The organism is Hymenobacter sp. APR13 (assembly GCF_000737515.1).
In the GTDB taxonomy this organism is placed as follows: Bacteria; Bacteroidota; Bacteroidia; order Cytophagales; family Hymenobacteraceae; genus Hymenobacter.
Genome location: NZ_CP006587.1, coordinates 3,773,991 through 4,230,253 on the forward strand (window position 1 = coordinate 3,773,991; position 456,263 = coordinate 4,230,253).

At 63.1% G+C, this 456,263-nt stretch carries 390 protein-coding genes, 5 tRNA genes, 6 pseudogenes and 1 riboswitch (2 of these 402 cut by a window edge); of the genes and pseudogenes, 167 read left to right on the top strand and 234 right to left on the bottom strand.

The features are described 5' to 3' along the window. Positions 1 to 379 carry the 5' portion of a chemotaxis protein CheB gene (locus N008_RS15725; protein WP_044017373.1) on the bottom strand. The gene continues 653 nt to the left of window position 1, outside the view, so the window shows 379 of its 1,032 coding nt (coding positions 1-379); its start codon is at positions 377 to 379; its stop codon lies beyond the left edge, outside the window. A 208-nt stretch (positions 380 to 587) separates the two neighbouring features. On the opposite strand from N008_RS15725, the gene N008_RS15730 reads away from it, so the two are divergent. Further along, a complete protein-coding gene (locus N008_RS15730; RefSeq protein ID WP_156109347.1) occupies positions 588 to 3,614 on the top strand; it encodes a CheR family methyltransferase in 3,027 nt (1,008 codons plus the stop codon). Positions 3,615 to 3,708: 94 nt separating this feature from the next. Then, positions 3,709 to 5,688, top strand: coding sequence for a PAS domain S-box protein (locus N008_RS15735; RefSeq protein ID WP_044017377.1), 1,980 nt, complete (start codon positions 3,709 to 3,711; stop codon positions 5,686 to 5,688). A 150-nt stretch (positions 5,689 to 5,838) separates the two neighbouring features. Here the strand turns inward: N008_RS15735 and N008_RS15740 are convergent, their stop codons facing one another. Then, a complete protein-coding gene (locus N008_RS15740) occupies positions 5,839 to 8,037 on the bottom strand; it encodes a hypothetical protein (RefSeq protein ID WP_156109348.1) in 2,199 nt (732 codons plus the stop codon). Positions 8,038 to 8,343: 306 nt separating this feature from the next. On the opposite strand from N008_RS15740, the gene N008_RS15745 reads away from it, so the two are divergent. After that, positions 8,344 to 9,270 carry an alpha/beta fold hydrolase gene (locus N008_RS15745; protein ID WP_044017381.1) on the top strand — a complete coding sequence of 309 codons (927 nt, stop codon included), beginning with the start codon at positions 8,344 to 8,346 and terminating at the stop codon, positions 9,268 to 9,270. A gap of 139 nt (positions 9,271 to 9,409) precedes the next feature. Here N008_RS15745 and N008_RS15750 read toward each other — a convergent pair. Beyond that, positions 9,410 to 9,481, bottom strand: a tRNA-Glu gene (locus N008_RS15750). A 78-nt stretch (positions 9,482 to 9,559) separates the two neighbouring features. Next, a complete protein-coding gene (locus N008_RS15755; protein ID WP_044017383.1) occupies positions 9,560 to 10,261 on the bottom strand; it encodes a TVP38/TMEM64 family protein in 702 nt (233 codons plus the stop codon). A gap of 249 nt (positions 10,262 to 10,510) precedes the next feature. On the opposite strand from N008_RS15755, the gene N008_RS15760 reads away from it, so the two are divergent. Next, entirely contained in the window at positions 10,511 to 12,298 is a 1,788-nt protein-coding gene (locus N008_RS15760; RefSeq protein WP_044018930.1) for a glycoside hydrolase family 15 protein, read from the top strand. A 76-nt stretch (positions 12,299 to 12,374) separates the two neighbouring features. Here N008_RS15760 and N008_RS15765 read toward each other — a convergent pair whose 3' ends face one another. From N008_RS15765 to N008_RS15780, 4 genes are all read right to left on the bottom strand, one after another. Next, positions 12,375 to 13,112, bottom strand: coding sequence for a M48 family metallopeptidase (locus tag N008_RS15765; protein ID WP_156109349.1), 738 nt, complete (start codon positions 13,110 to 13,112; stop codon positions 12,375 to 12,377). Between the two features lie 244 nt (positions 13,113 to 13,356). After that, positions 13,357 to 15,531, bottom strand: coding sequence for a bifunctional alpha,alpha-trehalose-phosphate synthase (UDP-forming)/trehalose-phosphatase (locus N008_RS15770; RefSeq protein ID WP_044017385.1), 2,175 nt, complete (start codon positions 15,529 to 15,531; stop codon positions 13,357 to 13,359). Positions 15,532 to 15,730: 199 nt separating this feature from the next. Then, a complete protein-coding gene (locus N008_RS15775) occupies positions 15,731 to 16,810 on the bottom strand; it encodes a DUF695 domain-containing protein (RefSeq protein WP_044017387.1) in 1,080 nt (359 codons plus the stop codon). Between the two features lie 97 nt (positions 16,811 to 16,907). After that, positions 16,908 to 16,979, bottom strand: a tRNA-Glu gene (locus tag N008_RS15780). A 250-nt stretch (positions 16,980 to 17,229) separates the two neighbouring features. Between N008_RS15780 and gap the strand changes: the two genes are divergently transcribed. Beyond that, positions 17,230 to 18,237, top strand: a complete 1,008-nt coding sequence (gene gap / locus N008_RS15785; RefSeq protein WP_044017389.1) for a type I glyceraldehyde-3-phosphate dehydrogenase — start codon at positions 17,230 to 17,232, stop codon at positions 18,235 to 18,237. Between the two features lie 245 nt (positions 18,238 to 18,482). Continuing rightward, positions 18,483 to 19,415 carry a diacylglycerol/lipid kinase family protein gene (locus N008_RS15790; protein WP_231569726.1) on the top strand — a complete coding sequence of 311 codons (933 nt, stop codon included), beginning with the start codon at positions 18,483 to 18,485 and terminating at the stop codon, positions 19,413 to 19,415. 4 nt (positions 19,416 to 19,419) lie between these two features. Here N008_RS15790 and N008_RS15795 read toward each other — a convergent pair whose 3' ends face one another. Further along, positions 19,420 to 20,778, bottom strand: coding sequence for an ATP-binding protein (locus N008_RS15795; RefSeq protein WP_231569727.1), 1,359 nt, complete (start codon positions 20,776 to 20,778; stop codon positions 19,420 to 19,422). 361 nt (positions 20,779 to 21,139) lie between these two features. Between N008_RS15795 and N008_RS15800 the strand changes: the two genes are divergently transcribed. After that, a complete protein-coding gene (locus N008_RS15800; RefSeq protein ID WP_044018934.1) occupies positions 21,140 to 21,484 on the top strand; it encodes a translation initiation factor in 345 nt (114 codons plus the stop codon). Between the two features lie 432 nt (positions 21,485 to 21,916). Here the strand turns inward: N008_RS15800 and N008_RS15805 are convergent, their stop codons facing one another. The 4 genes and pseudogenes from N008_RS15805 to N008_RS15820 form a co-directional block, all read right to left on the bottom strand. After that, positions 21,917 to 23,353 (bottom strand): TolC family protein, encoded by a 1,437-nt coding sequence (locus N008_RS15805; RefSeq protein WP_044018936.1) that lies wholly within the window; start codon positions 23,351 to 23,353, stop codon positions 21,917 to 21,919. A gap of 27 nt (positions 23,354 to 23,380) precedes the next feature. After that, positions 23,381 to 24,132, bottom strand: a pseudogene (locus N008_RS22425) (IS5 family transposase). A gap of 94 nt (positions 24,133 to 24,226) precedes the next feature. Beyond that, positions 24,227 to 27,400, bottom strand: a complete 3,174-nt coding sequence (locus N008_RS15815) for an efflux RND transporter permease subunit (RefSeq protein WP_044017395.1) — start codon at positions 27,398 to 27,400, stop codon at positions 24,227 to 24,229. A gap of 162 nt (positions 27,401 to 27,562) precedes the next feature. Continuing rightward, positions 27,563 to 28,651, bottom strand: coding sequence for an efflux RND transporter periplasmic adaptor subunit (locus N008_RS15820; protein ID WP_044018938.1), 1,089 nt, complete (start codon positions 28,649 to 28,651; stop codon positions 27,563 to 27,565). 338 nt (positions 28,652 to 28,989) lie between these two features. Between N008_RS15820 and N008_RS15825 the strand changes: the two genes are divergently transcribed. Together N008_RS15825 and N008_RS15830 are read left to right on the top strand one after the other, a co-directional pair. Next, on the top strand, positions 28,990 to 31,128 hold the full coding sequence (locus N008_RS15825) for a glycoside hydrolase family 97 protein (protein WP_052381626.1): 2,139 nt from the start codon (positions 28,990 to 28,992) through the stop codon (positions 31,126 to 31,128). A 205-nt stretch (positions 31,129 to 31,333) separates the two neighbouring features. Beyond that, a complete protein-coding gene (locus N008_RS15830; RefSeq protein ID WP_044017397.1) occupies positions 31,334 to 32,317 on the top strand; it encodes a hypothetical protein in 984 nt (327 codons plus the stop codon). 44 nt (positions 32,318 to 32,361) lie between these two features. On the opposite strand, the gene kdsB is transcribed toward N008_RS15830, so the two are convergent. Next, positions 32,362 to 33,114, bottom strand: a complete 753-nt coding sequence (kdsB, locus tag N008_RS15835; RefSeq protein WP_044017399.1) for a 3-deoxy-manno-octulosonate cytidylyltransferase — start codon at positions 33,112 to 33,114, stop codon at positions 32,362 to 32,364. Positions 33,115 to 33,431: 317 nt separating this feature from the next. On the opposite strand from kdsB, the gene N008_RS15840 reads away from it, so the two are divergent. Together N008_RS15840 and N008_RS15845 are read left to right on the top strand one after the other, a co-directional pair. Beyond that, positions 33,432 to 34,424 (top strand): LysM peptidoglycan-binding domain-containing protein, encoded by a 993-nt coding sequence (locus N008_RS15840; RefSeq protein WP_052381627.1) that lies wholly within the window; start codon positions 33,432 to 33,434, stop codon positions 34,422 to 34,424. Positions 34,425 to 34,543: 119 nt separating this feature from the next. Further along, on the top strand, positions 34,544 to 35,338 hold the full coding sequence (locus N008_RS15845) for a TIGR02757 family protein (protein ID WP_231569728.1): 795 nt from the start codon (positions 34,544 to 34,546) through the stop codon (positions 35,336 to 35,338). Between the two features lie 345 nt (positions 35,339 to 35,683). Here the strand turns inward: N008_RS15845 and N008_RS15850 are convergent, their stop codons facing one another. The 3 genes from N008_RS15850 to N008_RS15860 all read right to left on the bottom strand — a co-directional run bounded on the left by N008_RS15850 (position 35,684) and on the right by N008_RS15860 (position 39,062). After that, positions 35,684 to 37,261 carry a hypothetical protein gene (locus N008_RS15850; RefSeq protein ID WP_044017403.1) on the bottom strand — a complete coding sequence of 526 codons (1,578 nt, stop codon included), beginning with the start codon at positions 37,259 to 37,261 and terminating at the stop codon, positions 35,684 to 35,686. A 140-nt stretch (positions 37,262 to 37,401) separates the two neighbouring features. Then, positions 37,402 to 38,037, bottom strand: a complete 636-nt coding sequence (locus N008_RS15855) for a hypothetical protein (RefSeq protein ID WP_044017405.1) — start codon at positions 38,035 to 38,037, stop codon at positions 37,402 to 37,404. A gap of 2 nt (positions 38,038 to 38,039) precedes the next feature. Further along, the gene (locus N008_RS15860; RefSeq protein WP_044017407.1) at positions 38,040 to 39,062 is read right to left on the bottom strand and encodes a WD40/YVTN/BNR-like repeat-containing protein; all 1,023 of its coding nucleotides are present in this window, start codon (positions 39,060 to 39,062) and stop codon (positions 38,040 to 38,042) included. A gap of 175 nt (positions 39,063 to 39,237) precedes the next feature. Between N008_RS15860 and N008_RS15865 the strand changes: the two genes are divergently transcribed. From N008_RS15865 to rlmF, 3 genes are all read left to right on the top strand, one after another. After that, positions 39,238 to 41,655, top strand: coding sequence for an endonuclease MutS2 (locus N008_RS15865; protein WP_044017409.1), 2,418 nt, complete (start codon positions 39,238 to 39,240; stop codon positions 41,653 to 41,655). A gap of 231 nt (positions 41,656 to 41,886) precedes the next feature. After that, the gene (locus N008_RS15870) at positions 41,887 to 42,525 is read left to right on the top strand and encodes a Pr6Pr family membrane protein (protein WP_071884634.1); all 639 of its coding nucleotides are present in this window, start codon (positions 41,887 to 41,889) and stop codon (positions 42,523 to 42,525) included. A 44-nt stretch (positions 42,526 to 42,569) separates the two neighbouring features. Then, positions 42,570 to 43,493: a 23S rRNA (adenine(1618)-N(6))-methyltransferase RlmF gene (gene rlmF / locus N008_RS15875; RefSeq protein WP_044017410.1), complete on the top strand. Its 924-nt coding sequence runs from the start codon at positions 42,570 to 42,572 to the stop codon at positions 43,491 to 43,493. A gap of 448 nt (positions 43,494 to 43,941) precedes the next feature. Here rlmF and N008_RS15880 read toward each other — a convergent pair whose 3' ends face one another. From N008_RS15880 to N008_RS15915, 8 genes are all read right to left on the bottom strand, one after another. Continuing rightward, positions 43,942 to 46,260, bottom strand: a complete 2,319-nt coding sequence (locus N008_RS15880) for a phospholipase D-like domain-containing protein (protein ID WP_044017413.1) — start codon at positions 46,258 to 46,260, stop codon at positions 43,942 to 43,944. A gap of 120 nt (positions 46,261 to 46,380) precedes the next feature. After that, positions 46,381 to 47,364: a fibronectin type III domain-containing protein gene (locus tag N008_RS15885; protein ID WP_044017415.1), complete on the bottom strand. Its 984-nt coding sequence runs from the start codon at positions 47,362 to 47,364 to the stop codon at positions 46,381 to 46,383. Positions 47,365 to 47,724: 360 nt separating this feature from the next. Then, entirely contained in the window at positions 47,725 to 48,747 is a 1,023-nt protein-coding gene (locus tag N008_RS15890; RefSeq protein ID WP_044017416.1) for a hypothetical protein, read from the bottom strand. Positions 48,748 to 48,841: 94 nt separating this feature from the next. Next, the gene (gene murB / locus N008_RS15895; protein WP_044017417.1) at positions 48,842 to 49,870 is read right to left on the bottom strand and encodes a UDP-N-acetylmuramate dehydrogenase; all 1,029 of its coding nucleotides are present in this window, start codon (positions 49,868 to 49,870) and stop codon (positions 48,842 to 48,844) included. Between the two features lie 131 nt (positions 49,871 to 50,001). Beyond that, positions 50,002 to 51,405: a sugar MFS transporter gene (locus N008_RS15900; protein ID WP_044017418.1), complete on the bottom strand. Its 1,404-nt coding sequence runs from the start codon at positions 51,403 to 51,405 to the stop codon at positions 50,002 to 50,004. Positions 51,406 to 51,910: 505 nt separating this feature from the next. Then, complete coding sequence (locus tag N008_RS15905; protein ID WP_044017419.1) at positions 51,911 to 52,576, bottom strand: aquaporin; 666 nt, start codon at positions 52,574 to 52,576, stop codon at positions 51,911 to 51,913. An 89-nt stretch (positions 52,577 to 52,665) separates the two neighbouring features. Continuing rightward, the gene (locus N008_RS15910) at positions 52,666 to 53,715 is read right to left on the bottom strand and encodes a hypothetical protein (protein ID WP_044017420.1); all 1,050 of its coding nucleotides are present in this window, start codon (positions 53,713 to 53,715) and stop codon (positions 52,666 to 52,668) included. Between the two features lie 34 nt (positions 53,716 to 53,749). Then, entirely contained in the window at positions 53,750 to 54,301 is a 552-nt protein-coding gene (locus N008_RS15915) for a hypothetical protein (protein ID WP_044017421.1), read from the bottom strand. A 92-nt stretch (positions 54,302 to 54,393) separates the two neighbouring features. Here N008_RS15915 and N008_RS15920 point away from each other — a divergent pair, with 92 nt between their 5' ends. From N008_RS15920 to N008_RS15940, 5 genes are all read left to right on the top strand, one after another. Then, on the top strand, positions 54,394 to 55,614 hold the full coding sequence (locus N008_RS15920; protein WP_231569729.1) for a class I SAM-dependent RNA methyltransferase: 1,221 nt from the start codon (positions 54,394 to 54,396) through the stop codon (positions 55,612 to 55,614). Between the two features lie 202 nt (positions 55,615 to 55,816). Continuing rightward, on the top strand, positions 55,817 to 57,199 hold the full coding sequence (locus N008_RS15925; RefSeq protein WP_044017423.1) for a DEAD/DEAH box helicase: 1,383 nt from the start codon (positions 55,817 to 55,819) through the stop codon (positions 57,197 to 57,199). Between the two features lie 94 nt (positions 57,200 to 57,293). Next, positions 57,294 to 57,626 carry a low molecular weight protein tyrosine phosphatase family protein gene (locus N008_RS15930; RefSeq protein ID WP_044017424.1) on the top strand — a complete coding sequence of 111 codons (333 nt, stop codon included), beginning with the start codon at positions 57,294 to 57,296 and terminating at the stop codon, positions 57,624 to 57,626. Positions 57,627 to 57,785: 159 nt separating this feature from the next. Continuing rightward, positions 57,786 to 58,733, top strand: coding sequence for a zinc-dependent peptidase (locus N008_RS15935; protein ID WP_044017425.1), 948 nt, complete (start codon positions 57,786 to 57,788; stop codon positions 58,731 to 58,733). Positions 58,734 to 58,831: 98 nt separating this feature from the next. Beyond that, entirely contained in the window at positions 58,832 to 60,688 is a 1,857-nt protein-coding gene (locus N008_RS15940) for a M2 family metallopeptidase (RefSeq protein ID WP_044017426.1), read from the top strand. 106 nt (positions 60,689 to 60,794) lie between these two features. Here the strand turns inward: N008_RS15940 and N008_RS15945 are convergent, their stop codons facing one another. From N008_RS15945 to recQ, 4 genes are all read right to left on the bottom strand, one after another. Further along, positions 60,795 to 61,505: a GAF domain-containing protein gene (locus N008_RS15945; protein ID WP_052381629.1), complete on the bottom strand. Its 711-nt coding sequence runs from the start codon at positions 61,503 to 61,505 to the stop codon at positions 60,795 to 60,797. A gap of 9 nt (positions 61,506 to 61,514) precedes the next feature. After that, positions 61,515 to 62,234 (bottom strand): pirin family protein, encoded by a 720-nt coding sequence (locus N008_RS15950; RefSeq protein WP_044017427.1) that lies wholly within the window; start codon positions 62,232 to 62,234, stop codon positions 61,515 to 61,517. Positions 62,235 to 62,401: 167 nt separating this feature from the next. Further along, positions 62,402 to 63,208, bottom strand: coding sequence for an XRE family transcriptional regulator (locus tag N008_RS15955; protein WP_044017428.1), 807 nt, complete (start codon positions 63,206 to 63,208; stop codon positions 62,402 to 62,404). A gap of 189 nt (positions 63,209 to 63,397) precedes the next feature. After that, positions 63,398 to 65,653 carry a DNA helicase RecQ gene (recQ, locus tag N008_RS15960; protein WP_044017429.1) on the bottom strand — a complete coding sequence of 752 codons (2,256 nt, stop codon included), beginning with the start codon at positions 65,651 to 65,653 and terminating at the stop codon, positions 63,398 to 63,400. 163 nt (positions 65,654 to 65,816) lie between these two features. On the opposite strand from recQ, the gene N008_RS15965 reads away from it, so the two are divergent. Next, on the top strand, positions 65,817 to 66,161 hold the full coding sequence (locus tag N008_RS15965; protein WP_044017430.1) for a four-helix bundle copper-binding protein: 345 nt from the start codon (positions 65,817 to 65,819) through the stop codon (positions 66,159 to 66,161). A gap of 199 nt (positions 66,162 to 66,360) precedes the next feature. On the opposite strand, the gene N008_RS15970 is transcribed toward N008_RS15965, so the two are convergent. Beyond that, positions 66,361 to 67,296, bottom strand: coding sequence for a YihY/virulence factor BrkB family protein (locus N008_RS15970; protein WP_156109350.1), 936 nt, complete (start codon positions 67,294 to 67,296; stop codon positions 66,361 to 66,363). 95 nt (positions 67,297 to 67,391) lie between these two features. On the opposite strand from N008_RS15970, the gene N008_RS15975 reads away from it, so the two are divergent. Next, positions 67,392 to 67,934, top strand: a complete 543-nt coding sequence (locus N008_RS15975) for a DUF2062 domain-containing protein (protein ID WP_197062876.1) — start codon at positions 67,392 to 67,394, stop codon at positions 67,932 to 67,934. 119 nt (positions 67,935 to 68,053) lie between these two features. On the opposite strand, the gene N008_RS15980 is transcribed toward N008_RS15975, so the two are convergent. The 5 genes from N008_RS15980 to N008_RS16000 all read right to left on the bottom strand — a co-directional run bounded on the left by N008_RS15980 (position 68,054) and on the right by N008_RS16000 (position 71,578). Next, complete coding sequence (locus N008_RS15980) at positions 68,054 to 69,043, bottom strand: enhanced serine sensitivity protein SseB C-terminal domain-containing protein (protein WP_044017432.1); 990 nt, start codon at positions 69,041 to 69,043, stop codon at positions 68,054 to 68,056. A gap of 142 nt (positions 69,044 to 69,185) precedes the next feature. Then, positions 69,186 to 69,620 (bottom strand): c-type cytochrome, encoded by a 435-nt coding sequence (locus N008_RS15985; protein ID WP_231569730.1) that lies wholly within the window; start codon positions 69,618 to 69,620, stop codon positions 69,186 to 69,188. Next, positions 69,617 to 70,315: an SCO family protein gene (locus N008_RS15990; RefSeq protein WP_044017433.1), complete on the bottom strand. Its 699-nt coding sequence runs from the start codon at positions 70,313 to 70,315 to the stop codon at positions 69,617 to 69,619. The genes N008_RS15985 and N008_RS15990 overlap by 4 nt, the downstream gene beginning before the upstream one ends. 143 nt (positions 70,316 to 70,458) lie before the next feature. After that, positions 70,459 to 70,857, bottom strand: a complete 399-nt coding sequence (locus tag N008_RS15995; protein WP_044017434.1) for a hypothetical protein — start codon at positions 70,855 to 70,857, stop codon at positions 70,459 to 70,461. 196 nt (positions 70,858 to 71,053) lie between these two features. Continuing rightward, entirely contained in the window at positions 71,054 to 71,578 is a 525-nt protein-coding gene (locus N008_RS16000; RefSeq protein ID WP_052381632.1) for a DUF4112 domain-containing protein, read from the bottom strand. Positions 71,579 to 71,703: 125 nt separating this feature from the next. On the opposite strand from N008_RS16000, the gene N008_RS16005 reads away from it, so the two are divergent. Continuing rightward, positions 71,704 to 72,693: an aldo/keto reductase gene (locus tag N008_RS16005; RefSeq protein WP_044017435.1), complete on the top strand. Its 990-nt coding sequence runs from the start codon at positions 71,704 to 71,706 to the stop codon at positions 72,691 to 72,693. 172 nt (positions 72,694 to 72,865) lie between these two features. Here N008_RS16005 and N008_RS21775 read toward each other — a convergent pair whose 3' ends face one another. Next, on the bottom strand, positions 72,866 to 74,317 hold the full coding sequence (locus N008_RS21775) for a diadenylate cyclase (protein ID WP_052381633.1): 1,452 nt from the start codon (positions 74,315 to 74,317) through the stop codon (positions 72,866 to 72,868). 225 nt (positions 74,318 to 74,542) lie between these two features. Between N008_RS21775 and N008_RS16015 the strand changes: the two genes are divergently transcribed. Continuing rightward, complete coding sequence (locus N008_RS16015; protein ID WP_044017436.1) at positions 74,543 to 74,803, top strand: hypothetical protein; 261 nt, start codon at positions 74,543 to 74,545, stop codon at positions 74,801 to 74,803. 105 nt (positions 74,804 to 74,908) lie between these two features. Here N008_RS16015 and N008_RS16020 read toward each other — a convergent pair whose 3' ends face one another. Then, a complete protein-coding gene (locus N008_RS16020) occupies positions 74,909 to 76,120 on the bottom strand; it encodes an NAD(P)/FAD-dependent oxidoreductase (protein WP_044017437.1) in 1,212 nt (403 codons plus the stop codon). A 360-nt stretch (positions 76,121 to 76,480) separates the two neighbouring features. Here N008_RS16020 and N008_RS16025 point away from each other — a divergent pair, with 360 nt between their 5' ends. Then, positions 76,481 to 77,671, top strand: coding sequence for a cation:proton antiporter (locus tag N008_RS16025; protein ID WP_044017438.1), 1,191 nt, complete (start codon positions 76,481 to 76,483; stop codon positions 77,669 to 77,671). Between the two features lie 222 nt (positions 77,672 to 77,893). On the opposite strand, the gene N008_RS16030 is transcribed toward N008_RS16025, so the two are convergent. The 7 genes from N008_RS16030 to N008_RS23865 all read right to left on the bottom strand — a co-directional run bounded on the left by N008_RS16030 (position 77,894) and on the right by N008_RS23865 (position 85,823). Next, complete coding sequence (locus tag N008_RS16030) at positions 77,894 to 79,672, bottom strand: chloride channel protein (RefSeq protein ID WP_044017439.1); 1,779 nt, start codon at positions 79,670 to 79,672, stop codon at positions 77,894 to 77,896. Between the two features lie 177 nt (positions 79,673 to 79,849). Beyond that, positions 79,850 to 80,677, bottom strand: coding sequence for a mechanosensitive ion channel family protein (locus N008_RS16035; RefSeq protein WP_052381634.1), 828 nt, complete (start codon positions 80,675 to 80,677; stop codon positions 79,850 to 79,852). 197 nt (positions 80,678 to 80,874) lie between these two features. Further along, entirely contained in the window at positions 80,875 to 81,279 is a 405-nt protein-coding gene (locus tag N008_RS16040) for a hypothetical protein (protein ID WP_044017440.1), read from the bottom strand. Beyond that, positions 81,252 to 81,557 carry a hypothetical protein gene (locus tag N008_RS16045; protein ID WP_044017441.1) on the bottom strand — a complete coding sequence of 102 codons (306 nt, stop codon included), beginning with the start codon at positions 81,555 to 81,557 and terminating at the stop codon, positions 81,252 to 81,254. The genes N008_RS16040 and N008_RS16045 overlap by 28 nt, the downstream gene beginning before the upstream one ends. A gap of 111 nt (positions 81,558 to 81,668) precedes the next feature. Continuing rightward, on the bottom strand, positions 81,669 to 82,103 hold the full coding sequence (locus tag N008_RS16050; RefSeq protein WP_044018957.1) for a nucleoside deaminase: 435 nt from the start codon (positions 82,101 to 82,103) through the stop codon (positions 81,669 to 81,671). 131 nt (positions 82,104 to 82,234) lie between these two features. Continuing rightward, positions 82,235 to 83,164, bottom strand: coding sequence for a RecB family exonuclease (locus tag N008_RS16055; protein WP_044017442.1), 930 nt, complete (start codon positions 83,162 to 83,164; stop codon positions 82,235 to 82,237). Between the two features lie 52 nt (positions 83,165 to 83,216). After that, entirely contained in the window at positions 83,217 to 85,823 is a 2,607-nt protein-coding gene (locus N008_RS23865) for an endonuclease domain-containing protein (protein WP_052381635.1), read from the bottom strand. A 183-nt stretch (positions 85,824 to 86,006) separates the two neighbouring features. On the opposite strand from N008_RS23865, the gene N008_RS16065 reads away from it, so the two are divergent. Continuing rightward, positions 86,007 to 86,204, top strand: coding sequence for a GldL-related protein (locus N008_RS16065; RefSeq protein WP_044017443.1), 198 nt, complete (start codon positions 86,007 to 86,009; stop codon positions 86,202 to 86,204). A 151-nt stretch (positions 86,205 to 86,355) separates the two neighbouring features. On the opposite strand, the gene N008_RS16070 is transcribed toward N008_RS16065, so the two are convergent. The 3 genes from N008_RS16070 to N008_RS16080 all read right to left on the bottom strand — a co-directional run bounded on the left by N008_RS16070 (position 86,356) and on the right by N008_RS16080 (position 91,353). Beyond that, positions 86,356 to 87,612 carry a TCR/Tet family MFS transporter gene (locus N008_RS16070; protein ID WP_044017444.1) on the bottom strand — a complete coding sequence of 419 codons (1,257 nt, stop codon included), beginning with the start codon at positions 87,610 to 87,612 and terminating at the stop codon, positions 86,356 to 86,358. A gap of 148 nt (positions 87,613 to 87,760) precedes the next feature. Next, positions 87,761 to 89,524 carry a 3'-5' exonuclease gene (locus tag N008_RS16075; protein ID WP_044017445.1) on the bottom strand — a complete coding sequence of 588 codons (1,764 nt, stop codon included), beginning with the start codon at positions 89,522 to 89,524 and terminating at the stop codon, positions 87,761 to 87,763. A gap of 47 nt (positions 89,525 to 89,571) precedes the next feature. Next, complete coding sequence (locus N008_RS16080) at positions 89,572 to 91,353, bottom strand: UvrD-helicase domain-containing protein (protein WP_052381636.1); 1,782 nt, start codon at positions 91,351 to 91,353, stop codon at positions 89,572 to 89,574. Positions 91,354 to 91,693: 340 nt separating this feature from the next. On the opposite strand from N008_RS16080, the pseudogene N008_RS22435 reads away from it, so the two are divergent. Next, positions 91,694 to 92,513, top strand: a pseudogene (locus N008_RS22435) (IS5 family transposase). A gap of 164 nt (positions 92,514 to 92,677) precedes the next feature. On the opposite strand, the gene N008_RS16090 reads toward N008_RS22435, so the two are convergent. Beyond that, the gene (locus N008_RS16090; RefSeq protein WP_044018963.1) at positions 92,678 to 93,088 is read right to left on the bottom strand and encodes an acyl-CoA thioesterase; all 411 of its coding nucleotides are present in this window, start codon (positions 93,086 to 93,088) and stop codon (positions 92,678 to 92,680) included. Between the two features lie 238 nt (positions 93,089 to 93,326). On the opposite strand from N008_RS16090, the gene N008_RS16095 reads away from it, so the two are divergent. Next, positions 93,327 to 93,518 (top strand): cold-shock protein, encoded by a 192-nt coding sequence (locus N008_RS16095; RefSeq protein WP_044017446.1) that lies wholly within the window; start codon positions 93,327 to 93,329, stop codon positions 93,516 to 93,518. 415 nt (positions 93,519 to 93,933) lie between these two features. Next, positions 93,934 to 95,850 (top strand): DEAD/DEAH box helicase, encoded by a 1,917-nt coding sequence (locus tag N008_RS16100; RefSeq protein ID WP_044017447.1) that lies wholly within the window; start codon positions 93,934 to 93,936, stop codon positions 95,848 to 95,850. 269 nt (positions 95,851 to 96,119) lie between these two features. On the opposite strand, the gene N008_RS16105 is transcribed toward N008_RS16100, so the two are convergent. The 3 genes from N008_RS16105 to N008_RS16115 form a co-directional block, all read right to left on the bottom strand. Further along, positions 96,120 to 96,569 carry a PA2169 family four-helix-bundle protein gene (locus N008_RS16105; protein ID WP_044017448.1) on the bottom strand — a complete coding sequence of 150 codons (450 nt, stop codon included), beginning with the start codon at positions 96,567 to 96,569 and terminating at the stop codon, positions 96,120 to 96,122. Positions 96,570 to 96,652: 83 nt separating this feature from the next. Continuing rightward, a complete protein-coding gene (locus N008_RS16110; protein WP_316963293.1) occupies positions 96,653 to 97,909 on the bottom strand; it encodes an NAD(P)/FAD-dependent oxidoreductase in 1,257 nt (418 codons plus the stop codon). A 195-nt stretch (positions 97,910 to 98,104) separates the two neighbouring features. Then, positions 98,105 to 98,875 carry an SDR family NAD(P)-dependent oxidoreductase gene (locus tag N008_RS16115; RefSeq protein WP_197062877.1) on the bottom strand — a complete coding sequence of 257 codons (771 nt, stop codon included), beginning with the start codon at positions 98,873 to 98,875 and terminating at the stop codon, positions 98,105 to 98,107. 337 nt (positions 98,876 to 99,212) lie between these two features. Between N008_RS16115 and N008_RS16120 the strand changes: the two genes are divergently transcribed. Further along, entirely contained in the window at positions 99,213 to 100,091 is an 879-nt protein-coding gene (locus N008_RS16120; protein ID WP_044017450.1) for an SDR family oxidoreductase, read from the top strand. 166 nt (positions 100,092 to 100,257) lie between these two features. On the opposite strand, the gene N008_RS16125 is transcribed toward N008_RS16120, so the two are convergent. Continuing rightward, on the bottom strand, positions 100,258 to 101,124 hold the full coding sequence (locus N008_RS16125; protein WP_044017451.1) for a DUF1571 domain-containing protein: 867 nt from the start codon (positions 101,122 to 101,124) through the stop codon (positions 100,258 to 100,260). 191 nt (positions 101,125 to 101,315) lie between these two features. Between N008_RS16125 and N008_RS16130 the strand changes: the two genes are divergently transcribed. Further along, positions 101,316 to 102,071 (top strand): glycosyltransferase family 2 protein, encoded by a 756-nt coding sequence (locus N008_RS16130; protein ID WP_044017452.1) that lies wholly within the window; start codon positions 101,316 to 101,318, stop codon positions 102,069 to 102,071. Between the two features lie 12 nt (positions 102,072 to 102,083). On the opposite strand, the gene N008_RS16135 is transcribed toward N008_RS16130, so the two are convergent. From N008_RS16135 to N008_RS24290, 5 genes and pseudogenes are all read right to left on the bottom strand, one after another. Beyond that, the gene (locus tag N008_RS16135; RefSeq protein ID WP_044017453.1) at positions 102,084 to 102,545 is read right to left on the bottom strand and encodes a hypothetical protein; all 462 of its coding nucleotides are present in this window, start codon (positions 102,543 to 102,545) and stop codon (positions 102,084 to 102,086) included. Between the two features lie 11 nt (positions 102,546 to 102,556). Beyond that, positions 102,557 to 103,795, bottom strand: a complete 1,239-nt coding sequence (locus N008_RS16140) for a metal-dependent hydrolase family protein (protein ID WP_052381893.1) — start codon at positions 103,793 to 103,795, stop codon at positions 102,557 to 102,559. Positions 103,796 to 103,945: 150 nt separating this feature from the next. Beyond that, positions 103,946 to 104,560: a hypothetical protein gene (locus N008_RS16145; RefSeq protein WP_044017455.1), complete on the bottom strand. Its 615-nt coding sequence runs from the start codon at positions 104,558 to 104,560 to the stop codon at positions 103,946 to 103,948. Positions 104,561 to 104,622: 62 nt separating this feature from the next. Continuing rightward, positions 104,623 to 106,881: a S46 family peptidase gene (locus N008_RS16150; protein WP_044017456.1), complete on the bottom strand. Its 2,259-nt coding sequence runs from the start codon at positions 106,879 to 106,881 to the stop codon at positions 104,623 to 104,625. A 357-nt stretch (positions 106,882 to 107,238) separates the two neighbouring features. After that, positions 107,239 to 107,337: pseudogene (locus N008_RS24290) on the bottom strand (YkvA family protein); the annotation flags it as partial. Between the two features lie 353 nt (positions 107,338 to 107,690). Between N008_RS24290 and N008_RS16160 the strand changes: the two are divergent. Together N008_RS16160 and N008_RS16165 are read left to right on the top strand one after the other, a co-directional pair. Then, positions 107,691 to 108,224 carry a DinB family protein gene (locus tag N008_RS16160; RefSeq protein WP_044017457.1) on the top strand — a complete coding sequence of 178 codons (534 nt, stop codon included), beginning with the start codon at positions 107,691 to 107,693 and terminating at the stop codon, positions 108,222 to 108,224. A 254-nt stretch (positions 108,225 to 108,478) separates the two neighbouring features. Further along, positions 108,479 to 108,868 carry a VOC family protein gene (locus N008_RS16165; RefSeq protein ID WP_044017458.1) on the top strand — a complete coding sequence of 130 codons (390 nt, stop codon included), beginning with the start codon at positions 108,479 to 108,481 and terminating at the stop codon, positions 108,866 to 108,868. 85 nt (positions 108,869 to 108,953) lie between these two features. Here the strand turns inward: N008_RS16165 and N008_RS16170 are convergent, their stop codons facing one another. The 3 genes from N008_RS16170 to N008_RS16180 all read right to left on the bottom strand — a co-directional run bounded on the left by N008_RS16170 (position 108,954) and on the right by N008_RS16180 (position 111,255). Next, entirely contained in the window at positions 108,954 to 109,586 is a 633-nt protein-coding gene (locus tag N008_RS16170) for a helix-turn-helix domain-containing protein (RefSeq protein ID WP_044017459.1), read from the bottom strand. An 85-nt stretch (positions 109,587 to 109,671) separates the two neighbouring features. Further along, a complete protein-coding gene (locus N008_RS16175; protein WP_052381894.1) occupies positions 109,672 to 110,547 on the bottom strand; it encodes an SDR family oxidoreductase in 876 nt (291 codons plus the stop codon). A gap of 288 nt (positions 110,548 to 110,835) precedes the next feature. Further along, the gene (locus N008_RS16180; protein ID WP_044017460.1) at positions 110,836 to 111,255 is read right to left on the bottom strand and encodes a DUF3127 domain-containing protein; all 420 of its coding nucleotides are present in this window, start codon (positions 111,253 to 111,255) and stop codon (positions 110,836 to 110,838) included. A gap of 145 nt (positions 111,256 to 111,400) precedes the next feature. Here N008_RS16180 and N008_RS16185 point away from each other — a divergent pair, with 145 nt between their 5' ends. Further along, positions 111,401 to 112,372 carry an isoaspartyl peptidase/L-asparaginase family protein gene (locus N008_RS16185; RefSeq protein WP_044017461.1) on the top strand — a complete coding sequence of 324 codons (972 nt, stop codon included), beginning with the start codon at positions 111,401 to 111,403 and terminating at the stop codon, positions 112,370 to 112,372. A 118-nt stretch (positions 112,373 to 112,490) separates the two neighbouring features. Here N008_RS16185 and N008_RS16190 read toward each other — a convergent pair whose 3' ends face one another. Together N008_RS16190 and N008_RS16195 are read right to left on the bottom strand one after the other, a co-directional pair. Next, the gene (locus N008_RS16190; RefSeq protein WP_044017462.1) at positions 112,491 to 113,435 is read right to left on the bottom strand and encodes a cyanophycinase; all 945 of its coding nucleotides are present in this window, start codon (positions 113,433 to 113,435) and stop codon (positions 112,491 to 112,493) included. Between the two features lie 114 nt (positions 113,436 to 113,549). Next, on the bottom strand, positions 113,550 to 115,343 hold the full coding sequence (locus tag N008_RS16195) for a M1 family metallopeptidase (RefSeq protein WP_044017463.1): 1,794 nt from the start codon (positions 115,341 to 115,343) through the stop codon (positions 113,550 to 113,552). A 338-nt stretch (positions 115,344 to 115,681) separates the two neighbouring features. Between N008_RS16195 and N008_RS16200 the strand changes: the two genes are divergently transcribed. The 3 genes from N008_RS16200 to N008_RS23250 all read left to right on the top strand — a co-directional run bounded on the left by N008_RS16200 (position 115,682) and on the right by N008_RS23250 (position 119,571). After that, positions 115,682 to 117,469: a murein L,D-transpeptidase gene (locus tag N008_RS16200; protein WP_044017464.1), complete on the top strand. Its 1,788-nt coding sequence runs from the start codon at positions 115,682 to 115,684 to the stop codon at positions 117,467 to 117,469. 501 nt (positions 117,470 to 117,970) lie between these two features. After that, a complete protein-coding gene (locus N008_RS21780) occupies positions 117,971 to 118,633 on the top strand; it encodes a helix-turn-helix domain-containing protein (protein WP_052381639.1) in 663 nt (220 codons plus the stop codon). A 767-nt stretch (positions 118,634 to 119,400) separates the two neighbouring features. Then, complete coding sequence (locus N008_RS23250; RefSeq protein ID WP_156109352.1) at positions 119,401 to 119,571, top strand: hypothetical protein; 171 nt, start codon at positions 119,401 to 119,403, stop codon at positions 119,569 to 119,571. A gap of 162 nt (positions 119,572 to 119,733) precedes the next feature. Here N008_RS23250 and N008_RS16210 read toward each other — a convergent pair whose 3' ends face one another. Together N008_RS16210 and N008_RS16215 are read right to left on the bottom strand one after the other, a co-directional pair. After that, a complete protein-coding gene (locus N008_RS16210; RefSeq protein ID WP_044017465.1) occupies positions 119,734 to 120,234 on the bottom strand; it encodes a hypothetical protein in 501 nt (166 codons plus the stop codon). Positions 120,235 to 120,419: 185 nt separating this feature from the next. Continuing rightward, complete coding sequence (locus N008_RS16215) at positions 120,420 to 121,871, bottom strand: DEAD/DEAH box helicase (RefSeq protein WP_044017466.1); 1,452 nt, start codon at positions 121,869 to 121,871, stop codon at positions 120,420 to 120,422. A gap of 385 nt (positions 121,872 to 122,256) precedes the next feature. Between N008_RS16215 and N008_RS16220 the strand changes: the two genes are divergently transcribed. Then, a complete protein-coding gene (locus N008_RS16220; RefSeq protein WP_044017467.1) occupies positions 122,257 to 122,769 on the top strand; it encodes an NUDIX domain-containing protein in 513 nt (170 codons plus the stop codon). A 110-nt stretch (positions 122,770 to 122,879) separates the two neighbouring features. On the opposite strand, the gene N008_RS16225 is transcribed toward N008_RS16220, so the two are convergent. Then, a complete protein-coding gene (locus N008_RS16225) occupies positions 122,880 to 123,440 on the bottom strand; it encodes a hypothetical protein (protein ID WP_044017468.1) in 561 nt (186 codons plus the stop codon). Between the two features lie 275 nt (positions 123,441 to 123,715). Here N008_RS16225 and N008_RS16230 point away from each other — a divergent pair, with 275 nt between their 5' ends. The 5 genes from N008_RS16230 to N008_RS16250 all read left to right on the top strand — a co-directional run bounded on the left by N008_RS16230 (position 123,716) and on the right by N008_RS16250 (position 129,822). Further along, positions 123,716 to 123,946 (top strand): hypothetical protein, encoded by a 231-nt coding sequence (locus N008_RS16230; protein WP_156109353.1) that lies wholly within the window; start codon positions 123,716 to 123,718, stop codon positions 123,944 to 123,946. Then, the gene (locus N008_RS16235) at positions 123,943 to 124,836 is read left to right on the top strand and encodes a UDP-2,3-diacylglucosamine diphosphatase (RefSeq protein ID WP_052381640.1); all 894 of its coding nucleotides are present in this window, start codon (positions 123,943 to 123,945) and stop codon (positions 124,834 to 124,836) included. Before N008_RS16230 ends, N008_RS16235 begins: the two co-directional genes overlap by 4 nt. A gap of 84 nt (positions 124,837 to 124,920) precedes the next feature. Next, entirely contained in the window at positions 124,921 to 125,943 is a 1,023-nt protein-coding gene (locus tag N008_RS16240) for a glycosyltransferase family protein (protein ID WP_044017470.1), read from the top strand. 101 nt (positions 125,944 to 126,044) lie between these two features. Further along, entirely contained in the window at positions 126,045 to 127,517 is a 1,473-nt protein-coding gene (locus N008_RS16245; protein WP_071884554.1) for a GH1 family beta-glucosidase, read from the top strand. Between the two features lie 58 nt (positions 127,518 to 127,575). Next, entirely contained in the window at positions 127,576 to 129,822 is a 2,247-nt protein-coding gene (locus tag N008_RS16250; RefSeq protein ID WP_052381641.1) for a choice-of-anchor I family protein, read from the top strand. A 445-nt stretch (positions 129,823 to 130,267) separates the two neighbouring features. Here the strand turns inward: N008_RS16250 and N008_RS24295 are convergent. Further along, a pseudogene (locus tag N008_RS24295) lies at positions 130,268 to 132,185 on the bottom strand (cytochrome-c peroxidase). 198 nt (positions 132,186 to 132,383) lie between these two features. Next, positions 132,384 to 133,865 (bottom strand): hypothetical protein, encoded by a 1,482-nt coding sequence (locus N008_RS16260; RefSeq protein WP_044017471.1) that lies wholly within the window; start codon positions 133,863 to 133,865, stop codon positions 132,384 to 132,386. Positions 133,866 to 134,116: 251 nt separating this feature from the next. Here N008_RS16260 and N008_RS16265 point away from each other — a divergent pair, with 251 nt between their 5' ends. Further along, positions 134,117 to 135,520, top strand: coding sequence for a 3' terminal RNA ribose 2'-O-methyltransferase Hen1 (locus N008_RS16265; RefSeq protein WP_044017472.1), 1,404 nt, complete (start codon positions 134,117 to 134,119; stop codon positions 135,518 to 135,520). Between the two features lie 53 nt (positions 135,521 to 135,573). Beyond that, the gene (locus N008_RS16270; RefSeq protein ID WP_044017473.1) at positions 135,574 to 138,213 is read left to right on the top strand and encodes a polynucleotide kinase-phosphatase; all 2,640 of its coding nucleotides are present in this window, start codon (positions 135,574 to 135,576) and stop codon (positions 138,211 to 138,213) included. Between the two features lie 947 nt (positions 138,214 to 139,160). Here N008_RS16270 and N008_RS16275 read toward each other — a convergent pair. Continuing rightward, positions 139,161 to 140,102: a DUF2268 domain-containing putative Zn-dependent protease gene (locus N008_RS16275; protein WP_197062879.1), complete on the bottom strand. Its 942-nt coding sequence runs from the start codon at positions 140,100 to 140,102 to the stop codon at positions 139,161 to 139,163. A 167-nt stretch (positions 140,103 to 140,269) separates the two neighbouring features. Here N008_RS16275 and N008_RS16280 point away from each other — a divergent pair, with 167 nt between their 5' ends. Continuing rightward, a complete protein-coding gene (locus N008_RS16280) occupies positions 140,270 to 141,025 on the top strand; it encodes a DNA polymerase beta superfamily protein (RefSeq protein WP_052381644.1) in 756 nt (251 codons plus the stop codon). Between the two features lie 83 nt (positions 141,026 to 141,108). Here N008_RS16280 and N008_RS16285 read toward each other — a convergent pair whose 3' ends face one another. Then, positions 141,109 to 141,585: a GNAT family N-acetyltransferase gene (locus N008_RS16285; protein WP_044017475.1), complete on the bottom strand. Its 477-nt coding sequence runs from the start codon at positions 141,583 to 141,585 to the stop codon at positions 141,109 to 141,111. A 31-nt stretch (positions 141,586 to 141,616) separates the two neighbouring features. Between N008_RS16285 and N008_RS16290 the strand changes: the two genes are divergently transcribed. Further along, complete coding sequence (locus tag N008_RS16290; RefSeq protein WP_044017476.1) at positions 141,617 to 142,699, top strand: DNA polymerase beta superfamily protein; 1,083 nt, start codon at positions 141,617 to 141,619, stop codon at positions 142,697 to 142,699. Between the two features lie 211 nt (positions 142,700 to 142,910). Here the strand turns inward: N008_RS16290 and N008_RS16295 are convergent, their stop codons facing one another. Continuing rightward, the gene (locus N008_RS16295; protein ID WP_044017477.1) at positions 142,911 to 143,147 is read right to left on the bottom strand and encodes a hypothetical protein; all 237 of its coding nucleotides are present in this window, start codon (positions 143,145 to 143,147) and stop codon (positions 142,911 to 142,913) included. Between the two features lie 243 nt (positions 143,148 to 143,390). On the opposite strand from N008_RS16295, the gene N008_RS16300 reads away from it, so the two are divergent. From N008_RS16300 to N008_RS16310, 3 genes are all read left to right on the top strand, one after another. Beyond that, complete coding sequence (locus N008_RS16300) at positions 143,391 to 149,570, top strand: carboxypeptidase-like regulatory domain-containing protein (protein ID WP_044017478.1); 6,180 nt, start codon at positions 143,391 to 143,393, stop codon at positions 149,568 to 149,570. Between the two features lie 307 nt (positions 149,571 to 149,877). Then, complete coding sequence (locus tag N008_RS16305; RefSeq protein WP_044017479.1) at positions 149,878 to 151,761, top strand: glycoside hydrolase family 13 protein; 1,884 nt, start codon at positions 149,878 to 149,880, stop codon at positions 151,759 to 151,761. Positions 151,762 to 151,772: 11 nt separating this feature from the next. Further along, positions 151,773 to 152,723: an ADP-ribosylglycohydrolase family protein gene (locus N008_RS16310; RefSeq protein WP_044017481.1), complete on the top strand. Its 951-nt coding sequence runs from the start codon at positions 151,773 to 151,775 to the stop codon at positions 152,721 to 152,723. Between the two features lie 530 nt (positions 152,724 to 153,253). Here N008_RS16310 and N008_RS16315 read toward each other — a convergent pair. From N008_RS16315 to N008_RS16335, 5 genes are all read right to left on the bottom strand, one after another. Next, positions 153,254 to 153,327 (bottom strand) — tRNA-Asp (locus tag N008_RS16315). A gap of 227 nt (positions 153,328 to 153,554) precedes the next feature. Beyond that, positions 153,555 to 154,988 (bottom strand): alpha-amylase family glycosyl hydrolase, encoded by a 1,434-nt coding sequence (locus N008_RS16320; protein ID WP_044017483.1) that lies wholly within the window; start codon positions 154,986 to 154,988, stop codon positions 153,555 to 153,557. An 88-nt stretch (positions 154,989 to 155,076) separates the two neighbouring features. Further along, positions 155,077 to 157,179, bottom strand: coding sequence for a glycoside hydrolase family 97 protein (locus N008_RS16325; protein WP_044017484.1), 2,103 nt, complete (start codon positions 157,177 to 157,179; stop codon positions 155,077 to 155,079). A 347-nt stretch (positions 157,180 to 157,526) separates the two neighbouring features. Further along, complete coding sequence (locus N008_RS16330; RefSeq protein WP_052381645.1) at positions 157,527 to 159,152, bottom strand: DUF6377 domain-containing protein; 1,626 nt, start codon at positions 159,150 to 159,152, stop codon at positions 157,527 to 157,529. Between the two features lie 433 nt (positions 159,153 to 159,585). Continuing rightward, positions 159,586 to 159,659, bottom strand: a tRNA-Asp gene (locus tag N008_RS16335). Positions 159,660 to 159,909: 250 nt separating this feature from the next. Here N008_RS16335 and N008_RS16340 point away from each other — a divergent pair. The 5 genes from N008_RS16340 to N008_RS16360 all read left to right on the top strand — a co-directional run bounded on the left by N008_RS16340 (position 159,910) and on the right by N008_RS16360 (position 164,031). Continuing rightward, positions 159,910 to 160,857: an acetyl-CoA carboxylase carboxyltransferase subunit alpha gene (locus tag N008_RS16340; protein ID WP_044017486.1), complete on the top strand. Its 948-nt coding sequence runs from the start codon at positions 159,910 to 159,912 to the stop codon at positions 160,855 to 160,857. A 155-nt stretch (positions 160,858 to 161,012) separates the two neighbouring features. Continuing rightward, the gene (locus N008_RS16345) at positions 161,013 to 161,861 is read left to right on the top strand and encodes an MBL fold metallo-hydrolase (protein WP_044017487.1); all 849 of its coding nucleotides are present in this window, start codon (positions 161,013 to 161,015) and stop codon (positions 161,859 to 161,861) included. Between the two features lie 62 nt (positions 161,862 to 161,923). Further along, on the top strand, positions 161,924 to 162,742 hold the full coding sequence (locus tag N008_RS16350; RefSeq protein WP_231569731.1) for a patatin-like phospholipase family protein: 819 nt from the start codon (positions 161,924 to 161,926) through the stop codon (positions 162,740 to 162,742). Positions 162,743 to 162,846: 104 nt separating this feature from the next. Then, a complete protein-coding gene (locus N008_RS16355) occupies positions 162,847 to 163,419 on the top strand; it encodes a 1-acyl-sn-glycerol-3-phosphate acyltransferase (RefSeq protein ID WP_044017488.1) in 573 nt (190 codons plus the stop codon). A gap of 75 nt (positions 163,420 to 163,494) precedes the next feature. Continuing rightward, complete coding sequence (locus N008_RS16360) at positions 163,495 to 164,031, top strand: hypothetical protein (protein ID WP_044017489.1); 537 nt, start codon at positions 163,495 to 163,497, stop codon at positions 164,029 to 164,031. Between the two features lie 122 nt (positions 164,032 to 164,153). Here the strand turns inward: N008_RS16360 and N008_RS21790 are convergent, their stop codons facing one another. From N008_RS21790 to N008_RS16390, 6 genes are all read right to left on the bottom strand, one after another. Further along, a complete protein-coding gene (locus N008_RS21790) occupies positions 164,154 to 165,398 on the bottom strand; it encodes a sensor histidine kinase (RefSeq protein ID WP_052381646.1) in 1,245 nt (414 codons plus the stop codon). Between the two features lie 9 nt (positions 165,399 to 165,407). After that, positions 165,408 to 165,848, bottom strand: a complete 441-nt coding sequence (locus N008_RS16370; RefSeq protein ID WP_044017490.1) for a response regulator — start codon at positions 165,846 to 165,848, stop codon at positions 165,408 to 165,410. Continuing rightward, positions 165,848 to 168,169, bottom strand: a complete 2,322-nt coding sequence (locus N008_RS16375) for an ATP-binding protein (protein WP_052381647.1) — start codon at positions 168,167 to 168,169, stop codon at positions 165,848 to 165,850. The genes N008_RS16370 and N008_RS16375 overlap by 1 nt, the downstream gene beginning before the upstream one ends. Then, a complete protein-coding gene (locus tag N008_RS16380) occupies positions 168,151 to 168,750 on the bottom strand; it encodes a biliverdin-producing heme oxygenase (protein WP_156109354.1) in 600 nt (199 codons plus the stop codon). Before N008_RS16380 ends, N008_RS16375 begins: the two co-directional genes overlap by 19 nt. A 43-nt stretch (positions 168,751 to 168,793) precedes the next feature. After that, positions 168,794 to 169,465: a DUF4159 domain-containing protein gene (locus N008_RS16385; RefSeq protein ID WP_044017491.1), complete on the bottom strand. Its 672-nt coding sequence runs from the start codon at positions 169,463 to 169,465 to the stop codon at positions 168,794 to 168,796. Positions 169,466 to 169,534: 69 nt separating this feature from the next. Beyond that, complete coding sequence (locus N008_RS16390) at positions 169,535 to 170,251, bottom strand: 16S rRNA (uracil(1498)-N(3))-methyltransferase (protein ID WP_044017493.1); 717 nt, start codon at positions 170,249 to 170,251, stop codon at positions 169,535 to 169,537. 146 nt (positions 170,252 to 170,397) lie between these two features. Between N008_RS16390 and N008_RS16395 the strand changes: the two genes are divergently transcribed. Beyond that, positions 170,398 to 171,420: an SDR family oxidoreductase gene (locus N008_RS16395; protein WP_044017494.1), complete on the top strand. Its 1,023-nt coding sequence runs from the start codon at positions 170,398 to 170,400 to the stop codon at positions 171,418 to 171,420. Between the two features lie 76 nt (positions 171,421 to 171,496). Here the strand turns inward: N008_RS16395 and N008_RS21795 are convergent, their stop codons facing one another. From N008_RS21795 to N008_RS16410, 3 genes are all read right to left on the bottom strand, one after another. Beyond that, complete coding sequence (locus N008_RS21795) at positions 171,497 to 172,315, bottom strand: hypothetical protein (protein WP_156109355.1); 819 nt, start codon at positions 172,313 to 172,315, stop codon at positions 171,497 to 171,499. Further along, positions 172,312 to 172,854, bottom strand: a complete 543-nt coding sequence (locus N008_RS16405; RefSeq protein WP_044017495.1) for a hypothetical protein — start codon at positions 172,852 to 172,854, stop codon at positions 172,312 to 172,314. The genes N008_RS21795 and N008_RS16405 overlap by 4 nt, the downstream gene beginning before the upstream one ends. 88 nt (positions 172,855 to 172,942) lie before the next feature. After that, a complete protein-coding gene (locus N008_RS16410) occupies positions 172,943 to 173,728 on the bottom strand; it encodes a S1/P1 nuclease (RefSeq protein WP_044017496.1) in 786 nt (261 codons plus the stop codon). 136 nt (positions 173,729 to 173,864) lie between these two features. On the opposite strand from N008_RS16410, the gene N008_RS16415 reads away from it, so the two are divergent. After that, positions 173,865 to 174,413, top strand: a complete 549-nt coding sequence (locus tag N008_RS16415) for a hypothetical protein (protein ID WP_044017497.1) — start codon at positions 173,865 to 173,867, stop codon at positions 174,411 to 174,413. Between the two features lie 53 nt (positions 174,414 to 174,466). Here the strand turns inward: N008_RS16415 and pckA are convergent, their stop codons facing one another. Next, positions 174,467 to 176,080 (bottom strand): phosphoenolpyruvate carboxykinase (ATP), encoded by a 1,614-nt coding sequence (gene pckA / locus N008_RS16420; protein WP_044017498.1) that lies wholly within the window; start codon positions 176,078 to 176,080, stop codon positions 174,467 to 174,469. Positions 176,081 to 176,333: 253 nt separating this feature from the next. Between pckA and N008_RS16425 the strand changes: the two genes are divergently transcribed. Then, positions 176,334 to 178,067: a peptide MFS transporter gene (locus tag N008_RS16425; RefSeq protein WP_052381650.1), complete on the top strand. Its 1,734-nt coding sequence runs from the start codon at positions 176,334 to 176,336 to the stop codon at positions 178,065 to 178,067. Between the two features lie 276 nt (positions 178,068 to 178,343). On the opposite strand, the gene groL is transcribed toward N008_RS16425, so the two are convergent. The 8 genes from groL to N008_RS16465 form a co-directional block, all read right to left on the bottom strand. Further along, positions 178,344 to 179,984 carry a chaperonin GroEL gene (gene groL, locus N008_RS16430; protein ID WP_044017499.1) on the bottom strand — a complete coding sequence of 547 codons (1,641 nt, stop codon included), beginning with the start codon at positions 179,982 to 179,984 and terminating at the stop codon, positions 178,344 to 178,346. 44 nt (positions 179,985 to 180,028) lie between these two features. Beyond that, positions 180,029 to 180,319, bottom strand: a complete 291-nt coding sequence (gene groES / locus N008_RS16435) for a co-chaperone GroES (protein WP_044017500.1) — start codon at positions 180,317 to 180,319, stop codon at positions 180,029 to 180,031. 340 nt (positions 180,320 to 180,659) lie between these two features. Then, the gene (gene secG / locus N008_RS16440; RefSeq protein WP_044017501.1) at positions 180,660 to 181,061 is read right to left on the bottom strand and encodes a preprotein translocase subunit SecG; all 402 of its coding nucleotides are present in this window, start codon (positions 181,059 to 181,061) and stop codon (positions 180,660 to 180,662) included. Beyond that, positions 181,062 to 182,621, bottom strand: coding sequence for a hypothetical protein (locus N008_RS21800; protein ID WP_052381651.1), 1,560 nt, complete (start codon positions 182,619 to 182,621; stop codon positions 181,062 to 181,064). It abuts the gene before it with no gap. A 140-nt stretch (positions 182,622 to 182,761) separates the two neighbouring features. Then, entirely contained in the window at positions 182,762 to 183,358 is a 597-nt protein-coding gene (locus tag N008_RS16450) for an LptE family protein (RefSeq protein ID WP_231569732.1), read from the bottom strand. Beyond that, the gene (locus N008_RS16455; RefSeq protein ID WP_044018991.1) at positions 183,339 to 184,652 is read right to left on the bottom strand and encodes a sigma-54 interaction domain-containing protein; all 1,314 of its coding nucleotides are present in this window, start codon (positions 184,650 to 184,652) and stop codon (positions 183,339 to 183,341) included. The genes N008_RS16450 and N008_RS16455 overlap by 20 nt, the downstream gene beginning before the upstream one ends. 167 nt (positions 184,653 to 184,819) lie before the next feature. Continuing rightward, positions 184,820 to 186,283, bottom strand: coding sequence for a tRNA (N6-isopentenyl adenosine(37)-C2)-methylthiotransferase MiaB (gene miaB, locus N008_RS16460; RefSeq protein WP_044017502.1), 1,464 nt, complete (start codon positions 186,281 to 186,283; stop codon positions 184,820 to 184,822). Positions 186,284 to 186,541: 258 nt separating this feature from the next. Next, on the bottom strand, positions 186,542 to 187,237 hold the full coding sequence (locus N008_RS16465; protein ID WP_044018992.1) for an HAD family hydrolase: 696 nt from the start codon (positions 187,235 to 187,237) through the stop codon (positions 186,542 to 186,544). Between the two features lie 69 nt (positions 187,238 to 187,306). Here N008_RS16465 and N008_RS16470 point away from each other — a divergent pair, with 69 nt between their 5' ends. Continuing rightward, complete coding sequence (locus tag N008_RS16470) at positions 187,307 to 187,951, top strand: chloramphenicol acetyltransferase (RefSeq protein ID WP_044017503.1); 645 nt, start codon at positions 187,307 to 187,309, stop codon at positions 187,949 to 187,951. A gap of 175 nt (positions 187,952 to 188,126) precedes the next feature. Here the strand turns inward: N008_RS16470 and N008_RS16475 are convergent, their stop codons facing one another. The 5 genes from N008_RS16475 to N008_RS16495 form a co-directional block, all read right to left on the bottom strand. Further along, on the bottom strand, positions 188,127 to 189,401 hold the full coding sequence (locus N008_RS16475; protein WP_044017504.1) for an anthranilate synthase component I family protein: 1,275 nt from the start codon (positions 189,399 to 189,401) through the stop codon (positions 188,127 to 188,129). Positions 189,402 to 189,588: 187 nt separating this feature from the next. After that, positions 189,589 to 191,112 carry a hypothetical protein gene (locus N008_RS16480; RefSeq protein ID WP_071884556.1) on the bottom strand — a complete coding sequence of 508 codons (1,524 nt, stop codon included), beginning with the start codon at positions 191,110 to 191,112 and terminating at the stop codon, positions 189,589 to 189,591. Between the two features lie 69 nt (positions 191,113 to 191,181). Beyond that, complete coding sequence (locus tag N008_RS16485; RefSeq protein ID WP_044017505.1) at positions 191,182 to 191,940, bottom strand: zinc ribbon domain-containing protein; 759 nt, start codon at positions 191,938 to 191,940, stop codon at positions 191,182 to 191,184. Beyond that, a complete protein-coding gene (locus N008_RS16490; protein WP_044017506.1) occupies positions 191,930 to 193,030 on the bottom strand; it encodes a Nif3-like dinuclear metal center hexameric protein in 1,101 nt (366 codons plus the stop codon). Before N008_RS16490 ends, N008_RS16485 begins: the two co-directional genes overlap by 11 nt. Before the next feature lie 220 nt (positions 193,031 to 193,250). Next, entirely contained in the window at positions 193,251 to 193,940 is a 690-nt protein-coding gene (locus N008_RS16495) for a uracil-DNA glycosylase family protein (protein WP_052381653.1), read from the bottom strand. A gap of 190 nt (positions 193,941 to 194,130) precedes the next feature. Between N008_RS16495 and lpxK the strand changes: the two genes are divergently transcribed. The 4 genes from lpxK to N008_RS16515 all read left to right on the top strand — a co-directional run bounded on the left by lpxK (position 194,131) and on the right by N008_RS16515 (position 198,408). After that, the gene (gene lpxK / locus N008_RS16500; RefSeq protein WP_052381654.1) at positions 194,131 to 195,195 is read left to right on the top strand and encodes a tetraacyldisaccharide 4'-kinase; all 1,065 of its coding nucleotides are present in this window, start codon (positions 194,131 to 194,133) and stop codon (positions 195,193 to 195,195) included. A gap of 22 nt (positions 195,196 to 195,217) precedes the next feature. Further along, on the top strand, positions 195,218 to 197,155 hold the full coding sequence (locus N008_RS16505) for a putative porin (RefSeq protein WP_044017508.1): 1,938 nt from the start codon (positions 195,218 to 195,220) through the stop codon (positions 197,153 to 197,155). A 105-nt stretch (positions 197,156 to 197,260) separates the two neighbouring features. Beyond that, a complete protein-coding gene (locus N008_RS16510; RefSeq protein WP_197062880.1) occupies positions 197,261 to 197,869 on the top strand; it encodes a tRNA-(ms[2]io[6]A)-hydroxylase in 609 nt (202 codons plus the stop codon). Positions 197,870 to 197,946: 77 nt separating this feature from the next. Continuing rightward, entirely contained in the window at positions 197,947 to 198,408 is a 462-nt protein-coding gene (locus N008_RS16515) for a hypothetical protein (protein WP_156109356.1), read from the top strand. A gap of 79 nt (positions 198,409 to 198,487) precedes the next feature. Here the strand turns inward: N008_RS16515 and N008_RS16520 are convergent, their stop codons facing one another. Beyond that, positions 198,488 to 199,771, bottom strand: a complete 1,284-nt coding sequence (locus tag N008_RS16520) for a hypothetical protein (protein ID WP_044017510.1) — start codon at positions 199,769 to 199,771, stop codon at positions 198,488 to 198,490. 236 nt (positions 199,772 to 200,007) lie between these two features. Between N008_RS16520 and N008_RS16525 the strand changes: the two genes are divergently transcribed. Further along, positions 200,008 to 201,246 carry an ABC transporter permease gene (locus tag N008_RS16525; protein ID WP_044017511.1) on the top strand — a complete coding sequence of 413 codons (1,239 nt, stop codon included), beginning with the start codon at positions 200,008 to 200,010 and terminating at the stop codon, positions 201,244 to 201,246. Positions 201,247 to 201,434: 188 nt separating this feature from the next. Here the strand turns inward: N008_RS16525 and N008_RS23255 are convergent, their stop codons facing one another. Then, positions 201,435 to 201,662: a hypothetical protein gene (locus N008_RS23255; RefSeq protein WP_156109357.1), complete on the bottom strand. Its 228-nt coding sequence runs from the start codon at positions 201,660 to 201,662 to the stop codon at positions 201,435 to 201,437. Between the two features lie 945 nt (positions 201,663 to 202,607). Between N008_RS23255 and N008_RS23260 the strand changes: the two genes are divergently transcribed. Next, complete coding sequence (locus N008_RS23260) at positions 202,608 to 203,150, top strand: hypothetical protein (RefSeq protein WP_156109358.1); 543 nt, start codon at positions 202,608 to 202,610, stop codon at positions 203,148 to 203,150. 121 nt (positions 203,151 to 203,271) lie between these two features. On the opposite strand, the gene mtaB is transcribed toward N008_RS23260, so the two are convergent. The 3 genes from mtaB to N008_RS16550 form a co-directional block, all read right to left on the bottom strand. Next, positions 203,272 to 204,618, bottom strand: coding sequence for a tRNA (N(6)-L-threonylcarbamoyladenosine(37)-C(2))-methylthiotransferase MtaB (gene mtaB / locus N008_RS16540; RefSeq protein WP_044017514.1), 1,347 nt, complete (start codon positions 204,616 to 204,618; stop codon positions 203,272 to 203,274). 81 nt (positions 204,619 to 204,699) lie between these two features. Then, positions 204,700 to 205,056 carry a hypothetical protein gene (locus N008_RS16545; protein ID WP_044017515.1) on the bottom strand — a complete coding sequence of 119 codons (357 nt, stop codon included), beginning with the start codon at positions 205,054 to 205,056 and terminating at the stop codon, positions 204,700 to 204,702. 173 nt (positions 205,057 to 205,229) lie between these two features. After that, positions 205,230 to 207,080 (bottom strand): LTA synthase family protein, encoded by a 1,851-nt coding sequence (locus N008_RS16550; protein ID WP_044018996.1) that lies wholly within the window; start codon positions 207,078 to 207,080, stop codon positions 205,230 to 205,232. 435 nt (positions 207,081 to 207,515) lie between these two features. Between N008_RS16550 and N008_RS16555 the strand changes: the two genes are divergently transcribed. Continuing rightward, positions 207,516 to 209,705, top strand: coding sequence for a glutamine synthetase III (locus N008_RS16555; protein WP_044017516.1), 2,190 nt, complete (start codon positions 207,516 to 207,518; stop codon positions 209,703 to 209,705). A 276-nt stretch (positions 209,706 to 209,981) separates the two neighbouring features. Here the strand turns inward: N008_RS16555 and N008_RS16560 are convergent, their stop codons facing one another. The 5 genes from N008_RS16560 to N008_RS16575 form a co-directional block, all read right to left on the bottom strand. Then, positions 209,982 to 211,319, bottom strand: coding sequence for a phage integrase SAM-like domain-containing protein (locus N008_RS16560; protein WP_044017517.1), 1,338 nt, complete (start codon positions 211,317 to 211,319; stop codon positions 209,982 to 209,984). Between the two features lie 12 nt (positions 211,320 to 211,331). Next, positions 211,332 to 211,985 carry a DUF4328 domain-containing protein gene (locus N008_RS16565; protein WP_044017518.1) on the bottom strand — a complete coding sequence of 218 codons (654 nt, stop codon included), beginning with the start codon at positions 211,983 to 211,985 and terminating at the stop codon, positions 211,332 to 211,334. A gap of 30 nt (positions 211,986 to 212,015) precedes the next feature. Next, positions 212,016 to 212,405 carry a hypothetical protein gene (locus N008_RS16570; protein WP_044017519.1) on the bottom strand — a complete coding sequence of 130 codons (390 nt, stop codon included), beginning with the start codon at positions 212,403 to 212,405 and terminating at the stop codon, positions 212,016 to 212,018. An 88-nt stretch (positions 212,406 to 212,493) separates the two neighbouring features. Then, a complete protein-coding gene (locus N008_RS23265; RefSeq protein WP_156109359.1) occupies positions 212,494 to 212,661 on the bottom strand; it encodes a hypothetical protein in 168 nt (55 codons plus the stop codon). A 146-nt stretch (positions 212,662 to 212,807) separates the two neighbouring features. After that, positions 212,808 to 213,557 carry a porin family protein gene (locus N008_RS16575; protein WP_044017520.1) on the bottom strand — a complete coding sequence of 250 codons (750 nt, stop codon included), beginning with the start codon at positions 213,555 to 213,557 and terminating at the stop codon, positions 212,808 to 212,810. A 1,296-nt stretch (positions 213,558 to 214,853) separates the two neighbouring features. Between N008_RS16575 and N008_RS16580 the strand changes: the two genes are divergently transcribed. The 4 genes from N008_RS16580 to N008_RS16600 all read left to right on the top strand — a co-directional run bounded on the left by N008_RS16580 (position 214,854) and on the right by N008_RS16600 (position 217,702). Continuing rightward, positions 214,854 to 215,435 (top strand): recombinase family protein, encoded by a 582-nt coding sequence (locus tag N008_RS16580; RefSeq protein ID WP_044017521.1) that lies wholly within the window; start codon positions 214,854 to 214,856, stop codon positions 215,433 to 215,435. Positions 215,436 to 215,844: 409 nt separating this feature from the next. Next, positions 215,845 to 216,684, top strand: coding sequence for a carboxypeptidase-like regulatory domain-containing protein (locus tag N008_RS16590; RefSeq protein ID WP_197062881.1), 840 nt, complete (start codon positions 215,845 to 215,847; stop codon positions 216,682 to 216,684). Between the two features lie 195 nt (positions 216,685 to 216,879). Continuing rightward, the gene (locus tag N008_RS16595) at positions 216,880 to 217,302 is read left to right on the top strand and encodes a hypothetical protein (protein ID WP_044017524.1); all 423 of its coding nucleotides are present in this window, start codon (positions 216,880 to 216,882) and stop codon (positions 217,300 to 217,302) included. 31 nt (positions 217,303 to 217,333) lie between these two features. Next, positions 217,334 to 217,702: a hypothetical protein gene (locus tag N008_RS16600; RefSeq protein ID WP_044017525.1), complete on the top strand. Its 369-nt coding sequence runs from the start codon at positions 217,334 to 217,336 to the stop codon at positions 217,700 to 217,702. Positions 217,703 to 217,810: 108 nt separating this feature from the next. Here N008_RS16600 and N008_RS23270 read toward each other — a convergent pair whose 3' ends face one another. Continuing rightward, positions 217,811 to 218,191 carry a hypothetical protein gene (locus N008_RS23270; protein ID WP_156109360.1) on the bottom strand — a complete coding sequence of 127 codons (381 nt, stop codon included), beginning with the start codon at positions 218,189 to 218,191 and terminating at the stop codon, positions 217,811 to 217,813. 202 nt (positions 218,192 to 218,393) lie between these two features. On the opposite strand from N008_RS23270, the gene N008_RS16605 reads away from it, so the two are divergent. Continuing rightward, a complete protein-coding gene (locus N008_RS16605) occupies positions 218,394 to 218,852 on the top strand; it encodes a LexA family protein (RefSeq protein ID WP_044018997.1) in 459 nt (152 codons plus the stop codon). Between the two features lie 27 nt (positions 218,853 to 218,879). After that, on the top strand, positions 218,880 to 220,178 hold the full coding sequence (locus N008_RS16610; protein WP_044017526.1) for a Y-family DNA polymerase: 1,299 nt from the start codon (positions 218,880 to 218,882) through the stop codon (positions 220,176 to 220,178). Positions 220,179 to 220,487: 309 nt separating this feature from the next. Here N008_RS16610 and N008_RS16615 read toward each other — a convergent pair whose 3' ends face one another. From N008_RS16615 to N008_RS16635, 5 genes are all read right to left on the bottom strand, one after another. Next, on the bottom strand, positions 220,488 to 220,799 hold the full coding sequence (locus N008_RS16615; RefSeq protein WP_156109361.1) for a hypothetical protein: 312 nt from the start codon (positions 220,797 to 220,799) through the stop codon (positions 220,488 to 220,490). 82 nt (positions 220,800 to 220,881) lie between these two features. Beyond that, positions 220,882 to 221,322 (bottom strand): hypothetical protein, encoded by a 441-nt coding sequence (locus N008_RS16620; protein ID WP_156109362.1) that lies wholly within the window; start codon positions 221,320 to 221,322, stop codon positions 220,882 to 220,884. Between the two features lie 199 nt (positions 221,323 to 221,521). Beyond that, positions 221,522 to 221,890, bottom strand: coding sequence for a hypothetical protein (locus tag N008_RS16625; protein ID WP_044017529.1), 369 nt, complete (start codon positions 221,888 to 221,890; stop codon positions 221,522 to 221,524). Positions 221,891 to 222,194: 304 nt separating this feature from the next. Continuing rightward, a complete protein-coding gene (locus N008_RS16630; RefSeq protein ID WP_044017530.1) occupies positions 222,195 to 222,548 on the bottom strand; it encodes a hypothetical protein in 354 nt (117 codons plus the stop codon). A 97-nt stretch (positions 222,549 to 222,645) separates the two neighbouring features. Further along, positions 222,646 to 223,158: a hypothetical protein gene (locus tag N008_RS16635; RefSeq protein WP_044017531.1), complete on the bottom strand. Its 513-nt coding sequence runs from the start codon at positions 223,156 to 223,158 to the stop codon at positions 222,646 to 222,648. A 225-nt stretch (positions 223,159 to 223,383) separates the two neighbouring features. Between N008_RS16635 and N008_RS16640 the strand changes: the two genes are divergently transcribed. Continuing rightward, positions 223,384 to 224,361, top strand: coding sequence for an NAD(P)H-quinone oxidoreductase (locus N008_RS16640; protein ID WP_044017532.1), 978 nt, complete (start codon positions 223,384 to 223,386; stop codon positions 224,359 to 224,361). Between the two features lie 112 nt (positions 224,362 to 224,473). Continuing rightward, positions 224,474 to 225,130 carry an NAD(P)H-binding protein gene (locus N008_RS16645; protein WP_044017533.1) on the top strand — a complete coding sequence of 219 codons (657 nt, stop codon included), beginning with the start codon at positions 224,474 to 224,476 and terminating at the stop codon, positions 225,128 to 225,130. A 136-nt stretch (positions 225,131 to 225,266) separates the two neighbouring features. Here the strand turns inward: N008_RS16645 and N008_RS16650 are convergent, their stop codons facing one another. The 3 genes from N008_RS16650 to N008_RS16660 form a co-directional block, all read right to left on the bottom strand. Continuing rightward, complete coding sequence (locus N008_RS16650; protein ID WP_044018998.1) at positions 225,267 to 225,893, bottom strand: thioredoxin family protein; 627 nt, start codon at positions 225,891 to 225,893, stop codon at positions 225,267 to 225,269. A 27-nt stretch (positions 225,894 to 225,920) separates the two neighbouring features. Further along, positions 225,921 to 226,406, bottom strand: coding sequence for a TlpA disulfide reductase family protein (locus tag N008_RS16655; protein WP_044017534.1), 486 nt, complete (start codon positions 226,404 to 226,406; stop codon positions 225,921 to 225,923). An 85-nt stretch (positions 226,407 to 226,491) separates the two neighbouring features. Next, a complete protein-coding gene (locus N008_RS16660; protein ID WP_044017535.1) occupies positions 226,492 to 227,688 on the bottom strand; it encodes a lactonase family protein in 1,197 nt (398 codons plus the stop codon). 210 nt (positions 227,689 to 227,898) lie between these two features. Here N008_RS16660 and ispG point away from each other — a divergent pair, with 210 nt between their 5' ends. The 3 genes from ispG to N008_RS16680 all read left to right on the top strand — a co-directional run bounded on the left by ispG (position 227,899) and on the right by N008_RS16680 (position 231,645). Next, on the top strand, positions 227,899 to 229,998 hold the full coding sequence (gene ispG, locus N008_RS16665; protein WP_044017536.1) for a (E)-4-hydroxy-3-methylbut-2-enyl-diphosphate synthase: 2,100 nt from the start codon (positions 227,899 to 227,901) through the stop codon (positions 229,996 to 229,998). A gap of 615 nt (positions 229,999 to 230,613) precedes the next feature. Continuing rightward, positions 230,614 to 230,946 carry a hypothetical protein gene (locus N008_RS16675; RefSeq protein WP_044017538.1) on the top strand — a complete coding sequence of 111 codons (333 nt, stop codon included), beginning with the start codon at positions 230,614 to 230,616 and terminating at the stop codon, positions 230,944 to 230,946. A 33-nt stretch (positions 230,947 to 230,979) separates the two neighbouring features. Continuing rightward, positions 230,980 to 231,645, top strand: coding sequence for an epimerase (locus tag N008_RS16680; RefSeq protein ID WP_044017539.1), 666 nt, complete (start codon positions 230,980 to 230,982; stop codon positions 231,643 to 231,645). 113 nt (positions 231,646 to 231,758) lie between these two features. Here the strand turns inward: N008_RS16680 and N008_RS16685 are convergent, their stop codons facing one another. Further along, a complete protein-coding gene (locus N008_RS16685) occupies positions 231,759 to 232,688 on the bottom strand; it encodes a DUF389 domain-containing protein (protein WP_044017540.1) in 930 nt (309 codons plus the stop codon). Positions 232,689 to 232,799: 111 nt separating this feature from the next. Then, on the bottom strand, positions 232,800 to 233,258 hold the full coding sequence (locus N008_RS16690) for a nuclear transport factor 2 family protein (RefSeq protein WP_044017541.1): 459 nt from the start codon (positions 233,256 to 233,258) through the stop codon (positions 232,800 to 232,802). A gap of 279 nt (positions 233,259 to 233,537) precedes the next feature. Between N008_RS16690 and N008_RS16695 the strand changes: the two genes are divergently transcribed. The 5 genes from N008_RS16695 to N008_RS16710 all read left to right on the top strand — a co-directional run bounded on the left by N008_RS16695 (position 233,538) and on the right by N008_RS16710 (position 237,569). Further along, positions 233,538 to 235,307, top strand: coding sequence for an AMP-dependent synthetase/ligase (locus N008_RS16695; RefSeq protein WP_044017542.1), 1,770 nt, complete (start codon positions 233,538 to 233,540; stop codon positions 235,305 to 235,307). 326 nt (positions 235,308 to 235,633) lie between these two features. Continuing rightward, entirely contained in the window at positions 235,634 to 235,807 is a 174-nt protein-coding gene (locus N008_RS23615) for a DUF6728 family protein (protein ID WP_197062882.1), read from the top strand. A 98-nt stretch (positions 235,808 to 235,905) separates the two neighbouring features. Beyond that, positions 235,906 to 236,265, top strand: coding sequence for an MmcQ/YjbR family DNA-binding protein (locus N008_RS16700; RefSeq protein ID WP_044017543.1), 360 nt, complete (start codon positions 235,906 to 235,908; stop codon positions 236,263 to 236,265). A 137-nt stretch (positions 236,266 to 236,402) separates the two neighbouring features. Continuing rightward, positions 236,403 to 236,843 carry an Rrf2 family transcriptional regulator gene (locus N008_RS16705; protein ID WP_044017544.1) on the top strand — a complete coding sequence of 147 codons (441 nt, stop codon included), beginning with the start codon at positions 236,403 to 236,405 and terminating at the stop codon, positions 236,841 to 236,843. Positions 236,844 to 236,918: 75 nt separating this feature from the next. After that, positions 236,919 to 237,569, top strand: a complete 651-nt coding sequence (locus tag N008_RS16710) for an NAD(P)-dependent oxidoreductase (RefSeq protein WP_044017545.1) — start codon at positions 236,919 to 236,921, stop codon at positions 237,567 to 237,569. Positions 237,570 to 237,742: 173 nt separating this feature from the next. Here the strand turns inward: N008_RS16710 and leuS are convergent, their stop codons facing one another. Further along, on the bottom strand, positions 237,743 to 240,520 hold the full coding sequence (gene leuS / locus N008_RS16715; protein ID WP_044017546.1) for a leucine--tRNA ligase: 2,778 nt from the start codon (positions 240,518 to 240,520) through the stop codon (positions 237,743 to 237,745). Positions 240,521 to 240,950: 430 nt separating this feature from the next. Here leuS and N008_RS16720 point away from each other — a divergent pair, with 430 nt between their 5' ends. Further along, positions 240,951 to 242,414: a DUF389 domain-containing protein gene (locus N008_RS16720; RefSeq protein WP_052381656.1), complete on the top strand. Its 1,464-nt coding sequence runs from the start codon at positions 240,951 to 240,953 to the stop codon at positions 242,412 to 242,414. Positions 242,415 to 242,557: 143 nt separating this feature from the next. On the opposite strand, the gene N008_RS16725 is transcribed toward N008_RS16720, so the two are convergent. From N008_RS16725 to N008_RS16785, 14 genes are all read right to left on the bottom strand, one after another. After that, on the bottom strand, positions 242,558 to 243,673 hold the full coding sequence (locus tag N008_RS16725; protein ID WP_231569829.1) for a sensor histidine kinase: 1,116 nt from the start codon (positions 243,671 to 243,673) through the stop codon (positions 242,558 to 242,560). Further along, the gene (locus N008_RS23870; RefSeq protein ID WP_044017548.1) at positions 243,630 to 244,340 is read right to left on the bottom strand and encodes a hypothetical protein; all 711 of its coding nucleotides are present in this window, start codon (positions 244,338 to 244,340) and stop codon (positions 243,630 to 243,632) included. The genes N008_RS16725 and N008_RS23870 overlap by 44 nt, the downstream gene beginning before the upstream one ends. 223 nt (positions 244,341 to 244,563) lie before the next feature. Continuing rightward, positions 244,564 to 245,922 carry a sigma-54-dependent transcriptional regulator gene (locus N008_RS16735; RefSeq protein WP_044017549.1) on the bottom strand — a complete coding sequence of 453 codons (1,359 nt, stop codon included), beginning with the start codon at positions 245,920 to 245,922 and terminating at the stop codon, positions 244,564 to 244,566. A 15-nt stretch (positions 245,923 to 245,937) separates the two neighbouring features. Further along, positions 245,938 to 247,083, bottom strand: coding sequence for a hypothetical protein (locus N008_RS23275; RefSeq protein ID WP_156109364.1), 1,146 nt, complete (start codon positions 247,081 to 247,083; stop codon positions 245,938 to 245,940). Positions 247,084 to 247,142: 59 nt separating this feature from the next. Beyond that, complete coding sequence (locus tag N008_RS16740) at positions 247,143 to 247,970, bottom strand: ATP-binding cassette domain-containing protein (RefSeq protein ID WP_044017550.1); 828 nt, start codon at positions 247,968 to 247,970, stop codon at positions 247,143 to 247,145. 224 nt (positions 247,971 to 248,194) lie between these two features. Further along, a complete protein-coding gene (locus N008_RS16745) occupies positions 248,195 to 248,971 on the bottom strand; it encodes an ABC transporter permease (RefSeq protein WP_044017551.1) in 777 nt (258 codons plus the stop codon). A gap of 207 nt (positions 248,972 to 249,178) precedes the next feature. Beyond that, positions 249,179 to 250,957 (bottom strand): OmpA family protein, encoded by a 1,779-nt coding sequence (locus tag N008_RS21805; RefSeq protein ID WP_052381657.1) that lies wholly within the window; start codon positions 250,955 to 250,957, stop codon positions 249,179 to 249,181. 347 nt (positions 250,958 to 251,304) lie between these two features. Continuing rightward, the gene (locus N008_RS16755) at positions 251,305 to 252,294 is read right to left on the bottom strand and encodes a hypothetical protein (RefSeq protein WP_044017552.1); all 990 of its coding nucleotides are present in this window, start codon (positions 252,292 to 252,294) and stop codon (positions 251,305 to 251,307) included. A 167-nt stretch (positions 252,295 to 252,461) separates the two neighbouring features. Beyond that, positions 252,462 to 253,148, bottom strand: coding sequence for a hypothetical protein (locus tag N008_RS16760; protein ID WP_044017553.1), 687 nt, complete (start codon positions 253,146 to 253,148; stop codon positions 252,462 to 252,464). A 235-nt stretch (positions 253,149 to 253,383) separates the two neighbouring features. Further along, entirely contained in the window at positions 253,384 to 254,295 is a 912-nt protein-coding gene (locus N008_RS16765; RefSeq protein ID WP_044017554.1) for a WD40 repeat domain-containing protein, read from the bottom strand. 22 nt (positions 254,296 to 254,317) lie between these two features. Next, on the bottom strand, positions 254,318 to 255,769 hold the full coding sequence (locus N008_RS16770) for a WD40 repeat domain-containing protein (RefSeq protein ID WP_044017555.1): 1,452 nt from the start codon (positions 255,767 to 255,769) through the stop codon (positions 254,318 to 254,320). Positions 255,770 to 255,820: 51 nt separating this feature from the next. After that, on the bottom strand, positions 255,821 to 256,696 hold the full coding sequence (locus N008_RS16775) for a cytochrome-c peroxidase (protein WP_044017556.1): 876 nt from the start codon (positions 256,694 to 256,696) through the stop codon (positions 255,821 to 255,823). A 325-nt stretch (positions 256,697 to 257,021) separates the two neighbouring features. Next, the gene (locus tag N008_RS16780) at positions 257,022 to 257,708 is read right to left on the bottom strand and encodes a hypothetical protein (protein WP_044017557.1); all 687 of its coding nucleotides are present in this window, start codon (positions 257,706 to 257,708) and stop codon (positions 257,022 to 257,024) included. 243 nt (positions 257,709 to 257,951) lie between these two features. Further along, positions 257,952 to 258,464 (bottom strand): pyridoxamine 5'-phosphate oxidase family protein, encoded by a 513-nt coding sequence (locus N008_RS16785; protein WP_044017558.1) that lies wholly within the window; start codon positions 258,462 to 258,464, stop codon positions 257,952 to 257,954. A 150-nt stretch (positions 258,465 to 258,614) separates the two neighbouring features. Here N008_RS16785 and N008_RS16790 point away from each other — a divergent pair, with 150 nt between their 5' ends. Beyond that, positions 258,615 to 259,223, top strand: coding sequence for an ACP phosphodiesterase (locus N008_RS16790; RefSeq protein WP_044017559.1), 609 nt, complete (start codon positions 258,615 to 258,617; stop codon positions 259,221 to 259,223). Here N008_RS16790 and N008_RS16795 read toward each other — a convergent pair. Continuing rightward, entirely contained in the window at positions 259,220 to 259,876 is a 657-nt protein-coding gene (locus tag N008_RS16795) for a hypothetical protein (RefSeq protein WP_044017560.1), read from the bottom strand. The two genes, N008_RS16790 and N008_RS16795, sit on opposite strands and share 4 nt — an antisense overlap. Positions 259,877 to 260,029: 153 nt before the next feature. Between N008_RS16795 and N008_RS16800 the strand changes: the two genes are divergently transcribed. From N008_RS16800 to N008_RS16810, 3 genes and pseudogenes are all read left to right on the top strand, one after another. Next, entirely contained in the window at positions 260,030 to 261,025 is a 996-nt protein-coding gene (locus N008_RS16800; RefSeq protein ID WP_044017561.1) for an aldo/keto reductase, read from the top strand. Between the two features lie 269 nt (positions 261,026 to 261,294). Continuing rightward, the gene (locus tag N008_RS16805) at positions 261,295 to 262,206 is read left to right on the top strand and encodes a helix-turn-helix domain-containing protein (protein ID WP_044017562.1); all 912 of its coding nucleotides are present in this window, start codon (positions 261,295 to 261,297) and stop codon (positions 262,204 to 262,206) included. 257 nt (positions 262,207 to 262,463) lie between these two features. Next, positions 262,464 to 263,455 (top strand): annotated as a pseudogene (locus N008_RS16810) (aldo/keto reductase). 242 nt (positions 263,456 to 263,697) lie between these two features. On the opposite strand, the gene N008_RS16815 reads toward N008_RS16810, so the two are convergent. Beyond that, entirely contained in the window at positions 263,698 to 264,213 is a 516-nt protein-coding gene (locus tag N008_RS16815; RefSeq protein ID WP_044017563.1) for a peptidylprolyl isomerase, read from the bottom strand. Between the two features lie 239 nt (positions 264,214 to 264,452). Here N008_RS16815 and N008_RS16820 point away from each other — a divergent pair, with 239 nt between their 5' ends. Next, positions 264,453 to 266,060, top strand: coding sequence for a catalase (locus N008_RS16820; protein WP_081910851.1), 1,608 nt, complete (start codon positions 264,453 to 264,455; stop codon positions 266,058 to 266,060). A 174-nt stretch (positions 266,061 to 266,234) separates the two neighbouring features. On the opposite strand, the gene N008_RS16825 is transcribed toward N008_RS16820, so the two are convergent. The 4 genes and pseudogenes from N008_RS16825 to N008_RS16840 all read right to left on the bottom strand — a co-directional run. Then, on the bottom strand, positions 266,235 to 268,214 hold the full coding sequence (locus N008_RS16825; protein ID WP_044019002.1) for an AAA domain-containing protein: 1,980 nt from the start codon (positions 268,212 to 268,214) through the stop codon (positions 266,235 to 266,237). Positions 268,215 to 268,306: 92 nt separating this feature from the next. After that, positions 268,307 to 268,582 carry a hypothetical protein gene (locus N008_RS16830; protein WP_156109366.1) on the bottom strand — a complete coding sequence of 92 codons (276 nt, stop codon included), beginning with the start codon at positions 268,580 to 268,582 and terminating at the stop codon, positions 268,307 to 268,309. Continuing rightward, positions 268,557 to 268,829, bottom strand: coding sequence for a hypothetical protein (locus N008_RS16835; protein WP_044017565.1), 273 nt, complete (start codon positions 268,827 to 268,829; stop codon positions 268,557 to 268,559). The genes N008_RS16830 and N008_RS16835 overlap by 26 nt, the downstream gene beginning before the upstream one ends. Before the next feature lie 82 nt (positions 268,830 to 268,911). After that, positions 268,912 to 269,322: pseudogene (locus N008_RS16840) on the bottom strand (cupin domain-containing protein); the annotation flags it as partial. A gap of 89 nt (positions 269,323 to 269,411) precedes the next feature. On the opposite strand from N008_RS16840, the gene N008_RS16845 reads away from it, so the two are divergent. Continuing rightward, the gene (locus N008_RS16845; protein WP_044017566.1) at positions 269,412 to 270,560 is read left to right on the top strand and encodes an ISAs1 family transposase; all 1,149 of its coding nucleotides are present in this window, start codon (positions 269,412 to 269,414) and stop codon (positions 270,558 to 270,560) included. On the opposite strand, the gene N008_RS24300 is transcribed toward N008_RS16845, so the two are convergent. Together N008_RS24300 and N008_RS16850 are read right to left on the bottom strand one after the other, a co-directional pair. Then, positions 270,519 to 270,662 carry a cupin domain-containing protein gene (locus N008_RS24300; RefSeq protein ID WP_156109367.1) on the bottom strand — a complete coding sequence of 48 codons (144 nt, stop codon included), beginning with the start codon at positions 270,660 to 270,662 and terminating at the stop codon, positions 270,519 to 270,521. The genes N008_RS16845 and N008_RS24300 overlap by 42 nt on opposite strands. 148 nt (positions 270,663 to 270,810) lie before the next feature. Then, positions 270,811 to 271,182 (bottom strand): glyoxalase, encoded by a 372-nt coding sequence (locus tag N008_RS16850; RefSeq protein ID WP_044017567.1) that lies wholly within the window; start codon positions 271,180 to 271,182, stop codon positions 270,811 to 270,813. A 146-nt stretch (positions 271,183 to 271,328) separates the two neighbouring features. Between N008_RS16850 and mgrA the strand changes: the two genes are divergently transcribed. Further along, positions 271,329 to 272,321, top strand: coding sequence for an L-glyceraldehyde 3-phosphate reductase (gene mgrA / locus N008_RS16855; RefSeq protein ID WP_044017568.1), 993 nt, complete (start codon positions 271,329 to 271,331; stop codon positions 272,319 to 272,321). A gap of 103 nt (positions 272,322 to 272,424) precedes the next feature. Here the strand turns inward: mgrA and N008_RS16860 are convergent, their stop codons facing one another. The 5 genes from N008_RS16860 to N008_RS16880 all read right to left on the bottom strand — a co-directional run bounded on the left by N008_RS16860 (position 272,425) and on the right by N008_RS16880 (position 274,750). Beyond that, complete coding sequence (locus N008_RS16860) at positions 272,425 to 272,856, bottom strand: DUF1810 domain-containing protein (RefSeq protein WP_044017569.1); 432 nt, start codon at positions 272,854 to 272,856, stop codon at positions 272,425 to 272,427. Positions 272,857 to 272,989: 133 nt separating this feature from the next. Further along, positions 272,990 to 273,241 (bottom strand): VOC family protein, encoded by a 252-nt coding sequence (locus tag N008_RS16865; protein WP_231569733.1) that lies wholly within the window; start codon positions 273,239 to 273,241, stop codon positions 272,990 to 272,992. 32 nt (positions 273,242 to 273,273) lie between these two features. Continuing rightward, positions 273,274 to 274,155, bottom strand: a complete 882-nt coding sequence (locus N008_RS16870; RefSeq protein ID WP_081910647.1) for an IS3 family transposase — start codon at positions 274,153 to 274,155, stop codon at positions 273,274 to 273,276. Then, on the bottom strand, positions 274,152 to 274,454 hold the full coding sequence (locus tag N008_RS16875) for a transposase (RefSeq protein ID WP_044014656.1): 303 nt from the start codon (positions 274,452 to 274,454) through the stop codon (positions 274,152 to 274,154). Before N008_RS16875 ends, N008_RS16870 begins: the two co-directional genes overlap by 4 nt. Before the next feature lie 38 nt (positions 274,455 to 274,492). Then, positions 274,493 to 274,750 carry a VOC family protein gene (locus N008_RS16880; RefSeq protein WP_081910853.1) on the bottom strand — a complete coding sequence of 86 codons (258 nt, stop codon included), beginning with the start codon at positions 274,748 to 274,750 and terminating at the stop codon, positions 274,493 to 274,495. A 264-nt stretch (positions 274,751 to 275,014) separates the two neighbouring features. Between N008_RS16880 and N008_RS16885 the strand changes: the two genes are divergently transcribed. Next, on the top strand, positions 275,015 to 275,320 hold the full coding sequence (locus N008_RS16885; RefSeq protein ID WP_044017570.1) for a winged helix-turn-helix transcriptional regulator: 306 nt from the start codon (positions 275,015 to 275,017) through the stop codon (positions 275,318 to 275,320). 188 nt (positions 275,321 to 275,508) lie between these two features. Here N008_RS16885 and N008_RS16890 read toward each other — a convergent pair whose 3' ends face one another. From N008_RS16890 to N008_RS16935, 10 genes are all read right to left on the bottom strand, one after another. Beyond that, positions 275,509 to 276,621 (bottom strand): VWA domain-containing protein, encoded by a 1,113-nt coding sequence (locus N008_RS16890; protein WP_044017571.1) that lies wholly within the window; start codon positions 276,619 to 276,621, stop codon positions 275,509 to 275,511. Between the two features lie 78 nt (positions 276,622 to 276,699). Further along, positions 276,700 to 277,059, bottom strand: coding sequence for an Imm51 family immunity protein (locus N008_RS16895; RefSeq protein ID WP_044017573.1), 360 nt, complete (start codon positions 277,057 to 277,059; stop codon positions 276,700 to 276,702). Positions 277,060 to 277,209: 150 nt separating this feature from the next. Continuing rightward, positions 277,210 to 279,555: a DUF5682 family protein gene (locus N008_RS16900; protein WP_044017574.1), complete on the bottom strand. Its 2,346-nt coding sequence runs from the start codon at positions 279,553 to 279,555 to the stop codon at positions 277,210 to 277,212. Then, positions 279,555 to 279,953: a hypothetical protein gene (locus N008_RS21810; protein ID WP_052381660.1), complete on the bottom strand. Its 399-nt coding sequence runs from the start codon at positions 279,951 to 279,953 to the stop codon at positions 279,555 to 279,557. Before N008_RS21810 ends, N008_RS16900 begins: the two co-directional genes overlap by 1 nt. Before the next feature lie 10 nt (positions 279,954 to 279,963). After that, complete coding sequence (locus tag N008_RS16910) at positions 279,964 to 280,581, bottom strand: hypothetical protein (protein WP_044017575.1); 618 nt, start codon at positions 280,579 to 280,581, stop codon at positions 279,964 to 279,966. A gap of 45 nt (positions 280,582 to 280,626) precedes the next feature. Beyond that, entirely contained in the window at positions 280,627 to 281,727 is a 1,101-nt protein-coding gene (locus N008_RS16915; RefSeq protein ID WP_044017576.1) for an ATP-binding protein, read from the bottom strand. A 215-nt stretch (positions 281,728 to 281,942) separates the two neighbouring features. Then, complete coding sequence (locus N008_RS16920) at positions 281,943 to 283,631, bottom strand: DUF5691 domain-containing protein (protein ID WP_044017577.1); 1,689 nt, start codon at positions 283,629 to 283,631, stop codon at positions 281,943 to 281,945. Positions 283,632 to 283,634: 3 nt separating this feature from the next. After that, positions 283,635 to 285,077 carry a hypothetical protein gene (locus tag N008_RS16925; RefSeq protein ID WP_052381661.1) on the bottom strand — a complete coding sequence of 481 codons (1,443 nt, stop codon included), beginning with the start codon at positions 285,075 to 285,077 and terminating at the stop codon, positions 283,635 to 283,637. A 58-nt stretch (positions 285,078 to 285,135) separates the two neighbouring features. Next, positions 285,136 to 285,486 carry a hypothetical protein gene (locus N008_RS16930; RefSeq protein WP_044017578.1) on the bottom strand — a complete coding sequence of 117 codons (351 nt, stop codon included), beginning with the start codon at positions 285,484 to 285,486 and terminating at the stop codon, positions 285,136 to 285,138. A 66-nt stretch (positions 285,487 to 285,552) separates the two neighbouring features. After that, entirely contained in the window at positions 285,553 to 286,143 is a 591-nt protein-coding gene (locus tag N008_RS16935) for a hypothetical protein (RefSeq protein WP_044017579.1), read from the bottom strand. A 54-nt stretch (positions 286,144 to 286,197) separates the two neighbouring features. On the opposite strand from N008_RS16935, the gene N008_RS21815 reads away from it, so the two are divergent. Continuing rightward, complete coding sequence (locus N008_RS21815) at positions 286,198 to 286,689, top strand: hypothetical protein (RefSeq protein WP_052381662.1); 492 nt, start codon at positions 286,198 to 286,200, stop codon at positions 286,687 to 286,689. Between the two features lie 69 nt (positions 286,690 to 286,758). On the opposite strand, the gene N008_RS16945 is transcribed toward N008_RS21815, so the two are convergent. After that, on the bottom strand, positions 286,759 to 289,059 hold the full coding sequence (locus N008_RS16945; protein ID WP_044019009.1) for an efflux RND transporter permease subunit: 2,301 nt from the start codon (positions 289,057 to 289,059) through the stop codon (positions 286,759 to 286,761). A gap of 183 nt (positions 289,060 to 289,242) precedes the next feature. Here N008_RS16945 and N008_RS16950 point away from each other — a divergent pair, with 183 nt between their 5' ends. From N008_RS16950 to N008_RS16970, 5 genes are all read left to right on the top strand, one after another. Beyond that, positions 289,243 to 289,479: a hypothetical protein gene (locus N008_RS16950; RefSeq protein WP_044017580.1), complete on the top strand. Its 237-nt coding sequence runs from the start codon at positions 289,243 to 289,245 to the stop codon at positions 289,477 to 289,479. A 107-nt stretch (positions 289,480 to 289,586) separates the two neighbouring features. Then, positions 289,587 to 290,696 (top strand): type I restriction endonuclease, encoded by a 1,110-nt coding sequence (locus N008_RS16955; RefSeq protein WP_044017581.1) that lies wholly within the window; start codon positions 289,587 to 289,589, stop codon positions 290,694 to 290,696. Positions 290,697 to 290,834: 138 nt separating this feature from the next. Beyond that, positions 290,835 to 291,119, top strand: coding sequence for a TIGR03643 family protein (locus N008_RS16960; RefSeq protein WP_044017582.1), 285 nt, complete (start codon positions 290,835 to 290,837; stop codon positions 291,117 to 291,119). Positions 291,120 to 291,134: 15 nt separating this feature from the next. Then, positions 291,135 to 292,319: an FAD-binding domain-containing protein gene (locus N008_RS16965; RefSeq protein ID WP_081910854.1), complete on the top strand. Its 1,185-nt coding sequence runs from the start codon at positions 291,135 to 291,137 to the stop codon at positions 292,317 to 292,319. Between the two features lie 344 nt (positions 292,320 to 292,663). Further along, entirely contained in the window at positions 292,664 to 293,458 is a 795-nt protein-coding gene (locus tag N008_RS16970; protein WP_044017583.1) for a thymidylate synthase, read from the top strand. 885 nt (positions 293,459 to 294,343) lie between these two features. On the opposite strand, the gene N008_RS16975 is transcribed toward N008_RS16970, so the two are convergent. From N008_RS16975 to N008_RS16985, 4 genes are all read right to left on the bottom strand, one after another. Further along, on the bottom strand, positions 294,344 to 295,162 hold the full coding sequence (locus N008_RS16975; RefSeq protein ID WP_044017584.1) for an aminotransferase class IV: 819 nt from the start codon (positions 295,160 to 295,162) through the stop codon (positions 294,344 to 294,346). 265 nt (positions 295,163 to 295,427) lie between these two features. Further along, positions 295,428 to 296,564, bottom strand: coding sequence for a DNA-processing protein DprA (gene dprA / locus N008_RS16980; protein ID WP_044017585.1), 1,137 nt, complete (start codon positions 296,562 to 296,564; stop codon positions 295,428 to 295,430). Positions 296,565 to 296,582: 18 nt separating this feature from the next. Then, entirely contained in the window at positions 296,583 to 296,846 is a 264-nt protein-coding gene (locus N008_RS23285) for a hypothetical protein (protein ID WP_071884557.1), read from the bottom strand. Between the two features lie 70 nt (positions 296,847 to 296,916). Next, positions 296,917 to 297,279 carry a MerR family transcriptional regulator gene (locus N008_RS16985; protein ID WP_044017586.1) on the bottom strand — a complete coding sequence of 121 codons (363 nt, stop codon included), beginning with the start codon at positions 297,277 to 297,279 and terminating at the stop codon, positions 296,917 to 296,919. A gap of 241 nt (positions 297,280 to 297,520) precedes the next feature. On the opposite strand from N008_RS16985, the gene alaS reads away from it, so the two are divergent. After that, positions 297,521 to 300,205 (top strand): alanine--tRNA ligase, encoded by a 2,685-nt coding sequence (gene alaS, locus N008_RS16990; RefSeq protein WP_044017587.1) that lies wholly within the window; start codon positions 297,521 to 297,523, stop codon positions 300,203 to 300,205. A gap of 71 nt (positions 300,206 to 300,276) precedes the next feature. On the opposite strand, the gene N008_RS16995 is transcribed toward alaS, so the two are convergent. The 11 genes from N008_RS16995 to N008_RS17045 form a co-directional block, all read right to left on the bottom strand. Continuing rightward, positions 300,277 to 300,771 (bottom strand): GNAT family N-acetyltransferase, encoded by a 495-nt coding sequence (locus N008_RS16995; RefSeq protein WP_044017588.1) that lies wholly within the window; start codon positions 300,769 to 300,771, stop codon positions 300,277 to 300,279. A gap of 138 nt (positions 300,772 to 300,909) precedes the next feature. Beyond that, positions 300,910 to 301,251: a rhodanese-like domain-containing protein gene (locus N008_RS17000; RefSeq protein WP_052381663.1), complete on the bottom strand. Its 342-nt coding sequence runs from the start codon at positions 301,249 to 301,251 to the stop codon at positions 300,910 to 300,912. Between the two features lie 503 nt (positions 301,252 to 301,754). Further along, positions 301,755 to 303,029: a DUF3570 domain-containing protein gene (locus N008_RS17005; RefSeq protein WP_052381664.1), complete on the bottom strand. Its 1,275-nt coding sequence runs from the start codon at positions 303,027 to 303,029 to the stop codon at positions 301,755 to 301,757. An 87-nt stretch (positions 303,030 to 303,116) separates the two neighbouring features. Next, positions 303,117 to 303,350, bottom strand: a complete 234-nt coding sequence (locus N008_RS17010; protein WP_052381898.1) for a DUF4266 domain-containing protein — start codon at positions 303,348 to 303,350, stop codon at positions 303,117 to 303,119. A gap of 8 nt (positions 303,351 to 303,358) precedes the next feature. Beyond that, a complete protein-coding gene (locus N008_RS17015) occupies positions 303,359 to 304,423 on the bottom strand; it encodes an FAD:protein FMN transferase (RefSeq protein WP_052381665.1) in 1,065 nt (354 codons plus the stop codon). A 56-nt stretch (positions 304,424 to 304,479) separates the two neighbouring features. Next, complete coding sequence (locus N008_RS17020; protein ID WP_052381666.1) at positions 304,480 to 304,941, bottom strand: thioredoxin family protein; 462 nt, start codon at positions 304,939 to 304,941, stop codon at positions 304,480 to 304,482. A 111-nt stretch (positions 304,942 to 305,052) separates the two neighbouring features. After that, positions 305,053 to 305,502, bottom strand: coding sequence for a ubiquinol-cytochrome c reductase iron-sulfur subunit (locus tag N008_RS17025; RefSeq protein WP_081910855.1), 450 nt, complete (start codon positions 305,500 to 305,502; stop codon positions 305,053 to 305,055). A 277-nt stretch (positions 305,503 to 305,779) separates the two neighbouring features. Further along, positions 305,780 to 306,985 (bottom strand): efflux RND transporter periplasmic adaptor subunit, encoded by a 1,206-nt coding sequence (locus N008_RS17030; RefSeq protein ID WP_044017591.1) that lies wholly within the window; start codon positions 306,983 to 306,985, stop codon positions 305,780 to 305,782. 62 nt (positions 306,986 to 307,047) lie between these two features. Further along, a complete protein-coding gene (locus tag N008_RS22730; RefSeq protein ID WP_197062886.1) occupies positions 307,048 to 308,247 on the bottom strand; it encodes a TolC family protein in 1,200 nt (399 codons plus the stop codon). 37 nt (positions 308,248 to 308,284) lie between these two features. Further along, on the bottom strand, positions 308,285 to 311,473 hold the full coding sequence (locus tag N008_RS17040) for an efflux RND transporter permease subunit (protein ID WP_081910858.1): 3,189 nt from the start codon (positions 311,471 to 311,473) through the stop codon (positions 308,285 to 308,287). Between the two features lie 240 nt (positions 311,474 to 311,713). Beyond that, on the bottom strand, positions 311,714 to 312,112 hold the full coding sequence (locus N008_RS17045) for a hypothetical protein (protein ID WP_044017593.1): 399 nt from the start codon (positions 312,110 to 312,112) through the stop codon (positions 311,714 to 311,716). A 207-nt stretch (positions 312,113 to 312,319) separates the two neighbouring features. Here N008_RS17045 and N008_RS17050 point away from each other — a divergent pair, with 207 nt between their 5' ends. The 8 genes from N008_RS17050 to N008_RS17085 all read left to right on the top strand — a co-directional run bounded on the left by N008_RS17050 (position 312,320) and on the right by N008_RS17085 (position 320,957). Continuing rightward, complete coding sequence (locus N008_RS17050) at positions 312,320 to 312,994, top strand: response regulator transcription factor (protein ID WP_044017594.1); 675 nt, start codon at positions 312,320 to 312,322, stop codon at positions 312,992 to 312,994. A gap of 272 nt (positions 312,995 to 313,266) precedes the next feature. Continuing rightward, positions 313,267 to 314,649, top strand: coding sequence for a sensor histidine kinase (locus N008_RS17055; RefSeq protein ID WP_044017595.1), 1,383 nt, complete (start codon positions 313,267 to 313,269; stop codon positions 314,647 to 314,649). Positions 314,650 to 314,778: 129 nt separating this feature from the next. Beyond that, positions 314,779 to 315,534 carry an energy transducer TonB gene (locus N008_RS21820; protein WP_052381668.1) on the top strand — a complete coding sequence of 252 codons (756 nt, stop codon included), beginning with the start codon at positions 314,779 to 314,781 and terminating at the stop codon, positions 315,532 to 315,534. A gap of 33 nt (positions 315,535 to 315,567) precedes the next feature. Further along, a complete protein-coding gene (locus N008_RS17065) occupies positions 315,568 to 316,533 on the top strand; it encodes a hypothetical protein (RefSeq protein WP_044017596.1) in 966 nt (321 codons plus the stop codon). 12 nt (positions 316,534 to 316,545) lie between these two features. Next, positions 316,546 to 316,797 carry a hypothetical protein gene (locus tag N008_RS17070; protein ID WP_044017597.1) on the top strand — a complete coding sequence of 84 codons (252 nt, stop codon included), beginning with the start codon at positions 316,546 to 316,548 and terminating at the stop codon, positions 316,795 to 316,797. Between the two features lie 113 nt (positions 316,798 to 316,910). Further along, positions 316,911 to 318,368 (top strand): Asp-tRNA(Asn)/Glu-tRNA(Gln) amidotransferase subunit GatB, encoded by a 1,458-nt coding sequence (gene gatB / locus N008_RS17075; RefSeq protein ID WP_044017598.1) that lies wholly within the window; start codon positions 316,911 to 316,913, stop codon positions 318,366 to 318,368. 114 nt (positions 318,369 to 318,482) lie between these two features. After that, positions 318,483 to 319,589 (top strand): TlpA disulfide reductase family protein, encoded by a 1,107-nt coding sequence (locus tag N008_RS21825; protein ID WP_052381669.1) that lies wholly within the window; start codon positions 318,483 to 318,485, stop codon positions 319,587 to 319,589. Positions 319,590 to 319,814: 225 nt separating this feature from the next. Next, on the top strand, positions 319,815 to 320,957 hold the full coding sequence (locus tag N008_RS17085; protein WP_052381670.1) for a TlpA disulfide reductase family protein: 1,143 nt from the start codon (positions 319,815 to 319,817) through the stop codon (positions 320,955 to 320,957). Positions 320,958 to 321,038: 81 nt separating this feature from the next. Here N008_RS17085 and N008_RS23625 read toward each other — a convergent pair whose 3' ends face one another. The 4 genes from N008_RS23625 to N008_RS17105 form a co-directional block, all read right to left on the bottom strand. Continuing rightward, positions 321,039 to 321,950, bottom strand: a complete 912-nt coding sequence (locus N008_RS23625; RefSeq protein WP_197062887.1) for a hypothetical protein — start codon at positions 321,948 to 321,950, stop codon at positions 321,039 to 321,041. Positions 321,951 to 322,019: 69 nt separating this feature from the next. Then, positions 322,020 to 322,538 carry an acyl-CoA thioesterase gene (locus N008_RS17095; RefSeq protein WP_044019019.1) on the bottom strand — a complete coding sequence of 173 codons (519 nt, stop codon included), beginning with the start codon at positions 322,536 to 322,538 and terminating at the stop codon, positions 322,020 to 322,022. A gap of 148 nt (positions 322,539 to 322,686) precedes the next feature. Then, a complete protein-coding gene (locus N008_RS17100; protein WP_044017600.1) occupies positions 322,687 to 324,876 on the bottom strand; it encodes a M43 family zinc metalloprotease in 2,190 nt (729 codons plus the stop codon). 287 nt (positions 324,877 to 325,163) lie between these two features. Next, positions 325,164 to 325,817, bottom strand: coding sequence for a protein-L-isoaspartate(D-aspartate) O-methyltransferase (locus tag N008_RS17105; RefSeq protein WP_044017601.1), 654 nt, complete (start codon positions 325,815 to 325,817; stop codon positions 325,164 to 325,166). Positions 325,818 to 326,036: 219 nt separating this feature from the next. Between N008_RS17105 and N008_RS17110 the strand changes: the two genes are divergently transcribed. From N008_RS17110 to N008_RS17120, 3 genes are all read left to right on the top strand, one after another. Beyond that, positions 326,037 to 327,458 carry a sugar transferase gene (locus tag N008_RS17110; RefSeq protein ID WP_044019020.1) on the top strand — a complete coding sequence of 474 codons (1,422 nt, stop codon included), beginning with the start codon at positions 326,037 to 326,039 and terminating at the stop codon, positions 327,456 to 327,458. 146 nt (positions 327,459 to 327,604) lie between these two features. Further along, the gene (locus N008_RS17115; protein ID WP_044017602.1) at positions 327,605 to 328,234 is read left to right on the top strand and encodes a hypothetical protein; all 630 of its coding nucleotides are present in this window, start codon (positions 327,605 to 327,607) and stop codon (positions 328,232 to 328,234) included. A 42-nt stretch (positions 328,235 to 328,276) separates the two neighbouring features. Continuing rightward, a complete protein-coding gene (locus N008_RS17120) occupies positions 328,277 to 328,867 on the top strand; it encodes a riboflavin synthase (protein ID WP_044017603.1) in 591 nt (196 codons plus the stop codon). A gap of 280 nt (positions 328,868 to 329,147) precedes the next feature. Here the strand turns inward: N008_RS17120 and N008_RS17125 are convergent, their stop codons facing one another. The 3 genes from N008_RS17125 to N008_RS21830 all read right to left on the bottom strand — a co-directional run bounded on the left by N008_RS17125 (position 329,148) and on the right by N008_RS21830 (position 333,525). After that, positions 329,148 to 329,348 carry a PID-CTERM protein-sorting domain-containing protein gene (locus tag N008_RS17125; RefSeq protein WP_044017604.1) on the bottom strand — a complete coding sequence of 67 codons (201 nt, stop codon included), beginning with the start codon at positions 329,346 to 329,348 and terminating at the stop codon, positions 329,148 to 329,150. A gap of 119 nt (positions 329,349 to 329,467) precedes the next feature. Next, a complete protein-coding gene (locus N008_RS17130; RefSeq protein ID WP_156109369.1) occupies positions 329,468 to 331,408 on the bottom strand; it encodes a T9SS type A sorting domain-containing protein in 1,941 nt (646 codons plus the stop codon). A 254-nt stretch (positions 331,409 to 331,662) separates the two neighbouring features. Next, complete coding sequence (locus N008_RS21830) at positions 331,663 to 333,525, bottom strand: collagen-like protein (RefSeq protein WP_052381671.1); 1,863 nt, start codon at positions 333,523 to 333,525, stop codon at positions 331,663 to 331,665. Positions 333,526 to 333,827: 302 nt separating this feature from the next. Here N008_RS21830 and N008_RS17140 point away from each other — a divergent pair, with 302 nt between their 5' ends. Next, positions 333,828 to 334,526, top strand: coding sequence for a response regulator transcription factor (locus tag N008_RS17140; protein WP_044017606.1), 699 nt, complete (start codon positions 333,828 to 333,830; stop codon positions 334,524 to 334,526). 149 nt (positions 334,527 to 334,675) lie between these two features. Here the strand turns inward: N008_RS17140 and N008_RS17145 are convergent, their stop codons facing one another. Beyond that, entirely contained in the window at positions 334,676 to 337,705 is a 3,030-nt protein-coding gene (locus tag N008_RS17145; RefSeq protein WP_231569830.1) for a histidine kinase, read from the bottom strand. Between the two features lie 469 nt (positions 337,706 to 338,174). On the opposite strand from N008_RS17145, the gene N008_RS21835 reads away from it, so the two are divergent. Both N008_RS21835 and N008_RS17155 read left to right on the top strand, forming a co-directional pair. Continuing rightward, a complete protein-coding gene (locus N008_RS21835; protein ID WP_052381672.1) occupies positions 338,175 to 338,822 on the top strand; it encodes a VOC family protein in 648 nt (215 codons plus the stop codon). A gap of 132 nt (positions 338,823 to 338,954) precedes the next feature. Then, positions 338,955 to 339,635 (top strand): phosphodiester glycosidase family protein, encoded by a 681-nt coding sequence (locus tag N008_RS17155; protein ID WP_052381673.1) that lies wholly within the window; start codon positions 338,955 to 338,957, stop codon positions 339,633 to 339,635. Between the two features lie 27 nt (positions 339,636 to 339,662). Here N008_RS17155 and N008_RS17160 read toward each other — a convergent pair whose 3' ends face one another. Together N008_RS17160 and hemF are read right to left on the bottom strand one after the other, a co-directional pair. Next, complete coding sequence (locus N008_RS17160) at positions 339,663 to 340,286, bottom strand: phosphatase PAP2 family protein (protein WP_052381674.1); 624 nt, start codon at positions 340,284 to 340,286, stop codon at positions 339,663 to 339,665. Positions 340,287 to 340,387: 101 nt separating this feature from the next. Further along, positions 340,388 to 341,335 carry an oxygen-dependent coproporphyrinogen oxidase gene (gene hemF, locus N008_RS17165; protein ID WP_052381675.1) on the bottom strand — a complete coding sequence of 316 codons (948 nt, stop codon included), beginning with the start codon at positions 341,333 to 341,335 and terminating at the stop codon, positions 340,388 to 340,390. 278 nt (positions 341,336 to 341,613) lie between these two features. On the opposite strand from hemF, the gene N008_RS17170 reads away from it, so the two are divergent. Then, entirely contained in the window at positions 341,614 to 342,645 is a 1,032-nt protein-coding gene (locus tag N008_RS17170; RefSeq protein ID WP_081910863.1) for an MBL fold metallo-hydrolase, read from the top strand. Positions 342,646 to 342,684: 39 nt separating this feature from the next. Here N008_RS17170 and N008_RS17175 read toward each other — a convergent pair whose 3' ends face one another. Further along, entirely contained in the window at positions 342,685 to 343,206 is a 522-nt protein-coding gene (locus N008_RS17175; RefSeq protein WP_044017608.1) for a GNAT family N-acetyltransferase, read from the bottom strand. A 96-nt stretch (positions 343,207 to 343,302) separates the two neighbouring features. Between N008_RS17175 and N008_RS17180 the strand changes: the two genes are divergently transcribed. Continuing rightward, entirely contained in the window at positions 343,303 to 345,501 is a 2,199-nt protein-coding gene (locus N008_RS17180; RefSeq protein ID WP_044017609.1) for a thiamine pyrophosphate-dependent enzyme, read from the top strand. A 158-nt stretch (positions 345,502 to 345,659) separates the two neighbouring features. On the opposite strand, the gene N008_RS21840 is transcribed toward N008_RS17180, so the two are convergent. Both N008_RS21840 and N008_RS17190 read right to left on the bottom strand, forming a co-directional pair. Beyond that, positions 345,660 to 349,055 carry a T9SS type A sorting domain-containing protein gene (locus tag N008_RS21840; protein ID WP_081910864.1) on the bottom strand — a complete coding sequence of 1,132 codons (3,396 nt, stop codon included), beginning with the start codon at positions 349,053 to 349,055 and terminating at the stop codon, positions 345,660 to 345,662. Between the two features lie 210 nt (positions 349,056 to 349,265). Beyond that, a complete protein-coding gene (locus tag N008_RS17190) occupies positions 349,266 to 351,779 on the bottom strand; it encodes a BamA/TamA family outer membrane protein (protein ID WP_156109372.1) in 2,514 nt (837 codons plus the stop codon). Between the two features lie 50 nt (positions 351,780 to 351,829). On the opposite strand from N008_RS17190, the gene N008_RS17195 reads away from it, so the two are divergent. Then, on the top strand, positions 351,830 to 352,561 hold the full coding sequence (locus tag N008_RS17195) for an RNA methyltransferase (protein WP_231569734.1): 732 nt from the start codon (positions 351,830 to 351,832) through the stop codon (positions 352,559 to 352,561). Positions 352,562 to 352,705: 144 nt separating this feature from the next. Here the strand turns inward: N008_RS17195 and N008_RS17200 are convergent, their stop codons facing one another. The 11 genes from N008_RS17200 to N008_RS17250 all read right to left on the bottom strand — a co-directional run bounded on the left by N008_RS17200 (position 352,706) and on the right by N008_RS17250 (position 367,590). Continuing rightward, positions 352,706 to 354,145 carry a Gfo/Idh/MocA family protein gene (locus N008_RS17200; RefSeq protein ID WP_044017611.1) on the bottom strand — a complete coding sequence of 480 codons (1,440 nt, stop codon included), beginning with the start codon at positions 354,143 to 354,145 and terminating at the stop codon, positions 352,706 to 352,708. A 166-nt stretch (positions 354,146 to 354,311) separates the two neighbouring features. Further along, positions 354,312 to 355,040 (bottom strand): DUF4386 domain-containing protein, encoded by a 729-nt coding sequence (locus N008_RS22455; protein ID WP_071884559.1) that lies wholly within the window; start codon positions 355,038 to 355,040, stop codon positions 354,312 to 354,314. Positions 355,041 to 355,201: 161 nt separating this feature from the next. Further along, the gene (locus N008_RS17210) at positions 355,202 to 356,344 is read right to left on the bottom strand and encodes a porin family protein (RefSeq protein ID WP_044017612.1); all 1,143 of its coding nucleotides are present in this window, start codon (positions 356,342 to 356,344) and stop codon (positions 355,202 to 355,204) included. Positions 356,345 to 356,359: 15 nt separating this feature from the next. Next, positions 356,360 to 357,202: a hypothetical protein gene (locus tag N008_RS17215; protein ID WP_044017613.1), complete on the bottom strand. Its 843-nt coding sequence runs from the start codon at positions 357,200 to 357,202 to the stop codon at positions 356,360 to 356,362. Further along, a complete protein-coding gene (locus N008_RS17220) occupies positions 357,183 to 357,767 on the bottom strand; it encodes an RNA polymerase sigma factor (RefSeq protein WP_044017614.1) in 585 nt (194 codons plus the stop codon). Before N008_RS17220 ends, N008_RS17215 begins: the two co-directional genes overlap by 20 nt. Positions 357,768 to 358,014: 247 nt before the next feature. Next, positions 358,015 to 361,278 carry a CHAT domain-containing protein gene (locus N008_RS17225; RefSeq protein WP_044017615.1) on the bottom strand — a complete coding sequence of 1,088 codons (3,264 nt, stop codon included), beginning with the start codon at positions 361,276 to 361,278 and terminating at the stop codon, positions 358,015 to 358,017. 116 nt (positions 361,279 to 361,394) lie between these two features. Next, on the bottom strand, positions 361,395 to 364,214 hold the full coding sequence (locus tag N008_RS17230) for a caspase family protein (RefSeq protein WP_071884560.1): 2,820 nt from the start codon (positions 364,212 to 364,214) through the stop codon (positions 361,395 to 361,397). 272 nt (positions 364,215 to 364,486) lie between these two features. Further along, positions 364,487 to 364,846 carry a CoA-binding protein gene (locus tag N008_RS17235; protein WP_044017616.1) on the bottom strand — a complete coding sequence of 120 codons (360 nt, stop codon included), beginning with the start codon at positions 364,844 to 364,846 and terminating at the stop codon, positions 364,487 to 364,489. A 129-nt stretch (positions 364,847 to 364,975) separates the two neighbouring features. After that, positions 364,976 to 366,556 (bottom strand): NAD(P)/FAD-dependent oxidoreductase, encoded by a 1,581-nt coding sequence (locus tag N008_RS17240; RefSeq protein ID WP_044017617.1) that lies wholly within the window; start codon positions 366,554 to 366,556, stop codon positions 364,976 to 364,978. 155 nt (positions 366,557 to 366,711) lie between these two features. Further along, a complete protein-coding gene (locus tag N008_RS17245) occupies positions 366,712 to 367,032 on the bottom strand; it encodes a hypothetical protein (RefSeq protein WP_044017618.1) in 321 nt (106 codons plus the stop codon). Between the two features lie 162 nt (positions 367,033 to 367,194). After that, positions 367,195 to 367,590, bottom strand: coding sequence for an acyl-CoA thioesterase (locus N008_RS17250; protein WP_044017619.1), 396 nt, complete (start codon positions 367,588 to 367,590; stop codon positions 367,195 to 367,197). Between the two features lie 186 nt (positions 367,591 to 367,776). Beyond that, positions 367,777 to 367,972, bottom strand: a riboswitch (cobalamin riboswitch). 128 nt (positions 367,973 to 368,100) lie between these two features. Here N008_RS17250 and N008_RS17255 point away from each other — a divergent pair. Together N008_RS17255 and N008_RS17260 are read left to right on the top strand one after the other, a co-directional pair. Continuing rightward, the gene (locus N008_RS17255; protein WP_410471204.1) at positions 368,101 to 369,387 is read left to right on the top strand and encodes an MFS transporter; all 1,287 of its coding nucleotides are present in this window, start codon (positions 368,101 to 368,103) and stop codon (positions 369,385 to 369,387) included. A 90-nt stretch (positions 369,388 to 369,477) separates the two neighbouring features. Next, positions 369,478 to 369,996, top strand: coding sequence for a DUF2911 domain-containing protein (locus tag N008_RS17260; RefSeq protein WP_044017621.1), 519 nt, complete (start codon positions 369,478 to 369,480; stop codon positions 369,994 to 369,996). A 97-nt stretch (positions 369,997 to 370,093) separates the two neighbouring features. On the opposite strand, the gene N008_RS17265 is transcribed toward N008_RS17260, so the two are convergent. From N008_RS17265 to N008_RS17280, 4 genes are all read right to left on the bottom strand, one after another. Continuing rightward, on the bottom strand, positions 370,094 to 371,104 hold the full coding sequence (locus N008_RS17265; protein WP_081910865.1) for a tetratricopeptide repeat protein: 1,011 nt from the start codon (positions 371,102 to 371,104) through the stop codon (positions 370,094 to 370,096). Between the two features lie 51 nt (positions 371,105 to 371,155). Further along, a complete protein-coding gene (locus N008_RS17270) occupies positions 371,156 to 371,899 on the bottom strand; it encodes an energy transducer TonB (protein WP_044017623.1) in 744 nt (247 codons plus the stop codon). A 55-nt stretch (positions 371,900 to 371,954) separates the two neighbouring features. Then, a complete protein-coding gene (locus tag N008_RS17275) occupies positions 371,955 to 372,581 on the bottom strand; it encodes a hypothetical protein (RefSeq protein ID WP_156109374.1) in 627 nt (208 codons plus the stop codon). A gap of 93 nt (positions 372,582 to 372,674) precedes the next feature. Beyond that, positions 372,675 to 373,655: a tryptophan 2,3-dioxygenase family protein gene (locus N008_RS17280; protein ID WP_044017625.1), complete on the bottom strand. Its 981-nt coding sequence runs from the start codon at positions 373,653 to 373,655 to the stop codon at positions 372,675 to 372,677. A 350-nt stretch (positions 373,656 to 374,005) separates the two neighbouring features. Here N008_RS17280 and sdaAB point away from each other — a divergent pair, with 350 nt between their 5' ends. From sdaAB to N008_RS23635, 8 genes are all read left to right on the top strand, one after another. Beyond that, the gene (sdaAB, locus tag N008_RS17285) at positions 374,006 to 374,686 is read left to right on the top strand and encodes an L-serine ammonia-lyase, iron-sulfur-dependent subunit beta (RefSeq protein ID WP_044017626.1); all 681 of its coding nucleotides are present in this window, start codon (positions 374,006 to 374,008) and stop codon (positions 374,684 to 374,686) included. A gap of 120 nt (positions 374,687 to 374,806) precedes the next feature. Further along, positions 374,807 to 375,049, top strand: a complete 243-nt coding sequence (locus N008_RS21845; protein ID WP_052381680.1) for a hypothetical protein — start codon at positions 374,807 to 374,809, stop codon at positions 375,047 to 375,049. After that, a complete protein-coding gene (locus N008_RS17290) occupies positions 375,010 to 376,347 on the top strand; it encodes a TolC family protein (protein WP_071884561.1) in 1,338 nt (445 codons plus the stop codon). The genes N008_RS21845 and N008_RS17290 overlap by 40 nt, the downstream gene beginning before the upstream one ends. A gap of 44 nt (positions 376,348 to 376,391) precedes the next feature. Next, positions 376,392 to 377,819, top strand: coding sequence for an efflux RND transporter periplasmic adaptor subunit (locus N008_RS17295; RefSeq protein ID WP_044017627.1), 1,428 nt, complete (start codon positions 376,392 to 376,394; stop codon positions 377,817 to 377,819). Positions 377,820 to 378,079: 260 nt separating this feature from the next. Beyond that, entirely contained in the window at positions 378,080 to 379,069 is a 990-nt protein-coding gene (locus N008_RS17300) for an NAD(P)H-dependent glycerol-3-phosphate dehydrogenase (RefSeq protein WP_044017628.1), read from the top strand. Between the two features lie 393 nt (positions 379,070 to 379,462). After that, positions 379,463 to 379,891, top strand: coding sequence for a DUF4259 domain-containing protein (locus N008_RS17305; protein ID WP_052381682.1), 429 nt, complete (start codon positions 379,463 to 379,465; stop codon positions 379,889 to 379,891). 6 nt (positions 379,892 to 379,897) lie between these two features. Further along, positions 379,898 to 380,149 carry a hypothetical protein gene (locus N008_RS23630; protein WP_052381683.1) on the top strand — a complete coding sequence of 84 codons (252 nt, stop codon included), beginning with the start codon at positions 379,898 to 379,900 and terminating at the stop codon, positions 380,147 to 380,149. After that, entirely contained in the window at positions 380,122 to 380,331 is a 210-nt protein-coding gene (locus N008_RS23635; protein ID WP_052381684.1) for a hypothetical protein, read from the top strand. The genes N008_RS23630 and N008_RS23635 overlap by 28 nt, the downstream gene beginning before the upstream one ends. Before the next feature lie 85 nt (positions 380,332 to 380,416). Here N008_RS23635 and N008_RS17315 read toward each other — a convergent pair whose 3' ends face one another. The 4 genes from N008_RS17315 to pdxH all read right to left on the bottom strand — a co-directional run bounded on the left by N008_RS17315 (position 380,417) and on the right by pdxH (position 385,050). Further along, on the bottom strand, positions 380,417 to 382,168 hold the full coding sequence (locus tag N008_RS17315; protein WP_156109375.1) for a hypothetical protein: 1,752 nt from the start codon (positions 382,166 to 382,168) through the stop codon (positions 380,417 to 380,419). A gap of 42 nt (positions 382,169 to 382,210) precedes the next feature. Then, positions 382,211 to 382,795, bottom strand: coding sequence for a Maf family nucleotide pyrophosphatase (locus N008_RS17320; RefSeq protein WP_044017630.1), 585 nt, complete (start codon positions 382,793 to 382,795; stop codon positions 382,211 to 382,213). 127 nt (positions 382,796 to 382,922) lie between these two features. Then, on the bottom strand, positions 382,923 to 384,242 hold the full coding sequence (locus N008_RS17325) for a DUF1015 domain-containing protein (RefSeq protein WP_044017631.1): 1,320 nt from the start codon (positions 384,240 to 384,242) through the stop codon (positions 382,923 to 382,925). 157 nt (positions 384,243 to 384,399) lie between these two features. Beyond that, the gene (pdxH, locus tag N008_RS17330; RefSeq protein WP_044017632.1) at positions 384,400 to 385,050 is read right to left on the bottom strand and encodes a pyridoxamine 5'-phosphate oxidase; all 651 of its coding nucleotides are present in this window, start codon (positions 385,048 to 385,050) and stop codon (positions 384,400 to 384,402) included. Positions 385,051 to 385,255: 205 nt separating this feature from the next. On the opposite strand from pdxH, the gene N008_RS17335 reads away from it, so the two are divergent. Continuing rightward, entirely contained in the window at positions 385,256 to 385,825 is a 570-nt protein-coding gene (locus N008_RS17335) for a YqgE/AlgH family protein (protein ID WP_044017633.1), read from the top strand. 67 nt (positions 385,826 to 385,892) lie between these two features. After that, the gene (locus N008_RS17340; RefSeq protein ID WP_052381685.1) at positions 385,893 to 388,304 is read left to right on the top strand and encodes a DUF349 domain-containing protein; all 2,412 of its coding nucleotides are present in this window, start codon (positions 385,893 to 385,895) and stop codon (positions 388,302 to 388,304) included. Positions 388,305 to 388,622: 318 nt separating this feature from the next. Here the strand turns inward: N008_RS17340 and N008_RS17345 are convergent, their stop codons facing one another. The 4 genes from N008_RS17345 to N008_RS24175 all read right to left on the bottom strand — a co-directional run bounded on the left by N008_RS17345 (position 388,623) and on the right by N008_RS24175 (position 393,735). Further along, positions 388,623 to 388,880 (bottom strand): hypothetical protein, encoded by a 258-nt coding sequence (locus tag N008_RS17345; protein WP_044017634.1) that lies wholly within the window; start codon positions 388,878 to 388,880, stop codon positions 388,623 to 388,625. 493 nt (positions 388,881 to 389,373) lie between these two features. Further along, positions 389,374 to 391,632 carry a xanthine dehydrogenase family protein molybdopterin-binding subunit gene (locus N008_RS17350; RefSeq protein ID WP_081910866.1) on the bottom strand — a complete coding sequence of 753 codons (2,259 nt, stop codon included), beginning with the start codon at positions 391,630 to 391,632 and terminating at the stop codon, positions 389,374 to 389,376. Between the two features lie 15 nt (positions 391,633 to 391,647). Further along, complete coding sequence (locus N008_RS17355) at positions 391,648 to 392,700, bottom strand: FAD binding domain-containing protein (protein ID WP_052381686.1); 1,053 nt, start codon at positions 392,698 to 392,700, stop codon at positions 391,648 to 391,650. Between the two features lie 9 nt (positions 392,701 to 392,709). Then, positions 392,710 to 393,735: a 2Fe-2S iron-sulfur cluster-binding protein gene (locus N008_RS24175; protein ID WP_081910867.1), complete on the bottom strand. Its 1,026-nt coding sequence runs from the start codon at positions 393,733 to 393,735 to the stop codon at positions 392,710 to 392,712. 162 nt (positions 393,736 to 393,897) lie between these two features. On the opposite strand from N008_RS24175, the gene N008_RS17365 reads away from it, so the two are divergent. Continuing rightward, positions 393,898 to 394,782: a DNA/RNA non-specific endonuclease gene (locus tag N008_RS17365; protein WP_052381687.1), complete on the top strand. Its 885-nt coding sequence runs from the start codon at positions 393,898 to 393,900 to the stop codon at positions 394,780 to 394,782. 42 nt (positions 394,783 to 394,824) lie between these two features. Then, on the top strand, positions 394,825 to 395,334 hold the full coding sequence (locus N008_RS17370) for a hypothetical protein (RefSeq protein ID WP_044017636.1): 510 nt from the start codon (positions 394,825 to 394,827) through the stop codon (positions 395,332 to 395,334). Positions 395,335 to 395,530: 196 nt separating this feature from the next. Here the strand turns inward: N008_RS17370 and N008_RS21860 are convergent, their stop codons facing one another. Then, positions 395,531 to 396,397: a helix-turn-helix transcriptional regulator gene (locus N008_RS21860; protein ID WP_052381688.1), complete on the bottom strand. Its 867-nt coding sequence runs from the start codon at positions 396,395 to 396,397 to the stop codon at positions 395,531 to 395,533. Between the two features lie 103 nt (positions 396,398 to 396,500). Between N008_RS21860 and N008_RS17380 the strand changes: the two genes are divergently transcribed. The 6 genes from N008_RS17380 to N008_RS17410 all read left to right on the top strand — a co-directional run bounded on the left by N008_RS17380 (position 396,501) and on the right by N008_RS17410 (position 400,062). Beyond that, a complete protein-coding gene (locus N008_RS17380) occupies positions 396,501 to 396,761 on the top strand; it encodes a hypothetical protein (protein WP_044017637.1) in 261 nt (86 codons plus the stop codon). Between the two features lie 2 nt (positions 396,762 to 396,763). After that, complete coding sequence (locus tag N008_RS17385) at positions 396,764 to 397,063, top strand: hypothetical protein (RefSeq protein ID WP_044017638.1); 300 nt, start codon at positions 396,764 to 396,766, stop codon at positions 397,061 to 397,063. Further along, complete coding sequence (locus N008_RS17390) at positions 397,060 to 397,689, top strand: hypothetical protein (RefSeq protein ID WP_044017639.1); 630 nt, start codon at positions 397,060 to 397,062, stop codon at positions 397,687 to 397,689. Before N008_RS17385 ends, N008_RS17390 begins: the two co-directional genes overlap by 4 nt. Further along, positions 397,686 to 398,288 (top strand): hypothetical protein, encoded by a 603-nt coding sequence (locus N008_RS17395; RefSeq protein ID WP_044017640.1) that lies wholly within the window; start codon positions 397,686 to 397,688, stop codon positions 398,286 to 398,288. Before N008_RS17390 ends, N008_RS17395 begins: the two co-directional genes overlap by 4 nt. Beyond that, a complete protein-coding gene (locus N008_RS21865) occupies positions 398,285 to 398,791 on the top strand; it encodes a hypothetical protein (protein ID WP_052381689.1) in 507 nt (168 codons plus the stop codon). Before N008_RS17395 ends, N008_RS21865 begins: the two co-directional genes overlap by 4 nt. Positions 398,792 to 399,195: 404 nt before the next feature. Further along, positions 399,196 to 400,062 (top strand): hypothetical protein, encoded by an 867-nt coding sequence (locus tag N008_RS17410; protein ID WP_231569735.1) that lies wholly within the window; start codon positions 399,196 to 399,198, stop codon positions 400,060 to 400,062. Positions 400,063 to 400,154: 92 nt separating this feature from the next. On the opposite strand, the gene N008_RS21870 is transcribed toward N008_RS17410, so the two are convergent. The 3 genes from N008_RS21870 to N008_RS17425 are packed head-to-tail and all read right to left on the bottom strand — an operon-like array spanning position 400,155 to position 401,513. Continuing rightward, on the bottom strand, positions 400,155 to 400,601 hold the full coding sequence (locus tag N008_RS21870; protein ID WP_052381690.1) for a protein-export chaperone SecB: 447 nt from the start codon (positions 400,599 to 400,601) through the stop codon (positions 400,155 to 400,157). 56 nt (positions 400,602 to 400,657) lie between these two features. Beyond that, complete coding sequence (locus tag N008_RS17420; protein WP_044017643.1) at positions 400,658 to 400,888, bottom strand: hypothetical protein; 231 nt, start codon at positions 400,886 to 400,888, stop codon at positions 400,658 to 400,660. 43 nt (positions 400,889 to 400,931) lie between these two features. Next, entirely contained in the window at positions 400,932 to 401,513 is a 582-nt protein-coding gene (locus N008_RS17425; protein ID WP_044017644.1) for a hypothetical protein, read from the bottom strand. A 220-nt stretch (positions 401,514 to 401,733) separates the two neighbouring features. Here N008_RS17425 and N008_RS17430 point away from each other — a divergent pair, with 220 nt between their 5' ends. The 3 genes from N008_RS17430 to N008_RS17440 are packed head-to-tail and all read left to right on the top strand — an operon-like array spanning position 401,734 to position 408,307. Then, positions 401,734 to 403,917 carry a class I SAM-dependent DNA methyltransferase gene (locus N008_RS17430; protein WP_044017645.1) on the top strand — a complete coding sequence of 728 codons (2,184 nt, stop codon included), beginning with the start codon at positions 401,734 to 401,736 and terminating at the stop codon, positions 403,915 to 403,917. After that, positions 403,914 to 405,044 carry a restriction endonuclease subunit S gene (locus tag N008_RS17435; RefSeq protein ID WP_044017646.1) on the top strand — a complete coding sequence of 377 codons (1,131 nt, stop codon included), beginning with the start codon at positions 403,914 to 403,916 and terminating at the stop codon, positions 405,042 to 405,044. The genes N008_RS17430 and N008_RS17435 overlap by 4 nt, the downstream gene beginning before the upstream one ends. After that, positions 405,041 to 408,307 carry a type I restriction endonuclease subunit R gene (locus N008_RS17440; protein ID WP_044017647.1) on the top strand — a complete coding sequence of 1,089 codons (3,267 nt, stop codon included), beginning with the start codon at positions 405,041 to 405,043 and terminating at the stop codon, positions 408,305 to 408,307. Before N008_RS17435 ends, N008_RS17440 begins: the two co-directional genes overlap by 4 nt. Before the next feature lie 84 nt (positions 408,308 to 408,391). On the opposite strand, the gene N008_RS17445 is transcribed toward N008_RS17440, so the two are convergent. The 3 genes from N008_RS17445 to N008_RS17450 form a co-directional block, all read right to left on the bottom strand. Continuing rightward, positions 408,392 to 409,345: a hypothetical protein gene (locus tag N008_RS17445; protein ID WP_156109376.1), complete on the bottom strand. Its 954-nt coding sequence runs from the start codon at positions 409,343 to 409,345 to the stop codon at positions 408,392 to 408,394. 256 nt (positions 409,346 to 409,601) lie between these two features. Next, positions 409,602 to 410,003, bottom strand: coding sequence for a hypothetical protein (locus N008_RS23295; protein WP_197062889.1), 402 nt, complete (start codon positions 410,001 to 410,003; stop codon positions 409,602 to 409,604). Next, the gene (locus tag N008_RS17450) at positions 409,949 to 415,807 is read right to left on the bottom strand and encodes an AAA family ATPase (protein WP_156109378.1); all 5,859 of its coding nucleotides are present in this window, start codon (positions 415,805 to 415,807) and stop codon (positions 409,949 to 409,951) included. The genes N008_RS23295 and N008_RS17450 overlap by 55 nt, the downstream gene beginning before the upstream one ends. A 609-nt stretch (positions 415,808 to 416,416) precedes the next feature. Here N008_RS17450 and N008_RS17455 point away from each other — a divergent pair. Both N008_RS17455 and N008_RS17460 read left to right on the top strand, forming a co-directional pair. Further along, positions 416,417 to 416,719 carry a transposase gene (locus tag N008_RS17455; protein WP_044014656.1) on the top strand — a complete coding sequence of 101 codons (303 nt, stop codon included), beginning with the start codon at positions 416,417 to 416,419 and terminating at the stop codon, positions 416,717 to 416,719. Beyond that, entirely contained in the window at positions 416,716 to 417,597 is an 882-nt protein-coding gene (locus N008_RS17460) for an IS3 family transposase (RefSeq protein ID WP_081910647.1), read from the top strand. Before N008_RS17455 ends, N008_RS17460 begins: the two co-directional genes overlap by 4 nt. Before the next feature lie 305 nt (positions 417,598 to 417,902). Here N008_RS17460 and N008_RS22740 read toward each other — a convergent pair whose 3' ends face one another. Continuing rightward, positions 417,903 to 418,151 (bottom strand): hypothetical protein, encoded by a 249-nt coding sequence (locus N008_RS22740; protein ID WP_231569736.1) that lies wholly within the window; start codon positions 418,149 to 418,151, stop codon positions 417,903 to 417,905. Between the two features lie 237 nt (positions 418,152 to 418,388). Between N008_RS22740 and N008_RS17470 the strand changes: the two genes are divergently transcribed. The 4 genes from N008_RS17470 (at position 418,389) to N008_RS17485 (ending at position 421,462) form a co-directional block, all read left to right on the top strand. Continuing rightward, a complete protein-coding gene (locus N008_RS17470; protein WP_044017651.1) occupies positions 418,389 to 418,856 on the top strand; it encodes a LexA family protein in 468 nt (155 codons plus the stop codon). Between the two features lie 373 nt (positions 418,857 to 419,229). Further along, positions 419,230 to 420,552: a Y-family DNA polymerase gene (locus tag N008_RS17475; protein ID WP_044017652.1), complete on the top strand. Its 1,323-nt coding sequence runs from the start codon at positions 419,230 to 419,232 to the stop codon at positions 420,550 to 420,552. A gap of 245 nt (positions 420,553 to 420,797) precedes the next feature. Further along, positions 420,798 to 421,127, top strand: a complete 330-nt coding sequence (locus tag N008_RS17480; RefSeq protein WP_156109379.1) for a hypothetical protein — start codon at positions 420,798 to 420,800, stop codon at positions 421,125 to 421,127. 8 nt (positions 421,128 to 421,135) lie between these two features. After that, positions 421,136 to 421,462 (top strand): hypothetical protein, encoded by a 327-nt coding sequence (locus N008_RS17485; protein WP_044017654.1) that lies wholly within the window; start codon positions 421,136 to 421,138, stop codon positions 421,460 to 421,462. Between the two features lie 72 nt (positions 421,463 to 421,534). Here N008_RS17485 and N008_RS23300 read toward each other — a convergent pair whose 3' ends face one another. Continuing rightward, positions 421,535 to 421,687 carry a hypothetical protein gene (locus N008_RS23300; RefSeq protein ID WP_156109380.1) on the bottom strand — a complete coding sequence of 51 codons (153 nt, stop codon included), beginning with the start codon at positions 421,685 to 421,687 and terminating at the stop codon, positions 421,535 to 421,537. Between the two features lie 253 nt (positions 421,688 to 421,940). On the opposite strand from N008_RS23300, the gene N008_RS17490 reads away from it, so the two are divergent. Beyond that, positions 421,941 to 422,402 carry a hypothetical protein gene (locus N008_RS17490; RefSeq protein ID WP_044017655.1) on the top strand — a complete coding sequence of 154 codons (462 nt, stop codon included), beginning with the start codon at positions 421,941 to 421,943 and terminating at the stop codon, positions 422,400 to 422,402. Positions 422,403 to 422,486: 84 nt separating this feature from the next. Here N008_RS17490 and N008_RS17495 read toward each other — a convergent pair whose 3' ends face one another. After that, on the bottom strand, positions 422,487 to 424,439 hold the full coding sequence (locus N008_RS17495) for a WG repeat-containing protein (RefSeq protein WP_044017656.1): 1,953 nt from the start codon (positions 424,437 to 424,439) through the stop codon (positions 422,487 to 422,489). 271 nt (positions 424,440 to 424,710) lie between these two features. Continuing rightward, positions 424,711 to 426,249 carry a TonB family protein gene (locus N008_RS17500; RefSeq protein WP_044017657.1) on the bottom strand — a complete coding sequence of 513 codons (1,539 nt, stop codon included), beginning with the start codon at positions 426,247 to 426,249 and terminating at the stop codon, positions 424,711 to 424,713. A gap of 116 nt (positions 426,250 to 426,365) precedes the next feature. Here N008_RS17500 and N008_RS17505 point away from each other — a divergent pair, with 116 nt between their 5' ends. After that, positions 426,366 to 427,424 (top strand): hypothetical protein, encoded by a 1,059-nt coding sequence (locus tag N008_RS17505; RefSeq protein WP_044017658.1) that lies wholly within the window; start codon positions 426,366 to 426,368, stop codon positions 427,422 to 427,424. A gap of 11 nt (positions 427,425 to 427,435) precedes the next feature. Beyond that, entirely contained in the window at positions 427,436 to 428,038 is a 603-nt protein-coding gene (locus tag N008_RS17510) for a hypothetical protein (protein ID WP_044017659.1), read from the top strand. 343 nt (positions 428,039 to 428,381) lie between these two features. Here N008_RS17510 and N008_RS17515 read toward each other — a convergent pair whose 3' ends face one another. The 4 genes from N008_RS17515 to N008_RS17530 all read right to left on the bottom strand — a co-directional run bounded on the left by N008_RS17515 (position 428,382) and on the right by N008_RS17530 (position 431,194). Further along, positions 428,382 to 428,678: a hypothetical protein gene (locus tag N008_RS17515; protein ID WP_071884562.1), complete on the bottom strand. Its 297-nt coding sequence runs from the start codon at positions 428,676 to 428,678 to the stop codon at positions 428,382 to 428,384. An 86-nt stretch (positions 428,679 to 428,764) separates the two neighbouring features. After that, positions 428,765 to 429,211, bottom strand: a complete 447-nt coding sequence (locus N008_RS17520) for a hypothetical protein (RefSeq protein ID WP_044017660.1) — start codon at positions 429,209 to 429,211, stop codon at positions 428,765 to 428,767. After that, positions 429,198 to 429,698: a M15 family metallopeptidase gene (locus tag N008_RS21875; protein WP_052381692.1), complete on the bottom strand. Its 501-nt coding sequence runs from the start codon at positions 429,696 to 429,698 to the stop codon at positions 429,198 to 429,200. Before N008_RS21875 ends, N008_RS17520 begins: the two co-directional genes overlap by 14 nt. Before the next feature lie 1,091 nt (positions 429,699 to 430,789). Then, positions 430,790 to 431,194, bottom strand: coding sequence for an SLOG family protein (locus tag N008_RS17530; RefSeq protein ID WP_052381693.1), 405 nt, complete (start codon positions 431,192 to 431,194; stop codon positions 430,790 to 430,792). 191 nt (positions 431,195 to 431,385) lie between these two features. Here N008_RS17530 and N008_RS17535 point away from each other — a divergent pair, with 191 nt between their 5' ends. The 7 genes from N008_RS17535 (at position 431,386) to N008_RS21880 (ending at position 434,574) form a co-directional block, all read left to right on the top strand. Next, entirely contained in the window at positions 431,386 to 431,745 is a 360-nt protein-coding gene (locus N008_RS17535) for a hypothetical protein (RefSeq protein WP_044017661.1), read from the top strand. Beyond that, on the top strand, positions 431,738 to 432,052 hold the full coding sequence (locus tag N008_RS17540) for a hypothetical protein (protein WP_044017662.1): 315 nt from the start codon (positions 431,738 to 431,740) through the stop codon (positions 432,050 to 432,052). Before N008_RS17535 ends, N008_RS17540 begins: the two co-directional genes overlap by 8 nt. Further along, complete coding sequence (locus tag N008_RS17545) at positions 432,049 to 432,336, top strand: hypothetical protein (RefSeq protein WP_044017663.1); 288 nt, start codon at positions 432,049 to 432,051, stop codon at positions 432,334 to 432,336. The genes N008_RS17540 and N008_RS17545 overlap by 4 nt, the downstream gene beginning before the upstream one ends. Before the next feature lie 55 nt (positions 432,337 to 432,391). After that, the gene (locus N008_RS17550; RefSeq protein WP_044017664.1) at positions 432,392 to 432,706 is read left to right on the top strand and encodes a hypothetical protein; all 315 of its coding nucleotides are present in this window, start codon (positions 432,392 to 432,394) and stop codon (positions 432,704 to 432,706) included. 81 nt (positions 432,707 to 432,787) lie between these two features. Next, on the top strand, positions 432,788 to 433,495 hold the full coding sequence (locus N008_RS24075; RefSeq protein ID WP_044017666.1) for a hypothetical protein: 708 nt from the start codon (positions 432,788 to 432,790) through the stop codon (positions 433,493 to 433,495). Between the two features lie 87 nt (positions 433,496 to 433,582). Further along, on the top strand, positions 433,583 to 433,828 hold the full coding sequence (locus tag N008_RS17560) for a hypothetical protein (RefSeq protein WP_044017667.1): 246 nt from the start codon (positions 433,583 to 433,585) through the stop codon (positions 433,826 to 433,828). 89 nt (positions 433,829 to 433,917) lie between these two features. Further along, positions 433,918 to 434,574 carry a PD-(D/E)XK nuclease-like domain-containing protein gene (locus tag N008_RS21880; RefSeq protein ID WP_052381694.1) on the top strand — a complete coding sequence of 219 codons (657 nt, stop codon included), beginning with the start codon at positions 433,918 to 433,920 and terminating at the stop codon, positions 434,572 to 434,574. Positions 434,575 to 434,670: 96 nt separating this feature from the next. On the opposite strand, the gene N008_RS21885 is transcribed toward N008_RS21880, so the two are convergent. Further along, positions 434,671 to 435,855 carry a PD-(D/E)XK nuclease family protein gene (locus tag N008_RS21885; protein WP_052381695.1) on the bottom strand — a complete coding sequence of 395 codons (1,185 nt, stop codon included), beginning with the start codon at positions 435,853 to 435,855 and terminating at the stop codon, positions 434,671 to 434,673. Between the two features lie 44 nt (positions 435,856 to 435,899). On the opposite strand from N008_RS21885, the gene N008_RS17575 reads away from it, so the two are divergent. Next, on the top strand, positions 435,900 to 436,319 hold the full coding sequence (locus N008_RS17575; RefSeq protein ID WP_156109382.1) for a hypothetical protein: 420 nt from the start codon (positions 435,900 to 435,902) through the stop codon (positions 436,317 to 436,319). Between the two features lie 12 nt (positions 436,320 to 436,331). Here N008_RS17575 and N008_RS17580 read toward each other — a convergent pair whose 3' ends face one another. Next, a complete protein-coding gene (locus N008_RS17580; RefSeq protein ID WP_197062890.1) occupies positions 436,332 to 437,129 on the bottom strand; it encodes an agmatine deiminase family protein in 798 nt (265 codons plus the stop codon). Between the two features lie 25 nt (positions 437,130 to 437,154). Further along, positions 437,155 to 437,796 (bottom strand): hypothetical protein, encoded by a 642-nt coding sequence (locus tag N008_RS17585; protein ID WP_044017670.1) that lies wholly within the window; start codon positions 437,794 to 437,796, stop codon positions 437,155 to 437,157. A gap of 291 nt (positions 437,797 to 438,087) precedes the next feature. Between N008_RS17585 and N008_RS17590 the strand changes: the two genes are divergently transcribed. The 7 genes from N008_RS17590 to N008_RS17625 all read left to right on the top strand — a co-directional run bounded on the left by N008_RS17590 (position 438,088) and on the right by N008_RS17625 (position 444,782). Further along, positions 438,088 to 438,744 carry a hypothetical protein gene (locus N008_RS17590; protein ID WP_044017671.1) on the top strand — a complete coding sequence of 219 codons (657 nt, stop codon included), beginning with the start codon at positions 438,088 to 438,090 and terminating at the stop codon, positions 438,742 to 438,744. 470 nt (positions 438,745 to 439,214) lie between these two features. Then, the gene (locus tag N008_RS23640) at positions 439,215 to 439,850 is read left to right on the top strand and encodes a sensor histidine kinase (protein ID WP_197062891.1); all 636 of its coding nucleotides are present in this window, start codon (positions 439,215 to 439,217) and stop codon (positions 439,848 to 439,850) included. Continuing rightward, positions 439,850 to 440,590, top strand: coding sequence for a LytR/AlgR family response regulator transcription factor (locus N008_RS17600; protein ID WP_044017673.1), 741 nt, complete (start codon positions 439,850 to 439,852; stop codon positions 440,588 to 440,590). Before N008_RS23640 ends, N008_RS17600 begins: the two co-directional genes overlap by 1 nt. A gap of 343 nt (positions 440,591 to 440,933) precedes the next feature. Further along, complete coding sequence (locus tag N008_RS17610; protein WP_052381697.1) at positions 440,934 to 441,518, top strand: porin family protein; 585 nt, start codon at positions 440,934 to 440,936, stop codon at positions 441,516 to 441,518. A 272-nt stretch (positions 441,519 to 441,790) separates the two neighbouring features. After that, the gene (locus N008_RS17615; protein WP_071884563.1) at positions 441,791 to 442,492 is read left to right on the top strand and encodes an outer membrane beta-barrel protein; all 702 of its coding nucleotides are present in this window, start codon (positions 441,791 to 441,793) and stop codon (positions 442,490 to 442,492) included. A 249-nt stretch (positions 442,493 to 442,741) separates the two neighbouring features. Further along, complete coding sequence (locus N008_RS17620; protein WP_081910869.1) at positions 442,742 to 443,830, top strand: S41 family peptidase; 1,089 nt, start codon at positions 442,742 to 442,744, stop codon at positions 443,828 to 443,830. Positions 443,831 to 443,981: 151 nt separating this feature from the next. Continuing rightward, complete coding sequence (locus tag N008_RS17625; protein ID WP_044017678.1) at positions 443,982 to 444,782, top strand: carboxypeptidase-like regulatory domain-containing protein; 801 nt, start codon at positions 443,982 to 443,984, stop codon at positions 444,780 to 444,782. Positions 444,783 to 444,936: 154 nt separating this feature from the next. On the opposite strand, the gene N008_RS17630 is transcribed toward N008_RS17625, so the two are convergent. From N008_RS17630 to N008_RS17645, 4 genes are all read right to left on the bottom strand, one after another. After that, a complete protein-coding gene (locus N008_RS17630; protein WP_044017679.1) occupies positions 444,937 to 445,356 on the bottom strand; it encodes a hypothetical protein in 420 nt (139 codons plus the stop codon). 287 nt (positions 445,357 to 445,643) lie between these two features. Next, on the bottom strand, positions 445,644 to 446,060 hold the full coding sequence (locus tag N008_RS17635) for a hypothetical protein (RefSeq protein ID WP_044017680.1): 417 nt from the start codon (positions 446,058 to 446,060) through the stop codon (positions 445,644 to 445,646). Positions 446,061 to 446,240: 180 nt separating this feature from the next. Beyond that, a complete protein-coding gene (locus N008_RS17640; protein ID WP_044017681.1) occupies positions 446,241 to 446,876 on the bottom strand; it encodes a DUF6266 family protein in 636 nt (211 codons plus the stop codon). Between the two features lie 37 nt (positions 446,877 to 446,913). After that, the gene (locus tag N008_RS17645) at positions 446,914 to 447,528 is read right to left on the bottom strand and encodes a thermonuclease family protein (protein ID WP_231569737.1); all 615 of its coding nucleotides are present in this window, start codon (positions 447,526 to 447,528) and stop codon (positions 446,914 to 446,916) included. A 70-nt stretch (positions 447,529 to 447,598) separates the two neighbouring features. Between N008_RS17645 and N008_RS17650 the strand changes: the two genes are divergently transcribed. The 3 genes from N008_RS17650 (at position 447,599) to N008_RS17660 (ending at position 451,394) form a co-directional block, all read left to right on the top strand. After that, positions 447,599 to 447,808 (top strand): hypothetical protein, encoded by a 210-nt coding sequence (locus tag N008_RS17650; protein ID WP_052381698.1) that lies wholly within the window; start codon positions 447,599 to 447,601, stop codon positions 447,806 to 447,808. A gap of 57 nt (positions 447,809 to 447,865) precedes the next feature. After that, a complete protein-coding gene (locus N008_RS17655) occupies positions 447,866 to 449,812 on the top strand; it encodes a hypothetical protein (RefSeq protein WP_044017684.1) in 1,947 nt (648 codons plus the stop codon). Positions 449,813 to 449,999: 187 nt separating this feature from the next. Next, positions 450,000 to 451,394 carry an amidohydrolase family protein gene (locus N008_RS17660; RefSeq protein ID WP_044017685.1) on the top strand — a complete coding sequence of 465 codons (1,395 nt, stop codon included), beginning with the start codon at positions 450,000 to 450,002 and terminating at the stop codon, positions 451,392 to 451,394. Positions 451,395 to 451,476: 82 nt separating this feature from the next. Here the strand turns inward: N008_RS17660 and N008_RS17665 are convergent, their stop codons facing one another. From N008_RS17665 to N008_RS21890, 3 genes are all read right to left on the bottom strand, one after another. Beyond that, on the bottom strand, positions 451,477 to 452,760 hold the full coding sequence (locus tag N008_RS17665; RefSeq protein WP_044017686.1) for a tyrosine-type recombinase/integrase: 1,284 nt from the start codon (positions 452,758 to 452,760) through the stop codon (positions 451,477 to 451,479). A gap of 136 nt (positions 452,761 to 452,896) precedes the next feature. Further along, a tRNA-Thr gene (locus N008_RS17670) sits at positions 452,897 to 452,969 on the bottom strand. Between the two features lie 86 nt (positions 452,970 to 453,055). Continuing rightward, positions 453,056 to 454,438 carry a L,D-transpeptidase family protein gene (locus N008_RS21890; RefSeq protein WP_197062892.1) on the bottom strand — a complete coding sequence of 461 codons (1,383 nt, stop codon included), beginning with the start codon at positions 454,436 to 454,438 and terminating at the stop codon, positions 453,056 to 453,058. A gap of 350 nt (positions 454,439 to 454,788) precedes the next feature. On the opposite strand from N008_RS21890, the gene N008_RS17680 reads away from it, so the two are divergent. From N008_RS17680 to gyrA, 3 genes are all read left to right on the top strand, one after another. Further along, the gene (locus tag N008_RS17680; protein WP_044017687.1) at positions 454,789 to 455,448 is read left to right on the top strand and encodes an HD domain-containing protein; all 660 of its coding nucleotides are present in this window, start codon (positions 454,789 to 454,791) and stop codon (positions 455,446 to 455,448) included. An 81-nt stretch (positions 455,449 to 455,529) separates the two neighbouring features. After that, positions 455,530 to 455,772, top strand: a complete 243-nt coding sequence (locus N008_RS17685) for a hypothetical protein (protein WP_156109383.1) — start codon at positions 455,530 to 455,532, stop codon at positions 455,770 to 455,772. Positions 455,773 to 455,896: 124 nt separating this feature from the next. Further along, positions 455,897 to 456,263, top strand: the start of a protein-coding gene (gene gyrA / locus N008_RS17690; RefSeq protein ID WP_044017689.1) for a DNA gyrase subunit A. The gene runs 2,195 nt beyond the window's last position; 367 of the gene's 2,562 nt are visible here — the first part of the coding sequence; its start codon is at positions 455,897 to 455,899; its stop codon lies beyond the right edge, outside the window.

A 456,263-nucleotide genomic window follows, 5' to 3' on the forward strand; every position in this document is an offset into this window, starting at 1 on the left:
TAACGGCGCTGCCATAGTGCACGGCCGCCGACCGGAATAGGGCATCGACGGCGGGCCGGTAGCTGTTTTCGCGCGGCCCTTTTGTAACCAGCAGCCGGCCTTCAAACACCAGGAGGTGGCGGTCGGCGGGGGCCAGGTACAAGTGGCCCGCCTGAATCGGCTGTTCGTCGGTTGCTACCTGACAGGACAAGGAGGTATGCAGGCTTAGGTGATGCACAATGTGCGCGCCGGAAGAGTTGGCCGCCAGGTGCTGCACAACCAGCACGGCGGCGGGCAGCGTGGCCGGCAGCTGTGCTACCAGCTGCACCAGGGCCTGCAGACCGCCAGACGAAGTGCCAACAACAATCAGGTGGGGAGACGCGGGGGAGGGATTGTTCATACAGTATCAAGCGTGGCTGGCCAACCAGTAGTCAGGCTGCAGTCATATAGTTGGTACGGGCGAAAAAGCCGTTTGGCTGCCTGTTGAGCTTGATTTTGCGAAACGGATATCTGCTCAGCCGGGGGTAGGAAGGCCCGGCTTTCTGGTTACTTTTGGGCGCTGCCTTTGCAGTATGCCTGTTCTTTCTCCGGCATCTGATCCATAGTTTATGCAGACTCCCAGCGCGTCGAATGCCGGCGAAACAAGTACTTCCAGATCAGCCGTTGCTGCTGGCAGCGGCCGGCTGGATGTGCAGGCGGGGCCTCTTGCGGTGGGCTCGATGGGTGGTGTCCTCAGCTTTCCTATCGTATGCCTGGGCGGCTCGGCCGGCTCCCTCGTGGCCCTCGAGCACTTTCTGCGGGCCGTATCGCCCAATAGTGGCCTGGCCTATATTATCGTCACGCACCAGATGCCCACCCAAGATGGCGAGCTGACCCGCGTGCTGCAGCACTTTACAGCCCTGCCCGTGCACGAGGTGACCGATGGGATGAAGGTGCGCCCCAACCACGTGTACGTCATTCCGCCCGGCCGCGACATGTCGCTGCTACACGGGGCGCTGCACCTGTTCGAGTTCACCCAGGCCCCCGGCCGCCGCCTGCCCATCGACTACTTTCTGCAAAGCCTGGCCAAAGATGCCCGCGACCGGGCCGTGTGCATCATCCTGTCGGGCATGGGCGCCGATGGCAGCATTGGCCTGAAGATGGTGATGGAAAACTTTGGGATGGTGATGGTACAGGAACCCGAGGAAGCTGAGTTCGACAGCATGCCCCGCGCCGCCATTGCCACCGAATTCGTGGATTTTGTGCTGCCCGCCGCCGATATGCCAGCCCACCTGCTGGAGTATGGGCGCCAGCCGCCGCTGCGCCGGCCCTTGCGCGCCACTCCGGCGGAGGCACAGGGGGGCATGCCCGCCCACGCGCTGCAGAAAATATTTATCCTGATTCGCAACCAGACCGGCCACGACTTCTCGTTCTACAAGCGCAACACCGTGTTTCGCCGGATTGAACGGCGCATGAACGGCCACCAGATCCGCGAGTTCACGCACTACGTGCGCTACCTGCAGCATAGCCCCGAGGAAGTGGAGCTGCTGTTCAAAGAGCTGCTGATCGGCGTCACGAAGTTCTTCCGCGACGGGGAGGCCTTTGCCTCGCTTAAGCGCCACCTGCAGCCCATGCTGCGGCAGGTGCCCTCGGGCACCACGGTGCGGGTGTGGGCTCCGGGCTGCTCTACCGGCGAAGAAGCCTACTCGCTGGCCATGACGCTGCTGGAGTGCTTCGAAGCCGAGCCGGGCCGCAACCTGAGTCTGCAGATCTTCGCCACCGACATCAGCACGGAAGGAATTGAAGCAGCCCGGGCTGGCCTCTACACCAGCAACATTGCCGCCGATGTAAGCCCGGAACGGCTGCGGCGCTTTTTTCATAAGCTTGATGGCGACTCCTACCAGATCCGCAAGGAAGTGCGCGACTCGGTGGTGTTTGCCCTGCACAACCTCAACAAAGACGCTCCATTCACCAAGCTGGACCTGCTGTGCTGCCGCAACCTGCTTATCTACCTGAGCGCGGAGCTGCAGAAAAACCTGATTCCCATCTTCCACTACGCCCTCAACCCCAATGGCCTGCTGTTTCTGGGGCCCAGTGAAAACCTCACCGGCTTCCAGGATCTGTTTGTCCCGCTGGACGTGAAATGGAAGATTTCGCGCCGTGCCGAAGGCGCCGCTTCTCTGGTGCGGCTGGCCAATTTCCCGTTTGCTTCGGGGCAACAGGCGCCGGTGGCGCTGCCCGCTAACTCTCTTGCTATGACCCCAGCCACCCCTCGCCGCGACGGCCTGTTTGCCAGCCTGGTGCAACGCACCCTGCTCGGAGCCTTTGCGCCACCGGCCGTGGTTGTCAATGCCAAAGGCGACATCCTGTTTGTGAACGGGCGCACCGGCCGCTACCTGGAGCCGGCCCCCGGCCTGAGCGGCATGAACATCTTCGATATGGCCCGCGACGAGCTGCGCTTCGAAATCAGCGACGCCGTGCACCGGGCCAGCCACGAGCAGCAGAGTGTGGTGAGCGAAGGGCTGCGGGTGAAAACCGAGGCCGGCTACCAGCTGCTGCGCCTGCGGGTGACGTATCTGGCCGCGCCGGAATTGCTGAGCGGGCTGCTGCTGGTGTCGTTTGAGGATGTGGAAACGCCGCGCCGGGTGCGCCAGGGCAAGCCCACTGCTACCGCCAGCGCCACCCGCGCCGACCTGGTAACCGCCCTCGAAAAAGAGCTGCAGCACACCCGCCACCGCCTCCAGACCACTATCGAGGAAATGGAAAGCAGCCTGGAGGAGCTCAAAAGCACCAACGAGGAGCTGCAAAGTGCCAACGAGGAACTGCAAAGCACCAACGAGGAGGCCATGACCAACAAAGAGGAAATGCAGAGCCTCAACGAGGAGCTCATGACCCTCAACATGCAGTACCTGAGCAAAACCGAGGAGCTGAGCCAGGCCGCCAACGACATGAAAAACCTGCTCGATGCCACGGAAATAGCCACTATCTTCCTCGACAACGACATGCTCATCAAGCGGTTCACACCGCCGGTCGGCCGCATTATTTCGCTGCTGCCCTCCGACGTAGGACGCCCCATCACGCACTTCGCCAGCAACCTGCGCTACGACAACCTGGCCGCCACCGTGCAGCAGGTGCTCGACCGCCTCGTCAGTGCCGAGGCCACCATCCAGACCACTGCCGGCGACTGGTACGCCATGCGCATTCTGCCCTACCGCACCCTCGAAAACTACATCAGCGGCGCGGTCATCACCTTCACCGACGTGACGACCATGAAGCAGCTGGAGCAGCAGATGCAGGCCAGCCGCCGCTTGGCCGAAAGCATTGTGGAAACCGTGCGCGAGCCGCTGCTGGTGCTCGACAAGCAGCTCCGCATTCTCACGGTCAGCCAGGCCTTTGCCACCACGTTTGGGGTGGAGGCCGCGGCCGTGAAAGGGCATGAGCTGGGCGGGCTTGGCAAGGGTGCCTGGCAGCAGCAGGCCCTGTACCAGCAGCTCCGGCAACTGCTGGACGGCACCACCGATGGCTTCGACGATTTCGGCCTGCAGGTGCCGTTTCCGGAAACCGGCCAGCAACTGGTGTTGCTTTATGGCCGGCGTATTCTTAGCGAAGGCCGGCCTACCGGCCACATATTGCTGGGCGTGCAGCCCCGCCAATAACTCCGGCCAGGCCGTAGCGTAAAGGCAGGCATAAATATAAATACTATGTGGACTCTGAAAATTCTGCCTGCCAGGGGCAGCTAGGTACGGCGCTATGAACGACGAACACGACTTACCGCCATTTCATACCTCCCATGAGGCCCTGCTGGCCTTGCGCGAGCGGGCCGAAAAGCGCCGCTACCTCGTCACGCAAGCCGTTACCGACAAAAGCCCCGACGAAGTACAGCGGCTGGTGCACGAACTGCAAACCCACCAGATAGAGCTGGAAATGCAGTACGAGGAACTGCTGCTGGCGCAGGCCGAGGCCGAGAGTGCCCGCGCCGAGTTTGTCAATCTCTACGACTTTGCGCCCGTTGGCTACCTCACGCTGGACGCACACGGCACTATCCGGCAGCTCAACCTGCGGGCCGCCCAACAGCTGGGTAGCATCCGGCAGCGGCTGGTGGGGCGGCGGCTGGCCCTGTTTGTGGCCGAAGCTGACCGGGTAGCCTGCGCCGACTTTCTGCAGCAGCTACAGGCATCGGACTTGCGCCACACTTGCGAGCTGGAGATGCGCCGGCAGGATAATACGGCCTGGTATGCGCTGCTCGAAGGCAGCCAGGGCCCGCCTACCGAGCACGAGCCGCAGTACCGCGTGGCGCTGCTCGACGTGACCGACCGGCGCCTGACCCGCGACGCACTGGCGGCCAGTGAGGCCCGGTTCCGGCGCCTGTTTGAGCAAAGCGCCGATGCCGTACTGCTGGTGAGCGACCTGCACATCGTGGATTGCAACGAAGCCGCCCTGCGCATGGTGGGTGCCACAGCCAAGGAGCAATTGCTGAACAAGCCCGTTACGTACCTGGTGCCCGAGTTTCAGCCCGATGGCGAGCGGTCGGAGGACGTGATTCAGCGCCAACATCAGACATTGCGCCGTGAGGGCACCAACCGCTTTGAGTGGTACCGCTACAACCTGCATGGGGAAGCAATGTGGCTGGAAATCGTACTCACCAACATCAATGTGAGCGGCGAGCAGCTGATCCATGTGGTGTGGCGCGATATTACGGCGCAACGGGCGGCGCGTGAGCAGCTGCGCACCGAAAAGGAATTCACTAAAAGCCTGCTCGACAACAGCGTGGATACCATCGTGGCGCTCGACCGAGACGCGTGCGTAACGGCCTGGAACCGGGAGGCAGAGCTTTACTCCGGCCAGCAGGAGGGGCAGGTGCTCGGGAAAAACATTTTCCAGCTGTTTCCGCACTTCGCCAGGATCATGGGCCCCGAAACCGTTCAGCACGTGCTGGACACCGGCGAGCGAATCATGCGGGCCAATGTTGCCTACGTCAATCATCCCGGCCACTACGATGCCTACTTAGTGCCCTTGCGCAGTGAAGGGCAGGCGGCTACCGGTCTGCTGCTGGTTGTTCGCGACGTGACGGAGCGCAACCGGTTGCAGGAGCAAGCCACCCGCCTGCAGCTCACCCGCCAGCAGGAGGTGCTTTCGGCCATTCTCACCACCCAGGAAGCCGAACGCAAGCGCATTGCCGAGGCCCTGCACAACGGCGTAGGCCAGCTGCTCTACGCCACCAAGCTGCACCTGCAACGCTCCACCGACGCCAACCGCGACAAGAGCCTGACGCTGCTCGACGACGCCATCCGGATGACGCGTACCATCTCCTTCGAGCTGACGCCCGGCATTCTGGAAGACTTTGGGCTGGAATACGCGCTGGGAGAGCTGATCCGGCGTATTCCGCGGGCCAGTCTGAAAGCGTCGCTGCACGTTACGGGGCTGGAAGCACCGCTGCCGAAACTGCTGGAAGTGGCCGTGTACCGCATGGTGCAGGAGCTGTTCAACAACATCATCAAGCACGCCGGCGCCCAGGAGGCCTTTATTCACGTGGTGCGCGAAGCCGACCAGCTCTCCATTTCGGTGGAAGACAACGGCTACGGCTTCAACCCCGAGCCTCTGCCCGACGCGCTGCCCGGCATCGGGTTGCCGGGCATCCACAGCCGGGTAGGCCTGCTGGGCGGCACCCTCAACATTGCCTCCCGCCCCGGCCAGGGCACCATCATCAGCATCGAGCTGCCCGTGCGGTAGAATTATGGTAGAACGTCATTCCGAGCATGTGGCGCATCAAGCCAGTGTGCGGAGCCGCAGCCGAGGAATCTCGCGTGCTGACATTGTAATGGTAATTACTACACTAACGAGATTCCTCGACTACGCTCCGCTTCGCTCGGAATGACGTTCCTACAGCCTCACCCCAATGCCGGGGCCGAAGAGGAAGAACAGGCGGCCGGTGCTCACGAGGTAGCCGCCGCCCAGGTAGAGCGGGAACGTGAGCTTGGCGTCGGAGCGGGTGGGGTAGACGGAGCCCAGCACCACAATGCCCAGGTCGCGGCCGGCAGTGCTGTTGGGGTTGAGGTTGAAGGCGTTCAGGGCCACGAAGCCGGCGCCCACCTTGTAGGGCCGCAGCTTGTTGATTTTGGTGGGGTGGTAGAAGCTGAACTGCGCTAGCGTGGCCAGGCTGATGCCGCTAAAGGCCGTGTAGTTGTTGCTCTCGCCGCTTTTGGCGTTGAGCTGCTTGGTGAGCAAACCGGCCGGAAAGCTGATGTCGATGTCGAATTTCACGCGGCGCTGCAGCACCAGTTCCAGCTTTTGCGAGAAGCCCGCCTCCTGGTACTGGGCCGGGTTGTGGCGCACCGTCACGATGATGGTGCTCCAGTCGTCGAGGGCGTAGGTTTTGCGCGCGCCCAGCAAACTGTTGAGGCTGATGTTGCCCACCTGGCACTGCTTGTCCTGGTAGAAGGCGGCCCGCACCGAGTTGTCATCAGGGCACACCACCACGTTGTCGACGGTGCGCATCTCAATCAGCTCGCCCTTAGCGTTCTGGGTCCGGATGTCGAAAATCAGGTACTGCTTGCCAAACAGCTGCTTGTCGGAGTCGATGCCGCCGCTGTTGAAGCCAAACACCACGTCGCTCACCGTGCGGTCATACAGTACCGGGCCGTTGAGGCGCGTCACGGGCCGTGGTGCCTCGCCAAAGGTCACGCTCACAAAGTCCAGCGGGTGGGGGCGCTGAAACTCGCGCACGGCCAAACTATAGCCCGTGGCCTGCCCGGCGTTGAAGATGGTGATGCGCTTCTTGTCGATGGTGACGGGCACCTGCACGCGGTACACCACGGCCGCGTCGGAGCGCACGCTGGAGTCCGACGGAATCACCTGCACGTCCTCGAAGTGGAACCGCGCCCGCGCCAACGACTCGCCCTCCAGGCGCACGTCCACCGTCTCGCCGGGGTTCACGTTTGGGCTGCTGGTCCAGTCGCCGCCCCGGTGCCGCACGCTCACGGCCGTGATGGTGGTTTTGGGCGAGATGTTGAAGTTGGTGATGTACTTGGCCTGGTCGTTTTCCTTGATGTATAGGTAGCTGTCGGTCTGGCGGTGGGTGTTGTACACGCGCAGCCAGCACAGCACCCGGTCGTTGGTGAGGTACTGGCGCGTAAACAGCTCGGCCACCAGCGAGCCGCCAGCTTCTTCCTGCTCCTCAATGCGGTAGGTGCGCTTCAGGTCAAACGTGCGGCCGTTGTCGAGAATCAGCTCCACGCCCTTGCGCCTGGATACCTCGTCGAGCGTAATTTCCTTTTTATCGACGCTCAGAAAGCGCAGCCGCGAGGCTTTCACCGTGAATTCCTGCCGGATGGGCGGCAGCGCGTAGCTCACGCGGCGGTTGTTGTCGGTGAGGAAGGGGCGCTCGGTCTGGGGCTGCACCGTGAGCAGGCGGGTGCCGGTGGCGTTAGGCAGCACGTGCAGCCGCAGCCCGCCCTGCTCCTGCGTAATGCGGTAGTCGATGTCGCGCCCCTTGGTCCAGTCGGCGGTGGTGCGGATGTTCTTCAGGTTGTTGGAGCTCAGCTCGAACACCTTTTCCTCGCCCACAAACAGCTCCGGGTCGGCGGCCCGCAGCTCCAGCGTGGTGCGCGTCACGGGCAGCAAGCTCACGGTCTGGGTACGGGCCGGCGCGCCCACCGAGTCGGCGGCCTGCGAGAACGTGAGGCGCAGAAACCGTGCCGCCGTCAGCTCCTTGAACCGCACTTTGGCGCGGTAGTAGGGGCCAGCGGGGCCGGTGGCGGCCGTCAGCGAGTCGAGCAGCAAAAAATCGGCGGAGCGCACCAGCCGCAGCGGCCGGCTGCCGCGGCCGGCGGGATACACCTCCAGCTCGGCGGTTTCATCTTCCTGGCGGTAGAAGAAATACAGGCTGGGCTCGTTCTGCACCAGCACCGTGTGGCGGCTGAGCAGGTAACGGGTGGTGTCGGTGCGCAGGGCCAGGTCGCGCACGAGCAGGCCCGGCTCGGCGGCGCCGCTTTGCGCCACGGCCGCTGCAAAAGGGGTGAACAGCAGCAGCAACAGCAGCGCCAGGTGGCGCAAAAGGCGGAATCCCGGAGAAAGGCGCACGGGTGGTCGGCGTAAAAGAGATGAGCAATCAGCGGGGTAGCTGGCAATGGCCGGCCGCCCGTAAGCCCGCAAAGGTAAGCCCCCGCGCCCCGAACCGAACAGGAAAAGTTGCCTGATTTCGGGGTGTGGCGGCTGGTGAGGCTGTTGCCTCGGCCGGCCCTGCTCTTTGTGGCGCACGGTGCGGCCGTTGGCTGGCGCCGCCGCCCGAACAAATAGCGGAATCTGCAGTAAACCCAAAGAAGGCCCGGCGGCCGGGCCATTTTCTGCGCCGGCTGCTTTGGGCACTCATCCGTTTTCGTTTTCTCTATGGATCTGAATTACATCCGGCGCGGAGCCGGTCGGCCGTTGCTGCTGGTACACGGAATCGGGGGGAGCTGGCGCTCCTGGAACACCATCATCGACGCCCTGGCCGCCGAGCGCGACGTTGTGGCCGTCGACCTGCCCGGCCATGGCAAAACGCCCCCGCTTGCCGGCGAAAACTCCATCCGCACCTTCGCCGACGCCCTTACGGCCTTCCTCACCCAGCACAACCTGCTCGGGATTGATGCCGTGGGCAGCTCGATGGGCGCCCGCCTCGTGCTGGAGCTGGCCCGGCGCGGCGGCGTGGTAGGGGCGGTGGTGTCGCTGGACCCCGGTGGCTTCTGGCAGGGCTGGGAAATTCCGTTTTTCTATCACTCCGTGTCGGTTTCGGTGAAGCTGGTGAAGGCGCTGCAGCCGGTCATGCCACTGCTGGCTGGCTCGGCTGTGGGCCGCACCGTGCTGCTGCCCCAGTTTTCGGCCCGGCCCTGGGCCGTGGATGCCCGGCAGGCCCAGGAGGAGATGCGCACCTTCGCCAACACGCCCGTCTTCGAGGAACTGCTCGACCGGCTGGCCCACGGCGAAAAGCAGCAGGCCGCGCCCAAAGGCAGCATTTCGGAGCCGCTGGTGATTGGCTGGGGCCGGCAGGACCGGGTGTGTTTGCCCAGCCAGGCCAAGCTGGCGCTGGCCAAGTTCCCGGATGCCCGCCTGTATTGGTTCGACAACTGCGGCCACTTTCCGCAGTGGGACCAGCCCGAAGAAGCCACCCGGCTCATTCTGGCCGCCACCAGCGGCCACGGCCTGTCCGACACTTTTGCGGCCGACCAGCGGCAGTTGCAGCCCTCGCAGCCCAAAGTGCCCACTGCCGCCGTGGTAGGCGGTATTCTGGCGCTGCTGGCCGGTGGCGTCTGGCTGCTGGCTTCGCGCCGCAGGTAGCCGGCCCAGGGTTTCATTGCCTCCGAAATTAATCAGGGCCGGCCTTCCGATGGGAGGCCGGCCCTGATTGTTTCGGCCAATAGCAATACCGCAAAAAGCAAAACACCCGCCCTGAAGTGAATCAGAGCGGGTGCTTTCGTAGTCCGTAGGGGAATCGAACCCCTGTTGGTAGAATGAAAATCTACTGTCCTAACCCCTAGACGAACGGACCATTTCAAACGGCTTTTTCCGTTTTGGTGATGCAAAGATAAGGCACTAAAAATGTATCCTGCAAGTCCCAGGCAATGATTTAGTGAGATTTTTGTCGGCGCCGGTCCCACCACACGTACCCGCCGAACAGCACCAGGCTCACCCCGGACACCCATAGCAGTCCGGTTTTCAGGCGGTTGCTTTCTTCGCCGAGGTAGGCCAGCAGCGCAATCAGCGGCACTACGCCGGCCACGGTGGCGGCCATAAATTTCCAGTATCCCATGCGCGCCACCCCCGCCACAAAGCTGATGGCGTCGTCGGAGAGGGCCGGGGAGAGGCGGGCAATGACGATGGCCCACACGCCGTAACGGTGCACGATGTCGATGACCTTTTTCTCGGTGGAGCGGCCCAGCAGGCGGCTCACGAACGACTCGCCGAGGGCGCGGCCCAGCCCATAGCCCACCGTGGAGGCGGCCACCACGCCGGCCAGCGCCAGCAAAGAGCCCCACCACGGCCCGTACGCTAGAATGGCTACCAGAATCAGGGCCACCACGTTCACCACAAACAAAAACATCTGCACCACCATCAGCCCTACCAGCACCACCGGGCCCCAGTTGCCAAACTGGGCCATCCAGTCGGCAATCTGGCGTTGCTCGCCGCTTTTCAGCACCCGGAAACCTTCCTGGGCCGCTTCCTGAAAAGCCGGCCAGAAAAAATAGGCGGCCACCAGGGCCACTAGGAAACTCAAGGAAAGATAGAGGGGCCAGTGGGTGCCGCGGCGCGGCGCAGAAGACTCGGGCATATGCAGATAACAGGCAGTCGATCAGGTGGGTGAAGGCGGATGGGAAGCGGGCTTTGGGCAGCATAAATGGGGCTGTACCGGCCCGCCAACTCCCGGCCACAGGATGCCTGTACGCAACTCCGGCGGCTATGGCCAGGACAACCCCGGCCGCCTATGTGGGGTACTACCACAGGCCGGCCGCGGCCGGGAGCAGGGCCCGCCGGCCCGCCGCAGGGCTCCGAAACCAACAACCAGCAACTGAAAACCAGCATGATCAAACATACCTACGACATGGGCCTGATTGGCAACTGCGCCTTCCTGGCTCTCATCCGCAAGGATACCTCGGTGGCCTGGATGTGCTGGCCCCGCTTTGATAGCAGCTTTGTGTTCGGCGACCTGCTCGACGGCCAGAAGGGCGGCGAGTTCAGCGTGAAACCGGCCGCGCCCGGCCAGTTCGAGTCGCACCAATACTACGAGCAGAACACCAACGTGCTGTGCACCGAAATCGGGAGTGAAGACGGGCGCTACCGCGTCACGGACTTCGCACCGCGCTTTCCGCAGTATGAGCGCTACTACAAGCCGCTGATGATGATCCGGAAGCTGGAGCCGCTGGCTGGCACGCCCCGTATCCGCGTGAGCTGCAACCCGGTGGGCAACTATGGCGAAACCCGCCTTACGCGCCGCCGCAGCTCCAACCACATTGCCTATCTGGGCCTGGAAGAGGAAATCCGCCTCACTACCGACATCCCGCTCACCTACATCACCGATGGCGAGGACTTCGTGCTCAGCGAAACCCGCTACCTGGTGCTCACCTATGGCGCGCCGCTGGAAGCCGCGCTGGGCAGCACCGCCGAGCGGTTTCTGCGCGCCACCACCGACTATTGGCGCCAGTGGGTGAAAAGCACCACCATCAGCAACTTCCACCAGCAGGCCGTGATTCGGTCGGCGCTGGCCCTCAAGGTGCACCAGTACGAAGACACCGGCGCCATCATTGCGGCCAGCACCACCAGCCTGCCCGAAGCGCCCGGCAGCACCCGCAACTGGGACTACCGCTACTGCTGGATGCGCGACACGTTCTACACGCTCACGGCCTTCAACAACATCGGGCATTTCGAGGAGATGGAGCGGTATTTCCACTACATCGCCAACATCACCAGCAAGGTCAGCGGCGACAAGTACCAGCCGCTCTACGGCATCAGCGGCGCCTCGGAGCTGACTGAGCACGAGCTGCCGCTGGCCGGCTACCTCGGCAACCAGCCCGTGCGCATCGGCAACGACGCCTTCACGCATATCCAGAACGATGTGTACGGCCAGATTCTGGTGGCGCTGCTGCCGCTCTACGTGGATGCCCGTTTCCAGAGCCCCGAGCGCAACAGCCCGGAGAAGATGGTGTTTGACACGCTGCGCATGATCGAGAAAACCATGGACCAGCCCGACGCCGGCCTGTGGGAGTTCCGCCACATTGCGCAGTATCACTGCTACACCTACCTGTTTCACTGGGCCGGCAGCCACGCCGCCCGTAAGGTGGCCCAGGCGCTCCAGAACCCCGAAATGGAGGCCCTGGCCACCCGCCTGATGCACGCCGCCGAAGAGCGGGTTGAGCAATGCTTCAGCGAAGAGCACCAAGCCTATGCCAACGCCATCGGCTCGCCCCACCTCGACGCCAGCACCCTGCAGCTGATCATGATGGGCTACCTCGACCCGACCACCGAGCGCGCCCACCGTCACCTGCAGGCCCTGGAAAAAGAGCTGATGACGCCCGAAGGCCTGTTCTACCGCTACCGCCACCCCGACGATTTCGGCACGCCCGAAACCACGTTCCTGATCTGCTCCTTCTGGTACGTCGAGACGCTGGCCTGCGTCGGCCGCCTCGATGATGCCGTTCGCGAGTTCGAGAAGCTCATCACCTACACCAACCACCTGGGCCTGCTCTCGGAGGACGTGGACGCCAAAACCGGCTCACAGTGGGGCAACTTCCCGCAGGCCTATAGCCACGTGGGCCTCGTGAATGCCGCCTATCGCATCTCCAAAAAGCTGGACCGCCCGACTTTCGTGTAAGATCAGCTGTAACTTAAAGTAAAACGGCCAGCTTCTCTAAGCGAGAAGCTGGCCGTTTACTTGTGTTCTAGGCATTTTAATCCGCGTCGGCGGCGCGTAGGTGAACGCGGTTGAGCTCGGCTTTGTGCTGGCGCCAGTCGGGCATGAACTGGTCCATCAGGCCCCAGAAGCGGGCGTTGTGGTACCGCTCGTGCAGGTGGGTTAGTTCGTGCACCACCACGTATTCCATGCAGGGCAGGGGCCGCTTGATCAGCTCCAGATTCAGCCAGATGCGGCGCGCCTGAATGTTGCAGGTGCCCCAGCGGGTTTTCATCTGCTTGATGCCCCAGCTGCTGGCCTGCGCCCCCACCACGGGCTGCCAGGCAGCCAGCAGCGCCGGTAGCTGCTGGCGGAGCTGCTGCCGGTACCAGCCATCCAGCGCCTTGCGGCGCTGCTCCACGGTGCTGCCGGCCCGGATGTGCAGCGTCAGGATAGGGGGCTCGGCGTTGGGCAGTAGCACTACTTTAGGCGCGCCTTCAGAGTCCTGTACCTGCAGCACATACGCCTGCCCCTGATACGCATGCAGCTCGCCCGAAACGTAGGTGAGAGCCGGTGCCACCTCGCGCGCCGCAAAGCGGGTCTGGTGCTTCTCAATCCAGGCGCGGCGGGCCAGCACCAGCTCCCGGATGGTGGCATCGGGCGTACGTAGCGGCACGGCTACCCGCACCCGCCCGTCGGGCATGTGCACGCTCAGGCGCAGCGTCCGGATATTCTTGCGCACGACTTCCACCGGGAGGTCGTCAATCAGCAGCAAGTTTGAGGTGATAGGAGACAAGTGATAGGTGACAGGTAAGGTGTGACAGGTTTTCCAGTGCTGGGGGCGAACTACCGGCAGCAAAGCTACAAGCGCGGGCAATAGCAAGCCCCGGCGGGGCGCTACCCTGGCCGCTTGGGCAAGGTGGCGCCCCGCCGGGGCTTGGCGGGGAGCAGTAGCGCGAACTTTGTAGTTCGCGTCACCGCACCGTAACAACGGAATAGTCCGAGCGGTGCGAGGAGCGCGAACTACAAAGTTCGCGCTACTACAACAGTTGGCGCAGGAGCCGGCGCACGTCGGGGGTGCCGGCTACGTGGTAGCGGGCCAGCGAGCGGGAGGTGGTGCCCACCTTCACGGTGTAGGCTTCGGGTGGCATGGCCCGGAACGTATCCTCGTCGGTGCGGTCGTCGCCGATGGCCAGCGTAAAGCCCGGCTGGTAGGTGGCCAGCCAGCGGGCGGCGGCCGAGCCCTTGTGGATGCCGGCTGTCTTGATTTCGATGACTTTATTGCCCTCCATCACCTGCAAATCGCCGTTGGAGGTCATGAAGGTGAGGTGGTTAAGCAGGTCGCGGGCGCGCACGGCCCCCAGCTCGGCATCGGCGCGGCGGTAGTGCCACACCAGCGAGTAGTCCTTGTCCTCGATAAACGAGCCGGCCGTGCGGGCCACGTACAGCGCCAGAATCGAGCGGATTTCGGGTTTCCAGTCGTTGCTGAGGGTCTGGAACAGCTGCCAGTCCTCGCCGGCTGGCCGCAGCCACACGCCATGCTCGGCAATGAAGTCGATGGGCAGATGCCCCAGCCAGGTTTGCAGCGTGGCCCGGTCGCGGCCACTGATGACCACCACCCGGTTCTGCGGCACGTCGGCCAGGGCCTTGAGCAGCAGCAGCAGCTCCTGGTCGGGGCGGGCGCGCTGCGGATCGGGGTGGAAGGGGGCCAGCGTGCCGTCGTAGTCGAGCAGCAGCAGGCGCGAGGGGGCTGCATGGTACTCACTGAGCAGCTGCGTCGTGGCCGTGGGTGTGAGGGTTTCAGTGGCCAGCGTGTGCTGCTTGATCTTGGTGTAGGCCAGTCGGTCCATGAACAGCTGCGTCCAGGCAAACACGTTGTACTGGCGCACCAAAGCCTGCATGGCGCTCATGCGCTGAATCTGCTCTTCCTCGGGCATCACCAGCGCATCGTGCATGGCCTCAGCCAGTTGGCCGGTATCGGTGGGGTTGATGATGAGGGCATCCGACAGCTCCCGCGCTGCCCCGGCCCGCTCGCTCAGAATCAGCACGCCGCGCTGGTCGGCTTTGCTGGCCACAAATTCTTTGGCTACCAGGTTCATGCCGTCGCGCATGGGCGTCACCAGCGCCACTTCGGCCAGGCGGTAGAAGGAAGCCAGCTCTTCCAGCGGAAAAGAGCGGTAGAAGTAGTGGATTGGGGTCCATGAGATGGTGCGGTACCGCGAGTTGATGCGGCCCACCAGCTCGTCAATTTCCTCTTTTAGACTAGCGTACTGAGCCACCTGGTCGCGGGAGGGCACTACCACCATCAGCAGGCTGGCTTGCTCGCGCCACTCGGGGTAGCGCTGCAGCAGCAGCTCGAAGGCGCGCAGGCGCTGGGCAATGCCCTTAGAATAGTCGAGGCGGTCGATGCTCAGAATCACGCGCACGTCGCGCAGGGCCTCGCGGTAGTTGGCCTCGTGCCGGACAGCTGCCTCTGATGCTGCCGCCGCCACAAACCGCTCGTAGTCGATGCCCATCGGGAAGGCATCCACCAGCACCGTGCGGGTGCCGGTTTCAATCTGCCCATTCTGCGAAGACATGCCCAGCAGCTGCGACACTGCGCTCAGGAAATGGCGCATATACCCGAAGGTGTGGAAGCCGATCAGGTCAGCCCCCAGCATACCTTGCAGCAGCTCCCGGCGCCACGGCAGCACCCGAATCAGCTCGTACGACGGAAACGGAATATGCAGGAAGAAACCGATGGTGCAGTCGGGGCGGGCTTGGCGCAGCAGGGCCGGCAGCAGCAGCAGCTGGTAGTCGTGGATCCAGATGGTGTCGTCGGGGCCGGCCAGCTCCAGCACGGCGCGGCAGAATTTCTCGTTCACGGCCACGTAGGCCTCCCAGTGGCTTTGCTCGTAGGTGGCGTACTGCGTGAAGTAGTGGAAGGTAGGCCAGAGCGTGGAGTTGCTGAAGCCCTCGTAAAAGTCGCGGATTTCGGTTTCGGTGAGAAACACCGGCACCATGCTGTTCTGGGCCAGCTGCTCGCAGACGTAGGCTTCTTCGGCGGCATCCTCCACGTATAGCCCCGGCCAGCCCACCCACACGTTGTCATCCTGCTGATAGATGGAGCCGAGGCCGGTAGCCAGCCCGCCTTCGCTGGGCTGAAACGTGAGGCTTTCTTCAGTCCGCAGGATTTTCGTGGGCAGGCGGTTCGAGACAATAAGGGTACGGGACATGGGCCGTTTGGAATGGTGAACCCCTTGGTTTACGGGAGAAACCAACGCTCAGCCATTAGTATTTCTGCGCAGTTTTCTTACCGCGCCGGCCATTACCGCGCAGTCAGGGTTACGTTACTCACCATCATGAAGACCTAATCTGTTAAGCCGCTGCAGAGGGTATTGCCGGATATGGAGGAGTAGGAACCGCTAAACAGGATTAGGCCACGCCAAACCGCTCGAACGATTGCCAATACTTGTCCTTATATATCTCATACGTCACCTCCAACGTGCTGGCGTACTGGGTTTGCAACAGGTAGAGTACCTTCGACGGCTTGCGAAAATCCCGGCAGGCAAAATAGATTTCCCGCTGGCTGTCAGCTGTCTGACGGCCCAGGTTCAGGTACCCTCCGATGTCTGGTAGCTCGGCCAGTAGTTCATCTTCCAGCGTGTCGAGCAGCGCGTACGTTTCATCGTCGGGCATACCGCTGTTGTTGATATCCTCATAGGTCACCATCACTACTACTATCCACGGGTGCGAGGCTTTGGCTTCCCAGGCTAGCAGATCGGTGTTCATAATGGCAAACAGCTTATTGCCGTTTCCCAGCTCAGCCTGAAAGCTGGTGTACGTGTCGTCGGTAGTACCGTGGTACTGGCCCTCATACTTCTCAATGAACTCTTTCTGCCGCCACAGCAGATAATCCTGCAGCTTGGTAATGGCAATAAGCGGCTGCTGAGCATCCGCGGGCCCTGTCACCGTTATCTGGTCGATGGAGGTGGCAAAGCCGAGCTCACCCAGATAAGTTTCCAGAAAGATGAGCGCCCCGTTCCGGACGGTGGTGCTGTCGGCTTCCGTGAAGTGCGGGTGCACCAGTACCAGGCTGATTTCGTCGGGGTAAGCCGGGTCGTCGTTAGGGTAAAAGTGGAGGGTGTCGGCATTGAACTCGAAGCCGGCCATGTTGATGGATATGCCTGAAATGTCACTTGCCGTTTTCAGGGCCGTAAACTTCCAGCCCGGTAGCGCCGGTGCCGCGGCCACCAGCTCTTCCACAAGCCCGATCAGGTCAAGTGCCCCCTCCGCCGAGAAAACCAGCTCCGCCGTGTCGTCCGTCAGCATACCCGTCTGGAAATAGAAGCCTTCCCTGACCTCGTCGAGGGCCGGCGTAAGCAGGGCAAAAAAGTCTTCGGGAATCAGGGTGCCTTCCTGCACCACGCGGAAGAAAGCCTGTTCGTGCTGGGAAAACCAGTGCCAGAATGCAGTGTAGCGCGCGCTGAGCGCAGCAGAGGAAGGGAGAGTCATGGAGGCAAGTAAAGAAACCTCCGCGAAAGCCCGCCCGCCTCCGGTGGCCCGAAAAGCAAAACACCCGCTCTGAAGTGAATCAGAGCGGGTGCTTTCGTAGTCCGTAGGGGAATCGAACCCCTGTTGGTAGAATGAAAATCTACTGTCCTAACCCCTAGACGAACGGACCATTTCAAACGGCGTTTTCCGTTTTGGTGGTGCAAAGATAGGAGGCGCCTGCCAGCAGGCAAGGGGTGGGTAATAAAATTTTTGCCTCAATAGGGAAAACCGCTTGATTGTCAGGGGTAAATTTTTTCAAAAAACCCACATCAGCCCGTAGAAGGCACCCGATTTGGCGAAGTACCCAGAGCCCGTTACCTTCGCTGCGCGTTTTCACCGGCCCCTCCCGGGCCGATACACTCCCCATTCCCCATACAACTATGGCTAAAATCAAAGTTGCCATCAACGGCTTCGGCCGGATTGGCCGCCTGACGTTCAAAGCGCTGCTCGAGCGCGACAACGTGGAAGTCGTGGCCATCAACGACCTGACCGATAACAAGACGCTGGCGCACCTGCTCAAATTTGACTCCGTACACGGCCGCTTCAACGGTACCGTGGCCTACGACGAGAATAGCCTGACCGTAAACGGCAAGCACATTGCTGCTCTGGCCGAGCGCGACCCCAAGCTGCTGCCCTGGGGCGAGATGGGCGTGGACGTGGTACTGGAAAGCACTGGCCGCTTCGTTGACGAAGCCGGCGCTGGCCAGCACCTCACCGCTGGTGCCAAGAAGGTGGTTATTTCGGCTCCTGCTACCGGCAACATCCCCACGGTGGTACTGGGCGTGAACGAAGACATCCTGACCGGCGAAGAAACCATCCTCTCTAATGCTTCGTGCACCACCAACTGCCTGGCCCCCATGGCCAAGGTACTGGATGATGCTTTCGGCATCGAGAAAGGCTACATCACCACGGTGCACGCCTACACCTCCGACCAGAACCTGCAAGACGCGCCGCACAAAGACCTGCGCCGCGCCCGCGCCGCTGCCTACAGCATCATCCCCACCAGCACCGGTGCCGCCAAAGCCGTAGGCCTGGTGCTGCCCCAGCTGAAGGGCAAACTGGACGGTATTGCCATGCGCGTGCCTATTCCGGACGGTTCGACCACGGACCTGACCGTAGTGCTGAAGCGCGAGGCAACCAAGGAGGAAATCAACGCGGCCGTGAAGGCTGCCGCTGAGGGCCCCATGAAAGGCATCCTGGAGTACAGCACCGACCCGCTGGTGAGCATCGACATTGTGGGCAACCCCCACTCATGCATCTTCGACTCGGAGCTGACCGCGGCCAACGGTACGCTGGTGAAAGTGGTAGGCTGGTACGACAACGAAACCGGCTACTCCACCCGCACCGCCGACCTCATCCAGAAGCTGGGCGAGAAAATGAACGGCTAGGCTGTTCTGCTTTGGCAACAAAAAAGGGCTTCAGCAATGGAGCCCTTTTTTGTTGCCGAAGCAGAACGAGGAACTGAGCAGGGTAGTAACGGAGTATAAGAAGGTGCCTGGTCTGGCTGGTGCGTGTTCCAGGGCTTTCCGGACTGCCGGTTGTGAGCTGGTAGGGCCGGTGCAACCCCGTGTGGCCTGGAAACTGGCGTACATGGCCCGGCCGGCTTACAGGCTGTGCAGAATGCCGGTTACCTTTGCCAGATAAGTTCTCCGGTATCCGGCTACTCAGCTACTCCACTACTCAGCTACTCTCCCGCGTGCGCATCTGCTTTATCCTGAACCCGACTTCCGGCACCAACCGCACCGAGGATGTGCCGGCTTTGCTTACGCGCTACGCCACGGCGGCCGGCGCCGAGTTCGAGATTCAGTCTACGGCCTACGCCGGCCACGCCGAGCAGCTGGCCCGGCAGGCGGCCGCGGCGGGGTGCCGGGTGGTGGTGGCCGTGGGCGGCGACGGTACCGTGAACGAAGTGGCCCGCGGCCTGCTGGGCACGGCGGCGGCGCTGGGCATTGTGCCGCGCGGCTCCGGCAACGGGCTGGCGCGCCACCTGCACATTCCGCTGGACTTGCCGGGAGCCGTGCGCCGCGCCTGCCAGCCCACCTTCCAGCGCATCGACGCCGGCGAAATCAACGGGCGGCCGTTCTTCTGCACGGCCGGGCTGGGGTTTGACGCCCACGTGAGCAAGATGTTTGCGCGGGCCGGCACCCGCGGGCTGAGCACCTACGTGAAAGTGGCTTTGCGTGAGTACCGGCGCTACCGCCCTGTGCCGGTGCAAGTCACGCTGCAGGGCCAGGAGCTGTTCGACACGCACTGCTACGTGCTGGCCTTCGCCAACGCCGCCCAGTACGGCAACAACGCCTACATCGCGCCCCGCGCCAACATTCAGGACGGGTTACTGGACGTGTGTTTGATCGACGGATTGTCGTTGCCGCGGGCGGTGCGGGTGGGGCTGGGTCTGGCGCTGGGCACGCTGGCCACCTCGGGCGGGGCGGTGTACCACACCACGCAGCAGGTGCGGGTGCAGTCGGCCACGCCGCTGGGCTTCCACGTGGATGGCGACTACGTGGAAGATGCCACCGATTTTGAGGTGCTGCTGCACCCGCTGGCGCTGGAAGTGGCCGTGTAGCGTTTCAGGCGGCGCCTGGTAGCGTCACCACAAACTCGGTGCCCTGGCCTTCCTCGGTGTCAAATGTGAGGGTGCCGTTGTGGCCGTTGGTGATGATGTCGTAGCTGAGCGAGAGGCCCAGGCCGGTGCCTTCGCCGGTGGGCTTGGTGGTGAAAAACGGCTGGAAAACCTTCTGGCGCACGGCCTCCGGGATTCCGTCGCCGTTGTCGTGCACGCAGATTTGCACGTCGCCGGTGGGCAGGCGCCGGGTGCACACGCGCACGGTAGGCTCGAAGCCCACGGGCTGCCGCAGCTGGCGCTTCTGCACGGCGTAGAAGGCGTTGGTGAACAGGTTGAGCAGCACCCGGCCCAGGTCCTGGCCCACGGCCTCCACCGGCCCGATGGCGGGGTCCAGCTCGGTCAGGAGGGAGGCGTTGAAAGTTTTGTCTTTGGCGCGCAGGCCGTGGTAGGCCAAGCGCAGGTATTCGTCGGCCAGGGTATTGAGGTCGATGGGCTGGCGCTCGGTGCTTTGGGCGCGGGAGTGTTCCAGCATGCCCCGCACGATGCTGGCGGCCCGGTGGCCGTGGTGGTTGATTTTCTCCAGATTCTGGCGCAGATCCTGCAGCAGCAGGGGCTCCAGCTCGGGGTTGCGGATGGGGCTGCGCTGCTCGGCCTCCAGCTCCTGCACCAGCTCGGCACTGACATCGGCAAAGTTGGTGACGAAGTTGAGCGGGTTCTGGATTTCGTGGGCAATGCCGGCCGTCAGCTCGCCCAGTGAGGCCATTTTCTCGCTCTGAATCAGCTGGGCCTGGGTGTTTTTGAGCTCGGTGAGGGCCTGCTGCAGCTCCTCGGTCTGCTGCTGCAGCGTAGCGGTGCGCTCGGCCACCAGCCGCTCCAGCTCGGCGTTTTGGGCTTCCATCTGGCAGCGCGCTTTTTCTTCTTCCTCGTGCTGCAGCCGCTCGGCTTCTAGGCGTTTTTTCTGGTTTTTGGCCAGCACCACGAAGGTAATAAACCAGATAACGGCGAAGCCCTGCGCCGTTTCCAGCACGCTGCCGAAGGTGCCGGACAGGCTCCCGATGAGCAATGTAAGCAGCTCGGCCGCGGCGTGCAGCGCCAGCGGGGCCAGGGCCAGCAGCAGGGTGCGGGCGGGTCGGTAGTCGCGGGCGCGTACCAGCACGGCCGCCCCAACTACGTACACGAACAGATAGTACAGCTCATCACCGAGGTCGGCCTTCCAGCCTGCCAGGAAGCACAGCGCAAACAGCGCCACTCCCGGCACCCAGATCCGGCCCAGCAAATAGCTGAGGCGAGGCATGCGGGTGGGCAGGTCGAGGAAGCGCCGCAGCCACCGCACGGCCAGTAAGGCCAGTAGGCACCCAAACAAAATAGAGCCATTCGTGGCCTCAGACGCATCGATGGCCAACACCCTAAGTAGCACGCCCGCAGCGGCCGGCTGCTGCCCCCCCAGGCCGGAGGGTGCAGCCCGGCGCGGTGGCAGCACCGCAGGAATGGGGCGGCCAAGCTTAACAGTGCGAAATAGTCGAGCCGGCCGGAGCGGCGTCCGCCGGCCCGGTACCATCGGGCAACGCATAGTTAGTAGCAGCAGCTGGAAGTAAACTATACTTAAAGATGCAATTATAAATGAGTTATGCTATGCTTTTGGGAATGAGTTGTTGGGGCAGCAATCAGCTTGGTCGCTGCCGCCGGCATTGGCTTGTACGCACTGATTGCACTACATTTCGGCCATGAAAGCCGATAAGAACCGCCGGGAAGGCGTGGTGTACTCCACCAACCCCGATTTCGAATACCAGGATACCAACGAGCCCGCCGCCGTCACGCTGCCCCCGCAGCAGCAGAATTTGCGCGTGCAACTCGATAAAAAAGCGCGCGGTGGCAAGCAGGTCACGCTCATCACCGGCTTTGTGGGCCAGGATGCCGACCTGCAGACGCTGGGCAAGCTGCTCAAAACCAAGTGCGCCGTGGGCGGCAACGCCAAAGACGGCGAAATCATCATCCAGGGCGACTTCCGCGACAAGGTGATGGCCGTGCTGCTGGAAAAAGGCTATAAGGCCAAGAAGGCGGGTGGGTAGCCGGCGCGGCAACGAACCCTGGTGGCGCGTCAACGACCGTTGCTAACGTGACAGCCCCCATTGCCGGGGTGGCAATGAGGGCTGGCGTAGTGACAAGTCGTATTGACAAGGCGTCAATAAGCTACGGCTGGGTGACAACGGTCCGTGACGAGGTGGCAACGCTTCGTGACCAGGTGACAACGCATGGTGGTGAGGTGGCAACGCGTTGTGACGACATGGCAACGTCCGGTGGCAGCGTGACAACGTGTGCTGTCGGGGTGGCAAGAGCAGGTGGCGGTGTAGAGACGCGACACTTCGCGTCTCGTCGTTGAACGACCGGAACCGCACCCAATAAACAACATCAGCAACGAGGAGACGCGAAGTGTCGCGTCTCTACTCGTTCTGACGGCGACCGGCCCGACGGCTTGAAAGAGCCGCCGGACCGGGACGTTCTTACTTCCAGCCGCCGCCTAGGGCGCGGTACACGTTTACGGAGGCGTTGAGCTGCTGCATCTTGGTTTCGATCAGGTCGAACTTGGATTCCAAGGCGTCGCGCTGGGTGAAGAGGACTTCCGTGTAGTCGGCGCGGGCGGAGCGGAACAGGCTGTTGGAAATGCTGGTGGACTGATTGAGAGCCAGCACGGCCTTGGCCTTTTCGTTGTAGCTCTGCTGCAGGTTGTTGATGCTGGCCAGCTGGTTGGCTACTTCCACGTAGGCGTTCAGGATGGTCCGCTCGTAGTTGTAGGCGGCCTGAATCTGCACGGCGTTGGCGTTGCCGTACAGGGCCTTGATGCCGTTGCGGTTCACCAGCGGGGCCACCAAATCACCGGCCAGGGAGTACAGCATACTCTCGGGGGTGGTGAACAGCAGCCCGGGCTTGAAGGCCCCGAAACCAGCCCCGCCCGTGATGCGCAGCGCCGGGTAGAAGTTGGCCCGCGCAATCTGGATGTCCAGCCTGGCGGCGGCCAGCTGCTGTTCGGCCTGCCGGATATCGGGGCGGTTTTGCAGCAGCTGGGCCGGCACGCCAGCCTGCACCGGGGCGGGCAGCAGCTCATTGAACGCCGCCGAGTTGCGGGCAATGGGCTGGGGGTAGCGGCCGGCCAGGAAGTTGAGGCGGTTCTCGGTTTCCGTGATGCGCTGTTGAATGCCGTACTGCAGGCTGCGGGTGTTGTGCAGCTGGGCCTCGAAGCGCTGCACGGCCAGCTCGGTGGTGCGGGCTGACTCCTTCTGCAGCTTCACCAGCTCCAGGGCGTTGGTCTGCAGCTCGATGTTCTGGCGCACGATGGCCAGCTGGTTGTCCAGGGCCAGCAGCTCGTAGTAGGAGGTGGCAATTTCGCCGATCAGGTTCGTGACCGTGAAGTTGCGGCCTTCCACCGTGGCCAGGTAGCGCAGCGCGGCCGACTTGCGGGCGTTGCGCAGCTTGTGCCAGATGTCCAGTTCCCAGCTGGCAAACGCCCCGATCTGGTAGTTCTGCAGTGGGTCGGGGTTGCGGTGCTCGGGCTGGATGTTGATGGATTCCTCGGTGGCGCCCTGCAGCGTGTTTTTGCTGGCCCGCGCCGTTTCGGCCTTGGCGCCCAAACCCACGAAGGGCAGGTACTCGCCCTTGCGGATCTGGACCTCGTTGCGGGCAATCTGGATTTCCTGCAGCGAGATATTCAACTCCTGGTTACGCTGCAGGGCCGTATCGATGAGGCCCACCAGGTTGGGGTCGGTGAAGAACTGCCGCCACTGGTTGCGGGCGGTGTTGGTGCTATCCGGGGTGGAGGTGGCGTAGGTGGCGGGTACCGGCCGGCCGGCGGCCTTGGTGGCCAGCTCGGGCATTTTGCACGCGCCCACCGACAAGGCCAGCACCGCGGCGCTCAGCCCCTGATAAATGCGTTTCTTAAGCATGACTGTGGCTCGGAATTTCTTCATCAACTAGGCTGTGTCTGAAAAGTGATGCTGCAAAATACGGCGGATACAGGCCAGCGAGGCCATGCTGAGGAAATGGGCGTCGTGTTTCTCATAGCGCGTGGCCACGCGGCGATGTTCTTTGAGCGAGCCAAAGAAGCGTTCCACCACATTGCGCCGCGCATAGCGAGTTGGCTCGATTCGGGGTGGCCGTCCTCGCCGCCGACAGCGACGGCCTGCGGCTGGTTGCCGACGTGGAATGACGGCCCGGATGCGACGACGACGGAGCCAGTGGCGAATGTGGACCGCGTCGTAGCCGCGGTCGGCCAGGAGTTGACGTGGGCGTCGACGCACCCGCACCTGTTCACAAAGCGGTTCAAACTGGGGCCCATCATGCCGCTGGCCGGCCGACAGATGCAGGGCCAGCGGCGTACCCGCGCCATCACAGACTACATGCAGCTTGCTGGTCAGCCCGCCGCGGCTGCGCCCGAGGCACTGGGCTTTTTTTTCGTGCCGCCCGCCGCACTTTTGGTGGCCCGCACCGTGGTCGAATCCACCAGCCACGTGTCCAGGTCTAACAAGCCGGCCGCATCCAGGCGCAGGCGTAAGCGGTGCAACACCCGCTCGAAGGTGCCATCAGCGGCCCACCGGCGAAATCGTTCGTACGCCGTTTGCCAGGGGCCGTAGCGTGCTGGTAAATCCCGCCAGGGCGCTCCGGTGCATAGGATCCAGAGTAAGGCATTCCATTGCTGGCGGTCATCGCGCCGGGGGCGCCCCAGACGTTGTGGGGGCAATTCGCTTTCCACCGCGGCCCATTGGGCATCTGTTAACTCATACCGTGCTGCCATACCCTAAGATACATAACACCCCTTTTCAGACACAGCCTAATACGTGCGGCTCAAACTCCGACAGCGGGTTTTCGTTCTCATCCTGAATCAGCTTGCGGCCGGCGGACAGCGTACCAAAAATGTAGTACAGGCCAGGCACGATAATCACCCCGAACACGGTGCCGAACAGCATGCCGCCCAACGCCGCCGTACCAATGGTGCGGTTGCCGATGGCGCCCGCGCCGTGGGCAATAACCAGCGGAATCAGGCCGGCAATGAAGGCGAAGGAGGTCATCAGAATGGGTCGGAAACGCACTTTCGCGCCTTCAATGGCCGCTTCGCGCACCGTCATGCCTTCCTCGTGCTTCTGCACCGCAAACTCCACAATCAGCACGGCGTTCTTGCCCAATAGGCCCACCAGCATCACGAGGCCCACCTGGGCGTAGATGTTGTTGGCCAAGCCCATGGTTTTGATGAGCAGGAAGGAGCCGAAAATCCCGGCCGGCAAGCTCAGAATCACGGACAGCGGCAGCAGGAAGCTCTCGTATTGCGCGGCCAGCACCAGGTACACGAACACAATCACGACCAGGAAGATGTAGATGGCCTCGTTGCCGCGGCCCACTTCGTCTTTTGAGAGGCCGCCCCAGTCGATGTCATAGCCGCGGGGCAGGGTTTTGGCGGCCACTTCCTGCACTGCCTTGATGGCTTCGCCGGAGCTGTAGCCCTGGGCCGCGTCGCCGCGGATGGAGGCCGTGGGGTACATGTTGTAGCGGTTGATTTCGTTGGCGCCTTGGCCCTTCACAATCTTCATAAAGGCCGACATCGGCACCATTTCGCCTTTGTCGTTCTTCACCCACATGTCCAGAATGTCCTTGGGCAGGCGGCGGTACTCGGGCGAAGCCTGCACGAACACCTTGAAGAAGCGCTGGTACTTGATGAAGCCCAGCTCGTACGTCGAGCCCACCATGATGCTCAGCGTGTTCATGGCGTTGCCGATGCTCACGCCCTTCTGCATGGCCAGCTGGTTGTCAATCTGCAGCTCGTACTGCGGATAGTTGGCTGAGAAGAAGGTGAACAGGCCGCTGAGCTCCTTGCGCTTTTTCAGCTCGGTCATGAACTCCTCGTTCACTTTTTCCAGGGCCTTGTAGTCGCCGGTGGCCGTTTTATCGAGCAGCTGCAGCTGGAAGCCGCCGGCCGCGCCGTAGCCCGGTACTGCTGGTGGCTCGAAGAACTCGATGGTCGCGCCGGGAATTTCCTTGGCTTTCTCTTCGAGGGCCATAATCACGTCGTGCACCGATTCCTTGCGCTCGTTCCAGGGCTTGAGGCTGATGATGCAGGTGCCGGCGTTGGAGCCGCGGCCTTCGGTCAGAATCTCGTAGCCGGCCAGCGTGGAAATGCTTTCGATGCCGGGCACTTTTTCAGCCAGCTGCTGCAGGCGCTGCGAGAGGTCGTTGGTGCGTTCCAGAGTAGAGCCGGGCGGCGTCTGGAGCACGGCGTAAATCATGCCCTGGTCTTCGGCCGGAATGAAGCCCGAGGGCAGGGTAGTGGAGATGCCGAAGATGCCCGCCCCAAACGCAATCAGAATCAGGAAGGTGAGCAAGCGGCGGTCCACCACCTTTTCCAGCAGGTTGGTGTAGCGGCCGGTCAGGCGCTCGAAGCCGCGGTTAAACCAGTCGATAAACCGGTTGATGGGCGTTTTCTTGCGGGGCTGGCCGTGGTTGTTCTTCAGAATCATGGCGCAGAGTACCGGCGTCAGCGTCAGGGCCACGATGCCCGAAATGACGATGCTGGCGGCCATGGTAATCGAGAACTGACGGTAGAAAATGCCCACCGGCCCGCTCATGAAGGCTACCGGCACGAATACCGCCGTCATCAGGATGGTAATGGCAATAATAGCCCCGCTGATTTCGCCAATCACCTCGCGCACCGCGCCGTAGGGCGAGAGGTGCTTTTCCTCCATCTTGGCGTGCACGGCTTCCACTACCACAATGGCGTCATCGACCACAATCCCGATGGCCAGCACCAACGCAAACAGCGTTATCATGTTGATGGTGAGCCCAAACGCCTGCATGGCCATGAACGCGCCCACCAACGACACCGGCACGGCAATAATCGGAATCAGCGTGCTGCGCCAGTCGCCCAGGAACAGGAACACCACCAGGGCCACCAGAATAAAGGCGTCGCGCAGGGTGTGAATCACGTTTTCGGTGGAGGCGTCGAGGAAGTTCGACACATCGTAGCTGATCTTGTAGTCCATGCCGGGGGGCATGGTTTTCTTCAGCTCTTCCAGCTTGGTTTTCACGCTCTTGATGACGTCGAGGGCGTTGGAGCCGTAGGTCTGCTTGAGCATGATGGCCGCCGAGGGGTAGCCGTCGAGGTTGGAGTAGATGTCGTAGAATTCCGAGCCCAGCTCCACGTTGGCCACGTCCTTGAGGCGCAGCGTTTCGCCGTTGGCGTTGGCCTTAATGATGACGTTCTTGTACTCCTCCACGTCGTTGAAGCGGCCCTTGTAGGTGAGCACGTACTCCAGCGCCGAGGCCTCCTTGCCATCCGAGCGGCCAATACGACCCGGCGAGCCAATCACGCTCTGGTCGTTGAGGGCTTCCATCACGTCGTCGACTGACAGGTTGTAGGCCCGCATGCGGTCCGGCTTCAGCCACACGCGCATGGCGTACTGGCGGCTGCCCAAGATGCTGGCCCGGCCCACGCCATCAATGCGCTGGATTTCGGGCAGCATGTTCACCCCGGCAAAGTTGAAGAGGTACCGCATGTCGGTATTCTTGTCTTTGCTGTAGAGGTTGACGTACATCAGCATGTTGGGCACCACGCGGTTCACCACCACACCCTCGCGCTGCACCAGCACCGGCAGGCGGTTGAGCACCTGCGCAATGCGGGTGTTCACGTTCACCACGGCCTGCTCGGGGTCGGTGCCCAGGTTGAACACAATCTGGATGTTGGCCTCGCCGGCCGATACGGCGTCGGAGGTCATGTACTTCATGCCGGGCACGCCGTTGATGGCCTGCTCCAGCGGAATCAGCACCGATTCGGTGAGCACCTTGGCGCTGGCGCCGGGATAGGCCGTGCTCACCATCACCATCGGCGGCGAAATCTCGGGAAACTGGGACGTGGGCAACGTATTGATTGCCAGAATGCCCAGGAACATGATGACCACCGAAATAACGATGGCAAACACGGGTCGGCGAATGAATTTACTGAACATGATAGTTACTGTTCGTTGCTGTTAGAAGGCCGTCATGCTGAGCTTGTCGAAGCATCTCGCCTGCTTCGTTGGATTAGTAGCGCAACGACTGCACGCGAGATGCTTCGACTGCGGCTGCGCCTTCGCTCAGCATGACGTTCTTCTTCTGAGAAATGCCCGCTATTATTCTGAATACACTTTCAGGTGCGAAATCACCGACTTCGGCTCCGCGTAGGTGAAGCGGATTTTGTCGCCTTCCTTCACCTTGCGGATGCCTTCGAGCATGATTTTGTCGGTGGCTTTCAGGCCGGCCGAGATGATGTAGAGGTCGGGCATTTCGGAGGCCACGGTTACCTCGGTCTGGTGCACCTTGTTCTTGGCATCCACCACGTACACAAACTTCTTCTCCAGCACCTCAAAGGTGGCTTTCTGCGGAATGATGACGGCGTTTTTGAGCGGTACGGTCATCAGGACCGAGCCGGTTTCGCCGTTGCGCAGCAGGCCGTCGGGGTTGGGGAAGGTGGCCCGGAAGGCAATGTTGCCGGTTTCGTTGTTGAAGTCGGCCTCGATGGTTTGTACCACGCCGGGGTACTTGAACTCCTCGTTGTCGGCCATGCGCAGCTTCACCTTGGTTTCGGCTTCGGTGCGGGCGTGGGCTTTGTAGGCCAGGTACTCGGCCTCGGGCACGTTGAAATACACCCACATCTTGCTGTTGTCGGAGAGGGTGGTCAGCAGGTCGCCCTCGTCCACGAGGCTACCCAGCCGGGCCTGGAAGTGGTCCATCATGCCGCTGAACGGGGCCCGGATGGTGGTGAAATCGAGGTGGGTTTTGGCCAGCCCGACTTCGGCGTTGGCCTTGTCGAGCTTGGCCTGGGCCAGGGCCAGCTCACTGCCCGATACGATGTTCTTGTCGGCCAGCTTCTTGGTGTTCTGGTACTCTAGGCTCACGTAGTTGGCCTCGGCCTTCGACTTCTGCAGCTCGGCCTTGTACACCATGGGCATGATCTGGAACATGAGCTGCCCCTGCTGCACGCGCTGGCCTTCGTCCACGTAGATCTTCTGGAGGTAGCCCTTTTCCAACGCCCGCACCTCAATGTGCTGGTACGCATGAATCTGCGACACGTACTCCTTGGTGATGGTCGTGTCTTTCTGGAGCGGGCTGGTGACGAGGAACTTGATTTTCTCCTCTTTCTCCTTGTGTTCCTTGGAGCAGCTGGTGCCGCCGTACAGTACGCCCACGCCCATGAGCGTCAGCAAAAACCTTGTTTTCATATGCGCGTTGCGTGCCATCCTGATTTGAATGACACAAAGCAACCGCCGTCTTCATGAAGGCCGTGTGAAGCCGGAAAAATCGTTCCGGGCCGTAGCGCACAGTAGCGCGAACTTTGTAGTTCGCGTCCCCGCACCGATAGAATCGTTTGAATGATGTGGGGGCGCGAACTACAAAGTTCGCGCTACAGCCAGCCGTCGGGTGCGCCAAAAATCAATACCGCAGGTAAACCGGGCAACACAACGCTAGCATAACCCCACGGAGCAACGCAACTTGCACCCCTCATTCCTCGACCCTTGGCCCAGTGGGCCAACCCCACGCGTATTATCTCCTCCTCTGCATGAACCTACCTCGTATTCCCTTCCTGCCCGCCGCTCGCCGGGGCCTGCTGCTGGCGCTGCTAGCGTGGGGCGCCACGGCCCAGGCCGAAGACCTCCAGTCGCCGAACAAGCAGCTGACGCTGAGCGTGAACGTACAGGCCGATGGCGTGCCCACCTACTCGCTCAGCTACAAGGGCCGGCCGGTGCTCAACACCAGCAAGCTGGGCCTGGAGCTGCAAAACGCGGTGGCCCTTACCAGCGGCTTCACCCAAACCGCCGCCACCCGCCGCTCGGTGGATGAAAGCTGGAACCCGGTGTGGGGCGAGGTGAAAACCATCCGCAACCACTACAACGAGCTGGCCGTGACGCTCACCCAGCCCGCCACCAAGCGCGAAATGCGCGTGCGGTTCCGGCTGTTTGATGATGGCTTAGGCTTCCGCTACGAGTTTCCGCGCCAGCCCGAACTGGCCTACTTCGTGGTGAAGGAAGAGAAAACCCAGTTTGCCCTCAACGGCGACCACAAAGCCTTCTGGCTGCCCGGCGACTACGACACCCAGGAGTACAGCACCGTCACCTCCAACCTCTCGCAGGTGCGCGGGCTGATGAAGGGGGCTGTCACGCCCAACGCTTCCCAGACCACGTTTTCGCCCACCGGCCTGCAGACGCCGCTCATGCTCAAACGCCCCGACGGCCTCTACGTGAACATCCACGAAGCCAGCCTGATCGACTACTCGGCCATGCACCTGGAGCTCGACGACAAAACGTTTGTATTGGAGTCGCACCTGACGCCCGACGCGCTGGGCAACAAGGGCTACCTGCAGACGCCTTGCCAGTCGCCGTGGCGCACGGTGATTGTCAGCGACAAAGCGGCCGACATCCTGCAGTCCAAGCTGGTGCTCAACCTCAATGAGCCCACCAAGTTCCAGGACGTGTCCTGGATCAAGCCCGTGAAGTACGTGGGCGTGTGGTGGGAGATGATTACGGGCAAAAGCACGTGGTCGTACACCAACCAGGAAAACATCAAGCTCGACTCCATCGACTACAAAACCGTGAAGCCCAACGGCACCCACGGCGCCAACACCGCCCACGTGAAGGAGTACATCGACTTCGCCGCCAAGCACGGGTTTGATGCCGTGCTGGTGGAAGGCTGGAACACGGGCTGGGAAGACTGGTTCGGCAAGCACAAAGACTACGTGTTCGACTTCGTGACGCCGTACCCGGATTTCGACGTGCAGGAGCTGCACCGCTACGCCGAAAGCAAGGGCGTGAAGATGATGATGCACCACGAAACCTCGGGCTCGGTGCGCAACTACGAGCGGCACCTGGAGCAGGCCTTCCAGTTCATGAACGACAACGGCTACAACGCCGTGAAAACCGGCTACGTAGGCGACGTGCTGCCCCTGGGCGAGCATCACTACAGCCAGTGGCTGATCAACCACTACCAGTACGTGCTGGAGCAGGCCGCCAAGCACAAAATCATGGTGAACGGCCACGAGGCCGTGCGCCCCACCGGCCTGGCGCGCACCTTCCCCAACCTCATCGGCAACGAGGCCGCCCGCGGCACCGAGTACGAGTCGTTTGGGGGCAACAATGCCGACCACACCACCATTCTGCCCTTCACCCGCCTCATCGGCGGCCCGATGGACTACACGCCGGGCATCTTCGAGACGAAAATCAGCTCGTTCAACCCCAGCAACACGTCGTTTGTGCACAGCACCCTGGCCCGCCAGCTGGCCCTGTACGTGACCATGTACAGCCCGCTGCAAATGGCCGCCGACCTGCCCGAGCACTACAACCAGCACCTCGACGCCTTCCAGTTCATCAAGGATGTGGCCGTGGACTGGGATGATACCAAAGTGCTGGAAGCCGAGCCCGGCGACTACATCACCTACGCCCGCAAGGCCAAGGGCAAAAGCAGCTGGTTTATCGGCAGCACCTGCGACGAGCAGGGCCGCACCTCCAAAATCGACCTGAGCTTCTTGGATGCCGGCAAGAAATACGTGGCCACCATCTACGCCGATGCCAAGGACGCCCACTACGAGAAAAACCCCAAAGCCTACACCATCCGCAAGCTCAACGTGACGCGCAAATCCAAGCTCACGCAGTACTGCGCGCCGGGCGGCGGCTACGCCATCAGCGTGGTGGAAGCCGGCAAGTAAGCTGACTGCCAGCAAAAGCCCCGGCGGGGCGGCCTACCACGCGAGTGGGCGGCTGCTCCGCCGGGGCTTTTGGTGTCTAAAGCGGCCGGCCGGTGCCGCCAGGAGCGGCCCGACAAAGCAGCACTTTTCCGTTGCCGTATGAAGGTAGAAGTGTAGCTTTACCGCAATTCCGGCAGGCCGGCCTACCCTTTATTTAGTGATTGTTATGAACGCCAAGCGCGTTGCAGCGGCCCTGTTGTGGGTGGCGCTACTATTGTGCGGAAGTTGCCGCTTCACCCCCGAAGAAATTCCGGCTACCATCACCACCAAGGCCACGCCGCAGCACCAGCGTATACCTGGTACGCACATGCTGTTGGCCGCCCCTGCCGAGTACGAGCTCAACCCGCAGGAACATCTGCTGCGCCTCAATCCGCTGCAGTTTGTGCAGGTGGTGGAGTTCCCCGGGGTGAAGTTTGCCGCTTACCTGGAGCAGCTGCAGAAAGAGCTGGCCGGCCAGCCTGACATCCCCGCCACCGCCCTGCGCCACCTCACCTACAACGGCCGCCCGGCCGTGTTCCTGACGCAGCCTTACCGCCGCGGGCCCGGCCTGACGGCGGCGCTGCTGGCTTTTGGCGACAGTAGCCGGGTTACGCTGCTTGTCGGCGTGTATCCTAAGTTCATGCCCGGCGCGGCTACCACGTGCCAGCAAATACTGCTCACGGCGCACTACGACCCAGCCGTGAAAGTGCAGGAACAGGAGGTTTCGGGCTTTCAGGCAAATATGCTGGATACCGATTTTCGGCAGCTCACTCCCCAGATGGGGCGCTGGACAGTATATGTGCCGCAGGGGCGTATCGGGGCCGATGGTGATACGGCGCATGCCACGCTGTTTCGGGTATGCACGCTGCCGCCCATTGCCGAACGCACTACGGTTCAGGATATAGCCGTGTCCATCATCCGGGAATACCGTACGGTGGCCAGCGTGGAGAACGTGCAGGAAACCCACAACACCATCAACGGCCACTACGCCTACGAAAACGTCATAACCTTCAACTACGCGGGCAAAGAAGGCCGGGCGCTGGTGCTGCTGCTGAGCACGCCCACCGGGATACTGGTATTCGACGGGCGCGCCTACGAGCAGCCGGAAGTACGGCTGGAGCAGTTCATGCGCCTGGCCAAGGCCATGCGGCTGGCGCCACCAGCGTCTTAGGTTCCTGAGTGGGCTATGCCCCGGGAGCAGCCGCGGCGAGGGTACTAGCCGTTGGCTTCCGTCAGGTACCGCAACGCCCGCTCCACATCTTCCGGCGTGTCGATGCCGATGGTTTCCAAGGTGGTTTCGGCGGTCTGGATGCGGTAGCCGGCTTCCAGCCACCGCAGCTGCTCCAAGCTCTCGGCCAGCTCCAGCGGCGAGGGCGGCAGCTGCGTGATTTCGCGGAGCACGTCGGGGCGGTAGGCGTAGAGGCCGATGTGGCGCAGGTAGCGGTGGTGCGCCAGCCACTCGGCCTGCGGATGCTGGCGCTGGTAGGGCAGGGGGTGGCGGCTGAAATACAGGGCCTCGCCTTGGGCATTGAGCACCACTTTGGGCAGGTGGGGGCTGAACAGCTCTTCCTCGCTGATTACGGGCTTCACCAGTGTAGCCAATTGCGGCGGCGCGGGCGCGGCAAACAGCTGCACCAGCGCGTCGATCTGGCTGGGGTGGATGAAGGGCTCGTCGCCCTGGATATTGACGATGCAGTCGGCCTGCACGCCCAGCTGCTCGTAGGCGTCGCGCACCCGGTCGGTACCGCTAGGGTGGTCGGGGTGAGTCAGCACCGCCTCGCCACCAAAGCCGCGCACGTGCTCCAAGATGCGCTGGTCGTCGGTGGCTACCACCACCCGGCTCAGGCTGGACTGCTGGGCCCGGCGCACCACCCGCTCAATCATGGTCTGGCCGCCCAGGTCAACGAGAGGCTTGCCGGGCAGGCGGGTGGAAGCAAAACGGGCGGGAATGATACCGATGGCAAGCATTAGGCGAGTAGGTGTAGCGCGAAGCCTTTGCTTCGCGTATCGTGGAACAGGAACAAATATCGTTGCGCGTCAGGCAACGGCAGGTGGCAGCGCGCAGCGTCGGCTTTGCGGGTTGCGGGCAGGCCTCATGGCGGCAGTCAGCAACTACGCTCAAAGCCGAATCCTGGCGCTTCCATCTTCAAAACAAACAATAAAATGCGGCACTGGTACCGCAAAGCTCGGCTACTGCGCCCGAATGCCTAACTTTCGGCAGAATTTATGCACGGCCCCGGCTTTTTGCCGTTTACCGGCCGTAGCTGCTTTTGCTTGTTGTTTCTATGTTCCGATTCTCGTTGCTGTCCGCCGCGCTGGTTTTCTCTGGGTTCACTGCTTCCGCCACCGGCCTGGTGGCCCTGCCCGATTCCATAGGGGTGGAATACCGGAGTGGCAAAATGCTTATCCGGCACCGCGTAGCGCCCGGCGAAACCCTCTACGGCCTGGCCCGCCGCTACCGCGTACCCGTCGAGCAGATTGTGGAAGCCAACAACGGCCAGAAAGGTGCCCTTACCACTGGTCAGATTGTGCTGGTGCCGCGCCAGCGCGTGGTGATGAACGCCTCCGACAACCCACGCCCCGCCGCCCCCGCCGCTGCTACCCGCAGCCTGCCTACCGACAGCCGCGGCAACCGCGTGTACAAAGTGGAGGCCGGCCAGACCCTGTTTGCCATTGCCCGCAAGTTCAACACCACGCCCCAGGCGCTGGCCGAGCTGAACAACTTCGCGCCCAACTACAACGTGCGCCAGGGCCAGACGCTCATCGTGGCGGCCGGCACTGCCGCCCCTGCCCGCCGCGAAACGCCCGCCGCCCCCGCCACCCGCGAGCCGGCTACGCGTGAGCCGGCCGTGGCTACTGCTCCCGTCCGCGAAACGCCCCCCGCGGCCCCGGCTCCGCGCCCGGAAACCGCCGCGCCGCGCCCCGCCGACTCAGCCACTTCCACTGCTGCGCCCACCACCACCCGCGAGAAGCCCGAGGAGCGCGCCCCCACCCGGGCCAGCGAAATCGTGCGCCGCGTGACGGAAAGCGGCCTGGCCACCAGCATCCCCAACAGCACCACCGACAAGTACCTGGCCCTGCACAAAACGGCCGAAGTGGGCACCATCATGCAGGTGCGCAACATCATGAACGGGCAGTCGGTGTACGTGCGCGTTATCGGCAAGCTGCCGGATACCGGCGAAAACAGCAACATCCTGGTGCGCCTCTCGCCCCGCGCCGTGCAGCGCCTGGCCACCCCCGACGCCCGCTTCCGCGTGGAAACCAGCTACGTGCCGTAAGCGGTAAGAGAAACGCAGTCAATAATACCAGCACGTCATGCTGAGCTTGCCGAAGCATCTCTACCGAGGGTAACTCAATGGTTACGACGAAGCGGGAGAGATGCTTCGGCAAGCTCAGCATGACGTTCTTCTTTGGTGCCACACCTTCCTCCTCCATGAACCACGCTCAGGTCCGCACCATCCTCGATGAGAATTACGCCCGCTACAACCAGCCGGCGTTTATCCTCAATGACCCCATCCAGATTCCGCACCGTTTCACGCAACGGCAGGATGTGGAAATCAGCGGGCTGTTTGCGGCGCTGCTGGCTTGGGGGCGGCGGCCCACCATCATCAGCAAGGTAACCGAGCTGCTACAGCGCATGGACAACGCGCCCCACCAGTTCATCCTGCAGCATCAGGATGAGGACCTGAAGCGCCTGTTGGGCTTCTGCCACCGCACCTTCTGCGACACCGACCTGCTCTACTTCGTGCACTGGCTGCGCTGGTTTTACACCCGCCACAGCACGCTGGAAGACGCCTTCTTGCACGGCCGCACCCAAAAGGAGCGGCTGGAAAACTTCCATAATCTGTTCTTCAGCCTCGACGACGCGCCCCACCGCACCCGCAAGCACGTGGCCACTCCGGCCCGCGGTTCGGCCTGCAAGCGCGTGAACATGTACCTGCGCTGGATGGTGCGCCAGGACGCGCACGGCGTGGACTTCGGCCTCTGGACCCGCCTGCCCATGGCCGACCTCGTCTGCCCCTGCGACGTGCACGTAGAGCGCGTGGCGCGCCGCCTGGGCCTGTTGGAACGCAGGCAGATGGACTGGCTGGCCGCCGAAGACCTCACCGCCCACCTGCGCACCTTCGACCCGCTCGACCCCGTAAAGTACGACTTCGCCCTGTTCGGACTGGGCGTGGAAGGGGAGATGTAGGCGCCGGCTGGCACCGCGCAAAAGGGGGGCGGCCGGCTAAACAGTCAGCCATAAGCGCTGAGTATGTAAACCCCAGTTGCGGGGTTGCCGCGTAGCCCCGGAGGGGCGACAGGTTGGTAGCACATCAGTCGATAAACGGAACAAAGCCCCAGCGGGGCGACACCTGAACCGGGCGGTCAGGGTGTCGCCCCGCTGGGGCTTGCGGCAATGCTACGGCGATACTTCCACCGACATACCGCCCCTCTGGGGCTACGCGGCTGCTCCGCAACGTGAGTTGTTTATATGATTGATAAGATATTATTAATCATATAACTGAACAATGTCTGAGCGCTCATAGCTGACTGCTTACTGCAGCGTGTAAAGCTTAATCACGCCGCCCTGCCGCTCGGTTACTTCCAGCAGCAGGCGAGGGCCCCCGCCGGCCGCCTGCGCGCTGATGTAGCGGCGGTACGGCTGCTTGTCCTTGGCCTTGAGCACCAGCATGTAGGCCTGCTTGTGGGCGGGGGCGCTGGTCTGGAAGTAGTAGGCGGGCAGAATCTCGCCCATCACCGGCGTGCTGATGTACTGGGTGTTGTAGGAAAAGTGCTTGACGGTCGGGGCCAGCTGGTACACGTATTCGTCGGCCAGCTGGACTTTGCGGCGCTCTTTTTCCGGCGTCACCACCACCTTCTCAAACGCCAGCTCGGGGCTGAAGTACAGCAGCGCGTGGCTGTCCTTGAGGGCCACATCGGCCACGAACTGGCGGCTCACCAGGTCCTGAAACACCATGGCGCCGTCGCTTTCGCCCAGCTGCTTCACCAGGTTTTTCTGCTGCGCCGGCAGCACATCGGCGTAGGCCACCTGCTGGTGCGACACCAGCTGGCCGGTGGGGGCAAAGCGGTCCAGGAAAAAGCCGGCCGTGACGGGGTCCTGCATGAGCCGGCTTTTGGCCGTCTGCTGGTAGGCCCCGCTCACCAGCACCTGGCCGGCTTCTGCATCCAGAAAAAAAGCGGCGGGCTGCAGCAGCTTGCCCATGATACGGTAGTCGCCGAGGCCCAGGCCGGGCTGCATGGCGGGCGCCACCTGCCGGCCCAGGTTGTCGAAGGCCAGCAGCTCGTACTGCTGCTGCATGATGGGCTCGGGCGTGGTGCCGGCGCTGGACTTGTAGCGGCGGTAGAGGTAGGTGATGCCCTGGTGGTGGCCAAGCGGTGCCCAGAACTCCTTGAAGTTCGGTGCCCAGCGGCTGTTGTTGAGCGGGGCCAGGTTGAGCGGGGTGCGCTGCGTGGTGTTGCGGGCCAGGTCGAAGGAGTTGAGCACGTACTCGTCGGTGCCCTGCCGGCTGTTCTGCTCGCGGCTCACCTGGTAGAACACGTTGCCCTCCACGTAGCTCAGCACGCCCTTGACGGTGGTATGCTGCGGAATCTTGGTGTAGGGCAGCACCATCCGCTGCGTGGTGCCGGTGGAGTCCAGGCGCTGCAGCAGAATGTCATGCTGGTGGATGTCGTCCTTTTTGTCCAGGCGGTCCAGGTCCTTGTCCACCACTTCGGCCGCGTAGAGCGTGTTGCCCTGGGCAAACACCTCCAGCGGCTCCAGCGTGGGGTACAGCTCCTCCACCCAGGCGCGGTTAAACGTCCCCGCTGGCTGCTGCGGGTCGCGCAGCACTTGCAGGCCCTGCAGCTTCGCCACCGATTTTTCCCACTTCACCTTGCCATCGGGCTGCAGCAGCAGCACCCGCACAGTGCTTTCCTTGGGCTTCGACACGAACAGGGCCACGTTGCCGTTCTGCAGCTGCAGCACCGCGCCCGGAATTTCCTTTTTATCCAGGGTGATAGTGGCGGCCAGCTTGGTCTGGGCTGTTGCAGCTACTGAAAAAACACTCAGCAGCCCGCAGGCCGCTACTGCACCGTACCGGACAGCAGGCCGGTCTTGAAAGGAAAAAAGCATGTTGGGGAAAGAGAAGGAGAAATGGGGATTTGGGCGCTTTAAGCAGTAAAACCTGAGCAGGCAGCCAGCCAAATTCGTCTGGCTACCCGCTGCTCGTAAGTGGCTTATTGTCTAATCACTAAAGACTTGTATCTGAATACTCAAAAAGAAAGGCCCATGACGGCCGTGAGCTGCTGCCGGATGGAGACGGCCTCCACCGGCCCTTCGCTGGAGTAGTCGGCGTAGAGGCGGCTGGGAAGCAGGTCGGCGGTCAAGCGCAGGTACAGGTTGCTGCGCCCGAAGGTGCGCGCGCCCTCCAGCAGCACGCTGGGCGAGCGGAACGGCAAACTGTAGAGCGCATACCGGTAGCCGGCGCCCACGCCCACGCCCCACGCCCGGTCCGATTCGCGGGTGGCCTTGCAGCCGTAGCGCCAGGTCACGTACTCCGGAAAATCGAGCACCGCCGACCCGTTGAAGCCGTAAATTTCCTGCGGCGCGCCCAGCAGCCCGCCGGCCACGTTCAGCGAGAGGCCCACGGCCTGGTCGGCGCTGATTTTCCACAGCGGCGCATCGTAGGCCAGGCCCAGCGTCGTCAGCACGGCCCGGCTCCGCACCGTGGTCAGGGCGTATTCGCCGCGGGCCTGGGTGGCGGTGGGCTGCTCTAGTAGCTCGGCGTAGGAGGCGCGCACCGGCACCGTGCCCGCCCCCAGGTACATCGAGAAATTGCTGGTTTGGGCGCGGGCGGTGCCGGCCAGGCCCAGGCTGGCAGCCAGCAGCAGCAGATAAAAACGGGCCATACTTAGTGGTAGTCGAATCGGGAAATCGTGCCGGCTTCGCCCACGGCGTAGAGCGTGGCGGCATCGGCAAAGTCGGCGCTGCGGTACACGTGCTGCAGGCTCTGGCCCGTCGGGCCCGTCAGGTTCACCCAGGGCGTCACGTCGGGCTGGGCGGCGTATGTTGGGAAGTTGCGCAGCACGGTTTTCCAGCCCACCGCCACCACTTCGGATTGCCACTGCGCGAAATCGTGCACCGGCACATTCAGCAAGTCCTGCGCCGATACCTGCCGGTACTGCCGGGTGGCCGCGTCGTAGGTCATGGCCCGGAACGATTTGGCTTGGCCCAGGTCGTCGACGCCGCTGACCAGGTAGTCGGTGCCGTTGGGGTAGAGGTGCAGGTCGAACACGCGGGCGGGCATGGGCCACTCCACCGGCTCCCAGGTGCGGCCGCCGTTGCCGGTCCGGAAGCACTGGTTGGTGCCCACCGCCAGGCCCACCTGCGTCGTGGCAAAGGCTACGGCCTGAAAGTCGCCGTTTACCGGCGGCCACACCGCAAACACGTAGTCGCGCCAGGTGCGGCCGCCGTCGGTGGTGTGGCTCAGCAGGCCATCTTCGCCCACCAGAAAGCCCGTGGCGGCATCCAGCATCTGCACGTCGGTGATGGCCGAGTAGGGCAGGTACTTCACCCGCGTCCAGGTGCGGCCGCCGGTGGTGGTATGGTAGAGGCCGGTGGCCGTGAGGGCCAGGCCGGTACCGGGCGACGAAAAGTGCAATTGCCGGATGTCGCCCAGGGCGGCGTTGCTCAGGTTCTGCCAGCTGGCCCCGGCGGAGGTGGTGCCCAGCAGGATGCCATTCTCGCCGCCCACAAACCCGGTGGCCGAGCCAACAAAATCAACGCTCAGCCAGGTGGTGCCCGCTACGGCAGGCGGCACGGCCAGATTCCGGTACCGGATGGTGGCGTGCTTTTCCAGGACGGTAATATCTGGTGAACAGCCGGTTAGCGCCAGGCTGAGGCAGGCGCCGCACCAAAATAAAATTCTATTCATAGATCAATAAAGATGCGGCCAAATATAGCTGGGCCTACAGGAGAATTAAAACAGCGCCGGGCAGTTTGCCAGAGAAATTCCGGCCCATAGCCGACACTTTCCCTGGCCCTGAATCTTTCCCGCCCTATATCCTGTTTACCTTTACACTCCATTCCGATTTCCAAGACAACCCGATTTGATTTTACCTCAGAACTTCGAGCAGAAAATAGGCTTCGCGCAGCTGCGTGAAATGCTGGAAAGTATGTGCCTGAGCCCACTCGGCCGCCAGTTTGTGGCCAAAATGGTGTTCCAGACCAAGCACGACCAGCTGCACAAGCTGCTGCTCCAGACCGACGAGTTCCGCTTCCTGCTGCACAGCGGGGCCGACTTCCCCAGCCAGCACTACCACGACGTCAATCCGCAGCTGGTGCGCGCCAGCCTGCCCGGCGCCTACCTCGACGTGGCCGCCTTCTTCGCCGTGAAGATGAGCTTGCGCACCATCCGGCAGGCCCTCACCTTCTTCACCCAGGCTGCCGAAGACCTGTACCCCACGCTGCGCCTGCTCGGCATTGGCGTGCAGGTCGACCGCAACCTGCTGGCCGCCCTCGACAAGGTGGTGGACGACGAAGGCCTCGTGCGCGACGATGCCTCGCCGCTGCTGCGCCAGCTGCGCCAGGAGCTGATTACGCGCCAGGGGCTGCTGCGCAAGCAGATTGCGGGCATCCTGCGCCACGCCAAAAACGAAGGCTGGATTCCCGGCGACGCCGAGCCCACCATCCGGGGTGGGCGCCTGGTGCTGCCCGTGGTAGCTGAGCACAAGCGCCGCGTAAAAGGCTTGATCCACGACGAGTCGGCCTCGGGCCAGACGGTGTACATCGAGCCCGAAGCCGTGTTCGAGCTCAACAACGACATCAAGGACCTCGAAAACGCCTACCAGCGCGAGCTGATCCGCATCCTGACGGCCCTCACCGACCAGCTCCGGCCACACATTCCGGATTTGCGCAAGGCCTACCAGTACCTCGGCCTGATCGACTTTATCCGGGCCAAGGCGCGCCTGGCTCTGCGCCTGGAGGCCACCCTGCCCATCCTGCACCCGCGCCCCCAGCTGCTCTGGAAGCAGGTGCGTCACCCGCTGCTCTACTTCACCTTCCTGGGCCACGCCAAAGACGACCCGCGCGAAGTGGTGCCACTCGATATCGAGCTGACGCCGGAGCAGCGCATCCTGCTGATTTCGGGGCCGAATGCCGGCGGTAAGTCGGTGAGTATGAAGACGGTGGGGCTGGTGCAGTATATGCTGCAGTGCGGCCTGCTGATTCCGGCCGGCGAGGGCTCGGAAGCGGGCATGTTCGACGACATTTTCCTGGACATCGGCGACGAACAGAGCCTGGAAAACGATTTGAGCACGTACTCGTCGCACCTGCTGAGCATGAAGCAGTTCGTGACGCTGGCCGGCAAGCGCAGTTTGGTGCTGATTGACGAATTCGGCACCGGCACCGAGCCGGCGCTGGGCGGCGCCATTGCCGAGGCCGTGCTGGAGCAGCTCAACCGGGCGCGCAGCTTCGGCGTCATCACCACCCACTACACCAACCTCAAGAACTACGCCGAGCGCACGCCCGGCATCGTGAACGGGGCCATGCGCTACGACCCTGAGCAGCTGCAGCCGCTCTACCGCCTCGAAATCGGGAAGCCGGGCTCGTCGTTTGCCATCGAAATTGCCCGCAAAATCGGTTTGCCCAAGCAGCTGGTGGAGCGCGCCACCCAGCTCGTCGGCAAAGACAAAATCCGCTACGACCGGCTGCTGGAAGGCCTGGAAAAGGAAAAGTCAGACCTCGAAGCCCGCACCGCCGAAGCCGCCAAAGCCGAGCGCCGCCTGAAAAAAGCCGCCCAGGAATACCAGGACCTCAAGAAGTACCTCGACGATACCACGCTGGAGGTGCTGCGCGAGGCCAAGCAGAAAGCCAAGCTGCTGCTGCGCGACACCAACCAACAGATCGAGGCCACCATCCAGGAAATCCGCCTCGGCCAGGCCGACAAGGACCGCACCAAGGAGGCCCGCGGCAAGCTCGACACCTTTGTGCGCGAGAAGCTGCAGATTGAGCCGCCCAAGCCCAAAGCCACCCGCGAGCTGGCCGAGGTCGGCACGCTGAAAGCCGGCGACAAAGTGGCGCTGATTGGGCAGGAAGGCTACGGCGAGCTGATGAGCGTGAAGGGCAAAACCGCCGAAGTGAGCTTCGGCGGCATGAAAACCATCGTCAAGATCAGCCAGCTCGAAAAGCTGACGCGCTCCGAAATCCGGGAGCGGGAAAAGGAGTCGGCGCGCCGGGCCCCGGCCCAGTACGCCGGCTTCGACACCACCGGCAAGATGTCGAGCTTCAGCCCCACGCTGGATTTGCGCGGCGAGCGGGCCGAGGACGCCCTCACCAAAATCACGGCCTACGTGGATGATGCCGTAATGCTGGGCGTGCCCGAAATCAAGATTCTGCACGGCCGCGGCAACGGCGTGCTGCGCCAGGTGGTGCGCGACTACCTGCACCGCACCCGCCAGGTGGCCAGTGTAGCCGACGAGCACGCCGACCGCGGCGGCGACGGCGCCACCATCGCCGTGCTGAAGTAGGATCACGGATTAGCACGGATTGTCCACTGATTGCACGGATTTTGTGGACGGCAGCAGCAATACAAAGGGTCTGGCGAAACGCGTGAGCGGCTTCGCCAGACCCTTTTTTGGTGTGGGCGCCACGGCCTAAGCAGAGCGTGCCGGCCACTCACCGGCTCTGAAACGATTGTGCTATATTCGGCAGGATTGATTTTTCGGCTACCGTCGCACCTGCTTTCCGTGCTGAGCATCATGCAAGATTCCCGTCGAATTTTCTGGCCGGCACTAGCCGGGGCTCTGTTGGCGCTAACGGGGCTGCTGGCGCAGTTCTACGTCACGTTCAGCAGCCGGCAGCTGCCGCCGCTGGAAACCGTCGTGCGCTTCTTCAGCTTCTTCACCATCCTGACTAACACGCTCGTAGCCGGTTATTTTCTGGTGCGCAGCCTGAGGCCGGAGTCGGCGGCCGGGCGCTGGGCGGCCCGGGTGGAGGTGGGTACGGCCCTCACGGTGTACATCCTGGTGGTGGGCGTGGTGTACCAAGCGGTGCTACGCGGGCTGGTGTCACTGGCCGGCTGGGGCATCCTCGCCGACAACATCCTCCACGGCCTCGTACCTTTGTACATGCTGGGCTTCTGGCTGCTGCGCATTGCCGGGCAGCCGGTGCGCTGGCGCACGTTGCCGTACTGGCTGCTTTATCCGGCTGCTTACCTGGCCTACACGCTGCTGCGCGGGCCTTCTGCCAGCTTCTACCCGTATCCGTTCGTGGATGTGGCGGCGCTGGGCTACGGGCCGGTGCTGCGCAACTGCCTGCTGGTGCTGGTGGTCATGCTGGCTATTTCGGTGCTGCTGGCCGCGTTTTCCAACTGGCGGCACCGCCGCTCGTTGGCCTGATCATTAAAGCCGCTGGGCTTTTACCTTTTTACCCCCTTCTCATTTTGCATCCCCGCAACCCCCACGCCGACCGCTACGATTTTCCGCAGCTGATTGCCGCCAGCCCGGCGCTGGCGCCGTTCGTAACGGCCAGCCCCCACGGCGACCAGACCATTGACTTCGCCAACCCGGCCGCGGTGAAAGCCCTCAACCAGGCCCTGCTGAAGCAGTTCTACGGCGTTCAGCTCTGGGACATTCCGGCCGGCTACCTGTGCCCGCCCATCCCGGGCCGCGCCGACTACCTGCACCACGCCGCCGACCTGCTGGCGGCCCTACACGGCGGCACCGTGCCGCGCGGCAAGCAGGTGCACGTGCTCGACATTGGTATCGGGGCCAACTGCGTGTATCCCATCATCGGCACCCACGACTACGGCTGGCGCTTCGTCGGCTCCGATATTGACCTGGTGGCCCTGAAATCGGTGAAGATGCTGGTAGCGGCCACCCCCGGGTTGTCGGGCCGGGTGGAAGTGCGCCAGCAAACCCACGCCAACTACATCTTCGACGGCATCGTGAAGCCCCGCGAGGAGTTCGACCTGACGGTGTGCAACCCGCCGTTCCACGCTTCGGAGGAAGATGCCCTGGCTGCCAACCAGCGCAAAACCCGCAACCTGGGCCAGCCCCGCACCGCCGAGCCGGTCCTCAACTTCGGCGGCCGCAACACCGAGCTCTGGTACACGGGCGGCGAAGAAGCCTTCGTGCGCAACCTCGTGGAGCAGAGCGTGCCGCTGGGGCCGCGGGTGCTGTGGTTCAGCACGCTCATCTCCAAGAAGGAAACCCTGCCCAGCATCTACCACTTCCTCAAAAAAGCCGGGGCTTTGGAGGTGAAAACCATCGATATGACCCACGGACAGAAAGCCACCCGCGTGGTCGCCTGGACCTTCCAGACCCCCGAGCAGCAGCAGGCCTGGGCCACGCGGCGCTGGAAATGAAATATCATCGACTGCATATCAGTTTCGATAAGCCTAGCTTCAAAACCTTCGATAGTATCACACAAATCATCGGTGTAAACCCGGAACCGTGGAAGCGGATATTGCTTGACGCAGATAAGCCTCAGTCATGGTCATACTTGGTCGTCTCAAGTGATGAGGATCCAAACTTCGACTTCATTAATGTCTTTTTAGACTTGTTAGAACCAAAGTTTGAGGCCTTGCATAGAATCGGTGTTGGGAAAGAAAGTATCAGCCTTAATCTCACTTACTGCTACACGTTACAATGCGGAATAGGCTTCAACGCCCAAGAAATGCTTCGATTAGGGGCAAGCGGTATAGGACTAGCCATTGACTGTTTTGAAGAGAAATACAATACAATAGCTCCATAAAAAAAGGCGGCTCCCAAATCTGGGAGCCGCCTTTTTTTATGGGGCTTACTGCGAGAAGCCTACTCCACCACCACACGGCTCATCTGCGTGGCTTCGGGCGTCACAATCTGCACCATGTAGAGGCCGGCGGGCAGCTGCGAGGCGTCTACGGCCACGTCCTGGCCGGAGAGGGTGCTGGTCTGGTTGAGCACCACGCGGCCGGTGGCGTCGCGCAGGGTGATGGTGGCGGTGCGGGCCTTGCCGGCCTGCAGGCGCACGGCAAACTGGCCGCGCGTCGGGTTGGGGTACACCTGCACGCTGCTTTGCTGCACGGTGGCGTTCTTGTTGCTCAGTACCAGGTTGCAGACCTGCACGCCGCGGTTCTGCTCGGCAATGCGGGCCGCAAACTCCTGGTAGTACTGATTCACGATGCGCGGCTCGTGCACGATGAGCGTGTTTTCGTCATTCTCGGTGTTGGCCGAGAGGCTCCAGTTGTGCGAGCCCACGAACACCTGCGGGTCCGACTGCGAGGCGCCGGCGTCGATGATGGCGTACTTGTGGTGCATGATGCCGCTGGTGTTCTTCACCATGCCGCGGGCCCCGATGGCCTGCCGGATGGTGCGCAGCACAGCGCCCGAGTTCGTAGAGCTGGTATCGTTGTTGAGCACCTCGGTGCAGGCCGCTATGTTGCGCAACTGCACCTGGTCGCGGATGGCGCGCCCGATGTCAGTCTGGGTGTTGAGCATGGTGGCAATGTGCAGGTCGAAGTCGGCCGTGCGGATGGCGTCGATGAGGCGGCCATTCACGTTGTCGGTCGGCGAGAACCACGATTCCACCAGCTTGCCGCCGATGTTGAGGTAGTGCGGGGTGTTGTCGGTTTTGCGCGAGCCGAACTTCACGGCGCCCGTGGCAGCGCCGCTGCCGCCCCACATTTCTTCGAACTCCATCTTGTACACGCGGGCCAGCGCCTGGTCCTGCACCACAACCACGTTGTTGCGGTCCGTGGACAGCTGCGCGCCGGTCCAGTTGGTGGAGCCGGTCCACACCCACGGCACGTTGGGGTTGGTGTCCTCAGCATCGATAATCACAAACTTGTTGTGCATGATGCCTTGGATGGTGCCGGTGCCGGTCTGGGTACGGCCCGTGCGTGCCACGCCGGCGTTCAGGCTCGGAATGCTGAGGTTGGCGTTGTCGTCCTCATAAATCACGCGCACCCGCACGCCGCGGGCCTGGGCGGCGTTTACGGCAGCCAGAATGGTGGGGCTGTTCCAGTTGTAGATGGCAATATCGAGGGTGGTAGTGGCGCGGCCGATGTAGCGGGCCAGCGTGTCAGCCACGGTTCCGCTGGGCAGGAACAGGGCATTGTTGCCGGGCAGGGCCAGCGTGTTGTTCACCGGGTTGGTGAAGTAGGCGCGCATCTTGCCGCTGGAAAGCGAGGCCGTAATCATGGGCACCACCCGCGACTCCGACAGGCCGGTGGCGTTGGTGGAGCTGGCTTTCACGAAGTACACCGTGGCCGGCTGCAAACCCGTGATGGCCAGGCTGTGGCTGGTGGTGCTGGCGGCGCTGGTCACGGCCGTGAACGGGCCGGTGGCGCTGGTGGCGTACTCCAGCTTGGTGTTGCCGGCATTCTGGGTGAGGAAGTTCACCGTGAAGCCCGACGTCGTGATGTTGGTCGGGAAAGGCGTGTTCACCACGTTGGGTGTGTTGCCCTGGCGGAAGTCCTCGTAGAGGCGCGGCAGCAGCTGGTAGCCGGGGCCGGTGGGGCCGGGCGCGGTGGTCGTGAACTGGCTCATGATGCCCACGGCATCAAAGGTGCCGGTAGGCGAGGGTTTGCCGATGAGGCCGTACGGGCCGGTGGAAGCGGCATTCACGTACAGCACCGTGGAGGCGTTGTTGTTGATGCGGAACGTGGTGCTGCTAAACGAGGTAACGGCCGCGCCGGTGGACGTGTTGATGGACGTGGCGCCGGTGAGCTGCACCAGGCGGCCTTCGTACTGCTCGGCGTAAGCGGCCGTGAAGCCCCCGGCCGGAAACTGCACCGGCGCCGGCAGCGGCCGGTTGCCGGCCAGCACCGTCAACGACGACACCGGATCCAGCTCCAGCAGCCCGCGGAAGTCCTTGAGCGTGCCCGTTACGATGATGGAGTCGCCGGGCACAACGCCTGTGGTGAGCGTAGTGGAGTACACTCCGATGCCGGCCGTGCCGTCCTGAATGTAGCGGATGGCCCCCAGCTCGGGCCCGTTCGTGACGATGCCGCGCACCGTGACGGTGGCGCCCGACGTGTTGAAAGCCGGCGCCTGGGCCCGGGCCGCGGCTATCGTAACAGCCGTCTGGGCCTGGGCAGGCCGGAAAGCAGCCATGCCGCAAAGCAAGGCCAGCAGAGTAAATTTCTTCATGCAGGAAAAAAGAAAAGGAAATGCGAGATGCTGAAACCAAAAGCGGCTGCAAATATCCTGATTTTCAATTAGAAAACCACTTGCCGGAACGGTCTCGGCCCGCAAAAAACGGCGGTGCTATTACCGGGTAGTGCGCTTTTTGGTGTCCGTAATCATGGGCACGGCTGGGGAGGCTGAGGTGCCTACAGCATTGGTGGCCGACACCCGCACGTAGTACACGGTGCCAGGCTCTAGCCCGGTAAGGTCGATGGTGTGCGAGGTGCCGGGAGTAGTGAGCTGCACTTTCTGGCCCAGGGCGGTGGTTGTGCCGTATTCCACCGTAGCCGTACCGAGGTTGCGGGTGGTGAAGTGCACCGTAAAACCAGTGCGGCTGATAGCCGTCGGGACCGGCTCGGCCACGATGACTGGCAGGCCGCCACCCACTACAAAGTCGGTGGAGAGGCGGGGCAGCAGCTGGTAGCCGCCGCTGCCGGTGTTGGTGAACTGGCTGAGCATGCCCAGCAGGTCGTATTCGCCGGCCGGCATGGGTTTGCCCACCAGGCCAGTTTCACCGGTAGAAGCAATGTTGACGCGAATGGGCGTGGTTTTCTGGCCGTTGAGCAGGTAATTGGTATTGCCTTTGAGGGTCTCGGCGGGCGTGCCATCGGGCATTGTGAGGCTACTCAGGCCTTTGATATGCAGCAGGCGGCCCTCATTGGCTTCAATGAACAGCACTTCTGCCCCGGCGGCCGTAGTTTCGAGCATGGGGATGCGGCGGCCGCTGGCCAACTTCTGCACTGTAGCTACGGGGTCCATTTCGAGCAGGCCGCTGTAGTTTTTGAGCGTGCCCGTGAGCTGCACACTGTCGCCGGGCTGCAGGGCGGAAAAGGCGGGATTGTTGAGCGAAAAAGCGGCCAGCCCCGCCTGTTTATCCTGCACGAAGCGCAGCTGTCCCAGTTCGGACCCGTTGCTGATAATGCCGCGCACCGTGACGGTAGCGCCCGGCCCGGCCAGACGAGCAGCCTGAATGGTGCTGAGCGAAGAAGCTGCCGGCGCATGAGCCCGCTGGGCGTGCACGGCCGGCAAGGCGCTGAGTACCAGAGCGGAGAGTAACAGAATTTTCATGAGGAAGCGTGAGCGGTTGGGTTGGGTAGGAGCGGAGAGCAGTGGAGCAGGCCGGCTGGTAGAAAAAGCCGGAAAGAGGTTTCGGTAAAAATACAATATAGCCGGCAAAGCCTCATGTCCGGCCGTTACCTTTTTCACGTCCCGAAAATCAGGTTGCCAAACCAATTAGCGACCTAAATGCTTCATATGAAAGCACTCTTGCCGCTACAGTAGTTGCCGGAAAGTTTACCGTATTGTCCTGAATGATTACATAACAGTAACATTAGGATGCAATTTTGGTGGCGGCAGAGGTGTGCCTGCGTTGCCGGAGCGTCTGGCGAATGGCCGCAAGAGGCGGGCAATTGCCCGAAGCGCCGGCAGCTACTCTTTGGGCGTCTGGGCCGGATCGGTGGGCTCGCCGGCGCTGGCGGCGCTACGCCGGCGCGAATCGGTGGCAATGAGCACCACCGGGCTCAGGGAGTTGCCAGCCGCATTGGTGGAGGAGGCACGTACGTGGTAAGTGGTGCCTGGCCGCAGGCCCGTGAGGGTAATGACGTGCGTGGTAGTGAGGGCGGCATTGGTTACCACCGATTCCAGCTCGCCGGTGCGGCCAAAATCAATGCGGGTATCACCGGGGTTGAGGGTGGTGAACTGCAGCTTCACAGTCTGGGGGCTGGTTTCGAGGGCTACGGGCACGCCCACTACCACCGGCTTGCCGAAGCCTACTTCCAGGTCGGCGTAGGAGCGGGGCAGCAGCTGGTAGAAGCCGCGGCCGCCGCCGGGCGCGTACTGGCCCATCAGGCCCATCACCGAAAACTCGCCGCTGGGCGCCGGAGCTCCTATCAGGCCCTGCACTCCGCCGGCTGTGGCCTGCACCCGCAGCACGGCCCCGTGCTGGCCACCCAGCAGGTAGCTGGTGCTGGCCGCCAGCGTGCGCGCGGCCACTCCAGCCATGGTAGTCAGAAACGGCACGCCGGTGATGCGCACCAACCGGCTCTCAAAGGCCTCGTCGTAAACGCTGGCCAGGTCTTCGAAGGCTACTTCGTGCAGCGGCAGCGGGCGGCGCTGGGCCAGCCGCCGGGTCCGGCTGATGGAGGTTAGCTCCAGCAGTCCGTTGTAGTTGCGGAGTGTGCCCTGCAACTCCACACTGTCGCCGGGCTGTAGCGCCACAAAGGCTGGGGCGTTGGAGTAGGCTGCCAAGCCGGCGGTCTGGTCGAGCAGGTAGCGCACGCCGCCCAGCTCGGGCCCGTTGGCCACCACGCCGCGCACGATGAGCACCGACCCCAATGTGGCCCGCCGGGCCTGCCCCAGCCGCAGAAACTGCGGAGCCTGCGCCCAGGCCGGTGAAACAGTCAGTGATAAGAGCAGAAAGCAAACAAACAGGGCGGGCCGGCGCAGAAACATGCAAGAAGCGGGAGTTGCAGAATGGGACGCAAGGTGCGTCGTTGGCCGCAAAGCTGCAAATTCCTGACTAGGTCGCCAATAGATTATATAAAGCTTACATAATATTTACTTCGGGATGCAGCTCGATGCCAAACTTTTCCCGAACTGAAGCAATGATTTCGTAGGCTAGGTCGCGGATGTCCTGGCCCTGCGCGCCACCGTGGTTGACGAGCACCAGCGCCTGCCGGTCGTGCACGCCGTGGGGGCCGCGGCGCAGGCCTTTCCAGCCGCATTGCTCAATCAGCCAGGCGGCCGGCACTTTCACGCCGCCGGGCACGGGGTAGCCGGGCAGGCCCTCGTAGCGGGCTTTCAGCTCATCGAAGCGGGCCTGTGAGATTTCCGGGTTTTTGAAGAACGAGCCGGCATTGCCGATCTGGGCTGGGTCGGGGAGCTTGCTGCGCCGGATGCTGCTCACGGCCTCGCTCACCTGGCGCGGCGTGGGCTCGTCGGCCACGCCCATGTCCTGCAGGGTGGTCTGAATGTCGCCGTAGCGTACGTTGGGCTGGGCGCGGCGGTGCAGGCGCAGCAGCACGCCCGTCACGATATATTGGTTTTTCAGCGCCCCCTTGAACACACTTTCGCGGTAGCCGAAGCCGCACTCCTGGGCCGAAAACGTGCGCAGCTGGCCGGTGGCCGTTTCCAGAGCTTCCAGCTGCTCAAACGTGTCCTTGAGCTCGGCCCCGTAGGCCCCGATGTTCTGCAGCGGCGCGGCGCCCACCGTACCTGGAATCAACGACAAGTTTTCGATGCCGCTCAGGTCCTGGTCGAGGGCGTACTGCACGAGGCCATGCCAGCTCTCGCCGGCCCCGGAGCGCACCAGAGCGCTGTCGTCGTCCTGGCTGATGATTTCCAGGCCGCGGATTTCGTTTTTGAGCACTACGCCGTCGAAATCCTGGGTGAAGAGCAGGTTGGAGCCGCCGCCCAGCACCAGCTTCTCGGCGGCCTGCACCTCGGGCAGCGCCAGCAGCGCGCGCAACTCGTCTACGGAGTGGAAGCGGGCAAACAGGCGCGCCTGCACATCGAGGCCAAACGTGTTGTAGGGGCGAAGCGAAACGTGGTGTTCCAGAACGGGAGCCGAGGCCATAGCAGTAGCGGTAAGCGGAAAAGGTTGCCGGGCAAAGGTACGTTGCCAGCCGATCTATGAAAGAAACCGGCCCGGCGCCAGCCCGGTGGGCAGCGCCGGGCCGGCGTCGGGCAGCAGCAGTAGGAGCGGGTTTAGCGCACCCGGTAGCCGTTCAGGGCGTAGAACAGCAGGTAGGCGTAGCAGAGGGCCGGCAGCACAAACGCCACCCGGATGCCGCCGCCGTGCGTGGCCAGCAGCCCCATCAGCGGCGGAATGATGGCCCCGCCCACGATGGCCATAATCAGGTACGACGAGCCTTGCTTGGTGAATTTGCCCAGGCCGGTAATGGCCAGCGGAAACACCACCGGCCAGATGATGGCGTTGCAGAGGCCGCACAGCACCACCAGCCACAGCGCGGTTTCGCCGGAACTCAGGATGGAGAGCAGCACGAACAGCGTGCCGGCGGCGCATACGCCGGCCAGCAGCTTGCGGGCATCGAAGCGGGTGAGCAGCGGAATACCGACGATGCGGCCCACCATCACCCCAAACCAGTACGACGACACCAGCACCGCGCCCACGGCCTTGGTGAAGCCGCTGCTGGTATCAATCGGGTCGGGGGTGTTGCCGAACAAAGCGGCGGCCCAGCTGGTGGCCACGCTCAGGCCGCGCACCAGCTCCTGCGTGAAGCCGCTGAGCTGGCTGATGTTCTGGCTTTCGCCGTAGCGGATGATAAATGAGCCGATGCCCACTTCCACGCCCACGTAGGTGAAAATGGCCACTACGCCCAGGGCCAGGTGGCGGAAGTCGAGGGCGGAGCGGCGGCCGGTTTCGGCGGCGGCCTGCGCGGCGGCGGCTTCCTCATCGGCGGGCAGGCTTTCTACCTCGGGCAGGCGCACCAGGAAAAACAGCGCCGCCAGCACCGCCAGAAACACGGCCAGCCCCAGATACAGCGGCTTCACCAGCGTGGCTTCCTGGGTGAGGCGCTGCTCCAGTGGCAGCTGCGCCAGCTGGGCCTTCAGCACGGCCGAGCCGCCGAACAGAATCAGCCCGCCAATAAGCGGCGAAATGGTGCCGCCCAGCCCGTTGGCCACGCCCACGATGCTTACTCGGCTGGCAGCCGTGCGCGCCGGCCCCAGCACCGATACGTAGGGATTGGCGGCCACCTGCAGCAGCGTGATGCCCGCGCCCAAAAAGCTCAGCGCCAGCAGAAATAGCCCGAACGTGCGCGAATTGGCGGCCGGCACAAATAGCAGCGCCCCGCAGGCCATAATCAGCAGCCCCAGCACAATGCCGCGCTTGAAACCCATCCGCTCCAGCAGCTTGCCCGCCGGCAACGACATCAGGAAATACGCCCCAAAAAAGGCCGACTGCACCGCCGTGGACTGAAAATCGGTGAGCTGGCACACGTCCTTGAGGTAGGGCATGAGCACGTCGTTGAAGTTGGTGACGGCCCCAAACAAAAAGAACAGGGTGGTCATCAGCACCATCGGGCCCGCGTAGGAGCGGGTGGTGCCGGCGGGGGCAAGCGGGGTGGAGGACGTAACGGGAGCAGCCATGCAGGGGCGGGGTAGAAGGAAAAAAAGCCGGCCCGGGGCCGGCTAAGCAATGCTACGGAGTTTTTGGCAGAAGTGCAGCGGGAGGCAAGCATAGCCGAATGAACAGCCCGCAACAGACCTCTGCCTGCAACGAATTATAGCGTATTCTACATGTTGTTCACTTCCTGCTACTTCCGGCCATAGGTTTCGAATAGCCAAATGCCAACCATTGGCAGTAGTAAAACGAAGGATATAACCAGATAAAAAGGCCGTTTAGACGTGGCCTTAATAGCCACTATGACGAAGCCGATTTCATACATAACCAGCAACGCAATTGTAACATAACCCATGAATAGAGCCGCGGTACCAGCTGCGTTGCCACTATACTCAGAGTATTCCTTCTAGTAGAGAAAATGCACAACGAAAAGCCACCAGGAGAAATACAGTAGCAATGCTGCTACTGCAACGCCAAAGGAGCTATTGAGGAACTTGATTGTGTCTTTCATGGAGCACGAGCTTTTAAGGCCTACTCGCACTCTTCCACCGGCACCGCCGGCCGCGTCAGGAACTGCCAGGTAAAGACGGCCGCAATGGCGCCCACGGTAGGCGCCACCAGGTACAGCCACAGATGCTCCATGTGCCCCGATACTAGCGCTGGCGCCACCGAGCGGGCCGGGTTCATGGACGCCCCGCAGATGGGCCCCGCAAACATGGCTTCCAGCAGCACCACCGCCCCGATGGCCAGCCCCGCAAACATGCCCTGCTCCTTGGAGCCGCAGGCCACGTTCAGAATCACGAGCATCAGGAAGTAGGTGAGAATAAACTCCAGCACAAACGCCTGCCCCTCAGATCCGGCCGGCAGCGTGGCGCCCAGCAGCGCGTTGGCCGGAAACAGGTAGCGCAGCACCGCGCTGGCCAACACGGCCCCGGTTAGCTGGCTGATGATGTAAGGCAGCACCTGCCGCCCCGCAAACCGCCCCGCAATGGTGAAGGCTATCGTCACGGCCGGGTTGAAGTGCGCGCCCGACACGTTGCCCAGCGCGTAAATCATGGCACTCACGATGAGCCCGAACGTCATGGCCACGCCCACGTGCGTGATGGCGCCGTGCGTTTCCTGGTTGATGATGATGGCGCCGGTGCCACAGAACACAATGGCGAAGGTGCCCAGAACCTCAGAAACGTACCGCTGCATTATATCGAAATAAGGAGGATAGCCAGGCATACGGCCTGCCGGGGCGCGCCGGATTGGGGCGGCCAACGCAAACAAACGGATTTTCCGGCTTACAGCGGAAACTGCCGGCGCAGCTGCTGGTAGCCGGGGTGGTCGTCGAGGCTGGTGAGGCTCTCAAACATGCTGATGAAGGTGCGCACCAGCTCGGGGTCGGTGGTTTGCAGGGCCCGGGCCTCGGCTACCCGATCCAGGTTATACTGGCCCAGAAACACCACCAGCGCCCGAAACGGCTCTTTGGCCTCAGCATCGAAGCGCAGCAGCAGCTGCAGGGGCAGCACCGGCACCAACTGATGGATGCCCAGGCCGGCGGCCCGCTGCTCGGGGTGCTCGGATAGGGTCTGGAAGGCGTCTTCGAGCTGGCGCAGGGTGGCCAGGTGCTGGTCGCGGTGCTCAGTCCAGTAATCCGGGTCAACGCTTTCGGCCTCGGGATGAAACTGCTGCCACACGCCCTGCACGAAGTGGTGCAGGCGGCCGTGCTGGTCGGCGGTGGGCGGCAGGGCCTCGGGCGTTTCGTCGGCGGCCAGCGTGGCCAGGTAGAACTCGCGGGCGTCGCGGGCGCGGTCCAGCAGCAGGTCGTGGATGCGGTCGGTGAGGGCGCGCATCTCGCGCTGGTTGAGCTCGGGGCGGTGGTGGCGGGCGTAGAACGTACCAATGGCGGCCGAGTCCGTCATGATGGCCAGGTATTCGCTGCCGGCCGACTCTTCCAGAAACTCCGCCATGCGCACCATAATCGGCTGAAAGCCCTTGTACAACTCCCGCGTGGCGTCGCTGATGGTCACGACGGCACTTTTGATTTGCTGCTCCACGGCGTTGGAGCTTTCCACCAGCTGGCGGGTTTCGGCGGCCAGTTGCTGGGTTTCGCGGGCCAGCGCGTGCATCTGTTGCATGGCCTGGTCGGAGTTGCGGGAGGCCTCATCAGCCGCCTTCCAGCTCTGAAACGCCACGAACAGCCCCAGAAACGAGGCCACGCTGCCGATGATGGAATAGTCGCCGTTGAGGGCCTGGTAGGAGGTATGCCCCAGCACGGCCAGCGCCACAAACAGGGCCAAATAGAACAGGGAGTTTTTGTTGGGGTCGAAGAGAAAGGAATGGCGGGCCATGGGAGCGGGGTGGGGGATAAGTTTGGCGAACGACTCAGCGGACCTCGGTGGTGGGCTTTTGAATGAAATAAAATAAGTCTCGCTCCAGCTCAAACGCGGCTCGCTGCAGGCGTCGGCGGGCTATTACGTACGGAATGCCCACGGCAATAAGTCCCTGAAAGACAAGCATAGACAGCGCAATGAGCACGTCAGCCAACGTGGTGTTTTCGCTACGCGTCAGGAGTGACACAAAAGCGAAGAGCACGAAAGCCAGATAGAAAAGAGCAGGAAACAAGAACGTGCCGGAGGCGCCGTTCAGCTCGCCTTCCAGGCGGGTGCCGGCAGGTGTGGGCAATACGGTGCCGTTGAAAGCAGGAAAGAAGAGCTGATTGCCACCGGGGCGCGGCTTGAGCTGAACATAGTCGGCCCGCACCACGCCGCTGTAGGGCGCCACCGTGGGAGAAAAGAGGCGGCCCAGCCGGCCAAACGGATTCAGGTTGGGCGGAGCTACGTGCGGTTGCAGCCGTCCCACAAACTGGGTTGGCTCAACCGGGAATTCCAGTGCGAATGGCGTAATCAGTTGGATCCGGCGTAATAGTTCTTTCATAGAGATAAATGGAATCGGCCAGCACGCCGGCCACGGCAGGGGGCGGGTAAAGATAGAGCGGGTGCGGCCGAAGCCCATTACTTTCCCGACCTTTGCACCTTCACCCCTTACGCAACACCCCGCTTATGGCCCAGGCCCGCCGCTCCGCCCCGTTCTACATGACCGCCACCACCCAGTTCGGGCTGGAAGAAATTCTGGCCGAGGAGCTCTACCAGCTCGGGGCCAAGATCGAAAAGGTGGGCCAGCGGGCTGTGGAGTTCGTCGGCGATATGCAGCTGTGCTACGAGGCCAACCTGTGGTGCCGCACCGCCGTGCGCATCCTGCGGCCCTTCGCCGGCTTCTACGCCCCCCACGAAAAGGGCCTCTACCGCGAAGTAGGCCGCATCGACTGGGCCGACTACATCCTGCCCGACCAGACGTTTGCCATTACGGCCGTCGTCAATAAGTCCACCTTCGAGCACTCGCTGTTCGTGGCCCAGCTCACCAAGGATGCCATCGTGGACCAGTTCCGCGACCGGACCGGCCAGCGCCCGAGCGTGGACGTGAAAAACCCCGACGTGCGCCTGCACCTGCACATGCTCGACAACGAGGTGGTGCTCAGCCTCGATTCGTCGGGCGAGTCATTGCACAAGCGCGGCTACCGCCAGCAAACCAACGTGGCCCCGCTCAACGAGGCCCTGGCCGCCGGCATCCTGCTGCTGGCCGACTGGGACGGCAAAAAGACCCTCGTAGACCCCATGTGCGGCTCCGGCACGCTGCTCACCGAGGCCGCCCTCATTGCCCAGCGCATCGCGCCCGGCCTCTACCACCAGGGCAAGTTCGGGTTCGAGAATTGGCAGGACTTCGATAAGGCCCTCTGGGAATCGGTGCGCCTCGACGCCGAGCAGGCCCGCCTCGACGAGCCCCAAGCCCTACTCTACGGCTCCGACCTCTCGCCCGAGTTCATCGAGCTGGCCCGCGAAAACGTGGAAGCTGCCGGCCTCGAAGACTTCATCCATTTCGCTGTGCGCGATGTGAAGGACGCCACCGCCCCCAAAGGCGAGCCCGGCCTCGTGGTGATGAACCCGCCGTACGGCGAGCGAATCGGGGAGGAAGCCGAGATGGACGCCCTCTACAAAACCATCGGCGACACGCTCAAAACCGGCTTCCAGGGCTACGACGCCTACATCTTCACCGGCAACCTGGAGGCTGCCAAGCGTGTGGGCCTGAAAACCTCGCGCCGCATCCCGCTCTACAACGGCCCAATTGACTGCCGCCTGCTCAAGTATGAGCTGTACCAGGGCTCGCGCCGGACCCCGGCTCAGGAGAGCTAGCGCTAGTCGCCTCACCCTCTCTCCGAAAAAGGAGAGGGGCTCTAATTCTGGTTCTGGATAATCACCTTAACCCCCTTCTCCGAAAAGGAGAAGGGGGTTAAGGTGATTATTCCTAAAAAACTAGTTCCTCCTCTCCCTTTGGAGTGGGTGTTAGGGGGTGAGGCCCCGGAACTGCGTACCTTTGCAGGCTAATTCCAAGTTTATGACCTCCTTCGCCGACCTCGGCCTCGCGCCCTACCTGTTGCAAGCCCTCGAAGAGCTGCAGTTCATCCAGCCTACGCCCGTGCAGGAGCAGGTGCTGCCCCTCACGCTCGCCGGCCAGGACGTGGCCGGGCAGGCGCCCACCGGCTCCGGCAAAACTGCCGCCTACGGCCTCGGCCTGCTGCAGCAGGTAGACGTGAAAAACGACGCCGTGCAGATGCTGGTGCTGGTGCCCGCCCGCGAGCTGGCCCTGCAGGTGCGCGACGCCCTCAAGAAAATGGGCAAGTTTTTGCCCAACCTGCGCGTAGCAGCCTTCTACGGCGGCCACGCCTTCGGCGAGGAAAAAGCGTCCCTCACGCAGGCGCCGCATATTGTGGTAGCCACGCCCGGTCGTTTCCTCGACCACTTGGAGCGCCGCACCATCATCCCGAACCAGCTCAAAAGCCTCGTGCTTGATGAAGCCGATAAGCTGCTGGAGCTGGGTTTCCAGGACGAGCTGGTGGAGATTGTGAAGCGCCTGCCGCGCCGCCGCCAGACGCTGCTGTTCTCGGCTACCATGTCGGACAAGGTGCTGGAGCTGATCCGCAAAAACCTCACCCGGCCCCGCGTCGTGAATTTGGGCCAGGACGACGACCAGCTGCCCGAAAACCTCACCCTGATCGGCCACGTTGGCCCGATTGAGCTGAAGCCGGCGGCTTTGCTGCACATCCTGCGCCAGCCTGAAACCGGCCGCGCCCTCATCTTCTGCAACACCCGCGACCGGTGCATGGAGCTGGCCCGCTTCCTGCAGGGCCGCGAAGTAGCGGCCGAGGTGCTGCACGGCAAAATGCCCCAGCCCGAGCGCGACAAGGCCCTGCTGAAGCTGCGCAACGGCTCCAGCCAGGTGCTGGTAGCCACCGACGTAGCCGCCCGCGGCCTCGATGTAACCCTGCTCGATACCGTGGTGCAGTACGACGCCCCTGACAAGGCCGACGGCTTCCAGCACCGTGCCGGCCGTACGGCCCGCGCCGGCGCAGCCGGCACGGCCCACATCCTGGCCACGCTCAAAGAGCAGGCCCACGTGAAGAAGTGGCCCGTGGCGGAAACTATCAAATGGAGCGATATGAAGGCGCCCAAGCTGCCGCCTGCCGCCCCCAAAGCTCCCAAGCCCGAAAACGTGACTTTGCACGTCACGGCCGGTAAGAAAGACAAAGTCAGTGCCCACGACTTGGTAGGCGCCTTCGTGAACGTGGGCGGTGTGGCCCGCGAGCAGGTCGGCCATATCGAGGTGTTCGACTACTACAGCTACGTGGCCGTGCCGCGCGGCCAAGTGCAGGACGTGGTGCAGCGCCTGCTGGGTGCCAAAGTGAAAGGCAAGAAAGTGCGCGTAACCGAGGTTCGGTAGCCGCCGAAAATCTATTTGAACGTCACTCCTTTCAGAACGTCATTCCGAGCGGAGCTCGGAATGACGTTCTGTTTAATATTAACACTGCCTCACCTTGCCCCGCCAACTCCTGTTCATCTGCAGCCAGAACCGCTGGCGTAGCCTCACGGCGGAGCGGCTGTTTGACGGGCACCCGACCTACGACGCCCGCTCGGCCGGTACCGAGCCGGGGGCGCGGGTGCGCGTCACGGCGGGGCACCTGGGCTGGGCCGATGCGGTGTTTGTGATGGAGCGCAAACACGCCGATATCCTGCGCCAGAAGTTCGGGCCGGAGCTGGCCGGCAAGCCGCTGGTGGTGCTGCGCATCCCCGACAAGTTTCAGTTCATGGACCACATTCTGCAGGACCTGCTGCGCGAGCGGCTACGGGAGCACCTGCCGGAGCTGTAGCAGCATCCACAAGCGGTGTGTAGGCGCTGGACAGTGTAGGGACGCGTATTCGCGTCTCGTCGTTGAACGACCGTAACCGCGCCATCTAACCAACGACGAGACGCGAATACGCGTCGCTACATCGTACAACCAAACGACCTTCTGGTCGTTTATTCAGCCATGCCTTACCTGATTTTTGCGGCCATCGTGGCCGTGGTGCTGTTTCTGTTCTACCGCTACCTCACTGCCGATTCGCGCCGTACAGAGGCCGCCCTGGCCGAGGATTTTCCGGCGGAATGGCGGCAGATTCTCACCGGGCGGGTGGCCTTCTACGGCTCGCTCACGCCCGTGGAGAAAGGCCGCTTCGAGAAGCGGGTACAGGTGTTTCTGGCCCAGACGCTCATCACCGGCATCCAGACCGACATCGACGATACCACGCGGGTGCTGGTGGCGGCTTCGGCGGTCATTCCGGTGTTTGGCTTTCCCGACTGGGAGTATGCCAACCTGAGCGAGGTGCTGGTGGTGCCCGATGCCTGGAAAGAGCAGCAGGACCCCAACAAGGAAGTTGCGCCGCTGGCCGGCACGCTGCTAGGCTCGGTGCGCAACTTCCAGACCTCCCATTACATGCACCTCTCGAAGGCCTCGCTGGAGCGCGGCTTTCAGGATTCGCTGGACAAGCAGAACGTGGGCATCCATGAGTTTGCGCACCTGCTGGATGAGGCCGACGGCGTGATTGACGGCGTGCCCGCCACGGTGTTTCCGGCGGCGTTGCGCCCCGAGTGGGAGGCCGTAATGGCCCGCGAAATTGCGGCTATCCGGGCCGGAAACTCGGAAATCAACGACTACGCCGGCACCAACGAGGCCGAGTTCTTTGCCGTCGTGACCGAGTATTTCTTTGAGAAGCCCGAGAAGCTGCAGCAGCACCATCCGGAACTGTATGGCCAGCTGCTGCTGGCTTTCCGCCAGAACCCCAAGAGCCGCTTCCAGCGCTGGGCCGTCGACCCGCGCGAGTGGCTCAAGCGCCTGCGCAGCCGCCGCAAGTTCGGCCGCAACGACCAGTGCCCCTGCGGCAGCGGTAAAAAGTATAAGGACTGCCACCTGGAGCAGCACGAAGCACAGGCCGCGTAACGGCGCCTACTGTAGCGGAAGCGGCCCGCTGATGCAGCGGCCAGCCTGAACGGGAGCGTTGTTCTATCTTCGTTCGTTTTCCTGCCTTTCCAGCTCCGATGAAACGCTACTTCCTGCCCACCCTCACGGCGGCGGCCCTGCTGACAGCCTGCGCGCCCACCGCCAAAACGCCCACGGCCACCACAGCCCCCACCGCCGCACCCGAGCCGGCCACCCAGCCTGCCGTCCCCCGCTGGGACGAGCGCGCCGAGACCTTCCTCAAGGCCTATTCTGCCGAGTACCAGCGCCTCTACACCCAGGCCACCGAGGCCGAATGGCGTTCCAACACCCACATTGTACCCGGCGACACCAGCAACGCTGGGGCCACGGCCCGCGCCAACGAGCGGATGGCGGCCTTCACGGGCTCAGCGGCCAACATCCAGGAGCTGCGCGAACTGCTCGACCACAAAGACCAGCTCACGGAGCTGCAGGTGAAGCAGCTGCAAACGGCCCTCTACAACGCCGCCAACTCGCCCCAGACCATTGCCGACGTGGTGAAGCGCCGCATCAAGGCCGAAGCCGCCCAGACCGAGAAGCTCTACGGCTTCGACTACAAGTACGCCGGCAAGTCCGTCACGACCAACGACCTGGATGAGCTGCTGCGCAAGGAAAAGAACCCGCTGAAGCGCCAGCAGATCTGGGAAGCCAGCAAGGAAATCGGCCCCACGCTCAAAGACGGCCTGCTCAACCTGCGCGACCTGCGCAACCAGACCGTGCAGGCCCTCGGCTACCCCGACTACTTCACCTACCAGGCCTCCGACTACGGCCTGAGCCGTGAGGAAATGCTGACGCTGGTGCGCAAGCTCAACGACGAGCTGCGCCCGCTCTACCGCGAGCTGCACACCTACGCCCGCTACGAGCTGGCCAAAAAGTACGGCCAGAAGCAGGTGCCCGACTACCTGCCGGCCTCCTGGCTGCCCAACCGCTGGGGCCAGGACTGGAGCGCCATGGTCGACGTGAAAGGCCTCGACCTCGACCCGGTATTGGCCAAAAAAGGGGCGGAGTGGCAGGTGAAGCAGGCCGAGCGGTTCTACCAGAGCCTGGGCTTCCCGGCCCTGCCGCCGGTCTTCTACGAGAAATCCAGCCTCTACCCGCTGCCCGCCGGCGCGGCGTATAAGAAAAACAACCACGCCTCGGCCTGGCACATGGACCTTAATCAGGACGTGCGTAGCCTGATGAGCGTGGAGGGCAACACTGAGTGGTACGAAACCACCCACCACGAGCTGGGCCACATCTACTACTACCTCACCTACACCAACCCCGACGTGCCAGTGCTGCTGCGCGGCGGCGCCAACCGCGCCTACCACGAGGCCATGGGCAGCCTGATGGGCCTTGCCGCCACCCAGAAGCCCTTTCTGGCCGGCCTGGGTTTGGTAGATGCCAAGTCGAAAACCGACCAGACCCAGACGCTGCTCAAAGAAGCCCTCAACTACGCCACCTTCATCCCGTTTGCCTCGGGCGTGATGAGCGAGTGGGAAAACAGCTTCTACGCCGACAAGCTGCCCGCCGACCAGCTGAATGCCAAATGGTGGGAACTGGCCAAAAAGTACCAGGGCATCGTGCCGCCCACCACGCGCGGCGAGCAGTACCTCGACCCGGCCACCAAAACCCACATCAACGACGACCCCGCGCAGTACTACGACTACGCTCTGAGCTACGTCATCCTGTTCCAGCTCCACGACCACATCAGCAAAAACATCCTCAAGCAGGACCCGCACGCCACCAACTACTACGGCAGCAAGGAGGTGGGCGCGTTTCTGGCTGACATCATGCGGCCCGGCGCCAGCAAGGACTGGCGCACCGTGCTGAAAGAGAAAACCGGCGAAGACCTGTCGGCCCGCGCCATGGTGGAGTATTTCCAGCCCCTGATGGCCTACCTGAAAGAGCAGAACAAAGGCCGTAAATACACCATGTAAAGGCGGCCGTCAGTCGTCCGGGCCGCATCATCCACTTACCCGCAACAAAAAAGCAGCCCGATTATGGGCTGCTTTTTTTGTTGAAAATGACTTGTTCAGGCCAAACCTATACCACTTCTGCCATGCGGCGGTCCAAGACTTTGGTTACGCTTTTCAGGCGGCGCTGCACTAGGGCCAGCACATCGTCGTCATCAAGGTCGATGCGGCCGTTGCGGGTAGTGAGGTAGCGGGCCAGGGCGGCGTTTTCGTCGAGGTTTTCGGCCAGCTCCTGCTGCGCGGCATCCCAGGTGTCGGGCTGTTGCGAGTTGAGGTAAGCCAGCCGTAGCTCAATAGTGCGGCTCACCAAGCCCGCCAGTTGGCTGAGTACCTCTGTTTCCACTGGCGACAGACCACGGGCTTCGCGTCCAATCACGGCCAGCATCCCGATGCGCGAGCCATCAGGCATGCGCAGGGCTGAGCCGGCGTAGAAGTTGAGTCCCAACGACTGGGCCACATCCGTGCTGATGAGACTGCAGCTTTGGGCCGAGTAGTCGCCCGTAACCACGGGAGCATCCAGCAGAATAGCCGCCGAGCACATACTATCGCCGCGCACGAGGCCGGGCACACCCTCGGCGCCGGTCAAGGCCTTGAAATGTACGTAGTCATCGTCGACCAGCGAAATCAGTGAAATAGGTGTGTTGAACAGCTGTGCCGACCACGCCACATAGTCGTCGAATATTGGCTCGGCTGTGGTATTGACAATCTGATAATGGTGCAGCGTACGCAGACGCGTCGCCTCATTTTCAGGAATCAGGGACTTGGGAAATTCTAGTGACATGCCGAAGCGTTAGTAGTTGGCTTCACTGGCGGGCAAATCAATCAGGATAAACTGCGCGTCCTTGGAAGCACGGATTTCCAGTACATGCTCGTCGGTGGAACGTACCTGGTCGTTGGGGCCAATATCGACCCCGTTGATATAGAGCATCCCCTCCTTCACGTAAACAAACGTGTTGCGAATAGGGAAGGTCTTGAACGTAACAGTTTTGTCCTCGCGTAGGTTACACCAGTAAATGGTGGTGTTGGAGTTCATATAGACCACATCCTCCAGCACCTTTTGCCCGGATACCAGCGGGACCAATTCGTTTTTCGAGTCCAGGAAGTCTACGTCTTTTTGCTCGTAGCTGGGCGCCAGGCCCTTTTGGTTGGGCAGAAACCAGAGCTGGTAGATGTGGGCCTGGGTGGCGCCGTTATTTTTCTCGGAGTGTGCCAGGCCAGTGCCGGCCGTCATGCGCTGCACTTCACCTTTTTTGATAGTGGCTTTGTTGCCCATCGTGTCTTCGTGCTGCAGCTCGCCTTCCAGCACCAGCGTCACGATTTCCATTTCGGAATGCGGATGCTGCGGAAAGCCGGAATTGCCCTGGATGGTGTCGTCGTTGAATACCCGGAGCGGCCCAAAATGTACGTTCTGCGGGTCGTAGTAGTCGGCGAAACTGAAGAGGAAGTAGCTGTTGAGCCACTGTACCGGGGCCGCGTGGTGGCGGTCGGTGGCGGGAATAACCTGGAGCATGGCAGGGCGTGGTTGGAGATGTAGGGCCTTTACGCGCTAACCGTCGGCGAAGTTAGATTTCCGGTGTGCCCAAGCCTGCCACCGGGTTCAGGATCGAACAACAAAAAGCCCATCCAGCGCCAGGCCGGATGGGCTTTGTAGTAAAACACTTGCCCGCAGGCAGCGCCTTACACTTTCTTCATGGTGCTCACCTGCTGCTGCAGATCCAGCACAATGCTGGCCAGACGGCTCAGCGACAGATCGGCAATGGGGAAGGTGCTGCTGATATAGGCTTTAGCCTCCCAGATTTCCACCACGTCCTCCACATCGATTTCGTAGGGCGAGTACACCGGGTTGTCGGAGTGCAGGGCCAGCATGGCGCCTTCCTTGAGGCGGTTGAAGACGCGCTTGAACACGATGCCTTCCTTGCTGCTCACCACGATGCAGGGCGTGCCGTCCTTGAGGCTCATCCAGTCATCGATATAGCGGCCCACGATGACCGTGCCGCTGGCAATGGGCAGCATGGAGTCGCCGGCAATTTCGAAGGCGCGGTAGGTGCCGGTGCTGCCCAGCATGGGCAGGCGGAACTTGGGCAGTTCCTCCAGATACTCGGGGTCGGCGTAGCCGTTGAGGTAGCCCGCTGCCGCTTTCTGCGGCACCAGCTCGATGTTCTCGTTCTGGTCTTTATCAACGGTAAGCGCCAGTATGCGCAGGCTGCCGCCGGGACGCGTAGGCGTGGTGCCGGGCGTGCCCGCCGCTTCCAGCTGACGGACAGCGGCTTTGGCGTTCTTTTTCTTGCTAAAGTCGGTAGTGACCAGCTGGTCGAGCGAGATGCCGAACAGGCGGGCCATGTTCACGAGCGTAGCCAGCTTGGGCTCGGCGCGGCCTTCCTCGTAGGCACCCACCAGGGAGCGTTTGATACCCAGTTTTTCGGCCATCTGGGCCTGCGTCAGGGCCAGTTCGCGCCGCCAGAATTTGAGGTTCGTGTTAATCATGTCGCAGGGGGAGCCAGGTAAAAGGCTTCAACGGTAAAGAATTACCGGCTCACGAAGATACGAACCCATCTACGCGAATACTAATTCAATTAGCTGAAATTTTTTAGTAATTTTTTAGCGTGCCGCGGAAGCCCGTTTCGCGTCACTCAGTACCGCGAAACGGACTTTCGCGGTACTTACCCTTGCTTGCTACTCGCCTTTCAGCTTCTTGAAATACATCAGCGCCAGCCGCAGCCGGAAGTAGTCGTATTTCTCGCGCAGGTGGTCGAACAGGTCGCGGAGCATGGGGCCGCCGCCGAGCTGGGCCTGCGCCGTCTGGATTTCGGCCAGGGCCTCGGGCGTGAGAAAGTCGCTGATGCGCAAATCCTGGCCGCTGGCGTAGCAGGTGGTCAGGTGGGTTTGCACCGTGGATACGGCCAGGCCGCGGCGCTCGGCAATGGCTTCCACGCTCAGGCCCATGCGGTGCAGCTGAAACGAGGTTTCGGCGGTGCTGCCGGCTTCGGTGTTGGCTTCGCGCTTGCGGGCAGGGCGGGGGGCGCCCGGGTCGTCGGGGTCGAGAGTGGCCAGTGGCAGCGTGTCTTCGTCCAGCTCGGCCAAGGCGGCGGGGTTGCCGCCGTTGGCCATGATTTCGCGGATAAAGGCCTCGCCGTAGGTGTCGAACTTCTTCATGCCCACGCCCGAAATGCCCAGCATGGCCACCCGGTTGATGGGGCGCTCCTGGGCCATTTCCTGCAGCGTGGCATCGGTGAAGATGACGTACGGCGGCACGCCCTGCTCGTCGGCGATGCGCTTGCGCAGGCCGCGCAGGGCCTCGAACAGCTGCGCCTCGCGGCTGGCCGGCGCGGCGGCTGCGGCCGCGGCTTTGCGGCCCCGTGTGGGCTTCTCGGCTTTCTCGGATGGCTGGAACTTCTTGAGCGCCAGTGGCCGCTGGCCCTGCAGCACCTCGCGGCCCAGGTCCGTGATTTTCAGGGCGTAGCCTTCCTCATAGGCAATGTAGAGCAGGCCGTCGTTCAGCATCTGGTGGATGTAGCTGTACCAGTCGAGGTAGGGCAGGTCGGAGCCGGCGCCGTAGGTTTTGATCTGGTCGTAGCCGCCTGACAGCACGGCCTGGTTGCGCATGCCGCGCAGCACGTCAATCAGCAGGCCAATACCGGCCCGCTGGCGCATGCGCACCACTGCCGATAGCGCCTTCTGGGCAATGAGGCTGCCGTCGAAGGTGGTGGGCGGGTTGCGGCAGATGTCGCAGTTGCCGCAGTCGGTGGCCAGGGTTTCGCCGAAGTAGTTGAGCAGGATTTTGCGGCGGCAGCTGGCGGCCTCTGCAAACTGCTGCATGCGCTCCAGCTTGGTGAGGTTGAGCTGGGTGAGCTGCGGATTGTCCTTGGACAGCATCTCGCGCAGCTGCATCACGTCGGCGAAGCTATAGAACAGCACGGCCGTGGCCGGGCTGCCGTCGCGGCCGCCGCGCCCGATTTCCTGGTAGTAGCCCTCGATGTTCTTGGGGATGTTGTAGTGAATCACCCAGCGCACGTTGCTCTTGTCGATGCCCATGCCGAAGGCAATGGTGGCCACAATCACCTGCAAATCGTCTTTCAGGAAGCCTTCCTGCACCACGCTGCGCTGGTTGGGCGTGAGGCCGGCGTGGTAGAAGCCGGCCTTGATGCCCTTGGCCTGAATCTTGGCCGTGAGGGTTTCGCACTGCTTGCGCGAGAGGCAGTAGATGATGCCCGCCTCGCCGGGGTGGCGGCCCAGAAAGTCGAGGATGCCACCCACGCGGTCCTGGCCGGGGCGCACGATGAGGTTGAGGTTGGGCCTATCGAAGCTGGAGAGAAACACCTGCGGCTCGTGCATGCGCAGCTGCTGCTGGATGTCGCGCTGGGTGAGGCGGTCGGCAGTGGCGGTGAGGGCAATGATGGGCACCTGCGGAAACTGCTCGCGCAGCACCCGCAGCTGGGTGTACTCGGGCCGGAAGTCGTGGCCCCAGGAGCTGATGCAGTGGGCTTCATCAATGGCAAACATGCTGATGCGAAGCCGCTTGAGAAACTGCAGGAAGCCCTCGGAAAGCAGCTTCTCGGGGCTGACGTAGAGCAGCTTCATGTAGCCGTTGAGGCAGTCGCCGCAGATGGCGTTCTGCTCGCTCTGGCCCACGCTGCTGTTGATGTAGGCCGCCGAAATGCCGTTGGCCTTCAGGGCTTCCACCTGGTCTTTCATCAGCGCAATCAGCGGCGACACCACCACGCACACACCTTCGCTGACGACGGCCGGAATCTGAAAGCACACCGATTTGCCGCCGCCGGTGGGCATGAGCACGACCGTGTCGCGGCCGCCCAGAATGTTCTCGATGATGTCTTCCTGCATGGGCCGGAAGGTGTCGTAGCCGTAGTACTGCTTGAGGACTTTACGGGCAGATTCGAGCGTGGGGGCGAGGGGTTCGGCGGCAAATAACATGGGGTAAAGATAGGGCGAAACCAAGCGGGGTGAAAGCAGAGACGTAACCATAACCCGGCCGGCAAGGTGCCGGGTTCCGGCCGAATCCTGCACGGCCGGGCGCCGCCGATGCGCGTAAAACCCAGTCCACTCATCACTCCGAATCCCCTAATCCCACTCAACTATGAGCCAGCCCACCATCTCCGCCCTCGACAAACAACTGCTGCTCGACGCCCTCAACCGCTGCGTAGCAGCCTGCGAGCATTGCGCCACCGCCTGCCTCGCCGAGGAGCACGTGCAGCACATGGTGGGCTGCATCCGCCTCGACCGGGACTGCGCCGATATCTGCGCCCTCACGGCCCGTTTGGTAGCCCGCGGCTCGGAGCATGCCCGGCATATTATGAAGGAATGCATTGAGGTGTGCCAGCTCTGCCAGAACGAGTGTGCCAAGCACAACGACGACCACTGCCAGCAGTGCGCCGCCGCCTGCAAAGCCTGCGCCGACGCCTGCCGGGCCTATTTGGCATAGCGTTTATTGTCATTGCGAGCAGAGCGAAGCAATCCTTCCTCTAAAAAATGTGCGCGTTAATTCACAGCGAAGCCCTCCGGCATTAGGTTAGTAACCTTTTGCCGGAGGGCTTGCTGCTTAGGAAGGTGTCTGCTACAAGAGGAAAGATTGACGCCGCTTGATGCGCGGAATGCCCTGCGTCCTCGCAATGACAGGCGGTTTACTCCTCTACGTCTACCAGCCGGTAGCGCACGGCGGACTTTTTTGGCTTGATGTCCATGCCGGCGTAGTGGGCGTAGGCTTTGGTGAAGCAGGCGCCGAAGTAGAAAATCATGGCCGAATAGAACACGAACAGTAGCACCAGCACAATGCTGGAGGCCGGGCCGTAGATGGGACCCAGGTTGCGGGGCACCAGCAGGTAGCCCAGCACAAACTCGCCCAGGTCGATGAGGATGGCGGTGAGGGCCGCGCCGCGCAGCACGGCCCGCCAGGGCACCCGGGCCGCGCTCAGGTTGCGAAACGTGACGGCAAACCAGGCCGCCAGAATCAGCAGCGAGGTGAGCTGGTTGAAGAACTGAAACAAATAGTAGCTGAAGTTGACATCGAAGTCGCGCACGTAGTCGCCGAGGAAGGCCAGCACCGCATCGGTTAGAAACGCCAGCAACGAAAGCACGCCGGTGGCCACCAGCACGCCCAGCGAGCGGCTGCGCTCCTTCAGCACCTTGCCCAGCCGCCCGCCGTTGCGCCGCGGCCGGATCTGCCAGAGCTGGTTGAGCGAGTTCTGAATCACCACGAACAAAGTGGTCGAGATGAACAGCAGGAAGCCAAAGCCCAGCCACGTCACGAGGCGGCTGCGCTCTACGTTGGTGACGTTCTGCAGGATTTGCTCGACCAGGCCGGCGGCGGCCGCGCCCAGCAGGTTGGAAAGCTTGCCTAGCAGCATCACGCGCACCGCCGAGGCCGGATACAGCGAGCTGAGGCCCTGAATCAGGATAATGAAGATGGGCGGCAGGGCAAACGTGGTGAAAAACGCCGTGGCGGCGCCCAGCCGCAGCGGGTCGTTGGCGGCCAGCTCGCGGGCCGCCCGCCGCAGCAGAATCAGGATATCGAGGAAGAGGCGGCGGCGCGTTGGGCCCGGCGCGTGTACTTTTGTCATCTGGCCTGCGTGCTGGTTCAGTGGCCGAAGGCCGATGGGCAACGTACGAAGGTAGCGCCCCGTCCTGATTCGTGTACGTCTGTTTTTGTTTGCCCGTGCCTGTTTCCAAGCCGTCCGATTTGCCAGAGCCCGTAGCCGCCCCGCCGTCAGCGCCCGCCAGCTGGTGGCGCCGCCGCATCGTGGGGCCCGTGCTGAACGTGCTCCGGCAGGGCCTCACGCCCGCCCAACTCTCGCTGACGGTGGCGCTGGGCGTGATTTTCGGGCTGGTGCCCACGCTGGGCGTCACTACGCTGCTGTGCAGCGTGGCTGCCGTGCGCCTGCGGCTGAACGTGGCGGCGCTGCTGCTGGTGAGCCATTTGCTGAGCCCGTTGCAGCTGCTGCTCATCATCCCGGCCATGCACGCCGGGGCCACGCTGCTGGGCGGCAACACCGGCCCCGAGCTGACGCTGGCGCAGCTGCAGTACCTGTTCGGGCACGACTGGCTAGCGGCGCTGCGCCTGCTCTGGCACGCCATGCTGGGTGCCCTGATACTCTGGGCGCTGGCCTCGGTGCCAGTAGGGCTGGTGCTGAACTTCGCGCTGCGCCCGGTGTTCCGCCGCCTGCTGGCCAGACAAAAGAGTGATGAGGTGATCAGTTAGGAAAATAAGACCGTCATGCAGAGGCGGAGCTGAAGTATCTCGCCAGTATGGTAGAATCATCTACTACACTGGCGAGATGCTTCAGCTCCGCCTCTGCATGACGGCTTCAAGAACCCAGATTAGCCGCGCTTGTAGAACGGCTCTTGCTGGATGAAATACTGGTTGAGCGGCTCGTCGCTGGTGGGGTTGAGCAGCATCATATCCACGAACTGGTAGCCTTCGAGGCGGCCTTCAATCACGGGGCCCAGCTCCTGCAGGAACTCGGGGTTCTGCTCGGGGCTGTCGGCCTGGAAAGCCAGCAGCAGGCGCGGCGGTACTTCGCTGTTTTCGATACGCATTTCGGCCAGGTAGGCCTGCTCCAGGAACTCCTTGCCGGCGCAGAACTCGCGCAGGGCGGCAAGCAGTTCCGTAGGCTCGGTGGTAGGTGGGCCCAGTTGCACGGGCACCTGGTCACCTTCGGGGCCGGCGGGCAGGTTCACCAGGTCAGACACCAGCAGATCCTGGATTTCCTGGCTGGTGAGGAGCTTGCCGGCGGGCGAGAAGGGGTTGAGCACGCAGTTAGTGGCTTGCACCATCTGCAGCAGATCGAGGCCGCGCACGTGGATGTACGACACCGACTCGGGCGTTACGCCGCCCTCAAAAATGCGCTCAGCCGACGAAAACAGCGGAATGTTGCCGTCGTGCAGCACCTGCAGCTGAATTTCCATGCCGGGCTCGATCTGCACTTCGCCGCCGGGCTGGCCTTCCTGGGGCAGCGTTACGGCGTACAGTTGCTCGTGCAGCAGCGCCTGGTAGAAGGCGGGCCGCAGGTTGGGCTCGTGCACGGCACGCATCAGCAGCTCTTCCAGAATGTTGGTAGGCTGATACGGGAATTCCATCATCTGCTCGTCGCCGGCTTCCTCGGCGGGCATCATGGGCATCATCGGCATCATGGGGGCTGCGGGAGCTTCCTCTACGGGCAGTGTGTAGTTGGAGCCTTTGTAGCGTGGACCAGCCGGGGCTGGCGCGGCAGCAGCAGAATCGGCGGCGGGAGTAGCCGGCGAGGTAGACGGAGCGGAGAAGGTTTCCGGTGTTTCCGGCTTCTTTTTCAGAAAGTCAAACAGACCCATATCAATACGAAAGATGAAAGTGCAATCTACTCAGAAGTGGTGAGGTGGGGAAATAGTGAGGCTGGGAGTTTTGGCTTTTCAGCCCAAAAATACCGTCTACAGCACATAAGAGTCACTATATCACCATCTCACCGTCGGGCAGCTATTGGCCGTCAGAGCCGTGGCAGGGCTGCAGCAGCTCCGACACCTCCCGCACCGTGTAGGGCTCGTTCTGGTTGCCCCAGCTGCGCTGCACGAAGTTGAGCAGGTTGGTGATCTGCGAGTCGGTGAGGTCTTCGTGGCCGGGCATCACCTGGTTGTAGTGGATGCCGTTCACCACCACGTCGCCCTTCATGCCGCGGCGGATCAGGCAGGGCAGGGCGGCGCGGTTGCGGGCCACGTAGTCGGAGGCCGCCACCGGCGGAATCAGGCGGCGCAGGCCTTCGCCCTGCTCGCCGTGGCAGCTGGAGCAGTGGTTCTGGTAGAGCGTAGCGCCTTCGTTCTGGCGGTTGGAAAAGCAGCCGGCGGTGGCCGTCGCCAGCATCGTGCCGAAAGCCGCCACCGCACTCAGGCGCAGTAAAGGCAGCAGCGGCCTCATTTGGCGGCCGTCTGGCGGGTTTCGGCTTCCTCTTTCAGCAGGATGGGCAGGTCCTTGATCAGCTGATCCACCTGGCTTTTCTCCATGCCATCGTACACGCCCCGGATGCGGCGCTTGGAGTCGATGAGGGCAAAGGTGCCGCTGTGCGCGTAGCCGCCCTGCACGGTGGAGTCCTTCTGGGCGCCGGTCATGTAGGCCTTGGCCAGCGCAAACACGGTGTCGTGGGGGGCCGTGGCGAAGTGCCAGCGCGAGGCGTCCTTGATGCCCAGCCGCTCGGCGTAGTCGCGCAGCACCGGAATGGAGTCGTGGGCCGGGTCGATGGTGTGGCTCAGGAACAGCACGTCGGGGTTGCCTTTAAACTGCTCATACACGCGCAGCAGCTCGCTTTGCATTTTGGGGCAGATGCTGGGGCAGGTGGCGAAGAAGAAATCCGTGACGTAGACCTTGCCGGCAAACGTCTGGTTGGTGATGATCTGGCCTTCCTGGTTGGTCAGCCGGAACGCCGGCACCGGGTCGGGCAGCGTATCGGAGGGCGAAGTCGGCTCGGCGTATTTGAGGCCCTGGATGGGCAGGCGCTCCGGCTGCGTGGCGGCCGTATCGGGGGAGGAGCAGGCAAGGGGCAGCAGGGCCCCGGCCGCCAGCAGGCTGGCGGCGGCGGCGCGGCCAAGAGAAAGGCGCAGGTTCGAAAACAGCATTATCAATGCGAAAAGGAGTGCTTGTGGAGTGTTCAGTAGGGAGTAGCTGGTAGTAGGCAATGAGTTCAGGTTGTCTGGCGCGGGCTGCGCCAGCCGTTTCCTGGCAGAAAACTCCTGCTTGCTCATTGTCTAACTACTCCCGGCTACTTACCCAGTACTAACCGGGCCGAGTCGAGGCTGGTTCGAAACAAACCGGCTACGGAATCCATGCGCTGCTGCTGGGCGGCGAAATAGGCCAGCCGTTGGGCCATGGCCACGGTATCGGCGGGCTTCTGGTAGCGGTGCATCCAGTCCATCATGGCGGCATCGGCGGCGAGCAGGGCGCGGCGGTGACGGCCGGCGGCTACGGTGTCGGGGCCGGGCGTTTTCTGGAGCTGCTGGCGCAGGGTGGTGAGCTGGTCCATCTGGGCCATCAGCTCGTCGTGTTTGGCCAGCACGGCCTTTTCGGCGGCTTCGGCCTGCTGCTCGTCGCTGTTGAGCGAGAGGCAGGAAGAAAGGCAGGCTACTACGGGTAGCAGCAGGAATAAGCGGAGGTTTTTCACGCCGGCAAAGGTAGCGTGTAAGCCGTTGTCATTGCGAGTGAAACGAAGCAATCCTTCCTCTCGTGGCAGACACTTTCTTAATAAATAAGCCCTCCGGCAGTAGGTTGCTAACCTAGTGCCGGAGGGCTTGCTGATTAGGAGGGTTTGGAGCAAGGAGGGGAAGGATTGCTTCGTTTCACTCGCAATGACAGCTGAGCTACACCCATTGCTGGGTTTCGCCAAAGTGCCAGAGCCAGACCCCGGCCGCCCACAGGCCCCAGATTATGAGGCCAAACAGGGCCAGCAGACCCAGTAGCGCCACAAAAAGCAGGCCTTTGCCACTGCCCTGGTGCTTGCCTTCCTGGTAGTGGGCGCGCAGCAGGCGCACGTTCCGGTCGTTGGCTTTATAGGCGAAGTCGAAGATGGTGCCCAGGACGGGAATGGCGCCTACCAGCGTGTCGAGCAGCACGTTGAGCACCATGCGCACCACCACGTTGCCGCTGGCGCCGTGGCGCATCATGGTGAGGATGAGCACGCCCGACACGGCCAGCGACGGAATGCCGCCTATAATCGGGATGAAGCTCATGAGCGGGTCGAGGCCGAAGCGCCAGCCGGTGCCGGGCACGCTGAACTGGCTGTCGAGCAGGCGCGAAACGCGCTCCACCCAGCGCAGGCGCTCATCCTGGTCGAAGGGCGTAGTAGCGGCCGCAGTGCGGGCCGGAGAGTAGCGGGAGGAAGTCATGGGGAGAGAGTTTGGGGGTTAAACGCAACACAGGCCTGCGCAGGTTGTGCAACCGACGCCAACTCTGCCGCCGGCCGGCCGTTATGGTAGTTAGCACCGATTCTCCACTCCACACTACCTGCGCTATGCAACACCGCACACTGGGCCGCTCCGGCCTCACCGTTTCTGCCCTGGGCCTCGGCTGCATGGGTATGTCGGATTTCTACGGCCAGCCCGACGATGCCGAAAGCATCCGGACGCTGCACCGCGCCACCGAGCTGGGCGTCACGTTCTTCGACACGGCCGACATGTACGGGCCCTACAAAAACGAGGAGCTGGTCGGCAAAGCCCTCAAAGACCGCCGCCAGCAGGTGGTCATTGCCACCAAATTCGGCATTCTGCGCGACCCTAGTGACCCCAGTAAGCGCGGCATCAGCGGCCGGCCCGAGTACGTGCGCCAAGCCTGCGACGACTCCTTGCGGCGCCTCGGCACCGACTACATCGACCTCTACTACCAGCACCGCGTGGATCCGGCCACGCCCATTGAGGAAACCATCGGGGCCATGGCGGAGCTGGTGAAGGCCGGCAAGGTGCGCCACCTGGGTATGAGCGAAGCCGCCCCCGACACGCTGCGCCGGGCCAGCGCCGTGCACCCCATTGCGGCCCTGCAAACCGAGTACTCGCTCTGGAGCCGCGACCCCGAAGACGGCGTGCTGCAAGCCTGCCGTGAGCTGGGCATCGGGTTTGTGCCGTACTCGCCGCTGGGCCGCGGCTTCCTCACCGGCCAGATTCAGAAGTTTGAGGACCTGGCGCCCAACGACTACCGCCGCTTCACGCCGCGCTTCCAGGATGAAAACTTCCAGAAAAATCTGGACCTCGTGGCACGCATCAACGAGCTGGCCAACCAGAAAAATTGCACGCCCGGCCAGTTGGCCCTGGCCTGGGTGCTGGCTCAGGGCGACGACGTAGTGCCCATCCCCGGCACCAAGCGCGTATCGTACCTCGAAGAAAACCTCGGCGCCCTCGACGTGCAGCTCAGCCCCGACGAGCTGGCCCAACTCGACGCCATGGCGCCCCGCGGTGCCGCCGCCGGCCAGCGCTACCCCGAGCAAATGATGAAATCGGTGAACGGGTAAGGGGTTGTCATTGCGAGCAGAGCGAAGCAATCCTTCCTCTCTGAGAGCTGAGCAACCCTAAGCGAAAAGCCCTCCGGCAGCAGGCCAATAACCTACTACCGGAGGGCTTGTCTGTAAGGGAAGTGTCTGCCACGAGAGGAAGGATTGCTTCGCTCTGCTCGCAATGACAATACTACCGCCGCACGGGCGGCAGCAGGTCAATCAGGCCGTCCTCGCTGACTACCACGGCCAGGCAGGCGTAGCGGCTGCTTTCCACGTAGCGCAGGGCCGAGTTGTAGCGCGAGCCGCGGGAGGAGTCGCCTTTTTCGGTGGCGAGGCCGTCGAGGATGGCGCCGATGGCGTGGCAGGTGCCATCGGGCGCCACGAACACGGCCCCGTCGATGTTGGTGACCAGGCGCAGCACGGAGGGCGTCATCAGGCGCGGGGCCACCCGGAAGCACTGGCGCGTGAGGCGCACGGCCTCTTGGGCCGCGCCTTCCGAAATCACCAGAATGGTGCCGTTGGTTTGCTCGGTGGCGCGCTGCGTCAGCTCCCACAGATACGACACGGCATCGGTGCCGAGCTGCGGGAAAATCCGCTCCACGGCCCGGGCAAAGTTCTCGGCATCGACGCGGCCCTGCGGCAGGCGCGGCGTGTTCGATACCACCTTCATCATCACCTGTTCGTTGTGGCTCAGCTCCCAGCTGTAGTGGCGCGTGAAATGCACCGTAAACAGCGGCTCATACGCCGGGTCTTCCGGCGACACCAGATAGCCCAGCCCGAACACGTCGGTGGCATCGGACACCAGCGCGGTGCGGTCTTCGCTGAGCTCCAGCAGCTTGCGGATGCGGCGGTGGTCGCGCAGCGGAATGGGGCTTTCCAGGGTGAGCACCGGCACAATGGCCGGGTGGTGGCGGCGCGCGACCAGCATGGTGCCCACGCCTTCGTCGCCTTCGTGGCGCAGGGCGGCAATGCCGTTGCAGGCGTCGTAGAGGCCGTGGGTGCCGGCGGCAGCGCGCAGCATAAAGCTGCGGCCGGCGGCGCGCAGCACCTCGTTGTAGTCGCGGTCCAGCACGGGCCGGTCGTCGTCGGTGTCGGACTCGCGCAGGGCGCGGCTGCAGTCGAGCAGAAACTCCTGCACGGCGGCGTGCACCAGGGAGGTGGGGCGGTTGCCAGGGCCCGGCACGGGCAGCGTGTAATAGGCCTGGTAGGCCTCGGTGGAAAGCTGCAGAATCACGACCACCTGATAGCCGTAGAGGCTCACGGGCGGCGAGCAGAAGCTCAGGCGCTCTTCGCCGCGGCTGGCGGTCAGGGCTTCTAGGGTCTGCTCGGTGGCGCGGCGCAGCAGCTCATACCAGCGCAGCTTCTCGTACCGGTCGTGGTCGGCGGGGTGCAGGTGGTAGACCACTTCGCGCGGGCCGTCGGGCTCCAGGGCCATGGCCCGGGCCTTCACGCCAGCAAAGTCGGCGGGCGTATAGCGCAGGGTGGCGGGCTCCACCACCACGGCCTGCGGCTCGTCGGTTTCGCGGGCCGAGGCCAGCCCCAGCAGGAACACCTCCGGTTTCAGCGTGCGGTCGAGCAGGTTGAAGATGCCTTCCGCAAACAGCTGGGCCGACACGCGGAAAAGGCTTTGGTGTTCCCACATCGAGGGGAGAATAGGGCTGGGCGAAGGTGGCAAAGAGGCAGGGAACAGAAGACGCGGGAGCGAGTAGATACGGGAAAAGGGATTCCGAAGATAGGCCGCTTGGGCACAACTTGCCGCCGGGAGAGCAACTTTCGGGCCTACGGGCGGTTGAGGCAGCAGGAAGCCCGCATTTTGCGTTGCAAAGCGCCGCCGGAACGCGTATCTTGAAGAGTAGTTGCCACCGCCATGATTGCCTACTTTATCTTATCCGGAATTGGTTTTCTGTGCGCCTTCACGGTGCTGCCACTGGTTACGGGCTATTGCGCCGTCAGCTACGGACGCTCGTTCTGGGGGTGGTTTGCGCTGGGATGGGCGCTGCCGGTGGTGTCCTTCTTTATTCTGGTGGCCCTCATTGCCCGCACCCAGCTCAACCCCGGCGAGCGGCTGTTGGCCGAAGCCAAGACCATTCTGGCGGAAGCCGCGGCCAAAGCAACTGTCAACGAGTAAGCAGTAGCGCGAACTTTGCAGTTCGCGCCTCCGCGCCGTTCGGATGACTGCAACGGCGCGGGGACGCGAACTACAAAGTTCGCGCTACGATGCAGTCAACTTCCGTCAGCCGATACGCTGGGCAATGCTGCGGGCCACCCAGGCGCCGGTGCTGAAGCAGCCTTGCAGCAGATAGCCGCCGGTTGGGGCTTCCCAGTCCAGCATTTCGCCAGCCACGTAGGTGCCGGGGCGGCGGCGTAGCATCAGGTGCTCATCTACTTCTGACCAGGCCACGCCGCCGGCCGTGCTGATGGCCTCATCGAGTGGGCGCAACGCGTGTACGGGCAACGGCACGGCGCGCAGCAATTGGGCCAGGGCCTCGGGCGTGGCAGTGGCCTCGGGTGGGGCGGTTTCGCGCAGCAGCGTTGGGATGGGGTGGCTGAGGCGCAGGGTCTGGCGCAGGAAATCGGGGAGGGAGCGGCCGGCGCGGGGCTTCTGGAGCTTCTGCAGCAGTTGGGCGTCGGAGAGGTCGGGCTTGAGGTCGAGCAGGAGCGGGGCCGGGCTGCCCAGGGTTAGCGCCTCGCGGAGGGCGGGCGTGAGGGCGTATACGGGCGTGCCTTCCACGCCGTAGTCGGTCAGCATTACTTCGCCCCGCTCTAGGTGGCTGCCGCAGCGCAGCGCAATGTTCTTGAGGGGTGTGCGGCCCACTTTCGCCCGGAAGAACTCCGACCACGCCACCTCGGCGCCGCAGTTGGCCGGCGCAAACGGCACGCACTGCACCCCGGCGGCCTGCAGCGCCGGCACCCACTGGCCGTCGGAGCCGGTTTTCTGCCAGCTGGCGCCGCCCAGGGCCAGCACGGTGGCGTCGGGGCTGAGGGTGAAGGTTTCGTTGGTGGCTTCGTTGCGCAGCTGCAGCCCGGTTTCGCCCGCGAAGCCCAGCCAGCGGTGGCGCAGGTGCAGCACCACGCCCAGCTCGCGCAGCCGTGCCACCCAGGCCCGCAGCAGATCGGCGGGCTTGTGCTGCTCCTGCGGAAACACCCGCCCGCTGCTGCCTACAAACGTGGCAATGCCCAGGTCGGCGGCCCAGTGGCGCAGGTCGGCGGCAGAGAAATGCGCCAACAGTTCCCGGAAAGCCGGCTGGCTGGCGCCGTAGCGGGCGGCAAAGCCTTCGGCTTCCTCGGAGTTGGTGAGGTTGAAACCGCCGTGCCCGGCCACCAGAAACTTGCGCCCCACCGTGGCCTGCGCCTCATACACGGCCACCTGCCAGCCAGCTTCCGCCAGCCGCTGGGCCGCCAGCAGCCCCGCTGGCCCGCCTCCTATGATGGCAACGTGTTTCATTTTTTGTGGTGGGGTGGTGGGGGGTGATGAGGTTATGGGGTGATGGGGAGAGAACGTCATTCCGAGTGCAGCGAGGAATCTCGCGTGCTGACGTCTGAATAGCATTTCAACATCAGCACGCGAGATTCCTCGCTGCACTCGGAATGACAGTTAGCCTCAGGCGAGATTCCTCGTCACTGGCTTGATGCGCCACATGCTCGGAATGACGGCCTGACATTTCACCTCATCACCCCATAACCTCATCACGTCTCACTCTAAAACCCAAAGGTAGGGCTGATTCGGCGTTGGGGGCGGTTTTGCCGTATAGAGCGGCATTGCCGGGCCGGGAACGGGTGTTCTGCGGGGGCCTGGCTTGCATGTATGGGCTCTTATTCTATCCTCATCGGCCTCAGTACGGCCGTCATCCTGTCTTACCTCTTCGACCTGATTGCGCGGGCTACCAAGGTGCCGTCGGTGCTGATGCTGCTGCTCACGGGCATTGCCCTGCGCCAGGCCGCCGACTACTTCGACTTCACGCTGGCCATTCCGAAGGTGGTGCTGGAAATATTCGGTATCATCGGCCTGATTATGATTGTGCTGGAAGGCGCCCTTGATCTGGAGCTGACCCGCGAAAAAGCCCCGCTGATCCGCCGCTCGTTTCTGGCGGCGGTGCTGATGCTGGTGGTGCAGTCGGTGGCTATTGCGCTGCTGCTGCAGTGGTATTTGGGGGCCTCGTTTCAGACCTGCCTCGTAAATGCCGTGCCGCTGGCTGTTATCAGCTCGGCCATTGCCATTCCCAGCGTGGCCAACCTGATGGGCGAGAAGCAGGAGTTCATCGTGTACGAAAGCACGTTCTCGGACATCCTGGGCATCATGCTGTTCAACTTCGCGCTGCAGGACAATTTCGCGCAGGGTATTTCGGTAGTCACGTTCTCGCGCGACGTGGTGGCGGTGCTGGTGGTGGCGGTGCTGAGCACGGCGGCGCTGGCGTTTCTGCTGGGCCGCATCCGGCTGCACGTTAAGTTTTTCCTGATTCTGGCGTTTCTGGTGCTGCTCTACAGTGTGGCCAAAAAGCTGCACCTGTCGTCGTTGGTGCTGGTGCTGGTGTTTGGGCTGGCCGTGAACAACGCCTCCCTGATTCTGCGCGGCCCGCGCCTGCAGCGCTGGCTGCACCCTGAGCAGCTGGCCGCCGAGCTGCATCCGCTTAAAAGCATCACCGCCGAATCAGCCTTCCTGATCCGGACGTTCTTTTTCCTGCTGTTCGGTTTCAGCATCACGCTCAGCACGCTCATCAGTGGCACGCTGCTGCTGCAGGGCTTGCTGATTGTGGGCGTACTCACCGTCATCCGCTTCCTCTACCTGCGCTACGTCGCCAAGTCCGACCTGATTCCGGAGCTGTTCATTGCGCCCAAAGGCCTCATCACGGTGCTGCTGTTTTACAGCATCCCGGCCCGCCACCACCTCGGCGAAGTAGGCGAAAGCCTGCTGTTTGTGGTGATTCTACTAACCGGCGTGCTGATGATGATCGGCCTGCAGCTCACCAAGAAAGACCCACAGATAGGAGAGTATTAGGTGGGGTGATGGATTGGCGGAGTGGTGGGTTATAAGAATGTCATGCAGAGCCGAGCGAAGCATCTCGCGTGCTGACGTTGCTTCACTAGCCCAGGGTTTAAACCCTGGGCTACGGAGCAGTTGTCGTTCACTTGTTTAGCAACGTCAGCACGCGAGATGCTTCGGCTGCGCCTCTGCATGACGCTCTGTATAACCCACCCACCCACCACTCTACCACCTCGGCTACTCTGTTTCCTTGAGCAGCTGGCGGCGGTAGCCGGCCAGGATGCTGGATTTCAGCAGAAAGCCCACGTAGCGGCCCTGCGCCACCACGGGCAGCGCCGGCACGCCGAGCTGCTCCATGCAGCGCAGGGCATCCAGCAAAGAGTCGTCGGAATTGACGACGGCGGCCGGGTCGGTCATCAGGTCGCGCACGCGGGTGGTGGCGTAGTGGGCGTCGTCGAAGAGGGCGTCGCGCACGGTGTCGAGCGTGACGACGCCGACCAGCAGGCCGGCCTCATCCACCACCGGAAACAGGTTGCGGGTGGCGTGCCGGAACGTATCTACCAGCGTGCCCAGCGTGTCGTCGGGGTGCACGGGCACGAAGTCGGTTTGCACCAGGTTGTGTAGATCGAGCTGGGAGAGCAGGCTCCGGTCGCGGTCCTGGTGCACATACACGCCCTTTTGCACCAGCTTGCGGGTGTACACGGAGTAGGGCTCGAAGTAGCGGGTAATCAGGTACGACGAGCTGGTCACCACCATCAGCGGCACAAACAGGGCGTAGCCGCCGGTGATTTCGGCAATCAAAAAGATGGCCGTGAGTGGGGCGTGCACCACGCCGGCCAGCACGCCGGCCATGCCCAGCACGATGAAATGCACCTCCGTGACGCTGGTCAGGCCGCTCAGGTTGATGAGCCGGGCAAACACGAAGCCCAGCAGCGCCCCCGCAAACAGCGACGAGCCAAACATGCCGCCATTGCCGCCGGCGCCCACCGTAATGGTGGTGGCAAACACTTTCAGTAGCATACTGGCCGCCGCCACGCCCAGCAGAATCCACACGTTTTCGTCGCGGTAGACGGCAAAGATGGAGCCGCTGACCAGGTCCTGGCCTTTGCCGGCCAGCAGCAGCTGCACGATGTTGTAGCCCTCGCCGTAGAGCGGCGGAAACAGAAACACCAGCACCCCCAGCGCCAGGCCGCCTAGCGCCACCTTGCGGAACGTGCCCGGCCAGCGCTCAAAAAACTTATCGGCCGCGAAGTACACCCGGATCATATACACCGACAGCAGCGCCGTGCACAGCCCCAACATCAAGTAAAACGGTACCGCGTCCACGGGCCAGCTGGTGGTGATGAGCACGAACGGCTGGCCTTCGAACAGGGCCTTGGACACCACCGTGGCCGTGGCCGTGGAAATCAGCAGCGGAATGAAGTAGGGCGCGGCCAGTTCGGAGAGCACCACTTCCACGGCAAACAGCACGCCCGCAATCGGGGAGTTGAAGATAGCCGCCACGCCGGCCGCCGCGCCGCAGCCCACCAGCAAGCGCCGCTCGCGCCGGCCCACGCGCAGCAGCCGCCCCAGGTTGGAGCCCTGGGCGGCGCCCGTCACCGAAATCGGGGCTTCCAGACCCGCCGAGCCGCCAAACGAAACCGTGATAAAGGAGGTAATAAACTGCGAATACAGCTTGCTGCGCGGCACAATGCTGCCCTGCCGGGCAATGTTGTAGATGATGGGCCCCAAACCGCGGCTCAGGTTGCCATCCAGAAAATAGCGCGTGAAGAGCACCGACAGCGCAATGCCGATGATGGGGTAGAGAAACAGGGCAAACACGCGCTTTTCTTCCGGCACCCAGGCGTACAGCAGTTCCTGCGAGCGGTGCACCGAGTTTTTGAGCAGCACTGCCGTCAGGCCGGCCATCAGGCCCACCAGCACGCTCACCAGGATCAGGTACACCCGGTCGTTGATATGGCGCAACCGCCACAGCAGCAAGGGGCTAAGAATCCGGTGAACAATATTCTTGGGCATTGCTATGCAGCAAAAAGCGAAGCCTGCCAGCGACAGAGCCGGCAGGAATAATATCACAACGCAGGATAGCAAAAAAGCGGCGTCAGTGCCCCATAAAAAGGGAAAAATTCCGCCGCCAAGCGTTTTGCGCCGCCACTGGCCGGCACTTCTGCCCGAATGGCTTTAACTGGCCGCCGCCTATTGCGCCAGGTTGGGGGCCGGGTAGCCCGCCTGCAGCAGCATTGCCTTCACCTTCTGCATCAGCTGGCTTTTCTGCTGCAGCGTGCCGCTGCGGTACTCCTCGGCCGAGGTCCAGAAGTACACCCGCAAATCAGCGGCGGTGCCGGCGGTTTTCTCCAGGATGATGTAGGGCTGCCGGCCTTCCAGGGCCTGCACTTCGGGTTGCTGGCGCAAGAAAGCCAGCAGCTGCTCCTGCACCCGGGCGGGGCTGCCGGCGGCGCCGTAGTCGACGCTCACCAGGAAATCTTGGCGCAGGTTGCCGTCGCGGGTGAAGTTGATGAGCGGCTCTTTGAGCACCAGGGAGTTGGGCAGGAACACATGCTTGCCGTCGAAGGAGCGGATGAGCGTGGTGCGCAGGTTGAGGGCCTCCACGTGGCCCACCTGGTCTTTAATCTGCACGGTGTCGTTGATGTGGAAGGGGCGGTTGAAGGCCAGAATCACGCCGGCCAGGAAGTTCTCGGCAATGTCCTTGAAGGCAAAGCCCACGATGAACGCCGACAGCCCGGCCCCGGCCAGCAGCCCGCTCACAATACCCGACAAACCCACCACTTCCATGGCCAGCAGCAGGCCCAGCAGCATAAACACCCATTTGCTGATGCGGGTGAGGAAGTCGGCCAGGAGTGGGTCGTGGGAGCGGCGGCGCAGGCGGCTGCCCAGCAGGCCGCTCAGGCGGTTGGCAATGAAAATGGCCACTACCAGCAGCACCAGCGCCAGGGCCAGCTTGGGCAGCACATACAAAAACTGCTGCCAGTACGTGGACAACACCCGGTTCAGATCATTCAGCATATACAGTCAGTCAGTAACTAAGTACCAAGGCACAAGTACTGAGTAATGAGACCATAATCAACACCTGATGATCAGGTGGCTGAAGTAAATCTTACTACTCTATACTTCTGACTCGGTACTTAAAATCAAGCGCCCCGCGGCACAAGCCGGCGGGGCGTTTGGGTGGTTCTACGCAAAAGAGGGCGGGGCAGGTTCGGCTAGTGGCTTGCCGGGCGGTTGAGCCAGCGCCAGAAAATCAGCCCGCCCAGGCCGTAGGCCACCACATCGAGCCAGTCGGCGGTGTAGGTGCGCGGGCGCAGCCGCGGCAGCAGCAGCTCAAAAACCAGGGCGACACTTAGCCAGGTGCTCACTACCCAGCTGCCGGGCAGCACGAAAGCGGGCTGCCGGAAATACAGGCGCCGCATGAGGCTGAGCGCCACGGTAAGCAGCAGCGGCAGGGCCAGCACGTCGGCCAGGTGCGAGTTGAGGGCGGCGGGCAGCGCCCAGGTGCGCCCGTGGCGGGCAAGCCGCGCAAGCAGGTAGAGGACGGCCAGCGCCATAAACAGCGGGTGGCGCAGTTCCGGCGGCCACCACGTCAGCCCGCGAGCATTGCCACCAGCCATAGCAGAAACGAAACGATGGCGCCGAACACCAGCTGCCCGCCCCGGACAATATGCTTGAAAAAGCGCAGCACCGGGCCGTCGTCGGGCTTGAGCTCTAGGCGCATAAACGACGGCAGCGGCTTGTCGGCCAGCTCCTGCCGCTTCTGCTCGCTCCGCATGCGGGGCGCGTCGAGGTAGAGGCCGCACCGCTCGCAACGGTCGGTAGCCTGCTGCTGCCACGGGCTCCAGAACCCGCAATGCGGGCATTTCTTGGTGGCCATCAGCGGAGGTTGGTTCATGCCGGCAAAGGTAAGAATAGCGGCCGGGCTGGCAGTCGGAAACCCTCCGAAAGCCAGCCCGGCCGCTATACAACCGCCAATGGCGCGTTCAGTTGCGCAACAACCGGCGCCTTACAGCTCCATGATGTCCTCGTTCCAGAGCGTAGGCTCGGCCTCGATGAACTCGCGCATCATCTCCACGCACTCCTCGGAGTCCAGAATCACGACTTCCACACCGTGGCTTTCCAGAAAGGCCTTGGACTCGCCAAAGGTGCGGGCTTCGCCCACCACCACTTTCGGGATTTTGAACTGCACGATGGTGCCGGCGCACATGTAGCAGGGCATCAGCGTGGTGTAGAGCACCGTGTCGCGGTAAGTGCGCTGGCGGCCGGCGTTGCGCAGGGCATCCATTTCGCCGTGGGCAATGGGGTCCAGCTCCTGCACGCGCTTGTTGTGGCCGCGGCTCACGATGTCGTTGCCGCGGCGCAGCACCGAGCCAATCGGAATACCGCCTTCCTTGCGGCCCTGGCGCGCCTCGTCGATGGCGGCCTGCATGAATTCGTCTATTTCTGGCATGGTTGAATGGTTGAATTGTTAAATGGTTGATTGGAATGGCTTGATGGCTGAATGGTTAGATAGTTGGCTGGGCAAGGATTCGTTGAACAGTCAACCATTTAACAATGCAGCCATTAAACCATTTACCTGGCGCAAATGCCTTTGTATGGGCAGTACTGGCATTTGTCGAGGTCGTCGGTTTTGCGGATGGGCTCCTGCGGGTCGAGGATGCGGCGGATGATGCGGCCGAGTAGCTCCTCGCTGCGGGGCAGGAAGTCCTGGCCGTCGGCGGTGATAAAGCCCATGTCGGCGGGCATGGGGCCGGCGGGCAGGTTGCGCAAGGAGATGATGGCAGCGTCGGCGGCGGGGCGGCCGTTCTGGGCCAGCATGAAGCGGTAGAGCCACAGCTGGCGCACCTTGTCGGCCGAGTAGGTGGCGTCGAGCACGAGGCGTTCGGCGGCCTCGGCGGCGGTTTCGTTGCGCTTCTGCAGCTTCAGCTCGTGGGCCAGCACGAGGCCGGTTTTGTAGTCCACCACCCGCAGGCGGCCGTCGGGCAGCTGGTCGACCCGGTCGGCAAAGCCGACGAGGCGCACAGGCAGCTTCTCTCCGTCGGGCAGCGGCACAAACACCGTGGCGTGTAGCTCTTCCTCTAGGCCCTGAATCTGCAGCGGCAGGCCGTCTTTTTCGGTGAGCAGGCCTTCGAGGTAGCGCCGCACCAGCTGCGAGGCCACCTGGCCCAGCACGTGGTTGAGGCCTTCGTCGGCGCGGGCGTGGCGGTCTTTTTCCTCTTTGCGCAGCGCCTTCTGCACCATCATGGGGGCCAGCTGCACCAGGCCCGGAATGTCGGCGGCCGTAAGGGGCTGGCCGCTTTTCTGGAACGGCGTGAGCATGTCTTCCAACGCCTCGTGCACTACCGTGCCGAAGCCGTCGGCGCCGAGGGCTTCCTCCACTTCATCGGCTTCGCGGAACCGGGCCACGCGGTTGAAATAGAACTTCAGCGAGCAGGCCAGGTATTCGTTGAGAGCCGTGGGGGAGAGGCCTTTGTCGAGGAGCAGGCGCAGGGCCTGGAGCATGCCGGCGTCTTTGTCGAGGGTCAGGTCGCTGAGGGACGGCGCGGGTGAGGCCTCACCCCCCCGGCCCCCCTCTCCCCGTGGAGAGGGGGGAGCCAGACGACCCGCTGACGTAGGCGGTTTGGTCGGGGAATTTGGGTTGTGAATCAACCACTGCGTGTGAAGGGCTGGGGATATTTTCAGGCTGCACGCGTGATGGCAGACTTTGTAGCATTTCCTGGATCTGCTCAAGCACTGTAGTCAGGTTGTTAAGCACTTCCTCATTCGAGAAACGCAGAATCCGGTATCCCAGCCCGTTCAGCTCATGCGTGCGGCCCGCGTCATATTCAGCTTGTTCTGCTTCAGCATGAACATCACCATCCACCTCAACAATGAGCATTTTGGCAATACAGATGAAGTCAACTATAAAGGAGTTGATAACGTGCTGTCGCCGAAACTTCTCGCCTAGCTTCTGATTGCGAACAGCCTGCCACAGGGACTCCTCTGCCGGAGTCGGATGCTTGCGCATCTCCTTAGAAAACGTAGCAGTTTTACGCCAGGTGGCAGCATTAGCAGTAAGCACATGATCTGCTATGGCTCCTTCGCGAGCTGAAATCGGCGAGAAAGCCCCCAAAGCAGGCTGCGTTGCAGTCGTCTGGCTCCCCCTCTCCACGGGAGAGGGGGCCGGGGGGTGAGGCCCTTCGTTGGCGCCGGTCACCACCGCCACCACCACCACATCTTCCAGCACCATCTGGGGGCTTTGGGGGAGCAAGTCGTTCTGGAGCTGGAGCAGGAAGCGGCTTCGCTCGCCGGTGCGGGTGCCTTCGGCGCCGGGCAGCACGTGCACTAGGTCTACACGGCGGGCGCGCTGCAGCAGGCGCCAAAAGTGGTAGGCGGTGGCGGCTTCCTGGTCGGCGTAGGTGGGCAGGCGGAACTCGGTCAGTACGTCGTACGGAAACAGCGACGTGTGGCGCTTAGGGGCCGGCAGCACGTTTTCGTTGCAGCTGAGCAGGATGATGTGGTCGAAGTCGAGGGCGCGGGTTTCCAGCAAACCCATCACCTGCACATCGGCAATCGGCTCGCCCGAGAACGGCAGGCGCGTGCGGGTCATCTGCTCGTAGAGAAAGCGCCGGAATGAGCGCACCGACAGCCGCTGCTCCCGGCAATCGAACACCGAATCCAGGCGCTTCACCAGCGTGTAGAACAGGTACAGGTACTCCGCCTCGATGGCCGAATGCTGCTCCTGGTAGACCTGTTTCAGCAGGTCAATCAGGGTGTAGCAGGCCGCAATGATGTCGTCGCAGGTGTCCCAGGCTTTGAACAGGGCCTCAATCAGGGCGTGCTCCTTGCCCAGCTCCAGCAGCTCGGTGGCGGGCAGCAGCACGGCGTTGCGCTTCACAATGGCGCGGCAGATGTGGTCGAGCAGGCCGTGGTACTCGGGGTTGGGCTGCTTGTCCAGCCACTGCTGGTAGCGGCGCAGAAACGGGTGGCCCAGCAGCTTGGTCACGGCCAGGTGATGGTAGCGCGGCACGCCGTAGCCGGTTTCGCTGGAACCCTCCCGGATGCCGGTCAGGTGCACCTCAAACAGCAGATCCACGAGGTTGAACAGGGGCGTGCTCTGGAAGCTGAGGCCCATGGTCACGTTGTAGTCGGGCACGGCGTCGGGCGGCAGGCCGTGCAGCACGGGCAGCAGCAGGGTTTCGTCGGGCAGCACCACGGCTACCGTGCCGGTGGGGTGGGCCAAGCGGGCGCCGGCCAGCAGCTGGCCGGCCACCTTACCCTGCATGCTGGCGTTGGCCACGCCCACAAAGCGTACGTGGCGCGGCAGCCCGCGCAGCAGCTCGGCCGGCCCGCCGAAATCGTCCAGCGGCAGCTCCCAGTTTTTGAGGTAGCGGCGTAGGTGCTGGCCGGCGCGGTTGGGCGTGTCGGCGTCCATGTAGAAGGCGTCGCCGTCGAAGCGCACCTCGGCCAGACCGGCTTTCAGCAGCTGCAGAATCAGGCGCTCCTCGGCCTTGGAGAGGAAGCCCAGCCCCAGAAACACGTGCCGCGGCAAGGCCTGGCCCGCGGCCAGCTGCTCGGCCACCCGCTCGGCAGCGCGCCGATACGCCAGGCCGGGGTAGGCCACGTGCTGGGCCAGCATGCGCTGGCGCAAACGGTAGTACACCTTGCTCAAATCGTCCCAGAAGCGGAAGTAGCCGGCTGTCATCGACTCCGGCTTGGGGGCCTCGCCCAAATCCCAGCGCTCCAGCGCCTTGGCCTGCGACAGGTACTCGAACACTTTATCGGCGGGGGCCAGGTTCTGGTCGAGGCTGGAGAAGTCTTCGAGCAGCAGCCCGGCCCAGCTCACAAACCGGTCGAAGTCCAGCTTGGGGTCGATGTCGCGCAGGATGTCGTAGAGCAGCAGCTGCAGCGTGATGGGTTCTTCCACCTGCACGCCGGCCAGCTCCACCATGTAGTCTTCCATGGCCGCCACGCGCGGGCTCCAGAGGGCCTCGCCGGCGTCGGTGGCCATGGCCAGCTCGTTTTTGAGGTACACCACGGCCCGCCGCGTAGGGACCACCACCACCAGATCCGACAGCTCCTCCGGTGAGTAGCGCGCGGTCAGGTCGCGGGCCATCTGACTCAGAAACGACTCGGTGGAAACGGAAGCAGGCGAAACGATAGGCGGCAGGAGCGAATTCATCGATAGTAAAGATACCTTGCAGGCGGCCAGCAAGGGCGCATGTAAGCATGGAATTAATTGATTAACCTGCGGCAGCAACGATAATTATCCTCCAAGTGCCCTCATTTTCAGATGATCGTGCGGGTAACTAAAATGCTCCGGGCGGATGCTGCAGGAGTCACAAACCTCATCAATTACTCAAGTATGAAAATCAAACACTTTCTCGCCTTACTCTTCCTCGGTTTCTGCGTCGATTTCGTGGGCGCGCTGTTCAAGATTCAGCATTGGGCCGGTGCCGACCTGCTGCTGATAAGCGGCATGGCCCTGAAAGCCTTGGGCGTGGTAGGCTTGCTGCTGAAGCTGCTTACGCACCCTAAGCTTCGGGAGTATCTGAACTGGTAGCGGGCGCGGGCCGTGCCCAAGGCGCTGATGAGCCTACGGAAGCTGCCGGGCAGGGAGTTGCTGTTTTAGAACTGTCATTTCGACGCAGGAGGAACCTGGGCAAACCGATAGTTGGTTCACCCAGATTCCTCCTGCGTCGGAATCACCTTCTCTAGTGGCCGGCCGCAGCTTCCGAAACCGGCGCAGGCGTAATCGGGGCCACGTAGTGGCGCAAAGAACGAATCACCAGCAGCAAACTGATGAGCGTGAGCACCGAGCCCGTCAGGAAGGCCGCGCCGGGGAAATGCACGGGCGCCTTGGGGCCGGTGAAAAACGAAAACAGGTTGGTCATCAGCGGCGGGCCCACGATGGAGGTGAGGCTGACGAGGCTGGTGAGGGCGCCCTGCAGCTCGCCCTGCTCGGAGGGCGGCACCTGCCCGGCCATAATGCTCTGCAGCGCCGGCATGGCAATGCCGCCCAGGCAGTAGGGCACCAGGAAGGCGAACATCATCCAGGGCTGCCCGGCAAACGCAAACAGCGCAAAGCCCAGCGTGTACAGCCCCAGCCCGATAAGCACCGAGCGTTTGTTGCCCAGCCAGGGGTTGATGTAGCGAATCAGCACACCCTGCACCAAGCCCGTAAGCAGCCCGACGGCTCCCAGCGAGTTGCCTACTTGGTCTTCGTTCCAGTGAAACTGGTACATCGTGAAGTACGACCAGGTGCTTTGGGTGGCGTGCGCGGCAATGTAGATGGGCACCATGGCCACCACCAGCCCCAGAATCACGGGATACTTGCGTAGCTGCCGGAGCGAGCCGATGGGGTTGGCCCGCTTCCAGTCGAAGGGCCGGCGGTTTTCCTTAGCCAGCGACTCAGGCAGCACGAAGTAGCCATACAGCCAGTTGATGAGCGACAGCGCCGCGGCCGCCAGAAATGGCGCCTGGTGCCCGAAATGCGCCAGCTTGCCGCCCAACACCGGCCCGATAATGAAGCCCAGCCCAAACGCGGCCCCGATCATGCCGAAGTTCTGAGCCCGGTTTTCGGGCGTGCTGATATCGGCAATGTAGGCCGAGGCAGTGGAGAAGCTGGCCCCCGTGATGCCCGCAATAATGCGCCCCACAAACAGCCACGCCACCGACGGCGCAAAGGCCAGAAACAGGTAGTCGAGGCCGAAGCCGAACAGCGCAAACAGCAGCACCGGCCGCCGCCCGTACTGGTCGGAGAGGTTGCCGAGGATGGGCGAAAACAGGAACTGCATGCTGGCAAACGCAAACAGCAGCCACCCACCGTACTGCGCCGCCTCCGACAAGGTGCCGCCCGTGAGGTGCGTAATCAGCTTGGGCAGCACCGGAATGATGATGCCAAACCCGATGACATCGAGCAGCAGCGTAAGGAAGATAAAGGCCAGAGCAGGCTTGCGGGCAGCAGACATAAGCAGAGAACAATAAGGCTGCGAAGGTAACTAGGTGTAGCATAGGCTTTAGCCTGTGCCGTTACGAAGTTACTGACGCAGAAGCGGCAAGCCAGTACAGTCCGGGCTTGCCGCTTCCATCCGGCACAGGCTGAAGCCTATGCTACAATCAAAACATCACCACTTCCTCCGACCCGAAATAGTAAAGCACGCACACCACCTCGCGGTAGCCCAGCTGCCGGAACAGCTGCGCGTACTGCTGCAGCGGCAGGCGGTGGGTGGGGCTGGGCGGCGGCACCTTGAAATCGAGCAGCGTCACGCGCACCTCGCCGCGGCCGGTGGCGCCGGGGAGGGTTTCAAACACCACCCGGTCGGGCTTGTAGTCGCGCCGCTTCACGCCGCCCACCAGAATTTCGCGCTCCGTCTCCACCGATACGTCGGCGCTGAAATAGCGGGCCAGTTCGGGGTGCTTCACCACCTGCTGCAGGCGCTGCTCCAGCGCCGGCCGCTCGCGGGTACTGATGAAGCCCTCGGCTGCCAGCTGCCGCCCTACGCGCTCCACGTCCTCGGCCAGCAGCAGGCGGCGCAGGCCGTAGTGCAGCTTGCGGTTCCACTCTCCCAGCTGTTCCTGCCGGTCGAAATCGAACACGGTGGTGGCGTGGCGCCGCAAACGCAGCCGCTCTTCCCAGGGCGCGGTTTCCAGGTTGGTGAGGTAGAAGTTGCGGGTGGTCGGCTGGTCGTTTTTCGAGTCAGATTTGGCGGCCGTGCCCTGCGAAACCACGAACGACACCTGCTCTTCGGCCCACAGCTGCTGCTGTTTCAGGTAGCTGTGCAGCAGCTCGGCTACGTTTTTGGCGGGTCCTTCCGGGGCGGTGTCGTCGGTGGTTTTCTTGGGCGCCTCGGGGCGTTTGCTGAGGATGTAGAGCCGGTGCCGGGGCCGGGTGAGGGCCACGTATAGCATATTGAGGCCTTCGAGGAAGGTCTTTTCGCGCTCCTGCAGAAACTGCCCGGCCAGCGCCGTGCGGCTCAGGTTTTTGGTGAGCGGTACCACCGCCACGGCCGGCATGTCGGCCACCGGCTTGTCGTCCTCGCTGAGGCGGCCCCAGAGCAGCGTGCCCCGGTGCGGCTCTAAGCTCCAGTCGGCGAAGGGCACAATCACCACTCCGTAGGCCAGGCCCTTGGCCTTGTGTACCGTGGTGATGGTAATGGCGTCGCGGCCGGCGGGGGCGTTGATGCTGAGGTTGCTTTTGCGCTGCTCCCAGTAAGCCAAGAAGTTGTTGAGGTTGTTGCCGTAGCGTAGGCTGTATTCCAGCGTGAGGTCAAGGAACCGGAACAGGTACTCGCTTTCCCCGTTGCGGCCCAGCAGCCCAAACAGCCCAATCAGGCGCTCGGTCAGCTCATACAGGCCCAGGTTGCCGGTTTCCTGCTCCTGCAGATCGTAGCCCAGCGTCCGGAATTCCTCAAAGAAGTCGGCGGCCGATTCGGCATTGGCCAGCTTGGCCAAGTGGCGCACGCGGGCCGGGGTAGGGGGCACGCGCCGCACCACCTTGTCGAGCAGCAGCAGCGCCTCGGCCCGCGCCAGCGTGTCGGCCGGCTGGTTGAGCACCCGGTAGATGGCCACCAGAAGGTTCACCACCTCCGCAAACTCCAACGACAGCGAATCGGCCGAAATAATGTCGTAGCCGCGCTCCTTCAGGAACTTGGCCACCAGCCGGCTACCGCGCCGCGTGCGGCTCAGCACGGCCACGTCGCGCGGCCGGAACCCGTCGCGCAAAGCCTGCTGCACCAGCGCCAGAGTCAGGTAGAGGGTGCTTTCGTCGTAGTCGAGGGTGGCCTCCGGCAGGTAGCCCGGCAGCGGCTCCACGCCGTAAGTACCGTCGTGCGCGTGGTAGGGCCGGGCCGGCGCCTCGTTGCCCGTGAACAGGATTTCCACGTGGCCGGCCGCTTGGGCCTCACCCCCCTAGCCCCCGGCCGGGCGCCTCACCCCCCGGCCCCCTCTCCGGAAAAGGAGAGGGGGGAGCCTGATGAATTTTTAGAACTAGAATCTAAAGCTAGTTCCCCCTCTCCCTTTGGAGAGGGGGCTAGGGGGTGAGGCGCACGGGAGAGGGGGCTAGGGGGTGAGGTCCGGCCCGGCACCGTCTGCCTAAACCCCGGCTCAAACAGGTCCTGCACCAGCGCGAAATCGGGGTGCTGGGTGCGCAGGTGGCCGAAGAACTCGTTGTTGAAGTCCACGATTTCCGCCGCCGAGCGGTAGTTCACGTTCAGCGACTTCGGCTCCAGGCGGCCCTGTAGGCCCTGGTAGCGCTCCTGCAGCAGGCGCCGGGTTTCGGGTTCGGTGGCGCGGGCGGCCAGGGCGGCGGTGTCGCCCTGGTGCAGGCGCAGAATCTGTTCCATCTCGCCGCCGCGCCACCGGTAGATGGCCTGCTTGGCGTCGCCCACGGCCAGGTTCAGGTTGTCCTTGCCCACCGAGTTTTCCACCAGCGGCAGCAGATTGTTCCACTGCAGAACCGACGTATCCTGAAACTCGTCAATCAGCAGGTGCGCGTACCGCTCGCCCAGCCGCTCGTACAGAAACGGCACCGGCTCCTTCAGCACAATGGCTGCAATACGGCGGTTGAATTCGCTGATGAGCACCACGTTTCGCTCGCGGCTCACCTGCTCCACTATCTTGTTCAGCTCGCTCAGCAGCGAGGCATGAAACAGGTAGGGCTGCATGGCCGTGAGCAGCAGATACTGCGGCAGCAGCACATCGCGCAGCTTCTCAAACTGGTCGTAGGCGGTTTGCAGCACGGGCTTGGCGGCGTCCACGCGCTGGCGGTCGGCGGCGGTTTTCACCTTGCCGCTGTACCACTTGTCCTGGTCGAGGGTGGTGCGCACGTAGGAGTTGGCTTCCTTGTCGGGCAGCAGGCGCTCCTCCCACTTGGTGGCGTACCCGAAGATGCCGCTGCGGCCCTGGTAGAGGTCGGCGTCCGTCACGCCGGCTTCGGCCAGCGCCTCGGTGGCCAGCGTGCCCACTTCCCGGAACAGGTTCTCAATGGCTTCGCGGCGCTGGCGCATGGTGTCGTGCAGGCGGCGGAAGTCCTGGAGCGTGAGCGTCTGGAGCTGCGCCACGGCCTCGTGCACGGTTTCGTTGAACAGGAACTGCCCGAAGCCGGCCAACTCGTCGGGCAGGTTGTTCCAACTCTTGCCTTCGTCGGCGCGGCTGAGGGCGTATTCGGTGAGGGTACGGGCCAGCAGCTGCGAGTTCGGGTCGCGGTTCACCTTGTCGAGCAGGGCCGCCACGGCGGTTTGTAGCACGGCGTCGGTGTCCAGCTCCACCTCAAACGTGGCCGGCAGCTCCAGCTCCCGCGTGAAGGCCGTCACGATGCGCTGCACAAACGAGTCGATGGTGCTCACCGCAAAGTCGGCGTAGTGGTAGAGCACCAGCCGGAAGGTTTCGCGGGCCCGGCGGCGCACTTCCTCCTGGCGCTCCTCGGCGGTTTCAGTGCGGCGCGGCAGCAGCCCTTCGGCGGCCAGCTCCTCGGCCACTCCGGCCAGTAGCGCGTCAGTTTCGCCCGCCTTAGGGTAGGCAAACTTGCGCAGCGCCCCAATGATGCGCTGCTTCATCTCGCCGGCCGCGTCGTTGGTGAACGTAATGGCCAGCACCTGCTTGAAATACGCCGGGTCCTCGCTGCCCAGCGCCAGCTTCAGGTACTCCTTGGTCAGCTGGTACGTTTTGCCGGAGCCGGCAGAAGAAGAGTAGATGCGGAAGGTGGCGGGCATTGGGGAGAAGGGGAGAATACGAACTATCTTAATAGCTTACCTGATAGTAGGGTGGAAACGGAACCTATTCTTAGCTTGTGTGGCAATGACCTAGAGGACAATAATTACGAACCAATTATGACAAGTGCGAAGTCTTGGAAATCGATTGAAAGCCACTACATCGATGGTGTGCGCTGTGGCAGAAAGCTTGAGCCGATTTTAGAACTCGTGCAGTTGATAAACGCATCCTCACTTTCTACAAGACTATATGCATTCACGTCCTTAGATAAACTGATTATCAGTATTTATCCCGACATCAAACTAGGCTGTGTCTGAAAAGGGGTGTTATGTATCTTAGGGTATGGCAGCACGGTATGAGTTAACAGATGCCCAATGGGCCGCGGTGGAAAGCGAATTGCCCCCACAACGTCTGGGGCGCCCCCGGCGCGATGACCGCCAGCAATGGAATGCCTTACTCTGGATCCTATGCACCGGAGCGCCCTGGCGGGATTTACCAGCACGCTACGGCCCCTGGCAAACGGCGTACGAACGATTTCGCCGGTGGCCGCTGATGGCACCTTCGAGCGGGTGTTGCACCGCTTACGCCTGCGCCTGGATGCGGCCGGCTTGTTAGACCTGGACACGTGGCTGGTGGATTCGACCACGGTGCGGGCCACCAAAAGTGCGGCGGGCGGCACGAAAAAAAAGCCCAGTGCCTCGGGCGCAGCCGCGGCGGGCTGACCAGCAAGCTGCATGTAGTCTGTGATGGCGCGGGTACGCCGCTGGCCCTGCATCTGTCGGCCGGCCAGCGGCATGATGGGCCCCAGTTTGAACCGCTTTGTGAACAGGTGCGGGTGCGTCGACGCCCACGTCAACTCCTGGCCGACCGCGGCTACGACGCGGTCCACATTCGCCACTGGCTCCGTCGTCGTCGCATCCGGGCCGTCATTCCACGTCGGCAACCAGCCGCAGGCCGTCGCTGTCGGCGGCGAGGACGGCCACCCCGAATCGAGCCAACTCGCTATGCGCGGCGCAATGTGGTGGAACGCTTCTTTGGCTCGCTCAAAGAACATCGCCGCGTGGCCACGCGCTATGAGAAACACGACGCCCATTTCCTCAGCATGGCCTCGCTGGCCTGTATCCGCCGTATTTTGCAGCATCACTTTTCAGACACAGCCTAGATAGAGAAGCATTACACATAGTATTCGATTATTATAGGCAGAAATGGGAGTTTAAATACTTTGCCAAGCCTTATCAAAAACCAGAATTTGTGCGGTACTACCCTGCTGAGGCTGTAATAGAGAAGTTCAGACAATTTATCAGAATGATTCGCTGGTAATTTGCCTCACACCGCCCCCCACAGCCGCTCAATCATTTCCGGCGTCACGCGCACCGGGCGCTTGGTGTGCGGGTCCAGCTGCACCCACTGCGTCTCGGCTTCGCAGAGTAGTTTGCCATCCTCGGCCCGCTCGATGCGCACGAAGCGCTGGCTCTGGGCGCCGCGCACCTCGCCAATCCAGGTGGTGCAGCGCAGCTGCTCGCCCAGCAGGGCCGGGTGGTGGTAGCGGATGCGGTGCTCCCGCACCACCCAGATAAAGGAGTGGCCGTCGGTGGGTGGGTAGGCGGTGTGCCAGTGCGCGGCGGCCGTGTCCTGCACCCAGCGCACGTACTGCACGTTGTTGGCGTGGTCCAGCTCGTCGATGTCTTCGGGCTGGACGGTGAGCAGGTACGAAAAGCGGAAAGCGGGCGTAGACATGGCAGGCAGCGGGTTGACGGCCGTAAAGGAACGTTGAAACCGGCGCTTCTGAAACTCCACTTGTCGGCGGCTATATACAAGTTCTTGGCTTGAGATGAGCGAAACTCAAAACTTCCGCTATCTTTGACACAGTTTAAGAATGGTGGCTACCACAGGCCTGTTGAGTACTTTCGATGAGAAGGGGAAAGCAGCGTTTCGTACTGCTTTTCTTACAGAACCATCCATCATCACAAGTACCATGCAGACAGGAACTGTAAAATTCTTCAACGAAACCAAAGGTTTCGGCTTCATCAAAGTTGACGGCACCGGCGAAGACATCTTCGTTCACGTTACGGAGTGCATCGACGAGATTCGCGACAACGACAAAGTTCAATTCGAAATTGCTCAGGGCCGCAAAGGTCTGAATGCTGTAAAAGTGAAGCTGGCTTAGTCCGTTTCCTTTTCGGATACTTAGAAAAGCAGGTTCCCCCGGGGAGCCTGCTTTTTTTATGCCTGCTTTCCCCGGAACAGGCAATTTCAGAACGTCATGCTGAGCTTGCCGAAGCATCTCGCGTGCTGACACATGAGTAGTAATTTAACGTCAGCACGCGAGATGCTTCGGCAAGCTCAGCATGACGTTCTTATAAGTGTTAGATACAATCCTCGATTATTCTCCGTACCTTTGCAGCCGCATTTGAGAACGGCCACGTTCCGCGCAGCTTGTGAGCTGCCTTAAAGAAACTTGTTGGGCCGGCTTTGTCTTCCGTCCGTTGCTTCCGTCACTTGTCGTTGTGTTGAGTGGGAGAGAAGAGCGTCGCTGAATCCGCTGTTTTCAGAGCTATTCACTCCACTCCATCAACACTGACATGGAAAACGAAACCGTTAAGACCAAGTTCAGCGAGCTGACCCTCTCTGAAGAAATGCAGCGTGCCATCACCGAAGTTGGCTACGAAGAAGCATCCCCCATCCAGGCCGCCGGCATTCCGGTCCTGCTCCAGGGCCGCGACGTAATCGGCCAGGCCCAGACCGGCACCGGCAAAACCGCCGCCTTCTCCATCCCCGCCATTGAGCGCATCGACACCGATTCGCGCGAAGTGCAGTGCCTCGTGCTCTGCCCCACCCGCGAGCTGGCGGTGCAGGTTTCGGGCGAAATCCAGAAACTGGGTAAATACAAGCGTGGTCTGGCCGTGGTGCCCATCTACGGTGGCTCCTCGTACGACCGGCAGTTCCGCGCCCTAGAGCGTGGCGTGCAGATCGTAATTGGTACCCCCGGCCGCGTAATGGACCACATCGAGCGTGGTACGCTCAAGCTGGAGCATTGCAAAATGATCATCCTCGATGAGGCCGACGAAATGCTCGACATGGGCTTCCGCGACGACATCGAGACGGTGCTCAAGAAAATGCCCGAAGACCGCCAGACGGTATTCTTCTCGGCTACCATGAGCAAGCCGATCATGGAGATGACCAAGCGCTACCAGAAGGATCCGCAGATCGTGAAGGTGAACCATCAGGAAATGACGGTTACCAACATCGAGCAGAGCTACTTCGAGGTGCGCGGTCCGCAGAAAAAAGACGTGCTGACCCGTCTCATCGACATGTACAACATCAAGTCGGGCATCGTCTTCGCCAACACGAAGCGCATGGTCGACGAGATTGTGGGCGACCTGCAAGCCAAAGGCTACTTCGCCGAAGGTCTGCACGGCGACATGGGCCAGCAGCAGCGCCAGAACACGCTCGATAAATTCCGCAAAGGTACCCTCGAAATCCTGGTAGCTACCGACGTAGCCGCCCGCGGTATCGACGTGGACAACGTGGAAGTGGTAGTAAACTACGACCTGCCCGCCGACGAGGAATACTACGTGCACCGCATCGGCCGTACCGGCCGCGCCGGCAAGCAGGGCAAGGCCTTCACCTTCGTGAGCGGCCGCGACATCTACAAGCTGCGCGACATCATGCGCTTCACCAAAGCCACCATCAAGCAGGAGCGCGTGCCGTCCTTCGAAGATGTGTCGGAGGTGAAAACCACGCTGATGCTCAACTCCATCAAGGAGGTGATTGAGAAAGGCAACCTCGACAAGTACGTGGCCCGCGTGCAGCGCCTTATCGACCAGGACCAGGAGGATGGCATCACGTCGCTGGACGTAGCCGCCGCCCTGCTCAAGATGACGATGAAGGAAGACAAGCGCGCCCAGGAAAGCCTCGACGCCAGTCGTACCCAGGGTGCCGCCCGCGCCGGCTTCACCCGTCTGTTCGTGACGATGGGCAAGAAGGACCGTCTGCACCCCCGCGACATCGTGGACCTGATTGCCGAAAACACCAGCCTCACGGCCAGCAAAGTCGGCGACATTGCCCTCTACGACAAGTTCAGCTTCGTGGAAGTACCGAATGAGTTCGTGGAAGAAGTGGTGAGCCAGCTCGGCCGCAGCTCCATCCAGGGTCGTCCGGTAGCCTTCAACATTGCTACGCCCCGCCAGGAAGGCGACGCGCAGCAGGAAGGCGGTAACCGCGGCGGCTTCGGCGGCGAGCGTCCTCGTCGGGGCCCGGGTGGGTTCGGCGGTGGTGAGCGTCGCGAAGGCGGCGGCAGCTACGGCGGCAACCGCGGCGGTAGCTACGGCGACCGTCGGGAAGGTGGCAGCAGCTACGGCGGCAACCGCGGTGGCGGCTCCTATGGTGGCAACCGCGGTGGCGGTAGCTACGGCGGCGGCTCCTACGGCGGTGGCAACCGCCGCGAAGGTGGCAGCAGCTACGGCGGCGGCTACAAAGGCAAGCGCAGCGACGACTAAATCACGAATTCAGGCGGAGCCGTCGGATTACACGGATTCCAACCTGATCTGACTGATACACCAAAAGCGCCACTCCATTTCGGGGTGGCGCTTTTGCGTTTGTTGAGGCTTGTAGTGCCTGAATAGGTAGTATCGTTGGTTTTGCGGCTCGCTGCTCCTGCCTCGAACGGTCCTAAATGCAAAACAGCCGCTTCCGAATGGAAGCGGCTGTTTTCGTACGGGCGAAGTTGAAATCTGCGAAATCAACCTCAATTAGCGCAAATCAGCGATTATTTCTTGGCTGCGTCGCGCAGGTCACGGATTTCGTCGTGGCCCTGCTTGATGCCTGCGGCCTGCTTCGTGATGATGGCTTTGAGGTCGGCTGGAATGTCCTGTATTTTCTGAGCTTTCTCGTAAGCGCCCTTGGCGTAGTCTTCGCCCCGCTCACACTCAGCCAGAATGCTGTGGCGGTCTTTGCTGGTTACCAGGCCTTTGAGGTTGATGAAGGCGCGGTGAATGGTGCCGGTGATGGACGACTCTTCCTCGGGGTGCAGGTTGAGCTTGTGCATCTGGTCTTCCAGCTCGGTGATATAGGAAGAACGCTGAGCGGCGTATTTCTTGAACGTCTCTTTCAGGTCGGCGTCCTCTACGTCGGTCATGGCTTCGGCGTAGCCTTTCTGGCCATCCTTCAGCGTTTCAATCAGTTCGTTGAGGCCGGCTTGCATTACTTTAGCGTCCATGGGGAAGGTAGTTAGGTTGGGGGTGGTAAAACAGGGATGAATGCTGTCTTGTACTCCCAACCACGGCGCGGGGTTGCGTCGGACTACGCTTCCTCGGATGCCGGGCGGCTCATGGCCTGGCCGGCAAGGTAACCGGTCGTCCAGGCGGCCTGAAAGTTGAAGCCGCCGGTAATACCGTCGATATCAAGTACTTCGCCGGCAAAGTGCAGGCCCGGCACGCGGCGGCTTTCCATGGTTTTCATGTTGATTTCGCTGAGCAGCACGCCGCCGCAGGTCACGAATTCATCTTTGTAAGTGGTCTTGCCCCGCACCGTGAGGGCCGTGTTCAGCAGGGCTTCGATGAGGCGGTTCTGCGGCTTGGCCGGCAGCTCGTTCCAGCGTACTTCGGGCTCCACGCCGGCCTGGTCGGTGAGGGTACGCCAGAGCCGCTGGGGCAGTCCGAACAGCGGGTTGGAAGCCACCACCTTGCGGCCGTGCTGCTCGCGGTATTCGTGCAGGAAGGCGCGGAGGGTGGTTTCGGTGTGGGTGGGAATCCAGTTGATGAGGGCCGTGCTCTGGTAGCTTAGCTCGTGCAGGCGGCGCGCGCCCCAGGCCGAGAGCTTGAGCACAGCCGGGCCGCTGATGCCCCAGTGCGTCACGAGCACCGGGCCTTCGTATTCGAGCTTCTCGCCCGCTACCCGCACTCGCGCCAGCGGCACGCTCACGCCCGGCAGCTCGCGCAGCGGCGAGGCCGGCACGTTGAACGTGAACAGACTGGGCACCGGCTCGGCAATGCCGTGGCCCAGTTCGCGCAGCCAGTTGTACTGCTCGGTTTTGGGGGCGCCGCCAGTGGCTATCAGCAGCCGGCCTACCCGCATTTCGCCGGCGTGGGCGCCTGTGAGGTGCAGGCAGAAGCCACCGGCCGGCAGCACCTCAATCCGCTCGGGCGAAGTCTGGGTAAGGATGCGCACCCCGGCCTGCCGGGCGGCATCGAGCAGACACTGCGCAATGGTTTCCGACGAGTCGGTGACGGGAAACATGCGGCCGTCGGGCTCCGTTTTGAGCTGGACGCCGCGCCGTGCAAACCATTGAATGGTGGCTTGGGCATCGAACTGCCGGAAGGGCTCCTTGAGCTGCTTGGCCCCGCGCGGGTAATGCTGCACGAGCTGGGCGGGCGTATCGGCGGCGTGCGTGACGTTGCAGCGCCCACCGCCCGAAATCCGCACTTTGCTCAGCAGCTTACCGGTTTTTTCCAGCAGCATCACCGTCAGACGCGGGTTGGCCTCGGCGCAGGCAATGGCCCCAAAAAAGCCAGCGGCCCCACCCCCCAGCACCGCCACCGTCGAATTCAAGTCGTTCACGCTGCAAAGCTACTCACGGATTTAGCCGGATTTTTCGGATTGGTCGGATTTTGTGGACGGCACTGACAGGTTCGCCGTTACGGCCACACAAGAGAGGCTTGCCGGTTGGCAAGCCTCTCTTGTTTTATTATCTCGTCTTTTATTATCTCGTCCACAAAATCCGTGAAATCCGCTAAAATCCGCGTCAATCCGTGATCAGCAGGAGGCCAGGGCAGCCAGCAGGTCGTCGTGCCGGAACTGGTAGCCGGTGGTTTCGCGCAGCAGCGAGCTGTCGATGGTTTTGCCGCCTGGGCTGGCGTCTTCGGGCTGAAATGTGGGGGCCGGCAACCCCATGTGGGCGGCGGCGGCGGTGTAGAACGTGCTGCGCGAGGGGTGCTGGCTGGCGCAGGCGTTGAAGGTGTAGCCCCAGGCTTTCTCCCGGATGATGTGCTGCAGCAGCCCAATGCAGTCGTCGAGATGAATCAGGTTGACGGGAGCCTCGCCCTGCGGCAGATTGTGGCGGCCCGCCAGGAAGCGGCCCGGTGGCCGGTCGGGGCCGAACAGGCCACCCAGGCGCACCACCGTGGTCAGCCACTGCCCCCAGCGGGGCGTAAACTGACCTTCGGCCCGCAGCAGATCAACCGGTGCATCTGGCGACGAAACGGCGTCAGATTCGCGCATGACGCGGTTTTCGTTGGGATAGACGCCGGTGGAGCTGACGAACAGCACGTGCCGCACGCCAGCCGCCGCCACCGCCGAGCCCACTGGGCGCAGCAGCGCTGGATAGGCCCCGGCAGCGGCCGCCCGGGGCGGCACGTTCAGCACCAGCACATCCACACCGGCCAGCAGCGCGTGCAGCGAGTCGGCGTCGGTCTGGGAGAACTCGGGGCCCAGGCGCAGCAGGTACGGTCGGATGCCGGCGTCGCGTAGCGCGAGCATTTGGGTGGGGGTGGTGGTAGAGCCATTCACGGCGTAGCCCTCAGCCACCAGCGCTTTTGCCAGGGGGAGCCCAAGCCAGCCGCAGCCGAGAACAGCAACGGTTGTGGGAACAGGGCGAAGAAAGTTGGAAGAGTCAGCCATTCGGGGGTAAAGGTGCGGAAATTTCCTGCGCACAGGGTCGGAACGGTACGCAGATGGCCTGCCGAAGCCAGGCACCCGGGGCTATGTTAGGAGTTTTTTTGAACTTGCCAGCTGGTTGGCAGAAAAAACAAGACAGGACCGGTATTGAAAATTAGTATTTTCTAATATTGGGCCGTTCAGGACTTGTTTTATCTGCTGCAGCCAGGTTATTCTTTCTTTTCTTCCCTTTCCACCCTTTCGCCTTATGTCAGCTCATCCCTACGCCCAACCCATGCTCCGCGACAACGCACTCCAAGGCAAAACCATCGTCGTGACGGGCGGCGGCACTGGCCTGGGCCGGGCCATGACCACCTATTTTCTGCAGCTGGGCGCCAATGTGGTCATCAGCAGCCGCAAGATGGACGTGCTGGAGAAAACCGTTGCCGAACTGCGCGAGCAAACCCAGAACCAGAATGTGCTGGCCGTGCAGTGCGACGTGCGCAAATACGACGAAGTAGAAGCCCTGCTACAGAAAACCATCGACACTTTTGGCGGCGTGGACGTGCTGCTCAACAATGCGGCCGGCAACTTCATCAGCCCCACGGAGCGTCTCAGCCACAAGGCCTTCGACGTGATTGTGGACATTGTGCTGCGCGGCTCCTACAACTGCACGCTGGCGTTTGGCAAGCGCTGGATTGCCGACAAGAAGCCCGGCACCATCCTCAACATCGTGACCACCTACGCCTCGGTGGGCTCGGCCTACGTGGTGCCGTCGGCCGCCGCCAAGGCCGGCGTGCTGGCCATGACCCGCTCGCTGGCTGTGGAGTGGGCCAAGTACGGCATCCGCTCCAACGCCATTGCCCCCGGCCCGTTCCCGACGGAAGGCGCCTGGAGCCGCCTGTTCCCGGAGCCGCTGGCCAAAAAGCTCGACCCCGCTGCCTCGGTGCCCCTCAAGCGCGTCGGCGACCACCAGGAGCTGGCTAACTTGGCCGCTTACATGGTGTCGGACTTCTCGGCCTACATGAACGGCGAAGTGGTTACCCTGGACGGCGGCGAGTGGCTGAACGGCGCCGGCGAATTCAACAAGCTAGAAGCCATTCCGGCCCCGATGTGGGATGAGATTGAAAAGGCGATGCGCCGCTAGAATCACGGATTTAGCCGGATTTGTCGGATTGCACGGATTTTGTGGACGGCGCAAACTCGCGGTGGCCCGGATATAACGTAAAGAGGCTTGCCAATTGGCAAGCCTCTTTTTATTTTCAATCGGCTGCAAAATTCGTGCAATCCGACAAATCCGGCTAAATCCGTGATTAAAGCTTGTAGCCCGGAAAGTCTTTGGTGAACTCTGCTGCTGGAATGGGCTGGTTGGCTACTACGTCGCTGAACTCGAATTTCTCGAACAGGCCTTTGTCGTCGTGGACCTGCACGACCAGGGGCAGCATCAGTTTCTGATCGACGCAGACGAGGGTGCGGCGGCCGTAGCTATTGGGCACCTGCAGCGTGCGGCCGGCGGCTACTTTTTCGCCGGGGTCGAGGTTGTTGCGCTCCATTATGCGGTACTCGCCGCAGCCGAACTTGTCGGCGATGCGCTCGGGCGTGTCGCCGGCCACGGCTTTGTAGGGCACGTAGCGGAACTGCGGGAAATCGGCGCGCAGTATGTAGCAGGGGCGGCCCGCCACGGTGGTGTCGCCGGCGTAGCGGAAGCTACGCTCGAAGCTGTGGTCGCGGCGCTGGCTGGAGCCCTTGATGAGGTCGGTGATGGTGCCGTAACCGGCATCCAGCACGCTGTGGTGCTGGTTTTTGCGCATCACCGCGCCGACAGGGTCGAGGCTCAGGGTCACGTAGGGGAAGCTGTTGGGGTACACCCAGGCGTCGCCGTCATTCTGGCCCGTCACCCACAGTACCTCAATGCCTTTGGCGTTTTTGAGATACACCCGCAACGGCCCGAAAGTCATTTTCATAGCAGTGCGGGCCTGCTGGTACTTGCCGCCCTCCAGCCGCTCCTGAGCCCGCACGTTGCAGCGCAGGGTCTTCAGGTTTTCGATGGAAGCTGTGAGGCGGCTCAGGAGCTGCTCGGTGGTGATGCGGTCGGCGGCCGGGGCCGGAGAAGTAGTAGCGGCGGCCAGCGCTACGGCTGGCAGCAGGGCAGCGGCCGAAAGCCGAATAAAACGCGTCATGAAGAAACTAGGCAAGATCGAAAGGTCAGGTGGCCGCTACGCATAAACCGGGCCGGAACAAACAGCAAGATAAGGATAGGCCCGTAACGCCGCGCAGCCGGTGGGAGTTGAGGAAGAATGCTTGTGGCGGCAACTTTTTTGGGCCGCAGCCGGAATAACCAACGCACCTTTTGCTTCTGCACACCCATTCCATGCGCTTCACTATTATTACGCCTACCCACAACCGCCGCCAGTTTCTGCCCGAAGCCGTGGCCAGCGTCCGGGCTACCGTTTCGGCTCCCCTGGACTTTGAATTCGAGCACCTGATCTGCGAAAACGCCTCCACCGATGATACTGCCGCCTGGCTGCGCGAGGCTGCCAGTTCCGACGGCGCACCGGTGCGCGTCGTCAGCCAGGCCACCAAGCTGCTGCCCGGACCGGCCCGCAACCTGCTCATCCAGGACACGCCCGCCGACGGCTGGCTGGTACCCCTCGACGACGACGACCTGCTGCTGCAGCGCTGCCTCCACAACTACGCCGACCTCGTGCAGCGCCACCCCGGCCAGGCCTGGTTTGTGGCCGATTTCCTGCGCGTAGACGAAGAAAAGCGCTATATGCCCGGCGAAGACTACTACGCCTGGAAGTTTGAGACGCCCACCGATATGCTGCGCGCCATCTTCCGGGCCGAGCACTTCATCCAGGGCAACGTGTGCTTCAGCCGAGCGCTGTTCGAGGAAGTGGGCGGCTACAGCGAGGAAATCACTATGGCCGAAGACCTGGACCTCTATGTGCGGTTTCTGCTGGCCGGACACCTGCCGGTACTCTCGCCCCACATCAGCCACCTGCACCGCTTCCACACCAGCAATGTCAGCATCGGGGTAGACGCCGACAAACACGCCAACGACCTGCGCGTGATTTATAACCAGTACGCCGGGCAGCTGCAGGAGTTGGGGATAGAACGGCCATAGGTTCGCTGCTATTCAGTCAGCCTGGGCAGGGCGCGGGCCAATGTCTCCAAATATGTGTAGGGCACTCAGGGAAATGGTTTCGGGGTTAAAACCTTCCACAAGAGCCTGACTAAAAGCATCTACTTCAGGACTCCACGCAGCAACTTCGAAATGGAAGGTTTCTGACCACGCGCCCTTTCCAATAATATCTTCCGCAACTCTGGCTGCTGCGAGATATACAGGTTCATCGGCAAATAGCAAGTCCTTGACAACTTCCCCGTTTGAGTATTGCAAGGTGAATGTGGGAGGAAATTCCAAAGGAAATTTTTGAAGGAAAGCTCTGCCAAAAGCAAGGGGAATGAACAGCACAAGCTGAGTGGCTAAAGCATCTGGTATATTATCGGCAAGTAAAGTGGTATGTACACTGTCTTCCGTTGCGTCTTCCGGTACGAAGTAGGGCAGTGAATTCTGGATCAGTTGGGGCAATGGCTGCATAGTGTGTTGGATTATTTCACTTCCACGCCGCCTTTTAGCACCAGCTTCACCTGCCGCAGCGCGGCCACGTCCTGGGTAGGGTCCCCCTGTACGGCCACGAGGTCGGCGAGGAGGCCGGGCTGCAGGCGGCCACGGTCGGGGAACTGGAAGATGCGGGCGTTATTGCTGGTGAAGCCGCGCAGTACTTCCAGCGGCGTGAAGCCGTATTCGCGCACCAGCAGTTCGGCTTCGCGCACGTTGTCGCCGTGGGCGAATACGCCGACGTCGCCGCCGAAGGCCAGCAGTACGCCGCTTTGGCGGGCGGCTTTCATGCTTTGGCGCTTCTGCTGAATCCGGTCGGGCTCGGGGTCCTGGTTTTTGCGCCAGCCTTTGTATTGGGCGGTGGCGTCGCCGGCGGCCACGGTGGGGCAGAGGGCCACGCCGCGCTGCTTCATCAGCCGGAACACTTCCAGCGTGCCGCCGTCGCCGTGCTCGATGGTCTGGACGCCGGCCAAGGTGGCGCGGCGCATGCCTTCGGGCGTGCTGGCGTGGGCTACCACGGGGCGGCCGGCGCTGTTGGCGGTCTGCACAATCAGGTTCAGCTCTTCCTGCGAGAAGGTGGGGCGGCTGGGCTCGTCCTTGCCCCAGCGGTAATCCGCGTACACCTTGATAACGTCGGCGCCCTTGCCGATTTGCTCGCGGGTGGCCCGCACCACGCCTTCGGGGCCATCGGCTTCCTGCGCGCCCTGGGGCACGTCCACGTTGGCCGAGAGCTTGGGGCCGTAGGAGCCGGTGGCTACCAGCGCCCGGGTGGCCACCAGCACGCGCGGCCCCGGAATCAGGCCCAGGTCAATGGCTTGCTTGACTCCTACATCGGCGTAGCCGGCGCCTTCCGAGCCCAGGTCGCGGGTGGTGGTGAAGCCGGCGGCCAGCGTGGCGCGGGCGTGGGCGGTGGCGCGGGCCACGCGCAACGCCTCCGATTCCAGCAGCACTTGGTCGTTCCAGGGCGCTTCGTTGTAGGGGTGCAGCAGCAGGTGGCTGTGGCCTTCGATGAGGCCCGGCAGCAGCGTGAGGCCCGGCAGCTCCAGCGTGCGGGCGCCGGCCGGGGCGGTTAGCTGCGCGGCCGGACCCACGGCCCGGATCCGGTCGTTTTCCACCAGCACCGCCCAGCCGGGGTGTAGCGTTTCACCATCGAAGACGGCGGTGGGGCGGAGCAGGAGCAAGGTGGTGGCCGCCGCGGCAGAAGGCGGCGGCGGGAGTTGGACGGGCACTGAGGAGGCCGGAAGCAGCAATGTGGCTGCAAGCAAGAATCGGAGCACGACAGGAAGGCGGAAGAGACATGAGGCAGTGCTTAAAGCTACAGGCTTGCGCGCAAATCAGCCGTCCATCTCCTTATGAACTGGGCCACCAGACCAGCACCACTAGGGCCGGTACCAGGGCTTCTCGCGCCACAGCTGCGTGGACAGCCCGAGCAGCTGCTGAAAAACGTGCGCCAGATTATGGGCAATCCGCTCGTCTACCAGTTCGGCCACATAGATGTCTGAACCGTCCGCCAGCGAAAGATACAGCTGCCCTAAATCAGGCAGTTCACTACCAATCCGGGTTTTCCTGATGCGCACTCCCACTTGCAGGATGTCGTCAAACTTCAGCGTTTCCTGCGCCTGCACCTGCTCCTGATAGTGCGGATTGTGGTACTCGATGCGGACCTGCCGTTCGGTTACATCCAGTATAAGGGTATTCTGAAAGCGTAGCACATTGAAGTCGTGCTGATCCTTGTGGCCCTTGTACCAATGCCAGGCGCCAAGCGCCGCAGCCCAGAGCAGCACGAAGTAGCTGCCAGAATAAAAGGAAACACCAGCCATGACCACCAAAACGACGACAAGAATCACCTCCTGTACTTGCTTTGACAGTAGTCTGTCGGCCGGCGAATGGAGCGTGACAGTGGTGGCAGAGTAACGCAGCTCTACGGCGCTGCTTGGCTGCTGCAAGTCGCGGTAGATAGCCTGCAGCGCCGGAAATAGGTTGGTGATAGTCATGTATAAAAAAGATACCCGGCCGAATGTACGGCCGGGTATCCGGATAGCGAAGCAGGCGAAGGTTAGGCGTCTGCCTTTTCCTTTTTCCTCACTTTCACCTTTTTCGCCTTCTTGCCCTCGGTTGGAGTAGCCCCGTCGGAGGTGCCGCCGACCAGCGTCATTTCCTTGACGAGGTGGCCGGCGCCGGCGAATTTATCGACTACGAACAGCATGTAGCGCACGTCGAGGGTGATGTTGCGCACCCGGTCGGGGTCGAACATGATGTCGGACATGGTGCCTTCCCAGTTGCGGTCGAAGTTGGTGCCAATCAGCTCGCCGCGGCCGTTAATGACGGGCGAGCCGGAGTTGCCTCCTGTCGTGTGGTTGGTGGCAATGAAAGCCACGGGCACGGTGCCTTTGTAGGCGTAGGGGCCGAAATCCTTGTTTTTGTACAGCTCCGCGAGGCGGGCCGGCACCTCAAAATCGGGGTTGGTGGGGTCGGCCTTCTCCATGATGCCGTCGAGGGTGGTGTAGAAGTCGTACTTCGTGCCATCGGCGGGGGCGTAGGGCTGCACCTGGCCGTAAGCCACGCGCAGGGTGGAGTTGGCGTCGGGGTAGAACTTGCGGGTGGTTTGCTGCTGGCGCAGGCCGGCCACATAGGTGCGCTGAAGCAGCGCAATCTGGTCGGTGGCGGCGGTGTAGGTGGGCAGGATGGCCGTGCGGTAGTTGCCGATGATGGCGGCGGCCAGCTGCGCGGCCGGGTCATCGAGCAGGGCGCGGGCGTTGCCTTTCGCTACCTCGTTGAGCACGACCTGGGCGCTTTCGTTGCTGGTCAGGCGCGACTTTGCGTAGAGTTGGGCTACGTAGGCGTTCCAGCCGCCTTTGGCGGCGTATTGCTGCTGCAGGGTTTTCACGTAGGCGGGCAGCAGCGCGGGCGGCGTGCCGTTGGCGTAGAGCGGCAGCAGGGCGGCGGCCACCTTCTGGTCGGTGGCCAGGGTGCTGTTTTTGAAGAAGTTGGTGGTGCCGCCGCGGGCTTTGTCAACGGCGGCAGCCAGCTCGGCGGCGGGCACTTTCTTGTCCACCATTTCAGCCAGTGGCAGCAGGCTGTTGGCGTAGGCCAGCAGCTCCACGCCCATGGCGGCTTCGGTCACGTAGTCGCGGGCCAGGGTGTAGTCGCGCACGGTGGCGTACTGCTGCTGCAGCGCCGGCAGCAGGGGCGCGTAGGCGGCGCGGCGGGCTTCGTCGCCGGCGCTGGCCCACTGCTGAAACTGGGCTTCCTGCTCCTGCTTCACGCGCACGGCGTCCAGCTTCTTGAGGCCGCGGTTTTCGCCAATCCACTTTTTCCAGTAGTTGGCAATGCCGGCGTACTTGGCGGCGTACTGAATGCGCACCTTGTCGGAGGCCTTCATGTCGGCGTCGAGCACGCGCAGGCGGGCGTCGCGCACCTTGATTTTCGCCGGGTTCGAGACGGAATACACCTCATCGACGCCCCAGCTGGTAAGGTACTCGTTGGTGCGGCCGGGGAAGCCAAACACCAGCGTGAAGTCGCCGGGCTGCACGCCGGCCAGCGAGATGGGCAGGTGGTGGCGCGGCTTGAATGGCACGTTCTGCGCCGAGTAGGGCGCGGGCTTGTTGTCGGGGCCGGCGTAGATGCGGAAGATGCTGAAGTCGCCGGTGTGGCGGGGCCAGGCCCAGTTGTCGGTGTCGCCGCCGAACTTGCCGATGCTGCTCGGCGGGGCGCCCACCAGCCGGATGTCCTGGAACACCTCGGTCACGAACATGTAGTATTCGTTGCCGTTGTAGAACGGCCGGATAAACGCCTGGTAGTGGGTGCCCTGCACGGCGGCCTGGCTGATGCGCTGGATGTTGGTCTGCACCAGCTTCTCGCGGTCGGCCTCGGCAATGTTGCGGGTCGGCACGCCGGCCAGCACCTGCCCGGTCACGTCTTCCATCCGGATGATGAAGGTGGCCGTGAGGCCGGGGTTGGTGAGCTCCTGGCTGCGGTCCATGGCCCAGTAGCCCTTGGTCAGGTAGTCATTCTCCACCGACGAATGCTGCTGAATCTGGCCGTAGCCGCAGTGGTGGTTGGTGAGCAGCAGGCCCTCGTTGCTGATGATTTCGCCGGTGCAGCCGCCGCCGAACTGCACCACGGCATCCTTGAGGCTGCCCTGGTTGATGCTGTAAATCTGGTCGGCCGTGAGCTTGAGGCCTTTTTTCTGCATGTCGGCCTCGTTGAGCTGCTTGAGCAGCAGCGGCAGCCACATGCCTTCATCGGCGCGGGCCGGCGCCGCGAGCGTGAGCAGCAGCAGAGCCAGCAGCGCCTGGCGGAGAGTTGGAAGCATAGCTATGGGGTAGGGGGGGGAATAAGGTGGAAGGCAAAAGTACGGCTCCGGCGGTTTGAATGCAGACGTTATTTCGCCGGACACGGCGCAGTGGCCAGACAAAAAAAGCGCCCGGCCAAAGGCCGGGCGCTGCAAAGGTAATCGTCCACAAAATCCGTGAAATCCGCGGAAAATCCGTGATTCTTAGGAGTGGCCCATTTCCGCCACGGCGGGGGCATTTTCGGTGTTGGTGTTGGAAGCGGCGTAGGTTGGCTTAGCCGAGGCAGCCGGAATGTCGTTGGTTTCTTCGGCGGCGTGGGTTTTCTCCCACTCGCGGAAGCGCAGAATCTCACCCTGGAACTTCTCAATAAACCAGCTGATAAGGGCCAGATCGTCGAGGAAGCCGACTACAGGGATGAAATCGGGTACCAGATCCACGGGGGAAAGGGTGTAGAGCAGCACGCCCAGCGCCGATACCACGGTGCTGGTTTCCACCTGGCGGTAATCACCGCTCACGTAGTTGCGCACGAGGCGCACCAGCGTGCGGCCCACGTCGAATACCTGCTTGAACTTGTTGTCGCCGGATTCTTTGCTGGCGAGCTTGTTGGCTACTTCGTTGAGCACCATCACCACCTTAAACGGGCGGCCCAGCAGCTTGCCGGCGCGGTTCAGAAACACGCTGAAAACGGCGTTTTTGGAAATCGAAAGTCCTTTTTCGAGAAGAGAAGACATAAGGCAGAGAAAATTGAAATGTAGTGCCTGTACGAAGCCGCGCCAAAGTGAGTTATAGCCCGACCAGCGCAAACCCGAAAAATACCTACGTTTGCCCCATGAACCCGTTCAGCACCCCGCCCGCCGCCACCGAGTACGCCCCGTTCTACCACACCTACGTCCGGCTGATTCCGGGCGACCCGCTGGCCGCGCTGCGCGCCCAGCCGCAGGAGCTGCGCCGCCTGCTGGCGGGCCTCACCGAGGAGCAGGCGCTGCTGCGCTACGCCCCCGGCAAGTGGAGCATCAAAGAGTCGCTGGTGCATATGGTTGATACCGAGCGCATCTTCGCCTACCGCGCCCTGCGTATCGCCCGCGCCGACACCACCCCGCTGCCCGGCTTCGACCAGGACGACTACGTGCCGGCCTCCGGCGCCGACGCCCGCCCGCTGGCTGATATTCTGCGCGAGTACGACACTGTGCGGGCGGCTTCGCTGAGTTTGCTGGAGTCGGTGACGGCCGAAATGGTGGGCCGGCAGGGCACGGCCAGCGGCCAGCCCGTGAGCGTGCGGGCCCTGGCCTACATTTTAGCCGGGCACGAAGCGCATCATCTGCATATATTGCAGGAACGCTACCTGCCGCAGCTGGCCGGCTAGCCGGCCTTCGGGCAACACGCCGGCCGCCGGCTGCGTTATTTCAGCAAGTCCTCACCCCTAATTCCGCTATTCATCATGGCCAAAGCCCAAGAACCCCGCAAGGAAAAGAAGAAAGAACCCACCAAGACGACCAAAGAGAAAAAGGCCGCCAAGGAAGAAAAGAAAGCCCTGAAGGCCCGCCAGCAGGACTAATGCACCAGGAGGTTCGTCTGCCACAGACGAACCTCTTTTGTTTTACCTCATTTCTTTGCCCAATGGCCCAGCGCCTCGCCCTTGTCACGCTCGTGGTAGCCGAATACGACGAAGCCATTGCGTTTTACACCCAGAAGCTGGGCTTCCGCCTCCTTGAAGATACCCGCCTCAGCGACGAGAAACGCTGGGTGCGCGTGGCCCCGCCCGGTTCCGGCGGCGCCGAGCTGCTGCTGGCGCAGGCCGCCACGCCGGAGCAGATGTACTGCATCGGCAGCCAGACCGGCGGCCGCGTGGCACTGTTCCTCTACACCGACGACCTGCAGCGCGACTACCAGCGCCTGCTGGCCGCGCAGGTGCGCATTGTGCGCCCGCCTGTGCAGCAGCCGTACGGCTGGGTGCTGGTGTTCAGTGATTTGTACGGCAACCTCTGGGACTTGCTAGAGCCAGTATAATCTGTCATTCCGAGCGGAGCGAGGAATCTGGCTATTGCTGTCGGAACAAACTCAGATTTTTCGAGCGGCCTAGAATGACAGGGTACTACAGCGTGTAATACACCTCTTTTTCCTTGTCGTGGTGCTTGATGTAGCCGTGAAGCGTGAGCTTGATGAGGGTGCGGTAGGCGCGGCGGCGGCCCAGGTTTAGCAGCTTCATGTACTGGTTGAGCGTTAGGCGCGGGTTGTTCTGCAGGTAGTCGAGCACGGCCAGCTCTTCGCGGTTGAGGGGCATCTTTTCCAGGCGCGGCATGTCCAGCGGGTCGTGGCGCTCCAGCACTTTTTCGGTGAGCTGGCTGGTTTGCACGCTTTCGTCGCGCACGCGCACGTAGCTGCGCCAGTCGCCGTCGGCCACTTGGGCGCGGTGCGGCTTGTGCGGGCTTTCGGCCACCGTCACCACCAGCACCGTCAGGTCGTCGTGCTCCACTTCCCGGATCTGCAGGGTCAGGGCCGGCTCCACGTAGTGCCGGGCCGCTTGGCGCAGCAGGTAGATTTCCTCTTCGGCGTCGCGCACGCCCACAATGCGGCCGTCGTCCTCCACGCCCACCAGCACCCGGCCGCCGTGCGTGTTGGCCAGCGACACTAGTGTACGCGAGATGCGCGACGGGTGCGTGGTCTTCTTCTTGAATTCCAGCTGCTCGCCTTCGCCCTGCCGGATAAGTTGTTCTAGTTCAGTCATGATGCCTGGGATATGATACGTGGCTGCAAGCGTCCAGCCGCAAGCATAACAAATACGAGGGGGTAAGAAAATCCTGGAGCTCTTGTTACACGCTCACGCCCGTTTCTTCTTCTGAAATCCGCCATAGGCGCGACGCATCGGGGCGGCTTTGCGAGCGGGCCGAGCAGCGGCCGGGCCGGGTGTTTTTGAAATAGCGCCCACTCACGCGGGCCACTTCCGGTGCCGTGGCCAGATAGAGACTGGTGCGCGCGCCCTGCTCCGGCGAAATCATAAATGGCTTGGCCGGATACCATAGCGCCTTCATGCCCCAGGAGCTGCCGGCGTGCACCAAGCCGGTATCCACCATGCCCGGGTGCAGGCAGTTGGCCGTAACGCCGGTCAGCTCCAAGCGGTGAGCCAGCTCGGTGGTGAACAGGATGTTGGCCAGCTTGGAGTCGGCGTAGGCCGTGAGCCAGCTGTAGTTGTCGGGGGCGTTGCGGGCTTCCTGCGAGTATTCAATTTCGCCCAGCCAGTGCGCCTCCGAGGCCACCGTCACGATGCGCCCGGCCTCGGCTTCCACCAGCAGCGGCAACAGCAGGTTGGTCAGCATGAACACCGACAGATGATTGGTGGCCCAGCTCAGCTCGTGCCCCTCGGCCGTAACTGTGAGCGGGCCAGGCATGATGCCCGCGTTGTTGACAAGGATATCCAGCTGCGGGTAGTCGCGCTGAATTTCGGCGGCCAAAGTGCGCACGTTGCTCAGTAGCGCCAGATCGAACAGGCGCACGTCGAGCGCGGCCTCGGGCACGGCGGCCAGGATGGCGGCGCGGGCTCGCTCGGCTTTGTCGGGGTTGCGGCCTACCAGGATAACGCGGGCACCCTGCCGGGCCAGCTCGCGGGCCGTTACCAGCCCAATGCCCGAGGTAGCTCCCGTGACCAGGGCCGTTTTGTGCCGGAGCGGAAGGAGGGAAAAAACGACCATGGGCAGGGAAACGGGAAAGTATACAATCAATAACTCGGCGGCGGATTCTCTACTAACGACAAAAATGCCTGCAGAAGTTTTGCCGACATGATTGCCGGCTGATAGCCAAACAAATCCTCCGGACCGGGAGGCATTTTCCGGCCGTGTTGCCCCACAATACGGCGGCCTGAGCAAAGCCGTTTTTCCGAGAGCTTATCCGGAGCTATTGGAAGCGCGGCAAACTGCAGTTCACAAAAAATGCCGCTTCCGGGTAGGAAGCGGCATTCAGTCTGACAAAACAGGTGCTGATTAGAACGGCAGGTCGTTGTCGTCGTCTGAGGCAATAGGAGCCGAGGAGGCGCGCAGGTTCGGGTTCTGGTTTTGTGCGGGAGCAGCGGCCCGGGGAGCAGCCTGCTGGTAGCCACCACCCTGCGGAGCCGAAGCGCCACCGGCAGCCGACTCAATGCGCCAAGCTTCCAGGTTGGTGAAATACAGCATCTGGCCGTTTTTGTTGAAGCCGCGGCCGCGCAGGTTGAAGGCAATCTTCACCTCGTCGCCCACTTTGTAGGGGTCGATGAGAGCCGTTTTGTCTTGCACCAACTGGAACTTGATATGCTCAGGGTACTGGCCATCTACAACTTCCAGCACGAATTCGCGCTTGCGGAATTTCTCGCTCACCTGCTGTTCATCGAAGATTTCGTGCAGGCGGCCGGTAGCATCGTAAGCCATAAGGGTAATATTTTGGAGGGGTGAAAACAGTAGATCAAACGTACGAAAAAAAATGGGTTCCGGCTACCCGCCTTAGCACGCTCAAGGCGCAGCGCCCTACGTACCTTTGCCTTACGCTCCCACATTTATTTTCTCTCGCCTGCCCATGAACATTCCCTTTGCCCTGGCCATCCACGGCGGAGCCGGCACGATTTCGCGCCAGCTCATGACGCCCGAAAAAGAACAGGCCTACCTGGCGGCCCTGCGCCAGAGCCTGGAGGCCGGCCACGCGGTGCTGCGCCAGGGCGGCCCCGCCCTCGATGCCGTGGAAGCCGCCGTGCGCAGCCTCGAAGACTGCCCGCTCTTCAACGCCGGTCGCGGCGCCGTCTTCACCCACGATGGCCACCACGAAATGGACGCCGCCATCATGGACGGCCGCAACCGCGCCGCCGGAGCGGTGGCCGGCGCCCGCGCCGTGCAGAACCCCATCCGGGCGGCTCGCCTCGTGATGGAGCACACCGACCACGTGCTGCTGGCCTACCCCGGCGCCGACGAGCTGGCCCGGGAGCACGGCCTGCCGCTGCAGCCCGCCGAGTACTTTTTCACCCAGCACCGCTACGACCAGCTGCAGGAAGCCTTGCAGGAAGGCCGCATGCGCCTCGACCACTCGCAGGCCCAGCCCGCCGCCGGCGCGCCGGCCACCCACGAAGACCCGAAAAAGAAAATGGGCACCGTGGGCGCCGTCGCCCTTGATCAGCACGGCAACCTGGCCGCCGCCACCAGCACCGGCGGCATGACCAACAAGCGCTACTCCCGCATCGGCGACTCGCCCATCATCGGCAGCGGCACCTTCGCCGACAACCGCACCTGCGCCATCAGCTGCACTGGGCATGGCGAGTTTTTCCTGCGCGCGGTGGTAGCCCACGACATCAGCTGCCTGATGGAGTACCGGGGCCTGAGTCTGGCCGAAGCCTGCCGCGTGGTGGTGCACGACAAGCTGGCGCCCGTGGGCGGGGAGGGAGGATTGGTAGCGGTGGATGCCGCCGGCAACCTGGCCCTGCCCTTCAACTCCGACGGCATGTACCGCGGCAGCGTAAGCGCCGGTTCTGACTTCTACCTGGGCATCTACAAAGACTAGCCGGACGGCAGCTTTTCGCGCCTATATATATAAGGAGTAGGCCAAGTAGTCGAATTCAACGCAAAAGCCCCTTTCAAACGCTTGGTTTGAAAGGGGCTTTTGCTTGTTTTACAGGCAGTTAAATACCGTTTGGCGCGGCTGCCGGGGCGTTGGCGTCCCGGCCGGCCGTGAGTTGCACCGATTCGGCGGCCTGCTGGCGTAGCTTCAGGTCGGGGTAGAACTCGCGCTGCTGTACGTCGTAGAGGTTGCCCTTCACGAGCACGTGCAGCAGCATGCTCTCGATGGAAATGGCCTCGCCCTTTTTGGAAGCGGGCGCGTTGTTGTGCTCCAGCTTCTGCCCGTCCATGATAACCACCAGGTTCGAGCCGATGGCTTCCATCTGGTTGCCTTCGGTGATGAGCACGCCGGTGTCCTCGCCCAGTCCGATGCCAATCAGCTTGGGGTGCAGCGCCACGGCCTCGATGATGCGCCCGAACCGGCCGCGCTTCACAAAGTGCGAGTCAATCACTACGCTGTCGATCAAACCCAGGCCGGGGCCCATCTTCACAGCGCCTTTCATCAGCGCATCCGGCACGCTGCCGCCCTTGATCATGGTTTTGGACATGGCCATGGCGCCGGCTGAGGTGCCCGCAATGATGAAGTTGGGCTGCTCGTAATAGCGCTGCTTCAGAATCTGCAGAAACTCCGAGCCGCCGAACATCTGGGTGAGGCGCGACTGGTTGCCGCCGCTCATCATCACCACGTCGGCCTGGCGCAGGCGCTCCAGGTACTGCGGCTGGCGGGCATCCTCGGGCGTGCGGATATCCATAATGTTCACGTTGTTGCAATTGAGCATCGTGAACGAGGACAGGTAGATACGGGCTACCTCTTCCGGAATCATGGAGGCGGTGGTAATCACCTCGATGCGCGGGTCTTCTTTGCCGGATTCCAGCACGACCCGTTTCAGGATGCCCAACTCGAAAAAGTTGAGGTAGTATTTCTTCTTGGTACGAGGATTCGGGTAGGTGCCCTTGTCTTCGTTGCCGCCAATGGCAATGAGCTTACCGAGGGGTTTGGAGGTCATCAACGCAAAAAATCAGCAAATGGAAAAACGGAATGTAGCACTCCGGCCCGCTGCATGCAAGCTTCGGGCCAGAGGAATTGGCGAAGTCGGCCCCGCGCAAAGCGGCGCCGACTTCTACTTCAACAGTACGTCGAACGTGCTGGTTGCGACGGAATGATAATTGTGCCGGGCCTCGGCGTAGAGCCGGCGGGCCCGCGCGGCACCGTCGGGCGCAGCCAGCAGCGCCTTGTAGAGGGGCACCAGAAACTTGCGGCGGCCCACCTGCGTCAGGAACTGGTGCAGCGCTTGGTCGGCAGGGGAGTAGCCGGCCGCAATGGTACGCGGAAACCAGGCCGCCAGAATTTCGGCGTTGCCGGACTGCGTGAACCCGAAGGCCGCGTCCAGCTCGGCCAGCTGCTCCAACGAAAGTGGCACTGGCAGCTGGTGCAGGAAATATACCCACTCGTGGCTGCTCCAGTCGGCGGTAGGCAGGCCGGCGGCCGGCGCACCCTTCTTCCACCGGGCTACGGCAGCGGCCACCGCCTCAAACCGCTCCGAGCGTACCGGCGGCGCCACGGCCGGAATGCCGGGCTGGTTCACCCAGGCATCCAGCTGCAGTTGGGCTTCCAGGCCGGGGTGCTGGTCGAGCAGCTCGCGGCGCAGGTACGCTATGAACGAGGCCGTGTCCATGCTCTGGAAACTGTGCCGCGCGAAGTACTCCTTAATAAAGGTGTCGAGGGCCGGCCGGCCTACCAGGTGTTCGAGGGTGAGCAGGAGGTAGTCACCCTTCTCGTAGGCAATTTCGTTGAGGCCTTCGTCGGGGTCGCGCCCGGCCAGGTCGAGGTGCAGGTGGGTGTCGGGGCTGTCGGCGCCGAGCTCCGCCACGGTGTGGAGCAGGGCCGAGTGGCCCAGCACCTGCAGCATATCGGCGTAGGGGCGGCCGTAGAGCTGCTCCATAATGCGGCGCTCGAAGTAAACCGTGAAGCCTTCGTTCAGCCAGAAATCGTTCCAGGTGGCGTTGGTCACGAGGTTGCCGCTCCAGGAATGGGCCAGCTCGTGAGCCACCAGGCTGGTCAGGCTCCGGTCGCCGGCCAGAATGGTAGGTGTTACAAATGTTAAACGAGGATTTTCCATGCCGCCAAATGGAAAGGAGGGCGGCAGCACCAGCAAATCGTACCGTTCCCAGCGGTAGGGACCGTACAGGTCTTCGGCAGTGGCCACCATTTTCTCTAGGTCCTCAAACTCGCTGGTGGCTACGGGCAGCGTCACGGGCTCGGCGTAGATGCCGGTACGGGCGCTCAGCGGCGTGAACTGCAGGTCGCCAACGGCCAGGGCCATGAGGTAGGCCGGAATGGGCTGGTCCATGCGGAAGTGGTGCTCGCCGGTGGCGTTGCGCCCCTGCGGGTTGGTGGCGCTCATCAGGGCGAGCATTTCCACCGGCACCTGCACCCGGGCTTCGTAAGTGAAGCGGATGCCCGGCGAGTCCTGGCACGGAATCCAGGTGCGGGCCAGGATGGCCTGCGACTGGGTGAACAGAAACGGGTACTGGCGGCCGGCCGTCTGCGCAGGGCTCAGCCACTGCAGGGCCGCAGCGCCGGGCGTGGTCTGGTACCGGATGCTGACTTCGGTGGTGTCGGGCCGGATGCGGATGCGCAGGGGCTGGCCCAGCACGGCGTCGGCCGCGCCCAGCTCGAAGGTGGTCGGCTCGCCGTCCGGGGTACCCAGCCATACGGCCTCAATGTGCAGGTCGCGGGCGTCGAGCAGCAGCTCGGTGGCGCCGGCGTTGTGGAGCTGCCAGGTAGCAGTGCCGCGCAGCAGGCGGGCGTCGAAGTCAACGGCTAGGTTCAGGCTGAGGTGCCGGACGCTGGCCTCGGCTGGCCGGGCGTAGCTGTGCGGGTCGGGGAGGAGGTGCAAAGCAGAAGCAGTCATAGAAGAGAGAAGCAGCGCATGAGTTGCCGGCGACAAGCGGCAGGGGAGAAAGGGCCAAAGATAGCCAAAACAGTATGGAGCCGTCGGCCCAGACCGGAGCCGGAATGGCGCCGGGGCCAGGCCTCAGGTAATACGGCCGGCGCAAAAAAAGCGGTAGATCCGGCCGGCATTCACTCTCTACTGTATTGGCAAAACGAGTAACTTGCCGTTTGTAAGGGAAGCGGAACCGGGGCAACTTATCGTTCCGGAATGCAGTTAAAAGCGCAGTTGGCCGAGGCGGGTACGTTGCTACCCGGCCAGCCAGCAATTGTCCGTTCCCTTATCCTCTCTCCATCTGCATGAATTCACCGTTCCGTCCGGCTTTCTTTTCCACTCTGTTGTTCTGGCTCATGAGCCTCACGATGCTGGCCTCTGCCACTTCGTGCAGCCAGGAGCAAAAGGCCCAGATCAAGGAAGCCCTGCCCGGCACTCCGGCCAAAGCCGGTGGGCCGCAGCCTACTCTCGACAGCGTATATGTAGTACGCGCCATGAATGCCGAACCTAAATTCAAGGACCAGGTCGAGTGGGCCAAGAAGTTCTACCGCGAGCGACAGTTCCGGTTGGGCTGGTTCCGCAACCACGAACTGGTGCCGCAGGCCAAAACCATGCTCGGGGTCATCAATAAGGCTGCCGACGAAGGTCTAGATCCTAAAGAATACAAAACCAAGGACTTCGATAAGCTATTTGCCGATCTGGAGGGCGTGCAGGCCGATTCCACCAAGCGCAATGCGCTGGAAAAGGAGATTGACGTAGCCTTATCCGGTACCTATTTCAACTGGGCTTCCGACTTCTATCGGGGCACTGTAGACCCGCGTGCCGTCAAAACCATTGACTGGCAGGTGAAGCGCAATAAGATCAAGCTGCATAAGGCCCTGATGACGATCCTGCAGGAGCGGGAAAGCACGTATCCTTACTATGAGTTTGAGCCGCTGCACCCCGAGTACGAGCAGCTTAAAAAGGCGTTGGCCGACTACCGCGCCCTCCAGCGTAACGGTGGCTGGCCGACCCTGCCCGCCACCACCAAGCTCAAGCCCGGGCAGGCTTCACCGGCTGTAGCCACGCTGCGCCAGCGTCTGCTGGGTACCAAAGCGGCGCCAGCGGCCGCACCTGCCGCCACCGCTTCTGCGGAGGCTGTGCCGGCCCGCACCGTAGCTAACAACCCCGCCGCACCGGCTCCGACTGCTGCCGTGCCGGCCGAGAAATACGACGCCGAGCTGGTGCAGGCCGTGAAGGATTTTCAGAGCCAGAACGGCCTCAACCCCGATGGGGTAGTGGGGGGCGAAACGCTCCGTCTGCTCAACGTGCCCGTTGCCCAGCGCATCGATCAGCTCATCCTGAACATGGAGCGCTGGCGCTGGATTCCGAAAAAGTTCGAGCCCGATTACCTGCTGGTAAACATCCCCGACTACAAGCTCCACGTCGTCGAAGCCAACAAGGAAGTGTTCAATATGCGCGTCATTGTGGGCAAGGCGCTCAACGCTACGCCGGTCTTTTCCGACAAGATGGAGTACGTAGTATTGGCTCCTTACTGGAACGTTCCCTACAGCATTATCGATAAGGAGATGCGCCCCAAGCTGGCCGCTAATGCCCAGTCCTACCTCGACCGCCTCGACATGGAAGTGGTGAAAGGCTCGGGCGCCAAGGCTACCCCCATCGACCCCAACAGCATCAACTGGGCCAGCCTCACGCCGGCCACCTGGAAGTACACGCTGCGCCGCCGTCCGGGCCCCAAAAACGACCTCGGCGACGTAAAGTTCATCTTCCCGAACTCTAACGATGTGTACCTCCATGACACCCCCCACGACGAGTTGTTCAGCCAGGCCAAGCGTGGCTTCAGCCACGGCTGCGTGCGGGTAGCCGAGCCCCTTAAACTGGCTGAGTACTTGCTCCGCAACAAGCCCGGCTGGGACATGACCAAGATCGAGGAAACGATTGCCGGCCGCAAGGAACTCTACGTAAACCTGCCCAAGCACGTGCCCGTGTACCTGGTCTACTTCACCTCGTGGGTGGATGAAGCCGGCAACGTGAACTTCCGCGACGACATCTACGGCCACGACAAATCCCTCGCCAAAGAATACTTCAACTAGCACCCGGGCGATATCTACGCCTGCTGCCAGCTCTAAGAAAAGCCCTGTTCGCCATCCTGGCGGGCAGGGCTTTTCTTAGAGCTGGCAGTGCCCCGGCGCTACCTGCCGCCCACACCAGCCGCCCACACCAGCCGCCCACACCAGCCGCCCCCACAACTGGCAGGCTACACCAGCCGCCCATACCAGCCGCCCCACATACCGCCCACACGACTGGCAAGCCAGGCATCGGTTCCTAGTCCGTGCTGCTTGCCGGCAGCTCTCGGGGAAATAAAAAGATAATCAGCAGTAGGCTGCCGTGGCGAACAGTTGAAAGGGGGGGAGAGGATGATTTACAATTGTATTACATATGAAAATTGATAGAGTGGCCCTTTGTTTCAATTGTAATCAACAGATCGAGGCATTTATGCTTGATTACAATTGTGTCATAAGAGGTGCCAGCGAGATGTACAGTTCCTCATTGCAACCAAACGCTGTACATTTGTAACTGAATTCAGTTTTGGTATGGTAGAGCGCATCAGAGAACTTCTGCAGGTAAATCAGCTTACTCCTACGCAGTTTGCCGACAGCATCGGGGTGGCCCGGCCCATTATCAGCCACATTCTGAGCGGGCGCAACAAACCCAGCCTGGAAGTGGCGCAGAAGATTCTGACGGCTTTCCCGCTTTTGTCGCCCGGCTGGCTGCTTAAGGGCACCGGCGATATGCTGGAGAAGGCGCCTTCCACAGCCGCTTCCGGGGCTGCTCCTACTGCCAGCCCCGCGCTGGAAGAGGCTGCCGGCCCGCCATTGGTGCGCAAAGCCGCTAAAGTGCCCCGCTACCGGCCGCAGATAGTGCCGGCGGTACCGGAGGCTGCCCGGCAGGCAACGCACGCGCCAGAGGAGCCTTCTGCCCTTGTTGCCGCGCCTGCTCTGCAGCCAGCTCCTGTGGCGCCGGCGCCGGTGGCCTCCGTAGAGGCTCTGGCCGCCACCCAATCCGCTCCGGCAGCGGTTACCGTATCTGCGGTTGCGGGGCCAGCAGCGGCGGTCCCTGCGGCTCTGCCAGCGCAGTCCGCAGATGTATCGCTGGCCCGTGCCTTTGCGGAGCCGGGCAAGTCAATCCGGCGGATCGTTATCTTCTATCAGGATGGCACCTTCACCGACTATCAGCCGGAGCCTTCCGTGGCGTAAACCCAATGTGGGCGATGCTAAGCGAAAATGAGTATTATTGGGCTTTAGCTGACTGCTCAGGCACAGCAAATGCAATTTGTCAGTGTCCTTAATAGGCTGCTGGTACACTGCCTGTAGCTGCCGTAAATGCCCCGTATATCCAGCGTTTTATGGATGTGCTGTTGTCTTGTTTGTTATGAATAAATACTTTGTTTGATAGGGCTTGCATTGGGCGGTTTATTTTAAAATAAATTTATAATTATCAATGGGTTATGTTGATTTGTTAAAGCCTTAGTTGCTGTTATTAGAGCTGCTTATAAAGTGGGATTAGTGCAATCCATAGCATTTTGCTTACTGGTTCTGATTTAAGCGCAGTAGATGCTAAGTTTGTTGACCGGGCCCCATACTGGGATAGTTATATGTAAGTTTTCGTCCCAACAGCTAACTCAGTTAGAGATGCTAACGAAGGTGTCAGGGTTTTACAGCGTTTAGCGCCCCCAACGCCCGCTGCCGCAGAACCCAATTTGAAGAGCAATGAATCACCTTCTGCTAGATTTTCCTGTGTTGCGGCAGGCGTGTCTGCTCGGTGCCGTTGTTCTGTTGGTGCGTCTGCAGGAGCAGTATAGATGTAGATTGTTTACTTATGTAATGTATTGCGGCCAGGTGCTTCACTGCCGGCGCGTATGCGTTGGGCACTAGCGCGGCGCTACCGGGTGGGGCTGCAAAGGTTGCTAAACACGGAGCCTCGGCGAGTTGGGGATTTTCGGGTTGGTGCTTATCTTTGGGCTATGAAAAAATTCCGTCTGCTCTTCCTGCTTGCCGCCAGCGCGCCGCTGTTCCTGACTTCCTGCACGCAAGCCCCCGATGCCGAGAAAGACCCCAACGCCGATGCGGAGTACAAGCGTAGCCACCGCGCCGAGGGCTACCGCGAAGCGCAGCGCAGCAACGTCAACTACTAAATAGCCCTACCCGGTATAGCCCGGCTGCCCGGCATAGCGCCCGGCGCTGGCTGTAGCAGCCCTGTGCCGGTTCGCTTTCTGCCATACACGGCAAGGCCCCATCTGACAATGTCGGACGGGGCCTTGCGGTTTTGGGGACTACGGTAGCCCTATATCGGGTGCTTACGCCAGGACGTGCTGCGCGGGCACTGGCTGTGCGGGTACTGGCTGGCTGGGAAGTAGGTGTGGCAGCGTAATGGTGCCCAGCAGCTCGTCTTCGAGCAGGGCGGCCCAGGTACGCAGGTACAGCACCACGTCGTCGCGCTGGTTGTGGCGCAGGGCGTCGCGGCGCTCAAACGGAATGGCCCGCCGAACCAAGGGGTCGGAGAGGCGCTCCAGGTGCGCCAGGTCGGTGCGGGTGAAGCCGACGGCCAGCATTTCGTCGATGGACTGGTCGATGGGCAGGCCGCTGGTGGGGCAGTAGTCGGTCAGCTGCCGCTCCCAGTCGCCGTAGCGCTGCATCGCGCGGGCATGGATTTCGGCTTTGGTAAGCTGGGTAACCGTCTGGGCCAGGTGGCCGCAGTTGCAGCTGCCCATGTGGCCCCACTGGTAGGGAGCCTGGGTCGCCAGGCGTTGCGCCGTGTCGCGCAGGGCCTGAATGACGGCAAGAGTGCGTTGAGCCATAAGAACGAAAGGCTGAAGAGTACGGCAGTGGCACCGTTGCCACCATTTCTACAATCCGGTAGGTCGGGATTTTGTTTTGAGGCCAATGGGCCGGCCGCGCCCGCCCATTGGCCGTTGCGCAAACAAAAAAAGGGAGGCTCCAACCACCGGTCAGGACCTCCCTTTCTAATACTTCCTAAAACGGGCTACTGCGGGCGTCCGCCGCCGTTGCCGCCGCGGAAGCGGCGCTGGCCCGAGTTGGAGCCCTGGCTGCTGCCGGGCGTCCGCTCACCAGCTGGCCGCGACGAAGCCGCGGAGCTGCTGCGGTGGCCGCCGCTGGCGCCGCGTTCCTGGCCGCCGCGGGGGGCGCCGCTCTGCTGGCCCTGGCGCGGCGCCCGGCCGCCACCCTGGCCGCCGCCGCCACCTTCGCGGCCGGGCCGCGGTGGGCGACCAGCCGGGCCTTTCGGCCGCTTGATAGGCGCGCCGCCGTGCAACGGCACCGGGGCCACCGAGCGGGTGGTGTAGGGGTGGTCCTCAATCAGGTCGATCTGCCGGCGAATCAGCTTCTGGATATCCTGCAGGTAGGCGCGCTCCTCGTCTTCCACAAACGTGAAAGCCGTACCGAAGGCCCCGGCGCGGCCCGTCCGGCCGATGCGGTGCACGTAGGTTTCGGGCTCGTTGGGTACCTCGTAATTGATAACGTGGGTCAGCTCATCCACGTCGATGCCGCGGGCGGCAATGTCGGTGGCCACCAGCACGCGGGTGGTGCCGGCCTTGAAGCTGCTGAGGGCCCGCTGGCGGTGGTTCTGGCTTTTATTGCCGTGGATGGCTTCGGCCGGAATGTTGGCCTTCTCCAGCGTCTTCACCACCTTATCGGCGCCGTGCTTGGTGCGCGTGAACACCAGTACGCGGCGGATTTCCTGGTTTTGCAGCACGTGCTCCAGCAAAGCTGGCTTGTCGTTCTTTTCTACCAGATACACACCCTGCGTAACCGTATCAGCAGTGCTGGAAACGGGCGTCACGGCCACTTTCACCGGGTTGGGGCGCAGGATGGTAGCGGCCAGCTCCTGAATCTGGCCGGGCATGGTAGCCGAGAAGAACAGCGTCTGGCGCGAGGCCGGCAGCTTGGGCAGGATGCGCTTGATATCGTGGATGAAGCCCATGTCGAGCATGCGGTCGGCTTCGTCCAGCACAAATACTTCAATGTTGCGCAGGTCGATGAAGCCCTGGTTCATCAGGTCGAGCAGGCGGCCGGGCGTGGCGATGAGCACCTCAACGCCACGCTTGAGCACCTGCACCTGCGGGTGCTGGCCCACGCCGCCAAAGATGACGGTGGAGCGCAGCTTGGGCAGATGGCGGCCATAGGCCTTGAAGCTTTCCCCGATCTGGATGGCCAGCTCGCGGGTAGGAGTGAGCACCAGGCAACGAATGCGGCCGGGCGCGTGGCGCTCTACCTGGGCCGTCTGGTGCAGGATCTGCAGAATCGGAACGGTGAAAGCGGCGGTTTTGCCGGTGCCGGTCTGGGCGACACCCAGCAGGTCGTGGCCTTCCAGCACTTGCGGAATGGCTTGCTGCTGAATAGGCGTGGGGGTAGTGTAGCCTTCCTCGTGCAGGGCACGCAGGATAGGCTCAATAAGGTTAAGGTCGTCGAAGATCATCAAACGGAAAAAGGAAAAACGGAGCCGCCAACGCAGGCGGCCAAACTATCGGATGTGCCGCGGAGTGGGCACGAGTCCGCAAAGGTCGGTGGTTTTACGGCGACTTTATGGTAGTGGCTGCCGCCGAAGCCCGGGCAACGGCCAAATAGCTCACCCAAAAGGCCGGCCAGCTTGCCCTGCCCGTCGGAAGTTTATGGGCAGCAGGATGGCTGGAGGCCGGAAAATAGCCCAAAAGCAATGTAATAAAGCGCTGAGGGATAAGCGGTAAAATAAATATTGGCTGAGTGATAAGCTGGTGGCGAATGCCGGAGGAGCGCTGCTATAACCCCGGCCGCCGTAAAATCCGTTTACTTTTCGGAAAATAAACCTGATTTCCTGTTCAGCTATGCACGTAACCGACCGCAAAACTGCCTACGATGGCCATTTCAAACTCCGCCTGCTCACGGTGCAGGACGGCGACGAGCAGCTCAAACGGGAGCGGTTCGAGCCGGGCCGGGCCGTGGCCGCGCTGGTCTGGGACACCCAAAAGGAGCAGTATGTGCTGACCCGGCAGTTCCGCATCGGGCCCGAGGCCGAGATGCTGGAGCTGGCCGCCGGCATGATCGACGGCGACGAAGTGCCGGAAACCGCCATCCGCCGCGAGCTGCACGAGGAGCTGGGCTACGACGTAGACCGGCTGGAGCAGATTGCCCACATCTACCCTTCGCCCGGGACGAGCGCCGAAACCATCACGGTGTACCTGGCCGAGGTCAGCCACCAGTCGGGGCAGGGGGGCGGGCTGGCCGAGGAAAGCGAGAAGATAGAGGCGGTGTTTTTGAGTGCCGAGCAGCTGCAGCAGCAACAGTTCGAAGACGCCAAAACCATTATTGCCGTGCAGTGGGTGCGCCTGCACCGGTAGCGGCTGCCGGCCGGTTTGCACAAATGGTTTGAAACAGAAAGGGCCTTCCGCGGAAGGCCCTTTCTGTTTGAATTACGTTGCAAGGTGCAGGTAATAATCTGATAAACAAATTATTGGGTTTTTACCACGTACTCGAACGTCTGCTTGGTTTTGATGTCGTTGATGACCAGGGTCAGGTCTTGCGGCGTTTCGGTTTTAACAAATGGAATGGCGCGCTTGCTTACGTACAGGTCGCGGTTCCAGAAGCGGCCCTGGCCTTCCGGCAGCGCCGGAACGTTGAAAACCTCCTTGCCATCCTTGTCCTTGGCTACCACGCTCAGGTAGGCCGGGTCGGCGTTGGCGCCTCCGCGGCGGTACATCGTCACGACGAGCAGGCCGCCGGCGGGAAGCTGGCTGAGGCGGCGCTGGTAGGTGGTATCAGCCCAGCTGTTCATCTTTTTCAGAGCCTCCACTTCGGTGAGCAGCTCCAGGTAGGGGCGGTAGGCCACGCGGGTTACGCAGGCATCCACCTCGGCGTCTTCGTCGGTGTTTTTCGTGACGTTGAGCACGTACTGGCACTCTTCATCCTTCTTGGGGAAGGTGTATTTCTTGCGGGGCTTGCCGGGCATGTACTGGGCCGAAGCCGCCAGGCTGCCGAGCAGGAGTAGGGCGAGGAGGAGATGTTTCTTCATGAGAGAGGAATAGGAGATAAGCTGATAGTCGGGGTTACGACCACTCAAAGGTACGCACGGGAAAAGCCTATTGTACCTGGATTCGTCTAAAAAGCCGCCCGGCCCGCCCGAAGCCCCCGCCCGGCCGCTCAGCGCCCGATCCGGAAGTGTTGCGGGAGGTTACCGGGCCGCCTTGCGGGCGTGGCCAGGCAAACTTGATCTAAGCATAATACCACCGTAATTCCTGGGTAATGGTGGCGGCCGACCTTTGAGACGGGTTAAAACGGCTTTCCGATATGCACGCTCCCCTCACGATTTCGATGCTGCGCCGCGTAGTACGCGCGCTGGCCTACCTGCTCTTCCAGCTGGCCCTTGGCGGGGCGTTTGTGCTGCGCTCCGTGGGGGCGCTGCGGCTGCCGTTTCGCTTTGGTAATGCCGATGAGGCGTCGCAGCCAGAGCCAACCGGGCGGCCCGGAGCCCGCACCCTGCCCAGCGCCCGGCTCCGGCCCCGCCCCGCCTTCCGATGAGCGGCCCCTCGTTCAAGCGTCGCCGGGTAGAGGTGGCCGTCGTTTCCGACGTGCACCTGGGCACCTACGGCTGCCACGCCACGGAGCTGCTGCGCTACCTGAAAAGCATCCGGCCGCGGGTGCTGGTGCTCAACGGCGACATCATCGACATCTGGCAGTTCAGCAAAAGCTACTGGCCCGCGGCCCACATGCGGGCGGTGCGCCAACTGGCAGGCCTGGCCGCCAAGGGCGTGCGCATCCACTACCTTACCGGCAACCACGACGAGCTGCTGCGCAAGTTTGCCGGAACCCGGCTGGGCGCCCTGCGCATCGACAACAAGCTGGTGCTCGACCTGCCCCACGGCAAAACCTGGCTGTTTCACGGCGACGTGTTCGACGTGACCATGCGCCACTCGCGCTGGCTGGCCCGCCTGGGCGCCCACGGCTACGACCTGCTAATTCTGCTCAACCGCCTCGTGAACTGGGGCCTGCTAAAGCTGGGACGCCCCCGCGTGGCGCTGTCGAAGGCCGTGAAGGACCGCGTGAAAAGCGCCGTGAATCTGGTCAGTGCCTTCGAGCAGACGGCCGCCGACATTGCCGCCGACCGGGGCTACCGCTACGTGGCCTGCGGCCACATCCACTGCCCCGAAATCCGGCCTGTGGCCACGGCCCAGGGCGAGGTGGTGTATCTCAACTCCGGCGACTGGGTGGAAAACCTCACCGCGCTGGAATATACCTCTGAAGCCGGCTGGAGCCTCTACCGCTACGCCACCGACCCACGCATGCAGCAGCCCGAGCCAACTACGCCCGCCCCCGACGAGGCCGACACCGCCGCCGACATGCCCGTGGCCGCCCTGCTGGCCGACCTGTTGCTCGAAATGAATGGCAAGCCTGCCCCCGAAACCCGGTGACCGGGCCGGGCTGAGCAACGCCGCCCGGCTGGCCGGGCCGCCGCGCATCCGTCAACACATCTTTTTTACCTGTTTCGATTTCAGTTGAATATCCTCTACGCCATTCAGGGCACCGGCAACGGCCACCTCAGCCGCGCCCTCGACATTGTGCCGCTGCTGCAGCAGCGGGCCAGCCGGGTAGATGTGCTGGTGAGCGGCCCGCCCGCCGACATTGAGCTGCCGTTTGCCGTGCGCTACCGCTGCCAGGGCATGGGCTTTGTTTTCGGGAAAAAGGGCGGGGTCAACTTCGTGAAGACCTTCTGGCAGATGAACTCGGCCGCCTTTCTGCGCGAGATTCGCCTGCTGCCCGTGGAAGCCTACGACATCGTCATCAGCGACTTTGAGCCGGTATCGGCGTGGGCCTGCCGGCGGCAGGGGCGGCCCTGCGTGGCCCTGAGCCACCAGAGCGCCGTGCTGAGCCCCCACGCCCCGCAACCCGCCAACGCCGACCTGGTGGGCCGCGCCGTGCTGCGCCACTACGCGCCCGCCACCCACCACTACGGCTTCCACTTTCAGGCCTACGCGCCGCACATCCAGACGCCCGTCATCCGGCAGCAGGTGCGGGCGCTGCCGGCCCGCAACGAAGGCCACTACACGGTGTATCTGCCCGCTTTCGAGGAAGCCACGCTGGTGAAGCGGCTGCGCTACCTCAGCCGCTCGGTGCGCTGGGAGGTGTTCAGCAAGCACAGCCGGCAGGAGTCGGAGCACGGCAACGTGTGGGTGCGGCCCGTGAGCGGCGCCGCCTTCGTCGATAGCCTCTCCCGCAGTGCCGGGGTGCTGTGCGGGGCCGGCTTCGAGACGCCCGCCGAGGCGCTCTACCTGGGCAAAAAGCTGCTGGTGGTGCCCATGAAACACCAGTATGAGCAGGCCTGCAACGCCGCCGCGCTGGCGGCCATGGGCGTGCCGGTCGTGAAAAACCTCAAAGACCGCAGCCTCGATGTGCTGGACGAGTGGCTGCGCTTCGGCCAGCCCATACCCGTCGACTACCCGGACGCCACCGGTGCCGTACTGGACCAACTGCTGGCCGATGCCCAGGCGGGCTGGCCGGCCCCGGCGCTGGTGGTGTAGCAACCCTGCCGAGGGCAAGCCGCCCGGCCGCTGCGGCCCACCTGCCGGGTTGCGACGGCTGGGCGGGCCGTCTTTCTGATATTCATCTGTTGCGCGTTGTTATGCCCGATTTGTCTGCTCTGCCTGCCGCTTTCTTTCCGGCTACCACCCCGGCTCTGGTTACCCGCGCTGACTTCGGGGCTGACTTCCGTTGGGGCGTTTCGGCGGCGGCCTACCAGACGGAAGGGGCCTGGAACCTGGACGGCAAAGGGCCCAGCATCTGGGACGATTTCGTGCGCCGCCGGGGCCGCATCAAGCGCGCCGAAACCGCCGAGGTAGCCACCGATTTCTACCACCGCTGGCCGCAGGATCTGGAGTTGATGAAACAAATGGGAATACACGATTTCCGCTTTTCCATCGCCTGGTCGCGGATTTTTCCGGAGGGTAGGGGTGGTATTAACCAAAAGGGAATAGACTTCTACGACCGGCTGATAGACGGCTGCCTGGCCCACGGCATCACGCCCTGGCCCACGCTCTACCACTGGGACTTGCCGGCCGCGCTGCAGCAGCTCGGCGGCTGGACCAACCGCTCGGTGGTGGGCTGGTTCACCGACTACGCCCAGCGCGTAGCGGCCCGCCTCGGCGACCGGGTGCAGCACTGGATGGTGCTCAACGAGCCCATGGTGTTCACCGGGGCCGGGCACCTGCTGGGCGTGCACGCGCCGGGCCGCCGCAGCCTGGGCGCGTTTCTGGCTGCCACCCACCACGCCGCGCTGGCCCAGGCCGAGGGCGGCCGGGCTTTGCGGGCGGTGCTGCCCGCCACCGCCCAGATCGGCACCACGTTTTCCTGCTCCTACCTCACGCCCTGGCGGCCCGGCCACGCCCGCGACGCCCGTGCCACCCGCCGGGCCGATGCGCTGCTCAACCGCCTGTTCGTGGAGCCCGCCCTGGGTTTGGGCTACCCCGTGGCCGACGTGCCGCTGCTCGGCTGGCTGGACCGCTACATGCGCCCCGGCGACGAAGCCCTGCTGCCCTTCGCCTTCGACTTTCTGGGCGTGCAGAACTACACCCGGGAGGTGGTGCGCCACGCGCCCTACGTGCCGCTGCTGTGGGCCGCGCTGGTGGGAGCCGCCCGGCGCGGTGTGCCCCACACCGATATGGGCTGGGAAGTGTACCCGGAAAGCCTCTACCACATGCTGAAGCAGTTTGCGGCCTACCCCAACGCGCCCCGCCTGCTGGTGACAGAAAACGGCGCCGCCTTCCCCGACCAGCTCCGAGCCGGCCGCGTGGCCGACCCGGCCCGGCAGGCGTATCTGCAGGCCAGCATCGGGCAGGTGCTGCGGGCCCGGCAGGAGGGTGTGCCGGTGGAAGGGTACTTCGCCTGGTCGTTTACCGACAACTTCGAGTGGGCCGAGGGCTACGGGCCCCGCTTCGGGCTGGTGCACGTGGCCTACGAAACCCAGCGCCGCACCATCAAGGACTCGGGGCATTGGTACCGCCGTTTTCTGGCCGGCGAGGCCAGCCCGGCGGGGCCCGGAACGCAGGCCCTGCCGGCCTGCCAGGCTGGTATTGATGATTCCGTAACTAATTGGTAAAGTTGCCATAACGGCCCTCCGGTAGCTTTGGCGCATCATTCACTTAGCCTGTTTAAGGATGCGTCAAACTTTACTTTCGGGAGCTACCGCCGGACTGCTTTGCCTGGCACTGGCCGGCACGGCCGCCGCCCAGACCACCCCCGCGCTGCGCTTCACCGCCGTCACGGCGGTAGCCAATGAAAACGCGGGGACGGTCAGCGTGCCGGTGTCCGTCACCAACCCCGGCACGGCGGCCAGCACCGTGGAGGTGGCGCTGGTGCCCGGCCTGGGCACGGCCACGGCCGGCACTGATTTCACCTACGCCGCCCCCCAGACGCTGACCTTCCCGGCCGGCGCCACGGCCAACCAGATCCTGACCATTCCGCTCACCGATGATGTGCTGGCGGAAGGGGCCGAGTATTTCACGCTGCGCCTGCAGAACCCCGCCAACGCCACCCTGACGGCTGGTTTCACCGAGGTGCTGGTGTATATCAAAGACAACGACACGCAGGCGCCCCCGCGTGCCGGCAACCTGCGCCTGAATCTGCTGGGCAGCTACCAGAACGGGGTGGCTTTCACGACGGCCACCCCGCCGGTGCAAATCAACTCCGCTGAAATTGTGGCCCACGACCCGAGCACGCAGCGCCTGTACGTGGCCAACTCCATCGGCGGCAAGCTCGACATTCTCAATTTCGCCACGCCGGGTACCATTACCCCGCTGGCGTCCATCAGCATGGCTCCCTACGGCGGCATCAATTCCGTGGCCGTGCGCAACGGCCTGGTGGCCTGCGCGGTGGAAGATGCTGTGCTGCAGAACGCCGGGAAAATCGTGTTCTTCGACCAGAACGGCAACTTCCTGAAGCAGGTGACGGCGGGGGCTTTGCCCGATATGATAACCTTCTCGCCGGATGGCCGCTACCTACTGACGGCCAACGAAGGCGAGCCTAACGCAACCTACTCCAACGACCCGCTCGGCTCGGTGACGGTGGTGGACGTGAGCGGCCCCATTGCCAACCTGACGCAAGCCAACGTGACGACCGTTGATTTCAGCAGCTTCAACGCCCAGGCGTCCGCACTGCGGGCGGCCGGCATCCGCATCTACGGCGGCCCGGCGGGTGGCCCGGCCAGCTCCGTAGCGCAGGATCTGGAGCCGGAATACGTGACCATATCGGCCGATTCGCGCACGGCCTACATTGGCCTGCAGGAAAACAACGCCGTGGCCACGCTGGATCTGGCTACGCTGCAGTTCACGGCCCTGCGGCCCATCGGCTACCAGGACCACAGCCAGCCCGGCTTCAGCTTCGACGCTTCCGACCAGTCGGCCGACGTGCTTATGGCCAACTGGCCGGTACGCGGCATGCGCCAGCCCGACGCCATTGCTTCCTTCGAGCTGCCCGCCGCTTTGGGAGGGGGCCGCTACCTGCTGACCGCCAACGAGGGGGATGCCCGCGAATACTCCGGCACCGGCGGGCTGGTGGAGGCCGTGCGCCTCGGCAATGCCGCCTACCCGCTCGACCCCACGGCTTTCCCGCAGGCCGCGCTGCTGAAAAACAATAGCGTGCTGGGCCGCCTGAATGTGACCAATAAGCTGGGCGACACCGACGGCGACGGCGACTTCGACCAGATTTATGCGTTCGGGGGCCGCTCGTTCAGCATCCTCAACGCCACCACCGGGGCCCTCGTGCACGACAGCGGCGACCTGCTGGAGCGGCTCACCAGTACCGACCCCACGTTCGGCGGCATCTTCAACGCCAGCAACGGCGCCAACGAAGCGCCCACCCGGAAAAACCGCTCCGACGACAAAGGCCCCGAGCCCGAAGGTGCCGCCATCGGTGTGATTCGCGACACCACCTACGCCTTCATCAGCCTGGAGCGCCAGGGCGGCGTGCTGGTGATGAACGTAAACGACCCCGCCAACCCGCGGCTGGTGCAGTACATCAACAACCGCAGCCTGACCGCCGGCACCGGCGACCAGGGCCCCGAGGGGCTGGTATTCGTGTCGGCCGCCAACAGCCCGACCGGCGCGCCGCTGCTGATTCTGGCCAACGAAATCAGCAGCACCGTGGCCGTGTACCAGATTGGCCTGCGCGGCCCGCTGAGCACGGCCACTGCCCGCACAGCCGCGCCGCTGTACCTGTACCCCAACCCGAGCCAGGGCGGGCAGGTGCAGCTGAGCCGGCCAGTGAGCGGCCTCCTCCACGACGTGCTGGGCCGCCCCGTCCGCACGCTGACCAAAGCCCTGCAGCTGGAAACCGCCGGCCTCGCGCCGGGCGTGTACGTGCTGCGCGCCGAAGACGGGGCCAGCTCGAAGCTGGTGGTGCGCTAACTGCCGCCTCCGCCCCAAACGAAACGCCCCGGCCGGTTGTGGTCGGGGCGTTTTGCGTTGAAAGCAGTTTCGATGGGGTAGAGCCGCAATAGTTGGAGTCTCGTCGTTAGCTCCGCTGGGGTTGATCTGTTGAAGCCATTCGTGCAACGATGAGACGCAAGGTATTGCGTCTCTACACCGTGCTGGCAGCTTAGGTAGTAGTGTGTCTTATTACCTGACTTGTGGAGAACAAGGTCTAGAGTTAAAAGCTAGTTCCCCTCCTTGGAAAGGAGGGGCTAGGGGTGGTTGACCTTACGTTAGAACAATGCTAGAACTAGTTTCTAGTTGCTGTTCAACGATTGCCAACCACCCCTAGTCCCCTCCTTTCCAAGGAGGGGAATTAGCTCTCTAGCTCTGGTTTTACTGTCCGCAATTTGGGTTACTTGATAACGATGGGCCTGACCATTTAGTACCGGCCGCTTACGGGGCGCTGGTTGAGGTGGGCCAGCTTGGTGGGGAAGGCAGGGAGGCTGCGCGGGGTTTCGCGGCGGAGGCCGGTGGTATCGGTGAGGGAGTGGAGGAAGATTATCAGGTCCTGCTTCTCGCGGGGGGTGAGGTGGAGCGGGTCGGGCGGGAGGGTTTGGTTGGGCACCGTGAGGCCCCGGCCCGCGCCGCCGCCCTGGTCGTAGAACTCCACCACCTCGGCCAAGGTGCGGTAAGTGCCCTGGTGCATGTAGGGCGCGGTGAGGGCGATATTGCGCAGGGTGGGCGTTTTGAAGGCGTGCTGCTGCCACTGGATGCCGGTGGCCCCGGCCCGGCCGGGGTCGGCGTCGAGGCGGAGGCGGTTGGGGGCAGCCAGGGTGCCCAGGACTTCGTTTTCGCTGCGCTCGAAGCCGGGCGGTACGGTGCCGTTGAACAGCGGCAGAAAGTGGCAGGTGGCGCATTTGGCCTTGCCCAGAAACACGTTGGCCCCGCGTTGGGCCGCCGGCCCCAGCGCCGTGGTGTCGCCGCGCAGGTACTGGTCGAGGGGCGAATTCAGGCGCACCAGGGAGCGGAGGTAGGCCGCCAGGGCGGCCTTCAACTGCGCCTCCTGCACGGGCGCGGCGGGCGCGGCGGCGAAAGCCCGGGCAAAGGCGGCTCGGTAGGCGGGGCTGCGCGTGAGCAGCCGGGCCGCGGCGGCCATCGAGCCGTGCATTTCGGTAGGGTTGGCCAGCACGGTCGCGGCCTGGTCTTCCAGGAAGCTCACCCGGCCGTCGTGGAACTGGGTGCGCTGCAAGGCGGCGTTGAGCAGGGTGGGCGCGTTGCGGGCCACCGCCCCCGGCCCCGAAGGCCACGCTGCGGGCCTGCCCATCGGTGAAGGCGCGGGCGGGCTGGTGGCAGCTGGCGCAGCTGCGGCTGCCGTTGCCCGACAGCACGGGGTCAAAGAATAGCTGGCGGCCCAGCGCCACCTGCGCCGGAACCGGCCGCGCGGTGGTGGAGGGGGCAAAGGCCGCCGGCTCAAATGCATCGGGGGCAAACAACGAGGGCGCATCGGGCCGCAGGGCGCGGGTTTCGGGGAAGGCCGGAATGCCCAGGGCCTGCTGGGTGGCCCACAGCTGCCGGCTGAGCGGCTCGGCGTAGCGGGCCAGAAACGTGAGCCAGTCGAAGCGGGCGGCGTCGGGGTGGCGGCGCAGGTAGCCCAGCGCCGCCCCGAAGCGGGCCGCGAGGCGGCGGGCGGCGGGGTCAGGCAGGCGGCGCTGGTAAGGAGCCACAGTAGCCTGCACGGTGGCCAGCGCGGCGGCGGCCTCGGCCACGGCCCCCGGTGAGGCGGGCGTGTCGAAGCCGGTCAGCCCCAGCGTCATCACCCGGAACACCTCCAGCCGGGCCGCGTCGAATACGTGGCGGTCGGTGAGGGTGAGGCCGTCGGCGGCGTGGCGCAGGCTTAGCAAGCTGCTGTGCACCAGGGTTAGCTGCTCCAGCACCTCGGGCCGGCGGGCCGGGGCGTAGAGGGCAGGGTAGAAGTACGTTTCCAGCACCTGCAAACCCTCGGGAGCCCGTACCCGCTGCTGCTGGTCGAACTCCTCCACCTCGCCCAGAGCGGGGCCGTTGAGAGCTTTGGCGGTGGAGGGGCTGTAGTACTCGGCCAGCAGCTCCACCCGTTTCCAGGCCAGCCGCGCCGCCAGAAACGCCCGCCGCTGCCGGGCCGCCGGCTGGCCCGTGGCCACCGCCCGCTGCAGCACTGCCACGGCCGAATCGAACTGCGCCACGTGGTGGTGGTACTGGCCCAGCACCAGCCCGGCCGGCGTCGGGGCCGGCTCCGAAGCGGCGGCCGACGGGCCGGTCCGCTGGCAGCTTGCCCATATCAGCACCAGGGCCGAGATGAGTAGAGGTAAAGTTCTGTTCATTGAAAATCAGAGAAATACCAAATGGTTAAATGTCAGATTTCTCATTTGGGTTAATTGAATAGGCGCGGGTGTCGGGCCCGGTGCCGGCAGCAAAACGCGCTGCTCCCGAGGCGGAAGCAGCGCGTGGGTAGCGTAGTCGGATAAGTGTAGCGGCTAACGATAGTGGCCCTAATAATCGGGAGCTAGCAAGGGCAGAGCTTAGCGGGGCAGGCCGCTCAGGATGACCACCTGGCTGGCCTGGTCGTTGCCGTTGTTGGGCTTGGCGCCGCCGTCTTTGTATTTCTGGGCGCGCCAGGAGTGGGGCTGGATGCAGAGGGCAAACGTGTTGGGCTGGCCCAGCACGTCCGACACGTCCATCAGCGCGCCGTACTCCCAGCTGCCTTTGGTGGAGGCGGCCGGCGTGTAGGCGGTGCCCGTCACGTTGTACTTGTCCTTGTCGGCTTCGGTGCGGCGGTGGTCCAGCTCCAGCACCTTCTTCAGCTCGCCGGTGGCAATGTTGTACTGGTAGATGTAGGCATCGTGGGTTTCGGTGCCGTAGCCGTTCGAGTCCTCCTGCACATACACGTAGTTCTGGGTCACGCAGATGTTGTCGGGGTTCTGGAAGTCCTTCGCCTTGCCGGCGCGGTCGTCGCCGTCGAGAACCAGCTCCAGGGTGCCCAGCAGCGGGTTCTGCTCGTTGAGCACGAGGCGGTAGGTGCGGCCCCACTTGGTGCGGCTCTGGTCGGCATTCACACCCGTGAAGTCCTGGCCCGTTACGTTGAAGTACACCTCGCGGCCGTTGGCTCCGCTGCCCTTGCGGTAGTCGATGTCCTCCACCCGGCCAAACTTGATGGCCTTCAGCGGGTCAACCTGGGCCTGTATCTGCGTGCCGGTGAGGTTCTTGTAGTCGGGGATGGCCACAAATTCCACGTCGTACCGCTGGCCCGTGGCCATGTCCTTTTCGCGCTGGTTCAGGTCGCGCCGGCGCAGCATGTACTGCTGGCCGCCGTCCAGGTCGCCGAGGGCGTTGCTCAGGTACAGGGCCAGCTGGCCGCCGGTGGCGTCGGAGGCGTCCTCGCCGGTGAGCACTACGGTTTTGCCGGGGTAGGCCGTTTTGGGCAGAGGCACGGCGTTTTCGGCGCTCCAGTAGCCCAGGCCCCGCACCCCTTTGGGCGTGCTTTGGGTGTTGTTGTCGGCGAAGGGCTGAATCAGGTGGGTCTGGGCGTCCACGGCGCTTTCGCCGGAGCTCAGGAAGTAGGGGCCGAAGCCGTGCTCCTCGGGCGTCACCATCGTGCCCGAGCACAGCCGCCACCGGCCGCCGTCGGAGTTGAGCAGGTACTCGCCCCCGACGGGGCGCAGGGTTTCATCGAAGCGCACCCGGGAAATGGCCAAGTTGTCTTCGTGGTTGACCAGCAGGGTGAAGCCCTTGCCGTCGGGGTTGCGCAGCAGGCCCGCGCCGTCGGCCGAGCCCCCGAACATGAAGTCGGGCGAGGCGGCCAGCTTGTCGTCGGAGCTGATCAGCGAGTACAGCTTCACGCTCTCGAAACCGGGTAGGGTTTTGGCCAGCACCGGCGTCACGGAGTAGTTGTCGAGCTTGACGCTGTTGGTCGAGGCCTCGTCGTTGTCGTCGGAGCAGGCGGCCAGCGAAGCCGAGAGGGCCAGCGCCGCCAGCAGGCGGGCCGAAAGGGTAGGAGTGTGCATAGTGCAGGCAGGAAAATAAGCGGCGGCAGGGCGCCCTGGAAGGATGCCCAAAAGTATCGGGGCCGTGTTACGGTATGATTGGCTATATATTATATAGTCGTTTACAAATAGTTAACCTGGTGTGAAGACACTGCCAGAGAAAGGCTGCGCGGCCCTGTGCGGAGGGTATCGGGCGGGCCGCCGGCTGCGTATCTTGCGCCCCGCCCGGCAATCATCCGCGGGGCCGTGTTCTATCGTTATCTGCCTGCCGTATGCTGCTCACCATTACCACCACCCACCAGCCCGCCACCGACCTGGGCTACCTGCTGCACAAGAACCCCGCCCGCCTCCAGACGCTGGAGCTCACCGCCGGGCAGGCCCACATCTTCTACCCCGAAGCCACGCCCGAGCGCTGCACCGTGGCCGTGCTGCTCGACATCGACCCCGTAGGGCTGGTGCGCAGCCAGAAAGGCGCCGCCACCGAGGGTTTCGCGCTGGCCCAGTACGTCAACGACCGGCCCTACGTGGCGTCGTCGTTTCTGAGTACGGCCCTGGCCAAAGCCTTCAACACGGCCATGAACGGCACCTGCCAGGACCGCCCCGAACTGCCCGATGCGCTGCTGCCGCTGGAAGTTTCCGTGGCCGTGGTGCCTGCTGCCGGCCCCGCGCAGCTGCACCGCCTGTTTGCGCCGCTGGGCTACGAAATCGAAACCGAAGCGCACCCGCTCGACTCCACCCGGCCGGAATGGGGCGACAGCCGCTACTACACGCTGCGGCTGCGCCACCCCGCCCTGCGCCTGCGCGACCTGCTCACGCACCTCTACGTGCTGCTGCCGGTGCTCGACAACAACAAGCACTACTACATCGGGCCGGCCGAGGCCGAGAAGCTGCTGCTGCGCGGCGGCGAGTGGCTGCCGCGTCACCCCGAGCGGGAGTTTATCACGCGCCGCTACCTGCGCTTTGCCGAGTACGTGAACCCCACGCTGGCGCGCCTGCTGGCCGTGGAGAAAGATGCCGAGGACGACGAGCGCGCCGCTGAGCTGACGCCTGACAGCCCGCAGCCCGCAAATCCCGGCCAGAAGCTCCACGACCAGCGCCTGGACCGCGTGGCCGAGGTAATCCGGGAGCTGGGGGCGAAGCGCGTGCTGGATTTGGGCTGCGGCGAAGGCAAGCTGGTGCGCCGGCTGCTGCTGCAGCCCCAGGTGGAGCACGTGCTGGCCCTGGATGTGAGTTGGCGGGAACTGGAGCGGGCCGGGCAGCGCCTGCACCTCTCGGAAATGCCCCCGCGCCAGCGCGAGCGGCTGACGCTAGCTCAGGGCTCGGTGCTCTACCACGATGCCCGCCTGGCCGGCTACGACGCGGCGGCCGTGGTGGAAGTCATCGAGCACCTCGACGAAAACCGGCTGGCGGCCTTCGAGCAGGTGGTATTTGCCCGGGCCTGCCCCGGCAGCGTGCTCATCACCACCCCCAACGCCGACTACAACCAGCGCTACGAAACCCTCTCGGCCGGCGACTTCCGCCACCACGACCACCGCTTCGAGTGGACGCGGGCTGAGTTTGCCGACTGGGCCGCCGGCGTGGCCGCGCGTCACGGCTACCGGGTGCGCCTGGAGCCGCTGGGCCCGGAAGCCGCCGAGGTAGGTGCGCCCTCGCAGCTGGCCGTGTTTGAGCGGTAGAGGCCGCCGAACCACCGTTTACCGTCTAGTATCCTGCTTCGCTTTGAGTAGCTATGCCCCAATCTACCACCTCCCTCAGGCTTCCCGAACTCTCCCTCGTCCTGCTCATCGGCACGTCTGGGGCGGGCAAATCCACGTTTGCTCGGCGGCTGTTTCAGGCCACCGAAATTGTATCGTCAGACCAGTGCCGGGCGCTGGTGGCGGATGATGAGAACGACCAGTCGGCCACGCCGGAGGCCTTTGCGCTGCTGCACTACCTGGTAGGGCTGCGCCTGAAGCGCGGTTTGCTGACGGTGGTGGACGCCACCAACGTGCAGCCCGAAGCCCGCAAGACCCTGATTCAGCTGGCCCGCGACTACCACGTGCTGCCCACCGCCGTCGTCCTCGACGTGCCCGACCGCGTGGCCGAGGACCGCAACCGCCAGCGCGCCGAGCGCCAGCACCTGGGCCGCCACGTCATCCCGAACCAGCGCCAGCAGCTGCGCCGCAGCCTCAAGAGCCTCAAGCAGGAGGGATTCCGCCACGTGTACCACCTGCGCGGCCCCGAAGAAATTGACGCCGTGCAGACCATCCAGCGCGACCCGCTCTACAGCAACCGCCAGCAGGAAACCGGCCCCTTCGACATCATCGGCGACGTGCACGGCTGCTACGATGAGCTGCTGACGCTGCTCGCGCAGCTGGGCTACACCGTGGAAACCGAGCCCGTGACGGACGTGCGGGATTTGGGCGTACGCGTGACAGCGCCGGTGGGTCGTCGAGCTCTGTTCTTGGGTGATTTGGTGGACCGCGGGCCGGCCTCGCCCCAGGTGCTGCGGCTGGTGATGCGCATGGTGCAGGACGGCCTAGCGCTGTGCGTACCCGGCAACCACGACATCAAGCTGCTGCGCTACCTCAACGGCAAGCAGGTGAATGAAAAGCACGGCTTTGCCGAAACCGTGCAGCAGCTGGCCCCGGAATCCAACGCGTTCAAGAGCCAGGTGCGGCAGTTTCTGGATGGGCTGGTGAGCCACTATGTGCTCGACGGCGGCCGGCTGGTGGTAGCCCACGCGGGTATGCGCGAAGAAATGCAGGGCCGCGGCTCGGGTGCCGTGCGGGCCTTTGCGCTGTTCGGCGAAACCACCGGCGAAATCGACGAATTCGGCCTGCCGGTGCGCTACAACTGGGCCTCGGAGTACCGCGGCCGGGCCACCGTAGTGTACGGCCACACCCCCGTACCCGACCCCGAATGGCTCAACAACACCCTTGACATCGACACGGGCTGCGTGTTCGGTGGCCGCCTCACCGCCCTGCGCTACCCCGAGCGGGAGCTGGTGTCGGTGCCCGCCCAGCAGGTGTACTGCGAGCCGGTCCGGCCGCTTCGGGCTGAGTTGTCAGCTTCTTCGCCAGCGGAACAGGACGAACAGCCAACAACTAACAGCCAAGAGCTAACAGCTCAACAAAAAAACGATGAGCTGCTGGATTTGCAGGACGTGCTGGGCAAGCAGATTATCAAAACGCGGCTCTTGCCATCGGTGACGGTGCGGGAGGAAAACGCGGCGGCGGCGCTGGAGGTGATGAGTCGGTTTGCGCTGAATCCGAAGTGGCTGCTGTACCTGCCGCCCACCATGAGCCCCTCCGAAACCTCGGCGCTGCCGGATCTGCTGGAGCACCCCGCTGAAACCTTCGACTACTTCCGCCGCCAGGGCCTGGAGCGGGTGGTGTGCGAGGAAAAGCACATGGGCAGCCGCGTGGTGGTGGTTTTGGCCCGCAGTGAGGACGCCGCCCGCCGCCGCTTCGGCGTAGTGGGCGAGGGGCCGGGCAAGGTGTACACCCGCACCGGCCGCAACTTCTTCACCGATGCCACGCTGGAAGCCGCTTTCCTCACCCGCCTGCAGGATGCTCTCACGGCCAGCAGCTTCTGGGAGCGGTTCAGCACCGACTGGGTGTGCATGGATGCCGAGCTGCTTCCGTGGTCGGCCAAGGCCCAGGAGCTGATCAAAAACCAGTACGCTGCCGTGGCCGCCGCCGCTACTGCCGCGTTGCCCGAAGCCGCCGCCGTCCTCACCCAGGCCGCCGCCCGCGGCCTCGATGGGGCGGAGGCGCTGCTGGCCCGCACCACTGCCCGCCAGTCGGCCGCCCAGCACTACGCCGAGGCCTACCGCCGCTACTGCTGGCCGGTGGACAGCCTTGCCGATTTGCGCCTGGCCCCGTTCCACCTGCTCGCCACCGAGGGCCGCACCTACTTCGACAAAGACCACGCCTGGCACATGGAAACCCTGCGCGCCATCTGCCTGGCCGACGAAGGCCTGCTCCGCGCCACGCCCTACCGCGTGGTGCACCTGCAGGATATTGCCGACGTGGAAGCCGCCACCCAGTGGTGGCTGGACCTCACGGCGGCCGGCGGCGAAGGCATGGTGGTGAAGCCCTACGACTTCATCCCCGCGGGCCAGAAACAGCTGGTACAGCCGGCCCTCAAGTGCCGCGGCCGCGAGTACCTGCGCATCATCTACGGCCCCGACTACCTGCTGCCCGGCAACCTGGAGCGCCTGCGCGAGCGAAACGTGAAGAGCAAGCGCAACCTGGCCCTGCGCGAATTTGCCCTGGGCGTGGAAGGCTTGGAACGGTTCGTGGCCGGTGCCCCGCTGCGCGAAGTGCACCAGTGCGTATTCGGCGTGCTGGCCTTGGAAAGCGAAGCCGTGGACCCGCGGCTGTAGGGTGGAAAAGACGGTGGGCTCAGGCACGGCATGCTGAGCCTGCCGAAGCATCGCTACTGCTTCGTTGAACTTGTACAGGCAAAGTGGTAGCGGCGTTTCGGCAGGCTCCGGCTGGTAAGCATGGTGCTTTTCTCAATTCCCATTACTTCTCAAGCAGCTTAGAACCTTATCGACTGTGGCCTCTTATAAGCTTCTGCTATACGTTGGGAGTACGCTCTTTTTAGCCTGCAATAAGGCGGCGGAGGTCCGGGAAATAGCGCCCCTCGGGTTAGTTGTCAATGGTGATAGTCTGATAGTAGGCGAATCAAGCCTGGAAAAAGTGCGTGCAACATTGCGTATTCGTGGGGCGAACTCCTTTGTCGAAACCTACTGCAGCGTTACCGATTCCAACAAGAACCGCTTGCGGGACACGATGTGGTATAGTTGCGCTGTCCAGGTGCCATATACTGCGTACGAAATGTCATTTGCAGGCGGTAACAGGCGGCATATGCTATTGACTTCTGTTACAAAGCGACAAGACGGGCGTGATGCTTGGGGAGAAGAACGACCTGCATTCGTCCTGGCCGAAAGTAGAAAGACTGAGTATCCATTGATCCGGTACTGTACCTGTCACCATGAATGAAATTCTTCCCGAATCCCTCCTGCACTTTTCCCAACGGCCAGACTACCGGCTTTCCTGCTTCTTCAACCACTTCAGCGCCGCTGCTACTTTAGCAACCTGGTGCCGGCCGGTGGAGTTGGCGCCGTGGGGGCAGTGGCGGCAGTTGTTTTGGTAGTGGCGGGCTTGGGATGTCAGTCGACCAAGGCCAGCAGCAGGAAGGCCAAAAGGCAGCGGCCCGGGCGATGAGCAGCAGCGGACACAAAGGCGCGGGGTGGGGCTGACGGCCGCCACGCCTGCAAAGGCAAGCGCGCGGCCGGAAATGCAAGGGTACTCGAGGCTTCTGCTTCTATTGGGGGCGGAGTTTTTCGGCGTAGCCGCTCCGGGCCAGGAAGGCCGGGAAATCGTGGGTGGTGAGCATCGTGGCCAGGGCCTGCTTTTTGTCGGCAGATTTGGTGTAGTAGGCCTGGCAGATTTTGTAGCCCACATAGTAGCCCAGGTCGCAGGGCTTTTCGGTGGTTTCCTGCGTGCTGTTGGCCAGCCAGTTGTGGGTGTCGGTGCCGTGCATTTCCTGCTCAAAAGCGCGCCACAGTGCTGCCTCGTGGGCATTGCTGTAGGTGTGCAGCCGGGCGTTGTTGCCCAGCGTTCCGGTCACCAGCTCTGCCACAAAGTCGGCCATGCCTTCTCGAATGGCCGCGCCGAGGAGCGTGCCATCGTTAGGCTGCTGCACGTTGTGCACCATTTCGTGGGTTATCAGGCTGGGCAGATCCGTGATGGGGCCGCAGCGGTTGCGTTGCACCAAGGTCAGCTCCGAGGTGTCCACGCCGGGGCCGTTGGCTGTTTGGTCGAGCCCGATAAGCAGGCCCGGCGGTTGGGCCGTGCTGCCCGCGAATCCGCCCATCAGAAAATAGATGTGGCTAAAACGGGCCGGCGGATAAAGCGCCTGAAACTGCCGGAGGGCCGCTATAATCTGCGGTTTCTGGGCGGCTACCGCCAGCGTGGTTTGACGTATGGAGGCGTAGTAGCGGGGCCGTTGGGTGATGCGCCGGGCAAACCGCACCGGGTCGTTCTGGTACTTGCGGGCGTAATAATCGCGCAGGCCGGGCGAGGCCTTGGCGAAATACTGTTCCTGGAATATCCGGTATGCCTGGGCCGTGTCGCGCAGAGCCGCCGGATACGCGGCCCAGAAGTTGTCGAGGTCCTGCGTAATCAGTTGCACTTGCTCTACCCGCGTCAAGCGGTTGGTGCAACTGGTGGTCAGAAGCAGGACAACGAATACGAAACGGCGCATAAAAGGCATAAGTAGGTAGACGAAGGCTGAAGCGGCAGAAGTACACGGCCACACCGCCTGCTGCCAGCGGACGATACGCGGCACAACATCGAAAAAAACAGATGGCTTCCCCAATATGGGCACTTGTTCCCTGATACCTTTAGGCCAGCCATTTTATTGACATTCCCGTGCACGCCCGCATCCAGACCGCCCTCACCCAGCTCGAAGCCACGCATAACATCCGCGTTTTGTACGCCTGCGAGTCGGGCAGCCGGGCCTGGGGTTTTCCCTCGCCCGATTCCGACTACGACGTGCGCTTCATCTACTGCCATGCGGCCGACTGGTACCTGACCCTCGACGACGGCCCCGACACGCTCAGCTTCCCCGTCGATGACGAGCTGGATTTGGGTGGCTGGGAGCTGCGCAAGACGCTGAAGCTGCTGCGCGGCTCCAACGCGGCCCTGCTGGAGTGGCTTCAGTCGCCAGTGGTGTACCGGGAGGCGGCCGGGTTTCGGGCGGCGCTGCAGGCGCTGCTGCCCGCCTGCTGGAATCCCCGGGCCGGCCTGCACCACTACCTAGGCCAGTTGCGGCGCGGGGTGGAAGAGGACCTGACCGGCGAGCAGGTGCGCCTCAAGCGGCTGTTTTACGCCCTGCGCTCGGCCCTGGCCGCCCGCTGGATTCAGCGTTATCCTGACCAAGTGCCGCCCATGGAATTTGCCCAACTGCGCGCGCTGCTGCCGCCGGACCTGAACGACGCGGTAAACGCGCTGCTCGCCCGCAAAGCCACCGCCGACGAGAAAACCACCGTGCCCCAGCCGGCGGCGCTGGTGGCTTACCTGCAGCAGGAATACGATACGGCCCAGATTGCCCGCGCCACCCTGCCCGTCCCGCACCAGCCCAACCCCACGCCGGCGCTGGACAGCGTGTTCCGGGCCTGGCTGTAGCGCGAAGCCTTTGCTTCGCGTTTCGTTGCGAAATCAGTCGGTTTATTCGGCTGTTCAGGCAAACGCGAAGCAAAGGCTTCGCGCTACAGCTGGTAGATAACCTCTTCCACTTCCATCTGCCGGGCGGGGGCGAATCCTTTATCGGTACCGATTTGCACGAAGCCGCAGTTTTCCAGCACTTTTCGGGAGCCTAAATTGTCGAAGGCGACCCGGCCGTGCAGGGGGCGGGCTGGCTCCAGCTCCAGAAACTGCCGCAGCGCGGCGGTGGCCACACCCCGGCCCCAAAAGCTCCTGTCCAGCCAATACGTAATTTCGGCGTCGCCTTCGATTTCAGACTTGGAGATACTGCCTGCCAGCTCCCCGTCTACCAGAATGCTTTGCATGTGGATGGTGGGGTTGAGCAGAAAACGGCGGAATTTGGCGAGGTAGGCGGTTTGGTCAGCGTTTTCGGCGGGCACGAAGGCGGCCAGGCGGCAGGCTTCGGCATCCAGCTGAAACGTGAAGAGGTGCGGTAAATCGGCCTCCTGTGTGGGCCGCAGTTGTACAAGGGTAGCCGACATCCTGAATCAATGGGGTTACATTAGTGGCAATATGCTGACTATCGACGACCTGCGCCAGCGGGGCCTGATTCTGTTTGAGGCCCTGAGCGGCAGCCGCGCCTACGGCACCGATTTGCCCCACTCCGACGTGGATCTGAAGGGCGTGTTCATCCTGCCCGAAACCGAGTTCTACGGCCTCGACTACGTGCCCCAGGTGACTAACGCCACCAACGACGAGGTGTACTACGAGCTGCGCCGCTTCGTGGAGCTGCTGCTCAAAAGTAACCCTACGGCTCTGGAGCTGCTGGCCTCGCCCGAGGATTGCGTGCGGCTGCGGCACCCGTTGTTTGAGGCGTTTCGGGTCGAGGATTTCCTCTCGCAGCTGTGCCGCCAGAGCTTCGCTGAGTACGCCGTGGCCCAGATCCGCAAAGCCAAGGGCCTCAACAAGAAAATCAACCACCCCGAGCCGCCCGCCCGTAAGTCGGTGCTGGATTTCTGCTACGTGACCGTGGGAGCCGGGGCACAGCCGGTAGCCACCTGGCTGGAACGGCGCGGCTACTTGCCTACGCAGTGCGGCCTGGCCAACGTGAACCACCTCCACGACCTGTACGCCCTGTTCGTGGACGAAACGCCCGATGGCCGCCACGGCTACCGGGGCCTGCTGCGTGACGCGGAAACCTCCCAGGACGTGCTGCTTTCGGCCGTGCCGAAGGGGGAGGTGCCCGTGGCGTACCTAAGCTTCAACCGCAACGGCTATAGCACCTACTGCCGCGTGTTTCGGGAGTACCAGGAGTGGGAGCAGAAGCGCAACCCTGAGCGGTACCAGAACACCGTGCAGCACGGCAAAAACTACGACGCCAAGAATATGCTGCACGTGTTCCGGCTGCTGGGCATGGCCGAGGAAATTGCCACTACCGGCCGCCTGCACGTGCGCCGCCCCAACCGGGAGTTCCTGCTGCAAATCCGCCGCGGCGAGTTCGAGTACGAGCAGCTGGTAGCCGAGGCCGAAGCTCTGGTAGCGCGCGTAGAAGCCGCGTTTGCCGCCTCTGCGCTGCCCGAAACCCCCGACCGGGCCGCCGCCGAAGCCCGGCTGGTGCAGGTGCGGCGGGCGTGGTACGCGGCGCAGGTGGCGTAGACGGCGGTCAGGGCTCACATACTGAGTTGGTCGAAGAATATTCGGCGCTGAGTGCCGCAAAATTCACCTAATCGCTAGGCTCCCCCTCTCCACGGGAGAGGGGGCCGGGGGGTGAGGCGCTTTACCAGAACAAAGAGTAAACCGCACACGAAAAAGCCCGCCGCGCAGCTTGACTGCACGGCGGGCTTTTTCGGTGGGGCGTCCGGCTGGCCTAGAGCCGGCCGGTGCGCTTGTTGGAATACTTGGCTTTGCTTCGGCCGCTCTGGCCGAAGCGGAAAAGCTTCTTCTTGTGGCTTTTGCGGCCCTTGTAGCTTTTGTAGAAGGGACGGTGCGTGAAGGTGCGGCCTTTCATTTTGGCGCGGGCGTAGGCGGTAGGCCGGGCGGCTTCGGAGGGCTCGGCGCCACTCACGAGCAGCAGGGCAAAAAACAGCAGCAGGATCCTGAACATAAGGCAAGCAGCGTTGGTGTGCCGTTAAAACTGAGCGTTTGTGCAGAAAATTGCATTGCGGGACGAAATGGGGGCATATTCTTGCCATTGTGCTCGTTAGCTCTTCGAATGATGCCAAAAAAGTATTCTTTCTAAACGAGATTTTGCCGGTTTCGACCCCAACAGCCGCCGCCGCCTACCGGCGCGGTGTGGAATGTGGGGCCGGGCGGCATCAGCAGGGAAACACTCTATCCGTCCCTGCTTATGTTCCTACCGTTACGCGCCCTGTTCTGCCTGCTGCTGCTTGCGCTGCCGCTGCATCTGCCCGCCCAGCAGCGCCTAGCCACCGCCCGCCAGCGCAGCTACCTTACCAAAGTCTTCCGCCTCACCGACGCCCAGACCCGGCAGCTCTACGAAACCGACCTCAGCCGGGCCCGGCCCGAGTTCTTCACCCAGCCCGTCGACTCGTTTCCGACCGACAGCGCCGCCCTTGGCCGGCGCCGGCCGCTGCCGCCCGGCTACTACCTGGTGGCCCACACCGAAGGCGCCCAGCTGGTGTACTGGCTGCGTGCCGTCACGGACCGCCAGCTCACGCTGCTCGACAACCAGACCGACCTCACGCTACTGGTGCGCGACTCGCTGGGCCGGCTGCTCGAAGACGCCCGCGTGAGCTTGCCCAAAGGGCAGCTGGTGCCGTTTGATGCCGCCACGCGCAGCTACCGCCTGCCCGGCAAAGCCGGCCGCGCCGGGCTGCTGGCCGTGGAGCACGCCGGCCGCACCACGTTTCACGCGCTGGAACAGACGTTTCCGAGTGGGGAACGGCGGCGGCCGGTCTGGGGCTGGCGGCGGGTGGTGTATGGCTTTCCGCTGGGCTACCTCACCCGGCCGGTGCGCAGCCTGTATTTTCAGCTGCGACACCCCTCGTACAATACTACCGGGCTGGTGGGGCTGCTGCGCTCGGTGTTCAGCGAAGACGTGCGCGACCAGCGCCAGAGCCGCCGCCAGGACGAATGGGTGAGCTACCTCGCCCTCAGCAAGCCCCTGTACCGCCCCACCCACGACACGCTGCGCCTCAAAGCCCGCATCCTGCGCCAGCGCGACGGCCAGCCCTACAACCGTCCGCTGGAGCTGTGGCTCACCGGCGACCATCAGGCCAAAATCCGGCCGCTGGCGGTGCTGAAGCCCGTGCGCCCCGGCTCCTACGAGTACACGCTGCCCCTGAGCGATACGCTGAATCTGCGCGCCGACCAGACTGTGCGCGTCCGGCTGCTGGAACCCGGCGACGCGGGCAAGCAGCTGGCTAGCGGCAGCTTCCGGCTGGAAGACTACGAGCTGAAGAACACCCGCTACACGCTGCGGGCTGCCGAAACGCCCCACCGGCGCGGCACGCCGCAGGCCCTGTTTCTGCGCGGCCAGGACGCCAACGACCTCAACCTGCTCGATGCGCGGGTGCGCCTGAGCGTGACGCCGGCCGGGGTAGGGGCCTTCCTTGGCCGCCAGGTGTTTGTGCCCGACACGCTCTGGACCCGCGCCCAACCCCTCGATGCCACCGGCGAAACCCGCCTCAACCTGCCCGAAACCGCGCTGCCCGCCGCCAACCTCACGTACTCGGTGCAGGCCACTTTCCTCAACTCCGACAACGAGCGCCGCACCCAGGCCCAGGCCGTCAGCTACACCCTCGACCCCGGCGAGCTGCTGCTGGAGCTGCGCCACGATTCGCTGCTGGCCCGCTACGCAGTGCGCGGCAGCAGCCAACCGGCCACGGCTACTCTCGAAACCGAGTCCCTCAACTACCTCCAGGTGCCCACGCTGCGCCGCGAAACCGTGGCGCTGCCGCTGGCCCGCCCGCTCGACGCCCGCGCCACCCGCTACCGCCTCTTCGACGCCGCCGGCCACGAAACCCAGCTCACCCTGCACGAAGCCAACGCCGGCCTGCTGCTGCGCTCCGACCGCACCACCGACTCCATCCGGCTGGCTGTGGAAAACCCGCGCCGGCTGCCGTTCTGGTACTACCTCTACCGCGGCAACACGCTGGTGCAGCGCGGTTACGGGCCGGATTTTGCTCTGCAAACGGCCGCCGCGGGCCCGGAGCCGTGGTACGTGTCGGTGCACTATTTCTGGGGCGGGCAGCTGCTGACGGCCGAGTACAACGTGCCGCTGCCCCAGCACCGCCTGCTGATCCAAGCCGACCAGCCCGAGGTGGTGTACCCGGGCCAGCGGGTGCGGCTGCAGTACACCGTCACGGATGGCGGCGGGCGGCCCGTGCCCCGCGCCGACCTCACGGCCTACGCCCACACCAGCAAGTTTGAAGTGGACGAAGCCCCGGAAATCCCCGATTTCGAACCGGCCGTGGCCGGGCGGCTGTCGTTGCGGCGGTTCCGGCTGGGGGCCGGCTTCGAAAATCAGGCCGAGCGGCCGGGGCAGCAGCCGCTAATCTGGGGCGCGTGGCGGCAGCGCCTCGGGCTGGACTCGCTGCGCTTCTACCAGTTTCTGTATCCGGAATACGGCACGTTCCACGAGTACCAGCTTGCGCCGGGCGGCATCACCCAGATTTCGCCGTTCGTGGTGGACTCGGGGCGGGTGCAGACGGCGGTGGCCGTGTACGTGGATGGCGTGCCGGTGTACGTGGCTGGCGTCAACGGTGAGGAGCCGTTTGCGCTGGTGGCCGACAGCGGCCAGCACGCCGTGGCTGTCCGCACGCCCAACCGCCTCGTGACGCTGCGCGGGGTGCGGCTGCGCCACCTGCACAAACTCACGCTCAGCATCGACCCCAATCAACCCTGCCACGAGCTGACGGTGGAGAAGCGCGGCCCGCTCACCGAGGCCGAGCGCCAGCAGCTGCAACGCTTTCTGCTGCTGATCGATAAGCGCGACTACGACGAGCAGGTGCTGCTGCGCCAGGGCAACCGCCTGCAGCCCCTCGGCGCGGGCCGCCCGGTGCCGGTGGCCGGCGCTTCCACGCGCCGCTTCAGCTACAGCAGCTACAACCGCTACGACCGCGCCGATTTCCACCTCGCCGGCCCCTTTCGGCCCGATTCGGTGCTGCTGCGCCGCTCCGACGGGCTGCGGCGCAAGTTCCTGCTGGAGCCCAACTACCGCTTCACTTTCGGGGCGGGGCTGCTGAAGATGCGCTGCGTGGCTGGCTCGGAGTTTGGCCGCCTGGGAGAGGCCACCAGCTTCGGGGTGCTGCCGTTCCAGGATTTCGCCTACACCGAAGCCGACCTCAAGCCCCAGCCCGCCACCGGCTACTATCGCAGCAGCTACAGCCCCGAGCCGGAGCTGAACAACCCCGTAACCACGCCCGCCGGGCAGGGGCGGCTAACCGTGCGCCTGCCGGTGCCAGCCGCCGCCAACGCGGCCCGGCGCCAGCCTGCCACGCTGCCGCCGGTGCTCTACACGCTGCTCACCCAGCCCGCCAACCCCAAATTCGTGCGGCTGGAGCGCGGCCTGCCCCAGACCGTCCACGCGCTGCCCACCGGCCGCTACCGCCTAGCGCTGCTGCTGGCCGACAGCACCGTGCTGGCCCCGGCCCCGGAAGTCAGCGTGCAGCCCAACGGCGCCACCTACGTGCAGCTGGATTCTGCGGACTTGCTCCCGGCCGGCTCGGTAGCCCGGGCGCTGCGCCGCCGCTTCCAACAGTTGGTGCGTGAGCGGCTGCCCCGCGCAACTGCCGTCAGCCCGGCCCGCGAGGAGCGCCGCGAAGTGCAGGTGAAAGTGCCCGTGGTGCCGCAGCCGGGCTGGCGCGTGCAGCGCGGCCGCATCGAAGACAAGCAATCCGGCGAGGGCCTGCCCGGCGTCACGGTGCTGCTCAAAGGCACCACCATCGGTGTCAGCACCAACGCCGACGGCAGCTTCGAGCTGAGCGTGCCGCCGGACGGCGGCCTACTGGTGATTTCCTCCATCGGCTACGTATCAGCTGAGCACCGGCTGGATGGGCGTGACATGCTGGTGGGCTTAACTACAGATTCCAGACAACTAAGTGAAGTGGTAGTGGTAGGCTTCGGAGTGGAGCAGCGCCGCCGCAACCTGTCGGCCTCGGTTTCTACCATCGCCAGCGCCTCGCTGTCGGGCCGGGTGGCGGGTGTTTCCATTAACGGCCAGCCGGGCAGCAGTGTGGGCGTGCAGATCCGCGGGATCAGCACGCTCAGCGGGAGTGGGGCGCCGCTGCTGATTGTGGACGGGCTGCCGTTTTCGGGCAACCAGGCTGATATCAACCCCGACGATATTGCGGGGATGAAAGTGATGAAAGGAGCTGCCGCGGCAGCTACGTTTGGCTCGCGTGCCGCCAACGGCGTCATCGTCATCACCACCAAATCCGGCATTGGTGGCCGCAGGGCGCTGGGCTTCGATGCCGATCCGGCCGTGGCCATCGGCCCCGACGGCCAGCCCACCGCCGGCCGCGACCCGCGCCTCTCGCTGCGTCGCCGCTTCTCGGATTCCGGTTGGTGGCGACCCTCGCTCGTCACCGACGCCCAGGGCCGGGTTAGCACCGAAGTCATCGTGCCCGACGACATCACCGGCTGGGACACCTTCGTGCTGGCCTCCGACGACCACGCCCGCACCGGCACTTTCACGGCCCTGATGCGCTCCTTCAAGGCCGTGCTGGGCGAGCTGGCCGCGCCGCGCTTCCTCATCGAAGGCGACCGGGCGCAGCTGCTCGGCAAAACCCTCAACTACCTGCCCGACACCGCCCAGGTCACGACCAGCTTCCGGGTGGGCGAGGGGCCGGCCCGCAGCCAGCGCCACCAGGTAGCCACCGCCACCCTCGACACGCTCACCATCACGGCCCCCACCGGCGGCCCCGATTCGGTGGCGGTCAGCTTCCAGCTCACCCAGCCCAACGGCTACCAAGACGGCGAGCTGCGCTACCTGCCGGTGCTGCCGGCCGGCACCCGCGAGCGGGTAGGCACTTTCGCCGTACTCACCGCCACCGACACCACCCTCACGCTGCCCATCCGGCCCGAGCTGGGGCCCGTGACGGTGCGCCTGGAAAGCGACCCGCTGCCCACGCTCCTCGACGAAATCCGGCACGTGCAGCGCTACGCCTATCTGTGCAACGAGCAGGCCGCTTCCAAGCTGAAAACCCTGCTGCTGGAGCAGCGCATCCGCGAGCAGCTCAAGCAGCCATTTGAGGGGGAGAAGGACGTGAACCGCCTGATCCGGCACCTGCTGCGCGGCCGCCACCAGCCCGAAGGCCTGTGGGGCACTTGGCCCGGCGCGGCCGTCAGCCCCTGGGCCACGCTGCACGTGGTAGAAGCGCTGTTGGAAGCCACTCAGCAGGGCTACGCCGTGAAGCTCGACCGGGACGCGTTGCGCAGCTACCTGCTGCGGCAGCTGGACGTGGCCTTTGCCGATGCCGCCGCCCGTGCCGCGCTGGCCGCCACGCCCACCGGCCAGCGCTACGAGGCCCTGTATTTCCAGTCCGACGACGACCGAATCCGGCTGCTGCAGCTGCTGCACCGCCTCGGCGCCCAGCCCGATTTCCGCACCTACGTGCTGCGCCTGGAGCGCGAAGCCCCGGCGGGCAAAAAAGTCCGCCAGCCCCTCGACCGGTACCTGGCCCTGGCCAACCTGCGCCAGCAGCTGGGCCTGCCGTTTCAGCTGGACACGCTGCGCCGCTACCGCCTGCGCACCGAGCTGGGCGGCGTGTTCTATGCCGATACGCTGCGCGACGGCGCTTTCTACCGCTACCTGCTGCCCGACCGCACCGCCAATACGCTGCTGGCTTACCGCCTGCTGCGCGCCCGCGGCGGCCAGGAAGCCGAGCTGACCCGCATCCGGACCTACCTGCTGCAGCAGCGCCGCAGCGCCAGCCACTGGGGCAGCACCTACGAAGCCGCCCTGATCTTGGAAACCATCGTGCCCGACCTGCTGGTGGCTGGTTCTCAGGGCCTGATGGCCCGCGCCCAGCTCAGCGGCGCGCTCAGCCAGCAGGTAAGCAAATTTCCGTTCGACACCATCGTGGCGGCCGGGGCCGGGCCGCTGGTGCTGCGCAAGGAAGGCGGCCTGCCGGTGTATGCCACGGCGTATCAGTCGTTTTGGAATGCCGCGCCGGTGGCGGTGGCCGCGCCGTTTGGGGTGCGCAGCACGCTGGCCGGACAGGAGGGCAGCCGCGTGCTGCTGAAGGCTGGCCAGCCCGCCGAGCTGCTTGTAACCGTGGACGTGAAGGCCGAAGCCCGCTACGTGCTGCTGGAAGTGCCCATCCCGGCTGGCTGCTCCTACGGCGAAAAAGCGCCCGGCAACTTCTTCGAGGTGCACCGCGAATACCTGCGCCACCAGGTCGGCATCTTCATCGACGTGCTGCCCATCGGCCGCCACACGTTCCGGGTGGCGCTGCAGCCGCGCTACCGCGGCCGCTACACCCTCAACCCCGCCAAAGCCGAGCTGATGTATTTCCCCACCCGGTTCGGCCGCTCGGCCAGCAAGCAGGCCGTGGTGGAGTAGGGGCAGTTTGGCTGGTCCGGCGGCTTTTTGGAGCCGTCGGGCCGGTCGCCGCGTGCTGCCCCGGACCGGTGTAGAGACGCGTATTCGCGTCTCGTCGTTGAACGGCCGGAACCGCGCCAGCTAAACAACATCACCAACGACGAGACGCGAATACGCGTCTCTACACCGTTCTGCCAGGCAGTACCTACATTCTGGCAACGACCGGCCCGACGGCTCCAAAAAGCTGCCGGGCCGGCGGGCGTACCCGCCGAAACCAATAACTTCCGGCCTGCTAACGCCGTTGCCTGGTTTCTCACGCACTAGTCCCATGAAAAAAATGCTCTATACGCTGCTGCTGGCGGCTTCTCTGCTGCCGCTGGGCGCCGCGGCCCAGTCCATCACCCGCCTGAACCCCACCAACTGGTGGGTGGGCATGAAGCACAACACCGTGCAGGTGCTGGTGTACGGCCCCCAGGCCGGCACGCTCACCTACACCGTGAACTACCCCGGCGTGAAGCTGGTGAAAACCAACACCGTTGAGAACCCCAACTACGCCTTCCTCGACCTAGTAATTGCGCCCACGGCCAAACCCGGGCAGGTGGCGCTGGTGGGCAAGAAGGGCACGAAAACCGCGACCCAGAACTGGGAGCTGAAGGCCCGCGACAACGCGGTGAAAGCCCAAGGCGTCACGCAGGCGGATTTCATCTACCTGGCCATGCCCGACCGTTTCGCCAACGGTGACCCCTCAAACGACAAGTTTGCCGATATGGCCGACCCCAGCTCCGACCGCGCCCAGCCCTTCCTGCGCCACGGCGGCGACCTGCAGGGGGCCGCGCAGCACCTCGATTACCTGAAGGAGCTGGGCGTGACGGCCGTGTGGTTTACGCCCGTCATCGAAAACAACCAGGGCCTCACCGACGAAGGCGGGGCCAAACGCTCGGCCTACCACGGCTACGGCTTCACCGACCACTACACCGTGGACAAGCGCCTGGGCGGCAACGCCGCCTACAAGGCCTTCGTGCAGAAAGCCCACGGCATGGGCCTGAAAGTGGTGCAGGATGCCGTGTACAACCACATCGGCAACAACCACTGGTTTATCCAGGACTTGCCCATGAAAAGCTGGCTGCACCAGTGGCCCACCTACACCAACACCAGCTACCGCCAGCAGCCCATCACCGACCCCCACGCCGCCCAGATTGACAAGCGCGTGACCCTCGACGGCTGGTTTGTGCCCTTCCTGCCCGACCTCAACCAGCAGAACCCCTACGTGGCCAACTTCCTGATCCAGCACGCCCTCTGGACGGTGGAGAACTTTGGGGTGGATGCCTGGCGCATCGACACCTATATGTACAACGACCAGCCCTTCATGAACCGCTGCAACGCGGCCCTGCTGCAGGAGTACCCCAAGATTCACATTTTCGGGGAGTCGTCGGTGACCAGCATCGTGGACCAGGCCTACTACGTGCGCAACAAGATTGACTTTCCCTTTAAGTCCAACCAGCCCGGCGGCCTCGATTTCGTGCTGGAAAACGCCATGCTGGCCGGCCTGAAGGAAGTGGGCACGCCCGGCGCCACCGGCTGGGACAACGGTGCCCAGCGCGTGTACCAGGCCCTGGCCCAGGACGCCGTGTACCAGGACCCCACCAAGCTCGTCACCTTCATCGACAACCACGACCACAACCGCTTCCTCTCGGAAGTAGGCGAGGACGTTGCCAAATATAAGATGGGCCTGACCTGGTTGCTGACCACCCGCGGCATCCCGAGCATATATTACGGCACGGAAATCCTGATGAAGAACTTCAAGGACCCCTCCGACGCCGAAGTGCGCCGCGACTTCCCCGGCGGCTTTCCTGGCGACCAGCAGAACAAGTTCACGGCCGCCGGCCGCACCGAGGCCGAAAACGACGCCTTCCGCTTCGTGAGCACCCTGGCCAACTACCGCCGCACCCACCCGGTGCTCAGCTCCGGCCAGCTGATGCAGTACCTACCCGAAAACGGCCAGTACGTGTACTTCCGCTACGCTGACGCCGGCACCGTCATGGTAGCTTCCAACACCACCGATAAAGCCGCCAGCCTGCCCACCGCCCGCTTCTCCGAGCGCATGACCGGCTTCACCAAAGCCCGCAACGTCCTCACCGGCGAAACCATTTCCGACCTGAAAACCCTGCAGCTGCCCGCCAAAACGGCGCTGGTGCTGGAGCTGATGAAGTAGCCTTCACCCCTATGACAAATACCCCCGAATCCCAGCTCCGGGCTGCCCTGTTGGGTTTGGCCGTGGGCGATGCGCTGGGTGTGCCGGTGGAGTTCCAGAGCCGCGCCGCCCGCCGCCACGACCCCGTGGTGCATATGCGCGCTTACGGCACCCACCACCAGCCCGCCGGCACCTGGTCTGATGATGCCTCACTCACGTTCTGCCTCGCTGAAGCCATTGCTGATGGCTACACCGTGGGCAAGCTGGCCGAGAACTGCTGCCGCTGGTACTACAAAAACTTCTGGACGCCCCACGGCTCCGTGTTCGACATCGGCATCACCACCCGCGAGGCCCTGCAGAAGCTCAAAGCCGACCCTGACCTAATTCTGGCGGGCGGCACCGACGAGTTCAGCAATGGCAACGGCGCCCTGATGCGGATTCTGCCGCTGGCTTTCTACCAGGAGCAGGCCCCGCCGGCCGCCCGGTTTCAGCTGATCCGGGAGGCTTCGGCCGTCACGCACGGCCATATCCGCTCGGCGGTGGCGTGCTGGCTGTACCTGGAAATGGCCCGCCACCTGCGCGCCGGCCTGGCCCCGGCCGCGGCCTACGCCCAACTGTGCGCCGAAACCCCGGCCCAGCTGCGGGAGCTGCGCGTTCCAGAACCGGAAGTAGCCCAGTTCGACTACCTGCTCACCGGACAACTGGCTGATTTTCCGGAGCAGAAGATCCGCAGCGGCGGCTACGTCATGCACACGCTGGAAGCCAGCCTGTGGTGTTTGCTGCGCCACGAAACCTTTGCCGAAACCGTGCTGGCCGCCGTCAACCTCGGCGACGATACCGACACCACCGGGGCCGTAGCGGGCGGTTTGGCCGGCCTGTATTATGGCGAGGCCGCCATTCCAGCCGAGTGGCTGGCCGTGCTGGCCCGCCGCGCCGACATAGAGGAGCTAGCTCGCCGCATGTTGGCTGCCATGAGCCGCTGATGGCTGAAAAGGTATCAGGAGCAGGGCTCCACAGAAAAGGCCCGGCGTATTAGCCGGGCCTTTTCTGTGAAGGCAGGAAGTGCAAAAGGTGGACGCTACTTGCTGAAGGCAAGCATGCGCAACAGCCCTCTTTTCTTTTCTGGTTTGTAGTAAGTGAAATTGGGCCGGTGCAAAACGGGTTTGCGCCAGGTTCTTTTGAAAGCGGGGGGGAGCAACTCCGTACAAGTAGCAGTTACCCGGGTTGGAACAGCGGCAACGGCCTGCTCAGCCGCGAGCAGCATAGCAGTACCTGCGCCCAGTAGGCGAAGTGCGAAATAGGTCATAGGTGTCTGATGATGAAGTGGAACAGCCACCGAATATAGAAAATCGAAATATAGTTTATATAAAATAAGTTAAAAAATATAGATAAATTATACCAATTAGGTATAGTGCAGCGGAATCTTGCGCAGTGGCCACAAGGTACAGAGGGTAGTGCCCAGCCAAGCCCGGAAAAAGCAAAAGGCCCTTCAGATTTCTCTGAAGGGCCTTTGCGGTCCGGACGGGACTCGAACCCGCGACCTCCGCCGTGACAGGGCGGCATTCTAACCAACTGAACTACCGAACCAGTTCATCTTGCCGGTCAGACCGTGTGTCCTTCCGTTTTGATGATGCAAATATAGAAGGCCGGTTCTGACTGTGCAAACAAAAAACTGCCTTGGTGGCGCATAGCAGGGGTTTTAGGGGAGGTATTACTCTGCTAGTAAAGGCAATAGATTGAAAAAAATAAGCTGAAATATTTTTTCAATCTGTTCCGGACGCTGCGGCTGCCCTGGCCATAGCGCCCGGAATGCGCTATTTCTTCAGCACCAGATAGGCGTACGCGGGTAGTGCAAGCTGCGTGTCCAGCGTCACGGAGTTGCCGGTCAGGGCATCCGTCCAGGTGGTGTTGGCCAGGTTGGCGGGCAGGGTGTACACCTGAGGCGAGTTGCGGGTGTTGGCGACTACAAACGCCTGCTCGGAGCCGGCCGTTTTGGTGAAGGCGCACACGTTGCGGGTGCTGAGTGGGGTGGGCGTGCCCACGCGCAAAGCGGCGCTGCCGGCGCGGGCGGCCAGCAGTTGCTTGTAGGCGCGCTTCACATCGGGGTTGCGGCCCCAGCGCACCTTCACGCTGGTGAACGGGAACGTAATGGCCTGGCTCATGCCGGTTTCCTGGCCGTTGTAAATCATGGGGACTCCTTTATAGAGGGCCGTCACAACAAAGGCCGACATGGCGCCTTCCTTGCCACCGAACAGCGTTACGGGCGTGCCATCGGAGCCGTTTACGTCGTGGTTGGTGATATAGCGCACCACCTGCTGAGTGCCGGAGGCGCCATTATACTCACTGTTGTTGAGGGCGTCGAAATTGCTGACCGCGCTGGCTCCGTTCTTATACACCTGGTAGATGCCGCCGTACCAGCCAAAGCCGAAGTTGTAGTCGAAGCCGGAGCTGAAGTTGGCGGCGCGGGTGCCCTCGGCCAGCAGCAGCAGCTTATGGCTCTTAATGTTACGCAGCGTATCGGTGGCCTGCTTCCAGAAATCGTTGGGCTGGAAGTCGGCGTAGTCGAAACGGAAGCCGTCTACGTTGGCCGTGTACACCCACGATTTCAGGGCCGAAATCATTTCCAGGCGCATGGCCGCGTTGGTGAAGTCCAGCTGGGCCACGTCGTTGTATGTGGTACCGTTGTTGGATACGGGCGTGATGGCGCCGGCGGCGTTTTTCTGGTACCAGTCGGGGTGCTGCGTAATCCAGGGGTTGTCCCAGCTGGTGTGGTTGGCCACCCAGTCGAGCATCACAGCCATGTTGCGCTGGTGCGCGCCGTCCACCAACGCCCGCAGGTCATCGAGGGAGCCAAACTCGGCGTTTACCGACTTGTAGTCCTTCACGGCATAGGGCGAGTTCACCGATTTGCTGTCCGTACCAATCGGGTAAATCGGCATCAGATACAGCACGTTCACACCTAGGTCCCGGATGGAATCAAGTCGGGCCGTGACACCGGCAAAGTTGCCGGTCTGGCTGAAGGCGCGCATGTTCACCTGGTACATCACCGCGTCCTGGCGGTTGGGTACGCCCGCGAAAGGCGTGCCGTACTGCGGAATTGGTGGCGGGCCCGGGTTGGTCGGGGGCGTGGGCGTGGTCGGGGTGGTAGGGGCGGGGTCGTCGGTGCCCGACGATTTGCAGGCGCTCAGCAGCCCGGCAGCTACAAGTAGGGTCAGGCCGGTGCGGTGGATATTGGTAAACAGTGACATAGGGCAATGGGGAATGGTGGGAATTGTGTTGGTAGGAAACTTCCAGAACGTCATGCTTCGACAAGCTCAGCATGACAGTTACCGGTTGCTACAGCGGCCGGAGGCTGATGGCCGCGCCGCCGCCGGGAGCCAGCTGCAGCTTGAGCGTGGATTTGCTGCTGACTTTCTGCCTGCGGATCTGGTAGGCCTCGGGGTTCTGGTCCCAGCTGGCGCCTTTGCCGTCGGCGTAGATAGTGGCCTCGTACTGCCGGCCGGGCGTCAGGAAATCGAGCTTGACGGTTTGCTGGCGCGGGTTTTCGTCGGTGATGCTGCCCACAAACCAGTCTTCGCGGCCCTTGGCTTTGCGGGCGGTGGTGATGTACTCGCCGGGCTCGGCGGCTAGGATGCGGGTGTCGTCCCAGTCCACGGCCACGTCCTTGATGAACTGGAAGGCGTCGGGGTGCTGCTCGTAGGCTTCGGGCAGGTCGGCGGCCATCTGCACGGGGCTGTACATGGTCACGTACAGGGCCAGCTGCTTGGCCAGGGTGGTGTGCACCTGCCGGCCCTTGTTCTGGGCGGGGTTCCAGGCTTCCAGCTTGATGCGGAAAATGCCGGGCGTGTAGTCCATGGGGCCGCCCATGAGGCGGGTGAAGGGCAGGATGGTTTCGTGCTCGGGCGGGTTGCCGCTGCTCCAGGCATTGAACTCGTTACCCCGGGCCGCTTCCGAAGCCAGCCAGTTGGGGTAGGTGCGGTGCAGGCCGGTGGGCCGTACGGCCTCGTGCATGTCCACCATCAGCTCGTTTTGGCCCAGCAGCGCGGCAGTGTGGTTGAAGTGGTTTACCATCCACTGGCCGTCGTGGTGCTCCCCGCGCGGGATGATGCGGCCCACGTAGCCGGTTTTCACGGCGGCGTAGTTGTGCTTCTTCATGAAGCGGTAGGCGGCATCCTGGCGCCGCTCGTAGTTGGTGACCGAGCCCGAGGTTTCGTGGTGCATCATCAGCTGCACGCCCTTGGCGGCGGCGTACTGCTGCAGCTCCGTCACGTTGAAATCGGGGTAAGGCGTCACGAAGTCGAATACTTCTTCCTTCCAGTTGCCGGCCCAATCTTCCCAGCCCACGTTCCAGCCCTCCACCAGCACGCTCTGCAGGCCGTTTTGGGCGGCAAAGTCAATGTAGCGCTTCACGTTGGCGGTGTTGGCCCCGTGGCGGCCGTTGGGCCGGAGGCGGCTCCAGTCGGTGCCGGCCAGCTTGATATTGCTGGTGTCGGCGTAGTTCCAGCTGGCCTTGTTCACGTGCATCTCCCACCACACGCCCACAAATTTCTGGGGCTTGATCCAGTCGGTGGTGGGGAATTGGGTGGGCTCGTTCAGGTTCAGAATCAGCTTACTGGCCAGCACCTCGGGGGCTTTGTCGCTCACCACGATGGTGCGCCAGGGCGTGTGCTCGGGGGCCTGCAGGTAGGCGGCTGCGCCGGTGGCCGAGGGCACCAGGTGGCTGCGCAGGCCGTAGGTGGCGGGGGCCACGTCCAGCATCATGGCCGGGTAGTTCACCAGCGCGGCCTCGTGGATGTTCACGTACAGCCCGTTGTCGGCCTTCAGCATCAGGGGCGTCTGCACGCGGTGGGGAGCGGCTTTCTGCTGGATGGCCTCGATGGGGGTGGTGTTCACCTCGCTCAGGCGGGAGGTGGTGTAGGCGTACTCGTTGGAGTCGTAGTCGCCCGGAATCCAGAAGGCCTTGTGGTTGGCGGGCAGGTTGAACTCGGTCAGCTCCTGCTGCACCGTGAAGTAGCTGAGGCCCACCTGTCGGGGCACCTCGTAGCGGAAGCCCACGCCGTCGGCAAACACCCGGAACACCACGTCGAGGCGGCGGCCGGGCTGCTGGGGCTGGCGCAGGTGCACCGTGAGCTGGCGGTAGTGGTTACGGATGGTTTTCACCTCGCCCCACACCGGGTTCCAGGTTTCATCCACATCCTTGGTTTCGGAGCCGGTGATTTCCAGCGGCCCCTCGAAGCCCGGCCCGTCGGCCAGAGCCAAACCCAGCCGGGAGGGGTTGATGACGGGTTTCGAGCCGAATTGCACGGCGTAGGTGGGCTGGCCGGCGGCGTTGCGGGCCACCTGCAGGCGCACGTTAGCAAGCTGCACGGTAAGCGGGGCGGTGGCCTGCGCCGCCGCCGAACCCGCCGGCAACAGCAGCAGCCAGAAATACTGACGCATGGGAATTTGAAAAGGGGAGCGGAACGTAGCGGCCGGACCAACTGTCGGCCCGGAACACCACAAAGCAACCCATCCGTGCCCACCCGCGGAATTTATCAAGCCCGCGTCAAGAAAATATAATTGGGTATTGGGGTTAAAATATTGATTTGTAAGTTATTGTATTGAAAATAGTTGATGAAAATATAGACGAGATATTGCATGAGTTGAAGCCGATTTCAGCAATTGGGAAGAGTATTGGATTGAGGTGCACGATGTAGAGACGCAATATTTTGCGTCTCATCGTTGCTGACGTTGTTCAAACAGCGTGGTGCCGGCCGTTCAACGACGAGACGCAAAATATTGCGTCTCTACACCGCCTCAATGACCATAATCCGGGCTTCGAACTCCTCGTTCGGGACGATGGAGCGGTTCTTCACCCGGGTTTTGTAGGTGTAGATGGTGTTGATGGAATAGCCCAGCATCCGGCTGATTTGCTCGCTGTCCTGGATGCCCAGGCGGATGAGGGCGAAGATGCGTAGCTCGGTGCTCAGCAGCTGGTCGTCGGGGAGGTGGAACTGGTCTTCGGGCCGGAACAGGGCGTTGAACTGCGGGATGAACTGCGGGAACAGGCGCAGAAACACCGCGTCGAAGCCGCGCAGCAGCTCCTGCCGCTGCTGCCGGATGTTGAGGCCGCTCACTAGCTTCTGCACGGCCCCGTACTGCTTGCCGGCCAGCTGGGTGTCGAGAGCCTGCTTGAGGGTTTCGAGCCGGTCGAGCAGGCGGGAGTTGTTGTGGAAGTAGTAGCCGATATACTCCTGCTTGATCTGGCTGGCCTCGTGCAGGCCCGTGTTCAGCCGGGCCAGCTCCTCGTTGCGCTCCTGCAGGGCGTGGTTGGTGGCCGAAATCAGCTGGCCGGCCCGCTGCAGCTTGCGCAGCTGCCGCCAGATCACCCCAATAAACGCCGCCACCACCACCGCCAGCAGCGTCACGGCCCCGGCGTACAGCCGCAACGAGCGGCGCTGCTGCTCAATGATGCTGATCTTCTGCCCCTCGATGACGGAGGAAATGTGGCTGATTTCGAGCTGCCGCTGCCGGGCCTTGTAGAACGTGGCCTGGGCCCGCGCCTCCTTGATAAAGGCGTAGGCGTTTTCCAGGTCGCCGCGCCGGTAGCAGTACTCCGAGAGCTGAAACAGCGCCACCGTTTCCTTGGTGGCCGATTTCACGTCGGCCGCCGCCGACTCCAGCAGCAGCGCAAACGCCCGGTCTTCCTGCCCCTGCAGCGTGTAGATGTAGGCCGTGGTGCTGGCACTCACCGCCAGCTGGTGCAACGTGAGCCCGGGCAATTGCCGGATGCGCCGGTACAACGCCGCGCCCTGCGCCAGCTGTCCGGTTTTCACGGCCCGGAACTGCTGCACCGAGAGCTGCTCGTAGGTGCCGGGTTGGCTGTAGCGTAGCGCCGAATCGGCGTAGGCAAGGGCCTGGGTGTGGTAGGCGGGGCGGTACACCTGGTCGTGGTTGAAGTCGCCCAGGTCGCTGTAGGCGCGGGCCTGCAGGAAGTAGAACTCCTGCCGGTCGGCCCGACTGAGGTCAGCCGGCCGGATGCGGTTCAGCTCCTCAAAGGTCTCCTTGAACATGCCCGAGGACAGCAGGATAAATGCCAGCTTCAGCCGGGCCAGCTCGGTTTTCTCGGGGCTGCCTAGCTGCCGGGCCAGCCGGGTAAGCTGCTGGCTGTACACAAACGCCGAGTCGTACTGAAACGCCTTGTACTCCTCGTAAATGCGCAGCCCCAGCCCGAAACGGGCCTCCGGATTAGCCGGCGAGGCCCGGAACGCCGCCGTGAGCACCGCAATGCGCTGCTGCCGCTGCTGGTCGTAGCGAGTTTTATGGGCTAGGGCCGTTTGCAGGTCGCGCAGCAGGGGAGAAGGCGCTGCCGGCTCCGCCCGGCCCACCAGAGCCGAACCCACCAGAACGCAGACGAGCAGCAGAATTTTCACAAGGGTAAAGATGCGCCGCGCACCGCAGCAAGCCTATCGCCAACCAAATAAAAACCGCCAACCATGTAGAGACGCGTATTCGCGTCTCCTCGTTGAACGATTGACTCTGCGCCGCCAGCACGATGTAGAGACACGATACTCCCAGTTGAACGGCCGGAACCACGCCAGCTATACATCGGAATTGCTTCAATAGCACTTAAAAATCAACAGCACGTCATGCAGAGCGTAGCGAAGCATCTCGCGTGTTAACGTCTGAACAGCACTACAACCTCAGCACGCGAGATGCTTCGCTGCGCTCTGCATGACGTGCTACTGTTTCCTAAACAGCTTCAACGTCAGCAACGACGAGACGCGAGGTGTCGCGTCTCTACATCGTTCAAACTGAGCGGCTGGAAAAGCAAAAGGCCCTTCAGATTTCTCTGAAGGGCCTTTGCGGTCCGGACGGGACTCGAACCCGCGACCTCCGCCGTGACAGGGCGGCATTCTAACCAACTGAACTACCGAACCAGTTCATCTTTCCGGTCAGACCGTGTGTCCTTCCGTTTTGATGATGCAAAAGTAGAGGGCCGGATTGGACTGCACAAGGGGCCGGGGTAAAAAAGTGCGAAAAACTTCCGGACGCGGGTGTTGACGCCTGTTTATCAGGGAGAAAAAAAATGCAAAAATCCGCGGCAGCTGGCAGTGCGCCGTGTGCATGGCTTCGCTTACCTTTGCTTTCTTCTCTCACTTTGCAAACCTGACGCATTCTGCCGTGGCAATGCTCCTCGATTTTGAACAACCAATTGCCGTGCTCGAAGGCAAGCTCCGTGAAATGCAACAGCTGGCGCTCGATAGCCAGGTGGACGTATCGGATGCCGTAGCGGCCCTCGAAGCCAAAATCAAGACCCTTAAAAAGGAAACCTACGCCAACCTGACCCGCTGGCAGCGCGTGCAGCTCTCGCGCCACCCCGAACGGCCCTACACCCTCGACTACATTGAGGGCATGACCGAGAAGTTTGTGGAGCTACACGGCGACCGGACCGTGGGCGACGACAAGGCCATGGTGGGCGGCTTCGCCGAAATCGACGGCCGCTCGGTGATGTTCATTGGCCAGCAGAAGGGCCGCAACACCAAGCAGCGGCAGATGCGCAACTTCGGCATGCCCAACCCCGAAGGCTACCGCAAGGCCCTGCGCCTGATGAAGCTGGCCGAGAAGTTCGGCAAGCCCATTGTGACGCTGATTGACACGCCCGGCGCGTTTCCGGGCCTCGAGGCCGAGGAGCGGGGGCAGGGCGAGGCCATTGCCCGCAACCTCAAGGAAATGTTCCTGCTGAAGGTGCCCGTTATCTGCATCATCATCGGCGAAGGCGCTTCGGGCGGGGCCCTGGGCATTGCCATCGGCGACCGGGTGCTGATGCTGGAAAACACCTGGTACTCGGTGATTTCGCCGGAGTCGTGCAGCAGCATTCTGTGGCGCAGCTGGGACTACAAGGAGCAGGCCGCCGAGGCCCTCAAGCTCACGGCTACAGATATGCTGGGCAACAAGCTCGTGGACGGCATCGTGAAGGAGCCCCTGGGCGGCGCCCACACCGACACGGCCACCATGATCAAAACCCTCAAGAAAACCATCCTCAAAACCCTCGACGAGCTGGAAGCCCTGCCCCACGAGGAGCGCATCAGCCAGCGCATCGACAAGTTCTCGGCGATGGGCGTGGTGCTGGAGTAAAACACGAGCACCCAAAGCACGTCATGCAGAGCGGAGCGAAGCAGCTCGCCAGTGTAGTAACTGATTGTACCACACTGGCGAGCTGCTTCGCTCCGCTTTGCATGACGTGCTTTTTTCATTTATTCGCCTACTGAATTCCTCCCAACCCAATTCCCATGACCGTTCATACCCTCGATACCGGCCTGTTTAAACTCGATGGCGGCGCCATGTTTGGCGTGGTGCCCAAAAGCATGTGGCAGAAGCTGGTGCCCGCCGACACCAACAACATGTGCACCTGGGCCATGCGCTGCCTGCTGGTGGAAGACAACGGCCGGCTGCTGCTGATCGACAACGGCATCGGGGAGAAGCAGGACGACAAGTTCCGGGGCCATTTCTACCTGCACGGCGACGACACGCTGGAAAAGTCGCTGCGCCGACTGGGCTACACCTCGGCGGATATCACCGACGTGCTGCTGACGCACCTGCACTTCGACCACTGCGGCGGCTCGGTGGTGCGCACCGCCGTCGGCCAGTTGGAGCTGGCCTTCCCGAACGCCACCTACTGGAGCAACCAAAGCCACTGGGACTGGGCCGTAACGCCCAACGCCCGCGAAAAAGCCAGCTTTCTGAAGGAAAACATCCTGCCCATCCAGGAAAGCGGCCACCTGCGCTTTATTGAGTCGGCCGCCGATGTGCCGGCCGAGCTGGGCGCCGTGCGGGAAATCATCTTCGCCGACGGCCACACCGAGAAGATGATGGTGCCGCTGCTCGACTACAAAGGCCGCAAACTGGCCTTCATGGCCGACCTGCTGCCCAGCGCCGCCCACATTCCGCTGCCCTACGTGATGGGCTACGACGTGCGCCCTCTGCAAACCCTCACCGAAAAGGAGCAGGTGCTGCGCCGCGCCGCCGACGAAAACTGGGTGCTGGTGCTGGAGCACGATGCCGCCCACGAGTGCTGCACGGTGCAGCACACCGAAAAGGGCGTGCGCCTGGCCGATACGTTCAAGCTGTCGGAGCTGTAAGGTCGTTTTCGCCTTTTGGCAGTGGTTTTTCGTTGTGAGTTGACACTAGCACCACCGGCCCCGTGACGCTGACCGAGAAGCCAACAAGCATCAGCCAACCTTCAGCAACGCCTCCCGGCCTGGCCCTGGCCTTGTCGGGGGGCGGGGCGCGGGGGCTGGCTCACCTGGGCGTGCTGGCCGCCCTCGACGAGCTGGGGCTGCCGGTGGCGGCGCTGGCCGGCGTGTCGTCGGGGGCTATTGTGGGGGCGTTTTACGCGGCCGGATTTGCGCCGCGTGAGATTCTGGAGCTGTTTATGGGTGTCAGCATCACGCGGCTTACCCGCATGGCTTTCAGCCGCTACGGGCTGCTGCAGCTGGGGGCGGTGGAGGCGCTGTTTGCCCGGCATCTGGGGGCCGGCTGCACCTTCGAGAGCTTGCGCCTGCCCCTGACGCTGGTGGCTACCGACCTGACGGCCGGGGCGTCGGTGCATTTTTCGCAGGGCCTGCTGATTCCGCCGCTGCTAGGCTCGTCGGCGGTGCCGGTGCTGTACCGGCCCATCGAGTACCAGGGCCGGCAGCTGGCCGACGGGGGCCTGCTCAACAACCTGCCCGTGGATGCGCTGCTGGGCCGGGGCTGGCCGGTGGTGGCCGTCAACTGCATCCCTACCAACACGGGTGGGCGGATAACGGGCTTCCGCAACCTCGTGGAACGCACCCTCAACCTGATCATCGGGGCCAACAGCACCCTCAGCAAGCAGCAGTGCCAGCTGCTGCTGGAGCCGCCGGAGCTGCGCGCCTACCGCCCGCTGGACTACCGGCGCGGGCAGGAGCTGTTCGATATCGGCTACCGCTACACGCTGGCGCAGGCCCCGGCGCTGCGGGCGCTGCTGGCCGCGCACTAGCTGGCGGCGGGGCGGGTAGCCGGGCTTACCTTACATTTTCCTAGTTTTGGCTTCCGGCAGCTTCCGCACTATGCCGCTGCCTTTGTCTTTCCACTACTTCCTGCATGGCCGCTCGCAAAACTTCTACGTTCTGGTACTACATTTCCAAAGCCATTTTCGCGGTAGCCGGCTGGCGGCTGGGCCCGCGGGTAGCGGCCGACATCAAGAAAAGCATGATGATTGCCGCGCCCCACACCAGCAACTGGGACTTCATCTTCGCGCGGGCAGCTTTTTTTCTCATGGACGTGGATGTGCGCCTGACCATCAAGAAGGAGTGGACCACCATTCCAGTGCTGGGCGCGCTGGTGCGTAGCCTAGGCGGCCTGGCTGTAGACCGCAGCCGCAACAACAGCCTCGTAGATGGCATGGTGCAGCTGTTCCAGGAGCACGATGAACTGGTGATTCTGATTACGCCCGAGGGTACCCGCTCGTACCAGCCCAAGTGGCGCAAAGGCTTCTACCACGCCGCAGTTGGGGCCGGTGTTCCCATCCAGCTTGGCTACCTCGATTACAAAAACAAGGAGGCCGGCGTGGGTCCCGCTTTCTGGCCTACCGGCGACTATGAGAAGGATCTAGAAGAAATCAAAGCCTTCTACCGCACCAAGCAAGGCCGTTTCCCGGAAAAGGGCGTACGCTAAGTGAGTAGTGAGTAGGGTGGGCGTTTGGCTCGGTCTTGCTTTTGCCTTTCTAAACCATTTGTTCGGTCTGTTATCATGGAAAAGCTGCAGACGTTGCTCTGGATAGTGCTGGGGCTGGGCGTGTTTATCTGGCGGATGGTGCAGAAGGCCCGGGCTACCACGGCCCGCGAGCAGCAGCAACGCCCACCTCGCTCACGGCAGGCACCGCCGTTGCCAGCCTCTTCCTTTGAGGAACTGCTCAAGCAGATGCAGGCCGGCAACCGCCCCGCTACTGCCACCCCGGCCGCGGCCGAGCAAACGACACCGGCCGGCCGGCCTTTGCCGCGCGAAACGGCCGTCCCGGCCCGCAGTCTAGAGCAGCGGGCCCCGGCCGCGGCCTCGCTGGAAACTACGCCGGAAGCCCGGTCGCTGGAGGTGCCGCTGCATGAGGCGCGCCGGGCTGCCAGCCAGCCCCGCGCCAGCCGCCGCCCCCATGAGCCCGCCGACTACTGGACCCGCCAGCAGGCCCGCGCCCAGGAACCCGCCCGGGCCACCGTCACCGATCTGCTGCGAAATCCGGCCGACCTGCGCGCCGCTTTCGTGCTAAGTGAAATCCTGCAGCGTCGGTTTTAGTATAGCTGTATAATACGCTATAATGCAGCGTGTTATTTGTGAATTTACAGTTGGTTTTTCCGCATGATTTTCCCTCACAGGCGCTGAGGTTATTGGTGCGGTGAGACGGTAGGAGCAACAGGCTATGCCTGGCTGTCAATCCGCAGAAATAGCCGGAACGTAGTGCCACAGTCTTCCTGGCTTTCCACTTTAATGTGGCCACCAGGACCTTCCACCAGCCGATTGACTAGGAATAGCCCGACCCCGGTACCATCGGCCGTTTGCGGGTGAAAGCGCCGGAAAAGCTGAAATAGCTCGGAACCGTGGCGCTCCAGATTGAGGCCCAAGCCATTGTCCTGCACTTCCAGTACTGGTTGCCCGGCTTCCTGATAAGCGCGTAACCGGATGTGTGGGCGGCGGTTAGGATGGTGGTATTTCAGCGCGTTGCCCAACAAATTGAGCAGGATGGTGCGCAGATTGATCCGGACGTACTGCAGCTGCGGCAGCGCCGAAAAGTCGGTGGTGATGCGCGCATGGGTGGCCACGATCTGAGGTCGAAGCGCCTGCACAACATCCGCCGTGAGTTCGGCCAGGTCGACCGGCTCGCTAACGGAGGGACTAGCTGGCCGCTGCTCCTGCACCACGGCTGCCAGGTCGTTGATGGTGGTGGAGAGACTATGCAGCGACTCTTCCAGCAGACGCATAATGGTGGCCGTATCCGGCTCCTGCACCAAAGGGGTACGGCGCAGCTCCTCAAACAGGCCCTGCAGGTTGTTGACGGGCTGCTTGAGGTCGTGGCTGGCGGCGTACACGAAGTTGTCCAGGTCCTGGTTGCTGCGGGCCAGCTGCTGGTTGCGGGCCGTCACTTGTTCGTGGGCGGCCATCAGCTCGGCGTTTTTCTCGTGCAGGGCCTGGCGCGTGTGCGTCAGCTCGGCCAGCGAGTCGCGCAGCTGGCGGTTCATTGCCTGGATTTCGGAGTGGTAGCGGTTCTGGTACTGCCGCCATTCGTTCTTCTCGATGGCGTGGCGCACGGTACGGTCCAGCAAGTCGCGGTCGAACTGCCCTTTTACCAGGTAGTCGAGGGCGCCCGTATTGAGGGCCCGCACGGCCAATTGCTCGTTGCCGCCGCCAGTTATCATCACCACGCACAGTGTATCGGGCGGTGCCTCCTGGTGCATTTCCATAAGCATGCTCAGCCCGTCGGTGTCCGGCAGGTTGTAATCGAGCAGCACGCAGTCGGGCCGCAGCTCGGTAAAGCGGACCAGGCCTTCGGCGCCATCCGAAGCCTCTGTTATTTCGAAGCGTTCCTGCCCCTCCTGCGGCCGGAGCAGCCGCTGATACAGGAGGCGGTCGGCAGGGTTGTCATCAATAATCAGCAGCTTCTTCACGCGGGCGGCTTAGTTGAGAGGGGGCAGTTCAGAACATTCCAGCCAATACTTCACAATCAGGCGCACCTTTTCTTCCAGGCTGGGGTAGTTTACCGGCTTGGTCATGTAGCTGTTGGCCCCCAGCCGGTAGCATTCCTCAATATCCTTGGTGTTAGACGACGTGGTGAAGATGATGACCGGAATGCTGGCCAGCTGCGGATCCTGCTTCAAGGTATCGAGCACGGTGCGGCCGTCGGTGCCGGGCATATTCAGGTCGAGCAGCACAATGGCCGGCAGGCTAAGTGGCCACTTCGGATGCTTACCGTAGCCCTGCAGGTAGTCCAGGGCCTGGTCGCCGTCTTCGCAGCGCAACACCGGGTGCTGCAGCGAGTGTTTGCGGAAGGCGCGGCCCAGGGCCATAAAGTCTTCGGCACTGTCTTCAACGACGAGTACGGGTTTGAGCGTGGACATCAGAGAGAATTAGCCTTAGGAATGGTGAAATAGAAGGTGGCGCCTTCGCCAAGCTCCGACTCCACCCACAGCGTACCGCCGTGCTTCTCAATCATCTTTTTCACGATGGCCAGACCGGCACCGGTGCCGCCGCCGTACTTTTCCTGGCTGTGCAGCCGCTTGAAAATCCGGAAAATAGCCTCGTGGTGGCGAGGTGCAATGCCGATGCCGTTGTCGCGAACGTAGATGGTATGGAAGGCAGCGGGGTCGATGTGGGTTTTGGGCAGGGGAGAGCCGGGGCTGAGAAAGCCTACCTCTACGTGCTTTTCCGGCCGGTCGTTGTAGCGCATGGCGTTGGTGAGCAAATTAGCCAGAACCTCACGCAGGCGCACGGCATCGCCCAGCACCGTAGGCAGGGGCTCGGGCACGCGCACGGCAGTGGCAGTTTGCTCCAGGCGCGGGGCCAGCAGGTCGAGCACTTCGGCCAGAATCGTGTTCAGGTCCACGGGCACGCGGGCCAGCTCCTGGCGGCCCACGCGCGAAATCTGCAGCAGCGATTCAATCAGGGCTTCCATGCGCTGGCTCAGGCGCACCAGGGTCTGCAGCTTGTGCACGCCGTCTTCGTCGAGCTTGTCGGCGTAGTCTTCGAGCAGAAACAGCGAGTAGTTATGAATGCCGCGCAGCGGCTCTTTCAGGTCGTGCGAGGCCACGTAGGCGAAGGAGTCGAGCTCGTCGTTGCTGCGCTCGAGGTCTTCGTTGAGCGAAGCCAGCGCCCGGGCCTTGCTCACGGCCTCGTTGAACATCTTCAGCCGCAGGTCGGCGATGTAGAGGCGGATTTCGTGGGCCGCTTCCAGCTCCATGGGCAGCCAGGGCAGGGCCGAGTTTTCCACGGTTTCCTTCCAGGCCTCAAACGACTGCCGGGGCGAGAGAAATACCTCCCCATCGACGGTGGTGGGCACTTTGTCGTTGCGGCCGGCCCAGGTCACGGTCTGAATCACCTCGGGGCGGAACCACATGATGTAGTCGCCGGGGTTCTGGGCCAGGCGAATGGCCAGCAGGCCGCTGGCTGTGGCCCGCATGGCCAGGCCGGCCGGGTTAAGACGGGGGTAAGAATTGGTGTAGAACTCTTCGCTCTCCATATGCTTATTCAGCCAGACCATGAGGTCGGCAATCTGCTCGGGAGTAGGCGAGTTGCCCACGGTGAAAATCTCGTTTTCGATGCATACCGCCACCCCGCCGCTCTGAAACACGTCGCGCAGGTTGGGCGAGAAGCGGTGCAGGCCATCCACAAAGTTGGGCTGGGTGCTCACCAGCTCAAACAGGTGCGTCTGGGTTTGGGTGATGTGCTGGCGGTAGGCCAACTCGTCGTATTGCTGCTTGGTTCGGAGCAGGGCCGACATGGTTTTGCCCAGGAACTGGCACAGGTCGCGCAGCTCGTAGCTGATCAGGCGGGGCGTTTGGTGGTGGCAGGTTATCATGCCCCAGAGCTTGCCGTCCTCGATAAGCGAAATGGTCATGGTGGCCGCCGAGCCGATGTTGTGCAGGTATTGGATGTGGATGGGCGACACGCTGCGCAGCACCGAGTAGGTCATGTCGGGCGGGCGGGTGCCCCCGGGGCGGATAGCGGGCACCAGCGGTACGGGTTCGTAGCCGGCGTCGGGGATAAACCGCAGCCAGTTTTTGAGGTACATGGCCCGGGCCTGCTTCGGAATATCGGTGGCCGGGTAGTGCATGCCCAGCCAGGGGGGCAGATCCTCGCGCACGGCTTCGGCCACCACTTCGCCGCTGTCGTCGGGCGCGAAGCGGTAGACGGCCACGCGGTCAAACCCCGTGATTTCGCGTACCTGCTGCACCACCACCTCGCACATTTGCTGGGTGGTGCTGGCGCTGAGCATGCTGCCCAGGTTCTGGTTGAGAGAGGGCAGGTCGAAGGCACTGACGGAGTTATCGGCCACGGGCTCACCCTCCACCCACAGCAGGCCGTCGAAGCGGTGCAGCACCAGCTTGAAGTGGGGGCGGTTGATGACGCGGTCCAGGCGCACGCCCAGCAGGCGGCTCTGCTCGGTAGCGATAGGCCAGGCCCGCTCCACCAACACCAGTTGCTCGGGCTCCATGAGTTGGCCCAGGCCGCCGCCCAGCAGGTGTTCGGGGGCAATGCCCAGCAGGCTCTTGGTGTTGGCGCTGGCCTGCACCACCTGCCGGGTCTGCTCATCGAGGCACAGCAAAAAACCATACGGCTGAATCAGGCCCGGAATATGAATGGGTTCCCGGTCGCAGTTGGTGAGCGTGACGGGCTGGCCCAGCAGGGCTTCGTCGGACAGGTTTACTCCGGTGTGAGGCATGCGGCAAGAGTTTGAAACGTGTGAACGGCCGACGCGGCAATGGTATCGGCGGTTTCGGGCGTGGCGGCCGCTTCCAGCAGCTGGGTGAACTGCTTCCAGAGTGGACCGGTGCGCTCGGCGCGGCCGGCGAAGAAGGTGCGGCCGGCAATGCCGGCGGCGCCCAGCTGCCGCGCAATCACCTGCCCGCCCAGCGTCGAGCCTTCCAGCACATACATCGCGCCCAACAGCTGGGCGCGGGTTTCGAGTGGCGGCATGGCCGGGCACAGCGGCGGCGTGCCGGAGTAGCCCAGCCGGGCCAGGTCTTCCAGAATCAGATGGCCTCGGTAGCGTTGCTCCAGCTGCCACTCGGGGCCAAAAGCGGCGGCGTGCCGACGCAGAGCGGCCTCATAGGGCTGCACAAAACCATACATGCGGGCCAGAAACACCGCTGTATGGGCGGCCGTAACAGTGCCGGCTGTAAGGGCCTGGTTGAAGCGGTTGGTTTCGACGGCGTCGTGAAACGGCCTGGTTTCGAGGCGTAGGCGAGAGAGGATGGCCGGGCTTGCTGCCGAAGAGGCCATTACGTTTTGTGTGGAGTTCAAGCTACGAAAGTAGGGTGTTTGCCCCAGGAAGCACGCTTTTTTGTTAGTCCTGGGTGAGGGCATAGCTCACCAGATTGGCGCCCATCTTCAGGGCCGCCTCGTGGGTGGCGGGGGTGTCTTCGGGGTAGGTGCCCAGGTCTTCCCAGCCGTTGCCTAGGTCACACTCGAAGCTGTAGAAGCACACCAGGCGGCCCTTGTAGAGCAGGCCGAAGCCCTGGGGGCGCTTGCTGTCGTGCTCGTGTACTTTGGGCAAGCCTCTGGGAAACTGAAACTTCTGGTGGTAGATGGGGTGGGAGAAGGGCAGCTCCACAAATTCCAGCTCGGGAAACGCCTTCTTCATCTCGGGCCGGATGAACTTGTCGAGGCCGTAGTTGTCGTCGATGTGCAGAAAGCCGCCGCCCATCAGGTAGCGGCGCAGATTCTTGGCCTCAGCATCGGAAAATAACACGTTGCCGTGGCCGGTCATGTGCACAAACGGGTAGCTGAGCAGTTCCGGCGAGTCCAGCTCCACGGTGGCCTCGTCGGGGGCTATGTTGGTGCTGAGTGTCTGGTTGCAGAAGCGGATGAGGTTGGGCAGGCTAGTTTTGTTGGCGTACCAGTCGCCACCGCCGCCGTAGTGCAGTTTGGCAATGCGGAAGCTGGGAGCCGCGGCGGGCGGCGCCGCGGCCGTGAGCAGCAGCAGAAACGTAATAGCCAGGCAGAGGGTCTTCAGCATATGCGGGCGAGAAAAATGGGGGCAGCGGTGTTCAGAGAGAAACGCAGAAGAGAGCGGCAGGCGTTCAACTTAGCGGTTTTCGGCCAACTCCCGCGCCACGTGCGCCGTGTGCACGGCGGCCAGGGCGGCCGTTTCGGTGCGCAGGCGGGAGGCGCCCAGCGTCACGGGTCGGACACCGCTGGCAAAGGCCGCCGCAATTTCCTGGGGCGTGAAGTCGCCTTCGGGCCCGATGAGCACGCAGCAGCTGGCTCCGGTTGCCGCCACGTGGGAAAGCGGCGTCCGGTCGCCTTCCTCGAGGTGGCCGATGAAGCTGGAGGCGCCGTCGATGGTGGGCAGGAAGTCGGCGAAGTCCGTCAGCTCGTCCAGCTGCGGCAGCCACGCCTGGCCCGACTGCTTAAGGGCGCTGACGGCGATTTTGTGCAGGCGCTCCAGCTTCAGCTCGCGCCGCTCGGAGCGGGCGCAGCGTAGAAACGTGAGACGGTCGACGCCGATTTCCACGGCTTTCTCCACCAGCCATTCCATCCGGTCGAGGCTTTTGGTGGGCGCCACGGCCACGTGCACGAAATAGGGGCGGCGCGGCACCTGCGCTTCGTGGGTGATGCGCAGCTGGCAGCGCTTGGGGTTGGCGTCGGCCACTTCGGCCTGAAACACGCCGCCGCGGCCGTCCACCAGCACCACGGGGTCGGGGGCGCTCAGGCGCAGCACCCGCACGGCGTGCTTGCTTTCGTCTTCGGGAAGCGTGTAGGTGAGGCCGGAGAGGTCGGGGGCGAAGAAAGTGTGCGGCATGGGGCAAAGGTAAACCGGAAAAGCACGCGCCGCCGGCTGGGCCGCGCCAAGCTCAACATAACGCCCGGCCGCCGGGCGCGTATGCCTAAGGGGGCTGGCCACGGGCCACCCGCTATGCTACACTTTCCACTTTGTCCACCCTCACTATGTCTGTTAAACTCAAAAAACTCTCCCAACAAACCATCGTCATCACCGGCGCCTCGTCCGGCATCGGCCTCGTAACGGCCCGCATGGCCGCCAAAGCCGGTGCCCGCCTGATTCTGGCGGCCCGTAGCGAAGACGCCCTACGCCAGCTCACCAGCGAAATCCGGCAGGCCGGCGGCCAGGCCGACTACGTGGTGGCCGACGTGAGCAAGCCCGAAGACGTGCAGCGCCTGGCCCAGGAAGCCGCCAGCCTCTACGGCGGCTACGATACCTGGATTAACAACGCCGGCGTGAGCATCTACGGCAAGCTTGAGCAGGTGCCGGTAGAAGACATGCGCCGCCTGTTCGACGTGAACTTCTGGGGCCTGGTGAATGGCTCGCTGGAAGCGGCCAAGCACCTGAAAGGTAAGGGCGGCGCCATCATCAACGTGGGCAGTATTCTGTCGGAAGTCACGGCCATTCTGCAGACCATCTACTCGGCCAGCAAGCACGCCGTAAAGGGCTTCACCGACGGCCTGCGCATGGAGCTGGAGATGGACGAGGCCCCGATTTCGGTAACCCTGATTCAGCCCGCCGCCATCGATACGCCCTACCCGATTCACGCTAAGAACTTCATGGAGCGCGAAGCCAAGCACGCCCCACCCGCCTACGCCCCCGAAACCGTGGCCCGCGCCATTCTGTACGCAGCTGCCCATCCTGAGCGCGACGTAGTAGTAGGCGGCGGCGGCCGGGCCTTCATCGGCATGAACCGCTGGACTCCGGCGCTGCTCGACCAGTTCATGGAGAAGTCCTTCGCCAAGCAGGAGAAAGCCGACTACGCCCCGCGCCCGCTACAACAAAATGGCCTCGACCGGCCCATGGGCCAACTGGAGGAGCGCGGCAACTATCCCGGCAGCACCCGCGAAACCAGCTACTACACCGAGGCCATCACCCGCGGCAACACCGGCCTGAAAGCGGCCCTGCTGGTGGGAGCCGGCGTGGCGGCAGCGGCTTGGCTGAACGGGAAGTCCAGCCAGAAAAAATAAGCTGACATTCGATAAAAAACAGCCAACGGCCCCGCTGACACACGTCAGCGGGGCCGTTGGCTGCGTGCTGGATACGCTACTGTTGTTGTAAAAATCGGTCGATATCCGGGAGGGATATTTCGTCGGGCATGCTCATATATGGGTCGTTGAGGCGGTAGCCCTGCTGCCATAGTTGCCGGGCGCTCTGCATGTGCGCCAGCGCCCCGGCCTGGTGTTGCTGCCGCAGTATAAGCGCAGTGTAGTAATCGGTTTCAGCCAGCTTCCCATTGACGGTGCGCTGCAGCTTAAAATCGGCGAGAGCCCCGGCATAGTCGTGCAGCCGTAGCTTCGTGATGCCCCGATGCAGATAGTCGTAGAGGCCCACCCGGTCCTGGGTTTTATTGTCGGCTATGCAGGCGTCGAAGGTCGTGAGGGCGGCACGCAGGTCACCCAGCTCGCGCTGGCACAGCGCCGCCAGGATGCGCAAATCGTAGCTGCCGTCGCCGGACTGCCCAGGTTGGTTGTGGGTGAGTTGCTGCAATCGAGTAATGTCGGCCAGCGCGCCGCGGTAGTCACGCAAAAACTTGAAGCGGCACCAGCCCCGGTCGGCCAGGTAGCGGTCCGGCTGCAGCCGCACGGCTTCGTCGATCAGCTTTTTCCACGTCAGAAAGTCGCCCCGTTTGAGAAACGGCACCGACTTCTCGTGGTAGGCTGGGGCAAACGTCGGGCACAGGGCTATTACCCGGTCGAAGTACACCTGCGACTGAATGGAGCCCTGCGGGAGCTCAAGCGCCTGCAGGTAAAGCTCACACGCTGCCCGCTCCGGCGAGCCAGCCGGGTAGATCAGGCAGTTGGGCTGGGCAGCCACCGGGCGAAACAGCAGGCTCAGCAGCAGCACTAATGCGTAGCGTATCATAGCAGAACATCCTGAATGGAACCCTCACGCACGATGAACGTGCAATAGAAATAGCTGTCCTGGGTTTCTCCATCAATGCGGCCCGGCTGCCAGCTGTGCAGGTCGCGGCAGGCGCGCAGCACCCACGCCACCAGAGGCGGCGCAAACGCCTGCTGCTGGTACGCAGAATCCAGCTCCTGTACCCGAAAACGGTCGGTTTCCCCACGGAAGTTCACCACGAAGCGCACCGTAAGGTAGCCGCTGCCGCTGGTGCCGGCCGGTGGCGTGCGCAGGGCTGCCTGCAGCTGCCGGCGCAGCTCAGGGCGCCCGCCGCTGTAGGTGGTGTTGAAATTGTAATACTGGTAAATGCGGCCGGACGGCCGCAGCGCAAAGTCTGCGCGGTCCTGTGCGGGGTCGAACAGGATATCACCTACTTGGTAGCGCCGGTTGTAAGGCAGCGGGATATCTGCCTTTGCCCAGGTTCCTGTAAACTGGGCCCGCGCCTGTGGCGCGCCCAGCAGCAGGCCGGCCGCCAGCATGAGCTTGTAGTAAAAACGCATCGGATAAATCTAATAATAGGAACAGTAGACTACCGATGAGCAGCCCGGATAGCTTCCTCCAGGCTGCCCATGCTGGCCTAATGCCGGTCTAGCCCAGTACCTCGTTCAGCAAACCCGCCAGCCGTACGCCGGCTTGCTGGATGCGCTGCTTCATCATTTCAGAGTGCGCCGGGTAGTAGTTGTAGTCTACGTCGCCGTTGGCTGGGGCGCTGCGGTACACCTGCTCACTGGCTTGGTACGACTCCCAGAACCAGCTTTCCGGCGACGACGCCTGCCACTCGCGCACCTGCCGGCGCCGGATGGGGCCATCGTACTTGGTGGCCATTTCCGTGTAGCTCAGCCCTTGGTAATCGATCAGGCCACTGTCCCAGAGGCTGTGCATGTTGGTGTCCTTGCCGCGGTATTTCACCTTGATGTCGTTGCCGCCCTTGTCGTCGGCGTGGCCGGCGTGCAGGGGCTGGTGGGCGTCGCCCACGAGGTGCACCACAAACTTGAGGGCCGCCACCTTCTCGGCCTGCGTCTTGCTGGAGTCGGTCAGCTCCCGAAGCTTGGCCTGCAGCATGTTGTAGGCGTTGGGGCTGGTCTGGCCTTTCAGGTCTTGCAGGTACTGCGTCTCGTTTAGGCCCGCGGGCGAGTTGACGTAGTGCCAGGGGGCGGTGTCCTTGAACTCCGGATAGTAGCGGATTTCGTCGGGCCATGTACTCACTAACGCCAGCGTTTCGGTGCCCAGCAGGCGCTGCACTTCGCGGCGGGCCTTGCGGGTGAGGTGGTTTTCGGCAATCTGGCCCACGGCGCGGTGGCCGTCAACGCCCCAGGCCCACAAGCTCAGCGGCGACAGAAACAACAGAAACAGCGGCAGCAAACGCTTGCGCATAATCAGAAAGAGAAGGTGGAAGGGTTGGAAAAGCTGGGCAAATTACTGGCATTTCAAGGATTTGCGGCAATCTTCCTCTTAAACTTGTTGCCCGCGGAAGAGCTACGCCGCGGCACATGCCGCGTCCTGCCGAGCCATGAAAACCACTGCCGACTATATCGCCACACTGTCATTCGACTATCTGACCACGTATTCGCTGCTGCGCGGGCCAAAATGGGAGCAACTGCAGCAGGCTGCGCAGGTGGAGGCGCAACGAGCCCGTAAGCGTCTGCTGACCTGTGCCGCCCCGGATCTGCCTGCTCTGCGCGACTATCTGAACCGACTGCGAAATACCAACGACTTGGCCACCTCCACTCTGATGGAAGTGCCCGGCGCGTACAATCTCACGGCCACGCCCATAGCTTCTCTGCCCGGTTTCGACTCACGGATTCAGGTGTTGCTGGAGCTGTTGAGTCTGCCCGCGGCCAATATTATTTACTGGATGTGCGCGCCGGTTTACCGGGATGCCATTGTCTTCTACAGCGCGGATGATGAGGTGGTGGGAATGCTCAACATCTGCCTGGGGTGCGACACCATCCTGACGCAGGAGGGAGAAGAGCTGGCCGCCGATGCCGCCACCTACGCGGGCCTGCACCACTGGCTGACATCACTGGGCCACGCCATAGAAAGCCCCCGGTTGTCGTAAAAAAAAGAGCCCCGCCGGCAACGCCAGCGGGGCTCTTTTCTATGCATCAAGCGTTATACGCTGGCTTCAACGGCCGTTTTGGGGGCGCCGGCCAGGATTTCGTCGTTGGCGAAATCGGCGTACTTCTGGAAGTTGGCCACAAACTTCTGGGCCAGGTCGGCGGCCGTTTTGTCGTAGGCTTCTTGGTCGGCCCAGGTGGCGCGTGGGTCCAGAATTTCGGTGGGCACGCCCGGCACCGAGGCCGGTACTTCCACGCCGAAGATGGGGTGCTTCTTGAACTCCACGTCGTTCAGCTCACCGTTGAGGGCGGCCGTAATCATGGCGCGGGTGTAGCCCAGCTTCATGCGCGAGCCGACGCCGTAGCTGCCGCCGCTCCAGCCGGTGTTCACCAGCCATACGTTCACCTCGTTTTCGTCCATCTTCTTGCCCAGCATCTCAGCGTACTTGGTGGGGTGCAGCGGCAGGAACACAGCGCCGAAGCAGGCCGAGAACGTGGTCTGCGGCTCCGTAACACCCATTTCCGTGCCGGCCACTTTGGCGGTGTAGCCGCTCATGAAGTGGTACATGGCGTGGCTCTTGTCGAGCTTGCTGATGGGAGGCAGCACCCCGAAGGCGTCGGCCGTCAGGAAGAAGATGTTCTTGGGCGCCTCGGCCACGCTGGGCTCAATGGCGTTTGGAATAAAGTTGATCGGGTAGGCCGTGCGGGTGTTTTCGGTCACGCTCTTGTTGGCGTAGTCCACGGTGGTAGTGCCAGGCACGAAGCGCGTGTTCTCCACAATGGAGCCGGCCTTGATGGCGTTCCAGATTTCAGGCTCCTTCTCGGCGCTCAGGTCGATAACCTTGGCGTAGCAGCCGCCCTCGAAGTTGAAGATGCCGGCATCGGGCGTCCAGCCGTGCTCGTCGTCGCCGATCAGGCCGCGGTTGGGGTCGGCGGAAAGCGTCGTTTTGCCGGTGCCCGAGAGGCCGAAGAAGATGGCCGTGTCGCCGTCTTTGCCCACGTTGGCCGAGCAGTGCATCGGCAGCGTGGCGCGCTCGTGGGGCAGCAGGTAGTTGAGCACTCCGAAGATGCCCTTTTTCATCTCACCGGCGTAGCCCGTGCCGCCAATCAGAATCATCTTCTTGGAGAAATTCAGAATGGCGAAATTCTTCTGGCGGGTGCCATCTACGGCCGGGTCAGCCTCGAAGCCGGGGGCGCAGATGATGCTGAAATCAGGCGTCCAGCTGGTATCAGCACCCTCGGCGGGGCGCAGGAACATGTTGTAGCAGAACAGGTTGTGCCAGGCCAGCTCATTCACCACGCGCAGCTTGAGCTGGTAGTCGGGGTTGGCGCCGGCGTAGGCGTCACGCACGTAAATCTCTTTGTCGGCTAGGTACTGCACCATTTTCTGGTGGAGCTGGTCGAACTTGTCTTCGGCGAAGGGGATGTTGATGTCGCCCCACCACACGCTGTCGGCGGTGCCGGCGTCTTTCACCACGAACCGGTCTTTGGGGGAGCGGCCGGTGAACTGGCCGGTGTCGGCCATCAGGGCGCCGGTGTCGGTGAGTACGCCTTCGTGGCGGCGCAGGGCTTCCTGGGTGAGCTGCTCAGGCGTGAGGTTCAGGTGCACCTGCGCGGCCTGCGTGATGCCCAGCGGAGCCAGGCGGGTAGTAGCGGCGGAATCTAGCATATCAGAAGCCGAAAACTGGGTTGGGTGGGAAAATGGGGGAACGGTAAGACAAAAATAGGCAAAACGCCGGGCTGGCAACGTTGCCGGCAGAAATTTTGCGAAAATTCGCTGGCGCCAGGCAGTCGGTGCAAGGCCCAAGGCCGGCAAACGGGGGATGCTATTCGGGGGTTGGGAAACTTTTGTAGCTTTACCAACCTCCGTGCGGTTGCAGCCGGCGGCTTTTTCTTCCTTTCTACCACTTCATTTCTATTTCATGCAAACGACCTCCGCTGTGCGGGAGCAGCCCCAGATGGCCGCTTCCACCGGCCATCCGAAGGGCCTTTATGTGCTCTTTGCCACCGAGATGTGGGAGCGGTTCAGCTACTACGGTATGCGGGCCCTGTTGTCTTTGTACATGCTCAAGGCACTCCTTATGAACAAGGAGATGTCGTCATTGATTTACGGCAACTATACCTCGCTCGTGTACCTGACGCCATTGTTGGGCGGCTACATGGCCGACCGGTACTGGGGCAACCGCCGTTCTATCCTGGTGGGTGGTTTGCTGATGGCCGCCGGGCAGTTTGCCTTGTTCTTTTCGGCCTCGATGTACAGCGCCGGCCAGACGGAAGTGCCTTCCGCCCAGCTGCTGCTGTTCTTTGTCGGCCTCGGCTGCCTGATTTTCGGCAATGGCTTCTTCAAGCCCAATATTTCCTCGATGGTAGGCTCGCTCTACCCCAAAGGCGACTCCCGCATCGACGCGGCCTATACCATCTTCTACATGGGCATCAACCTGGGCGCGTTTTTCTCGCCTCTGGTGTGCGGCACGCTCGGTGACACCGGCAACCCGTCCGACTTCAAGTGGGGCTTCCTGGCCGCCGGTATCGGCATGCTGGTTGGCAGCCTCACGTTTGAGCTGCTGAAAAACAAGTATGTAGTGACGGCCGAAGGCGCTCCGCTGGGTGCCAAGCCCGAGCGCACCGTAGAGCACTCCCCGGTAGTGCCCGTGCAGACCGACGGCCCGGTTCGTTCCGAGACGATTGCCCAGCCTGCCAAGAGCTTCGCCAGCAAGCTCCCGATGCTCATCGGTCTGTTTGCGGTGGTGTACGCTGCAGTTGCCTGGCTGATGGACCGCGACTGGATTGGTGCGCTGGTGTTCTCGGCGATGATTGTAGCCCCGGTTACCATCCTGACCGACCCCACGCTCACGGCCCGCGAGAAGCAGAAGATCTACGTTATTTTCATCCTGAGCTTCTTCGTAATCTTCTTCTGGGGCACGTTCGAGCAGGCCGGCGCCTCGCTGACGTTCTTCGCCGACGAGCAGACCGACCGTACTCTGGGCTCGTCCGTGGTACCGGCTTCGTATTTCCAGTCGGCCAACGCGCTGTTCATCATCATCTTTGCTCCGATTTTCGCGGTCCTCTGGACCTGGATGGGCAAGCGTGGCACCGAGCCTTCGTCGCCGCTGAAAATGTCTATCAGCCTGATGCTGATGGCGGTAGGCTACCTCATCATTGCATTCGGCGTGAAGGGCGTAGACGCTAATACTAAAGTGAGCATGTTCTGGCTGATCACCATGTACTTGGTGCACACCTTCGCCGAGCTGTGCTTGTCGCCGATTGGTCTGGCGCTGGTGAACAAGCTGGCTCCGGCCCGTTTCGCCTCGCTGCTGATGGCGGTGTGGTTTCTGGCCACGGCTGCCGGCAACAAGCTGGCGGGCGTGCTGTCGGGGCTGTATCCTCCCGGCCCCGGCGAGTTTGCCAAGGCTTCCAAGGAAGGCATCAACCTGCCCGGCATTCTGAACGGCACCTCGCAGGTTACCGCCGACGTAACGGCCAAACTGTCGGAACTGGGACTGGCTGCTAACTGGCCCTCGTTCCTGGGCTTCCAGATCACCAGCCTCTACGACTTCTTCATGATCTTCGTGGGGCTGTCGGCCGTTGCCTCGCTCATTCTGTTCGTGCTTTACAAGCGCCTCAACACCATGATGGCTGAGCCGGTAACGGCTTAGGATTGTAGTATTTCAGTGAAAAGCCCCTCCGGACTGCGTGTCCGGAGGGGCTTTTTCGTGTCTGCCGGTGTGGTGCCACGAATTGCCCAGAGGGCTTCGTGGTACCACTATCGGTGGTGCGGTAATAGTCCAGCGTCTCGTTCTACGATAGTGGTGCCACGAAGCCCTCCGGGCAATTCGTGGCACCACATCCGCTATTTGTACAACCAAAAAAGCCCCGCCGGACCGAAGTCCAGCGGGGCTTTTTGTCTAAGCGGTTGGCTTAGCGGCTGATGCTTACATCATGCCGCCCATGCCGCCCATGCCGGGGGCACCACCGCCGTGGCCGTGGTCTTTCTCAGCCTCGGGCTCGTCCGAAATCACGCACTCGGTGGTCAGGAGCAGGCCGGCAATCGAAGCGGCATTCTCCAGCGCCAGGCGCGTTACTTTGGTTGGGTCTAGGATACCAGCGGCCATTAGGTTTTCGTAGCGGTCCTCGCGGGCGTTGTAGCCGTAGTCGCCTTTGCCTTCGCGCACCTTCTGCACTACTACCGAGCCTTCGCCACCGGCGTTCTGCACGATGGTACGCAGGGGAGCTTCCAAGGCCGTGCGGATGATGTTCACGCCGGTACGCTCGTCGCCATTGAGGGTATCAACTGCTTCCAGGGCATCGAGGGCGCGCACCAGGGCCACGCCACCGCCGGGTACCACGCCTTCCTCAACGGCGGCGCGGGTAGCGTGCAGGGCATCGTCTACGCGGTCTTTCTTCTCTTTCATCTCCACCTCCGTGCTAGCACCGATGTAGAGGATGGCTACGCCACCCGACAGCTTGGCCAGGCGCTCCTGCAGCTTCTCCTTGTCGTAGTCCGACGTGGTGGTGACGATCTGGGCTTTGATTTCGTTGATACGGGCGGTGATGGTTTCCTTCTCACCTTTACCATTGACGATGGTCGTGTTGTCTTTGTCAATGATAACTTTCTCGGCCGTGCCGAGGTACTCCAGCGTGGCGCTGTCGAGCTTGTAGCCGCGCTCTTCCGAAATAACCGTACCGCCCGTCAGAACGGCAATGTCTTCCAGCATGGCCTTGCGACGGTCGCCGAAGCCAGGAGCCTTCACGGCCGCGATTTTTAGCGAGCCGCGCAGCTTGTTTACTACCAGCGTCGCCAGAGCTTCGCCGTCTACGTCCTCGGAGATGATAACCAGCGGCTTGCCGGTCTGCACCACCTGCTCGAGAACGGGCAGCAGCTCCTTCATGGTGCTCACCTTCTTGTCGTAGATGAGGATGTAGGGGTTATCGAACTCGGCCTCCATCTTCTCCGGGTTGGTCACGAAGTAAGGGGAGAGGTAGCCGCGGTCGAACTGCATGCCTTCCACCGTTTTCACTTCGGTTTCGGTGCCACGCGCTTCTTCTACCGTGATAACGCCTTCCTTGCCCACTTTGTCCATGGCGTCGGCAATCATTTTGCCGATTTCCATGTCGTTGTTGGCCGAAATAGCGCCTACCTGGGCAATTTCCGACGAGTTTTCAATCTTCTTGCTCTGCGTCTTCAGGTTGGCAACCACGGCAATTACTGCCTTGTCGATACCACGCTTGAGGTCCATGGGGTTGGCACCAGCGGCCACGTTCTTGGAACCGGCGGCGTAGATGGCCTGGGCCAGTACGGTGGCAGTGGTGGTGCCGTCGCCGGCCTGGTCAGCCGTTTTGCTGGCTACTTCCTTCACCAACTGGGCACCCATGTTTTCCACCGGGTCGCTCAGCTCAATTTCCTTGGCTACCGTCACACCGTCTTTGGTGATGCTTGGGGCGCCGAATTTCTTGTCGATAACCACGTTGCGGCCTTTGGGGCCGAGGGTTACTTTCACGGCGTTAGCCAGTTTGTCTACACCGCGTTTCAGCTTGTCGCGGCCGTCAGTATCGAATTGGATGTTCTTAGCCATCAGTTATTCGGGTATGGGGAATTCAGAAAGAGAGAAAGGGAGGCCTACAGTACGGCGAAGATGTCCGACTCCTTCATAATGAGGTAGTCCTGGCCATCCACCGTAATTTCGGTGCCGGCGTATTTGCCGTACAGCACCTGGTCACCTGCTTTTACCTGGGGCTTGATGGTGGTGCCGTTGTCGGCCACTTTACCTTCGCCCACGGCTACTACTTCGCCACGCTGGGGTTTCTCCTTGGCCGTGTCGGGAATGATGATGCCCGATTTGGTTTTTTCCTCGGCAGCGGCCGGCGCGACAATCACGCGGTCAGCCAGCGGTTTGATGCTAAGCGACATATTGTACGTTTTGGTTGAAAGGTTTACTTGAAACAAGGTGGTGCCGAGCGTTCCGCACTTCCCGTGCCAGCCCGCCAAACCTGACAGAATGAACGCCAGAATGGCCTTAAATCGGTCAGCTTGCTACGCCAGCCTGCCAAAGCTGACAGAAAATACGGCTCCGCCACCACCCGCCACGGCAGTTGGCGGCCCGAAGGTAGCAGAACGCAGGGCTGACGAAAGTGCAGCATTCGGGCCGTGGCAGCCTGCTGCCCACTATGGCAGTCCACCAACCAACACAGAAAACGGCGGCTCCCAATGAAGGAAGCCGCCGTTGCAGACTGTGGAAAGCCGGAACTGATTACTGGGCCGGAGCGGGTGCGGGGGCCTGGGCTGGTGCCTGAGTGGGGGCAGTAGCCGGAGCAGCTGCGCCGCCGGGGGCCGGAGCGCCGGGCACTGCTGGAGCCGGAGCGGCGGGCAGGCGGGTTTCGAGGGCTTTCTGCTGGTTGATGCTGCGGCCGGGGCCGGCATCGGTGGTGCCGTTGAGCACGTGGGTGCCCAGCGTGAGCACCATCAGGGCAATGGCGAAACCCCAGGTGAGCTTTTCCAGCAGGTCGCCGGTGCGCTTCACGCCCATCAGGTTGGCGGCGCCGCCCGAGCCGAACTGGCTGGAAAGCCCACCCCCTTTGGGGTTCTGGGCCAGCACCACCAGGGCCAGCAGGAAACACACGAGAAGGATTACAATAATGAGCGCAGTGTACATCTACTCCGGAGTTTGCAGTTGGTGAATTTGGTCGGTAAAGTACGCGCTTTTTTCCGGCTGGCGCACCATTAGCCGTTCATATATTTCAATGGCTTTATCGATTTTGCCCTGTTTGACCATGATTTTGGCCAGGCTTTCAGAGGCCAGCTGCGGCACCACGCTGGTGCTGCGCACCGACAGATCGTCCTGCTCCTCGGCCGGGGCCGGGCGCTTGGCCGCCGATTTCAGCCGCGGCTGATTCTGCAGAAACTGGTCGATGAGGGCCAGGGAGGAGCGGGCCGGGCGGCGCTTGGGCTGATGCGCGGCAGCGTGCGCTTGCAGCAGGGCATCGGGCGCGAAGAACTCGTCGGTGGGCAGGCCGGTGGTCAGCTCGCCGTCCTGCATCTGCAGGGCGTAGCCGAGGCGGCTGCCACCGCCCATCAAGGCGTATGCCAGCGCCGCATCCGAGTGGAAAGCCGGCACTACCGGCTTGGGCGCGGGCGGGAGCAGCAGTGCCAGGTCGTCGTCGGAATCGGCACCGGTGAGCTGGTAGGAGGACGGCGCCGGCAGGGCATCCGGCACGGCCAGCCCAAACTCGAAGCGGGAAATACCGGCTTCTGCCGGCGGCCGGATGGGCGGCGCCACCGGGGGTAGTAGCTCTTCCTCCGCCGGAACGAGCTCCGTAGTGGCTTCCAGCGAGCTGTCGGCCGGCGCTTCTTCTGCTAATGCTACTGCGGGTTCTGCGCTGGCAGCTGGGCTGTCGGTTTCGTTTGGGGCGGCTACTAGTTCCGGTTCTTCAGAAACGGCCGAAGTAGCAGCCTCACCTACGGAAACTGCCGTTTCGGCCGGCGCGTCCATTTCCGAGGTGGTTGGAACGGCTGGCTCCGGCGCAGCTTCGGTGGCTGCTGAGGCCTCAGCAGTGGCTTCAGGGCCGGCCGTTTCGGCATACACGGTGGTATCTGAAGCAACTGTGGCTTCATTGCCAACAGCTTCAATGGGCTCCACTTGCTCCGGAGAAACTGCAGCTTCAGTGCTGGTCGCTTCGGTGGGCTCTACGGCATCTGCTGCGGCTGTGGTATTAGCGCTGGCCGCTACGGCGGGCGTGGCCAGCGGGGCGCCCGCCGCAGCGGCCAGAATGGTGGCGGCAGGCGCGGGGGCTTCTTCTTCTACCAGCGTGGCGCTGCTGCCGTCGGTGTCTTCCGGCGTGTTGTCCAGCGGCAGCACGTCTTCGGGCTCCAGCGTCTGCAGGAAAGCGGCGGTGTTGCCGGCGGGCTGGGCGGGCGCTGCCTGCGGCGCGGCAGCCGTGCCCACCAGATGCTGCGGCGCGGGGGCGGCCAGGCGCTCCTGCACCGGCTGCTCCAGCAAGTGGCGCAGCAGCTGGCGGTCGGCGGCGTAGGTGGCGGCCCGGCGCAGGCGCTGGCTGGCCAGCATGCTGCCCCGGTCGTGGTCGGCTTTGGCCAGCAGCAGGTGGGCCGTCTGGCAATACGGGAAAGCCGCGGCCAGCTGCTCCAGCTCCCGGATTTCCGCTTCCGAAATCCCGCCTACGTGGTCCAGAATGTGTAACAGCGACGCGCGGGTCATTTTACGTTAAATGGTTAAGTGGCTGAACGGTTAGCCGGATTCAGCCCAAGCGAAACTACCTGGCAACAGGCGTGGCAGTGCCCTGCGGGGCCGCAACAATACAGCAATTTGCCCACTTGCCCATACGGCCGCCCCGCCCGCTACCAGTTCGCCACCGACTTGTTGAACGTATCGGTGATGATGTTCTGGGTGATGCGGCGCGTGGCGGTGGGGTCGTTGTTGATGCGCGTAATGTCCTGGTCGGCCGGAAAGTCGCCGTTGCTCTGGAGCGTCTGCTCGAAGTCCTGCTTGGGGTCCTTGGTGTTGGAGTAGCGCACGCGCACCTGAATGGTGAGGCGGTTGACGCCGGCCTGGTCAATGCCATCCTGGTTCTGAATGGCGGCCGGCGCGTAGTCGTAGGCCGTAATGGCGCCTTCAAACTGCAGGTCGCCGTCGCGCGGCACCAGCTTGAGCGTGGTGTTGCGCTGGAAGTAGTCCTTGAAGTCCTCGGTGAAGCGCTGGGCCAGGAAAGACGGGCCGTTGCTGGAGTTGTTCTGGAAGGTGCTGATGGAAATGGTTTTCACCTCCGGGTCGATGTTGGTGCCCGAAAACGAGTAAACCGAGCAGCCACTCAGGAAGAAGCTACAAGCTACAAGCGGCAAGATGCACGCCAGCCACAACATATACGACTTATAGTTAAGGGCTTGCAGCTTGCGGCTGACAACTCGCCGGTCCAGACTACGCGTTTTCCAGATCATACTGCTTGAGTTTGCGGTAGAGAGTGCGCTCCGAGATGCCCAGGTCGTGGGCGGCGTATTTGCGCTTGTTGTGGTGCTTTTTCAGGGCCTTGAGAATCATTTCCTTCTCCTTGGCTTCCAGCGAGAGGGTTTCCTCCTCTGTTTCGTGCGGAATGTCTTCCACGCGCTGCACCTCGTCCTCGTAGTCGGTGGCGTCGTCGAGGGGGCCGGGGGTGAGGATGTACTCCGTGGCACCGCCATCGGGCGAGGGCTGGCGCAGGGGGCGGGCGCCGCCGTCGTAGGGCGCGGCGTTGAGGTTGGTGAACAGGTGGCTGTTCTGGCGCAGCAGCTCCTGCGAGTCCTGCGGGCGCTGGCCGGCGGCCATTTCCAGCACCAGCTTTTTGAGGTCGGTCATGTCGCGGCGCATGTCGAAGAGCACCTTGTAGAGCAGGTCGCGCTCCGAGTAGCCGCTGCCGGCCGCGTCGGGGCCGGCGGCGTGCAGCAGCATGGGCAGCTGGCTGGCCTGCTCGGCTGGCAGGTACTGGCGCAGGCGGCGGCTGTCAATCTCGCGGTCCGTCTCCAGCACCGACAACTGCTCGGCCACGTTCTTGAGCTGGCGGATGTTGCCGGGGAAGCGGAACCGCTGCAATTCCTGCACCGCATCGGGCGTCAGCGTAATCGGCTTGACGCGGTAGCGGTCAGAAAAATCAGTGGTGAACTTTCTGAATAACAGGTAAATATCATCGCCACGCTCACGCAGTGGTGGAACCGTAATCGGCACCGTGTTCAGGCGGTAGTAAAGGTCTTCGCGGAAGCGCCCTTCGCGCACGGCGTCGAGCAGATTCACGTTGGTGGCGGCCACTACGCGCACGTCAGTCTTCTGCACCTTGCTGCTGCCGACGCGGATAAACTCGCCGTTTTCGAGCACACGCAGCAGGCGGGCCTGGGTGCCGAGCGGCATTTCGCCAATCTCATCGAGGAAGATGGTGCCGCCGTTGGTCACCTCAAAGTAGCCTTTGCGGGCTTCCTGGGCGCCGGTAAACGAGCCCTTTTCGTGCCCGAACAGCTCCGAGTCGATGGTGCCTTCCGGGATGGCGCCGCAGTTGATGGCAATGAACTGCCCGTGCTTGCGCGGCGACAGGGCATGGATAATCTTGGAAAACGACTCCTTACCGGAGCCGCTTTCGCCCGTTATCAGCACCGTCATGTCGGTGGGCGCTACCTGCGTGGCCACCTGAATGGCGTAGTTCAGCGACGGCGCATTGCCGATGATGCCGAACCGCTGTTTGATGCTCTGAATCTCTGATGGTGTCAAGTCGGAAGGGTTTTCGTAGGGTAGACGAAAAGCGGGGCGGTTTATTTTCAGGCAGACCAAAGAAAATCCGTCATCCTGAGCTGGTGAATGCTCCAGTCAGGAGTTACTGCCGAACGATGTCGGTCCAGCGTGACAGGTTTCTTTGCAAGCTCAGGATGACAGACGGCTTAGTCTACCGCCTCGCCCAGCAGCGTGTTCGTCGTGGACTCGTGCACGAATACGTCCACATAGTCGCCTTTCTGGTAGTGCTTTTTGGGGAAGATGACCACCTGGTTCTGGCTGTTGCGGCCGCTGAGGTGTTCGTTGCTGCGCTTGGAGAAGTTTTCGGCCAGTACACGATGCACCTTGCCTACGCCGGCCAGGTTGCGCAGGCGGCTGTGCTGCTGCTGCGTGGCAATGACCTCGGCCAGACGGCGCTTTTTCACCTCCAGCGGCACATCGTCCTCGAGCTTGCGGGCGGCCAGCGTGCCGGGGCGCTCGGAGTAGAAGAACATGAAGGCCATGTCGTATTTCACGTACTCCATCAGGCTGAGCGTGTCCTGGTGCTCTTCCTCGGTTTCGGAGCAGAAGCCCGAAATCATGTCGGTGCTGATGGCGCAGTCGTCGCCGAGGATGCGGCGGATGGCCTGCACGCGCTCCTCGTACCAGGGCCGGTCGTAGGTGCGGTTCATCAGGGCCAGGATGCGCGAATTACCGCTCTGGGCCGGCAGATGGATGTATTTGCAGATGTTGTCGTAGCGGGCCATGGTGTGCAGCACCTCGTCCGTAATGTCTTTGGGGTGCGAGGTGGAGAAGCGCACCCGCAGCTCCGGGCTCACCAGCGCCACGCGCTCCAGCAGCTGCGCAAAGTTCACGTGCTCCTGGCCGTCTTCAGAGGCCCATTTATAGGAGTCTACGTTCTGGCCGAGCAGGGTAACTTCCTTGTAGCCAGCCGCCACCAGGTCCTGCGCCTCGCGCACGATGCTGTGGGCGTCGCGGCTCCGCTCGCGGCCGCGGGTGAAGGGCACCACGCAGAACGAGCACATGTTGTCGCAGCCGCGCATGATGCTGATGAAGGCCGTGATGCCGTTGGAGTTCAGGCGCACGGGCGTGATGTCGGCGTAGGTTTCCTCGCGGCTCAGCAGCACGTTCACGGCTTTCTGGCCGCCGTCTACCTGCTGGATGAGCTGGGGTAGGTCGCGGTAGGCGTCGGGGCCCACTACCAAGTCCACCAGCTTTTCTTCTTCCAGAAACTTGCTTTTCAGGCGCTCGGCCATGCAGCCCAATACGCCCACCAGCATGCTGGGGCGGCGCTTTTTGTAGCTGTTGATCTGGGAGAGGCGCATGCGCACGGTCTGCTCGGCCTTCTCGCGGATGGAGCAGGTGTTGAGCAGCACGAGGTCGGCGCTGGCCAAGTCGTCGGTGGTATCAAAACCCTGCTCAAACAGGATGCTGGACACGATTTCCGAGTCCGAGAAGTTCATCTGGCAGCCGTAGCTTTCGATGTAGAGCTTGCGGCCCTGGCCGGTGCGGGTGGCCGCACTCACGCGCACCTCGCCGGAGGGCTCGTGGGCATGGGTGGTGGCGTCCACGGCAGGCGTGGGCAGGGTGGGCGTGTCGAGAAAGTCGAGCGTAATCAGCGGTTGGGACATGGAAAAAGGCCTCGGCGGCGTCAGCTTCACGGTTCGGTGGAGGGCAAAGGTAGGCTTTTCGGGGCGAAAATGACAGAATGGCAGAAGCCGGATTAGTGGGTTTGTGGCTTGGTGGAATGGTGGGGTGTGGCGGTCATGCAGAGGCGCAGCCGAAGCATCTCGCGTGCTGACAGCTGAATAGTATTACAACATCAGCACGCGAGATACTTCGCTTCGCTCAGCATGACGTTCTTTTCACCTCATCACCTCATCACCTCATCACCCCAGATAATCTAGCACCTCGCGGACGTCCTGCACGGTGTGGAACGCCAGGCCGGCCAGCTGCTCCGGCTCCACGTGCTCGAAAATCCAGTTGGCGTGGTAGGGAACGTGCACGGCCCGCAGGCCCAGTCGGGCCACGGGCAGGATGTCGGATTTTAGGGAGTTGCCGATCATCACGAAGTCGGCAGCGGAGGCGTTGTAGCGGGTTAGCAGGCGCTGGTAGGTGGCTTCGTTTTTCTCGCTGACCACTTCCACGTGGTCGAACAGGTCGCCGAGGCCGGAGCGGGCAATCTTGCTTTCCTGGTCGAACAGGTCGCCTTTGGTGAGCACCAGCAGGCGGTGGCCGCGTTGGCGCAGCTCCGTCACCACCTCCACCACGCCGGGCAGAGGCTCGATGGGGTAGCGCAGCAGGTCCTTGCCCATGTCGAGGATTTCCTGAATATCGGAGCCGCGCACGTTGCCGTTGGTGAGCTGGATGGCGGTTTCAATCATGGACAGCATAAACGACTTAGCGCCGTAGCCAAACAGCTGCATGTTGCGGCGCTGTACGTCGTTGAGGTGCCGGCTGATGTGGGCGGCGTCGCCGCAGTGGGCCATGATTTCGAACAGGCGGGCTTCCACCTGGTCGAAGTGGGGCTGGTTGGGCCAGAGCGTGTCGTCGGCGTCGAAGGCAATGAGCAGGGGAGCGGCCATGGGCAGGAAAGGGCTTTCAACCCGCGCCAACGGCCCGGAGAGCCAGCAAAGTTACCGAACTTGCCGGCCATGAAACAGCAAATCAACCAGGCCACCTGGAACCGCCGCGAGCATTTTGCCTTCTTCTCCCAGTTCGAGGAGCCGTTTTTCGGGCTGGTGGCCCCCGTGAACTGCACCTGGGCCCAGGCGGAAGCCAAGCGGCTGGGCGTGTCGTTTTTCCTGTACTATCTGCACCACGCCGCGCAGGCCGCCAACGCCGTGCCCGAGTTCCGCACCCGCATCGAAGACGGGCAGGTGTACCAGTATGAGCAGGTGCACGTTTCGGCCACGCTGGGCCGCCCCGACCATACGTTTTCCTTTTCCTTTATCGAGCAGAACCACGATCTGGCCACGTTTGTGGCTTCAGCCGAGGCGGAAATAGCCGCCGTGCAGGCCAGCGCCGGCCTGCGCCTGAGCGGCACCACCGCCCGCGTGGATGTGCTGCACTGCTCGGCCATTCCGTGGGTGCGCTTCAGCGGCCTCACCCACGCCCGCAGCTTCTCGCACCCCGACAGCTGCCCCAAAATCTCCTTTGGCCAGCTCTACGAGGAAAACGGCGCCACCTACATGCCCGTGTCGGTGAACGTACACCACGCCCTGGCCGATGGCTACCACGTCGGGCTGTTCCTGCAGGAGTTCGAGCGGCGGTTGGGTGGTGGGTTGGTGATGGGGTAAAAAGAACGTCATGCTGAGCTTGTCGAAGCATCTCTACCGCTTCGTTCCGGCGAGTTGCCTCACCCCCGGCCCCCTCTCCTTCAGAGAGGGGGAGCCTGACGATTGGAGTTAGTTTGGCGGGCGAGATGCTTCGCTTCGCTCAGCATGACGTTCTTTTCACCAGCCCACCAACCCGCTACTCCGCCACCACTGCGCCCAGCACGTCCAGGATGGCGCGGGCTTTGAGTAGGCACTCCGCGTACTCGCGTTCCGGGTTGGAGTCGTAGGTGATGGCCGAGCCGACTTGGAAGCTAAGGTAGCCGGTGTCGGGGCGGTACTGCAGGCTGCGGATGACCACGTTGAACTCGAACGCGCCGTCGGGCCAGGCGTAGCCGATGCTGCCGCTGTAAAGGCCGCGCCGGGCGGTTTCGTAGTGCTCGATGAGCTGCATGGCCCGGATTTTTGGCGCGCCGGTCATCGAGCCCATCGGGAAGGTGGCGCGCAGCACGTCCGGGAGGTCCACGCCTGGGCGCAGCTCGGCGGTAACCGTCGAAATCATCTGCCAAACATGGCGGAATGGGTAGAGGCCGAACAGCTCGGGCACCTGCACGGTGCCAGTCCGGGCCACGCGGGCTAGGTCGTTGCGCACCAGATCCACGATCATCAGGTTTTCGGCGCGCTCCTTTTCGTCGTGGAGAAGTGCTAGGCGCTGCTGCTCGTCTTCGGCGGGCGTGCTGCCGCGCCGGATAGTGCCTTTGATGGGCTGGGAGACGATAACCGGCGCGGAGTGGGCCAGGAACCGCTCGGGCGAGGCGCACAGCAGAAAGTGGCTTTCGTGCCGGAAGAAGCCCGCAAACGGCGCCGGCGAGGCCGCGTTTAGGCGCAAAAACACATCCACCGGGTCCAGCTGCACGCCTTCGGCGTAGAACTCCTGGCACAGGTTCAGTTCATACACCTCGCCGTTGAGGATGTCCTCGCGCACGGCTTCCACGGCCCGCAGGTAGTCGGCTTTGGGCATGCGGGGCGTGAAGGCGGGCACGGCGGGTGCGGGCCAGTCCGGGAGCTCCGTTGCCAGAATGGCGGCCAGCACGCCGTCGGTGTGGCCGTGCAGTTCCAGCGTATCCGGCCGCCAGAGCAGCCAGGTCTGCGGGTGGAAGAAGTGCAGCGTAGGCCAGTCGAGGCCTGATGGGTTGTCGCTGTGCAGGTCTTCGATTTCGTTTTTGAGGTCGTAGGTGAGGAAGCCCAGACGCGGGGCGCCATCTTGGGCGCGCGGCAGCCACTGGCGCAGCTCGTCCAGGGTGCGGGGTGCATCGGGGGCGGCGGGCGCTACGCCCAGCAGTTGGTCGAAGGGGCCTTCGGGGTAGGCCTGGCCGTTGGGCTCGAAGTAAGCACAGTGCGGAAACTGCGCGGCCCAGCGCAGGGCGCGGGCCCGGAAATCAGTTGGAAGCTCAGCAAGGGGAATAGACAGCACGCCGCAAAGATACGGGGCCGGCGGCGTGGGTGTGCCCGCTGGGTTTGCGCGGTTCCGGATGGCCGTTGCGCGTCCTCCGGTCGGAGACCGGGGCGGTTTGGCGGCCGCCGGTCTTGCCGACTGCGTCGGCGCAGACCGGGGCCAGTTTTTCGGCCGGGGCCAGCTTCTCCCTTTTCTTGGGGCCGTGTTATTCCAGCTCTTTTAGCGCCAGCTTGGCTTTGGTGTCGGTGCTGTTTTTGTACTCGTGCTTCGGGTAGCTCAGGGCCTTGCGGAAATACACGCGGGCCGTATTGCGCTGGCCTTCCAGCTGATACAGGTAGCCGAGCTGCAGCGCGGCCTGGGGCGCGAAGTAGTAGGGCGCGTTGCCGGCCAGCGCAATGGTGCGGGCATAGAGCAGCCGGGCCGAGTCGGGGCGGCCGAGCAGGTGCCAGGCGCGGGCGCGGCGGTAGGGGTCTTCCAGTTGGTCGCGCAGGGGCGTGGCGGCGGTGCTCCGGAACCCGGCCAGCGTGGCCAGGGCCTCGCGGTAGTAGCCGCCGTCAATCTGCAGGCGGGCTCGGGTGAGCAGTGGGTTGAGCGGCAGCCGGCTTTCCACGAAGCGCTGGGCGTAGGTGTCTTCCTCCACCACAGTGCGGCCGCCCGCGGCAATCTGCCGGCGGTAGCGCTCGGCAGCCGGTGCGTCGCCACTCAGCCAGGCGGCCAGGTAGAGCTTGAACCAGGCGTCTTTGCGGTAGTGCTGGCCTTTGTATTGCTGCAGAAACAGCTCGTTTTCGCGGCGGGAAGCCGCATACTCGCCCTGGTAGAGCAGTAGGTCGGCGGCCATGTGGCGCAGGTAGGGCAGGGCCACGTAGCCCGGGCCGGTGGGGCGGGCGCGGTAGGCGGCCAGTGCGGCCTCGGTGTGGTGCTGCTTTTTGTGCAGACTGACGAGCAGGTAGGCGTAGAGCAGGTTGTCGGGCTGCTGCTGGTGCAGCTGCCGGATGAGCTGCAGGCCTTCGTCGGGCTTCTTGTAGTAGGTTTCTTCCACCAACGCCAGCAGAATCCGGGCTTCGGGCTGGAAGTCGTTGGGCTGGCGGGCGGCGGCGCGCAGGTTGCGCAGGCCGCCTTCCACGCTGCCGGGCAGCCCCAGCAGCTTCAGAAACCAGCGGTAGCCTTCCGGCAGCGAGCCGATAAAAAACTGCATCAGCCCCAGCGTTTTGCGGGCCGGCAGGTAGGTGGGGTAGCGCTGCACTACGGCCGCCATCTGCTGGTAGGCCTGCCGCAAGCTCCAGGCGCCCTGCACCTCATGCCCGAACACCACCTGCGCCGCCGCCTGGTGCAGCCGAATTTCGGCGCGGGCATACTCGGGCAGGGCACCGCGTTCCGGCGTTTTTTCCAGCTGCGCGAGGCGCCGGTTCTGGCCCGCCACGGTGGCCTCATACAGGCCGGCATCCTGCGTGACGAGCAGCTCCGTAATGGCCGCCGCATCCAGCACCAGCAGCGTGCCGGCCGAGGCGTCTTTCAGCTGGGACCGGGCGTCGTCGGGGCGCAGCTTCAGCACCTCGGCGTAGGCGCGGGCCTGGGCCGCCGTGAGGCTGCTGGCTTCGGGCGGGCGCGCGGTTTCCCGCTGGGGGGTGCCGAAGGCTGCGCCGAGGGGCGCGAAGGCCAGCGCCAGCAGCCACACCAGCCTTAGCAACCCTCTACGCACCTCTCGGCCAACCTCAGCGAGAAAAACCATCGTCATTCAGGCAAAAGAAAAAGGAACGACACAAGGCCGTTCCTTTCACATTTTTCAACAAAAAAGCGCTTACGCCCGGGCTTCCACGTCGGCCAGAACCCGGCCGCAGTGCTCGCACACGATGATTTTCTTGTGGGCGATGATGTCGGCCTGGCGCTGCGGGGGCACCGTGTTGAAGCAGCCGCCGCAGGCGTCGCGCTTCACCGTCACCACGGCCAGGCCGTTGCGCACGTTGCCGCGGATGCGGGTGTAGGCGGTGTAGAGACGCTCCTCGATGGGCTGCTTGGCGCCTTCGCGCTCATCCAGCAGCTTTTTCTCGTCGGCTTCGCTTTCGCCTACGATGACGTTCAGCTCGCCTTTCTTGTTCTCAAGGTCTTTCTTGCGCTCTTCCAGCTTCTGCTTGGTGCCACCAATCTCCACATTCTTCATGTCGATCTGGTACTGGGCCTCCTTGATTTTCTTTTCAGAAATCTGGATTTCCAGCTTCTGCAACTCGATTTCCTTGGCAATAGCCTCGTACTCGCGGTTGTTGCGCACGTTCTGCTGCTGGTCTTCGTAGCGCTTGATCAGGCCGTCGGCATCTTTGGCGGCCTGCTTGCGCTGTTTGATCTGGTCGTTGAGGCCGGAGATTTCCTCGTCGAACTTGCTTACGCGTACCTCGTAGCCGGCAATTTCGTCTTCCAGGTCGCGTACTTCTTCGGGCAAATCGCCGCGCACGCGCCGGATTTCGTCGAGCTGCGAGTCAATGCGTTGCAGGTTGAGCAGGGCTTCCAGCTTGCTGGCAACGGGGGCATCGGCCGGGGCAGTGGCGACGGTCTTAGCAGTCATATCGGACGGGGTTGGTGTAGGTCTCGGCAATGAAGAGCGCAAAAGTACTTCCAAACTTGGCGGTAAGCAAATCCCGGAAGATTTCGCCGGTGAATTGTTCGCTCTCAAAGTGTCCTACGTCGCAGAGCAGCAATTGGCCTTCCGCCAGGAAATATTCGTGGTATTTCAGGTCGCCGGTCACGTAAGCGTCGGCGCCGGCGGCGCGGGCTTTGCCAATCAGAAAGCTGCCCGCCCCGCCGCAGATGGCTACTTTTTTGATTGGTTGACTGAAGTCGGTGTGCTTCACCACGGGCACGCCGAGGGCGTCTTTGAGGCGCTGCCGGAACTCCGCCGCGCTCAGGGCCTCGGGTAGCTCGCCCACCATGCCGGAGCCCACTTCCTGGTTTTCGTTTTCCAGCTGAATGATTTCGTAGGCCACTTCCTCGTAGGGGTGGGCCTGGCGCAAGGCCTGCAGGGCGGCCCGCTGCAGGTGCAGCGGCAGCAGCACCTCCACGCGCTGCTCGGGCCCGGTGTGGGGCTGGCCCGGCTTACCCTCAAACGGGTTGGTGCCCAAGCCAGGCGTGAACGTAAATGTGCCATCGGTGCGGAAGCTGCACGCCGAGTAGTCGCCGATCTGGCCGGCGCCGGCGGCGTACAGGGCGGCCAGCACGGCTTCAGTGTGGGTGGCGGGCACGTAGGTGACCAGCTTGGCCAGCAGGCCGGTTTTGGGCTCGAGGATGCGCACATTCTGCAGCCCCAGCTTGTCGGCCAGCTTGCGGTTGACGCCGTGGCGCACGTTGTCGAGGTTGGTGTGGGCGGCGTAGAGCGCCACATCGTGTCGGATGGCTTTGAGCAGCGTCTGCTCCACTTCGTTGGCCCCGGTGAGCCGCTTGAGTGGCTTGAAAATCAGTGGGTGATGGGCTACCACCACGTTGCAGCCGCGCCGGATGGCTTCGTCTACCACGGCCGGGGTGCAGTCCAGGGCAATCAGCACGCCGGTAATTTCCTGCTGCGGGTTGCCGCACTGCAGGCCGGCGTTGTCGTAGGATTCCTGGTAGGCGAGGGGCGCCGCGGCTTCCAGCGCGCGGGCCAGATCCTGAACGGTTGGCATGGGAGTCAATTAAAATTGAGAATTAGAAATTAAAAATTTGACTGTCGGTCGTCCCGGTGCGGCGCCGGAGGCTGCCGTTCGGTTTTCGCGTCCGACCGGTTGCCGTGTCAACGACGACGGTACAACGTCAGCATGCGGCAACCGGTCGGACGCCTTCAGCGTCGGACCGGCGCAGCGCCCGTGCGCCGCAAGTTGCGCCGCTGGCCTCAATTCATTGTTTTCAGTTCTCCATTTTTACTTCAAGCAACACATCTGCATAGCGCGCCACGTGTTCGGGTAGCTCGCGGCGCTTGTACTGCATCAGATAGCGTGGATGGTCCAGCACAACAATTTTATCAAAGAGTTTCAGCTCCTGGTTCAGCTTTTCGAACAGCAGCCCGTTGCGGCGGCCCAGGCAGACGGCGGCGTGCCGCGCCAGTCCCAGCTCGGCTACCTGCCGTTGCAGCGCCGCCCGGATTTCGGGCGCCAGGGCCCGTTGCAGGGCCGGCGAGTCGTAGTAGTTGTAGTTTTTGCCGTCGCGCAGCAGCACCAGCGGGTAGAGGGAGCCCAGGTAGAAGTGGCGGTAGAACTCGGTGGGGCCGCCCAGCTCGGCGATTACCCGGTACACAAACTGGCTGCTGAGCTCGGGGTGCCGCGGCTGGTCGTTGGGGATGTGGCAGTGCTCAGAGAGGGCGGCCGGATCGGTGAAGGCCACGCCGGTGCGGCCCGCCCCGAACCGGCCCGGGTTGATGCCCAGCAACGCCACCCGCGGCTGGTGGTCGGCGTAGAATTTCTGCGCAAACTGCGTGAGCAGCGCCGCCACTTCCGGCTCCTGGTAGGGGTTGTAGGCCTGCACTCCGTCAGGCAGGGCAGGGGCCGGCGGAAATGTGGTAAGCAGGTGCAGCAGGCGGCTGGCTAAGGTATCGGACATGGCCTGTAGAGACGCGTATTCGCGTCTCTTCGTTGCTGACGTTGTTTGCCACGCTGACCAAGTTACTCGCGCTGCCCGGAAAGACAGCTGACTGCCTGGAATCACAGCTAAATCAACGTCAGCAACGACGAGACGCAAAATATTGCGTCTCTACGGCACACAAGGCCCTGCTGCGCTACCTTTGCCGCCTATGCCCCCGTTCCTGACGCTGTTGCTGCTGCCCTTCAGCTGGCTTTATGCCGGCGTGATGGCCGTGCGCAACTGGCTGTATGATACGGGCCGTAAGTCGTCCGGGAATTTCTGGCCGGGGCCGGTGCTGATCGTGGGCAACCTGCGGGTGGGTGGTACCGGCAAAACGCCGCACGTGGCCTGGCTGGTGCGCGAGCTGCTCCGCCAGGGCCGGGAGCCGGCCATTCTGAGCCGCGGCTACGGCCGCCGCACCCGCGGTTTTCGCCTCGGCAACGCCCAGGAAACCGCCGAAACCTTCGGCGACGAGCCGCTGCAGCACTACCAGGACTTCGGCGGCGCCGTGTCGGTGGCCGTCTGCGAAGACCGCCTGACCGGCCTCAACCAGCTGTTTGCCCTGCCCCAGGTGGGGGCAGTGGTGCTCGACGACGCCTACCAGCACCGCCGCGTGCGGCCCGATTTCAGCGTGCTGCTCACCGAGCAGCACCGGCCGTTCTACGACGACTACGTGCTGCCCGCCGGGCGCCTGCGCGAAAGCCGTGCCGGGGCCCACCGCGCCGATGTAGTGGTGGTGACCAAGTGCGACGCCGGCCTCGACGACGCCCGGCAGCAGGAAATTGCGCGCCGCATCCGGTGCTACGCCCGCCCCGAGGTGCCGGTGCTGTTTTCCACCTACGCCTATGCCGCGCCGGTGCCGCTGGCCGGCAGCGCGGCCCCGCCGGCCCCGGGCGGGGCGGAAATCGTGCTCCTGACGGGCATTGCCCAGCCCGGGCCATTACTGGAGTACCTCACGACGGCGGGCTTCCGGGTGGTGCATCACGCCGCCTTCGCCGACCACCACAGCTTCACGGCTGCGGAAATTGCAGCCGTGGCCGCGCATTGCGGGCCCGGACGTTGTATTTTTACCACGCAGAAAGACGCCACCCGGCTGCTGGCGCCCGCGCTGCATACGGAAATAGCCCGCCTGCCCGTTTTCTACATTCCTATCACCGTGGAGTTTCTGGCCGATGGCGCTGCCCGCCTGCGCCAGCTGCTGTCACCCTTCATTCAGCCCCAAGCTGTTGTCTGACTTATTGTTGCCTTCGTTGCGTATGAATATCCGGCTACTGGTGCTGCTTGTGGTGTTACTGGCCGGGGCGGCCACCGGGCGGGCTCAGGTGCTCGACGACTCCACCAAAGTGCTCTACAGCGCCCGCACCACCCGCGTGCTGCGCGAGGCCGACCTGCTGCGCGACCAGACCGACTGGCGCATCATCGACACCACGCTCACCAACTTTCCCTCGGCCCGCAACTGGTACCACGACAGCACCTTCCACCAGGACCTGGGGCACGTGGGCACGGCCGCCCGGCCGCTGCTTTGGCGCCCGAACATGGAGCTGGGCGCCCGCCTCGGCCGCAACTCCTTCGACCGGTACGCCCGCGACCCGGCCACCATTCCTTACTACGATTCCAAGTCGCCGTACACGTTCTTCCGCTTCATTCAGGGCGGTAACGGCGAGCAGGTGTTTGAGCTGTCGTACACGCGCAGCATCAGCAAGAAAGCCAGCGTGGGCCTAGCCTACGAGCGGATTGCGGCCAACAAGCTCTACACCACCAACCCGCGTGAGTCGCTGGTCGAGCACAGCAACTTCCTGTTCTTCGCCCGCTTCGAAAGCACCGACGAGCGCTACCACGCGCTGTTCAACTACAACAACGTGCGCCACCGCGCGGCCGAGCAGGGTGGTATTCGGCCTCAGAATGGCCCCGAGGTTCCCGTCGATTTGCGCGATACCGAACTCAGCCAGCTCTTCGACTACGGCGACGAGCGACCCTGGCTGTTTACGGCGTCCAGCAACGAGCAACGCGATGGGCTGCACCTGGCGCATTCCTACCGGTTGGTAGGACGCGGCCTTACGGCGTTTCACATCATCGACTGGCGCCGCCAGGCAAACCGCTTTCAGGATAGCAAGGTGGCCATTGTGGAAGGCACTTCCCGGCCGCTCTACTACCCACGCGTCCTTCTCAACACTATCGGTACCGACGACCGGGTAGAAACGCAGCGCCTGGAAAACACCTTTGGCGTACTGGGCCGTAGCTCGGCCGTGCAGTACCGCCTGTACGCCCGGCACCGCAGCCTCTCGCTGGCCACGGGCCACCTGGTGGGCGTGCCCACCATCGGAGACGCCGGCCAGCTGCAGCCGGCCGCGGCCGACGGCAACACCTACAGCCAGGTGTTTGCGGGCGGCACGGCCGACTTCAACTACAAGATCTTCGCCATCGAAACGGCCGGGGAGGTGTTTGCCCTCGACGTGGAAAACCCCGACCGCAACCAGGAATACTGGGTGCGCGGCGCGGCGCGGCTGGGCCCGCTCACCGGCGAGCTGCTGAGCTCCAGCTATTCGCCCACGCTTTCGCAGGAGCAGTTCGACGGCAACCACTACCGCTGGGCCAACAGCTTCGACAACACCAAGGTCAACCAGCTCACCGCCCGCCTCGACCAGACCCTGGGCCGGCACCGCCTGGAGGCCTCGGGCGCCATCGTCAACATCACTTCGTTGGTGTATTATGATGCTAATGGCACGCCGGCGCAGCTCGGCGAAGACCGACGCCTGCTGACCCTGTCGGCGCGGCACCGCTTCAACGTAGGCAATATCTATTTCGACAACCAGGCCCACGGCACCCAGGGCGGCGACCAGGAAGGCCTGCGGATTCCGGCCCTCGTCACCAACAGCAAAATCTACTACCAGGGCTACCTATTTAAGAAGGCGCTGTTCGGCCAGATTGGGGCCGAGGTGTACTACCAGTCCACTTGGAAACCCTACAACTACAGCCCCAGCACCCAGCAGTTCTTCGTGCAGGACAACTTCACGGCCGGCAACTTTGCCGTGGCCGACGTGTTTCTGAGCGGCGACATCAAGACAGTGGCCGTGTTTCTGAAGGTAGCCTACGTCAACCAGGGTCTGCTGCGCAACGGCTACTTCACCACGCCCTACTACACCGGCCTGCCCCGCCGCTTCGAGTTCGGGCTGCGGTGGCAGTTCTTTGATTGATGTTACATGGTTGAATGGCTAAATGGTTGGATGGCTGAATTGATAAACGGCCAGCCATGCAACCACTCAACCATTTAGCCATTCAACCATTCAACACATCCGACAATGGAACCTGCAGAAAGAGAAAAAACCATCCTCAAGCTGAAGCTCAACACCGATCCGCGGTGGGTGGATATTGCCAGCAAAAACATTGAGGATATCCTGGTCGACCACGCCTGGTGCGAGCAGAAAGCCGCCAGCACGGGCATCAGCATGATCATTCACTACCCCGAGAAAACGCGCCTCGTGGATGAGCTGACCGACCTCGTGGCCGAGGAGTGGGGCCACTTCGAGCGGGTGCTGCTGGAGCTGCGCAAGCGCGGCTACGCCCTGGGCCGCCCGCGCCGCGACGAGTACGTGGTGCAGCTGCTGGCGCACGTGCGCAAAGGCGGCGCCCGCGAGCGGCAGCTCATGGACCAGCTGCTGGTATCGGCCCTGATTGAGGCGCGCAGCTGCGAGCGGTTCAAGCTACTCTGGAAGCACATTCCGGACCCCGAGCTGAGCAAGTTCTACTACGAGCTGATGGTGTCCGAAGCGGGCCACTTCGTAAGCTACGTGGAGCTGGCCAAGGAGTACTGCGACCCGAAGCTGGTGGAGGAGCGCCTGCAGGAGTTGCTGAAGATTGAAGGCGAAATAGTAACCAACCTGCCCGTCCGCGACGACCGGATGCACTAGGTAACAGAGCTACCCATTACTTGCCGGCTGAAAAATGGCTGGTATATTGGGCCTGATTAGAATTATTTCTGCTCTAGATGAAAAGACTGTTCTTGCTTGCTTTGTGGCTGTTGCCCGGCCTGTGCCTGGCGCAAGCGCCGCCGCAGGCCGCTACCATCAATTTTTGCGGCGTAAACATTCCGGTGCCTGCCGGCTGCACCCCCGAAACCAGCTACTCCGTGCGCTGCGACCGGTACCAGCTCAATTGGTTCTACCTCAACCATGGCCAGTTGCTGCCTGTGGTAGAGACGATGGTGAAAGTGGAAAAGAAAAAGCACAAGCCAGCCGAAGAGCAGGCTTTCGATGGTTTTATCCTGGATACACCGGCCAAAGGCTACCGCTTCAGCTACACCATTGAGGGGGGCGAGGCTTACCAGCTGATCTTTTACGGCACCGCCAAAGGCCAGCCCGTGGTCGTGCAGCTCACCATGGACGTAGACCCCGAAAAAACCGCCGACCTGCCCGAAATAGCCCAACGTATGGTGCGGCTCAGCAAATAGGTTTCGTCAAAAACAGTCATAAGAAAGGCCCGGACAGCAGTTTGTTCGGGCCTTTCTTATGGCTTGAAAACCGACTAACTCAGGTTTTCTGCTTCTTCTTTTTGGCGGCCGGAAACAGCACGTTGTTGAGGATGAGGCGGTAGCCGGGCGAGTTGGGGTGCAGGGCCAGGTCGGTGGGTTCTTCTTCTACCAGGTGCTGGTAGTCTTCGGGGTCGTGGCCGCCATAGAAGGTCCAAGTGCCTTTGCCCAGCGTGCCATGCATGTAGCGGATTTCGCCCGAGGCCTTGTTGTCGCCCATCACTACCACGTCGGGCTTCACCAGCTGCTTGCGGAAGGCCGTGGTCTGACCCATGAAGCCCTTGATGGTCTTCTCGTGGTCCTGGGTGAGCATGGTGGGCACCGGATCGTACTTGGCCGAGAACGTGAACAGCTGGAAGTAGTCGTTGTCTTCGTAGACGCCGCGCTCCTGGGGCTGCATGTCGATGTTGCTGTACTCGTACTGGTACGGGTCGCGCACCAGCTGGAAGTTCTGGAAGGCCAGCGTGCGGTTGAAGTTGAGCTTGCTCTGCGCGGCGGGGTCGGCGGCGTCGCCGTCGTACATGTTTTCCACCATGTCCACGCCCAGGCCGGCCAGCGCAATGTCGTAGGTGTCGGTGGCCGAGCACATGGCAAACTGGAAGCCGCCGCCGGCAATAAACTCCTGCATCTTCACCACCACCGCGCCCTTCATCTGGCTGACTTTGGCAAAGCCGTGCCGCTTGGCCGTGGCCTCCGACTCGCGCTGCTGCTGCTGGTACCAGGGTCGGTTGCGGTACTGGGCGAAGAACTTGCCGTACTCGCCCGTGAAATCCTCGTGGTGCAGGTGCAGCCAGTCGTACTTGGGCAGCTTGCCGTCGAGCACGTCGTCGTCGTAGATCTGGTCGTAGGGAATTTCGGCGTAGCCCAGCACCAGCGTCACGGCGTCGTCCCAGGGCTGCTTACCTTTGGGCGTGTACACCGCAATTTTGGGCACCTTCTCCAGCTTCATGATGTCCATGTTGGCGTTGGGGTCGGCTATTTCGGAGAGGATGCCATTGTACTGGGCGCCGGAAATCACCTGGTACGTGACGCCGCGCACGGCCAGCTCGTTTTCCACGCCGGGCGCCACCTCGCAGGCAAACGAGCCGCCGCGGTAGTTGAGCAGCCAGTCGACCTCAATCTGCTTGCCGAGCAGCCAGTAGGCAATACCGTAGGCCTTGAGGTGCTCTTTCTGGGTGTTGTCCATCGGGATGAGCACCTGGTTGGCCCAGGCCGCGCCCGGCCCGGCCAGCAGGCACAGCAGCACCAGCAGCGTAGCCCAGAATCGTTGTTTGCTGTGTATCATAGCCAAAGAAAATAAAGCCGTCCGGCCGCGTTCAACCACCGCTCAAGGTACTCAACATTGGCGGTACCCGCGCAAAACCGCGGCCACCCACCCGGCAACGGGCGCGCCAGTCAGAACGGGGCCGCCGTGGTTCCGGTTCCGCGCCGGGCGGCCGGTTTTGGCGTTGCCGCCGGCCCGGAAAAGAGCCACGGCAAAACCCGCCGCAAATGCGTAGATTGGCCGGAATTTGACGATGTATGGATCTGCTGGAAAACATTCGGGAAGCGTTTCGCTCCATTAAGAGCAACCTGCTGCGTACCGTCCTCACGGCCCTGATCGTGAGCATCGGCATCATGGCGCTGGTGGGCATTCTCACGGCCATCGACGCCATGAAGTATTCCCTGAACCAGACGTTTGCCAGCCTGGGCGCCAACTCCTTCGAAATGAAGGCCAAAGGCTACACCAACCGTTTCCGGCGGGGTGGGGTGCAGGGCAAAGTGTATCCGCCCATCAGTTTGCTGCAGGCCAAAAAATACAAGGAGGCCCTCAGCGACGAAGCGCAGGTAGGAGTTTCGGCCTTTATCTCGGGCGCTACCGAGGTGAAGGGCAACGGCGAAAAAACCAACCCCAACATTCAGGTGGTAGCCGGCGACGAAAATTACCTGCAGATTCAGAGCTACACGCTGGGCACGGGCCGCACCTTCTCGTCGCTGGAACTCGACAACGGCACCAACGTAGCCATCATCGGCTCCGAGGTGAAAGACAAGCTCTACCCTTCAGAAAGCGGCCTCAATAAGTACGTGTACCTGCTGGGGCGGCGCTTTCAGATAGTGGGTGTGCTGGAGAAAAGCGGCAGCAGCGGCCAGGGCGGCGGCGCCGACCGCATGGTGCTGATACCGCTGGAAACCGGCAACCAACTGCCCCGGCAGCGCGCCCTCACCTACGACGTGAAAACCGCCACCACCCGCCCCGAAGAACTCAACTACCTCACCGGCCAGGCCACCGGCACCATGCGCTCTGTGCGCCACGACGCGCTGGGCCAGGAAGACAGCTTCGAGGTAGAGCGCTCCGACTCCATGGCCGCCAAGCTCGATGAGCTGAGCGGCGGCCTGAAAGTGGGCGGCTTTCTGGTGGGCTTCATCACGCTGCTCGGGGCCAGTATTGCCCTCATGAACATCATGATGGTGTCGGTGACTGAGCGCACCCGCGAAATCGGAATCCGGAAGGCGCTGGGCGCTACGGCCCGCCAGATCCGCCAGCAGTTCCTCATCGAGGCCATTGTGATTTGCGTGATGGGCGGGGTGCTGGGCATCGTGCTAGGCGTGGGCGGCGGCAACCTGCTCACGCTATTCATGGAGCAGGGCGCCTTCATTGTGCCGTGGCTCTGGATGTCGCTGGGCCTCGTTATCTGCATTACTGTGGGCCTAGCTTCGGGCTACTATCCGGCCAGCAAAGCCGCCGCCCTCGACCCCATCGAGAGCCTGCGCTACGAGTAGGGTTGGGGCGCCCGGCGGTGCCGATGCCAGTGCCGGCCCGTTGGCCGCTGCGCCCGGCCGCCGCTGTGAGAGCAGCGCATACCAGCTCCGCCCCGCTGGCCGTCACCTGCTGCTAGCTGCCGTCGCTATCCGTTGGCACTGTCTTTCGTCATCAGCTGCGGCCTCTATCCGCCGCCAGTGCACCGTCATCAACGCCGCCAGTGTACCGCGTTTTCCTGCTGGCTGAAGCTACCGTTTCGTTCGTAGCGCAACCAGGCCGCCGGCTGCAGCTGCTCTGCCCCCGGGCTTGGGAAGCCGCTGATTTGGCTGTTGCCGCCGAGGCGCCCGGGGAAGCTGACCGGCCCGCCGGCGACGTTGGCCACCACCTGAAGGAAGCGCTGGGAATTCCGGCCGCCGGGTTGCTCGCCAACAGCCATGAGCCGGGGCAGGAGCCAGGAATAAAGGCAGCGCATCAGACGGCCATTTACAGGCAGCAGCCGTCGGCCGCGCGGGTAGGGGCGGGGGAGCAGGCAGCAGGAGGCCCGGCGTTCGGCTTGGAGTATATGCCCTGAGGGCCGCATGACCTCATGCAGGGTATGTGGCGCATCAGGTCCGAAGCGAAGCATGCCGTTCTGTGTAGCAGCAGCAGCAAAAAACCTATTGCAAACACACACTGGGTGGCTGTTGGACAGCTCCTGCGGCGGCAGGAGCTGTGCGTACACCGCCTGCCGCCGCGTGCTCGTAGTTGCCCGGCTGGCAGGCCGAGGTATTTCCCGGGATGCGTAGCGCCCGTACACGGCCAGTCGGTCGAAGCCACGCAGCTTATGGTCGCAGTCCGTAGGCGGGCTGCAGCGTGTCAGGCACAGAGCCGTGAGAAAATAAGCCGGTGGCAACACGCGGGCGGCTATGCTTCCGCACAGGCGCTCGGCCGGCCCCGGCGCCCACGGCCGGCGGGGCCGCCGGAGTTGCCGCCGCAAGGCGCGGCTTCCGGGCTGCTGACCCAGGGCGGCCCCGCCGGTTTTGCGCCCGCTATGTTCCCAGCTCGAAGAATTTTTTCGTTGCTCATCAACTCCTGCGTGCGGCAGGGGGCGGCGGGGCGGAGCCGGGAATTAGGCTTGCATTTGCCGGTGTTTTATATACATTTGTGTATAAAATCATTTGGGTATATGGCAGAACAGGAAACAGTCGGGCAAAGATTTACACAGCTTATTGCTCATTTGGGCATAAGCAAGAATGCTTTTGCCAATTCGCTTGACAAGACGGCCACCGTCATTCAACATCTTGTGGAAGAGCGAAATAAGCCAGGATTTGACCTTTTGTGTAAAGTCTTTGATGTATATCCAAATGTGTCAAAAGACTGGCTTCTTCAGGGTGTTGGCTCCATGCTGATAACAGACAGTCCGGCACCTGCCGCACCACTACCAGCCGCCGCCGCTGCCCCCGGCGCCACTGATACTCCTAGCCCGGCTGTCCAGCCACCGGCCCCCTCTGCCCCCGAAATTGCAGTGGCCGCAGTGGCCACAGCCGCGCCCGTGGCCGCTGCTCCGGCACCCGCGCCAGCAGCAGCAGCAGCAGCTACTCCGGCTCCCACGCTCGTTTGGGAGTCTGTGCCGGCTGTTGCGCCAGTTGCAGCCCCTGCACCTGTTTCGGTGCCAGCCCCGGCCGCTGAACTGCCCGCAGCGGAAGTGCCGGTGACACCGGGGCCGGCTGCCGCACCGGTTGCCGCGGTAGTAGCCTCAGTGCCGCCCGTCGCAGCAGCTGTGGCACCGGCGCCGGCAGCTGCTCCCGAGGCGGCGTGGCAGTCGGCTCTCTACACGCAGCAGATGGCACACCAACTGGCTATGGCCGAGCTGCGCAACCAGCACCTGCAGGACCAGCAGCGCCTCATGCAGCAGATGCTGGATTTGATGCAGCGCCGCATGTAGCATCGGCTTGCTTACCAGTAACGCGAAGTTCCACTTCGCGGAGCGTTAAAACCGTCGCCGAAGGACCCATCGTCCAACGGCACGCACGCCCCGCGAAGTGGAACTTCGCGTTACAGTAGTGTTAGTGCTGGAATACTTCGATGCCCAGCTCTTCGGCTTCCATCAGGTTCTGGGGCGTCACGGCGGTGAGGCGCAGGCGCTTCAGCTCGCCCACCAGCAGCGGGTCGTATTTGGCCGTTACGCGGATGTAGTTGGGCGTGAAGCCTTCCATCTGGCCGTTGGTTACGTCGTCCTCGAACAGCACGGCCGTTTCCAGGCCTACATGCTGCTCGTAGAAGTGGCGCTTTTTCTTCTCTGAAAGGCCCCGCAGCTGGGTGGTGCGCTCGTGGCGGTGGCGGTCCTGCACGCGGCCGGGCAGGGTGGGAGCCAGCGTGTTTTCGCGCTCCGAGTACGGAAACACGTGCAGGTAGCTTACGTCCAGCTCGTTCAGGAACTGGTAGGTTTCCAGAAAATCAGCCTCCGTTTCGCCGGGAAATCCCACAATGACGTCGACGCCGATGCAGGCGTGCGGCATCACCTCCTTGATCAGCCGCACCCGCTCCACGTACAGCTCGCGGCGGTAGCGGCGGCGCATCAGCCCCAGAATCTTGTTGGAGCCCGACTGCAGCGGAATATGGAAGTGCGGCATAAACCGCTTCGACTGCGCCACAAACCGGATGATTTCGTCGGACAGCAGATTCGGCTCGCAGCTACTGATGCGGAACCGCTCGATGCCTTCGACCTCATCCAGCGCCTGCACCAGGTCGAAGAAGTTCTCCTGCCGCTCCCGCTCGGGGCCCTGCAGCCCGAAGTCGCCGAGGTTGACGCCCGTCAGCACGATTTCCTTGACGCCGGTTTCGGCCAGCTTCTGCACGCGCTCCACCACGCTCTGCACCGAGCCCGAGCGGCTGGCACCGCGCGCCAGCGGAATGGTGCAGAACGAGCACGAGTAGTCGCAGCCGTCCTGCACCTTCAGGAAGGTGCGGGTCCGGTCGCCGTAGGAGTGGGCCGCGTGAAACTCGGTGGCTTCGGAAATAGGCGAGGCGAACACCCGGCCCGGCTCACCAATGGCCGGCTTCTGGAAGCCCGCCAGCGTTTCTACCAGCTGAAACTTCTCGGCGGCGCCCAGTACGGCGTGCACGCCGGGAATCTCCGCAATTTCCTGGGGCTTGAGCTGGGCGTAGCAGCCCACAATGGCCACGAAGGCATCGGGGTTGTGCTTGAGGGCCTCCTTCACCACCTTCCGGCACTTGCGGTCGGCGTGGTCCGTGACCGAGCAGGTGTTGATGACGTAGATGTCGGCCGCGTCCTCGAAGGCCGCTTTCACGAAGCCGTGCTCCTCAAACTGCCGACCAATGGCGGAAGTCTCGGAGAAGTTGAGCTTGCAGCCCAGCGTGTAAAAGGCAACTTTTCTGGTTTCCATTTCCATAAACAAGGCGGCAAAGATACGGCGGAAGTTGCGGGTTTGCGGTACCGGGTGAGCTACAACCCGCCGGAAGGCCGGCAGGTTTCACAGCCGGGCCTCCACGGCGGCCATCAGGGCGGGCAGATCCAGCGGGCGGAGCTGCTCGGCCGTGAGCAGCGGCTGCCAGGCCTCGGTGGCTAATTGCCGCCGGAAGATGGCCGGCAGCGCCTGGTCCGTCAGCTCCAGGTACTGCTGGCGCAGCTCGTCGCGGTGCAGGAACTGGGCCTGGGCCGGCAGCCGCTCCAGAAACGCCCGCCACTCCGGGTACATCGTGCGCGCCCCATACGTGACGGCGCACAGCGAGCAGGGGTAGGTGGCCGGCGAAAAGGTCTTGTGCAGCGTGTCGAGCACCCCATTCAGCCAGCCGGCATTGGCATTGTATACAAAGAGCAGCTCGGGCATACAGATAGTGAGTTGTTGGTTGGTCGTTGTCAGTCCGATACGCTGAACGGATAAGCTTCATGGTTGCCGAAGCTGCAGGTTAGCTATGGTTGGTCGGCAGTGGAATGTCAGCTTGTAAGTTGGTAGATTATCAAATACCTGACAACTGACAACCAACAACTACCAGCTCATCATCACTTCCCCAGATAATCGGCAAACGACAGCTGCTCATAAGCCTGGCCCTGCTGCACCTGCCGCTGCGTGGCGCCGCGGCTGCGGATGACCGGCTGCCGCGCCACGTTGTCGTAGGCCAGGAAGCCGGCGGGCGTGATGAAGCCGAAACCATCGGTGTAGCAGTAGAAAGCCGACGGCTCGTGCACGGGGCGCAGCAGGTTGCGGCTCCAGTGGTAGTCGGTAGTGGGCAGCTGCAACTGGGCCAGCAGGGTGGCGGCCACGTCGGTTTGGGAGCCCAGGTCGGCGCGCACCTGGCCGCGCACTTCGGGGCGCAGCGCGCCGCCGGCCAGCACCAGCGGAATCCGGAACTTGGCCGGCTCCTCGGACACGCTGCGGCCGGGCAGCGTGTGGCCGTGGTCGGCCACGAGCACCAGCAGGGTGTTGTCGTACCAGGGCTGCTGGCGGGCGGCCTGCAGGAAGCGGCCCAGCGCCCAGTCGGTGTAGTAGACCGAGTTGCGGAACAGCGCCGTTTCGGTGGTGCCTTTGAACTTGGGCGCAATGGGAATCTCAAACGGCTCGTGGCTGCTGAGCGTGAAGGCCGTCACGAAGAACGGCTGCGCCTGGGTGCGCAGATCGGCCAGCACCTTATCGAACAGCACGTGGTCGTGGGCGCCCCACTTCGAGTTCTGCTGGCTGCGCGGGAAGTTTTCGCGCTCCGTGAGGCGGTCGTAGCCGGCGGCGCGCAGGTAGCTTTTCATGTTGGCAAAGGCCAGCTCGCCCCCATAATAATAGTGGGAGCTATAGCCCACCCGGCCTAGCGCCTGGCGCAGGTGGGGCAGCTTCTCGGTTTTGCGCGGCGACTTGATGATGCCGCCCGAGGTAGGCTGGCTGGGGTAGCCGGAGAGTAGTGCAACCAGCCCCTTCTGGCTCCGGTCGCCGGCCGCGTAGATGTTGTTGAACAGCACCCCGGTGCGGGCTAGGCTGTCGAGGTTGGGCGTCACGCCGGCTTCGCCGCCGGTGCCGGCCACCAGCTTCCCCGTGAAGCTCTCCAGGATGATGAACACGACGTTGGGCCGGGCGGTGCGCAGCAGGCGCACGGTATCGGGGGCGGTGTAGGTGTAGAGCGGGCGCACCAGCCGTTGGGCCGTGCTGTCGGGCAGGAAACGGTAGCGGGCCGGGTCGGCTTCCTGCTGCGTCAGCGAGTTGACCACGTTCCAGGGCAGGTTGACGGCGGCGTGGTTGGCGAAGGGCTGGCGGGCAAAATACACGTCGCTCTGGTTGACCGGTATCTGCTGCACGCCGCCGCGCAACGGCACCACCAGCAGTGCCGCGTACAGCACGCACACCAGCGCCGCCCGCCCGCGCCCGAAGCCGGCCGGCAGCGCCGGCAGCCTACCCACCACCAGTCGGTAGAGTCCCCAGCCCATCAGCAGCACCCCCGCAAATAGGCCCAGCAGCAGCAGCAGCGGCGCGTTGCCGGCCGAAGCCGCCATTTCGGCCGGCGAGTTCAGGTATTGCAGGGGCGTGGCATCGAGGCGGAAGCCCCAGGTGCGGTACAGCTCCAGGTCGGCAACGGTCAGGAAGGCCACCACCACGCCCATCACGGCGGTATAGAAGCGCAGCAGCCGGTTGGTGGGCAGGCGCCGGCCCAGCAGGCTGCCCAGCAGCACCAGCCCAAACGGCACCACGCTCAGGTAGGCCGCCGCCGAGGCGTCCAGCCGCAGCCCGTAGCCGAACGTGCCCGCCACCGTACCGGCTGGCAGCTTGGCCGTCTGGCTGGCCTGGTAGAGCAGAAACAGCGCCCGGGTGCCGCAGAAGAAGAGCAGCCAGAACAGAAAGTAGCGCAACTGAAACGCAAAGCGGTTTTTCACGCCCCAAAGGTAGCGCCTGCGCCGCATGCCCGCCGCAACGTGTCAGGCTCAAGGGCAAATTCACCCAAAACTGCTTCCCTGAACCTGGCAAGGTGAATGGGGCGGCCTCAGCAATGTTATAGGTCGCGGATGCGCGCCGTCTGAGTGAAGCCGCCCTTGTGAACTATCCACGCTGCAAACTCATAGTAATAACAACAGCTGTATAGTGAGTACTTACCGTACAAAGGCGTGACTAACCGCTGATAGGGGAGTGGCAGGCTAGCGGAAGTAAATTTTTAAAATATATGTCTGTGCGAAGGGGGTGTTGCTGTAATTTGGAGTGTTTTTGAAAATAAAGCCCCTTAATTTTAGGGTGGGTTTGGAAAAAAGTCTGCAATCCGTAACCTTTGTATCACCAAACTGATTTACACCAAACAATTCCCGCTCACCACTTTCATGGCAATTCTTCGCTTTAAAGCACTTGAACTGGTTGATCAGCGTCAGCCGCTAACGGTAGAAAGCAGTGGCGAGCGTCGCTCCGACAGCTTCGGCAAGAACGTCTTCAACCTGGACGCCATGCGGGCCACCATGCCCGGCGAGTATTTCAAGAAGCTGCAAAGCGCCATCAAACTGGGCAGCCCGGTAGAGCGCAGCGTGGCCGACGCCGTGGCTTCGGCCATGAAAACCTGGGCCATGGCCAAGGGTGCTACCCACTACACGCACTGGTTCCAGCCCCTGACCGGCGCCACCGCCGAAAAGCACGACTCCTTCTTCGACCTGAACTCCGACGGCCGGCCGATTGAGAACTTCAAGGGCTCGGCGCTGGTGCAGCAGGAGCCCGATGCCTCGTCGTTCCCGAACGGCGGCATCCGCAACACCTTCGAGGCCCGCGGCTACACCGCCTGGGACCCCACTTCGCCCGCTTTCATCATTGAAACCGCCGGCGCCAAAACCCTGTGCATTCCTACCATCTTCGTCGCTTACACCGGCGAGGCGCTTGACTACAAAGCCCCGCTGCTGAAGTCGCTGGCCCGCCTGGAGAAGGCTGCCGTGGATGTGTGCCAGTACTTTGACAAGGACGTAAACCGCGTGCACACCACGCTGGGCATCGAGCAGGAGTACTTCCTCGTCGACCGTGCCCTCTACAACGCCCGCCCCGACTTGGTAATGACCGGCCGCACCCTGTTCGGCCACTCGCCGGCCAAAGGCCAGCAGCTGGAAGACCACTACTTCGGCTCGATTCCGGCCCGCGTGCACGCCTACATGCTGGAGTACGAAGAGGAAGCCAACAAGCTGGGCATTCCGCTGCGCACCCGCCACAACGAAGTAGCCCCGCACCAGTTCGAGTGCGCGCCGACCTTCGAGGACGCCAACCTGGCCGTCGACCACAACCAGCTGCTCATGGACATCATGGAGCGCGTGGCCGACAAGCACAACTTCAAGGTGCTGCTGCACGAGAAGCCTTTCGCAGGCGTCAACGGCTCGGGCAAGCACAACAACTGGGCGATGAGCACCGATACCGGCGTGAACCTGCTGGCTCCCGGTCGTCGTCCGAAAGAGAACCTGCAGTTCCTGGCGTTCTTCATCACCACCATCAAAGCGGTGCACCGCTACGCCGACCTGCTGCGCGCCAGCATCGCCTCGGCCAGCAACGACCACCGCCTCGGCGCCAACGAAGCCCCGCCGGCCATCATGTCGGTGTTCGTGGGTTCGATGCTGGACTCGGTGCTGGACGAGCTGGAGCGTACCGCCAAAGTGCCCCTCGACAAAGGCGACAACATCTACCTCAAGCTCGGCATCGACAAGATTCCGGCCATCCTGCTCGACAACACCGACCGTAACCGTACCTCGCCGTTCGCCTTCACCGGCAACAAGTTCGAGTTCCGCGCCGTGGGTTCGTCGGCCAATTGCTCGTCGGCCATGACCACGCTCAACGCCATTGTAGCGGAGCAGCTCATCGACTTCAAAACGTCGGTGGATGCGCTGATTGAGCAGGGCAAGAAAAAGGAAGTGGCCATCGTGGAAGTGCTGCGCGAGTACGTTATCAGCTCGAAAAGCATCCGCTTCGAAGGCAACGGCTACTCCGACGAGTGGAAAGACGAAGCCGCCAATCGTGGCCTGTCGAACGTGCCGACCACGCCTCAGGCCCTCGACGCCATGGTGGAGAAGGAAGCCTCGGACCTGTTCGAGCGCCACAACATCTTCTCTTCGGTGGAGCTGCACGCCCGCCACGAGATTCTGCTGGAAGACTACATCAAGAAAATTCAGATCGAAAGCCGCGTGATGGGTGACCTCGCCGTCAACCATATCATCCCGACGGCCGTAGCCTACCAGACCAAGCTCATCAGCAACGTTCGCGGCCTGCGCGAGCTGGGCCTCGACGATGAGAACTCGCAGGTGACGGCAGACACCATCAAAGCTATTTCGCGCCACATCTTCACCATCAAAACCCAGGTGGAAGAGATGGTAAACGGCCGCAAAGTAGCTAACAAAATTGACGACACCCGCGAACGGGCCATTGCCTACTGCGACACCGTCAAAGCACATTTCGACACCATCCGCCGCTCCGTCGACAAGCTGGAGCTGATGGTGGCCGATGAGGACTGGCCGCTGGTGAAGTACCGCGAACTTTTGTTCCGGCACTAAGCCCAGCGTTCAGAATCGGGCCGGAGTTGGGTGGGAATTTTCTCCGTGCCACGATTTCAGAAAAGCCGTTCCGGGTGGGGCGGCCTTTTTTGTGTCCGTATAGTTGGGTGCATGGCAAAAACAGCCTGATCGTACAGATCAGGCCGTTTTTGTTTTGGCAGTCAGGCAGCAGTAGGCAGCAGTATGTAGGTGTTTGCCACTAAAATTGCCACTAGTTTCAGCGGAAAATCTGCCACTAAACCTGCCACTACATTTGCCACTAAACCTTCCACTGGCTTAGGTGGTCAGCCGGGCCGTGCGGCGGTAGCTGGCCACCAGCTCCTGCTCGTTGGTGCCCAGGTAGCGCAGGAAGCTTTTCTCGGTCTGGTGGCCGGTGGCCAGCATCACCTGGCTGCGGAGCACGCCCTGGTAGATGCGCGTGGTGACAAAGGTTTTGCGGCCGATGCGCGAGGTGACGTGCAGGCGCGTGATGCCGGCCAACTGCGCCAGGTGCGGCAGGTAGCTGTCCAGATCGTAGGTAGTGGGCAGGCAGGTGGCCAGGCCCTGGCCGGCGTAGCGGCCCACCAGCTCCACGGGCTTGAGCACCTCGTCGTCGAGAGGGGGGATGTAGCAGAGGATGCCGGTTTTGCCGGCCTCGATCTTGAGCAAGTCGCCCTGGATGTGCTCGGGGGCCAGGCGCTCGGCGTCGGAGATGCGCAGGCCGGTGTAAGCGCAGAGCAGGAACTTGTCGCGGGCGTGCTCCAGGCGCTGCTGGTGGTCCTGCAGGGTGAGGCTGCGGCGGCCGCCGGTGGTGCGCGCGTGCAGCGGGAAGCTCTGCTGCAGCAGCCTGGTGACGGCCGGCGTGCGCAACTCCACCTCGGCCCAGCGGCGCAGCTCGGCGGCCGTCAGGAAATCGGCGCCCACGTAGGTTTCCCGCGCCTTCCAGTCGTGGAATTTGGCCGTGGTGGGCAGCTCGCGGCTCTCGCACCAGTAGAGAAAGTTCTTGAGGCGCTTGATGTAGCCGGCGAAGGTGTTGGTGCCGTTGCCGAGCGTTTCCACCTGGTAGGTCAGGAACTGGGCGTAGAACTCGGCGTTCATGCTCTGGAAGGTGAGCGGGTAGTGCTTTTGCTCGCTGAACCTGGCCAGCTCGTCGCGCACGTGCCGGCCCTGGCGCAGGTAGCCCTGGCTGAACCGGCGGCCGGTTTTCTCCGATACCACGCTTTCCATGAAGGTGCACCACGCGTCCATGTGCTCGAGCAGGCTGGGCTGGCGGCGCACCGGCACCGGCAGCTCGGCCACGGGTATGCCCTGCGCTTCGGCCAGCAGGTGCTGGTAGCGCGTGCGGATGGCGGCCTCCATTTCCTGCTTGCTCAGGCGCTGCCAGTTGCGGCGGGCCTCCTGGTGGGCTTCCTGGCCAGCCTGCGTCCAGCGGCCCAGCACGGCGTTGATGGCCTCGGCGTAGGTGCCGGGCCTGTCTTTCACCCGGCCGGTTTTGGCGTTCCAGTCGGCCGGGCGGCAGACCTCGCCGGCGGAGAGGCGCAGGCGCTGGCTTTCCCAGCAGAAGGTGAGCTGGATGGCGGCCGTGCCCTTTTTCTTGGAGAGCTGCTGCGTGCGCAGCTGGCAGGTCACTTCCATTTAGGCACCAGCTTACTGCGGCACGAGCAGCCGCTGTTCGTACGGGGCAATCAGGCGAAGCAGAACGAGGGTGGCCACGGCGTTGCCGAAGCTGAGCAGATGGCTGAAAAGCAACATGCGGTCATACACCAGCAGCTGCTCCAGGTTGTCGGCCGCGGCGGAAGTCAGGGTGTTCGCCACGTAAGACATGATGTAGGAGCCGATGTGCAGCACCCACCAGACGCCCACCAGGTTGGCCCAGCCGGTGGCGGAGAGAGGCGGTTCTGCCGGCTGAGCATACCGGCCCGTGTAGAGCCCTATCTCATTCATGATCCGGCAGGGATACCAGAAATTGGCAATCGGGATGAGCCACCCCCACACGGCCATGCTCGGACCGTGCGAAGGCCGGGCGCCCGGTAGCCGGTGAGCGTTCTGGTAGGCCCGGTACATCCAGGCGGCCAGCGTGAGAAAGGCGAGTATGGTAGCGCCCAGCTGCAGGAGCATGGCCAGCTCACTTTGCCGGTCCTGGGCGGCGCTGGTACAGGGGGCCGGGAAGCGGCCCTGCAGGGCTTCCTGGGCCATGAGGTATTGCTGGACACAGAGCCCGATGGCGAGCAGGGCGGCGCCGGCCCGTAGCAGCTGGGCGAGTTGAGCGAAACGCGTGAACAGGCGGTTGTCAAGAAGCATGGAACAAGCGAAGGGAGAGGGAACGTATGGCTATGGCTGCTCCACTACCGGCCGGCGCAGCAGGTCGCGGGCAACGAGGAAGAAGGCCCAAATATGCAGGGCATGGCCAAGCAGTAGGAGCAGCTGCTCCACGGTCAGGGCACTGAGTTGGAGGGGAGGCAGCGTGATAAAGGAGAAGTTGAGCAGCGAGTAGAGCAAAAAGACAATCTTCACCCAGCGCTTTCCGGCGCGCACGCCCAGCCCGATGGCAACGTAGAGGCCCAGCGTGAGCACGTACACGCCCGCCACCATCCAATGCGTAAAATAGGGGCTGATTTGACCCATGGCCGCCCCTACCAGGGCGCGTAAGCCGGTCACGGCTACTAGAAGCCGGATCAGGTTCGACGCCTTCACGTCGTTTTTGCGGATGGTTACTGCCATAGCCGTTCAACTGAAGAGGAGGCAAGCACGTGGTGCGGGCGCACAGGGACGGGCATGAGCGGACGGGATAGAATAAGACCAGTCCCCGCTACCGGCGCGGGCGCTTGAGCAGGTAGCGGTGGGGCTCGCCAGAGGCGGGCATGCTTTCCCAGCCCTGGGCGGCCAGGAAGTTGAGAAAGTGGAGCAGTGACAGCGGGAACTGGGCGTCTACCTGGAAGTGCATCAGCTCGAGCAAACGCTCGACGAGCGGGAGCAAACCCGGAAGGCGGCCGAAATCCGGTAAGCCAGGTATTCAGAAATTGTACGCTAACGCCCCCGAAAAACAGCGTTTTCGGGGGCGTTAGCGTGGGTAGGAAAACGGTCTGACTAGCGACTGTTTTGAGCATAGCTGCTCATACCCTCTTAGTTCTTAGACCCGAATAAATAGGCCAGCGAGAACTGAAAGGCGTGGTTGCGGTAAGTGGGTGGTTCTTGACTGGTGCGCCCGGCCTCATACTTTGCCCCGAGGTCGCGTAGGCCCTGGCTGTAGCCAACCTGCACTTGCAGGCCACTTGCAAAGCCGTAGCCCAGGCCCCCTTGCAGGCCCACATCAAGCCCTTGGGAAACATATGGGTCATCGGCCCCATTCTTATACGTGTCGCCAGCCTCCACGTCTCCCTCATTGGACCCGCCCCTGCTGGCGCCACTGCCGTACCGGCCGCTTTGAGAGGAGTTGAACTTACCACCCAACAGAAAGCCCACGTACGGGCCGGCGAATATCTGTAGGCCCTGGCCTTCTTCCTGCAGGCTGTAGACCATATTGATGGGCACGGCCAGGTAATCGAAGCGGAACTTGTACTCTCCGTGATAGGTGTAGTTATACGGCGCGTCATAGGCATCTTCCTCGAAGGCGAAGCCTTTTTGGGAGTACAGTACTGCCGGCTGTACGGCCCAGTGCGTACCCAAGCCAAGCTGGGCCACCACGCCTACTTCTGCTCCGCTGCGTGAGGAATTGGTAACCTTCAAATAGTCGTTACCGGGATATTCGAAACGGCCAAACGATTGATTGATGCCCACTTTGGGTCCGATACGGAAGGCGGACTGGGCGTGGACAGTTGGCGCTGCTAGCCACAGCGTGCCGGCAACAAGAATGGGGAGGAAGGGTTTTTTCATAGAATGGTAATAAGGGAAGAATACATCGAGTCGGCGAAAGCTGTGCGGGGACACCTATAAGAACACGCTTATCCTTGTTCATGGTTGAAAACACGCCAAAGATGCGTTTCGCAAATCCAAAACTACGGCGTATTGCCAGAGTTAGCAAACAGGGTTTTAGGAGTGTCAGCTGAAGTTAGAAGGTATGCTGTCAGGTAGTGATAGCGCATAATCCGTGGGGCGTATCAGCCTCCCTCATGGGAGGTAAGCTGGGTGTTCAGATTAGAACTCTATTCTGAACGGTTTTGCCACCCATGTAAATGCCCCCGGAAAGCTGCGTTTCGGGGGCATTCACATGAGGTGTTCTGGTCACCTTCTATTAGTGTTCGTTCGGCAGTTATGATTACTGCCTGACCCATTCTTCGTTGCGCTCTATGAAGGCAATAACTCCGTCTGCTTTTGTCAGATATACTGCTAAGACCCGCGGCCGGGAATTACCTCCGGAATTTTCATTGACAAGGGTGAGCACGTTGGGATACAAACGCCCTGAAAATGAAATAGGGCCTATTGAGAGCCGTCTTTCCTCAACTTCGAGTATAGGAGCAGAGAAATTGTATGCACTCCATTGCAGGGTTGCGCTGAATGGTTCGTAGGGGTTTGTCGCAGCGAGTACGAAGGTATTTGTGGCCTCGGCCGGTACAGCGACCGAATCGGTGCGTACCAAGCGTACCTCGGTGTATTCACGGGTATAGTCAGGGCACGAAGGTCCATTAGTCCCTAGGCTTCCCATATCCCGGTACGTTCGGGTCGTGGGCTGTACTAGGTAGGTGCGCTCGTAGCCTGAGTTGTTGCGGAAGCGTAGTACGTCCCCGGCTATGTAAGGTGCCGCCCAAGCGCGCTGCTGTTCCGATAAGGAGAAAGATGGTACCTCATCACAGTCATTGCTGCATGCTGGTAGCAGAGTCAGTGCACTCAAGCATAGTACAGGCAGTGATGCCAACTGTCTGAGGTTAGTAGCGGAGCGAGTGAAGATCGAATGCATTGAGATTAGGATATGAATTGTACGATGAAGTATGTATTAGTAAGCACCCAATGGTCTTGACTAGTAGAGGTTAAGAGGAATGGGTAGCTAGATCCGGTGGCAAATAACGGAAAGGAGTGTACTAATGGTATACGTATCTTCATAATATAATATGTGCTTCTGCACGTCCAGAAAACGGTCGATTTCTGGACGCTTTTGCACCCGCCTTAACGGCCCCGAAAACACGGTTTTTCGGGGCCGTTTTCGTTACCCTTTTTTGGACACTACTTTTCAGCATGAAAGCTGCCATCTATGCCCGCGTGAGTACCCGCGACAAAGGCCAAGACAACGAGAACCAACTGCGCGAGCTGCGGGCCTTCGCCGAACGGCTGGGCTACACGGTATATAAAGAGTACCTCGATACCGAGTCGGGCGGCAAGGCCGAGCGGCCACAGTTTCAGCAGCTCTTTACCGATGCCCACCAGCGCCGCTTCGACGTGGTGCTGTTCTGGGCCCTGGACCGCTTCAGCCGGGAGGGCGTTATCGAAACCCTCAACCACCTGCAGCGACTCTCACACGCGGGCGTGCAGTTCAAGAGCTACTCCGAGCAGTACCTGGACTCGACCGGCATGTTCAAGGAGGCCATCATCAGCATCCTGGCCACCATTGCCAAGCAGGAGCGGGTGCGGCTGGGCGAGCGGACCAAGGCCGGACTGGCCAAAGCCGTGGCTAAGGGCAAGCAGCTGGGCCGGCCAGGAGTCGACAACGAGAAGCAGGCCCATGTGCTGCGGCTCAAGGCCACCGGCATTTCCAACCGGGCCATTGCCACTGCGCTAGGGCTCTCGCCGAGCACCGTGGCCAAATACCTGGTCGCGTAATTTCCTGTCCTTTTCGCCGGCACTGCTGGGCGTGAGTTTTGGGCTCTTGTTTCACACAATCCCAAACTAAACCCCAGTCGTATGAGAAACCTTATGTTGCTGCTTTTCGGCGGCATCGGCTTATTGCTGGCTACCGCCTGCAGCGCGCCGGCCTACGTCAAGGAGAAAGGGCCTGACCTCACCACACTCCACCAGCAAGCGCGCCATGTGCACCTCGATACAGAGGTCGCCCCAGTTGCGGCTGAGCAGGTAGGCGTCGCACAACTAGCGGCTGTGCTGGACCAACGAGGGCAGCAGGCCACGGCCAGGACGGGTAGCAGAACTAGCCGGCAGGGCTTGTATACCTTATTTTATGCTATGTATAGTAAAATTCATATTCATTATAGTGCTATTTCTAAAAATGGGATGTATGATTCATCCTGTAAAACATGGTGTTGAACGTCTAAAAGTACGGCGTCACCGAAATAGTACAAACTGTAAACCCCATTTAGAAGCTATAGAGGCAACTTTGTGCTCGATTAAGCCTTATTATCGACCTGACTTCTCCGATATAACACACCTTTACATTCTCAAGATGAAACTAAGTGCGACTCCATTTCACCCGGTAACGGGTGAACTGCTGCCGGCCTACAGGGACGCGTATTTGCGCGGCGACCTGACCAGCAGCAATACGGAACTCGTCGACGCTTTCCTCAAGTCAGACAAGCAACTGGCCGATGAAACGCTGAACCGATTCTACGAACTCAAACAAAAAGGTCACGAAGTAAAACCCGTTGGGTGGGTACAGCGCCAGTTTGAGCTGATCCGCACCGAGCCGGAGCGCTTTCGTCGTCGGGCAGCCTCGCTCGTGATGGGCAGCGCGCTGGTAAGCGGTGCTGTGTTTGCCGGCGTTAATCTGCCGAACACGCCCACTGAAGCTCTACCTGCTACTGCCGAGTTGGCCGAGGCTTCAGCCTCTGCCAGCGCATTGCGGCCCGCCACGCTGGCCGGTCGTATCCTGGACGAAAATGGTAAGCCCCTGGTGGGCGCTACCGTGTGGCTGCGCGGCACCAGCACGGGCGTAAGCACGGACGCTGATGGTAAATACTCATTGCGCATGATAGCCGGGCAACCCTCGTCGGTGCAATTTGCCTACGCCGGCTATAAGGAAGAAGAAGTGATCCGCTCCAAAGGCGGTACGGCTAACGTAACGCTGCTGCCCCGCACGGGAAAAGTGGCTACCGCCAAAAAGCGCTGGCTGTTCTTCTAAGCTAAGTATCCGGCGCGTGGCCAGCACCAGGGGGGAAGGAGAAGTTGTCCTGGTACGGGCTGCGCGCTGTGAACTGAGCCGGTAACCGGCTTCCGGGCCTCATCTGTGGGAAGATGAACCGCTAGAAGGCCGGCAAGGTAGCCCGCAGGGCTTTGTTTTTTTACGCTTACTCTCATCGCTAATTCAAGCAGCTGCATGCGCATCCCTTTTCTAAACCAACTGGTGGTGAAAAAAATCACGGGAGATGCCGTGGGGGCTTCACGCTCCAGCGCGGAAGCGCTCATCCGGGATCTGCTTCGGGAACTGCCCGAACTGGTGGCCGTAGCTGTGATGGATACGGCTTCCAGCAAGATGGTGGCCGCTTACACGGCCACAGCTAAGTTCGACCCCTACAAGCTGCCAACGCGCAGCACCGACCTGTTTCGGGGCCTGCAGCGCATGCTGGGCGCGCCTTGGTTGCAGGGCCAGCAGGTGAACGACTTGGTACTGGTGCTCGACGAGCAGTTGCACTGCCTGCGCCCGCTAAGCCAGGGCCGGCAGATATGCTACCTGGTTGTGCTGCTGGCCGACACCAATATGTCGCTGGTGCGGGACGTGCTGCGCCGGCATACTTACTGATTTTACTTTCACACTTTCTTTTTTTACCTCGATGTCAACGTTGACCCCAAACCAAGTAATCCAGAACATCCTGAAAGAACTGCCCTCGCTGGTGGCCGTAGCCGTAGTGGAAACCGAAACGGGCATGCCCCTGGCGCACCATTCCAACTTGGCTTCGTTTGACGCCGAAACGGCCGCTGCCTACAACACGGAAGTGGTGAAGCAAAAGCTCAAGGCCATTGCCGCCCTGAAGCTCAACCAAACCATCCAGGACATCCTGCTGACCCTTACCGACCAACTGCACCTGCTCAAGCTGTCGGCCGATGGCGGTAAGTTCATTTACCTGGCTGTTAACTCGGCCGATACCAACCTGGCTATGGCCCGGCAGATTGTGAAAAGCCAAGCGGCTGTGCTCAACTAAGCAGCCATCGCAACCGCCTGAAGCCGCAAAAGGGCCCGCCGATATGTATCGGCGGGCCCTTTTGCGTGTGGTGTGACGCCGGAATGGGGTCAGGCCTGGCGGCGCCCGCTACCGGTGCGGGCACTTGAGGAAGTAGCGGTTGCTCTCGTCACTGTAGGACGTGATTTTCCAGCCCTGGGCAGCCAGGAAGTGGAGCACGGCGGCCTGATCGTCAAACTCCTTGTCCTGGCTGTTTTCCTCGTATATGCTGAGCTTGGTGTTAGGGGGCACGCCCTCCACCAGGGTAAGCCGATAGGTGCCACCTAAAGCGGGGGCGGTATAAGCGACGCCGTAATGTGCGGGGGCATTGGCGGCGGCCAGCACCTCGCTTGGCGTCTGGGCCAGGGCGGTGGAGAGGGGAGCGGTTAGCAGTAGCAGGGAGAGATAAGGACGACGCGTTGTAGGAGGGGTTGGCGAATGAGTAGAATGGATGGCGGTAGCAGCGCGCAAACACTGCTCTATACTGTTGAAATAAAAGGATAGTGGCCTGGCAAGAATAGAAAAAGAACTGAGTATGCACGCAAACAGCGCCCACGCGCGCCCTCAGCGAAAGGCAGGCAGCCGACGGCGAAGTAGCTATTATTTTTAGTAAAAAGATAACTAATTATTTTAGTTGGATGTATACTTGCGCAAAACCATTCCTTTTTTCACAATGTGTCAGGTAGTTATCATTCCCGTTTTGCGCAAGCCCGCGTGGTTTCGCTTTTATGATCTTCGGGTGTCGACGAGCCTTCCTTCGCCGGCCGAGGGCCACCATAGCATGAAGCTGGATCTGAACCGGCTGCTGCTGCCGCACCCCGACGCCTCGTACCTGGTGCGGGTGATGGGCGACTCGATGACCGGCGGCGAGTCGGGCATCCGCGACGGGGCGCTGCTGGCCGTGGACTGTTTGCTCGAGCCCCGGCCGGACGACGTGGTGATTGCCGCCATCGAGGGCGAGTTCACGGTCAAGCGGCTGGTGAAGCGGCGCAGCGGCGCCTGGTTTCTGGTGCCCGACAATCCCTCGTTTCCGGAAATGGCCATCGACACGCCAGACATGTTCGACGTGTGGGGCGTGGTGACGCACGTGGTGACCGAGACCCGGCGCGGGCGGCTGAGCAACCATCTGTGAAGGGAGCTAAATGAACCTGAACTGAGCATGTACGCCCTCGTCGACTGCAACAACTTTTACGTGAGCTGCGAGCGGGCCTTCCAGCCGCGGCTGCTGGGCCGGCCCGTGGTGGTGCTCTCCAACAACGACGGCTGCGTGATTTCCCGCTCCCAGGAGGCCAGGGCACTAGGCATCGGCATGGGCGAGCCCTACTTCAAGATCCGCGAGCTGGTGCACCGCCACCAGGTGCAGGTGCGCTCGAGTAACTACGCCCTCTACGGCGATATGAGCGGGCGGGTAATGCACTACCTGGCCTCGGTGGCGCCGGAAGTGGAGGTGTACTCCATCGACGAGTGTTTTCTGGATCTGCACGGCCTGGAGCGCTACCACGGCCCGCTGGCCACGCTGGCCGCGGGCTGGCGCGAGCAGGTGCGCCGACGCACGCACATCCCCGTCTGCATCGGCATCGGGCCCACCAAGACGCTGGCCAAGCTGGCCAACCGCCTGACCAAGAAGCTGCCGACGCTGCAGGGCGTGCTGCACCTCGATACGGACGAGCGCCTGCGCTGGGCGCTCGAGCAGGTGGGGGTGGAGGACGTGTGGGGCATCGGGGGCCAGTACGCGCAGGCGCTCCACGGCCAGGGCATCCACACGGCCGCGCAGTTGGTCGGCCAGAGCCAGACTTGGGCGCGCCGGTATCTGGGCGGGGTGGTGGGTATGCGGCTGGTGCGCGAGCTGCAGGGCACGCCCTGCCAGCAGCTGGCCCTGAGCGAGGACGGCAGCCGGCGCCGCCAGAGCTTGGCCTGCACGCGTACGTTTGCCGAGCCGTTGCGCGACTTTGCCACTCTGGCGGCGGCTGTGGCCTACTTTGCCAGCAAGGCAGCTGTGAAGCTACGCCGGCAGAATTCGGCGGCGAGCGTGCTCACGGTGTTTCTGAGCAAGAGCCGCTATGGCACCGAACCGCCCCCGCACACGCGCACGGCGGTGCTCACGCTACCCATGGCCACCAGCGACACGAGCGAGCTGCTGCGCCACGCCAAGACGGCGCTACGGCGGCTCTGGGAACCGGGCGGCGTGTACCGCAAGGCGGGCGTGGTGCTTGACGGGCTGGAGACGGCCGGCCGGCAGCAACTGCTACTGTTTGAGCCTAATGAGCAGGCCGAACGCCGGGCCCGGCTCATGGCCGAATTGGACAAGCTCAACGAGCGGTTCGGGGCGGGCAAGGTGGGCTTTGCGGCGGCGCTGCCGGCGAAAGGGGAGTACGTGCTGCCCTGGGTGGGACAGCACCAGTTCCAAAGCCCGGCCTACACGACCGTGTGGGAGGATTTGCTGTGTATTCGGGCGTGAGAAAGAATACCGATTTTGCAAGCCATACTACACACATAAAAGCCATTTCACTGTTAGAAAGTCTTTTTCACGCTACATACGAGCAAGTTTGTAAACTTTTTAAGCAAGGCTGCCAGCTATGTGGTAGAGCATCATAGCATCTCTCTGCTGGGCCAGCAACTGCCAATCCTACACTACACCTGCGGCACTCTATGCTCAAATGATAGAAAGCGAAGGAGTATTAGGAGATAGATGTTTAATGAAAGCGGTACTCCCTCTCGTTAAAAGCAAAAGCATCCTTTCCGCTCTCTACAATACCAACACCTTGCCCTACGCAACCTCCGCTTCCCCAGCCACTGGCCGGCGTATCAGGTCTTTAAACAGGATGAAAGCTACCCAGGCTTGCAGTGAACTGGAAACTAGAAAAAGCGCCGTCTTGGGTGTCGACTCATTCAAAATAGGTAGCCGGAACACATAGCCGAGTACACCTACTGCAATGAAGATTACGGTTAGGGTTTTGACCCAGCGGTAATCGGTGCGTATGGCAAACCATTGAGCAGTAGTAATGACTACGGTACCGACTTGCATTGATATGTTCAAGGTGGGGCTGAAGCCAGGCGGGAGAACGGCAGGGTAGAGCATCTGCGCTAGTATAGCTAGCACGACGCTCAGCCCTAATAGATTCGACGCCTTGACGTCGTTCTTGCGAATTGTGACTGCCATATTAGTTCACTTGGTTATGTCCGCCCTTCGCTACGCCAGCATCACGGCGGCGTGTGAGCAAATCCCGGAATAGAAAAAACGCAATGCTTAGCACTAAGAGCAAGGCGAACTGGTCGCAGCCTGTTGTCCAGAAGCGCAACTCTAGCAGAGCGGAAGCGGATTTGCTGAAGTGGTAGAGGAAGAATGCCAGAAACAGCCCGTAAATTATCTTAGCCCAGGTCTTGCCGGCATAGATGCCGATGCCAAGGCCGATCATGCAGGCGAGTTCTGCCAGGCAGATAAGTACAATACCCGCAAGGGCTCCGCTGTTCATGCCCTGATGCTGGGCCATGCCAAGCGGCTGGGGGAGCATCAGGCAGAACACCGGCAAAAAATAGACGGCTATGAACACAAAATAGAGCGCAGCAGCTATCAGGTTGTAGTTGCGTAAGGATAGGGGCATAGACGACATCAGATTACTTACTCAACGGCATATCCAGCAGCCGAATGATGCGCTTCTCGTCGTGGAGCTAGGATTCCAGGCTTTCCACCTCGCGGCGAAGCGCTTCTCCCTCGAAATCAGCAACAGCATCCGGCCGTTTGGCATCAATCATCAACTCGCGCCCGCTCGCCGGGCACGCGGCCTACTGCCAAGGCCCGCTTTATTCGGGAGCCGGACCGATGCGCCGGCGTACTCGACGCTTGGGAGCAGGTGCAGGCTCTGGCGCGGCTGCTGGGGATTCCGCCGGTGGCTGCCGGGCCGGCTGCCAGAGTTGATGCAGCAGCGTCAGGCCTTCCAGTAGCAGCAGACGCTCCTCTTCCCAACTGCGGTGCGTGTGGGGCGAGGGAGCCAGCAACTCCAGCAGCTCGTCGGCCCGGTAGGGCACGTGCGGCTCCTGCGGCAGGTAGTTAAATAGAAACACGCGGGCCTGCTCCAGCACGCTGCCGCGGCCCGCATCCCCGGTGTCGGAGGCCTCGGCCAGCTGCTGGCCCAAGGTACTCAGATGAGAAGCAAGCTCGTCGGCAGTCATCGGCAAACACATACATATGTGTTTCAAATCTACTCTTTTTCCTCATTTCCATGCCGTCGAAGCAGAAATACTACACCCTGCTCTCACGGTCCTTATAGCCTATATGGTCTCAGTCCCAATCCCACGCCGCCGGCCCAAACCCGTGGCTGCATAGTCTGGCCATGCGCACAGCCATACTGCTGTCCCTAGCTCCCACTACTAAAGGAACGGGAGAGTGTCGGCCACGAAATCAACGTCACCTCCTCGCGCTAGCGCGAAGAGGCGTGGCTAGTAAGGTCGGTTGCGGGTTCTGTTCAGGGCTGTTTCAGGCAAACGGGACCAGGGCGGCCAACAGCGTATTGAGCATCTGGTGCCAGTGCGTGTACGAAAGCGTGCCGCCTGCTGAAGCCTCACGGCGGGCCGTGGCCAGCCAGGAGAGCAGCACGGCTTTGTCAGGCATAGGCCAATCGGGGCCGGAGGCGTGCTCGGGCCACTGGGCATCGGGCCATTGCTGCAAAAAGTACTCTGCCTGATCGGCGATGCGGCCGAGGCGGGCCGCGGCGTAAGGGTCGGTGTGCTGAAGGTGCCGGGCGTTGCGGTAGAGGGTGCGCAGCGACCGACTCAGCGGGAGCAAATCTTGGGTGAGCCGCTCCGGGGTGAGTTCGTCCGAGGTATTCATCGGGCCCACTTACGACAGGGAAAAACGCCCCGGATTTACCGTTTAAGCAGAAAACAGCTAAATTTTCGTGGGGGAATTATCCGCCGGAAAGTGGCGTTTACTCTTCCTTCGGGGCCGAAATCCGGCGGGGCAATTCGGCGTCATCATCGAGCAGCTCCACGCCGCTGCCGTGGTCGGGCGAGAGGCGTTTCCAGACGGCTTCCTTCAGTTCGTCGAGGCGGTGCAGGGTATCCTGCACAGAGCCGTGGCTGCGGATTTTGTCGAACAGCCCGGTCTTCTGGCCCACTTTCACCATCTGCTCCAGCACGAAGGGCAGAACCCAGCCCACCACGCTGGAGGCCAGCGCCCCGCGCAGCCCAATGCGCACCAGCAGCCGGGCCGCCATGCGCTCCAGCAGCAGTGCCCGCGCCGCCGGCAGGGCCTTATTGGTCAGGAAGTCTACGACCAGTTGCTGATTGCCCTTTTTCAGCTCTGCCCGCAGCACCTCCTGAATGGAATCGAGGGCGGAGGAGGCAGCTTTGCGGAACAAGCGGCCCGTTTGCCAGGCGGCCATGCCGGTTAGCTGGCCGGCGGTGCGCAGGAAGTGAGGAAGCAGGCTTACTTTTTTCATGTCGGAAGCAAGTACGCAAAATCAGGCGCAACCGGTGTGGAAGGAGGCAATTGCTGGTTGTCAGTTGCTGATTGTTAGTTATTCGTCGGGCTATGGACATACCCCGATGCTAACAAACAATGCTCTATAACTGACTACTAGCAGCGAATAACTGGCAACCGGCACCTGCGCTATGCACGTATCGGAGGTGGGCGAATGGTCGCCTTGTTCCACTTGATTTCGAGTATGAAAGCCATTGTAATTACCCAAGCCGGCGGCCCTGAGGTGCTGCAGCTGCAGGAGCAGCCCCGGCCGGTGCCGGCGGCCCATGAGGTGCTGATCCGGGTGCACGCGGCCGGCGTCAACCGGCCCGATGTGCTGCTGCGGCAGGGCAAATACGCCGGTTCCGGCGACGTGGCCGGAACCGTACCGGGCCTGGAAGTGGCTGGGGTAGTGGAGCAGTGCGGCGCCGCTGTCCCCCGCTGGCAACCCGGCGACCGGGTGTGCGCGCTGCTGGCCGCCGGCGGCTACGCCGAATACGCCGTGGTGGATGCCCGCCACTGCCTGCCGGTGCTGGCCGGCTGGGAATTCGCGGCTGCGGCGGCGCTGCCCGAAACGGTGTTTACGGTGTGGCACAACGTGTTTCAGCGGGGGCAGCTGCAGCCCGGCGAGCGTCTGCTGGTACACGGCGGCAGCAGTGGCATTGGTACTACGGCCGTGCAGCTGGCTACGGCCCTGGGCAGTTCGGTGGCGGCCACGGTGGGCAGTGCGGCCAAAGCCGCGGCCGTACGCCAGCTCGGGGCCGATCTGGTCGTCAATTACAAAGAGCAGGATTTTGAAGAAGCAGTGCAGGCCGCCGGTGGCGCCGATGTAGTGCTGGACATGATTGGGGGCGACTATACGGCCAAAAACCTGCGTTTGCTGCGCGACGACGGCCGCCTCGTATTTATCAATGCCATGCAGGGCGGCAAAGCCGAGTTCAACGCGCTGGAGGTGATGCGCCGCCTGCTGACCATCACGGGCAGCACGCTGCGGCCCCGCTCCGCTGACTTCAAGGCTACGCTGGCGGCCGAGGTGGAGCGCCACGTGTGGCCGCTGCTGGCGGCCGGGAAAATGAAGCCACTTTTGCACCACACCTTTCCGCTGGCCGAGGCGGCGGCCGCCCACGAAATGCTGGAAAGCAGCACCCACATTGGCAAGCTGGTATTGCGGGTAGTGGAATAATTTTGAGTGGGCAGGATTTTTCGGCGAACCATAAGCCGGAAGCTGCGTACAAAGGTGGATTTCGCCGGCCTATGTGTGGCGAACTGCTGCTCTCTGCTCACACCTGCACATTATGCTCACCGCTTTACTTATCGGGGCTACCGGACTGGTCGGCGACTACACGTTGCGCCAGTTGCTCTCCGATACCCGTTTTGACCGTATCAAAGTTTTTACCCGCCGGCCAACTGGCTACCACAATCCCGAACGGCTGGAAGAGCACGTAGTGGACTTCGACCAGCCGCAGCAGTGGCAGCACCTGCTCACCGGCGACGTGCTGTTTTCGGCTCTGGGCACTACATTGGGCCAAGCCGGCAGCTCGGCAGCCCAGTACAAGGTAGACTACACGTACCAGTTTCAGACCGCGGAAGCCGCCGCCCAAAATGGCGTGGCCACCTACGTGCTGGTGTCGTCGGCGTCGGCCGATCCGGAGGCGTTTGTGTTCTACACCCGCATGAAGGGTGAGCTGGAGCGCGCCATTAAGCGCCTGCCGTTCCAACGAATTCGCATCATTCAGCCCGGTATGCTGGCTGGCAGCCGCCACACTCCCCGCCTAGCGGAGCGCATTGCGCTGCCCCTGGCCGACTTGGTGGCCCGGATTCCCGGTCTGCAGCAGTACCGCCCCATTCATGGCCGGGAGGTTGCCCAGGCTATGATCAACGCTGCCCTGGACACCAAGCCCGGCGTGCAGACGGATGCGCTGGAGGATGTGTTTCGGCGCGCCCACCAATAACGCAAGTAAGTAGCGCGTAAGTAGCGCGCGCCCTGCGCCTGCACAAACAAAGCGAGTCGCCAATGCTGCCTCACTCCGGGGCAGCATTGGCGACTCGCTTTGTTTTATTCGCAGAAACCAGCGCTTGCGCGCTACATCAGGCTTTCTTCCACTTGATGGTGCAGCCAATGGCTTTTGTGGCGCTAACCGTAGCTGGCTTGCCGGCCAGGATATCGGTCATGGCGTTTTCCAGGTATTTGGTTTTCACCAGCTTGGCATCCTCCGAATTGTCGTCGATGGCGCCGATGTAGCTCACCACAAAATCTGCGTTCTGGCGGCTGAGCACGTAGAGGTGCGGCGTGCGGGTGGCCCCGTATTGTCGGGCCACGGCCTGCGACTCGTCTTGCAGGTAGGGGAAGCTGTATTTCTTCTCCTTGGCGCGTTTCTGCATGTCGGCAAAGGAGTCGCCGGGGGCTACGGCGGGGTCGTTGGGGTTGATGGCCACAACGGGGTAGCCCAGCGGCGCATATTTGGTGTGCAGGTCGATGATGCGCTGCTCGTAGGCCTTGGCGTAGGGGCAGGTGTTGCAGGTGAACACCACAATGTAGCCTTTAGCCGCCTTGTTGGAAGCCAACGACACCAGCTTGCCATCCACGTTTTTCAGCTGAAAGTCAGCGGCTTTATCGCCGACTTGGTAGCCGGTGGCAGCAGTAGTACGCAGCAGGACGAAACTGCTCAGGGCCAGCAACAGGCAGGCGGCCAGAGCGGGAAGTAGCTTTTTCATGCGCATGAAGGAAAAGGTGAAAAGTGGTTATTGTAGAAATTTCTGCAGGGCGGCCGTCAGCTCTGGCTGCGTGAATTCCCGCTCAAACGAGGCGCGCTTCTGCTGCTTGTTGTTGATCATCAGCGTGAACGGCAGTGCCCCCGACCATTGGCTATCTACCTTGTCCATCCAGGTATTGGGGTCGGTTTCGTTGAGCAGCAGCACTTCCGAGCGTAGGTTGCGCTTGGCCACAAAGGGCCGCACCTTTTTGTCGAGTTGCGAGGCATAGTCAGTGCTGACCAGCAGCACCTTCACCTTCTGGCCTGCGTAGGCGCGGTTCAGCTGTTCGAAATTGGGCAGCTCCTTCACGCAGGGCGCGCACCAGGTGGCCCAGAAGTTTACCACGTATGTGGTGTCGTTGGGCTGGCTGAGCCGCTTCTGCAGCTGTGGGAGCTTAACAACGGCCACCCGCTGCGCCTGGCCCGGCAGCGCCAGCAGGCAAGCAGCAAAGGCCAGCAGAATGAATTTGGGCATTACAGCAAGGAATGGTTGACGGCATTGTCTGATAGACAGCCGACAGCCACCGAAGTTGCCGGCGTGGCCGGAAAACCCGGCGAGCTTACGTCAGAAAGTCGGGTATCACCTGCAGGCAGACGGGCGCGGGCACTTCTACCACCACACCAGTGGGCGTCAGTTGGCCGGTTTGAGTGTTGATGGTGTAGGTCACGATGTTGTTGGAGTTCTGATTGGCTACCAGCAGAATGGCGCCGCTGGGGTCGATGGCGAAGTTGCGGGGCGTCTTGCCCAGGGTGCTCACATGCTCCACCAGCGTGAGGCGGCCGGAGGCGGAGTCTATGGCAAATACGGCCAGGCTGTCGTGGCCGCGGTTGGTGGCATACACAAACCGGCCGTTGGGGTGCACATGAATATCGGCGCAGGTGTTAGGGGCCGTGAAGCCGGCTGGCAGGGTTGGTACGGTGTGCAGCTCCCGGAACGTCCCGGCCGTGGCATCATAGCTTAGCGCTGTTACGCTGCAGGCCAGCTCGTTGATGAGGAAGGCCCAGCGGCCGTTGGGGTGGAACGTGAGGTGCCGCGGCCCGGCGCCCGGCTGGGTGGTGAAGGCCGGGGCCGGCAGCGGTGTCCACTGGCTGCCATTGGCCGCCAACTGGTAGCCCAGCACCTGGTCGGTGCCCAGGTCCACGGCAAAGGCGAAACGGTTGGCGGGGTCGGGGAGGATGCAGTGGGCGTGGGGCTCGCCTTGTCGGTTTTTGACGGGCCCCGAGCCGCGGTACTGGGCCGTGGCGGCCGGTGGCTGTAGCTTGCCATCCGGGGCGAGAGGCAGCAGGCTCACGCTGCCGCCGCCGTAGTTGGCCACCAGCGTTGCCTGGTTGCTGCCGGCTATGCTGACGTAGCAGGGGCCACCGCCGCCCGACAGCTGCTGGTTGAGCAGCGTGAGGCTACCCGTGCGCCGGTCGATGGCAAAGGCGCTGACGAAGCCGCTTTTTGCGCCCTGAAACTCGTCGACTTCATTGGCAGCGTAGAGATGCTGGTGCTTGGTATCAAGGGCTAGATAGGTTGGGTTGGGGCCGCCTTTTTCGGCCCGCAGGCGGGTCAGGGCGCCGGTTGTAGAGTTAAGGCGGTAGAGGAAGATGCTCTCGACCTCTGCCTTGGCATAAGTGCCTACATATACTAGGTAGTCGGGCCGGCTGCGGCCAGTGAGGGCGGCAGCGCAGCCCGAGAGGCCCAGGGGCACACCCACCAGCGTGAGGCCGGTGAGCTTCAGAAAATGGCGGCGGGACGTAGTGAAATCGGTCATGGCAGGAAGGGCAGGAGCCTAGTATAGCGGGCCGACAAGTTAGCGGGTAATGCGGGCTTTCGGTGCGGGCTGCCAGGGCGGTGACTATTGGGCGGTAATGGTCGGCGCCGGGCCCGGTGTAAGCCGCAGGTGCGGCAACTGAACGTAGCGGCTACCTCGTACCTTTGCCCTGTCCCGCAACATTCGACTTCCGCCGCCGGTTTTCTTTCTATGAACAAGACGTATTGCCCCAGCCTCACCGAATACAAGCGCCGCCTCTCCCGTGAAGTGAAAATTGGCGACCTGCCGATGGGCGGGCTCAACCCCATCCGGGTGCAGAGCATGACCACCGTGGACACCATGGACACGCTGGGTTCGGTGGAGCAGACGCTACGCATGGTGGAAGCCGGCTGCGAGTACGTGCGCATCACGGCCCCCAGCGTGAAGGAGGCCCAGAACCTGCTCGAAATCAAGAAGGAGCTGCGCAAGCGCGGCTGCTCGGTGCCGCTCATTGCCGACATCCACTTCACGCCCAACGCCGCCGAGCTGGCCGCCCGCATCGTGGAGAAAGTGCGCGTGAACCCCGGCAACTACGCCGACAAAAAGAAATTCGACGTCATTGAGTACACCGACAGCAGCTACGCCGCCGAGGTGGAGCGCATCCGGGAGCGGTTCCGCCCGCTGGTCCAGATCTGCAAGCAGTACGGCACGGCCATGCGCATCGGCACCAACCACGGCTCCTTGTCCGACCGGATTCTGAGCCGCTACGGCGATACGCCGCTGGGCATGGTGGAGTCGGCGCTGGAATTCCTGCGCCTCTGCGAAGAGGAAAACTACTACGACGTGGTGCTAAGCATGAAGGCCAGCAACACCCAGGTGATGGTGCAGGCCTACCGCCTGCTGGTGCAGAAACTCGACGCCGAAGGCCTGCAGCCCTACCCGCTGCACCTGGGTGTCACGGAAGCCGGCGAGGCCGAAGACGGCCGCATCAAAAGCGCCGTCGGCATCGGCACGCTGCTCGAAGACGGCCTCGGCGACACCGTGCGCGTGAGTCTCACCGAAGCCCCCGAAGCCGAAGCCCCCGTGGCTAAAGCCCTGATTGACCGGTACACCAACCGCGCTCAGGAAGCCAAGCCTATTCGCCCGCTGACCTCACCCCCTAGCCCCCTCTCCAAAAGAGAGGGGGGACTAGCTCTAGAGCTAGTTTCTGATGCTAAAAATCTAGAAGCTAGTTCCCCCTCTCTTTTGGAGAGGGGGCTAGGGGGTGAGGTCCCTATCGACCCCTTCCAGTACCACCGGCGCGTAACGCCGGAGGTGCTGAACCTGGGCGGGCAGAACGTGCCGCGGGTGCTGGTGGATATTTCCCGGCTCTCGTCGGTGGAGTATGCCGATCTGCGCGCCGTGGGCCACCTGTACTCGGCCTTCCTCGACAAGTTCCAGATGAACGACCTGGGGGCCGACTACCTCTACAGCGGCCAGCGCCCCGTGCCGTTCATGCTGCCCAACGGCCTCAAGGAAGTGGTGGACTACACCGCCTGGCTCGACGCCGGCCAGCGCGCTGACCACTACCCGGTGCTCACCCCAGTTGAGTATGCGGAAGCCGGCCCGCGCCATTCGGAGCTGAATTTCGTGTTCCAGAACCTGGATTCGCTCACGCCTGCCGCCCTGGGCCAACTGCGCGACGACGCCACGGCCGTTATCATCCTCTATACCGATAACGCCCATGCCATGCCCGAAATTCGTCGGGCTTTCTTCGAGCTGCTGACTAACGGTGTCACCAACCCGGTTATCATCAACCGCCAGTACCCAGCCCTCACGCCCGAGCAAACCCAGCTCTACGCCGCTACCGACGTAGGTGGTTTGCTCCTCGACGGCCTCGGCGACGGGGTGGTGCTGAGCACCGAGCTACTGCCGGAACGCAGCAAAGAAGAGTGGCTCCAGACGCTGGACCAGCTCAACCAGCTTAGCTTCGGCATTCTGCAGGCGGCCCGTACGCGCATGAGCAAAACGGAGTACATCAGCTGCCCCAGCTGCGGCCGTACCCTGTTCGACCTGCAGGAAACCACCGCCATGATCCGCAAGCGCACCGACCACCTGAAGGGCGTGAAAATCGGCATCATGGGCTGCATCGTGAACGGCCCCGGCGAAATGGCCGACGCCGACTACGGCTACGTGGGCGTGGGCAAGGGCAAAATTGCCCTCTACCGCGGCCAGGAAGTCATCAAGAAATCCGTACCTGAAGAACGCGCCGTAGACGAGCTCATCGAGCTCATGCGCGAAGACGGCCGCTGGCTGGAAAAGGAGCTGCTGGAAGAGCCGGTGGCGGGGTAGGTACAGAGTCATTTGTCATGCTGAGCTTGCCGAAGCATCTCTACCGCTTTAGTGGGATATTACTGCAACGAAGCAGTAGAGATGCTTCGGCAAGCTCAGCATGACGTTCTAGTATGAGTTCTGATTTGGCTACTTCGGAGGCGTTTACAATTTAAGGACATAATGGAAATTCCCTGTGCCTCCGGTTTATTGAGGTGTACGGGTTTCCGGATTCCACTTGTAGCTGGGGCGGCTACGAAGTGCGAGCAGCCATAGAAATCAAATCCGGTAGTTATCGAGCAACAGCTACGTTGTGGACTACAACAGGAGAGCTGTATACTTTGCTTGAAGCACTGCGCAGCTGCAATGAACAGCTGAGTGGCGAAATACAATGGCGCACGTACGAGCAGAATCTGGAGCTTGTCATATACTATGACAAGCAAGGTCATGTGATTGTGTCAGGCAATTTCACTGAATACCATCACTCCGGAAACGAGCTCCAATTTCAGTTTGCCACTGACCAGACTTATATGAGTGCCACAATTGCGGAACTGCATACTATAGCTATCAAATACGGCGGCATGAAGGGGATGAGAAGGTGAGAAAATACCTTTCTATGCATATCATGTTTGCACAATGAGCACCGAAATTCAGCTATTCGCTGGACTGACTCTTCTGGGCATCATCGAAGCTAAAGTAGTAGACGCTTCGATGGGGATAATCGGGGGCACGCTAAAGCCAACTTCCGCTTATTACACTAACTACCAGCCTTTCTTCCGGACACACTTGGAAACACCCGATTGGAAAGGGCTTGCGGCACTGGAGCTGAAAGCTATTTCTCCATTGATCGGTGAAATCGTTGCAGACGGAGGAATAGATATTGCTGATGTAGAAGGTTTCAATGAGGTTGATGCTAATGTCTGCGGAATTGGATTTCAGCAAATGAAGCGGCTATTTCCTGAAGGCTAAAAACATGCGCGTCGCTGATCCGTCCTCCCCAGCATGAAACTACGCGTGATATTGACCGGCACGACCGGCATGGTGGGAGAAGGAGTACTGCTCGAATGCCTCAACAGCCCGGAAGTGGAGCAGGTGCTCAGCATCAGCCGACGGCCCAGCGGGCACCAGCACCCCAAGCTGCGGGAGCTGCTGCACGAGGATTTCCAGAACCTCACGCCTATTCAGGGCCAGCTGCGGGGCTACAACGCCTGCTTTTTCTGCCTGGGCGTATCGTCGGTGGGAATGCAGGAGCCGGAGTACCGCCGCCTCACCTACGACCTGACCCTGCACTTCGCCCGCACCCTGCTAACCCACAACGGCCCCGACCTCACGTTCTGCTACGTCTCGGGCTCCGGCACCGACGACACGCTGCGCAGCCGCCAGATGTGGGCCCGCGTGAAGGGCGAAACCGAAAACGAGCTGCGGCAGCTGGGCTTCCGGCAGGCCTTCATGTTCCGTCCCGGCTTCCTGCGGGCCACGCCCGGTCAGCGGCACGTGCTTTCGTACTACAAGTATTTCGGCTGGCTGTATCCCGTAGTGCGGGGGCTGGCTCCCCGGTACGTCTCCACGCTGGCCGAGTTGGGCCGGGCCATGCTGCACGTCGCGCAACGCGGCTACGCCAAACCCGTGCTGGAAGTGCCCGACATTGTGGCGGCGTCTAAAGGATAGCCACAGCACGGTGTAGAGACGCGACACTTCGCGTCTCCCCGTTTCTGACGTTGCCTAACGGGCGCGGCACGGTGCCGGTCCGCCAACAACAACGCCCGCGCCACCCAGCCCGTTTACACGATAGGCTTGGGCTTGTGCAGGAACTTCTGCTTGAGCCACAGAAACGGCACGCCCAGCCCCACGATAAAGCCCCAGTCGGCCCCGAAACGCTCCAGGCCTTCCAGAGCCAGCGTCCAGTTGCCCACGGCCAGGCCCGCCCCAATCAGGGCGGCGGCCGGGATGAAGGCCATGGCAATGAGTGGCCCGGCTTGGAAGCTCCGCCGGAAGGCCGCCAGCATCACCACGCCGGCCAGCGCCCCGGCCGCCGACAGCAGCAATTCCATCAGGCCGGGGTGCGACAGGTTCTTGACCTCGGAGTTTTCGGCCAGCAGCTGGCCCGTGGTTTCGCCGGCCGCTACCAGCCAGTACGTGGTTAGGGCCGCCGTGCCAATCAGGACGGCGTAGCCGGTGAGCGTGGATTGAATGCCGCGCCAGACCACAATCCAGCGCCGCAGCACCAATCCCACCGGCACCTTGGTCATGGGGTCGAAACCGGGGGCAATGATGGCGGAAGCCGTAAAAGCCACCGCCTGCGGTACCGGCTCCGATACCAGCCCGATGGCGCAGATCAATCCGCCCAGGGCCATCAGCAGCAGATAATTGGTGGTGATGGCGCCCTGGTGGCGCAGGCCGCTCTCCATTTCCTCCCAGATGGCCTCGTCCTTGTCGTCGACGATGGTTTGGTGGGCGGCCGGGGCAATGAAGCTAGCCGCCTCGCTGGTTACCACGCTCAAATCGTTCTTGTGCGCCACGGCAGCGCGGGCCCGGCGCAGTACCTCATCGGCCCCGCGGTTGAGCACGTGCACAATCAGCACGTCGCCGGCGGGCTTGCGCGAGGCCCCAAGCTGCACGCTCAGGCCGATAACGTCCTCCATTTCCGTCAGCTGCTGGCACAGCCCTTCGGTGACAGGGGCGGGCACGGTAATTTCCAGGGTCCGATGCATAGGCGGTGGTAGCGACGTAAAGCCGGCCGTGCAGGCAGCCGGATTAGCCTCTACCTACGGCCATTGGCGCCCACTGTTCCGGACGAGTCGTTTTTAAGGCTCCCGGCCGGCTTACCTACACTTCTCCTTGCGCCGTGTGTCGATAACGTGCGCAATGCGCCAGCCCTCGGCCAGCTTCACCAGCTGAAATGAGTTGTAGCCGCAGTGGCTGAAGGTGCTGCCCCGGTAGAACTGGTAGGGCGTCCAGACGCTGGCTAGGTTGGCGTCAATGAGTACCCGCTCGAACGTGATGCGCTCATCCCACACCTCCGGGTGCGGCGTGCCCACGGCTTTCACGAAGTCGGAGGGGTTTTCGGGGCGCAGCTGCGTCTGGCCGTTTTTGGCGGCGAGGGTGTGGAATACGGCCCCCGGGGCCAGCGTGGCGCGCACGGCGGCACTGTCGCCGCGCCGCATCCCGTCGAAAAACCGGCGGATGGTTTGCTGCACGGCCTCGGTTTCAGCAGCCGGTTTGGTTTGGGCGGAGGTGGCCGCCGCGGTGAGCAGCAGCGGCAGCAGGAGCAGAGGCTTCATGGAAGGGGCAGGAGGGTGGAGCGCACAAGGTAACAGAATGCCGTAGCGCAGTAGCGCGAACTTTGTAGTTCGCGCCCCGGAACGACACCGTAGTGACGGCGCGAGGCAGTAACGCAAACTGTGCAGTTCGCGCCCCGGAACGACAACCACCCGAACGGCGCGGGGACGCGAACTACATAGTTCGCGCTACTAAAATTATGGCGTGCCGCCATTGCCACCCGGAAGCGGCCTATTTTTGCGGATTGCCGCAGTTTCGGCAGCTTTCCCCGCGCTCCTCCCATGACGTTTTCCCGCACCTTCGACCTGCTGGCTCACCTGGCCCATACCACCCCCGAGGCCGATTGCCTGGTAGAAAAAAGGGACGGCCGCTGGCAGCCGTTGAGTGCCGCCAAGGTGCAGGAAATGAGCAACCACGCCAGCCTGGGGCTGCGTGCGTTGGGCGTGCGGGCCGCCGATAAGGTGGCCATCATCTGCCCCAACCGCCCCGAGTGGGTGGTGGCCGATATGGGCATTGCCCAGCTGGGGGCCGTGAGCGTGCCCATGTACCCCACCATCACGGTGGAGGATTACCGCCACATTTTCCAGGATGCCGGCGTGCGCGTGGTGCTGGTGGAAGGCGAAAAGCTGCTGGCCCGGGTGCAGGAGGCCGTGGCCGGGCTGCCAGACGGCCCCGAGCACATTCTCACTTTCGAGCCCACGCCCGGCCACCGCTCCTTCGCCGACCTGCTGGCCCTGGGAGCCGCCGCCGACGTGGCCGCGCTGGAACCCCTCAAAGCCGCCGTGCAGCCCGACGACCTGCTCACGCTCATCTACACCTCGGGCACTACCGGCCGGCCCAAGGGCGTGATGCTCAGCCACCGCAACATCCTGTTCAACTGCCAGAATCTGCTGAGCTACCTGCCGCTGGCCCCGGGCCACAAAACCCTCAGCTTTCTGCCCTTGAGCCACATTTTCGAGCGCACGGCCACGTTTCTGTACCTGCAGCTGGGCTTCAGCATCTACTACGCCGAAAGCGTGGAGCGCATTGCCGACAACCTGCGCGAGGTGCAGCCCCACGTATTCACCACGGTGCCCCGCCTGCTCGAAAAAATCTACGACAAGATTGTGGCCACTGGCCAGCAACTCACCGGCGTTAAGCGCAAGCTGTTCTTCTGGGCCCTCGACCTGGGGCTGCGCTACGACACCCAGCAGGACCAGGGCGCATGGTACAACGCCCAGCTGGCACTGGCCAACAAGCTGGTGTTCAGCAAGTGGCGCGAGGCTATGGGCGGGGAGGTGCGCTACATCGTGAGCGGGGGCGGGGCCCTGCAGCCGCGGCTGGCGCGGGTGTTCTGGGCGGCCGGTATCCGGGTGATGGAGGGCTACGGCATGACCGAAACCTCGCCCGTAATTGCCGCCAGCCAGCCCGTGCCCGAGGGCAACCTCATTGGGGCCGTGGGGCCGGTGCTGCCGGGCGTGGAAGTGAAAATTGCCGCCGACGGCGAAATCCTGACCCGTTCCCCCTCGGTGATGCAGGGCTACTACAACCGCCCCGACCTTACTGCTGAGGTCATCGACGCCGAGGGCTGGCTGCACACCGGCGACATCGGCGAGTTGGTACAGGGCCGCTTTCTCAAAATCACGGACCGCAAAAAGGAGATGTTCAAGACCTCCAACGGCAAGTACGTGGCCCCGCAGCCCCTCGAGTCGAAGCTCTCGGAGTCGCCGCTGGTGGAGCAGGTGATGGTGCTGGGCGAGGGCGAAAAGTACGCCGCCGCCCTGCTGGTGCCCGCCTTCACCGAGCTGCGCGCCTGGGCCCGGCAGCACCAGCTCCCCGCCGACCTCTCCGACGCTGCCCTGGCCGCCCACGCTCAGGTGCGCCAGCTCTACGAGCAGCTGGTGCAGCAAACCAACGCCGCCTTCGCCCAGTGGGAGCAGATCAAGAAAATCGAGCTGCTGCCTGCCCTCTGGAGCGTGGAATCGGGCGAGCTGACGCCCACGCTGAAAGTGCGCCGCAAAATCATCAGCCAAAACAACCAACAGCGCATCGAGAAGCTGTTTCGGGGCTAGGATTGTAGAGACGCAACATCTTGCGTCTCGTCGTTGCTGACGTTGTAGCTGTTCAGACGACCTCTGGAACGTGTCATGCTGAGCTTGCCGAAGCATCTCTACCGCTTCGCCTGCACCGATTCAACGGAGCGGTAGAGATGCTTCGGCAAGCTCAGCATGACGGCCTTGCGCATGACGTTCTGTTGTTGAAACGTCATGGGCCGACCGTTCAACGACGAGACTCCAGCTATTGCGTCTCTACACCACACGCTGCCGTTTTACAGCCCGCGTGCAAATCTTTTCCGGGGCCCGGGTGTTATCTTTCCGAACCCGAATCCAACTGCCTCATGCGTAAAGACCTGTTTAATTTCGGCCCGATGCTCGGGTACTTTTTCCGCAAGAATGACCCCGCGCGTCACACCAATTTCAACCTGCGCACCATGCACTTCATCAATAAGCTGAGCATGGCCATGTTTCTGGTGGGCTTGATGGTGCTGATTTACCGTTGGTTTATCCGGTAATTTAGTTGTCAGGTAATGGTTGTCAGGGGTTGCTATAAGGTATCCTGACTGGCAACTGACACCTAACAACTGACCACCACCACCTGATAACTCTCCGAGTGAACATCGAAGACTTCCGCGACTATTGCCTGTTCAAAGCCGGCGTGACCGAAGAAACGCCCTTCGGCCCCGAAACGCTGGTGTTCAAAGTCGGCGGCAAAGTGTTTGCCCTCACCGACATCGAAACTTTCGGCAGCATCAACCTCAAGTGCGACCCGGAGCGCGCCCAGGAACTGCGCGAACAGCACGACTACGTGCTGCCCGGCTACCACATGAACAAGAAGCACTGGAACACGGTACTCATCGGGGCGGGTGCGCCGGAGCGGCAGCTACGCGAGTTGATTGACCATTCCTACGACCTGGTGCGAGCGTCCCTGCCCAAAAAGCAGCGCGACGAATTGGCCGCTACCGAGCAATAACGCGCCACTCAGACGCAAAAGCGGCTTCGGCCGCTTTCTTTTGAACCAGGTTGTAACCTTAGTAGTTACAATGTTACCTTTGTCACACCAAGTATCGGAAGCCACGGCCGTGTCGTCGGGGTTTCCTTTCCCAGACTATGCAGATCAGCAGCCGATTTTCCGTCGCCGTCCATGTGCTTTCTCTGCTGGCTTTGCCGGAGCAGGATGGTGTGCCGCTGACGTCGGAGCGCATGGCGGGCAGCGTGAACACCAATCCGGTGGTGATTCGGCGGATTCTGGGGCAGCTCAAGAAGGCCGGGCTGGTGGAAGTGCGGCCGGCCTCGGGCGGCACGTTCCTGACGCGCCAGCCGGCCACCATCACGCTGCTGGAGGTGTACCGGGCGGTGGAAGTGGTGGAGGCCGGCCAGCTGTTCAGCGTCCACGACAAGCCCAACCCGGCCTGTTTGGTGGGCCGCCACATTCAGTCGGCGCTGGATGATACTCTGCAACGCGCCCAGACGGCCCTGGAACAGGTGCTGGCCCAGACTATCCTGCAGCAGGTCACCACCGACATTGCGGCCAAAGCCCTTATTTCCTGACTTTTTTTTGCGCTTGATTGTAACTATAGTGGTTACAGCTGGTTTCTTTTTCTCTTCACCTTATCCTTTAAGACCATGAAAATTGCCCTCATCGGTGCCACTGGCTTTGTTGGCTCCCGCATCCTCACCGAAGCCCTGCAGCGCGGTCACCACGTAACCGCCCTCGTGCGCGACCCCGCCAAGCTCACCCAGACCTCTGACCACCTGACCGTAGTAACCGGCGACGTAACCCGCGTCGAGGAAACCGCCCGCCAGCTGGCCGGCCACGACGTGGTCATCAACGCCTTCAGCGCGGGCTGGACTAACCCCAACCTTTACCACGACTTCCTGGCAGGCTCCCGCGCCATCGAAGCCGCCACTGTACAGTCGGGCGTGGCGCGGCTGGTAGCCATCGGCGGAGCCGGCAGCCTCTACCTCAACGGCCAGCAGCTGGTCGACGGCCCGGACTTCCCCGCCGACATCAAGCCCGGCGCCCAGGCCGCCCGCGACTACCACAACGAGTTGAAAACCAACGATACCCTCGATTGGACGTTCCTGAGCCCCGCCATCGAGATGCACCCCGGCATCGACACCGGCCGCACCGGCCACTACCGCCTCGGCACCGAAAGCCCGGTCTTCAACGCTGAAGGCCGCAGCATCCTCTCCGGCGAAGACCTGGCCGTAGTGGTCCTCGACGAAGTAGAGCAGCCCAAACACAGCCGCCAGCGGTTCACGGCGGCGTATTAAGGAAGTAGCGCGAACTTTGTAGTTCGCGTCCCCGCGCCGCTGAAACGGAATCGTCCGAACGGCGCGGGGGCGCGAACTACAAAGTTCGCGCTACTACCGGTTCACCGCAGAAACGCAACAAGGCCCGCCGGATTCATCCGGCGGGCCTTGTTGCTACTCGTTAACAGCTAAAACTACACTACCACGTTCACCATGCGGCCGGGCACGACGATGAACTTCTTGGGCTCCTTGCCGTCGGCGAAGCGGGGCAGGAAGTCGGAGGCGCGCACGGCGGCTTCGATATCGGCGGGGGTGGCGGTGGCGGGAAACTGCAGCGTCTCGCGCACCTTGCCGTTGATGGCCACGGGGTAGTTCACGGTGTCTTCCACCAGATACTCCTCCCGGAACTCAGGGTACTGGGCGTGGCTGATGCTGCCGGCCGCGTGGCCGAGCTGCTGCCACAGCTCCTCCGCAAGGTGCGGGGCGTAGGGGGAGAGCAGCAGCACCAGCGGCTCCAGGATGGCGCGCTTGTGGCAGTCGAGGGCCGTCAGCTCGTTCACCGTAATCATCAGGGCGCTGACGGTGGTGTTGAACGAGAACTTCTCGATGTCCTCTTCCACCTTGCGGATGGCCTTGTGCAGGGCCTTCAGCTCCTGGGGCGTTGCGGCCTCGTCGGTTACGGCGAAGGGGCCGTCCTGGGGGTGGTAGAGGCGCCAGAGCTTCTTGAGGAAGCCCGCCACGCCGCTCATGCCGTTGGTGTTCCAGGGCTTGAACTGCTCCAGCGGCCCGAGGAACATCTCGTACAGACGCAGCGCATCGGCCCCGTACCGCTCAATCAGCGTGTCGGGGTTCACCACGTTGTACTTCGACTTCGACATCTTCTCGACTTCCACGCCCACCACGTAGGTGCCGTTGTCTTCGAGGATGAACTCAGCCGTAGCGTACTCCTCGCGCCAGTTTTTGAAGGCTTCCACGTCGAGCACATCGTTCTCCACGATGTTCACGTCCACGTGCAGAGCGGTGGTTTGGTGCTGGTCTTTCTTGCCGGCCGTCACGAACGTGTTGGTGCCGTTGATACGGTACACGAAGTTCGAGCGGCCCAGAATCATGCCCTGGTTGATGAGCTTCTGGAAGGGCTCGGGGGCCGATACCACGCCGAGGTCTTTCAGGAACAGGTGCCAGAAGCGGGAGTAGAGCAGGTGGCCCGTAGCGTGCTCTGCGCCACCCATATATAAATCAACCTGCTGCCAGTACTGCTCGGCTTCTTCGCCCACAAAACGGCCGGCGTTCTGCGGGTCCATGTAGCGGAGGTAGTACCAGCTGGAGCCGGCCCAGCCGGGCATGGTGCTCAGCTCGTACTCGTAGAGGCCCTTGTATTTCCAGTCCTTGGCGCGGCCCAGGGGCGGCTCGCCGGTTTCGGTGGGCTTGTACTCGTCGATTTCCGGGAGCACCAGCGGCAGGTCGGCTTCGGCCACGCCGTAGGCGGTGCCTTCCTTGTAGTAAATCGGGATAGGCTCGCCCCAGTAGCGCTGGCGGCCGAAGATGGCGTCGCGGATGCGGAAGTTGGTTTTGCCCTTGCCGATGCCGCGCTGTTCCAGCTCCCCAATCAGGGTTTGGGTGGCCTGCTGGTAGTTCTGGCCCTGGATGAGGCCGTGCAGGTAGAGGCCGTCCTTGGTCGGGTCGGCCTGCTCGTCAATCTGCTGGGCATCGACCACCTGCACGATGGGCAGGTTGAAGTGCTTGGCGAATACGTAGTCGCGCTGGTCGCCGCTGGGCACGGCCATCACGGCGCCGGTGCCGTAGCCGGCCAGCACGTAATCGGCAATCCAGATCTGGATGGGCTCGTTGCTGAACGGGTTGAGGGCGTAGGAGCCGGTGAAAGCGCCGGAAACCGTCTTGGTATCGGCCATCCGGTCGCGCTCCGAGCGGCGCTTGGTGGCATCGATGTAGTCCTGAATTTCGGCCTGCTGCCCGGCCGTGGTCAGCTCCTTCACCAGCTCATGCTCGGGCGCCAGTACCAGGAACGTGGCCCCGTAAATGGTGTCAACCCGCGTCGTATAAACCTTGATTTGCGCCTGCTCGTGGCCCTGCACCGCAAAAGTGACTTCGGCCCCAATAGATTTGCCAATCCAGTTGCGCTGCATTTCCTTCACGGCGTCGGGCCAGTCGAGGGTGTCGAGGCCCTGGAGGAGGCGGTCGGCGTAGGCAGTGATGCGCAGGTTCCACTGGGGCATCAGGCGGCGCTCCACAGGGAAGCCGCCGCGCTCCGAGAGGCCGTCTTTCACCTCGTCATTGGAGAGCACCGTGCCCAGGCCGGGGCACCAGTTCACGTAGGTGTCCTGCTGGTAGGCCAGGCGGTAGGGGTGCACGGCCTGCAGGCGCTGCTTTTCCGAGAACAGCTTCCACTGGCCCGCCGTGAAGCTGTGGCGCTCCTCGTCGTCGCCGGCCGCCCGGATACCCTCGCTGCCGTTCTGCTCGAACTTTTCGAGCAGGGTTTTCAGCGGCTCGGCCTTGTTGGTGTCGAGGTTGTACCAGCTATTGAACAGCTTGAGGAAAATCCACTGCGTCCATTTGTAATACGCCGGGTCGGAGGTGCGCACCTCGCGGCTCCAGTCGTAGCTGAAACCCAGGGAGTTGAGCTGCCGGATGTAGGTGTCGATGTTCTGCTCCGTCGTGATGGCCGGGTGCTGGCCGGTCTGGATGGCGTACTGCTCGGCGGGCAGGCCAAACGAGTCGAAACCCATGGGATGCAGCACGTTAAAGCCGCGCAGGCGCTTGTAGCGCGACACGATATCGGAGGCAATGTAGCCCAGCGGATGGCCCACGTGCAGCCCCGCCCCGCTGGGGTACGGAAACATGTCGAGCACGTAGTATTTGGGCTTATCGGAGGCGTTGTCGGCCTTGAACGTCTGCTGGTCTTTCCAGTGGGCTTGCCACTTTTTCTCAATATCCTGGGGATGGTAGCCGGGCATGGGCAGTCGGGTATGCAATGAATCGGAACGGGCGAAATTACGCGGAATTGCCGGGAAAACGCCGCCTTCTTCGTTTAGGGCCGACAGGCGGGTAGTAGCGCGAACTTTGCAGTTCGCGCCCCCGCGCCGTTTGGATGGCTATATCGGCTTTGGAGAATGTGGAAATGTTTCCGGCCTTGCCCAGCCCCCGGAAGGATGTAGAGACGCGACACTTCGCGTCTCGGCATTGCTGACGTTATTTAGGCGCACGGTGCGGTGCCAGTCCTTCTGGCCGCCAGCTGAATCGTGCCGCGGCAACCGCTCCGTAGCCCAGGGTTTAAACCCTGGGCTAGTGAAGCAACGGCACTTTGGGCCAACACCCGCGCAACTCCACCGTAAGCACCCGAATCCACCGTAAGCACCCGAAAAATTCCCCAAATTCCGCCCGCCTATGCCCCTGATAGAATACCCCGCCCTGCTGCTGCGCTTCCTGCGCCAACGGTTTGACCTGCGCGACGATACCGCCGACCCGGCCGTCATCGAGGACAGCGTGGAATCGGGCGTTACGTTCCGGGGCACCAATCTGTGGGTGCTCATCTTCGCCATCCTCATTGCCTCAGTGGGGCTCAACGTCAATTCCACGGCCGTTATCATCGGGGCCATGCTGATTTCGCCGCTGATGGGGCCGCTGGTGAGCGTCGGCTACAGCGCCGCCACCAACAACCCCGACCTGCTGCGGCGCGCCGTGAAAAATCTGGGGCTGGCAGTGGTTATCAGCCTGCTTACCTCCACGGTGTACTTCCTGCTGACGCCCTTGAGCGGGGCGCAGTCGGAGCTGCTGGCCCGCACCGAGCCCACCATCTGGGACGTGCTCATTGCTTTGTTTGGGGGGCTGGCCGGGGCCGTGGGCCTCACGCGCCGCGAGAAAAGCAACGTCATTCCCGGCGTGGCCATTGCCACGGCCCTCATGCCGCCGCTGTGCACGGCCGGCTATGGGCTGGCCTCGGGCCACTGGGAGTACGCTTTGGGTGCGTTCTACCTGTTTTCCATCAACTGCGTATTCATCACGCTGGCGGCTTTTCTGGTGATTCGGTTCCTGGGGCTGCCGGCCCACCGGTTTCAGGATGAGGCCCAGGCCCGGCGGGTGCGCCGTCTGATGCTGGCGGCGGCCGTGGTGGTGGCCGGCCCCAGCGTGTGGCTGGGCTACCGCATCGTGCAGCGCTCGGTGTACGCCCACGCCGCCGAGGATTTCGTGGCCAAGGAGCTGAATTTCGCGGGTACTTACGTGGTGACGCGGCAGATTGACCCCCGGCAGCGCACCATAAACGTGCTGCTGGTGGGCCGCCCGGTGGATACACTGCGGCTGGGCGCGGCCCGTCGCGCGCTGGCCCGCTACCGCCTCGGCGGCACCGCGCTGGTGGTGCGCCAGGGCCTGCAGGCCTATGATTCGTTGGATGCCCAGAGTTTGCGCCAGAGCCTGTTGGAAGACGTGCACGCCCGCCAGAGCCAGGCCCAGAGCCGCTACGAGGTGGAACTGAACCGTCTTCTACAGCAACTGGTAGTAGCCGCCCGCCCCGCCCTGCCCGCCCCCGAAGCCCTGCTGCGCGAGGCGCAGGTGGAGCATCCCGCCATCCACCGCCTGACCCTCACGGCACTGCCCCGCCCCGCCATTCCCCGCGACTCGCTCCCCGCCGACACCATGCTAATCGTCAGCATCGAGGCCCGTGACTCGGTGCCGCCGGCGGAGCGGCAGCAGCTGGCCCAGTGGCTGCGCGCCCGCACCAACCGCCCGCAGGTGCAGCTGCTGGTAGCACCCGTAGCCACCCGTCCGGCTTCGCCCGAAGTATCGGCACCCGCCAAGCGCGTGCAGCCTTCGGCCGCTCCCGCCCGCGAAGAAACCCGGCGCAGCAGATAGGAGGGTATACAGGTTTATATCAGGACGTCATGCTGAGCCTGCCGAAGCATCTCTACTGCTTCGTTGCAGTGCTATGCATGCAAAGCGGGAGAGATGCTTCGGCAGGCTCAGCATGACGTTCCAGGGTTTCAGTACGCAGCCGCTTAGCCCGCCACCGGCAGCGTGAAGCAGAAGTGGCTGCCTTGCGCCGGCTCGCTCTCCACCCACAGCCGCCCGCCCTGGGCCTCAATGAACTCGCGCGAAATGCTCAGGCCCAGCCCCGAGCCCCCCTTGTGGCCCGAGGCATTGGGCACCTCCGAGAAGCGCTGGAAAATCCGTTCGTGGTACTCCGGCGCAATGCCCGGGCCGCAGTCCTGCACGCTGATCTGCAGCTCCTGCGGGGCGGCCTGGTGGGCGCGCACGCACAAATCGGCACCGCGGGGGGAGTAGCGGATGGCGTTGGCCAGCAGGTTGATGAGCACCCAGGTGGTCTTTTCCACGTCGGCGCGGGCGGCGGGCAGGCTGGCGGGCAGCTCCAGGCGCAGCTGCAGCTCCTTATCCTCCACCTGCGGGCGCACCGTGTCGATGGCGTAGTTCACCACCTGGGCCAGGGTGATGGGCTGCACGTCGAACTGGATTTCGGCCCCGGCATCCAGCCTGGACACGGCCAGCAGCTGGCCCACCATGCCCAGTAGGCGCTGGGTTTCGTCGCCGATGCCGTCGGCCAGGCGCTGCCGCTCCTCGGGCTCGGTGCGCGCGTCCTGCAGCAGCATCAGGCTGAGCTTGATGCTGGCCAGCGGGGTTTTCAGCTCGTGCGAGATGGTGGCCAGGTAGTTGGACTTCACCTCATCCAGCTTCTTGAAATCCGACACGTTGCGCAGACTCAGGATGTGGCCCACAAACTCGGTGCGGCCGGTTTCGCGGTTGCGGCTCACGATGTGGTTGAGGGTGAGCTGGTAGTAGGCCGTTTCGCCGTCGGGGCGGGCGAAGGTGAGCGTGACGGGGGCCGGCGTGGTGCCGGCCTGGGCGCCTTCCTGGGCCAGCAGGGGCCGGAACAGGGCGTTGAGCAGCTCGGTTTCCTGACTCAGATCCTCGGCCCGACGGCCCACCAAAGCGGCGGCCTCGCGACCCAGCAGCTCCCGAGCCACGGGGTTGGCCAGCAGCACAGTGCGGTCGGGGTCGAGCAGGAGCAGGCCTTCGTCAAGGTGTTCAATCAGGCTTTCCAAACGGCTCCGCTCAGTAGCCAAAGCTGCCCGCGTGACGCTGCGCTGGTCCTGCATGTAGCCAAAGGCGCGGTTCAGGGCCAGGGCCACGGCGCCCACCTCGTCGTTTTTGGCAATGGACACCTGGGTGGCCGGGCCGGGACTGGCCACGTCCTCCACGTCGGCGCGCAGGCGGCGCAGGGGGCGCAGCACGGCCCGGGGGCAGGCGCACCACCAGGCTCAGGCCCACCACCGTGCTCAGCAGCAGCAGCGCCAGCACCGTGCGCCGGGCCCCGCGGGCCGTAGCGGCGGCTTGGTCGGTCTGGCGGTTGAAGGAGCGGGCGTTGAGTTGCATCATGCGGTGGGTGGCGGCCCGCAGCCGGTGCAGCTGGGTTACCTGGGCGGCGGCCGGGGCGCGGTCATCCACCAGGCGCTGGTAGTCGGCCAGCTGCTGGGTGAGGGTGTCCACCAGCTCCAGCTCGCCGGGCTCGGTGATGTTGGCGGCCTCGCGGGTGAGGGCGCGGCGCAGCTGCTGCAGCGGCGGCTGGGCCGTGGGCTGGTCCTGCAGCGCCTCCAGGGCCCGCAGCATCTGCTCGCCGTACTCCACCGAGCGGAAATTAGCCCGCTGAATCCCCCGGGCCCCGCCTTCCAGCCGCTGCAAACTGAAGAACGTGTACCCGCCCAGCCCCAGCAGCAGGACCAGCATCAGCGCAATGCTCAGGCGAATTTTGAGTTTGAGGGACATTATTTGGGGTATGAGGGTGGGCGGGTAAGCGTTTAGGAGTTGTCTGTCATCCTGAGCTTGCGAAGGACCTTATGCCAGTTGCACGATGGTCGTTCAGCAGTTTTTAGCCCGCAGAGGACGCAGAAGGGTGCGCAGAGGGCGCAGAGTCGTTCGGGATAAGTCGTTCTGCTGGCATAAGGTCCTTCGCAAGCTCAGGATGACAGATAAATCCTAAACTCAAACCCTACAGCTCGTACTCCTGCACCTTCCGGTACAGCGTCGTCAGGCCGATGCCGAGGCGGCGGGCGGCTTCGGTTTTGTTGCCCTGGCACTGGTGCAGCACCTGGCGGATGTGGCGGGCTTCCACGGCGCGCAGGCTCTGGTCGGCGGGGTCGGCGTCGGGGCTGAGGGGGGCGGGCAGGGTGTGGAACTCGTCGGGGAGGTAGCCGGCCGAGAGGGGCTGGTCGGTGGGGGCCAGGATGGCGGCGCGCTCCAGCACGTTTTTCAGCTCGCGCACGTTGCCGGGCCACTCGTAGCGCTGCAGCAGCTCCACGCACTCGGGCTCCAGGCCCGGCAGGCGCTTGCGCAGCTGGGCCGCGAAGTGCTGTAGGAAGTGGGCGGCCAGGGCCGGCACGTCGGCGGCCCGGTCGCGGAGGCTGGGCACGTTGAGGGTGAAGACGGAAAGGCGGTAGTAGAGGTCGGGGCGGAAACGGCCTTCGGCGGCTTCCTGCTTGAGGTTGCGGTTGGTGGCGGCCACAATGCGCACGTTCACGCTGGTGGGCTTGGTGTCGCCGAGCTTGGTGAACTGCCGCGTCTCCAGCACCCTGAGGAACTTGGCCTGCACATTTAGCTCCAGCTCCCCGATTTCGTCGAGGAACAGCGTGCCGCCGCTGGCTTCCTCCAGCAGGCCCTTCTTATCGGCCAGCGCGCCCGTAAACGCGCCTTTCTTGTAGCCAAACAGCTCCGATTCCAGCAGATCCTTGGGGAAGGCCGAGCAGTTGACGGCCACGAAGGGCTTGGCTTTCCGCTCACTGGCCTCGTGCAGGGCCTGGGCAAACAGCTCCTTGCCCGCGCCGGTGGGGCCTTCCAACAGCACGGTGCTGTCGGTGGGGGCTACCTGGCGGGCCAGGTCCTGGGCGCGGCGCAGGGCCGGGGCCGTGCCAATCATGCTCTCGAAGCTGAACCGCTGGCTCATGCGCCGCTCCAGCTCGGCCACGCGGTGGCGCAGGCGGGCTTTTTCGGCGGCGCGCTCCACCACCACCACCAGCTGCTGCTCGTAGTCGCCCTTGGTGAGGTAGTCGAAGGCGCCCTGCTTCATGGCTCGCACCCCATCGGGGATGGTGCCGAAGGCGGTGAGCAGCACGATTTCGCAGTCAGGGGCCTTGGCGCGGTAGCGTGGCATTAGGTCCACGCCGTGGCCGTCGGGGAGCTTCACGTCGGAAATGACCACCAGCACCTCGCGGGCGTGCTGCTGGAGCAGCTCCAGGCCGCGGCTGGCATCGGGGGCCTGCAGCACGGTGTAGCCTTCCAGCTCCAGCACCCGCGCCAAGAGTTGGCGCAGGCGGGCTTCGTCGTCAATCAGGAGCAGGGTACCGGTGGGCATTGGGAGAAGATTGAATTACGTTGTAGTTGTTTTGAAGATGTCTGCAATGCTTTGACCTGAAACAGGTTGCCAATACACACCATCGAATGCCTGATGACTTAGGCTGATTTTATTAAAATCTAGGTTCATTTTTCCACAAGGATGTTTAGCTAACCAATGAGGTGCAACGTCAACATTGGAAGGAAAGACACTTGTTACAAAGATGCCACTGACACGCGTCTTAGTCGGGTGTGAACCCGAATAAAACACTCCGTTCTTAGCACGCTCTTTCTTCAAAATGGGGCTATCTATATCAGTAGACCACGAGTCAACCAGAGAGCCCAAAAGAGCATTTTCTACTCCGGTATTAGTGATGCCAAGACGGCTAAATGCATTTATGCATATCAGATAGGGTTTATCTAGTTCTCCGTAACGGGATGCCTTCTTATGCACGGCATTCTTAATTAAATCTTCTTCGGAGTATCCCCAGCTGCTACCGCCTGGTAGCGCGCCAATAGTTGGTGTTGATTCTTTTTGAGAGAGTTCCGATGATTTTGGAAAGAGTCTTACGACTAATTTAACATCATCTCTATCGAGTACTAGCGGTGCTATACGTCCCCAATCTGATAACTGAATATTTGCTGCGGTAGTATCTGAAATGTATTTAGGTATCTTTTTTTCAAGATATTCAATTATTGTTTTGCTGCTAGGCTGTCGAATGCTCTTTATCTTCAGCTTGTCAATTAAAAGCCAATAGTTAGGGATATCTAGTTTCGACAAAGCATCATAAATGGCATTGATCTTTCTGTTGGAGGATGCTTCAGCTTCAGAGGTGTCATTTGCTTCTTTTGCTTCAATATAAAAACTTATATCATCCTTTTCTGCAAGGAAATCTGGTGCTTTTCTAGTTCCTTGGATTTGAGGATGCGGCGTAAGTAAAAATCCTTGTTTCGTGAATAGTTGATATATAAACAGCTCGAAGAAAGCAGGCGAAAATGATTTTTTGAATCTTGATTTTAGATCTGATTTTTCACTATCAGGGTAACTGTCAAACCACTCATTGATGGTATTTCTAACTTTAGCAAATTCAGGTTTTGCGCTCCTGTCATAAAAATCAAAGAGGTCATCTAAGTGATTAGCAAATTTTAAATCTGTTCGCTCTTTATCATCGAAAATCTTCATGTCTTGTAATTGATTAGTTGTTAAATATTTAGATAAATTTAAGAGAGGAGTAAATCGCTCTAACTCCCCCGAATCTCTTCCTTCAAGTGTTCCACAAACCTAACAAACTCCGGCTCGGCTTCCACGTTTTCGTGCCAGGCGAGGCCCATTTCGGCGAGGTTGTACTGGTGCTGGGGGCTGATGGTGGCGCCGGGCAGCAGCTGGCCCGCGGCGTTGCGCTCCTGGCCCAGTAGCCAGAGCCGGTCGGAGAGGGCGGTGGTGGTGGCCAGGTCGTGGGAGACGATGACCACGGTGTTGAGCTCGTCGAGGGTGGTGACTTCGAGGATGATTTTGCGCACCTCGTCAATCATGGCCACGTCGAGGCCGGAGAAGGGCTCGTCGAGCAGGATGAGATGGTCGGAGCAGAGCAGCTGCTGGGCAATGGCGGCGCGCTGGCGCTGTCCACCCGAGAGGTGGGCCGGGTATTTGGCGCGGTGGGGCGTGAGCTGGAACCGCTCCAGGTATTCTTCGGCCTGGCGGCAGGCCTCGGCGGGGTCGGGGTAGCGGCGGGCGGCGGCCACCAGCAGGTTGTCGAGCAGGGTGCGGTGGTTGAACAGCGGGTAGTGCTGCTGCACGAAGCCCACCGCGCCGGGCGTGGCCGGCTGCTGCGCCTCACCCACCAGCACCTCGCCGCTACTGGGGGCCAGCAGCCCCGCCATCAGCCGGCACAGCACCGACTTGCCCATGCCCGAGCGGCCGTAGAAGCCCACCACCTGGCCCTGGCTCATGCCCGGCCGGCACACATCCAGCACCTGCGCCGAAATATCGCGCAGAATAGTTTCCCCGTTCAGCGTCAGCGACACATTGTCGAGGGTGAGCACGGGGGATTTGTAGGAGTAGGGAGTCATGGGGATAGGGTGCTTGCTGGTTTATTAGAACGTCATTCCGAGCTTGCCGAGGAATCTCGCGTGCTGACGTTGTGGTGGTAATTCGATGAGTAGGAAAGGCTCTATGCCTAGCTTGGGGCTAGGATAGATACTTTGGCAACGTCAGCACGCGAGATTCCTCGACTTCGGCTCCGCCTTCGCTCGGAATGACGTTCATTTGAAAGTACCGCCTGTTTACTGCCCATTCACCGCGCCGCCGCCAGGCTGGCGTAGGGGAAGAACACGCGGCGCAGCAGGCCGAAAACATAGTCCTGGGCGGCGCCGGCGGCCAGGATGACGAGCTGGATGGCCACTACGCCGTCGAGGTGGAGGTAGCGGTTTTGCTTGTAGAGCAGCAAGCCGATGCCGCCTTCCGATTGGTAGAGGGTTTCCACCAGCGTTATCATCGTCCAGATGATGGCGAAGTTCTGGCGCACCACTTCCAGCATATCGGCCAGCTTGCCCAGCACCACCACTTCCCAGAAGCTGCGCCACTCGCCCAAACCCAGGGTGCGGGCGTGGTCCAGCTCCTGCTGGGTGGTGCCGAGCATCACGGCCGTCATGCCCGTGACCAAGTACACGGTGGTGGCGAAGGTGAGCACCGAGAGCTTCACCTCGTGGCCCGAGCTGACCAGCAGCGCCACGAAAAACGTGAGGCCGGTGAGGGTGAGGTAGCGCATCTTGGAAGCCGCGTAGGCTAGCGGCCGGAAGAAGGGCAGGGCCGTGAGGTAGGAAATCAGGAGCGCCAGCACCGTGGCCATGCCCAGGGCCTGCAGGGCCGTCGTCATGCTGGCCCACAGCTCCGGCATCAGGCCCTGGGTGGTGGTCAGGTCCGCGAGGGCGCGCAGCACGTCACCGAGGGAGGGGAACAGCTGCAGCGGGTAAAACAGCCACAGCAGCAGCAGCAGCCCCGCCTGCCCGGCCGCCATCAGGGCAAACGTGGTGCGCGGCGGCCGGGCGTTGGGGAGGAAGAGGGATTTCATGATACAATGAGTGAATGGGTGAATGAGCGAATGAGTGAAGTGTCATCCTGAGGCGGTAGCCGAAGGACCTTTTCACGGGCGGACGTCATTTCCCGCAGAGGTCCGCAGAGGAATGCGCAGAGGTTCGCGGAGGTCGTGCAACTGCCATTAGGTCCTTCGCAGGCTCAGGATGACACTTCACTCATTCACTCACTCTCTCATTCGCCGCTAGTTGCCCAGCACGATTTCCACGCGGCGGTTGCGGGCTTTGCCTTCGGGGGTGGTGTTGGGGGCCACGGGCTCCTGGGCGCCGTGGGCGTAGGTTTGGACGCGGCCGGCGGGGAAGGCGCTGGCGCTGCGCTGTTCCAGCCACTGGCGCACGGCTTCGGCGCGGTCCTGGCTGAGCTGCTGGTTGCGCTGGGCGTCGCCCACGTTGTCGGTGTGACCGTGCACGGCTACTTTCAGGCGGCCGGCCACGACCAGGTCGTTGAAGAGTTGGTCGAGCTGCTGCTCGGCGGCGGGCGTGAAGGTGCGCTGGCCGGTGTGGAACTCAATGTTCCAGGCCCGGCGGCTCACGCTCTGGCGGATTTCGTCATCGGCGGCAAACTGCTGCTGCTCGGCCGGGGCCAGGTTTTTGCCGCGGTATTTGTCCTGCAGCTTGCGCAGCGGGGCGAGGTCCAGCATCTGGTCGAGGGGTACGTAGCTGGGCAGTTCCTTGGGGTAGAGCTGGTGCTGCACGTCGCCGAAGGTTTTGTACACGGCGGCGTAGATGTTGGTGCCGCCTTCGTTCAGGCCAAACAGGGCCAGGTTATCGGCGAAGTTGAAGGCCTTGGAGCCGCCCAGCTCCACCACCTCGCCGTTGCGGTCGGCCTCGCTCACGCCCTTGTAGTAGCGCAGCCAGTAGCTGCCGGGCTTGTCCTTATCGCCGTACACGGAGGCCGAAATATCGGCGGCGCGGCTCAGGGCCTCGGGGTGCGATTTTACCTGGTCGCCGGCCACGGCCAGGGCCGTCATCAGGGCTTCCACTTCCTTCGGGTGAGCGTCGTACCAGCGCTTGGTGGTCACCATGATGTTGGGCATCTGGTTGCTGTAGTCCTTGGTGCTCACGATGTTCACGAGGCCGCCTTTCTGCTTGGCAATGTTCACGTCGCCGGGTGTCCAGGTGGCTACGGCGTCGGCCACCACGTCCACTTTCACGCCCGTGTTCTTGCCTTTTACCACTTTCACGCGCTGCTCGGGCTTGCCGATGATGTATTTCTCGGCGGCTACCAGGAAGTCGGAGGCGGCCATGAAGTTCACGGCCTCGGGGTCGTAGGTGGTTTCGTCGGGATTGACTTTCAAGCCGTTGTCGGCGCACCATTTCAGGGCAATGTTCTGGTCCCCGTCGCGCAGGTAGCAGGCCACGGTTTTGCCCAGGGCAGCTTTGGGGTTATCGAGCCACTCCTTGGGGCCCATCAGCTTGTCTTCGCCGAAGCTCTTGCCCACCGAGTAGGGAATGATTTGCAGACCGGTGCCGGCCTTTTCCAGCTGGGGCTGCACCGCCGAGAAGGCCGGCAGGCCGTCGCCCATGATGCTCACCAGCAGGCCCGGCGTTTCGGGGTTGCTTTGCAGGTCGAGGGCGTTTTTCACCAGGTCGGCCTGCATTTTGGCCACATCGTCCTGGCGCACAATCTGCATGTCCAGGCCACCGGCGGCCAGGCTGGAGCCCTGGGTGGTGCGGGGGCCGCCGTTGGCCAGCATGCCGGCCATCTGCGAGTTCCAGGCCATTACTTCCCACACCAGCGGGCTGCCCTTACCGGCGGGCGTTTCAGAAGGCAGCGGGGCCAGCGGCACCGCCACGTTGGTGCGCGAGCCGCCGGCGCTGCTCGGCAGCTCAATGGAGCTCAGCAGCACCGATTCGGTGGCGGCTTTCTTGAACAGCACCCCGCTCTGCACGAGCTTGTTGATGCCGAAGTACAGCAGCGTTGCCAGCAGAACGCCTAGTACCAGTTTACCACGGGTTGTCATTGTCGTTGTTCGTTTTGGGTTGGTTGTTTTTCGTTGTTGTTCCGGCACGCGGCTCCCGGGTCCCAGGGCTGAAGCCCTGGGCTAGTTAGCGGGAATGTTGAGGCGTGAGCGGGCATTTGAGGCGCTGCGTAGCCCAGGGCTTCAGCCCTGGGAGGCCTGGGGTCCGGCCGTTTTTAACGCTAGTCGCCTCACCCCAACCCCTCTCCGAAAAGGGAGAGGGGCTCTAGCTTTTAGTTTTCTAGTGGTTGTTCTGGTGGGTTTACCACCCCGCCCTTCGGGCACCCCTCCTTGAAAAAAGGAGGGGAATTTGTAGCTGTAGCTTTCGTATTTTCCCTAATCCCTAATCCCTAATCCAGCAGACTGCGGTAGGCGTCGTTGGTGGCGGTGCGCTGCTGGGCGGGCGTGGTGGGGGCGGGCTTTTCGTCGAGCAGGGCGTTGAAGTCGCCTTTCTGGTATTTCTCCAGCAGGCGCTGGCCCTTCTCGCTCATCACGCCGTTCTGAATGTCCATTTCCTTCACGAACTCTTGGCTGTAGCGCATGGCCTGCTTGATCTGGCCGAGCTGCTGGGCCATGTCCTGGGCCACGCGGTCGGTGGCCAGGTCGAAGAAGTACTTCTTGTCCGGGTCGCCGCGCAGGATGTTCATGGCGGCCCGCATACCCGAGCTGGTGCGCTTCACCAGCTGGTATTCGTCCTTGAGCAGGTTCACCTTGAACTTGCTGCCGTCAATCTGGCGCAAAGCGGCTTTCAGAATCTGGCGCATCACTAGGCTCACGTTCTGGGTGGTGGTGGCCATGGGCTGCAGGCGCTGGTTGTAGTCTTGGAGCTGGGCGGCGCGGGAGGCGTACTGCTCGGCGGCGTCGGGCTCGCGCTGGCGGGTGGCAGCGTCGGCCAGGGCCAGGTACTCGCGCATCTGCAGGGTGTTGGCTTCCAGCTTACGCTTCACCAGCTCGTGGGCGCCCTCCACGTGGCCCACTTCCTCCTCCATCTTGCGGGCCTCCTGGGAGGTGCTGCGGATGTAGTCCTCCATGATGCCGATGGGGTCGGTGTTGACGAAGATGCCGGCCGCCGTGCGGAAGATGCGCTGCCCGGCGTACCACAGCCCCGCCTTCACGCGGGGGCTCGTCAGTACCATCCAGGCCGCCAGCAGCACGCCCAGCCCGATGCCCAGCTTCACGGTGTCGAACACCATGTCGACCAGGAACGGCACGATGGTGCCCCAGCAGTACACACCGGCCCCGGCCAGCCCGGCCAGAAACACCCAGCCGGCTACTTTTTCGGGCTGCTGCCACTTGGGCAGCTCGCCGGTTTTGAAATCGGGAGTGGAAAGAGAGTTCATCGGTGAAATGGTGAAGTGGTGAGTGAGGGAACGGCCGCGCTCCGGTCCGGCGGCTGCCAGCCGTCGGGCCGGTTGCTGTAAGCTGACGGGGCAGCCGCGTGGTGCTGATGGCGTCGTGCGGGCGTGGTTGTTCGGGCGGCAACCGGCCCGGTGGCTTTCAGCCCGCTTTATTTCAGCAGAAAGGCGTGCACGGCTTGCTGGTGGGCTTTGAGCTCGGCCGAGGCGGTGGCGTGGGCCAGCTCGTAGGAGGCCAGGGCAGCGGTGGCTTTCAGCAGCTGCTCCTGCAGCTGCTGGCGCACTGCTTGTAGGCGCTGCTGGGCTTCTTCCAGCTGCCGGGCCAGGTCGGCGAGGCCGGTTTGCAGCTGCTGTTCCTGCTGCTGCAGCTGCACCAGGGGGCTGAGCGGCACGTTCGGAATCCGGATTTCGCCCACCTTCTCGCGGTGCCGCTCCAGAATGCTGTTGCGGTCCGAGGTCAGCTTCAGTTCAAACTGCTCGGCCGATTTGAGCAACGCCGGCAAATCCAGGCTGGTGACGGCGGCAAAGGCGTTGAAGGCGGTCTGGTACAGAATCGGGCCCGAGAGGCCGCTGGCCTGCAGACTGGTCACTATTTTGGTGAAGGCCATGAAGTCCTTGCCGTCACCGGAAAGCAGCTGCCGGATGTGGTCGAGGTGGCGCTGCTCAGGCTGGGTCAGGAGCGGGGCCGCGGCGGTGGCGGCCCCGCTGCCCAGCGGAAACAGGGCCGGCTGGCCCGGCAGGGCCCGGACAGCCACTGCGGCTACCGAGGGGCCGCCCGGGGAAGCTTCCTCAATGAAGAAGTCTTTGGCGGCTTTTGTGATGGAATCGAAGAGCGGCATGGTTGGCGGCGTTTAGGAGGATGAATGCCTATTGCCAAACCGGATGCCGCCAACTGTCTGCTTGGATTAAATTATATATAAGTTGTTGTTAATCAGTAAATAAAATAAAAAAGAGCCAACGCGTATGCGTTGGCTCTTTCGTTGCACCCTATCAAAACGGAAGGGTGAAAATCCGGAATGGTAGGCCGGGTGGAAGCTTATGGGGAGGTGTTCAGCATGAAAAACCCGCTGTTTCTTACTGCAGATTCCAGGTTTTGGCGCGGTCCTCGGTGAAGGCGGCCAGGATCAAGCTGCCCTCGGGCTGAAACTGCACGAAGCGGGTGCGGCCCTTGCCCTGGCAGGTGAAGATCAGCTGCTTTTCGGGCGGGCTCCACACGGAGGTAAGGCCGGTGGGGCTGCCCAGCAGCACTAGCTGGGCGTCTTCGTCGAAGGCAATGGCTACGGCGGGCTGCTCCAGCGGCTGGGAGTGGGGCGGGGTGCTGGTGCCGGGGTGCCAGCTGCGAAACTCCGGCGTACCGGCCACCGCCAGCAAACTGTCGCGTCCGAAGCTGAGGCCCTGCACGGGGGTACGGAACAGGGCCATTTGTTGGTGCGTGCGCGTCTTGAGGTCCTGCACCAGCACTGTGCCCGTTTCGAAGCCGGTGGCCAGGCGGGTGCCGTCGGTGCTGAAGCTCAGGGCCGTGATGTCGCCCACCACGGGGCCGTTGAACTCCAGCTCCGCGGGCTCGGCGGTAGGGTAGCGCAGGTTCCAGAGCCAGCGGCGGGTGCGGGAAGCCAGCAGGGCCTGCTGGCCGTCGGGCGAAAACAGCACCTGCGTGATGCCGGCCGGGGCCTGCCAGCGGGCCAGCGTAGTGAGGGTTTCGGGGTTCCAGGCGTGGGCCTGGCCACTGGCATCCACGCTTACCACCGTATCGAGACGGGGCGAGAAGGCGAAGGCCACCACCGGCTGCTGGTGGCCCCGGTAGGTGCGCAGTAGCAGGCCGGTACCAGTCTGGAACACTGCTACCTGGCTGGTGCCCCCGCTTACGCCCACCAGCCGGCCGTTGCGGCTGAAACCGGTGAGCGAGCCGGAGCCCTCGGGCATCACAAATTCGCGGCGGGGCGTAGGCAGGGCTTCGGGCCCTAGTACCCAGCTCAGCAGAAGCAAAGCAAAAAGCCGAACCATCGTCTTAGCGCATCACGGTGAATACCTTGGATTCCGAACCCGCAGGCACGGTCAGCTCCACGCTTTTCAGGAGCAGGGCGTCGTTTTTCAGCTCCAAAGCCGGCGTGCCGTACACCACTTTGCCGAAGTTGTTGCGCAGCTGCTCGGCATCGCGCGGGGCCACTTTGATGAAGAACGGCCCGGCAAACAGCTTGGAGCTGACCTGGTACATCTCCGTATCGGGGTTGTAGCTGGCCAGGCTGAAGGTCTGCCAGTCGGCGCTCTGGGGGAAGGCGGCCAGCATCTTGGCGCGGGCGTCCTGCTTGAACTCTTCCCAGCGCTTGAGCTTCTGGGCCATGCGCTTCTGGTAGTCCTCGGTTTTCTCAAACTCGCCCTTCTTCTCCCACTTTTCCAGCTGCGTATCGGCGTAGGCCGACACCCGGTCGAAGGTGGAGGGCACCCGCCAGATTTTCAGGGACCCGTCGCGGCTTACGCTGGCCAGCTGGCGGCCGTCGGGGCTGAAGACGAGGGTTTCTACCTCGGCCGTGTGGGCATCACCCGATACGTCGCGCACCAGAATACCGGTAGCCATGTCCCAGACTTTCACTTTCCGGTCGCCGCCGCAGGTGGCAATCAGCTGGCCGTCGGGGCTGAAGGTGGTGCCCCACACGTCGGAGAGGTGGGCCGGCACCACGGCCACGGCCTGGCGGGTGCTCACGTCCCAGATGCGCGCCGTGTTGTCCCAGGCCCCGCTCACCACATAGCGGCCATTGGGCGAGAAGCGGGCATCCCACACCTCATCGGTGTGGCCATTGAGCACGTATTTCTGCTGCCAGGTCTGGGTATCCCAGCCGCGCACCGTCCGGTCGCCGCTGGCCGTGAGCAGCTCCGCGCCGTTGGGGCTGAAGGCTACCGACGTTATGTTGTTGGAGCGGCCCTTGTTGGTGCGGTTTTTCTCGTAGGCGGCCGTGGAAGCCACGGCGGCGGCTTTCTGGCCGGTGAGGGTGGCCACCTTCACGCCGCTGAAGGTTTCCCACACGATGGACTGGCCGTCCCAGCCGGCGCTGGCCACCAGCTTGCTGTCGGGGCTGAAGGCCACGTCGCGCACGTAGTCGGTGTGTTCGGTGTTTTTGCGCAGGATTTCGCCCGTAATGGCATCCCACAGAATCAGGGCCTTATCTACGCCGCCCGAGGCAATGTAGCGGCCGTTGGGGCTGAACTTCACCGTCACCACGTCGTCGGTGTGGCCGTGCAGCACCATGGCCTGCTTGCCGGTTTCGGCGTCCCACACCACAATATCGCGCCCCAGACCGCCGGTTACCAGGCGCTTGCCGTCGGGGCTGTAGTCTACGGCCAGCAGGGCGGCGGGCGTCTGAATGCTTTGCACCAGGTTGGGCGTCACGGGGCCGGTATCGGGGTCGGAGGCGGCGTGGGTCAGCGGAGCCATCAGGCCCAGCGCGAGTAAAGAAGCTTTCATACGGGGGATGTAGAAAAATAAAATGAGAGCAACGGAGAGCAGAAGGAGACCCTAGTACACACCGCCAATGGTGCGGTCGGGGAGGGTTGGCAGCGCCGGCAGGGCTTGCGGCGCACGCAGGGGCAGCGAAGTGGTATCGGTGAGGGTGGCCAGAAAAGTCGTCAGGTCCTGCACCTCAGCCTCTCTGAGTGGGTGGGTTGTGGCCTGCAGGTGAAAGGCATCGGTGAAGGCGGCGGCCAGGGTGAGGTGCTGGCCCCGGGCCCCGTAGGGCGGCGTGACGGCCACATTGCGCAGACCGAGCGTTTTGAGCAGCAAACCGGCCTGCACCAAGTGCAGCTGGTCGTCGCGGAAGGCGGGGGCGGGGTGGCAGCGGCCGCACTCGGCGGCCGTGAACACGCGCAGGCCGCGCAGGGCCGGCTCGGGCAGGGCGGCCTGGCCCCGCTGGAACTGGTCGAAGGGGCTGTTGCGGGCCTGCTGGCTGCTGAGGAAGGCAATCAGGGCCTGGTTGATGGTGGCCTCGCCGATGGGGGCGGCAAACGCCTGGCGGAAGCGGCGGCGGTACTCGCGGCTCTGGCTGAGCTGCCGGGCCACGGCGGCGTAGGTGGTGTTGAACTCGCGCGGGTTGGTCACCACGCTTTCAATCACCTCCGACAGGCTGCCGGCCCGGCCATCGTGGAAAAACCGGCGCTGGTCGGTGGCGTTGAGCAGGGTGGGCGTGTTGCGCTCCAGGCTGGCCGCCAGCCGGAACGCCCGGGCCGTGGACCGGTGGTCGGTGTAGGCTTTCTGGGGGCGGTGGCAGGAGGCGCAGCTGCGCTTGCCGTTGGCCGACAGCGCCGGCTCGTAGAACAGCAGCCAGCCCAGCTCCTGCTGCTGCCGGAGCGGGCGCGCGGGCCGGGCCGCCAGCGCGGTTTCGGCAACCGGCCGCATACTCCAGAGCACCCATAAAATACTGTAGCAAATCAACACCGCGTACGTCCGTTGGTAGGTTCCAGCTGCTTCAGGAGCAGGTAGATGAGTAACCAACTGTCGGGCTTAGCGGATGGAAGCCGGATTGCGAACCAGACAAAAAAAGATAAAATTCTATAGTAAGTTATTTGCGGACTTGCTTAGGTTATATAACCCGCTGTATTCGGCCGAAAAAGCGAAAAAACGTCTTTCCAACGGAGGGAAAACGGGGTTTCAATTTGGTGCCGAAGTGCCGGATTTATCCAACTTCCGGAAACGGCCGCAGCCGGTAGATGCGTAAACGGCCTCAGTCAGCCAGTGGGTCGCGCCCGTCCCAGGTGCCCTCCGTCCCGAGCACCCGAAACCGGGCAAACATCTCCTCCCCGTACCAGTCCTCCTGGCGGGTAAGGCGAATCACTTCCTTATGCTTTTCGCTGCGGTAGGCGTAGTCCTGCATGGCCCGCGCCGACTCCCACAGGCTCACCGTAGCCTGGCGCACCACCGGCAGCTCGCCCAGCCCGATGGCGGCGCGCACGCCTGGGGCCCCGGCAATGGTGGCACTTACCGGGGCCACGTAGCGCCAGAAGCGCGGCGTTTTGCGCAGCCGGATGGACGCCCGCGTGAGCACCAGCAGGGGCCCGTCGGCGGCTTCGGTTTCGTAGTCGAAGGGGTTCATGCCGTCCCAGAGTCCGTGGGCTTTGAGCGGGGCCAGCCGCGCCGTCCAGATTTCGCGGGTGCGCTGCCGGTACTGCTGCCACAGCGGGTGCCCGTCGAAAAACGCCCCGGCCGCTTCCTCCGAGTCCCACACGGCCATCAGCCCGTAGCGGTGCAGGTTGGGCAACGCCCCGAAGCCGCCCGCCCCGCTGCCCAGCAGCTTCTGAAACCGCAGGCCCGGCACGCGCTGCAACGGCCCCTGGGCGGTGCCCATCTGCGCAAAGCCCCAGCGCCGCTGGTTGGGGAGCAGGGTAATGATGGAGAGGGTAGTAAGAGGCAAGGGGCGGATTTAGAGCTAGAGTAGGGATTGGTAAGGTGGCAACTGCCATTCAGAACGTCATGCTGAGCGAAGCCGGAGGCGTAGTCGAAGCATCTCTACCGCTTCGTTGAATACTGCTGCAACGAAGCGGTAGAGATGCTTCGGCAAGCTCAGCATGACGTTCTAACATGATGGCAACAACGCCAAAACAACAAAAAAGGCCCGGAATTGCTTCCGGGCCTTTTGCGAATCGGTAGGTGAAGCCTACTTCACTTCAACTTTGGCGTGCTCGTTTACGTCGTCGGAAGTGCTCCGCTCGCCGGTGGCCAGGGCCTTCACGTAGGCCGCGGCCTGGGTGAGGAGGCTGCTGGGGGTGTCCCAGTACTCGCCTTTCTCAATCTGCACTTTCAGGATGTAGATGCTCTCGTCGTCCTTGCCTTTGGGGAACCAGGCGCGCATCGGCTCGCTCCAGAGCTGGTCGATTTCGGCCTGGTTGCGGTAGGCGTTGGCGCGGCCCGATACCGACACGTACACGTTGCTGTCGGGGTTGGCGTAGCTCAGGTTCACGTGGCTGTCTTTCTTTACCTCGTACACCTTGGCTGAGTCTTTGTCGGTCAGGAACACCAGGGCGCTGCTGCCGTCGGGCTTTTGGGTGAACATGGGACGGCTGCGCAGGCTGCCGTCTTCGTCCTGGGTGGTGAGCATGGCAATGCGCACATCCTTGATTTTTTCGAGCAGGGTGGAGAGGTCGTTGGTTACGGGCGTTTGGTTAGCCATGGTAGGGTAGGAATGGGGAAAGAATCAGATGAACAACGGCGGGCGTATTCCGGGGAGCCGGGCCGGCCGCTCTGCCCTTTCTTACGGCCCGTCCGGGCCCCGGGTTGGCCTCGCCGCCCGGCTTGCCCGGATTTTGCCGACCTTCCGGCCATGAATTTCCTGGCTCACCTGCTGCTCTCCGGCTCGCTCGCCACCACCCCCGACTACGAGGACATTGTTGTAGGCAACTTCGCGGCTGAAGCCGTGCGGGGCCGCGCCGGCCTGCTGGCCTACCCGCCCGCCGTGCAGCGCGGCATCCGCCTGCACCGCTTCATCGACTCGTTTACCGACCAGCACCCCGTGGTGCGCCGCACCACTGCCCGCCTGCGCGCCGCCGGCCTGGGCAAGTGGGCCGGCGTGGTGTCCGACGTCGGCTTCGACCACCTGCTGGCCCGCGACTTCGCCCGGTATCACCCCGCCGAGCCGCTGTCGCAGTTTGCGCAGCGCCACTACCAGTTGCTGCATCAGCGTCGCCACGAGCTGCCCGAGCGGCTGCAGGAAATGCTGCACTACATGCGTCAGCACGACTGGCTGACCGGCTACGCCCACCCCGAAGGCCTGCACCGCGCCCTGCTGGGCCTGAGCCGCCGCGTGCCCGCCGCCGAAGTGCTGGCCACCGGAGCCGCCGCGTTTCTGGCGGCGCTGCCGACGTATGAGGCCGATTTTCAGGAGTTCTGGCCGGAACTGCGGGCGGGGGTGGAGGTAGAAATACTCCTTTAGTAGTAAATAATATTGGTGTTGAGTCCCCAGTGTTTGTCTTTTTCCCTCAATAGTTCTTCAAGAATAGAATCTTTATCCAGTGCAGACTCAGATACGCTTCCGGTCCAGAAATCTGTAATTCTATTCTCGTTAGTCTCAAATAATAACACCCGCTGAGAGCGGCCAATGCCGCCCAGGTTATACATTAACACAACAGTTTGGGCACCCACACCCAGGTAGAGTAACTGTCGGCTCGGTAGTTCCTCCAAAATGACATCAGTGGCATTATAGCGCTGACCATAATCGGCCATAGCAAATGGCTCACTGCTGAGACTGTCGTTTTGATGCAGAAAGGCAGAAATAACGGGCGGAATAGCACTGGCTTTTTTGTGTTCAGTAAGGCTGTCTTGCTGCACCTTGGTGATAAGAGCCACTAAATTCTGGTTGGCCAGAATAGCCGCTGTATCGGGCGTGTATATCGGATACTTTTTGGGTGCTTGTGAGCTGGGCGTAACCGGATGAAGAACTGATACAGGCTGTTTGTTGCCTTCCTGGCAACCCACTAGCAGCAGGCCGGTAAATAGCAAAAAGTGCTTCATGGCCCAGGTAGCCGGACGGGAGAATAGCGCAGAAAGGGACATATGCAGCAGGACGATGATTCGGGCAAAGAACAAGGGAATATTCAGGAAAATACCGGGTAGTTGAAATTTGATTTGTCCGCTGCCTTTCGTCGGTTTGTATTGCAGAAGCGTGGGTTTGTGTAGCTCCGGCGGGCTGGCGGGGGAAGACCTTTGTGCTGTTCAATCATTCTTCTGATTCACTGCACAATGAGCAACCTCAAACGAGTACCCCTGGGCAGCCAGGGTCTGGAAGTATCGGTAGAAGGCCTGGGCTGCATGGGCATGACCAGCGGCGTGGGCGGCATGAGCGTGTACGGCGAGGCCGACGAGCAGGAAAGCCTGGCCACCCTGCACCGCGCCCTGGAGCTGGGCGTAAACCTGCTGGATACGGCCGACCTCTACGGCCCGCTCCTGAACGAGCAGCTGATAGGCCGCGCCATTGCCGGCCGCCGCCCCGACGTTATTCTGGCCACCAAATTCGGCTTCGAAGTAGACGACAGCGGCACCTTCACCGGCCAGCTCAACGGCCACCCCGCCTACGCCCGCAAGTGCCTGGAACGCTCCCTGCGCAACCTTGGCACCGACTACGTGGACCTCTACTACCTGCACCGCCAGGACCCGCAGGTGCCCATCGAGGACAGCATCGGGGAGATGAGCCGCCTTGTGGAGGAAGGCAAGGTGCGCTACCTGGGCGTGTCGGAAACGCCGGCCGCGGTGCTGCGCCGGGCCCACGCCGTGCACCCCATCACGGCTCTGCAAACCGAATACTCGCTGTTTGATAGGGGCGTGGAGGAAACCGGCGCCTTACAGACGGCGCGGGAGCTGGGCATCGGGTTTGTGGCCTACTCGCCGCTGGGCCGGGGCTTTCTCTCGGGCGACATCAAGAGCCCCGACGATTTCGAGGCCAACGACTCGCGCCGGATTTTCCCGCGCTTCCAGGGCGAGAACTTCTACAAGAATCTGGAGCTGGTGCAGAAGCTCGAAACCCTGGCCGCGGCCAAAGGCGTAACCTCGACGCAACTGGCACTGGCCTGGGTGCTGGCTCAGGGCGTGGTGGCCATTCCGGGCACCAAGCGGCGCAAGTACCTGGAGCAGAATGTAGCCGCCGCCTACCTCACCCTCAGCCCCCAGGAGCTGGCCGAGCTGGAAGCCATCATGCCAGTCGGCGGCGCAGTAGGTGCAGCATATCCGGCTGGTTTCTAGGGCCTGAATGGCTGTAGAGGCGCGTATTCGCGTCTCGTCGTTGCTGACGTTGAAGCAGTTTGTAGAAGTCGGCTGAAGTGTAAAAGAACGTCATGCTGAGCTTGCCGAAGCATCTCGCGCGCTGATGTTGTAGGAGTAATCCGGCGTCAGCACGCGAGATGCTTCGGCAAGCTCAGCATGACGTTCTGGTTATCGTAGCGTTTTCAGCCGCCGGACCGGACCGGTACCACGCCGGCCGGCTTATCTTGTGCTTTCCTTGTTCTTGTGTTATGAAACCAGCCACCCCACCATTCCGCCTGCTTGCCTCGGTGAGCGACTTTGCCCGGCATTTCGGGTTTCCGCCGCCGGTGCATCCGCTGCTGTCGGTGGTGGATCTGGCCCAACACCGCAACCCGCCCGTCACGGGGCCGGCTTTGCGGCAGCTCTACATCATTGCCCTTAAAAAAGGGCTGAAAGGCCGCCTGCAATACGGGCACCACGCGTACGATTTCAGCGAGGGCGTGCTGGCTTTCTACGCCCCCGGCCAGGTGTGTGCCAGCGACCCGTCGGTGGATGTGTCGGAGCTGGAGGGCTGGCTGCTGGTGTTTCACCCCGATCTGCTGCTCAAGCACCCGTTGGGCCGCAAAATCCTCAGCTACGGCTTTTTCTCCTACCAGGTAAACGAGGCCCTGCACCTCTCGGCCCGTGAGGAACAGCTGCTGGAAGGGTTGGTGCACACCATCCGCACGGAGCACGAGCAGCCCATTGACACCTTCAGCCAAGATGTGCTGGTGGCCCAGCTGGATGTGCTGCTGAGCTACGCCAACCGCTTCTACCACCGGCAGTTCCTCACCCGCCGCACCGCCGGCCCCGACCTGCTTTCCCGCTTCGAGGAGCTGCTGCACCAATACTTTGCCGAGGAAGCCGGCCGCCCCCTGCCCACCGTGCAGCACTTCGCCGACGCCCTGCACGTGTCGCCGGCCTACCTCAGCGACCTGCTGCGCACCCTCACCGGCCAGAGCACCCAGCAGCACATTCACCAGGCCCTCATCGAGCGGGCCAAGCAGCTGCTGCTCAGTACGTCGCTGTCGGTAAACGAAACGGCCTACCAGCTGGGCTTCGAGTATCCGCAGTATTTCACCCGTCTGTTCAAAAGCAAAACCGGCTTCACACCCGCCGCCTTCCGCCTGTCGGTGCAGTAGGGCAGTAGCGCGAACTTTGCAGTTCGCCCCCCCGCGCCGTTCGGACGATTTCGTTTCAGCGAAGCAGTAGCGCGAACTCTGTAGTTCGTGCCTTCGCGCCGTTAGCACTGTTAGAACGGCGCGGGGACGCGAACTACAAAGTTCGCGCTACTGCGCCGCTAACGGCTCCCCTTTTCACTTCCTTTCCTATGCAACTGACTGATTTTCGCACCCTGGGCCGCTCCGGGCTAGTGGTGAGCCCGCTGGCGTTGGGCACCATGACGTTCGGCACCCCGCGCTGGGGTTCTTCGGATGAAGAATCGGCCGCCATTTTTTGGTGCTACGTGGAAGCCGGCGGTAATTTCATCGACACGGCCAACGTGTACGCCCAGGGTCGTAGCGAGGAACTGGTGGGCCGCTACGTGGCCGAGGGCCAGCTCCGCGACCAGCTGGTGCTGGCTACCAAATCGGGGTTCCATAGCGGGCAGCCGGGCAACCCGCACGGCGGCGGCAACGGCCGCAAGAGCATTCACCAGGCCCTGGAAGCCTCCCTGCGCCGCCTCCAAACCGACTACGTGGACCTGTACTGGCTGCACGTCTGGGACATGGTGACGCCCGTGGAGGAGGTGCTCCAGACCCTCGGCGACCTGGTGCGGGCGGGCAAAATCCGCTACTTCGCCTTCTCCGATATTCCTGCTTGGTACGCCACCAAAGCCGCCACGCTGGCCGCCGCCCACGGCATTCCGGGCCCCATTGCCCTGCAACTGGAATACTCGCTGGTGGAGCGCAGCATCGAGCACGAGTACGTGCCCGCCGCCCGCGAGTGTGGGCTGGGCATCACACCCTGGAGCCCGCTGGCGGCCGGGTTTCTGGCCGGCAAGTACCAGCGCCCCAGCGGTCCGGACACCAAAGCCCGCGGCGAAGGCCGCCTCGCCGGCCCCAATCCGTTTCAGGACAGCAAGTTCACCGAGCGTAACTGGCAGATTCTGGCGGGGCTGCAGACCGTAGCCGCCGAGCTGGACCGGCCCCGGCCCAGGTGGCGCTGGCCTGGGCCCTGGCGCAGCCCGGCATCACCTCGCTTATCCTCGGGGCCAGCCAGCTCGCCCAGCTCCGCACCAATCTCGCCGCCCTCGATCTGTACCTGACGCCGGCGCACCTGCAGCAGCTGCACGAAGCCAGCGCCCCGGCCCCGGCCTTTCCCTACGCCATCTTCACGCCCGCAGTCAACAAAGGCGTTTTCGGCGGCGCATCCGTGCAGGGCTGGCAGTGAGGCGGTTTTCTGGGTGACATTGAGCGTCATGTAGAGGCGTAGCCGAAGCATCTCGCGTGCTGACGGTGGAACGATGTAGAGACGCAATATTTTGCGTCTCGTCGTTGAACGGCTGGTATTGCGCAGATCAAACAACATCAGCAACGACGAGACGCAAAATATTGCGTCTCTACATCGTTCTGATAAAACAAGAAGAGCGACCCTTATGAGTCGCTCTTCTTGTTTTTCAGAATGCCAAAAACCTAGTGCTGGTGGCCGCCTTCGCCGTGCACGTGGCCGTGGTCCATTTCTTCCTGGGTGGCGTCGCGCACCTCGGCTACTTTGCCGTCGAAGTGCATCACCATGCCGGCCAGGGGGTGGTTGAAGTCCATTTTCACGGCCGAGTCGCCAATTTCCACCACTTTGCCCTGCATGTGGTGGCCCTGGTTGTCGGCCATGGGCAGGAAGTTGCCGACCTGCAGCATCTCCTCGTCAATCTGGCCGTCGATTTCGAACACGTTTTTTGGGATTTCGACTACGGCCTGCTGGTCGTACTCGCCGTAGGCCTGCTCGGGGGTGAGCGAGAAGGTGAACGAGTCGCCGGACTGCTTGCCGCTGAGCTGACGCTCGAATTCCTCGGGCAGGCCGCTCTGGCCGAACAGGAACACCATCGGCGCATCTTCCTCGGCCGATTCTACGAGGACTTTCTCTTGGTTTTCGTCGGTTACGCTCAGGTCGTAGGTGATGGTAACGACTTTGTTTTCGCTGATTTGAGCCATATGCGGGGTGGGCGCGGGCGCGCCGGGGCATGGGGGTGAGGAATGGGTTTGAGGGGGCTAGTTACGGAATTAGCCCGGATTTGTCGAACCGATAACCATCAACGCCGGCCTGCGGGGGCAGTTTCCGGGGTGCAATATTTCGGCATTCCCGGCGGCGCGGGCGGCGGGGCCGTATAGCCAGGCGGCCGGGCTTTCGCCCGGCCACTCTTCCCCAACAGTACCGGATATCTACCTTTCTCATGGCTAAGAACCCGCCTAAGTTTAAAACGCCCAATTCTCCCCAGCCCGCCGACCTCAGCGGCGGTGATAAAATCACCACCTCGTCGGGCCGCCCCGTCGATGATATTCAGAACTCCATCACGGCCGGTCCGCGCGGACCGGTGCTGCAGGAAGACTACGTGGCCTTCGAGCGTCTGGCCCACTTCAACCGGGAGCGAATTCCCGAGCGGGTGGTGCACGCCAAGGGCGTGGGTGCGCAGGGCACGTTCACCGTCACCCACGACATCACGCAGTACACCCGCGCCAAGCTGTTCAGCCAGGTAGGCAACCAGTGCGACATCCTGTCGCGCTTCAGCACGGTGGCTGGCGAGCGAGGCTCGGCCGATTCGGCACGCGACCCGCGCGGCTTTTCGCTCAAGTTCTACACCGAAGGCGGCAACTGGGACATGGTAGGCAACAACACGCCCGTGTTCTTTGTGAAGGACGGCCAGAAGTTCCCCGACTTCATCCACTCCCAGAAGCGCGACCCATATACCAACCTGCGTAGCAAAACGGTGATGTGGGACTTCTGGAGCCTGCTGCCCGAAAGCCTGCACCAGGTGCTCATTCTGATGAGCGACCGTGGCACGCCCTACGGCATCCGCCACATGCACGGCTACGGCTCGCACACGTTCTCGATGATCAACAAGGACAACGTGCGCACCTGGGTGAAATTCCACTTCCTCACCCAGCAGGGCATCAAAAACTTCACCGATGCCGAAGCCAACGAAATGGCCGGACTCGACCCCGATTTCAGCCAGCACGACCTCGTGGACGCCATTGCGCGCAAGGACTTCCCGAAGTGGAAGCTCTTCATCCAGACTATGCCCGAGGACCAGGCCGCGACCTACAAGTGGAACTCGTTCGATGTGACCAAGGTGTGGCCACACGCCGATTTCCCGCTGCAGGAAGTGGGCGTATTGGAGTTGAACCGGATTCCGGAAAACTACCACGCCTTCGTGGAGCAGGCCTCGTACTCGCCTTCGAACGTGGTGGACGGCATCGGCTTCTCGCCCGATAAGATGCTGCAGACCCGCCTGCTGGCCTACCCCGATGCACACCGCTACCGCGTGGGCGTCAACTACGACCAGCTGCCGGCCAACCGCAACCCCTTCGCCACCAGCCACTACCAGCGCGACGGCCATATGGCCTTCGGCAACAACGGCGGCCCCGGCGTGAACTACTACCCCAACTCCTTCGGCGGCCCCACCGAGGACAAGAGCGTGAGCGAGTACGCCTACCCGATTGAGGCGACCCGCGCCGCCCGCTTCGACCGCAACGCCCCCGGCGATGACGACCACTACACCCAGCCCGGCGACCTGTTCCGCCTGATGACGGAAAAGGCCCAGGACGATACCATCAAGAACATCGTGGGCCACATGGACGGCATCGAAGGCCCCAAGCGCGACGAAATCATCAAGCGCCAACTGGGCCACTGGTACAAGGTGGACGAGAAGCTGGGCAACGGCATTGCCGCCGGCCTGAACGTGCAGCTGCCTGAGTACCCGCTCAATGGCCAGCTCAAGGCCCTGCGCGCCAAATACGCCCCCGCCTCCGCCCTAGATAAAACGCCCCACGGCGCGGCGTAGCGGGCCTCACCCCCTAGCCCCCTCTCCAAAAGAGAGGGGGAACTAGTGTCTAACCTTCTAGAAGTGAAAAAGGGCCATTCAGCTTGCTGAATGGCCCTTTTTGCGTTTGTGCTACGGCTAAAATCTAACACTAATTCCCCCTCTCTTTTGGAGAGGGGGCTAGGGGGTGAGGTTCTACTGCATCTCCCAGGCCGTCCGATACGCCCCGATGCTTTCCACGTAATCAAGGAAGGCCTTGTAGAAGGGGTGCGCGCCCAGGGTGCTGGAGTCGCCCACGAGCAGGAGCTTGCGGCGGGCCCGGGTCATGCCCACGTTCATGCGGCGGATGTCGCTCAGAAAGCCGATTTCGCCCTGGGGGTTCGAGCGGGTGAGACTGATGGCGATGATGTCGCGCTCCTGGCCCTGGAACGAGTCCACGGTGCCTACGCTCAGCATGCGGTGCTCCATGAGGCCCACCAGCTCGTCGTTTTCCTCGATGGCGTCCTTGAGGTAGTTGATCTGGGCGCGGTAAGGCGCAATCACGCCGATGGTGAGCAGGTCGGCTTCGTGGTCGGCCTGGTCGTAGGGCTCCAGCAGCTGCGCGAGGCGCTTGAGCAGCAGGTCGGCTTCCTCGGGGTTGGCCGTGGAGCGGCTTTCCTCGATGGTGATTTCCTGGAAGCCAAAGCCGGCCGTATCAAGAAACTCCACCGCCAGGTCGGGGGCGAAGCGCAGGTCGTAGTCGGGCAAATCGGCGTGGGCCACGGTGGGGGCGGCCACCAGCTTGCCGTCGTAGAACTGCTGGGAGCTGAACTCCATGATCTGCTCGTGCATGCGGTACTGCACCTGCAGCATGCGGGCCGTGTCGGGCTGGCGGCGGATGCACTTCTCGAACAGGGTTTCGCGCAGGCCGTCGCGGGCCGCCTTTTCGCTTTTCACGGTGGGCGGCAGCTGCTGATGGTCGCCGGCCAGCACCACGCGGTTGGCCTTGGTAATCGGAATCCAGCAGCCCGGCTCCAGGGCCTGGGCGGCCTCGTCGATGAACACGGTTTCGTAGGTGAGGTGGCGGATGGCGCGGTTGCCGGCCCCTACCAGCGTGCAGGTAATCACCTGCACCTGCTCCAGCAGATCCTCCGTGATGTAGCGCTCCAGCTGGTCCGACTCCTGCAGCAGCTCGTGGGCCTGCTGCTTGAGCAACCGGCGCTGCTCGCGTTCCTCCCAGCCAAAGTGCTTCTTGAACTTGCCGGCCTGCTCCCGGTACTGCTCGGCCGTCTGGCGCAGGCTGCGCAGCTCGGGGTAGCTCTTGTGCGCCATAATCTGGGCGTCCAGCGTGTGTTGCAGCAGCAGGTCAGACACGCGCGAAGGGTTGCCCATCCGGATGACGTTCACGCCGCGCTCGGCCAGTTTTTCCGTCAGCAAATCCACGGCCGTGTTGCTGGGGGCGCACACCAGCACCCGCCGCTCGCGCCGGATGGTTTCCAGGATGGCCTGCACCAGGGTGGTGGTTTTGCCGGTGCCGGGCGGGCCGTGGATGATGGCTACATCCTGGGCCGCCAGCACGTGGCGCACGGCCGACAGCTGGCTTTCGTTCAGGGGCGAGGGGTAGTAGAGCGTGGCTTCCGACTCCGGCTTGAAGCGGGCCGGTTTGGCGCCCAGCAGTACGTCGCGCAGCTCGGCCAGGCGCGAGTCGTAGGCGCCCATCACCTTGCCCAGGGCGTACTCCATCTCGCGGTAGCTCACCTCGTCGAAGGTCAGGTCCACGCCCAGCTTGCCCTCGTCCACCCAGTCGGGCAGGTCCTCCTTAGTGGTAGCGAGCAGGATTTTGTTGCGCTTGACGCTGGTCACCACGCCCGACAGCGTGGGCCGGTCGGAGCCCGAGCGGCCGGGGATGTTGCCGAACAAAGCCGCGTTTTTGCCCACCTGAAACAGGTGCAGCCCGCTGCCGCCCTGGCGCTCCAGCTCAATGACGAGCTTGCCACCGAAGCCGATGTCTTCCTTCGTGATTTTGACCGGGTACCAGGTGAGGCCCCGCTTCTGGCGCTCGGCAATGGTGGCCTGGGCGCTCTTAATTTTGAACTGTTCGAGGTCCTCCTGCTGCTCGAGCTTCATGAGGGCCTGCACCTTGCGCAGCTCCTTTTCGAGGGCGTAAGGTTCGGTATAGGTAGGTTGTTCAGCCAACAGCTTGGGTTCTATTGTAGGGTTGGTTTCTAACAACGAAACCGGGGAAAAGGTGGCCGAAGGTCGGGAGGATTTTGGGAATGGGCCGTTGGTCAGTCAGTGGTTGGCAACGTGGTTATATAGTGCATGTGTTCATCGTAGATGGTTACCTGTACTTTCGGATACATGATCAGGATGCCTGTGGCCCGACGCCGGGCTGCTTCCTCATCTTCAACTTCAAATTCGATATAAGGCTCCGCAGTTGTGCCGTTAGGATTCTGAAAGTAGGTCATGCAGTCCTGCATCAGCACAATACCGGTGGCCGCTTCGCAAATAAGCAGATAAAAGCGCCGCTTGGGTTGCTCATGCATCACACTGGCCGTCCTCATAGTGGTAGTATTCCTGGTTGGCCGATGTGAAGCGCTGGATAAAGCCCGTAGTGTACTGCTCCAGTTTGGTTGGCTGGAAAATACCTTCCTGTTGCGCCCAGTCATAGGCGCTGATTCCCAACGGATATTTAGTGAGGATGCCGCTCACCTGATACTGCTGGATAAACTCTTCAGCCTGTTTCCGGGAAGTGAATACGCCGCTAGTGAAACGGCTGCCGGCTCCGTGAAATACCCAAACCTCATTCATGTGGGAGAAGATGTAGTGTTAGTCAAAGGTAAATGGAACCCAAAGAAGCGGTAGAGATGCTTCGGCAAGCTCAGCATGATGTTCAAATATTCTCCTGTGCCGCCTTCGTAAACTGTTTCACTACCTCCGCCGCTTGCGGAAACTCCCGCAGCAGCGCGGCCCGCTCGGCCAGCTCAAAATCGGCGAAATCGAAGCCGGGGGCCACGGTGCAGCTCACCAGCGCGAAGCCGGGGCGGCGCTTTACCTGGGCCGCAAACCACACGCCCGCCGGAATAACGGCTTGAGGCAGCTCGCCGCTGGCGAAGTTGGGGCCGAGGATGAGGCGGGTAGGCTGGCCGGTCGTGAGCAGGATGATTTCCAGCGCCTGCCCCTGATGGAAAAACCACAGCTCATCGGACTTGATGCGGTGGAAATGGGACTTGTCCTCGTTTTCGAGCAGGTAGTAAATGGCCGTGCTCACGCTACGGGTGTGGCCCGCGGCGGTGGTCAGCGTGTCGGTGGCACGGTCAGGGCTTACGCATCAAATTTAGGGTGACATATTGAGGGCTGACCTTTGTCTTTTCAGACATTGTCAAGCTCTTCATGTTCAGCCAACTGCTTACTTCTTTTGCCACCCTTCCAGACCCGCGTTGCGCGGGCCGCACCCGACACCGATTGCGCGATATACTGGTCATCGCTATCTGTGCCGTGGTCGCCGGAGCCGAAACGTGGGTGGACATCGCCCACTACGGCCAGTTGAAGCAGACGTGGCTGGCTACGTTTCTGGAGTTGCCGAGCGGAATTCCTTCGCACGACACGTTTCGGCGCGTGTTCTCCCTGCTCGACCCGCAGCTGCTCGAACAGTGCTTTCGGCAGTGGATGGCCACCACCGCTCCACCCTTGCCCCGCGAGGTCGTGGCCATCGACGGGAAGACGGTACGCCGCTCCTTTGACCGGGGACGGGTCCAGGGCCCGCTGCACGTCGTCAGCGCGTTTGCCACCGCGCAAGGTCTGAGCCTGGGGCAAGTAGGCGTGCTAGGTAAAGGGCAGGAGTTAGCTGCTATACCAATGTTAATCAGTGGCCTGCAGCTTGCCAATACGATTGTTACGGTCGATGCGTTGGGTTGCCAGCGCGCCATTGCCCGGCAACTACTCGCTCAGCAGGCGGATTATATCTTTGCCCTGAAAGGCAACCAAGGACGCTATTACCGGGCCGTCAAAACCTATTGTCAGCGGAGTTGCGTCGAGCGTTGGGCAGAGTACCCCGCTGACTACGATGCCTTTGACCGCCGCCACGGCCGCTGGGTACGCCGCCGGGCCTGGGTGCTGCCGCTGGGCGAGGAATTGGCCGGATTGCGCACCTGGCCCGGCTTGCGGGCCATCATCGCGGTCGAAACTATTCGGCAGGTGCAGCACCAGCCAGGCACGCACGTCGAGTGGCGCTACTACCTAAGCAGTTGCCCCGATGCCCCCGCCGTGCTCATCCAAGCGATCCGCCGCCACTGGGCCATCGAAAACAGCCTGCATTGGGTGCTGGATGTCGTCTTCCGGGAGGATGAGGCCCGCAGTCGCGACCGGGTAGCGACCCGCAACTTTGCTGTTTTGCGCAAGCTGGCTTTTAACCTCTTGCAGCAGGGAAAACATCAGCCTGGGAGCCTGCGGGCCCGACGACGGAACGCGGGCTGGAACGATAACTACATGACTCAGCTCCTAACCCGCGCCCGCCAAAACGACTATGCGACTGCTCCTTAAATTTGATGCGTAAGCCCTGGTGGCACGGTAGGTTTCGCGGTAATAGCCGCCCTCGGGGTGGGGCAGTAGTTGCAGGTGCCGGATAATGTCGGGGGCCGTCATAGAGGCAGGAAAAGAATGGGGCTAAAAGTCGATAGAAACTCGTTGAACGTCATGCTGAGCTTGCCGAAGCATCTCTACCGCTTCGCCTGCACTCACACAACGAAGCGGTAGAGATGCTTCGGCAAGCTCAGCATGACGTTCAACGAGTTTAGCCTTCCTTGAACTCCCCGATGTGCCAGAGCACGCCAGCGGGGTCGTGCACGAAGCACTCCTTACCCCAAGCTTCTTCCCGGATGGGCAGCACCTTCACGCCGGCAAACTGCCCGGGCAGGTCCAGGGTCGTGAGCTGCTGCCAGTACTGCTCCACATCTTCGACCTCCAGAAACAGCATGGTGTTATCCACCCAGTCAGGTACATAAGCGTCCTGCAGGTAAAAGCTAACACCTCCCAGCGAAAACAGGGACATGGCCGGCGACAGAACGGTTTCGGTGAAGCCGAAGGTGCGGTAGAAGTGGCGCGAAACGTTGTACTCCTTGGCTCCGATGAAGGGCCGGAGGGAGCGGATGGAGGGAGTCGGCATTAGATGAGGCGGGCGTTGGATGATACTGTTCAGAAATACCAGGCAGGGAAAGATAGGGGGGCAGAGCGAAACAATTAGCCGGCGCCACGCGTGCTTTTGGCAGGTTCCTTCGTACTTGCCACTCTAGTCCAACACTTCCCTTTCCTATGCCCTACCAACCCAGCCCCGGCCGCTACGCCACTATGCCCTACCGCCGCTGCGGCCGCAGCGGCCTGAAACTGCCGGCCGTCTCGCTCGGCCTCTGGCACAACTTCGGCGACGTGGACGTGCTCCAGAACTTCCGCGCCATCCTGCACCGGGCCTTCGACTCGGGGGTCACGCATTTCGATCTGGCCAACAACTACGGCCCGCCGCCCGGCTCGGCCGAAACCAATTTTGGCCGCATTCTGAAAGAGGACTTCCGGGGCTACCGCGACGAACTGGTGATTTCCACCAAGGCTGGCTACCACATGTGGGAAGGGCCCTACGGCGAATGGGGCTCCCGCAAATACCTCATTTCCAGTCTCGACCAGAGCCTGCGCCGCATGAAGCTGGACTACGTGGACATCTTCTACTCGCACCGCCCAGACCCTGATACGCCCCTGGAAGAAACTATGGGTGCCCTCGACCACGTGGTGCGCCAGGGCAAAGCCTTGTACGTAGGCATCAGCAACTACGAGCCCCGGGAGGCCGCCGAGGCCATCCGCATCCTGCGCGAGCTGGGCACGCCCTGCCTGATTCACCAGCCCAAGTACTCGATGTTTGAGCGCGGTCCGGAAAACGGTCTGCTGGACCTGCTGGGGCAGGAAGGCGTAGGCTGCATTCCGTTCTCGCCGCTGGCCCAGGGCCTGCTCACCAACAAATACCTGCACGGCATCCCCGACGATTCGCGGGTGGCCAAAGGCGTGGGCTTCCTCACCGAAAACCAGCTGACCGAAGCCCGCCTTACGCAAATCCGCCAGCTAAACGACCTAGCCCAGGAGCGCGGCCAGAGTCTAGCCCAACTAGCCCTCAGCTGGATTCTGCGCGACGAGCGCATCACCTCAGTGCTCATCGGCGCCAGCAAGCCCGAGCAGCTCACCAACTCTTTGCGCTGCCTGGAAAACCTGCAGTTCAGCCCCGAGGAACTGGCCCGGATTGAGAAAGTGCTGAAGGCCTAAACCTGTCATTCCGAGCGTAGCGAGGAATCTGGGTCAGCCTCTTATGGGTAACTCAGATTCCTCGCTGTGCTCGGAATGACAGATGGTATTGCGGTTTCGGCCACTACGGGTGCTGCCGCAGAAGCTGTAGCGTTTTCTTGTCCGGCTCACCGCCGAAGAACTTGTCCAGCACCCGTTGAAAAACCGGGTCGGCGCCTTCCAGGGCGGCGAACAGCGTCATACTGGAGCGGAGCTTCAGGTCATCGGGACTGCCCATGATGTGGGTGGCGTCGGTGTCAGCCAGCGTCAGCAGCGCCGCGCTGATTTCCCGCAGGCGCGGGCCCAGTACCGGGTGTTGCAGGTATGCCTCGGCTTCCTGCCGGTTTTGGATGGCATAGAACCGGGCCGTTTCGCTGTAGCCCAATCCTTGCACTTGGGGGAAGATGTACCACATCCAATGGCTGCGCTTGCGGCCGGCCCGGATTTCCGAGAGGGCCGTGGCATAGTCGCGCTGCTGGGCGTCGAGGAAGCGTTGCAGGTTTGGGGGCTGAGGCATGGTGCAAACGGTGGGGAAACTGATCTGGCGGCCCCGCTTGTAGAGAGTACTGCCAGCGGAACAACCGGAAACAGTGCTACGGAAATGCGGCCAGTTGGGGTGTCCCTGCCCGAATACGACCACCCCAATTATGCTACTCGGTGTAGGCCCCCGAGGAGTAAGTCAGCTCGTAGCTATGCGTGTAAATCTCGAAGACAATGCCAAACGGGTCTTCCACGTAGCACATGCGGTAGGGCTTCTCTCCCGGGTAATAGGCCCGAATAGGCATGCGCTGCTTGCCGCCCGCGGCCACAATCCGGCTGACCAGTCCCTCAATGTCGGGGTCCTGCACGCAGAAATGGAACAGGCCCGTGTTGAACGGCTGGAATGCCGGTGCCTCCTTCACGCCCTGAGGAAAGGAAAACTGAGGTGGTCTAGCTAAGCCGAACACAATTGGGACGTTGTTTGAAGTTGGGTTTCGAAGTGGTTGGGCGAGTGATAGCCGAGAGCAGAATGTCGGCGTTCGGCGTTGTAATAGGCAATATGGTGGCTGATTTCGAGCTTGGCTTCGGCCAGGCCGGGGAAGCTGCCGCCGTCGAGCAGTTCAGCCTTGAAGCGGCTCCAAAACGATTCGGCGTGGGCGTTGTCGTAGCAGTTGCCGCGCCGGCTCATGCTTTGCAGTGCGCCGTGTTGGGCGACCAGGGCTTTGAAGCGGGTAGCCGTGTACTGGCTGCCCTGGTCGGAGTGCACGACCAGTCCAGCCGCGGGCCGGCGCACGACCAGGGCCCGGCGCAAGGCCTCGCTGACCAAGTCCTCGGGCATGGTATCGCGCACGTCCCAGCCCACGATTTTGCGCGAGCAGCGGTCGAGCCAGATGGCTAAGTACAGCCAGCCGCCGCCCTGGCGGGGCAAGTACGTGATGTCGCCCACCCAGACCCGGTTCGGGGCGGTGGGGGCCGGTTGGCCGAGTAAGCGGTTGGGGGCGGCGCGCACGGCCGGGTCGGAATCGGTGGTGCGGGGCACGAACGAGCGGGGCTGCTGGGCGCGCAAGCCGTGCGCTTTGAGCACGCGCCGAATGCGCCAACGGCCCACGCCATGGCCTTCGGCCTGCACCTCGGCCCGCAGCCGGCGCGTACCGTAGCGCTGGCTGTGGCGTACAAATGCTTGGCGTACGGCTACTTGCCAGGCCGGCTCGGGTACAGGTTGGCCCTGCTGCCGGTGCCAGGCGTAGTATGCGCTGGGCGCGATGTGCAACACGCGGCAGAGCTGGCGTACGGGCACCCGCACCTGGCACTGGGCGATGTATCGGTACGTACTCACGGGGTCGGCTGGCCGAAGATGACCAAGGCTTTTTTTAAAATATCCAGCTCCTGCGCCAGCCGCTTGTTGGCGGCGCGCAGAGCACGCACCTCCGGGTCACGGGCCACTTCGACGCTGCCGACCTCGGCCACCACTTGGGCCTGCTGCCAGCGGTAGAGCAGCTTGGGGCTGATGCCCAACTCGCGGGCTGCGGCTTGCGTACTGCGGCTCTCGGACGCCAAGCGCAGGGCCTCGACCTTGAACGCCTCGTCGTATTTACGCCGTTTGTCGGGCGACGACCCGCTGGTTTTTGCTGCCATAACAGAAGAAATATACGTCCTTCTTCTGTCCGCCTTCTCTAGACCACCTCAAACAGCTCGATGCCGATGCTGTCCGACGTAGCCAGATGCGCAATCTGGAAGTGTCCCCAGCCGGGCCCGAACACGTCGAGGCACATCTGGCCGATAGCCGTATCGGTTTCCTCGGTTACCGTGCTGGGGGCCATGACGAGGTACCAGCCCATGACCTCTGTATAAAACTGCACCGCGGCGTCAATGTCCGGCACGGTGATGCCAATGTGCGAAAATGCCTTCGGATAAGCCTGGGGAGTGTTCATACGGAATGATGTGGGGTGAAATGATCGTGCAGCTAAACTGCAGCCAATAGAGCCACGGCTAGGTCAGTAGCGGCCTGGGCGTACGTGCGGCCTGTCCAGCATCGTGCAGATGCCGGCTGGCCTTTTCGGCTGGGGCAGTGGCCCCTGAAAACGCTCCGCAAAAGTGCCCTATCTTGTACCCTGGCACAAGTACTTACCCAAAGGTTCGATAGTCTCCTAAAAGAGTAAATTTCTGATTTTCAGGAGGTAATTTTCTGTGTTATAATGAAGAATTCCGTTTGCTCCCTGCACGCAACGATGGAGTTAATTGGTGGCAAGTGGAAGCCCCTGCTGCTATTCCATCTGCTGGAAGGACCGCAACGGTCCGGGGTACTTCAGCGCATGGTACCGGAGATATCCAACAAGATGTTTACCCAGACAATGCGGGAACTGGAACACGACCAATTACTGACCCGCACTGTACACGCGGCCGTGCCGCCCCAGGTAGACTATGACCTTACTACACTCGGCAAGTCGCTGGCTCCTATTCTGCGCGACCTGGATCAGTGGGGTAAACAGTTCATTTCCTAGCTGCATCAGCCCCAATCCTGCATACCCGACATCCGCGGCTAGCCCCTGACCAGCCAGTAATAAAGATGCCGTAGTTATGCGGGCCCGGCTGGTCGTATTGGCCTGACGTGTTCAGGTCAGGCTTCTTACCTACGCATGTCCCGCGTTGGTAGCCAATGCCACAGTGCAGTTAGGGTGGGCAGCGCGACCTACACCTGCAGCTTGCCGCCCTGAATGGCCGCCGCCATCAGGCCTGGAAACTGGTGCGGGGTGCAGGCGAAGCTGGGAATATCGAGGGCAGCCAGCTGCTCGGCCACGCGCCTATCGAAGCTGGGGGCGCCGTCGTCGGAGAGGGCCAGCAGGGCTACCACTGTAACGCCCGCGGCGCGCAGGGCGGCAGCTTTTTTGAGCATCTGCTGCTCGTTGCCGCCCTCGTACAGGTCGCTGATGAGCACCAGAATGGTGTCGGTGGGGCGGGTGATGAGCTGCTGGCAGTAGCCCAGGGCCAGGTTGATGTCGGTGCCGCCGCCCAGTTGCACCCCAAACAGCAAATCCACCGGGTCCTGCAGATCCTCGGAGAGGTTCACCACGCTGGTGTCAAATACCACCATGTGCGTTTTCACGGCCTTGATGGAGGCCAGCACCGCCCCGAACACGCCCGCGTATACCACCGACGAGGCCATGGACCCGCTCTGGTCCACACACAGCACAATTTCCTTGAGCGCCTGCCCGCGCCGCCCAAAGCCCACCAGCCGCTCGGGCACGATGGTGCGCTGGGCCGGCTGGTAGTGCCGCAGGTTCACCCGGATGGTGGCGGCCCAGTCGATTTCGCGGTAGCGGGGGCGGGGGTTGCGCACGGCCCGACTCAGGGCGCCCTGCACGGCCTGCCGCAGCGGGTTCGAGAGTTTCTGCTCCAGCTCCTTCACCACCCGGCTCACCACCTCGCGGGCGGTGTGCTTCACCTTCTGGGGCATCACCCGGCTCAAGGACATGAGCATGCCCACCAGCTGCACATCGGCTTGCACCGTGCGCAGAATCTCGGGCTCCAGCAGCAGCTGGTGCAGCCCCAGGCGGTCCATGGCGTCGCGCTGCATCACGGCCACCACGTCGGTGGGGAAGTAGGTGCGGATGTCGCCCAGCCAGCGGCTCACGCGCGGCGCGGAGCCGCCCAGCCCGGCCTTGCGCTCCGACTGGTCATAGAGCGAGGTCAGCACATCGTCCATGCCTTTATAGTCGGCATCGAAGGCAATCTGGTTCTGCGCGTCGGCCTCAGAGCCAAGCACGAGCTTCCAGCGGGTGGCGGTGTTGGTGGCGGGAGTCATGGGACAGTAGCCCTTCATTTCCAAGGAGGGGAACTAGCTTTTTTAGCGCTAGTTCTAGTTCTCCGCAACGTAGATTGATCACTCAAAAAAGTCCCCTGGATCGGCCTGGGCGAGGTATTTGTTGAGGCTGCCCAGGTCGCCGAAAATGGGTTGGATGAGGGCCAGGAACTGCTCGGTGGCGGCGGGGCCGTCGGTGAAGGCCAGGAAGATGTCGCCCTGGCCGGCCAGCTCCACGTGGTCGAGCAGGGCCGGGGCATGCTCCTCCAGGATGGTTTCGATGTGCTCGGCCCAGCTGGCGCCGTTGCCGCTGAAGCCGTGCTTCTCGAACACGTTGTAGTAGTCCTCCAGGTTGGTGAGGTTCACCAGGATGCGCTCCTGGCGGCCGGGCTCGGCCTTGTCGGCTAAATCAGCCACCTGGAAAGGGAAAGTAGTAGGCATAGGTGGCAAGGTACGACGGTGGCAAATTGGAACGGTGTAGAGACGCAACATCTTGCGTCTCGTCGTTGCTGATGTTGTTTAATCTGCGTGAAGCCGGTCGTTCAACGATGAGACGCAAAATATTGCGTCTCTACATCGTGCTATGATACGTCAATAGCCCAGCAGCTCCCGTAGGCCCGGCAGTACCCGCAGGCCCCGTTCCAGGTCAAAATCTTCCTCCGCTACGGCCAGGGCCGGCTGGGCGTCTTGCCGGGCGAGGTCGAGCAGCTGGCGGCGTTCGGGCAGGCTGAAATCGGTGAAGGCGCGGCGCAGCAGGGGCACGATTTCGCGGAAGGTGTCTTCGGGCAGCGTGCCTAGCCAGTCATCGAGCAGGTCGAAGAGGGGGCGGTGGTGAAGCAGCAGCAGAGCGCTGCCGCTGAGGAAGCCTTCCAGCCAAGCCGTGGCGTAACTGGTAGGCTGGGCCGGCGAGAGGGCCAGGCCCAGCGCCGTGGCGGCTTCCTCCGGACTGAGGCGGTGGGCATCAAACAACAGCCGCCCCGCCGCCCCGGCCAGCAGCCCCGACGAAGCCGGGTTGCGCAGCACCACGGCCAGGGCCGCGTACCAGTCGGTTTCCTGGGCTTCGTCCTGCAGCAGCCGGATGGCCTGGTGGCTGCCTTCGAGACGAGGCAGCAGCTGGCGGGCCGCGTCGTAGTCGAGGCCGGTGCAGGCCGGCGGCAGGCCGATGCACAGGCGCGGCACCAGGTGGTGCACCACGGTGGCTACCTGGGCGGTTTCGGTGCGGCGCACGTTGCCGTAGCGCAGCACGTTCACCAGCGGGGGCAGGGCCGCCAGCAGGTGCGTCACGTCGCGGGTGCCGGCCGAGAGGGTTTCGAGCCGGGCCACCAGCGCCCCAATGGCCGGGCCGAGGTCGGCCTGCAGGGCTTCTTCCAGCAGCTGGCTTACGGCTTCTAGGTCGGGGGCCTCGGCGGCGCGACTGGCGGCCCGGGCAGCGGCGGCGGTCAGCACGGTGTTGCCCCAGCGGCCCGCGTCGAGCACCTGCAGGGCGTACTCGGGCTGCCACTGCAGCTCCCACAGCTCGTGGAAAGTGCCGGCTTTGCCGTGGGCCCGGCGCGACTGGCCCCAGCGGATATCAAGCAGGCGCAGGCGGTGCAGCAGGTGGCTGCGGCTCAGATCCAGCTCCTTGCGCAAATCCAGGTCGAGGGTGCGGGCGGTGGCTTCGGGCTTGAGGCGGGTGGCTTTCTGCTGCAGCTGCACGTCCTGCTGCAACGGCGTGGCGGGCTGCTCGGGCGGCACTGCGCCCAGCCGCTCGCCCACCACCAGCTCGCGCTGCACCAGCTCCAGAGTTTCGGGGTAGCCCCCGCCCAGGATGGCCACGGCGGCTTCCTGCAGCTCCTCGATGCCCGGCAGCTCGCGGCCGCGCACGGCGGCCAGGGTGTGGGCCAGGCGTACGCCCTCGATGGCGTGGGCGGCGGAGGCATCCAGGTCGCGGGTGCGGAGCAGGCGGGCGGCGCGCACCATCCAGTGCGTCACCACCTCGGCGCGGGGCGTGGTAAACAGCAGCTCGTACCAGGCCGGCGACCCCACGCCCGCCCCGTAGCCCGAGGCGGTGGACAGGCGCTCAAACGTCCACGGAATCCAGGTGGCGGCGGTGGCTACCTTTTTCAGGCCCTTGAGGCGGGCTTTATCTTCTTTCTTGAGCAGCTCGGGCTGCAGTACCGGGGCGTGCCAGGCCCCGCACACCACCGCCACGCGCTGGTAGCCCTGGCGCAGGGTGGCGCGCAGGGTTTCGCGCATGAAGGCCTCGCGCAGCAGGGTTTCCTCGGTTTCGGGCAGGTTCAGCTCCTCGCGCAGGGCCGTCATCAGGTCCAGTACCACGGCAAAGGTGTCGGCGTGGCCGGGGGCCTGCTCCAGGCGCAGCTCCCACCACCGCTCCCCGTCGGCGTAGCCGTCGAGCTCGGCCAGGTAGGAGATGGGGTCCCGGAGGACCTCAGCCGCTGAGTCCTGATCCGGTGCCTCACCCCCTAGCCCCCTCTCCGGTAGAGAGGGGGAACTAGCTTCCAATCCTAGCTCTACACCCTGATCTGGCGCTTCCGTGGGTGAGTTGAAGTCAGCTTCCAGAGCTGGTTCCGAGGGGGGCAAGGGGAGAGACGCAACGTCAGGCACTTCATCCGGCATCCCGAAGCGCAGGGCCATGGGCAGGTCGAAGCAGCGCAGGTGGGCGCCGTGGCGGTGGCACCAGTGCAGGGCCTGCCACTCGGGCGAAAACTCGGCGAAGGGCAGAAACGAGGCCTGCTGGTGCTGTTTGGGGTTGTACACGAGCAAGGCCACCGGTGGCACCATCTCGGGGTGCAGGGCGGCGGCCAGCGCGGCCTCCGCATCGGCGGGGCACTCCAGCAGCACCACGTCGGGCTGGTAGGCGTCGAGGGCGTGCACGAGGCTGGCGGCGCTGCCAGGCCCGTGGTGGCGGATACCGAAAAGGCGGAGGTCGGTGGGCATCAGGTGGTTTTGGTGCGTTGTTGTTCTGCCTTCCAGTGGGGTAAAACTGCACACAACTCTTCGGCAAATTCCCGGGTAAGGCGGTAGGGGGCGTCACCCGCTTCAAAATGCTCCTCTATGATGCTGCTTACGGCCGGTGAGTAGCACACCTTTGGGCGCAAGTTCTCCAAATGTTCTACCCGTACTACCAGTTTCATCAATTGGTGCGACTTGCGGTGGTGGCCAACAACGGTAACGGCATCACACGTCCCCGGGTACCAGTCGATGATATACACTTTGGCACCCGGTGCAAAATGCTTCGTGCCGTAGCGGATTTCAGCTCCGCCCGGTCCGTAAGGCCGCTCCCGAATGATGTTGCCAACCGCTGTCCAGTAAGATTCAGGCTGTTTGTTTGACATAATGCCTTGCCTATTTTTTACTGATTTCGGTTGAAGCCTGCCGCTCCTGCAGCAACTCCCGTGCGGCTGATAAGGCATCCGGCAGCACTTTTTGCTCCTGAAGCATCAGTTGCAGGCTTTCGTCGGATTTGCGGGCGAAATTATGCTTGAACTGGTCAATGCGTTGTCGGCGGCGGCGGGCTGCTTGCTCGGGTGTGGGGGTGGCGGTAATGCGCTGGTTGATAAAGGCGTGAGCGACTGGCTTATTCAAGAGATAATACAGCAGCACTAGCCCTAGCCCGAGGATCGAAAAACCCACTCCTACGTCTCCAAAACCGAAATTGAACCGGACATTATCCGGTAAAAAATTGATGATGCTGAACAGGGTAAGCCCCAAGGTCAGCAGGAGCATGGGTTTGAAGAACTGGCGGAAAAAGAAGTAGGCCAGCAGATTCAGGAGCACAGCGGCAAAAGCGCCGTAATGCGCCGGAGTAAAGGCCCGCTGGTACGCTTCCCCATCCTGGTACACCGGCACAAGCAGAACCGTGAGAATTGTATAAATACTAAGTGCAGCCAGCAATACTACTGGAATCAGGTTCTTATGAGTGTGCAGGAAGTGCATTGAGAACAGGTTGGTCAGGGCGGGCAAGATGCTTCGCTCCGCTCAGCATGACGTTCAGTTTCGAATAGAATTTTACTCCACCACCTCCCGGCAGGCGCGGTAGAGGTCTTTCCAGCCGTCGCGCTCTTTTACCACGGTTTCGAGGTATTCCAGCCAGACGGTGCGGTCCTGCACGGGGTCTTTGAGCACGGCACCGGTGAGGCCGGCGGCCAGGTCGTGGGCGCGTAGGCTGCCGTCGCCGAAGTAGGCGGCCAGGGCCAGGCCGCTGTTCATCACTGAAATGGCCTCGCCGGTGCTGAGCGTGCCGCTGGGACTTTTGAGCTTGGTTTTGCCGTTCTCCGTCACGCCCGAGCGCAGCTCCCGGAAGATGGTCACGAGGCGGCTGATCTGCTCCAGGGCCGGGGCCTCCACGGGCAGCTGCAGCGCCTTGCCCTGCTTTTCCACCCGCGTCTGCACGATGCGCACTTCCTCCTCCGCGGAGGTCGGCAGGGGCAGCACCACCATGTTGAAGCGGCGGCGCAGCGCGCTGCTGAGCTCGTTCACGCCCTTGTCCCGGTCGTTGGCGGTGGCAATGACGTTGAAGCCGCTCACGGCCTGCACCTCGGTGGAAAGCTCCGGGATGGGCAGCACTTTTTCGGAGAGCATGGTGATGAGCGTGTCCTGCACGTCGGAGGGGATGCGGGTGAGCTCCTCGAGGCGCACCAGCCGGCCTTCCTGCATGCCCTTGAACAGGGGCGAGGGCACCAGCGCGCCCAAAGAAGGCCCTTCGGCAATGAGGCGGGCGTAGTTCCAGGAGTAGCGAATGGCGTCCTCGGAAGTGCCCGCCGTGCCCTGCACCAGCAAATCCGACCGGCCGCTGATGGCCGCCGTCAGGTGCTCCGATACCCAGCTTTTGGCCGTGCCCGGCACGCCCAGCAGCAGCAGGGCGCGGTCGGTAGCCAGGGTGGCCACGGCAATTTCCATCAGCCGCCGCTGCCCGATGTACTTGGGCTCGATTTCAAACCCGTTATCCAGCTTGCCGCCCAGCAGGTAGGTGACGGTGGCCCAGGGCGAGAGGTGCCAGTTTGGGGGCTTGGGCCGGTCGTGGTCGGCGGCGCGCAAAGCGGCCAGCTCTTCGGCGTACACATCCTCGGCGTGCGGGCGCAGGACGGCGGTTTCGGGCGTGGTAGGCATAGGGTTGATGGGTGTAGAGACGCGACACTTCGCGTCTCGTCGTTACGGATGTTGTTTGACCTGGGTGGTTCCGGTTTTCTGGCGGAGGTCCTTATTCTGTGCGGTGGTTCCTGTCGTTCTGACGGGAGACGCGAAGTGTCGCGTCTCTACATCGTTCTGTGCGGTAGTTCCGGCCGTTCTGGCGGGAGACGCAAAGTATTGCGTCTCTACATCGTTCATTCGAGTAGTACCTCGGCGAGCTGCTGGCGGAAGTGCAGGGTGTTGAGCAGGCGGGCGAGGCTGTTGTGCAGGTAGGGTACGTCCTGGAGCAGAGGCTGCAGGGGCTCGGCGCACAGGCGGTACTGGGCGGCGGGCACCGCGCGGGCCATGTGCTCGAGCAGCTGCCCGGCCGCGTACTGGATGCGGTACAGCTCCACGGGCTTGCTGAGAGTGTCGCGCAGCACCTCTACCACCCGGCGGGTGAGGCGCTCAGGCCAGGGGCCGGGGGCCAGCTGCAGCAGCGGCAGCCAGCCCACCTCGGCGCTGAAATGGGGCGTGGCGTTGATGAGGGGCAGCAGCAGGTCGGCAGCCTGCTCCGGCGTGAGCTGGCTTACCAGGCCCCCGGTGGGCAGAGCGGCGGGATGAGGGCGGGGCTTCTCGTAGAACCAGGCCAGCAGGGCCCCGGCCCACTCGGCGTCCTGGTGGAGCACAGCGGCTTCGGCCCAGGCCGTGAGTAGCAGCCCGGCCCACTCGGTGGCGGCGGCCAGCTCCAGCAGCTTGCGGGGCGCCAGCTGCCAGTGCGCAGCCCACCGTTGGGGCGGCAGCAGGGCCAGCATCTGCCCCAGTAGCGCGGTCCGCTCGCCCTGAAACCGGTTGTCCTTCTGCTCGATGCCGTCGGGGAGCCAGGTTTTGTCCCAGTCGGCCGGGGGCAGTTCCACCAGCAGCTTTTTGCTAAGCAGGCCGGTTTTGAGGCGCACCAGCAACTCGGCCCGCTGCCACAGCCGCGCCAGCAGCGGACTATCGGGCAGGCGGGCCAGCAGCGGCCGGACGGCCTGCCGAACCTCCTTGCTTTTGGCCGTCAGGTACTGCTCCAGCAGGGGCGCGTCGGCGGGGCTGGGGTTGTGGGCGAGGGTCTGGAGCAGCTCGGCTTGGGTGCGGGCGGGCTCCTGGGGCAGGGTGGTGGCCAGCAGCGTCCGGGCCTGGGTGGGGTCGGTGTCGCGCAGCAGGTAGAGGTAGCTGCGGCGCTCGGCCAGGGTGCCGGCTTCCCAGGTAGCCGGGTCGGGGGCCGAAGCGCCGGCCAGCAGCACGGGCTGCCAGGCCGGGTTTTGGGCGGCCAGCCACTCGCCCCGACGGCCCAGCACCTGGGAGGCGGGGCCGTGCAGCTCCCGGCGGGTGCGGGTAGCTTCCAGCAGGGCCACCAGCAGCCGGGGCGGCACCCGCCGCTGGTGCCGGTGCATATCTTCCAGAAAGCCGTAAAGCGAGCCGGCCTCGGTGCCTTCCAGCATCAGCTGCAGCAGTTGCGCGCCCTGCGGCCCCAGCGGCGCAGCCGTTTCGGGCCCGGCCACCACCGCAGCGGCCGGCCGGTGGGGCGTTTCAGAATCAGTAATGGCCGGCAGGGCTTCGGAGGCCGCAGCCGTTGGAGCTTCAGAGGATGCCGTTGCCGGGGCGGATAGGGAGGTTTCCGGCGCTTCGGCCCGGGCCAGCGGTGGTCGGAAGCCGGCTTTGCGCACGGTGCTCAGTACCCCGACCAGCAGCAGCACCTGCTGCTCGCGGTGGTCGGCAGAGTCAGCAGGCGCGGCGAAGCCGGGCACGGTGGGCAGGGCCTCGGTGCTCTGGCGGGTGCCCAGCAGAGCCACGCGCTGGAGCTGCTGCCAGTCGGCGGCGGGGCGCAGGTGGGAGGCGGAAGGGGGCAGGGCGTCGGGCATAAATCAGGCAGTGAGCGGGTGAAGGGCGGCCGGCCAGCTGCCGAGCGGGCGCAGGCCGCGGCCGGTCCACTCCCCGAATACCGTGAGGGGCTGGCCGCCGCTGAGGGCGCGCAGCTCCCAGCCCGCCAGCTCGTCGCAGAGCAGAGGCAGAGCCACAGAATCAGCAGCCGCGGCGGGGCCGGCGGCTTCTCCGGCTTCCATGCCGTCATCAGCCGCCGGAAACTGCAGCTGCCAGCCGCCCGCGGGGGTGCGGGCAGGAATGCCGCCGCGCAGCAGCGCGGGCCACTCGCGCAGCCAGGGCAGGCAAGCCAGGGCGTCGGCGTAGTCGTTCAGCAGCTGGGCCGGGGCCTGGCCGCCAACGGGAGCGGCCGTAGCCGGTGTCAGACCCTGGAAGGTAAGTGGCCCCGGCACGGCCCGCAGCGGCACCCGACCGGGGTAAAACGTCAGTTCGCCCGCGTATCGGCCCGCGGGCAGCAACGGCGTGGCGAAGGCCTGTCCGCCAAAGGAAAACTCCACCACCAGCGCGAAGCGGCCGGTGCGCTGGCCCTGCAGCCAGGAGCGGCGCACGGTCAGGCGGTCTTCCTCATTGGTGGTATGGCTGAGCACCTGCCACTCGTCGGCCACGGCGGGCTGGGTGGCCAGCAGGTCTTCCTTCTTCAGGTTCACGCCTACCAGCTGCAGCACGTCGGCGCGGACTTCGTCGGATAGCTCGGGCAGGCGCTGGAACGTGCGCACCAGCAGGCACAGCTCGCCGAGGCGAGCCAGCAGGCGGGCGGGCCAGTCGGGGCCCTGGTGGCGCAGGTCGGGCAGCTCGCGCACGGCTGCTGCCAGCCCCGGCAGCTGGTTGTCTACGAGGCGGGCGGCCTGGCTTTCCCAGTAGGCGCGGGGCTGCTGGTCGAGGGCGGCCAAGCCGGTGCGCACCACGTCCAGCAGCCAGGTTTCCAGCTCCGAGGCCCCGCGCTGCATGCGGGCGTGGCGCTGAGCCTCGCGCTTCTGACGGGCGGCCTCACTCCCCGCGGCCTGCTCCTCCGCAGCAGGCGAGCCAGCCGCGGGTTCGGGGGAAGTGTCGCCCTCTGCCCCGGCCGTAGCGGCGGTTTTGGGGGCTTTTTTCTCCTGGGTTTGCTGGCGTTTTTCAAGCCATTCCTGCAGCCAGGCGGGGGGCTCGGCGGAGTTCAGCAGTTGGGGCTGGCGGGCCAGCAGCAGCAGCAGGCCCGCCCCGTGCTTGCAGGGGAACACGCGGCTGGGGCAGCTGCACTTGAAGGCGGGAGCGGTGAGGTCGAGGCCGGTCTGGTAGGGCTTGCTGCCGCTGCCTTTGCACTCGCCCCAGGCGGCGGTGTCGGTGCGGCCCAGGTTCTGCCACCGGGCGGGGGCGGCCAGCTCCTGGCCCCGTTTCAGGGTGCCGGCATCGGGAATAAGGGCGCGGGCCTGTTCTTCGGTCCAGGTCAAGATAGAGGCACGGTTAGGCCGGCCGGAGCCGGACGATAGACCGAGGCAAAGTAGGGGTTCAGACCGGAAATTCCGCGCCGCACTGCGGGCATTTGTGCAGCACCGTGCCCACGTAGTACAACCGCCGCCACCACGCCGGCCGGGGCAGCGGGGCGGCGCCCTCGGCCCGGCAGCGCGGGCAGCGCAGCACAGGCGGCGTGGCACGCTGTTGCTCAAAGGCTTCCACCAGCGCCTGGGCCTGCGGCACGTCGGCTTCCTCAATCAGCAGCTGGTAAAACAGCCCGTCGCCGAAGGGGAAGGAGGGCGGGCCGCAGGTTTTCACCAGCGCATCCACGTCGGCGTCTTTGAGCTGGCTGTACAGCGCCACCGCCTCGGCGTAGGTCAGGAACTGGGCGGCGGGGGTGAGCATGGAGATATTGGGAGAAAATGCCCTGTCCATCCTGAGCTCCGCTCAGGATGACAGCTGGTTAGTGTTTTACTTCCGCCGTTTTACCGGCGCGCTGCGTTGGCCGCGCAGCTTCAGCACGTAGAACAGCAAGCCGGCGCTCAGCACGGCCAGGGCGGCGGCCAGCAGCTCGCGGCTGGTGCGGGCGGCGGTGGCTTCGTCGGCGGTGGCTTGCAGGTCTTGGAGCTTCTTTTCGCGCTGCCGGTCGCGCTCCTGCAGGTTGGCAATCTGGCTTTCCAGGTCGTGGAACCGTTCCCGGGTGCTGCTCTGGTCGGTTTGGGCGACGGTGATTTGCTGCTTGGCCTGCTGGTTTTCGGCTACTACGGCGGCGGTTTTGCGCAGGGTGCCGGCCTGCACTTCGCGCACAATCTCGGTGTCCTTGCGGATGATGCCTTTCAGGGCGTCCACCACTTCCTGCAGGTCTTTTTTGCTGGGCTTGTCGGCCAGGAAGGCGTTGCGCTGGGCAGCGGCGGCTTCGTATTCCTGCACCAGCTGCTGACGCTCCTGAATCAGGCGGGGCAGCGGGTCGTCGGGGGCAGTGGTGGGGGTTTGGGCGAGGGCGGAACCTAGGGTCAGGCTAGCGGCGAAGCAGAGAGAGGTGAAGCGGCGCGAACGTGTCAAAATAAGTAGCAAGCAGGTGTTGAAGAGGAAACCGATTTTAAGTAAATCGAGCCTATGAAACGCATCTTCTATCTTCTAAGTCTATCGGCTGTACTGAGTATTTCGGCCTGCAAGACCGCCAAAACTACGTCCGGTACCAATGACAATCCGAACATCAGCGGCTCAATTAATATGCCGCAAAGCTACTACGACAACGCGCGCCAAACCGTAGCGCCGGCCGCTGGAGTAGCTGTATCCACCGACCCTGAATACGGCGTGACGCAGCAGAAACCCATTTGTGTGGGCGGTAAATCTGATTCTGGCGTCCGCAATCAGCAAAGTTACCTGAACGCTCTGCGCGGCCCCGGCGGCGAAGAAATCAGCTACCGGCGACGCGGCAGCTGCTGTGCTTTTAAAACTCCCAACGGCATCATCGGCGGAATGGGCATGTTGGATGTATATGAGGTAACCTGGCTCGGCAGTACCAAACCCATGTTGCTCTACATCAACCTTTACGACAAAGGCCCGCAGTTGGCACCAGTAGGCCTGACGCTAGCAAAGCCCTAACCAACGTCTAACCAGTAAACTAAACGGCCTCCCTGCTTTTCGAGCGGGGAGGCCGTTTTTATAGGAATTCTACGCCTCCAGCAGCGGCACCGGCTGCCGTATTTCCTTGGGCTTGTGGCGGTAGAACCACAGAATCAGAATCGGCAGCAAGGTCAGCTCGGCCACCACCCCAAACAGCAGCGTCAGGCCAATCAGCAGCCCCACGTAGAACGTGCCGTCAAACGACGAAAAAATCAGCGTGGAGAACCCGCCCACCAGAATCAGGGAGGTGACGATGACGGCTTTGCCGGCCATCAGGTAGGTTTTGCGCACGGCTTTGAACAGGCTGGGCTCCTGCAGCAGCACCAGTTTCAGCTTGGAGATGAAGTGGATGGTGTCATCCACGGCAATACCGAAGGCAATGGTGAAGATGATGCTGGTGCTCACCTTCATGCTCACGCCGGCCGCGCCCATCACGCCGGCCACAATCAGGATGGGCACCAGGTTGGGGATGAGCACCACCAGCGTCATGCGCACCGAGCGGAACAGCAGCAGCACAATCAAGGTCACCATCACAATGTCGATGCTCATGCCCGTAATCATGTTGAGCGTGAGGTTTTCGTTGTTTTTGTCGATGAGGTTGGCCGAGCCGGTGAGGCGGGTTTGCAGCACGGTGCTGTCCACGGAGGTGCGCAGGAAGCGGCGCAGGCCGGCGTTCAGCTGGTCGGCCCGGATGCTGCCCACGTCGGGCATGCGGCCGGTGAGGCGGCCCTCGGAGCCATCGGGCAGGGCCAGGGCCCGGAACTCCGGCTTCTTACGAAACAGCTTCACCTTGCGCAGCAGCCGCCGCAGCTCGGCCTCCGAGTCGGGCAAGCGGTACTCGGTCAGCAGGCCGCCGTTCAGGGCTTTGCGCACCGATTTGATGAGCGTGACGGGCGAGGCCACGAAGTTCAGCCCGTAGTCGCGCTGCAGGTAGTTTTCAATCTGCTCGGTCTGGCGCAGCACCTGCAAATCGTAAATCGTGCGGCCGGGACCGGGCTTCAGGTCCAGCTCGAAGGGCCGCACGCCGGCAAACTGCCGCTCGAAAAACAGGAAATCCAGCTTCACCGGGTCGTTTTTCGACAAATCATCCAGCAACGCCGAGTTGATGCGGATGCGCGAGGCCGAGGCCACCGACAGCCCCAGCACCACGGCGCTGATGGCCACCACCCAGTGCCGCCGGGCCAGCACCGTGCGGAACATCCGGCCCAGCACGCCGTCCCAGCTGTGGCCGGTTTCGCGCGGAATGCGCAGTTGGGGCTTGCGCAGCAGCACCAGCATGGCCGGCAGCAGCGTGAAGCTGAGCGCGAACGTGAGCAGCACGGCAATGCCCGTAAACAGCCCGAAGTTGTAGATGGGCCGGATGGTGCTGGTCATCAGCGTGAAAAAACCGATGCTGGTGGTCAGGGCCGAGAGCCCCGAGCCGAAGCCTGATTCCTTGAGGGCAATCAGCAGCGAATCCCGCTTGCTGGCCCCGTAGCCCAACTCCGTGACGTAGCGCGTGATGATGTGGATGGTATCCGACATGCCCACCACGAACAGCATCACCGGTAGCAGGGCCGTCATCAAATCAATGCTCACTCCGAAGGCCGACATCACGCCCAGCCCCCACAGAATGGCCCCCAGCACCACCACCAGCGGCAGCACCACGCCCCACCAGGTCCGGAACGTGAGCCACAGCAGCCCCGTCACCAGCAGCACCGAGAGGCTCATGAACACCAGTAGCTCCATCTGCAGCCGGTCCACAAACACCGACTGGGCCACCATCTTGCCGGCCAGGTGGTACTCGTTTTCGGGGATGCCCTGGCGGGCCAGCTCCGTACGCACGGCCGCCAGTAGCGAGTCGCCGGGCGGTTTGCTGAGGTTGGGCGAGGTCTGGAACAGGATGGTCACGGCCCGGGCATCCCGCGAAATCAGGTTGCCCACCAGCCCCGGCGTGCGGTACACCAGCGCCGAGTCCTGGGCGCGCCGTTCGGGCTCCCGGGGGTGCAGGTAGGGCACGTTGAACACGCCCAGCCCTTCCACCACCGGGTTGCTGGCCGTGGTCGGCGACGAGACCTGCGTGACGTGCCGCCGCGCCCGGATAAAGCGCGTGAGCGAATCAACCTTGGTCAGGAACCGGGGCTCGAACACCGTCTGGCCGGCCGGGGCTTCCAGGCCCAGCAGCACGTAGTCGTTGTCGTTGCCGAAGCGGCTGGCGTACTGCTCGTAGTAGTCCAGGTCCGGGTCGCCGGCGGGGTAGAAGTCGTTGAAATTGTAGTTGAAGCGCAGCTGGGCCACGAAGAATACGGCCAGGGCCGTGAGGAGTCCGAGGGCCAGCAGCGTGAGGTGCGCAAGTTTGCGAAGGGGCATAGAAACCAGTACCGCGCCGCCGGGGCCGCGCGCATCGTTGAACGGAAAAAGGCCGCGGGGCAGCCCGCGCAAAGGTAGAGCCGCCCCGGCGCGGGTTTCTGCCGAATCCGCGCTACTTTAGGGCAACCAGAAGCCAACCCCGGCTTTCGGGCTTTTGTTTCCTCGTTTTCCAAGTCTTCGCCCATGAAAAACGCCCTGCTCGCCCTCTGCCTGTTCGCCTTCGCCGGCACCGCCACCGCCCACGAAGGCGACAAAGCCGCCGCCAAAGGCAAGAAGAAAGAAGCCTGCTCCACCGAAATGGCCGCCAAGTGCGCCAAAACCGGTGCCACCGCCGGCACGCCCTCGTGCTGCATGAAAAAAGGCGCCAAAACTGCCGCCGTAACGCCGGCTGCCCCTGCTGCGGCTGTGAAGTCGCTGTAAGCGCTAAAGGTGATACTTAACAAAAAGCCGCTCAATTCGAGCGGCTTTTTGCGTTTGTGGCTGGAGTAACTACATTTAGAAATTGTGTAACAATCCTAATAGTCTGTATGGAGCTTATCGACCAATTGACCAATCTCGCGTCCAGAGCGCAAAAGCAAATCACCCACATTCAAACCGAGGAAGCAACGAAGAACGCGCTGGTAATGCCGTTTATCAACGCGCTGGGCTACAATGTGTTTGACCCGACAGAAGTAGTGCCGGAGTTTATCTGTGACATCGGCACGAAAAAGGGCGAGAAGATTGATTATGCCATCATGCGCGACGGCAAGCCTATCATCCTGATAGAGTGTAAGCATGTGGGTGGCGACCTGACGATTAACAATGCCAGTCAACTTTTTCGCTATTTCCACGTCACCGAGGCTCGGATTGCGGTGCTCACCAACGGCGTGCACTACCGGCTATTCACGGACCTGGAACAGCCGAACAAGATGGATGAGCGGCCCTTCATGGAATTCGACTTGTTCAATTTCCAGGAAACCGATGTGGCCGAAATCAAGAAGCTGAGCAAGGCGGCGTTCAACATCGAAGACCTGCTGTTTGCTGCCTACAACCTGAAGTACATGCGGGCCTTCAAGAAGTACTTTGATGAGCAGTTCACCCAGCCCTCACCCGATTTCATCAACTTCGTTTCCAAGCAGATCTACGACGGTGTGCTGACGCCCAAGCTCAAAGAGCAATTCAGCGTGTTGGTACATCGCTCGTTTCATCAGTTTCTGAACGACAAAATCACTATGCGGCTGCGGTCGGCCATGTTGGATACCAGCAACGGCCTGTTAGCTACCGAAGTGCCGGCATTGCCCACGTTGGAATCTGCCGCTACGTCGGCGGCTGAGCCAGTGGAGAAGGAAATCGAAACTACTGTGGAGGAAACGGAAGGCTTCATGATTGTGCGGGCCATCCTGCGCAAGATGGTGGCCGTGAACCGGGTGGTCATGCGAGACGTGCAATCGTACTGTGGCATTTTGCTGGACGATAACAACCGCAAGCCCATCTGCCGTCTGCACTTCAATGGCAGTAAGAAATACGTAACTGTATTCGATCAGGAAGGCGGGGAGCGGGTTGATATTACGTCGCTGGATGATTTGTATGGCCTAGCGTCCCGCATCCGAGCTGCCGTTCAGCGTCACGAGAAGAAGCCAGCCGAAGCGGGCGTATAAACCCGATCATCTGTAAAAACACCAACGCCGCTTCCACAAGAGCGGCGTTGGCGCTGTTAAGGCCTCCCGAAACATCCCCCGAAGCCCAACGGTTGCAGAAGCGCCGGCCGCCCCACGCCGGCCCTTATCCGCTGCCGTATGCCCGAAAACGCCCCTCTATCTCCCGCCGACATTGACCGCATCATCGAAATGGGGTGGGAGGACCGCACGCCGTTCGAGGCCATTGAAACCCAGTTTGGCCTTGCCGAAAAGGACGTTATTGCCCTGATGCGCCGCGAAATGAAGGCGTCCTCGTTTCGGATGTGGCGGGCCCGTATGAGCGGCCGCGCCACCAAGCACCGCGCCCTGCGCTCCGACGACGTGGACGGCTTCAAAAGCAACCAGCAGCGCAGCATCTCCCTCAACAAAATCAGCAAGCGGTAGCGCCCCTTTCCCGTCATGAGCACGCACCTGCGCAAACTCCACGCCGGCCAGGCCCACCCCGAGCCCACTGCCGCCCCCAACCTTAGCTTCCCCACCCGCTACGCGGACATTCTGGACCGGGTAGCGGCCATCGACCCGGTGCGTTACGGCCGCTCGCGCAACTTCCTCAACGGGGCCCTCACGTATCTGTCGCCCTACCTGAGCCGGGGCGTTATCAGCACCCGGCAGGTGTACGAGGCCCTGCAGGCCCGCGGCTTCGCCTTCGACGACATGCAGAAGCTGGCCAGCGAGCTGGGCTGGCGCGACTTTTTCCAGCGGGTGTGGGAGGCCCGCGGCGACGAGCTGTTTACTGATTTGCGCCAGCCCCAGCCCGGCGCGCAGCACCACCAGCTGCCCCGGGCCCTGCCCGAAGCCCGCACCGGTATTGCGGCCGTGGATGGGTATTTGCGCCGGCTGCCCGCCACCGGCTACCTGCACAACCACCTGCGCATGTACGTGGCCAGTCTGGCCTGCAACATCGGGCGGGCGCACTGGTCGGCCCCGGCCGCCTGGCTTTACTACCATCTGCTCGACGGCGACCTGGCCAGCAACACCTGCAGCTGGCAGTGGGTGGCCGGCGCGTTTGCCAGCAAGCAGTATTACTGCAACCAGGAAAACATCAACCACTACACCGGCAGTCAGCAGCGCCACACCTACCTCGACGTAGCCTACGGCGAGCTGCCCACGCTGCCCGTGCCCCCGGAGCTGCAGGCTACCGTGGTGCCCGACCTGGAAACGCCGCTGCCCGTCACGCCCGCCCCAGTTATCGACCCCGCGCTGCCGCTACTGCTCTACAACAGCTACCACCTCGACCCGCAGTGGCGCGCCGACGAGCCGGCCAACCGCATCCTGGTGCTGGAGCCCTCGCATTTCCGACGGTTCCCGGTGAGCGGGGCGGTGCTGGCCTTCATCCAGCAACTGGCCACCGACAATATCCCCGATATCCAGGTGTTCGTGGGGGAGGTGACGGAGCTGCCCCACCTGGCCGACGGGCCGGCCATCTACACCCGCCAGCACCCCACCACCGCCCATTATCCCGGCACCCACGACGCCCGTCCCTGGCTGGTGCCGGAAGTAGCCGGCTATTTCCCTAGCTTCTTCAACTACTGGAAAAAGTGCGAAAAAGTGCTGCGCCGCCAGGAGGTAGATGGCACAGTGTAGAGACGCAATATTTTGCGTCTCGTCGTTGCTGATGTTGTTAAGATGGGGCGTGTCGTTCAACGTAGAGACGCAAAATATTGCGTCTCTACACCGTACAATTAGCCCGATGTAGAGACGCGACACTTCGCGTCTCGTCGTTGAACGGCCCGTCCGAACCGATTTAAACAATGTCAGCAACGAGGAGACGCGAAGTGTCGCGTCTCTACATCGCGCGTTTAGCCGTTGGTTGTACTTGGAGAAGCCGTAGCTTTGCGCGCCCGTCTGGCCGCCTTGAATCATGTCTAAATGCCGATTCAGAGCGTTCCTGAAATACACTGCTACAAGCCCAAGCGCACACCCACGTCATGCACCAGTACCACACCCTGCTCCAGCACATCCTCGATAACGGCACCCAGAAAACCGACCGTACCGGCACCGGGACGCTGTCGGTGTTTGGGTATCAGATGCGCTTCAATCTGCAGGATGGGTTTCCGCTGGTGACCACCAAGAAGGTGCACCTGAAAAGTATCATCCACGAGCTGCTGTGGTTTCTGCGCGGCGACACCAGCAACCAGTCGCTGGAAGACGTGGGCGTGACCATCTGGCGGGAGTGGGCCGACGAGCGCGGCGAGCTGGGCCCCATCTACGGCAAGCAGTGGCGCAGCTGGGCCACGCCCGACGGCCAGAGCATCGACCAGATTGCCCAGATGGTGCACCTGCTGCGCACCCAGCCCGATTCGCGCCGCATGGTGGTATCGGCTTGGAACGTAGCCGATTTGCCGCTGATGCGCCTCACGCCCTGCCACGCCCTGTTCCAGTTCTACGTGGCCGACGGCCGCCTCAGCTGCCAGCTCTATCAGCGCTCCGCCGACGTGTTCCTGGGCGTGCCCTTCAACATTGCCAGCTACGCCCTGCTCACGCTCATGATGGCCCAGGTCACCAGCCTGGAGCCCGGCGAGTTCATCTGGACCGGCGGCGACACCCACCTATACAGCAACCACCTAGAGCAGGCCCGCCTGCAGCTCACCCGGGAGCCTCGCCCGCTGCCCACCATGCGCCTGAACCCCGCCGTGCAGGACATCTTTGCCTTCCAGTACGACGACTTCACCTTGGAAAACTACGACCCCTGGCCCGCCATCAAGGCTCCGGTAGCTGTGTAGCATCCTGGAGTTGCTAGTATGTATAGATGTCACTGGCTCTGCGGCAGACAGCTTGTTGGCCCACGGCACTTGCGTTGTTTAGAAAAGTTCCGTCAGATAGTTTTTTTTAGCTCAATCTGAGAATCTTTAAATCTAAAAACAGGAATGGGGTCGTAAGTACCGGCATGATGGCTACGCTACTTCATGTTAATTACACCCCGCCGATGAATGCGCCCGTTGCGGGCTTGTCGCAGCAGCACCGGGCCTGGGTGGCGCTGTATTCACTCCAAACGAGCTTTTTGAGCCGTCGGGATGTGCTGGCGGAGAACAACGTGACGGAGGCTGATCTAGCTGCGCATACGCCGAGTTGGTTGCGGCTGCAGGAGCGGAGTGCATTACGGCGCCGGTAGGGAAATTTTCAATACGGGAAATAGGATGATTTGCATTTGGCCACCAAATCCGGCGGCCAAATGGGTTGCGTATCTGAGGTATGCTATATCTCTCTACAATACCCATTTATGCCATGGCTCTGCCCGGTCGCCAGACCCCGCCAAATCCTGCGCTTAGCCGCCGCCACCGTGCCTGGATTGCGCTATACGTGCTCGACAGCACTCATTGTGACCGGCGTGAGGTGTTGCGCCAGAACGATGTTACGGAAGATGATTTGCAGGAATTCTTCGACAGCTGGTTTCAATTGCGAGGCCGTGTAGCCGAGGCAACAGCATAAGCTCTATGTGAGGTTACGGGTAGACTGCTTTTGCCTTTTTATTGAAGTGTGATTATTTTGATATTGCATAGTGCGCTACAGGCAAAATGCTTTGGCATAGCGGAGAGTCATTGAAGCAATAAAACAGCAGTGAGTTTCTGCTGAAAGCATGGCAACGCAGACAGGGAACAGCAAGGCTACTAACGCTCCGCCTTCTGTAGCCGCCGAAGCAGCGGGTGCGCCACCGAGTCGAATAATTGGCCGTGGATTGCCTGCACGGGCCTGATGCCGGCAATATTGGCCGTAAATACCGCTTCGGCCCGCAATAGTTCCGCAGGCTGATATACCCCTTCCTGCCAGGAAACCCCCAATGAAGCCGCCACCCCCCGCAGGTGGGCCAGTCGGGTCCCGGCTATGCCCCCGGCGGCTTCGGCCGGCACGTAGAGAATGCCCGCCCGAACCCAGCCAACGCAAGCCGCTACCGTTTCGGCCACGTAGCCCTCGTGCGAGAGCAGAATGACCTCATCCAGTCCGCGCCGCTGCCGCTCCTGCGCCGCCAATACGTACGTGAGGGCATTGGGGCCTTTGCAGAACGACACCGCCGAGGCGTGCGTGCGCACGGTTTCCGCGAAGTCGCACTGCTGAATGGGCGTTTCCAGGGCCGTGAAGGGCTGGGTGGTCAACAGCCAGTCGGTTTGCGGGGTGGTGGGGGCGTAGAGGCCGCCGCCGCTGCGCCAGAGCTGCAGCCGGATGCGCTGCAGCGGCTCTGGGGCAGTAGCGGCCAGCTGCCGCACGGTGGTGGTGAGAGTGGCGCCGGTAGCCAGGGTGGCGGGCAACTGTAGGCCCAGGGCGGCGGCTGCCCGCTGCATGCGCGCTAGGTGATGGGGGAGGTAGCGCAGGCCGGTCGGTTCCCACACCAGCGTTTCGAAGAAGCCGTCGTTGAAGTACAGGCCCCGGTTGGGCAGCGGCAGGCGCACCGCGTCGGCCGGCAGTAGCTCGCCGTTATAAAGCACCATCATACCCGCAAAGAAAGCAGCCCCGGCCGGAACCAGCAGGGCAAGCCGGTTCTAGGCTTCTGCTTGCACCCATGCATCGGTCACCAGACTGCTCCATTTGGCGTGTCTGTGGGTCCTTAGGCTCCCGCTTGGTAAAAAAACAGATTTATTTCCTGGTTGGTAAGGCGCTGAAAACTTGCGGTTCCGGCCGAAAATGCAGGTTTTCCGGCGTAAGGTTCCCCGTGGAACATTTTGGCGTTCCACGATTTTTAGCTACTGTTTTTAAGTGCTATAACAGCCCAAACCGTTTGCCCGGCAGCGCCTTCAGCACGCTCCTAAACTCCAGCCCCAGCAGCAGCGACGCCACCTGGTGCACCGGCTGCTGCGCTTTCCAGGCCAGCGTGTCGAGGTGTTCCTCGCGGCCTGGAGCGGCTTGCAGCACCAGCAGCAGCTGTAGTTCCTCGGGTGTGAAATCCAGCGGGTCGTAGGTGGCGGGGCTTTTGGGCTTGCCGGTGAGGTGCAGGGCCAGGTCCCAGTTGAGCAGCTGCTCGATGTCGGCGGGCTCGGAGTAGAGGGCGGCGCGGTTGGTTTTAATCAGGTCGTGGCAGCCTTCGGAGGCGGGGGAGCCCAGCGGGCCGGGCACGGCCAGCACGTCCCGGTCGTAGCCCAGGGCCAGGTCGGCGGTTATCAGGGCCCCGCCTTTGCGGGCGGCTTCCACCACCACGGTCCCATCGGAGAGGCCGGCAATGATGCGGTTGCGGCTGGGGAAGTTGTACTTGTCGGGCTGGGTGCCGAAGGGGAATTCGGTGAGCAGGCCGCCCTGCGTAAGCATCTTCTCGGCGGTTTTGCGGTGCACGGCCGGGTAGAGCACGTCCAGGCCGGTGGCCATCACGCCCACGGTTTCCAGGCCTTCCTGCAGGGCAGCCCGGTGGGCCGCAATGTCGATGCCGTAGGCCAGGCCACTGACGATGAGTGGTTTGTGAGAGGCTACGACTTTGATGAGCCGCTCGGTTTGCTCGCGGCCGTAGTCGGTGGCCTGGCGGGTGCCTACCAGGGCCAGGGTTTTGGGCTGGTTGAGGTCGGCAGTGCCTTGGTAGTAGAGTAGGGCGGGAGCGTCAGGAATCTGCTTGAGGCGGGCCGGAAATTGCTTGCTTGTGTAGAACAGCAGCTGCACGCCATCCTTCTCCGCCCGGCGCAGACTGGCCTCGGCCTGCCGCAACGCGTTGCCACGCTCCGCCCCGGTAAGAATAGCCGCCGTAGCCGGCCCCACGCCCGGAATCTTGAGCAGCTTGCCCGGCGGCAGGTGCAATACGTTCCGGGCCGAGCCCCCGTAGCTCATCAGTTGTCGCGTCAGCTGCGGCCCGATGTTGGGGAACAGCGTCAGGGCGACTTCGTGGAGGAGAGTATCGTTAAAATCAGTGGGCATCAAATAACTGGATAGCAGTTATAAATAGCTTGTCGGAATGTTTTTCAACTGCTCCGGTAAACTCCAATTCTGCGGTTTAAATCTTGGCTCTACAAATTCGCCGCCAGCAGCTAACCAGGTTTTGCGGTAAGCTAGTGCACTCTCCACTGTGTAGTCTTCATAGCCATGTTCTACATTACAACATGGGCAGAGGGAGTAGGAAGGCTCATTTCCAGTAGCGCCATAGGGATTATCATCGTTAGCAAGCCCACAGATGCGGCAAAACTGGACTGAATCAGACATTGGCTAGCAGCATTATCAAGAAATTTGTACGGATATGAGTAGGATCGTTCGCTCAGCATGACAGGCAGATTTACCCCTGCTGCGCCTTCCCAATAGCGTCCAGTTCCTTCTTCATTGTCACCATGAACTTGCGGATTTTCTCCAGGCTCTGGATGACGTCGATTTTCTCCTTGAGCTGGGGGCCTTTCTGCTTGAGCATGTCGCGGGCGCCGGGGATGGTGTAGCCACGCTCCTTCACCAGGTGGTAAATCGTGCGGAAAATGTCCACGTCCTGGGGCGTGTAGAGGCGGTTACCCTTCTTGCTTTTGCGCGGCCGTAGCTCCTCAAACTCCGTCTCCCAGAACCGGATCAGCGACGGGGCCACGTTGAACTGGGCCGCCACCTCGCCGATGGTGAAGTACTGCTTCTCGATTTCGCGGTCTTTGTAGGGCATAAGGCGGGCAGTAGCGCGAAGCCTTTGCTTCGCGTATATCTGGAACGGGAAAAGCAGCGGCAGAGTAGACAATACGCGAAGCAAAGGCTTCGCGCTGCTGCTCGGGTTTCGCTTTCCACATCAGGTCGGCTACCTTTGCCGGCGGCGCAATTCCTGTTGATTGCGAAAAGTAGCCAAAATACCGGCTGCGGCCAATTTTACGAACCCTACGCGTCGCGGAGCCTGCCTTCGCGCTACTCTTATGTCACTCCCTACCGCCTCCCACGTCCGCCAGCAGTTCCTGGACTTCTTCGCCTCCAAAGGCCACCACATTGTGCCCTCGGCCCCGATTGTGGTGAAAGATGACCCCACGCTGCTGTTCATCAACTCGGGCATGGCCCCGTTCAAGGATTACTTCCTGGGCAACAAGCCCGCGCCCTTCAGGCGCATTGCCGACACCCAGAAGTGCCTGCGCGTGAGCGGCAAGCACAACGACCTGGAAGAGGTAGGCTACGACACCTACCACCACACCATGTTCGAGATGCTCGGCAACTGGTCGTTTGGGGATTACTTCAAGAAGGACGCCATTGCCTGGGCCTGGGAGCTGCTCACCGACGTGTACAAGCTGGAAAAGGACCGCCTCTACGTGACCTATTTCGAGGGTGACAAGGCCGACGGCACCGCCGCCGACACCGAAACCCAGGACCTCTGGCGCCAGTACACCACCGACGACCGGATTCTGCCCGGTAACAAAAAGGACAACTTCTGGGAGATGGGCGACACCGGCCCCTGCGGCCCCTGCACCGAAATTCACATCGACCTGCGCTCCGAGGAGGAGCGGGCCGCCAAGCCCGGCCGCGAGCTGGTAAACGCCGACCATCCGCAGGTGGTGGAAATCTGGAACAACGTGTTCATGGAGTTCCAGCGCCTGGCCGATAAGAGCCTCATCAAGCTGCCCGAGCAGAGCGTGGACACCGGCATGGGCTTCGAGCGCCTGATGATGGCCGTGTCGGGCGTGAAGTCCAACTACGACACCGACGTATTCCAGCCGCTGATTAAGTTCATTGCCAATGAGGTAGGCCTGGAGTACCACGGCACCGCCCCGGCCACCGTAAACGACCAGCCGGCCACCGAAAACGAGAAAACGGATATTGCCATCCGCGTTATTGCCGACCACATCCGCACCATCAGCTTCGCCATTGCCGATGGGCAGCTGCCGAGCAACGTGAAGGCCGGCTACGTGATTCGGCGGATTCTGCGCCGGGCCGTGCGCTACGCGTTTTCGTCGCTGGGCCAGAAGCAGCCCTTCCTCTACAAGATTGTGCCCGTGCTGGCCGACCAGATGGCCGGTATTTTCCCCGAGCTCAAGCAGCAGCAGCAGTTTGTGCAGCGCGTGGTAGAGGAAGAAGAAATTGCCTTCCTCAAAACCCTCGAAAACGGCCTGCGCCGCTTGGAAACCCTGGAAGAAGGCTTCCGCCAGAACGGCAGCCGCATCGATGGCAAAACGGCCTTCGAGCTGTCCGATACCTTCGGCTTCCCGCTCGACCTAACCGCCCTCATTGCCCGCGAAAAGGGTTTGAGCGTGGACGAGGAAGGCTTTAAGAAGGAGCTGGAGCAGCAGAAAAGCCGTAGCCGCAACGCCCAGGAAACCGAGCAGAGCGACTGGACCGTGGTGCGCGAATCCGAAGAGCAGCCCGCTTTCGTGGGCTACGACCAGGAGCAGGCTCCGGCCCGCATCCTGCGCTACCGCCGCACCGACCGCAAAGGCAAAACCGAGTACCAGGTGGTGCTCGACCAGACGCCGTTCTACGCCGAATCGGGCGGGCAGATTGGCGACACCGGCTACCTGGAGTCGCCGCTGAGCAAGGTGCGCGTGCTCGACACGAAAAAGGAAAACGACCTCATCGTGCACACCGTGCTGGAGCTGCCCCAGGACCTCGACGCCGAGTTTACGGCCCGCTACGACCATGCCCGCCGCGCCCAGATTCAGCGCAACCACACCGCCACTCACCTGCTGCAGGCCGCTTTGCGGGAGGTGGTGGGCAGCCACGTGGCCCAGAAAGGCTCGCTCGTGAACGAGAAGCTGTTGCGCTTCGACTTCTCGCACTTCACCAAAGTCACCGACGACCAGCTGCGCCAGGTGGAAACGCTGGTCAACGCCCGTGTCCGGCAGCAGATTCCGCTGGACGAGCGCCGCAACGTGCCCATCCACGATGCCAAAGCCCTCGGGGCCACGGCCTTGTTCGGGGAGAAGTACGGCGAGTTCGTGCGCGTCATCACCTTCGACCGGGAGTTCTCGGTGGAGCTGTGCGGCGGCACCCACGTGCGCACCACCGGCGACATCGGCTTCTTCAAAATCACGAGTGAAAGCGCCGTGGGCGCAGGCGTGCGCCGCATTGAGGCCGTGACGGCCGAGGCCGCCGAAGCCTTCGTGAACCAGCAGCTGGACTTGCTGGCCCAGGTGCGCGAGTCCCTCGGCAACCCCCAGCACCTGATTCCCGGCATCGAGAAGCAGACCGAGGAAATTACCACCCTGCGCAAGCAGATCGAGCAGTTTGCCCAGCAGAGCATCAACCAGCAGAAAGATCAGCTGGTGGGCCAGGTGAAGGCCCTGCACGGCGTGAGCTTCCTGGCGGCCCAGGTGCAGGCTACCTCCGCCGACGGCCTCAAAACCCTGGCCTTCAACCTGCGCCAGGCCGTGCCCAACCTCGTAGCCGTCCTCGGCGCCGAAATCGACGGCAAGCCCCAGCTGGCCGTGATGCTCGACGACGAGCTGGCCAAAGGCGGCAAGCTCAACGCCAGCACGCTGGTGCGCGAGCTGGCCAAGGAAATCCAGGGCGGCGGCGGCGGCCAGCCGTTCTTCGCCACGGCCGGCGGCAAAAATGCCGCCGGGCTCCCGGCCGCCATCGGCAAAGCCGAAGGCCTGATTGACGGCCTGCTGGCTTAGAATCATTTCCCGTAAGAAAACGAAAAGCCCCGTCAGCAATACTGGCGAGGCTTTTTTGTGTCGACAGGAAGCTACACGCCTACCGTAATGCTGCGGCGCTCCAGCAGCAGCGTATCGCGCCAGTGGCCGCGCTGCTGCCCGATTCGCTCGCGCCGGCCTACTACCCGAAAGCCGGCGGCTTCGTGCAGCCGGACGCTGGCTTCGTTTTCGGGGAAGATGCCGGCCTGCAGCGTCCACATGTTGTGGGCTTCCGATTCGGCTACCAGCGCCGCCAGCAGCTGCCGGCCCACGCCCTGGCCGCGGGCCTCGGCGGCCACGTACACGCTCACCTCGCCCACGCCCCCGTACACGCACCGCCCCGATACCGGCGACAAAGCCGCCCAGCCCAGCACCTGGCCGGTGTCGCCCAGGGCCACCAGGCGGCTGTGGGGCAGGTGGCCCCGGTCCCAGTCGTCCCAGGTGGGGGCTTCGGTGGCGAACGTGGCCTGGCCGGTGGCAATGCCGGCCTCGTAGATGGCCCGGGCTTCGGGCCAGTGGGCAGCGGTGAAGGGTTGGAGTAGCAGCATAGCCTGAAAATACAGATTCTTCCGCGGCCCATAACAGGAAGCTAGGCTTCAATCCAAAGACACAACGCCCCCGGGCAGCCAACTGTTGGCCGCCCGGGGGCTTTGCATCAAACCTTACCAGCGAATCAGAAGCTGCGGCTAGCGAACCAGCGGGCTGCCCCAGTCGAGGATGCCGCCGGCCAGGTTGTGCACCTGCCCGAAGCCGGCCGCGCTGAGCTGGGCTGCGGCTTTGGCCGAGCGCGCGCCGCTGCGGCAGTACACGTAGGTGGGGCGGTTGGGGTTGAGCGTGGTGATGCGCCGGGCAAAATCGAGGCCCGTCACGTCGATGTTGAGGGCCCCGGGCAGATGGCCGGCACCAAACTCGTCGGGGCGACGCACATCGACGAGCACCGTGCCGGCTTGGCGGACGCCGGCCGCAAATTGGTCTGCGGGCAGGTCCCGGTAGGCAACAGTAGCCGATGACTTCAGGATGTCGGACATAATAAAACAGAGAAAAAGGATGAGTGAAGAATGCAGAAAAACCAGCGGCTAACGGCTGTGCACGCGCACGCGCCGGCTGGCGGAAGAGCCCGGCAGATGCCGGGAGCAGCTGCCCGCAAAAACCGGGAAGCCGCTGGCAAAAGGCGGTTTGTGAAAAGCGGAAACTGCTGCTCTAGCCAGGCAGCAGCACCCAGGCATTAGCGTTGCAGAAAGAGCAGAAAAGCCACTGAGCGGCCCGCGGACGGCCCGTATCAGGGCCGCCACGTAGAAACCCAGCCGCATGCAGGCCGGTGAAATGTGAAGGAAATCAGAGTAAATATATGAACATATTTTCATGTATTTAAGTTGCCGCCCTCAGTGTTTTTCCGGTCCGGCGCGTGGGCGGGGGCTGGCAGGGGCTTTTTCCGGCACTGCCACGCCCGAAAGCCGCAAACAGCTCCGGCAAAAAATAACCGACCCGGGTTGCCGGATCGGGTACGGGAGTTGCAGCAAGTTGCGGTAGGCTAGGGCAGCGTGAACGAGAGGTCGGCGCTGATGAGGTTGGCGGTCAGGCCGGTGCTCTGGCGGTAGTAGGCGTAGCGGATATCGAGGGCTTTGAACTTGGCCACCCGGCCCTTGAAAGGCGTTTTGAAGCGGCCGATGCCGTACACCGGCGAGTAGCGCAGCCCCAGCCCGAACTTGTTGGCCGAGAAATCGGCCAGGTCGTAGTCGGAGGTGTAGTACTCGTCGGTGACGGAGTGCGCCAGGTAGGGCGCGAAGTAGTCGGCGGCGGTTTGGGTGTGGTAGCGGTAGAAGGGGTAGAGCACGAAGAAGGGCGTCACCTTCACCGGCGTTTCCAGCTCAAACGTGTGGGCCGTGATGCCGAAGTTGTCGTTGTAGAAACGGTAGTAGCCGCGCAGCTGCACCAGGTCGGTGGCGTAGTAGTTCAGGCGCAAACCCACCGGGTATTTCAGGCGCTGGCGGGGCAGCAGCTCGGTTTTGGCGGTGCCATAGGCGCCGCCGGTTTCGCGGAAGTACACCCGATGGAAGGGCGTGCTCAGCAGCCCGCGCTGGGCCACCAGCTCGGTGCTCACGGCCACCTGCAGGCGCTGGCTCAGCACCTGCGAGTACACGATGTTGAGGTTGTAGCTCTGGCGCGTGGTGCCGCCGGTTGGGTCCGGCGTGTTGCGCAGCTCCACGGGCCGGATAACCGTCACCTGATCCAGAAACACCTGGCCGGCCACGCTCAGCTCGCGGTTGCCGTCGGCGGAGGCGCGGGCCCAGGAGCCCGACACGTTGAAGGACAGGTAGTCGTACTCAGCCGAGAAGCCGGCCCCGACGCCCACAATCGTGCGCTTATCGGCCAGCTGGCGCGCCAAACCCAGGTCGAGGTGAATGCGCGTGTCGCTAGAGGACGGCGACGAATTCACCTGGTCGATCCGGTCGGTAGAGGCCGAGGAGTAGTAGTCCAGGCCCAGGTTGGCCGACAGCCGGGTGGCCGAGTCCAGCGGCACGTTCAGGATGATGGTGGGCGTGAGGTCGGTGAGCTGCTGGGTGCCGATGCCGCCTTCCACGGCGCCGCGGTTGCCATCCTGCGAGTAGTAGCTGGTGAGGATGTTCAGCTCGGTTTCGCCGTGGTTGCTGGGGTTGGGCGGGCTGGGCGCGGTGGTGTTGGGCGTGCCGAAGCCGTCGATGCGGTTGGGCGTGGGCGTGGCCTGGGACCAGGCCAGCGCGGGCAGCAGCGCCAGCAGCAGGGCCGCGGCGCCGCGCGGCACGAAGGGAGAAGAAGTGTGGTGCATGGAAGGTCGGGTAGCAAAAAGCAGGAATCAGGAAAAAGCCAGGCCCGGGCCCCCTGTAGGGTTGCGCCTGGCTGGCGGCGTCAGGGGTCAGTTGCAGCCGCAGCCGCCGCCCACTTTGCCGCCGTTGGCCCCGCCGGCGCCTTCGCGGTAGCTCTGGAAGTTGGTTTCGTACACCTCAATGCGCTTGTTGCTCAGCTTCATGTCCTCGTCGTTGAGGTACACTTTCTGGTAGGCCGCCACCGAGACGCAGCTGCTCAGGCCGCTGCCGCCGGCCAGCAGCAGGCCACCCAGCGCCAGCCGGGCAAAGTTGGGGAGAGTCATAGGGTTGGTCATGGGGTTGGGGCGGCCGTTTTGGCGGGCTGCGTGGAGTAGTAGTTCAGGGCCATACCCTTGGATGCCAGGGTGCGGCCGTCGTTGGTGATGAGCGTGCAGTCCACGCCTTTGAGCTTGTTGATGAAGGCCAGGCCGGCCTCGGGGCCTTTCACGAACACCACCTCGTCGAGGCCATCGGCCAGCTCCACATCGGGGCAGATGATGGTGACCGAGCGCAGGCCGGTGGCCGGATAGCCGGTTTTGGGGTCGATGATGTGGCCGTAGTACTGGCCTTTCACCGTGAAATACTGCTCGTAGTTGCCGGCCGTCACCACGGCCACGTCGGTCACCGTCAGCCACGACGACACCGACTGCGGGTAGGCCGGGTCGCCGATGGCAATGCGCCACAGCGAGCCGTCGGCCTGCCGGCCCCAGCACGACACGTCGCCGGAGCCGTTGATGAGGCCGCCCCGAATGCCCATCTGCCGCATCAGGGCCTGGGCGCGGCGCACCCCATAGCCCTGCAGGATGCCGGCCAGGTTCAGGCGCATGCCCTTGTCCTGCAGCATCACGGAGTGCGTGGCCGGGTCGAGCAGTACCTTGCGGTAGTCGATGCGGCGCACGGAGGCTTTTACCACTTCCGGAGCCGGCAAAGCGGCGTGCTCCTGCTTGTCGAACTTGTAGATCTTCTCGCCGCCGGCGAAGGTGATGTCGAAGGCGCCGTCGCTGAGGGCCGAGAGCTTGAGCGTGCGCTGAATCAAATCGTACACCTCTTGGTCGACGATTACCGGCCGCAGCCCCGCCGCGCGGTTGATCTGGGTGATCTGCGAGGTGGAATCCCAGTAGGAGCACAGCCGGTCGATGCGCTGGCCTTCCCGGATGCCGGCCCGCACCGCCCGCCACGCCAGCGAGTCGTCGTCGGAGACGGCCGTGAATGTGAAGTGCGAGCCCATCAGGTGGGCCGAGCGGGTGAAGTTGCGCGTTTTAGCCGGCGCACCGGTGGCCGGGGCCTTCCCCGCTGCCGCCGTCTGCGCGTGAGTTGGGCAGGCGCCGGCCAGCAGGCTGCCGAAAGCTAACAGCAACGGCGCTTTCCGCGAAAGGAAAGCGCCGGACCATGTGAGAAGAGTGCGCACCGGAGTTATTTCTTAGCCAGCAGTTGCGAGAGGTAGGCGTCGTAGGCCGTGGCCCCGCCGGGGCGGTAGCCGGTTTTGGCCAGCACCTTGCCCTCGGGGGAGAGCAGCACCACCAGCGGAAACGCACCTTCCTTGTTGAGCTGGGCCGCGGCCTGCTCGTTGATTTTGGTCTGGGTGGCGGGCAGCTTGTTTTTCTTGCTGCGCGGGAAATCGAAGCGGGCCAGCACGAATTTGTCTTTGGCAAACTGCTCGAACTCCGGCTTATCGAATACTTCCTGCTTGAGCATGATGCAGGGCTTGCACCAGTCGGAGCCCGAAAAAACGGCCAGCACGGGCTTGTTGGTGGCTTTGGCCTGCTGCATGGCGGCCGTCAGATCGGTGTTCCAGGAAGCGGGAGCCGTCTGGGCCTGGGCCCGGGCACCAACGGTGATCAGCAGAGCGGAGAGGCAAAGGGCAGGGAAGCGCATGGGCGGAAACAGGTCAGGTGAAGAATTAAAATCAAATTAAAACATAAACCGTGCTACCCGTACGATCCCCGCCCCGGATTGGTGCAATCTTAAGTTGATCTTAAGGCAGCGCTAGCCCGTGATGCGCAGGGACGTGCCGGTTTGCACCACGGTGTACTGCTTAAGGCCCTGCGACACCGGCCCACTCACCACGGCGCCTCCCACCGTAAACACGGCGTTGTGGTTGGGGCAGATAAAGCGGCTCTGGCTTTGGTTGAAGTACACGCTGGTGCCTTGGTGGGGGCAGGGAGCCTGGAAGGCAACGTAGGCGCCGGCCGTGGTCTTGGCCACTATCACGTCGCGGTTGGGCCCGTAGATGTAGCCTTTGGCGGCGTCGTTGAGGTCGGCGCTGCTGCTGGCCGTCAGGTCCACGGTGAAGTCGACGTTGGTGGCCGGAGTGGGGGCCGGGTCGCTGCTTTTGCTGCCGCAGCCGCCCAGGCACACCGACGCCACCAGGGCCGTGGCCCCCATGCCAAAAAGCTGCAGAAATTCTTTGCGGTCCATTGCGGAAGGAGTGGCCATAGGGGGCGAAGGCTGGGAATGAGAAGCTAAATCAAGAACGAGGAAAGCCGCCTGCGCGGATTGCCGCGGCCGCCCGGCGTCTGCCGCACCGGCCGGCAGACGCCAGGTTGCCGATGAGGCCGGTGGCCCGGGCAGGCCGAAGAAGCGCAGTCGGCTGGCAATCAGGCATTCTGGAGGGCAGCCGCAGGAAATGGAATCAGGCGAATAACGAGGTTGTAAGTGAAATTCAGGTGAGTCAGACCTTAATATTCACTTAAAAAACGAGGTTCGGTGTCCGCTACTCGTCGCCCTGGCCTTTACTATGCTCGGCGGCCAGAAAGTAGGCGCCGTGCTGCACCACGCGCAGGGTGTCGCGCACGGGCGTCAGCAGGGCCACGGCTACGTCGCCGTGGGCGGTGGCGCCGGGGCGGAGCTGGATGCGCCGGAAGGTGGCGGTGCTGTCGGTGGTGGCGGTCTGCACGTAGGCGTAGCTCATTTCCCCGGCTTGAATGATGGCGTCTTCGGGTAGGGTGCGCACGCGCTGGCCGGCCGTTTGGATGCGGGCGGCCACGTACTGGCCCGGCAGCAGGTTGTCGGCGTCGTTGCCTTCGAGGTGGGCATGCACGGCAACTGTGCGGGCGTCGTCGTCGAAGGCCTTGCCCACCAGAAACACCCGGGCCCGCAGCACCGGGCCGCTGGTGCCGCGGGCCGGCACCGTAAACAGAATGGGCTGGCCCAGCTGCACGCGGGCAATGTCGCGCTCAAACACCTTCAGCTGTAGGTGCAAATCGGAGCGGTCTACCACTTCTACCAGCACGTCGGCGGGGTTCACAAACTGGCCGGGGTTGATGCTCACCGTTTTCACGTAGCCGCCCAGCGGCGTGGTGAGCGTGACGGTGGGCTGGATCTGGCCGGAGGCCGCCAGGCGGCTGGCCGAGATGTTGAGCTGGGCCAGCTGAGCGGCCAGGCTGCGCTGACTGGCCTGCTCGGTGGCATAGTCGGCCTGGGCCTGCTGCAGCTTGCGCTTGGCGCCCACGTCTTCCACATCCAGAATGCGCTGGCGCTCCAGCTCCTGGCTCAGGAAGCGGGAGCGGGCTAGGCTTTGCAGGTAGTCCTGCTGCAGCTTGAGGTAGTCGGGGTGGCGCAGCACGGCCACCACCGCGCCTTTTTTCACGAACTGCCCGGGCAGCACCTTCACCTGCTGCACATAGCCACCCAGCACCGCCGATATGGACACCATGTTCTGCGGCGGCACGTCGATGACGCCGTTGGCCATCACCTCGGAGGCCATGTTCTGGCGCGTAAACCCGCCCAGCGTAATGCCGGCGGCCCGGGCCTGGGCGGCGGAAATCGTGACCAGGTCGGGGTTGGCGGGAGCGGCCGGCGGGGCGGGCGGCGCGGCGGCATCGGCCTGGGTGGAAGCGCCGCCGTTGCAGGCGGCCAGCAGGCCCGCCAGCGTGGGCATCAGCAAAAAGAGCGTCAGGGAGGAAGAAGCGGATTTCATATGGCAAAAGCGCCTGGGCGCGGGATAAACAGAGGAAGATATTGGGGAAGAAAAGCGGCGCATCAGTCGGTGCCGCTGAGGCCCTGCAGGGCAATGACGTACTCGTTGTACTGCTGCACCTGGTCGAGGTAGGCTTGCTGGATCTGCCAGGCCGGCTCGGTGTTCACCACGTAGGTCACGTAGTCGATGTCGCCGGCTCGAAAGCTCTTTTCAGCGGTGCTCAAAATGAGTTTCGCCTGGGGCAAAGCATACTGCTCGTAGTAGCTGAGCGAGGCGCGGGCGCGGGCAAGCTGCTGCCGGATCTGGCCCAGCTGGCCGGAAAGCTGGGTGGTGGCGTAGGTGAGCTGGCTGGCCGCCACCTGCTCGCCGAGGCGGGCCGCCGCAATGCGACCCTTCTGCGCGCCGCCCAGCAGCGGCACCGAAATACCGCCCTGCACCACCTGAAAGCCGCGCTCCTTGTTGATGGTCTGGTTGAAGTAGCCCACCCGCACGTCGGGCAGGCGGCGCAGCTGCTCCACGCGGGTCTGCAGCTGGCTTTGCGCCACTTCCTGCTGCAAGAGGCCCAGGGTGGGGTTGGAGTCGGGGGAGAGGGTGGCCGTATCGGCGGGGCTGAGCTGGGCCACGAGGCTGGCGCTGGTGTCGATGGCGGCCGGCAGGCCGCTGCCCAGCAGCAGCGCCAGCTGCTGTTGGCGCACGGCCAGCTCGGTGGCCGTGGTGGCCAGCCGGTTCTGCAGCTCCCGCGAGCGAGCCTCGGCCGACACCTGCTCCAGACGGTTGGTTTCGCCTACCTGGTAGCGGATGCGGGCGGCCCGGGCGGCCCGGCGGTAGAGGCTGTCCTGGCGGCGCAGTAGGGCGGCGCGGCGGTACGTGAGCAGCAGCTGCGAGTAGCTGCTGCGGATGTTCTGGCTTAGCTCGCGGCGCTGCACGCGGCCGCGCTGCTCGGCCGTGAGGGCCTGGCTTTCCAGCAGCCGGCGTTGGGCGGCGTACACGTTAGGCAGGGCCGTTTGCTGAATGACGTTGAAGCTCTGGTCAATCAGGCCGCCCGAAATCTGGCCCCGCTGGTAGTCGAGCACAGTGCGCGGAATGTCGTAGCCGGTGCGGGTGAGGGCCCGCTGCTGCTGCACCTGCAGCGCCGACGACTGCACCGACAGGTTCTGGCTAAGGCCGGTTTGCAATGCCTGTTGCAAGGTAAGCGGGCCGGTAGGGGCGGGGGCGGTTTGGGCAGAGCTGCTGAAGGGTAGCAGCAGGAGGAGCAACGCCAAGCCTAACGCAAGGGCCTCACCCCCCGGCCCCTCTCCTTCAGAGAGGGGGAGCCACGGTGGCGCGGTTCTGAATCGTCCGGCTCCCCCTCTCTGAAGGAGAGGGGCCGGGGGGTGAGGCACTCGTTGCTTCGCCATCATCCGTGAAGAAGGTATAAAGCACGGGCAGCACCAGCAGCGTGAGCAGCGTGGCCGTAATCAGCCCGCCGATAACGACGGTAGCCAGCGGCTTCTGTACTTCGGCGCCGGCGGAGGTGCTTAGCGCCATCGGCAGGAAGCCCAGCGAGGCCACCGAGGCCGTGAGCAGCACCGGCCGGAACCGCTCTGCGGTGGCCCGTAGCACCCGTTCGCGCACGTTGCGCACGCCTTCCAGGGCCAGCTCGTTGAGGCTGGCCACCAGCACGATGCCGTTGAGCACAGCCACCCCAAACAGCGCAATAAAGCCCACGCCGGCTGAAATGCTGAACGGCATCCCGCGCAGCCACAGCGCCAGAATGCCACCGATGGTAGCCAGCGGAATACCCGTGAAAATCAGCGCCGCCTGCTTCACCGACTGAAACGACAGATAAAGCAGCAGGAAAATCAAGGCCAGCGAAATGGGCACCACCACGCTCAGGCGGGCCTTGGCCTGCTGCAGGTTCTCGAAGGCGCCGCCGTACTTGATGGTGTAGCCGGCGGGCAGCTTCAACCCCTGGTCGAGCCGGCCCTGAATTTCCTCCACCAGGCTCTGCACGTCGCGGCCGCGCACGTTCACCCCGATGTTGATGCGGCGGCGGGCATCGTCGCGCGAAATCTGGGCCGGGGCGCTGCGGTAGGCCACGGTGGCCACTTCCTCCAGCGGAATTTTCTGGCCCGTGGGCGTATCCACGTAGAGGTTGCGCAGATCCTGCAGGCCCTGGCGGCTGGCGCTGTCGAGACGCACCACCAGGTCGTAGCGCCGCTCGCCCTCGTACACCTGGCCGGCCACGTCGCCGGCAAACGAGGTGCGCAGCAGCGCGTTCAGGTCGGAGATGCGCAAACCGTACTGGGCCATTTTCTGGCGGTCGTACGTCACGCGCAGCTGCGGCAGGGCCGCAATCTGCTCCACCTTCAGGTCGCCGACGCCGGCCAGCGGGCGGATGAAAGTGGCGGCCTGGTTGGCTTTCTCGAAGAGCAGGGCCAGGTCGTCGCCGTAGATTTTGATGCTGATATCCGACTTGGCGCCCGAAATCAGTTCGTTGAAGCGCATCTGAATGGGCTGCTGAAACTCCATGCTCACGCCCGGCACGCCGGCCAGGGCCTGCTGCATCTTGTCGGCCAGCTCCTCGCGCGAGGTGGCCGAGGTCCAGTCTTTCTGGTCTTTGAGAATCACCATCTGGTCGGAATCTTCAAACGACATGGGGTCGGTGGGGATTTCGGAGGTGCCGATTTTGCCCACCACCTGAAGGACCTCGGGGAAGTTTTTCAGCAGAATCTGCTGCACCTGGGTGGTGGTGGCAATGCTCTGGGCCAGCGACGAGCCGGGGGCCAAAGTCACGTTCACGGCGAAATCGCCCTCGTCAAGCTGCGGAATAAACTCGCCGCCCATGCGCGAAAACAGCCAGCCGGCCAGCACCAGCAGCGCAACGGCCGCCGCCACCACCGCCCCGCGCAGCCGCAGGGCGCCCTCAATCAGCGGCTTGTAGCCGCGGTACAGAAACTTCATGATGCGGTCGGCGAGGGTGCCTTCCTCCTTGATGTCTTTGCGCAGCGCCCACGCCGACACGGCCGGCACGTAGGTGAGGCACAGCAGCATGGCGCCCATAATGGCGAAGCTCACGGTCAGGGCCATGGGCCGGAACATCTTGCCCTCGATGCCGGTGAGGGCCAGGATGGGGAAGTACACGATGAGGATGATGAGCTGCCCGAACAGGGCCGAGCGCATCAGGCGGGTGGCGGCAGTTTCGGCCACCTGGTCCATGGTTTCGTGCGCGGTCTGGGCCCGGAAGTGCACGAGGTGGAAGATCATGGCTTCCACGATAATCACGGCCCCGTCCACAATCAGCCCAAAGTCCAGCGCGCCCAAACTCATCAGGTTGGCCGACACGCCAAACGTGCGCATCATGCCCAGCGCAAACAGCATGCACAGCGGAATCATGGAGGCCACCACCAGCCCGCCGCGCCCGTTGCCGAGCAGCACCAGCAGCACCACCAGCACAATTACGGCGCCCTCCAGCAGGTTGCGGCTCACGGTGGCAATGGCCTTGTCGATGAGCTTGGTGCGGTCGAGGAAGGGCAGGATTTCCAGGCCGGCGGGCAGGGTTTTCTCGATTTCAGCTACCCGCTCCTTCACGCCCTTGATGGTTTGCTCGGAGCTGGCGCCCTTCAGCATCAGCACAATGCCGCCCACGGTTTCGCCCTGGCCGTTGCGGGTCATGGCGCCGTAGCGGACGGAGTGCCCGAAGCGCACGTCGGCCACGTCGCGCACCAGCAGCGGCGCGTTCTGGCTGGCCTGCTTGATGACGATGGTGCCGATATCCTGCAGCGAGTTTACGCGGCCTTCGCCCCTGATGAAGTAGGCGTTGGGGCCGCGCTCCAGGTAGCTGCCGCCGGTGTTGGCGTTGTTGTCCTGCAGGGCCTGAAACAGCTCGGGCATGGTCACGCCGGCCGCGTTGAGGCGGTCGGGGCTGACGCTCACCTCGTACTGGCGCACCATGCCGCCGAAGCTGCTCACGTCTACCACGCCGGGCACGCCGGCCAGCTGGCGCTTCACCAGCCAGTCCTGCACGTCGCGCAGCTTCGCCAGCGAGTAGCGGCCTTCGTAGCCCTTCTTCACCCGGATGCTGTACTGGAAAATCTCGCCCAGGCCGGTGGTAATCGGGGCCATCTGGGGGCGGGCGTTGTCGCCGAGGTCGGGTTGGGCGGAGGTAAGCTTTTCGGCCACCAGCTGCCGGGTCTGGAGCGTGGGCACGTCGTCGTCGAACACCACGGTAATCACCGACAGCCCAAAGCGGGAAATCGAGCGGATTTCGATGACGCCGGGAATGGTGCGCAGCTGTAGCTCCAGCGGCACCGTGAGCAGCTGCTCCACCTCCTGGGCGGCCAGCGCGGGGCTCTGGGTGATGACCTGCACCTGGTTGTTGGTCACGTCGGGAATGGCATCGAGGGGCAGGTGCAGGGCCGAGTAGCCGCCCCAGCCCACCAGGGCCACCAGCATCAGCACCACCATCAGCTTGTTGCGGATACTGGCGGCTATGATTTTAGAAAGCATCAGAAGTCGGGTAGAAGAAGAAAAGGAAGCTGGCCGGAGCACGGGCAGCCGGCCGGCACAGCTCTACAGGCGCGGCTAAAAGCTGCACCGGAGTTGCCGCAGCCGCTCAGCCACCTGGCGCAACAGCGGGGCGCGCTCAGGGGCAGACCGCTCTACGGGTAGCTACCCGAAGAAACGCAGTCGGCAGGAAATAAAACAGAAGGAGGGAGGCGCCACCAAAGCGGCGCCGGGCACGCGGCGCTAGGCGCAGGGCGGCTGCCAGCGGCCCGAGGCGTGGCCGCTGGGGCAGCAGGGGTGGGCGGCCGGCTGGTAGGCCGGGGCGGGCCAGCTGGCAAACGCCACGGGCAGCACCAGCACGGTGGGCAGCACGCATACCACCGGCACGGCGGCGTGGTGGCAGTCGTGCAGGGGCAGGTCCTGGTGCTCGGTGGGGGTGCGGCCGGTGTGCGTCTGGCGGCCGGTGCTGCTGTAGTGCAGCACCAGAAACTCGCCGAAGCTGAGGGAGCCAGGCAGGGCCTGGTGCTGGCGGTAGTGCTCCAGCAGGCGCGGCAGCCGGCCCAGCTCGGCCAGGTCGTGGCGCGGCAGCAGGCTGCTGGCCAGCATCAGCACACTCAGCAACAGGGAAACGAGACTTCTCATACCAAAGACGGGCCCGGCCGGGCCGGATTTGATGCTGCAAAGAACGGCACCGCGCCTTAGCGGGGCCTTACAACCAACTTAAAGTTTTCTTAAAATGCCATTTTGCCGCCGCTGGCGGGCATCTTGCCGCCGGGTTTGTAGTTAGGTTCGCAGACTGTTTCGCGGCGGCCGGCTGGTGCCGCGCGCCATTTCGCTACGCCTGGCCTTATGCATATTCTGGTAATCGAAGACGAGCCCGGCATTGCGCGCTTCCTGAAGCAGGGCCTGGAAGAGGAGGGCTTTGCCGTGGACGTGGCCGACAACGGCACCACCGGCCTGGCCCGCGCCCTGGCCGGTGCCTACGATTTGCTGCTCGTGGACTGGATGCTGCCCGGCCTCACCGGGCTGGAGCTGTGCCAACAGCTGCGCGCGGCCCATCACGCCACGCCCCTCATCTTCCTTACCGCCAAAGACACCGTGCCCGATACCGTGGCGGGCCTGCAGGCCGGCGCCAACGACTACATCAAAAAGCCCTTCCATTTCGAGGAGCTGCTGGAGCGTATCCGGGTGCAGCTGCGCCCCGCACCCGCGCCCACTGGCGAAGCGGAGCGTTTCACGGTCGGCCCCGTTGTGCTGGACGTGGGCACGCACCAGGTCTACAAAGACCAGCAGGAAATTGCCCTGACTCAGAAGGAGTTTGCGCTGCTGGAGTACCTGCTGCGCCACAAAGGCAAGGTCTGCCGCCGCCAGAGCATCATCGAAAACGTCTGGGATATTCATTTCGAATACAACACCGGCGTCATCGACGTGTACATGAACGCGCTCCGCAAAAAGCTGGGCTTCAGCAAAGACGACGACTACCTGCAAACCATCCGCGGCATCGGCTACGTCGCCCGGGATTAGGTTTTTTTGTTGGGGTGATGAAGTGAAGAGGTGATGGGGTGATGAGGTGAAACGTCAGGCCGTCATTCCGAGCACAGCGAGGAATCTCGCGTGCTGACGTGGGCCTCACCCCCGGCCCCCTCTCCCGTGGAGAGGGGGAGCCCGCTTCCCAGTGATTACCAAGCTGGCGAGATTCCTCGCAAGCTCGGAATGACGTTCTTTCTTTACCTGTCACCTGTCACCTGTCACCTGTCACCTGTCACCTGTCACCTGTCACCTCATCACAAACAAAAATGCCCTTCACCTTCAAAAACCGGATTGCGCTGCACTACATACTGGCTACGGCGGCGCTGGTGGCGGTGGTGTATGGCATGGTGTATGGCGTGGTGAAAAATCAGGTGTATGCAGAGCTGGATGGCAGCCTGCGCTTTGAGGTGGCCAAGCACATGCGGGAGCTGGTGGTGGAGGGTGGCCGGATGCGGTTTGCCCGCAAGCAGGAGTGGCAGGAGCGGGAGCACCGCGAAGTGCAGGTGAATCCGGTGTTTATTCAGGTGGCCGACCTGCAGGGCCGCGCCACGGACCGCTCGCCCAACCTCAACAGCGCCCGCCTGGAGTTCGACCCGGCCGCCGACGGCCACGTGCCGCTGAACGCGCAGCTGCGCGGGGCGGCCATCCGGCAGCTGCAGGAGCCGGTGCTGCGCAACGGCCGGCCGGTGGGCTATCTGCTGGCCGCCATTTCCTCGGAGTCGGCGCGGCACGTGCTGCAGAGTCTGGAAACGGTGCTGCTGGGCTCATTTCCGGTGGTGCTGCTGGTGCTGTTTGGCATTGCGCGGCTGCTGGCGGGGCGCAGTATTTCGCCCATTGCGGCCATCACGGCCACCACCAACCGCATCACCCAGAGCAACCTGGCCGAGCGCATTGCCCTGCCGCCCCGCCCCGACGAGCTGCACACGCTGGCCTCGGCCATCAACCAACTGCTGGAGCGCATGGAGAAAGCCGTGGTCCGCGAAAAGCAGTTCACGGCCGACGCCTCGCACGAGCTGCGCACGCCGCTGGCCGTGCTCAAGGGCACCCTGGAAGTGCTGGTGCGCAAGCCCCGCAGCGCCGCCGAGTACGTCGAGAACATCACGCTCAGCGTTCAGGAAATAGACCGCCTCACGCACCTCGTAGACCAGCTGCTGCTGCTGGCCCGCTTCGACAGCGCCCCACAGGTTGAGCACCGCCAAGAGCTGCCCGTGCTCAGCAGCGTGCACGACGTGCTGCACCGCCGCCGCGCCGCCCTGGAGGCCCGCCGCATCCGGGTAGACGTGCAGGACGCCGACACGCCGCCCATCCACTCCGACCCCTACCTGGTAGACCTGATTCTGGATAACCTGCTCGACAACGCCGTGAAATACTCGCCGGCCGGCTCCACCATCACGGTAGCGCTGGATGAGGCCGGCGCCCGCCAGCGCTGCACCATTTCCGATGAGGGCATCGGCATCCGGCCCGAAGACCTGGGCCGCATCTTCGACCCGCTGTACCGCTCCGACGCCCTGGCGCACAAGGAAATCGGGGGCACCGGGCTGGGCCTGTCCATCGTAGCGCGGGCCTGCGCGCTGCTGGGCATTGAGCTGGCCGTGGCCAGTACGCCGGGGCGCGGCAGCACGTTTACGCTGCTGTTTCCGGCCGGCTGAGCGCGGCGTTGGGGCGGCCTTGGGCTGGTTTGTAGTTTGGCGGTAACACTGTAATTTTGGCTGAGCAGGGGACGCCGGGCCAGTTGGCCGCAACTCCTGCTGTGTCTATTATTATCCAGTATTGCCCGCGTGAAACGAATCCTATTTGCCCTGTGGCTGACGAGCAGCAGCGCTGCCTATGCCCAGCAGGCCCCGGCCGGCGCCCAAAGTCTTAACGCGTACTTCAGCGCCCAGCCCGGCAACCATAGCAGTGCGGGTTTTGGCAGTGGTTACCAGCTGCGCACCGATACGGTGGCCGGCCCGAACGGTGGCGGCATCATCCAGCGCTACTACGCCAGCGGGCAGAAGCAGGAAGAGCTGCCCTGCCAAAACCTTCAGAAGCAAGAGCTGCACGGCACCCAAACCCGCTGGTTTGAAAACGGCCAAGTGCAGGCCGTGGACCATTTCGTAAACGACCAGCGTCACGGCCAGCTCCTGACCTACTATCCCAACGGGACACTGCGCCGCCGGGAAGAGTATGAGCACGGCCAGTCCGTGAAAGCCGAGTGCTTCGGGCCCGATGGTCAGCCGGTGGCCTTTTTCAATTATATCCAGTTCCCGGAATATGCTGGCGGCCTATCTGTGCTGCTGCAAACCATCGGCAGCCGCACCCGCTACCCCAAGGAAGCGATACGCCACGATGAGCATGGGAAGGTGCTGGTCGATTTTGTGATTGATCGGAACGGCACCGTGCAGCAGGCCCGGGTGCGCCAGCATGTAAGCCCGCTGCTTGACGCTGAAGCCCTGCGCGTAGTGAACAGCCTCCGCAGCTGGACACCCGGCCGCCTCGACGGAGAGCCGGTAGACGTGTTTTTCACGCTGCCGGTCACGTTTGCCCTTCGCTGATTTCTTCCGTTTTCTCACCCTCACTGTTACGCTATGCGCATTTCTACTCTTGCTGCGGCCATCCTGCTGGCGGCCGTTTCCACCACCGCTTCCGGGCAGGCCTTCACCGACCCGGGTGCCTACAACAACGCCATTGTGGCCGAGCAGCTGATCATGCAGAAGAAAAACCTGCGCTACATCAGCAAGGCGGCCCACAGCGAAAACGAGCGCAAGATTGAGGCCCGCCGCCAGGATGTGGTGGCCCAGAACAAAGCCTCTCTAACTAAAATCTCGCACATGCCCGGCTACGAGGGCAACACCGAGTTCCGCGACCGGGCCAAAGCCGCGTTTCAGCAGATGCTGGACGTGTATGCCGCCGACTACAAGCAGGTAAACTCGCTGGCCGCCAGCCGCACGCAGAGCCTGGAAGCCATGCAGCGCTACTTCGACGCCGTGGAAGCCGCCGAGCAGAAGCTGGAAGTGGCCGGCGACAGTGTGGAAGCCGCGCAGAAACGCTTCGCTGCCCGCTACAAGATGACCATGAGCGAAGACGCTGAGGCCCGCAAGATGAGCGCCGTCATCCGGCAGGTGTCGGAGGTGAATACCTACCAGCACAAGGTATTTCTGGCGTTCTTCCGGGTGGAAAAGGCCAACGCCAAGCTCACCGACGGCCTCAACGCCCAGAACGCCGCCGACTTCGAGGCCGCCCGCGTGCTGCTGGCCGCCGAAACCGACAAGGCCCTGGCCGAGCTCAGCGCCGTACCTGCCTTCCGCGGCAAAGACACCCAGTACCGCGACGCCACCCGCGACTATGCCAAGTTCTACCTGATCTGGAGCGCCAACCAGTTCAAGAAGATGACCGAGCTGATCGAGAATAAGGACAAGCTCACCAAAGTGGACGTGGACACCTTCAACGGCTACATCAAGGCCTACAACGCCCAGAACAGCAAGTTGATGGACGCCTACAACCGCGCCGCCAACAACTTCCAGGCCGCCTACATCCCGGTCTTCAACGACTAAGCCTGCCGACGTATGAAGCGAGTGCTGGGATATGTATTGATAGGACTGGCAGTGGTATTGGCGCTGGCGGCAGTTGGCCAGGTTCAGGCGCTGCTGCAAGCTATAGGTGGGGTGTTGTTCATCTTCAGCGGCCGCCTGGATGCGGCTGGCGCCGGCCGGGCAATGGGCCATTTGTTTTACTGGTTTCTCCATTTCGGGCTGCTGTACTGGCTGTGGCGCCACGGCCGGCAGTGGACGAAAGCTCCGGCAGGGAAGACCGAATAGCCCCGTCCGGGATATTACCGCCGGCACCGACCATCTGGTCGGTGCCGGCGCTTTTTCTCGGGCAGATAGTTTTAACTTGCGGCCCCGGCGGCCAACCCGCCCAATTCCCTCTTATGGACGACAGCATCAAATCCAAATACCAGCCCGTCATCGGCCTCGAAGTACACGCCCAGCTGCTCACGCGCAGCAAGATGTACTCCTCCGACGAAAACGAGTACGGCGCTTTGCCCAATAACAACCTGAGCGTCATTACGCTGGGGCACCCCGGCACGCTGCCGCGCGTGAACTACTCGGCCGTGGAGTTTGCCATGAAAATGGGCCTGGCCACCAACTGCCACATCCGCCGCGACAATCTGTTTGCGCGCAAAAACTACTTCTACCCCGACCTTCCCAAGGGCTACCAGATTACGCAGGACAAAACCCCGATCTGCACCGAAGGCCACGTGGATATCCGTCTGGCCGATGGCTCGGTGAAGAAAATCGGCATCACCCGCATCCACATGGAGGAGGACGCGGGCAAGAGCATGCACCTGGCCGGCGAGGTGGAAACCCTTGTGGATTTGAACCGGGCCGGCGTGCCGCTCATCGAAATCGTGAGTGAGCCCGACATCCGGACCGCCGAGGAAGCCTACGCCTACCTGGCCGAAATCAAGAAGCTGGTGGAGTACCTCGGCATCTGCGACGGCAACATGGAGGAGGGTTCTTTGCGCTGCGACGCCAACATTTCGGTGATGCGCAAAGATGCCACCCAGTTTGGCGTGAAGGTGGAGGTGAAGAACATGAACTCGTTCCGCAACGTGCAGCGGGCCATCGAGTACGAGATTGAGCGGCAGATTGCGCTGGTAGAAGCCGGCGAAATCATCGACTCCGAAACCCGCGGTTTCGACGCGGCCACTGGCACCACCAACGGCCAGCGCAGCAAGGAAACCATGAACGACTACCGGTACTTCCCGGAGCCTGACCTGCCGCCGGTTATCATTTCCGACGAGTGGCTGCACCGCGTGCAGAGCGAGCTGCCGGCCCTGCCGGCGCAGCTCTACGCCCGCTTCACCGGCGAGCTGGGCCTTTCGGATTACGATGCCACGGTGCTCACGGCCGAAAAGGAAGTGGCGCTCTATTTCGATGCCCTGACCCGCCTGACGCCCAACGCCAAAGCCGCCGCCAACTGGGTAACCGGCCCGGTGAAAGCCTACCTCAACGAGCGCGCCCTCACCCTCGACCAGTTCCCGCTCAGCCCGCAGCACCTGGCCGACATCATCCAGCTCATCGACGACAACAAGGTGGGCCACTCGGTAGCCAGCAAGCAGCTGTTCCCGTTCCTGCTCGACAACCCCACGCACACCGCCGCCGCCGCCGCCGAGGCCCAGGGCCTGCTCCAGCAGTCGGATTCCGGCGCGCTGGAAGCCATGATTCAGCAGGTGCTCGACGCCAACCCGGCCAAGGTGGCCGAGTACCGCGCCGGCAAGAAGAGCCTCACGGGTATGTTCATGGGCGAGCTTATGAAGCTCACCGGCGGCAAAGCCGACCCCAAAATGGCCAACCAGCTGTTGCGCCAGAAACTTGACGCCTAAGCCTGGCTAAATCCGGTGCACATGCAACGCAACCCCTATCAATTGACTCAATTGATAGGGGTTGTTTTTTACTTGGTCCGATTCTTATCCCAGATGCAGTATTTTATCCGATTAATGGCGCTGGCTTCCCTGGTGGCAGCGTCTACTGAAGCCGTTGCGCAGGCGCCCCGCCGCCCGGCTCCTAACTACCAAGTGCGTGGCCAACTCACCAATGCCCCGGCTGGTACCAAGGTATTTCTGACCGATAACAGCGCCGGCCGGCCCGGACCGATAGACTCGGCCCGAACCGATGCGAAAGGCCGTTTCCAGCTGCGAGGCACGGTGGCGGACCCGGGCGTGTACAGTCTGCGGGTAGCCGGCCAGCGCTGGACAACTGACGTGGCCCTGGCGCCCAACAGCCGCCTGCAGCTGCGCGCCGACGCCACCCAGCTCCGGCGCACCAGCGACATTACGGGCACCCCGGAAGCCACCACGCTGGCCCGCATGAACCAGGAGCAGTTCCGGTTGATGTCCCATATCGACACCCTGGTCCAGCGGCGCTCCACCACCACCGACACGGCCGCGTTGCGCCGCATTGAGCAGGAGTGGGATGCCACCTTTGCGGCGTTTCGGGCGGCCGCCCGGCGCGTGGCCGGGCAGGCGTCGTACGTGGCGCCCTACGTGGCCGCGACGCTGCTCAGCGGCACCGAGGAGCCGGCCGAGCTGGCCTTCCTGGATTCGGCTACCACCCGCTACGTGCGGCAGTGGCCAGCGTCGCTCCACACGCAGCAGCTACAACGCTACCAGCGCATGCGCCAGGCCACGGCCCTTGGCCAGCTGGCGCCGGCTATGCAGCTGCCCACGCCCGAGGGCCCGCCTTTGGCCCTGAGCAGTCTGCGCGGCAAGTACGTTTTGGTTGACTTCTGGGCTAGCTGGTGCTCTCCCTGCCGGCAGGAAAATCCCGAACTGGTTCGCACGTACCAGCGGTTCAAAAGCAAAGGATTTGAAATCTACGGCGTGTCGGCCGACAGCAAGAAAGACGCGTGGCTGGCTGCCATTCAGAAAGATGGCCTGCCGTGGCCGCAGGTGCGCGACGAGCCCTCCGACACCAGCGTGGCCAGCACTGTGTACAACATCTACAAATTCCCTTCGTCGTTTTTGCTTGACCCGCAGGGCCGCATTATTGCCAAAGACCTGCGCGGCGAAGACCTAGCCAAAAAGCTGGCGGAACTGCTGCCCTAGGTGTCCCAGCATCGCCAGAGCAGCGGCGCGCCAGATAGTGTGCAGTTAAGCGGCCGGGGTTTCCGGGTTTCCTGAAGCTTTGGGAAACCCGGAAACCCCGGCCGCTGTTGTGGGCCTCAACCAGCCGGGCTTTTCCCAAATCCGGCTGAAAGTGGCAACTTGCGGCGGCTTTGGCTGTCCTTTGCCTACCTAACTGCCGGCACGAGGCCGGTTTTTCTTCTGAATATGTTGAAAATGAAGAGTCTGCTGATTGTTGGCGCTGTGCTGGGCATGGCCAATGCCTGCACCAAAAACACGCCGCCCACCGCCGGCACCACCGACGGCGCCGGCTACCAGCTGAGCGGCCAGCTCACCAACGCCCCGGCCGGCACCAAGCTCTACCTGGCCGAGCTGGGTGACACCCAGTTCATCTCGCGCGACACCGCCACTCTCGACGACAAAGGCAATTTCCGCTTCACGGGCACTGTGCCCGAGCCCGGCCTCTACCAGGTGAAAACCACCGACCAGAGCCAGGTGCTGCTGGCCCTGAGCAACGGCAGCAGCATAGAGATGTCCGGCGACGCCCAGAAGCTGGCCGAAACCTACACCGTGAAAGGCTCCAAAGACTCGGAGCTGCTGCAGCAGCTCAACCGCACCATGCAGCAGTCGAAGGGGCAGATGAGCCAGCTGGAGGCGCGCTACAACCAGAACGCCGCCGCCAACCGCACCGACTCGATGCAGGCCATCGAGAAGATGTTTTACGACGCGCAGGCCCGCAGCACCAAAAGCATCAAGGCGCTGGTGCAGCAAAACCCCAAGTCGGTGGTTTCGGCCTTCGTGGTGGCCAACCTGATCAACCCTGAGGAGCAGTTCGGCTTCGTGGACTCCATGACCACGCAGTTCAAAACCACGCTGCCCGACTCGCGCTATACCAAAGCGCTGGTGGCCAAAGTGGAGCCCATGCGCAGCACGGCCGTCGGTGCCGCCGCCCCCGAAATCAGCCTGCTGGCGCCCGATGGCAAGCCGCTGCCGCTGAGCAGCCTGCGCGGCAAGTACGTGCTGATTGACTTCTGGGCCAGCTGGTGCGGCCCCTGCCGCCGCGAAAACCCCAACGTGGTGCGCGCCTATAACAAGTACAAGGGCAAAGGCTTCGAAATCTACGGCGTGAGCTTCGACCAGGACCGCGGCAAGTGGCTGAAGGCCATCGAAGCCGACGGCCTCACCTGGAAGCACGTTTCGGACCTGAAAGGCTGGGAGTCGGCCGCTGGCCAGACCTACAGCATCAAGTCCATTCCGGCCTCGGTGCTGCTCGACCCGCAGGGCCGCATCATCGGCAAAAACCTGCGCGGCGAAGCCCTGGAAGCCAAGCTGGCCTCGGTGCTGAAGTAGTGGCCTGGGGTCTTGGATGAGCTTATCATCCTTTCCACCCACCTTCTACTTCTCTCAATCAATTACAACAAAAACGGCTCGTCAGATGACGAGCCGTTTTTGTTGATGGAAAGTCCGGTTTCCTAAGCCTCCAAGTCCCCAAACCCCTACAGAAACATGCGCTGCATGGACTGCCAGAGCTGTTTTTTTGCGGCCGGCATCATACTCCAGCATCTTGATTTCGCTGGCGCCGAGGAAGGCGGTGTCGCCGTAGAGCAGAACGGGCTCGTAGGGCTGGGTGGTGTACACGGCCACGTCGAGCAGGTTTCGGCCGAAGGCCAGAAACTGCCGGGCGGCCAGGTGCTGGCGCAAACTGCACAGCGCCACCGGAAACTTCTCGTGCTCCACGTTCACCAGCACCACGTCTTCCATCACCAGCCGGATGGCCTTGAGGATGTTGTTGAGGAACACGTTGCGGGGCAGCTTTCGGAACTCGTCGGGCGACACCCGCACCAGAATCAGCAGGCCGTTGGGGTTGCTGCCCAGCGTGGAAAACGGAATGTGCGCCACCGGCGACTGGGTGGGCGTGGGCTGCACCCGGCCCGGCTGCGAAGGCGGCGCCACCGGCGCAGCCGGCAGCTCGGCCAGCGTGAACGAGTTGAACAGCGGCCCCGCATCAACCGGCACCTTAACGGGCGGCGCCAACGGCGCGGGCACCGGGGCTGGCGCTGGAGTAGGCGGCACCGCCGCTGCTACTGGTGCCGGTGCCGGTGCCGGGGGCGTGGCGGGTGCGGCCGGAGCTGCCTGAACGGCGGGCTTCGCGGCTGCTGACGCCGCCGGAATGGCCGCAACGGGTGCCGCCGCTGCCGGCACTGCCGCCGCCTGCGGTAGCGCAGGTGCTGCCGAAGCGGCGGCCGGCTCCGCTGGCGCGGCTGGCTGCGATTCGGGCACTACGTACAGCGACACGTCGGTGTAGAAGTTCTGGAAGAAGGCGAGGGAAGCGGCAGTGTCCATAGTGGGAAGATAGAGGAAAGCGGCCGGGAAACGGCGCAGATGGCTGGGTTGATGGGCCGCGCCGCCCGGCTACTCCATGGCGAACAGCGCCTTCAGCTCGGTGGCTTCTTCGGGCTTCATGCGGCCGGCCAGCACCAGGCGCAGCTGGCGGCGGCGCAGGGCGCCGTCGTAGAGGGCAATTTCCTCGGGCGTTTCGGGCAGGGCCTCCGGCACGTCGATCGGGCGGCCCGACTGGTCGACGGCCACGAAGGTGAAGAACGCTTCGTTGCTTTTGATGCGGGTGCCGCTCGGAATGTCCTCGGCCCACACATCAATGTGCACTTCCATGCTGGAAGCGAAAGAGCGGGTCACCTGGGCCTGCAGCGTCACGACGCTGCCCAGCCGGATGCCTTCCCGAAACGACACGTTGTCGACGGAGGCCGTCACGACGATGCGGTTGGAGTGCTTCTGCGCGGCAATGGCGGCGGCAATGTCCATCAGGTGCATCATCCGGCCGCCCATCAGGTTGTTGAGCGTGTTGGTGTCGTTGGGCAGCACCAGCTCGGTCATAATCACGAACGAGTCTTTGACGGGCTTCTGTTTGCGCATCATGCGGAAAAAGTGAATCAGGAGTGAAGCCCCAAAGATAGGCACAGACCCGGCGCGGCCGGCAGGGTCAGGCCAGTAGCTTGTTTCAGCCACAAAAAAGCCCCCGGCACCAACTGGCACCGGGGGCTTCAAAAGGTAGTGGAACCGGCTAGTTCACCAGCACCTTGGTGGTGAAGGTCTGGTCGCCGAGGGTGAGGTGCACCAGGTACACGCCGGCGGTCAGGGGCTGGCCGGCCGCGCCCTGCAGGCGGATGCTCTGGGCGCCCGTGCCGTAGGTTTTGGCGGCTACCTGCGCCACTTCGCGGCCCAGCATGTCGGTGAGGCGTACGGCGGCGCGGGTGGCGGTGGTCAGGGTGAAATGCACGGCAGTTTCAGCGGTCAGCGGGTTCGGGAACACGCTGATGCCGCGGCGGGCCAGCTCGGCCTCCTGGTTGGCCAGCGGAGCCTGCGGGTCGAGCAGGCGCACGTTGTCGAGGCAGATGCGGTTGCCCACGCCGCTCACCGACTCGAAGCGCACCAGGAACTTGGTAGCGCCCTGGTAAGCCGCCGGCAGCGGAATGGTGGTCGTCTGCCAGTCGGCGCGGGCCGTGGGCACGAAGTTGGTGATGATGGTGCCGTTCTTGGTGTCCAGGGCCGCGGCGTTGTAGGTCAGCGGCGCCGACCACGTCGCACCGCAGTCGGTGCTGAACGAGATGCGCAGCACGTCGTTGGCGGTGGCCGACCGCAGGGCGTAGGCGCGCTCGAAGCTCAGGGTGGGGGTGCTGCCGATGCTGCTCAGGTTGATGTTGGGCGAGGTGAGCGTGCTCACCGTGCCGGCCGCCAACGACGGGTTGGGCGCCAGCAGGTAGGCTACGCCGGTGGCCGCCGTGCCGTTGGCGCGCTGCCAGCTGAAGGGGTTGGCGCCGGGTATGGAGGAGGTGATGGTCCAGTTGCGGATGGGGGTGCCGGCGTAGTTGTTGGGGAAGTCGGCGTTTTCAAACGACTCAATCAGCGGGGCCTGCTCGCCGGAGTTGGCGCCCAGCACCTGCACTACCCGCTCCAGCTTCAGCGTATCGCGCCCGTCCGGGGTGATGATGATGAGCGTGGCGTCGTAGGTGCCGGCCGTGGGGTAGGTGACTACGGGGTTGCGGGCCGTGCTGGTGGCCGGCGTGCCGCCCGTGAAGCGCCAGTCGAACTGGGTGGTGGCGGCTACGTAGTTGTAATTGTAGGAGTAGTCGGCGAAGAGGACGCTGCCGCCTTCACACACGCTGCTGGTAGAAGGGCGGAAGGCCGCTACCGGCGCGCAGATGGCCGACTGGTAGCCGTCGTTGGTGCCGGTCTGCAGCAGGTTCTGGGCCGATACCAGCGTGGAGCGGCAGAGGCGGGTGAGCGAGGCGCGCATCACCGTTTTCTGGCCCAGCGTGAACATCTTGGCGCAGGTGGCATAGTCCATGTAGTTCTGCACGTTGGACAGAATGCCGGTGGGGTTGTTGTTGGGCGTGGTGCTACCGGTGCCATCGGCGTTGCAGGGGCGGTAGGTGGTGGAAGGGCAGCCGGAAGAAACGCCCGCCGTGTTGGGCGTGTCGGCAATGCCGTCGTCGAGGCCGCAGTTGGAGGCGGTGCCGGGCGTGTTGGAAGGGCCCCAGGTGTGGGGCAGGCCAAAGTAGTGCCCCACCTCGTGGGTCATGGAGCGGGCCGCAAAGTTGGAGCCGCCCGAGCGGCCGATGCTGCCAAACTGCGCGTTGCGAATCACGATGCCGTCGAGGGCGGTGCCGGCGCAGGGCAGGTAGGCGTAGCCGCCGGCGCCGTTGGCCACGTCCACCACCCAGATATTAAGGTAGCGGTTGGGGTCCCAGCGAATCACGTTCTTCACGTTGTTGTCGCCGATGTTGGTTTGGGTGGAGTAGGTGCGCGTAATGCCGGTGGTGCAGTTGCCGTCGGGGTCTTTCTTGGCCAGCCGGAACCGGAAGCCCACGTTGGCATACAGCGGCTGAAACTCCGGAATCACGTCGGCCGTGTCGCGGTTGGTTTTGCTGAAATCCTCATTCAGGATGCGGATAGCATCGTTCACTTGGGCCTCGGTGATGTTGTTGCCGGTGCCCGTATGAATAACGTGCACCACCACCGGCACCGTTACGTCGGGGGCGGCCAGCAGGCGGGCCTGCTCGGCGGCGGGCATCATGGCCACGCTCCGGATAAAGGCGCGGTATTCGCGCTCAGCGGTCGGGTTGCGGGCCCATTCCAGCTGCTGCAGGCTGTCGGAGGCACACCGGAAGCCATAGTATTGCTCGGGGTAGCGCGTGCCACGCTGCTGGGCACTGGCGCCCAACTGGCTGAGCAGCCCTGTCAGTAGCAGCAATAGTTTGAGTAAAGATCTGTTTCGCATTGAACAGGAAAAAAAGTGGAAGAAATAAGGGCAGAAATGACCGGCAGCAAGCCAGCGAAAGCAGGGTAAATACATGCGCAACAGCTGGTTTCGGGTAGCTGTTCAGCGATGGTCCGACAAGTTACAACACGGCCGCAAAAGATGCGGGCAAAACCATTCCGCAGGCCCTGCAGCCGGCGCCCGCACCCGCAAAAAAAGCCGCCCCTCTCTCCGGCAAGGAAAGAAAGGCAGCCCTGATTTCTAGCGGCGCAAAGCGGCGCTTAGCTGGCCCAGCCGGCCTGGCCCAGCAGCGGCACAAACCGGAACTCCTCAAACTCTTCGCGCGTGAATTCCTCCTCGCTCACCCGCGTCACGCGCACCATGCGCTGCACCTGCGCGTCGCCCACCGGAATCACCAGGCAGCCGCCTACGCGCAGCTGCCGCAGCAGCGGGCGGGGCAGGGTCGGGGAGCCGGCCGTCACCAGAATCCGGTCGAAGGGCGCGTGCTGGGGCAGGCCCACCGAGCCGTCGCCGCAGAACAGCTGGGCCGTGCGGTGCAGGTGGGCCAGGCGGCGGCAGGTGCGCTCAAACAGCACCGGCTGGTACTCGATGCTGAATACGTGGGGCGTGAGCTCCAGCAGCACGCAGCACTGGTAGCCCGAGCCGGTGCCGATTTCCAGCACCCGGTGTTCGGGGGCGGGGTCGAGCAGGGCCGTTTGGTAGGCCACGGTGTAGGGCTGCGAAATGGTCTGGCCCTCGCCAATAGGAAACGCTTTGTCCTGGTAGGCATGCGCCTCAAAGCCGGCCTCGAAAAAGGCGTGGCGCGGCACGGCCAGCACCGCGGCCAGCACCCGCTCGTGGCGGATGCCTTTGCGGCGCAGCGCTTCCACGAGGGTGCGGCGCTGGCCGCGGTGTCGGTAGGTGTCGGCGTGCATACGGGAGGGAAGGGCAGGCCTGTGGTGGGCGGCAGAGGCCGGAGGCGGCCAGGCTGCCCGCCACAGAGGCTGTATGGATTCTGGTTTATTGCTCTACCTTTGCGAGGCTCCAAAACGGGCCGTGCAGGCCCTTTAGGGCATTAAATCCGGTGCGAAGCTACCCATTCGCCCCCATAATATCACGCGCCGGCCCTGGCGGCCGGCTTGATTGCGCTGCCCTTGATTCGCACCTTCCAACTACTGAAGCTGATAGCCGCCGACTTTCTGGCGGCCTTGCTGGCCTGGGTGTGCTTCTTTCTGCTGCGCAAGTACCTGTTGCAGGAAATCACCGAAGGCTACCGCTTCACGGAAGGCGCGCTGTTCTTCCTCTCGGGCTCGGCCCTGATGATTGCCGCCTTCTGGACGGTGCTCTACGCCCTGATCGGCGAGTACCGCGACATTTTCCGCAAGTCGCGGCTGGCCGAGATTATCCGGCTGGCCCGGGTGTCGGTGCTGGGGGCGCTGGTGATTTTCTTCGTGCTGCTGCTCGACGACGAGGGCGTGCAGAACTACCGCTCGTACTATAAAACCATTTCGGCCTACTTTCTGCTGCACTTCACCCTCACGGCCATTCTGCGCACCTGGGCCGTGAGCAGCGTGCAGCACCTGGTGCGCAACGGCACCATCTTCTTCAACACGCTGCTGGTGGGCTCCAACGCCCTGGCCCTCGATACGCTGCAGGAGCTGCGCCGCACCGGCCGCCACCTGGGGCTGAAAGTGGTGGGCTTCACGCCGATTGAGGAAGGCGCCATCGACGAGGCCCTGGCCGCCGAGCTGCCCGCCCGCGGCTCCTACCGCCGCCTGCCCGCCCTGATCCGGGCCCTCGGCATCGAGCAGGTGGTTATTGCCATCGAGCCCAGTGAGCACCGCGTGATTGAGGAGATTCTGACGCTGCTGGAAGGCACGCCGGCCCGCGTGAGCATCCTGCCCGACCTCTACCAGATGCTGCTGGGCTCGGTGAAAGTGAGCCACGTGTTCGGCACGCCCCTCATCGAAATCAAGCAAGATTTGCTGCCGGTGTGGCAGAAGGTGCTCAAGCGGGTGATTGACGTGGTGGCGTCGAGCGTGTTTCTGCTGCTGGCCTGGCCGGGCTACCTGTTCACGGCCATCATGGTGAAGCTCTCCTCGCCGGGGCCGGTGTTCTACTCGCAGGAGCGTATTGGGCGCCTGGGCCAGCCGTTCCGCATCTACAAGTTCCGCTCGATGTACGTGGACGCCGAGAAGCAGGGCCCCTCGCTCAGCTCCGACCACGACCCGCGCATCACGCCCTGGGGCCGCTTTATGCGCAAGGTGCGGGTCGATGAGCTGCCGCAGTTCTGGAACGTCATCAAGGGCGACATGAGCATCGTGGGCCCGCGGCCGGAGCGGCAGTTCTTCATCGACCAGATTGTGCAGATTGCGCCCCACTACCGCCACCTGCACCGCGTGCGGCCCGGCCTCACCAGCCTCGGCCAGGTGAAATACGGCTATGCCGAAACCGTGGCCCAGATGGTGGAGCGCCTCAAGTTCGACATCCTCTACATCGAAAATATGAGCCTTGCCATGGACTTCCGGGTGCTGCTCTACACGCTCAAGATTATCATTGAGGGGCGAGGTAAGTAGCAGAATATCGATACTGCTGCCTTTTACCAGTATGTTCACGCCGCCACCTGCCGGGCCGGCCCGCCGCATTACGTCGGATGGGCCGCACACCGGCAAACGGAATTTTATTGCTGTTGCCTGATTTTCCATCTTATACCTGATAGCGCATGATCTTCATTTTCGGAACGCGTGAGTCGCACCTGCGCACCATCCCCACGCCCGGCCACGCCTGCCCGGCCTGCGCCAACAACGAAGCGTTGAGCCTGCTGTTTTTCAGCCGCTACGCCCACCTGTTTTTCGTGCCGCTGTTTCCGGTTTCGCGGCGGATGCAGGTGGTCTGCGCCAACTGCCGGCAGAGTGGCTCGGAAAGCGCCATTCCGGCCAGCCTGCTGCCGTCGGCGAAACATATGCAAAAGCAGACCGGCCGGCCGTGGTGGCAGTTTATCGGCCTGCTGCTGGTAGGCGCGGCCGTGGCGTTCTTTGCAGTGGCCGCCCTCACGGCCAAGCCCAAGGCTGAGCAGGACAAGGAGGAACTGGCCCGCCTGCGCCAGCCCCAGGTCGGCGACGTATACGTGCTGAACACGGCTGATAAAGGCAATGTGCTGCTGCTGCGCGTGCAGAAGGTGGTGCCCGACAGCGTGTATGTGTCGCCGAGCAAGGCCGCCGAAGGCAGCTTCAAAGCCTACCAGCACTCGCACGACGCCAACAACTACCAGCCCAACCAATATGCGGTGCCCCTCAGCAGCCTTGTAAACATGCACCAGCAAGGCGAGTTGTACGACGTACTGCGAGACTAATCCGGCCGCGCTTCCCTATATCATCAGACTTTCGCTTCCTTCATGTTCACCGGCATCATCGAAACCCTCGGCACCATCACGGATGTGCGCCGCGAAAACTCCAATATCCACTTCACCGTGCAGTCGGGCTTCGCGCAGGAGCTGAAAATCGACCAGAGCGTGGCCCACGACGGTGTGTGCCTGACCGTGGTGGCCGTAGACGGCATGGCGGGCACCCACGTGGTAACGGCCATAGACGAGACGCTGCAGAAAACCAACCTGAACGCCTGGGCGCCCGGCCGCCGCGTGAACCTGGAGCGCTGCCTGGCCGCCAACGGCCGCTTCGACGGCCACATCGTGCAGGGCCACGTGGACCTCACGGCCGAGTGCGAGGCCGTAGAAGACCAGAACGGCAGCTGGCTGTACCGCTTCCGCCACGAGCCCGGCGCCGGCCGCGTGACGGTGGAAAAAGGCTCCATCTGCATCAACGGCACCAGCCTCACCTGCTTCAACAGCACCGACGACGGCTTCTCCGTGGCCATCATCCCCTACACCTACGAGCACACCACCTTCCAGGACCTGCAGCCCGGCCACCGTGTAAACCTGGAGTTCGACATCGTGGGCAAGTATGTGGCCAAGCTGCTAGGCAAGTAGGCGCCGGCCGCAACCAGCAGTCTGCGGCTGCAGCAGCCACGCCACCTTTCCGGTCCTGCAGCCAGCAGCTGCCGAACCGCTTGCTTGTGTATGCATCATCAGTAGTCCAAAGCAGGCATTACCCGCCATGGCCCTAAACTGGCCATCCGGCCGATACAGGAAGCAGCGGCAACACAGGGACAAAAACCACCTATGCTCCTACGCAACTGCCGCGCCGGCCGCCCCAAAGCACAGGGGCGGCGGCGCGGCAGCACAGAAAAAAAATAAGTCAGTGCGGAAGCTAGCGGCGACGGCGGCGCATTGCGCGCAGGCCGTAGGCCACGGCCCCAGCAGCCAGCAGGCTGGCCCCGCCGTCGATGGGCACGGCCGTTGGCTCGGGGGCCGGACCGGGAACCGGGCCACCCGAGCCCGGGCCCTGGGCGCGGGACGTACCGCCCACCAGGGCCAGCGTGAGCGTAAGTGTGAAGAGGGAGCGTTTCATCAGAAGAGAAAGTCAGGATAGAAAGAAAAACCAATTCGCCCAGGGCCACTCAACCGCCGGCTCCTACTGAAGGGAGCCGGCGGCGGGCGGGCCGGTTGGGGTGACCGGGAGCCGGGCGCTTACTGACGCACGAGGCGCTTGGTGAGCGTCTGGCCCTGCTGGGTGGTCAGGCGCAGCGTGTACACGCCTACGGGCAGCTCCTGCACGTTGAGCGTCTGCTCGCCGGCCGAGAGGCGGGTAGTCTGTACAGTCTGGCCGATGCTGTTGAGCACCTGCACCTGCAGGCCGCCCCAGGCGGCGGGGCGCACGAGCTGCACCTGGCCCTCCGTTGGGTTGGGGTACAGGCTGAGTTGCTGCGCCAGCTGGCTGCTGGTGCTCAGGGCGCGGCCCGCCACTTCCAGCTGCAGGCGGCCGGCGGTGGTGCCGGCGGGCAGCGTGAGGCTGTAGCGGGTGCCGGCCAGCAGCGGCGTGCGGGTGCCGGCGGTCAAATCCACCAGCACCACGTCGGTGCCGGCGGGCAGGTTAGCCAGGTCCGTGGCCGTGAGCGAGTAGGTGCCGGCCTGCGGGGCCTGCAAGGTCAGCGGCACGGGCTGGCCCAGCGGGAAGGCGGGGCGCCCGTCGATGGCCAGCGCCTCGCCCGAGGCGGCCAGCGTGGCCAGGCTCAGCCCGTTGGGGTTCCAGAGCTTGGCCGCATCAAACTCGCGGTCGAAGCCGGCGGTGGCGCCGGGCTGGGCGTAGACGGTCAGCGCGTCATTCAGGCCCTGGCCGCTGAGCGTGAGCTGCAGCTGGGGGCGGTCGTCGGCCGCACCCCGGCGCACGGGGGCCTGTAGGCTGTAGTCGGTTACGCGGTTGGCGTTGGTCAGCTCCAGGCTGCCGCTGGTCTGGCCCGCACTCACCCGCACGAAGAACGCCTGGCTGCTGCCCAGCAGCGGGTTGCCGAAGCCGTTGACGAAGCTGCGGTAGCCGCCGCCGTACTGGCTGGTGCTCTCATAGGTGTAGAACGCCGCATCCATGTTCGTGCGCTGGCTGGGCGCGATGGTGCTCAAATCCAGGGGCGAGGGGTAGGGGTTGCCCACCAGGTTCCAGCCCGCCTCAGCGGCCGTGGCCCCGCTGGCGCGGCTGAGCGGCGTGGTGCCGCCGATGTTGGCCACCGGGCCCGTGAAGCTGAGCGTGCTGGCCCCGGGCAGCTGCACCGTGAAGCCGCGGCCACCCAGGGGGGCAGCGTCGGTCAGGGCATCGGGCGACTGCCAGCCCTTGTCGAAGGCCGACAGGGTGGTAGCCGGTGAGGTCGCCAGGCGGGCCTGGTCGTAGAAGTACACAGTAGGGAAGGGCGCTACGGCCCCGGGGTTGGCGGCCGAGTTGTAGGCGCTGTTGACCACGGGCGTGGTGCCGCCCGAGCCGAAGCTGGCCACGGTGGCAGTAAACACCGGCGCCGCGAGGTGGCGGTAGCCCAGGCCGGGGTTCAGGCTGCCATCAATGTAGCGCTGCACGGTCACGTTGCCTGTGACAAGGCCCGTGCCCAGGTTGGCAATCAGGGCCGTGCCGCTGGCGTCGCTCAGCAGCGTCAGCGGCTGGCCGTTGGTGGTTAGGCTGCCGGCACTGGTTACGCTCAGCACCTGGCGCACGGCCACGGGCTGGGTCAGGGCGGCCGTGCCGCCGGCTTTGCTCACGCGCAGGTTGGGCACGGTGCCGCCGCTCACGCCCAGGGCCTGGGCCCCGGCGCCGCTGAGCTGCAGCGTGCCGGTGGTGCCGCTGAGCGTGGCGGCGCTGCTTACGTCGCCGGTCACGTTGAGCGTGCCGGCGGCCAGGTCCAAGTCCGAGGCGGCGGCGGCGCTCAGGTTGCCGGCCACGGTGGCCGTGCCGCCGGTGCGCAGCAGGGCCGCGCCGGTCTGGGCGTAGCCGCCGTTGACCTGCAGCGTGCCGCCGCTGTTCACGAACAGCGTGCCGCCGTTACTGGTCAGCACCGGGGCCGGGGTCTGGGCGTAGGCGGCCAGGGGGCCAACCACCAGCCCCAGCCTCAGGAGCCACTGGCGGCGCTGAAGATATGGAGAAGCTCTCATCAGAATATGAAGAAATGCATAGCAGGTGATAGGCGGCTTTTACCTCATCAGCCTTTGCGGACGACTCACTGCCTGGCCAGCGTTTTTGCTTTTCAGCCTTGGCCAAGAGAAACGTCGGCGACGAGTTGGAGGAGCGTACGGTGCGCTATGCGTGTATCAAATAGAATCCCTACTCTGTTTGGCGTCCGGTTTTCGGGTTCCCCGGTGTGCCTGGTGTGACCCAGGCGGCCTGTTCGGCAATCAGGAACGACGCCTTAGTTCAGCTTCACAATCGTCCACACCACGCTGCCGTCGTTTTTGAGAGTAGTGGAGACGTTGGAGTTTGGACTGAGGGCCCGGATGCGCAGGGCATCGTTGGCATTCAGCGTCAGCATGTACATGTTGCTGCCCACACCCCGAAGGCCAGCGGGCAGGTTGCTGCCGCCGCCGTTATTGATGGTGTATGATTGGTAAATGTTACTGGTCGAAATGGCGTTGCCGTTCACTTCCACGTAATTCCAGGTGCCAAGGGTGTTGGTACCGTTATCCACCGTGCTGTAGCGGAACGCAATCAGGTAGGTGCCGGCCGAGGGAGCGGTGTAGGTGCTCGTGCTGGCGTTGTAGGTGCCAAGCGTGGGGGCCGTTACCACATTGTTGAACGATACCACGTCGCCTTGATTCGAGCCAGGGGCCGTAGCGAGCGTTTGCGTGGCGTTGGTCTTGGAGACGACCAGTTCAGTAATCGCGCCGGCGCTGCCTGCCCAGCTAGTGCCGCCGCTGCCGTTGCTGACCACTACCTGCCCAGCATTGCCGCGCGAGGTGGGCAGCGTGTAGGCGCTGGTGCCGCCGTTGATGCTCACGCCGCTGCTGCTCCAGCTCAGGCCCGTGCTGGCCCCGGCCGTACCGTAGCCCAGGCGCCCACCGGTTTGGCCGCTGAGTACAGGCCCGTTGGTGGTGCTGTTGAATTGCAGGAAGTTGTTGCCGTCGGTGGCCGCCCGCAGACGCAGGGCGTTGTCGTTCAGGCCCAGCGCGCCGGTGCCCGAGAAGTTGAGATTAAAGCCGCCCAGGCCCACGCTGCGGTTGCCGCTCAGCGTGCCGTCGGTGGTATAGAGGTTGGACCCGCCGCCCGTAGCCGGCGTCACCCATCGGGTGTTATAGTCAGTACCGTCCACTTTGCTCAGCACCTGGCCGGCCGTGCCGCCGGTGGGCACACCCTGGCCGGCCGGGCCTTGTGGGCCGGTGGCACCGGCAGCACCCTGCGGGCCGGTAGCGCCGGCTACGCCGGTGGCGCCCGTATCCCCTTTGTCGCCTTTCGCGCCGGCCGGGCCCGTGGCCCCTGCGGCACCCGCCGCGCCCGTATCGCCTTTGTCACCCTTGGCACCCGCCGGGCCGGTCGGCCCCGCTACCCCCTGCGCACCGGCTGCACCAGTAGCGCCAGCCGGGCCAGTGGCTCCGGCCGGGCCGGTCAGGCCCTGCGGACCGATTGGGCCGGCCGCGCCGGTAGCACCCGTATCGCCTTTATCACCTTTTGCGCCCGCTGGGCCCGTAGCGCCGGCCGGACCGGCTATGCCCTGCGGCCCCGCCGCGCCCGTATCGCCTTTGGCCCCCGCCGGGCCCGTCAGGCCCTGCGGACCTATCGGACCAGCTACACCGGTAGCGCCGGTGTCGCCTTTATCACCTTTGGCACCTGCCGGGCCCGTAGCACCGGCCGGACCGGCCACGCCGGTAGCGCCCGTATCGCCTTTGTCACCTTTAGCACCCGCCGGGCCGGTAGCGCCGGCCGGGCCAGCTATGCCCTGCGGACCGATTGGGCCGGCTGGGCCTACGCTGCCGGCGCTGCCTACGCCTATCCAGGCCGAGCCGGTGTACACGTAGAAGCCGGGCGTGTTATCGGTTTGATACACGAGCAGACCGGTGGCGGGGCTGCCGATGGCGTCGCGCTGGGCCTGGCTCATGCGCGGGGCCAGCAGGCCCTTGCTGGTGCTGCTGGCATCCAGCACGGCCGAGGGGTGGGGCGAGGTGGTGCCCACGCCCACGTTGCCTTGGGCCAGGGCGGCGGTGGTGCCCAGGCCTAACAGACCCAGGGAGAGAAGGAAGCGGCGCGAGGCCACCGATACGTTGCGGAGATGTACCGACATAACGAGGAAAATAGGATGGAAAAAATTGTGGCATTTAGGATTCCACTCAGTAGGAATCCTGTTTGCAAAGCTGGCCTAGTGGTAAAGGGGCAACAACTTTGTTTTGTCCCTATTTCTGGGGACAAACACATGCCTTATTTTATTAAAAATTGTATCTTTTAAATAAAATGCGTTTTGTCCCCAGAAATAGGGACACGCGCCGTTACCATTTCCCGGTTTGGGCCGGCAAATTTTGTTCTGGCAGCCGCATTTCACGCCGCAGCCGAATGTTGCCTTTCCCCTAACCCAGTTTTCTCCCCGCCATGCCGTTTTCCGCTTTTCCCCCTGCCTCCTCGCCACTGGGCGGGGCCCGCTCAGCGGCTCCCACCGGCCCGTTGCGCTTGGCCATCGTCGAGGACGATGCCACCATCCGCGAGTTGCTGCACCGCTACCTGTGCGTGTGCCCCGAGTTCGACTGCATCGTGGTGGCTGACAGCATTGAAACCCTCTGGCGCGAGCTGACCCTGAGCTTGTCCCCCCAACTGCTGCTGTTGGATTTGAGTTTGCCTGGTGAAAGCGGCCTGGATGCGCTGCCGTCGCTGCTGGCGCAGTTTCCGGACCTACAAGTGCTGGTGCAGACCTCCAACGACGCAGCCGATACCATTTACGAGGCGCTGCGCCGGGGCGCGCGCGGCTTCGTGGTGAAAAGTGCCACGCCGCTGCCGGCCTACCGCCAGGCCCTGCTCGACGTGGCCGCTGGCGGGGCCGTAATGAGCCCGTCGGTGGCGCGCAAGATGCTGGAGTATTTCACCCCCGTGCCCTCGCAGGAAGACTACCTGCTCTCGGAACGGGAGCGGCAGGTGCTCGAAGGCCTGGTGGCCGGGCGCACCGAGAAGCAGGTGGCTGAGCAGTTGGGAATCGGCGCGGCCACGGTGCGCACCTACGTCGTGCGCCTCTACGACAAGCTGCGCGTGGCCAATAAGGCCGAGCTGCTGGCCCGCGCCGCCCGGGGTAGGCTGTAGAAGTTAATGTTTAGATATTCGTTGTCAGTTGTTTATGCGCAGTGAATCGGAAGTGTGAAGAAGGCCTGGTGAGGTTGCGTCGAGGCCTTTGTGGTGTTGATCGACAACAACAAACAACCGACACCCAGCAACTGACAACGAAAAACTACTTACTGCAACGGCCGGGGCACGCGCAGCCGCACGCGCCAGCCAGCGCCGGCCGCCGCGTCGGGGCCGGCGGTGAGTGTGCCGCCGAGCTGGTGGGCCCGGGTGTGCAGGTTGCGCAGGCCCTGCCCAGCCCGGGAGGTGGGCGCGGCCACTGGAGCCGGGCCACCCTGCTGCACGTCCAGCACCAGTTCCACAGACGTGACAGTGAGCGTGAGCGAGAGATCTGCTCCGGCTGGGGCGTGCTTAAGCGCATTGGTCAGCGCCTCCCGGCCAATCAGGTACACGTGCTGGCGCACGTCGGGGCGCAGGGTGGCGGCGGCCGGAAACGGCTCGGGGCTGCGGGTAAAGTTGGCCGGCCGCCCGGCGGCGGTGGCACTTTGGGTCAGCAGGTCCTGCAGGCGGTCGGAGAGGGCTCCGGCCGTGTCAGCGGCGGCGTCAACCGTCCAGATCAGGTCGCGCACGGTGGCGGCGGCGGCCCGGCTTTCGTGCAACAGCTCGTCGAGGAAGGCCGGCTCGGGTATTTCCCGGGCCAGCTCGGCGCGTAGCGTCACACGGGTGAGCAGGTTGCCCACCTCGTCGTGCAGGTCGGCCGCCAAGCGGGCGCGTAGCTGCTGTTCGGCCCGCACCCGGCCTGCCCGCAGACGCTGCCAGCCATACACGCCTCCACCCACGGCGGCGGCCAGCAGCAGCGTGCCCACAGCCCAGGTGGCGGGACGCCGCTGCCAGGGCTGCTCCACGGTTAGCGGCAGCGTGATGTGCCGGGTGGCGGGCTGGCCATCGGCGGTTTCGCCGCGCAACTGCAGGCTGTAGTCGCCGGGCGCCACCTGCTGCAGATGCAGCGTACCACGGCGGCCCAACCCCAGCCAGCGGGCCGAGTCCTGGCCCGCCGGCACCAGCCGGAAGGCGTAGCGGGGCTGCGCGTCGGGAGTGTAATCGGCCAGCGCCACCTGCACGTCCAGAAAGGCGTCGCCGGGGGCCATGGTCAGGGCTGGCAATTGACCTGGGGCTGGGTAGCGGGTATGGGTCAGGCCGGTGTTGGCAGAATGCTGGGCAAGCGCGGCCAGCAATAGCTGGGGCCGCGTCTGGCCCGGGGCACGGGCCACCTGCGCGGCGCGCACCCGGCTGGCTCCGCCCACGCCGCCCACCAGCAGCTCGCCCGTGGCCGCATCGTAGCCCACCGACTGGCGGTTGCACTCCTCGGCGGCCAGCCCGTCGGCGGCCGTCAGGTGCTGCAGGCGGCCGGTGCGGGGCACGTAGCGGACCAACCCCCGGTAGGTGCCCAGCCACAGCGCAAGCGGGTCGGTGGGCAGCCGGGTCAGAAAGGCCACCGACTCGCTGGGCAAGCCCTGAGCCGGCCCCAGCTGGCGCTGCAGCCCACGGCGGGGGTGCAGCAGCAGCAGGCCCTGGTCGAAGGTGCCCAGCCACAGGCTGTCGGGGTGGGTGAGGAGCAGGCTGCGCACGTCGGCAGTGGGTAGGCGGCGCGGGGCTGGCTCGTTGGGGCCGTAGCGCTGCAGCTGGCCGGTGGATACAGTCAGGTGGTAAAGGCCCTGGCTGGTAGCCACCCACAGCACGTCGGGCGGGCCCTCGACCAACGCCTCAATGCGGCACTGGTGCAGGCGGTAGCCTGCGTCGGCCTCGCGGTAGCGGCGCACCGTGCCCCGCTCAGTGTCAATCATAAACAGGCCCGCCACCGAACCGCCCCAGACGCGGCCGGCCCGGTCGCGCAGCAAGCACAGCCCGTTGGTTTCGCCCAGTGGCGGGTGTGGCCCCACCCAGGGCAGAGGGCGCTGCCGGCCCTGGTCCCACACGTCGAAGTGGCCCAGCTCGTTGGCGATAAGCAGACGCTTGCCCGGCAGCGGCAGGGTGGCAAACCACACGCCCGCCTGCAGGGTAGTGGCCAGCCGCCGCAGCGGGGCGGCGGCAGAGTCGGCGGGCTGCACCCACAGGCCCTCGTAGCTGCTCACAAAGCGGCAGCCGTCGGGCAGGCGACCCAGGGCGCGGGTGCTTATGGGCTGGGCTGGCCGGGTGGGCAGCGGCTCGGCGGCCAGCTCGGCCGGGGCCACGCGCACGGCCCCGGGGGCATCAAATCGGAAGCCCAGCAGCGCCCGGCCGTCGGGCAGCGGCACCAGTTCCATTTCGCGGCCGAACAGCAGCGGGGCCACCCGGCGGCGCACCACCGGCGGCTGCCCGCCGCGCAAGCCGCGCAGCGAGAGGCTGAACACCTGCTCGCCGGCCGACCAGAACCAGGTGCTGTCGAGCTGCACTACCCGCAGCACCCGGGCCATCTCATTGCTGGACCAGGTCCAGGTATCGGTCTGTTCGGCCGGCCGGCCCTGCACCACCCGGTAGAGGCCCGTGGCGCGCAGCTGCCACTGCCCACCCGTGCCGGGCACGACGAGCCGGGCCCCGGGCGGCAGCCAGGTGGGGGCGTGGCCGGGGCGTAGCAATTGGCCGTGGTAGAGGGCTGTCAGGCGCTGCACCTGCCAGCGGCCGGTGGGCGTCTGGGCCAGGGCTCGGCCCAGGCCCAGCACCCGCCAGCGGCCCAGCGAATCGGGGGCAAAGCCAGTCACCCAGCCCACGGGGTGGCGCAGTTCGGCGCGGGCCGGCTGGCGGGGCTGGCCGGGGACCAGGCTGAAGACGGAAAACGGGTCGGCGTCGCGGCCCACCCACAGGCGGCCCCGATACCAGCCCAGGGCCGTGACACCCAAGCGCTTGGCCGGGTAATCGGGTAGGGGCACAGGGCGCAGGCGGCCTTTGCCAGGGTCAAAGGCCCACAGACCAGCAGCTCCGCCCCACCAGAGGTGGCCTCCGGCGTCGCGCAGTACGGCCCGCATGGAGCCGGCGGGCAGCACCGGACCCTGCTGCACCAGCTCGCGCAGAGGTACCAGGCGCTGGCCGTCGTAGCGGTAGCCGCCACGGTCGGTGGCCAGCCAGAGCCAGCCGGCCGGGTCGGGCACGGCCTGCCAGATGACGAGGTTGCGCAGGGCCGGATCAGTGGACAGCTGCTGGGCCCAGGCCGGCTTTATCAGCACGGCCAAAGCAAGCAGCAGCCAACAACCGGCCTGCCGGCGTACCAAGCGGGAAAAAGGAGAGAAAAAAAGCACGTGGGAACGGTGGGGCAGCTAGTACCACCAAAGCTACCGCATTGTTTACTACGGTTGGGCTTGACGGTGGCCGTTTCGGCGGGTTTGTTACGAGGGCTGCTTTAACTCAGTTCCGCCGGGCAGAGCTACCATCGTCGGCTACGTTTGTGCTTCCTCTCAGCCATTTACCAAATTCAAAATGGAGTCTGGCCACTATGCCACAGGTTTGTTTAATTGCCGACACTCTGCCGCCCTAACTATCCGACGGCCACCCAGCAACAACTATCGCCGGGCACTGGCTGTACCCCGCATTCTGTCGCAGTGTAGTGTGGAGCAAGAGTAGCTGGAGGATGCTGCCCACCTGAGTTGAGTACTATGCCAGCAAGTCGCTGAATCGGCCACTGAAACTGCCCTGAGTATGGAAATCGACCACCTCTTTATCTTCTCCGATTCGCCACACGCCGCCGCCGAGGAGTTGCGGGCTCTGGGCCTGACTGAAGGCAGCGGCCGCGCGCATCCCGGGCAGGGCACCAGCAACCGGAAGTTCTACTTCGAAAACGGGTTTCTGGAGATTCTGTGGGTGCACGATGCCGCCGAAATCAACAGCCCGCTGCTGCGGCCCACCCAACTGGGCGAGCGGGCCCGCTACGCCACCACGGGAGCTTCGCCCTACGGCCTGTGCCTGGTGAATACGCCCGATACCGACCCGATTTTTGCGGCAGCCGTGGCCTATCAGCCGGTGTATTTCCCGGCGGGCCTGCCCATTGATGTGCTGCCCCACACCCATAATCCCAGCCTGCCCTGGACGTTTCGGCTACCCTTCAAAGGCCCCAAAGCTGCCACCACCGAGCCTACCCGGCACCCGGCGGGTCTGCGCCGCCTCACGCGCGCCGCTTTCGGGCTGGCGAAGTACGATGCCGCTGATTTGCTGCTGCTGCAGTTGGCAGGGCAGCCGCAACTGGCGTTTGGGCCAGCCGCCGCCAATTCCCTGGTGCTTACTTTCGATGAGCATCGCCAGGGCCAAACTGCGCATTTCTCTGATCTACATCTTACTATTGCCTATTAGGCACCAGGGCCGCGCCCAAACCCGCCGCTGCGTATTCTGATGGCCGCGCTGATTTCGAAATTGCTCATGAGCGCCAGGTTATTGAAGTTGCTGACTGCTGGACTGCTGCTGAGTATTTGCGGTTTACTCTACTTGCTACTCTGGCCGCGGCTACAGCCACCGGCCCCGCGCTTCCTTACTTACCGGGTTGACCTACGCCGTCAGGCCCTAAAACTCTACTGGCTGGATGAGCAGCGCCGGCCGCTGCGTAGCCTGGACCGGCTGCGCAGCTGGTTGGCCAGCCGCGGCGACACACTGCAGTTTGCTATGAACGGTGGCATGTTCCGGCCCGGCAACGCGCCGCTGGGGCTCTACATCGAAAACGAGCAGCAATTGATGCCCCTGGACACGCTGGCCGGGGCTGGCAACTTCTACCTGCAGCCCAACGGTGTCTTCTACATCACGCTCGATAACCGGGCTGGCGTGTGCCCTACGGCCGATTTCCGGCAGCTGAACCTCCGGCACCTCGTGCGCTACGCCACGCAGTCGGGGCCGATGCTGGTGCTGGATGGGCAGCTGCACCCGGCGTTCCGGGCCGGCTCCGCAAACCGGCAGATCCGCAACGGCGTGGGGGTGCTGCCCGATGGGCGGGTGCTGTGCGCACTGTCGCGGGAGCCGGTCAACTTCTACGTTTTCGCGCGGTTCTTTCAGCAGCAAGGTTGCCGCAACGCTTTGTATCTGGACGGCTTCGTATCCCGCGCCTACCTGCCGGCGCAGGGCTGGACGCAGACCGACGGCGACCTGGGCGTGCTCATCAGCGTAACCAGCCGATAAAGCCTGCTGACAGGCCCGTCCGGGCCGCTACCGGGCGACCGGTGCTTTTTCGGGCATAGAGCGGGTTGGCTGCAAAGACTTTTCGGCCGGAAACAGGCGCGCAGCCAGACGCTTATACAGCGCAGCGCAGCCCCAGGCCAACAAACTGCCCAGCACCGCGCCGGCCAGCACATCGGATGGGAAGTGTGCGGCCAGGTACATGCGGCTGTAGCTCACGACCAGCGCCCAGCCCAGCAGCAACCACTTGGCCACGCGGTAGCGCCGGGGCAGCACCAGGGCCATAAACACCGTGAGGGCAAAGGCGTTGGCCGCGTGCGACGACATAAACCCAAACTGCCCGCCGCAGCCGTTGATCAGGTTGAGCGTGGCCGACAGGTCGGGGTCGTGGCAGGGGCGGAGGCGGGCGAAGTAGGGCTTGAACAGGCGGCTGGAAATTATGTCGGCCAGGGCCACGCTGGCGCCCAGCAGCGGCAGCAGCAGCCAGGCCCGCCGCCCAAACAGGTAGGCCAGCATCACAAGCAGCACAAAATACGCCGGAAACCACACCAGCCGCTCCGTAAAGAACACCATAAGGGCGTCCAGCGTGGGCGTGCGGTGGGTGTTGGCGGCTACCAGCAGCCAGCGGTCAAAAGATTGTAATGCTTCTATCAATGTCAGTTTTCGGTTGTCAGTGGCTAGTGGTCAGTTGCTGGTCGGCAGCCCAATTCTTGCATTTGTCGACTGACAACTGACCACCACCAACTGACAACCAGTTAACGAGGGGCCAGCCAGTCGACTCCTTTGCGCAGCCACTGTTGGGTGGCGGCTTCGGGCGAGTCCGGCTCAATGGGAAAATTGTAGTGCCACTCGCATTGCGGCGGCAGACTCATGAGGATGCTTTCGGTGCGGCCGCCGGTTTCCAGGCCGAAGCGCGTGCCCCGGTCGAAGGCCAGGTTGAACTCGGCGTAGCGGCCGCGGCGCACCAGCTGCCACTGCTTTTCGCGCTCGGAGTAGGGGCGGTCGGCGTTCTGGCGCAGCAGCTCGCAGTAGGCTTCGCCAAACACCCGGCCCACGGCCTGCACGAAGGCAAACAGAGCGTCCCGGTCGCCGTCTTTGCCCACCGTGAGGCGGTCGAAGAAGATGCCGCCCACGCCGCGGGTTTCCTGGCGGTGGGGCAGGAAGAAGTAGTCGTCGGCCCAGGTTTTGAAGCGGGCGTAGTAGGTGGGGTCGTGGGGCGCGCAGGCGGCGGCAATCTGCTCATGAAACCAGCGGGCCTGGGCTTCGTCCACGTAAATCGGGGTCAGGTCGAGGCCGCCGCCAAACCAGGCTTCGCCGTTGCCGGCCTCGAAGTAGCGCACGTTCATGTGGGCGATGGGCACCTGCGGGCTGCGCGGGTGCTGCACCACGCTCACGCCGGTGGCAAAATACTCGGGGTTAGGCATGAGCAGCACGCGGGCGGCCTGCTCGCTCATAGTGCCCTGCACGCCCGAGAAGTTCACGCCGCCCTTCTCGATGATGGTGCCGTGGGTGAGCACCCGGCTGCGGCCGCCGCCGCCGCCGTGGTGCTGCCAGGCGTCTTCTTGGAAGCGGCCCGTGCCGTCGGCCTGCTCCAACTGCTGGCAGAGCCAGTCCTGAAACTGGCGCATCCAGTCGGCCACCGTTTCACGGAATTCGGCGGCGGGGCGGGGCGTGGGGAAGGAGGCAGTAGGGGCGGAAAGCATAGGATTCATAACGGCAGAGGCGTTGGTTCGGGGGCAAACTTCGGCCGCAAAAACACGCCACAACCTGACAAAAATCAGGTGAAGAGCTGCTTTTGTGCCGGCAAAGGTAGAAATTTCCCCGGCCGCCACGCGTCAGCCCACAGAGGCGCGCAATCGGAAATGGTTGCAGCACTTGGCCAGGCAGGGTTTGTTTTGAAGGAAATATTCAGGCTGATAAAGTAAACCGGTGGGCGCTGCGTCCTGTTAGCCAGCCGCTAGGTTTTCGCGGCCTGCACCTAATGAACATACTGGGTAAAAACCCTTCCCGAAACAGTCAAAGCCAATTTGTGGGGCTGGAAAACTACCACAACGGCCAGTTCCGCAACCCGGGCGACGTGCAATTTAGCCCCGCTGATGCCAAGCTGGGCCAGCTGCTGCGCGACTATTTGCGCCGTCCAGCCACCGTCACGCCCTCGCGCCCGATACCGTCGGTAACGACCGACCTGCGGCAGCTGCCCGCACAGGCCTCGCCCACGCTGGTGTGGTTCGGCCACTCGTCGTACCTGATCAAGGCGCAGGGCCTCACGGTGCTCGTGGATCCGGTGTTCAGCGGGGCTGCCTCGCCGGTGCCGTACTCGGTGCAGGCCTACGCGGGGGCCAACACCTACCAGGTCGCCGACCTGCCGCCCATCGACGTGCTACTCATTACCCACGACCACTACGACCACCTCGACTACGCCACCGTGCGCCAGCTCCGCGACAAAGTGGCGCGGGTGGTGGTGCCGCTGGGCGTGGGTAGCCACTTCCGGCACTGGGGCTTCGAGGCGGCGCGCATCACCGAGCTGAACTGGCACGATACCACCACGCTGCCGGGCGGGGCGCAGCTCACGGCCACGCCCGCCCAGCATATGTCGGGGCGCGGGGTGCGGGCGCGGCGCACGTTGTGGGCGTCGTACGTGCTGCAGCTGCCCGGCCACCGGCTGTTTCTGGGCGGCGACAGTGGCTACGGCCCGCACTTCCGGGCCATCGGCGCGCAATACGGCCCGTTTGATCTGGCGGTGCTGGAAAACGGGCAGTACAACGAGCTGTGGCACGCCGTGCACACGCTGCCCGCCGAAACGGCGCGGGCGGCGCAGGAGTTGGGCGCGCGCCTGCTGCTGCCGGTTCACTGGGCCAAGTTCACGCTTGGCTACCACCCGTGGAACGAGCCCATCCGCCTGCTGCTGCCCGCCGCCGCGGCTCTGGGCGTGCCCGTTACGGTGCCGCGCATCGGGGAACCTTACACGCTGGGCGAGCCAGTGAAACAGGCGGCGTGGTGGGATTTCGACTGACGTACAGCTCCGACGCTGCCAGCGTGAAGCTTTATAAAGCTACACCGCCTTACGCAGCAGCAGCAGCTCCAGCGGCTGCTTCGGGATGCTGGGGCTGGCGTGCACCGGAAACGGCAGGACCTCGCCGGTGCGTTGGAAGCCCAGCCGCTCGTACCAGGCAATCAACTCGGCGCGCACCGAAATGACGGAAATCAGCACGCTGCTGAAACCAGCCTGCCGGGCCTGGGTTTCGGTGGCGGCCAGCAGCTGCCGCCCGATTCCTGCCGCCTGCCGCGTGGGGTCCACGGACAGCATGCCCACGTACAGGTCGGGCGCCTGGGGCTTGGTATAGACGCTGCCCACCAGCTCGCCGGCCTCGGTGCAAGCCAACAGGAAGGTGGCGCCGGGCACGGCCGCGAGCTGGCGCAGGTCGGCTTCATCGGTGCGGGGCCCGTCGAGCAGGTGGGCTTCGGAGGTCCAGCCGCGCAGGCTGGCTTCGCCGCGGTAGGCGTTGTTGACGAGGCCGGCCAGGGCGGGCAGGTCGGCGGGAGTGGCGGCGGAAATGGCGAGCGGAACGAACATGGGCCCGAAGATACGGTTGGGTAGGGCAAGCGCTACGGCCAACTGCGGCCATTCCGGCCCGAACCCGTAATTTCGCCCCGAACCCAATCCCCGCCCATGTCCCTGCACGCTGCCCCCACTCTGGAAGCTGACTTCACTGCCGCCCCGCCCGCGCCCGAAACGCTGCGCCGGGTGTACCGCCTGATGCGGACCGCCGACGAGCTGGCCCGCCTCTACGAAGAAAACAAGGCCGTGACGGCCAAGTACGTGCACGCCACCGCCCGCGGCCACGAGGCCATTCAGCTGGCCGCCGCCTGCCAGCTGGGCCCCCAGGACTACGTGGCGCCCTACTACCGCGACGACGCCATGCTGCTGGGCATCGGCCTGCAGCCCTACGAGCTGATGCTGCAGCTCATGGCCAAGCGCGACGACCCGTTTTCGGGCGGCCGGACCTACTACAGCCACCCCTCGCTGCGGCGCGCCGGCTTCCCTACCATTCCGCACCAAAGCTCGGCCACCGGCATGCAGGCCATTCCGGCCACCGGCGTCGCCCACGGCATCAAGTACCTGGAAAGTCAGGGGCTGATGGGAATTAGTAATGAGCAATTAGTAATTAATAATTTGCCAATTGTTCCAGGTTCGGAAGAGGCTGAACAGCTAATTCTTAATTCTTCATTACTAATTACTAATTCAAAGGCGAAGCCGCTTGTGCTGTGCTCTATCGGGGATGGGGCCATGACCGAGGGCGAGGTGAGCGAGGCGCTGCAGATGGCCGTGCTGCACCAGCTGCCCATTATTTACCTGGTGCAGGACAACGAATGGGGCATTTCGGCCACGGGCCGCGAGATGCGGGCCATGGATGCCTACGAGTTTGCGGCCGGCTTCAAAGGCCTGCACCGCCTGCAGTTCGACGGGGCCGACTTCCTGGCCAGCTACGCCGGCATGCAGCAGGCCGCCGACTACGTGCGCGAGCGGCGCGGTCCGGTGCTGGTGCACGCCCGCTGCCCGCTGCTGGGCCACCACACCAGCGGCGTGCGCCGCGAGTGGTACCGCGGCGACAACCTCGCCCAGCACTCCCTGCAGGACCCGCTGCCGCGCTTCCACCAGCAGCTGCTGGAGCTGGGCTTCGCCGAAGACGAGCTGCAGCAGCTGGCCGCCGAGGCCCGCGCCACCGTGGAGGCCGACTACCAGCGCGCCCTGGCCGCCCCCAACCCCGACCCCGCTACCTTCGCCGACCACGAGTTTGCCCCACCGGCCGTGACCGAAGAAGCCGGCGAGCGGACCCCCGCCGGCGCCGACAAGGCCCTGATGGTGGACGCCGCCCTGCACGCCGTGGATGATATTCTGCGCGAGTTTCCGGAGGCCCTGTTCTACGGCCAGGACGTGGGCGGCGAGCTGGGCGGCGTGTTCCGCGAGGCCGCCCTGCTGGCCAAGAAGTACGGCGACGCCCGCGTGTTCAACACGCCTATTCAGGAAGCCTACATCGTGGGCAGCACGGCCGGCATGAGCGCCGTGGGCGCCAAGGCCATTGTGGAAGTGCAGTTTGCTGACTACATCTGGCCGGCCCTCAACCAGCTGGTGGAAGAGCTCAGCAAATCGTGCTACCTCTCCAACGGCCAGTTTCCGGTGCAGAGCCTCATCCGGGTGCCCATCGGGGCCTACGGCGGGGGCGGGCCCTACCACTCGGGCTCCATCGAAAGCACGCTGCTCACCATCCGCGGCATCAAGGTGGTGTATCCGAGCAACGCGGCCGACATGAAGGGCCTGATGCGCGCCGCCTACCTCGACCCCAACCCTGTGGTGATGCTGGAGCACAAAGGCCTCTACTGGAGCAAGGTGCCCGGCACCGAAGACGCCAAAACCGTTGAGCCCGCCACCGGCTACGTGGTGCCCCTCGGCAAAGCCGCCGTGGCCCAGCAGGCCGACGCCACGAAGCTGCAAAACGGCGAAACCTGCGTGGTGATTACCTACGGCATGGGCGTGCACTGGGCCAAAACCGCCAGCCGCCAGTTTGCCGGCCAGGTGGAAATCCTGGATCTGCGCACCCTCAACCCGCTCGACTACGAAGCCGTGGAAGCCGCCGTCCGCCGCCACGGTAAGGCCCTGGTGCTCACCGAGGAGCCGCTGCTGAACTCCTTCGCCGAGAGCCTGGCCGGCCGCATCCAGCGTACCTGCTTCCGCCAGCTCGACGCGCCCGTATTTACGCTCGGCGCCGCCAACCTGCCCGCCATTGCCCTCAACGTGGACCTGGAGCGCCAGATGCTGCCCAACCCCGACAAGGTAGCCGCCGCCCTGGCCGAGCTGCTGGGCTACTAGCAGAGCTTCATTCAGCACACACAAGAAAACCCCGGCTGCAGATGCGGCCGGGGTTTTCTTATGCATTCCAGAAGCATGCCAGATAGAAACTGGGTGAGCAACAAAAAGGGCTTCCGGATATCCGGAAGCCCTTTTCAGTGGCGTGCTGCTACGGCTTACTAGTTTTTGAGCAGCTTCACCAGGTAGCGCTGGCCTTGGCCGCTCACCCGGATCAGGTACGTGCCTTTGGCAAACTCCGCTACCGGCAGGACCACCTCGCGGCCGCCCGTGGTTTCAAAGCGCAGCATCCGGCGGCCATCAGCCCCCAGAACTTCCACCTGGTAGGTGGCCTGGCTCAGCGCCAGCAGGTCGAGGGTTGCCTTGTCCGTTGAGGGCGAAGGGTACACCGAAATCAGCGTAGCCGCGCCTTTGCCGTCAAAGCTTACTACCCGCACTTCCGTGGTCGACTCCTTGCCATCCACATCAACCTGGCGCAGGCGGTAGTAGCGCGTGCCGGCTACCGCGCCGGCGCCCTTGTCGGTGAAGGCGTAGTCGGTGCGGGTGCTGCGGGTGCCGTTGCCCCGTACCGAGCCCACTACCGCGAAGGTCACGCCATCAGCGGAGCGCTCTACGTCGAAACGGGCGTTGTCTTTCTCCGAAGCCGTAGCCCAGGTCAGCAGCGCGTCGCGGCCGGCAGCGCGGGCCTGGAAGCTGAGTAGCTCCACGGGCAGCGGTACGGCATTGGCGTTGGTACGGAAGGCCGCTTCGGTTGCCGTGTTCGAGCCCCGCGGCGCCGAAGAAGGCGTGCCGCCGTAGGCCGGATCGTAGAGGTCTACCAGACCATTGAAGTTGTCGTCGCGGTAGTACTCGTTATCTAGGTCGAGGAAGTTGGGAATCTTGTCGTTGTCGGCGTCCAGCAGGAAGGGCGAGTTCGTGACGCCGCTGGCTGGGCCAGAAACAGGGTAATAGTTGGCTTTGCTGGGGTTGTTGGTGGCAAAAAGACGCGCTTTAGCAATAATTTCTCCACCCGATACAGCGAAAGTAGGATTGGCAAAAGCTTCCGACCAGTCGGCCGTTTGCAGGTTGATGGCCAGGCCCGTCTTGCCGGCGTTGTCGTTGTCGGAGTCGATGTCGAAGATGTCGGCTACGTCGGTACCATCGGTGTTGACCACGCTGGTGATAGTAACACCCGCAACGCCCCCATTGCTGGCGTCGTAGGCATCGCGCAGGCCGTCCCGGTCGGCGTCAGTGTTGAAGTTGGCCTGGCCGCGGCGGGTGGTATAAACGGTCGTGCTCAGCGCCTCAATTTCATCGGTGATGCCGTCGTTGTCGGAGTCGATATCGAGGAAGTTGTAGGTGCGGGCCGTGCCGTTGAGGTTGCTGCGCACGTCGTTGTCGGTATCAACCAGATTGTATCTGCTGACGCCGTTCTCGGTCACGGTAACAGTTTCGTTGGAGCCGTTGCCGGTCTTGCTGTACGCTACCGAGCCTTCCACCGCATCGGGCAGGCCGTTGCCCCCTACGCCCGCGTAAATGCCGTTGATGGGCGCGGTGCCGGTAGCAGTAGTAACGTAGCGGCCTTCCGTGACGCTGTAAGCGCTCTGGTACGTGTAGGTGCGGGTGTTTTGACCACTTCCAACTACAAACGCGAAAGGGCCATACGTGAAGGTGGGCGTGACATTACCATTAGCCTCAAACGCATCCGTGAGCCCGTCGCCGTCGGCGTCCAGGTCAAAGTGGTTCGGAATGCCGTCGCGGTCCAGGTCGAACAGGTCGTTGACGCCGTCGTTGTTGGTGTCCACGAACGTGCCCAGCACGGGGTGCACGTACGCCGCGTCGAGGTAGCGGATGGGGGAGGTGGTGGTGGCGAAGGCGCCGGGGTCGGTGGCGGCCGTACCCGACATAGCTTCCACTACGTCGAGGACGCCGTCGTTGTCGTCGTCGATGTCGGTGGCATCGGCTACGCCGTCGTTGTCGTTGTCGCAGACGTCGGCATACACGAAGGTGCGGCTGCCGGTGAACACGGAGAAGCCGTAGGTCCAGGTGTTGACGGTGTAGCCGTCGCCGTCGTCGGTGGTAGCGCCCCAGCGGTGCACCCCGGTGCTGGAGTTCACGCCCGCCAGCTGGGTGCGGTCATTCGGAAACTCGGCCGTAGGCAGCAGCGAATCGTCCCAGTACAGCAGGTCGTAGGCTCCGGTGGAGGAGCGGGCGTTACGCACGCGGAAGCCGTCGGGGTTGCCTTCGGCATCAAACACGGGGAAATTGACCGGGGCACCGTTGCTGGTGAAGTTGAAAGTAACGGTCGAGCCGTTGGCTACCCGTACGCCGGTGCCATCCAGGCCGTCCCAGACCAGGGTGTTGGCTGTGCCGGCCGTTACGTTCAGTTCAAACAGCCTGTCGCGCGTGCCGGCTTGGTAGCCGGGCGTGCCGTTCAGGTCAATCAGAATCTCGAAGTCGCCGGTTTCGGCGGCGCGGGTGGTGAAGGCCACCTTCGTCACGCCGTCCTGGCAGAACGGCTGGGGTGTTATGCTCACCGTCGGCTCGGGCGCAGTGGGCCAGATGGCGGCATCGGGGTTGCTGATGAAGTTGGGATACTGCGTGTACGACGACTTGCTCAGCTGGCTGCGGCGCCGGGCGGCAAACGTAGACCCGAACGAGGGGTCGGAGCCGAATTCGTTGGACACGAAGAAGAATACGAGCGGGCGCAAACCGGCCAGCTCCACTTCCTTCACAAAGTATTTGCCCGGGGCCTGGCGGCTTTCCACCATCGGGTAGAGAATAAAGTTGGCCGACAGACGGTTAAGGAACTGGCTGGTGCCGGTAGGGCCTTCCGAAATACCGGCCGTGAAGGCCCAGTGGCGGCTGTAGAGGCGGCCAGGCTTCTCGGTGCCGCCGGCCGTACGGACCGTAAAGTCCCAGAGGTCGTAGTCGGAGCGGCGGTTTTCGGCCGTCATGGTTTCCTCGCCCACCTGCGTGAACTCCACATAGAATTCCTGGGCGGCGCCGGTGTTGTTGGTGTACGTCAGGGGCTGGTAGCCGCCGGCATTGGGGAGCGGACCCGCCTGGGCTTCGGCCGGCGTGGCAATCACGCCGGCTTGCGGCTGGCCGTTCACCGTGGTGAGCAGCGTGGCCTGGTTAGGGCTGGCTGCATCACGCTGCAGGGTGGTGGCCTGCACCACCGTGCCGACGCCGGCGCCGTAGCGCAGTGTCAGGGTCAGGTCGGCCTGCGTTTGCGCATTGGAAGAAACCGGCTGGCGGTGCACGCCATAATAGAGCGTTTCGCCGGGCTCCATGTGCACAAACATTCGGTAGTCGGGGCTGAAGGCCTGGCCGGCCGGGCCAACCCAGGTGCTGGGCTTCAGGAAGCCCAGCGACACGTCTTGCCCGCCGGTGGTGCCGCTCAGGTTCACGTCGTGCGTGAGGTAGCCGGCACGGGTGTTGGCCGGGTCGGTCAGGGCCACTGTCGAGTTGGTGTTGGGCGTGAGTTGCTTGGAGCCTTCTGCCAGGGCCGGGGTGGCCGCGGCACTCAGTAGCAGCGCGCATAACCCATGCCAGCGTTGTACGGATTTTCTCATAAGTAGAACGAGTGATGTAGATGCAAAGAATTGACTACCATGGCAGAAATCGGCCTGATAATCCAAGCAAAACTACGAATCGTTCGACAATGAGAACCATTTATGGAATGGTTTCCCAAAAAGAAATGAGCTCCGCTCCCAGCATTCGGTTCCCAAGGTCGGGTCGGCCTAACTGTTAGATGCGGAGCGTTGCTTATAAAAGGTGTCGCCTCAGAACGGATACCCGATACCCAGATTAAACGCCGTCTGGTCCTGGCTGCCGAATAGGCTGGCTTTGCGGATGGCCCATTTGTTGCCGGGCGCGGTGGGGTCGTAGACCTTAGTGGCTACGTCGAGGCGCAAAATCAGGAACGTGAAATCGAAGCGCAAACCGAAGCCGGAGCTGACGGCGAATTCGCGGTAAAAGCGCGTGGGGCTGAACTGCGCGCCCGGCCGCCGGTCGTCGGAGCGCAGGGCCCAGGTATTGCCGACATCCGTGAACAGCGCGCCGTTGATGAAGCTGAACAGCGGGAAGCGGTACTCCACGCTGCCTTCCAGCAGCAACTCGCCGGGCTGCTCTAAGTTGTAGTTGCGGATGCGGTTGCCGTTTTCGTCCAGAATAAACGTGCCGGTGGTGTCCTGCAGATACGACGTGAACGAGCCTGGTCCCAGGCGGCGCGGCTTCCAGGCCCGCAAACTGGTAGCGCCGCCGGCAAAGAAATACTTGTCGTAGGGCAGGCCGTTGGTGCTGGCCCGCAGTGGCTGCACCAGCCCGCCATTGAACCGGTACACCAGAAACGACTTCACGCCTACCTTGTGGTAGCGCCGGTAGTCGGCGTTGAGGCGGTAGAAATCGGCCACCCGGATACTGTCGCTGAGTAGATCCTGGTAGAGCGGCTTGGTGATGCCGCCTACCTCGGCATACAGCCGCAAATACTTTGCGTCCCGAGTCTGGTTGAAGTCGTTGGAGTTGTACAACGACGTAAAACTCAGGCTGGGCACGAATTGCCGGCTAAAAGTGAACCTGGCCGCTTCTTGGTTGGGAAACTGGTTGACGAGCTGCCGGAAAAAAGTGCGGTCCAGGCGGGCCGTGTTTACCAGGCTCAGGTCGATGGGGGTGAAAACGAATTGGTGATAGGTAGAGCGTTGCCAGATATAGTCGAAGGTACCCTCCAGATTGGTACGGGCATACTCGGGGCGGCTCACGTAGTTGTATCCCACATTGATGCGCGTGCGGGGATTGTACTTGGTAAGTAGGCCGTTGGAGCGCCACGGCACCAGAAACTGCGGCAGAATCAGGTTTAGGTTGGCGCCCAACTGGGTGGTGAGTACGCTGTTGAGCTGGCTCCGGTCGGCGCTGTTGGTGAATTCATACTGCCCTTCAAAGCCGCCCCGCAAACCCAGCTCCAGCACTTCAGCGCCCCCAAACGGGTTGCGGGCCTTCAGGCGCAGGTTGGCAAACGGCCCCACCAGATAAGCCACATAGGTGCCACCAAATTCCACGGTTTCTTGGTAGCGCTTGGCCGGCGAGGCCGCAATAACGGCGTCGAGCTGACGGCGGGTGCTGTCGGCGGCGGAGGTGGGGCGCACACGCACGTAGTTCACGTTCGTGAACCGGAATACGTCGAGCTGGCTGATCTGGCGCTGCGTGGTCTGGGTGTTGGTCAGGTTGTAGAACTGGCCCGGGTGCACGGCCACCTTGCGGTTGAGCAGCTGGGTGTTGATCTGGTGCTGGAAGGCCAGAAAATACGTGGAGTCCTGCCGGATGGTGTCGCGTTTCTGCCCAAAGCGCACGGTGCCCGCATCCGTAATGAAGCGCACCTGCCGGATGGTGTAGCGTGGGTGCGGCTGCCCCGAGGCCGGGTTGGCAATGAGCGTGCGCAGCCGCACGGTGGCGGGAGCGAAGCTGGTATCGGCCTCCAGCGTAACGTACTGCTGGCGGAAATCAAAGTAGCCGTCGTTTTTGAGCAGCGTTTCAAACCGCGCGCGCTCCTGGCCGATGATTTCCTCGTCGTACTGGTCGCCGGCGTGCAGCAGCGAGGCCGGCTGCGACGCCAGCACACGCCGGGCCACGGCCGTATCGGCGATGTCGTAGTCGAGCTGGGAGTAGTGGAAGGGGGCGTTTTCGGTGATGTTATACGTCACGACCACGCGGCGGCGGTGCAGGCTGTCGGAGCCGCCCAGCAGGCGGCCCAGCGAAAACCGACGGTCGGCCAGCGTGTCGGAATACTGCACGCGGCTGCGGAAAAAGCCCTTCGACTTCAGAAAAGTAGCAATCTGTTCGGCCGTCTGGCGGGTCAGGGCCGAGTCGTAAATCACAGGCGGCTCGCCCAGGCGCATGATGGCGTTGCCTTTGTCGAGGGCCAACTGCAGGCGCCGGGTTTGCCGCTCGCGCTTGGTGAGCAGCTTGCCCACCAGCGCCGAGTCGGGCCGGGCCGCCACAATCCGCTCGTTGTAGCGGGCACGGGTGGCGTCAAGCTTGCGCTGCAGCTTATCGGGGGTGTAGAAGGTGTTGCCTAGCTGATAGATTGCTAGTTTTGGGAGCGGAAAGCGGCTGTTGGGCTTCTGGCGGTACAGCGCCTGAATCCGTTCGGCATCGGCCTGCTTCACGCCTTTCAGCTCGATATGGCTGAGCAGCTGCTGGTTGGGGCCCAGCAGGCGGAGCGGCGAGCAGCCTACTGCCAGCCAGCTTCCCAGCAGGAGCAACCCGGCCGGCAACGCCCGGCTCCGTAGTTTATCGTTCACCTGAGGTCCCGTAGGGCGTCTGTTCAGCAAAGGGTATGGTTTCGAAAGCAGTGGCAAAATACGTACACGCGCTGCACCTGAAAAAGTATCGGCTCCGGCATGGGGCCTTTCTGGTGGAAGGCGGCAAAAGCGTACTGGAACTGCTAAGTTCCGGACTTCAAACGGAACGCGTGTTTACAACGGCCGAATTTGCCGGAAAATTACCCGCCGGCCTGGCGGCAGGCCTCGTAGACGTGCTCAGCGAAGACGAGCTGACCCGCCTCGGCACGCTGGCCAACAACAACACCGCTTTGGCCATTGCGCGCCTGCCTGCCGAGCTGCCGCTGACCCTCACGGCTACCTCCGGGCTGCTGCTGGCCCTCGACGAAGTGCGCGACCCCGGCAACCTGGGCACCCTTATCCGTCTCGCCGACTGGTACGGCCTGCCCGGCGTGGTGCTCAGCGAAACCTGCGCCGACCCGTGGGCGCCCAAAACCGTGGCCGCCACCATGGGCTCGTTCACGCGGGTGCCCATCTGGCAGCGCGACCTGCCCGCCTGGCTCGGCAGCCTGCCCGCCGGCCAGTCCGTATTCGGCGCCGACCTGCACGGCGACAACGTGCACCGGCTCAGGCTCCAGCCACAGGGCGTGCTGGTGATGGGCAGCGAAAGCCACGGCCTCACGCCGGCCGTGGAAGCCTGCCTCACCCAGCGCCTGCACATTCCCGGCCGCGGCCAGGCCGAAAGCCTCAACGTGGCTATTTCCGGGGCCATTCTGCTGGATAATTTCTTCCGGAACGGCTGAGTGGCAAGAACGTCATGCTGAGCTTACCGAAGCATCTCGCGTGCAACGGTGACCCAATTGTGCAATGGGTTTGATGTTAGCACGCTGGCGAGATGCTTCGCTGCGCCTCCGGCTGCGCTCTGCATGACGTTCCTGTAACCACCTCTACTGCCAGCCGGCACGGTACTCGCGCCGCACGAAGCGGTTGGCTTCGTCGAAGTTGGTGACGCGCAGCTGCTGGGCGTCCCAGAGCAGCTCGATGCCGCGGCCGGGGTAGTCCATGCCGCTGCCGGTGGCTTTGGGCCGCTGAATGTCGTAGCCGCGGATGGCGAGGTTAGCCATCAGCAGCGCCTCCGTCAGCGGGCCAGCTAGCTCGAAGGGCGAACTGACGGATTTGTTGCCGTAGCCGGCCAGGCAGGCTTCCACCCATTGGGCATAGTGGCCGTCGGCGCCGCCCGGCACGCGGGCCAACTTCTGCTTGATGTTTGCCTGCTGGGTGCGGCTGGTGGGCAGCAGGCGTGGGTCGGCGCCGTAGGTGCTGGCCATCATCTTGCCCTTGCTCCCGACGAAGAGCGTGCCGTTGCCGCCGTCGCCGAACAGCTCGTTGGCACCTAGCTCGTCGGGGCGCTCGGGCTGAATGCCGCCGTCCATCCAGTGCACGGTTACTTCTTGCTTGGTTTTGCTGGTTTTGGGGAACGTGAGCGTGACGTGGCTGGAGGGCGGGCAGCTTTCGGGGAAGTAGCCGCGCTTGAACTCGCCCACGTACACGCTGCCCACGCTGGCCTGCACGGCGTTGGCGTAGCCCAGGTCCAGCACCCGGAACGGCGCTTCCATCAGGTGGCAGCCCATGTCGCCGAGGGCGCCGGTGCCGTACTCCCACCAGCCGCGCCAGTTGAAGGGCACCAGGTTATCGACGTAGGGGCGGGCCGGCGCGGTGCCCAGCCACAGGTCCCAGTCGAGGCCGGCAGGCACGGGGGCGGGCGTGGTGGGCCAGGCAATGCCCTGGGGCCACACGGGCCGGTCAGTCCAGCAGTATACCTCGTGCACGTCGCCCAGCAGGCCGGCGTCGTACCATTCCTGCATCTGCCGCACCCCGTCGCCGGAAGCGCCCTGGTTACCCATTTGGGTCACCACTTTGTACCGCTTGGCGGCATCGGTGAGGGCGCGGGCCTCATAAATATCGTGGGTGAGAGGTTTCTGCACGTACACGTGCTTGCCGAGCTGCATGGCCGCCAGCGTCACGTTGGCGTGGTTGTGGTCGGGCGTGGCGATGGAAACGGCGTCGAAGTTCTTGCTTTCCTTGGCCAGCAGCTGCCGCCAGTCTTTGTAGTATTTGGCCTGTGGATAGGCCTTCACAGCGCCGGCAGCGCGGCGGTCGTCTACGTCGCAGAGGTAGGCGATGCGCACCTTGCCGGTTTTGGCGAACATGGCCAAGTCGCTGGCGCCTTTGCCACCCACGCCCACGCCGGCCACCACCAGCTGGTCGCTGGGGGCGGTGTAGCCCGGCCCGCCCAGCACAAAGCGCGGCACGATGAAGAAGGTGGCGGCAGCAGCGCTTTGCTCCAGAAATGTACGGCGCGACGGTAACTCGGGAAGCTCACTCATGGCAGGACTGGCTGAGGGTGGGAGGAAATTAAAACTAGCGCTTTTCTGCTAGGAAATGCCTCATGTTCAATCACTAACTGTCAGGTTATTCGCTGCCCGCCGGGTAACAGCCGAGATACGAAGCTGACGCTACGGCATATCTATCCTGAAACCGCGCTGCTGCCGATCAGGCGCTTCCAACAGCGCGGGCCTGCCACTGCGCGCGGTTTACGCCCTTCAGTAGCAGCCACAAACAAAATGACAGCTCGCCCACCAATGGCAGCAGCAGAATGGCGGGCAGGAGAACAGCCGCCAAGGCCGGGGCAAACAGCGCCGCCGTGCACGCTACGAGGTAGCCAGCCCCAGCCATCTGCAGCAGCACGCCCAGCACACGCGGGAAATAGCCCGACTGGAAGATCAGGTACCCATTCACCAGGCAGGTGCCGCCGAAAAACAGCAGAGCAATATTGAAGGCAATGTCATGAGACTTCAGCGCGAGGTTGGCCAGCAGCGCCAGCTGGCCGAAACCGGTGGGCGCCGGCAGGGCGGAAGTGCTGGCCAGGATGGGCAGCACCAGTAGCAGAAATACCTTGCTGACGGCTTCCACCGCCAGCGAAACTCCATTGAACAGCAACGAAAGCTGCGCCAGACTTTTGCTAACGGGCTGCAGCAGCCGGTACTCGATCCAGAGCAGCGGCACGGCGCAGAGCACCACCAGCACATTGGCGGCCACGCCGAGGCGCCAGAGCATGGGTGCGGCCAGGATGTTGTGCGCCGTCGCCACAGCATCACCCGACACTACCAGCCGATTCATCACCAAACCCTCCGCAAAGGCCCCGCACAGAATAATAACCAGATAAAGTGCTCCGCCAAGGCGGGCATAGCGCCAGGGCGAACTATCGGAGGTCGTGCTCATACGGAGGCTTCTACAGGTGATTTAGGTAACCGGCCTTGCTGAATAATCTCAACTCTGGCCAGGAACGAGCGGCGGGGGGATGTGGCCAAAACGTACAAATGGCTGGCCATTCAATTAGATATTGAGTAGCCAGCCATTTGGTCGCGCCGGGGCGCCAGATGTTAGTCGAAATCGGTGAGCGAGATGCCGAAGCTTAGCGTCTGGGCCTGGAAGCTGTTGGCGTCGTTTTTAAAGAAGTCGTTGAGGTTGTACTTAGCGAAGAGCGTGACGCTGCGCAGCCCCACCGTGCCCTGCAGGCCGTATTGGAAGTCGGTGAGGTTGAACGAGTCCCGGTCTTTGTCTTTGCGGGTATGCTCCCCGTCGTTGTACTTGATTTTGGTGTGGGAGCCCAGGCGGTAGCCGACGAAGCCACCGGCCCCAACGCGGAACACGCTCTTGCTTTTGGCATTGCGGAAGTTGAGCATCGCCATGACGGGCAGGTTGAGGGCAGTGGTAGCCAGCTTGCTTTTCTCTAGGTTAAGATCGGGCGCCGTGACGATCCGCGTGGTGCCGTTGACGGAAACCAAGCGCTGGCTTCCTTCCAGCATGTAGTTGTTGAACGACAATTCCGGCCCGGTGAGCAGATAGAGCGGGCTGCGCTGGCTGCCCAGGCGCTGCAAATAGTGCCAGTTGAGGCTGACGTAGCGCGAGGCGGCCGTGCGCAGGCTGGGGCTTAACTGGTTCTGCTGTACCGATTTGTTGGTTAGCGCGTTCAGACCCAGGTCGATGCCGAAGTCGCTGTGGCCGGAGCGGTTGGCCTTTTGGGCCCGCTTGGCGGCTTTCAGCGAGTCGCTTTCGGGCGTGCTGCCCATATGCACTGATACCCGGTCGCTGCCGTTGCCATCGGCGTTTTCCTCCACCTTCACTCCAAACAGGTTGCCCATACTCACTTCCACCTTGTCGCCGCGGCGGGGGGCGTTGTCTTCGCCGCGCATCGTGATACGGATCTGCTCGGGCAGCTGCTTGCCGGGCTGGTCTTTGGCGGGGTAGAACTCCATGGTCACCTGGTCTGACTTCGAGCTTTTACCGGCCGTTTCGGCTTGGGCAATGTAGTTGTCGAGCAGGATCATCAGCGAGTCGAGCTTGTAGGCCCGCAACTCGCGCAGCTGCTGGCGGTTCTTGACGAACAGCGTCATTACGGCCTGATTGGGCAGTTTCACCACAATCGTGTCGTCGAGGTGGGCGGGGAGGGCCGGGCGGGCAAAGCAAGGCGCGGCCAGGGCCAGCAGCAGCAAGGCAGCCAGCAGAGCGGAGAAGCGTTTCATGACAGGGGAGGGAAATTAGAGTTGAATCACTTTGGTAAGCGTGCGGCCGGCCACGTGGGCCTGTACCGTCACGGTTTCGGGCAGGCCGGCTTCCGCCAAACTCAGCCGTTCGCCACGCACCGCATTGCGGGCTTGGCGGAGCAATACGCCGCCCAGGCTGCGCTGCCGGGCCGGAGCTGCCTGGGCTGCCGTGGCCACGGCAGGGGCAGCGCTCCGGCGCACTTCCACTTCAATAGGGCCAGTAGTGGCCGGGGCCGGCGTGGCGGCCAGCGCCAGTGCCGGCAGTTGCGACGGTTGCGAAGCCGGTACTACGGGTTCCAGTGGCCGCTCCGGTTGCGGACTGGGAACCTGTGCTACCAGGGCTTGTGGGCTTGGCTGGCTAGCTGGCCGGGTGGCCGGCGCTACTACCCGGGAGCGGGTAACAGCAGCAGCCAGCTGCCGGGGGCTGGTGGCGGCTACCTGTGGCAGCTGTTTGCCGGGGGCGCGGCTGGCGGTGGTTTCTGAGGGGGTAGATGCGGGCCGTGCTGGGGTGGTTGCCTGAGGGGCGGCGGCTACTTCGTTTTTATTTTCAGCTGGCGTGGCAGGCTTGGTGGTGGCACGTAGTGGGCGCGGTGTGGGGCGGCTGCCAGTGGCTACGGCGCCGGAGCCGGCGGGACGCAGGCCGCTGTTTTGCAGCCATAGCACGCCACTTACCAAAAGCAATACCACGCTGGCGGCGGCGGCCCACATCCATAGCACGGGGCGCTTTTTGGCGGGCTGCAGCTCTTCTTCGAGCTGGTTCCAGAGGTAGGCCGGCGGGGTGGGGGCGTGCTCCGCGAGACGCTCGCGAAACAGCTTATCAATATCTTCCGGTTGCATAGAGTTCTTTAGGTGAGGAGGTGGAGGCGGGGCTGGCTTGCTGGTTGGCCGCCGCGAGGCGGCGCTGGAGCATGGCCCGCGCCTTGCTGAGCTGCGACTTGCTGGTGCCCTCCGAAATACCAAGCAGCTCGCCGATTTCGGGGTGGGTGTAGCCTTCCAAGGCGTACAGGTTGAAGACGGTGCGGTAGCCGGCCGGCAGCTCCGCGAGCAAACCCAGCAGGTCGGCAGCGTTGAGGTGGCTTTCGGCTTCGGCGGCCGTGGCCGGCACGTCGTAGGTAAGGTCGTCGATGGCCAGGTGCAGAGGCTCCTTGCGGCGCAACTGGCCTAGGGCCTCGTTCACCATAATCCGCCGGATCCAGCCTTCAAAGCTGCCTTCGTGCCGGTACTGGTCGAGGGCCCGGAACACCTTGGCAAACCCACCAAGCATGGCCTCTTCGGCATCTTCGCGGCGGCGCAGGTAGCGCAGGCATACCCCCAGCATCAGACCCGCAAACTGCTCGTAAAGCAGCTTCTGGGCCCGGCCACTGCCTTGGCGGCAGGCAGCAATGAGGTCGGCTTCAGTCACGGTTGGTTGGGTAGAGGTTAGGGCAATAGCGGGGTGTTTGGAAGGCTAGATGGCAAAGGTTGCATGAGCGTTGCCTGAGACACTAAAAAACTTTGTTGATTGAAGATACCAAAGTCCGGAGGCTGGCAGAAGCTGATACAAGAAAGCCCGTTTTTCTTCTCAATTAAGAAGAAAAACGGGCTTGTAGAGTTGTCGTAACGATGCACCTATCCAGCGCTTTGCCTGGCGGAAAATTACCTCACGCAGTTCAGAGGGCCAGCAGTAGGTCGTTGGCCTGGCCGTAGTGCTGGTAGGCGCCCCAGGTGGAGCCACGGTGCGCAATCAGGGCCCGGGCGTGGGCAATGGCGCGGCTCAGGGTGGGCGGCGGCTCCACTGCCCGGCGGCCATAGTTGGCGGGCTGGTACACTTCCTTGAAGCTAAGGCCTACCAGCGCCTGGGCATAGAATTCCTGGGCAAAGAGCTCGGCCAGCGCGTCGTTCACGGGCCAGCCGGTGCCTAGGTAGTTGCGCACGCCCCGCTCAAAGAAGGCTTCGGCAATGCCGGCCAGATTGCGGTTCAGCTCCTCGGCGGCAGAGTGCCGGTGCCGGGCCGTAACCTGGGTGGAAAAGCAGGCGTTGGCGAACACCAGCCGCGGCACCCGCCGGGCCTGAAATATCTCCCGCGCCGACAGAAAGATCTTTTTGCCGAACACCCAGCCGCCGTGGTCGGGGTGGGCGGCATCGAAGGTGCCGTGCCCGGCAAAGTGCACCACGTCGAAGTTGCCGTCGAGAATCAGCCCCAGAATTTCCAGCGGGTCGCAGTCTGTGTCCCCGATGCGCTCCACCACGTCCAGGTTCAGGGCCCAGTGCTGCTTGAGGTGGCTCAGGATCTGCACCACGGCGCGGCCTTCGCGCCGGGCGCCGGGCAGCTGCAGCTCCGGCTCGGCGGCGGGGTCGGCCACCACCAGCACGCGCAGGCCGTCGTTGCGCTGCGGGGGCTGGCCCGGCCGGGGCGTGAGCATGGACCGGAACTGCCGGGTAAGCTGCAGCTGCGGCCCGAAATACTGTAGCTCACGCCGCTGGCGGTGGGCAAAGCAGGCCATTTCCCAGGGCAGCCCGGCTGTGTCGCGGTCCAGAATAAACGTGAGGGGCTCGTTGAGGTGCTCCTGAAAATCCAGGGGAAACAGGGCCGTGGTGAGCAGCTGGCCGTAGGTTTCCTGCTCTTCCCGCGTCACCGATTCCATCAGCCGGCTGGAAAGGCTGCTCGGAAAGAAAGACTGGGCTTTCACCTCGCGCACCGGAATAACGGCCCCATCTACCAGCGCCGAAAACCGGAACTGGTTGTCGGTACGCTCAATGGTGATGCGCGGGCCGGCCTGAATGGGCGGCAGGTCGCGGGGGCGGTTTTCGTCGTCGGCTTCGGTGGCGTCGGCCGCGGTAGTGTCGGCGGGCGCGGCGGGCAGCAGGGTTTCGGGCAGGGCAGAGGGCTCGTAGCTGAGGCGAAGGCCCGTAACGGGCTGCTCCCGCACCAGCTCCGGCAGCAGCTTGGTGAGGCGGTGGTACTGCAGGCCGTTGTCGTAGGAGCGGGCCACCAGCACCAGCGTGGTGAGCTGGCGGCTGCGGGCCAGCGTGGTGCCGGTGGCCGTGTTCAGCACTTCCGCCAGGCCTTCGAGCATGCTCAGCAGCACCTGTTTTTCGCTCATGGTGCCGGCGCGGGTGCCCACCAGCACGCTGGCTACCTCGGCGCAGCCCAACATCAGCAGCGTGCGGGCCACGTTCGTGAACAGGTAGTGCAGGTCGTGGTGCGTGAAGCGGCCTTCCTCGCCCATGCCGGCCAGCAGCAGCGCCTGCACTCCCGCCTTGCCGCCCAGGGCCGGGGCCGGCACGATGGAAATGTGGCCCAGCTCGCCGCTGAGCATGGCATGGTCCTGGGCCTCGCTGATCCAGTAGTTGAGGGCCTTGTCCATCTCGCGCAGGCGGGTGGTAGGCGGCGCGCCCTGGTAGTGGCCCATCACCAGCACCGGGGCCGTCACCTGGGCAATCGGCTGATATTCCAGGCGCAGCAGCAGCTTATGGGGCTGGCCGGGGCCGGTGGTGCCGGTGGGCGGCCGGTGCAGGCTGCGGGCCGGCTGGTCGTCGCCGATGGCGGCGCGCAGCAGCGTCTGCTCCATGGAGGCCTGGTCGAGCAACTGGGCCGGGGCGGGTGCTGCGGCTGCTTTGGTGGCCTCCTGGTGGCTGCGGGCCAGCTTTTCCAGGGCGGTAGCCACCAGATCGTCGCCGATGGGGCGGTGCCAGTGGCTGTCGGGGGCAAGTGGGGCGCGCGTAATGACGGGGTGCGTTGGTAGCACCAGCGTGTGCCCGAAGGTCAGCAGCTCGTTCACGGCTTTCAGCACCAGCGGATTGGTGGGCAGGTTGCCGTGGTCCTCGTCCACAAAATAGGCCGGCACGCCCGGCAGCACCGCCAGCGCATTCGGCACCCGCCCGTCGCCGGCCAACGTCTCGAAGTAGCGAAATTCGCCGGGAGCCACAATTTCCAGGCGCGAAAGGGTGCGGTGGTTGCAGCCCACGATGCAGGCGGTGCGGGCCGGGTCCAGGGGCCGGACGCTGGCCAGCTGCTCCTGAAACAGGCGCCCCTGCTCCAGCAGCGCCGCCTGAATGGCCTCGTTGCGCCACGTGCCGGCATGATAGAGCGTCTGCAGCTCGCTGGGCAGCTGCGCCGGGGCCGGCAGCAGCTGGTAAGACGCCGGAAAGGTATTGAGGATGCGCAACACCTCGGGCAGGCTGTTTTTGAGGTCCAGCTTGGCCAGCCACCGCACCACTTTATCGGAGCCGGCCAGTAGGGGCACGGTGGCGTAGGTGCCCTGGTTGGGCGTGCCGAGCAGCACCAGGCGGCCGCCCAGGCCGTTGGCCCCCATGCCGGCCCACAGCGCGGCGTTGTCCTGAATGAAGCGCCGCGCCACCAGCCCGCCCACCGAGTGCGCCACCAGATGCACCGGCCGGCCATGTAGGTGCTGCCGGATATAGTCGGCCAGCCGCAGGGCGGCCTGGTTCAGGTCCTGCCGCCAGTCGTAGGGCCACGGCTCCACTGTGCCCACGGCTTCCAGCGCCAGCAACGTGCGGGCGTAGGAGCGGTAGTCGAGAGGGCCCACCTGTATGTTGGCAGCCGAGGCCCCGGCCGGGGTGAGGGCCAGTTCATCAATCCCATCAGCAATTCGGGCCGGACTCACCCACACCAGCTCCGCGGGCTGGCTGCGCTTTTTTTCCACCAGCACCGAGGCCATCATGCCTGGCAAAAACAGAATGTGCGGATGTTCTGCTGGCAGGGTGGCATTCTGGCGGGCCAGCTGGCTCAGCTCCTGCAGCTGCTCATCACCGAAATAAGTGCGCAGTGCCCGCACCTCGGCCGGCTCCTGCTCCGGTGTGGGCAGCAGCGTCGCCTGGGCCAGCAGGGCACGCAGGACCGGCCATGCCAGCAGGGCCGGCTGCAAAGCAGTGTGGGGCGCTTTGCCCGGCTTGGGTTGGCGAGAAGCCATTGTAAGGTGCTAAGTAGAGGCGTGAGGTCAGGCCTGATTTCGGGGAAGTAGCAACGCCCGGCCGGCCGCGGCAAAACGGTCCGGACGGGCGTGGGTGTAGCGCCTGACAGGCGCGGCTACCGGGTGCCCGCCGTGGCCCGGCGCCGGACCGGTGCGGCCAGCGGCTGGAGCAGGGGCAGGTTTTCTGCCGTGGGTGCGCAGTCCAGGGTGGGGTGCTGGGCGGGCGTGTGCCGGACGAAGGACCGCCGCAGCTGCTCCTGAAACTGGCTGTGCGTGATGCCGGTGGCCAGCTTGTCGAGCAGGCGCAGGGCCCGCACCGTGAAAGCGCCGCTGCCGTTGGCCTCGTACGCCACTTCCTCGGGCAGGCAGGCCGAGAAGTTCACCACCTTCATGGCAGTGCGGCCGGCATCGGCGGGGCGGCGGCTCTCCGCGGGCAGCGTAGCCCGGAACTCCCGGTGCAGCACGTTGAAATCCAGGTTGCGGGTGCGGGCCTGCATGAAACGGGCCCGCTGGCCGGCTGGGGCCGGAGCCGGGCCGCTGCCAAACAGCCGGGCAATGCTGCCCGAGTGGCAGCAGTCGGCAAAGAACGTGGCGTTGACGCCGGCCGGCACGTGGCGGAATACGGCCCGCAGGTCGTCGTCGAGCACGAAAGCACCTCGGGCATAATCATACGGGCACAGGGCTTCGTCTTTACGGTCGTCCTCCTCAGGGCTGAGGTCGTCGAGCTGGGTGCCGTGGCCGGAGAAGTGGAACACGAGCACGTCGCCGGCGCGGCTGGTTTTGAGCATGGCCCCGATGCCATCCAGGATGTTCTGGCGCGTGGCGTTGGCTTCCAGCAGCAGCTCCGTGGTAAATCCTTTCTTCTGCAGGGCTGCCGCCCAGGCCTGGGCATCGGCCACACAGCCCTGTAGCGGGGCATCGGGGTAGCTATTGATGCCGATGCACAATGCCCGGCGGCGCGGGTGGCCGTTGGAGCCCGCAGTGGCCACCGGTGGCGCACTCACCGGCAGGCGGGCAGGAGTGGCGCTTTCAGCCTGCAGCTGGGCCAGCATCACCACTTCCTCGGGCAACTCTACAGGCTCGTGCCACAGGTCAACCAGCTCGCGGGTTCTGGGGAAGGGCTCGATATCGTGGTGGCCGAGCACGCGCCGGGCCACGCTTTCCATGGTGGCCGCGTCGTCGTCGAAGCCGCCGTGGGTGGTGCTGGTGCTGGAGCTGCGCCCCGTGGCCTCGGTCGTGCTCGACCAAACCACTTCGGCGGGCCGCGCCGGGCCGGTACCGTTCAGGCCCAGCAGCCAGCTCACGTCCGCATCGGCCCGCAAACTGGTTTCCAGGCCCAGAATGGGGGTATCATGGTCAGCTTCGAGGGCGCGGTGCACCAGGTATAGCAGCGACTTGCGGTAGAACAGCGAGCAGGTGTCGGCCCGCTCCAGCTTGTCGCGCATCGTAAACAACGTCAGCTGCTCGATGCCGTGGCCCAGTAACCCGGCCAAGCGCTGCATGAAGGCATCTACCCGAATGGCCGGGGCCAGCAGGTGCAGCGTCCGGAAAGCCGGCACGCCCAGCTGCAGCGCGGTAGGCAGGAAGTGGGCGTGGAAGATAGAGCCTGCGCTGTGGCCCACGGCGTGCAGGCGCAAGGTGCCGTCGGCTACCTCGGCGCTGTGCGCGGCGCAGAATTCCTGGAGCTTTCCGGCCACGTAACGGGCGCCGCCGTCGGCTTCGCTGGCCCATTCGGCGCTGTCCTTCATGTTTTTCCAGATCTGCCCGCCCAGCGGCCCCACGACCCGCTCAATAAGCTTGTCGCTAAGGTCGGTGATTTCGCGGCCGATCTGACGGGCGCTGCTGCCCCTAATGAGGGCGCCCAGCGTGCCGGTCAGGCCTGTTTCCCACACAAAATACAGCGGGTAGATGTGGTTGGCTTTCCACCACGGAATGTAGCGCAGGGCACTGGCGAGGCCCGTTTTTTCGGACACCAAGCCGCCGTGGGCATACACCAGCAGCTGCAGGGGGCGCCGGGCAGCTTTGGCCTGCTGCAGCGCCTGCTCCAGGGCCTGGCTGAACAGCAGGTCCACGTCGGCCGCAGTGGTGGAAAAGGCGCCATCCGTGGAGAAACGCCCCTGGTCGAGGTTCACCACGTGGTTGCGCAGCAGTTGCCGCTGGGCCGTAGTCAGCTCGCCGGTGCCGCGGGCAGTGCGGATGCCGGCCGCGGCCCGCCGCCCGGTTTTGGGCAGGTCTTTGGGGGCCGATGTGAGCAGCAACAGCTGCTGGCGGCTCATGCCTTCCTCGGCGGGCTCGGCCAGGGCCTCGGCCTCCTGGCCCCGGGCCCGGCTCACAATAGAAGTGTAGCGCTGGGCCTGCAGCAGCTCGGTGGTCCGGTCGTCGGCGGGAACCGCGCCGGCGGCATCGCGCCGGCCCAGGGTGGCTTTTATCTTGCGCACTTCCTGCACCGTGGCCGCGTAGCTGATGCTGCTGCCGGGGCAGGTTTTGGTGGACATCTGGTTGTGGAAGTGCAGCGAGTCGTCGGGGAGCCCGAAGCGGTGCTGCACGTGCGCTACCACCTGCAGGGCCGTGTGGCGCTGGGCGCCCGCAAACGGGTCACGTCCCTTGTCGAAGTCGCCGATCATCTCAAACATAAACGGCCCGGCAATGCTGTTGCCGTTGTGCCCGGAGGCGCTGGCTGGCGCCAGGTTCCAGTTGCGCCCGGTCCAGATGGTGCCGTCCGGCGCAATGGTGATGTGCTGAGCAATATCCGACCAGCCGTTGTGCTGGGTATGATACTGCCACATCGCCTCGATGCTGGCTCGCCCCGCGTATTGGGCGTGGTTGGGCCGCCAGGTGTGGTGCATGTGCACCGCATTGATACGACGGGTGAAGTGGAACTGGTTGAGCACTGCTACAAACTCAGCCAGCGTCATCTGCTTAAAGCGACTAGCCATGGGATAGAGGTTTTAGTGACACCAATATGCCCGGAACCGCAGCGGGCTATTAAATATATAAAATAATGAACTTAATATATATTTTATTGAACTTAAAAGAGAACAAGCAGGCCGCTTTTATCAACAGCTCAAAAGGCGGGAACTTAGTTTAACTTTGTAAAGTGCCTGTTTAGTAAGGCTATATACAGCCGTTGGCGGCGGGCGGCCCCGAAAACCATGGTTTTCGGGGCCGCCCGCCGCCAACGGGTATCTGGGCTATTATTGGTTGTGGCCTAATACTGCCCCACCGACAGCATCACCAGGGTGCAGGCTTCTTCGGTCTGGATGCCGCGCTGCTGGGCCAGGCGCTCCAGCTCAGGGTTTTCGGTACCGGGGTTGAAGATGATGCGCTTGGGCTGCAGGTCCAGGATGTAGTCGTACCAGGCGGGCTGGTTCTGGGGGCCGACGTAGAGCGTCACGGTGTCCACGGCTTCGGCCTGCGGACGGTCGGTTTGGATGTCGAGGCCGCCCACCTGGCCTTTGCGGATGCCAACGGGCACCACTTCGTGGCCGTGGCGCTGCAGCCGGTGCACGGCTTGGTAGGAGTAGCGGGCCGGGTTATCGGAAGCACCAAGAACGAGGGTCTTTTTCATGGGAGAGGGGAAGTGCGGAGGAAATGAAAGCGGCCAGGCGACGTAATGGGCAAGCCAGTGACGAAGGCCCGGACTCTTGAAAAAACAACAGGCGCGCCACCTAAACGGACCGCCCACTGCTTTAAACGGTTATTTCGCACCAATGGCTGCCAGCGCCGCTTCGGCGCACCGCTCGCCGTCCATGGCCGCCGACACGATGCCGCCGGCGTAGCCCGCGCCTTCGCCGCACGGAAACAGGCCGCGCACCTCGGGGTGCTCCAGCGTGTCCCGGTCGCGGGGGATGCGGACGGGCGAGGAGGTGCGGCTTTCCACGCCCACAATCTGGGCGGCGTTGGTGGCGTAGCCCGGAATCTTGCGCCCGAAATCCTGGAAGCCCTGCCGCAGCCGCTCGGCCAGGCCCGCGCCCAGCACGTCGTCCATGGCTACGGGCACCAGGCCGGGCTGGTAGCTGGTTTCGAGCAGCTCCGCCGACAGTTTGCCTTTCAGGAAGTCGCCGAGGCGCTGGGCGGGGGCGCGCTGGGTGTTGCCGGCCACCTGGCAGGCGCGCTGCTCAATCTGCTGCTGCAGGCGCAGGCCGGCCAGGGCGCCGTACTGGCGCACGTCCATGTCTTCCAGCTCCACGGCCGCCACAATGCCGGAGTTGGCGAAGCGCGAGTCGCGGCGGCTGGGGCTCATGCCGTTCACCACCACCTCGCCGGGCGCCGTGGCCGCCGGCACAATGAAGCCGCCCGGGCACATGCAGAACGAAAACACGCCCCGCTGCCGGCCCTGCCACTGGGTCTGGTGCACCAGCGAGTAGGAGGCGGCTGGCAGCTCGCCCCGCTCACTGAGGCGGTACTGGGCCCGGTCAATCAGCTCCTGCTGGTGCTCCACGCGCACGCCCAGCGCAAACGGTTTGGCCTCGATGAGCACGCCGCGGCGGTGCAGCAGCTCGTAGATGTCGCGGGCCGAGTGGCCGGTGGCCAGAATCACGGCGTCGGCTTCCAGGGCTTCGCCGGTGGCCGTCACCACGCCGCGCAGGCGGTGGTGGTCCAGCACCAGGTCGTCTACCCGCGTATCGAAGCGCACCTCGCCGCCGGCGGCCAGCACACTGTCGCGCAGGGCCGCCACCACCGAGGGCAGCTTGTTGGTACCGATGTGGGGGTGGGCATCCACCAGAATGTCGGGGGTGGCGCCGTGCTGCACCAGGCAGCGAAGAATCCGGCCCACGTCGCCGCGCTTGGTGGCGCGGGTGTAGAGCTTGCCGTCGGAGTAGGTGCCGGCGCCGCCTTCCCCGAAGCAGTAGTTGGAATCGGGGTTGACGACGTGCTCCTTGTTGAGAGCGGCCAAGTCGCGGCGGCGGGTGCGCACGTCTTTGCCGCGCTCCAGCACAATCGGCTTCAGCCCCAGCTCAATGCAGCGCAGCGCCGCAAACAGGCCGGCCGGACCGGCGCCCACAATCAGCACCGTGCGCCGGGCCTGGCTGACATCGGGATACTGAAACCAGGGCCCAAACAGGCTGGGCGGCGGCGGCGTCTGGTAGATGTCGGCGCGCAGGCGCACCTGGGGGCTGCGGCCGCGCGCATCAATGGAGCGCTTGCGCAAATGCACGAAATCGGCCTGGCCGGGCTGCAGGCCGGCGGCGTGCAGCAGGGCCTCGTAGCGGGCAAACTCGTCGTAGGCTACGGCCGGCGGCAGCAGCACTTCAATCTCACGGAAGGGAGCAGACATGAAACAGGGGAAAGGTGGTTATCCTTTTATCCTTTAAGCCAAAGCCTATACAGGGCTGCAAAGGTACGCAGCGGCGCGGGTCCGCACCGGCCCAAAACGCAGCCGCCCCTCCGGCAGCTACCAGAGGGGCGGGCGCAACACAGGGCAGGACAAAATCAGGCGTTGTCCGACTGTTTGGGCATTTGGTTCTGCAGTGGCTTGCGGGGCCAAAACTTCTCCATAGCCTGGTTGAAGGCCTGCAGCGTCTGGGCCCGCACTTCGCCGGAATTGTGGCGCAGCAGCTGGCCCAGCATGTGGCGGTACATTTCGGTGGTGGTTTCCAGGCCTTTCGCGCTTACCAGGCCGTGGTGCAGCAGGTCGGAGTTGGCGGCCACGGAGTTCGACATCGATTCGGTGAGGTCTTCACGGGCTTGGTCGGCATCTTTAAATGATTGTTCCAATCGGGCGGTGATGTTATCATTCTGCTGCTGATCCATTGCCAAGAGAAGAAGTCGGGTTGCGGTTAGCTGCCCAAACCCCTGGCAGACGCCTAAAAGTTCAGACAAGGAGAATTGTAAAGTAGGGGAAACGGTAATTTTTCGCCGTGGGTTATAAGTTCCGGGAAGGTTTGCAAGACGACCGGACTGATTGCCGGAATCTTACACGGCGGCGGGCAGGATGCGCACCGGCCGCTTGTCGTGGTCGATGGCCACAAACGTGAACAGGCCCGAAACAGCCTTCACGCGCTCCTCGGAGTACATCTGCTCCACAAACAGCTCCACCCGCACCTTCAGGCTGGTGTTGCCTACGTGCTCGACGTTGCCAATCAGCTCCACGAGTGTGCCGCCGGGAATGGGGTGGGTGAAATCGACCTTGTCGGACGAGACGGTGACCATCTTGAGGCGCGAAAAGCGGGTGGCCGTGATGAAGGCCACTTCGTCCATCAGGTGCAGCGTGGTGCCCCCGAACAGGGTGTCGTAGTGGTTGGTGGTGTTAGGGAAAACGGCTTTGAAGATGCGCGTTTCGGCGGCGGCAATTTTGGCGGCAAGGTCCATGACAGTGGAGAAAGAGGGGAATAAGGAAGGAAACGAAGCCTGCCTGTCCGATTCCGCGAAACCCGCCCTGCGCTACGGTGTGCTACCGGCCACCCACACGCCGCCCCGGCCCGGCCGGCCGCAGCCGCCCGCCCGCCCGATGGCAGCGTACAAACACCCGATAAGACCCTTTTTCGCGAAGGCAGCCTCATCAATGCAGCGGAAGGCAGGTCTCCTGACTTGTCCCGTTTTCCCCGTCCTTCTCAGCCGGCATGGGCGCCGGCCAATGGACTTCAGGTGGAGAAAACTGCGCGGGACTTACAGTAGCGCGTCTGTCCGGGATTCGCACCCGGTTCCCTATTAATCCCGGTATTACCCCGGAACCTTCCGCCGTCTGACTGGAAATCGACCAGTGCACAGCGGGGCGAAGGTAGGGGAAGGGCCGGAATGTAGCGTGGGCGCGGGCGTGCTACACGCCGACACATGCTACTTTGCGATATGCAAACTTCTTTCGCGCCGGGCGGCCGCAGCATGGCCTCCCGCATCCGCTCCATCTTCAGCGGCTCCGTCGGCAACCTCGTGGAGTGGTACGACTGGTACGTGTACTCGGCGTTTGCCCTGTACTTCGCGCCCTCGTTTTTTCCGGAAGGCAGCCAGACGGCGCAGCTGCTCAACACGGCCGCCATCTTTGCGGTGGGCTTTCTGATGCGGCCGCTGGGCGGCTGGCTGCTGGGCCTGTACGCCGACCGCGCCGGGCGCAAGGCCGCCCTGATGGCTTCGGTGCTGCTCATGTGCGGCGGCTCGCTGCTGATTGCCCTCACGCCCACCTACGCCCAGATTGGGGTGGCGGCGCCGGTGCTGCTGGTGCTGGCGCGGCTGCTGCAGGGGCTGAGCGTGGGCGGCGAGTACGGCACCTCGGCCACCTACCTGAGCGAAATGGCCGACCAGCGCAACCGGGGCTTCTTTTCCAGCTTTCAGTACGTGACCCTGATTGCGGGGCAGCTGCTGGCGCTGCTGGTGCAGCTGGGGTTGCAGCAGGTGCTGAGCGCCGCCGAGCTGCAGGCCTGGGGCTGGCGCGTGCCGTTCGGGATTGGGGCCGCCGCGGCGGTGGTGGCGCTGTATCTGCGGCGCACCATGGAAGAAACCGACGCCTTCACGCACCAGACCCCTGCCGAAAGCGCCGGCGCCGCGCCGCCGCCCGGCAAGCTCCAACTGCTGCTGCGCTACCCGCGCGAAGTGCTGATGGTGGTGGGCCTCACGCTGGGCGGCACCGTGGTGTTTTACACCTTTACCACCTACACCCAGAAGTTTCTGGTGAACACCGCCAGCTTCAGCAAGGGCCAGGCCACGCTCGTCTCGTTTGGGGCGCTGGGCGTGGCCATGCTGCTGCAGCCGCTGCTGGGGGCGCTGTCGGATAGGGTGGGGCGGCGGCCGGTGCTGCTGTTTTTTGGGGTGGGCGCCACACTGGGCACTGTGCCCCTGATGACAGCACTGGGCGCGGCCGCCAGCCTCGGCGCAGCGTTCGGGCTGCTGGTGCTGGCCCTGGCTGTGGTGAGCGGCTACACCTCCATCAACGCCGTGGTGAAGGCCGAGCTGTTCCCGACTGAAATCCGGGCGCTGGGTGTGGGGCTGCCGTATGCTCTCACGGTGGCTATTTTCGGCGGCACGGCCGAGTACGTGGCGCTGCTGGCCAAAAGCCAGGGCGTGGAAAGCTGGTTTTACTGGTACGTGACGGCCTGCGCGGCCATTTCGCTGGTGGTGTACCTGCGCATGCCCGACACCCGCGACACCTCGCGCCTGAATTCGGCGGCCAACTAACCTTTTCGGGCAGGGACGGTTCTGAGGTGCCGCGCAACGTTGCGGCCGGAATTGCTACTTTTCTCCCACACTCACCTTTTCCCGTTTCTCATGAAAAAAATTCTCACCCTGCTGTTCGTGTTCTGCGGCCTGCTGCTGGCCGGCCAGACTATGGCCCAGGGCAAAATGCCCGAAGACAAAAGCAAGCGCCCCAGCCCGCCGGCCACCGTTACGGGCCCCAACTTCACCATCGACTACAGCCGCCCTTCGCTGAAAGGCCGCAAAGCCTTCGGGGGCCTGGAGCCCTACGGCAAAGTGTGGCGCACCGGCGCCAACGAGGCCACTACCTTCACTGCCACCAAAGCCGTGAAAATCAACGGTAAGGCGCTGGCTGCCGGCACCTACGCCCTGTTCACCATTCCCGGCGAGCAGGAGTGGACCATCATCTTCAACAAAACCGCCAAGCAGTGGGGCGCCTACGAGTACAAGCAGGCCGACGACGCCCTGCGCGTGCAGGCCAAGCCCACCAAAACCGCCGCTCCTGTGGAGCAGTTCACCATTTCGGCCGACAAAGCCGGCGTGGTAACGCTGATGTGGGACAACACGCAGGTGGCCTTCACGGTGAAGTAACTTCTTCATCAGGCTAGCTGCCGAACGCAAACCGGCCGCCGTTTCTGCTTTTCAAGGCAGAGGCGGCGGCCGGTTTATGTTCGGCAGTAGTGTAAAGCTATGGGCAAACCGCTTTCATGGAGCGCCGTGCCTGGCGGATTTGATCTGGCTCCAAGCCCCAGCGAAGGGCTTCATGCCAAGCGGCGCAGGCCCCGGGCCGGTCGCCTGCTTCTTGCTTGGATTGGGCCATGAACATATAGTAGCTGCCTTTTTCACGTGGCGCTACCAGCTGTAGGCCACGCTGCCAGTCGGCGTTAGCTGCCGCAGAGTCTTTGGCGGCTAAGTGCGCAAGCGCACGGTTAGAGTAAGCTGCCAGGTAGTGCGGATTGATTTGAACCGCCTGCGAATAGTCGTCCACGGCCATATCGTAGTGCTTCTGTTTGTAGCGCAGCCAGCCCCGGTTCAGGTAAGAAACCGAATCGTGTGGGTCTAATACCACGGCTCGGCTAAGGTAAACATTGGCCCGGGCTGTGTCCTGCTCCATATACCAATAGCCAAGCTTCTTGTTGGCAAAAGCATTATCGGCGTCTTGCTGCACTATTTGATGGTAGAGAGCAATAGCACCCCCATAGTCCCGCTTTGCTTCCTTGCCCATTGCCAGGCTGCCGTAGTAACGCACGATTCCTTTGTGGTCGATATCGTGCCGTTGGCCTAGCTCCACATAGTGTTCGGCCTGCTCAAGCTGTCCTTGCTGGCGCAGGTACGCGCTGAAGCCATAATACACGTCGGCGGCTGTGGAATCGAGCAGCCACGCCTGATTGAACCGCTTGATGGCCGTCGGTGCGTGACCGGTGGCCAGGTAGTGCCAGCCAAAGTTGACGTGGGCCTGCATAGCGGCCTGCGGACTGCCATATTTCGCCAACGACACGGCTACAAACTGCTCGTCGGCGGCCAGCTGCTCCGGAGTTTTGCGCAAGCCACCATAGCGTGGCAGCTCGTTGATGCGGTTGTCGGCGCGCAACGCATCGGTCTGGGCGTAGCGGCCAGTTTGGGCCGCGCCGGTTTGCGCCCAGCCGGTAACCGACAATAGGCTAAACACCAGAGTAATAAGTAGTGTTATAATTCGCATCGTAGCGCGGTAAATGTAAGTCAGGAAGACGTGGAGCGCTGTGTAAGTGCACTACCGAATCTGAAACTTGACGGGCACTTCCATCAGGGCGGCTACCGGCTGGCCGGCCAGCATGCCAGGCAGCCACTCAGCGGGCAGCTGCTGCACAGCCTCCAAAGCCTCCTCGTCGCAGCCCAAGCCGATGCCCGATTTCACGCGGTGCCCGCTGGCGCGGCCCTGCTCATCCACCAGAAACTCAATCACTACCTCGCCGCCGGTGCGGTTGCGCAACGCCTGCGGCGGATACTGCACGCTGGTTGCTACCGCCTGGTTCATGACCTGCTGGCCTCCGATATAGAGCGGTGGCCGGTCGAGAGTAACCTGGCGGGAGTTAGTGCCCTCCACAATGGTGTATTGCTTCCGTTGGTCGGCGGGCCGGATGCGGGCAAATTCCAGGATGCGGGTGGAGTGGTTGTAGCGCTGCTCCAGGGTGTCGCCGAAAGCATAGTAGCTCCAGACGCCGGTTTTCTGGTCGTTGCGGTACTGCCCGGTGCCCTGGAGCCGGCCGTTCCAGCCGTATTCCACCCAGGTGCTGTCGCGCTGCCCTTGCTTGTAAAAGCCTGCCAGAACAGGCATGGTACGTGGCCCCGTTCGTTCTTTAAGGTAAGGCCCGTGCTTGACTTTTTTGTCTTCTTGGAGCACATAGTAGGTTTCGTGGCTCCAGGGATTAGTCTGCTTTACCACCACTTTGGTGGTCTTTTGGGCAGTGGCCGCCAGCGGCAGCAGTGCGGCGGCCAGCAATAAGGTGTTGCGCATGATTATGTAAGTAGGGGATGAGGCAATGATTTAGAAAGAGGATGGCCGCTACGAGCTACTCAATCGTCAGCTGATAGACCACGAAATGCCGGATGCCGAACTTCTTGAACCACTCGGCGGGTGGCACTTTGCTCTGAGCTAGGTCGCAGTAGTACAGAAAGCCGTCCTTGACGTAGGGCAGCGTGTATACCAGCAGCGGAAACTTCCGGCCTACCGGCACGGTGGCTTTCTGCTTTTTGTAGGCCTGAATGTCGGCACGCAGACTGTAATCGGCGGCTACGGCGCCGGGCAATGGCTGAAACTGCTGCCGCTTGCCGATGGTGGGGAAGAAAAACCGCACCTCCAGCCGCGTGTCGGTGGCGGCGCGGGCGTAGACGTTGAACGCCACGCGGCCGGCCGAGTCCAGCTGAAACCGGTTCCGGTCTTTGCCCAGCAGGTCCTGCTCCGGCTGCGCCACGCCCTCCCGGAACTCCTGGTAGGTGAGGTGCAGCACCCGTCCGGCCAGCCGCGGGTCGGAGAGCTCGAAATGTTGCTTTTCCACGCCCAGCACACTGCCCATTTCTTTGGCCTCGGAGTTGGCATAGCCTTCCTGGTTGGTCAGGAGCGTGGTGGAGGCTTCGGGCGTCTGGGCGTAGGCCGGGGCCAGGAGCAGCCACAATAAAGCAGTCAGAACGACGCGCATACGGCAATAGTAGAGGGTAGAATAAGACACAATAGAGCCGTGAAAACGCAGCGGGCTGCGCTTTCACGGCTCTAGTATACAACCAATCTGCAATTATGCCCGCTCGGCTTCGCCCAGCACGCTTTCCACCCAGCCTTTGCCCCAGTCTTCGAGCTCCTGCGCGGTCCAGAGCTGGGGGTAGAAGATGCGGCGCTGGAACTTGGGAGGCAGGTACTTCTTCCAGTTGGTGCCGCCGGTGGCGGCCACGGCCGTGGGGTGCCGCTCCAGGTAGCGCACCGCCGACTTGAAGTGCATCAGCGGCCAGTTCACGTTCACGTTGATGTCGAGCTGCTTGAGCTGGCGCAGCAGGCGCGGGTGCTGCTGGTCTTCCAGAGGCAGGCGCTGCACCACGCTCCACACGTTGCGGTGCTGGTAGTGGGCGGCGTGGGCCGTGAGCTGCTGGGTGTACTTCTGCTCGAACTGAATGAGGGTAAGCGCTTTTGCGCCAGTGTCTTCTACGGTGGCGCCGGCCTTCCAGTAGATGCAGCCCATCAGCTCGTCGTGGGCGGCGGCCTCGCCCAGCAGGCGGCGCTTTTCCTTGTCGAGCAGGTTGCTCAGGTCGGTGCTGGCAATTTCGATCATGCGGTACTGCACGCTCTGGAAGCCCGAAGCCGGCATCAGCGACATACGGAACTGCAGAAACTGCTGCTTGTCCATGCCGTCCACCATCACGTCGAACGAGTCTATCAGGTTCTCAAAGTAGCGGTTGATGCGGCCCAGGCGCAGCACCAGCTCCTGCAGCGTAGGCGCCTGCAGCTCCCCGATCTGCTCGTACTCGCAGAGGCAGAGCTTGAAATACAGCTCCGTAATCTGGTGGTACATGATGAAGATGCGCTCATCGGGGATGCGCGTGAGCGGGCGCTGCAAACTCAGCAGCGTGTCCAGGCTGATGTAGTCCCAGTAGTTGACGTAATCGGCGTGGTAGAGGCCTTCGAGGTAGGCGGCCAGGTCCTGGTTGTCGGCGGCATACTTCTGCTGCAGCAGCCGCAGCTGCTCATAAACGGCGGGCGAAAACTCGTCCTCGGGGGTAGGCATGGGCGGGTGGGTGTGGAGGGAAACAGGGTGGGAATCCGGCTACAAGGAACGAAAAAGCCGCCGAAACTGCCGGGTGGGCGGGTGGTGGAGTGGCGTAGTGGTGGGTTGGTGGAGTAGCGCAGTGGTGTGGTAGAACGGCATGCAGAGCCGCTGGCAAAGCATCTTGCGCGCAGACGCTGTGTCACTTGCACAGGACCCGCAGGTACGAAACCGTCGGCATTCGCTTGGCCGGCACCATACAGTCTGCGCGAGGTGGCGAGGCGCGCTGCCGGGCGTTTCAATCCCGCAATGTGGTACCCTTCTAATTTGCCATTCTACAAATCCATCAATCCTTCTACCTTTGGCGCGATATGGCCGAGAAAAGCAGCATCTTCGACATGATTGGGCCGGTGATGATCGGGCCTAGCTCGTCGCACACCGCCGGCGTAGTGCGCATTGCCCGTGCCGCCATCCGCATTCTGGGCAGCGTGCCCACGCATGCCGTCATCACCTTCTACAACTCCTTTGCCCGCACCTACGAGGGCCACGGCTCCGACCGCGCCATCGTGGCGGGCCTGCTGGGCATGGCCACCGACGACGTGCGCATCCGCGAGGCCTTCGACCACGCCAAAGAAGCCGGCCTGCAATACTCGTTTCAGGGTGTCGGCAATGCCTCTACCATGCACCCCAACACCATCCGGCTGCAGCTGCGCGATGAGCGCACGGGTCACGCGGTGGAAGTCATCGGGCAGAGCCGGGGCGGCGGCGTCATCCGGATTGTGGAGGTCGATGGGTTTCCCTCGGACTTCTCGGGCAGCCTGCACACGCTCATCCTCGACGCCGACGACGCCAAGGGCTCCATTGCCTTCATCGCCTCGGTTATTGCCCACGACGACTGCAACATTGCCACCATGCTCGTGTCGCGGAAAGGCAAAAACGACGTGGCCCGCCAGTTCATCGAAATCGACTCCGGCATCAAGGACATCACGCTCGAATACCTGCGCCAGCTCAGCTGGGTGCACCGCGTCACCTACATTCCCACCATTGATTAGGGAGCAGGGATTGGGGATTAGGGAGTAGGCATCAAGCCCAGACCACCAGGCCCCAAGCCCCAGTCCCTAAGCACCAAGCACTACACTTCAGGCCCCAGGCCCTAAGCACTAAACTCGTCTATGAAAACACCTGCTACTCTGCCTCGTACGCTGGCGCTGGCCGGCTCGGCGGCGCTGCTGCTGGCTGCGGCTGGCCCCGGGCTGGCCCAGACTGCGCCGCCGGCCCAGCCCCCGGGCACGGCGCTGGCCCAGGCGCCGGCGGCGGCCGGCACGCCCTTCACGCTGCAGCAGGCCGTGGACTACGCCGTAAAAACAACCTCACCGTGCGCCAGAGCCAGCTCAATGCTGAGCTCAGCGACGTGACGCAGCGGGCCGGCCGCGGGGCGCTGCTGCCCACGGCCAACCTGAGCGGCAGCCAGACCTGGAACTACGGTACCGGCCTCGATCCGCTCACCAACGACTTCGTGAGCCAGACCATCCGGTCCAACAACTTCTCGGCCTTCTCGCAGATTACCCTGTTTGCGGGGTTTCAGCTGCGCAATACGGTCAAGCGCAACGCCCTGGACTATCAGGCTGCGCTGGTCGATATCGAGCAGGCCCGCAACGACTTGTCCTTGAACGTGGCCTCGGTGTACCTGCAGTACGTGCTGGCCGAGGAGCTGATCCGGGCCAACCAGACCCGCGTGAACAGCAGCCAGCAGCAGATTGAGCGCACCCAGAAGCTGCTTAAGGCCGGCGCCGTGGCCGAAAGCCAGCTGCTCGACAGCCGCGCCCAGCTAGCCTCCGACGAGTTGAACGTGGTGACGGCCCAGAACCAGCGCGACATTGCGCGTTTGCAGCTCATTCAGCTCCTCAACCTGGATGCCGCCGGTGCGGCTGCCTTCCGGATTGAAATTGCCCAAGTGCCTGACCCCGACGAAACCGCCAACTTCAACGACGACCCGGCCGCCATCTTCGAGACGGCGCAGGGCGTGATGCCCGAAATCCGGGCCGCCGACCTGCGGGTGCGTTCCAGCCAGCTGGGCATTGATGTGGCCCGCGGCGCCTACCTGCCGCGCCTCACGTTCGGGGCCGGCGTGTTCACCGGTTTCTCGTCGTCAAGGCTGGCGCGCGTGTTCAGCGGCGATTCTACGGCGGCCATTCCTATTCCGGTGGTGCAGTACGTGAACGGCCAGCCGGTACCCACTACGTTTGCGGTGCTGCAGCCACGGCAGGCTATTCCGGAGTTTCTGCCGGCCAAGTTCTCCAACCAGATCAAAGACAACATCGGCCGGCAGCTGCAGTTCAATCTCAACATTCCGATTCTCAACGGCTTCCAGGCCCGCACCAACGTGCAGCGGGCCCAGGTGGCCACCCGCCAGGCCGAGCTGCGCGCCGAGCAGACCCGCCTGACGCTGCGCCAGAACATCCAGCAGGCCGCCGCCGATGCGTTGGCTGCCCAGCGCAAGTTCACCTCGGCTAAGCGCCAGACCGAAGCCCTGACCACGGCCTACCGCAACGCCGAAATTCGCTTCAACAACGGCCTGCTCAACGGCACCGAGTTCAACATCGCCAAAAACAACCTCGCCGCCGCCGAATCGACCATGATTCAGGCCAAGTACGAGTACACGTTCCGCCGCAAGGTGCTGGACTTTTACCAGGGCCGCCCGCTGGCGCTCTAGCTGGTCGCCACGTTTTCAAGTCCTTCAGAATCTAAGACACAACTATGAAAAACAACCGCTTACTCTACATCCTCCTGGCCGTCGTGGTGGTGCTGATTGGGGGCTACGCCATCGGCAAAAAACAGGGCTGGGTGGGCAAGCCGGCCGGTACCGAGGTAACGGCCGCCAAGGCCGGCACCGTCAATATTGTGGAGCAGGTGAGTGCCTCGGGCAAGGTGCAGCCGGAAACGGAAGTGAAAATATCACCCGACGTATCGGGCGAAATCACGGAGCTGTATGTGCAGGAGGGCGACTCGGTGAAGAAAGGCCAGCTGCTGCTGCGCATCCGCCCCGACAACTACCAGGCTTTGGTGAACCAGCAGTCGGCCGTGGTGAATGCCCAGCGCGCCAACGTGGGCCAGACCCAGGCCCGCCTGCAGCAGCTGATTGCCAACGCCAAGCAAACCGAGCTGACCTACCGCCGCAATGCCTCGCTGTTCAAGCAGAAGGTGATTTCGCAGGCTGAGTACGAGGCTGCCAAAGCCGCCTACGACGCCTCGCAGGAAGAGCTGAACAGCGCCCGGGCCGGCATCCGCTCAGCGCAGAGCAGCGTGCAGAGCGCCCAGGCCGGCCTCGACGATGCCCGCCGTAACCTCAACAAAACCACCATCTACGCTCCTGTGAGCGGCACCATCAGCAAGCTTAACGTGGAGAAAGGCGAGCGGGTGGTAGGCACCTCGCAGATGTCGGGCACCGAAATCATGCGCATCGCCAACCTCAACTCCATGGAGGTGCGGGTGAACGTCAATGAAAACGACATCATCAACGTGCATCTCGGCGACTCGGTGGTGGTGGAAGTGGACTCGTATGCCAGCAAGGACGAGAAGTTCCGCGGCCTCGTGACCAGCATTGCCAACACCGCCAAAGATGCCCTCACGGCCGAAGCCGTGACGGAGTTTGAGGTGCGCATCCGGCTCTTGCCCGACTCGTACCGCCACCTGCTGCGCACCGTCAACGGCCGCACGGTGGTGCCGTTCCGCCCCGGCATGACGGCTTCCGTCGACATCATCACCGACCGCAAAACCGGCGTGCTGAGCGTGCCGCTGGCCGCCGTCACGACCCGCTCCGACAGTGCCATGACGGCCGCCGCCGATGCGGCTGGCAGCGCCGGCCCCCGCGTGCGGGTGGGCGGCGTAGGCGGGCGCGGCAAAAGTGGGGCTACTGAGGCCGCCAGCGCCAAGAAAACCACCGACGTGCAGGAAGTGGTATTCGTCATCCGCGACGGCCAGGCGATGATTACGCCCGTGAAAACCGGCATCAGCGACTTCCAGAACATCGAAATCCTGAGCGGCCTGAAAGCCGGCGACGAAGTGGTGAGTGGGCCGTTCCGGGCCGTGGCCAAAACCCTTAAGCCCGGCGAGCGTGTGGTGGTGAAGGACGCCAAAAGCCTCAACAAGGAAGCGCTGAAAGAAGGCCCTGAGGAAGCCAAATAGCCGCGAAACCGTATTTCGGGAGGAGCGGGGCCTAGTGGGCACTATTTGTTGTCCGCTGTCCGCCAACCTCCTAAAGCAGCCAGGCCCCTGTCGTTCGCGCGGCAGGGGCTTGTTTGTAAAGGAAACTTCGCACTTTTGAGGACAGGCAACCGTAAGGCCCCAATGGCGGCCCACGCCCAACCGGCTACGCTGCCCCACAGCAGGCCCAGCACCTGTTGCCTGTCACGATTCCCCTCATCACCACATCACCTGTTACCTAGTTGGAAAAAATAGCCATGCTCGGCGGCGGCTCCTGGGCCACTGCCCTCACCAAGATTCTGGCCGAAAACGGGTCCCGGGTGGGCTGGTGGCTGCGCTCCAAAGACGACGTGCAGCACCTGCGCACCACGCGCCACAACCCGCGCTACCTCTCCTCCGTGGCCCACGACCTCACGCGGGTGTTCCCCTCCACGGACCTGCAGGAGGTGGTAGCCGAGGCCGACTGGCTGGTGCTGGGCGTGCCGGCCGCCTTCGTGCAGGGCGTGCTCGACAAGCTGGACCGCGACTCGCTGAAGAACAAGCGCGTCATTTCGGCCATTAAGGGCATGATTCCGGGCAAGAACGTGCTGGTGACCGACTACGTGGCCGAGCGGTTTCGGCTGGCACCTACACGCCTGGGCGTGGTGGCGGGCCCGTGCCACGCCGAGGAAGTGGCCTTAGAAAAGCAGAGCTACCTCACCATTGGCTCGCCCGACCCCACGCTGGCCGAGGACTTCTGCCGCCTGCTGCGCAACCGCTACGTGAAGGCCAACCCCGCCCAGGACCTCGACGGCATCGAATACTTTGCTGTCATGAAAAACATCATTGCCCTGACCAGCGGCATTGCCCACGGCCTCGGCTACGGCGACAATTTCCAGGCGGTGCTAGTCAGCAACGCGGTGCAGGAGATGCGCCGCTTCGTGCACGCCCTCAACCCCACGCCCCGCGACCTGTCGGGCTCGGCCTACCTCGGCGACCTGCTCGTGACGGCCTACTCGCAGTTTTCGCGCAACCGTACCTTCGGCAACATGGTGGGCCGCGGCTACTCGGTGAAGTCGGCGCAGATGGAGATGAACATGGTGGCCGAGGGCTACTACGCCGTGAAAAGCATCTACGAAATAAATAAGCGCCTGCAGGTGCCCATGCCCATCACCTCGGCCGCCTACCACATTCTCTACGAGAAGATTTCGCCGGCCGTGGAAATCGAGCTGCTGAAGGAGAAGTTTCGGTAGGCGTCAACTTAACCTTCACGGCGACCAGTTATGGTATAGGTAAGCAAAAGGCTGATCGTCTAAGCCGTAAAGCTCTATGCTATGGCGAAGTTGGGCGTTAGATAGAGCCGCAGAAGTCAATTGGCATACCTGTAGTAAATCGGCCTTCGATTCTGCTTCTCCACGTAACAGAAACTCACATTTGGCTATCTGTTCAAAAGAAATGCGAGCCTCTTTTGGAGTCGTCAGTAGGAGGTATTCTTCACGTTCTTAATGGCTGGAGCTTCTTATTCGCGCCAAAACGCCGTTTCCTTCGCATATCTGCCGTAGTGCTGGAAAGTTCAGATTGCAGAGAAGCTAGCCATATGCCAGAAAACAGTCATTCATAAGCTCAAGTTAAAGACCCCAAATTGTATGAGCACCTGGGACTACCACAACTTCGACAACGACGCCGCCGCTGACCTCGGCGAGAGTTTCCGCGAAACGCCCAACGAGGCCGCGCTCTACGAGGCGCTGGCCACAGCAGCCGAGGAAGAAGGCTATCTGGAACTGGACGAAGCCAGCGAAGCGCTGGCCGCAGCCGAAATCGTGGCTGCCATCCTGGGCAAGCCCGCCGCCGACTTCCCGCCCGGCCTGCTTCCCGCCGTCGCCCACCTCGAGGCCGCCGACAGCGAAGACCTGCGCGAGCTGGCCGAAGACGCCGTAGCAGCCGTGCTGAAGAACTCGGAGCTGCAGGAAAAGTGGGCCGAGTCGGAGGACTACGCCAGCTGGCAGCAGCTGCAGCAGGACCTGCTGGCCCGCCTCCACGACGAGGACGGCGAAGCCGACGACGACGAAGCGTAGCGGCGAATGAATTGGCTTCTGCTGGCGGCCTGCGCCGCCGTGTGCATGGCGCTCTACAACCTGCTCATCAAGGCCTCGGCCGGGCAGGTGCACGAAATGGTGGGCGCTGTGGTGCTGCAGGTGGTGGCCGCCCTAGTGGGCGCGGGCCTGCTGCTGGTGCTGTACCTGCGCGGTGCCCTGCCGCCGGTGCTGGCCACCCCCGCGGCCTCACGCTGGCAGCGCTGGCCGGCGTGGGCATTGGCCTGGCCGAGATTCTGACATTTGCGGTGTACAGCCGCGGCGCGCCGGCCTCGGTTGGTACACCGCTGATCGTGGGCGGCTCGGTGCTGCTGACGGCCCTGCTGGGCGTGCTGGTGCTGCGCGAGGCGCTGGGCTGGCCCCAGGCGCTGGGCATGCTGCTCATTGTGGGCGGTATTGCGCTGCTGGCCCGCGGACATTAGGCGGCTCGGGGGGAGCAGCGTGCAGTATATAGGCCGCCCGTGCCGGATGATTGTTCGCAATAGTCTGGTGCGGGCGGCCGGTTTGTTATGGCGTTGTGGCTCGCCTGTAAATCACCACATATCTGTCCTGATAGGCTGGGGTGTAGAATGGCGGCTGAGTCCAGGCAGGAGAGTTTTTGGCGTCGCGTTCCAGCACCACAAAGTCGTAGGTCTGGTGCGGGTCGGCGCGGGTGACGAGTGCCGGCGGATGGCTTTGCTGCAGGGCGTAGTGGTGCATGAACAGCTCGTGCTGCGGCGAGGCCAGAAACACCCGCCGCGCCCCGTGGCCAACCAGCCACCGGTACGAAGCCTGCATGAGCTGCGCCTGGCGGTGCTCTGCCCGCCATGGCGGCAGCTGCCGCCGGAACTGGTACCCCTCGTAGCCGCCAATCAGCAGCAGAAACAGCGCCAGTTGCCAGCGAGTAGGCACCCGCAGCCAGTTGAGCAGCGCAGTAGCCGCTACGCCTGCCAGAATACTGCCGAAGCAGGCCACAAACAGCAACACCCGGGCCGGGGTAAGCACCTGCTGCAAGGCCATCAGCAGAAGCGGCACGGCCAGCAGCAGGCTACCTAGGGCCAGCAGGGGGCGTTGGCGTGGCACCCATTTCCACAGCAGCGGCCACGCTGCTAGCAGGCCGGCCGCTCCTAGCAAGCCAAGGCGGCCATTGCCAGCCAGCATGTCTGCCAGCCCGCGCAGGTGGCCGGCGTAGCGGGGCCAGAATACGGCGTTGCTCAGAGGCTCTACGTAGCGGTTGCCCAGCAGCCGCGGCAGCCCTGACACCGCTATGACCGGCGTGTACAGCAGGCTAGTAGCAGCTACAACGCTGGCACCCGCCAGGGCCAGCCTGCCCACTGCTTGCCACTGCTGCTGCCCGCCAAAGCGCAGCAGCAAGCCCAGGCCAAGGGCCGTCAGCGGATAAACAAACGTCGGGATGGTGTACAATCCTAGGATGCTGCCACCTACAAAGACCACCCAGGCCAGCCGCTGGCGCAGCGGGCGACGCCACAGCGCCATAGCCGCAAAAAACACCGCCAGCAGCAACACCAGCTGCAGAAAGTAACCCCGGCCCGCCACTGCGTAGTACAGCCCCAGCGGCGTGAAGCTGAAGAACCCCGTGCTGAGCGTGGCAGCCCGAAAGCCCATCTGGCGCGTTAGGAGCAGGTAGCAGGCGCTGGTGCCGGCGGTGGCAAGCAGCAGCGTCGGCAGCCGCATTACCACGCGCAGATCGGCACTCAGCCAGCTCAGCGGCCAGCATACAAAGTTGAACAGCAGGTGGTTGTTGGGAATAGGGTAGAAGCTGCTGATGGCCACCGGCCCCTCGTGAATGAAGTAGTCGAACGACGCAGCCTCGTCGGTGCTGATGGGGTAATAAACCAGGTACCACAACCGCACAAGCAGCAACACCAGTAGCAAGCTTCCAAATACAACCTGTTGCCCCCGCCCCAGTTGCTGCCAGGTGCGGCGCAGGCTTGCACCGAGTAGCCGGGCTTCGTGGCGTAGCTGCCGGGCTTCGCGGTGCAGCAGTTCTGGTTCCCGGCGGCGCAGCAGCCACAGGCCCCCCATGCTGAGCAGGATGGTGGCCAGCAGACCCCCACGCAAAGCCAGGTAGCGCGCTGGCGTCAGGGCCAGCCGCAGGTGCCGGTAGCTGCCTTCGTGGTACGTCACGTGGCCCAGTGCCTGCACTTTGGCGTAAGCAGTCGGTCCGAAAATCAGCAGCAGCCCCATGCTGCTGGCCAGTAAACACAGGAGCCCGACTGCCAGCAGGGCGCGGAACGGAACAGGTGCGAAAGCGCGCATGTGCGGGAATGAAGGCAGCCGAATAATAGGGCGTGGGAGGAGCTATTCAGCCAGCAGGCTGGTACCCGTCAGGCGCGTGAGTTCCTCCCAAACGCGGTGCACCGGCAGACCCATCACGTTGAAGTAGGAACCCTCCAGCCGGGTCACGGCCACCATGCCAATCCAGTCCTGGGCCCCGTAGGCACCAGCTTTATCCAGTGGTTGATACTGCCGGACGTAGTGCTCTATTTCCGAGAGAGATAATTCACGAAAAGTCACCCGTGTCTGGTCGGAGAAAACCACCTGCCGGCCGTCGCCGCCGAGCAGGCAGACGCCGGTGAAGACGTCGTGGGTGCGGCCCTGCAGGCGCTGCAGCATCCGGATGGCTTCGGCTTCGTCGGCGGGCTTGTTGAGTACGTCCTCGTCGAGGCAGACGATGGTATCGGCGGTGAGCACCACCTCATCGGGGGCCAGGCCGGCGCGGTAGGCGGCGGCTTTGTGGGCGGCCAGGTACTCGGCCACTTCGGTGCGGCGCAGGTGGTCCGGAAACGACTCGTCCACTTCCTGCAAACGCACGGTATAGGCCAGGCCCAGGTCGGAGAGCAGCTGCCGGCGCCGCGGCGAGTTAGAGGCCAGGATAAGCTTCATAGGAGGGTTGGTGGAGTGATGGGTTGGAGGGTTGTTGGGTTGGTGTTAATGGGATGGAGTTTTTGCGAGGGGATTTTTACCTGACTGAGTATTCATCTCCAATCCACCAATCCACTAACCCACCACTTCACCCCATAAACTCCTGCATAAATGGATGCTGGGTTTCGTCGGCGCGGATGCTGCTGAACAGAAAGCCGCCGATTGTTTTGGGGTAGAAGAATGTGGATTTGGGCGGCATCACGGCGCCGGAGTGGCACACGCGCTCCACCTCGTCCATGGTTACCTCGCTGGTAATGAAGGCGGCGCGGGCCTCGCCGTGGTCCACGCGCTGCAGGCACTCGGGGAAATTGCGCACGTAGGCCACGCCCGGCCACTGCCGCTGCGCATCGGGCCCCACAATGCCCAGCACCTTTTCCAGCACGAAGAAGTGCAGCACCGTCAAATCCAGCGCCTTCACCTCGGGCGTGGTGTCCCAGTCGAGCTGGGCGTGCACCTCGGGCCGCAGCCGGAGCTTGTAGGCCTGGCCCTCACCCAGATACAGCCCAAACGCCCAGGGCTTGCCGGCAATCAGCTCGGGCAGGTCGTAGGGGTCTTCCTTGGGCATCACCAGAAAATACGCTGCCAGCCGCGCCAGCAGCTTCTCGATGCTGAGGCCCGCGGGCAGCTCCAGCAGCAGCCGGTGCGTGGGCAGAATGCGCAGGTCGTCGGCGGCCGAGTTGGTGAGGTACATCAGGTGGAAGTTCCAGCCTTCCTGGCCGGTGGCGGCCGGCTCGGCGGCCTGGCGCGCCTGTCGGTACGCCAGCGAGCCTTCGTAGCGGTGGTGGCCGTCGGCCAGAATCACCTGCCGCGCCGCCAGCACCTGCTGAAACCGCTTGATAACGGCCGCATCCTGAATGACGGCCAGTACGTCGCGGGCGCCCTGGTAGTCTTCCTCGGTCTGGTAGAGCGGCGTCTGGATGGCCTCGTCGAGGTAGCGCTCCAGCTCGAAGTCGTCGTCGCGGTAGAGGCCGTGGGTGGCGCTGGTCTGGAACTCGGTGCGGGCCAGCAGCTCGGCCCGGTCGTTTACGGCCGCTGGCAGCGTGTTTTCGTGGCGCAGCACCACGTCCTCGGCCCAGTCGTAGGCCCGGATGTGGCACATGAAGCCCTTGCGGCAGTACTCGCGGGCGCTGCCCGGCAGCCGGAAATACTGGTAGTAGGCATAAATGCCCGGCAGCTCATCCTGGCGCAGTACGCTGGCCTGCTGCCACTCCTGCAGCCGCCGCAGGGCTTCGCCCGCGGCATCCTCGCCCCGCGGCACCGACAGATGGATGCTGTTGAGTGGGTTGCGGTAGAGCGCCTCCCGCTGCCGCGCCGACACTACATCAAACAGCGGCGAAACATAGTCATCAATGTTCTGGCTCAGCGTTGCATTGTAGCGCCAGCCACGGAGAGGTTGAATTTCAGCCAAATCGGTTTTGGTGATGAGGTGATGGGGTGAACCGTGATGAGGTGATGAGGTGAATGGAAATGGGTTTTGAGGTAAACAGTAGCCAAAGTAACCGGCGAAGCATCTGCTGTCCACCTGTCCCCATTTACTTCATCACCATTCACCCCATTACTTTAAATTAAGGTGCCAGGCGGCTTAGGCGCCAGGCGTCGCCTTCCAGCTCGTAGAGGATCCGGTCGTGGAGGCGGCTGGGGCGGCCCTGCCAGAACTCCACGCGGTGTGGGCGCAGGATATAGCCACCCCAGTGCTCGGGGCGCGGCAGCGGGTCCTGGGCGGCAAACTCGTCCAGCAAAGCGGCCTCGCGCTGCTCCAGCTGCTCGCGGCTTGCAATGGGCTGGCTTTGCGGCGAGGCCCAGGCCCCGATCTGGCTGGCCCGGGGGCGGCTCTGGAAGTATTCGTCGGACAGGCTGGCGGGCGCTTTTTCCACGCGGCCTTCCACGCGCACCTGCCGCTCCAGGCCCGGCCAGAAAAACGTGAGGGCCGCCTGTGGCCGCGCCGCCAGCTCCTGGCCCTTGCGCGACTCATAGTTGGTATAGAACAGGAAGCCGGCTTCGTCGGGCAGGCCTTTCAGCAGCACCACCCGCGCCGAGGGCTGGCCGGTTTCGCTCACGGTGGCCAAGGTCATGGCCGTGGGCTCGTCGAGCTGGGCGGCCAGGGCCTCGTCCAGCCAGCGCCGGAACTGCGGCACGGCCAGCGGCAGAACGTCGGATTCCGAAAGAGTGCGCTGAGCGTAGGTTTTGCGCAAATCGGCCAGTTGCGGGTCGAGCATGGCGGGCAGGGGGGAAGAAGGGAAAAAAGAAAGGGAACCGCTATTTCCGGCCCAAATCGGCCGCAAGGTAGCATAATGTGGGCTTGGCGGAACCTGATTCGGGGCGGCTGACGTACTGCAGGTAGTTTAGCAGGGCACCAACCGAAGCTGGCCGTCGGGTCGGCAACGGCCTGGGCGTTGTATTTGTTTGTCAGGATTTGTTGCCATGCCACGCCTTCGTCCCGGTAGTCTTCTGATTTCCCAGCCTTTTCTGGGCGACCCCAACTTCGAGCGGACCGTGGTGCTGCTCTGCCGCCACGACGACGAGGACGGCACGTTCGGGCTGGTGCTCAACCGCTCCACGGCGCTGCGCCTCGGCGACGTGCTGGAGCTGCCCGAGCCCGCCGAAACCGGCCCGCTGGCCGAGGCGCCGCTGCTGCTGGGCGGCCCCGTGCAGCCCGATACCCTGCATTTTCTGCACCAGCGCCCCGATATTGCCGGCGCGCAGCCCCTGGGCCACAACGTATACTGGGGCGGTGATTTCAGCGTTTTGCTGGGCCTTCTGCTCCGCGGCGAGCTGCTGCCCGAAACCGTGCGCTTCTACGCCGGTTACTCCGGCTGGACTGCCGGGCAGCTGGCGGCCGAAGTCAACGAAAATGTTTGGATTGTGCACCCGAATGATGCCGGGAAAGTCTTTACTTTGGACCATGATGCCTTCTGGCAGGCCATTCTGCGCGAGAAAGGTGGCCGCTACCGCGCCCTGTCCAACTACCCGCTGGACCCCCGCCTCAACTGACCTGTTTCTTCCTCCGTCGCCCGTGCCGTCGTTTGCCGACTGCCGGCCGGGCCTTTTTTTCTGAACTATGCTACCTGAAAACGATAACGCCACCCCCGCTGGCTCTGCCGCCGATTCCGAATCGCCGATGAGCATTCTGGAGCGCCGGCTGGCTGAAATCCGCTCCCAGCAGCCCGCCACGGATGCTTCTGCTGCCCCGGCCGACGCCCCGGTAGCCGCGGCCCCCGCTACGCCCGCCGCTGATGACGACATAACCGAGCGCCCCGCCACCGAAACGCACCCGCAGCCCGGCCAGCCCGAGGAAGCCGGCACGGCCGAGTCGCCGGCCGTGGTGCCCGCCACGCCGGTTTCGGTAGCGCCGCCCGCCCATAGCCCGTCCATTTCTGATACCCAGGCCCGCGCCGAAAGCCACTACGGCACCAGCAACCCCGGGGTGGTAAGTGCCCAGGCGCATGAAGCCGGCACCGCAGCATCGGCGCCCGGCCAGGTGGTGGCCGCGGAGGCCGTGCCAGTCACGCCCGAGCCCGAAGCCCTGACCGGCGACCCAACGGAAGCGCCAGCCGCGCCCGTTTCGCCCGAGCCGGAGGCCCTGACCGGCGCCGCCGAGCCGGCCACTACGCCCGATGCCGAGCTGCCCGTAGCCGATATTCACGCCGCTGCCGAGCTGGAATCGGCTCCGGAGGCCTTGGCTACGTTGCCAACCTCTTCGGAAACGCCGCCGCTGGAAACGGGTGCCGCCCACGAGGAGGAAGAGGAGTTCGTGCCCGAAACGCACGCCCCTGACTTCACCACCCTCGACCTGCCGGCCCAGACGACGCACCTGCTGAGCCTGCTGCGCCGCCCCGATGCCCGCCAGAACCGCAAGCAGATCACCGACCTCTACCGCCAGTACGACACCACCGTGCAGGCTGACCGCGCCACCGCCCGCCAGCGCTTCACCGAAGCTGGCAACGAAGGCGACGACTTCGCTTACGCGGGCCCCGAAGGCTACCAGGAACTCAGCAAGACCATGCAGGAGTTCCGCGAGAGCCGCGTGCGCGACGCTAAAGCCGAAGACGAGCAGCGCGCCCGCAACCTGCTGCACAAGCAGCACCTGCTGTCGCAGCTGCGGCTGCTGGTAGAGTCGGCCGAAACCAAGGATAGCTCGGCCCGCATAAAGGCGCTGCAGAACGACTGGAAAGCAACCGGCCCGGTGCCGCAGAAAGACACCCAGGAGCTGTGGAATTCCTACCACGCGCTGCTCGACATCTTCTACAACAACCGCGGCCTGTTCTTCGAGATGAAGGAGCTGGACCGCCGCCGCAACCTGGAGGCCAAGGAAGCCCTGATTGTGCGGGCTGAGGCCCTGGCCGGCCAGTCCAGCATCAACAAGGCCCTGACCGACCTGCGTCAGCTGCACGAGGAGTGGAAGCACATCGGGCCGGTGCCCAATGAGCAGCGCGAGCCGCTGTGGCAGCGTTTCCTGCAGGCTTCGGAGCTGGTGCACAACCGCAAAAAGGAGTTTCTGGATACCCGCTCGGCCCAGGAAAACGCCAACATGACCCGCAAAGCCGCCCTGCTGGAGCAGCTGCGTCCGTTCGGCGACTTCCAGACGGAGCGCGTGAACGAGTGGCGCGCCAAAACCGACGAGCTGCAGAAGCTCAAGGAGGAGTGGGATGCCGCCGGCCTCGTGCCTCGCGACAAAGCCGAGAGCATGAACAAGCAGTTCTGGGGGGCCTACAAAGGCTTCTTCCAGCGCAAAAACCAGTTCTTCAAGGCCCTCGACGAAGAGAAGAACGGCAACCTCAAGCGCAAGCTGGAGCTGATTGAGCAGGCCGAAGCCGCCCTGGCTAACCCCGACTGGGAGCAGGGCCGTGAGGTGGTCATCCGGCTGCAGAAAGACTGGAAAACCATCGGCCGCGTGCCCGAGAAGCAGTCCGACAAAGTGTGGAACCGGTTCCGCACCGCCTGCGACTCGTTCTTCGACCGCAAAAACCAGGAGCAGAAGCAGCGCCAGGAGCGGGTGCAGCAGCTCAGCCAGGAGCAAAGCGCCTACCTCGACCAGCTGGCCGCCAGCACCGCCGCCCTATCGGCCGACCAGCCGGGCAGCCTGGAGCGTTTCCGCCAGCACGTGCAGGAGTGGCAGGCCTTCGGGGCCGACAGCCGCGCCGACGAGCGATTCCAGGGCGTGATGGGCAAGTACCTCGATACGGTACCGGGCCTGGCCTACGACGAGCGCACCGATCTGCTGTTCAACCTGCAGGTCGAGCGCCTCAAGTCCAGCCCTGATGCCCAGCAGCAGCTCTACAAGAAAGAGCAGACACTGCGCCGGGAAATCAACGAGCTGGAAAACGACATTTCCACGCTGAAAACGAATCTGGAATTCTTCGCCCGCTCTAAAAATGCGGCCCAGCTACGCGAAGAATATCAGGGCCGGATTGATGAGGCGCAGCGCCGCATCGAAGGGCTGAAAAAGCAGCTGCGTGTAGTGCGGAGCTAATCCTGGCTGCGCAAAAGCGCCATAAAAAAGGGCGGCCCCGGTAAATTTCCGGGGCCGCCCTTTTTTGCGGCATTTGCAGCCCAAATACCCGCTGAGTCTGATAGATTAGCCGCGCCAACCGGCAAATGATGCCGGCGCACTACGCTAATTAGCGAAGCTGGCTTAGCGGGTTGTCTGCGTTGCCGGACTCTGTTTCCTGCTTGGCCGCCGGTAATTCGGAAGACGCTATACGGCCCGGAAAATTGCCTATAAAAAAGCCCCGCCGAAGCGAGGCTTTTTTTATAGGCAGCTAAAACAGGTAGTGCCCACAGACAATTGCTATTCAGCAGCTGGCACGGGGTTCTTAGGCTTGCGGCCACGCTTGGCGCCACCCGGCGTTACGGTGCGGGGCTTGCGCTCCTTGGCTACCGGCTGGTAATCGTCGGCCAGAATAGCATCCATATCTTCCACGGCCTGGTTGAGCGTGCGGATTGCGGCCGAAACACCACGGAGTGCCTTGCGCAGATCCTTCTTTACGATGTCGCTGTTTTTAGCGTTTTTAATTACTTCTTCAAGCTGGCTGATGTCGAGGGCCATGGGGTACGTATGTTAAATGTGAAAAGCGTGTAAAAGGACTTAGTAGTACAAACCTACCAGAATAATTTTCAATACGCTAAATTCAGAAAGTGAGCTGTGAAATTCAATAATTAATTCGTGCGCTGTAAATAAGCCGGGGTTGCAGATAATTTGGATAGAACCTGAATTTAACTTCCCTGGCTGTTTAGGTTGTTGCTATTTGCTAAGGCTTCATTATAAGGGCGTTGATTGACAAGAAAGCATCGAGCACAAACACTAAAGCACAGATTAGCCGGCCAAGGATGCCGGCGCTTGCAATTCAGTGTAGCAGTAATTCGCTGATTTTTTATTCTTCACCTTGCCCTAGCGCGGAGAAATAATAGTGCACTGCTTACCTATTTGCTGAAACTGAAACCGGTGCCTATATCCTGTATAGGCACCGGTTTGCAGAAAGCCGTATGGCAGATAAATAGTCGTTGGCGTCTGAGCTAGCCCAGACGGCTCGCTTGTTCTTTTAGGCGCTGAAGAACTTATCCGGCGTGAGCGGCAGGGAGCGGAGGCGGCGGCCGGTGGCGTGAAACAGCGCGTTGGTAATAGCGGCCGGCGTGCCTACGCAGCCGATTTCGCCGATGCCGCGGGCCCCCAGCTCGCTGATGTGCGGGTCGGGGATGTTGAGCCACTCCACCTGAATGTCGGGCGTGTCGGCCATGCTGGGCACGTGGTAGTCGGCGAAGTTGCGCACCACGGCGGCGCCGCTGCGCGGGTCGTAGGAGGTTTCCTCCATCAGCGTGGCGCCCAGGCCCATGGTCATGCCCCCGATGATCTGGGAGTGCGCGGTTTTGGGGTTCATCAGCCGGCCCACGTCGTAGACGCCGCACAAACGGGCCACCCGAATGGTGCCGCTGGCCTCATCGACCCGCACCTGCGCAAACACCGCCCCAAACGAGTAGAACGAGTATTGCTCGCGCTCCGCGCCGGGCTGCGCCTCGTCGATGCCACTCACCGAAGGCAAGTTGGCCCGCTTCAGGATGGCGGCGTAGGTTTCGCCGGTTGCGGGCGTGGCCTTCAGCTGCAGGCGGCCAGCGCGGGCCTCCACGGCCTCCGGCGCCGCCCCGTACAGCGGCGACTTTGCGTCGCGGGTGGCAAGCTGCTGCAGGGCGCGCACGGCGGCCCGGCTTGCCTGCAGCACGGCCGGCCCCACGGTGGCCGTCGTGACGGAGCCGCCCGAGGTGGGCGTGGGGGGCAGGGCGGAGTCGCCGAGCTCAAACCGCACCTGCTCGACCGGCAAGCCCAGGCCATCGGCCCCGATCTGGCGGAAGATGGTGTAGGCGCCGTTGCCCAGCTCGTGGGTGGCGCTTTGCACCAGCGCGCGGCCGTCGGCGAAGATGGTGGCTTTGGCGGCGGCCTTGCGGCGGCCGGCCGGGTACATGGTGGTGGCCATGCCGTAGCCGATCAGCTCGCGGCCTTCCCGCATGGAGCGGGGCTTGGGGTTGCGGGCGTCCCAGCCGATGAGGGCCTTGCCGCGGGCGTAGCACTCGCGCAGGTGCTTGCTCGACCAGGGCTTGCCGGTTTCGGGGTTTTTGTCGGCGTAGTTGCGCAGGCGCAGCTCCACCGGGTCCAGGTTCAGCTCGGTAGCCAGCTCATCGAGGGCGCACTCCAGGGCCCAGCCGCCCACGGTTTCGCCGGGGCCGCGCATGGGGCACGGCGAGGGCATATTCAGGTGGGCCAGCTGGTGCGAGAAACCCAGGTTGGGCACGGCGTACATCATCCGCGACACCCGGGCGCAGGGCTCCGTAAACCCACTGGAAAGCGAGGAATGGGTGTGCGTGTCGTGCTGCAGGGCTGTGAGGCGGCCGTCGCTGGTGGCGCCCAGGGCCAGGGTCTGGCGGGTGGCGGCGCGCTGGCCGGCCACCGTAAACATCTCCTGCCGCCGCCATTCCAGCTTCACCGGCTTCTGCACTACCCGCGCCGCCATGGCTGCCAGCAGCATCGGGGCAAACAGCCAGCCCTTCGCCCCGAAGGCCCCGCCCACAAACGGGCAGATGACGTGCACCTGCTCCTTGGGCAGCCCCAGCGACAGCGCCGCCACGGCCTGGGCATTCCCGAGGCCGCGGGTGGTGTCGTAGAGCGTCAGGAAGTCGGTGCCGCCGCGCTGCTGCCAGTGCGCAATGGTGGCCAGCTGCTCGATGGGGCTATGGTGGGTGATGCCGGACTCGTACACCTGCTGAATCTTCACCGGAGCAGCGGCCAGTGCGGATTTAGTGTCGCCGATGGAGACCTGCAGCTTTTCTTCCTTGCTGCCGAGAAAGGTTTCCGGCTTGGTCTGCCGGGCCGCGGTCTGCCGGTCGAGCTGCGGAGGGCGTTCGTCGTAGGTCACGCGCAGGAGCGTGGCGGCGTGGCGGGCCTGCTCGTGGGTGGCGGCCACCACCATTGCAATGGGCTGGCCGGCATATTCCACGGTGGCATCCTGCAGAGGCTGGCGCGTTTCCGTGATGCCGCCTTCGCCCCGAAACAGCGTTTCGCCTACCTTTTCGGGCATGGGCTGCAGGCGGGGGGCGTTTTCGTGGGTGAGCACGGCCAGTACGCCCGGAGCCCGCAGTGCGGCGGCCGTGTCCAGGGTGCGTATGGTGCCGTGGGCAATGGTGCTCACGGCTACGGCCCCGTACACCAGGCCCGGCACGTCCCATTCTGCGGTGTAGCGGGCCGCGCCCGTCACCTTCAGCTGGCCATCCACCCGGTCGAGGGGCTGGCCGGTGGCTTCCGTCATTGTCATAGTAGTCCTGAGAAATTAGCGGGGAGAAGAAACGAGGCCGCCCATGCCGCCCACGCTGGCGGCGAAGGCCGTGCCGGCCGGGCCGGCCAGCGGCTGCAGGCCGCTGGTTTCCAGCAGGGCCCGCACCAGCAGGTTGCGGCCCATCGGGACTTTGTAGCCGTTGTGCTCCAGCGGCTTGGCCTCGGCGAAGGCGCGCTCGGCGGCGGCCAGAAACAGCTTTTCGGTGGGTTTCTGGCCGGCCAGCAGGGCTTCGGCGGCGGGCACCCGCCAGGGCTTGTGGGCCACGCCGCCCAGCGCAATCCGGGCCCGCCGGATGCGCGTGCCGTCCAGTTCCAGCGCCACCGCGCACGACACCAACGCGTATGCGTAGGAGGCCCGGTCGCGCACCTTGAGGTAGTGCGAGCGGCCAGAGAAGGCCGGCAGGTCGATGGCCGTTATCAGTTCGCCATGCTCCAGCACCGTATCCAGGTGCGGGGTGCTGCCGGGCAGGCGGTGCAGGTCGGGGAAGGGAATGGTGCGGCTGCCGCCGGGGCCGGTGGTTTGCACCTGCGCATCGAGGGCGGCCAAGGCCACGGCCAGGTCGCTGGGCTGGGTGGCCACGCAGCTGGACGAGGCCCCGAACAGGGCGTGCATGCGGTTGAGGCCGCCGAGGGCCGCGCAGCCGCTGCCGGGCACGCGCTTGTTGCAGGGCTGGCCGGGGTCGCGGAAATACGGGCAGCGGGTGCGCTGCAGCGGGTTGCCGGCCATGGTGGCCACGTTGCGGATCTGGGTGGAGGCGCCCGCCAGCAGGGCTTCGCTCACAGCCGTGTAGCGCTGCCGGATTTCGGGGTGGGCGGCGGCGGCGCTGTTGCTCACGCTGGCGCCCAGGCGCAGCCCGCCGTTCAGGGGGGCGATGGTGCCGGGCGGCAAACCCGCGAGGTCTACCAGCCGGGTGGGCTGATGCACGCCTTCCTTCAGCAGATCGACTTCCGACGTGCCGCCGGCAATAAACGTGGCGGCCGGTTCCCGGGCCACCAGGGCCACCGCCTCGGCGGCGCTGCCGGCGCGCTGATAGTGAAAAGGATTCATAAGCGGGGGTTATGCGCGCTGGGCGTCTTCGATGGCGGCAATGATGTTGGGGTAGGCGGCGCAGCGGCACAGGTTGCCGCTCATGGCCTCCCTGATTTCCACGGCGGAGCGCTGCTGCTTGTCCTGCAGCAGGGCGGTGGCGGCCATAATCTGGCCCGGCGTGCAGTAACCGCACTGGAAGGCATCGTGCTTCACGAAAGCCGTCTGCATGGGGTGCAGCGTGTCGCCGGTGGCCAGGCCCTCGATGGTGGTGATTTCCTGGCCCTGGCTCATGACGGCCAGGCGCAGGCAGGAGAGGGCACTCTGGCCGTCGAGGTGCACGGTGCAGGCGCCGCACTGGCCATGGTCGCAGCCCTTTTTGGTGCCCGTGAGGTGCAGGTTTTCGCGCAGCGCGTCCAGCAGCGCCACGCGGGGCTCCAGCTGCAGGCGGTGCGTTTTGCCATTGATGCGCAGCGTAACGGGGACAGTATCGGCGGGAGCCGCCGGCGCGTCGGATGCGTCGGCGGGCGCTGGCGTGGCGGCGGCCATGTCGGTGCCGGGCAGCAGCAGCAGGGCCACGGTGGCCAGCAGCGCCGTCACGAACGTGCGCCGCGACACGCCGCCGGCCGCCTCGGCCGGAACCGTGGGGGCCGCTGCCGCCGGGGCTTTCAGGGTTTCCAGCGCGGCCAGCACCTGGCCGGCCCGGATGGTGGTGCCGGCCTCCACGACTGCCGACCAGCGGATCAGGCCCTGCTCATCGAGCAGAAACAGCGCCCGCTGGCCACTCACGCCAAACTGCCCGGCCAGCGTGCCGCGCCAGTCCAGCGAGTGCCAGCCCTCGGCGGCCGTATCGACGAAGGCTATTTCTTCGCCGAACTCCTGCAGCAGCTGGGCAAACAGGGCGCTCTGATGCGCGTGGCCGGGGTTCCAGTCGTCGGGCGCGAAGGCCAGCACTACGGGCCGGCCCCGCAGTGCGGAAAGGGGCGAGCCACCGGGCAGCAGGCCGTCGGGGGCAGTGTCGCTGGGTTGGAGGGGTAGGATGGAGGGCAGCTTCATGCAGGCGGAAATAGATGGCAGGTAGCAGCAAATACGCAGTTGCCCGCGCAGCGTTGGCGCGGGCGCGCCGGCTGGGCCGAGGTGGCGGCGCGCGGGCCAACTCCCAAAAGGGTACCTTTGTGCTTCCGCTCTCTGCTACACACCTTTGCTTTATCCCGTCTGATGCTGTACCGCTCGCTCAGTTTGCCCGTCTGGGGGCTGCTGGGGCTGCTCACCGTGGCCTCCTGCTCTACCACCCAGGACCCGACTCCCGCCTCGCCGCCCGTTACGCCTGCCCCGCCCGTGCAGCCGCTGCCCGAGCACCTGACGCTCGGCAACCCCAGCGGCGCTACCGCCGATCCGGCGCAGCCCACCAACTACTTGCTCAGCAAACCGCAGTACGCGCTCAGCTACCACCGGGAGCGGGGCATCCCCAACTGGGTGAGCTGGCACCTCGACCTGAGCTGGCGCGGATCGGCGGCCCGGCAGGATGATTTCCGCGCCGACGCCACGCTGCCAGCCGGCTGGTATCAGGTGCAGGCCACCAGCTACTCCGGGTCGGGCTTCGACCGGGGCCACAACTGCCCCAGCGCCGACCGCACCAACACGGTGCCCGACAACTCGGCCACGTTCCTGATGACCAACATGATTCCGCAGGCCCCGCGCAACAACCAGCAAACCTGGGCCAATCTGGAAGACTACACCCGCTCCCTGTTGGGTTCCGGCAACGAGCTCTACGTTATTATGGGGCAATACGGGACGGGGGGCGTGGGCTCGTCGGGGGCCAGAACCACCCTCGACCAGGGCCGCGTAACGGTGCCGGCCCGCATCTGGAAGGTGGTGGTGGTGCTGCCGGTGGGCGAGTCGGACGCCACCCGCGTTACGGCGGGCACCCGCGTCATTGCCATCGACACGCCCAACGACAACAGCCTGAGCACCAACTGGGGCCAGTACCGCACCAGCGTTGATGCCATTGAGGCGGCCACCGGCCTCGACCTGCTCTCTGCCGTACCTTCCGCCGTGCAGCAGGTGCTGGAAGCCGGCATCGATAACGGGCCGGTACAGTAACAGGCTGTTTCAGGGCCAAGGACGCCTGTTTGGGCTACGCTGATGGATAGTATTTCCTTCAATCCGGCCATGCTGGCCGCCGTGCTGGCCGGTCGCAAAACCGTCACCCGCCGCCGGCTGGCGCCCACGCTGCAGCTGCGCCAGGACCCCGGGCGCTACGGCCTGCGGGCCCTGACGGCGGCCGGCGCGCTGTTTGCCGACCGCCACGCGCCAGATGACCTGCTGCCACCCGTGCCGTGCCCTTTCGGGCCGGCCGGTACCGTGCTGCATGTGCAGGAAGCCCCGGACTGCCGGTTGCGGGTGGTCAGTATTCAGCTGGAGCAGGTGCGTGGCATCACCGAAGCCCAGGCCCGGCAAGAGGGCCTGGGCTTTCGGCTGCAGCAGGGCAGCGAGCAATGGGGCGGCGTCGAGCCCGCCGCTCGTGCTGCCGATGGCTTCCGCTGGTACGATAGCGCCGTACGGGCATTCCAGGGCCTGTTTGATTCCATCTACCCCGACGCGTGGGCCCGCAACGAATGGGTGTGGGTGGTGGAGTTTGCGCGGGTGCCTTGACACGATTTTCGTCGTCCTACACAACGCCTGCAGTCGTTATAAACGAATAAAGCTCGTTGCAAATCAGTGATTTGCAACGAGCTTTATTCGAATGAGCCTCCTGTCGGGGCTCACTCTCTAAAATCCGACGCACTCTAAAGCACGCATCTTCAATTACTTACCCCGCTACCAAAAGCAGGGCGTTTTCAACTGTGGCTTAATTTGAGGCGCCTTCTTCCAGACGTCGCCGGATGTCCCCTTTATCGAAGCCCAGCGTCTCAATTATCTCCCAGAGCCGTTCCGCCGTCACATCGGGGGCCGAGGGCAGGAACGTGCTGATGTAGCCCCGCACGCGCCACAGCTCCGTGATGTCCGCCGTATCCATCGGGTAGGGCCGCCGGTGCGGATTATCCGAGAACAGCAATACTTCCTCGTCCAGGGTGGAAATCCGGTTGCGAATCCGCTTCAGCATCACCGACTCCGACGTTACCACCACGTAGATGTCATCCGGAATCAGGAGCCGCCAGTTATCCACGTAGCTGCACACCACAATGTCGTTGTGGTTCAGCGTGGGCGTCATCGAATCCCCGGCCACCTCGAAGGCCCGGAACTTGCCCCGCTCAAACAGCGGCAGCCGGTAGCGCGGCAAATCCTGCACGAACACGGCTTCGTTGTGCTGCAGCGTGTAGCCTGCCTGAGCCGATACCGGCACCAGCTCCACGTTGTCGGTGCCCTCCCGGTCCACCGTCACCACCAGCACGCCGCCGCTGTTTACCACCGACCGGCCGCTGACGGCCGGCCGCTGCACCGCCACGACTCCCGCAGCGCCGCTTTCACCGCGCAGCATCGGGCCCTGACCCAGCATCAGCCACTCCGGCGACAAATCCGGCCACTGCCGCAGAAAGTCCACCAAAGTAGGGTAGCTCGGTTCCGAGCCTTTCAGGATGTTATAGAGCTTGCTGGTTGTGCTGTAGCCCAGTTTCTGCGTGGCGCTGCTGGCGTTCAGACCGAAGTGCGTGAGTATCTGCTGAATGCGCTGCACTACTTCAGGCTTTTTTTCTGACTGGCTATCAGGCTTTTGCATTTTATTTCCTGTTTTGATGTATTATTGCTTTGTGGTGTATTTATAATTGCATCACAAAGCAATAATGCTTGCTTAAGCAATATACAAAATTACAGGAAAAAGTATGGAACAGAAGGAGAAAAAGCCGGGAGTTTTGCAGCAGGTGCTACAAAAGCTCGGCCGCCGGCACAGCGTTATTGCCGATACGCTCACCCGCCTGCAGGACCGCGGCATCAAGCTCAGCCAGTCGCGCCTCTACCAGATTATCGCCGACGACGGGGCCCGCAAGGAGGTAGCCGATACTTTCCTGGAGGTGGCCGAAGAGGAGTTTGCCCGCCGCCGCCAGGTGCAGGAACGCGCCCGCCAGCTCATAGACGAAGCGTAGCCATGCAAGCCGTTGTCATTATCCCCGAACAGGAGTGGCGGCAGCTTGTCGGCCGCCTCGACAAGCTGGAGCAGGCCACCCAGGCTGCCACGGCGGCCACTGATGCCGCCGCCGAGGAAATCCTGAACGTGCGCCAGGCCGCCGCCTTCCTGGGCATGCAGCCCGATGGGCTGCGCAAGGCCCGCCGCGCCAAACGCATTACCGGCGTGCGCATCAACGAGAAGGAGTGGGGCTTCCGCCGCGCCGAGCTCACGCGCTACCAGAACCGCTACAACCGCCACCCGCTGTCGGCCACCGCATGAGCACGGCCGTTATTTCCCTGTTCGACCACTCCGGCCGCTTCACGGCACCCTGGGCGGCCGCCGGCTACACATGCTACTGCGTCGACGTGCAGCACCCGCCCGGCGAAACGTGGCAGGGCAACGTCTGCCTGGTCGGCGGCGACGTGCGCCGCTTCGTGCCCCCGCCCGGCCCCGTGGCCTTCGTGGCCGCCTTCCCGCCCTGCACCGACCTGAGCAACGCCGGCGCCCACCTGTTCCGGGTAAAAGGTATCCGGGCCCTGGCCGCCGCCCTCGACCTGGTGGGCGCCGCCGCCGACCTCTGCCACCGCCTGGGCGCGCCCTACTTCCTGGAAAACCCCCGCGGCCAGCTCCGCCACTACTGGCGCGAGCCCGACTACCAGTTCGACCCCTGCGAATACGCCGGCTGGCTCCCCGACCCCGAAGCCGAGGCTTACACCAAGCGCACCTGCCTCTGGACCGGCCACGGCTTCCGGATGCCGGAAAAGCGCCCCGTCTTTCCGGTGCAGGGCTCCCTGGTCGACAAGGTATCCGGCTCGAAGAACCGCGCCAACCTGCGCAGCCTCACGCCCCGCGGCTTTTCGGCCGCCGTCTTTCACGCCCACCATCCCGCTTCCCAACCGGTATGAACCAGCAACTCGCCCCCATCGTCGGCCCCGAGGCCGTCATGTCCCTCATCCGCATCCAGAAAGCGAAAATTAAGGACTACCAGCTGCTCTGCGAATTCACCGAGCAGCGCGACCCGGAGGCCCCGGCCCGCGCCTTCACGCTCACCAGCCCGGAGCTGATCCACCCCGACCTGCAGCACCGCTTCGCCCGCCTCATCCCGCACCTGTGCCTGCTCTGCGAGCAGCTGACCGAAACGCCCGACTTCTGGCCCGACGACGAGGCCGAGGAGCTGCCCGCGCACTTCGACAGCTTCACCGTTACGGGCCTGAGCCTGGGCCGCGGCGGGGGAGGGGTCACGCTCATCGGCCAGCGCCGCCTGTCCGGCAACCGGGTGCTTAACCTCACCAGTCCCTACGTGGCCTACGACGACGAAACCGGCTCCGAATACGCCTACGCCGGCCTGCTGGAAACCGCTGTGCAGGAGGCCCTGACGGAAGTGGAAGCCGCCCTGCGCGGCAAGCACCGTGACGCCGGCAAGCAACTGGAACTGTTCGCTCCGGCCGGTGGCTTCACGGCTATTGACGAGCCCTTCATTCCCCTCAGCGCGGCCCATGCATGAACTACGTACAGCACACCCGCGCCGCCCACGAGCGCCTGAGCGCCCGCCCCGAGGCTCGGCCCCACCACGTCAGCCTCTACTGGGCCCTGTTCTACCAGTGGAACGCCGCCCGCTTCCCCTACGAGTTGCCCCTCAACCGGGCTGAGGTGATGACCGCCGCTCACATCGGCAACCGGGGAACCTACCTCAGCACCCTGCAGGACCTCCACGCCTGGGGCATGATTGTCTACCTCCCGAGCCACAGCGGCGGCAGCGCGGTACGGCTTCAGGTAACGGGAGAGGTTGTACCAGAAGTGGGACAACCAAAGCCCGCCGGTTGTACCAGAAGTGGTACGACTGGACCTGCTGAGGTTGTACCAGAAGTGGGACAACGGTTGTACCAGAAGTGGGCCGACCAATCGGGGGAGGTTGTACCAGAAGTGGGCCAACCCTCCTTATATGGTAAAACAGGTTGTAGTGTAAACGGTGTAAACGGCGCCGCCGCCCCGCACCAAAAAAAATAGCGGTGCTGGAAGGGGAAGGGCTTTCAGGCGCGGAACTGCTCGACGACATCACCCCGCCTGACGGTGCAGGCTCGTCCCCAGGCGCAGCCCCCAAAGAAAAAGTTGCGCAAAAAAGAAGGGGGTAAAGCAGGCCGCCATTCGCGCAGCTGCCACCGGCCAAGCCAGCCACCCCGACCGCCCGGCCCGGCGGGGCCGGCAGCAGCTTCCCGAAGTACCCTTTGCCGAGTCCGAGCTGGCCGACGTGGAGAAGTTCATTCAGGCCTTCGACGGTACCGACTACCAGCTGGCTGACTTACGCTTCTACCACGCCAGGATTCAGGCCTGGCGCGACCGGAAGACCGGAGAGCCGCCCCGGCGCCGCGACTGGAAAGCCTGCGCCACGCAATTCTTCCTCAACGATGCCCATGAAAACCGCCTCAAACTCGCTCCGAACGTCCAGCGCCGCCCCGATGGCACCCTCCACCAGCAACCGGCCGGAAGCGGCCTTGCTGGCACTGGCTACGTCTCCAAGTGGGATAGGTGAGCTGGCCAGAACCTCCAACCCCGCCGCCCGCCTGATGCTGGCCGAGGTGTCGGTGGGCCTCACGCCCACCCAGGCCGCCGCCGCCCCCAAGCTGTTCCAGCTGAAGCGGACGTTAGGGGAGGAGGTGGTGGTGCGACTGCTGGTGGTCATCCTGCGCGCCTTCGTCGACAGCGTGCGCGTGGCCGACAAGCCCGACGCCGCCGACATCCTGGAGCTGGCCGACACGCTGGCCCAGACCTACACCCACGACAGCGTCAAGGACCTCATTCTGGCCCTGAAACAGGCCCGCACCACCGGCACCAGATTCTTCAACGCCCTCGACCCGGCCACCATCTACGGCCTCATCAGCCAGTATTTTGACAAGAAGGCCCGGCATCTGGAAAACGGCCACCTCGACCGGAAAACCCAAGCCATCAGCCAGGAGGCCGTCACCCTCCACCAGCTGCAGCAGGCCGCCCCCGCGCTGGTGCAGTCCGTGGCCCTGATGATTCCCGCCAGCCACCCCAACGCCCAACACCTGCGCGACAAGCTCACCCTCATCAAGCAGAAATACCGCCGCGGCCTGCTGAGTATGGAACAAGCCACCCAGCAACGCCAGGAAGTGCAGCAGGCCATCCACCGCCACCCCCGGCCCGACTGGCAGCCCTCCGAAGCCGCTCAACAGCAGATTATCCGCCGCCACCAGCAGGCCACCCGCCGCTTCGCTGAGAAGTGGGGGATTGAGCACTCAAAGCATCTCGGTGCATGATTAGAATCTTAGATAGCTTGAAAAACACTGCGGCTTGGCAGAAGATAATCTATCTTCTGCCAAGCCGCAGTGTTTTACCGTAAATTCAATTTCTATTCAGTGGCAGGCTGATCGTCCTGCTCCGTCTGCTCATACTTGATATTGTCCCGTAGGCTTTCCCCCAATGACTGCAGGTTCAGTGCCGGCAGCAGGATAGTTTCGTAGCCCGACAGCGCTGTCAGCGAGGCAATGTAGGAGCGCACGAACGGAAACAGCATGGCTGGCGCGTTTATCACGAAGAAATTGGTAAGCACCTTCTCCTCAATATCCCTATCGAATACGAAGTTGCCTACCTGATGAATTCGAGCCTCAAAGCTTTCCTGCTCATCAGATACCCGCACCCGCAGGTGCAGTTGAAAAGTGCGGGTGGCTTCGTTTACAATTCCCTCAACTTCTGTATCCACGGCAAAGTCTTGGCCAGAGGCCTCGGCCGACTGCGTAAAGTAGCTTTCTTTTACTTGAATGCCTTGCAGCGAAAACCGGGCAATGGGCTGATCCATGGAGAATAGGGGGAGAAGGTAGATAGGTAAACGGACTGCAATGATACGAAGCCCTGCTAAAAACAAAACTCCTCCCGGTTGGGGAGGAGTTCGGTTTGTTCTTGTTCAACGTGTTTCTCAGGGGGCAGCACCGGATAAAACAGCGTGCCGAGGCGTAATACTTCCGAGAGCGTGGGGCCTTCCTTACCGATGTCTTCGACGGAGGCCCACTCAGCGGCCAACTCCTGGGGGGAAGTGGTGCGCAAGTACTCGCGCAGCAGCTCCACGGGGTTGAGGGCGGCTTGCATAAGGCAGAATGGAAAAATGGTTGGTGTCGTAATAACGACCGAATTATACGTAATGTTCCGGGAAAACAATACGTACGTTCTGCAAAGTTGCGGCAGATTTATGGAACACACAAATCTGGACGCGTGGGTTTAGGTCGATAAGGTTGTCAGAACCATTGTCTGGCTGCCTGCGTCGGACAAATCGGTGTTGGGTCGGCTTGGGGTGGTCCTGCCCTCGCACCGAGTCGTAGGGAAACAATGCCGCCTGACTCTTGCTGGCCCGTAGCCGCAACAGCGCAAGTATCGTACCCAGCGGTGGGTCTTGGTTGCTGGCGCGCCACGTCGGGTCTTCCTGGCGCATCACGTTCACCATATCCCGCATGAATTTCTGGTGCTCCGGGTCACCTACCAAATCCAGCATACGGGCCAGCGTCAGCTCCGCCCGCAGAATTACATAATCCACGCCTTCTCGCTGTTTGTACGCTCCCTTACCCCACTGGTGGGCACGCTCCAGGTCCTTTTCCCAGAAGTAGTAGCCCTCCGACAACCAGGCATCCGACCTGGTGCATTTGAAGGGGGCGTCTCGCTCAATCTTATCTGGGTCTTCGGTATCCCGAACGGTATGGTAGCCGTGGGTTATGTGCATAGCAGGTAGTGAATAGGCGAAGGAGGGCGGGAATAAATGATGGCCTGGAAAAGCAAATGTAAAGCCCTGTCCCAACATATCCCGTGTCTCATGAAAGCAGTTGTTCTCAAAAAAAGCTTGGCAAAGCCTATAGCTTGGTTAGTTTCAGGATGGGGGCTGTTATGTTTGTAGACCGGGCAATCTGCTACCCAATCACCGGCTTTCGCTGCTTATCCTCTCTATGACCTCCATTGAAAAACTGGAAAAGCGCCTCTGGAACGGTGCCGACCAGCTCCGGGCCAATTCGGGCCTGACCTCCACCCAATACTCCATGCCCGTACTCGGGCTGATTTTCCTGCGCCACGCCAGCAACCGCTTCCAGCAGGTGAAGCCGGAAATTGAGAAAGAGCTGCCCAGCCGCGGCGGTCAGAAACGGGCGCTGACCAAGGACGACTTTACCCGCAAGGGCGCGCTGTACCTGCGGCCGGAGGCCCAGTACGACCACCTGCTGAGCTTGCCCGACGGGCAGGATGTGGCCCAGGCCATCATCGACGCCATGGACGCCATTGAGGCCGACTACCCCGAGATGCTGGCCGGCGAGCTGCCCAAGGACTACCAGATTTTCGACACGGACCTGCTGCGCAGCCTGCTCAAGACCTTCAACGACGAAGGTTTGCGCGAGGCGGGTGGCGACGTGCTGGGGCGCATCTATGAGTTCTTCCTGATGAAGTTTGCCATGGTGGGCGCCCAGGACAACGGCGAGTTCTTCACGCCGCCCTCCCTGGTGCAAACCATCGTGAACTTCATCGAGCCCAACCACGGGGTGGTGCTGGACCCGGCCTGCGGCTCGGGCGGCATGTTCGTGCAGACGGCCCACTTCCTGGAAGAAAGCGGCACCACGGCCAGCAAGGCCGGGGTGGTGTTCCGGGGGCAGGAGAAAACCGAGCTGACCATCCGGCTGGCCAAGATGAACCTGGCCGTGCACGGGCTGGAGGGCAAGATTGCTGAAGGCAACACCTTCTACGAGGACCAGCACGAGCTGCTGGGCAAGGCCGATTTCGTGATGGCCAACCCGCCCTTCAACGTGGACGAGGTGGACGCCGAGAAGGTGAAAGCCGATAAGCGCCTGCCCTTCGGGCTGCCGGGCGTGAATGCCAAGAAGAAGGTGAGCAACGGCAACTACCTGTGGGTGTCGTACTTCTACAGCTACCTCAAGCCCCAGGGCCGGGCGGGCTTCGTGATGAGCAGCCAGACCAGCAGCGCCGGCCACGGCGAGCGGGACGTGCGCCGCAAGCTGGTGGAAAGCGGGGCCGTGGACGCCATGGTGGCCATCCGCTCCAACTTCTTCTACACCCGCACCGTGCCCTGCGAGCTGTGGTTTCTGGACCGGGGCAAGCCCGCGGACCGGCAGGATAAGGTGCTGATGCTGGACGCCCGCAACGTGTACCGCAAGGTGACGCGCAAGGTGTACGACTTCACGCCCGAGCAGGAAAAGAACCTGACGGCCATCATGTGGCTGTACCGGGGCCAGACCGCCCGCTACCTGGGCCTGGTGCGCGAGTACCTGCACCAGCTCACGCAGGAGGGCGAATTGGTGCCGGCCGCCCTGGCCCCCGCCGAAGACAGCCTGACTACCTTGCTGGACACGGCCCGCGAGTTCCTCGACGGGCTGGGCGCCGCCGCCGAGGGCCTCGACACCCTGACCACGGCCGTGGAAGAGTGGGAAGTGGCCTGGCGCGGCTACCAGCACGACCGCGCGGCCCTGACCGCCGCCCTCAAGACCTACGCCGCCACCTGGGCCCACGTAACGGCTCCGTCCACGGCGGCCCCGGCTGCCGCTACCGGCCAGACCAGCCTGTTTGCGCCGCCGGCCGCCGCGGCTGCACCGGCGGAAGACGCCGCGCAGGTAAACGCCCGGCAGCAGCAGGCCCGGCAGGCCTTTGAGCCGCTGGCCGCCCAGTGCAAGGGCCTGAGCAAGCAGCTGGATTTGCTGGCCAAGCTGGCCGCCCGCACCTACGAGCTGGCCGAAGGCCCGGCCCTGAACGCCAAAGCTGCTACCAGCTGGGACACCCGCGCCCTCAACAAGACCCGCAAGGCCCTGGACGAGCAGCGCCACGCCGCCGCCGAGCAGCTGCAACAGGCCACCTACTTCTACCGGCAGGCCGCCTGGCTGCAAACCCGCTTCCCCGACGCCGAGCTGGTACCCGTGCCGGGGCTGGTGAAGGTGGTGGACCAAACCGAGTTGGCTGCCGCTGACTGGAGCCTGACGCCCGGCCGCTACGTGGGCGTGGCCCCGGTGGAAGCCGATGAAGATTTTGACTTCGAGGCCGAGCTACGCGACCTGCACCTGGAACTGGCTGGCCTCAACGAAGAAGCCGGCGAGTTGGCGCGGACTATTCAAACGAATTTTGAGGAGTTGGTATGAGTTGGGAAAGAATGAAGCTTGGAAAGGCTATTACCCTGAAAAGGGGCTACGACCTTCCTAACCAAGCTAGAATTGTAGGAAACGTCCCTGTTATTTCATCATCCGGTGTCACTGACTACCATAACGAGGCTATGCGAAGTGGCCCCGGCGTTGTAACAGGCCGATATGGAACGCTAGGACAGGTTTTCTATGTAAATGAGCCATACTGGCCGTTGAATACGACACTGTATGTTTCAGATTTTAAGGGTAACGATGCGCGATTCGTTAGCTATTTTCTCAGAACCCTAAATCTAAGCGGGCAGAATAGTGCTGGGGCAGTTCCGGGGCTAAATAGGAATATTCTTCACGAACTGGATATCCGCTTTCCCCCGCTTCCTGTTCAGCAGCGCATAGCCGCCATCCTCTCCGCCTACGACGACCTCATCGACAACAACCGCAAGCGCATTGCCCTGCTGGAAAAGGCGGCGCGGCTGCTGTATGAGGAGTGGTTTGTGCGCCTGCAGTTTCCGGGGCACGAGCATACGCCCGTGGTGGAGGGCGTGCCGCAGGGGTGGGCGAAAAGTAAAGTAGAGGACATTGGTGAAATAATTACTGGCAAGACCCCTGATACGACAAGGGCCAGCTATTATGGAGAAGATGTGCCATTCATAAAAACGCCTGATATGCACGGAAACGTGTATGTAATTGAAACAGAATCAAGTTTATCGAAAGAAGGAGCTGATATCCAGCCGAAAAAGTATTTGCCGAAAAATGCCATTCTAGTTGCCTGTATTGGCGCTAAACTTGGCGTCGTCTCCTTATCGCCGGGCGTTTCTCAGACTAATCAGCAGATCAACGCGGTAATTACGCATGATGAAACGGCCACCTATTTTGCCTTCTTCACTTTGAGGGCGTTAAAGCCAAGATTGGAAGCAGTAGGCGGTGGTGCAACAATGCCTAATGTTAATAAGAGTAAGTTTGGTAGCCTTGAACTTCTACTTCCAAACAAAGCATTGCTACAAGCTTTCGAAGGCTTTTGCAAGCCCGTTTTTGCTCAGATTTTAATTTTGCAACAGCAAACTCAAAAGCTTCAACAAGCCCGTGACCTATTACTGCCTCGCCTGATGAGCGGGGAACTAGCCGTATGAACAAGATGAGCGAGGACCAGCTGGTCCAGAAAACCATGGCCGACCACCTGCGCGACCAGCTGGGCTGGCACTCGGTGTACGCCCAGGACCAGGAAGTGCTGGCCTCCCCCGCGCCCCTGGGCTACGACCCCGCCACCCGGCAGCTCAACCTGGGCCGCAGCAGCCAGCGCGAGGTGTACCTGACGGCCTACCTGCGCCAGGCCCTGGAGCAACTGAACCCCGCGCTGCCGGCGGCAGCCTACGAAACGGCCATCCGCCACCTCACCGAAACCAGCTTCCAGCGCCACGACGTGGCCCTGAACCGCACCCGCTACCAGCAGTTCCGGGAGGGCGTGCTGGTGGAGTACCGCACGCCCGAGGGCCAGCTGGAGAAAACCCGCCTGCGGGTGTTCGACTTCGACGAGCCCGCCCACAACCACTTCCTAGCCGTGCGCGAGCTGTGGGTGCAGGGCCCCACGTACCGCCGCCGCCCCGACATCATCGGCTTCGTGAACGGGGTGCCGTTGCTGCTGGTGGAACTCAAGAACGTGAACCGCCCCCTGCGGGCGGCCTACGAGGAGAACATCCGCGACTACAAGGACACCATCCCGCACCTGTTCGACGCCAACGCCCTGGTGCTGCTCTCCAACGGCGACAAGGCCCGCATCGGGAGCATGAGCAGTAAGTTCGGGCACTTCCACGAGTGGAAGCGCCTGCACGAGCAGGACGCCGGCGCCGTGGACCTGGAAACCCTGCTCAACGGGGTATGCCAGCGGGCCAACTTCATGGACCTGTTCGAGAACTTCATTCTGTTCGACGACAGCGCCGGCAAGCTGGTGAAGATTGTGGCCCGCAACCACCAGTTCCTGGGCGTGAACCGGGCCGTGGAGGTGGTGCGCCGCCGCCACGAGCAGCCCGCCGAGCGAGCCGGGCAGCTGGGGGTGTTCTGGCACACCCAGGGCTCGGGCAAGAGCTACAGCATGGTGCTGTTTGCGGAGAAAGTGCGGCGCAAGCTGCCTGGCAACTTCACCTTCCTGGTGGTAACGGACCGCACCGACCTCAACAACCAGATTTACAAAACCTTCGCCGGCTGCGGGGTGGTGAACAACGACGCCAACCCCTGCCGCCCGGCCTCGGGCCGCGACCTGAAGCGTATGTTTCAGGAGGATAAGCCCTACCTGTTCTCGCTCATCAACCTGTTCAACCAGACCGTCACGGCCGAGGACCCCTACACCCGCCGCCCGGACGTGGTAGTGATGAGCGACGAGGCCCACCGCAGCCAGAACGGCCGCCTGGCCATCAACATGCGCCAAGCCCTGCCCCAGGCCCAGTACATCGGCTTCACGGGCACGCCGCTGTTCAAGGAGGACGAGCTGACGCGCCGCATCTTCGGCGACTACATCTCCACCTACAACTTCCAGCGGGCCGTGGAGGACGGGGCCACCGTGCCGCTGTACTACGACAGCCGCGGCGAGAAGCTCCAGCTCAACAACACGGAGGTGAACACCGAGCTGGCCGCCGCCATCGAGCGGCTGGAAGACGCCCACGACCTGACTGCCGACCAGCGCAGCCAGCTGGAAAAAGCCCTGGCCCGCGCCTATCCCATCCTCACGGCCACCTCGCGCCTGGAGCCCATTGCCCGCGACTTCGTGGAGCATTACAGCACGGCTTGGGAGAGCGGCAAGGCCATGTTCGTGGCCCTGGATAAGGTGACCACCGTGCGCATGTTCGAGATGGTGCAGCGCTTCTGGCAGGAAAAGGAAGTGGCCCTGGCCCAGCAAATCAGCAAGTGCGACGACGACCAGGAGCTGCCTCAGCTCCAGCGCAAGCTGGCCTGGATGCAGCAGACCCGCATGGCCGTGGTGATTTCGGAGGAGCAGAACGAGGTGGCCACCTTCCAGCGCTGGGACATCGAGATTGAGCCCCACCGCGCGCTGCTCAAGCAGGGCTTCGAGCTGGCCGACGGCAAGCGCGTGGACGTGGAAACGGCCTTCAAGGACGACCAGCACCCGTTCCGGGTGGCCTTCGTATGCGCCATGTGGCTGACGGGCTTCGACGTGCCCAGCCTGGGCACCCTCTACCTCGACAAGCCCCTGAAAGCCCACACCCTGATGCAGGCCATTGCCCGCGCCAACCGCGTGTACCAGGACAAAACCAACGGGCTGGTGGTGGACTACAGCGGTATTCTGAAAAGCCTGCGCGAAGCTTTGGCCACCTTCGGGGGCGGTACCCCAGATGGTCCGGGGGGAGGTGGCGACGATGGCGGTGATATAGGCGACCCACCCCGCGACTCGCCCATTAAGCCGGATGCGGAATTGCTGGCGGAGCTGGCCCAGAGCCTGCAGGCCGCCCGTCAGCACCTGCTCACCCACGGCTTCGAGCTGAACGACCTGCTGACTGCTACCGGTTTCGGGGTGAATGCGGCCATTGTGCGGGCCGCCGAGCTGCTGAACGCTAAAGAGGAAACCCGCAAGCACTACCAGGCCCTGAACCGCGAGGCCGAACTGCGGCTGAAAGCCTGCGTGAACGTGGCCGGCGTACACGCCTACCTGACGGAGTACGACGCGCTGCGCATCATCAGCAAGAAGCTGGACGAAGACCGGGAACGGGCCGATATCACCGCCCTGCTGCGCGAGATGCAGAACGTGGTAGACAAGGCCGTGACGGCCGTAGCTGAGCCGCTGGCAGGCTACCAGAAGCTCTACGACATGAGCAAAATCAACTTCGAGCGCCTGCGCCAGGAGTTTGCCAAGTCGGAGAAAAAGAACACCCTCACCCAGCAGCTCAAGCAGGAAGTAGAGGACCAGCTGCACCAGATGGTGGCCCAGAACCCGGCCCGCATCGACTTCAACGCCAAGTATCAGGAAATCATTGCCGACTACAACCACGAGAAGGAGCGGCAAACGATAGAGGACACCTTCGAGCAGCTGCTGACCTTCGCCCAGAGCCTGAGCCAGGAGCAGCAGCGCGCCGTGGCCGAAGGCCTCAGCGAGCCGGAGCTGGCCCTCTACGACCAGCTGCGCAAGCCCAACCTGAAACCCGCCGAGTACGAGAAGCTGAAGAAGGTAGCCCACGAGCTGCTGGAGGCCCTGCAGCGCGAGAAGCTAAAGCAGCACTGGCGCGATACCGAGGCCACCAAAGCCGAGGTGCGCACCTTCATTTTCGACTTTCTGTACAACGAGGAGCAGGGCCTGCCCGAGTCCTACTCCCCGGAGGAAGTAGAGGAGAAGAGCACCGTCCTATTTGAGTTCTTCTACCAGCAGGAGAGCCGGATGGCGGCCTGATGCCGCCACCTCAATAAGTCCACGGCCCCGTTCTGCTGGAATTAACATCCTGGCAAAACGGGGCCGTTGCCCACCCGGTCGCTGCTATTCCCCAACGGTCAGCAAGCTTACAATCTGGTTTTCTGACAAGGGTGAGAGGTGGCTTATTTCATTCCGGCATTCCAACAGGGTTTCCAGCTTCCGGTGCAGTTTAGTGCTCTTTAGATAAGTTGTGGCACCCTCTCTCGGTCTATGTCGCCGTTGTAAAACGTAAAGCATTTGCGCTGGCTCCAGCCGGTCAGGATCCGATACTTTAACGACGCGCATGTTGGGCTCTTCGCCAAATTTTTTCTCATAAGGAGTTTCCTGCAGTTGGGTCCGCAGGTAGTGCCGCAGTTCGGTATTGTGCAGCAATTGCCATCGTTGCTGCTCTATCCATGGCAATAATACCCGCACTTGGGCCAGCCATTGTGCTTGCCGCACACACGCGGCCAGCGAGGCCACAGCCGGCGCGCAGATGTGCCGGATGGGCCTACTATCCACATAACAATCTACACCCCGAGACCATGCGTCGTCTGAGTTGGTAGCTGGTAGTTCGGTGGTGGAACACCAGCTACGTTCTCGTTGCCGGGCTTCCAGAAACTCCGTTATCTGCTCGGGAGTTAAGGGCATTTCCTGAAGGAGGGCCAAGGCACATTCGGCATCTGCGGGAAACAGCGCCGCAACTGTGTGAATATATAATTCCCTCTCAATGGCACTGTCTGCTTTCGGAGCCACCCTGCTCAAAAACAAGAGCATATCCAGCTGGGTAAGTTGCTGTTGATAGCGGTGAAAGGCGAGTTGCGGTTGGTTACGCCGGGGCAGCTGGGTCAGGCCGAATGAATCCTCCACAACCACAAGCAGCACATTGCGGTGCAGCCGGCTTACTTGCTGGAGTGCTTGCTGGTAATTCTGCAAAAACTTCAGCCATTCAGCAGGTGCGCAGCCGGATACGTCGGGCAGCTCCCAGATGCCACCGGCGCGGTCAAACGGCTTGGCCAGCAATTGCGCCGTCGTCATGTGGGGCGGGCATGCCTCTCCCTCAGTCCCATGCCATTGCTCCCACAACCAGGTTAGCCACGGTTGCCCTGGTAGCGGGGGAGTGGGGAGGCTGTACCAGTCGCGGGAAATTCGGGCCAGATCGGCTGCCTTGGCCAAGGCCTGCCGGAATTCTGTGGGAGCGTATTCCGGCAGGCCTACCACCACGCATTGGCCGCTTTCTAAATCATCCAATACTTGCTGTATCAGGGTCGCGGGACCGGGCATCTGCCACCATTCAAGTGCCATGAGCCAGAACCTTAGCTACCACCGGGTCAAACTGATAACGTCCCTCGGGGCGCGGTTGGATAAGCCGCAGGAGTTCCGCCCAGCGCAGTTCCCGTTGTAAATCATCCAGGGACAGAGCGTCACTATTAGCAACCTCAGCTTCCTCCAGACCGAAGGGTTCTAGCTGCCAGCTACGGGCCAGTTCCCGCAAAAAGGGCCACATGGATGATACGTGGAATAACTCCCGATACTGGGTCGATTCTACATTCTCGCTGATGCGGCGCAAATGGGTCTCCGGCTGTTGGCTCTCCTTTTCCAGTTGATAGAAATCGTGCAGCAGTAGATGCCAGCCCCCCGTTACCGAGACGACTTTTTCCAGTGGCTGTCCGCTATCATTTCCTTGTGCTGCCAATCCTTCACCGCTGCCGGCTCCCACGGAGTCAGCGGAATAATTTCTACCCCTGCCGTCTGCAGTCGCTCCAGTGTAATGTCCGCTGACAGAAAGCGCCGTACGGTATCCGGGTCCATTTCAAACACCACGTGCACAGGTCGTTTTGCCTTATGCTTTTTGCTGGGGAGCACGGCTTTTAGGGTTTGCTCGATCAGCTTACCGGTGCAGTTGCCTTTTACCAGCACCACCTGTACCGTTTGGGCAGTTTTATCCGTCAGGTATTTTTCCAGGCAGGTTTCCAGCTGGGCAAACTGCGTAGTTGAGTTTTCTACCAACTCATACCGCCCCTTAAACCGGCGAGACAGAAATTCTTCTACCAGCTCCAGGCCCGCTGCTCTGGTTCCGCACACGATGCTTACGCCCGCTTCTCCGTCCAGTCGACGAACAGTTTCAACCGTGAGAGGGCCGCGGAAATTATGATGCGCAGACTTCGCGCCTGGAAAGTCAGCATGTACTATGCTGGGCATATAGCCAGCATTCGGTAACTCGGTTTCAAACTTGCTCAGCACATGGCGGATTTCCTCCGGAGTGCCCAGCAGAGCCCTTACGTTGGCGGTACGCAGCCGATAATGACGGCTTTCCTGCCCTGTGGTGCTCTTTTCTAGTACACCCAGTTCCACCATCTCGTCGAGTAGGGCCTTAAAATAGCTCTCCTCATGGCGGATCTTCCAGCCGGCCGGCCAGTATTCCAGGGCCCACTCACGCACCTCACCCGGCAACAGTCCCCGCAGCGTTGCCACGGGACCAGCCGCCTGCGTGGTAAAATCCGCAATGATGTAGGCCAGCAGCCGGTAGCGCGGGTTCAGGTCCAGCGTTAGGTTGAAACGGTTCTTGATTTCGTCGCGGGCATCCTGTGAAGCTCGCTGCACATCATCTTCAGTGATTTGCGTAAGCAGCGCCTGCTGTCGTTGTTGACGCTTATACAGCCCTTCCAGCAGCCGATGGCAGAAAATCTGAATCAAGCTGGGATAGTAATTGGTTTCAACCGCAATCTGGTCAATGAGCGCATCCGTTGCCTGATAGGTACCGGTATCGTCGATTTGGCCGAAGCAAAACCCCATGCTTTCCAGCGGCGTGCGCACTAAGTCAATGCCCTGCTCAGGCGCCAGCGGGCCAATGTTCATAGGCTTGCCCAGTTGCACCAGCGGCTGATTGGGAAGATTAAGGGTTCGCTGTACGTTGTGCAGACCTGAGAAAACGACTTTCAGGCGCAACTCGGTCTTCTGCATGGCATTACGAAACTCACTAACCACCGCAAAGTCATTCGCGGCATCCTGTTCGAGCAATTCGTCTGCCTCATCCAGCAGAATCAGCAGCCGGCGGGAATTTTCGCTCAGCACCCAATCGGTCAGGTGATCCAAAAACCGCCGCAGGGTTAAATTCTCCCGCCAAGTAGTCGGCCAGGTCCCGATTTTTTGAGCCTTGCACAGTTGCATCAGTTCGTAGCCGATACGGCTGACTTCTTTAATATCTCGGCCTAGCTGGTAAATGTCCAGAAACACGACGTAATGCTCCTCCGTCGGTCGGTGGTTTTCACGCACGGCTTGGTGTAGCAGCATCGTTTTACCAAGCTGTCGGCCACCGTATATGATGATGGCCCCGTCCGTTTGATGGCTTACTAGCCGCCGTTTTTCATCCTCACGGCCGTAAAACATTTCCGAAGGAATCTTACCACTGACCAGGTAGGGATTGTACTGGATAAAGGGTAGTTGCAGGCGGAAAAACAGCCCCAGCCGCTGGGTGGGCTCTGCATAAGTGAGCAGGTAGAGTAGGAACAACTCGTCGAACACCAGAAAAGTATGCCCCTCGCGCCGACAGTATAAACCCAGTTCTTCGCGCTTCCGCCAGGGCAGCGGGGCAAATAAAAAGACCAGCACGGCACTGTCCCGGTTCGAGCATTTGCCAACCAATCGGCTCAGTTCAACCGGTTCAGGTGCCGTCCATAGGCACAGAACCCGGTAGTGGCCTTTCGCTTCGGAGCCAAAGCGCCCAATGGGTGATTGCTGCCGTTCGTGTAGAATGCTGGTATGCAGGTCCAGATACTGATGGCTGGTCCGGTCAAGCCCCGTTGGTTTACTCACGTTTTCCACCTCAAAGCCCACATATTCCAGCAAGTGTCGGAAGCTGCTTCTGCTCACTTCCCCCTGTAGAGTGCGCGTCTGCTTTACCTCAATCCAGTGAGCGTAAGCCGATGCCCCGCCTGGTGATGTTGTGAGTGGTAAACCGTCCGGCAACAGGGGCTCCTGTTGCAGTTGGCGTTCTATAGCTACTGGTTTTTGTTGCTGGAGCTCCTGCAGCTGCTGCACGCGCAGCCGCAACTGTGCCATGCAGGGTATGGACGGGGTTGCGTCATGCGGTACTAGGTCCCGGCCGTCTCTTAACTGGGCTAGGTAATCGTCTGCTAACGCCAGTCGGCCCTGCTGGAGTGCCACCCGTACCTTTGACTGGTCCTCATCGCTGGGGGGCGTCAGTAATTCCTGCAACTGCTGTTCTACTGAGGCTGTCCGTGTTACGATAGCCTGCTCGCGCATATCACGCAGATGCTCCTGTAGCATCCGCACTGCCTGATGGTGGGAACGATAGTCAAAGATAAAATCCTCCTCCAGCTCGCTTTGGGTTTGGCTGATCTGGCGCAGTCTTTCTATTTCTTGGCGCGCGTTTTCCTCCACTACCTCATTCAGGTAGCCATAGCGTCTGCCCCGCACCAATTCGCGTTCTGCTCCGGCAATAGCTCGTTGTAAGTCCCGGGACTGCTGTCGTAAGTCTGCGGTGCGGTTGCTGCGCAATTCCTGCAGATCCTGTCCCAAGTCAACCGGATGACCAAAAGAAGGACTCATAGCAGCCTCTGCCAGTGCCAGCAGACGCGCCGTTGCGAGGTGGTTTGCCCCTCGTTGCTCCTGCGTTTCGTGAATAGCATCCTGGTACACTTTAGCCCAATCAGTTCGATCCGGCTGGGCTGTCAGTTCCCACAGCTGTACACCGAGGGCATCATCGTATTGTGCAGGTTCCCAGTCGACGTCTAACATGAGAGTGGGCAGCCGTAACAACGCTTGGCCCAGCCAGTATTTAGAAGGCATTTCCTCCACAGCAGTTTCAGGATGCTGAAGCCAGCCATGCAGATGGGTTAACGTCTGCTCGCACACCATTAGGGCTACTCGCCAAGGCTGGTTTGCATCTGGGTCTTCGGCTAGGCGCACTTTTTCTCTGTCCAACTCCTGCAGCACCAAGGGAAGCTGCTTATGCAAGTAGGTAACCAGCTCTTGGTCATCGTAGCGTGAATCTTTGTAGCGGCTATTAGCCGGCTGACGATGCCACAATTCCTGGTGCTGCCGAACAAGGTCCGCCAACGTTTGCACACGCTCATCGAGCCAACGCTGGGCGTCCGTGTTGTTTTGAATGTGGGCCGAATAATCAATCTTGGACCGCTTGACCTCATCCCGCAATCCGCTCCGCTCACGCAGAACTGCTAAACTGTCCAGCAGCGCGGAGTGATCAGGCGTCTCCGAGGCAAGTCCTGCCAACACAATGGCTACTGGCCGCCCCTCCTGCCAGCAGGACTTCCAGAACTGCACAATATCATTGGAGATGCTTTGCCGAAATTTCGCTTGTTCCTGCTGCCGCTCCCACTCCTGCAGCGAATCCTGCCACTCACGTAACTGCTCCTCCCATTGTTGCTGCGTCTGAATCGTGCCCAGCAACACCTCGTCGAGCGGGGCAATACTTTGACGTTGCGCAATGCGGTTGGCAAGTTCGCTTAGGTCTGGTAATCTTGGTACGCCTCCCAGACTCAACCAGTAACCTAACGTTGTAGCAGGTGCTGCCAGGGCGGGCCGCAAAGCCGCTGCCCACGCCAGTAGGTGGCGGGCTCCTGTTTGCTCGTTGGCCGTTTCCTGTAAAGCAGTTTCCTCAAACCGGATTCCGTCATCTGTCAGAAGGGAAGCCAGCCGGCCATACGCTAACCGAACGTGGGGGCCAAGCAGAACGCTGCGCAGCAGCCAGCTCGGCAGGATGGTAGTCGCATTACCTCGTTGATCCTCCATGTACCGGGCCAACTGAAACGCCAGTGAGGTATCACCCCGCTCAATCATTGCCCATTGCCGCCGGGTTACCTCATCAGCATCAGGTAGGGTAGAAGTGGCACGAACGGTTGTTCTCACTGAGCGTGAGGGACGTGAAAGTTCAGCCGGCACCTGTTCGTCCTGTTCCTCAACAGAATTGCCTTCTAGCTCAATTTTGCTAGCGGATGAGTGTACTGGCAGTCTGGTTTCCGCCGCCTCCGTAGGAGCTATGGACTGCTCTTCAACGGGCAGTACGGGTGCATCGGCAATGGTGTCAGCTGGTTCCGGACTGTTCCATTGTTCATCCTGTGGGCTACCAGCAATGTCTTCCTGTGCTGCATCAGCACCGGATTCTTTTTCGGTGTCCGTGGCGGGGGGGAACTGTTCCGATAGTGGAATATCTGCCAAGGGAGCAGAAGCTGGCTGCTGAGCGTCGGGCGTACGTTCGATCAGATTACCTCTTGACCAGGCTGATGTTAAGGCTCTACCGCCCAGTCCGTCAAGGAAATCCTGTGCTTGGTGCAACTGCTCATCTTCCTCACCTAACTGACTGTAGCCATCTTGGTGGCGAATCAGGTGCAGAAAGTGCGCCAACGGGTGTGCCTGAGTCGTTAATTCTTCCTGCTCACTTATCGGGGCCAGTACGTCAGCGGCAATAATCTGAGCGGCCAACGTCGCGGCCTGCTGGTGTAGGGCTGGCAATGCCCCGAATGAGTCTATCGTTTTATGCTGTATGCACTGAATGGCCGTTAGTATCTCCAAGGCCGCATGGCGTTGAGCCTGGGCAGAATGCTGCTGCTGCTGAATATTCTCCCAGGCCACTTGACGCTGCTGTATGTGCGTACGAATAGCCGTTAATGAAGCGGGGGGAGATAGGTTGTCTACTTCTTGTTGTAATCCAATCAGAGCACTCAGCCCCAGAGTGTCTGCCCGGAGTTCAACTGCCGAATGAACAATGCTGTCTAAAACGGGCCACTCTCCACGCCTCAGGAGAAGGGCCGCTTCCTCGACTTGTTCGGCCAATGTGGCCATCCGCGTAGTGATATGCTGCGCCTGTGTATCCCAGTCCTTATCCCAGGCGGGCGTTAAGCCATCTTCTGCCTTAAGTGGAACTGTCACTAGTACATCGCTTCCCGCTACAGGTGTTGGGGCTATTGGTTGGTGGGATAACAGAGCGTCCGTAGTTACCTCATCGAGTGGCTGTTCTTCAACTGGCTCCTGCTTGGATGTATCAGGCTCGGGCTCGGATACAGACCACCCGAGTAGATAAGCCATTAGGGTAGAATGTTCGGGTGTGTCACTCTGGACTCCACTTGGAGCAAAGTAGCTTTGGTCTTCCTTTGCCTTGACATCAGCCGCTCTCAAAGTTTGAAGGGTCATGTCACTGCCCTGATTTTTAAAGTCGGGCACTACTGGCTCATAACCGGCTAAGACAAGTGCGTCCCATACGCTTTGCTTCAGCTTGGTATTCCGTGTAAACCAAATCTGCAGAATTTTACGGCATACACTAGGATCAAAACAGGCGAAGTCCGCCAGCATTTTCCCTTTGTCTACCAAGGATTTGGACCCCCAGGCTTTGTATAACCCATTTTTGCGCAGCAATGCCTCAAATCCAGCTTTATCATGTGATAATGCTTGCTGACTTATCTGTAAACGTATTTTGGGTAGAATCCGGCCTAGTACCGTTTGGGGAGCAGTAAACGACATACAGTTAAATAAATCTTAGCCCAGAGGGTTCAGGGCTTTAGAAAAGCGGAAGCTCTTTGCTGAGTAAGTGAGAGAAAGGTTATAAGTCCCAGTTATTCTCTCATAAGGCGTCGACAACCACAGGCTGACGGCAGTAAAACTCCTGGGGGGTATGGCGGGAATGTTGGAATTTCAGCCGATGACCCAGCGGTTCGCGCAATCGGATAAGAGTCCAAAGATGCTCTCGTTGGTATTTTGCAACCAAAAAAGATTTGGTGATGAGCGCCTTTACAGACTCTAAATCAGTGCTAATAGAGTATGCATAGCTCAATGTGATAAAGGTTGAAAATGACTGTATGAAAGCCAGGATTGATACAGGTTTATGTTCTATGTTATTGACAATGAGTGGAAAATAATGTCAACGCTATTGGTTGATTTCATCAATTGTCGACGACAGGTAGGCTTGACGTGCCAATATATGCTTCTTTCTGTCGTCATAAATATGAGGTGGTCTAGTTGACGTGGACAGAGTTCGGACGTACTTTTCCTTTACTATGGCAAGTACGTTGCACATTCAGCTGAGGTGGTCTAGAGAAGGCGGACAGAAGAAGGACGTATATTTCTTCTGTTATGGCAGCAAAAACCAGCGGGTCGTCGCCCGACAAACGGCGTAAATACGACGAGGCGTTCAAGGTCGAGGCCCTGCGCTTGGCGTCCGAGAGCCGCAGTACGCAAGCCGCAGCCCGCGAGTTGGGCATCAGCCCCAAGCTGCTCTACCGCTGGCAGCAGGCCCAAGTGGTGGCCGAGGTCGGCAGCGTCGAAGTGGCCCGTGACCCGGAGGTGCGTGCTCTGCGCGCCGCCAACAAGCGGCTGGCGCAGGAGCTGGATATTTTAAAAAAAGCCTTGGTCATCTTCGGCCAGCCGACCCCGTGAGTACGTACCGATACATCGCCCAGTGCCAGGTGCGGGTGCCCGTACGCCAGCTCTGCCGCGTGTTGCACATCGCGCCCAGCGCATACTACGCCTGGCACCGGCAGCAGGGCCAACCTGTACCCGAGCCGGCCTGGCAAGTAGCCGTACGCCAAGCATTTGTACGCCACAGCCAGCGCTACGGTACGCGCCGGCTGCGGGCCGAGGTGCAGGCCGAAGGCCATGGCGTGGGCCGTTGGCGCATTCGGCGCGTGCTCAAAGCGCACGGCTTGCGCGCCCAGCAGCCCCGCTCGTTCGTGCCCCGCACCACCGATTCCGACCCGGCCGTGCGCGCCGCCCCCAACCGCTTACTCGGCCAACCGGCCCCCACCGCCCCGAACCGGGTCTGGGTGGGCGACATCACGTACTTGCCCCGCCAGGGCGGCGGCTGGCTGTACTTAGCCATCTGGCTCGACCGCTGCTCGCGCAAAATCGTGGGCTGGGACGTGCGCGATACCATGCCCGAGGACTTGGTCAGCGAGGCCTTGCGCCGGGCCCTGGTCGTGCGCCGGCCCGCGGCTGGACTGGTCGTGCACTCCGACCAGGGCAGCCAGTACACGGCTACCCGCTTCAAAGCCCTGGTCGCCCAACACGGCGCACTGCAAAGCATGAGCCGGCGCGGCAACTGCTACGACAACGCCCACGCCGAATCGTTTTGGAGCCGCTTCAAGGCTGAACTGCTCGACGGCGGCAGCTTCCCCGGCCTGGCCGAAGCCAAGCTCGAAATCAGCCACCATATTGCCTATTACAACGCCGAACGCCGACATTCTGCTCTCGGCTATCACTCGCCCAACCACTTCGAAACCCAACTTCAAACAACGTCCCAATTGTGTTCGGCTTAGCTAGACCACCTCAATTCCTTCTCAATATAATCGTGGTTGTTACCGCTTTGATATAAATAAGACAGCCTCGGCCAGGCCAGTCGAGGCTATTTGCTTTGAGCTTAGCATTCCTACAGTGAAACCGCGTCCCCTCACCCCACACAATGTCCCGCATCTCTGCCACCATCCGCTCGTCGGCCTGACCTAGCGGCGCATCCGGTTCCACCACTACTGAAGATACCGCCGCAGACCCGCCCAGAACCAAATAGGGCAGGGTAGGAGAGGCTATCAGCACAGCGCATAAGCCATAGAACGTGCTGCAAAGCTCACCCCACCATCCCCCGCGTAAACGTCACCAGCTCCACATCTCGCAGTTGCTCCAGCCACTGCCGCGCCGCTTCCGGCGTCTGCATCTGAGCCGCCGGCAGCGGCAGCAGGGGCGCGACGGTGCTGCCCGCCGAAAGCTGCACCTGCAGCAGGCATGTCCCCTCAAAAAGCTCCGGCATCACCTCGAACCGCAGCCCCCTGGCCATATAGGCCCCGAAAACTTCCCGGAGCAGTTCCTGATCTGGCACGAATTGCTTTATACTGCTTTTGCTATTTATGTTAGTGTAAGTTTGTAAGCCAATCGGGTAAGCAGGCAAACGGCTGCCGGTAGCTGCCTGGCGGTATTCTGTAGTTATACAGCAGTTTGCCAACGTATGCTCTGCCATCGAAGAGTCGGGTGCCGGCGGAAGCTCGGCGCTAGTATACAAACAAGCTACTAATTATTTTAGTATACTTGCTGTGCCCGATATAGCTAACCACCCTGCATGACGACCATTGAACTCATTGAAGTCGGCGAGCCGACCACCACGCTGTGGCTGCCCGTCTTTGCCTCTCTGGTGCCCGCCGGCTTCCCGTCGCCGGCCTCCGACGAGCTGGAGGAGCTCTTCGACCTGAACCGCATCCTGTTCCGCCACCCCGAAGCTACCTACCTCATCCGGGTGTCGGGCGAGAGCATGCAGGGCGCGGAAATCCACGCCGGCGACCTGCTGGCCGTCGACAAGCACCTCGAAGCCGACCACAACCACATTGTGGTTGCCGTGCTGGAAGGGGAGTGCACCGTCAAGCGCCTGGTGCGCCGCGGCACCGCCTGGTGGCTGCAGGCCGAAAACCCCGCTTACCCCGACTACTGCATCACCGAGCCCGACAACCTGCGCATCTGGGGCGTGGTCACCCATGTCGTGCACGAGCTCATCCCCGGCAAGCTCACCGCCCTGCTCCGTAGCCGGGATTAGAGAGCCTGCACCAGAACGTCATGCTCTGAACGTCATGCTGAGCTTGCCGAAGCATCTCTACCGCTTCGTTGCGCCCAAGCACTAAGCCCCAAGCCCTAAGCCCCAAGCACTAAGCCCCAAGCACTAAGCCCCAAGCCCTAAGCCCCAAGCACTAAGCCCCAAGCCCTAAGCCCAAGCACTAAGCCCCAAGCACTAAGCCCCAAGCACTAAGCCCCAAGCCCTAAGCCCCAAGCACTAAGCCCCAAGCCCTAAGCCCCAAGCACTAAGCCCCAAGCCCTAAGCCCCAAGCCCTAAGCCCCAAGCACTAAGCCCCAAGCCCTAAGCCCTAAGCCCTAAGCCCTAAGCCCTAAGCCCTAAGCACTAACAACTACCCATGTACGGCCTCGTCGACTGCAACAATTTCTATGTCAGCTGCGAGCGGGTTTTTCAGCCCCGGCTCGATAATCGCCCCGTGGTGGTGCTCAGCAACAACGACGGCGCGGTGGTGAGCCGCTCCCCCGAGGCCAAGCAGCTGGGCATTACCATGGGCGCCCCGTTCTTCGAAGTGCGCGAGCTGCTGCAGCAGCACCAGGGCCACGCCCTGAGCTCCAACTACGCCCTCTACGGCGACATGAGCCGCCGCGTCATGGCCCGGCTGGCGGCCCACGTCCCCGCGGTGGAAGTGTACAGCATCGACGAGGCATTCCTCGACCTGCACGGCCTCACCACTTGGTGCGGCACGCTCGACTCCCGCGTCCAGTCCCTGCGCCGCGACGTGCTGGCCTGCACCGGCATCCCCACCTGCGTAGGCGTGGCCCCCACCAAAACGCTGGCCAAGGTGGCCAACCGTCTGGCCAAGAAGCACCCCGAGCTGCACGGTATCCTGCGCCTCGATACCGCCAGCCGCCGCGAGCGGGCCCTGCGCGCCCTGCCCGTGGCCGACGTCTGGGGCATCGGCTACCAGTACGCCGGCCGGCTTGCCGCCCATGGCATCCACACGGCCTGGCAGCTAAGTCAGGCGTCCGAGGCCTGGGCCCGCAAGCATCTCGGGGGAGTGGTGGGCTGGCGGCTGGTGCAGGAGCTGCTGGGCCAGCCCTGCCACGGCCTGCTGCCCTCCGAAGACGGCACCCTGTCCCGGAAAAGCATCAGCTGTTCCCGCTCCTTCGGCCAGCGCCTGGCCACCTTCGCCGATCTGTGGGGCGCCGTCGCCACCTACCTGAGCCGCGCCGCCGAAAAGCTGCGCATCCAGGGCGACCAGGCCCACATCCTCACCGTCTACCTCAGCCAGGACCGCTACGATACCCGCGTACCGCCGCCCTACACCCGCTCCACCACGCTCACCCTGCCCGGCGGCCCCACCTCCGACACGCTCCAGCTGCTGGCCTACGCCCGCCGGATGCTGGAGCGACTTTACGAGCCCGGCCGCGTCTACGCCAAGGCCGGCGTAGTGCTCGACGGCCTCGAGCCGCCCGGCCGCGGTCAACAGCTGAGCCTGTTCGCCCCCGCTTCGTCACCAGCTGCCAACTCCCTGTCCGACGTGCGCGCCCAACAGCTCATGCACACCCTCGACGCCCTCAACCGCCAGTTCGGCCGCGGCACCGTGCGCCCCGCCGCCACGGTCACCCCGGCCGGCCAGCCCGCCCCCTGGCAGGGCAACGCCCGATACCGCAGCCCGGCTTTCACCACCCGGCTGGAGGATTTGATGGTGGTTTCGTAAGCAGCACTCAACTACCTGATGCCTAACGGCCCGATAAAAGAGCCCTATAGCCCTACCATCTTCATTCTGGCCTACTGGGGGATTTAGCTGCTGTTTGGCCCCTCTACGAACCTGATAACGTGACCACGCTCATTTCACCGGAGAAGAGAAGATAACAGCTGTTTGCCCAGCAGAAAGAGTTAACGGGTAATTTGATAGGCACTATATGGTAGTGAGGGAAGAGAAGGTTGCTACTTTCGTCCTCGATGAAAAAACTATTCTGTGCTATGAGCTGCCTGCTGGTGCTGAGCAGTTCACCCTCGTGGGCTGTTGGAGAGGACCCATCTGTAATCATTGTGCGCAGCCTCGAAAGGAGTGGGGCGAATAGCCGCCTGATTATCTATCGTAGCAAGGATAGTGTAGAGGAAATCGAATACCAGAGTGGGTTGAACGACAAGGGTATCCGCTCCACGGCCGCCGCTTATCAGCAGGTGGTGATGAAGCTCATGGGTGAAGGCTACGTGCTGCAAACGATGACCCACTCCGATCTGGAAGCTTCCTCCACCTTCATTTTTGTTAAAGCTCCCAAGCCCTGACCCTGCTCATGAAAAAACGATTCTATCTTCTGGGCTGCCTGCTGCTGTTGGGCAGCGCACCCGTACTGGCGCAGACCACCGGAGCAGAGGTGGTTGTGATACGTACTTACGAAGCTGCCGCCGGATCAGCGCGCATAGTGGTAAGCCGTGGCAAACAACAGTCAACTATTCTGGATGTGGCGACCGGGGTTAATGACAAGAATCTGGTAAGCGCGGCGGAAACGTACCAGCAGCTTATAACCAGCCTCTATCAGGAAGGCTACGTACTGCAGGGCACCCTGAATACGGCCGCGTATCTCAATACCCTGATCTTCATCAAGGCGCCGAAGCCGTAACCTCTGTCGGTCCCGGCCTGCGCTGTAAAAACAAAATAGTGCTGTAGGGAACGGGCTGACTACCGCCTCGGACTACTTGTGGGGCAACAGCAACAGCACTACCCACAGCACGAAGAGCAGGAAGCCGGCCAGCAGCAGCACAGCTATGATGCCCGGTAGGCTGGCCAGGCGGGGCCAGACGAGGAGCCGGGTGGCAAAGGCGCCAGCCACTAAGAGCAGGAACACCGCCACTACCAGCAGGAAGGCGTTTAATAGCCAGGCACTGGCAACCTCGGCGTCTGACCCGCCCGCCCAGCTGATAAGCGGCCAGCCGCAGCAGGCCAGCCCAAGCAGTATTCTGGTAACTAGAGGGGCTTTCGCAAGCATACCAACAGGATAGAGTGGGGGCCAAACCACCGCAAGGTAGCCCGATACGCGTTGGTGACAGCTACCTTTAACCCTAACTGTCGTTTATTCATCCGCTCCTTCTTGGTGTCGTATGCGTTTAGAGAATCAACAATCTACCAGCGGGTGGCGGGTGGCAGGGCTGCTGATGGGAGCTGTCGCCCTGGGGCTGGCTTTCGCCACCGGCGGGGCTGCTTTCCTACCGGCCGTGCTGCTGCTCGTACTGGGGGCGCACTATGCCGGGCGCACCCAGGTAGAAGTCGTTGTCCTGTCCGAGCACTTCCGCACCCTGACGGTTAGCTACAGCCGCTGGTTCGGTTCCTCCACCCGCACTTTCCCCTTGGAAAGCCTCACTGCTCGCTACCAGGCGCGCGGCGGTCTGCGCAGTGCCAAATACTACGCTTTGGCGCTTCACTACCGCGGCAGATCGGTCGCGGTATTAGACCCGAAAGCCGGTTACGACCAGGCTCAACTTGACCATTTACACGCCGCCCTCCTCACTTCGCCAGCCCGAGGTGCAGGAAGCGTCACGGCAACTGCCCCTGCTAGCTCCTAGCACCACAGGCCCTTGTGCAGGCCAGGGAAGCAAGCCCATTTCTCGCGCAGGGCCTGCTCACTTTCCCCGCCGCTCCGCGGGCCGCTATTCCACGTACTCCTTGCCGAAGCAGTCAAGCCAGACCACTTTCCCCTGAGTGGTGGCAGTGGTAATGCCCCGGAAAAAGGGCTGCACGTCGGTGTACTTGAACGGCGTGAGCAGCTTGCCCTGATAATCCAGAACCGCGTAAGCAGTGCCGTTGAACACCCAGACCACCCCGTTGCTGGCGGGCCCCACCTGGGTTACGCCAGCGGGCAGCAGCTGCTGGCCTTGCTCGTTCACGAGCAGCAGCCCCCGGGCGTTGGTGGTCAATGGGGTTGGCGGCAGCGGCGCAGTTGCCGGTTGGGTCCGCCAATGCAGCAGCGCCAGGCCCGGGGCCGGCACTTCCAGCTTGTACACTAACTTTCCCTGGGCCCTGTAGTCGGGTAGGATGGTTCGCACGCGGCCCTGGCGACCCAGCACCAGCTGGCCGTCAGGCTTCGTGCCAAGGAAGGTGCGGCCCGGACCATCGTAAATACGGCTGTACTCGATCGGCACCACCACCTCGCCCGTAGCCGTTATCAGGCCTTCCAGCTTGTTTTTCCTAACGTAGAACAGCGAATCGGGCTGGTGAGGCAGCACCTCGTCATACGCCGCGTTAAGGGGCACGGCCCAGCGGCCGGTCGTATCCAGCAGCCCCGCTTTGGTGGCCGTGCGCACCTGGTAGTAGCGCCCGCCGTACGCGCTTGAAACCCCCGTAATCTCTTCGTTGAAGGGCTTCTGGCCGTTGGCCAGTATCAGCTGGGGCCGCGTCTCGTAGGAGCTCTGGTAAGAGAAGATATCATGGCCGAGGTATGCCGGGGCCTGCAGGGAAACAACAGCCATGCCGGTGCGCCCCTGCGGCCCGTAGCACACGTACTGGGACGTAGCTTGCTGGGTTACCGGGTCGCGGCCGACTTCCAGCGCCAAAGCATAGCGCCCGTCACCGGTGGTGTACACCTGCGGATGGCGGGCCGGTATCACCAGCTGGCCCTGGTAGAGCGCGCCGCGCTGCGGTATCTGGTCGGGCCCCAGCGGAGGCATCTCTACCACCGTCCAGCGGCCGTGCTGCGTGAGGCTTTCGTAGAGCGGCGGCGTGATTTCCCGGAATGTGGTATCAAGCAGGCCCCAGCGCGCCACCCATTTCGCATTGGGCGCCGTGCCCACCCGGGCGCGCTGCATCACGGCAATGTAGGGGTCCGATTGGCGGCGTGTAATCTCCTGGTACTTGCCGAAAGGCACCACCACCCGGTCGTGCACGTCCACGGCTCCCACCTGCTGCCGGCCCCTGGTACGGCCCAGCCAGAATCCTCCTAAATAGGCCAGAGAAAGGGTATCGGTGTGGGCCGGGCTGAGCCAGCTTGTCTGCCCCCGGCGGTTGATGACGCCCTGGCGCCGGCCGGCAGTGGCCACCGGCGCGTAGCCCTGCCAGAACGCCCCAACCTCGGTAAAGGTGGGCGTAAGCACTTTCTGACCGTTACCATTCATGAGGCCCAGCAGACCCGGCAGATAATAGACGTCATCCCGTTGGGCGTACCGCGTTCCGCTCGGGGGCTTGCTGGTCAGCACCGAATCGGGCAGCTTCACCACCGCCAGGTCGTGGTGCCACGCTTCGATGGACGCATACGGCGTAACGCGCACCACGTGGCCGACGGAGTCGAAGAGGGTAATGGTGCGCCGGCCGGTAGCAGCCACCAGTCCGTTGGGCAGCGGCGTGAAGGTCTTGAAATGCCCCAGCTCCTGGCCTTGCTCGCTTAGCAGGACTACGGGTAGCGGGCCCGCCTGGGTGGTGTACCAGAGGTAGGGCGCGCGGAAGTAGCGCTTGATGGGGTTGGGATAGCGCGGCGCTAGGAGCACCTGGCCCTGCGGCGTCATCAGGCCCGTGAGCCCGCCGCGCTGAAACGGAATGGAAGCCGCCGTGACGCGCTGCGCGTAGCTGACCGGCCGGGGCAGCAGTTGGGCCTGGATGGGCAGGGCCAACAACAAAGCCCCCGGACCGCTAAGTGCGAGCAGGGCTCGCCGGAGTTGAGAATAGCACATAGAAAGGTATTGCCTGGGCCCACCCCACCGGGCGGGATAAAAAGCGGGGGATACTAGCAGCTACGTTCTTGGTTTCTCTTAATTCCTCGGTTCCCTGCGGGACGCCAGCACGTTTTCGCCTTAGCCCTGCCGAGGTGCCAGCCAGCGTCGTGCGGCGGCTGCCGCGCGCCGGCCAGCAAGCACCTGAGGCAACAGCGGGCCGCCAGCTCAGCTACTTCGCTTTGGCCGGAGCCGGGGTAGCCGCGGGCGGGAAGGGCACTTCCACGCGCATCTTCAGGGCCACGGGCTGCCCGTTCTGCTGGGCCGGGGTGCAGGGGCCAATCCGGGTGATGGCCTCGAGCACGGCCTGGTCGCAGCTCACGCACAGGCCCCGCGTGATGCGCGGCTGGCGTATCAACCCGTTGGCGTCAATGATGTACTCGGCGTAGACCCGGCCGCTGATGCTTTCGCGCTGCACGGCGTCGGGCATACGTACGGCCTGCTGGATGGCGTCGGCAAAGGCGTTGCTGCCGTCAAGCAGCGTGGGCATTTCCGTGGCGTAGCTGTCCAGGTTGGCCGGCTCCGCAAATGGCGTGCTGGGGTCGGGCAGCGGCATGGGGATGTCGACGTGCTGCCGGGTGGCGATGGGCTGGTCGGCGCTGCTGCGGGCGGGCTTCCAGGCCGGAAAGTTGCGCACCAGGCGCAGGGCCTCGGCGTCGCAACTGGCGCAGAGGTGGTTTTTCAGCTCCACGGCATCCAACTTCCCATCGGGCCGCACCACAAACTCCACGCGCAGGCGGCCCTGCAGCTTCTCGGTCGCAACCACGGCGGGTACCTTCATGTTGCGCTTCAGGTAGTCGTAGAGCGACGGGCCCCCGTACCGGGCCCGCATCCCCGACATGTTGGCCGGGTACACGTGCTCAGGCGACACTACCTCCAGTGGCACGCGCATGAACACTGACACCGGCTGGCCGTTTTGCCGGCCGGGCACAAACTTCAGTTGGCGCGCGGCGGCCAGCACGGCCTCGTCGCAGGGCCCGCACAGCCCCTGCACCATTTTGGGGTCGCGCACGGTGCCTCGGGCGTCCACGGAAAACGCGACCTGCACGGTGCCTTCATACTTGCCGCTGCGCACTTCAGCTGGCGCTACCATGTTTTTCAGGATGGCGGCGGGCACTCTGGCCTTCTCGTAGGGTGGGGCCAGGGTGGGCATCTGCTCCACGTAGGCGTACACCGGGGCCCCGTCGAGAGTAGTGGGGGCGTCGGCGTTGCTCCGGTTGTAGCCCGAATGGGTGCCGGGTTGCTGGGCGCCGGTGTTCGGGGCGCCGGCCGCGGCCGGGAAGCTCACGGCGGCGGTCATTCTCACCGACACGGCGCGGCCGTTCTGTTTGCCGGGCGTCATCCGCGGCAGCTGGCTCACGGCAGCCAGGGCGGCTTCGTCGCAGCCTCCACCGATGCCTTTGACGAGCTTGAGGTCCTTGATCTGGCCATCAGCGCCGACCACATACGAGACGAACACGCGGCCCTGGAGGTTTTGGCGGCGCGCCTGCTCCGGGTACACCGCCCGCTCCTGAATGGCCGCCATGATGCTCTGGGTGTTGTTTTCGCCGGGCATGGTGGGCATCTGCTCCACGTAGGTGTAGACCTTGTCGCCGACTATCTCTTCCATTTGCTGGGCCGCCGCAGGCGGCACCAGGCCGGGCAGCGGCAGCAGCAGGAAAGCAAGCGAAACCACCGGGGCCGAACAGGCAGAGCAGATACCGTATTTCATGCTGCAATCTACGGCTGGATTTCCTTATCACCGCCCCAAATCACTGGCCCGATGCGGAGCAAATCGGAGGGGGTGATACCTTTGCCCATACCCGTTACCCGCCGCGCCGTTCGCCCATGAAAATTCCTGCCTTTTCGTTTGTGCTACTGGCGCTGCTGCTGGGCGCTGCGGCCCCCGCCACCTGGGACTCAGCCCTGAACACCGACCCCGTGTACGGCGTCCGCCGCCAGGATCTGTACCGCCAGCGCCGCGTGAAGGAAGTGTTCATGGACCAGGAGGGCTTTTACAGCGGCCGGCTGACCACCGAGCGCCACCTGAACGAATATCAACTGCTTGACCGCCAGGGGCGCCCCGTTGCGCAGGAGCGGGCCTACAACCGCGCCATTGCCTACCGCAGCGAGTGGGAATATAACGCCGCCGGTACGCTCGTCGCCGGCACTTCCTTCAGCCGGCTTGGTGCGCGCCCCGACACCGGCCGCGCCGACCTGGCCTGGGTACCCGCGGAGCACACCCGCTACGTGGCCGAGGGCACCGAGGCCGCCGGCAAAACCCGCTGGAACGTGAACACCGGCCTCTGGGAGCCCCAAACCCGGGGGCGCACCTGGGTCAGCCACGACACCACCTACACTGAAACCCGCAACGAGAAAGGGGTGCGCATCGAACTGGAGCGGCACTTTTCCCTCGGCAAAGGCATCATCCGGGCCGACTACCTGCATTTTTCGGAGCGGGGCCCGAGCGAGCCCAAATACTACTACTACCGCGTCGAAAAGGGGCGCACCGTAGAATCGGGCAAGGTCACCTTCGAGCAGGAAATTCAGCAGTACGTGGAGAAACACCCCGAAGCCATGCGCTACGTGCTGGGTTCCCAGTATGCCTTTCATACCCTCCACGATTACGTGGCCCGGCGCACTGCGGGCACGCTGGAGCCCACCACCAAGGCAGTATACAACCGCCAGGGCCAGCTGCTGATGGAAACCAGCTACGGCACCCGCACCGCCTACCAGCGCGACGACGCGGGCCGGGCCATTACCAGCACCGTAGCGCAGGAACTGGGCGGTGGCGGCGTGGTCACGGCGTATTTCTACCGCCCGGACGGCTTGTTGGCCCGCGAGGTGGTGACCCGGCCCGACGGCACCCCCGACGAAAACCGCTACTACCGCTACCGCTTTTACTAAGCCCCGTAAGGATGGAAGGCCTATTCTTCGTTCTTTTCTGGCTCTTCGCCCTGCTCTTTATCGTGGCCCTGGGACTGGTGCAGTACGTGCTCATTCCCTGGGGCCTGCTGCGGGCCTTTTTTCGCAGTGAGTGGGCCCCGCCAGTCTTAAAGCAAGTCGTGGGCTGGGCGTTGGGGGGGCTGGTGCTGCTGGTCGTTGGGTTCCTGGGCTGGAGCTGGCACCGGCAGGGGCAGGCGCGGCAGGCCGCACTGCTCGAGCGCCAAAGGCCGCCCATACGCCTTACGGCCCACCAACCCGGCTTGCTGCCGTTCCCGCTGGGCCGGGGCCGCATCGAAGAAGCCCGCTATAACCAAGCCCCGCTGCTGGTAATATCGGGCGACCTGGTGGTGGAAGGCCGGCTGCGGGCTTGGTTCACCGCCAGCCCGGGCTTGAAGTTCCCCAACCAGACCAACACCGTGCGGGTGCGTACCGACCAGGGAGACGCCCTCCAGGCCACCGGGCAGTCGGTGTACGACCCGGATAGTCGTACCGTAAGCGGCTCGTTTCACTGCGTGTTGCCCTCCGGCAAGCAACTCACCATTTCGTTTCCGCCCACCCCAATTGCCCATCGGTAAGTAACCGGAAATACTTGTCCGCTAAGGCTGGGCTGGCCGGATCTATTATTAGCGCGAGGAACCCCAAAAGATGGTGTTTACACAAGAAAACCCAGCCTTGTGGGCTGGGTTTCCGGTGCAACAGGTGTGGTATAGCCAGCAACTGAGTTACCCGCCTTTGCAGCCCGCACACACTTCACGGGACTGCAGCCCAAATATAGCAACGGCCACCAGACAGGTGGCCGTTATCGTTTATACGCCGACTAGGTAGGCATCCATGCCGCGCCTTGGGGCCCGTTCACAGGTGAGTGCATAGTTGTGGGCGCGCCAGTTGCCAGGTGGATGCACAGGGTAGGAGAGAAGGTTACAACGAAGCCGCGTCCTCACGCTCCATGATTTCCCGCACCTCAGCTGCCGCGCCTCCATCCGCCCGCGCCGGCACCGCATCCGGCTCCACCGCCACCGACGACACGGCCGCGGCCACCGAGCCGGCCAACACCAGGTAGCCGCCCAGCGCCACTACGGCCGCCGGCAGCGCCACCGGCGCCGTGGCAATGACGCCGCCCACGGCCGCCAGCGCGGCCCCAATCGTGCGCACCTTCCGAAAGAACCGGGGCGTAGGCAGCGTTACCCGGTCCAGTACTGTGAGTTTCTTGTCCATGTGAGTAGTTGTTAGTTGCTCGTTGTCAGCTGTTAGTACCGGTCAGGAAGGCAGCCACTGACAACGGACAACTACCCCCTGACAACTCATTTCTCATCCAGCCGCGCCAGAATCCGGTCGGCCCACTTATTCCGCGAATCCTGCTCCTTGCTGGCCTCAGTGAGCACCTTGGTTCGCTCCTCCACCAGGGCCATGGTCTTGTCGATGTTGGCTAGCCGCTCCGTCAGCTTCAGCACCAGGTCGGTCATTTCCTTGCGCAGCTCGGCCCGCTGCTGCAGGCTCTCCACCCGCACCTGCTCGGCCTGCAGCTTCATTTCCTCGCGCAGCTTGGCTTCCCGCGCCACCGCCGATACATGGTAGTCGTCCACCTTCAGCGCCAGGGCCGACTGCTGCTGCTCCTGCTTCTGGCAGGCCACCTTCAGCTCCTCCACCGCCCGCCAGTTCTTCACGAAGTACAGCAGCACGGCCACGCCACCGCCCACCACCGACGTCACCACGTCCCAGTGCTCCAGAATCGGGCTATCCACGTCCATCACCTCCTTTCCCAGCCGGCCCCGCCGGCAGCAGCACCTCGAAGTGCGGCCGGTCCTTGAAGCCGGCCCAGTCGCCGCCCCACACCACCCGCGCGTCGGCCGCCTTCATCAGCCGCGCAAACTTGGAGAGCAGCAGCCCCGACCACGACACCGACCCGTCGGCCAGCAGAAACGCCACGTCCAGCGCCGGAGTAGGAGAGAGGTTGTGCTTCGACTCGCTCCCGCGCTTATAGGTCACGATAAGCCCCGGCCGCGTACGCCCCTGCGCGTACAGCTCGTTCTGCCGCTCCGGACTCCGGTAGCATTCCGTAATGATGGGCCGCCCCGCCAGCCGCAGCACCGGGTCACCCAGCCACCGATTCAGCGCCTGCGAGTAAGCCGCCGCCAGATGCAGCACGGCCTGACCCAGCCGGGCGGCCTGCACGGTGGCTTGTTTCGAACTCAGCGTCGGCGGCCGACGGGGCAACGTGAGGTTGGCGACAGGCATTGCGTGGTTTGGTGTACGTGACGCTGGTAAATTTCAGATAATTACATCAAAATGCAAAACAGGGTTTTCTGTTTCAGGTCTTTGTGAAATTGTACTATGGTGGGCGCTGCCTTCGGCCCCGGCTGTCTAGGGCTCCGCTTCGCTCCGGTGCTCCGCACCCGGCCGGGGCTCCGATACCCGACGATACCAGCAGCGGCAACCGTAGCCACCGATACGGCCCCGCCCGGCCCTTCCCATCCGTAGCGCATGCTGCCTGATTCTGCCTGATTCGAGGGGTACGGTTGTCGTTCCACGCTCCGGCCCACCTCCCGCACTCCTGCGTCACTTGGTCGGCCGGCCTCCGCTACCGAAGCCCCCGCCCGGCCCGCCTCCCGCGTTCCTGCGTCACTTGGTCGGCCAGCCTCCACCTACCCACCAGCTGCTGATTCTGGTGCTCCTGCCGGCCGTGCCACGCTGCGGCCCAGGGCCCGGAAAAGGCCCCCGGCCTCCGCTACCACCCCCACGGCCCGCCTCCCGTCGGTCGGCCAGCCTGCCACCCCAAACACCCTTCGACGCCAGCCCACCGCACCGGCCCAGGCTGCCCATTCGCAAGGTCGCCGGCTCCCGTTGGTCGCCACCTCCCAAGCGGGCATCCTGGCCGCTTCCCACCCACCTAGTCCCAGACACTGCAGCCTGCAGCAACTTTCGGATGCCTGCCGCAACTCCCCGGACGACAAGCATTGCCTCAGGCTTACAGGAGCCCGCCGCGTTGGGCTTTGCGCTCTGATTGACACGTCGCACGGCGGCTTTCATGCCCACCCTCCCGCTGGTCGGCCGGTCATCCACCTCGGCCCCGCAGCTCAGAAGCGGCTTGCGGCGGCGCCAGCGGCTGGGTGATTCAGGGCCTCATAAGGTGCCCTTCGGGCGGTGTTTTTCCGGGGGCGGCCCCCCAGGCCCCCTGGCATGTAGCGGTAGTGGGTCGGCCGCGCCCGCCAGGGGCCGCCACAGCGTCAGGCGTGGCCCTGGGCGCACGTTCCGGCAGTGGGCGCGTCGTTGGGCGGGTTAGCGGCCGGCGCCGCGTGGCGGGGCTGTTTGCGCGCCGCCGGCAGGCCTCATAGCCCCAGCCCGCCGGCTACCGGTGCAGTGCCCGGCGCGAGCGCCACCAGCCACTCCAGCACCTTGCCCAGCCGGGCCGCCCGGCGGGCGGCGTCCAGCGTGCCCCGGCTCTTGCCGTCCCAGCACACCAGCACCAGGTCGGCCGCCGCTACCAGCTGCCCGTTGCGCACCAGCGGCGCGGCCCGGCCGTGGGCGGCGTAGTCCGGCCGGTACTCGGTCAGCGGCACCCCGTTGCGCATCGCCCAGCGGGCCGCCAGCTCATCCACGCCGGCCGCCCCGCCGCTCACCACCCCGGCCAGCTCGCCGGCTCCGTGCAGCGCATCCAGGCGGGCCAGCAAGGCAGGGCACTGCGCCAGGGCGCGGCTGCCCACCACGCCCACGGTTTTTTGAATCTTTCTCATACTGCAATATACAACTACATTTCCTGTTTAGATGCAAAATGTGGATAACTATATTCCTGTTTTGATGTAGTAAGTTACATCAAAATGCGTATATTTGGTAAGAAGTCGGGGGAGAGGCCCCCGGCACCCGCGCACACGGCAGGCAGGGCCCGGCCCGCCAGGAGCGCACCCCACGGCTAACCCCTACAGCCATGCTTACCTTCTTACAGTTCGCGCAGCTCGCCGCTGCCGCGTGGGCGGGTCCCGCCCCCATCGTGCAGGCCTCCATCAGCACCTGCCAGCTCTATCCCGGTCAGCTCGCCACCTACTACACGGTTACCTACACCGTGGGCGGGGCCATGTTCCTCTCGCCCTTGTGCGGGGCCTGTCCCTTTCAGGCCGTAGCCGCTGCCGTAGCCGCCGCTGCCGCTGCCGGGGTGCCCGTCAGCCGCTACCACGCCCAGCACGTCATCAGCCGCACCGCCGCCGCCTTGTGCGGGGTGCAGCTGCTCCGTCCCGGTTTCGCCTGCCGGGCCCGCCGCCACCGCGTAGCCCACCGCCTCCATGCGTAGCGCGGCCACCCCCGTAGCGCCCGCCCCGGTCGGGGCGGGCAGCTACACCCGCCGCCGCTGCTACCCTGAGCGCGAAATGTCGGTGAGTCTGTTCGGCGGCCTGCGCGAGGTGTCGGCGGCCGTGGCCTACTACGTGCAGTGGGTGTCGGATGAGTTCTACAGCTACAAAGGCACGGCGCCCCATGTGCAGCTGCGCGGCGTGTATTGCCTGCGCACCGGGCGCCCGCTCTACGTGGGAGCCCGCCAGGAGCAGGCCCTGCGTGAGCAGTTGGAGGACTTACTGGGCCGGGAGGGCCGCCGGCTATGAGCCGCGCCACCCATCCGCAGCAGGCGGGCCGCTGGTATGCGGCCTGCCTCTACGCCGCCGGCCCCGGCTGGGCCGTGGTGCGCGACGTGGCCCGGCCGGGCACGGTGCCCGGCGGCCCCGGCCTCTACCAGATGCAGGCCGGCCCCGGCCGCTACGCCACGCAGGAAGCCGCCACGGCCGCCGCCGCCCGCCTCAATGCTCCGCGTCTGCGCCCGGCCGACCGCTACGGCGAACTGCCCCGGCCCGCCGACGACTACCACCCGCACCCGTGGGACCTGAAATGAACCATCCACCGGCCCGCGCCAGCTCACGGCGGCGCGGGCCCCACTACCTCACCTCATGCCCGCTACCGCTACTACCTACCAGCCCCATCTGCTCGACCCGCACAGCGCCGAGCCCCAACCCATCCACCCCGCCAACGGCCGCAGCTTCAAGCTGGCCGAACTCTACCGCCTGCTCGATTGCCAGACGGTGGACGTGGTACGCCTCACCGATGAGCTGATTCTCATCATCGACGACGAAGGCAAGTTTCGGAACCCCTGCTACCTCAATCTGCTGGCCACCTACCTCTGGTATCAGTACCAGCCCGAAGCCCGCGGCCAGGACAGCATCGTCGGCCGCGCCATTCTCTGCCACGACAAGCAGTTCCGCTAGGCCCCGCGCCTCGCACCCTCCCTAGTACCCACGGCGAAGGGGCCGGCCGCCGACTGGCCCCACCTTTTACTCCCTTCTACTATGGCAACCGCCACCAAAACCCCAAAAACCGCTGCCGCTGCTCCCGTTACGCCTGCCGCGCCGGCCGCACCCCTCACGCCCAGCCGGGCCTACCTGACGGCCACCGTCGACGAGGCCACCGGCGAAGTCACCGAAACCAGCCGTTTCCGCTACCTGCCCGGCCACCCCAAACAGATTCGCGCCGACCTGAAAGCCGGCGTGTTCAACGTGGGCGGCGACAAGGTGCTGGGCAAATCCATCAGCTTCATTCCGATGGCCCTGCGCATCTTCTCGGATAACATTCTGAACATGGGCCGCAAGGTGTGGGCCGAGCTGTTTTTCGTCGATGACACCGGGGCCGTGTGCGCCGTGCTGTTTCACGGCTACAGCGTCGAAAACCTGCAGAAGCTCAACGCCAGCCTGTTCTACGACGACCTGAAGCTCACCGACGTGCTGCTCACCGTCACGCCCCAGAAGAAGCAGACCGAGAAGGACGGCAAGCCCGCCACCTACTTCATTGCCGAGTTCAGCTACACCGCCGCCGACCCGGCCCAGGTGCAGGCCCTGCAGGAGTTTGCCCACGACCACGACCTCTACCGCGAAGAAACCCTGACCGGCACCGAGGAGCGCCGCATCACCCAGGGCTACCGCCTGCCCGCCCGTTACACCGAGCCCCAGCCCGCCCAGCTCGCCGCCGCCCAGCCCGCCCAGCCCGCCGAAGCCGCCTGAGCCCGCCGGCCCCTGCCCAATAGGGCAGGGGCCACCGGCCCCCAAAACGTCATCCAAGCTCCCAAGCCCCTAAGCCCCCAAAATCCCATGCCCACCTCCCTCGAAATCCCGCAGCTGGTGATTCACCAGCCCGCCCGCGACGCAGCCGAAGCCGCCCAGCTCGCCGCCCTGTCCCGCCTCATCGAAGCCGCCGAGCCCTTGCCCGACCTGCGCGACCTTGCCCCGGCCGTGCGCGAGCTGTTCCCGGCCCCGGCCTACGAAGTGGGCTGCGGCGGCGCCCACGTCTGGCTCCACCGCCAGGGCGAAAGCCAACGTCTGGCCTTTATCAGCTGAAAGCAAAACGCATCAGAACGACAACCAAGCCCCCAAGCCCCCAAGCCCCCAAGCCCCCAAGACCCCAAGCCCCCAAGACCCCAACCGCCATGTTCCATACCGTTACCGCCCATCCCGGCCTCACGCAGGCCCAGCACCGCGCCCTTCCGTTCGTAAGTAATACCGACCTGTCCAACCTCAAAAACGAGGCGTTGGGCATCACCCGCACTGGCAACCCGCAGGCCCTCATTTTCGGCAGCGCCTTCCACGAGGCCGTGCTGGAGCCTCACCGCTACCATGCCCCGCAGGGCCTGCCTCCGGCCCAGCTGCGCCTGCTTGACAACCTGGCCGCCGCCGTGCGCCGCCAGCGCTACTGCCGCGACCTGCTCTACCGCGGCACCGCCGAGCTGACCCACACCGCCACCCACACGGAAACCGGCCTCACCGTCAAGATTCGCCCTGACCTGCTGCTGGTCACGCCCCGCCTCGGTCGCCGGGTGCTGGTGGATTTCAAAACCACCAGCTGCCGCGACTACGCCCAGTTCGTAGCCACCATCGAGCAGTACGACTACGACCGCCAGGCCGCCTTCTACACCGACGTGCTGCAGGCCGACAGGTTCCTCATCGTAGGCGTACAGAAGAAAGCCCCCCACGACATCTGGCTGGTGGAACTCTCCGCCGACGCCGATACCATGGCGCAGGGCCGCAAGAAGTACCGCCGTCTGCTCCGGGCTTATGCCACTCAACAGGCGGTGGCGGCTGCGTAGGGGGGCATTGGGGTTAGCTGTGCGGCCGAATAAAAGGAAAAAGCAGCCCGTACATCCAGGGGTACGGGCTGCTTTTTCGGTTCGGAAAATCAGATTCTAACTCGCTGGTTCTTGCTGCAAGCCATATTTCGCTTTCAGTTGCTCCAGGTAGTGTGTAGCCTCACTTACGGTTCTGGTAACTAAAGCCTGACGGCCTGCTGGCGTTGCCAATTCGCATAATTCCTGTGCAGTGCAGCGCTCCACTTTCGTAAAGCCAGGGGGAGTCACAAAGCCAGCCCACCAGTTGGTGCGCTTGAAATTTTTATTCTGCGCCCGCAGAACGACGGCTAATTCATCAAAGTCGCCATGTTTACAGATGCCGCCTATCCCATCCTGTTTGTAAGCAGGGAACCCGTAGAAAAAGTCATTATTTGCATCCCTGTCCCATGCAAAATTCACTATGTAGCCTTTGTAGGTAAAGGCGACCTGATCATTGGAGGCAAAAACTCCTCTGAATGCGGTGTCCAGCTCTGAATAAATTGCCTGGCGTACCTCACTTCGGATTTGGTCGAATGCATTACGAATGAGCTGGGCGCTGGCTACTGCCCCGGGATCCTGCAAAATCAGCTTTTTAACTTCTTCCGTCATCATCTTATTGGTGCTCTGACCGGTTATGTTCTTGAGTAGGTGAATATATTGTGTGATAGTTTCCCGCACCAACGGCTGCGTAACGGCCTCTTTTCGGCACAGTTCCAGCCACAGGATAATATCTGTTGCGTAGGAAACGGACTGCACAGTTTCCTGCTTGATGCTTCCGCCGGTAGTGTGCTGCCCCGGCTCTGACCCATCGAGCGTCAGATAGAGTAGTTTTGCCTCGGGGTTGTAGGTATGGTAGCGTAGAAGCTGATTTTTTTGATCAGCCGCGAAAATTTTGTTTTCAATAAAGATTGGGTGTCCGTTCTCGGGGAAGAGGCAGATGTCAATCCTGCCACCTGCTAGGCTATCCTCGTTGAGCAAACCGATATGCTTTTCCACTTCAACAGTGGCGTCTTTAGCCTCTACCCCAACGAGGCCAAGTTGCTGGATAAACAGCGTCAGGAAAAGCTCCTGCTGTCCGTGGCTTCCTTTGGGATTCAGCAACTCCGCCAGAAAAGCTGAATGGGTCCTTACCTCGGCCGATTCAACCCCTAGAATCTGAAAAATATTGAATTGCTCCCCGGTTGTGGAGGTGTGGCTACGATAACGGGCCTCCACTAGCATAACCTGATGTAAAAGACTTACCAGCGTATTCGATTCGTTCATACGTGTTGTTATGTTGTAATTTGAGAGGAAATATAGGTGACTTTATGGATGACAGCCTACTCACAGATGAGGCGCAGCGTTGGATTTGTTGTTTTGCGGGCGTGTTCAATGGCTACACGTACGCCGAGCAGCAATGGAAGCTGACCGACGCGCCGATGCACGAGCGGTTCGGTGAGTTGCTGCAGCAGGCCACTGCCACCGGCGCCCTGTCGCCCCGGCTGGCCGACAATTTCGCGGTCAATTTCTATCAGCACCGGATGTTTCGCCATTGGGGCTATCTGCCGGCTGCCTACACGCCGCATTGGTACACCATGCTGCTCTACTACCTGCATCTGTACCGTTCCCCCGTTCCGGCCGGCTACCCCACAGAGGAAGAAGCTGGCCCCCGTAGCTGGGCGGCGCGTGACAAAGGAGCCGCGGAGGCTACGGCGGCAGAAATCCGCCTCCTGCTTATGCGTCGCTGAGCAGGCCGCATACTACCCGGTCCAGGTCACGCAGTGCAAGGCCCCTCCGTCTCTGGCTATTTCGTTTGCTACCACACCCTGTATTGAGCAGTGAGGGAAAGCATGCTCATAGCACCGCAGGGCTTCCTCATCTTCGCTGCGCCCGAATACCGGGACCAGAATCGTTGCGTCCAGCCGAAGCGCGTTGGCGTATTCCCCGGCCGCGTCCGTGAACGTCGGGTTGGTGTAGGGATTGTACGGCAGCGGCTGCCAGGTAATGCCTGCCCGCTGCAATGCCTGGTGCAGTTCTTCCCGAAAAGCCGGCTTCTCCCGAGGGTACGCGCTGAGCAGCACGGTCTGCGCATCCACCGGAAACAGCATCCCATCCACATGACCCGTAAAGTCCTGGGGGTGTGCCGGCACGATGATCAGCTCCTCCGCCCGCAACTCCTCGAGTAGCCGACGCCGCACTTGCTCGGCCGGTAGGGCGGCGTTGTCGCTGAACACCCGGTCGGTCAGCACTGCCCGCCGGCCCACCCACACCACGTTTCCCCCGTCCACCACCATGTCTGAGGTACGCACACTTACCCCCAGTGCCTGGCAGATAGGTGCTGCATCCGTTATGGTGGCCCGCCACCGGGCAGGGCGCAGGTATTCGGGATAGTAGCGGAATAGCACCCGGCTGCCGTCCCCGGTGCTCACCGGCATAAAGTCGCGTACCCAGACGTCCCGCGTGCCCGCCAGCTCAAGCTGCACGCGCCCCGCCGCTTCCACCGCCGCCTGCAGGGCCCTGGCGGCGCCGGGATAGCGCACCGCCAGGGTATCAGCCACATATACCGGGGCCTGTTGCTGCGCTTTATGCATGGTGCGCGGTGCTCAGATCATCCGCTGTCAGGCCCAGTTCCCGCCACAGCTTGCTCCGCACCGAGGTAGGCAGCTGCCGCAGGTAGTCCGAATGAGCGATAAACCGATAAGGCAGATTCCGGTAGGGGCTGTCCACTTGCTTGAGGTTCACGCGTTCCGTTTGCCACACGGTGTTCGGCTGCTGCTCCGCGGCCTCCAGCCTCCAGCCGCCGGCTGACTCCCACACCGGTGCCTGAACCGCCACCAGTTCCCGCAGCACCCGCTGCGGACCGTACACCACGCCGCCCGGCTCATCCAGCCGCAGCAGGCCGCGCAGCAGAATGCCGCCGGCGTCCGTGCCGTTGCCGAAGGTCAGGTCCACGCCGCCGGCCCGGTTGTAGTACCACCTGCCGCACTGCCGCTGTTCCGGTTCTCCGTGGATGAAGGTGTCCGGGTGGGCGCGGCTGTGCAGGTAAAACTCAATATCCGCCAGTCGATACCGGGCCGCGCCTATGCGCAGTTCCGTCTGGTGCAGCAGTAGGCCTGTCATTTCGGCCATAACCGCCGGAACGGTCACCTGATCAACCTCGTGAATGTAGCCCATCAAATGCCGGATCCGCACCAGCGGCTCTACCAGGGATGCAGTATGCTCCATTTCTGATTTCGGTAACAGAAGATATGTGTAACAATTGGTATGAAACTAACTGAAAAACCCCGACCTGAGCGCGCCGGCGGCTATGCTGAGTCAGAAAAGCATTGTTTTTGGGTGCCGCATGAACTTATCCGCTGCCTTTAGTAAGCGTTGATACAGTGAAAGAGGCCGTTGGTGTAATAATGTTTCCGGGCTATAACCCCCGGGGTAGGTTTGAGTCATCAAGCAGCCAGGAACAAGCCGCTACAGTAGCCGGGGCTCTTGCTGCACACTCTCACCCTCATCCCCCATGTTATGCGTCGTCAGTTCTACCTCTCTTCATTCCTGCTGATAACGGGGTTAGCTGGCCCTTTCGTTTCGCAGGCTCAGACCACCGCCGAACCCGCGACCCCGGCCGGGGCAACTCCGGAGCTTGCGTTTAGGCCCGCTACTCTTTTCAAGCTCGGCACCGGCCTCACGCGTGGCCTCACCATTGGCGGGTTCATGGGCACGGCCCTGCCGCTGGTAGCCGGCATGGAACGGCAGGTAGCGCCGGCCTGGTCCTTGTATGGCAATGTGTCCAGCGGCTGGCAGATAGGAGCCCTCACGGCCGCTCCGGGCGAGAAATCCAAACTGGTCTACTTCACTGACCTGGGCTTTGACCTGGGTGTGCGCCGCTACTACCACCAGGACAAGCGCCAGGCCACCGGGCGCGACACCCGGCCCTTTGCCGGCAACTATCTGGCCGTGCAGACGACGACCGGCTTCATGCCAGGGTATGGCCCGAGGCTGTATCACCAGGCAACGGCCCTGGCGGGGCTGTGGGGCATGCAGCGGCGGCTGGGGGGCCACGGCCTGCTGGATGCCTACGTAGGGCCCGGCCTGGAAACCCGCCGCCTGGGTATGCGCCACCAGGGCCTGATGATTCGCCCGCATCTGCAGGTCGGGGTTAAGTTAAGCTTGGTCCGCTAGTCGATATCCGCTACCGCGTGGGTACTTTTCTGGAAGCAGGTTTTATGAACACCTTTGCACTATCCCATACTTCTTCATCTCAGCTAACCGGCAACGTAGTGCGTCCTAAAACTATCCTTATTCATGTGGGCGTGTGGGTGGCCTACTACGCCTATGAATGTGTATTCCTGGTGGCAGGGCAGGGCATATACCCGAATGTGCTGGGCGATATTTTTCAGTTTTCGCTGTATGCCTTTCTCGTTTATGTACACAGCGAGTGGCTGTTTCCCCGGTTTTTTATTCCGAAACGATTCGGGGCCTACGCCCTGGGCGCGACAGGCATGTTCCTCGCGTATGTAGCAATGCGGGGTGGGGTTACGCTCTATATTCTTCCCTGGCTTGGTATCCAGTCAACGCAGGTTTTTGGAAATCTGCGCATCTTTTTAGCCGTTAGCATATTCCGCGGCGTGTATTTCTATTCCTGCAGTTTAGTGTACGCCTCCGTTACCTATGCGCTTCGTACCCAACGACAGTTGCGAGAGCAGGAGCGGGGGTTGCTGGAGGCCAATATTGCCTTCCTGAAAAGCCAGATCAACCCGCACTTTCTCTTCAACGCCCTCAACTTCCTCTACGCCCAGGTCTACCCGCTCTCCGAGCCCACGGCCAAAAGCGTGCTGCTGCTCTCCGATATCATGCGCTACGCCATCAATGAGGGCGGCGAGCAGGGCAAGGTGATGCTGGACAAGGAACTCCAGCACCTGCGCAACTACGTGGCCCTGAATCAGCTGCGTTTCGGCCACAAGCTGCAGGTGCAGTTTGAGGTGCAGGGCAGCACGCAGTTTCTGCTGATACTGCCGCTGGTGCTGCTCACCTTCGTCGAGAACTGCTTCAAACACGGCGAGCTCTTCGATGCCGCCCATCCGGTGCTGGTGCAGGTGCGGGTGCAGGAAAACCAGCTCACCTTCTTCACCAGCAACCGCAAGCACGGCGGCCCCATCGAGCACTCCACCGGCATCGGCTTGGACAACACCCGCCGCCGCCTGGCCGCCTTCTACCCCGGCCGCCACCAGCTTACCATCCACGACACGCCCGACTCCTACGCCACCCACCTGACGCTGACCCTATAGTGATACGCTGCCTGATTGTGGATGATGAGCAGGGCGCCATCGATATCCTAAGCCAGTTCGTGGCGAAAACGCCCTTTCTGGAGCTGGTGGCCAGCACCACCAACCCCGTGGAGGCCCTGCGCCTAGTGGCCACCCAGCCCATTGACCTGGTGTTTCTCGACATCCACATGCCCCAGCTCTCAGGGCTGGAGGTAATGCCGCTACTCACGGGCAAGTGTCAGGTGATTCTGACCACAGCCTACAGCGAATTCGCCCTGAAAGGCTTCGAGCTGGAAGCCCTGGACTACCTGCTCAAGCCCATTGCCTTCGAGCGGTTTGTCAAAGCCGCCCAAAAGGCGCTCAAGGCCCAGACCCTGCCCGCTCAGCCTCTGGCCCTGCCGCCCGACGATTACATCTTCGTCAAGCTGGAAAGCAAGGGCAAGATGCGCAAAGTGCGCTTCGAGGACATTGTGTACGTGGAGGGGCTCAAAAACTACGTGTCCATCTATACCGAGCAGGAGCGCATCATCACGCTGCTCAACATCAAGGACTTGCAGGAGCGGCTCCCGGCGGCGCAGTTTATGCGGGTGCACAAGTCCTACATCGTGTCGCTGACCAAGATTAAAGCGCTGGATGGCAACCTGATTCTGTTTCAGGATGGCAAAGCCAGCGCCCCGCTCGGCGACACCTACCGGAGCGGCTTTTTCGAGGCCCTGCAGCGCCACGTAGTCGGCAGTAAAGACAGCGGCAAGCCCTGCTAACCCCTGATGACAGTCCCGCTGGAGACTGCCGTAGGCTACGCTGTTGGTGCTGCCAGGGTAGTGGCTGGTCAGTAAGCAGAATAGCTGGTGTCTGGCACCGGATTCTGCGTCAGCCACCCACGCCCATCAACGAGCTGGCGCTACGCCGCTGCCCGTGCCCGCCCTGCAGGCCGAGAACTGCCTGCCCAACCCACGGCCGCCAACAATCTGGCGCTGCGCTGCTGCCCCGTTCTCCAGCGCCGCGGGCGCAACATACGACGTGCAGCAAAGCGCATCAGCCAGGGCGTAATCCAACGCTTGATTCTTCTCTAATTCTTCATTTTTCACTTTTACCCCCACTATCATGAAAGGATTAAGCACACTCGTTTTGGCAATGACCCTGGCCAGCAGCAGCTACGGGCAGCGTTTTCTGCCCGGGATAAAAGCCGGCGCTAACTTCAGTCGGTATACCGGCAATGGAACAGGGAATTACCAGCGCTTAGCGGGCTTTCACGGGGGGCTGGTCGGCAATCTGCCGCTCTCGGCCACGGGGGGCTTCGCTCTTCAGCCAGAGCTGTTGTACTCGCAGAAAGGAGCTGAGGTGGAGCAAAGTGGGAGCCGCTTCACTTCGCGGATGCACTACCTGGAGCTGCCTGTTCTGGCACGAATCAACACGGCCGGATTTATCATCGAGGCCGGACCGCAGCTAGGGTATCTGCTAAGCCACGATAATCGGTTTACGGGGCCTGCTGTATCGGTTAAACACAAGAAAATTGACGTGGGCTATGCCGTTGGCGTTGGCTATCAGCTGACAAGCGGGCCGAGCATCGGCTTGCGGTACAATGGGGGAGTAAGCACCATATTTTCCGAAGTAATTGCAGGGACTGTTAATCCTAAAAACGAAGCGTTTCAGCTGTATGTCGGCTATCTGTTTGGCGCTAAGAAATAAGGTATACGCCCCGCAAGCAGCAGGAGAAGGACGCAATAGCCACGGTGGGCAGCGACTGTTCTGATCGTGGAACAGGACCCTAGTAAGACCCCAGGAAGTAGTGCTATTTGGCGTCTAGCAAATTGCCAGGGTCTCGGGGCGCGTCCTTCTTCCTGAGCAACATCATCGGGCTTGACCTTCAGCAGAACCGGTTCGGGGTGGTCAATCAGTAGCCTTGTGCGAGAAATCCCCTGCTATTCCCTCCCTGGCTCACACCTCTCTCTCTCTTATACATGATGATTCGCTTCTACTGCATCGGCTTTCTGTTATTCATTACTTGCCCTTCGTGGGCTCAAACCGACCAACCAGGTCCTTTCCCCCGAGCCTATGTGGGCCTGCAATACGGGCGGCAGGATTACCAGCTGTTGGTGACAACAACCTCCGGTTCACCCCGTGCAGAGGCCGGCCGCACGAATGCCCGTCGTCCACAGCTGACGGTTGGCTATCAGTTTACCCCCCGATTGGCCCTGCAGGCAGGTTTTGCGCCCCTGAGGGAATCCTTCACATACGGAGGCACCGGTACCAACAACACGGGACAAACGTTGGTCGAGCGGGGGCAGTCTGCTACGCGTAGCCTGGCCCTGCCTGTTCTGGCCCGATACACCTTCGCGGTCAAGCCCTGGAAGAACCTGCAGCTGGATATGCTGGGCGGCACAGTGCTGTTCTGGTCACGGGGCAAAAGTGAGTTTACCCGCACGGAAAATGGCGTAGGCACCACGCAGTCGGTCGTTTCGACGCAGGTGAACAATGCGTTTCTGGCAGCCGGTCCGAGTGCCCGCTACGAAGCAGGGCGTCATCTGGCGGGGTTCGTGGATTGGATGTTTTACAAAAATGTGAAATCCACTACCGCTTACCCCGGAAGCAACCTGGGAAACAAAACCGGCATCACCAACTCCGTTAACCTGGGTATTCGCTATCAATTTGGTTATCGGTAAAACACAAAGGTGATCCTGCGGCCAGGTCGGGGAAGTGACTGGCCGTGTAACGGCGGTCCTGGCCGGCCGGCATTTCGGCCCGTGGCCGAAGAGTGCCCTAGGGCCGTCCAAAACACCTAAACGTCGCCCCGTAGGGCATGCCCCCCAGGTCGCGGGCCATTGTCTGGGTGTCCACTGCGGGCACACGCCGGGCGTACTGCCGGCCCTCTGCCGGGCGACGATACCCAGCTATTTCTTACTGTCACTACAATGAAACGAAGCTCTTTATTGCTGCTGCTCCTCCTGAGCGCCTTTGTCGTGCAGGCTCAGACCAACGCCGGGGCACTTCCCGACTCCGTGGACGCTTTCCTGGCCAAGAGCCTGCACCTTCTGCAAACGCATTCACTGGAGCGTAATGCGGTGGACTGGCCTGCCCTTCGCCAGGCAGTGTATCAGCGGGTGCAGGGTGCCCAAACGATTCGGGAACTGCTGCCGGTCTATCCTTTCGTATTCGAGCAGCTAAAGGATGACCACGGCTGGCTCACGTACCAGGGCAAAACCTACAAATGGCGCAACCCTGCCCGCCCGGCCTACACCAATAGCGCAGTGAAAGAAGCGCTGGCAAAAAAGCCGGGCATTGTCGTAAAAATTCTTCCCCATCGTACCGGCTATATTCAGCTGCCGGGCATCAACGCGGGCGGCAGCTTGCAGCAGATGCGCGATGCTGCCCAAATGGTGCAGGACTCTCTCTGTCGCCTCGACCCCGATAAAGTCAGGGCCTGGATCATTGACCTTCGATTGAATGATGGCGGCGCGATGGCGCCCATGCTGGCCGGCATCGCGCCCCTGTTAGGGGATGGGTACCTGGGCGGGTTTGTCGATAAAGACGGCAAGGCCGACCAACAGTGGTATCTGCGGCAGGGCAACTTCTACCTGGATACCCTGCAGGTAACCACCCTGCAGACTCGCTGTCCGGCCAGAAAAACCGGCAAGCCCATTGCCGTCCTGCTGAGCGGCAGAACGGCCAGCTCCGGTGAAATAGTGGCCATCAGTCTGAAAGGCCGGCCGGCTACCCGGTTCTTTGGCGAGCCCACATATGGTGCCACCACGGCCAATGAAAGCTACCGCATCAGTGGCAGTTCCTACCTCACCATCGCCGGCCTGCAGGACGCGGACCGCAACCATACCGCCTACAAGTCCAGCCTGGTGCCCGATGTGCTCATTACGGGTGGTGACAACTTCAGGGACTTAACGCAGGACGCGAAAGTAAAAGAGGCCTTGCGGTGGCTAAGAACCACCAGGCCTACTCGCGTTCCGCCTGCTGGTTCGCTTCCTGATAGAGCCGAAAAACAACGGTAAGGTGAGCTGATCAAGCTGCCCCGCCGATACAGGCGGGGCAGTTCGCAACATGACCGTATCGTGAGATACCTGCCTGCCCCGGCTTTCTTTATCTGGCATTCCTTCCGTCTCATTTGCCCATCCTGCTTCTTCTCTTACCTCCGCTCTCATCATGTTTCTTACCTACTCCCTGCGCTGTGCTCTTTTCCTGCTCGGCTGCGTGCTGTTCCTCGTTACCAGCTCGTGTTCCAAGAAAGATGACCCGGTACCGGCACCCACCCAGGGACAGGTTCAGGGTACCGTTCTCCCAATCGGGGCTGCCCGCACCGTTACCCTGACCGCCGCCGATGGCCGCACGAGCACCACAGCGCCGGATGCGGCCGGCGCTTTCGCTTTCCCGGATCTGGTGCCCGGTACCTACTCGCTCTCGGCCGAGCCGACCAGCAGCTACAACCCCCTGGACCCCGTTTCTTTAGTGGTCAAAGCCGGGGAAACCACCCCCGGGGCCCTGCGCTTTGTGCGTAGCTTTCGGATTCAGGGCACCATGAGCTGGCAGCAGGGCGGCACGCCCTACACCGCCACGGTTTTTTCCGGGCAGATTCAGGATAATCTCTTCTCCCTGGAAGGCCGCACCGTCGCCGATGCCAGTGGCGTCTCGCGCAGCGTGAGCGTGGTGCTGAGTGGCCTGGGCGGCCGCAACCCGGTTGTCTTCAGGGGTGCTGGATTCTACCCACTGGGCCTGAGTGAGTTCACGTTTGCCTTGTGTCACGAGCAGGTCGGTACTTCGTTCGACCGCTACGCTACGGGCAGCGGCGCCAGCTCGGTAGGGAACGTGCTGATCAGCCGCTACGACCCGGTCGCGCTGGTGGCCGCCGGTTCCTTTGAGTTCATAGCGGTGCCCGTCACCAACGGCACCGGCAACGCCACCTCCACGCAAACCATTACCAACGGCCGGTTCGACATCACTTTTTAAGGTAACCTGGCCCAACGCGTTGGACCAGCGCTGTGATGAGCGTGAGAAACAGAATGGTAGCAACGCCGCAGGCTGCCCGGATAGTTTCTGCTCCCAATTCGCACTGCTATAGCCGTTTGGAAACCCTAAGCGACAGTTGCCGGAGCTGCCCGGTTCAAGCTACTTCTGAAGACTCCGCATCCGTTTGGTGAAGTCGGTAGAAAACTGCCGCGAAGAACAGGCAGAAGAGAAAGTCGTTGAGGCCGTAAACCGAATAGAAGATACCGGCAAACAAATCTTTGGCGTACACGGCGGTTACGTCATGGGTGGTAACCCAGCGAAACCAGACCACCGCGTATACCAGCTTTTCAACTACAAAGGCGCCTACTATCCACTTGGCCTGCCGGTAATGCCTGGCCGCGGCCAGAAACACCAGCCCCCAGACGGTAATCATCAGCAAGCCGAAGTTGGACATAACCACCGGGTCGGTTTCGGGAATGACGGCATTGGTAAACCCCCGCGACAAGAGCAGTACAGCCAGAATATTAATCAGCCCGGAGACGATGAACCCGTTGCGGATGAAAGTGTGGCTCATGCGTAGCAGCTGATTAGTCTTGAGATGTCGCTCGCTACCCTGACCCGGTCCAGGGTAGCGGCTTTTACAGTCGTTGGATAAGCAAGGTAAGCTGTATACGACTACGGGCAGGTGCCGGCAGCTACTCCCGGCTATCCCGCGTGCTGCCGAGTGGGCAATCTGTGGGGGCCGCAGGCGGAATAGCACACTTCTGTCCGCCGCGACATATGGCTGGCGCCGCTAATCCAGAAAATGAAAAACCCCGACCTAAGCAGGTCGGGGTTTCTTGTAAGGGAATGGGGAGGGATTTACCCGTCTATGAAATCGACTACCGGCGGCCGGCGCGGTGCTTCCATCGGCACCGGCTCCAGCACAAGTGCCTCCCCGAACACGGCTTCCGTCGGCAGCGCCAGGCCGTCGTTGCCGTTGGGGGTGGGGTTGAAGAGCTGCACTTCCTCGCCCGGCGCGCTTTGCCCCAACAACGTAGCCAGCTGCCCGCTGAAATCCGCTACGCGTACATCGTGCGCCAGCAGCGTTTCGGTACTGATGTCTACACCGTAGAGCGCATTTATCCGGTTGATGCGGGTGCGGGCGTCCAGCGTGCCAGCCACCGCCGCCATCAATTGCTGGGCGGCCTTGCGCAGGCGCCCGTCAAAGCGGGCCCGCAGCCGCAGCGCGTCCTTCGTGCGCTTGTCGGCTTGTTTCTGATAGGCAGTTCTAGCCATCGTAAGCAGAAGATAAGAATGGAAAAAATGCAAAAAAGACGGCCGCAGCAGGGCAGGGGGTAGCTGGTAGGTTGCTTCTAGGCTTCTCCTATGCAGCTCCCGCTTGCCCTATCCGGCCAGGGTGCAAAACCGCCCCGACCAGCGGCCGGGGCGGTTTTACAGTCCATCATCCGGCCACTGCTAGGCTACCTGCGCGGCACTGGTGGCCGAGGCGTCCGAGCCGTTGGCGCGGTAGGCGAAGGCCAGGGCCACCAGGTCGGCGGCCACGGCGCCCGTCAGCGCGTCGTCCTCCAACTCCACCGCGCCGTCGGCGCGGGTGCTGTCCTCGTCGGCGGCCGTCACCACCCGGCCGGTGGTTTTGTTGACCACCAGGGCCTTCACCAGGTCAGTGTCCAGGGCCGTGTTGCCGTTGCTGTTGTCGGCGAAGCTCACCGTTACCTTGCCGGTGGCCGCGTCGAGCACGGCCGAAACGCCCGCGAGCGGCTCCACCGCCCCGTTCGAAAGTACCAGACTGGTGTAGTCCACCGTGGCCACGTTCAGCGCGTCGGCCTGGGTGTTGGCGAAGTTCTGGCCCACGAAGCGGTTGTAGGGCGACTGCCCGCCCTGGCTTTTCAGGCCCAGCTGCACGGCCCCGCCGAAGCGGCGGAACAGGTCGGCCAGCAGCTTGAAGCGGCTGCGCGTGTTCTGCTGGGCGGGCGAGTTGCTGGAGTTGCTGCCCACTTTTTGGCGCAGAATGTTTTTGCCATTCTGCTTGCTGAAGGTGATTTGCCCGGCCGAGCCTTCAATGTCGCCGAGCAGGCTGCGAATGCGTGCCATCGGAAATAGGGGAAAAGAGGTGAGAAAAACGGCTGCTTCAGCGGCTTGCCTGCAGCCGGGGGCAGCCGCCCCGGTTGCGCCGCTTCGTTTCTGTGTCCAGGCCGCGCCACAGGCGCGGCTCTATCGGCTGTGGGCACTGCCACAGCCCCCGGCCGGTCCGCTGGGCCAGCTGCTGCTCGGCCAGCCGCCGGGCCGTAGCCCGGTCCGGCTCATAGGCCCAGGCCCAGCCGCGCACCACCAGCACACTATCCAGTGCCACCGGTCCGGCCGGGGAGAAGGCCGCCGGCCGCAGCCGCACCGCGGCCAGGTGCCGCCCGTACAGGTCCCGGCCCCGCACCTGCACCCACACGTACTGCCGGCGCAGCAGCGCCCCGACCAGTGCCGTGGCCTCGGGCCCGAACGGCTGATCCGCTTCCGGCGCGTCCACCCCCAGCAGCCGGACCCGGGCCCGGCCACCGGCCGTGGCCACCTCGTAGGTGTCGGCGTCCACCACCCGCTCCATTCGCACCAGTTGCCAGACTGGCGAGGCCGGCAGCCCGGCGGCCGGTGCGGGCCGCAGCAGTCGGGGCAACCGGCTGGCGCGCACCTGGGCCCGGACGGATACATTGCCCGTCAGGAGAATAGCTGCCAGAAGTGCCCTGAATAGCTGCATAGGCCAAACCTAGCACCGCATCGGGGCGCTTCGTATCTTCACTTTCCGATACTACCCCACGATACCCCGTATGCCCCAGGTCTGCGTATTTCCCAAGGACGTGGCCACGCTCACCGGCCACAGCTACGACGGCGCTAAGCGCCTGCTCCAGCGCGTGCGCCGGCATCTGGGCAAGCCCACCGGCTCCTACGTCTCCATCGGCGAGTTCTGCCGCTTCACCGGCCTGCCCGAGCACGAGGTAGCCGCCGCCCTCAATCCGCGCTACGTTCTGGGGGCTTGAGTACCCAACAGGCCTACGTGTCTGCTATCCTGTTATTCCCGCTATCCTGCCGCCTGTATGTGCCGCTTTTTCTCGTTGCTGCTGGGCTGGGCGTTGCTGCTTCCGGGCCGGGCCACTGCCCAGGTGCTGCCCCCCGATACGCTGGCCGTGCTCGTGCCGGAACCCCGGCTGGGGCTGCAGCTGCTGGTGCCGGCGTCTTTTGTCGTAGAGCCCCGGCGGGGCGGGCCTCCGGACCCCAACTTGTCGGCCCGCCTGACGCAGTTGCTCGGTTCTAGGGCGGCGGCTACGGCTTCCGTGGTCCTGGAGCTCACCCAGCGTACGGCCCCGCGCAGCACCCTCACGGTGGTGCACATTCCCGCTCCGACTGCCACCGCGTGGCTCAGCTGGGGGTTTGAGGCCTGGCGGCCGGGGCGCTTCTACCGGGGTAGTACATCCCCGCCGCTCACCCAGGAGCTGGCCTGCGCCCTGCCGGGCGGCGGCTGGCTCTACCTGCGTGCTCAGGTGCCGGCCTCGGCCTACGGGCCCAACCTGGCCACTTTTCCGACGCTGGCCCGTACGCTGCATATTCTCTACGGCAGCCGCATTTTCCCCGCTCTGCGGCTGGCCGGCCTGGCTGCCCCGACCACGGCCAGCCAGCTGGCCCGCTATGCCGATAGTCTGGCCCACCACACGCCCGGGGGCAATCCGCTGCCGGCGCTGGGGGCCGTGCGCGAGGCCCGCCACGCGGCCGGGGCCAGCTTCAGCACCCCGGCGGAAGTGGCCGCCAATGCTGCCCTGGATCCGTATCTGCCCCTGCGCAGTCCCCGGGTAATGGCCGATCTGTGGTACATGGGCGATGCGTTCGACAAGCTGGAGTCCTGGACCCACGCCCCGGCCCAGCGCTGGCTGTACACCGAATCCGCCCTGGATTTTCTGGCCCTGCCCGCGCCCGAGTACGGCACGGATGGGGTGATTGACTGCACAGCAGGGGCCGTACACTCCACCCGCAACGCCCTGTCGGAGCTGCTGGCCCGGGCCCGGGGCAAGCGGGTGGTGCTTGTCAACGAAAACGTGTACCGCCCGCACCACCGGACGCTGCTGGCACTGGCGCTGCCCGGCCTCTACGCGCAGGGCTTCCGCTACCTGGCCATCCGCTCCCTGACCGCCGGTGCTCCCCCTGACCTGCCGTATCCGACGCTGGCCGACCACGAGTTTGCGCCCGACTACCAGTTTGCCAACCTCGTGCGCTCGGCCCGCCGGCTGGGGTTCACGCTCATCGGCTACGCCGACACCACCTTTCCTGCCGGCTTCCGGCAAAACTGGCCCCAGGGTATATCCGCGGCCCTCGATCAGGCACGCTGGACCGAACAGTACCGGTTCGTCAGCCCCCTGCGGCCCGCCCTCGACGCGTTGCCGGCGGGGGCGAAAGTTGTGGTGCTGGCTCCCGGGCTGGAGCCGCGCCGCGAGCCCACGGTGGCCGAAGGTCCGGCTCCGGTGCCGCTGCTGGCCGGCTGGGGCGGGCGTTCGGTGCTGGTGGTCGAGCAGCTGCAGGTGGCAGCGGACCGCTGCCTGGACTTCGCCGCGTTGCAGCTGCCGCAGCCCTCGGTGCGGCTCGATTCGCTGCCCCGGCCCGATGTGGCCCGGGTAGTATATGTGCAGTACCCGTCCCTTGACCGGCCCGGTCTGACGCCGCCCCGCCCGCTGACGCCAACGGCCGACCTGTCCATTTATAACCGCCTCGACGCGGCCCGGCTGCCCTTGCCGTATCCGTATGCCACCACTGCCCGCCCCGTGCGGTTGGCGCTGCCGGCGGCGACTGGTCCCGGCCGGCGGGTACTGCAGCTCTACCTCGCCGCCGAGCTGGTAGGGCCGGCGCCCGGGCAGGTGCCGCCCGTCTTCACCCAGGAAATCGGCCCGGCGGCCCGCTCGCTGCCCTTGCTGCTCTGCCCCGGCCGCTACCGCTACGTGCTGCGCACGGCGGACCCCGCGGCCGACACTTGGACGGAACTGCACGTCGGGCCCTGAGGGAAGCCAGCAGAACAACCATTAGCCAACCAACCGCTACGCCCGTGCTGTCGGGTACGTGGCCCGCCCTGGACGTGGCGCATGTTCTACAAATAGCTCCTCAGGACTCAGTTCGATTCTAAAGATAGTTTTGCATTTTAGCCGCCCGTTTAAGAATAACTTTCAACTAGTGTAGTCAAGAAAACTTATGCTAAACAGCGTACGCAAACGCTATCTGGGCTGCTTGATGGGCATCTTTTCGCTGGGCTTGGCCAGCAGTCAGCTTTCCTCCGGGCCCGCGCCGGCGCCTGACGTGCTGGTACTGAAAGGGCGGGTGATTGATGGGACCGGCGCCGCGCCGCTGGAGCAGGGACTGGTCATTCTGGCGGCGGGTAAAATCCAGTACGTCGGCCGGCAGGGCAGCCGCGACTATCCGGCCACGGCGCGGGTGGTCGACGTGGGCGACGGCACCATCCTGCCCGGCCTGATTGATCTGCACGTGCACCTGCGGCCCCATTACTGGGATGCGTTCCTGCCAGCGGGGGTGACCACGGTGCGCGATGCCAACAACGCCCTGGCCACGCTTCGCGCCCTGCAGCAGGATACCGCCCCCCGGCCCCGCCTGCTCTACACCGGCCCTATGCTGGACGGCCCCACCACCATCATGAAGAAGTTTTTCCCCGACTCCCTGGTGGCCCGCTACGTGCGGCCGGCCACGGCCGGCCCCATCGGGGAGCTAATCGCCCAGCAGGTGGAAACCCCGGCCCAGGCGCGGGCTGCCGTCGATAGCCTGGCCGCGCACGGGGCCTCGTTTGTCAAGCTCTACGAGCAGCTGCCGCTCGCCGCCTACCAGGCCGCTGCGGCCCAGGCCCGCAAGCGCGGCCTGCGCGTGATGACGGACCTGGGCATGCTCCAGACCCGCGGGCTGAAAGGCGCGCAGGTGGACGCGCTGCAGGCCCTGCAGGCGGGGGTGCACAGCATCGAGCACGCCAGCGGCTACGCTCTGGCCTACCAGCGCCTGGGCGGCGACCCGATGGCCCCCCTGAATGCCCGGCTGATTGACCAGTTGGCCCGCGCCACGGTGCGCGGCCACACGACGCTGGTGCCCACACTGTCCGTGTTTTACGGTACCGTGCAGCCCGATTCCGCCCGCCAGGATCTGGCCACGCTGCCCGGGGGCAAGGCCATCCCGGCCCCAATGCTGGACTGGTTCGAGCAGCAGGCCCACCAGCACACACCCGCTTCCCGGGGGCGGGCGGCGGCCGACCTGCGCCTGGCTCAGGCCCTGGTGCGGCGGGTGCAGCAGCTGGGCGGACTTATCGGGGCGGGCACGGACGTGCCGGCGGGCGACTACAACCTGCCCGGTGGCAACCTGCACCGCGAACTGGCCCTGCTGGTGGAAGCGGGCCTGCCGCCCGTGGCGGCCATCCAGGCGGCCACGGGCACTGCCGCCCGCCTGCTCGGCCTGCCGGCCATTGGCACCCTGCGACGGGGCAACGTGGCCGACGTGGTAGTAGTAGCGGGCAACCCTGCCCAGGATATCCGGGCCACGCGCCTGGTGCGCTACGTGATACAGGCCGGCCGCCTTCTACCCAATCAGTAATGGCCCGGCCCCGGTTTATGCTGTATATAATAATAACACCCCGGCTCACTCAGTGGGCCGGGGTGTTTTTTAAGCTGTCTGATCAGGCGGCCGAGGACTCCACCGCGCAGATGGTGTCGGCCGCCACCGGCGCCGGTGTGGGGGCGTCTTCCCAGACGCGCCGCATGGTCTGGTGCTGGAAGTCCTCCACGATCTTGGCGTAAATCAGCGTGGTTTTGATGTTGGCGTGCCCGAGGATCTTCTGCAGGACTTCCACCGGCATACCCCGCAGCAGGCTCTGGGTGGCGAAGGTGTGCCGGGCCGTGTGCATCGTTATCAGCTCGTACTTCGGCTGCTGCGTTTTAGAAACCCGCCCCTGCACTATCTCCACCACCTCCACCAGTCCCGTAACTCCTGCCAGCCGGCATACCCGCTTCAGATACCGGTTCATCACCTGGTTCTGATACACGGGTAATAGCTTCGCCCGCTCGCCGGCGTATTTATCCAGAATCCCCCGGGCCGCTTCCGTGAGATAAATGCTCACCGGCCGCCGCGTCTTGCTTTGCGTGAGCCGCAGCACCTGCCCGCCGTCCCAGCCCGCCACGTTGCCGCCGTGCAGCTGATACACGTCGGAATAGCGTAGCCCGGTGTAGCAGCAGAACAGAAACACGTCCCGCACCGGCGCCAGGTTGTCCGGCAGTACCGTCCGATACAGGCGCGCCAGCTCGTCGGCGGTCAGGTACACCTTGTCCACGTCCACCGGCACGGCCTTGAGGTGCTTCAGGTCCAGGCCAAGCGTGTAGCCTCTTTCGTCCCGCAAGTGTCGGAGCAGGGCTTTCAGATTCTTCACCAGCGTGTACACTGAGTTCGGAGCAAGCTTGCGCTGGATGGTCAGGTAATGTAGCAGGGCGTCATGGTCAGCCAGCGAGTATGATTCCACCAGCAGTTTGCGGCCCCGATACGCTTCAAAGTCCCGCAGCCAGTTCCGCGAAACCAGGTAGTGGCGCAGCGTATCGCGCATGTAGCCCCGGCCCCGCAGGATTTCCCGGAATTCCGTCATCAGCTCGATAAGGCGTTGTTCCAGCACCACGGGTGCCGGCGCGGGGTTCAGCGCTTCCTTTAAGGTGGCCGGGGTGGGCGTACTTCCGGCCGCCCGCTGCCGGCGGTGCGCCTCCACCAGGCGCGCCGCCATTGAGGCCAGCAACTCATTGGCCTCCTGATAGCCGGGATAGGAGCGGCGGAACTGTTGGCGCTTGTCATCCCACTGGCTGGGCAGGCACTTCTCGCCGGTGCTGAGGCGTAATCGTTGGCCGCCCGTGCGCGCCAACAGGTACACGGCCGTAGGAGTAGCCGATTCAGGGTCCCGGAGGTAGAATTGGATCGTCATAATGTGGCTGTTTTTGTGGCTTAAATCAGGGATTACATAGGCTTGAAAGCAGGATTGGGCCAAACGCAAAAAACCCGGAAACCCGCTTCTGTTGCCAGATATGCGGACTTCCGGGTTTGCCGGGATTAAATAAATGAGCCTCCTGTCGGGATCGAACCAACGACCTACTGATTACAAGTCAGTTGCTCTACCAGCTGAGCTAAGGAGGCGAATTGTGGTGCAAAACTAGGGACCAGAATTAGATTTTCAAGCCTAAGCGAAAAAAGAATGATGATTTTATAGAATCAGCACATAGTCAAGGAGATGCTAACACAGTATCCAGGTCCTCATCTAGGCAGTAGATATCCGGATGAAAGCGTAAGCGGCTATTTTGAACTTCACATGTGGTATAACGGATGCGGATCGGCAGGCCTTGAGCCAGGTCGTACCGGCAGGTAGTATGGGTGGAGATGTTGCGTCGGATGTCGGGTAGGGCGGCTTGCTGCTTTTCTCGCCCTAACAAATAAGCTGCCAGCTCCAGCGGTTTTTCAACCCGGATGCACCCATGGCTGCGCGCGCGACGCGGCTCCCGAAACAGGGCCCGAGCTGGCGTGTCATGAAGATAGATGGCATGCTGATTGGCGAAGTAGAATACCAGATTGCCCAGAGCGTTATGTCTGCCGGCTTCCTGTCGAATTGTATAGCCAAAGGTTTGTGGGGTTACGCGGCTCCAGCGGACTCGCCACGGATTAACCGGACGGTTGCGGGCATCAAACAGGTGATAATTGTTATCAGCCAGAAATCCGGGGTCTTCCTGTAATTCGGGCAAAATCTCGCGCACGGCGATGCTATGTGGTACGCGCCACTCGGGGGCCGTCATGAACACCGTAATGCGGCTGCTGAGAACAGGAGTCGGCGTTTCCGGTTTGCCGACCACAACCCGGTGCGTCCGGACAACGCGCCCATTTTCCACGATGTGCAGCGAATACGTCGGAATATTAACCACTATGTACGTTTCCGAGTCGGGTAGGGCCACATCCCACCGCAGCCGCTCCAGGTTGAGGGCTACCCGGCGAAAATCGGCCGCGTTACCGTATGTCGGCTGTGCCAGACCCGTCAGTACCGAATCGGGGGGGAGCGTGCGGCGCCATACTTGTTGCAGGGCTTGGTACGTGGCACTAGTGGGTTGGCATGCTAGAAATGCTGTTTCAAACTCTGCCGCAGCCAACGCATACGTGAGCCGTTCGATGCTTTGTTGGGCTGCCAGCTCGCTCAGAGAAGCGGGAATTGTAGTGAATGGTTGAAGCCGTCCGTAGCGCAGGTGGGCAGCGTAGCGCAACAGCGCGTCTGTCAGGCGCAACTCAAACCCACTTAGGCTGCCGGCCACACTGGAGGCATGCTGCAGCGAGTCGGGCAGGGACTGTAGCAGGGGCCAGGCATAGGACTCGGGGTTAAGTCCAAAGGCGGGGGCGCGCTTGAGCAGGGAAAGCGCCTGGGTAGCGCTATGGTTCCAGCCGGAATCGGGGTGCGTCCAGGCAGGGGCGAAGTTGCGCTGCAGATAGAAGGACTGGACCGCGAAACCGGCTTTGAGGGCTAGCTTCTCGTAAGTGGCCGTCGAGCCGAGAGCTACCGTATCCAGCAGGGTGCGCAGCGAAACTACCGCGCCTGGGCCCGAGACCAGCGGGAATGGGGATTCCATGCGCAAGCCCTCTGCCGGCAACGGCAGTGGTGCTAGTAGCAGCAGACCGCTTAACAAAGCCCAGCAGGCAGCTACACGGCTGCAACGTCTTAACCGGTTCATGGCTGTAGGAAAGCAAAGCGGTTTCGGGTAGGCAGGAAAAGCGGAGTTGACTGGTGCTACACTTTCATAAGATACGGATTGCGGCCGGTGAATACAAACCCAGGTTTTTCGCTGGTGACCAGGCAGGGGCGTCTAGGTCAGCTACTTATCCGCAGCGCCTGGGCTCCGGGCGTCGGTTCAGGTAAGCTGGCCGGTTGTTTTGTGGCGCGGGTGTTGTTGTTTTGCAGGCTCACTCGCGCCCTCAGGTTTTGGAAACTGCCCTTATCAGCCGTACTGCCGACTTCGTTCGGGAAAAGTTCTTACACGAAGGTTCCGGGCACGACTGGGAGCATATCCGCCGGGTGTGGCAGGTGGCCCGGGCCCTGGCCCAGGACACTCCCGAAGCTAACCCGCTGCACACCGAGCTGGGCGCGTTGCTGCACGACGTAGCCGACTGGAAGTTCCACGACGGCGACGAAGAAGCCGGCCCCCGGGCTGCCCGAGCCTGGCTGGAGAGCCAGCACGCGCCCGAAAGCGTTATTCAGGCCGTGGAAACCATCATCCGCGAAGTCAGCTTCAAAGGCCTTGGCGTGCCCACGCCCATGAGCACCATTGAAGGCGCGCTGGTGCAGGACGCCGACCGCCTCGATGCCATCGGGGCTATTGGGGTGGCCCGCGCCTTTGCCTACGGCGGGCACAAGGGCCGGCCGCTGCACGACCCCACGGTGCCGCCGGTGCAACACGCCTCGTTTGCCAGTTACAAGCAGAACGTGGCCCCCACCATCAACCATTTCTACGAGAAGCTGCTGCACTTGCGTGAGCGGCTTAATACGCCCGCTGCCCGCCGCGTTGCCGAGCAGCGCCACGCGTTTATGGAAGCCTTTTTGACGCAGTTTCTGCGCGAGTGGGAAGGTCAGGATCTGGGCTAAACCTCCGGACTTTAGGCCCTGCCAGCCCGGGTTTTCCAGCTCCGGCTGCCCCGGACAACCAGAAACTACCATCTTTGCCGTATGACATTCCGCTCGTTTTATCTCCGTTTGCTGGTGCCGGCGCTGGTGCTGCTGCTGGCCGCGTCCTGCCGTACGTGTCCCATCAATTCCTGCCATACCCGCAAGGTGCATTTCCACGATGGCGTGAAGTACCGGGGGCAGCCGATCTTCAAGAAGCAGAACCCGGCAATCGGCGAAAAAATCAAGACCTACAACCCCAAGGCCGGCAAGCACAAAGCCGATAAAAGTAAGTCGCTGAAGTAGGGGAGAAGCGCGGCTAGGCGTTGGAAAAACGGCCTTTTTTGCCTATCTTGCAGGCTTAACGCACCCTTCATTCACAGTGCCGGCGCGGCCCTTCAGGGCGTAGCTGGCCGACTAAGTTCTCCCTATGGCGGAAGGCGAAAAAATCATTCCGATTAACATCGAAGACGAGATGCGCGGCGCCTACATCGATTACTCGATGTCGGTTATCATCTCCCGGGCCCTGCCCGACGTGCGCGACGGCCTCAAGCCCGTGCACCGGCGCGTGCTCTACGGCATGAGCGAGCTGGGCGTTTCCTACAATAAGTCCTACAAGAAATCAGCCCGTATCGTGGGCGAGGTGCTAGGTAAGTACCACCCGCACGGCGACTCCTCCGTGTACGACACGATGGTGCGTATGGCCCAGGACTGGAGCCTGCGCTACCCGCTCGTGGACGGTCAGGGTAACTTCGGCTCCGTCGACGGCGACTCACCGGCGGCTATGCGCTACACCG

What these genes read in the sequence shown, in the direction of transcription:
- N008_RS15730 (WP_156109347.1), top strand. Translation starts at nt 588, where the DNA reads ATGCAGACTCCCAGCGCGTCGAATGCCGGCGAAACAAGTACTTCCAGA.
- N008_RS15735 (WP_044017377.1), top strand. Translation starts at nt 3,709, where the DNA reads ATGAACGACGAACACGACTTACCGCCATTTCATACCTCCCATGAGGCC.
- N008_RS15745 (WP_044017381.1), top strand. Translation starts at nt 8,344, where the DNA reads ATGGATCTGAATTACATCCGGCGCGGAGCCGGTCGGCCGTTGCTGCTG.
- N008_RS15755 (WP_044017383.1), bottom strand. Translation starts at nt 10,261, where the DNA reads ATGCCCGAGTCTTCTGCGCCGCGCCGCGGCACCCACTGGCCCCTCTAT.
- N008_RS15760 (WP_044018930.1), top strand. Translation starts at nt 10,511, where the DNA reads ATGATCAAACATACCTACGACATGGGCCTGATTGGCAACTGCGCCTTC.
- N008_RS15770 (WP_044017385.1), bottom strand. Translation starts at nt 15,531, where the DNA reads ATGTCCCGTACCCTTATTGTCTCGAACCGCCTGCCCACGAAAATCCTG.
- N008_RS15775 (WP_044017387.1), bottom strand. Translation starts at nt 16,810, where the DNA reads ATGACTCTCCCTTCCTCTGCTGCGCTCAGCGCGCGCTACACTGCATTC.
- gap (WP_044017389.1), top strand. Translation starts at nt 17,230, where the DNA reads ATGGCTAAAATCAAAGTTGCCATCAACGGCTTCGGCCGGATTGGCCGC.
- N008_RS15800 (WP_044018934.1), top strand. Translation starts at nt 21,140, where the DNA reads ATGAAAGCCGATAAGAACCGCCGGGAAGGCGTGGTGTACTCCACCAAC.
- N008_RS15805 (WP_044018936.1), bottom strand. Translation starts at nt 23,353, where the DNA reads ATGCTTAAGAAACGCATTTATCAGGGGCTGAGCGCCGCGGTGCTGGCC.
- N008_RS15815 (WP_044017395.1), bottom strand. Translation starts at nt 27,400, where the DNA reads ATGTTCAGTAAATTCATTCGCCGACCCGTGTTTGCCATCGTTATTTCG.
- N008_RS15820 (WP_044018938.1), bottom strand. Translation starts at nt 28,651, where the DNA reads ATGAAAACAAGGTTTTTGCTGACGCTCATGGGCGTGGGCGTACTGTAC.
- N008_RS15825 (WP_052381626.1), top strand. Translation starts at nt 28,990, where the DNA reads ATGAACCTACCTCGTATTCCCTTCCTGCCCGCCGCTCGCCGGGGCCTG.
- N008_RS15830 (WP_044017397.1), top strand. Translation starts at nt 31,334, where the DNA reads ATGAACGCCAAGCGCGTTGCAGCGGCCCTGTTGTGGGTGGCGCTACTA.
- kdsB (WP_044017399.1), bottom strand. Translation starts at nt 33,114, where the DNA reads ATGCTTGCCATCGGTATCATTCCCGCCCGTTTTGCTTCCACCCGCCTG.
- N008_RS15840 (WP_052381627.1), top strand. Translation starts at nt 33,432, where the DNA reads ATGTTCCGATTCTCGTTGCTGTCCGCCGCGCTGGTTTTCTCTGGGTTC.
- N008_RS15845 (WP_231569728.1), top strand. Translation starts at nt 34,544, where the DNA reads ATGACGTTCTTCTTTGGTGCCACACCTTCCTCCTCCATGAACCACGCT.
- N008_RS15850 (WP_044017403.1), bottom strand. Translation starts at nt 37,261, where the DNA reads ATGCTTTTTTCCTTTCAAGACCGGCCTGCTGTCCGGTACGGTGCAGTA.
- N008_RS15855 (WP_044017405.1), bottom strand. Translation starts at nt 38,037, where the DNA reads ATGGCCCGTTTTTATCTGCTGCTGCTGGCTGCCAGCCTGGGCCTGGCC.
- N008_RS15860 (WP_044017407.1), bottom strand. Translation starts at nt 39,062, where the DNA reads ATGAATAGAATTTTATTTTGGTGCGGCGCCTGCCTCAGCCTGGCGCTA.
- N008_RS15870 (WP_071884634.1), top strand. Translation starts at nt 41,887, where the DNA reads ATGCAAGATTCCCGTCGAATTTTCTGGCCGGCACTAGCCGGGGCTCTG.
- N008_RS15880 (WP_044017413.1), bottom strand. Translation starts at nt 46,260, where the DNA reads ATGAAGAAATTTACTCTGCTGGCCTTGCTTTGCGGCATGGCTGCTTTC.
- N008_RS15885 (WP_044017415.1), bottom strand. Translation starts at nt 47,364, where the DNA reads ATGAAAATTCTGTTACTCTCCGCTCTGGTACTCAGCGCCTTGCCGGCC.
- N008_RS15890 (WP_044017416.1), bottom strand. Translation starts at nt 48,747, where the DNA reads ATGTTTCTGCGCCGGCCCGCCCTGTTTGTTTGCTTTCTGCTCTTATCA.
- murB (WP_044017417.1), bottom strand. Translation starts at nt 49,870, where the DNA reads ATGGCCTCGGCTCCCGTTCTGGAACACCACGTTTCGCTTCGCCCCTAC.
- N008_RS15900 (WP_044017418.1), bottom strand. Translation starts at nt 51,405, where the DNA reads ATGGCTGCTCCCGTTACGTCCTCCACCCCGCTTGCCCCCGCCGGCACC.
- N008_RS15905 (WP_044017419.1), bottom strand. Translation starts at nt 52,576, where the DNA reads ATGCAGCGGTACGTTTCTGAGGTTCTGGGCACCTTCGCCATTGTGTTC.
- N008_RS15910 (WP_044017420.1), bottom strand. Translation starts at nt 53,715, where the DNA reads ATGGCCCGCCATTCCTTTCTCTTCGACCCCAACAAAAACTCCCTGTTC.
- N008_RS15915 (WP_044017421.1), bottom strand. Translation starts at nt 54,301, where the DNA reads ATGAAAGAACTATTACGCCGGATCCAACTGATTACGCCATTCGCACTG.
- N008_RS15925 (WP_044017423.1), top strand. Translation starts at nt 55,817, where the DNA reads ATGACCTCCTTCGCCGACCTCGGCCTCGCGCCCTACCTGTTGCAAGCC.
- N008_RS15935 (WP_044017425.1), top strand. Translation starts at nt 57,786, where the DNA reads ATGCCTTACCTGATTTTTGCGGCCATCGTGGCCGTGGTGCTGTTTCTG.
- N008_RS15940 (WP_044017426.1), top strand. Translation starts at nt 58,832, where the DNA reads ATGAAACGCTACTTCCTGCCCACCCTCACGGCGGCGGCCCTGCTGACA.
- N008_RS15945 (WP_052381629.1), bottom strand. Translation starts at nt 61,505, where the DNA reads ATGTCACTAGAATTTCCCAAGTCCCTGATTCCTGAAAATGAGGCGACG.
- N008_RS15950 (WP_044017427.1), bottom strand. Translation starts at nt 62,234, where the DNA reads ATGCTCCAGGTTATTCCCGCCACCGACCGCCACCACGCGGCCCCGGTA.
- N008_RS15955 (WP_044017428.1), bottom strand. Translation starts at nt 63,208, where the DNA reads ATGATTAACACGAACCTCAAATTCTGGCGGCGCGAACTGGCCCTGACG.
- recQ (WP_044017429.1), bottom strand. Translation starts at nt 65,653, where the DNA reads ATGTTATTTGCCGCCGAACCCCTCGCCCCCACGCTCGAATCTGCCCGT.
- N008_RS15965 (WP_044017430.1), top strand. Translation starts at nt 65,817, where the DNA reads ATGAGCCAGCCCACCATCTCCGCCCTCGACAAACAACTGCTGCTCGAC.
- N008_RS15970 (WP_156109350.1), bottom strand. Translation starts at nt 67,296, where the DNA reads ATGACAAAAGTACACGCGCCGGGCCCAACGCGCCGCCGCCTCTTCCTC.
- N008_RS15980 (WP_044017432.1), bottom strand. Translation starts at nt 69,043, where the DNA reads ATGGGTCTGTTTGACTTTCTGAAAAAGAAGCCGGAAACACCGGAAACC.
- N008_RS15985 (WP_231569730.1), bottom strand. Translation starts at nt 69,620, where the DNA reads ATGAGGCCGCTGCTGCCTTTACTGCGCCTGAGTGCGGTGGCGGCTTTC.
- N008_RS15990 (WP_044017433.1), bottom strand. Translation starts at nt 70,315, where the DNA reads ATGCTGTTTTCGAACCTGCGCCTTTCTCTTGGCCGCGCCGCCGCCGCC.
- N008_RS16000 (WP_052381632.1), bottom strand. Translation starts at nt 71,578, where the DNA reads ATGACTTCCTCCCGCTACTCTCCGGCCCGCACTGCGGCCGCTACTACG.
- N008_RS16005 (WP_044017435.1), top strand. Translation starts at nt 71,704, where the DNA reads ATGCAACACCGCACACTGGGCCGCTCCGGCCTCACCGTTTCTGCCCTG.
- N008_RS21775 (WP_052381633.1), bottom strand. Translation starts at nt 74,317, where the DNA reads ATGTGGGAACACCAAAGCCTTTTCCGCGTGTCGGCCCAGCTGTTTGCG.
- N008_RS16015 (WP_044017436.1), top strand. Translation starts at nt 74,543, where the DNA reads ATGATTGCCTACTTTATCTTATCCGGAATTGGTTTTCTGTGCGCCTTC.
- N008_RS16020 (WP_044017437.1), bottom strand. Translation starts at nt 76,120, where the DNA reads ATGAAACACGTTGCCATCATAGGAGGCGGGCCAGCGGGGCTGCTGGCG.
- N008_RS16025 (WP_044017438.1), top strand. Translation starts at nt 76,481, where the DNA reads ATGGGCTCTTATTCTATCCTCATCGGCCTCAGTACGGCCGTCATCCTG.
- N008_RS16030 (WP_044017439.1), bottom strand. Translation starts at nt 79,672, where the DNA reads ATGCCCAAGAATATTGTTCACCGGATTCTTAGCCCCTTGCTGCTGTGG.
- N008_RS16035 (WP_052381634.1), bottom strand. Translation starts at nt 80,677, where the DNA reads ATGCTGAATGATCTGAACCGGGTGTTGTCCACGTACTGGCAGCAGTTT.
- N008_RS16040 (WP_044017440.1), bottom strand. Translation starts at nt 81,279, where the DNA reads ATGGCTGGTGGCAATGCTCGCGGGCTGACGTGGTGGCCGCCGGAACTG.
- N008_RS16045 (WP_044017441.1), bottom strand. Translation starts at nt 81,557, where the DNA reads ATGAACCAACCTCCGCTGATGGCCACCAAGAAATGCCCGCATTGCGGG.
- N008_RS16055 (WP_044017442.1), bottom strand. Translation starts at nt 83,164, where the DNA reads ATGCTCCAGGCCCTGCGCCTGCTCCTCGACAAAGGCCTCTCCCCCACG.
- N008_RS23865 (WP_052381635.1), bottom strand. Translation starts at nt 85,823, where the DNA reads ATGAATTCGCTCCTGCCGCCTATCGTTTCGCCTGCTTCCGTTTCCACC.
- N008_RS16065 (WP_044017443.1), top strand. Translation starts at nt 86,007, where the DNA reads ATGAAAATCAAACACTTTCTCGCCTTACTCTTCCTCGGTTTCTGCGTC.
- N008_RS16070 (WP_044017444.1), bottom strand. Translation starts at nt 87,612, where the DNA reads ATGTCTGCTGCCCGCAAGCCTGCTCTGGCCTTTATCTTCCTTACGCTG.
- N008_RS16080 (WP_052381636.1), bottom strand. Translation starts at nt 91,353, where the DNA reads ATGCCCGCCACCTTCCGCATCTACTCTTCTTCTGCCGGCTCCGGCAAA.
- N008_RS16090 (WP_044018963.1), bottom strand. Translation starts at nt 93,088, where the DNA reads ATGTCTACGCCCGCTTTCCGCTTTTCGTACCTGCTCACCGTCCAGCCC.
- N008_RS16095 (WP_044017446.1), top strand. Translation starts at nt 93,327, where the DNA reads ATGCAGACAGGAACTGTAAAATTCTTCAACGAAACCAAAGGTTTCGGC.
- N008_RS16100 (WP_044017447.1), top strand. Translation starts at nt 93,934, where the DNA reads ATGGAAAACGAAACCGTTAAGACCAAGTTCAGCGAGCTGACCCTCTCT.
- N008_RS16105 (WP_044017448.1), bottom strand. Translation starts at nt 96,569, where the DNA reads ATGGACGCTAAAGTAATGCAAGCCGGCCTCAACGAACTGATTGAAACG.
- N008_RS16120 (WP_044017450.1), top strand. Translation starts at nt 99,213, where the DNA reads ATGTCAGCTCATCCCTACGCCCAACCCATGCTCCGCGACAACGCACTC.
- N008_RS16125 (WP_044017451.1), bottom strand. Translation starts at nt 101,124, where the DNA reads ATGACGCGTTTTATTCGGCTTTCGGCCGCTGCCCTGCTGCCAGCCGTA.
- N008_RS16130 (WP_044017452.1), top strand. Translation starts at nt 101,316, where the DNA reads ATGCGCTTCACTATTATTACGCCTACCCACAACCGCCGCCAGTTTCTG.
- N008_RS16135 (WP_044017453.1), bottom strand. Translation starts at nt 102,545, where the DNA reads ATGCAGCCATTGCCCCAACTGATCCAGAATTCACTGCCCTACTTCGTA.
- N008_RS16145 (WP_044017455.1), bottom strand. Translation starts at nt 104,560, where the DNA reads ATGACTATCACCAACCTATTTCCGGCGCTGCAGGCTATCTACCGCGAC.
- N008_RS16150 (WP_044017456.1), bottom strand. Translation starts at nt 106,881, where the DNA reads ATGCTTCCAACTCTCCGCCAGGCGCTGCTGGCTCTGCTGCTGCTCACG.
- N008_RS16160 (WP_044017457.1), top strand. Translation starts at nt 107,691, where the DNA reads ATGAACCCGTTCAGCACCCCGCCCGCCGCCACCGAGTACGCCCCGTTC.
- N008_RS16165 (WP_044017458.1), top strand. Translation starts at nt 108,479, where the DNA reads ATGGCCCAGCGCCTCGCCCTTGTCACGCTCGTGGTAGCCGAATACGAC.
- N008_RS16170 (WP_044017459.1), bottom strand. Translation starts at nt 109,586, where the DNA reads ATGACTGAACTAGAACAACTTATCCGGCAGGGCGAAGGCGAGCAGCTG.
- N008_RS16175 (WP_052381894.1), bottom strand. Translation starts at nt 110,547, where the DNA reads ATGGTCGTTTTTTCCCTCCTTCCGCTCCGGCACAAAACGGCCCTGGTC.
- N008_RS16180 (WP_044017460.1), bottom strand. Translation starts at nt 111,255, where the DNA reads ATGGCTTACGATGCTACCGGCCGCCTGCACGAAATCTTCGATGAACAG.
- N008_RS16185 (WP_044017461.1), top strand. Translation starts at nt 111,401, where the DNA reads ATGAACATTCCCTTTGCCCTGGCCATCCACGGCGGAGCCGGCACGATT.
- N008_RS16190 (WP_044017462.1), bottom strand. Translation starts at nt 113,435, where the DNA reads ATGACCTCCAAACCCCTCGGTAAGCTCATTGCCATTGGCGGCAACGAA.
- N008_RS16195 (WP_044017463.1), bottom strand. Translation starts at nt 115,343, where the DNA reads ATGACTGCTTCTGCTTTGCACCTCCTCCCCGACCCGCACAGCTACGCC.
- N008_RS16200 (WP_044017464.1), top strand. Translation starts at nt 115,682, where the DNA reads ATGAATTCACCGTTCCGTCCGGCTTTCTTTTCCACTCTGTTGTTCTGG.
- N008_RS21780 (WP_052381639.1), top strand. Translation starts at nt 117,971, where the DNA reads ATGGTAGAGCGCATCAGAGAACTTCTGCAGGTAAATCAGCTTACTCCT.
- N008_RS23250 (WP_156109352.1), top strand. Translation starts at nt 119,401, where the DNA reads ATGAAAAAATTCCGTCTGCTCTTCCTGCTTGCCGCCAGCGCGCCGCTG.
- N008_RS16210 (WP_044017465.1), bottom strand. Translation starts at nt 120,234, where the DNA reads ATGGCTCAACGCACTCTTGCCGTCATTCAGGCCCTGCGCGACACGGCG.
- N008_RS16215 (WP_044017466.1), bottom strand. Translation starts at nt 121,871, where the DNA reads ATGATCTTCGACGACCTTAACCTTATTGAGCCTATCCTGCGTGCCCTG.
- N008_RS16220 (WP_044017467.1), top strand. Translation starts at nt 122,257, where the DNA reads ATGCACGTAACCGACCGCAAAACTGCCTACGATGGCCATTTCAAACTC.
- N008_RS16225 (WP_044017468.1), bottom strand. Translation starts at nt 123,440, where the DNA reads ATGAAGAAACATCTCCTCCTCGCCCTACTCCTGCTCGGCAGCCTGGCG.
- N008_RS16230 (WP_156109353.1), top strand. Translation starts at nt 123,716, where the DNA reads ATGCACGCTCCCCTCACGATTTCGATGCTGCGCCGCGTAGTACGCGCG.
- N008_RS16235 (WP_052381640.1), top strand. Translation starts at nt 123,943, where the DNA reads ATGAGCGGCCCCTCGTTCAAGCGTCGCCGGGTAGAGGTGGCCGTCGTT.
- N008_RS16245 (WP_071884554.1), top strand. Translation starts at nt 126,045, where the DNA reads ATGCCCGATTTGTCTGCTCTGCCTGCCGCTTTCTTTCCGGCTACCACC.
- N008_RS16250 (WP_052381641.1), top strand. Translation starts at nt 127,576, where the DNA reads ATGCGTCAAACTTTACTTTCGGGAGCTACCGCCGGACTGCTTTGCCTG.
- N008_RS16260 (WP_044017471.1), bottom strand. Translation starts at nt 133,865, where the DNA reads ATGCACACTCCTACCCTTTCGGCCCGCCTGCTGGCGGCGCTGGCCCTC.
- N008_RS16265 (WP_044017472.1), top strand. Translation starts at nt 134,117, where the DNA reads ATGCTGCTCACCATTACCACCACCCACCAGCCCGCCACCGACCTGGGC.
- N008_RS16270 (WP_044017473.1), top strand. Translation starts at nt 135,574, where the DNA reads ATGCCCCAATCTACCACCTCCCTCAGGCTTCCCGAACTCTCCCTCGTC.
- N008_RS16275 (WP_197062879.1), bottom strand. Translation starts at nt 140,102, where the DNA reads ATGCGCCGTTTCGTATTCGTTGTCCTGCTTCTGACCACCAGTTGCACC.
- N008_RS16285 (WP_044017475.1), bottom strand. Translation starts at nt 141,585, where the DNA reads ATGTCGGCTACCCTTGTACAACTGCGGCCCACACAGGAGGCCGATTTA.
- N008_RS16290 (WP_044017476.1), top strand. Translation starts at nt 141,617, where the DNA reads ATGCTGACTATCGACGACCTGCGCCAGCGGGGCCTGATTCTGTTTGAG.
- N008_RS16295 (WP_044017477.1), bottom strand. Translation starts at nt 143,147, where the DNA reads ATGTTCAGGATCCTGCTGCTGTTTTTTGCCCTGCTGCTCGTGAGTGGC.
- N008_RS16300 (WP_044017478.1), top strand. Translation starts at nt 143,391, where the DNA reads ATGTTCCTACCGTTACGCGCCCTGTTCTGCCTGCTGCTGCTTGCGCTG.
- N008_RS16305 (WP_044017479.1), top strand. Translation starts at nt 149,878, where the DNA reads ATGAAAAAAATGCTCTATACGCTGCTGCTGGCGGCTTCTCTGCTGCCG.
- N008_RS16310 (WP_044017481.1), top strand. Translation starts at nt 151,773, where the DNA reads ATGACAAATACCCCCGAATCCCAGCTCCGGGCTGCCCTGTTGGGTTTG.
- N008_RS16320 (WP_044017483.1), bottom strand. Translation starts at nt 154,988, where the DNA reads ATGTCACTGTTTACCAATATCCACCGCACCGGCCTGACCCTACTTGTA.
- N008_RS16325 (WP_044017484.1), bottom strand. Translation starts at nt 157,179, where the DNA reads ATGCGTCAGTATTTCTGGCTGCTGCTGTTGCCGGCGGGTTCGGCGGCG.
- N008_RS16340 (WP_044017486.1), top strand. Translation starts at nt 159,910, where the DNA reads ATGCTCCTCGATTTTGAACAACCAATTGCCGTGCTCGAAGGCAAGCTC.
- N008_RS16345 (WP_044017487.1), top strand. Translation starts at nt 161,013, where the DNA reads ATGACCGTTCATACCCTCGATACCGGCCTGTTTAAACTCGATGGCGGC.
- N008_RS16355 (WP_044017488.1), top strand. Translation starts at nt 162,847, where the DNA reads ATGGCCGCTCGCAAAACTTCTACGTTCTGGTACTACATTTCCAAAGCC.
- N008_RS16360 (WP_044017489.1), top strand. Translation starts at nt 163,495, where the DNA reads ATGGAAAAGCTGCAGACGTTGCTCTGGATAGTGCTGGGGCTGGGCGTG.
- N008_RS16370 (WP_044017490.1), bottom strand. Translation starts at nt 165,848, where the DNA reads ATGTCCACGCTCAAACCCGTACTCGTCGTTGAAGACAGTGCCGAAGAC.
- N008_RS16375 (WP_052381647.1), bottom strand. Translation starts at nt 168,169, where the DNA reads ATGCCTCACACCGGAGTAAACCTGTCCGACGAAGCCCTGCTGGGCCAG.
- N008_RS16385 (WP_044017491.1), bottom strand. Translation starts at nt 169,465, where the DNA reads ATGCTGAAGACCCTCTGCCTGGCTATTACGTTTCTGCTGCTGCTCACG.
- N008_RS16390 (WP_044017493.1), bottom strand. Translation starts at nt 170,251, where the DNA reads ATGCCGCACACTTTCTTCGCCCCCGACCTCTCCGGCCTCACCTACACG.
- N008_RS16395 (WP_044017494.1), top strand. Translation starts at nt 170,398, where the DNA reads ATGTCTGTTAAACTCAAAAAACTCTCCCAACAAACCATCGTCATCACC.
- N008_RS21795 (WP_156109355.1), bottom strand. Translation starts at nt 172,315, where the DNA reads ATGATACGCTACGCATTAGTGCTGCTGCTGAGCCTGCTGTTTCGCCCG.
- N008_RS16405 (WP_044017495.1), bottom strand. Translation starts at nt 172,854, where the DNA reads ATGCGTTTTTACTACAAGCTCATGCTGGCGGCCGGCCTGCTGCTGGGC.
- N008_RS16410 (WP_044017496.1), bottom strand. Translation starts at nt 173,728, where the DNA reads ATGCGCAAGCGTTTGCTGCCGCTGTTTCTGTTGTTTCTGTCGCCGCTG.
- N008_RS16415 (WP_044017497.1), top strand. Translation starts at nt 173,865, where the DNA reads ATGAAAACCACTGCCGACTATATCGCCACACTGTCATTCGACTATCTG.
- pckA (WP_044017498.1), bottom strand. Translation starts at nt 176,080, where the DNA reads ATGCTAGATTCCGCCGCTACTACCCGCCTGGCTCCGCTGGGCATCACG.
- N008_RS16425 (WP_052381650.1), top strand. Translation starts at nt 176,334, where the DNA reads ATGCAAACGACCTCCGCTGTGCGGGAGCAGCCCCAGATGGCCGCTTCC.
- groL (WP_044017499.1), bottom strand. Translation starts at nt 179,984, where the DNA reads ATGGCTAAGAACATCCAATTCGATACTGACGGCCGCGACAAGCTGAAA.
- groES (WP_044017500.1), bottom strand. Translation starts at nt 180,319, where the DNA reads ATGTCGCTTAGCATCAAACCGCTGGCTGACCGCGTGATTGTCGCGCCG.
- secG (WP_044017501.1), bottom strand. Translation starts at nt 181,061, where the DNA reads ATGTACACTGCGCTCATTATTGTAATCCTTCTCGTGTGTTTCCTGCTG.
- N008_RS21800 (WP_052381651.1), bottom strand. Translation starts at nt 182,621, where the DNA reads ATGACCCGCGCGTCGCTGTTACACATTCTGGACCACGTAGGCGGGATT.
- N008_RS16450 (WP_231569732.1), bottom strand. Translation starts at nt 183,358, where the DNA reads ATGATCTGGAAAACGCGTAGTCTGGACCGGCGAGTTGTCAGCCGCAAG.
- miaB (WP_044017502.1), bottom strand. Translation starts at nt 186,283, where the DNA reads ATGTCCCAACCGCTGATTACGCTCGACTTTCTCGACACGCCCACCCTG.
- N008_RS16465 (WP_044018992.1), bottom strand. Translation starts at nt 187,237, where the DNA reads ATGGCCGCTCCCCTGCTCATTGCCTTCGACGCCGACGACACGCTCTGG.
- N008_RS16470 (WP_044017503.1), top strand. Translation starts at nt 187,307, where the DNA reads ATGAAACAGCAAATCAACCAGGCCACCTGGAACCGCCGCGAGCATTTT.
- N008_RS16480 (WP_071884556.1), bottom strand. Translation starts at nt 191,112, where the DNA reads ATGGTTTTTCTCGCTGAGGTTGGCCGAGAGGTGCGTAGAGGGTTGCTA.
- N008_RS16485 (WP_044017505.1), bottom strand. Translation starts at nt 191,940, where the DNA reads ATGACTGCTAAGACCGTCGCCACTGCCCCGGCCGATGCCCCCGTTGCC.
- N008_RS16490 (WP_044017506.1), bottom strand. Translation starts at nt 193,030, where the DNA reads ATGCCAACCGTTCAGGATCTGGCCCGCGCGCTGGAAGCCGCGGCGCCC.
- N008_RS16495 (WP_052381653.1), bottom strand. Translation starts at nt 193,940, where the DNA reads ATGTCCGATACCTTAGCCAGCCGCCTGCTGCACCTGCTTACCACATTT.
- lpxK (WP_052381654.1), top strand. Translation starts at nt 194,131, where the DNA reads ATGCCCCCGTTCCTGACGCTGTTGCTGCTGCCCTTCAGCTGGCTTTAT.
- N008_RS16505 (WP_044017508.1), top strand. Translation starts at nt 195,218, where the DNA reads ATGAATATCCGGCTACTGGTGCTGCTTGTGGTGTTACTGGCCGGGGCG.
- N008_RS16510 (WP_197062880.1), top strand. Translation starts at nt 197,261, where the DNA reads ATGGAACCTGCAGAAAGAGAAAAAACCATCCTCAAGCTGAAGCTCAAC.
- N008_RS16515 (WP_156109356.1), top strand. Translation starts at nt 197,947, where the DNA reads ATGAAAAGACTGTTCTTGCTTGCTTTGTGGCTGTTGCCCGGCCTGTGC.
- N008_RS16520 (WP_044017510.1), bottom strand. Translation starts at nt 199,771, where the DNA reads ATGATACACAGCAAACAACGATTCTGGGCTACGCTGCTGGTGCTGCTG.
- N008_RS16525 (WP_044017511.1), top strand. Translation starts at nt 200,008, where the DNA reads ATGGATCTGCTGGAAAACATTCGGGAAGCGTTTCGCTCCATTAAGAGC.
- N008_RS23255 (WP_156109357.1), bottom strand. Translation starts at nt 201,662, where the DNA reads ATGGCTGTTGGCGAGCAACCCGGCGGCCGGAATTCCCAGCGCTTCCTT.
- N008_RS23260 (WP_156109358.1), top strand. Translation starts at nt 202,608, where the DNA reads ATGCTGATAACAGACAGTCCGGCACCTGCCGCACCACTACCAGCCGCC.
- mtaB (WP_044017514.1), bottom strand. Translation starts at nt 204,618, where the DNA reads ATGGAAATGGAAACCAGAAAAGTTGCCTTTTACACGCTGGGCTGCAAG.
- N008_RS16545 (WP_044017515.1), bottom strand. Translation starts at nt 205,056, where the DNA reads ATGCCCGAGCTGCTCTTTGTATACAATGCCAATGCCGGCTGGCTGAAT.
- N008_RS16555 (WP_044017516.1), top strand. Translation starts at nt 207,516, where the DNA reads ATGGCAATTCTTCGCTTTAAAGCACTTGAACTGGTTGATCAGCGTCAG.
- N008_RS16560 (WP_044017517.1), bottom strand. Translation starts at nt 211,319, where the DNA reads ATGGAAGTGACCTGCCAGCTGCGCACGCAGCAGCTCTCCAAGAAAAAG.
- N008_RS16565 (WP_044017518.1), bottom strand. Translation starts at nt 211,985, where the DNA reads ATGCTTCTTGACAACCGCCTGTTCACGCGTTTCGCTCAACTCGCCCAG.
- N008_RS16570 (WP_044017519.1), bottom strand. Translation starts at nt 212,405, where the DNA reads ATGGCAGTAACCATCCGCAAAAACGACGTGAAGGCGTCGAACCTGATC.
- N008_RS16575 (WP_044017520.1), bottom strand. Translation starts at nt 213,557, where the DNA reads ATGAAAAAACCCTTCCTCCCCATTCTTGTTGCCGGCACGCTGTGGCTA.
- N008_RS16580 (WP_044017521.1), top strand. Translation starts at nt 214,854, where the DNA reads ATGAAAGCTGCCATCTATGCCCGCGTGAGTACCCGCGACAAAGGCCAA.
- N008_RS16590 (WP_197062881.1), top strand. Translation starts at nt 215,845, where the DNA reads ATGATTCATCCTGTAAAACATGGTGTTGAACGTCTAAAAGTACGGCGT.
- N008_RS16595 (WP_044017524.1), top strand. Translation starts at nt 216,880, where the DNA reads ATGCGCATCCCTTTTCTAAACCAACTGGTGGTGAAAAAAATCACGGGA.
- N008_RS16600 (WP_044017525.1), top strand. Translation starts at nt 217,334, where the DNA reads ATGTCAACGTTGACCCCAAACCAAGTAATCCAGAACATCCTGAAAGAA.
- N008_RS16605 (WP_044018997.1), top strand. Translation starts at nt 218,394, where the DNA reads ATGTGTCAGGTAGTTATCATTCCCGTTTTGCGCAAGCCCGCGTGGTTT.
- N008_RS16610 (WP_044017526.1), top strand. Translation starts at nt 218,880, where the DNA reads ATGTACGCCCTCGTCGACTGCAACAACTTTTACGTGAGCTGCGAGCGG.
- N008_RS16615 (WP_156109361.1), bottom strand. Translation starts at nt 220,799, where the DNA reads ATGCTCTACCCTGCCGTTCTCCCGCCTGGCTTCAGCCCCACCTTGAAC.
- N008_RS16620 (WP_156109362.1), bottom strand. Translation starts at nt 221,322, where the DNA reads ATGCCCCTATCCTTACGCAACTACAACCTGATAGCTGCTGCGCTCTAT.
- N008_RS16625 (WP_044017529.1), bottom strand. Translation starts at nt 221,890, where the DNA reads ATGACTGCCGACGAGCTTGCTTCTCATCTGAGTACCTTGGGCCAGCAG.
- N008_RS16630 (WP_044017530.1), bottom strand. Translation starts at nt 222,548, where the DNA reads ATGAATACCTCGGACGAACTCACCCCGGAGCGGCTCACCCAAGATTTG.
- N008_RS16635 (WP_044017531.1), bottom strand. Translation starts at nt 223,158, where the DNA reads ATGAAAAAAGTAAGCCTGCTTCCTCACTTCCTGCGCACCGCCGGCCAG.
- N008_RS16640 (WP_044017532.1), top strand. Translation starts at nt 223,384, where the DNA reads ATGAAAGCCATTGTAATTACCCAAGCCGGCGGCCCTGAGGTGCTGCAG.
- N008_RS16645 (WP_044017533.1), top strand. Translation starts at nt 224,474, where the DNA reads ATGCTCACCGCTTTACTTATCGGGGCTACCGGACTGGTCGGCGACTAC.
- N008_RS16650 (WP_044018998.1), bottom strand. Translation starts at nt 225,893, where the DNA reads ATGAAAAAGCTACTTCCCGCTCTGGCCGCCTGCCTGTTGCTGGCCCTG.
- N008_RS16655 (WP_044017534.1), bottom strand. Translation starts at nt 226,406, where the DNA reads ATGCCCAAATTCATTCTGCTGGCCTTTGCTGCTTGCCTGCTGGCGCTG.
- N008_RS16660 (WP_044017535.1), bottom strand. Translation starts at nt 227,688, where the DNA reads ATGACCGATTTCACTACGTCCCGCCGCCATTTTCTGAAGCTCACCGGC.
- ispG (WP_044017536.1), top strand. Translation starts at nt 227,899, where the DNA reads ATGAACAAGACGTATTGCCCCAGCCTCACCGAATACAAGCGCCGCCTC.
- N008_RS16675 (WP_044017538.1), top strand. Translation starts at nt 230,614, where the DNA reads ATGAGCACCGAAATTCAGCTATTCGCTGGACTGACTCTTCTGGGCATC.
- N008_RS16680 (WP_044017539.1), top strand. Translation starts at nt 230,980, where the DNA reads ATGAAACTACGCGTGATATTGACCGGCACGACCGGCATGGTGGGAGAA.
- N008_RS16685 (WP_044017540.1), bottom strand. Translation starts at nt 232,688, where the DNA reads ATGCATCGGACCCTGGAAATTACCGTGCCCGCCCCTGTCACCGAAGGG.
- N008_RS16690 (WP_044017541.1), bottom strand. Translation starts at nt 233,258, where the DNA reads ATGAAGCCTCTGCTCCTGCTGCCGCTGCTGCTCACCGCGGCGGCCACC.
- N008_RS16695 (WP_044017542.1), top strand. Translation starts at nt 233,538, where the DNA reads ATGACGTTTTCCCGCACCTTCGACCTGCTGGCTCACCTGGCCCATACC.
- N008_RS23615 (WP_197062882.1), top strand. Translation starts at nt 235,634, where the DNA reads ATGCGTAAAGACCTGTTTAATTTCGGCCCGATGCTCGGGTACTTTTTC.
- N008_RS16705 (WP_044017544.1), top strand. Translation starts at nt 236,403, where the DNA reads ATGCAGATCAGCAGCCGATTTTCCGTCGCCGTCCATGTGCTTTCTCTG.
- N008_RS16710 (WP_044017545.1), top strand. Translation starts at nt 236,919, where the DNA reads ATGAAAATTGCCCTCATCGGTGCCACTGGCTTTGTTGGCTCCCGCATC.
- leuS (WP_044017546.1), bottom strand. Translation starts at nt 240,520, where the DNA reads ATGCCCGGCTACCATCCCCAGGATATTGAGAAAAAGTGGCAAGCCCAC.
- N008_RS16720 (WP_052381656.1), top strand. Translation starts at nt 240,951, where the DNA reads ATGCCCCTGATAGAATACCCCGCCCTGCTGCTGCGCTTCCTGCGCCAA.
- N008_RS16725 (WP_231569829.1), bottom strand. Translation starts at nt 243,673, where the DNA reads ATGCAGGACCAGCGCAGCGTCACGCGGGCAGCTTTGGCTACTGAGCGG.
- N008_RS23870 (WP_044017548.1), bottom strand. Translation starts at nt 244,340, where the DNA reads ATGTCCCTCAAACTCAAAATTCGCCTGAGCATTGCGCTGATGCTGGTC.
- N008_RS16735 (WP_044017549.1), bottom strand. Translation starts at nt 245,922, where the DNA reads ATGCCCACCGGTACCCTGCTCCTGATTGACGACGAAGCCCGCCTGCGC.
- N008_RS23275 (WP_156109364.1), bottom strand. Translation starts at nt 247,083, where the DNA reads ATGAAGATTTTCGATGATAAAGAGCGAACAGATTTAAAATTTGCTAAT.
- N008_RS16740 (WP_044017550.1), bottom strand. Translation starts at nt 247,970, where the DNA reads ATGACTCCCTACTCCTACAAATCCCCCGTGCTCACCCTCGACAATGTG.
- N008_RS16745 (WP_044017551.1), bottom strand. Translation starts at nt 248,971, where the DNA reads ATGAAATCCCTCTTCCTCCCCAACGCCCGGCCGCCGCGCACCACGTTT.
- N008_RS21805 (WP_052381657.1), bottom strand. Translation starts at nt 250,957, where the DNA reads ATGACAACCCGTGGTAAACTGGTACTAGGCGTTCTGCTGGCAACGCTG.
- N008_RS16755 (WP_044017552.1), bottom strand. Translation starts at nt 252,294, where the DNA reads ATGAACTCTCTTTCCACTCCCGATTTCAAAACCGGCGAGCTGCCCAAG.
- N008_RS16760 (WP_044017553.1), bottom strand. Translation starts at nt 253,148, where the DNA reads ATGCCGCTCTTCGATTCCATCACAAAAGCCGCCAAAGACTTCTTCATT.
- N008_RS16770 (WP_044017555.1), bottom strand. Translation starts at nt 255,769, where the DNA reads ATGAAAGCTTCTTTACTCGCGCTGGGCCTGATGGCTCCGCTGACCCAC.
- N008_RS16775 (WP_044017556.1), bottom strand. Translation starts at nt 256,696, where the DNA reads ATGCGGCCGGTTGCCGAAACCGCGCTGGCGGCCCGGCCCGCGCGCCCG.
- N008_RS16785 (WP_044017558.1), bottom strand. Translation starts at nt 258,464, where the DNA reads ATGGCTAACCAAACGCCCGTAACCAACGACCTCTCCACCCTGCTCGAA.
- N008_RS16790 (WP_044017559.1), top strand. Translation starts at nt 258,615, where the DNA reads ATGAATTTCCTGGCTCACCTGCTGCTCTCCGGCTCGCTCGCCACCACC.
- N008_RS16800 (WP_044017561.1), top strand. Translation starts at nt 260,030, where the DNA reads ATGAGCAACCTCAAACGAGTACCCCTGGGCAGCCAGGGTCTGGAAGTA.
- N008_RS16805 (WP_044017562.1), top strand. Translation starts at nt 261,295, where the DNA reads ATGAAACCAGCCACCCCACCATTCCGCCTGCTTGCCTCGGTGAGCGAC.
- N008_RS16815 (WP_044017563.1), bottom strand. Translation starts at nt 264,213, where the DNA reads ATGGCTCAAATCAGCGAAAACAAAGTCGTTACCATCACCTACGACCTG.
- N008_RS16820 (WP_081910851.1), top strand. Translation starts at nt 264,453, where the DNA reads ATGGCTAAGAACCCGCCTAAGTTTAAAACGCCCAATTCTCCCCAGCCC.
- N008_RS16830 (WP_156109366.1), bottom strand. Translation starts at nt 268,582, where the DNA reads ATGAGGACGGCCAGTGTGATGCATGAGCAACCCAAGCGGCGCTTTTAT.
- N008_RS16835 (WP_044017565.1), bottom strand. Translation starts at nt 268,829, where the DNA reads ATGAATGAGGTTTGGGTATTTCACGGAGCCGGCAGCCGTTTCACTAGC.
- N008_RS16845 (WP_044017566.1), top strand. Translation starts at nt 269,412, where the DNA reads ATGTTCAGCCAACTGCTTACTTCTTTTGCCACCCTTCCAGACCCGCGT.
- N008_RS24300 (WP_156109367.1), bottom strand. Translation starts at nt 270,662, where the DNA reads ATGACGGCCCCCGACATTATCCGGCACCTGCAACTACTGCCCCACCCC.
- N008_RS16850 (WP_044017567.1), bottom strand. Translation starts at nt 271,182, where the DNA reads ATGCCGACTCCCTCCATCCGCTCCCTCCGGCCCTTCATCGGAGCCAAG.
- mgrA (WP_044017568.1), top strand. Translation starts at nt 271,329, where the DNA reads ATGCCCTACCAACCCAGCCCCGGCCGCTACGCCACTATGCCCTACCGC.
- N008_RS16860 (WP_044017569.1), bottom strand. Translation starts at nt 272,856, where the DNA reads ATGCCTCAGCCCCCAAACCTGCAACGCTTCCTCGACGCCCAGCAGCGC.
- N008_RS16875 (WP_044014656.1), bottom strand. Translation starts at nt 274,454, where the DNA reads ATGGCAGCAAAAACCAGCGGGTCGTCGCCCGACAAACGGCGTAAATAC.
- N008_RS16880 (WP_081910853.1), bottom strand. Translation starts at nt 274,750, where the DNA reads ATGAACACTCCCCAGGCTTATCCGAAGGCATTTTCGCACATTGGCATC.
- N008_RS16885 (WP_044017570.1), top strand. Translation starts at nt 275,015, where the DNA reads ATGAAGAATTCCGTTTGCTCCCTGCACGCAACGATGGAGTTAATTGGT.
- N008_RS16890 (WP_044017571.1), bottom strand. Translation starts at nt 276,621, where the DNA reads ATGACTCCCGCCACCAACACCGCCACCCGCTGGAAGCTCGTGCTTGGC.
- N008_RS16895 (WP_044017573.1), bottom strand. Translation starts at nt 277,059, where the DNA reads ATGCCTACTACTTTCCCTTTCCAGGTGGCTGATTTAGCCGACAAGGCC.
- N008_RS16900 (WP_044017574.1), bottom strand. Translation starts at nt 279,555, where the DNA reads ATGCCCACCGACCTCCGCCTTTTCGGTATCCGCCACCACGGGCCTGGC.
- N008_RS21810 (WP_052381660.1), bottom strand. Translation starts at nt 279,953, where the DNA reads ATGTCAAACAAACAGCCTGAATCTTACTGGACAGCGGTTGGCAACATC.
- N008_RS16915 (WP_044017576.1), bottom strand. Translation starts at nt 281,727, where the DNA reads ATGCCTACCACGCCCGAAACCGCCGTCCTGCGCCCGCACGCCGAGGAT.
- N008_RS16920 (WP_044017577.1), bottom strand. Translation starts at nt 283,631, where the DNA reads ATGCCCGACGCCCTGCCCCCTTCCGCCTCCCACCTGCGCCCCGCCGCC.
- N008_RS16930 (WP_044017578.1), bottom strand. Translation starts at nt 285,486, where the DNA reads ATGCTCACCCCCGCCGCCCAGTTCCTGACCTACGCCGAGGCGGTGGCG.
- N008_RS21815 (WP_052381662.1), top strand. Translation starts at nt 286,198, where the DNA reads ATGAAACGCATCTTCTATCTTCTAAGTCTATCGGCTGTACTGAGTATT.
- N008_RS16945 (WP_044019009.1), bottom strand. Translation starts at nt 289,059, where the DNA reads ATGCCCCTTCGCAAACTTGCGCACCTCACGCTGCTGGCCCTCGGACTC.
- N008_RS16950 (WP_044017580.1), top strand. Translation starts at nt 289,243, where the DNA reads ATGAAAAACGCCCTGCTCGCCCTCTGCCTGTTCGCCTTCGCCGGCACC.
- N008_RS16955 (WP_044017581.1), top strand. Translation starts at nt 289,587, where the DNA reads ATGGAGCTTATCGACCAATTGACCAATCTCGCGTCCAGAGCGCAAAAG.
- N008_RS16960 (WP_044017582.1), top strand. Translation starts at nt 290,835, where the DNA reads ATGCCCGAAAACGCCCCTCTATCTCCCGCCGACATTGACCGCATCATC.
- N008_RS16965 (WP_081910854.1), top strand. Translation starts at nt 291,135, where the DNA reads ATGAGCACGCACCTGCGCAAACTCCACGCCGGCCAGGCCCACCCCGAG.
- N008_RS16970 (WP_044017583.1), top strand. Translation starts at nt 292,664, where the DNA reads ATGCACCAGTACCACACCCTGCTCCAGCACATCCTCGATAACGGCACC.
- N008_RS16975 (WP_044017584.1), bottom strand. Translation starts at nt 295,162, where the DNA reads ATGATGGTGCTTTATAACGGCGAGCTACTGCCGGCCGACGCGGTGCGC.
- dprA (WP_044017585.1), bottom strand. Translation starts at nt 296,564, where the DNA reads ATGCCCACTGATTTTAACGATACTCTCCTCCACGAAGTCGCCCTGACG.
- N008_RS23285 (WP_071884557.1), bottom strand. Translation starts at nt 296,846, where the DNA reads ATGTCTGATTCAGTCCAGTTTTGCCGCATCTGTGGGCTTGCTAACGAT.
- N008_RS16985 (WP_044017586.1), bottom strand. Translation starts at nt 297,279, where the DNA reads ATGCCCTACAAAGACCGCGAAATCGAGAAGCAGTACTTCACCATCGGC.
- alaS (WP_044017587.1), top strand. Translation starts at nt 297,521, where the DNA reads ATGTCACTCCCTACCGCCTCCCACGTCCGCCAGCAGTTCCTGGACTTC.
- N008_RS16995 (WP_044017588.1), bottom strand. Translation starts at nt 300,771, where the DNA reads ATGCTGCTACTCCAACCCTTCACCGCTGCCCACTGGCCCGAAGCCCGG.
- N008_RS17000 (WP_052381663.1), bottom strand. Translation starts at nt 301,251, where the DNA reads ATGTCCGACATCCTGAAGTCATCGGCTACTGTTGCCTACCGGGACCTG.
- N008_RS17005 (WP_052381664.1), bottom strand. Translation starts at nt 303,029, where the DNA reads ATGCACCACACTTCTTCTCCCTTCGTGCCGCGCGGCGCCGCGGCCCTG.
- N008_RS17010 (WP_052381898.1), bottom strand. Translation starts at nt 303,350, where the DNA reads ATGACTCTCCCCAACTTTGCCCGGCTGGCGCTGGGTGGCCTGCTGCTG.
- N008_RS17020 (WP_052381666.1), bottom strand. Translation starts at nt 304,941, where the DNA reads ATGCGCTTCCCTGCCCTTTGCCTCTCCGCTCTGCTGATCACCGTTGGT.
- N008_RS17025 (WP_081910855.1), bottom strand. Translation starts at nt 305,502, where the DNA reads ATGGCCACTCCTTCCGCAATGGACCGCAAAGAATTTCTGCAGCTTTTT.
- N008_RS17030 (WP_044017591.1), bottom strand. Translation starts at nt 306,985, where the DNA reads ATGAAATCCGCTTCTTCCTCCCTGACGCTCTTTTTGCTGATGCCCACG.
- N008_RS17040 (WP_081910858.1), bottom strand. Translation starts at nt 311,473, where the DNA reads ATGCTTTCTAAAATCATAGCCGCCAGTATCCGCAACAAGCTGATGGTG.
- N008_RS17045 (WP_044017593.1), bottom strand. Translation starts at nt 312,112, where the DNA reads ATGAGAAGTCTCGTTTCCCTGTTGCTGAGTGTGCTGATGCTGGCCAGC.
- N008_RS17050 (WP_044017594.1), top strand. Translation starts at nt 312,320, where the DNA reads ATGCATATTCTGGTAATCGAAGACGAGCCCGGCATTGCGCGCTTCCTG.
- N008_RS17055 (WP_044017595.1), top strand. Translation starts at nt 313,267, where the DNA reads ATGCCCTTCACCTTCAAAAACCGGATTGCGCTGCACTACATACTGGCT.
- N008_RS17065 (WP_044017596.1), top strand. Translation starts at nt 315,568, where the DNA reads ATGCGCATTTCTACTCTTGCTGCGGCCATCCTGCTGGCGGCCGTTTCC.
- N008_RS17070 (WP_044017597.1), top strand. Translation starts at nt 316,546, where the DNA reads ATGAAGCGAGTGCTGGGATATGTATTGATAGGACTGGCAGTGGTATTG.
- gatB (WP_044017598.1), top strand. Translation starts at nt 316,911, where the DNA reads ATGGACGACAGCATCAAATCCAAATACCAGCCCGTCATCGGCCTCGAA.
- N008_RS21825 (WP_052381669.1), top strand. Translation starts at nt 318,483, where the DNA reads ATGGCGCTGGCTTCCCTGGTGGCAGCGTCTACTGAAGCCGTTGCGCAG.
- N008_RS17085 (WP_052381670.1), top strand. Translation starts at nt 319,815, where the DNA reads ATGTTGAAAATGAAGAGTCTGCTGATTGTTGGCGCTGTGCTGGGCATG.
- N008_RS23625 (WP_197062887.1), bottom strand. Translation starts at nt 321,950, where the DNA reads ATGGACACTGCCGCTTCCCTCGCCTTCTTCCAGAACTTCTACACCGAC.
- N008_RS17095 (WP_044019019.1), bottom strand. Translation starts at nt 322,538, where the DNA reads ATGCGCAAACAGAAGCCCGTCAAAGACTCGTTCGTGATTATGACCGAG.
- N008_RS17105 (WP_044017601.1), bottom strand. Translation starts at nt 325,817, where the DNA reads ATGCACGCCGACACCTACCGACACCGCGGCCAGCGCCGCACCCTCGTG.
- N008_RS17115 (WP_044017602.1), top strand. Translation starts at nt 327,605, where the DNA reads ATGATCTTCATTTTCGGAACGCGTGAGTCGCACCTGCGCACCATCCCC.
- N008_RS17120 (WP_044017603.1), top strand. Translation starts at nt 328,277, where the DNA reads ATGTTCACCGGCATCATCGAAACCCTCGGCACCATCACGGATGTGCGC.
- N008_RS17125 (WP_044017604.1), bottom strand. Translation starts at nt 329,348, where the DNA reads ATGAAACGCTCCCTCTTCACACTTACGCTCACGCTGGCCCTGGTGGGC.
- N008_RS17130 (WP_156109369.1), bottom strand. Translation starts at nt 331,408, where the DNA reads ATGAGAGCTTCTCCATATCTTCAGCGCCGCCAGTGGCTCCTGAGGCTG.
- N008_RS21830 (WP_052381671.1), bottom strand. Translation starts at nt 333,525, where the DNA reads ATGTCGGTACATCTCCGCAACGTATCGGTGGCCTCGCGCCGCTTCCTT.
- N008_RS17140 (WP_044017606.1), top strand. Translation starts at nt 333,828, where the DNA reads ATGCCGTTTTCCGCTTTTCCCCCTGCCTCCTCGCCACTGGGCGGGGCC.
- N008_RS21835 (WP_052381672.1), top strand. Translation starts at nt 338,175, where the DNA reads ATGGAAATCGACCACCTCTTTATCTTCTCCGATTCGCCACACGCCGCC.
- hemF (WP_052381675.1), bottom strand. Translation starts at nt 341,335, where the DNA reads ATGCTTTCCGCCCCTACTGCCTCCTTCCCCACGCCCCGCCCCGCCGCC.
- N008_RS17170 (WP_081910863.1), top strand. Translation starts at nt 341,614, where the DNA reads ATGAACATACTGGGTAAAAACCCTTCCCGAAACAGTCAAAGCCAATTT.
- N008_RS17175 (WP_044017608.1), bottom strand. Translation starts at nt 343,206, where the DNA reads ATGTTCGTTCCGCTCGCCATTTCCGCCGCCACTCCCGCCGACCTGCCC.
- N008_RS17180 (WP_044017609.1), top strand. Translation starts at nt 343,303, where the DNA reads ATGTCCCTGCACGCTGCCCCCACTCTGGAAGCTGACTTCACTGCCGCC.
- N008_RS21840 (WP_081910864.1), bottom strand. Translation starts at nt 349,055, where the DNA reads ATGAGAAAATCCGTACAACGCTGGCATGGGTTATGCGCGCTGCTACTG.
- N008_RS17200 (WP_044017611.1), bottom strand. Translation starts at nt 354,145, where the DNA reads ATGAGTGAGCTTCCCGAGTTACCGTCGCGCCGTACATTTCTGGAGCAA.
- N008_RS22455 (WP_071884559.1), bottom strand. Translation starts at nt 355,040, where the DNA reads ATGAGCACGACCTCCGATAGTTCGCCCTGGCGCTATGCCCGCCTTGGC.
- N008_RS17210 (WP_044017612.1), bottom strand. Translation starts at nt 356,344, where the DNA reads ATGAAACGCTTCTCCGCTCTGCTGGCTGCCTTGCTGCTGCTGGCCCTG.
- N008_RS17215 (WP_044017613.1), bottom strand. Translation starts at nt 357,202, where the DNA reads ATGCAACCGGAAGATATTGATAAGCTGTTTCGCGAGCGTCTCGCGGAG.
- N008_RS17225 (WP_044017615.1), bottom strand. Translation starts at nt 361,278, where the DNA reads ATGGCTTCTCGCCAACCCAAGCCGGGCAAAGCGCCCCACACTGCTTTG.
- N008_RS17230 (WP_071884560.1), bottom strand. Translation starts at nt 364,214, where the DNA reads ATGGCTAGTCGCTTTAAGCAGATGACGCTGGCTGAGTTTGTAGCAGTG.
- N008_RS17235 (WP_044017616.1), bottom strand. Translation starts at nt 364,846, where the DNA reads ATGAAAAAGACCCTCGTTCTTGGTGCTTCCGATAACCCGGCCCGCTAC.
- N008_RS17240 (WP_044017617.1), bottom strand. Translation starts at nt 366,556, where the DNA reads ATGTCTGCTCCCTTCCGTGAGATTGAAGTGCTGCTGCCGCCGGCCGTA.
- N008_RS17245 (WP_044017618.1), bottom strand. Translation starts at nt 367,032, where the DNA reads ATGGATCAGCAGCAGAATGATAACATCACCGCCCGATTGGAACAATCA.
- N008_RS17250 (WP_044017619.1), bottom strand. Translation starts at nt 367,590, where the DNA reads ATGGACCTTGCCGCCAAAATTGCCGCCGCCGAAACGCGCATCTTCAAA.
- N008_RS17255 (WP_410471204.1), top strand. Translation starts at nt 368,101, where the DNA reads ATGGCCTCCCGCATCCGCTCCATCTTCAGCGGCTCCGTCGGCAACCTC.
- N008_RS17260 (WP_044017621.1), top strand. Translation starts at nt 369,478, where the DNA reads ATGAAAAAAATTCTCACCCTGCTGTTCGTGTTCTGCGGCCTGCTGCTG.
- N008_RS17265 (WP_081910865.1), bottom strand. Translation starts at nt 371,104, where the DNA reads ATGCGAATTATAACACTACTTATTACTCTGGTGTTTAGCCTATTGTCG.
- N008_RS17270 (WP_044017623.1), bottom strand. Translation starts at nt 371,899, where the DNA reads ATGCGCAACACCTTATTGCTGGCCGCCGCACTGCTGCCGCTGGCGGCC.
- N008_RS17275 (WP_156109374.1), bottom strand. Translation starts at nt 372,581, where the DNA reads ATGCGCGTCGTTCTGACTGCTTTATTGTGGCTGCTCCTGGCCCCGGCC.
- N008_RS17280 (WP_044017625.1), bottom strand. Translation starts at nt 373,655, where the DNA reads ATGCCTACCCCCGAGGACGAGTTTTCGCCCGCCGTTTATGAGCAGCTG.
- sdaAB (WP_044017626.1), top strand. Translation starts at nt 374,006, where the DNA reads ATGGCCGAGAAAAGCAGCATCTTCGACATGATTGGGCCGGTGATGATC.
- N008_RS21845 (WP_052381680.1), top strand. Translation starts at nt 374,807, where the DNA reads ATGAAAACACCTGCTACTCTGCCTCGTACGCTGGCGCTGGCCGGCTCG.
- N008_RS17295 (WP_044017627.1), top strand. Translation starts at nt 376,392, where the DNA reads ATGAAAAACAACCGCTTACTCTACATCCTCCTGGCCGTCGTGGTGGTG.
- N008_RS17305 (WP_052381682.1), top strand. Translation starts at nt 379,463, where the DNA reads ATGAGCACCTGGGACTACCACAACTTCGACAACGACGCCGCCGCTGAC.
- N008_RS23630 (WP_052381683.1), top strand. Translation starts at nt 379,898, where the DNA reads ATGAATTGGCTTCTGCTGGCGGCCTGCGCCGCCGTGTGCATGGCGCTC.
- N008_RS17315 (WP_156109375.1), bottom strand. Translation starts at nt 382,168, where the DNA reads ATGCGCGCTTTCGCACCTGTTCCGTTCCGCGCCCTGCTGGCAGTCGGG.
- N008_RS17320 (WP_044017630.1), bottom strand. Translation starts at nt 382,795, where the DNA reads ATGAAGCTTATCCTGGCCTCTAACTCGCCGCGGCGCCGGCAGCTGCTC.
- pdxH (WP_044017632.1), bottom strand. Translation starts at nt 385,050, where the DNA reads ATGCTCGACCCGCAACTGGCCGATTTGCGCAAAACCTACGCTCAGCGC.
- N008_RS17335 (WP_044017633.1), top strand. Translation starts at nt 385,256, where the DNA reads ATGCCACGCCTTCGTCCCGGTAGTCTTCTGATTTCCCAGCCTTTTCTG.
- N008_RS17340 (WP_052381685.1), top strand. Translation starts at nt 385,893, where the DNA reads ATGCTACCTGAAAACGATAACGCCACCCCCGCTGGCTCTGCCGCCGAT.
- N008_RS17345 (WP_044017634.1), bottom strand. Translation starts at nt 388,880, where the DNA reads ATGGCCCTCGACATCAGCCAGCTTGAAGAAGTAATTAAAAACGCTAAA.
- N008_RS17350 (WP_081910866.1), bottom strand. Translation starts at nt 391,632, where the DNA reads ATGACAATGACGGAAGCCACCGGCCAGCCCCTCGACCGGGTGGATGGC.
- N008_RS17355 (WP_052381686.1), bottom strand. Translation starts at nt 392,700, where the DNA reads ATGAATCCTTTTCACTATCAGCGCGCCGGCAGCGCCGCCGAGGCGGTG.
- N008_RS24175 (WP_081910867.1), bottom strand. Translation starts at nt 393,735, where the DNA reads ATGAAGCTGCCCTCCATCCTACCCCTCCAACCCAGCGACACTGCCCCC.
- N008_RS17365 (WP_052381687.1), top strand. Translation starts at nt 393,898, where the DNA reads ATGCTGTACCGCTCGCTCAGTTTGCCCGTCTGGGGGCTGCTGGGGCTG.
- N008_RS17370 (WP_044017636.1), top strand. Translation starts at nt 394,825, where the DNA reads ATGGATAGTATTTCCTTCAATCCGGCCATGCTGGCCGCCGTGCTGGCC.
- N008_RS21860 (WP_052381688.1), bottom strand. Translation starts at nt 396,397, where the DNA reads ATGCAAAAGCCTGATAGCCAGTCAGAAAAAAAGCCTGAAGTAGTGCAG.
- N008_RS17380 (WP_044017637.1), top strand. Translation starts at nt 396,501, where the DNA reads ATGGAACAGAAGGAGAAAAAGCCGGGAGTTTTGCAGCAGGTGCTACAA.
- N008_RS17385 (WP_044017638.1), top strand. Translation starts at nt 396,764, where the DNA reads ATGCAAGCCGTTGTCATTATCCCCGAACAGGAGTGGCGGCAGCTTGTC.
- N008_RS17390 (WP_044017639.1), top strand. Translation starts at nt 397,060, where the DNA reads ATGAGCACGGCCGTTATTTCCCTGTTCGACCACTCCGGCCGCTTCACG.
- N008_RS17395 (WP_044017640.1), top strand. Translation starts at nt 397,686, where the DNA reads ATGAACCAGCAACTCGCCCCCATCGTCGGCCCCGAGGCCGTCATGTCC.
- N008_RS21865 (WP_052381689.1), top strand. Translation starts at nt 398,285, where the DNA reads ATGAACTACGTACAGCACACCCGCGCCGCCCACGAGCGCCTGAGCGCC.
- N008_RS17410 (WP_231569735.1), top strand. Translation starts at nt 399,196, where the DNA reads ATGAAAACCGCCTCAAACTCGCTCCGAACGTCCAGCGCCGCCCCGATG.
- N008_RS21870 (WP_052381690.1), bottom strand. Translation starts at nt 400,601, where the DNA reads ATGGATCAGCCCATTGCCCGGTTTTCGCTGCAAGGCATTCAAGTAAAA.
- N008_RS17420 (WP_044017643.1), bottom strand. Translation starts at nt 400,888, where the DNA reads ATGCAAGCCGCCCTCAACCCCGTGGAGCTGCTGCGCGAGTACTTGCGC.
- N008_RS17425 (WP_044017644.1), bottom strand. Translation starts at nt 401,513, where the DNA reads ATGCACATAACCCACGGCTACCATACCGTTCGGGATACCGAAGACCCA.
- N008_RS17430 (WP_044017645.1), top strand. Translation starts at nt 401,734, where the DNA reads ATGACCTCCATTGAAAAACTGGAAAAGCGCCTCTGGAACGGTGCCGAC.
- N008_RS17435 (WP_044017646.1), top strand. Translation starts at nt 403,914, where the DNA reads ATGAGTTGGGAAAGAATGAAGCTTGGAAAGGCTATTACCCTGAAAAGG.
- N008_RS17440 (WP_044017647.1), top strand. Translation starts at nt 405,041, where the DNA reads ATGAACAAGATGAGCGAGGACCAGCTGGTCCAGAAAACCATGGCCGAC.
- N008_RS17445 (WP_156109376.1), bottom strand. Translation starts at nt 409,345, where the DNA reads ATGACGACGGCGCAATTGCTGGCCAAGCCGTTTGACCGCGCCGGTGGC.
- N008_RS17450 (WP_156109378.1), bottom strand. Translation starts at nt 415,807, where the DNA reads ATGTCGTTTACTGCTCCCCAAACGGTACTAGGCCGGATTCTACCCAAA.
- N008_RS17455 (WP_044014656.1), top strand. Translation starts at nt 416,417, where the DNA reads ATGGCAGCAAAAACCAGCGGGTCGTCGCCCGACAAACGGCGTAAATAC.
- N008_RS17470 (WP_044017651.1), top strand. Translation starts at nt 418,389, where the DNA reads ATGACGACCATTGAACTCATTGAAGTCGGCGAGCCGACCACCACGCTG.
- N008_RS17475 (WP_044017652.1), top strand. Translation starts at nt 419,230, where the DNA reads ATGTACGGCCTCGTCGACTGCAACAATTTCTATGTCAGCTGCGAGCGG.
- N008_RS17480 (WP_156109379.1), top strand. Translation starts at nt 420,798, where the DNA reads ATGAAAAAACTATTCTGTGCTATGAGCTGCCTGCTGGTGCTGAGCAGT.
- N008_RS17485 (WP_044017654.1), top strand. Translation starts at nt 421,136, where the DNA reads ATGAAAAAACGATTCTATCTTCTGGGCTGCCTGCTGCTGTTGGGCAGC.
- N008_RS17490 (WP_044017655.1), top strand. Translation starts at nt 421,941, where the DNA reads ATGCGTTTAGAGAATCAACAATCTACCAGCGGGTGGCGGGTGGCAGGG.
- N008_RS17500 (WP_044017657.1), bottom strand. Translation starts at nt 426,249, where the DNA reads ATGAAATACGGTATCTGCTCTGCCTGTTCGGCCCCGGTGGTTTCGCTT.
- N008_RS17505 (WP_044017658.1), top strand. Translation starts at nt 426,366, where the DNA reads ATGAAAATTCCTGCCTTTTCGTTTGTGCTACTGGCGCTGCTGCTGGGC.
- N008_RS17510 (WP_044017659.1), top strand. Translation starts at nt 427,436, where the DNA reads ATGGAAGGCCTATTCTTCGTTCTTTTCTGGCTCTTCGCCCTGCTCTTT.
- N008_RS17515 (WP_071884562.1), bottom strand. Translation starts at nt 428,678, where the DNA reads ATGGACAAGAAACTCACAGTACTGGACCGGGTAACGCTGCCTACGCCC.
- N008_RS17520 (WP_044017660.1), bottom strand. Translation starts at nt 429,211, where the DNA reads ATGGACGTGGATAGCCCGATTCTGGAGCACTGGGACGTGGTGACGTCG.
- N008_RS21875 (WP_052381692.1), bottom strand. Translation starts at nt 429,698, where the DNA reads ATGCCTGTCGCCAACCTCACGTTGCCCCGTCGGCCGCCGACGCTGAGT.
- N008_RS17530 (WP_052381693.1), bottom strand. Translation starts at nt 431,194, where the DNA reads ATGAGAAAGATTCAAAAAACCGTGGGCGTGGTGGGCAGCCGCGCCCTG.
- N008_RS17535 (WP_044017661.1), top strand. Translation starts at nt 431,386, where the DNA reads ATGCTTACCTTCTTACAGTTCGCGCAGCTCGCCGCTGCCGCGTGGGCG.
- N008_RS17540 (WP_044017662.1), top strand. Translation starts at nt 431,738, where the DNA reads ATGCGTAGCGCGGCCACCCCCGTAGCGCCCGCCCCGGTCGGGGCGGGC.
- N008_RS17545 (WP_044017663.1), top strand. Translation starts at nt 432,049, where the DNA reads ATGAGCCGCGCCACCCATCCGCAGCAGGCGGGCCGCTGGTATGCGGCC.
- N008_RS17550 (WP_044017664.1), top strand. Translation starts at nt 432,392, where the DNA reads ATGCCCGCTACCGCTACTACCTACCAGCCCCATCTGCTCGACCCGCAC.
- N008_RS24075 (WP_044017666.1), top strand. Translation starts at nt 432,788, where the DNA reads ATGGCAACCGCCACCAAAACCCCAAAAACCGCTGCCGCTGCTCCCGTT.
- N008_RS17560 (WP_044017667.1), top strand. Translation starts at nt 433,583, where the DNA reads ATGCCCACCTCCCTCGAAATCCCGCAGCTGGTGATTCACCAGCCCGCC.
- N008_RS21880 (WP_052381694.1), top strand. Translation starts at nt 433,918, where the DNA reads ATGTTCCATACCGTTACCGCCCATCCCGGCCTCACGCAGGCCCAGCAC.
- N008_RS21885 (WP_052381695.1), bottom strand. Translation starts at nt 435,855, where the DNA reads ATGAACGAATCGAATACGCTGGTAAGTCTTTTACATCAGGTTATGCTA.
- N008_RS17575 (WP_156109382.1), top strand. Translation starts at nt 435,900, where the DNA reads ATGGATGACAGCCTACTCACAGATGAGGCGCAGCGTTGGATTTGTTGT.
- N008_RS17585 (WP_044017670.1), bottom strand. Translation starts at nt 437,796, where the DNA reads ATGGAGCATACTGCATCCCTGGTAGAGCCGCTGGTGCGGATCCGGCAT.
- N008_RS17590 (WP_044017671.1), top strand. Translation starts at nt 438,088, where the DNA reads ATGCGTCGTCAGTTCTACCTCTCTTCATTCCTGCTGATAACGGGGTTA.
- N008_RS17610 (WP_052381697.1), top strand. Translation starts at nt 440,934, where the DNA reads ATGAAAGGATTAAGCACACTCGTTTTGGCAATGACCCTGGCCAGCAGC.
- N008_RS17615 (WP_071884563.1), top strand. Translation starts at nt 441,791, where the DNA reads ATGATGATTCGCTTCTACTGCATCGGCTTTCTGTTATTCATTACTTGC.
- N008_RS17620 (WP_081910869.1), top strand. Translation starts at nt 442,742, where the DNA reads ATGAAACGAAGCTCTTTATTGCTGCTGCTCCTCCTGAGCGCCTTTGTC.
- N008_RS17625 (WP_044017678.1), top strand. Translation starts at nt 443,982, where the DNA reads ATGTTTCTTACCTACTCCCTGCGCTGTGCTCTTTTCCTGCTCGGCTGC.
- N008_RS17630 (WP_044017679.1), bottom strand. Translation starts at nt 445,356, where the DNA reads ATGAGCCACACTTTCATCCGCAACGGGTTCATCGTCTCCGGGCTGATT.
- N008_RS17635 (WP_044017680.1), bottom strand. Translation starts at nt 446,060, where the DNA reads ATGGCTAGAACTGCCTATCAGAAACAAGCCGACAAGCGCACGAAGGAC.
- N008_RS17640 (WP_044017681.1), bottom strand. Translation starts at nt 446,876, where the DNA reads ATGGCACGCATTCGCAGCCTGCTCGGCGACATTGAAGGCTCGGCCGGG.
- N008_RS17645 (WP_231569737.1), bottom strand. Translation starts at nt 447,528, where the DNA reads ATGCAGCTATTCAGGGCACTTCTGGCAGCTATTCTCCTGACGGGCAAT.
- N008_RS17650 (WP_052381698.1), top strand. Translation starts at nt 447,599, where the DNA reads ATGCCCCAGGTCTGCGTATTTCCCAAGGACGTGGCCACGCTCACCGGC.
- N008_RS17655 (WP_044017684.1), top strand. Translation starts at nt 447,866, where the DNA reads ATGTGCCGCTTTTTCTCGTTGCTGCTGGGCTGGGCGTTGCTGCTTCCG.
- N008_RS17660 (WP_044017685.1), top strand. Translation starts at nt 450,000, where the DNA reads ATGCTAAACAGCGTACGCAAACGCTATCTGGGCTGCTTGATGGGCATC.
- N008_RS17665 (WP_044017686.1), bottom strand. Translation starts at nt 452,760, where the DNA reads ATGACGATCCAATTCTACCTCCGGGACCCTGAATCGGCTACTCCTACG.
- N008_RS21890 (WP_197062892.1), bottom strand. Translation starts at nt 454,438, where the DNA reads ATGGAATCCCCATTCCCGCTGGTCTCGGGCCCAGGCGCGGTAGTTTCG.
- N008_RS17685 (WP_156109383.1), top strand. Translation starts at nt 455,530, where the DNA reads ATGACATTCCGCTCGTTTTATCTCCGTTTGCTGGTGCCGGCGCTGGTG.